Source organism: Streptomyces sp. Ag109_G2-15 (assembly GCF_900215565.1).
GTDB classification, from domain to species: domain Bacteria; phylum Actinomycetota; class Actinomycetes; order Streptomycetales; family Streptomycetaceae; genus Streptomyces; species Streptomyces diastatochromogenes.
Genome location: NZ_OCNI01000002.1, coordinates 1,015,968 through 1,477,340 on the forward strand (window position 1 = coordinate 1,015,968; position 461,373 = coordinate 1,477,340).

Sequence of the window (461,373 nt, forward strand, 5' to 3'; positions counted from 1 at the left end):
CGATCAGGGCGAAGGTGCCGTCGGCCTGCTGGGTGGTGTCGATGCCGACGTCACCGGTGTACTCGGAGTGGCCGGTGCCGGTCGCCTCGCGCTCGGCGTCGTAGTTCTCGATCGCCGCGCCGGTGGTGGCGTCGGTGACGAAGACCTCGCCGTGCGGCTGGCCCTTGTCGCCCAGGCCCTGCACGGTGGTGCGCCAGGCCAGGCGGGGGGTGCCGTCGGCGGCCCACACGATCAGCTCGGGGGTGGTCTTGGCGTTGCGCACCAACCCGTGCGAGCGCTTCAGGGCGCCGGCCGCGGTGCCCCTCGCGTCGACGGCGGGTGTGACGGACTTGAGCGCCACCTTGTGGGCCTTGGCGCGGGTGGATCCCTTGAGCGAGCCGTCGGCCTTCTGGTGGACGACGAAGTCGCCGCCGACGACGGGGAGGCCGTGGTAGGTCCGTTCGAAGCGGACGTGCTGGGTGCCGTCGGCGTCGATGACGACGTCCTTGACGTGGAGTCTCTGGCCCGCACCAAAACCGAAGGTGTCGGCGTGCCGGGTCACGTTCGCCTTGGCCTGGGATATCGCCGTGTCGCGGACGGAAATTCCGCCCCGCACTGCGCTGGTCTGCGAGTGCGCGGGTACGGCCATCGCGCCCGTGGTGATGACGCCGGCTGCGACCATCGCGGAAAGGGCAAGAAGGGGACGGGGCATGACGGGGTGATTCCTTCGCTCGTCGTGGGGTGACGACGCCCTGGGGGACGTTGACGCGAAGTGTTCACCAGGTGACATGTTCCTGACGTGACTTCATCTGGGATATAACTGCGGAGTTATAGGGCAGGGGGAGCCGTGGCCCGGGCGGTCACCTGCGCTCGCCGAGGGCGAACTCCTCTCCCCCGTCCTCCCACCAGGCCAGATACTGCGGCCGCTGCCGCACCAGCGACAGATAGGCGGCCAGCAGACGCTCGCCTGCAGCGTCGGCCAGCTCGAGCGGAACCGATTCCGTGTTCCAGGCCAGCAGCAGCCGCCGGTGGAACGGGACGTCCACGAGCGGCCGCTGCACGGTGCCGTGGGCGGGGACGTCGGCGGTCGGCCATACGCCGCAGACGGCACGCCGGCCGGCGACCAGGATCTGCGCCACGGACAGGTCCGGCGTCACATGGGCGATGCGCGGAGTGAATCCCGCCGACTGACAGGTGAGATGAAGGTACGCGTGCACACCGCTCTCGTCGGCCTCCGGCATGACCCACTCCTCGCCCGCCAGCTCATGGAGGCCGACCACCTCCTGGCGCGCCAGCGGGTGGTCTTCGGGGAGCAGGACGAAGACCGGCTCGCGGAGCAGTGTGCGCGTCTTCACCGACTCGCCGACCGGAAGCGGGAAGCCGGGGAACTCGCCGAACACCGCGATGTCGCATTTCGACAGGCTCAGCGATTTCACCAGGGTGTGCACCGAGCGGCGGGCGTCTATGGTGAGCCGGCGTTCCGGGACGAGTTCGAAGAGGGCGGAGACCAGCAGGGACATGAGGGGGCCGGCGGTTCCGCCCGCCCTCAGTGGCGCGACGGCCTTTCGGTCCGCCTCGGCTGCCGATCGCGCGTGCTCGCGCAGCCGGTCGAAGCCGACGACGAGGTCACGGGCGCAGCGCAGGACGTACTGTCCGTTCTCGTTCGGGGTCACCCCGTCCGCGCGGCGGATGAAGAGCGGGCCGCCCAGCTCGTGTTCGATCCGCTTCAGCTGAGCGCTGGTGGCCGGCTGAGAGAGCTGCAGGCGTGCGGCGGCCTTGCGGATGCTGCCGGCCTCGGCGACGGTGAGCAGGATACGGAGGTGCCGGAACTCCAGGTGCATGCACATTCCCCGCTCAGCGCGGGGGACCCCTGCACCCCCCTTGACCAGCAGAACCCGTTGCCCGACGGCATGGTGACCAAGAGTCCGACGGACCCGTGGGGGCGGCAACCAAGGGACAGTAAAACCTGCATGCGAACGCTACGGCGTTTCACCCTCGACGGCGAGCGATCGCCTGCCGGTTACTTCCGAGACGTGCGGGATGCCCACGGTGTCCCAAACGGACCGTACATATGCGGAATCCTTTCTTCGGCGAGTCCGGCGTCAGTAGGGTGACCTCCGTGAAGGCACTCCTGTTGTCCGGTGGCTCAGGTACCCGTTTGCGCCCCATCACGCATACGTCGGCGAAACAACTCGTACCGGTCGCGAACAAGCCGGTGCTGTTCTACGGTCTGGAGGCGATCGCCGGGGCGGGCATCACCCAGGTCGGGATCATCGTCGGGGACACCGCCGAGGAGATCCGGGAGGCGGTCGGCGACGGTTCCGCGTTCGGTCTCGACGTCACCTACATCCCGCAGGCGGCTCCGCTGGGGCTGGCCCATGCGGTGCTGATCGCCCGCGAGTTCCTGGGCGACGACGACTTCGTGATGTACCTCGGCGACAACTTCATCGTCGGTGGCATCACGGATCTGGTGGACGCCTTCCGCGCCGAGCGGCCGGAGGCGCAGATCCTGTTGACGAAGGTGCCGAACCCGACCGCGTTCGGGGTGGCCGAGCTGGACGCGGCGGGCCAGGTGATCGGGCTGGAGGAGAAGCCCAGCCATCCCAAGAGCGAGCTGGCGCTGGTGGGCGTGTATCTGTTCACCCCGGCGGTCCATGAGGCCGTACGCTCCATCGAGCCGTCCTGGCGCGGCGAGTTGGAGATCACGCATGCCATCCAGTGGCTGATCGACGCCGGGCGGGACGTACGATCCACGACGATCTCCGGGTACTGGAAGGACACCGGGAACGTCACCGACATGCTCGAGGTCAACCGCTCGGTGCTGGAGACCCTCGAGCGCCGGATCGACGGCACGGTCGACGACGACAGCGAGATCATCGGCCGGGTGCGGATCGAGCCCGGGGCGAAGGTGACCGGCAGCCGGATCGTGGGCCCGGTGGTCGTCGGCGCGAACACCGTGATCACCGACTCCTACGTCGGCCCCTTCACCTCGATATCCGGCGACTGCCGGATCGAGGACAGCGAGATCGAGTACTCGATCGTGCTGCGCGACTCCTCGGTGAGCGGCGTCCGGCGGGTGGAGGCCTCCCTCATCGGCCGCAACGTCGAGGTCACTCCCGCGCCCCGCAAGCCCGCCGCCCACCGTTTCGTCCTCGGCGACCACAGCAAGGTGCAGATCTCCTCATGACGCCCCCTTCCCCTCCCGCCCGCCCGACCCGGATTCTGGTGACCGGCGGCGCCGGTTTCATCGGCTCGCACTACGTCCGCACGCTCCTCGGCCCGGCCGGCCCGGGCGATGTGGCGGTCACGGTGCTGGACAAGCTCACCTACGCGGGCAATCCGGCCAACCTCGACGCGGTGCACGAGCACCCCGGATTCGCCTTCGTCAAGGGCGACATCTGCGACGCCGAGCTGGTCGACGAGTTGCTCGCCCAGCACGACGAGGTCGTCCACTTCGCCGCCGAGTCGCACGTGGACCGATCCATCGACGGCGGGGCGGAGTTCGTCCGCACGAACGTGGTCGGCACGCACACCCTGGTCGACGCCGCCCACCGGGCCGGGATCAGGACCTTCGTGCACATCTCCACCGACGAGGTGTACGGCTCCATCGACTCCGGCTCCTGGCCGGAGACCGACCCCCTGCGCCCCAACTCCCCGTACGCCGCCTCCAAGGCGTCCAGCGACCTGATCGCCCTCGCCTGCCACCGCACCCACGGTCTCGACGTACGGGTGACCCGCTGCTCCAACAACTACGGGCATCACCAGTTCCCCGAGAAGGTCATCCCGCTGTTCGTCACCAACCTGCTGGACGGCAGGAAGGTCCCGCTGTACGGCGACGGCGGCAACGTCCGCGACTGGCTGCACATCGACGACCACGTCCAGGGCATCGAGCTGGTGCGCACCAAGGGGCGCGCCGGTGAGGTCTACAACATCGGCGGCGGCACCGAGCTGTCCAACAAGGAGCTGACCGCCCTGCTGCTGGAGGCCTGCGGCGCGGACTGGGACACGAGCGTCGAGTACGTCGCCGACCGCAAGGGCCACGACCGCCGCTACTCGGTGGACTGCGCCAAGATCCGCACGGAACTCGGCTACGAGCCACGCAAGGACTTCGCCGCCGGCCTTGCGGAGACGGTCACTTGGTACCGCGAGAACCGCGCCTGGTGGGCGGCGCTGAAGGAGCGCGTGGCGCTGTGACCTCCACGTGGCTGATCACCGGCGCCACCGGGATGCTCGGCCAGGACGTCGTGGCGCGGCTCCGCCAGGACCGCGAGAAGGTCGTCGGGCTGGCCCGGGACGGTCTCGACATCACCGACGCCGGGGCGGTCCACGACGCGGTCGACGCGCACCGGCCCCGGATCGTGGTCAACTGCGCCGCGTGGACGGCCGTTGACGACGCCGAGGCGCGCGAGGCGGACGCCCTGCGGGTCAACGGCGACGGGCCCGGGCGTCTCGCCGAGGCGTGTGCGAAGACCGGCGCCAGGCTGGTTCAGGTCTCCACGGACTACGTCTTCGCGGGCGACGCCGCCGAGCCGTACTGCGAGAACGCCCCTACGGCACCGCGCAGCGCGTACGGTCGTACGAAGCTGGCGGGGGAACGGGCGGTGTCGGCCGCCCTCCCGGACGCTGGGTATGTCGTGCGTACGGCCTGGCTGTACGGGGCGGCGGGCCGGAATTTCGTCAGCACGATGATCGAACTCGAGTCCGCCAGGGACACCGTCGACGTGGTGGACGACCAGTACGGACAGCCCACCTGGACCGTGGACCTCGCGGACCGGCTGGTACGGCTCGGGCAGGCCGCCCTCGCCGGTACCGCGCCCGCCGGGATCTACCACGGCACCAGCGGTGGGGAGACGACCTGGTTCGGCCTGGCCCAGGAGATCTTCCGGCTGCTGGGCGCGGACCCCGGACGCGTCCGGCCGACCACCAGCACCGCTTTCGCGCGACCCGCTCCCCGCCCCTCGTACAGCGTCCTGGGGCACGACCGCTGGCGCCGGGCGGGGATCGAACCCATCCGTCCCTGGCGCGAGGCGCTGGAGGCGGCTTTTCCGGCTCTGCTCGACGAAAAGAAAGGTTCAGCCCGGTGAGCTTCACGATCCAGCCGACCGCGCAGGTCGACGAGACGGCCACGGTTGGTGACGGAACGACGGTCTGGGATCTGGCCCAGATACGGGAGGACGCCCGGCTCGGCAGCGGGTGCATCGTGGGCCGGGGAGCGTATGTGGGCCCGGGGGTGCGGATCGGCGACCACGTGAAGCTCCAGAACTACGCCTTGGTCTACGAACCCGCGGTGCTCGGTGACGGGGTGTTCGTCGGCCCGGCGGCGGTGCTCACCAACGACTACTTTCCCCGTTCGGTGGACCCGGAGGGCCGGCTGAAGCGCGGTGGTGACTGGCAGGCCGTGGCGGTGGTGGTGGCCGAGGGGGCGTCGCTGGGGGCCCGTTCGGTGTGTGTGGCGCCGGTACGCGTCGGTCGTTGGGCGCTGGTCGCGGCGGGTGCCGTGGTGACGCGGGATGTGCCGGACTTCGCGCTCGTGGCCGGCGTTCCGGCGCGCCGGATCGGCTGGGTCGGCCGAGCCGGCGTACGACTGGTCGAGCGCGAAGGGGAGTCGGGCGGATGGGAGTGCCCGGAGACGGGCGCGCTGTACGACGAGAAGGACGGCGAACTCGTCGAACGCGCATGACGCCTGATTCTCCCAAAACACCAATCCTCGAACATCCGCAGGCATAACATGTGTGCGAACTGTGCAGGCCGGGGCACAGTGAGCACACATGCCAGTAGTGCCCAGGGGGGGTACCGGGTGGGGACACCTGTGTCTGCAGCGAGGAGTGACGACCGCTCCGGCGCCTAACGTCTGACGTCTGCCTTCCGCCGCGTGACCTTCGGCGACGCGGCGATCACGAGTCTGTTCAAAACACAGGACCCACAGGGGGGTTGGTGTGTCCCAACGATGACCATCACACGTCTGCAGGCGCTCGGTCATGAGGAACCGCCGCTGCTCGCGCTCGCCCAACGACTCCTCGCAGTCGGCGAGTCGGGGCTCGGGTCGATGCTGCTCCCCGGCGGCGAGGTCTTCGCCTTCACCATGGCCGGGCGGCAAGCCCCCGACGGTTCCTGGACCTTGGAGCGGCGCGGGACCAGCACCCGGTACGCGGCCATCACCGCGCTGGGCACCCGGTTCCTGCCCGAGGACCGCCAGCGCGCGGTGCTGGCGGGACGTACCGCCCAGGAGTTCACGGGTCTGCTGATCGAGTCACTGCCCGCGGTGACCAACCTCGGTGACGCGGCGCTCATCGCCTGGGCCGCCGCCGAGACCGGGCACCCCAAACTGTCCGACGCCCTCGCGCGGGTCGAGGCCCTGGACGAGGAGGGCCGGCCGCAGTACACCGTCGAGGCGGCGTGGGTACTGTCCGCCCTCGCGGCGGCCCGCGACACGGTCGACGTGGAGAGACGTTTCACCGCAGCCCGCGACCGTCTGCTGCGGGCCCGGATCGGCGACAGCCCGCTGTTCCCGCACGCCACCGAGCCCGGTCTGGTGCCCTGGTACCGGGCGCATGTGAGCTGCTTCGCCGACCAGACCTACCCGCTCCAGGCCCTGGCCCGCGCACACGCCAGTGGCGACGGCGACCCGGAGGCGCTGGCCGCGGCCGAGGCGTGCGCGGCACGCATCTGCGAGCTGCAGGGCGACGGCGGGCAGTGGTGGTGGCACTACGACGCGCGGACCGGCGGTGTGGTGGAGGGCTACCCGGTCTACAGCGTCCATCAGCACGCGATGGCACCGACCGCCCTGTTCGATCTCGCCGACGCCGGCGGCACCGACTTCGGCGCGTCGATCCGCAAGGGCCTGCGCTGGATGACGGACGTGCCCGAACTGGCCGGCGCGGAACACCGGGAGCCGTTGATCCTCGACAAGCTGGGCGTCACCTGGCGCAAGGTCTACCGGGGCGATCCGAAGAAGGCCGTACGCGCCGCCCGAGGGCTCGGCACCCGAGTCGCTCCGAACCTCCGGCTGAAGTCCCTGGACCGGGTGTACCGCCCGGTCTCCGTGGACCGCGAATGCCGGCCGTACGAGTTCGGCTGGATGCTCTACGCCTGGCAGGGGGGCCGGATATGAGCGAGCGTCAGTCTCTGTTCGGGATCGAGCTGGACCCGCTGACCATGGACGAGACCGTACAGCGCTGCCTGGAGGCGGTCCGGGACGGCAGACAGCTCGAGGTCGGGGTGGTCAACGCCGCCAAGCTGGTGAACATGCGGCGCGACCCCCGGCTCGCCCGGGCCGTGGCCGGCTGCGATCTCGTCGTCGCCGACGGACAGGCCGTGGTCTGGGCCGGCCGGGTCCTGCGCGCCCCGTTACCGGAACGGGTGGCCGGGATCGACCTGTTCCTGCGGCTGCTCGCCGAGGCGGAATCGGCGGGCATGTCCGTGTACTTCCTCGGCGCCAAACAGGACGTGCTGGAGGAGATGCTGCGCCGGGTCGCCGACCGCTTCCCCGGCCTGAAGGTGGCCGGCAGCCGCAACGGCTACTTCGACGACTCCCAGCAGGAGACCGTGGCGGACGCGATCGCCCGCAGCGGCGCCCAGATGCTGTTCCTCGGCATGACCTCGCCGAAGAAGGAGATCTTCACCGCCGCCTACGGCGCACGCACCGGCGCCCGCGTCGTGCACGGAGTCGGAGGCTCCTTCGACATCCTGGCCGGAGTCACCAAGCGGGCCCCCGAGACCTGGCAGCGGTGGGGACTCGAATGGCTCTACCGCGCGCTCCAGGAGCCGCGCCGCCTGGGCCGGCGCTATCTCACCACCAATGCTGCCTTCCTCGTCATGACGGCGCGCGAGTTCATCCGGCTCACCCCGTCGCCCGCTTCCGCGAACAGGAGTCACTGATGCGCGTCGTCGTGGTCGGACAGGGATACGTCGGCCTGCCACTGGCCATCCGCGCCGCCGAGGTCGGACACGAGGTGATCGGCTACGACGTCGACGCCCGGCGGATCAAGAGCCTTTCCGCCGGTGAGTCCTTCGTCGAGGACGTCTCATCCGAGCGGATCCGCGCGGCACTGGACCGCGGTACCTACCGCCCGAGCGAGTCGGCCCGCGACTGCGGCGGTTTCGACATCGCCGTCGTGACCGTCCCGACCCCGCTGCACGAGGGCACCCCGGATCTGCGGTACATCAAGGAGTCGGCGGCCACCCTCGCCCGCTACCTTCGCCCGGGAGCCACCGTCGTCCTGGAGTCGACGACCTATCCCGGCACCACCCAGGAGCTGTTCGCCCCGATCCTGGAGGACGGCTCGGGCCTGACCGCGGGCAGGGACTTCCGCCTCGGCTACAGCCCGGAGCGGATCGATCCCGGAAACGCCGTCTGGGGCTTCAAGGAGACCCCGAAGGTCGTCTCCGGCGTCGACGCGGCCTCCCTCAAGGCAGTTCAGGACTTCTACGGCCAACTCGTCGACACCACCGTGCCGGTGGGCTCGCCGAAGGAGGCCGAACTCGCCAAGCTGCTGGAGAACACCTTCCGGCATGTGAACATCGCGCTGGTCAACGAGATCGCGATGTTCGCCCACCACCTGGACATCGACGTCTGGCAGGCCATCGACGCCGCCTCCACCAAGCCGTTCGGCTTTATGAAGTTCACGCCCGGACCGGGCGTCGGCGGCCACTGCCTGCCGATCGACCCCTCGTACCTGTCCTGGCGCGTCCAGCGCGAACTCGGCCAGAGCTTCCGCTTCGTGGAACTGGCCAACGACATCAACAACCACATGCCCGAGTACGTGGCACGCCGCATCAGCGACCTGTTCAACGAGAGACGTCGTTCCGTGAACGGCTCGCGCATCCTGCTGCTCGGCCTGGCGTACAAGAAGAACACCGGTGACGCCCGTGAGTCGCCCGCGCTGCGCATCTCCCAACTGCTGCTCGACATGGGGGCCAAGGTCAAGGCAGCGGATCCGCACGTCGTCGAGAGCCTGCCGGTGGACACCCGGCTGGTGCGGGTCGAACTGACGGCGGAGGAGCTGACGGACTCCGACGTCGTGGTCCTGCTCACCGACCACGACAGCTTCGACTACGAACTCGTCGCCGAACACGCCCCCTTCGTCCTGGACTGCCGTCGGCGGCTGTCGTCCGGACCCACGATCGAGGTGCTCTGACCCATGCCGCGAGTCGTCTGCGTCGCCGGGGCGCGGCCCAACTACATGAAGATCAAACCGGTGATGGACGCCCTGGAACGCCGGGGCGCCGAGGTGGTCCTCGTCCACACCGGCCAGCACTACGACCCGGCCATGAACGACGTGTTCTTCGCCGACCTCGGCATCCGGCCGCCCGACCGCTTCCTCGGGGTCGGCTCGGGCACCCATGCCGAGCAGACCGGACGCGTGATGACCGCGTTCGAGCCACTTGTCGGCGAGGTGTCCCCGGACATCGTCGTCGTGGTCGGCGACATCAACTCCACGCTGGCCTGTGCCCTGGTCACCGCCAAGGCCGGACCGCTGCTGGCGCACGTGGAGGCCGGCCTGCGCAGCCGCGACTGGAGCATGCCGGAGGAGGTCAACCGCGTCGCCACCGACCGGGTCAGCGACTACCTGCTGGCCCCCTCGCCCGACGCCGTCGTGAACCTGCGCGCGGAGGGCTACCGGGACGACCAGATCCATCTCGTCGGCAACGTCATGATCGACACGCTGCTGACCAACCTGGAACGGGCCCGGGCCTCGGACGTCCTCGGCCGATACGGCCTGTCCAGAGGCGAGTTCGGCCTGGTCACCCTGCATCGCCCCGCCAACGTGGACGACCCCGAGGTCCTCGCCGGGCTGCTGAAGGCCCTGGGCGAGATCGCCGACCGCTGCCCGCTCCTGCTGCCCGTGCACCCGCGCGCGGCCGGACGGCTGGCCGACATCGGCGTCCCCGGAGGCGTCCGGCTCGTACCGCCCGCCGGATACCTGGACTTCATCGCCCTGCAGGACGCCGCCCGCCTCGTGCTGACCGACTCGGGCGGCGTACAGGAGGAGACCACCGCGCTGGGCGTGCCGTGTGTGACCCTGCGGGACAACACCGAGCGGCCCATCACCGTCGAGCAGGGCACCAATGTGCTGGCCGGCCGGGATCCGGCGCGGATCGTGTCCACCGTGCACCGGGTGCTGGACGATCCTCCGGCGCCGCGCCGACCCGACCTGTGGGACGGCCGCGCGAGCGACCGTATCGCCGAGGTGCTGCTGGAGGGAGGCACCGCGCGCACCCGGCCGAGACCCACCGACCAGCCGACACCCGTCGACCGAACGTTCCCCATATGATCCGCTTGCAACATATGCTCGTCGAACGTCTGGTCGCGAGGGGGGACCGTCATGGATCTCGCTGAGATCTTCCGGGTCATGCGCAGGCGCTGGTACGTCCTGCTGCCCGGACTGCTGCTGACCGCCGGCCTGATCGTCGGCGTGACCGTGCTGGTTCCGGTCAACTACCAGTCGCAGAGCACGGTGGTCCTGCTGAACTCCCAGAAGGCCACGCTGGCTTACGACGGCAACCCGTTCCTCAGCACCCAGACCTCGCTCACCGGCATGGCCGACAGCCTGGCCCGCAACCTCAACTCCGACGACTCGCTCCGGGAACTCAAGTCCCGTGGCGCCAAGGGCACGTTCGCGGCCAAGCTCGCCGACAACGCGCAGGGGCCGCTGATGTGGCTCACCGTCACCGGCACCGACAGGGCCTCCGTCCTGGCCTCGGACAAGATCCTGACCGCGTATGCCAAGGAGCGGCTGGACCAGTTCCAGCAGCAGCAGTCGGTCGCCCCGAAGGCCATGATCCGTATGACGACGATCGTGCCCCCGCAGAACCCGGTGGCGCAGACCAAGACGCGGATCGAGTACCTGGTCATGGCCGGGGCGCTGGGCCTGGTGGTCACCCTGGTCGCCGCCTTCTACGTGGAGGCGCGCAAGCGGCCGCGCAAGCCCGTGCCGGAGCCGGAGCCGGCGCCGGCGCCGGCGCAGGAGACGACCGCCCCGGTCCCCTCGACCTCCTCGACCGGGGAATCGGTCGTGGAAGAGACGCTCGCCATCCGGCGGCCGCCGAGTTGGTCGCGGTCCGCCGAGGACGAGGACGGTCCGGGCGCCGCAGAGCCCCCAGCGCCACGGCCCGTCATGGCCGGGGCGTCCGCCGCAGAGCCGCTCGACGAGGAGTCGACTCATGGACACCGCCCGCGCACCGGGCAGCGAGACCGGTGAGACGAGCGACGCCCCCGCTCCTCCCCCTCCCGCACCCCCCGCTGCCGCCTCCCTCGGCCGGAAGGTCCGTTCGGCGGCCCGCTGGAGCCTGATCAACACGGTCGTTCTGCGCCTGGGCAACTTCGCGACCGGCATCGTGCTGGCGCGCTTCGCCCTGGGCCCCGCGGAATGGGGCGTGTACGGCATCGCCCAGACCGTGCTGCTGGTCCTGCTGTCCGCGAACGAGCTGGGCGTGGGCCTGGCCATCGTGCGCTGGGAGGGGGACGCACGGCGGTTCGCGCCGACCGTACTGACCCTCAGCACCCTCTCCAGCGGCCTGCTGTACGTGGCGCTGTTCGCGGCGGCCCCGGCGGTGGCCGGCCTGCTCGGCTCGCCGGACGCCGCGGGCGTCCTGCGGGTGATGTGCCTGTGCGTGGTGATCGACGGGGTGGCACAGGTGCCCGGCGGCTTCCTCACCCGTGAGTTCGCCCAGGGCAGGCGGATGATCATCGACGGGCTCAACTTCGTGCTCGCCACCGCGGTGACGCTGCTGCTGGCCTTCGAGGGCTGGGGCGCGATGAGCTTCGCCTGGGGCGCCGTGGCGGGCAACGTCGTGACGCTGATCGGCTGCGGGCTGGCGGCACCGGGCACCCTGAAATTCGGCTGGGACCCCGGGCAGGCCCGGGCGCTGCTGAGGTTCGGGCTTCCGCTGGCCGGGGCGAGCCTGCTGGCCCTGGCGGTGGTCAACGTCGACACCATGGTGGTGGGCGCGACGCTGGGCAACGTGTCCCTGGGCTTCTACGTGCTCGCCTTCAACATCTCCGGCTGGCCCGTGCGGATCATCTCCGAGGCCGCCCGCCGGGTCTCCTTCGCCGGATTCTCCCGCCTGGCCGACTCACCGCAGGCGCTCGCCCAGGGCTTCAGCCGCGCCCTGGGGGTGGTGATCACCGGCACCGTCCCGCTGTGTGTCCTGCTGGCCGGCCTCGCGGAGCCGGCCATCCAACTGATCTACGGAAGCCAGTGGACCCCCGCCGCCGCGGCACTGCCCTGGCTGATGGCCCTCGGCCTGATCCGCATCGGCTCCGAACTCGCCTACGACTGCCTGGTCGCGATCGGACAGCGTCGTTCGCTCTTCCTGGTGCAGGGCCTGTGGCTGGCAGCCCTGGTCCCGGTGCTCCTCGTCACCGCCCGCCTGAACGGCATCGTCGGCGTCTCGCAAGGCCATGTGCTGGTCGCCGGCGGCATGGTGGTGCCCGTGTTCCTGATCGCCCTCAGCCGTGGCGGCATCGGCATCGGCCGGATCGCCAGGGCCTGCGCCTGGCCCTTCCTCGGCGGGGCCGTGATGGCCGCGATCATCCTCGGCCTGCGGGGCCCGTTGGGCGACGGCCGGCTCGCGCTCCTCGCCATCGGCACGATCGCCCTGGCCGGTTACACGGTGTGCGTACTGCCCAGCCGCGACTTCCTGCGCGGCGTCGGCCGCGGCGACCGGCCCCACCGCGGCCGGCACCGGGCGTCCGCACCGGTTCGGTCTACCCAACAGGACATGAGGTGAGCCGGATGTCACGGCGTATCAGCCGGAACTCGCTCGCGTGGCTGATGCTCGCGGCCTTACTCGCGGTCGTGGGCTCGGCCTGCTCGGGATCGGACCGGGCCGCGGCGCCGGACTGCCCGGACGACGCGCTGACCTGCCCTGCGAGCGGGTCCTCGGCGGCACCGAGCGCCGGCCCGTCGACCTCGGCCGGCGAGACGACCGGGAGCCCCGCCGCCTCCCCGTCCCCGACGGGGAAGCCCACCGCGACGACCGGTACGAGCGGCGCGTCCGAGAAACCCGCGGCCAAGAACGCGTGCGCCTCTCCCAGCGCCTGCGGCTTCCCCGACGCCCGCACCACCGGCCCCCGCATCCCCCTCAAGCCCCACAAGACCGGCTACATGGCCGTCCGTAAGAACGGGCTCGTCATCCGGGGCTGGGACATCACCGGCTCGCTCGACATCTACGCGAACGACGTCACGGTCATCGACACCAGGATCACCTCGGACAGCTGGTGGGGCATCAACCTGCGCCCGGGGTACAGCGGCCTGCGGATCCTGCACACCACCATCACCGCCGTACCCGGCAAGGGGCCGGACAACGGCGGCGTGGACTACGCGGTGTCGAACATGGGGACCAGCTCCATCGAGGTCGGCTGGTGCGACGTCTCGGTGTTCGGCGACGCCCTGGCCATGGGCCAGGGCAACCTGCACGACAACTACGTGCACGACATCGCCCCGTTCATCAACAAGGGCGGCGAGTGGCAGCACACCAACGCGGTGATCAGCAGCGGCGGCAACACCGGCCACCTGATCATCCGCCACAACACCCTGCTCAACCCGACGAGCCTCAAGCAGGGGGCCTCGGGAAGCATCGGCCTGTTCGCGGACACCGGAGTGGTCCGCAACGTCACCGTCGACCACAACTGGATCGCCGGCGGCGCGTACGCCCTCTACGGCGGTGACACGGGCGCCACCGGGATCACGGTCACGAACAACGTCTTCTCGACGCAGTACCACCCCGCCTCCGGCGGCTACGGCACGGTCGCCCACTGGAACGCGGGCGGCGCCGGGAACGTGTGGCGGAACAACCGGATGTCCGACGGCCGCCCCGTCCAGCCGGAGCCGGCCTCGTGAGCGGGGCGATCACGCGCCGTGTCGCGCGGGCGCCCTGGACGCTGCTCAAGGGGGTGTTCGGCTGGCTGGTGCTCTTCGAGGCCAGGAACAAGGTCCTGCTGGCCCCCACCGCGGTGCGGCTGCGCCGGATCGAGGACGCCGAGACCCGACGGCTGGCCGCCGGTCTGCCGTCGCCGCCCTCGGCGCTGGTCGCCACGGTGATCGCCACCCACCGACGTCCCGAGGCGCTGCGTGCCGCGGTGCGCTCGGCCCTGGACCAGACCGTTCGCGACCAGGTCGTCATCGTGGTCGACGACGGCGCCGGACTACCCGAACTCCCTGACGACCCCCGGCTGTTCGCCGTATCGCTGGCACGCAACACCGGCATGGCGGGCGTCGTGCGCAACGTGGGCATCCGCCTCACCCGCTCGCGGTACGTGGCGTTCCTGGACGACGACAACCTGTGGGAACCCGACCATCTGGAACGGACGTTGGCGGTCCTGGAGTCCCCCGACGGACCCGACGGCGTCTACACGGCACTGCGTCGCGTCCTGCCCGACGGCAGCGAGAAGGACGTCCTGTCGGTGCCCTACGACCGGCGCCGGGCCGCCCGCGAGGCCTTCCTGGACACCAACGCCTTCGTCGCCCGCCGCACCCGCTCCCTGCACTTCAGCCGCCTGCGCAGGACGCCGGAGGTGCTGCCCCGGGAGGACTGGGAGCTGATCCGCCGGTACGGCCGCAGGCACCGGGTGCGCCATGTGCCGCACCCCACCGTCCGGTACCTGATGAACCCGGCCAGCTTCTACACGCAATGGCGACAGCCCAGTTGAGGCTTGCTCCCGCCCTTTCCGCTCCGACCTCAGGTGGTTGATCCGATGCCCCGCTCCCGCGCCCTCAGAAACAGATTCGTCGACGCGCCAGGCTCGCTGGGCGAACGACTCCGCATCGCCCGCTGGGAGCGGTTCCGACGCTGCTTCCCCGGCATCGAGAACATGAGCGTGGTGGACCTGGGCGGGACGGCCGAGATGTGGCTGCGCGCACCGGTGCGCGCCAAGCATGTCCACCTGATCAACCTGGAGGCACACCCCGCCGAACTGCCCGACTGGATCACCGCGGAGAACGCCGACGTCACCGATCCGGCGGTCGCCGCCGAACTGAGCAGCCACGGCGGCTACGACCTGGTGTTCTCCAACTCGACCATCGAGCACGTCGGCGGGCACAGCCAGCGGCAGAAGTTCGTCTCGGCCGTCGAGCAACTGGCGCCGCTGCACTGGATCCAGACGCCCTACCGCTACTTCCCCGTCGAGCCGCACTTCGTGGCGCCCGGCTTCCAGTTCCTGCCCCTGAACGCCAGGGCACGTCTGGTACGGCACTGGCCGCTCGTCCACAGCCGGCCCGACAGCCCGGAGTCGGCGATGAACGCCGTGATCAACATCGAGCTGCTGACGCGCGCCGAGATGCGCTACCTGTTCCCCCGGTCGGCGCTCCTCAGCGAGCGGGTGCTCGGTGCCCCGAAGTCGCTCATAGCCGTGAGAACGGAGCCCGCATGCTGAACAACCTGATCAACAGACATGACGCGGACCGGCTGCTGCGCAAGGTGCGGAAGCTGGACCTGGACCCGGTGCTGGCCAAGCTGCGGGTGCGCGGGGGCGCCCGGGTCGTCCAGCACTGGTCGCAGGTCGACCCGTCGCTCACCGAGTGGTGGGCGATACCGGCGGTCATCAAGCGCTGGAACCTGCTGATGACCGGCGACGCGGACACGTCGTTTCCCGAGTACGTGGCCGCCAAGCACTTCGCGCCGCACACCGATCTGCGCGGTCTGTCGCTGGGGTGCGGCACCGGCGGGAACGAGCTGCTGTGGGCGAAGACCGGCGCGTTCGGCCTCCTGGAGGGCGTGGACGTGGCGCCCGAGCGGATCGACTTCGCCACCCGGGCCGCCGCCGAGAACGGCCTCGCCGACGTCCTGCGCTTCCGGGTGACCGACGTCAACCAGATGACGAGCGACGGGGAACGCTTCGACGTCCTGCTGGGCCTGCAGTCGCTGCACCACTTCGACAACCTCGACGAGACTCTGCCGCGCCTCGCCCAACTGATCGAGCCGGGCGGGACGTTCGTGATCGACGAGTTCGTCGGACCCACCCGGTTCCAGTGGACCGACGGTCAACTGGACGCGGCGAACACACTGCTGGCCCGGCTCCCCGAAGAGCGGCGGCGCCTGGCCGACGGCCGGATCAAGCGCCGTGTCGTGCGACCCAGCAGGCTGTCGATGGTGCTGGACGATCCCTCGGAGGCGGTCGACGCGGCGGCGCTGCTGCCGGGCCTGCGGCGCCATTTCGAGGTGGTCGAGGAACGGCCGTACGGGGGCACGGTGCTGCACATCGCGTTCTCCGGCATCGCGCACAACTTCCGTGACCAGGAGCCGGAGACGCTGGCCCTGCTGGAGCGGTGCTTCGCCGCGGAGGACGCGGCCCTGCCGGAGGTGGGGCACGACTTCATCGCCATGGTCTGCCGACCACGGAGTGCGAGCTAGTACTACTCCGTTCGCTTATGGGGGTCTTGGGGGGTTCATGAATGCAGTTGAGGTCACCGACAGATCGGACAGACCCGCCAGAACGCAGTCCGACGGATCGAGGCTCCCCTCGCTGACGGGGCTCCGGTTCGTCGCCGCCTTCCTCGTCTTCTGCTTCCACATCTCGATATCGGGGCTGTTGGCCCCGTCGTCGACGCAGCACGCGTTCGCTCGCACGGCGGGTGCCGGCGCTGTAGGCGTCTCGTTCTTCTTCGTCCTCAGTGGCTTCGTCCTGACGTGGTCGGCACGGCAGGGCGACACCGCTCGCGCCTTCTGGCGGCGTCGAGCGGCGAAGATCTACCCGAACTACGTCGTAGCCTTCGTCATCTCCGTCGTCGGGCTGTACGCGACCGGCCACGCCGTCGGGTTCCTCGTCGGAGCGGCGAACCTGGGGCTCGTTCAGGCGTGGTGGCCCGACCCGGGCGTCTACTTCGGCGCGAACTCGGTCAGTTGGTCGCTCGCGTGCGAGGCGTTCTTCTACGCCCTCTTCCCGGCGCTGCTGCCCGTGTTGAACCGCATCCGTCCGGAGCGGCTGTGGGCGAGCGCCACGGCGTGTGTGGCGGCCGTGTTCGCGGTGCCCGTGGTGGCGACGCTGCTGCCTGCCGAGCGGCACTACTGGTTCGTCTACATCTTCCCGCCGGTCCGCTTGCTGGAGTTCGTGCTCGGGATGCTGATGGCGCTCATCGTGAAGAGCGGGCGTTGGCCGCGGGTTCCTGTGTGGTCCGTCGGAGCACTGCTCGTCGTCGCGTATGCCGTGACGCCGTACTTCCCGCCGGACGCGGAAACGTCGGCCGTCACCGTGATCCCGTTCGCGGTGCTCATCCCCGCCGTGGCTGTCGCCGACGTCGAGGGGAAGCGGAGTCTGTGGCGGAGCCGGTCCGCGGTGTGGCTGGGAGAGATCTCCTTCGCCTTCTATCTGATCCACCAGTCGGTGATCGTGGATCTGATGCGGGGGCTCGACGCCCAGGGTTCGGCTCCGGCCAAGGCATGGACGCTCACCGTCGGAGCACTCGCCCTGTCAGTGGCGCTCGCGGGGCTCATGCACCGGTTCGTCGAGGTGCCCGTGATGCGGCGACTCGGACGCCGGAAGACGCGCCCCTGAAGTCACGGCCCCGGCGTGGCGCGCAGGGCGCCCGGTCTGGCGAGGGCGGCGGCGGCCGCTCGGCTGGCCGGGCGGCCGAGCGCGGCGCGTGATGTCTCCCGGAGCAGGACGGCGGTGCGGAAGGCGGCCGTGGCGAGGGGGCCGTGCCGGCGCCGGTACAGACGGACACGGTTGAGGGTGAGCAGCGTCCACAGCCGGGGCGACACCTGGGAGTCGCCCCCCAGGTGAACGGCCTCGGCCGTCGGCTCCAACTGCGTGCCGTATCCCCGGTCCCGCGCCCGCAGGCAGTACTCGGTCTCCTCCGAGTAGAGGAAGAAGGACTCGTCCCAGGGACCGCAGGCGGCCAGGCAGTCCCCCGAGATGGCCATGAGCGCGCCGGTCGCCCAGTCCGCGCGCGTGGGCCGCCGATACGCGGCGGGGTCGGTGACCATCTCGCTCAGGACCGGGAAGCGCCCGGCCCGGGTGTTGCCGATCACGGCCTCGCCGAGGGCCCGGAGCACGCTCGACTCGCGGCGCAGCGAGTGATGGGGCGTGTCCCTGCCTTCTTCGTACAGAAGGGGTACGGCGATCCCGACTCCGTCCCCGAGGCCGTCGACGAGACGTTTGGCGCAGCCCTGCCGCATCCGGATGTCGGGGTTGCAGATGAGCGCGGCCCCGTACGCACCGGCCGCACCCAGTGCCGCGTTGACCCCGGCCGCGTACCCGGCGTTGCGGCCGGTCTGGACGACGGTGGCGTCGGGGGCCAGCGCCCGCAGGACCTCGACGGTGTCGTCGGCGGAGTCGTTGTCGGCGACGACGAGCCGCCAGTCGAGGCCGGCCATGCCGTCGGGAAGCGCGGCGAGGAACCCGGGGAGCACCGAGGCGCTGTTCCAGGTGACGACGATGACGGCGACGGGGTTCATCGGGACTCCGCGAGTTGGGGGAGCTGGGCTTCGGCTGTCTTACGGGGGGCGGGGACCTCTGCGGGTACCGCGGCGGCGGCCTCGCGGCGGATGAAGCCGAGGTAGCTGCCGCCGGCGCCCAGGGTCAGGAAGAACATCCCGGCGTACATGGGGAAGCTGAGCGCGTCGAAGGTGGCGCTGATGACCAGGGCGACCAGGGCCGAGGCGAGGAAGGCCTGCCCCAGCTCCCGGTCCGACTCGGTGCGGGCGAGCCGGCGGATGGCACCGCCTTGGTGTATCCCGGTGACGAACAGGACGAGCAGCGCGACCAGCCCCACGGCACCCGTCTCGGCCAGGGTCAGCATGTACTGGTTGTCCGTGAAGAAGTACAGGTCGGGGGTGAAGGTGCCGAATCCCCGTCCGGACCAGGGGCGTTCGCTGAGGTAGGGGACGATCGCGCTGTACTTCACCGTGCGCGCCTGGGTGCTGCTGTCGGAGTTGGACAGGAAGCTGGCGAACAGGTCGGTGATGGTTCCGATCAGCCCGGGAATGATCACCTTGAAGCCGGCCACCGAGCCCAGGATGATTCCGAGCGCGGCCCAGCGCCGCTGCGGCTTCCAGCGGGGCACCATCACCAGGATCACGATGAAGACACCGATGATGGACGTCCTGGACACCGTCAGCGGAAGAGCGCCCGCCATGATCGCCACCGGGGCCCAGCGGCGCAGCGCGCCGGCGTGCCGGCGCACCGGGTCGAACGCCTGGTGGACGGCGAAGGGAACCAGGATGGCCAGCATCCCCCCGAACTCCAGCGGATGGGCCGTGGTGGAGCGCGGCCGGGTGAACGAGCCGCGGTCCATGGCGCTCATCCCGGCGGTGCTCGAGTGCAGGCCGGGGATGTGGATGGAGTCGGCGATGTTGGTCGCGGCGAAGAAGTCGTAGTAGCCGATCAGGGCGACCACCGTGCCCAGGACGACGAGCCGGCGCATCAGGGTCTCCAGCCGGCTGCGCTCCTGGATGCCGGCCGAGGCCAGCACCACCAGCGCCACCCACACCCCGAGTCCGATCAGCCCCCGGTCGGCCCCGAGGACCTCCTCGTGCGAGCTCTCGCGGGTCGCGGCCGCGAGGTACGACAGCAGCACCGCCGCGGCGAGCACGCACATCGCCACGCGCGGCAGCCTGGTGCCCGGCGCCGGCAGGATGCGGCCGCCCAGCCAGGTCGCGAGGTACCAGAGAAGTCCCAGCAGGGCGAAGACGTTGGCCGGGGTGCCCACGCCGCCCAGCGCGGGCAGGGTGAGGTTCGACGGGACGAAGAAGGCCAGCACCAGATAGCCGGTGAGGATCGTCGTCGCGTCCAGTCTCCGCACCAGCAGGCCCTTGGGCCGCTCGGGGGGCCGGGCGCGATGGCGCCGGGGCACGTATCCGGCCAGGGCGCGTCCCCGGCGGCGGACCACCGCGACACCCTCGGCCAGGATGGACAGCAGGAACGCGCTGACCACCCCGACGATGACGACCGCCGCGATGCCCTGGTACCGGCCCTTCGACTGCGAGACCGGTGTCTGCGGCAGGACGACCGGCGCGGTCTGTACCGCGTACACCGCCGGCACCTTGGAGGCGGCCTGCAGGGCCTTCAGCTGCTCCCCGGTGAACTTGGTGAGGGTGGTGGTCTCCCGGAGCACCTTCGCCCGGTCGGTTCCGGTGACGCTCAGGGTGAGCAGCGGGCTGTCGGCCTGCGGCGCGAAACCGACCGTGTACTGGTCCGTGACGCCGCGGGAGTGCAGTTCCTTGGCCGAGTCGCTGGACTGGAGCGTCCTGATGAGCACGTCGGCCGTGACGACCAGCGAACCGCCCGCGTTCGACAGGGGGTTGCCGAAGGTCGGCGCCAGATCGGCGATCGCCGTGGAGTCGAGGAGCGTGACGGAACTCTGCGACTCGTAGGACACCGGGATGGTCCGGTACAGATACCCGCCCGCGAGAACACTGAGCAGCGTGAGGGGCACCATGAAGTACCAGCGCCTGCGCATGATGGCCAAGAGGTCGGCAAGGCTCACGAGAACTCCCATTTGGTGGCGGCTCGTCCCGGCGCCTGCGAGGATCGGTGGCGACGGAAGGAATCCCTGTGTCGCCTCGTGACGTCGCCGAAGCGCTGCTCCGCCGCTGGTACGTTCTGTTGCTCGCGCTCGTGCTGACGGCCGGCGGAGCCTACCGAGTGCTGCACCCCGCACCGCAGTACCTGAGTTCGGCGGTCGTCGTCCTCAAACCGCCCGTGACGGGCAACCAGCCGAACCAGCTGACGAATCTCCAACCGCCGCTCGCCACCCTCTCGTACGGGGTCATCCAGCAGCTCGAGTCGCCCGCCGGGCGCAAGGAGCTGGACTCCGTGGGCGTGCACGGGACGTACCAGCTGATCCCGCGCAACAGCGGAACCAGCGCGACGCCGCGCTATCTGATCCCCTCGGTGCAGGTGCAGGCGCAGCGGTCCGGCGCCGTGGAGGCCGACACGGCGGTCCGCCGGGTCATCGAGGTCTACACCCAGCACGTGACGGCCCTGCAGGACGCCCAGGGGATCGCGCCCGCGTCGCGGATCAGCGCATCCGTCCTGGTCGCCCCGAGCGCCGCCCCGGTGCAGGGCACCAGGTCCCGCGCACTGGCCGGTACGGCACTGCTGGGCGGCACCGCCGGGATCCTGGGCGCCCTGTGGCTCGACCGGTACGCGCTGCGGCGCAGGAAGCGCAAGGACGGCTCCCCGGACCCGGTCCGCCGCACCGCCGGGATTCCGGTGGCCGGCTGAGCTGAACTGATCACGCATCAGATACCGCGGCGCTTCCACGACTCCCACCACAGCCACTCCCGTCCGCGCTCGGCCACGGCCGACCACACCAGGGGCTGCAGATACGGCATGGCCTTCGGTCCGATGCGTCTGCGCAGCCGCAGCGCGCGGTACTCGGGCAGCGCCGCGTATCCGGGCAGGCACTCCTCGGCGAACGCCACGCACTCCTCGACCGGTACGACTTCGGTGCGGCCCCGGTCGTAGGCCCGGTAGGCCCGGCGCAGCGCGTAGCGGGCGAGGCGGGTGTGGACCTGGTCGGCCAGGCGGTCGGCGTGGGGCAGCCTGTCGCCGCACTTGACGAGCACGGAGTCGAAGGCGACGAGGCGTTGGCGCAGGTCGTCGAGCTGGCCGCCGAAGTCGACGGTGGACATGTTCTTACCGTGGACGCGATAGAAGGCCTGGTCGGCCCCGCGGATGTAGCCGACGTCGGCGTGGGCGGCGAGCCGCATCCACATCTCGATGTCGCCGGCGTGCGGAAGGGCGGGGTCGTAGCCGCCGACCTTGCGCTGGAGGCCGGTGCGCACGACGACTTCCGGCGAGGTGATGCAGCCGGTGCCCTCGCGGAAGCGGCGCTCCAGCCACCACTGGCCGGAGTAGACGAGCGAGCCGGTGCTCTGGGTACGGGCCTTGGGCAGCGGGCCGCCGTGCTGGAAGCGCAGGGGGCGCCCATAGGCGAACCCCGCCTCGGGATGGGCGTCCAGGAGCGCGGCGGCCCGCACCAGCGCGCCCGGGACCAGCCGGTCGTCGGCGGACAGGAGGGCCACGTAGTCGCCGTCGGCCCATTCCAGCAGGCCTTCGTTGTACGTGGCGATGTGGCCCTTGTTGGTTTCGTGGACGTGGACCTCGATGCGCGGGTCGGCGGCGGCCAGCTTGAGCGCGACCTCCGCCGAGTCGTCGGGCGAGGCGTCGTCGATGATGAGTACCCGGACGTCAACGCCCTCCTGCTCGTCCAGGACGCTGCTCACGCAGTCGGCGAGGAAATGGCCGTACTTGTAGCAGGGGATCACAACACTGACGGTGCTCATCTGATGGGGGCAGCCAATCCCCGGTGGTGGTCTCCCGCGAGTTCGTGGGAGACCACCACCGGTGGGTTCCGGTCGGTCAGTTCTTCTTCTTGTGGACGGTTGTCTTGCTGGTCAGCGTCCAGCTGGGGGACTTCACCGGGTGCCGGTGCCTGTCCTTGGCCGTGACCGTGATCTTGAACCGGGTGCCGTCCGGCAACGGGGCGGACAGATGGACGGACACCTTGTGGGTGGCCCGGTCGTACGAGACGACGGCCGTGACGTGGAGCTTCCTGGCGGCCTTGGAGCCCCGCAGGATGGTCACGGTCGCCTTGACGGACGACACCTTGGCGTCGGCGGGCAGGCTCGTGACGAGCGGGCTGCCCGCATCGGCGGTGTGCGTCAGCAGGGACGTCGTCACCTCCGAGGAGGTGGCCGTCGTCAGCTGTGCGCTGGGATCGTCGGCGGTGAAGACGGGGCCGACCCAGTAGTTCGCGGATCCGTAGGAACCGTTGGGGAAGGCCGGGTCGGTGCCGTACTTGTAGAGCCCGTTGTGGTGCGTGGTGGTGTCGGCCGTGGCCGTCAGCGGGTAGGACTTGTGGGCCGCCGCGAAGTAGCCGCCGTCCACCGCGTAGTTGCCGTGCGGCGCGTGGTAGGAGACGACGTACGGGGTGTCGGCGGTGATCGCCACCGGAGTGGCGAAGGTCAGCGTCTGCCAGCCGGAGGCCGTCTCGCCCGTGAAGGTGCCGCTGGCGAGCAGCGTGCCGCCGTCGGTCCACAGGCTGCCGGTGTGGGTGCCCGTGTTGCCGGTGCCTTTGTAGAAGGTGACACCGGTGACCCAGCCGGCCGCCGAGGACGTGAACCGGGTGCCCAGCTCCACGGAGTTGGGATCAGCGCTCATGTCGGTGTTGGCCGGCACGGCGGAGGAACTCCACAGCGCGCAGGGGCAGGTGACCGAGGGCGGGGTGGAACTGGTGGTGAAGGACCAGGTCACCGGGTTCGCCATGGCGTTGCCCCACACGTCGGAGGCCTGGACGGACGCGGTGTACGTGGTGTGCAGCTCCAGCTCCGTCGACGGCGTGAAGGTCGCCTTGTTCGACGCGGGGAAGGTGACGGCCCCCGGCACGGTGTTGCCGTCCGGGTCCTTCAGGGTGAACGTCACGCTGTCGGTGTCGACGGCCGAGCTGAAGGTGGCCGACACCGGTGCCGTGATCGCCGCGACGGTCGCCCCGGACGTCGGGGAGGTCGAGGAGACGGTGGGCGGCGTCGTGGAGGCCGTCGAGGTGTCCAGCACCACGTCGACCCAGTAGTTGCTGCCGGAGGACGCCGAGGACGGGAAGGCGCTGGTCGAGCCGTAGTGGTAGACGCCGTTGCCGCCGTCGGTGCCGGTCTTCAGGGCCGTCAGCGGAGCCAGTCCGGCGTCGCTGCCCGCGAAGGTGCTGTCGTAGGAGTATCCGCCGTTGGGGGCGAAGTACGAGGCGACATAGGTGGTGTTGGCCTTGACGGTCACCGGGGTGGAGAAGTTCAGCTGCTGCCAGCCGGAGGCCGTCTCGCCGGTGAAGGTACCGGTGGCCAGGCGGGCGCCGGAGGCGGACCACAGGCTGCCGATGTGGGTGCCGGTGTTGGCGGGCGACTTGTAGAAGCGGACGCCGGTGATCGAACCGGCGACCGTGGTACGGAACTTGACACCCAGCTCCACCGAGCCGCCGTCGCCGGCGTTGACGGTGCCGGGCACGGCAGAGGCCGGCCAGATGGTGCAGGGGCACGCCTGGGGACCGACGGTCAGCGGGACGGTGGTGACGGCGCCGATGTTGACGCTGTCGTCGACCGCGCGGACCTTGATGGACGCGGAACCCGGGGTCGTGGGCGTCCAGCTGTAGCTCCAGGACGCAAGTCCCTTGGCGGCCTGCCAGGTCGATCCGCCGTCGGTGGACACCTCCACGCGGGCCACCACTCCCCCACCGGAGTCGGTGGCGGTGCCGCTGATGGTGACCGGCTTCAGCGCCGGGACGGTGGCCCCGGAGGCCGGGCTGGTCACGGTGACGGACGGGCCGGTGGTGTCGGTGGAGGCGGTGGCGGCGACGAGGTTGCTCTGCAGGGTCTTCGGCTGGGCCCCCATGTCGGCCAGGACGTTCACCGTCGCCTGCTGCATACGGGAGTCCTCGGTGACCACCGTGTCATCGGGATTGTAGGTGGGCACGTTGGTCAGACCCCACGACCACTGCACGGTCCCGGTCCCGAACACCAGGGCCCCGGAGTCCTGGTCGCGGAACTCGACGAGATTGTGCGTCGCCGTGCCGTTGCCGTACAGGTTCCCCCAGTCCAGACGGTACGTGCCGTCGGTGATGTCCACCGTCGTGGACGACACGTCGATCTCCCCGGCGGGCCTGGTGCTGTTGTCGAGGTCGCTGTCCCACTCGTAACCGAGCGTGCCGGTCGGGAAGGTCGCGGTCTGGCCGGCGGTGAGGTTGGCGATGGAGGTGTTGCGCCAGATCCGGTTCTTGCCGTACGAGCCGGGGACGGTGATCGCGTCGCTGCGGTAGCCGTTCGCCTGGAACATGGAGCCGGTGAGGATGTTCGGCGGCTGGTAGGTCTGGCCGTAGTTGGTGCTGGCCGGATCCATCCAGGTGCCGGTCCAGGTGCCGCTGGGGTCGGCGATGCCGTTGTTGAACGCCATCTTGGTCATCTTGTAGCAGGCGAGGGTGCGGTCGGCCGTGTTCGTGCCGTCGATGCTGGGGGCGAGCCGGGTCTTCCAGAAGACCTCGTTGCCGCTGAAGAAGCCCTCCCGCACGCCGGCCTTCCGCGCCGCCAGGACGTTGGAGTACTGGCTCTGGGTCCAGTACTCGTCATGGCCGGACGACATGTACACCTTGTGCTTCTTCAGCAGGGTGGCGCCGTTCGACGACGACACGTCCACGCCGGACGTGTAGCTGACGTCGTAGCCGTTGCGCTCCAGCCAGGACAGCATCATGAACTCGGAGCCGTAGATGCCGTTGTCGCCGCCGATGTCCAGCGGCCGGTTGTAGCTGACCTCGTAGGCGCGGCCGTCCGGAGCGGGCCCGGTGCCGCCGTACAGGTCCTGGCCGCCGTAGTCGTTGTACGCCTGCCAGGTCTGGTCGCTGGTCTGTACGACGATGTCGGAGGTGCTGGAGTCGTTGCGGACGACGAAGGGGTACGGCATCAGGCCGTCGCCGTTGGTCTGCGTGATGTTCGCGATGTACAGGCCGGACACGGCGTCGCTGGGCACGGTCCAGGTCGCCGTCACCGGCCAGTTGCCGCAGTCGACCAGGCCGGTGCTGCTCTTGGTGGTGCAACTGGCGGGCTTGGATATGAAGTTGGCCGGGTAGGTCACGGCCGCCTGGGCAGCGGTCGACATCTGACGCGCGCCGTCGCCGCCGTACCAGCCCAGCCGGTAGATCTGGATGTTGTACGAGACAGGCGACTGGACCTTGAACTGGACGGTGTCACCGGCCTGGACGCTTTCCTTGGTGGTGAAGCCCTTGATGTCACCGTAGGCGTTGGGCGAGAACCATTCGGACTTGGGGCTGCCCGTCTTGGAGTTCTCGCAGACGACCGGGTTCGAGCCGGAACCGCACGGATCGGACGCCGCCTGGGCGGACCCGGCCAGCGGGAGCACCGCCAGTATCAATGCTGCTGCGACGGCGAGGCGCCCGCCCCGGATCCGTCTGCTCCATTTTTTCATGTGTACCTCTCAGCGGTGCTGTGCTGGACCGACCCGTGAAGTCGGGGTGGAGCGGTGATGCTGGGGACCGGTCAGCCGCGGAGCGCCTCGGCGAGCGTGTCCACGACCCGCTGCTGCTGGTCGGGGGTGATCTGCGGGTAGAGCGGAAGCGACAGGATCCGGTCCGCCGCCTTCTCGGCGTTCGGGAAGTCGCCCCGGACGTGGCCGAGATGGCGGTACGCCGGCGTGAGGTGGACCGGTGCGGGATAGTGCACCCCGGCGCCGATGCCCTCGGCGTTGAGTTTGCCGACGATGTCGTCGCGGTCGGCGTCGGCGACCTGGACGACGTACAGGTGCCAGACGTGGACGTTGCCGGCCGCCGCCGTCGGGAGCACGACCCGGCCGGCGGCCGCCAGGTCGGCGAGCAGCGCGTCGTAGCGGGCCGCGGCCGCACGCCGGGCCGCGTTGCCGTCCGCCAGCCGCGCCAGCTTGGCCCGCAGGACGACGGCCTGCAGCCCGTCCAGGCGGCTGTTGAACCCGGGTACGTCGTGGCGGTACTTGGCGACGCCGCCGTGGTTCGCGATGGCGCGCACCAGGCCGGCCAGCTCCACGTCGTCGGTCAGCACCGCACCCGCGTCGCCGTAGGCACCCAGGTTCTTGCCCGGGTAGAAGCTGGTGGCCGCGATACCGCCGCTGCCCGGTGTACGGCCGTCGCGGGTCGCGCCCTGGCACTGGGCGGCGTCCTCCACGATGCGTACGCCGTCGGGCAGTCGGGCGGCCAGTTCCGTCACCTCGGCCAACTGCCCGTAGAGGTGCACGGGTACGACCGCGCGGGTGGCCGGGCCGACCGCGTCCAGGGCGGCCTGGGGGTCGAGCAGGTAGGTGTCGGGCAGGCAGTCCGCCAGGACCGGGCGGGCGCCGATTCTGGCGACCGCGCCGGCGGTCGCGATGAAGGTGTTGGCGGGCACCACGACCTCGTCGCCGGGGCCGACCCCGCTCGCGCGCAGGGCGAGTTCGACGGCGTCGGTGCCGTTGGCGACGCCCACGCAGTGCGCGACGCCGCCGAAGTCGGCGTACTCCCGCTCGAACTGGCGGACCTCTTCGCCGCCGATGAACGCGGTGTGGGCCAGGACCCGTTCGAATCCGGCCCGTACGTCGTCGGCGACTTCCTCGTGGGCCGCCTTGAGGTCCACGAGCGGAATCTGGTTCATGTCAGCGGTCCCCCCACTGTTCGCGACGCGAGTTCTGTTCGCGAGGCAAGTTCGTCGAGCGCGGGCGCGTCCGCCGCGCGCAGCCGTCGGGCCGGGCTCCCCACCCAGACCTCGCCCGGCGGTACGTCGCCGAGCACGGCGCTCCCCATGCCGATCAGCGACCAGGCGCCGACCGTCGTGGCCTCCCTGACCAGGGCCCCGGAGCCCACGTAGGCACCCCGTTCCAGCCGCGCTCCCCCGCCCAGGCGCACGCCGGAGGCGATCGTCGCGTAGTCCTCGACCACGTCGTCATGGGTGAGGACGACCTGCGGCATCACCGCGACATGCGCGCCCACCCGCACGGCGGCGGTCAGGACGCAGTGCGCGAGCAGGACCGAGCCGGGGCCGACCTCGGAGGTCGCCGACACCGCCGCCGTCGGGTGGATCACGGTGGCGTAGCGGTCCGCGGGCAGGCCGAGTCTGCGGACCAGACGGGCGCGGGCCGCGTAGTCCCTCGGGTTGCCCACGCAGATCACCACCCGGGCCTCGGGCACGTCGTGGACCAGGTCGCAGCCGCCGAGGACGGGTACGCCGTCCACCTCGGTGCCGTGCAGGGCGGGGTTGTCGTCCAGGTGCCCGAGCAGCTTGAACTCGCCCGCGTCCGCTACGGCCTGGGCGGTCTCCCGGGCGAAGCCGCCCGCGCCGATGATCACAAGTTCGTTCATCTACGGGCCTGTTCGCGCAGGGCTGCCACGACGCGGTCCTGCTGGGCCTCGGTCATGGTGTGGAACAGCGGCAGGATCAGCGAGTCGCGGGTGAGGTGCTCGGTGACCGGCAGCGGAGCGCGGGGGTGGTCCGCGTAGGCGGGTTCGAAGTGCGCGGCCATGATCCCGCGCCGGGCGGAGACGCCGGCCTCGGCGAGCGCGGCGAGCAGGTCGTCCCGGCCGACGGGGAAGTCCTCGTCCAGGAGCACCCAGTAGGACTGGAAGTTGCTCTGCCCGTGCGCGGGGTCGCGTACGGGGGTGAGGCCTGGGACGTCGTGCAGCGACGCGTCGTAGCGGGCCGCCAGTTCACGGCGGCGGGCGATCATCGCGTCGAGTTTCCCGAGCTGGACCAGGCCGATGGCGGCCTGGACGTCGGTCATCCGGTAGTTGAAGCCGACCTCCAGGTAGCTCTCCAGGACCGGCTTGTTGCTCGCATGGCGCTCGGCCGCCGAGGCGTTCATCCCGTGCTCGCGCAGCCGGCGCAGGCGGGCCGCCCACGCGGCGTCGTCGGTGGTGACCATGCCGCCCTCGCCCGTGGTGACGAGCTTGCGGGGGTGGAAGGACCAGGCGGCGATCAGCGCGCCGTGCCCCACCGGCTTGCCGCCGACCGTCGAGCCGATGGCGCAGGCCGCGTCCTCGACCAGGGGCAGGTCCCACTCGGCGCAGGCGGCGCGCAGGCTGTGCACGTCGGCCGGCACGCCGCCCTGGTGGACGGCGAGGACGGCCTTGGTGCGGGGGGTGCGGACCGCGTCCACGGTGGCCGTGGTCAGGTTGCCGGTGGCCGCGTCGACGTCGGCGAACACGGGCTCGGCACCGACGTAGCGCACGGCGTTGGCGGTGGCGATGAACGAGAGCGAGGGCACCACGACCTCGTCGCCGGGCCCGAGCCCGAGGGCGACGAGCGACAGGTGCAGGGCGGTGGTGCACGAGCTGACCGCGATGCCGTGCTCGGCGCCCACCCGCTCCGCGAAGGCCCGCTCGAACTCGGCGACCCGGGGCCCCTGGGCGACCCACCCGGACAGCACCGCGTCGGAGGCGGCCCTGGCCTCCTCCTCGCCGAGCCAGGGGATCATCACCGGGATGCGGTCGGTGCTCACTTGGCCGCCTCCCGCTCCGCGCGCCACCACTCGACCAGGTCCCGCAGACCGGTGCGCAGGTCGATCCGCGCCTCGAACCCGAGCCGCTCGGCGGCCTGCGAGGTGTCCGCGAGCCGCCGTACCACCGAGTTCACGGTGCGGGCGGGCCCGTGCTCCGGCTCCAGGCCCTGTGCCCCCATCGCCTCCAGCAGGCCCTCGGCGAGCTCCTTCAGCGAGGTCTCCGTACCGTTGGCGATGTTGAACACCTCGTCGGTGAGATCCGACTCGGCCGCCAGCACATTGGCCCTGGCGATGTCCCTGACGTCGACGAAGTCCATGGTCTGCGTGCCGTCGCCGAGGATCAGCGGCGGCTCGCCCGCCTCGATGCGCTCCATCCAGCGGATGAGCACCTCGGTGTAGAGACCGTGGATGTCCATCCGGGGGCCGTAGACGTTGAAGTAGCGCAACGCCACATAGTCCAGTCCGTACATGGCGTGGAAGCTGCGCAGCATGCCCTCGTTGAAGGCCTTCGCCGCGCCGTAGAAGGTGTCGTTGTTGTACGGGTGGTGGCGCTCGGTCGTCGGGAAGGTCTCGGCCATGCCGTAGACGGACGCCGAGGACGAGGCGATCACCTTGGCCACCCCGGCCTCGGCCGCCGCCTCCAGCACGTTGAAGGTGCCGTCGACCAGGACCTCGTTGGCGAGCCGCGGCTCCTCCGCGCACTGGGTGATGCGTATCGCGGCGAGATGGAACACCAGGTCGGCGCCCTCGGTGACCTTCCGTACGGTGGCGGCGTCCCGGATGTCGCCCTCGACGACCTCCACGACGCCGCTGGGCAGGGCCTGGGCGAGGTTGGCCCGCCGCCCGCGCACGAAGTTGTCGAGTACGACGATCTCGCGGGCGCCGCCCTCGGCCAGGAGGTCGACGAGGTTGGAGCCGATGGTGCCCGCTCCCCCGGTGACCAGGATCTTCTTCCCTCGTACGCTGCTCAACTGCCTTGCCCTCTCAGTGAATTGACTTCGCTCAACGCCCGGCCCGCAGGCCGACGACCGCGCCCTTGAATTCCAGGCTCCGGGACGCCGCCTCGAGAATGTCCAGCACCCTGAGGCCCGCCCGGCCGTCGGTCAGCGGCGCCCGGCGCTCCCTGATCGCGCCGGCGAACTCCTCGACCATGCTGCGCAGCGCTTCCTTCTCGCCGATCGCGGGGGCGACCATGTCCCCGGAGCGGTACGAGACGAGCATCTCCCGGCGCTCGTCCGCGCCGATCTCCTGCGGCGCGGCCAGGTCCACGCCCCGGTCGTAGATCGCCACCCGCTGCACGGGGTTGAGGTCGTCCCAGATCAGGGTGCGTTTGGCGCCGCCCACCATGGTGGTCCGTACCTTGGTCGGTGACAGCCAGTTGACGTGCACGTGGGCGATGGCCCCCGTGTTGAGCTGGAGCGTCAGATAGGCCACGCAGGCCTGTCCCGCGCCGATCGGGTCGGCCCCGTGGGCGGCGACGGCGACCGGCTCGACGTTGTCGGGGAGGATGAAGTCCAGGATCGACAGATCGTGCGGGGCCAGGTCCCACATCACGTCGATGTCCTTCTGGACGAGCCCGAGGTTGATGCGGACCGAGTCGACGAAGTGGATCTCTCCGAGTTCACCGGAGCGGACCAGCTCGCGAATGCGGCCCACGGCGGGTGTGTAGCAGTAGGTGTGATCGCACATCAGGGTGAGCCCGCGCTCCTCCGCCTCGGTCACCAGGCGCATCCCGTCGGTGTAGGTCGCCGCGAGCGGCTTCTCCACGAGGACGTGCTTGCCGGCGCGCAGGGCGGCCAGGGCGATGTCGAGGTGGGTCCCGGCGGGCGTGGCCACGGCGACGGCGGCCACGGAGGGGTCGGCGAGGACGGCCGCGTAGTCCGAGGTGGCCTGGACCGTCGAGTAGCCGCCTAGGACCCGCTGGGCCCGGTCCACATCGAGGTCGCACAGCCAGCGCAGCCGGAACTGGTCACTGCCCTGGAAGTTGCGTACGAGGTTGGGGCCCCAGTAGCCCGCCCCGACGACCGCGACCCCCAACGGCTCTGTGGTCTGCGCCACTTGACTCCTCTTCCCTCGGTCCATCAGTAGGCCCCCGTTCGTCGCACCACCACGGACCCGGTGCGCAGCAGGATCGACAGGTCGAGGCCCATCGACCAGTTGTCCACGTATCCGAGATCGAGCCGGACCGCCTCGTCCCAGGGCAGGTCGGAGCGGCCGCTCACCTGCCAGAGCCCGGTGAGGCCGGGCTTCACGAGCAACCGGCGCTTGATGTCCGGCGTGTACTCGTCCACCTCCTCGGGCAGCGGCGGGCGGGGGCCGACGAGCGACATGGTGCCCCGGACCGCGTTGATCAGCTGGGGCAGTTCATCGAGCGAGCTTCGCCGCAGAAACGATCCGACCCGGGTGATCCGCGGGTCTTCCTTCACCTTGAACAGCAGTCCGTCGCTGTTCTGGTTGAGGTGCGCCAGTTCCGCCCGGAGCGTCTCCGAGTCCTGCCGCATCGTGCGGAACTTGAGCATGGTGAAGTGGTCGCCGTACCGGCCCACCCGCTGCTGCCTGAACAGTGCGGGGCCGGAGCTGTCCAGCCGGACGACCAGGGCGATCACCAGCATGGGCAGGGCGAGGAACACCAGGAGCACCGCCGCGAGCGACCGGTCCAGCAGTTCCTTGGGCACCCGGGAGATCCGGGAGAGGTTCGGCGCCTGTATCTCCACCAGCGGTATCCCGTTGGTGGGCCGTACCGCGAGCCGGGAGGCGGACACGTCGGCCAGCACGGGGGCCAGCAGGAAGTCGACGCCCTGCACGGCCGCGATCCAGGACATCCGGCGCAGGACGGAGGCGTCGAACTCGGGCGCGGGCAGCACCGCCACGGTGCTGATGCCCAGGGCCCGGAAGACGTCGGCCATGTCGTCGACGCCACCGAGGAGGGGGAGCCCCAACTTACGGATGTCCGTGGCGTTTTCCGGATCGCTCAGGCACACTCCGGCGACCTGCAGTTCCTGTACGCCACCGCGCCGCAGCACGGTGACCAGCTCCACGATGCCGTGCGACGGTCCGACCAGGAGGGTCGCGCTGCGGTCACGGCCGCGTGCCCAGCGTCTGTGCATCCGGCGGCGGAGCAGGTACCGGCCCGACAGCGCGATCGCGACAGCCGGCACCGTGGCCATGATCATGTCATGAAAGAGTCCTGAATCGTGCGTGAGCAAGTAGTACGCACCCGCGGCCAGCGCCGGCAGTGCCACGGCGCCGCGCAGCACCCGTCGGTACTCCTCGGCCCCCAGACCCAGAGTGCTGCGATCGTAGGAGCGATGGGCCAGCATGGCCACGATCCATGTCGGGGGCAGCACCAGGGCCACCGCCCAGCGGCCGTATGCCGCGTGGATCACGAAGGCCGCGACAGCGGCCGCCGAGCCGTCCGCGACCAGCAGAACTAACCGGTACCTCTGCTCCCAGCGTCTTCGGCGAACGCGCGGACTCCTGCGTTCCACAACCAAGTGCTCATGCGTGACCTCAATGGTCATGCTCCCCCCACCACATGCGCGGCTACCCCTGACCGAAGTGCCCTCCACACAGCGGCACCGGAAAGCGAGGGAGCTTCAGCGGTTCCCCAACCGCGCCTCATGCCCCCAGCATGCTGGTTACTGACTGCTCAAATCGGTTCTCGAAGCCGTACCGTGACATGCAGTCAAGGACTGGATTCCCCACCCAAACCGGTCCGGCGGACCTCAATCTAGACCACGGGACGCAGTCGCGGGAACAGTTGGACGAAACACACATCGCAATAGCGACACCGGCGCCATACTGCCCAGGTGACGAGCATCGTGATCCCGGCCCACAACGAGGCGCGAGTCATCGGCCGGCTCCTCGATTCGCTGCTGGCCGACTCCTCCGAGGACGAGACCGACATCGTGGTCGTGTGCAACGGCTGCACGGACGACACGGCACGGATCGCGGCCGCTCGCGGCCCGCGCGTGCGGGTGGTCGAGATCCCCGTCCCCTCCAAGCACGCCGCCCTGCGGGCGGGAGACGATCACGCGCACGGCTTCCCCCGCGTCTATGTGGACGCCGACGTCGTGATCACGGGCGCCGACGTACGGGCGCTGACCGACCCCCTGCACGACGACACCTCGGGCGTCCTCGCCACCGCCCCCGAACGGCAGATCCCGCTGGACGCCTGCGCTTGGCGGGTGCGTGCCTACTACCAGGTGTGGCAGCGACTGCCCGCCGTACGCGAGGGGCTGTTCGGCCGAGGGGTCATCGCGGTCTCCAAGGCCGGGCACGCCCGGATCGCCGCGCTGCCGCCGCTGATGGCGGACGACCTGGCCGCGTCCCTGGCCTTCGCCCCTCAGGAGCGACTCGTGGTCGGCGCGGCCCGTGTCGTGGTCCACCCGCCGCGCACCTGGCCGGACTTGATCAAACGGCGGATCCGGGCCGCGGTGTCCACCGCCCAGGTCGAACGGCATCAGAGTCCGGAAGAGGCCTCGGCGCGCACGAGCAAGGCGGACCTCACAGCACTCCTCCGCAGGGAGCCGAAGCTCTTCATGGGTGTCGTAGTCTTCGTCGCGGCGGCGGTCGTTGCCCGGCGGCGGGCCGGAAAAGCCATCCGGGCACAGGACTACGGCACCTGGCTACGGGACGAGAGCAGCCGGCAGACCTGATCGCACCGCGTCTGGAGTCCTCGATCATGTATCTCACCGACCGCTCCGCGTCTCCGGGGGCGGAGACCGGCCAGGGCCGAAGACGCGGCGCGGGGCCCAGGGTCGCCCCGGTCGTGCTCGTGCTGGGCGCGGTCAGCCTGATCACCGACATCTCCTCGGAGATGGTCACCGCCGTCCTGCCGCTCTACCTCGTCACCAACCTCGGCTTCAGTCCGCTGGGCTTCGGCACCCTCGACGGCGTCTACAACGGCGTCAGCGCGCTGGTCCAGCTCACCGGCGGCCACCTCGCCGACCGCATACGCAACCACAAGCTGCTGGCCGGGCTCGGCTACGGCCTGTCCGCGCTGTGCAAACCGCTGCTCCTGCTCGCGAGCAGCATCGGCGCCTTCGGCACGGTCCTCGCCATGGAACGGATCGGCAAGGGCCTGCGCACCGCCCCGCGCGACGCCATGATCTCCCTGTCCACGCCGCCCGAGAACCAGGGCCGGGCCTTCGGCGTGCACCGGGCGATGGACACCACCGGCGCGATGCTCGGCCCGCTGACGGCCTTCCTCATCCTGCGCGCGGCGGCCGACGGCTACGACGCCGTGTTCGGCGTGAGCGGGTGCGTAGCCGCACTCGGCGTACTCGTACTGGTGCTGTTCGTACCCCGCAGACAGCGAACCGCGCAGACGGACGAAGCGGGTGCGCCGGACGGTGGACAGCCCGTCCGCGTACGCGAGGCGCTGGCGCTGCTGCGCCTGCCGCGGCTGCGGGCGCTCGCCGGCTGTGCCGCGCTGCTCGGCCTGACCACCGTCAGCGACGCCTTCGTCTACCTGCTTCTGCAACGGCGAGCGGGCATCGGCGAGCAGTGGTTCACGCTGCTGCCGCTGGGCACCGCCGTCGTGTTCCTGCTGCTGGCCGTGCCCGTCGGGGCGCTGGCCGACCGGGCCGGGCGGCGCACCGTGTTCCTCGCCGGGCACGTGGGTCTGCTCACCGCCTACGCCCTCCTGCTGTGGGCCCCGGCCACGCCGGTCCTCCCCTTCCTCGTACTCGCCCTGCACGGCACGTTCTACGCGGCCACCGACGGTGTGCTCCCGGCCGCCCTCGCCGGCATCGTGCCCGAGCAGCTGCGCGCCAGCGGTCTCGCCATCGTCGGCACCAGTCAGGCACTGGCCCGGTTCTGCTGCTCGCTGGCCTTCGGAGCCGCCTGGACGGTGTGGGGAGACGGCCCGGCGCTGGCCGGATCGGCGGTCGGCCTGCTGTGCTGCGCGGCCGTCGCGGGCCTGGTGCTGCGACCGGCCGGCGGGACCCGATGACCACCACAGCCACGAGGATCCACATGACATCACTGCGCCGTCGCCTGCTCATACTCGTCGCGACGGTCCTGGTGCTCGCCGGCGTCGGAACCGCCGTCGTCCTGCACGCCGCCGACCGCGCGGACCGGGCGAACCAGCCGCAGTCGGGCGGTCCCGCCGTCGGCGCCGGCAAGTTGACGCTCGGCCAGAAGAACCGCCTGGCGTTCATCAACACGGCCGCCGGCCCGCACCGCACCGCGGTCGCCTCCGTCCCGTCGACCGATCCCAAGGCCGGACGGACCGCATCGAGCCTGAAGTGCGCGCGTTTCTATGCGGCAGCCGGCACGGGCATCTGCCTCCAGTCCAACCCCGGCGTCCTCAAGCAGAGCAACCGCGCCCTGCTCCTGGACGCCGGCCTCCGTACCAAGCGCACCTTCCCGCTCGCGGGCACCCCGAGCCGGGCCCGGGTCTCCCCCAGCGGCCGCTTCGCCGCCTGGACCGTCTTCGTCTCCGGCGAGTCCTACTCGTCGGCCTTCTTCACCACCAGGACGTCGATCCTGGACACCCGCACCATGCGGCTGACGCCCAGCCTGGAGACGTTCTCCATCGTCAAGGACGGCAAGCCCTACCACGCCAAGGACATCAACTTCTGGGGCGTCACCTTCGCCTCCGACGACGACACCTTCTACGCCACCCTCAACACCGCCAACACGACGTACCTGGTCCGCGGTTCGCTGTCCCGGCGTACGGTCACCACCCTGGTCCGGAACGTGGAGTGCCCCTCGCTCTCCCCCGACGGGAACCGCGTCGCCTTCAAGAAGCGGATCCTGTCCCGTACCAATCTGTGGCACGAGTACGTCCTCGACCTGCGCACCCTGAAGGAGACGGCGCTGGCCGAACGCCACAGCGTCGACGACCAGGCCACCTGGCTCGACAACGACACCGTCGCCTACGCGCTCCCGACCAATGGCAAGGTCGGCAGCAGCGACCTGTGGAGCGTGCCCGCGGACGGCACGGGCACGCCCCGCCTGCTGATCGCCGGTGCCTCTTCCCCGGCGCCGTTGTAGACCCCGATCGCCTCGTCCCGCACGGCCCGGGGTGTGTCACGGGTTGAGGCTGCGGAAGTCGCCGGGGGTGGTGCCGGTGTGGCGGCGGAAGAACTTGCCGAAGTTGGCCGGTTCGGAGAAGCCCAGGCGGTGGGCGGTGGTGGCGACGGGCTCGTCGGTGTGGGCGAGCAGGCGCTGGGCCTGGAGGGCGACGCGGGCGTCGATGACCTGCTTGACGGGCTTGCCGGTGGCGGCCTGGCAGGCGCGGGTGAGGGTCTTGACGGTGTAGCCGAGGCGGTGGGCGTAGTCCTCGGCGCGCCGGGTGGTGGCGTAGGAGCGTTCCAGTTCGGCGCGGAAGCGGGCGTAGACCTCGCCGCCGGCATGCGGGTCGGCGTGCGGTCCATGGCGGGGCAGGCGGTCGATGTGCAGCAGCAGCGCGCCCACCAGCAGGCGCAGGATCTCGGGGGAGGCGCCCTCGGGCCGGGTGTATTCGGCGCGGATCTGGCCGAGCTGGGTGGCGACCGCGGCGTAGTCACGGCCGGCGGCCAGGTGCCGGCACGCCGGGCCGTACCAGTCGTCGGCCAGGCTGCTCGCGATGGCGGGGAAGGCGGGGGTGAACAGCAGCTGCGTGCCGTCGATCCGGCCGGGCTCGGCGTAGCGCTGGACCTGGCCGGGGCGGACCCACAGCAGGGTGCCGGGACGGCACGGGTAGGTGACGAAGTCGACGGTGTGCACGGCGCTGCCCTCGGTGATCAGGGTGAGGGCGTGGAAGCCGGCGCGGTGGACCCGCTGCAGGCTGCCGTCGGCGACCCGCCGGTGCAGTGCGGCCAGGTCGGTGACCTCGACGCCGCCCACCGTGGCGGTGGGCGGGTTGAAGCCGAACCCGGGGATCGCGTCCCGGCCACCGTGCCCGGTGGAGGCGCCGTGCGGACCGGCCACATCGCCCCCCTCTCTCCCCATGTCCGTTTTTGACTACGGCACGTCTCCAGCGTGCCTCGTCTGCCTGCGTCTTTACGGGGACAGTGGATGATGAGGCTGCATTAGAGCCTCGTTCCACCAGCGGCTGATCGTCTCCCACGCACACCCGGACCATTTCCACGGCGCCGCCCGCTTCGGCGTGCCGGTCCACGCACTGGCCGCGGTGCGCGACCAGATCGCCGCCCAGGGCGACGGCCAGGACCCCACCGGCGCGGTCATACCGGTCGCCGACATCACCCCCACCGTCGAGATCACCCGGGCACCGAGGTCATCGACGGCATCCCGTTCGCCTTCGAGGCCCACCAGGGCGGCGAGGCCGCCGACCAGCTGGTGATCAAGCTGCCCGAGCAGGGCGTCCTTTTCGCGCAGGACCTCGTGCGCTGCGCCGGTACCTGACCGACGCGGGCGAGCTGCTCGGCGACGACGGTGCGGCGTACAAGCGGGCGACCCTGGCGCGCTATCCCTCCTGGGGCGGCCCGTTCCTGATCGACATCGGCAACCAGTACCTCTTCGGCGCCCAGAACGCCTGATCCCCCACGCCTCGCAGACCTGACTCCCACACCTCGCAGAACAGAGCGGAAAGAGCCCCGTCATGAGCCGGATCACCGTGTTCGGAGCCGCGGGAAAGGCTGCTTCCCGCGTTGTCACCGAGGCCGCCGCCCGCGGCCATCACGTCACCGCCGTCGCCCGCGACCGCGACCGGCTGCGCGATCTCCCCGAAGGCGTCCGCGCAGCGGTCGGCGACGTCACCGGCCCAGGGACCGTCGACGCCCTGGCCAAGGACGAGATCGAGACCCCGCGCCACCTCAACCGCCGCTTCACCGTGGGCTACTGACACCGAAGCAGGTGGCCGACCCGGCTCGTCCGGCGGGAGCGCCCTTCACTCACACCTTGTGCACGGTCGGGCCGGCATCCCGCGATGGCGAGCGCTGGCCGGGGCGAGGGCTCTCAATCCGGCGGTTCCTGAACCGCCTCGCCCTGTTCACCACCGTCTCCCCCCTGCTCTTCCGCTCCAGGAGAAGGCTCCTTCACTTCTTCCGGCATGTCCTCCGTGGGCGGCGGGTCCCGCGGGACGAGACCGGGCGAGTCCGGTTCCTTGCTGTGCGTCGCATGGTCATGCATGGCAGTAGTTCCATTGATCGGGGTTCTGTCAGGCCGACACGTTCCACCGGTCTGCCGAAGCGCCAAAGTGTGTCGTGCCCCGACTACCCGTCCGGGTCCGATCGATGCGGCCGTTCGTCACCGGGCGGCACGTGTCCCGGCGGTACGGCCGTACGGGCGTGGGTACCCGGCCGGCCGTCGCGGATCGCTCGGCCGCTGGAAGGGATGGAGGGAAAGGCGAGGAAGAACTCATGAGCGCCAAGGCGAGGAGGAAGGACGAGGGGAACGAGATACGGCGCCTCGACGACCTCACATGAAGGGACAGGAGCAGAGCCGGATGAGACTTTCCTTCCTCGAACCCCTGTACAAGCAGCCGGGACCCTTCGCCTCGGTCTATCTGGACACCTCCCGCGACAGCGTCGTCGAGGATCCGGACACCGCCATAGAACTGCGCTGGCGGCATCTGCGCGACGCCCTGACCTCCGAGGGAGCCGATCAGGACTCCCTCGCCGCGGCGGCGGAGGCCGTGGGCAGCGACACCGACGTCCCCGGCGCCCACGGGCAGGCGGTGTTCACCGCGCACGGCCGGCTGGCCCTGCTGGACGAACTGCCCGACCCGCCCGCACGGGACACCGCGCACTTCGGAACGCTGCCGTACACCCTGCCGCTGATCGTCCAGCACTCTCCCGGGATCCCCTACCTGGCGGCGTACGTCCACTACAGCGGCCGGCACTCCACGGACGCCCCGGGCAGTGTGCGGATCGAGGCCGAGATCGGCGTATGGCCCCTGACCAGGGTCACACCGGGGCACCGGCTCGACGAGGAGATCCCGGTCACCGACTGGCTGAACGCCGCCCAGGTCATGGGCCGGGAACTGGAGGGCCACGCACGCCGCATCGACGCCGAGGATGTGGTCGTGGCCGGAGATGTGTGGGCGCGCGGCATTCTCCTCCGCCGGCTTCCCCAGGCCCTGCGCGGACGGGTCGTCACCGTCGACGGCGCCGGTGAGTCCCGGCCGGGCCGGGCACTCCTGGAGCACCGGCTCGAAAGCCTCTTCGGCGGACGCATGGCCGCGCACGACCGGTCCCTGCTGGCGGCCTTCCTCGCCGAGTGCGCCCACGACGGAGCATCGGCCGAAGGCCTTGCCCCGGCCGTGTCGGCTCTGCAGCGCGGCCAGGTCAAAGCCCTCTTCCTCAACCACCACCCCGAGTCGCCGCTCCGTCTGTGGGCCGGCCCGGAACCCGGCCAACTCGCCCTCACCGAACAGGAACTGCGCTCCTACGGCGTCCAGGACGTCCGCGAGGAGCGCGCCGACGCGGTCCTCACCCGCGCCCTGGTCGGCACCCGGGCCGAGCTGGTCCTGGTGCCCGAGCAGCAGGTGAGGCTGCACGAGGGCGTGGGCGTACTGCTCCGCTACACCGAACCGGAACCCCGCGTGTGACCGCACGCCGCGTCCCGCTCGTGCCGTCGGCGGTTCGACGAACAGGCAGCGTGACAATCGTCATTGACAAGCCAAATCCCCGAAGGTTGTCATGAACACATGATGCGCCACCCGCAGAGCACAGGGTGGGCGGCTGCCATGGGCGTACGGGTGTTGACGGGGCGCCACGAGCTGCTCGACACCGCCCGGGCCGAGCTGACGGCCCGTCCCGGAGTGCTCTTCCACGGTCCGGCGGGGATCGGCAAGTCCATGCTCGTGGCTGCCCTCATGACGTCCTCGGCCAGGCAACCGGGCGGCACGGTGCTGCACTGCTCGCCCGCCGAGGAGGACGCCCGGCTCCCGTTCGTCGGCCTGATCGACCTGTTCGCGCGGGTGCCGGAGAGCTTCCTCGGGGCCCTGCCGCCCGAGCCCCGGGCGGCGCTGAGGGCGGCCCTGATGCGTGGTCGGAAACCGGACGGCGACCAGAGCCGGCTCGCATTGCGCGTCGCCGTCGTAGAAGTGCTGCGCACGCTCGCTGCCGCCGGCCCCGTTCTACTGGTCGTCGACGGCCTCCAGTGGCTCGACGAGCCGAGCGCCGAGGTGCTCACCTTCGCCGTGCGCCGTGTCGGGGGTCTCGGCATACGGGTGCTGGCCACCGAGCGTGTGGCCCATGGGGAGCAGCCGGAACGGCTGTGCTGCTGCCCGCCCGGCACCGTCGAACTTCCCGTGCCGCCGTTGACGGACGACGAGGTGGCAGATCTCGTACGCACCGGCATCGGTGCCGACCTGCCCTCTGCGGTGATGCGGGCGATCCAGGACACCGCTGCCGGAAACCCTTGGTACGCACTGGAGTTGGGGCAGGTCGCCCCGCGCGACGGAGCCTCCGTCGGCTTGGGCCGGACGCTGCCCGTACCCCGAAGGCTGCGCAGCCTGCTGCTGAACGACGTGCATATGCTGCCGGAAGCGGCGCGGCACACCCTCCTCGTCACGAGCGCCGCCGCCCGCCCGAGCCTCACTCTGCTGCGTGCCGCCGGGATCCCTGACCCCGCCGCGGACCTCGCGGCGGCCGAACGGCTCGGCGTCGCGACGGCCGACGCCGGCGGAACCGTACGTTTCGGGCATCCGCTGATCCGGGCCGCCGTCTATGCCGACGCCCCGGAGTACGGCCGCCGGGAGGCGCACGCCCTGCTGGCCCGCGCGGTCACCGAGCCCGTGGAGCAGGCCCGCCACCTCGCGCTCGCCCACCCGTACGCGGACGAGGACACCGCCCGCACGCTGATGTCCGCTGCCGAGTACGCACGTCGCGACGGCGCGGCCGCTGCCGCCTTCGAACTGGCCGGGCTCGCCGCCCGGCGCACCCCCGGCGACCGCCCGGCGGACCACGCCGAGCGGCTGCTGGCCGCGGCCGAGTACGCCTGCGACGCGGGACAACTGGAGGAAGCGGGGCAGGCGGCCGAGACCGTCCTCGCCGGGTCGGGCTCCGCACGGCAACGGGTGCGGGCCCGGCTGATCCTGCTGCGCAACGCCGGGCAGGCGCTGCAGGGTGCCCGTGACCTGATCGAGGAAGGGCTGCGGGACGCCGACGGCGATCCGGAGGCCGAGGCATGGCTGCACTACTGGGCGGCCGTACGCGGGCTGCTGTGCGGGGAGTTGGAGGAGGCGGCCCGGCATGCCCGACGCGCTGCCCGGCAGGCGGACCGGGCAGGCGACCCGGACACCAGGATCGGGGCCCTCGCCACCCTCGCCCGGGTGCGGTCCCTGGCCGGGGATCCGGCGGCCGCCGGCGCCGCGCTGGAGGAGGCGCTCGCCCTGGCCGGTGGCGCCGACGCCGGCCCGGAGAGCTGGGGACTGATCCGGATGCGGGCGATTCTCGCTCTGGACTCCGACCAGGTCACCGAGGCCGGGAAACAGGTCACCCAACTCCTTGCGGGCATCGGAGAGTTGGCCGGAGTCGAGGAGGTCATGGCGACCCTGGTGGCGCTGACCCGCATCCAGGTGCGGTCCGGGCACTGCCGGGAGGCGCTGCGCACCGCCGCCCGCTGCACGCGCGCCCTGGCCGAGACCGGCGTACAGGCGGCTCCGGCCCTGTACGCGGCGGCGCTCGCGGCGACCGCGGGCGGCACCGCCGACGAGGCCCGGCGCCTCGCCGAACAGGCGGTACGGGCCTCGGAGGCGGACGGAGACCGGCTGTTCCTGCTGCGTGCGCTGGCTGTGCTCGGGCAGGCCGAGCTGCTCGCCGGCGACCCGCGAGGGGCGGCGGCCGCGGTGGAGGCGCTGCAACGCGTCAAGCAGCTCGGCGAGGCGATGTGCGCCGCCGACCCGCCGTTGCTGCACTGGTACGGCGACCTCGCCGAGGCCCTGGTGGTCCTCGGCGAGACCGACGCGGCCGGGACCGTGCTCCGCGAGGCCCGCACGCGCGTGTCCGGCGATGCGCCCGGGAGCGTACTGGCGGCTCTGGAGCGGGCGGAGGGGCTGCGCGAGGCGGGGCTCGGCCGGGCGAAGGAGGGTGCGGTTCGGCTGCGTGGCGCGGTGGACCGGCTGCGTCGACTCCCCTTGCCCGTGGAGCTGGTGCGCACCCTGATCGCGCTCGGCACGGTCGAGCGCCGTTCGCGCCGCAGGAGCGCGGCGCGGACGGTCCTCGGCGAGGCGCTGGAGACCGCGACCCGGATCGGCGCCGCTCCCCTGGCGGCGCGGGCCAGGGACGAGCTGGCGCGGCTGGAGGCCGGAGACCGAGGTGGTGAGACAGGCGCGGGCGGCCCCGAACTCACCCCCACGGAAGCGCGGATCGCCGAACTGGTCGGCGGCGGGGCCACCAACCGGGAAGTCGCCGCGGAGCTGTTCATCAGCGTCAAGACGGTGGAGGGCACCCTCTCCCGCGTCTACCGCAAGCTAGGCGTCCGCTCGCGCACCGCGCTCGCCCATGCGATGGCGGTCGCCGTCATCGCCGCCGGAGCGGCTGTGCCTTCCGGTGAGGACGACCAAGTCAAGCCAGCTGCCCAGTCAGTGACGGTAGGTCAGTCGGGTCGTATCCGAACTCCCCGCTCGACACACGCCGTTGACGTGACACCTGTAGTTAACACATAAAGCAAGGGTTCCCCCGCTTATGAGGGTGGGGCTGCTGTTCCTACGGTGAAGCCGTTCCCCTTCCGGGACATCACCCCCACTCTCCGGAGGACCTCAGTGAAGTCACGTCTGAAACTGCTCGGTCTGGTCACCGTACCGGCCCTGCTCGCCGCGGCCGTCCCCGCCGCCTACGCCGCCAACGCGGCTGAGCCGCACGCAACTCGCGCGGCCATCACCGGAGATGTCCTCAAGGGTCTGAGCAAGGACGCGACCCGCACCGGCAACGTCGCCGCCGGCAAGCGGATATCGGTGGCGATCAGCCTGACCCCCAGAAACGACAAGGCGCTCGACACCTTCGTGGCCAAGGTCAGCGACCCGCGGTCCGGCTCCTACGGCCACTACCTGACGAAGCGCCAGTTCGCGGCCCGCTTCGGCCGGACCGACGCCGAGATCAAGCAGCTCAAGGACTACCTGCGGGCGCAGGGCCTCACCGTCACCGCCGTCCACTCGGGCAACCTGCTGGTCGACGCCAAGGGCACCGCCGCCCAACTGCAGAAGGCCTTCGGCACCAAGCTGTCGACCTGGAAGGACGCCAGGTCCGGGCGCTCGTTCTACGCCAACGACAGCGCACCGACCCTCCCGACCGCCATCGCCTCCCTCGTCAGCGACGTGGCGGGCCTCAACAACCGGACCCAGCTGCACCACCAGGCGCCCTCCACCGTCACCCCGCACAACGGTCCGGGCGGCGGCTACACCCCGGCCCAGCTCAAGGGCGGCTACAACGTCTCCGGCACGTACACCGGCAGCGGCCAGAACATCGCGCTGATCGAGTTCGACGGCTTCCAGCAGTCCAACATCACCGCCTACGACAACAACTACAGCCTGGGCTCGCCCACCCCGGCCGTGAAGAAGGTGGACGGCGGTTCCGGCGCGCTCGGCGACGGCCAGGTCGAGGTCGAGCTGGACATCGAGGTTCTGCACGCGATCGCCCCCAAGGCGAACGTCACCGTCTTCGAGGGCCCGAACTCCGACGCCGGCGAGGTCGACACCTACCAGGCCATCGTCGACGCCGGCATCCCGACCACCTCGATCAGCTGGGGCGCCGCCGAGAGCGCGCGCACCACCTCCAACATCAACGCCGTGGACGCCGTGTTCAAGGCCGGCGCCGCCCAGGGCCTCGGCTTCTACGCGGCCTCCGGCGACGACGGCTCCGACGACGCGGGCGACGGCGGCACCTCCGTCGACTACCCGGCCAGCGACCCGTACGTCACCGGCGTCGGCGGCACCAAGCTGACGGTCACCTCGTCCAACGCCTGGAGCAAGGAGGTGGCCTGGTCCGGCGGTGGTGGCGGCAAGTCCTCCGTCTTCAAGATCCCCAGCTGGCAGACGGCGGTGCAGAAGAGCGCCGGCGGCGGCTTCCGCCAGGTCCCGGACGTCTCGGCCCACGCCAACCCCAGCCCCGGTGTCTCGATCTACTCGCAGGGCTCCTGGTCCTCGGTCGGCGGCACCAGCGCCGCCGCGCCGGAGTGGGCGGCGTTCGCCGCGCTGTACAACCAGCAGGCCAAGGCGGCCGGCAAGGCCAACCTCGGCTTCGCCAACCCCGCCCTCTACTCGGCGAGCGGCACCGGCTTCCACGACATCACCAGCGGCAGCAACGGCGCCTACTCCGCCGCCAGCGGCTGGGACTTCACCACCGGTTGGGGCTCGTACAACGCCGCGACCCTGGCGAGCAAGCTGCTCGGCTGACGCCCAGCGGTTGAGGTCCGACGGCTGAAACCCCGCAGACCCAGCGCGGGCCGGGATCACTCCCGGCCCGCGCCGTCGACCGCTGTCTTCAACTCTTCGCCGGTTAGGGCTACATCCTGGAGTACCCGATCGCCCGGCTCTACGCGGACGCCCGTATCACCCGTATGTACGCCGGCACGAGCGGGGTCATGCAGGTCATCATCGCCAAGTCCCTGGGGTTGTGAGACATGCTGGTGGACGACTTCTCCGGCCGGCCCGGCCTCGCGTTCGTCGCGGGCGGCACCGGTGGCATCGGCGCCGCGATCGTCCGGACGCTGGCCGAACGCGGCAGCGACATCGCGTTCACCTACCGCAACAACGAGCAGGCGGCCGAGGGGCTCGTCGGGGAGGTGAAGGCGTACGGCCGCCAGGTCACCGCCCTGCGCGTGGACCTGACCGAGGAAACGGAGACGGCCGGGGCCGTGACCGGGGCCGCCGAGACCCACGGCGGCATCCACACGCTCGTGTACGCGGCCGGGCCGCACGTGCCCATGACCCACCTGAGCGAGGTCACGCCCAGCCGGTACCGCGCCCAACTCGAGGCCGACGCTGTGGCGTTCTTCAATCTCGTCCACCCCGCGCTGCCGCTGCTCCGCGCGAGCCGGGGCAGCATCGTCGCCGTCACCACCGTCGCCACGCGCCGCTTCCCGGTCCGCGACGGGCTGTCGTCCGGCGCCAAAGGCGCGGTCGAGGCGGTCGCCCGTGCTCTGGCCGCCGAGGAGGGCCGCTACGGCGTCCGCGTCAACTGCGTCGCCCCCGGCATGCTCACGGACGGCATCGCGGCCCGGCTGATCGACACGGGAGAACTCGACGAGGAGGCCCTGGCCGTCGCCCGCCGCAACATCCCGCTCCGCCGGTTCGGTCAGGCGCAGGACATCGCGGAGGCGGTCGCCTTCCTCGCCTCGGACCGGGCCGGATTCGTCAGCGGGCAGGCGCTGGGCGTGGACGGCGGGTACAGCGTCTGAGGCCTCCGCCGGGCCACGGTTTCGTGATCGCCTCGCCTCGGCCAGGCTCCGGCAGCCGTAGAGGTGGGGCCGGTCGTCGGGGTGGACGTCGGTGGCGTACGGCGCACGTGGGTGCGACGGAGTCGAGCGACGGTGACCGCCAACTGCCCTTCGCCCCGGGCGACATAGCCTGTCTCCGCGCCAAGGAGGGCCGGCTCAACACGGCGCTGCGGGCACAGGCGCGGGCCGCCGGCGCCACGTACACACCGTCCCGCGGCCGCGACGCCTGCTCACCCGAGGGCACCCGCTGGATCGAGCCGCTCATGCCCAGCAGCCCGGCAGCCTCCCTCCACCCGCGGCAGCAGAAGCCGCGGGCAGGCGCTTTTGTTGGGACGTCCTGACATACCTGTTGACATCCCCCACGGTGCGCCCCATAGTACGAGCCACTAGAGCGCGCTAATAAAGCGCTCTAGTGGCTGGAAACACTCGGTCCACCCATGACCGCTACCGCCACCCCTCCATGGACAACCCGGGGGCAGCCGCAGACCGCTCACCCGTTTCCCGGGCCCTATTTGCCGTGATTTCCATCTGAACCGCACAGCGAGGTGCAAGGGACATGCACAGAAACCATCGAGCCGCCGCCTGGGCCGCCGTCGTTCTCGCCGGCGCTCTTGTCGCCACCGGCTGCTCCAGCAGCTCCGGCGGCAAGAAATCCGAGGAGGGCAGTGCGGCCGCCTCCGCGGGCAAGGCCAACACGCCCCGGATGACGGTGGCCATGGTCACCCACGCCTCCCCCGGCGACACCTTCTGGGACCTCATCCGCAAGGGTGCCCAGGCCGCCGCCGCCAAGGACAACATCAAGCTCGTCTACTCCAGCGACCCCAATGCCGGCAATCAGGCCAACCTCGTGCAGAACGCCATCGACCAGAAGGTCGACGGCATCGCGCTCACCGCGGCCAAGCCCGACGCCATGAAGGACGTGGTCGCCAAGGCCAAGGCGGCCGGCATCCCGGTCGTCGGCTTCAACTCCGGCCTGGACAACTGGAAGCAGCTCGGCATGCTCGAGTACTTCGGCCAGGACGAGAACATCGCCGGCCAGGCCTTCGGCCAGCGCCTGAACCAGATCGGCGCCAAGCACGCCCTCTGCGTCATCCAGGAGCAGGGGCAGGTCGCACTGGAGGCACGCTGCGCCGGCCTCAAGAAGGGCTTCAAGGGCAAGACGGACATCCTCTACGTCAACGGCACCGACATGCCCTCGGTGAAGTCGACGATCACCGCGAAGCTCAAGTCCGACTCGTCCATCGACCAGGTGGTCACCCTCGGCGCCCCGATCGCGCTGACCGCGGTGCAGTCACTGTCCGACGCGGGCAGCAAGGCCAAGGTCGCGACCTTCGACCTCAACCAGCAGCTGGTGAAGGCCGTCCAGGACGGCACGGTCGAGTTCGCCGTCGACCAGCAGCCGTACCTGCAGGGGTACCTCGCCGTCGACTCCCTGTGGCTGTACAAGAACAACGGCAACTTCAGCGGTGGCGGCACCGCACCCGTGCTGACGGGCCCGGCCTTCATCACCAAGGACAACGTCGACGCGGTCGCCGGGTTCGCCGCGACGGGCACCCGGTGATGAGTGTGACCCAGCATGCCGAGCCGGCAGTGACCACACCGCCGGCCACCGGCCCGCAGCAGACTGACGGCCTGATCGCTCAACGCCCCCTGGCCATACGCCTGTTGGCGGTGGTGTCTGGCGCTACATGCTCGTGCTCGCCACGCTCCCGGCCGTCGCGCTGTGGTTCGGCATGCTGGTCATGCCGGAGAGCCCGCGCTGGCTGGCCTTCCGGACCCGCTTCGGCGAGGCCCTGGAGGTGCTGAAGCAGGTGCGCTCCCGGCAGCGGGCCGAGGCGGAACTCGCCGAGGTCACCGCGCTCGCCGTCAAGGAGGAGCAGGAGAGGCTGGGCGGCTGGCAGGACATGAAGGCCACGCCGTGGGTGCGCAAGCTGATGTTCGTCCTCTTCTCCCTGCTGCTGCCCTCCGGCGACGGCCGGGCGTACGCCGTCCTCGCGATGACCGTCACCTTCCTGGCCTTCCAGCAGGGTGCTATCTCGCCGGTGACCTGGCTGATGCTGTCGGAGATCTTCCCGATGCGGATGCGCGGGTTCGGCATGGGTGTGGCGGCCGTGGTGCTGTGGCTGACCAACTTCCTGATCGGCCTGGTCTTCCCGTCCCTGGTCGCCGGCATCGGGATCTCCAGCACCTTCTTCCTCTTCATGGTGGCGGGCGTCTTCTCCCTCGCCTTCGTGAAGCTCTACGTCCCCGAGACCAAGGGCCGCACCCTCGAAACCCTCGAAGCCGAACTCCGGGCGCGCTTCTCCTGACCCTCTTGTTCTCATGTTCTGAGGAAACGACCATGACCGTACGTGTAGGAGTGATCGGCGCCGGCTGGATCGGCAAGGAGCACATCCGGCGGCTCACCGACACCATCACCGAAGCCCGCGTCACCGCGGTCACCGACATCGACGCCGCCCGCGCCGCGGAGGCGGCGGTGCCGGTCGGCGCCCGGGTGCTGCCCGACGGCGCGTCCGTGGTCGCGGCGGACGATGTCGACGCCGTCCTCGTGACGTCCTGGGGCCCGACCCACGCCGAACACGTGCTGAACGCGATCGCCGCCGGAAAGCCGGTGTTCTGCGAGAAGCCCCTCGCCACCACCGCCGAGGACTGTCTGAAGATCATCGAGGCGGAGCAGGCCCACGGCCGCCGGCTGGTCCAGGTCGGCTTCATGCGCCGCTACGACGCCGGGTACCGGCAGATGAAGCAGGTCATCGACTCCGGTCGGATCGGCGAGCCGCTGATCGTGCACTGCGCCCACCGCAATCCGACCGTCCCGGAGTCGTACACCTCCGCCATGGCCGCCCTGGACACGGCCGTACACGAGGTGGACGTGCTGCGCTGGCTGCTCGACGACGAGATCGTCTCCACCCAGGTGGTCACCCCGCGCGCCACCAGCAAGCGGTTCGAGCACCTGAAGGATCCGCAGATCATGCTGTTCGAGACCGCCAAGGGCGTCCGTATCGATCTGGAGGTCTTCGTCAACTGCCAGTACGGCTACGACATCCAGTGCGAGGCGGTGGGCGAGGAGGGCCTGGTCCGCCTGCCCGACCCGGCCGCTGTCGGCGTGCGCAGCGCGGGACAGCACAGCACGGAGGTGCTCACGGCCTGGGTGGGCCGTTTCGCGGACGCCTTCGACACCGAGTTCCGCGAGTGGATCGCGGCGGTCGACGCCGGCAACGAGCCCACCGGGCCCTCGGCCTGGGACGGCTACGCCGCCACCGTCATCACCAGCGCGACCGTCGAGGCCCTGGAGTCGGGCAGCGTGATCGCCACGGACCTCAAGCCCCGCCCCACCTTCTACGGAGGCACCGCATGAAGATCGCCCTCGACCCGTACATGTTCCGCGCCCTGCCGATCGACGACATGGTGCGCACGGTGGCCGAACTCGGCTACGAGTACATCGAGTTGTCCCCGCGCGACGACTTCATGCCGTTCTTCCTGCACCCGAGGGCCGACGACGAGCGCATCACGGATCTGAAGAACTCCCTGCGCACGCACGGCGTCAAGCTGTCCTCCGTGCTTCCCCTCTACAAGTGGTCCTCGCCGGGCGAGACCGAGCGGCAGGCCGCCGTGCGGTACTGGAAGCGCATGATCGAGATCACCGCCGATCTCGAATGTCCGCTGATGAACTCGGAGTTCAACGGCCGCCCCGAGCGCGCCGCCGAGAGCGAGGCTGCCTTCTGGCGCTCGCTGGAGGATCTCCTGCCGCTGTTCGAGCGTGAGGGCATCGCCCTCAATCTCGAAGCCCACCCTGACGACTTCTGCGAGGAGAACACTCCGGCGGTCGACCTCGTCCGGGCGATCAACAAGCCCTGGGTGAACTACCTCTACTGCGCACCGCACTCCTTCCACCTCTCGGGCGCCGACCCGACGGCGGACATCGCGGCGATGATGCGCTACGCCGGCGACAAGCTCCAGCACGTGCACATCGCCGACTCCTTCAACCACAAGGGGTCCTCCGGCCTGCGGTACATCCTCAACCCGCCGGGCACCACCGCCCGTATCCACCAGCACCTGGACATCGGCCAGGGCGAGGTCGACTGGGACGCCTTCTTCGGCGCGCTGCGCGAGCTGGACTTCGACGGCGTCGCCACGGCCTGCGTCTTCGCCTGGGAGGAACGCGCCCGGGAGTCCTCCGCGTTCATGCTGGACCGCATCAGCAAGGAGCTGGCTTCCTGAGGCTGCCGCTCACCGCGCGAGCGGCAACCAGGGCACCGGGGAGGGCCGGTCAGCAGATCATGACCTGTTGGCCGGCCCTCCCCGGTTCTCACTTCACGCGCGGAAAGAGGCGCTCGACCGCTGCCACCAGCGCGGCACGGCGGGCCGCGGCGGACGGATCCGTGGCCCGTTCCTCGGCGACCGGCGGGCAGCCGACTGCCGGCCGCGCTGATGCCCAACTTCATCACCGGCTGACGGGCCCCGTACCGCGCGCTGCCCGACCTGCCCGGTCCCGCGTCCGACAGGGCGCCGGACCGGGCGGGTGGCTCCAGAGCCTGTGCCGTACGCGTAGGCCCCAGCGACGATCCTGGGCTCACCTTCAACCCGTCGCACCGGGGGCGGGCGCGGGTTGGGGAACGTCGCGCATGTGGCGGAGCGGGGAGAAGAACACGAACCAGCCGGCCGCCCAGGAACCGATGAACGCCAGCCAGAGTGCGGGCCGCACCCCGATCAGCGTGCCGAGCACCCCGCCGAGGACGCCGCCGATCGGCAGCGTGCCCCACACGACCCAGCGCACGGCCGCATTCATCCGGCCCATCAGCTCCGGCGGCGTCACCGACTGCCGGTAGCTGACCTGCGCGACGTTGTACACCAGCGCGGAGAAGCCCGTGATGCCCCAGCCCAGCGGGAACAGCAGCACCCCCCAGCCCCGCCAGGCAGCCGCCGCGATGACCTGCGGTGCGCTGAACACCAGCATCGACACCCAGATGACCCGCGCCGAGCCGATCTTCTTGGCGAGCCGGCCGGCGAACACTCCCCCGGCGATCGCGCCGATGGCCGAGCCCGCCATGATCAGCCCGGTCAGCGCGGGACGCACGTGCAGCACCCGGACGAGGAAGACCATCGCCAGCGCCGAAGTCATGCCGGAGAACAGGTTCGCGGTACCCGTGCACGCCACGACCCTCCGCAGAATCCTGTGCCGGGTGACGAATCTCAGTCCCTCGGCGATCTGACTCCGCAACGTCTCGTCCGCTCGCCGCGGGGGCGGCGGCTCCTCGCGCCTCCTGATGCCGAATATCGAGACGACCGAGACCGCGTAGGAGATCGCGTCGGCCGTCATCGCCCCCGCAGCGCCGAACGCCGCGACCAGTCCCCCGCCCAGGCTGGGCCCCCCGAGCTGCGCGAACGCCCCGGTGGCCCCGAGCTTGCCGTTGGCGTCCATCAGGTCCTCGGCGCGGACCAGCGACGGCACATAACTCTGGTACGAGACGTCGAAGAACACCGTGCACACGCCGGTGGCAACAGCGACGATGTAGAGCTGCGTCATCGTCAGGGTGCCGAGGGCGGCCGCCACCGGAATCGAGCCGATGATCACCAGGCGGAGAAGGTCGCAGACGATCATGACGGAACGCTTGGGGCGGCGGTCCACGAGCGCACCTGCGGGCAGCGCGATCACCGCGAACGCAGCTGAGGTGGCGGCGGTCAGCAGCCCGACCTGGAACGTGCTCGCCTTGAGCACGACGACCGCGAACAGCGGCAGTGCGATCTGGGTGACCGCCGAACCCATCTCGCTGACCGTCTGGCCGCTCCAGAGCAGCAGGAAATCCCGCTGCCGCCAGAGGCTCGAACCGGCGCGCTCCGGCTCGGCACCCGGTAAGTCCTTCACTGCTTCCGGCACAGCACCAACTCCGCTCTCAGATCCACGGCCCGGACCACGCCGCTGATCACCAACACGCCGACACGGTGTTCTTGGTTCAGGAAGCTCAGGCAACAGCCAGGGGCGGCGCCGTCGTGCCTCTCACTTCCAGGGAAGGAGTCGCCAGGTCGACGGTGGCGGGCCGGGCCGGGTCCGCGATGCGGTCGAGGAGGTGCTGCGCGGCGCGGCGGCCCACGTCGCGGCTGGCGTTGTCCACGGTGGTGAGCCACAGGTGCCGAAGCTGGGAGAGGTACGTGTTGTCGTACCCGACCAGGGACAGGTCCCGGGGCACGACCAGACCGGACGCCTCGGCGGCCGACATGGCGCCGACGCACGTCATGTCGTTGACCGCGAAGACGGCGGTCGGACGCTCCCGGCGGTTCAGGAGCCGGACGGCGGCCCGGTAACCGCCTTCCTCGGTGAGGTCGCCCTGTTCCACCACGGCCGTGTCGGCCAGGCCGTGCTCGCGCATGGTGGCTTCGAAACTGCCGCGGCGCAGGTCACCCACGGCGCCCTGGCCGGCGATGTGGGCGATGTGCCGATGCCCCAGGGCGATGAGGTGCTCGGTGGCCAGGCGGGCACCGTGTTCGTCGTCGTTGGCGACGATGTCCACGGCGGGCAGGATGGGCTCCCGGGTACCGGCCACGACGGTGGGCACGCGATCGGCCGCGGCGCGCAGCACCCCGGGGTCCTGCAGGGTGCCGACGGCGATCAGACCGTCCACGCGCAGCTCGGTGAACGTGCGGGTGAGGTCCTCCCCGAGGCGCCGGTTGAGGTGGCCGTCGGCCAGCAGCATGCGCAGACCGCTGTCGTACAACCGCGAGTTCAGCCCGTCGAGCAGCTCCACGAACCAGGGGTTGCGCATGTCGTTCAGCAGCACCCCCACGGTGCGGGTACGGCGCTCGCTGAGGCTGCGGGCGGCGGCGTTGGGCCGGTAGCCGAGTTCCTCGACCGCGGCGAGCACGGCCTGCCGCTTGTCCGGGCGGACGCCTTCCGCGCCGCGCAGCACCAGGGAGACCAGCGACTTCGACACGCCGGCCCGCGTGGCGACGTCGCGGATGGTCGGAGTCCTCATGACGTGGACCGTTCCATAGGGCGGACTCCTTTGTAAAGGTCTTGACACGTGCGGGGATGCCCTCCACTGTGTGGCCGAAGGTTTGTGGACCGGTCCAAAGAGGGGCAGTCATGGTGAGTACGCTCGGCGTCGCCGTCGTGGGGTTCGGCTGGATGGGACGGGTGCACACCCAGGCGTACAGCCGGATCCGGCACCACTATCCGCAGCCGGCCCGCCTGCCCGAGCTGGTGACGGTGGCCGAGGAGGTGCCGGGCCGGGCCGAGGAGGCCGCCGCGCAGTTCGGGTTCGTGTCGACGACCCGGGACTGGCGGGAGGTCGCCGCCGACCCCCGCGTGCAGGCGGTCAGCATCACCGCGCCGAACTTCCTGCACCGGGAGATCGGCGTGGCGATGGCCCGGGCCGGCAAGCACATCTGGATCGAGAAGCCGGTCGGTCTGACCGCGGAGGACGCCGGCGCGGTCGCCGACGCGGTCGCCGAGGCCGGCGTCCAGGGCACGGTCGGCTTCAACTACCGCAACGCGCCGGCCGTTTCGTACGCCCGTGAACTGATCGCCTCCGGTGAGATCGGCACGGTCACGCACGTCCGCATCCGTCTCTTCAGCGACTACGCCGCCCACCCGGAAGGCGCCCTGACCTGGCGCTACGAGCGAGGGCGCGGCGGCAGCGGCGTACTCGGCGACCTGGCCTCGCACGGGGTCGACCTGGCCCGCTTCCTGCTCGGCGACATCGCGTCCCTCGCCGCCGACACCGCCGTCTTCATCCCCGAGCGGGCCCGCCCCACCGGCGCGACTGCGGGCCACACCCGTGCCACGGGCGGCGAGTTGGGCCCGGTCGAGAACGAGGACTACGTCAACTGCCTGCTCCGCTTCGCCTCCGGCGCCCGCGGTGTCCTGGAGGCCTGCCGGGTCTCGGTCGGCGAGCAGAACAACTACGGCTTCGAGGTGCACGGCACCAAGGGCGCGGTCTTCTGGGACTTCCGGCGCATGGGCGAACTGGGCGTGAGCCGCGGCACGGCCTACCAGGACCAGCCCGTCAGCACGGTGTACGTGGGCCCCGGCCACGGCGAGTACGGCGCGTTCCAGCCCGGCTCGGCCACGAGCATGGGCTACGACGACCTGAAGGTCATCGAGGCCCACCACTTCCTCCGCTCCATCGCCGACGGCACCGCGCACGGGCCGACGCTGGAGGACGCGGTGCGCAGCGCCGCCGCCCTGGACGCCATGAGCCGGTCGGCCGAGCAGGGAACCTGGGTGAGCCTGGCATGAAGGCGGTACGGATCGGAGTGGTCGGCGCCGGCAACATGGGCTCCGCGGACTCTGCGGCATCTCCTTTCCCTCGTAGGGGCAGGGACGGCTCAGGGGCAAGGGTGGCATTAATCAGGCCAAAAGCCTGCAATGTAATAAATTCGTGCCATGGGGATCGACGTCGACACCTTCCTGGCCGAGATCGCGCTCCGGCTCCGGCGGCGCTCGGATGAGCTGGCCACCCGCATGCTCGCGCGTACGCGCGAGGAGATCCCCACCGTGTGGGCCCATGAAGACCTCGCGAACCTGGCCGCGCAGTCGTTCCAGCAGCACGTCGACACCGTGCTGTCCTTCATCGAACACAGGCTCGACACCTCGGGCGTCCAGGCTCCGCCCTCCGCGGTCGGCTTCGCCACCCGTCTTGCCGAGCGCGGCGTACCGATCAGCGAGCTGCTGCGCACCTATCGGCTCGGCCACGCCACCGTGCTCGACCTGTTGCGGGAGGAGGCGAGCCGCCTCACCACGGACCCGAAGGTCCGTGACGCGCTGGCCGAAGTCTTGATCAAAGGCACGTTCGACTATGTGGACCGCACCTCCGAACAGGCGGTCACGGCGTACCAGCGCGCGCGTGACAGCCGGCTGCAGCGGCGGCTCATCGTGGTCAACGAGGCGAGCCGACGGATCGGCACCAGCCTGGACATCGCCCGCACCGCTCAGGAACTGGCCGAACTGGGAACCGACCATCTGGCCGACTTCGTCACCGTCGATCTCCTCGACGCCGTACTCCGCGAAGAGGGTCCGGCTCCGGCGCAGGACGTCATGGTGCTGCGTCGTATCGCCCAGCACTCGGTGCTGGCGGGCTGCCCGGAGTCGGTGGTGCCGACCGGCCACACGCACAGCTTCCCGCGGGGTTCGGGCCCCGATCGCGCCCTGGCCACCGGGCATCCACTGCGCTACCGCATCAGGTCCACCGACCTCCCGGCATGGGTCGCGGAATCCGACGCCCGCAGGCGCGCCGTCAGTGTCTTCGGTATGCGGGCGATGCTGCTGATCCCGCTGTGGGCCCGGGGCAGTCCCCTGGGCGTCGCCCAGTTCTTCCGGCACCGTGACGCGACGCCGTTCGACGACGACGATCTGCTCCTGGCCCAGGAGATCACCTCCAGGGCGGCCGTCTACATCGACAACGCCCGCCGGTACACCCACGAACGCGCCACCGCCCTGGCCCTCCAGCGGAGTCTGCTCCCGAACCGCGTGCCCCGGCACGGCGCCGTCGAGACGGCCTCCCGCTATCTGCCCTCCGGCGCCCGGGCCGGTGTGGGAGGCGACTGGTACGACGTGATCCCGCTCTCCGGGGCCCGGGTCGCCCTCGTCATCGGTGACGTGGTCGGCCGTGGTCTGTACGCCTCGGCCACGATGGGGCGGCTGCGCACGGCCGTGCGGACGCTCGCGGACATCGACCTGATGCCGGACGAACTCCTCACCCATCTCGACGACGTGGTCATCCGGATGCAGCACGAGGAGGGCCATGACCCCGACGAGATCAGCGCCACCTGCCTCTACGCGGTCTACGACCCCGTCTCGCGGATCTGCTCCCTGGCCAGCGCCGGACACGTGTTGCCCGCTGTGGCGCTGCCGGCGGCCGACGGCGATCCCGCGGGCAGGCCGCGAGTGCACTTCGCGGACGCGCCGATCGGCCCGCCCCTGGGTCTGGGCGGGCTGCCCTTCGAGACCGCCCAGTTCGAGCTGCCGGAAGGCAGCCTCCTCGCCCTGTTCACGGACGGGCTCGTCGCGGGTCCCGGCCCCGGCCGCGACCCGGGCGGCGGACTGGCCAGGCTGTGCGACGTCCTGGCCCGGTCCGGTACCTCGTTGGAGGACACCTGCGACCGGCTGCTGGAGAACCTGCTCCCCTCCCGCCCGACGGATGACGTCGCCCTCCTCCTGACCCGCACACACACGCTGGACGCCGACCACGTCAGCACCCTGGAGCTGCCATCGGATCCGACGGTGGTCTCCCGGGCGCGCGCCCACGCGATGGGCCGACTTGCCGCCTGGAACCTGGACGATCTGGCCTTCAGCACGGAACTCATGGTCAGCGAACTCGTCACGAACGCGATCCGCTACGGACGAGAGCCCATCAGCCTGCGCATGATCCTCCAGTCCACGCTGACCTGCGAGGTCGCGGACGCCGCCGGCACGGCTCCCCATCTGCGCCGGGCCAGGACCTTCGACGAGGGCGGCCGCGGCCTGTTCCTCGTCGCCCAGCTCGCCGAGAACTGGGGCACCCGGTACACCCGTGAAGGGAAGGTGATCTGGGCGGAGCAGCCCCTGCCCGGCTCTTCTTGACGCCGATTCCGGCGGGCGGGGGCGTAGGGAGAGACCACGCGCCCACCCGCCGGGGTTCAGCGGCCGACGAACTCCGCCGTTGTGCGGTTGATGAAGGACTCCAGGCCGATACGGGCGTCCTCGCCGGCGAACAGCTTGACGACAGTGAGCACCAGCTCGGCCTCTGCAGCCGCTTCGCTCTCCCGGTCGGCGAGCCGGGCGTTCGCCAGGGTGGCCCGCACCCCCAGAGGCGCCTGACGGGCGATCAACTGGGCCAGCGCGATGGCCCGTTCCACATGGGTGCGCCGTCGGGGACGACCTCCTGGATGAGGCCGATGCGGTGGGCCTCGGTCGCGTCGAAGGGCTCGGCGGTGAGCATCCAGCGCATCGCGTTGCCCCACGCGGCCTTCCACCTGCCACGGCATGGTGACGTCGAAGGCGTTGCGCTTGTGCGGCCGGTTGAGGCCGATCACCAGCACCGACCCCTCGCGCCGGACATTGAGGGTCTCGTAGGGACCGTCGGTCGTCATGTGTGTTTTTCGAAATAGGGCGTGCAGCACCCCGAAGCCATCAGGAGTGTCGGTGAGCCCGCAGCAGCGGACAGATATCCGACGGGTGACGTCAGCGAGTGGCGCCGGTGTCGATGTGAGCGAAGAAGTCGAGCAGCGCCGCGTTCACCTCGGCAGGGCGTTCCTGCTGGGTCCAGTGCCCGCACCCGGGCAGCGTCACCTGGGCGTGCAGACGGGGCGCCACCTCGCCCACGTCGGCGCGGACTCCTCCGGGGCCGCGCAGCGCCGTGACCATGTCGCGGTCGCCGACCACGTACAGGGCGGGAACGTCGATCCCGCGCCCCTGGAACGCGGTCAGCAGCTCGTGGTTGCGCTCGATGTTCCGGTACCAGTTGAAGGCGCCGGTGAAGGCGTCCGCGCCGTGCAGAGCGAAGTCCTCCGCGTAGGCGCGGATGTCGTCCTCCGTCAGCCATGCGGGCAGTGCGGGCGGTTCGGGCATGGTGTCGAGGGGGGTCATGCCCTCGGGGATGACCCATGGCCGGGGCTGCTGTGCGCGCGGGTTGTCGCCGGAGGCGCCGTACAGGACCCGGCGGAAGGAAGAGGCGATGTCCTTGGCGAACTCGGCATCGACCACGCCGGGCTGCTGGAAGTAGATCTGGTAGAACCGCTCGCCGTACAGGGTGCGGGTGATCGACGGGGGTACGAGTCCCGTGGGAAGGACCGGCGGGACGCTCAGGCCGGCCACACCGCGGACCACGTCCGGGCGCAGCATCGCGGTGACCCAGGCGACGGGTGCCCCCATGTCGTGGCCCACGAGGATCGCCCGCTCCTCGCCCAGTTCCCGGATCAGGGCGATCACATCGCCGACCAGATGGAGCATGGTGTAGGCGGTGACGTCCGCCGGCTGCTCGCTGCGGGCGTAGCCCCGCTGGTCGGGGGCGACCACCCGATAGCCCGCGGCGGCGAGCGGCTCGAACTGGTGCCGCCAGGAGTACCAGCTTTCGGGCCAGCCGTGCAGCAGCAGCACGAGCGGGCCTTCCCCCTGCTCCGCGAACGGAAGGGCTTGCCTTCCAGGCCGCACGCGTCGATAGTGAGTTGGAAATTCCAACTTACAAGGAGGCGGGGATGGAGCCCCCGAAGCTCGCCGCCAAGCTCGCGGCGCACCCCTCGGTGCAGGCCGTACTGGCCCGACGTCAAGCCGGTGAAACCGTGACCCCGCCCTCGGTGATCGACGCCGCCTGGCTACGGGAGCTGTGCATCGCCGCCGGGGCCGACGACGCGGCCGCGGTGAGTCTGGACCACCCCGACCTGGCCGGGGAGCGGGAGCACGCGCTGGCCGCACTGCCCGGCACGCGCACCCTGATCTCCCTGGTGGTCCGGATGAACCGGGACAACTACCGCTCCCCCGCGCGCAGCGTCGCCAACCAGGAGTTCCACCAGACCGACGAACAGGTCAACCACGCGGCCCGCACCATCACGCAGGCGTTGCAGGACGCCGGCTACCGTGCGCTCAACCCGGCGGCCGGCTTCCCCCAGGAGATGGAGCAGTTCCCCGGCCGGATCTGGGTGATCGCCCACAAGACCGTCGCGGTGGCCGCCGGCCTGGGGGTGATGGGCCTGCATCGCAACGTCATCCACCCGAAGTTCGGCAACTTCGTCCTGCTGGCCACGGTCCTGGTGGACGCCGAGGTGAGCGCGTACGGGCAGGCGCTGGACTACAACCCGTGCATCGACTGCAAGTTGTGCGTCGCCGCGTGCCCGGTGGGGGCCATCAAGAAGGACGGCGACTTCGACTTCCTCGCCTGTGTCACCCACAACTACCGCGATTTCATGAGCGGGTTCACCGACTGGGTGCAGACCGTGGCCGACAGCGAGGACGCGGCCGACTTCCGCTCCCGGGTCTCGGACACGGAGAACGTGTCGATGTGGCAGAGCCTCTCCTTCAAGCCGAGCTACAAGTCGGGCTACTGCCTGTCGGTCTGCCCCGGTGGCGAGGACGTTCTCGGCCCCTACCTGGACGACCGCAGGCACTTCATGGACACCGTGCTCAAGCCCCTCCAGGAGAAGAAGGAGACGCTGTACGTGCTTCCCGGTTCCGACGCCCAGAAGTACGCGGAGCGCCGCTTCCCGCACAAGCCGACCAAGGAGGTCAGCGGAGGCTGGCAGCCACCACCCTCGAAGCGACGTGAGGCGTCCTCCTGAGCGCGGATCGCCACACACACAGGGGCCGCAACCGCTTCAGCGGCTGCGGCCCCTGTGTGTCAGGCCCATGCCGCTGTGCGCGTCGAGCGGATGCCCGTCCTTCACCGTCACCGCTGCCGGGTCCGCCAGCAGGACGCGCGCGGCCGCAGGGAGCTTGCCCTTGTGCGCCTCGGCCTGCGCCGTCAGCTGCTTGCCGATCTGCAGCGAGGACGATTCGGCGGCCTGTGTCGTCGCGGCCCGGGCCAGGCTCGACCCCAGGCTGACCGCGGACTGGTTCGTCAGCACCGTCAGTGTCGGCCGGACCGGGTCACATCGCCGTGACCCGGCCCCCCCATCACAACCGGTCGTTCCTGCGTCAGGTCAGCCGCTCAACGGCCTTGAGGGTCTGGCCCGTTCCGTCCTCGGTCGCCATGTGCTGGGCTGCTCTCGCGGCGGCTCGTGCGTAGGTCTGCTGCTTGACGACCTGGTCGAGTGCGTCGGCCAGGCTTTCGGCGGTGAGGGATCGGTAGGGGATCGGGGCGGGGGCGGCGCCGAGGGCGGCGAGGCGGCCCGCCCAGAACGGCTGGTCCGCGGTCACCGGTACCGTCACCGCGGGAACCCCGGCGCGCAGCGCGGCGGCCGAGGTGCCGGCTCCGGCGTGGTGGACCACGGCGGCCAGCCGCGGGAACAGCAGGGTGTGCGGCACGTCCCCGAGGGTGATGACGTCGTCGCCGTCGGCCGCGAGTCCGGCGCTGCCACTCTGGAGGATGCCGCGGAGCCCGGCCCGGCGCAGGGCTCGTACGGCGATCTCGCTCAGCCGTTCGCCCTCTCCGGCCGCCATGCTCCCGAAGCCGATGAGGACGGGCCGGGGTCCGGCGCGCAGGAAGTCCTCCAGGTTCGCGGGCAGTCGTGCGGCCGGGTCGTGGTGGGGCCACCAGTTCCCGACGACCTTCAGGCCGGAGCGCCAGTCGGCGGGGCGTGGCACGAGTGCCGTGCTGAAGCCGTGCAGGACGGGCCAGTTCGCCTGTTCCTGACGGCGGCGCATCGCGGCGGCGGAAGCCGGGGGCAGCTGGAGGCGGTGGCGCAGCTCGGCGACCGCCTGCTCGTAGACGCGGTCGGCCATGCGGAGAGCGAAGCGTCCGGTCGCGCGGTTGAGGGGGCGGCCCAGGGAGCGGGGGCTCATGACGGTGCTCGGGAAGTCACCGGTGGGTGCGGTGGGCTGGAGGTAGACGCCGAGGCTCGGTATGCCTGTCGCCTCGGCGAGTTGCCAGCCGAGAGGGGCCGTGGTGGTCGACAGCAGGAGCAGATCCGCGCCCTCGGACACCGCGTCGGCGAACCCCTGGCCCAGCTCGGTGACGAACGCGGCGGCGGTACGCATCAATTCGCGTCGCCCCGTCCCCTCGCCGCGCATCCGCGGGTCGGCGGGCAGAGCGCGGAACTCCAGCCCGGCGTCGCGCACGAGGGGCGCGAAGGCGTCCGTGGTGGCGAGGGCGACGTCGTACCCGGCCCGGCGCAGTTCGGCGCCCAGGCCCGTGTAGGGCGCGACATCGCCGCGCGATCCGGCCGCGGTGATCAGGATCCTCATCACTCCTCCTCGGAGCCGGTACGGCCGCCCGCGTGGCGGGCCGCGTTGGCGTGGACCGCCTTGCGCAGGTAGGCGGCCAGGCCCGGGCGTTGCTGGGACGGCGGTACGACCAGGGCGAAGGCGCGCGGATCGGCGGCGAAGTCGTCCGCGATGCGCCGGTGCATGTCGGGCGGGCAGGAGGTGAACCAGCGGGAGATGTGCAGGCGGTGTTCCTCGGCGAGGTCCGTGGCCCGCTGTCCGTCGGCCGGCTCACCCTCGTCGAAGGCCGCCAGCAGCTCCGCGCGCCAGGCGGCGGCCTCGCCCATGAGCTGCCGCCAGTCCTCCTTGGTGTGGGCGGCCGCGCGCGCCATCGACTCGCGCTGCCCCTCCGAGTCCGCCCACTTCAGCTCCGCCTCGGTGGCGTAGCTCAGGTCGAAGGTGATCTCGCCGAAGACCTCGAAGCGTTCCTGAGGGGTGAGGGACACCCCGGTCCGCTGGACCTCGATGGCCCGTTCCGCCACCTGGGCCAGCTGCTGCAGTCTGGCGATCTCCTCGCTCAACTGCCGCTGCCGGGCCGTCAGATACTCCAGGGCGTTCGTATCCGGATCCTTCACGATCTCGGTGATCTCGTCGAGGGTGAAGCCGAGTTCGCGGTAGAACAGGATCTGCTGGAGGCGGGCCAGGTCCGCGTCGCTGTAGAGACGGTAGCCGGTGCGGCTGCGGCCGCTGGGCGAGAGCAGCCCCGCCTTGTCGTAGTGATGCAGCGTACGCACCGTCACCCCGGCGAAGGCCGAGACCTGTCCCACCGAGTAGCTCATCCACCTGTCCTTTCGTCGGCACCCAGCCTTGAGCCTGACGTAAGGGGAGGGTCAACTCGACCCGGTGCGGCACGGCGGGCCGTACGGTGGCCGGCGGGAGCCCTTCCGGAGCCCGATCAGTCCCCCCTTGGCCGGCGGACCGCGCCCGTGCCCAGAGCGATCACGGCCCGGGGGCGCATCGGCTCGTCGCCGCGCCGGGAGAGCAGGACCACCTCCTCGACCACGGTCGACCGCGCGCCGAGCCGGGCGGCGCACTCCGCGGCCAGCCGCTGCGGGTCCTGCGTCCGGCCGAGGGACAGATGCGGGGTGAAGCGGCCGCCACGCCCGCCGCAGAGCGGGAAGCGCAGCTCCAGCGCCCGGTGCAGACGGGTCCACGGCGCCGCGTCCGCCGAGGCCGGATCGAGCCACACCGTCGCGTAGTGCCGGTGCCGGAAGTACCGCACCCCGGCCAGCCGCGCCGGGAACGGCGCGGTCTGCGCCGCCCCTGCGGAGAGCAGCGGCACCGCCCGCTCGAACTCCTCCTCCGGCACGAAGCCGAACAGCAGATTCACATGCGGCGGCCATCGCCGTACCTGCGGGTCGTGCTCCCAGCGGATGTCCTGGATCGCCGGCCACAGCTCCCGCGGCGGCAGCCAGGCCACCGCCGTCCGGGCCGTCGGCGCCGCCGCGAGTACGGCCGTCGGCTCGGCCCCGTGGAATTCCGGGCTTCCGTCCACACTGCCATCGTCCGAAGCGCGTCCCGATCGCGCGAGTCGGCGAACGCCGCCGCGGCAGATCTCGGCCGATCGAGGATCTCCGAGAAGACCACGCGGATGGTGATCAGCCCTTTCGGGTTCTCCTCCGCACGTCTTTTTCCGCGTACGCCGGGAGTCGTAGCAAGACCGCCCCGCAGATGGATTCGCTTGCCTCCGTGGACGCGAAATGGTCGTTCCGTCCTGGAAGTTGACCGAAAGGAACGGCCATCGTGCGGATAGGACGCATGGCGCCCTTGCTCGCTGTGGGGGTCACGGCAACGCTCGTCCCCACCCTCGCCACGACGCAGGCATCCGCGGCGGAACCGCTGCAGAGGTTCGCGAACCAGAAGCCCGCGTGGCACAGATGTGACGCGTCGCAGCCCGCCGCGTTCCAGTGCGCGACGATCAAGGTCCCGCTGGACTACAGCCGCCCAGGCGCCAAGACGATCAAGCTGGCCATCTCCCGCGTGAAGACCAGTGTCCCCGGCAAGCGGCACGGCGTGATCCTCTTCAACCCCGGTGGTCCGGGCGGCGAGGGCCTGGACATGCCGGTCATGATGAAGGACGTGATGCCCAAGAAGGTCCGCGAGCAGTACGACCTCGTCGGGTTCGACCCGCGGGGTGTGGGTCGCAGCAGCCCCGTCACATGCGGTCTCACAGCCACGGAGCAGAACATCGAACACCCCTACAAGCCGGAGACGTTCAAGCACGACGTCAAGTGGGCCCGGACCGTCGCCGACAAGTGCCGTGCCAAGAACGGCGACAGACTTCCGTACATCACCACCCGCAACACCGCCCGCGACATGGACGTCATCCGCGGCGTCCTGGGCGAGAAGAAGATCTCCTACCTGGGCTACTCCTACGGTACGTACCTCGGTGCCGTCTACGCGCAGATGTTCCCCGAGCGGACCGATCGCTTCGTGCTGGACAGCTCGGTCGACCCCGCACGGGTCTGGCGGGGCATGATCCAGGTCTGGGCGGAGGGCACGGCGCCGGCGTTCACCCGCTGGACGAAGTGGACCGCGCAGCGCCACCGCACGTACAAACTCGGCGACACCCCGGCCGAGGTGAGGAAGACGTTCTGGGACCTGATCGCCCGGGCCGACCGGACTCCCGTCGACGACGGCGGTGAGAAGCTCACCGGGGACGACATCCGCGCCGCCCTGCGCCCCGAGTTCTTCAGCCCCAAGTACGCGGCCGAGGCGGTCGTCGAACTCAAGAAGGCCGCCGACGGCCGTGCGGCCTCCCGCCGTTCCACCGCACCGGACGACCAGCAGGGACCGCGCCGGTCCGCGGCTTCCGCCGCACAGCCGCCGGCCGACAACGAATCCGTCGCGTTCTGGACCGTGGTCTGCGGCGACACCGCGGCCTGGCCGCGCGACCCGGAGCAGTACCGGCGTGACGCGATCCGGGACAAGGCCAGGTATCCGCTCTACGGCGACTTCGGCTCCAACATCACGCCCTGCGCGTTCTGGGACAAGCCGGCCGAGCCCGTCACCGCGGTGGACAACAAGGTCGGCCTGCTCACCGTGCAGAACCAGTGGGACTCCCAGACGCCCCTGGTCAGCGGCCTCGGCATGCACCACGCCCTGAAGGGCTCGCGCATGGTGTACGTCAAGGGCGGCCAGGGCCACGGCGTCTACTCCGTGGCCCCCCGCTCCTGTGCCGACCGCACCATCAACGCCTACCTGAGCAGCGGAAAGCTGCCGGCGCAGGACGTCACCTGCAAGCCCGGTCGCCAGAGCCCCGGCGTGAACCCGGGCGTCGTCCCGGTGCCGCGGCACACACCGCAGGCGCCCCGCTTCTGACGCGCCTTCCTGAACCGAGGACGACAGCACCGGGAGGAGGTTTGTCAGCTACGGCTTGACCAGGACCTTCAGGGCCTCGCGGTCGGCCATGGCGCGGTAGCCGGCGGGCACCTCGTCCAGGCCGACCGTGTGGTCGAAGACGCGGCCCGGCTCGATGCGGCCCTCCAGGACGTCCGGCAGCAGTTCCTCGATGTAGGCGCGCGCCGGGGCGACACCACCGGTGAGGGTGATGTTGTTCATGAACTCCGGGAAGCCCAAGGGGACTTCGCCGTACTGCGGGGCACCGACCCGGCTGATGGTGCCGCCCGGGCGGACCACGCCGATCGACATCAGTGTTGCTCGCATGTGGTCTTTCCCAGTTCGGTGGTTGTCGGTTCTTCGTCGGCGTGGATCACGTCGAGCCGGACGTCGCGGGTGTCCTGACGGCGTCGAGGTCGGCGCGGACGCGTTGCGGCTCCTGCGCCGCGGCATGTTGGCCTGGTCCCGGACGGCGTCCAGGGCGCCGGGCGCGTCCTGGTCCAGTGCGGCGAACAGCGGGCCCATGTCGCCGGGAGCGGGGCCCTGTTCCGCGACCAGTTCGAAGGTCCGGCCCCGCGCCTGCGGAGCCGTAACGGCCTGCACCAGCACCTGGGCGATCCGCTCGCGGGCGATGACGCCGTCGGAGGGGGTGCCGGAACGCCGGGTGTCCCCCTGCAGGAAGACGAGTCGGTGCTCGTCGGGGGCGTTCATGTCGAACCAGCCCGGCCGCACGACCGTGTACGGCAGGCCACTGGCCCGGACCAGCCGCTCCGAGCGGCGCTTCCAGTCGAGCAGATGGTCGTACGCGCTGCCGCGGGCGGTGACGCCGATGGCGGTCATCAGCACGATGCGGGGCGTCTGTCCGGACAGGGCGGCCAGGATGTCGCGGACTCCGGCGTAGTCGGCGTTCTCCGGTGAGGAGTGTGCGGTGCCGTCGGATCCGAGTGTCAGCACGACGGCGTCGACGTCGGCCACGGCCGGGGGCAGCGTCTTGGGCCGCGTGACGTCGGCGACGGCGAGCTGTGCCTCGGCGGGGAGCTGCCGGCGGGCCTTCGCGGCGTCACGTACCAGCGCACGGGTGGTGTGCCCCCGCGCGATCGACTCGGCCACGACGAGTCGTCCGATGCTGCCTGTCGCGCCGACCACCAGAACGGTCAGGGGTGCGGTCGCCATGAGTCCTCCTTGTGTCGGGGGCTTGAAAGACGTGGGGTGCCCGGTCAGGGGATCGTGAGTTCCCCGGCGCGCAGTGCGGCGGTCACGCCGCCGTCCATGGGGAGGTCGGCGCCGGTGATGAAGCCGGACTGGCGGCCGAGGAGAAAGGCGGCCGCGTCGGCGACCTCGTCGGGCGTGCCGAAGCGCCCGGCCGGCGACACCTTGCGCACCTGCTCGAACCACTCCTGGCGGGGGCCGGACAGCTCGTCCAGGGCCAGCGGCGTGATGATGACGCCGGGGCTGACGGCGTTGACGCGGGCGCCCCGCTTGCCCCACGCCACGGCGGCCGTCTGCACCCGCAGCGAGTTGGCCCGCTTGGAGAGCGCGTAGGCGTGGACGGTGGAGCCGACCTGGTCGGGGTGGAGGAACGGCAGCGCGAGCAGCTGCGACGTCTCGGTGGTGGCGAGCGCCTGCTCGGTCTCCGGCGCGTAGGGGCTCTCGCGGTGCCCGGCCATGCCGGCGATCACGAGACCGGCCCCGCCCGGGGCGACGACGCGGGCGAACGCGTCCAGGACCATGGCGGTGCCCAGAAGGTCGACGTGCAGGATCCGCTCGATGCTCGCCTGGGTGGGAGAGACACCGGCGGTGTGCACCACCTGGGTGACCGGTCCCAGAGCGGCGGCCGCGGCGGCCAGTGCCTCCACCGCGTCGTGGTCGGAGACGTCGGTGACCCGGATCGTCACGTCGTACCCCTCGCCCCGCAGCCGCTCGGCGGCACCCGCGGCCGCCTGCTGGCTGTAGTCGGCGAGCAGCACGGTGCGACCGGCACCGACGCGGCGGGCGATGGCAAGACCGATGCTGCCGGAGCCGATGACGACGACCACTTCCTTCGCGTCCCTGCTCATCTCTCCAACCCCTTCTCTCTGCGCTGTCGCACACCCGCACACCGCGGACCGACATCCAGGCTGTGGGAAGCGCGCGCGAGGTGGCAGGCCGCGCTGTGCCGGGGAGCGACAGGGCCCCCAGACACCTCCTCCGCAGGTCACGGCATGGGGACACGGAAGGGCCCACCACCTCAGGCACGAACCCGGTGCCGCTGCTCGGCGAACCACCACGTCTCCACGGCGCGGATCGCCGCCGCAGGGCCTGCGCCGCTCCGGGGTGGACCGGGACGAGCTGGACGCGCTCGAAACCGGGGTGCGTGGCGGCCCGGAATCCGAACGTCACGAGCCCCGAGCGGTTCAAGGTCGTCATTCCCGAGGACTGAGAGCCATTTATTGCTAATGGGATCCATTTTCATGTAGCGTCTTCCTCGCTCACCCGAGGAGGAGAACCATGGCCGTTCCCAAACGCAAGATGTCCCGCAGCAACACCCGTCACCGCCGGGCCCAGTGGAAGGCCGCCACACCGACGCTGGTCCCGGTCACCGTCGACGGGGTGCGTCACCTCGTCCCGCAGAACCTGGTCAGGGCGTACGAGCGCGGGCTGCTGCGCCCCGAGGGGTGAAGGGGACGGGTATGGCGTACGACCGGCTGCCGGTGACCGTACTGTCCGGCTTCCTCGGCGCGGGGAAGACCACGCTTCTCAACCATGTGCTCGGCAACCGTGAGGGGCTCCGCGTCGCGGTCATCGTCAACGACATGAGCGAGGTCAACATCGACGCGGCGCTGGTGCGCGGCGGCGAGGCGGCGCTGTCGCGGACCGAGGAGCGGCTGATCGAGATGACCAACGGGTGCATCTGCTGCACCCTGCGCGACGACCTGCTGGTGGAGGTGGACCGGCTGGCCCGCGAAGGCCGCTTCGACTACCTGCTCATCGAGTCCAGCGGCATCTCCGAGCCCATGCCGGTCGCGGCCACCTTCGCCTTCGCCCGCGACGACGGCGCCACCCTCGGCGACCTCGCACGCCTGGACACCATGGTCACGGTCGTCGACGCCGCCAACTTCCTCCCGGAACTGGCGAGCGGGGACGAGCTGGTCGAGCGCGGACTCGATCAGTACGAGGACGACGAACGGACCGTCAGCGACCTGCTGATGGACCAGATCGAGTTCGCCGACGTCATCGTGCTCAACAAGCTCGACCTGGTCGACGACGCCACCGCCGACCGGCTGCGTGCGACGCTCGCGCGCCTCAACCCGGTGGCCCGGATCGTGCCCGCCGTCCACGGACGCGTGCCCGTCGAGGACGTACTCGGCACCCGGCTCTTCGACCTCGAGCGGGCCCAGCAGGCCCCGGGCTGGGTCATGGAGCTGAACGGCGAACACGTCCCGGAGACCGAGGAGTACGGCATCTCCTCCACCGTCTTCCGATCCGAACTTCCCTTCCACCCCCAGCGGTTGTGGCGGTTCGTCACCGAGGAGATGGACAGCGGCGCCTACGGGCAGGTCCTGCGTTCCAAGGGCTTCTTCACCCTGGCCAGCCGCCCGCGGGTGACCGGCCTGTGGTCCCAGGCCGGTTCCGTGGCCCGCTTCGAGCCCTCCGCCGGCCGCGACACCGACAGTCCGACCGGCCAGGAACTGGTCTTCATCGGCACGCACCTGCGTGCCGAGGCGCTCCACGCCGCGCTCACCGACTGCCTGTCGGTGGACGGCGAGGAGCTGCCGGCGGACGATCCGTTCCCCGCCTGGCACGGCTACGGCATCGACGACACGTGCGACCACACATCTCCGATGCTCGTGGCGCGGACTTGAGGCCACAGCGACTCGGCGAGCTGACGTGGAGGCGGCGCAGGCCGGTCAGGTGAGCGACAGCAGGACCTTGCCCCGGCCCGTGCCCGTCTCCAGGAGTTCGTGGGCCTTCGCCGCCTCGGCCAGGGGCAGGGTCCGCGTCACCCCGGGCCGGATCCGGCCCGCCGCGAGCAGCCGCAGGGCTTCGGCGAGGTATGCGCCGATCCGCTCGGGAGCCCGGCGGGCCAGGTCGCCGATGTTGAACCCGGCGATGGTCCGGTTGCCCTTCCACAGGTCCCACACCGAGGCCGTCCACTGCTCGTGCCGCCCGAGGTCTCCGTAGGCAACCAAGCGGCCGAAGGGCGCCAGCACGGTCAGGCTCTGCTCCCGGACCGGCCCGCCGACGGGATCGAGGACCAGGTCCACGCCCCGGCCGCCGGTCACCTCGGCCAGCGGTTCCGCGAAGCTGTCGCGGAGGAACACCTCGTCGTAGCCCAGCTGTGCCGCGTACGGGATCTTCTCCGCCGAGCCGACGGTGCCGTACACCCGGGCGGCCCCCAGCTCCCGGGCCAGCTGCGCGGCCGCCGAACCCACACCCCCGGCCGCGGAATGGATCAGCACGCTCTCCCCCACTTGCAGCCGTCCGGCGTCCTTGAGCACGCCGAAGGCCGTCGGGAAGACGCAGGGCAGCCCCGCCGCCCCGGCCAGGTCGGCCTCTCCCGCCTCGGTGCGCAGCGACCTGACGAACCGGACGTCCGCCGCCACCACTTCGGCGTAGCCGCCGAACGCCGGCAGATAGGCCGCGACCGGCTCGCCGATCTCCAGCCCGCTGACCTGCGCACCGAGCGCGACGACCGTCCCGGAGACCTCAAGGCCGGGGACGTCGACTCCGCCAGGGCCGTCCGGGGCCCCGAACTCGCCCCGACGGTGCTGGATCTCCGCGAAGTTGACACCCGCGAAGGCGACGCGCACCGCGACCTGTCCCGCAGCCGGCACCGGCTCGGGCAGATCCAGCTCCTCCAGTACCTCGACGCCTCCGTTGGTCCGGATCCCGACCGCCCGCATCCGACACTCCCCTCATCGTCAGGCCCGTCCCATGCGGGCCGTCGAGGGAACGGCAACGCGGGTGACGATCTTGCTATTCCCGGAATGCCCTTGACACTCGCACGGGCGGGCGACGTACGTTGAACCTGCAAGTTCCTGACGGGTGGAGGCCCTCGATGCACGTACCTGGCCCGGCACCGCACGGTGCCCGCGCGGGTACGCGGCTGATCACCCGGCGGCATGTCGACTACTGCCGCACCTCCTCCGCGGTCTGTCCTTCCGTACACGTCTGACCCTGCCGGCCCGTCCCGCCGGCCGTCCCGTCGTGTACTCACGGCTGCCTTTTCCCGTGTACCCGGAAGGATCCCCCATGTCCGGCCCCGCCCTGCATCTCGCCGTCGAACTCGACGGCGAGGGCGCCCATCCCGCGGCCTGGCGCCGCGCCGCCCACTCCCCCGACCAGTTCTTCACCCCGCGCCGCGTGGCCCGCGTCGCCGCCAGCGCCGAGAACGCCGGGTTCACCCTGATCACCCTGGACGACGGCGTGCTGCCGCCCGGCGCCGCACCGGATCCGGTGGGCCGTATCGGCGCGGTGGAGCGGGCGGCCTTCGTCGCCGCGTCCACGAGCACCATCGGCATCGCACCCGTCGTACCGGTCACGTACGCCGAACCCTTCCATGTCTCCAGCCAGTTGGCGTCCCTGGACCACATCTCCGTCGGCCGGGCCGGGTGGGTGGTGACGGAGGAGGACCGTCCGGAGGCGGCCCGCGCCTGGGGGCGCCCCGAGGTCGCCGACGCCGCCGCGCGGGCCCGGGAGTCCCGTGACGGCGTCGAAGTGGTCCGCGCCCTGTGGGACTCGTGGGAGGACGACGCGGTCATCCGGTCCGTGGCCACCAGCCGCTACCTCGACCGCGACCGGCTCCACTACATCGACTTCACCGGGGAGACCTACGCGGTCAAGGGCCCGGCGATCGTGCCGCGCCCGCCCCAGGGACAGCTCGTCGTCCTCGGCCGGCCCGACCGCGTGCCCGCCGCGCAGCTCGATGTCGCTCTCGTCGAGGGCCGGGACCTCACGGCGGTCGCCACCGCCGCCGCTGCCGCCGGCACGCCCCGCGTCTTCGCCGAGGTCGAGGTCGCGCTGGACACACCGGGCGCCACGGCCGCGGAGCGCGTCGCCGACCTGGAGCGGTACGCGCCGTGGACCGACCGGGGAAGGCTGCGGCACATCGGCTCGGTCAGTCAACTGCTCGCGCTTCTCGATCAGTTGAAGGACTCGGTCGACGGCGTCCGGCTGCATCCCCTGGTGCTGGACGAGGACCTGCCCGTCCTCTCCGGCCTCGTCCTGCCCGCCCTCGTCGAGCGGCGCCTCGTCGCCCGCCCACTGCCCGGCAGGTCCCTGCGCTCGACCCTGGGGCTGCAGCGCCCCGCCAACCGCTTCGCTGCCGCCGCCGTCCAGGAGGAAGCCCGATGACCCGCACCGATCCCCTCGACGTCCCCCGGCCGCACGCCCAGCTCCACTTCGGGGTGTTCTTCCAGGGCGTCAACCACTGGACCATCTGGTCCGCCCCCGAGAGCGGCTCCCAGATCGACCCCGCCTCCTTCCGGCAGGTCGCCCAGACCGCCGAACGGGGCCTGTTCGACGCGTTCTTCCTCGGCGAGGGGCTCCGGCTGCGGGAGGTCGACGGCCGGATCCACGACCTCGACGTGGCCGGACGGCCGGACGCCATCACCCAACTCGCCGCCCTGGCCGCCGTCACCCGCCGGATCGGCCTGGTCAGCACCTCCAACTCCACCTTCAACGAACCCGCCGACCTCGCCCGCCGCCTGTCCGGACTCGACCTGCTCTCCGAGGGCCGCGCCGGCTGGAACGTGGTGACCACGGACAACGCCTGGACCGGCGCGAACTTCCGCCGCGGCGGCTACCTCGACCACGCCGACCGCTACCGGCGCGCCGAGGAGTTCCTCACCGTGGCCCGCGCCCTCTGGGACGGCTGGGAGGACGGAGCCGTCGCCGGTTCCGTGGGCGCGCCCGCCTGGTCGGCGCCCGGTGGGGTGCGCCAAGTGCGCCACCGTGGAGCGCAGTTCGACGTCGATCTCAAGCCCACCCTGCCGCGCAGCGCTCAGGGACACCCCGTCATCTTCCAGGCCGGGGACTCCGGCGAGGGGCGCGACTTCGCCGCCCGCAACGCCGACGTCATCTTCTCGGCGCACGGCAACGACTTCGACGACGCGCTGGCGTTCGCCGAGGACATCCGGCGCCGGCTGCGGGCGGTCGGGCGGCCCGAGGACGACCTGCGGATCCTGCCCGGCACGGAGATCATCCTCGGTGCCACCGAAGAGGAGGCGCTGGAGAAGAAGCACTGGATCCGACGGCAACAGGTCACCCCTGCCACCGCGTTGGGGATCGCGGGACTGCTGTGGGGCATCGACCTGTCCGACCGCGACGCAGACGGGCCGCTGCCGAAGGAGGATCCCGTCGTCATCGAGAACGACGGCTCCTTCGGTGCCCGGCGGATCGCCGACCCGCGTACGGTCGTGGCCGAATGGCGGGCCAAGGCGGAAGCCCACGGCTGGTCGCTGCGGGAGACCGTCATCGCGCTCGGCCCGCAGCGCGGGCACGTCGGCACCCCGTCCGGCCTCGCCGACAAGTTCGCCCGCTTCGTGCGGCACGGCGCGGTCGACGGCTTCAACGTCACGCCGTACCTGATCCCGGACGGCCTCGACGACATCGTCGACCTGCTCGTCCCGGAACTGCAGGAACGCGGCGTCTACCGCACCGAGTACACCGGTACGACGCTGCGCTCACACCTCGGCCTGCGTGAACCCCTCACCCACCGGTCGGCACCCGAGCGACGACAGGCGGGCTGACCGCCCCGGCGACGGTTCGCGCATCACCACTCCGGCATACGGGGGGCCTCACGTCCGCGGAGGGCAACAACCGTCGCCAGGGCCCGTTTCCATGCGGCAGAAGCAGGACGCGGTGATCGGTACGTCCGCCGTCGCGGCCGCGATCTTCAGCTGCTGGGCCACGATTTCCGCCTCGCCCGTCCTGCCGAGCCGCTGGAGGCATTCGTGGAACCCGTGCAGGGACCAGACGTTGCCGGGGTGCTGCTGCGGGCGGGGCAGTGTGTCGTCGAGTCCCAGGTCGGCGCGGTAGACCGCCTCGGCCTCGGCGACCTGGCCCCGCTCCAGCAGCAGGGCGCCGTAGGCGTGACGGGTGGGCTGCATCCATCCCCAGGGTTCGTCGTAGGGGAGACCGTCGTCCAGTTCGATCGACCGGCGCAGCTCGGCGAAGGCCTCGTCGTATGCGCCCTTGCGGTACGCCAGCTCGCCGTCGAGCATGGCCGAGGCGATCTCGAGGATGTCCGCGCAGGTGTTGTTGAACAGCATGCGGGTCTGCGGCACCCGGGCGACCGCCTCCCGGAAGAGTGCGCGTTCCGCCTCGGCTTCGGCAGTCCTGCCGGTGGCGGAGAGCGCGACACCGCGGGCGTAGTGCAGCATCGCGGTGCTCACGCAGTACAACTGCGGGTCGGTGGGCACGGGAAGCCGCAGGATGTCGTCCCACCGGCCGAAGCGGATCAGGACGTGCACCCGCATGGCGAGAAACCCCTCCAGCCAGTCGGCCATGGGCGGACTCTCCACGCGCAGCAGTTCCTCGGGCACGGCGGCCTCGAGTCGCTCCGCCGTGTGCAGCGCGTCCTGGAAGCGGCCCAGGAACAGCGCGCCGTAGATCCTGAAGTGGTAGTTGTGGCACCGGTAAAGGGTGTAGAAGTTCATCGCGCCGCCCCGTGCGAGGAACTTCTCGTCGGCGGCGATGGCCGCGGTGTTGTCGGAGACGACTCGGCGGTAGTCGCCGCAGAGCACCTCCAGGTGTGACGGCATGTGCTGCAGGTGACCGGCGTCGGGCACCAGGTCGCGCAGCCGGTCGGCGACGGGGAGGGCGGTCTCGGGTGTCGGGGACATCTCCATCAGGTGGATGTACATGTGCAGCAGGCCGGGATGCCAGGTGCCCGCCTCGGTCGCCATGGCGCGCTCGAGCACGGCCCTGGCCTCCGGCGTGCGTGCCCCCGCGGCCGGCCGGCCCGTGCGGATGTCCCACAGTTGCCAGGGGGTGAGGTTCATCAGGGCGTCGGCGTACAGGGTCGCCACGTCGAGGTCGTCGGGCGCCAGATCGTGGACGGAGCGCATCCTGTCGGCGTAGTCCGCGTTCCACACCGAGCAGGTCTCGACGCCCTTGGCCGCGCGCTGGGGGTAGCGGGCGCGCAGGGACTCGATGAGTGCCCGTTCCACCGGGGTGGCGGACGCCGCCTTGGCATGCGCGCGCTCCACGGCGTCATGGGCGCGCGCCACGGACTGTGCCAGGTCCTGCTCGTCGAAGGAGTCCCAGGGCTTGTTGTAGTTGGGGCCGAGGGCGTAGGCGATGCCCCAGTAGGCCATGGCGCAGTCGGGGTCCGCCGCGGCGGCCGTCTCGAAGCAGCGTACGGCCTCCTCGTGGTGGAAGGCGTACGTCCAGTTCAGTCCGCGGTCGAACCAGCACTGGGCCTCGGCGGACGACGTCGTCACGCGCCGGCCGTGGCTGCCGAGGTCGTAGTAGGTCACATGCGCTCCCGGAGAGTGTCTCGACCATGACGAAACCAGGTGAAGAACTTACCCGTTCATCCCGCATCAACCGGTTTGGCGTGTGAATTCCCCGGAAAGCCCCGCGTCAGCGTCCGCGCGCCGGCTCAGGCCGCCCGCCCCGTGGGCGATCCGGTGCGCAGGGTGTGGCCGATGGCCTCCAGGGCGAGGTCGCGGGACGGCACGTCGGGCAGGACGCGGGAGGTGCACTCCAGCAGCAGGGTCGCCACGGCCAGTTCCAGGTGCAGGCTGGGCAGCGCGGGCTCCGGCGTGCCGGGGCGCGGGCCGGTGACGGCCGCGGTGAGCCGGGTGCGTGCCCAGTCGACGAGGGGGGCCGTCATCTGTCGCCCGTCGGGGTGTCCCGCGGCGTGGAGCACGGCGGGCAGGGCGTCGGCCAGGCGGGCGAGGACCGCCTCGCGGTGGTCGCGGAGCAGGATCCGGTACGCGGCCCGGGCGGGCGGGCGCTCGCCTCCCGCACCGGGGCGCGGAGCCGTCCACGGCGGCTCCACCCGGCTGAGGCCTTCCTGGAGGGCCGCCGCGAAGGTGCGGCCCACCACTTCCATGGTGTCCCCGAAGTCGGGGACGAGTGAGACGGTCTTTGTCACCGTGACTCCTCGGTGTCATTCGAAGACGGGCCGACCACCGCTGAATGAGATTTCAACTGCGGTAATCAAGACGATTTCCGAATGAATCTATCCGCGTCACTCCCCCGGCGGACCACGCGCCGGTAATTCGCAACTCCCCTGCGCGGATGAAGAGTTCGAGGACGGCTCGTTACCTGCGCGCCGAATCACCCACCCCCTACAGGACTTGGCTGAAACTTTACCCTCATGAGGTGGTGCCGCCGTGATATGTACAACTCATTTCAGCCCGACAGTACCGCTGGTTGTCGGGTTAATGTGAGCGCATGCGATTCGGGGTGCTCGGACCACTTGAGGTGCGGACCGTGACGGGGAGGCCGGTTCGGGTTCCCGAGGTCAAGGTCCGTGCGCTGCTGGCGAATCTGCTCGCCCACCACGGCCAGGTCGTTCCCACGGTCCGGCTCATCGAGGCGCTGTGGGGCGGCACGCCCCCCGCCAATCCCACGGCGTCGCTCCAGGCGAAGGTCTCGCAGCTGCGCCGCGCCCTGGAGGACGCCGAGGAGGGCGCCCGGGATCTGGTGGTGCACCGGGCGCCGGGCTACACCCTCCAGGCCCCGCAGGACGCGGTGGACTCCCTGCGCTTCCGGGCCCTGGTGGCCCGGGCGCGCACACTGGACGACCTGCGGGCCCGCGCGGCCGCCCTCGAGGACGCGCTCGCGCTGTGGCGCGGGCCCGCCTTCGCGGACTTCGCGGACGAGCCGTTCGTCCACACCGCCCTCGCCCAGCTGGAGGAGGAGCGGCTCACGGCGGTCGAGGAGCACTTCGAGACCCGGCTCGAACTGGGCGAGCACAGCCTGCTGATCGGGGAACTGGCAGCGCTGGTGACCGCCCATCCGCTGCGCGAGCGGCTGCGGATGGCCCACATGCGCGCGCTGCACCAGGCCGCCCGCTCCTCGGAGGCGCTGGCGAGCTACGCCGATCTGCGCCGCCGTCTCGACACGGAACTGGGCCTGGTGCCCAGCGAGGCCGCGGACGCCCTGCAGCAGGCCATCCTGCGGCAGGACCCCGCGCTGCGCGGGCCGGCCGCGCCGGGCACCGCCGAGGCCGCGCCGCGGGCCCGCACCAGCCTTCCGGACTTCCCGAACGCGCTGGTGGGACGGGACAACGCGCTGGAGGAAGGGCGGCACCTGGTCGCCCGGAGCAGGCTCGTCACCTTCACGGGTCCCGGGGGCGTCGGCAAGACCAGGCTCGCGGTCGCCGTGGCCGCCCGGGCCGCCGACTCCTTTCCCGACGGAGTCCGGCTGGTGGAGTTCGCGGGGCTGCGGCCCGCGGACCAGGACGGCCGGGCCTGGTGCCTGGCACAGCACGTGCTGGCGGCGCTCGGCATCCGCGAGGGCGCCGACCAGACCGGCGCCCGCCCCGGCGAGGGCTGCGGTCCGGAACATCATCTGCTGGACTTCATGGCCTCCCGCCGGCTGCTGCTCGTACTGGACAACTGCGAGCACGTGCTGGACGACGTGGCCCTGCTGGTACGACAGCTGCTGGAACAGGCGCCGGGCGTGACCGTACTGGCCACCAGCCGGGAACCGGTACGCCTCCAGGGTGAGACGGTGTGGCCCGTGCCCCCGCTGGAGCTGCCCCGGTCGACGGAGCGGGAGGCGCTCGAACGCTCCAGCGCGGTCCGGCTGTTCGTCGAGCGGGCCCGTTCCGCCGACCCCTCCTTCGTCCTGGACGCGCAGACCGCGCCCGCCGTCGCCGCGGTGTGCCGCCGCCTGGACGGCATCCCGCTGGCACTGGAACTGGCCGCCACACGGGTACGGGCGCTCGGCGTGCACGAGCTGCTCGACCGGCTCGACGACCGCTTCCGCGTGCTCAACTCCGGCTACCGGGGCGCACCGCACCGCCAGCAGACACTGCAGGCGACGATCGAGTGGAGCTGGAGTCTGCTCGGACCCGCCGAGCAGGCCGTGCTACGACGGCTGTCCGTACACGTCAAGGGCTGCACGCTGGCCGCCGCCGAGGAGGTGTGCGCCGGCGGCGAGGTGGCCGCCGGCGACGTCGTCGACATCCTGTCGCGGCTGGTCGACAGGTCGCTGGTGATCCGCGGCGACAGCCCCGCCGGCGCCCGCTACCGGCTGCTGGAGTCGGTGGGGGCGTATGCCCGGGCCCGGTTGGAGGAGGCCGGCGAGGCCAGGCAGATCGCGCGGCGGCACACCGTGCACTACACCGAGCTGGCCGAGCGGGCCCGGCCGCATCTGCACGGACCCGAACAGCAGCGCTGGTTACGGCGGTTGTCGGCGGAGACCGCCAACTTCCGGCAGGCCGTGCGGGAGGCCGCCGACGGCGGATCGCCCGAGCTGGCGCTGCGCCTGGTCAACGCGCTGGCGTGGTTCTGGATCCTGATGGGCCGGCTCACCGAGGGCCGGCGCTGCCTGGCCTCCGCCCTGGAGGCGCCCGGCCCGTTGCCCGGCCCGCAAGGGGCTCTCGAGGCGGCCACCTGGTGCGAGGGGATCGGGCTGCTGCTCGGCGAGATCGAGCCGGACGAGCAGTGCCGGGCGCCCCGGGAGCGGGCCCCGGCGCAGCGGTCCGCGGGGCTCGCCCGCGCCAAGTGGTTCGTGGGGCAGGCGCTGTGGGACGTGGGCGCGCTGGCCGCGGCCGAGAGCTGGGTCAACGAGGCGCTGGTGGACTTCCGGGCGCTGCGCGACGCCTGGGGCGTGGCCGCCGCGCTGAGCAGCCGGGCCGCACTGGCGATGGCCCGGGGCAGCCTGGCCGCGCTGCACGACGACGCCCTGGAGGCGCGCGCCCAGTTCTCGGCCCTCGGCGACGCGTGGGGGCAGTTGAAGGCGGCGCAGGCCCTGGCCGTGCACGCCGAGATCACCGCCGCGTACGACGAGGCGGCGCAGCTGCACCGCGAGGGGCTGCGGATCGCCGAGTCGCTGGAGCTGTGGCCGGAGGTGTCGCGCCAGCTGTCGGGGCTGGGGCGGATCGCTCTGCTGTCGGAGCGGTACGACGAGGCGGAGGAGCTGCACGACCGGGCGCTGCGGCTGGCCGTCGAGCAGGGCAACCGGCCGGCGGAGCAGATGGCGGAGCTGGGCCTCGCGCTCGGCGCCCGCCGCCAGGGCGACCTGGCCGCGGCGGACCGGCATCTGCGGCCCTGGCTCGAGTGGAACCGCACCCGCGGTGCGATCAACGGCCTCGCCCTGGTCCTGGCCGAACTGGGGTTCTGCGCTGAGCTGCGCGGTGACGCCGCGGCCTGCCTGGACCTGCACCGGGACGGGCTGACCGCCGCGCTCGCCACCGAGGACCCGCGGGCCGTCGCGCTCGCACTGGAAGGCCTCGCGGGGGCCCACTCGCTGACGGCCCGGACGGCCCGAGCCGCCCGGCTGCTCGGCACCGCGGCGGCGACCCGGGAGCGCTCCGGGGCACCCCTGCCCGAGGCGGAACGCGCCGATGTGCAGCGCATCTCGGCCCGGGTGCGCGGCGCGCTCGGCGCGCAGACCTATGCCGCCGAGTACGCCGCCGGGCAGACCGTGGAGTACCGCGACGCGGCGGAGGCGGAGCTGGCGGGCCCCGAGGCGCCGGGGGAACACCGGCTGGTGGAGGGCCCGCAGGTGGTCCGGCCCGGCGATGCGGTGGCCCGGACGCTGCCGCGCCGTATCCCGCGTTCGGCCTGACCGGCCGCGTGACGAGCGTTTTTCGGCCATCCCGGCGCTGCCGTCAGCGCTGGGACTCGTCCGTCCACAGACGGCTGCTCAGGTCCGAGCCGCGCAGTACCTGGACGCGCCACGGGTCGATCCGGATGACGTGGTATTCGGGGTCCTCCGGTCCCAGGCGCCAGAAATTGCGCGGGTTGTAGCCGACGCCCCGCGGGCTGCCCTTGGCGTACAGATCCCAGGCGTACTTCTTTACCTCCGGATCATCCACCCAGTGGGAGAGGCTGTCGATGAAGACCGCGTTCTGCCGAGGATTCCAGTACGAGTAGGTGGTGTGCGGATTGCCCGCCAGATGGGCCGCCTTGACGGGGGTCTTGTACGCGGCGAGCCAGCCGACCGGCCGGCCGTCCACGGTCTCCCAGATGGGCAGCAGGACCCGCGCCCGGGGGCGGCCCTTGCTGTCGACCGTGATCATCGTGCAGTACACGATGTCCTGGATATACGTCACGAAGGCGCTCTCGATCTCCGAGAACGAATCCACCTTCACAGCACCCATCGCGGCACCTCAAAAGAGTCGGAAAAGCAGGACACGGCCATTCATCGCCGGTCGACCTCAGCGTGCCGCACCCTTCGGTCCCAGAGAAGAAGGCACTTTGAAGTCACCGACTCACCGCCGGGGAACCCGGCGGCGGACGGAAACCTTCCAGAACGCGGGAATCAGTCGGCCCAGACTCCGCTCGCGGCGGCTTCCCGGACGAATTCGATGAAGTCCCTCGGCGGGCGGCCCAGAACGCGTTCCACGGTGTCGGTGGGCGCGGAGTTCAGGTTCTCGCGGATCTGCCCGACGAGGTCGGCCACGAATAGCGCGTAGTCGGCGGGCACGTCGTAGGAGACGAGTTCCGACACATAGGCGTCGTGGGCCACTGGCTCATAGCGGACCGTCCGTCCGGTCGCGCGGGAGATCTCCTCGGCCGCCTCGGTGAGCGTCAGGGGCCGCGCGCCGCTCAGGTCGTACACCCGGCCGTCGTGCCCGTCCTCGAGCAGGGCCGCCGCGGCCACCTCGGCGACGTCGCCGGCGTCCACGAACGGCTCGCGGCCCTGCCCGGCGGGCAGGCGCAGTTCGCCGGAGCGTACGGCGTCCAGGAGCACGCCCTCGTCGAAGTTCTGGAAGAACCAGTTGGGCCGCAGCACCGTCCACGCGGCGCCGGACTCGCGCACGCCTCGCTCGCCGGCGCTGAGGTCCTTGCCGCCGACGAGGCCCGTGGTGCGCGCCTGGAGCAGCACGAGCCGGCGGACGCCGGAGTCCGCCGCCAGCTTGGCCAGGGCGGCGATCTCGGCCGCCGCGTCCCAGCTGCCGGGCTGGTCCTGACGGTCCACCAGGTAGGCCGCGCGGACTCCGGTGAGGGCCGGCTCCCAGGTGTTCTGGTCGTTCCAGTCGAAGCGGACCGGTGCGGTCCGGCCGACCGGCCGGACCGAGGCGCCCCGGGCGCGCAGGGTCTGGACGACCCGGCGTCCGGTCTTACCGGTACTGCCCAGGACCAGGATGTCTGACTGACTCATGGATTCGCCTCCCGTACTGGGGGTGGGATGTGCCGAAGGTGGGCGCAGGGGGCACCGGGCGGAGGATGGCCCGGTGCCCCCTGCGGGCGTACGGCTGCACGGAGCGGCGCTCGAAGAGGCGCCGCCCCGTGGAGCGGTGATCAGAGGAACGGGGTGTCCGGGGCCAGGCCGAGGAGGGCTCGGCCGTGCACTTCCTGGTTGGTGTTGAAGGCGAACAGGGCGTGCAGGGCGAGGCCCCGCAGATCGCGGTGGAAGCGCTGGAACGGCACGTCCCGCATGATCACCGAGGCGCCGCTGGCCTCGAACAGCTCGTCGACGGCCTCCTTGGCGAGCTGGATCGCGAACCCGGCCTTGCCGCGCACCTCGGCCCGCTCCTCCAGCGACGGCTGGGTGCCCGCGTCGGCGTGCTCCTGCAGCAGCCGCAGCCAGGTGTCCTGGAGCGCCTCGGCCGCGGCGATCTTGTTCGCGGCGGTGGCGACCTGGATCTGGGTCAGCGGGGACTGACTCTGGTCGGTCCACGACGTGTAGGTGATGCCGCGGCCGGGGAGCCGCTCCAGGAACAGGTCGAGGGCGCCCCGGGCGATGCCGAGGTAGGCGCTGGCGCCCTGGGCCATGAAGAACGGGATGAAGGCGTAGTTGCGGCCGGTGGCACCGGTGTTGGACCGGCCCCCGGTGGTGCCGGTGAGCACCTCGGGCAGGCTGACCACCCGGCGTGCCGGGACCTTGACGTTCGTGGCGGTGACCGTGGAGCTGCCGGTGCCGGCCGCCGCGGAGGCGTGCCAGTCGTCGGCGATGTCGAGCTGCGTGAAGGGCACGAGGGCGGCGTGCGGTACGGGCGTCCCGTCGGGGGCGGGCAGCAGGGCGGCGAGCAGGGCCCATCCGGCGCCACGGGAGCCGGAGATCCACTTCCAGCTGCCGTTCAGGGCGTAGCCGCCGTCCTCGGCGGTGAGGGTGCCGGTGGGGGTGAAGCCGGTGGACACCCGCAGGGAGCCCTCGGCGTACACCTCCTTCTGGGTCTCGTCCGGGAAGAGGCTGGGCACCCAGGAGCTGGACACCCAGATCATCGCGACCCACCCGGTGGCGGTGTCGGCGCGGGCTATCTCGCTGAGGATCCGCACCTGGTCGGCGACCGGCGCCTCCAGACCGCCGAAGCGGCTCGGTACGTTGAGGCGGAACACTCCGGCCTTTTCCAGCAGTTCGATGTTCTCGTCGGGAATCCACCGCCGTTCCTCGGCCTTCGGACCGGAATCCCGGAACCGACCGGCCTGGGATTTCACCTCGTCGAACACCGCGGCGATCGCACCGTCGTTCGTGGTCATTCTTCCTCCTCAGCGGTTTTCTTCCGGTCGTGCGGGATTCAGTCTGGCGAACGGCTCTCATGGCCCGGTAACCGCGAAATCTTCCCCGGGCCCGCCCGGTGTCCGGGCGGTGTGTGCGCGGTCAGCGGCCGGTAAGTCGCGGGTACCCACGCACAAAGGCCCGTGCGGCGCGTGCCGCACGGGCCCTTCGGAAAACCCCGGGAAAAGGGGTCGCCCCAGGCCCGGGGGAATGGCCTGGGGCGAGTTCGGGGCGGCCCGGCGTGCGCCGGGCCGCGGTCGGGTCAGCGTGAGGTCTCGGCGGACTCCAGGACGGGACCCGCGGCGGCCGGCTCGGCGGCTGCCGCACCGGACCGGCCGCGCAGCCCGAACACGCTGACGAGGACGGCGATCGCGGCGGCCACCAAGGGGACGACCAGAGCCGCGCGGTAGCCGTCGAGCATGGCCTGCGGGCCAGTCCCGTCCGTCGCGGCGTCGATGGCCGCGGTGGCCGAGGACAGGCCGAGGCCCGCACCGAACTGGAAGCAGGTGTACAGCAGACCGCCGGCGACGCCCTGCTCCTCCTCGTCGATGCCCTCGGTGGCGACGATGGTCAGCGGACCGTAGGCGAGCGAGAAGGACAGGCCGAGGACGATCAGGCTCGGGAACATCATCAGGTAGGTCCAGTCGAGCCCCAGCGGCAGCATCAGCGCGTAGCTCAGCACGGCCAGCAGCAGACCGCCGAAGATGACGCGGGCGTTGCCGAACTTGTCCACCAGCTTCGGGGTGAGGGTCGGCGACAGGATCGCGTCGATGCCGATGACGATCATCGCGAAGCTGGTCTGGATGGTCGACCAGTCACGCAGCTCCTGCAGGTAGAGCACGATGATGAACTGGAAGCCGAAGAAGCCGGCGGCGAACAGCAGGCCCGCCAGGTTGGCGCGGACCAGGCCGCCGCTGCGGAAGATGCCGAGCCGGACCAGCGGCGCGGACGTCTTGCGCTCGATCAGCGCGAAGGCGAGGAACAGCAGGAGGCTGGCGGCGGCGGTCAGCGCGGTCTGCGCGGCCGGTGCGTGCGTGGCCCGCTCGACGGAGAGGACCAGCAGCAGGATCGCCGCCGTCACGCTGACCGCGCCGGCCACGTCCATGCCCTGACCGCCCCGGTCGGGCCGCGGCGACTTGGGGATGAGGGCCGCGCCGGTGAGCAGGATGGCGAAGGAGAGGATGACCGGAGCGAAGAACACCCAGCGCCAGTCGGCCGAGGCGAGCAGGCCGCCGACGACCAGGCCGATGGAGAAGCCGCCGGCCGCGGTGCCGGAGTAGACGAGCAGCGCCTTGTTGCGCTGCGGGCCCTCCTCGAAGCTCGTGGTGATGATCGACAGGCCGGCCGGGGTCATGAACGCCGCCGCGACACCGGTGACGAACCGGGCGAGGATCAGCGTCCATCCCTCGGTGGCCAGGCCGCCGAGCCCGGAGAAGAGCAGGAAGACCGTCAGCCAGAACAGGAACATCTGGCGGCGGCCGAACAGGTCGGCGGCGCGGCCGCCGAGCAGCATGAAGCCGCCGTAGCCCAGGACGTAGGCGCTCATCACCCACTGGAGCGTGCCGGTGGACAGCCCCAGGTCGGCCCGGATGGACGGCAGGGCCACGTTGAGCATGGCCACGTCGACGCCCTCAAGGAAGATCGCACCACACAGCACGAACAGCACGCCCCAAGCGCGCCCACTCATGCGATCGGTGCCGCTGTCCGGAGAGGATTGCAGTGCGGACACGGAAATTGACTCCTCGGTAGAGAAAACAGGATGGCCGGAATCGGGACGACCGCTCGGAACACCAACTCTTCATGCCGACATGCGGGGGAGTTGGCGGCGGTTCCCTCTTGTAACCACAGGCATCATCGGGCAGGCTCAATGACTATGGAAGAAGGCACTTTGAAGTCACCGACTCACTGCACGGGTACCGAAGCCGATTACGAGGTGATGCAGTGGGACACCCGGCAGGGCTGTGAGGTACGCCAGATCCTGGACCGGGTGGCGGACAAGTGGTCGCTGCTGGTGATAGCGCTGCTGGACCGCCGCACGCTGCGCTTCAGCGAGCTGCGCCGGCTGATCGAGGGCGTCAGCCAGCGCATGCTCACCGTCACGCTGCGCCAGTTGGAGCGAGATGGCCTGGTCAAACGTACGGTGCACCCGGTGGTGCCGCCGCGGGTGGAGTACGAGCTGACACCGCTCGGGGCGACGCTGCACGACACGATCCGCAGCCTGGTGATCTGGACGGAGGAGCATCAGGTCGAGATCGCCTCGGCCCGCTCGGAGTACGACCGGCGCACGGCTGCGGAGGCTGCGGCGTCCTGAGCGGGGGGGCGGGGCTGGGCGGATGTGGGGCGGTCATTCGCCGGTAATTGCCTGGTAATTGCTCCGAGTTCATTGCCGGTTCCGTACGATTTACCGGCCGATGACCACGGAATTGTCTCCGAATGACCGTGGAATGAGTGCAGAACTACCGCGCGATTCCTGGCTGCTGACCCATGAGTTTTATCGGGGGTCGGGGCGGGGGGTCGCGCGGTGGCATTTCCAGGGGGTAGGACCGCGCGTATAGCTGCGCGTGAGGCCGCGCGTAGGGCCGAGGCAAGTGCCGGCCGCCGCCCGCGATGGTGCGGCGGCAGCTGGTCAGGGTGGGGCGGCAGACGGTCCGCACGGGGCGGTGGCCGCCAGCCCGCATGGCACGACAGCAGCCGGACGGGAGGGGGCAGCGGCCGCCGGCCCGTATGGGCTCAGTCGGTGGGTGGGAAGTGGCCCTTGTCGACGAAGAACCCTACGTACCTGCCGAAGAGTTCCTCGGTCAGCGGTGGGCAGCTGATGCCCGTGCCGGTCAGTGCGGACTCGGTCTCGGTGGTGTCGAGGGCCGGGTAGAAGGCGTCGGTGTCGGAGGTCATCATCTCGAAGGCGTGCAGCAGCGGGAGCAGCGCGTTGTCCCGGTCCGCGTGCAGGGCCGCCCGCCACTGCTCCCGGTCCGTCTCCGCGAGCCGGTAGCCGAGGCGGCGCAGATACGTCACGCAGTCGGCGAGGCTCAACGAGCTGCGGTTGAACAGGTGGTAGGTGCCGCCCGCTCCCGCGGGCCGGGTGGAGATGCCGAGGATCGCGGCGCTGACGTAGTCGACCGGCAGCAGATGGAAGCGGCCCGGGACGCCGGACGGGACGAGCCCCGCCTGGAGCAGGCCCTTGAGGCTGAGCCAGACGAAGTCACGGGTCTGGCAGGCGCCGTTGTCCCGGTCGCCGGAGATCACGTCGACCCGGTACACGGAGACGGGCAGGCCCCGCTCCCGGGCCAGGTCCACGATCTGCTCGCCGACCCACTTGCTGCGCAGATACCCGCTGGGCAGCGCCTCGGCCGGCCCGGTCGGGTCGGTGACCCTCAGCGGGACGCCCGGGGTGACCGGTCCGTCGAACACGCCGACGGTGGAGACGTGGTGGACCGGGACCGTGCGGTGCCGCGCGGCGAGCCGCAGCACCTCGACCGTGCCGTGCACGTTGGCGTCGCGGAGCGCCCGGTAGGGCTTGAGCCAGTGCACCGAGGCACCCGCGTGGTAGACCGCGTCGACGCGGCGGGCGAGGTCGTCGAACCGGTCCTCGCTCAGGCCGAGCCGCTCCTCGGCGAGGTCTCCGACGACGACGGCGAGCCGCTCCTCGTCCACGTCGTCCCACACCCGGTACCACTCCAGGCTGTCGCGCAGCCGCCGGTGTGCCGCGCGTTCGTCGGCGCCGCGCACCAGGCAGTGGATCCGGGCGGTGGTGGTGCGCATGAGGTCGCGCAGCAGGAAGGCGCCGAGGAAGCCGCTGGCGCCGGTGAGCAGGATCTCCCGCGGTTCGGCCACCGTGCGTACGACCTCGGGTGCCGGAAGGATGTCGGCGGGGAGACGGATGTCGGCGGCGTAGTCCTCGTCGGTGTCGGCGTCCGTGTCGGCCGCGCCGGTGTCCGGGGTGAGTGTGGTGAGCAGGTGTGCGGCCAGGTCGTGCGGGGTCGGGTGGTCGAAGACCACGGTGGCGGGCAGGGTCAGACCGGTCAGCTCCGCGACCCGGTTGCGCAGTTCGACCGAGGTGAGCGAGTCGAGGCCGAGCTGCGGGAAGGAGCGGTCGGCGGCGATGTCGTCGGTGCCGGAGCGGCCGAGGACCCGGGCGGTCTCCGTACGCAGGGCGGCGAGGATCTCGGCATGTCGTGCCTCCTGCGCGTCCAGGCCGGCCAGCCGGTCGCGCAGGGAGGGGCCGGTGTCGGCGGCGCCCTGCGCGGTGCCGCGGCGCGGGACGCGGACCAGTGCGCCGAGTACGGCGGGAACACGCGGCTGCTCGCGCAGCGCGGCCACGTCCAGCGGGGTGGCCACCGGGTCGGGCCGGCCGAGCCGCAGAGCGAGGTCGAACAGGGCGATGCCCTGCTCGGTCTCGACCGGACGGAAGCCGCTGCGGGCGATGCGCCTGAGGTCGGTCTCGGTCAGGTTTCCGGTCAGTTCGGAGGCCTGCGCCCACAGGCCCCAGGCGATGGAGGTGGCGGCCAGGCCGTGGGCGGCGCGGTGCCGGGCGAGCGCGTCGAGGAAGCCGTTGGCGGCGGCGTAGGTGGACTGGCCGGGTCCGCCGACGACCGCGGCGATCGAGGAGAACGTGACGAACGCGGTCAGACCGAGGTCACGGGTGAGGTCGTGCAGATGCCAGGCCGCGTCCGCCTTCGGCCGCAGTACCGCGGCGAGCCGGTCGGTGGTCTGGGCGGCGACGACACCGTCGTCCAGGACGCCCGCGGTGTGCACCACGCCGCGCAGCGGGTGCTCGCCGGGGACGGTGGCCAGGAGGCTGGCGAGGGCGTCCCGGTCGGAGACGTCGCAGGCGGCGACGGTCACGGCGGCGCCGAGCGACACCAGTTCGGCCCGCAGCGCCGCGGCCCCGGGCGCCTCGGGGCCGCGCCGGCTGACCAGCAGCAGGTGCCGTATCCCCCGCTCGGTGACCAGATGCCGGGCGAACAGCGCACCGAGGCTGCCCGTGCCACCGGTGATCAGCACGGTGCCGTCGGGGTCCCAGACGGGCGCGGTCGGTACGACGCCGTCGGAGTCTTGGGCGGACGCGGTCGGCGCGATGCCGCCGGAGTCCCCGACCGACGCGGTCGGCACGATATCGCCGGAGTCTTGAGCGGGCGCAGCCGACTCCGTCCGCACGATGCCGTCAAAATACCCGGCCGACACGGTCGGCACGAAGCCGCCGGAGCCTTGAGCGGGCGCGGCCCACGCCGGCTGCACGGTGCCGGCCACATCCCCGCCCGACGCGGTCGGCGCGGTGCCACCAAAGCCCCGGGCCTGCATGGCGGTTGTGCCGGGCCGCTCGGCGCGGATCAGGCGAGGCACCAGGACCTGCGGGTCGGCGGCGCGGCCGGGGCCGGCGGGTGCGGAGTTGCGCACGGCGACCTGCGGTTCGCCGGAGGCCACGACGGCGGACAGAACGGTGTCCAGACCGGCGGCGTCCGGGTCGGGTACGTCGGCCAGGACGAAGCGGCCGGGTGCCTCGGACTGGGCCGAGCGCAGCAGGCCCCAGGCGGCAGCGGCGCCCAGATCGCGGACGTCCTCGCCCTCGGCGGTGGCGACGGCACCGCTGGTGAGCACGACGAGCGGGAGGTCGTTCAGGGCGTCCTCGGCGAGCCACTGCCGGGCCAGTTCCAGGGCCCGCCCGGCGGTGGTGTGCACCGCCTCCGGGGGCGTACTGCCGGGCGGCGAGGCGAGCCGTACCCGTACGGCGTCGATCTGCGCGCCGGCGGACACGGCGGCGGCCAGCGCGGCCGGGTCGGGGTCCGTGCCGTCCGTGGCGAGGTCCGCCCAGTGCAGCTGGGCGGGCGTGAGCGGGCGGGGTGTCCAGTCGACGTGGAACACCGCGTCGTGGTCGCGGGTGCGGGCGGCGGCGAGCGTGCCGGGGTCCTGCTCGCCCGGGGTGATCGCCGCGACCTCGGCGACCGGCCGGCCGGCCGGGTCGGTCAGGTGCAGCGTCCAGTCACCGGTGTCCGGGTCCGGGGTGATCCGGGCCCGCACCTCACGCGCGCCGACCGCGTGCAGTCGTACCCCTTGCCAGCGCAGCGGCGCGCGGGACGGGCCGAGCAGCGGACGCAGGGCGGCGTCGAGCAGTGCGGGATGCAGGCCGAAGTCGTCGGCCTGGTCCGCGAGTTCGTCCGGGAGCCGTACCTCGGTGAAGTACTCCCCCGCGTGCTCCCACACCCCGGTCAGGCACTCCAGTAGCTCCGGCGGATACGAGGTTCCGCCGGCGGCGAGCCGCTCGTGCACGTCGTCCGGGGTCAGGGCGGTGGCGTCGGCGGGCGGCCACTGCCGTTCGCCGGGGGTCGCGGGTCCGGTCAGCGGGGCCGGGCCAAGGGTGCCGTGGGCGTGGCGGAGCCATGAGGCACCGGGGTCCTCGGTGCGCGTGTGCACAGCGAGGGTGCGGCGCCCGGCCGGGTCCGCGGGGCCGACGCGGATCTGCAGGCGCAGGGCGCCCTGGGCGGGCAGTGCGAGGGGTTCGTCGAAGGTGAGGTCGTGGACCTCGGCGCAGCCGGTCTCGTCGGCCGCGTGGATGGCCAGCTCGGCGAGCACCGCGCCCGGTACGACGGGCTGCCCGGCGACGCTGTGTCCCGCGAGCCAGGGATGGGTGCGGGCCGACAGGCTGCCGGTGAACAGGGTCTCGTCACTGTCGCCGAGCGTGAGGGCCGCGCCGAGCAGGGGGTGCCCGGCCGTGTCGAGGCCGAGCCCTCCCGTGTCAGCGGCGGACTCTGCGGCCTCGACCCAGTAACGCCGGTGCTGGAAGGGGTAGGTCGGCAGCGGTACGCGACGGGCGCCGGAGCCGTTGAAGAAGGCCTCCCAGTCCACCGCCGTACCGGAGAGGTGCAGTTCGGCCAGGGTCTCCACGAGGGTGTGCGGCTCGGTACGGCCGCGCCGCTGGAGGGCGAGGGCCAGGGTGCCGGGGCGGTCGGCGAGGACACTCCGGTTGAGCGCGGTCAGGACACCGTCGGGCCCGATCTCCAGGAAGGTGCGCGTGCCCTGCTCCTCCATCGCGGTGACGGCGTCGGCGTAGCGGACGGCCTCGCGCACCTGCCGTACCCAGTAGTCCGGGTGGCGCAGATCGTCGCCGATCGCGGGCCGGCCGGTCAGGGTGGAGACCACCGGGATTTTCGGAGCGTGGAAGGTGACGCTCTTGAGGACGGTGCGGTACTCCTCCAGCATCCCGTCCATCAGCGGGGAGTGGAACGCGTGCGAGACCGTCAGCCGCCGCACCCGCCGCCCCCACTCCGAAAGGTGACCGGCCACTTCCTCCACGGCACTCTCGACACCCGAAATCACCACCGCGGACGGCCCGTTCACCGCCGCGACACTCACTTCACTCTCCCGACCGACCAGCAACGAAGCCACCTCGGACTCCGCCGCCTCCACCGCCACCATCACGCCACCCTCAGGCAGCACCTCCATCAAACCGGCACGCGCCGCCACCACCCGGCAGGCATCCTCCAACGACCACACACCCGCCACATGCGCAGCCGCCAACTCCCCCACCGAATGACCCGCCACACACCCCGGCACCACACCCCACGACTCCACCAACCGCCACAACGCCACCTCGAAAGCAAACAACGCAGGCTGCGTCCACCCCGTACGACCCAACCGACCAGCACCCTCGTCATCCGAAGCGAACATCACCTCCCGCACCGAACCCCCCACCAACGGATCCAGCACCCCACACACCTCAGCCAAAGCCGACGCAAACACCGGAAAGGCCTCCGCCAACTCCCGCCCCATCCCCGGACGTTGCGCACCCTGACCCGAGAACACCAGACCGAGAGCGCCGTCGACTGCGGCGTGGGTGCGGGTGGGGTCGGACGCGAGGCCCCGCAGGGCTGCCTCGAGTTCGGTGCGGTCGGTGCCGGTCACGGCGGTGCTGTGCTCGTGCAGGGTGCGGGTGGTGGCCAGGGAGTAGCCAATGTCGGCGGCGGTCGCCCCGGGGTGTTCGGCGAGGTGCGCGAGGAGCCGTTCCGCCTGGGCGGCGAGGGCGTCGGTGCTGCGGGCGGAGAGGAACCAGGGCAGCGCGGGGAGCGGCCTGCCGGACTCATCGGCGGCGGCTTCCGGCTCGGGTTCCTCCAGGATGACGTGCGCGTTGGTGCCGCTGACGCCGAAGGCGGACACGGCGGCCCGGCGCGGCCGGTCCGTGCGCGGCCACGCCCGCTCCTCCGTGAGCAACTCCACCGCACCGCTCGACCAGTCGACCATCGGCGTCGGCTCGTCCACATGCAGCGTCCTCGGCATCACCCCGTGCCGCATCGCCTGCACCATCTTGATGACACCGCCCACCCCGGCGGCGGCGACGGTGTGTCCGAGGTTGGACTTCAACGAGCCGAGATACAGCGGCAGTTCGCGGCCCTGCCCATAGGTGGCCAGCAGCGCCTGCGCCTCGATCGGATCCCCCAACCGGGTCCCCGTACCGTGCGCCTCCACCACATCCACATCCGCCGGACCAAGCCGAGCGCTGCTCAACGCCTGCCGGATCACCCGCTCCTGCGACGGACCATTCGGCGCCGTAAGCCCATTGCTCGCCCCGTCCTGATTCACCGCACTGCCCCGCACCACCGCCAGCACCCGGTGACCGTTACGCAGCGCATCCGACAACCGCTCCACCACCAACAGCCCCACACCCTCCGACCACGAGGTGCCGTCGGCCGCCGCGGCGAAGGACTTGATGCGGCCGTCGGGGGCGAGGCCGCGCTGGCGGGAGAAGTCGACGAAGCCGCCGGGGGTCGCCGTGATGGTGGCGCCGCCGGCCAGGGCGAGGGAGGACTCGCCGCGCCGGACCGACTCCACGGCCAGGTGCAGGGCGACGAGGGAGGAGGAGCAGGCGGTGTCCACCGACAGAGCGGGGCCTTCGAGGCCCAGGACGTAGGCGATCCGGCCGGAAGCGACGCTGCTCAACTTGCCGGTCATCAGGTGGCCTTCGAGTTCCCGGGGACCGGCGAGGCCCAGGTAGCTCTGCTCGATCACGCCGGCGAACACACCGGTGCGGGTTCCGCGCAGCGAGGCGGGGTCGATGCCCGCGTCCTCCAGTGCTTCCCAGGCCGTCTCCAGCAGCACCCGCTGCTGCGGATCCATGGCGGTGGCCTCGCGGGGCGAGATGCCGAAGAAGTCGGCGTCGAACAGCGCGGCGCCGTCCAGGAATCCGGCTTCTCGGGTGTAGGAGGTGCCGGGGTCGTCGGCGTCCGGGCTGTACAGGCCGTCCAGGTCCCAGCCGCGGTCGGCGGGGAACGGGCCGATCGCGTCGCGGCCCTCGGTGACCAGGCGCCACAGGCCGTCCGGCGAGGCCACACCGCCGGGGAAGCGGCAGGCCATGCCGACGATGGCGACGGGTTCCCGCGCCGCGGACTCCAGTTCGGTGACGCGCTCGCGTGCCTTCTGCAGGTCCGCGGTCACCCACTTCAGATAGTCGACCAGCTTCTGTTCCCGGGTCTGGGCCGTGGTCGGAATGCCGGACTCGGTGGGCTGGGCAGCAGACATGCGAAATGAGCCTCTCGTTCGGGTGCGGGGCGGAACACAGGGCCAGGTGGGCGGGCCGCCGGTCGGGGCGGCCCGCCCACCGGTCAGTCCGCCGCTCGGCCGAGCTGGGTGTCGATGAAGTCGAAGATCTCGTCGGTGGAGGCGGACGCGATCAGGTCCGCCGCCGCGTCGGAGGCCGGGGCGGCGGTGGCCTCGGCGTCGCCGGTCAGACCCGCCAGCAGCTGCCGCAGCTCGATCACGGCCTCGGCCCGGGTCTCGGCGTCGTCCGGCAACGCGCCGAGGGAGGTCGCCAGCGCGTCCAGGTGCGTGCGCACGCCGGCGGCGGGGTCTGCGGGTGCGGGGGCCGCGGTGTCGAGGAGGTAGGCGGTCAGCGCGGCCGGGTTCGGGTGGTCGAAGACCACGGTGGCGGGCAGGGTGAGCCCGGTGGCCGCGGCGAGCCGGTTGCGCAGCTCGACCCCGGTCAGGGAGTCGAACCCGAGGTCCTGGAAGGGCTTGTCGGGAGCGATCGCGGCCGGGTCGGGGTGTTTGAGGACGGCCGCGACCAGCGCGGTCACGGTCTGCAGGACGTACGGCCGGCGCTGTGTCCCGGCGAGGTCCGCGAGCCGTTCGGCCAGCGTCACGGTCCTGGCGGGCGCGGTCACCGGTTCCGGCCCGGTGTCCGGTGCGGGGGCGGGAGTCCGGCCCGGTCCGCCGTCCGCCGGCGGGAGCTGGTCGAGCCAGTGCCGGCGGCGTTGGAAGGGGTAGGTCGGCAACGGTACCCGGCGGGCGCCGGAGCCGGCGAAGAAGGCCTCCCAGTCCACCGCCACGCCACGGCCGTGCAGGGTGCCGAGGGCGCGCACCACCGACTCCGGTTCCGGTTGCCCGGTGCGTACCGCGGCGACGGCGAGGGTGGTGTCGGGCTCCCTTACGGCCTGGGCCGCGAGCGCGGCGAGGACGGCGCCCGGGCCGATCTCCAGGAAGGTGCGCGTGCCCTGCTCCTCCATCGCGGTGACGGCGTCGGCGTAGCGGACGGCCTCGCGCACCTGCCGTACCCAGTAGTCCGGGTGGCGCAGATCGTCACCGACGGCCCGGCGGCCGGTCAGCGTCGAGATGACGGGGATCCGGGGAGCCTGGTACTCGACCCCCTTGAGGACGGTGCGGTACTCCTCCAGCATCCCGTCCATCAGCGGGGAGTGGAACGCGTGCGAGACCGTCAGCCGCCGCACCCGCCGCCCCCACTCCGAAAGGTGACCGGCCACTTCCTCCACGGCACTCTCGACACCCGAAATCACCACCGCGGACGGCCCGTTCACCGCCGCGACACTCACTTCACTCTCCCGACCGACCAGCAACGAAGCCACCTCGGACTCCGCCGCCTCCACCGCCACCATCACGCCACCCTCAGGCAGCACCTCCATCAAACCGGCACGCGCCGCCACCACCCGGCAGGCATCCTCCAACGACCACACACCCGCCACATGCGCAGCCGCCAACTCCCCCACCGAATGACCCGCCACACACCCCGGCACCACACCCCACGACTCCACCAACCGCCACAACGCCACCTCGAAAGCAAACAACGCAGGCTGCGTCCACCCCGTACGACCCAACCGACCAGCACCCTCGTCATCCGAAGCGAACATCACCTCCCGCACCGAACCCCCCACCAACGGATCCAGCACCCCACACACCTCAGCCAAAGCCGAGGCAAACACCGGAAAGGCCTCCGCCAACTCCCGCCCCATCCCCGGACGTTGCGCACCCTGACCCGAGAAGAGCAGGCCGAGGCCGCCGGCAGAGGCGGGCCGCGGGTCGAGGGCCGACAGTTCGGCGAGGAGCGCCGCGCGGTCCGTGCCGACGGCGACGGCTCGGTGGTCGAGCGACGCTCGGCCGGTGGCGAGGGTGTAGGCCACGTCGAGGGGGTCGAGGGCCGGGTGCCGGTCGAGGTGAGCGCGCAGCCGCTCGGCCTGTGCGGTCACGGCCTCGGGGTACGGCCCGACAGCAGCCAGGGCAAGACGGGTACGGCGACGGACTGCGACGGCTCGGCGGGAGTCTCGGCCGGTGCCTCTTCGACGATGACGTGGGCGTTGGTTCCGCCGAAGCCGAACGACGACACACCGGCCCGGCGCGGCCGGTCCGTACGCGGCCACGCCCGCTCCTCGGTCAGCAGCTCCACCGCACCGCTCGCCCAGTCCACGTGGGGCGAAGGCTCCTCGGTGTGCAGCGTCCTCGGCATCACCTCGTGCCGCATCGCCTGCACCATCTTGATGACACCACCTACACCGGCAGCAGCCTGCGCATGCCCGATGTTCGACTTCAACGAGCCGAGATACAAAGGCTGTTCACGATCCTGCCCGTAAGCCGCCAGCAGCGCCTGCGCCTCGATCGGATCCCCCAACCGGGTCCCCGTACCGTGCGCCTCCACCACATCCACATCCGCCGGACCAAGCCGAGCGCTGCTCAACGCCTGCCGGATCACCCGCTCCTGCGACGGACCATTCGGCGCCGTAAGCCCATTGCTCGCCCCGTCCTGATTCACCGCACTGCCCCGCACCACCGCCAGCACCCGGTGACCGTTACGCAGCGCATCCGACAACCGCTCCACCACCAACAGCCCCACACCCTCGGCCCAGCCGACGCCGTCCGCGCCGGACCCGAAGGACTTGCAGCGCCCGTCGGGGGCGAGGCCGCGCAGCCGGGAGAACTCCACGAACGCGACCGGCGTGGACATCACCGTGGCGCCGCCGGCGAGGGCGAGGTCGCACTCGCCGTTGCGCAGCGCGTTCGCCGCCAGGTGCAGCGCGACCAGGGACGAGGAGCACGCGGTGTCCACGGCGACGGCGGGGCCCTCGAAGCCGTACGTGTACGACAGCCGGCCGGCGGCGATGCTGCCCGCGCTGCCGCTGAACAGATAGCCCTCGACCTCCTCGGCCGGCAGGTCCGAGCGGGAGCCGTAGTCGCCGTACATGAGCCCGGTGAACACGCCGGTGCGCGAACCGCGCAGGTCGGCGGGGTCGATCGCGGCGTGTTCGAAGGCCTCCCAGGTGGTCTCCAGCAGCAGGCGCTGCTGCGGGTCGATCGCGACGGCCTCGCGGGACGACATGCCGAAGAACTCCGGCTCGAACCGGTCGGCGTCGTGCAGGAATCCGCCCTCGCGGCCGTAGCTGGTGCCGGGGTGGTCGGGGTCGGGGTCGTAGAGGGTGTCGAGGTCCCAGCCGCGGTTGTCCGGGAATCCGGAGACGGCGTCCGTGCCGTCGGCGACGAGTCGCCACAGGTCGTCGGGCGAGGCCACGCCGCCGGGGTAGCGGCAGGCCATGCCGACGATCGCGATCGGCTCGTGCCGCCTGTCCTCGATCTCGCGCAGTTGCCGGCGCGCCTCGCGGGCGTCGGCGACGGCCTTCTTGAGATAGTCGCGGAGCTTGTCCTCGCCCGCCATGTCTGTCAACTCCCGTAGGTCGTGGGTGGGTTCGCGGGAAGCACCGGGGTGCTCAGTCGAGTTCGTCGACGAGGGCGAAGAGTTCCTCGTCCGTGGCTGATGCCAGGTCGTCGTCGGGGGTGCCGGCGGAGGGGCCGGCGGCCGTGTCGGCGGCGGCGAGGAGTGCGCGCAGCCGCTCGGTGATCCGGTCGCGGGCGTCGGGGTCCGCGGCGGCGGACTCGATGGCGCCCTTGAGCCGGGACAGCTCGTCCAACACCGGCGCGTCCGGGGTGCGTTCCTCGACGACGAGCTGTCCGGCGAGGTAGGTGGCGACGGCCTGGGGTGTGGGGTGGTCGTAGACCAGCGTGGTGGGCAGCCGCAGGCCGGTCTCCTTGCCGAGCTGGTTGCGCAGTTCGACGGCGGTCAGCGAGTCGAAGCCGAGTTCCTGCACGGGGCGGTCCGCCTCGATCGCGCTGGTGTCGGCGTGGCCGAGCACGGCGGCCACGCGGGAGCGCACGAGGTCGGTGAGCAGCCGGTCGCGTTCGTCGGCGGTGAGGGGGGCGAGCCGTTCGGCCAGCGTCGGGCCGTTCTCCTGCGCGCCGGCGGTGTGGGCCTGGGGCCTGCGGGCGGGGCCGCGGACCAGACCGCGCAGCACGGCCGGGACCTGGTCGCCGCTCTGCTCGCGCAGGGCGCGTACGTCGAGCCGGGTGACGGCGAGGACGCTCTCGCCGGCGGCGGGCGCGGCGTCGAGCAGGGCCAGGGCGTCGTCGGTGGCCAGCGGCAGCAGCCCGGAGCGGGCGAGGCGGCGCAGGTCGGCGTCCGCGAGGTGCCCGGTGATGGCGCTGGACTGCTCCCACAGGCCCCAGGCGAGGGACAGCGCGGGCAGACCGTGGGCGCGCCGGTGGGCGGCGAGGGCGTCCAGGAAGGCGTTGCCCGCCGCGTAGTTGCCCTGTCCGGCCGTACCGAGCAGACCGGAGACCGAGGAGAACAGGACGAAGGCGCTCAGGTCCAGGTCGCGGGTGAGGTCGTGCAGCTGCCAGGCGGCGTCCGCCTTCGGCCGCAGCACCGACTCCAGCCGCTCCCCGGTCAACCCCGCCACCGTGGCGTCGTCCAGCACACCAGCCGTGTGCACCACCGCCGACAACCGGTCACCGACCCGGCCCACCAACGCGGCCACCTGCTCCCGGTCCGCCACGTCACAGGCCTCGACACGCACCGACGCCCCCAACTCCACGAGTTCGTCGCGAAGTTCGGCCGCACCCGGGGCGTCCGGACCACGCCGGCTCACCAGCACCAGCTCCCGCACCCCGTGCACCTCGACCAGATGCCGGGCCAGGACGGCGCCCAGCGTGCCGGTGGCACCCGTGACGAGCACGGCGCCGTCGCCCCACGCCGGTGCGGGTTCCTCCGTCGTGGGCCTGATCCGGGCCAGCCGTGGCACCAGCATCTCGGTGTCGCGCAGGGCGAGTTGCGGCTCTCCGCTCGTCACGAGGGCGGGCAGGTCGGCGCCGAGTCGCTGCAGGTCATCGGTGTCGACGAGCTGGATCCGGCCGGGGTGTTCGGACTGTGCCGAGCGCAGCAGGCCCCACACGGGGGCGTGGACCAGGTCGGTCACGTCCTCCTGCGGTAGGGCGGCCACTGCACGGTGGGTGACCGCCACCAGCCGGGTGCCGGCGAGCCGCTCGTCGGACAGCCAGGCCTGGACGTCCGCCAGCGCGGCCCGCAGCGCGGCACCGGCCTTCTGCGGTACGGCAGCCGCGTCGACGCCGGTGGGCGCGGTGTACGGCAGGAGCAGGACGTCCGGCGCGGGTGCGCCCTCGTCCAGGGCGCGGCGCAGGGCGGCGAGGTCGGCGTAGCCGGTCAGGGAGTGACCTGCCGCACCGAGCCGGTCGGGCGTGCCGAGCACCGCCCAGCCGTCGGCCGTACCGTCCGTCGCCGGGGCGGGCAGCGGGGTCCAGTCGACCCGGAGCAGCCCGTCGGCCTGGGGTACGGCCGCGGTGAGCGCCTCTGCCGTGAGCGGGCGCAGGGTCAGTTCCCCGACGGTGGCGAGCGGGGTTCCGGTGTCGTCGGCGATGGTCAGCGCGACGACCGGTGTGCCGCCGGTGCGGCGGGTGAGCCGTACCCTCAGGGCGGTGGCGCCGGTGGCACGGACCTGGACGTCGGCCCAGGCGAACGGCAGCAGCGACGGTCCGTCCTCGCCCGCCACACCGGGCAGCAGGGCGTGCAGGGCGGCGTCGAGCAGGGCCGGGTGTACGGCGAACCGGCCTGCGTGGGTGCGCTGTTCGGCGTCGAGCGCGACCTCCGCGTAGAGGTCGTCGCCCGCGCTCCACAGGCGGCGCAGGTTGCGGAAGGCGGGCCCGTAGGCGTAGCCCTGCGCGGCGAGCCGGTCGTAGGCGCCGGTGAGGTCGGTCTCCGTCGCGCCGGGCGGGGGCCAGGCCGCGAGGGCGGCGCCGGGGGCCTGGGCGTCCTCGGGGCGCAGGGTGCCCTGGGCGTGCAGGGTCCAGTCGTCGGCCAGGTCGTGCTCCGGCCGGGAGTGGATCTGCAGGGGCCGGGTGCCGGTGGCGTCGGCGGGGCCGACGGTCACCTGGAGCTGGACGCCGCCGCGTTCGGGCAGGGTGAGGGGCGCGGCGAGGGTGAGGTCGCCGACCGTGGCGGCGCCGGTGCGCTCGCCGGCGGCGAGGGCGATCTCCAGCAGTCCCGTGCCGGGCACGAGGACCCGGCCCGCGACGGCGTGGTCGGCCAGCCAGGGGTGGGTGTGCGGGGAGAGACGCCCGGTGAAGACGCGTTCGTCGCGGTCGGCGAGGGGCACCTCGGCGCCGAGCAGCGGGTGACCCGCCGCCGTCAGTCCGAATCCGGCGGCGTCACCGACCGTGGCCGGGGCGTCCAGCCAGTACCGCTGCCGCTGGAAGGGGTACGCGGGCAGCGCGGTGGGCCGGGCGCCCGGGAACAGGGTGTCCCAGCGCAGCCGGGCGCCGCGTGCGCCGAGCAGGCCGAGCGCCGAGGTGAACGTCCGCGGCTCGGGGCGGCCCCGGCGCAGGGCGGCGGTCACGGCGCCGGGCTCGCCGGTCAGCGACTGCTGGACCAGGGCGGTCAGGACACCGTCCGGGCCGAGTTCCAGCCACTCCGTGACACCGTGGTCCTCCAGCAGCCGTACGCCGTCCAGGAAGCGGACCGTGCCGCGGATGTGCCGTGCCCAGTAGTCGGGCGAGGCCAGCTCCTCGGGTGTGGCGAAGGCGCCGGTGACGTTGGAGACGACCGGGATGCGGGGCGCGTGGTAGGTGAGGTCGGCGGCGACGGCGCGGAACTCCTCCAGCACCTCTGCCATGTGCGGCGAGTGGAAGGCGTGGCTGACCGCCAGGCGCCGGGTCCGCGCTCCGCGTCGCCGGAACAGCTCGGCGACTTCGTCGACGGTGTCGGCGTCGCCGGAGACGACCGTGGAGCGGGGCGAGTTGACCGCGGCCACGGCGATCCGGTCGCCGTACGGCGCGATGGCCGTACGTACCTCGTCCTCGGTGGCCTCGACGGCGGCCATGGCACCTCCCTCGCGGGCCGCCTGCATCAGCCGGCCGCGCTCGGCGACGAGGACGGCGGCCGACGGCAGGTCCAGGACGCCCGCGAGATGGGCGGCGGTGACCTCGCCGATGGAGTGGCCGAGCAGGTAGTCCGGGGTGAGGCCGTGGTGCTCGGCGAGCCGGAACAGGGCGGTCTCCACGGCGAACAGCGCCGCCTGCGTGAACGCCGTCTGGTCGAGCAGCGCCGAGTCCGCGGAGCCCTCGGGTGCGAACAGCACCGACTTCAGCGGCCGGACCAGCTCCCGGTCCAGGTGGGCGGCGACCTCGTCGAGGGCTGCGGCGAACACCGGGGAGGCGGCGTGGAGTTCGCGGCCCATGCCGAGCCGCTGTGCGCCCTGCCCGGTGAGCAGCACGGCGGTCTTGCCGGGCTGTCCGGCCGGGGCACGCAGGGCGGTGGGGCCGGTCTCGCCACGGGCGAGGGTGCGCAACCCGTCCAGGAGTCCGGCGCGGTCGGCGGCGACGACGTACGCCCGCTTGTCGTGCAGGGCGCGGGCGGTGGCCAGGGAGTGGCCGACGTCCGCGAGGTCCGCCTCGGGGTGGTCGGTGAGGTGGGTGAGCAGCCGTTCGGCCTGGGCGGCGAGGGCCGGCTCGGTGCGGGCGGACAGCAGCCACGGGGCACCCGTGCCGGGCAGTTCGCGCGCGGGTGCGGGCTTGTCCTGCTCGGGTTCCTCGATGATGACGTGGGCGTTGGTGCCGCTGATACCGAAGGAGGACACACCGGCCCGGCGCGGCCGGTCCGTGCGCGACCACGCCCGCTCCTCGGTCAGCAGCTCCACCGCACCGCTCGCCCAGTCGACCATCGGCGTCGGCTCGTCCACGTGCAGCGTCCTCGGCAGCACTTCGTGCCGCATCGCCTGCACCATCTTGATGACCCCGCCCACACCGGCAGCAGCCTGCGCATGCCCGATGTTCGACTTCAACGAACCCAGATACAGCGGCTGTTCGCGATCCTGACCGTAGGTGGCCAGCAGCGCCTGCGCCTCGATCGGATCCCCGAGCCGGGTCCCCGTGCCATGTGCCTCCACCACATCCACGTCCGCCGGACCGAGCTTCGCGCTGCTCAACGCCTGCCGGATCACCCGCTCCTGAGAGGGGCCGTTCGGCGCCGTAAGCCCATTGCTCGCCCCGTCCTGGTTCACGGCGCTGCCCCGCACCACCGCGAGCACTCGGTGACCGTTGCGGCGCGCGTCCGAGAGCCGCTCCACCAGCAGCAGTCCGACGCCCTCGGACCAGCCGGTGCCGTCGGCCGCCGCGGCGAAGGACTTGGACCGGCCGTCCGGGGCCAGGCCCCGCTGCCGGGAGAACTCGATGAAGACGTGCGGTCCGGCCATCACGGTGACACCACCGGCGAGGGCGAGGTCGCACTCGCCGTTGCGCAGCGCGTTCGCCGCCAGGTGCAGCGCGACGAGGGACGAGGAGCAGGCGGTGTCCACGGTGACGGCGGGGCCCTCCAGGCCGTACATGTACGACAGCCGGCCGGAGATCACGCTGGAGAGGTTCCCGGCGAGCAGGAAGCCCTCGTACTCCTCGGGGCTCGCGGCGAGCCGGGACACGTAGTCGTCGTACATGGCGCCGACGAAGACGCCCGTGCCGGAGCCGCGCAGGCCGGTCGGGTCGATCCCGGCGCTCTCGAAGGTCTCCCACGCGGTCTCCAGCAGCAGCCGGTGCTGCGGGTCCATGGCGGTGGCCTCGCGGGGCGAGATGCCGAAGAACTCGCGGTCGAACAGGTCGGCGTCGTGCAGGAAGCCTCCGTGCCGTACGTAGGAGGTGCCGGTCCGCTCGGGGTCGGGGTCGTAGAGGGCGTCCAGGTCCCAGCCGCGGTTGCCGGGGAAGCCGGAGACGGCGTCTCCCCCCTCGGCGACCAGCCGCCACAGGTCCTCCGGGGAGCCGATCCCGCCCGGGTAGCGGCAGGCCATGCCGACGATCGCGATCGGCTCGTCCGCCGCGGCACGCACCGGCCGGTCAACGGCGCCGCCGGCGGCGGAACCGGGCAGCCGGGACAGCAGCAGGTTCGCGACGGCCTCGGGCGAGGGGTGGTCGAAGACGACGGTGGCGGGCAGCCGCAGGCCGGTCGCCGCGTTCAGCCGGTTGCGCAGCTCCACGCCGGCGAGCGAGTCGAAGCCGATGTCCTTGAAGGCGCGCCGGGGGTCGAGGCGCTGCGGGTCGGTGTGGCCGAGGACGCCGGCGACCGTGCCGCGCACCAGGTCGAGCACGCTCTCCCGGCGCTGTTCCTCGGGGAGCGCGGCCGTACGTGCGGCCCAGTCGCCGCTGTCGCCGCTGGCCGCCGCGACCGCGGCGCGCCGGGGTCGGGTGCGGACCAGGCCGCGCAGGACGGCGGCGGGCTCGGTGCCGGCCGCGTGCAGGGCGGGCAGGTCGAGGGCGGCGGGAACACTGAGGGCGGGCGCGCCGGTGAGCGCGGCGTCGAACAGGGCGAGGCCCTGCTCGGGGGTCAGCGGCCGGATACCGGCCCGGGTCCACCGGGCCAGGTCGGACTCGGCGAGGGAGGCGCCCATGCCGTGGGTGGCGTCCCACAGGCCCCAGGCGAGGGACAGCGCGGGCAGGCCCTGGGCGCGCCGGTGGGCGGCGAGGGCGTCCAGGAAGGCGTTGCCCGCCGCGTAGTTGCCCTGTCCGGCCGTACCGAGCAGACCGGAGACCGAGGAGAACAGGACGAAGGCGCTCAGGTCCAGGTCGCGGGTGAGGTCGTGCAGCTGCCAGGCGGCATCCGCCTTCGGCCGCAGCACCGACTCCAGCCGCTCCCCGGTCAACCCCGCCACCGTGGCGTCGTCCAGCACACCAGCCGTGTGCACCACCGCCGACAACCGGTCACCGACCCGGCCCACCAACGCGGCCACCTGCTCCCGGTCCGCCACGTCACAGGCCTCGACACGCACCGACGCCCCCAACTCCACGAGTTCGTCGCGAAGTTCGGCCGCACCCGGGGCGTCCGGACCACGCCGGCTCACCAGCACCAGCTCCCGCACCCCGTGCACCTCGACCAGATGCCGGGCGAACAGGGCGCCGAGACCGCCGGTACCGCCGGTGACCAGGACCGCGCCGGTACCGAGCCGGGCGGTGGCCGGGGTGGTGCCGGTGGTACCGCGCACCAGGCGAGGTGCGCTGAATACGCCTTGGCGCAGGGCGAGTTGGGGCTCTGCGGCGGCGAGGGCGGCGGCCAGCAGCGGGTCTTCGACGGGCAGGTCGGTGTCGGTGTCGAGCAGCACGATCCGGCCGGGGTGCTCGGACTGTGCGGACCGCGCGAGGCCCAGGACGGGTGCGGCGGCCAGGTCCGGTACGGCCTCGCCGGGCACGGTGGCGACCGCGCCGCGGGTGACGACGAGCAGCCGTGCGCCGTCGAGCCGGGGGTCGGCGAGGAAGCGCTGGAGCAGGTCCAGGAAGGCGGTGACCGTTCGGTGCGCGGCGGCAGGCAGCTCGTCCGCTCCGGCACCGGCGATGCGCTCGGCACGGACCAGGTCGAGTCGCTCGGGACGGACCAGTAGGACGTCCGCCTCCGGCAGGTCGTCGCCCGTCACCTCCGCGACGCGCAACACCCCTGCGGCGGGCGTCGGGACCGGCGTCCACCTGACCTCGTACGGTGTGTCGTCGCGGCCGGTGGCGGAGGCGGCCAGGCGGTCCGCCGGGATGGGGCGCAGGGACAGGGCGTCCAGGGAGACGACAGGGGCTCCGGCCGGGTCGACGGCCGTCAGCGTGTACGTGTCGGGGCCGGCCGGGGTGATGCGGACCCGCAGCGAGGTCGCGCCGGTGGCGTGGATTCGGGTGCCGGTCCACGCGAACGGCAGCCGGATCCCGTCGGCCGCCGTGCCGTCGGCGGCGTGCAGCACCAGCGGATGCAGCAGGGCGTCGAACAGCGCGGGGTGGAGTCCGAACCGCTCGGCCGCCGCATGCTGTTCGGCGGGCAGCGCGACCTCGGCGTACAGGTCGTCCCCGGCCCGCCACAGGCCGGTCAGGCACTGGAACGCGGGGCCGTACCCGTAGCCGAGCGCACCGAGGCGGTCGTACACCCCGTCCAGGTCCTGGGCGGTGGCCCCGGCGGGCGGCCACGGGCCGGGCAGGGCCGGGGCGTTGCCGCCGTCGGCCGCGTGGGCGGCCCCGAGGACGCCGGTGGCGTGCCGGGTCCACTCCTCCGGGGCGCCGGCGGCGGTCTCGGGCCGGGCGTGGACGGTGAAGCTCCGCTCGCCGGACGGTCCGGGGGCGCCGACGGCGACCTGGACGCGTACCGGGGTGTGCTCCGGCAGGACCAGCGGGGACTCCAGGGTCAGCTCTTCGACCCGGTCGGTGCCGGTGTGGCCGGCCGCTGCGAGGGCCAGTTCGAGGAAGGCGGTGGCGGGCACCAGGACCGTGCCGCCGATGGCGTGGTCGGCGAGCCAGGGGTGGGTGTCGGTGGAGAACCTGCCGGTGAGCAATACGTCGTCGCGCCCGGCCAGGTCGACGGCGGTGTGCAGCAGCGGGTGCCCGGCCGGATCGAGGCCGAGGGCGCGCGTGTCGGACGGGCTCTCGGGCGCGAGCCAGAAGCGGCTGCGCTGGAAGGCGTACGTCGGCAGGTCGACCCGCCGTCCGCCGGGGTGGAAGGTGGTGCCGTCCAGCGGGGCCCCGTGCGCCCAGGCGCGGGCCAGCCCGCCGGTGAGGGTGTCGGGCTCGGGGTGGCCCGCCCTCATCAGTGGTACGGCCGTGACGTCGTCGCCGAGGGCGGAGCGGGTGAGTGAGGTCAGCACCGGGTCGGGGCCGGCTTCGACGAAGACGGTGGCGCCCAGCCGCGAGAGGGTGCGGACGGCGTCGAGGAAGCGCACCGGCCGGCGGATCTGGTCCGCCCAGTAGCCGGGCGAGGTCAGCTCCGCGACGGTGGCGACCTCGCCGGTGACGGTCGAGACGAGGGGGATGCGCGGCACGTGGAAGGTGAGGCTCTCGGCGACCGCGCGGAACTCGTCCAGGACGTCGTCCATGTGCGGCGAGTGGAAGGCGTGGCTGACCTGGAGCCGGCGGGTACGGCGGCCGCGGGCGCGCCAGCGCTCGGCGAGGTCCGCGACGGCGTCCTCGTCGCCGGACACCACGACGGAGGCGGGCCCGTTGACCGCGGCGAGCGCGAGCCGTCCGGTCAGCTCATCCAGATCGGCGGCGAGTTCGGTCTCGTCGGCCTCGATGGCGACCATGGCGCCGCCGGCCCGGGCGGACTGCATCAGCCGGCCGCGCGCGGCGACCAGCCGGGCGGCGTCGGGCAGCGTGAGCACGCCCGCCACCTGGGCGGCGGTGACCTCGCCGATGGAGTGTCCGGCCAGCAGGTCGGGCATCAGGCCGTGGTGTTCGGCGAGCCGGAACAGCGCGGTCTCCACCGCGAACAGCGCGGGCTGGGTGTACGCGGTGGCGTGCAGCAGCGTGGCCCGGGGGCTGTCGGCGGCGGCGAACAGCACGTCGTGCAGCGGGTGTTCGAGGTGCGGGTCGAGGGCGGCGCAGGCCTCGTCCAGCGCGGCGGCGAACACCGGGGAGGCGGCGTGGAGTTCGCGGCCCATGCCGAGCCGCTGTGCGCCCTGCCCGGTGAACAGGACCGCGGTACGGCCCGCACCGGCGGCGCTGCCGTCGATCACGGCGGGCGACGGCTCGCCCGCGGCGAGCGCGTCCAGTGCGGCCGTCAGCTCCTCGGGCGTACTGCCGGTGAGCACGGCCCGCTCGGACAGGTCGGTGCGGGTGGCGGCGAGGGAGTGGCCGATGTCGGCGGGCAGGGCCGTGCCGCCGGCCACGTGGGCACGCAGCCGTTCGGCCTGGGCGGAGAGTGCTTCCCGGCTGTGCGCGGACAGCAGCCAGGGACCGGCCGAGTCAGGCGCGTCGGGCGCGGGCTTCTCCGGCTCGGCTTCCTCGATGATGACGTGGGCGTTGGTGCCGCTGATACCGAACGACGACACAGCGGCCCGGCGCGGCCGGTCCTTGCGCTGCCAGGCACGCTCCTCGGTCAGCAGCTCCACCGCACCGCTCGCCCAGTCGACCATCGGCGTCGGCTCGTCCACGTGCAGCGTCCTCGGCAGCACTTCGTGCCGCATCGCCTGCACCATCTTGATGACCCCGCCCACACCGGCAGCAGCCTGCGCATGCCCGATGTTCGACTTCAACGAACCCAGATACAGCGGCTGTTCGCGATCCTGACCGTAGGTGGCCAGCAGCGCCTGCGCCTCGATCGGATCCCCGAGCCGGGTCCCCGTACCGTGTGCCTCCACCACATCCACATCCGCCGGACCGAGATGCGCGTCGTGCAGGGCCTGGCGGACGACCCGCTCCTGGGACGGGCCGTTCGGCGCCGTCAGTCCGTTGCTGGCGCCGTCCTGGTTCACGGCACTGCCCCGCACCACCGCGAGCACCCGGTGGCCGTTGCGGCGCGCGTCCGACAGGCGCTCGACCACGAGCAGTCCGACGCCCTCCGACCAGGAGGTGCCGTCGGCCGCCGCGGCGAAGGACTTGGACCGGCCGTCCGGGGCCAGGCCCCGCTGCCGGGAGAACTCCACGAACATGCCGGGCGACGACATCACGGTGACGCCGCCGGCCAGGGCGAGTGTGGTCTCGCCGGAGCGCAGGGACCGGATCGCCAGGTGCAGGGCGACGAGCGACGAGGAGCAGGCGGTGTCGACGGTCACGGCTGGGCCGATCAGGCCCAGTTGGTAGGCGATACGGCCGGACAGGACGCTCGGGGTGGTGCCGGTCAGCACATGGCCCTCGACGGTGTCGGGGGCCTCGTGCATCCGGGGCCCGTACTCCAGGGCCGTGGCGCCGACGAAGACGCCGGTGCGGGTGCCCTTCAGGGCGGCGGCGTCCAGACCGGCCCGCTCCATGGCCTCCCAGGCGGTCTCCAGCAGCAGGCGCTGCTGCGGGTCCATGGCGAGGGCCTCGCGGGGCGAGATACCGAAGAACTCGTTGTCGAAGAGGGGGGCGTCGCGCAGGAAGCCGCCCTCGCGGACGGTGCTGTGGCCGCTCGCGGTGGCATCGCCGTCGTAGAGGCCGGGGTCCCAGCCGCGGTCGGTGGGGAAGCCGGAGACGGCGTCACCGCCCTCGGCGACCAGCCGCCACAGGTCCTCCGGAGAGCCGATCCCGCCCGGGTAGCGGCAGGCCATGCCGACGATGGCGATCGGCTCGTCGGACTCGGCGGCCGGCGGCAGGTCGTCGTCCTGTTCGGTTCCGGTCAGCAGGGTGTCGAGGTGGTCGACGAGGGCGGCCGGGGTGGGGTGGTCGAAGAGGAGGCCGCTGGGCAGCCGCAGGCCGGTGGCGGTGGACAGCGCGTTGCGCAGCTCGACCGACATCAGGGAGTCGAAACCGAGGTCCTTGAAGGTGCTGTGGGCCTCGACCCGGCGGCCGTCGGGGTACTCCAGGACCGCGGCGATCCGGGCCAGGACGAGGGCCGTGGTGTCGGCGCCGGGCAGCGCGACCGGTGCCGGCCGGGATGCGGGCTCGGCTGCCGCCGGCGGGGTCTCGGCGGGGAGGGCAGCGGTGCGGGCGGTGCCGGTGATCCAGTAGGGCTCGCGCTGGAAGGCGTAGGTGGGCAGGGCGGCGCGTCGGCCGCCGGTGCCGGCGTGGACGGCCGTCCAGTCGATGTCCGTGCCGCGTACGAACGCCGTGGCGAGCGAGGTGAGCAGGGTGCGCGGCTCGGGCCGGCCGGCGCGCAGCGTGGCCAGCGGCAGCGTCGAATCGGTGTCCGGCAGGCAGTCGGCCGCCATGGGTGCGCAGACGGCGTCGGGGCCCAGCTCCAGGAGGGTCACCGCGCCCTCGGCGGCCAGGGCGCGTACGGCGTCCAGGAACCGGACCGGGCGGCGCACCTGCTCGACCCAGTAGTCGGGGGACGTCCACTGGCCGGCCTCGACGGGACGGCCGGTCACCGTGGACACGGCCGGGATGCGCGGCTCGTGGAAGGTGAGTCCGGCGACTACGCGGCGGAAGTCCTCCAGCATCGGGGTCATCAGCGGGGAGTGGAAGGCGTGCGAGACGGTCAGCCGGCGGGTGCGGCGGCCGTCCGCGGCGAGTTGCTCCGCTATCCGGGTGACGTGCTCCTCGGTGCCGGACAGGACGACGGAGCGGGGCCCGTTGACGGCGGCGACGGCGACCTCGTCCGCGTGCGCCGCGAGCAGTGGCAGCACCTCCTCCTCGGCGGCCTCTACGGCGACCATGGCACCGCCGGCCGGCAGTCGCTGCATCAGCCGGCCGCGGGCGGCGACCAGCCGGGCGGCGTCCGGCAGGGACAGCACGCCCGCGACGTGCGCGGCGGCGATCTCGCCGATGGAGTGGCCGGCGACCAGGTCGGCGGTCACACCCCAGGAGGCCAGCAGCCGGTGCAGGGCGACCTCGACGGCGAACAGCGCGGGCTGGGTGTACCCGGTGTCGTCCAGGCCGTCGCCGGAGTCGATCACCTCGGCGAGCGGGCGGTCCAGCAGCGGATCGAGTACGGCGCACACCTCGTCGAAGGCGGCGGCGAACTCCGGGAAGGCGACGCGCAGTTCGCGGCCCATGCCGAGGCGCTGGGCGCCCTGCCCGGTGAACAGCAGCGCGGTCCGGCCGGGCCGGACGGTTCCGGTGACCACGTGGGCCGCGGCCGTACCTGCGCCGAGCGCGTCGAGCCCGGCCAGCATGGCGTCCCGGTCGGCGCCGAGGACGACGGCGCGGTGCGCGAAGACCGTCCGGGTCGCGGCCAGCGACCAGCCGACGTCCACGGGACGCGGGGCGGTCTCGCCCTCGACGGCGGCCCGCAGCCGCCGCGCCTGTGCCCGCAGGGCGTCGTCGCCGCGGGCCGAGACCAGCCAGGGCCGCAGTACGGCGCCGGACTCGGCGGGCTGTCCGGCCGGGCCGGCCGTCTCCCGTGCCGTGGCCGGTGCCTCCTGGAGCACCACGTGGACGTTGGTGCCGCCCATGCCGAAGGACGACACGCCCGCGATCAGCGGCCGGTCGGGCGTGGGCCAGGCCGAGAGGTCGCTCTGGACTTCCAGGCCGAGGTCGGCGAGCGGGATGGCCGGGTTCGGCGTCGCGAAGTTGAGGCTCGGCGGCAGGCTGCGGCGGCTGACCGCCAGCACGGTCTTGACCAGGCCCGCGATGCCCGCCGCGCCCTCCAGGTGGCCGATGTTGGTCTTCACCGAGCCGACCCGCAGCGGCGCCCCACCGGCCCGGTCGCCGCCGAGCACCGCGCCGAGTGCGGCGGCCTCGATCGGGTCGCCGACCGGGGTTCCGGTGCCGTGGAGTTCGACGTACTGCACCTGGGCGGGGTCGACGCCGGCCCGCTCGTACGCCTCGCGCAGCACCTGTTCCTGGGTGGCCTGGCCGGGGACGGTGAGGCCGGGGGTGGAGCCGTCGTTGTTGACGGCGCTGCCGCGGACGACGGCGAGGACCGGGTCGCCCTCGGCGAGGGCGCGGGCGAGCGGCTTGAGGACGACGGCGGCGCCGCCCTCGCCGCGGACGAAGCCGTTGGCGCGGGCGTCGAAGGTGTAGGTGGTGCCGTCCGGGGACAGGCCACCGAACCGCTCCTGCGCCACCGCGCCCTCGGCGAGCAGGTTGAGGTTGACGCCCGCGACGATCGCCGCGTCCGCCTCGCCGGCCCGCAGCGACTCGCAGGCGAGGTGGACGGCGACCAGCGACGAGGACTGGGCCGAGTCCACGGTGAGGCTGGGGCCCTGGAGCCCGAGGTGATAGGACACCCGGTTGGCGATGACCCCGCGGTTGACCCCGGCCATGGTGTGCTGGGTGACGGCGGCGGCGCCGTGCTGGTAGAGGAGGGCGGCGTAGTCGTCGCGCAGCGTGCCGACGAACACCGCGGTGCGGCTGCCGCGCAGCGCGGCGGGCACGATGCCGGCGTGTTCCAGCGCCTCCCAGGCGAGTTCCAGCACGAGCCGCTGCTGCGGGTCCATGGTGACGGCCTCGCGCGGGGCGATGCCGAAGAAGGCGGCGTCGAAGGTGTCGACGCGGTCGAGGAAGCCGCCGCGGCGCGGGCCGGGCGCAGTGTCCCCGGGTGCGCTCTCGTCGGTCGCGGACCGCAGCCGGCCCTCGGGTGGTGGCGTGATGGCGTCGGTGCCGGTGCGCAGCAGCTCCCAGAGAGCCTCGGGGCCGTCGGCACCGGGCAGGCGGCAGGACAGCCCGACGACCGCGATCGCCTCCGCCTCGCCGCGGGTGAAGGGGGATTCGGACTGGTGCTGATTCGTCATCGTGCTCGACTGCCTTTCCGACGGAATTGCCAAGACCTGCCGGGACTCTCCAGAGCGTGTGGCGCACCGGGCGGGCCGATCGTAGGCAGGGGATTCTCACCCGCCCCTCAGTAATCGCCCTCAATCCAGTAATTCTGTTTACGGCGAGGCCGGTTGATTACCGCACGATGGGCCGGCGCAGAGCAGCACCGCATAGTTTCCGTAGCGGAAATTCCCGGACGCCGACTACCGAGAAGGCAGGTCGACTCTTCCCATGTCTCAGCTGCTGGAGAACCTGGAAAAGCACACCGCGCAATACGTCGAGGCATTCAACGCCGGCGACTTCGAGACCCTGGACGCCTTCTACACGGAAGAGGCAGTGGCGGTCTGGGAGCCCGGAGAGCCGCTCACGGGCCAGGCCCGGCGGGACTACCAGCGGGAGTTCCTCGCCCGCAGGCCGAAGATCTCCACGACGACCCGGCAGTCGTTCGTGACCGGCGACACCGCGCTGCTGATCGTCGACTGGGTCATCGACACGGTCGACGACCAGGGTGCCCCGGAGCGCCTGACCGGCACGGGCGTGGACGTCCTGCGGCTCGGCGAGGACGGCATCTGGCGCTACGCGGTGGACGACCCGTACGGCCAGGACTGACCCGCCGCACCCCGCCCACGACGCGCCGCGGCGCGCTCGGCGCACCTCACGTCCCTTCCGTTGCACTCATCCCACAGAGAGGCGGGCCGGTCCCATGGCCTTCGACTTCAGTACCGACTTCGACCCCGAGAACCCCGACCTCACCGACGACACCGAGATACAGAACGAGATCTTCCTGCAGGCGTTCAACTCCGGTGACGGGGCGCTGTTCAACCGCCTGTACCGCGAGGACTCGATCTCCAACTTCTCCGGCGAGCCGCTCACCGGTGCGGCCCGGCTGGCGTTCTTCAAGGAGTTCCTGGCCCCGAAGCCCTCGCTCAAGGCGGAGGTCACGCACGCGCACGTCGCCGGGGACGTCGCCCTGATCGGTGTGAAGTACAGCATCGACACCACCGGTGAGGACGGCGAGCCGGTCCATCTGGAGGGCGTCTGCACCGACGTCCTGCGGCGGGGCGAGGACGGCCGCTGGCTGATGTCCATCGACCGTCCGGTGGCCGCCACCGGCCTGGTGGCGGAGTAGGCGGCATCCCGAGGCGCGGTGTGCCCCCGGGAAGGCGACTTCCCGGGGGCACACCGGCGGGCCCTGGTTTGAACACGCAGTTTTCCTGAACCGTTGTGACGAGGAGAAAGACCCATGGCCACCGAAGAAGAACTCGCCTCCGTCCTCGACGGGGTGCGCGCCGCCGTACCGGCCCTGCGCCACAACGGGCAGGAGAGCGAACGGCGCCGCTGGATCGTCGAGGAGAACATCCAGCTGCTGGAGAAGGCCGGCGTCTTCCGCGCCGCGGTGCCGAGGACCTACGGCGGGCTCGACCTGGACGCGGCCCAGCAGGCGCGGGTGGTGTCCGAGGTGGCGCGCGGCTGCCCGTCCACGGGCTGGCTGACCATGGTGTGGCTGACCAGCGCCTGGTGCGTCAGCCTCTATCCCGACCGGGCCCAGGAGGAGGTCTTCGCCGGCGGCTCCACCCGGGTGTCGATCGTGTTCGCGCCGACCGGCACGCTGCGGCCGGTGGAGGGCGGCTACCGGCTCACCGGTACCTGGCGGTTCAACTCCGGGGTGCGCGGGGCCGACTGGGATCTGCTGGCCGGGGTGGTGGAGCAGCCGGACGGCTCGCACCAGGAGCTGGTCGCGCTCGTACCGACCGGTGAGCTGACCCTGGACGACGACTGGCAGGTCTCCTCCGGCGCCGGCACCGGCAGCGTCACGGTCACGGCCGACGACCTGTTCGTACCGGCGTACCGCACGGTGCCGCTGGAGGAGGCGATGGTCAGCGCCACCGGCGACCGCGCCAACACCGGGGCGACGGGCCGCAACTACGGCCTGCTGGGCTACATCCTCACCAACGTGGCGGCGGCCCTGACCGGCATCGCCCAGGGCGCGTACGAGCTGTTCCTGGAGCGGGTGCCCGGCCGCGGCATCACCTACACGGACTGGACCGACCAGCGGGAACACCCGGTCACCCAGCAGCACCTGGCCGTCGCCGCCAACAAGATCGAGGCCGCCCGGGCGCTGAACGAGCGCTGCCTGGAGGTGCTCCAGCGGGGGGCCGACGCCGGCGAGCAGCCCACCGACGAGGAGAAGGCCGTCATCCGGGGCCGCACGGCGTACGCCGGTCAACTGGCCAAAGAGGCGGTCGAGTCGCTGTACGCGGCCAGCGGCGGTTCGGTGATCCGCACCGAGGTGGACCTGCAGCGCTTCCACCGTGACATCCAGGGCTTCTCCCTGCACGCCCTGGTCCAGCTCGGGGCGAATCTGGAGGTGCAGGGCAGGGTGCTGATGGGGCTTGAGCCCGGCACGTACTTCCTCTGACCTTCCTCCGGCCCTCCGCCGATCCGGCGAGGGCCGTCCCGACGACGGGGACCGGTGCGGCGGTCCCCGTGCGGGCGTGCGGTGTCCCCCGCGCCGGCACGCCGAAGGGCCCGGACCGCTTTCCGCGGTCCGGGCCCCTGCCCTTTCCGGGCTACGACTGCTTCGGCGAGCTGCGCTCCGGGCCGCGGAACAGCTCGATCATCGCGGCGTAGCTGTTGCCGCCGAGGCCCCGGGCGATGGCGCGTTCCATCAGGGTGTGCACGAAGCGCGGCAGTTCGGCGTCGACGCCCTGCGACCGGCTCTCGTGCAGCAGGTGCGCCAGCGCGCCGAAGTGCACCTCCAGCGTCGCGTCCCGGGCGGGGTAGGTCCCGTCCCCGGCGTCGATCTGCCCGGCATAGTCGGTGGCGAACAGCTTGACGGCGTCCACCCACTTGACCGCCCAGGGCAGGAACTCCGACGCCTTGACGTGCGCGGTGGCCAGCAGGGCGGCGCCGTGCAGGAAGCTGTTCAGCGTGCCCCACATGATGCCGAGCAGCGCCACGTCGTACAGCGGCGCGAGGCCGTGGTCCTCGCCGAGGTGTGTGGTACCGCCGCCGAGCAGCCGCAGCGTCTGAGCGTGCCGTGCGTAGGCCCGCTCGGGCCCGGCGTAGAAGAACACCGAGTCCTCGGCGCCCACGCCGGCCGGTACGGTCATGATCGCGCCGTCGAGGTAGTCGAAGCCCGCCCGGTGGGCCCAGTCCGCGTTCGCGCGGGCCTGGTCGGAGGAGCCGGAGGTCAGGTTGGCCACGACCCGGCCCGCCAGCCGGTCGGTCACCGGGTCCAGTACGGCGTGCAGGACGTCGTTGTCCGACACGCACACGACGATCAGCTCGGCGGCCGTGACCGCCTCGGCAGGTGTGGCGGCACGCAGCGCGCCCTGCGCCACCAACTCGTCCGCTTTGCCGGCCGAGCGGTTCCACACCGTGGTCGGATGACCTCCCTTCAGGAACGCGGCTGCCAGCGCGTGGCCCATCAGCCCCAGACCGATGACGGTCACCGGTGAACGATCCTTGTCCGCCATGAAGACTCCGTTTCCTCGACGTGGAAAATGCGCCGGGTCATCAAAACAAGGGCGGCGAACAGACGGTTCACCCTCGGGGAATTCCCCGGTCTGGGCCCGGTCATCGGTGGTTCACGGGAACGGCAGCCATAACGCGCGAGCGGATTCCCGGCCGGTGCCCCCGGGGAAAACGGGGTCATTCGGCGGCGGGTGCCACCCGGCCGAACCGGCCGTCGACGAAGAGCAGCCCTCCGCCTTCGGCGACCTGGCCCGCCCCGAGTACGGTGCCGATGAAGATGGTGTGGTCACCGAAGGCGTGCGCGTCCGTCAGCTCGCACTCCAGCCACGCCAGCGCACCGCCCAGCAGCGGGGCGCCGGTGTGCCGACCCGGGGTCCAGGCCACCCCGTCGAACTGGGCGGCGCCCAGCGTGCGCTTGCTGTTCGCGAAGTGCCGGGCCAGATCCTCCTGTTCGGCGTCGAGTATGTTGACGGCGAAGCGTCCCGCCGAGGACAGCGCGCCGTGCATCACCGCGCTGTGTCCCACGCTGCACAGCACCGAGGGCGGTTCGAGGGACACCGAGCTGAAGGCGTTCGCCGTCATCGCGTGCAGCTGTGACCCGCCCACGGTGATCACGGTGACTCCGGTGGCGAAGCGCGCCATCACGGTGCGCAGCACGGCGGGAGTCACCGCGTCCAGGGCGGGCGGGGAGGCGGACAGGGCGTCGAGGTCAGCGGGCGCGGAATTCATTCCGTATTCTCCGATCCTTTTCGCGGGGCGCTCTCAGGCCCTGCCGTTGGCCGACCAGGGCCCGCTTTCGTCAACGTACCGTCGGGAATCCGGCAGTCCGTCATCCGCCGGTAATCGCCTGCTCCCGCCCGTCGCTCACGCGTGCTCGGGTCCGGCCGAAGAGCCGCCGATGACCGGCCGCTGACCAGAACGGCGCAATCTGAACCCATGGACACCAAGAACTCCGCGGCCGAGGGCCCGGAACTGGCCGAGCCGTATCTGCGGGAAGTGCTGGGCACGGCCGGGCTGGCCGTCGAGTACGTGCGGGCCGAGGGCAACACGCTGTACCGGCGCGGCGAGGACGGCGGCGAGATCCCGGTCGCCGACTTCGCCGGCGGCTACGGTTCGGTGCTGCTCGGCCACAACCACCCTGCCCTGGTCGCCTGCGCCCGGGAGCTGCTCGACGTGGGGACGCCCGTGCACGCGCAGTTCTCCCGGCACCCCTACGCCAACCGTCTCGCCGCCGAGCTGAACCGGATCGTGCATCGCGAACTCGGCTCCACGGAGCCCTACTTCGCCATCTTCGCCAACACCGGAGCGGAGGCCGTGGAGGCCGCCGCCAAGCATGCCGAACTGGACCGGGTGCTGCGGATCGCCACACTGCGCGAGGAACTGGAGCGCTCGGCGGACCGGGCACGGGCGGCGGTCGCCGCCGGCGAGGCCGAGTTGCCGGCCCGGATCCGCACCCGCTTCGGGATCCCCACCGGACCCGGGACGGCCGCCGCCCTCGCCGAGTTGACGGCACGCCTCACCGCCGAGAACACGGCCCGGTTGAACCGGCCGCCGCTGTTCCTGGCGCTGGAGGGCGGCTTCCACGGCAAGCTGGGCCTGAGCGTGCAGCTCACCCACAACGCGGCCTACCGCACGCCGTTCCAGGCGCTCGCCGCGCAGGCGCGGTTCGTACCGCGGGACCGGCCCGAGGTGCTGAAGGAGATCCACGCACAGGAACGGGGCGTCGTGCACGCCCTGGAGGTGACGGACGGTCACGTGGACGTCGTGGAGCGGGAGTTCCCGGTGTTCTGCGCCTTCCTGGTGGAGCCGATCCAGGGCGAGGGCGGCATACGGGTGCTCGGCGCCGAGTTCGCGGAGGCGATCCAGCAGTTCTGCGCGGAGACCGACGTCCCGCTGATCGTGGACGAGATCCAGAGCGGCATGGGACGTACGGGCACGCTGCTGGCCTCGGCGCAGACCGGCCTGGTGGGCGACTACTACACGCTGGCCAAGACGCTCGGCGGCGGGCTGGCCAAGACGTCGGTGATGCTGGTGCGCGAGGCCCGCTACCGGCGGGAGTTCGAGATCGTGCACAGCTCGACCTTCGCCAAGGACAGCTTCTCCTGCACCATCGCCCTGAAGGTGCTGGAGCTGCTGGAGGCCGACGGCGGGGCCGGCTACCGCCGGGCCGTGGAGCGCGGTGCGGCCCTGCGGGCGGTGCTGGAGTCCGTCCGCGCCGACTTCCCCGACGTGGTGAAGGAGGTCCGGGGCAAGGGACTGATGCTCGGACTGGAGTTCCACGACCAGAGCGGCTCCGCCTCCGAGTCGGTGCGTTCGCTGGCCGTCAGCGGGCTGTTCGGCTACTTCCTGGCCGGCCACCTGCTGCAGGTGCACGGGGTGCGCACCTTCCCGACGGCGAGTGCGGTCGAGACGCTGCGCTTCGAGCCGTCCGTACAGGTATCGGACGAGGAGATCGCGCAGCTGGAGGCGGGCCTGCGGGACGTGTGCCGGCTGCTGCGCGACGGAGACGGCACCCGGCTGGCGGGAGCGGTGGCCGGCTGACCCCCGGACACCGGCAGCGACCCCGGCCCGTGCCCGCACCTCGGCGCCAGCTACCGCCCGGCCGATCTCATTGCATTGACGTTACCGTCCTTTGGGAACACAGGGATTGACATGATCGGTCCGGGTCGGGTGACGACCGGGCCGAGGGAGGAAACGGGGGAGACGTCATGGAGTTCCGTCTACTGGGACCACTCGAGGTGGAGGGGCCGTCGGGGCTGGTGGCTCTCGGCGGCACCCGGCAGCGCGCGGCACTGGCCTATCTGCTGCTGCACGCGGGCGAGGTGGTGCCCACCCGGCGCCTGCTGTCGGCGGTGTGGCCGGCGGAACGGGTGCCGGGCACGGCACGCAAGATCCTGCAGAACGCGATCTGGCGGCTGCGGCGGACGCTCGCCGTGCCTGGCGAGGCGCAGGCTGCCCAGCTGGTGACCCAGGCGCCCGGATATGTGGTGCGGGTGCCGCCGGAACGGATCGACCTGCTGCGGTTCGAGCGGCTGGCGGCACAGGGCCGAGCGGCCCTGCTGACCGGTGAGCCCGCCCGGGCCCGCGGGGCGCTGCGCGAGGCGCTCGCGCTGTGGCGCGGCCCCGCCCTGGCGGATCTCGCCGAGGCCGGCACGGTGTGGCCGGAGCTGGCCGGGCTGGAGCAGAAGCGGCTCGACGTCATGGAGGACTGCTTCGAGGTCGAACTCCTGTGCGGCCAGCACCAATCGGTTCTGCGCGACCTCGACGCCTTCGTACGGGCCGAGCCGTTGCGCGAGCGGGCCTCGGGCCAGTTGATGCTCGCCCTGTACCGCAGCGGGCGCCAGGCCGACGCGTTGCACGTCTACGCCCGCATTCGCACCGCCCTGGTCGAAGGCCTCGGTCTGGAGCCGGGCCGCGAGATGCAGCGCCTCCAGTCGGCCATCCTCGCCCAGGACCCCCAACTGAACCTGCCCGGCCCACCGTACGGCACCGGCCCGGACTCCCCGCCGGCCCCCGCCTTCGGCACCGGCCCGGCTTCCTTACCGTACGGCGCCGGCCCCGGCACAGCTCCTGCCCCTGCCCCCGTCTCGGGCGACGGTCTGGCTCCGGCACCGGGAACGGGATGGGCTTCCGGCGTGGATGCCGGACCGGGTTGGGCTCAGGGCACCGGAACAGATTGGGCCCGGGGCACGGGGCCGGCATCCGCCCAAGGCACCCGACCGGGTTGGACTCAAGACACCGGACCGGCATCCACCCAAGGCACCGAACCGGCATCCGTGCGAAGCCCCGTGCCCGTCACCGAACCGAACGCCGGCCCCGCCGTCGGACCAGGACCCGCCTTCCTTCCCGGCCGTGGAGCGGACCCCGCCCCGGACACCGAAGCAGCGCGCACCCCGGGCACCGGAGCCGCCGCCGACCTCGGCGCCGGAGCAACCCCTTGGCCGGACTACGGAACAACCCCTGCGCCGGACACCGGAGCAACCCCCGGGCCAGACACCGGACCGGCCCTCGGACCACGCACCGGACCAGCCCCCAGCCCGCCCACCGCCCCTCGCACCGCCTCCGGCCCCCTCCACGACGCCGCGCCGGCGAGCGGACCGGGCGCTGCTCCCCCGCCGGCCGCCGGCACCGCCGTATCCCCGGCGGGAGACCCTTCCCGCACCGGGACCGGCACCTCACCCGACACCCCCGCCCCCGCGTTCACCCCCTCCCCCTCCCCCGACGGCCGAGGCGGTGCCTACCGGTCCGGCTCTGTGCTGATGATCCGCTTCGGTCTGGGTACGGAGTTCGACGATCTGCCGGCCGGGGACATCGACCGTGTCCTGGACACCGTGTGCGAACTGGCGCGGGAGGAGATCGAGAAGTCGGGCGGGTGCGCGGCATGGTCGATAGGGTCCGTGCTGCTCAGCCTGTTCGAGGAGGAGCCCGGCCGGGACGGCTGCGCGGAGCGGGCCGTGCGGGCGGCGCTCGCGGTCCGGGACTGCCTGAGCATCCCCGCCTCGCCGCTCGCCCCGCCCACCTCGGTGATCAAGGGGCTTTCGGTGCACGCGGCGGTGACGACGGGGACGGCGTACGTGTGCCGGTGGCCGTCCTCCGGCGCGGCCGGTGACGATCCCTGGATCAGCGGTGAACTCGTCGACACCTGCGAGGCGATGCTGTGCCTGACCCCGCCGGCCGAGATCCATGTCTGCGACGAGACCCGGAGCCGTACCGAGGGCGCCGTCAGCTACCACCGGTTGTCCGCCGCGACGGCGACCTGGCAGGTGCGCGCGCTCCGGCCCGGCGCCGAGGGGGACGGCCCCTGCTACGAGCGGGACTCCGAACTCGACCTGATGACCGGCTTCCTGAGCCGGGCCCGGCAGCGCTCCACCCCGCACCTGATCTCCGTTCTCGGCCACTCGGACCTCGGCCGCACCCGGCTTCTGATGGAGTTCCACCGCAGGATCGCCGAGACCGCCCCCGACCCGGTACGGGTCCTGAACGGCACGGTCACCGCGGGCGGCGACGTGCTGGCCGTACCGGCCGAGATGCTGGCCGCCTGCTGCGGCATCACCCGCCAGGACGATCCCGCGACGGCCGACCGCAAACTCGCCTCCGCGCTACGCGGGCTCGCCGACGCCGGCACCGCCGCCGAACTGCTGCCCGCGCTGCGGTCGCTGCTCGCCGGGCGCCACCGCGGCGCGGACGAGCGGGACCGGCTGCTGGCCGCCTGGCGCCGGTTCATGGCGCCGACCGCGCGCCGCGGGCCGCTGGTGCTGATCTGGGACGGCCTGCACCAGGCGGACGACGCCCTGCTGGACGCCGTGGAGCAGCTCTGCGCCGACTGCCCGGACGCGCCGCTGCTGGTCGTGGTCGGAGCGCACGACGATCTGCTCGGCGCCCGCCCGGCCTGGTCCGGTGTCGCGCAGCAGGCGATGACCCTGCGCCTCGCGCCGCTCGCCGAGGACGCGCTGGACCGACTGCTGCGGTCGGTGTTCCTGTCCGAGGCGGACGGCGACGCGGCGTGAGCGCCTGCGCTGCTTCGGCCGGGGCCCGTCGATCGTCTGGAAGACACTCGACGGGCCCCGGCCCTGAGCAGGATTGGCGAAACCCGCCGCGGTGAGGCGCTATCTGCCGTCGACCGTCTGCGGCGCCGTCGTGGCTGGTCGCGCAGTTCCCCGCGCCCCTCCGGGGCGCTCCGCCCAGACCTCGGCGGCGGCACCGGGCAGCCGCTGCAGGGTGAGGGTCACGCTGTGCCGCAGGCCGGTGCCCCACAGGGGCCTGCGGGCCAGCAGGCCGCCGGGCCGGGCGCACACCAGGATGAGCAGCGGCACGTCCTGCGGCAGCGACGCGAGCTTCTCCACGAGGCCGAGTACGGCGTCGTCGGCGGCGTGCGCGTCGTCCACGCAGAGCACCAGCGGCTGTTCCCGGGCCAGCAGCACGAGCAGCTCGCACCAGGCCTCGTACGCCTCGGCCTCCTGGTCGGAGGCGTCGTGCGGCCGGCCGGGGCTGAGCCGCCGCAGCAGCCGTTCCGCGGTCTCGCTGCGGCCGGCGACCCGGTGCACGACGTCGGTGAGCCCGCGGTCGTCGGTGTCGGACAGGGGCAGCCCGCAGCAGGCCCGCAGCACGTCGCACAGCGTCCACGAGGCCCGGTCCCCGCCGCGCACCCGCACCACCCGGACCGCCTCGCCCTGGATGCTCCGGACGAAGTCGGCGAGGAAGCGGGTCCTGCCCACGCCCGGTTCACCGAGGATGGTGACCAGGTGCGGGGCGTCATGGCGCCGGGAGCGGGTCAACAGGCTTTTCATCATGACCAGTTCGGCCTCGAAGCCGCCGGACGGGTCGGGCAGGGCGACGGCCTCGCCGGCCGTGCGCAGCCCGGCGACGGCCCGTACCCGGGGCCGTTCGGTCGGCACTTGCCGGACCAGGCCCACGGTGTCCTGCACGGCCTCGCCGTCGAGGTGGATCGCGCCGGACGGCACCGTGGCGAGGAGGGTGCGTGCCTCGTCGACGAGACGGCCCACGACCCGTACGGGCGCGGCGCCGTCGTAGGGGTTCCAGCGCACGAGGGCCTCGCCCGCCGACACCACCGCGTGCCAGCGGGGCCCGGGGACCTGGCTGAGCCGGGCGCGCAGGGCCACCGCGGCGCGCACCGCGCCCTGCGCTGCCTCGGCCCGGTCGGTGTCCAGCCCGAACACCGCGACCCAGACCCGGCCGAGCGACCCGGCGACGGTGCCGCCGAACTCCTCGACACAGTCGGCGACCGCGGCCACGGCGTCGTACAGCGTGTGGGACTCCCCCGGACCGGCGGCGGGCGTCTCGGCGGTACGGGCGCCGACCAGCAGGACGGCGACCGACCTGCGCTCGGTGTGCGGGGCCGGTGCCCGGTGCGCGACCCGCTCCGGGACGGCCGCCCGAGCCGCCTCGCCCCGCACGGGGACCGCCCGAGGCGGCGCGGGCGGCGCGGGCGCGGGCCGCTCGGTCGGCGCAGGCTGCTCGGGCCGTGTGTGCACGGCGGGTGGCGCGGGCGCGACCGTGGCCGGCGGGGCCAGCGCGGGATCGTGGGTGAGGATGTTCTGCTGGAGCAGCTGTAGTTCACGGGAGGGTTCCAGGCCGTGCTCCTCGACCAGAGCCCGTCGTACCCGGCTGAAGACGTCGAGCGCCTCGGCCTGCCGGCCGCAGCGGTACAGGGCCAGCATCAGCTGGCCGCACAGCCGTTCCCGCAGCGGCTCCTCCTCGGCCAGGGAGACCAGCTCGCCCAGGACGGAGTAGTGGTGGCCGCTGCGCAGTTCGGCCTCGAAGCGGTCCTCCATCACGTCCAGCCGGAGCTGGCTCAGCGCGGTCAGTTCGGGCCAGTCGGTGCCCGCCTCGGCGAGGTCCGCGAGCGCCGGTCCGTGCCACTCCTCCAGCGCCGCGCCGAGCAGCCGGGCGGCATCCGCGGGGCGGCCGGCGGACAGCTGGGCGCGCCCTTCGGCGACCCGGCGGTTGAAGCGGTGCAGGTCCACCTGTTCGGGGTCGAGTCGCAGCACGTATCCCGGTGCCTGGGTGACCAGTTCGGGGCCGCGGTCCACGGCGCTCTCCTCGGCGAACAGGGCGCGCAGGCCCCACACCGCGTTCTGCACGATCTTCCGGGCGGTGGTGGGACGGTTCTCGTCAGGCCACAGCGCGCCCAGCAGTTCGCTGGTCGCCACCACCCGGTTCGCCCGCAGCAGGAGCAGCCCCAGCACCGCCCGCTGCTTGTGTCCCCCGAGGGCCAGCTTGCGCTCCCCCGTCGACGCCTCCAACGGGCCCAGAACCCGGAATTCCACTGCTTCCCCCTGTCGATGGACTCAAGCGGCTCCTCAGGACAGCGGTCACCTGGTCCAGCCGCTCGCTCAGATAGAAGTGGCCCCCTGCGAAGACCAGAACCTCGTCGTCCTGTCGCGTCTGCCGTGCCCAGCCGGCCACCGACGCGACCGGTACGACCGGGTCCGCATCGCCGACGAGCACGGTGACGGGGGTGTTCAGCGCGGGACCGGGCTGCCAGCGGTACGAGGCGAGGGCCCCGTAGTCGGCGCGCAGCGCGGGCAGCACCATGTCGAGCAGTTCCGGGTCGTCCAGCACGGAGGCGTCGGTGCCTCCCAGCTTCCGGACCGCGGCGAGGATGGCCGCGTCGTCCGGGAGCCGGTCGTGCGGGTCCGGTGTCGGGCCGGGCGCGCCGCGCCCGGACAAGAACAGACGCACGGGTGGCGGCACGGATCCGTCGTCGAGGATCCGCGCGGTCTCATAGGCGACGAGTGCCCCCATGCTGTGGCCGAAGAACGCGTACGGCTGCTGCGTGTTCGGCCTGAGCGCCTCGGCTATGCGGGCGGCGAGCCCGAGGATGCCGTCCGCGGGCGGCTCGGCGCGCCGGTCCTGGCGGGCCGGGTACTGGACGGCGAGGACGTCGAGTGTCCCGGAGAGCTTCCGCGACAGCGGGGCGTAGGCGGTGGCCGAGCCGCCCGCGTGCGGGAAGCAGATCAGCCGACAGGCCGCGGGCAGCGGCTCGCCGAACCGCCGGAACCACCTGGTGTCCATGGATGTGTCACTCCTCCGCGCGGGCGGGGTACGAGTACGTGTACGGCTCACGAGCACGGGCCCGGCGCAGGGCGCGCGCCCACCAGTCGAGCCGGTCGAGCATGGCGAGGGCGTCCCGGCGACAGTCCTCGGTGTCGAGGAACTGCCCCTCGGAGCCCCAGCGCTCCTGGTAGTTGTCGAAGCTGACGGTCTCCGGGACGGTGACCGCGTGGGACTCGGCGAAGACCTGCCGGAGCTGGGCGACCGCCCACAGCCCGCCGGACGGCCCGCCGTAACAGACGAAGCCCACGGGCTTGGCGTGCCATTCGCTGTCGTACCAGTCGATCGCGTTCTTCAGGGCCGCCGGGTAGCCGGAGCGGTGCTCCTGCGTCACCACGGCGAACGCGTCGGCGGCGGCGAGCCACGGGGACAGGTCCCGCACCGCGGACGGCCGCGGCACCGCGGGGTCGGCGGTCATCAGGTCCGGCAGCCAGGCCGTGGCCAGGTCGATGACGTCGACCTCGAAGTCGCTGCGCAGCCGGGCGCGGGTCGCGAGCCACTCGGCGGCCGCCAGTCCGAAGCGGCCCTCCCTGGCCGCGCCGACGAGGATCACCAGCCGCAGCCGGTCGTCGCCGTCGTCCATCCCCGCTCCTCCAGCCCCGATCGTCCGGTTCTCAAGCACCTCGACCACTGTGCGGCATATGCCTTCGGGAACGCTTCGGGTCTCCTTACGGTCGCGCTTCGGACGCTTACGGCTGTCCCTCGCGGAAGCCTCGTACCAACAACCTATTGACATGACATTTTCAGGACGGCATCGTACTCGCCTTAGAGCACCCTCTTAAAGCGCTTTAATCATTCGTCCGCCCCAGGCCCCACCGCCTCCGGGGACGGCTAGCCACGGCGCCCCGGCGCGCCGGAGAGGAACCACCATGAGCACAAGGCCGATCGGGGTGGCGGTCATCGGCGCCGGAATGGCGGGCCGAGCCCACCTCAACGGCTACCGGCAGGCCGCGACGCTGTACGGTGCCGGGCTGCCGGACGTGCGCCTGGTCGCCGTCGCCGACGCCTATGAGCCCTTCGCCCAGGACGCCGCCCGCCGCTACGGCTTCGAGCGGGCCGAGACGGACTGGCGCGCGATCGTGGAGGCCGACGACATCGACGCGGTCAGCGTCGTGGTCGCCAACCATCTGCACCGCGAGATCGTCGAGGCCCTGCTGGCCGCGGGCAAGCATGTGCTGTGCGAGAAGCCGCTGGCGCCGTCGGTGGCCGACGCGCGGGCCATGGTGGCGGCGGCCGAGGGCACCAAACTGGTGGCGGCCACCGGCTTCACCTTCCGCCGCTCCCCCGCCGTCAACGCCGTCCGGCAGCAGGTGCGGGAAGGCTCGCTCGGGCCGGTGCAGCACTTCAACGGCCACTACTGGTGCGACTACGGGCACAACCCCGACGCGCCCATGAGCTGGCGCTACCGGGGCGGTATCGGTTCCGGGGCGCTGTCCGACATCGGCAGCCACCTCATCGATCTCGGCGAGTACTTCTGCGGGCCCGTGCAGAGCGTCCAGGGCGCCATCCTGTCCACCCAGGTGCAGGAGCGGCCCGTGCCACTGGGGACGGCGGTGGGGCACGCGGCCGACGTCCAGGTCAGCGATGAGCGCGAGCGGGTCGAGAACGAGGACATCGCCACCTTCACCGCGACGTTCGCCTCCGGCGCCGTCGGTACCTTCTCCGTCTCACGCATCGCCCGCGGTCTGGCCAACTCCCTGGGCTTCGAGGTCTTCACGAAGGACGGCGCGGCGACCTTCGAACTGTCCCGCCCGGCCGAGTTCACCATCACCGACGCGGCGGCCTCCGACCCGGTGGACGGCTACCGGCGGGTGGTGATCGGCCCCGGCCACCCCTACATCGCCGGCGGCCTGCCCATGGACTTCCCCAGCGTCGGCCACGGCCAGCACGAGTTCTTCGTCTGGCAGGCCCGGGCCTTCCTGGAGCAGATCGCGGGCCTGGACCGGCTGCCGCAGTGCCCCACGCTCGCCGACGGGCTGCACAACCTGCAGGTCATCGACGCGATCGTCGCCTCCGCCGACGCCGGCGGCAAGGCCGTCACCGTCGGGTGACCCGCCCCTTCCCGCCCACCCCGCGCACGACCACCTTCACCGTCGAGAAGGACTGAGGAAAGACAAGATGAGGCTCGGACTCTACAACGCGATCCTGCACGACCGGCCGTTGCCGGAAGCGATCAAAGTCATCGCCGAGCTGGGCCTGACCGGCATCGAGATCAACACCGGCGGTTTCCTGCCCGCCGTACACGTCCCGACCTTCGACGACATCCTGGTCAGCGACACCGCCCGGGACGACTTCCTCGGCCTCTTCGAGGGCACCGGCGTCTCCATCGCCGGCCTGAACGCCAACGGCAACCCGCTGCACCCGAACCCCGCCATCGGCGAGAAGCACGCCGAGGACATCCGCCGCTCCATCCGCCTGGCCGAGCGGCTCGGGCAGCACCGCCTCGTGACCATGTCGGGCCTGCCCGGCGGCGAGCCGGGCGCCTCCCGCCCGAACTGGATCGTCAACGCGTGGAACTCGGCGGCCCTGGACGTGCTCGACCACCAGTGGAAGATCGTCGCGGACTTCTGGCGCGAGACCGACCGGCTCGCCCGTGACCACGACGTCAAGGTCGCCCTGGAGCTGCACCCGCAGAACGTCGTGTTCAACTGCGCCGGCGTGCACCAGCTCATCGACCTCACCGGGGCCACCCACGTGGGCGTCGAACTGGACGCCTCACACCTGTTCTGGCAGCAGATGGACCCCGTCGAGGTCGTACGCCACCTGGGCGAGCTGGTCTTCCACGCCGCTGCCAAGGACGTCCGGATCAACCGCGACCACGTCATCCTCAACGGTGTGCTCGACAACAGCTTCCGACGCCTCACGCCCGACGAGCCGCGCACCAACCTCGGCGGCGACGAGTGGGCCAACGAGTGGCCCAAGGAGTCCGCATGGGACTTCGTCGCCCTCGGCAAGGGCCACGACGTCGCCTACTGGACCGAGTTCCTGCGCGCCCTCCATGAGGTCGACCCGGACATGCTGGTCAACATCGAGCACGAGGACACCGAGCTGGGGCGCGTCGAGGGCGTCGCCGTGGCCGCCGGAGTGCTCAAGGCCGCCGACGCGGCACTGCAGGAGTCGCCGCGGTCGTGACCGCAACGGCCGGCCACCCCTGAAAGACCATCGGCTCCGGCGGTCCGCACACCGCCGGAGCCCGTGACACCAAGGAGCACCCACGATGAGGATCGCCCTCGACCCGTACATGATCCGCAACGTCCCACTGCTCGAACTGCCCTCTGTGGTTGCCGAGTTGGGCTACGAGTGGATCGAGTTGTCGCCCCGTGAGGACTTCATCCCGTTCTTCCGCCACCCGCGCGTGGACGACGGCACGGTCCGCACGTTCCGCAAGGCACTGGACGCGGCGGGCGTGGGGATCTCCTCCCTGCTCCCGCTGTTCCGCTGGTCCGGCCCGGACGAGGACGCCCGGCAGGCCGCCGTACGGTACTGGAAGCGCTCGATCCAGATCGCCGCGGACCTCGGCGTGGACAGCATGATCTCGGAGTTCAACGGCCGGCCCGAGGAAGCCGACCGCAGCGAGGCCCAGTTCTGGAAGTCGATGGACGAACTGCTGCCGCTGTTCGAGCGTGAGGGAATCCGCCTCACCCTGGAGCCGCACCCCGACGACTTCATCGAGAACGGCTACGACGCCGTCAACCTCATCCGGGGCATCAACCACCCGAGTGTGAGCTTCCTGTACTGCGCCCCGCACACCTTCCACATCGGCGACGACGCCCCCGGCATCATCCAGTACGCGGGCGACCTGCTCACCCACGTCCACCTCGCCGACGCCTTCGACCACACGGCGTCCTCCGGAAACCGCTACATCCTCAACCCGCCCGGCACACCGGCCCGCATCCACCAGCACCTGGACATCGGCCAGGGCGAGGTCGACTTCGACGAGCTGTTCCGCGGGCTGCGGGCGAACGGCTTCGACGGCACGCTGACCGCGTGTGTGTTCGCCTGGGAGGAGCGGGCCCGGGAGTCCTCCGTGTTCATGCGGGACAAGATCAAGGAGTACCTGGCCGCCTGGACGTGACCGGGCGCATCGCGGGCCCGCCATAGTAGCCATGTACGGTATCCGGCATGAGCAAGACATCCGAAGGGGCCACCCCGGGTTTCCTGGTGTGGCGGCTGTCGATGAAGTGGCGGGTCGCCGTCGACCGGGCGGTGGCCCCGCTGGGCCTCACCCACGCCCAGTACTCGCTGGTGGCGTCGCTGTACGGCATGCAGCGCACCGGTGAGCGGCCCAGCCAGCGGCGCCTCGCCGACCACACCGGCCTGGAACCGCTGTACGTCTCCAAGCTCGCCCGCAGCCTGGAGTCCGCCGGGCTCCTGGAGCGCGCCAAGGACCCGCGCGACCCGCGCGCGGTGCAGCTCGCGCTGACCGCGGAGGGCCTGGAGACCACCCGGCGGGCGATCGACGTCGTCCACGGTCTACTGACCCAGCTGCTGGAGCCGCTCGGCGGGCTGGACAGCGACCGGACCCGGGAGCTGAGCCGTGACCTGACACTGCTCCTGGACGCACCCCTGGACCCGGCCGCACCCGGCCCTCAGTAGTGGAATATTGAACAACCGCGTTCCGTTGTGGCCGTCGAAGGAGGTCACGAGTGGAGACGCAAGTGAAGACCACGTACTACGACCACGGCACCCCCGCCGAGCGCTGGGAGCGCGCGCAGCAGTTCTTCGCCGCCGAGGACTACGCGGGCGCGGCGCGGGTGCTGGCCGCTCTTGTCGAGGAGGTGCCGGAGCAGACCGGACCCCGGCTGCTGCTGGCCCGCGCCTACTACCACTCGGCCCAACTGCGCCGCGCGGAAGCCGAGTTGCGGCTCATCGTGGAGCGCGACCCGGTGGAGCACTACGCCCGGCTGATGCTGGGCCGCACGCTCCAGCGGCAGGCCCGGAACGACGAGGCGGAACAGCACCTGCGGATCGCCTCGGCGCTCGCGGGCGACTTCCCGGACGCTTCGGCGGAGTGAACGCCCTGTGCGGGGCCCGGTTCCCTTCGGGGGACCGGGCCCTTCGCACGTCTCAGCACCTGTTTGTCACAGGCTCGTGAGGAGGTCGTCGAGCGGGGCCGGTACCTGTTCGGGGTCGAGGGCCTCGACGAGGAGGCGGCCGTAGCGGATCTTGCGGCCCTTCTTCGTGCCGAGGAAGCGCCGCAACTGCTGCTGCCGGGGCCGACCGCGCTGTGCGGGCTGGTTCAGGAAGGTCTGCCAGGCACGTAGGTCGCCCTCGGTCCGGATGATCTCCTCGACCCTTTCCGTGCCCAGCGCGCGGATGAGTTCGTCCTCCAGGTCCCTCACGCACACGAAGAAGCCCCCGCGCGGCGCCCGTGCCCGCTGCAGGCCGCGGTCGTAGAAGCGCTGCTCACCCTCGTCGCACAGTCCTGTCAGGCGCAGGCCGAGGCCGGGCGGCCCGAGGAGGCCGGCGTAGCGGCCGACGTTCATCGCTCCGCCCATCGGTACGACGGACACCCCCTCGGCGGCCAGGTCACGGCCCTGCCGGGCGGCCAGCGCCTCGACGGCCGCGAGGTCACTCAGCCCTTCCAGCAGCACCGCCGTCCGCAGCTTCAGTCGCAGAGCCAGATCACTCGCCGGCCCCCCGGGACCACCTGCCGCCCAGCCATTGACCGCGTCCCGGAACGCCCCTATCTCCGCCATGCAGCGAGTCTGCACCTCCACCGACCGCACGGCACGGGATTATTCGACGGCCGCGCTCGCCATGACCGGCGCCCTCGTCACCTGTGGACAGGGGCCGTACCGTGCACGTCATCGTGGTGCTGTCCCGAGGTCACAGCCGGGTCGCCGCGTGCAGGGTCACGAACAGGGTGACGGCCGAGTTCGCCGAGGACATCGCCGACACCAGGGCGCCGACGGCGGCGCCCCAGACGGCGAGGCCGACCGAGGTGAACGCCGAGGGCCAGGAGCGGGCTGCGGGGGCGGGGGCCAGCAGGGCGGCCACCCGGCGCGGGACGGGGCCGGTCGTGGCGAGCGCGGCGAGGGTGGGCGCGGGGGTGCCGCGCGACAGCAGCGCCGCCTTGCCGATCGCGCGCGCGACCGTACGCCGGTCGCCGACCGCGCGGGCCGCCTCCTCGTCCGCCCAGCGCTCGGCCGTGTAGACGACGGCGGTGCGCAGCGGGCGCAGGAACGGGTTGGCCCGGGCGGCCAGTTGGGCGGCGAGCAGATGGCGGTGGTGGCGGGCGGCGAGGTGGCTGCGCTCGTGGGCGAACAGGGCGCGCCGTTCGGCGGGGGCGAGCCCGGCCAGCAGCGCGGTGGTGACGACGATCCGTCCCCGGCCGCCGGGCAGGGCATAGGCGTACGGCGCGCTGTCGGGCAGGACGGCCACCGTCGGGCCGGGCAGGCCGGCCAGTGCGCGGCGGGCCCGGCGGGTGACCCGGTGGTGGCGCCACAGGGTGCGGGCACAGGCGGTGGCGACCACGGCGAGGGCGGGGATGGCGGCGCGGCCCGCGACCTCGTCGTGCGGGACGGCGGCCCGCACCTCGGGGTCGGACCAGCCGTCGGGCAGAGGGTTGCCGGGCAGTTGGGCGGTGCCCACGACCATCAGCAGGGCCAGACAGAGCGTGCTGCACACGGCCATCACGACGGCGACCGCGGTCAGCAGCCGGGTGGCGGTGCGCGGGTGGAGATGCACCTCGGCGAGCCGGGCGACCGGCCAGGCGGACAGCGGCAGCACCAGCGGCAGGAAGACGAAGACCCCCATGGGCGGTCAGTCTTCCGTACCGCCGTCGCCGGTGTGCGCGGTGTTCCCGTTGTTCACCGAGCCCGGCTCGGCGGCGTCCAGCAGCGCCCGCAGCACCTGTTCGTCGCCGGGCGGCAGGGCGGTGACGAAGCTCGCCAGGACGGCCTCGCGGTCCCGTTCGCCGTCCAGCAGACGGCGCATGCGCAGCGCGGCGAGCCGGGCCACATCCGCGGTGGGCGTCCACAGGAAGGAGCGGCCCTGCCGTTCCCGGGCGACGACGTCCTTGGCGAGCAGCCGGGTGAGGATGGTGACGACGGTGGTGTAGGCGAGGTCGCCGCCGAGGCGCTCCTGCACCCAGGCGGCGCTGACCGGTCCGTCCGCCTCGCGCAGCGCGCCGAGGACCTGGCCCTCCAGTTCGCCCTGCCCGCGCCGCCGGGCCCGGCCCCCGTCCCGCACCATGTCCCGCTCTCCCTCTCCCCTGGCTCGGTTCGCCTCCGCACCGGCCTGCAGAACCACGCTACTTCACACCGGCCGTGCTCCCGTACGTGCGGCGACCGCGGCGGTGCGCGATCTCGCCGAGGACGATGTCGACGGCGATGAATCCGGCCAGCGGGATGCCGAGCAGCGGCACGAAGTAGCCGAGTACGGCGATCACCGCCAGGGCCGGTACGAGCACGTACGGCGGCACCTGCGCCCAGGCGCCGCGCGGGATCGGCCGGCCGAAGGCGGAGCCGCGGCCGCGCTGCCACCACATGCGGTAGCCCCACACGATCAGCAGGATCAGGGAGAGCGCGAGCAGGGCGAGCGCGATCTGGTTGACGATCCCGAAGAGGACGCCGGTGTGCAGGTCGATGCCCCAGCGGGTGAGCTTGGCGAGCACCGGGTAGTCGGCGAACCGGAGTTCGTCGGTGACCTTGCCGGTCGCCGGGTCGACGGCGACGGAGTCCTGCTTCTCCGGCCAGCTGCGCTGGACCTGCTTGACGCCATAGGCGCTGTTCGCGTCGGCGGGCGGCACGATCTCCACCGGGTTGCCGAGTCCCTTGGCCCGGGCCGCCGCGAGCACCTGGTCGAGGCCGACCCCGTGCTCGGCGTCCCCGCCGGTGCCGGCCGCCGCTCCGTGTCCGGCGTGCTCGCCGCCGGCCGCGGCCGCGGAGACGGACGGGGTGGCCTGGCCGAGCGAGGTGCGCAGCTCGTCGATGTGGGCGCCGGCGTACGTCGACCAGGTCAGGCCGGTCGCCGACAGGAACAGGAACCCGGCGGCGGCCCAGACGCCGACCGTGCCGTGCAGGCCGAGGGTGCGGCGCCGCCCGCTGGTCCCGCGCACCTTGCGCAGGGCGCGGCGGCGGGAGAACCAGAGCACCAGGCCGCCGCCCGCGATCACCCACAGCCAGCTGGCCGCCAGCTCGCTGTAGAGCCGGCCGGTGTCGCCGAGGTGCAGGTCGCGGTGGAGTTCGTCGATCCAGGTGCGCAGGGGCAGCGCGCCGGTCGCGCCGTACTGTTCGAGCGCCCCGCGCACCTTGCCGGTGTGGGGGTCCACGAACACGGCGAGGGTGTGGTCGGGGTCGACGCCCTTGACGCCGGAGAGCAGCACCCGGGTGGTCGTGCCGGGCTCGGGTGCGGGCCGTACCGCCGCGACGGTGCCCTCGGGGTGGGCCTTGCGGGCTGCGGCGACCTGGGCGGAGACGGGCAGTTCGCGGTCCCCGGCCGGAACGGTCAGTTCATGGCCGTACACGAGCTTCTCGGCCTGGAACGAGCCCGCGTACAGCAGGCCGGTGACGGCGGCGACCAGCAGGAAGGGGGCGACGAGCAGGCCGGCGTAGAAGTGGAGGCGCAGCACGAGGGGGCGCAGCGGGGCCCAGCGGCTCGGGGAGGGGGCCGGGGCGGGTGCCTCGTCCGTGGCGGGCGAGGGAGCGGTGGTCATCGGCGGGCTTCTCCGGGGACTCGGTCGGGGAGCGGTTGCGCTCCAGTGGTCGGAGCGCCAAGGCCCCGAGTTCCCGCGCGTGTTGGTGACCTGCGTCACAGGGAGGGGCAGATGGGCATGGCATCCTGACGCGATGGCACCTCCCAGCGATCGCGCCCCTCTCGCCGAGCGGGTCGAGGAACTCCTCGCCACCGGCGGCCCCTTGCCCATCGTCGCGGCCGGCCGGCCCGTCCTGCGGCACGGCACCCAGCCCTACGACGGCCAGCTCGCCCCCGCCCTGCTGGCCCGCTTCATCGAGGCCATGCGCGACACGATGCACGCGGCGCCCGGGGTGGGCCTGGCCGCGCCCCAGGTGAGCGTGCCGCTGCGGATCGCGGTCATCGAGGACCCGGCGCCGGTGCCGGAGGAGGTGGCGCTGGCCCGGGGCCGGGTGCCGCAGGCGTTCCGTGTCCTGGTCAACCCGTCGTACGAGCCGGTCGGTACCGCCCGCGTCGCGTTCTTCGAAGGCTGCCTGAGCGTGCCGGGCTGGCAGGCCGTGGTGGCCCGGCACGCCGAGGTGCGGCTGCGCGGCGAGGACGAGCACGGCCGCGCGCTGGACGAGGTGTTCACCGGCTGGCCCGCCCGTATCGTCCAGCACGAGACGGACCACCTCGACGGCACCCTCTACCTCGACCGCGCGGAACTGCGCTCCCTGTCCACGAACGAGGCGGTGGCGGCGCTGTGGGCCCAGCCGACACCGGAGGCGGCGGCCGAGGCGCTGGGCTTTGAACTGCCCTAATCCGGACCTCAGTTGTCCCGGTAGGCCTCCAGCAGCCGCAGCCACACCTCGCTGAGCGTCGGATACGAGGCGACCGCGTGCCACAGGCGGCCGACCGGGACGCGGCCGGCGACCGCGACGGTCGCGGAGTGGATCAGTTCGCCGACACCGGGCCCGACGAAGGTGACACCGCGCAGGATCTCCTCCTCCAGGTCGACCACCATGCGGGCGCGGCCCTTGTAGCCGTCGGCGTACAGGCCGGCCCCGGCGACGGAGGAGAACTCGACGTCGACGGCGCGGACGCGATGGCCGGCCTGTTCCGCCTCGGCGAGGGAGAGGCCGACGGCGGCGGCCTCCGGGTCGGTGAAGACGACCTGGGGTACGGCGTGGTGGTCGGCGGTCGCGGCGTGCGCGCCCCAGGGTTCGTCCAGCAGGGGGCTGTCCGCGGCCCGGGCGGCGATGGCGGCGCCGGCGATGCGGGCCTGGTACTTGCCCTGGTGGGTGAGGAGGGCGCGGTGGTTGACGTCACCGACCGCGTAGAGCCAGTCCGTGCCGTTGACGAGGAGACTGTCGTCCACGTCCAGCCAGGAGCCCGGCCGCAGGCCGACGGTGTCGAGGCCGATGTCGTCGGTGTGCGGGACGCGGCCGGTGGCGAAGAGGATCTCGTCGGCCTCCAGGCGGTCGCCGGTGTGGGTGACGGCCACGACGGTGCCGTTCTCGCGGGTGACGGACTCCACCGAGGTGCCGGTGCGGACGTCTACGCCCGCCTCGGTGAGGGCCTCGGCGACCAGTTCCCCGGCGAACGGCTCCATGCGGCCCAGCAGGCCCTTGCCGCGCACCAGCAGCGTGACCTGCGAGCCGAGGGCCTGCCAGGCGGTGGCCATCTCGGTGGCGACGACACCGCCGCCGACCACGATCAGCCGTGCGGGGGCCGCCTTGGCGCTGGTGGCCTCGCGGCTGGTCCAGGGCTTGACCTCGGCCAGCCCGGGCAGGTCGGGCAGCTGGGCGCGGGTGCCGGTGCTGACGGCCACCGCGTGCCGCGCGGTCAGGGTGGTCACGGTGCCGTCGGGGCCGGTCACGGTGACCGTGCGGGGGCCGGCGAGGCGGCCCTGGCCGCGGAACAGGTCGGCGCCGATGCCGTCCAGCCAGCGGACCTGGCCGTCGTCGTGCCAGTGCGAGGTGTACTCGTCCCGGCGGGCGAGGACGGCGGGCGTGCCGAGGGGACCCTGGACCGCCTCGCTCAGGCCGGGCAGGCGGCGGGCGTCCGCCTGGGCGATGACCGGCCTGAGCAGTGCCTTGCTGGGCATGCAGGCCCAGTACGAGCACTCGCCGCCGACCAGCTCGCTCTCCACGACCGCGGTGGTGAGGCCGGCCGCACGGGTGCGGTCGGCGACGTTCTCCCCCACGGGTCCGGCCCCGAGCACCACGACGTCGTACGCGATGGATTCCGTTTCCGTCATGGGGTCAGTCTGGTGCGTGGTCGGCGCGGGGGCCACACGGGTACGCGCGCGGAACACGACCGTGCACGCACGGAACAGGCACGGGACACGCATGGAACAGGCCTGGGACAGGCAGGAGACAGGCATGGAATAGGCGGCCGGATCGCCGTGTTTCCGCCGTCGGCACAAGCCCCCACACCAGGAAGAGGGAATCACGCCATGAGCAGCACTGTGGAGCTGACCAAGGAGAACTTCGACCAGACCGTCACCGGGAACGAGTTCGTCCTCATCGACTTCTGGGCCTCCTGGTGCGGGCCGTGCCGTCAGTTCGCGCCGGTGTACGAGAAGGCCGCCGAGGACAACCCCGACCTGGTGTTCGGCAAGGTGGACACCGAGGCCCAGCCGGAGCTGGCCCAGGCCTTCGGCATCCAGTCGATCCCGACGCTGATGATCGTCCGGGACCAGGTCGCGATCTTCGCCCAGCCGGGCGCCCTGCCCGAGGCCGCCCTCGCGGACGTCATCGGCCAGGCCCGGAAGCTGGACATGGACGAGGTCCGCAAGAGCATCGCCGCCCAGCAGGCGCAGGGCGAGTAGCCGACGGCGTCAGAACGGGTACGGCGCCACGTCGCCGCGTACGGTCGTCCAGCGCAGCTCGGTGAAGGCCTCCAGGTTGGCCTCGCCGCCGAAGCGGGCGCCGGTGCCGGACGCGGCGACGCCGCCGAACGGGGCCACCGCCTCGTCGTTCACGGTCTGGTCGTTGATGTGGACGATCCCGGTCGGGATGCGTTCGGCGAGGTCCAGGCCGCGTGCGGGGTCCCGGGTGACGATGCCGAGCGAGAGGCCGTAGGCGCTGTCCGCCGCGAGCGCGGCCGCCTCGTCGGCGGTGGCGAAGGAGCGGACCGGGGCGACCGGGCCGAAGACCTCCTCGGTGTAGGCGGGGGTGTGGTCGTCGACGCCGGCGAGCACGGTCGGCCGGTAGAAGAGCCGGTCGTGGGTGCCGCCCGCGGCGAGTTTCGCGCCGCGCGCCGCACTCGTCTCCACCAGGCCCTGGATCTTGGCGAGTTGGCCCGCGTCGATGACCGGGCCGAGGTGCACCTGGTCGCGGTACGGGTCGCCGACGGCGAGCGAGTCGGCCTTGGCGGCGAGCCGTTCGACGTACTCCTCGTACAGCGAGGCGTGGACGAGGTGGCGGCCGGTCGTCATGCAGATCTGGCCCTGGTGGAAGAAGGAGCCCCAGGCCGCCGTGGAGATCACCGCGTCCAGGTCGGCGTCCGCCAGCACGATCAGGGCCGAGTTTCCGCCGAGTTCGAGGTGGGCGCGCTTGAGGTGGCGGCCGGCCAGCTCGCCGACGGCACGGCCCGCCGCAGTGGACCCGGTGAAGGAGATGACGGGGACGAGCGGGTCCTCGACCAGCGCCTGCCCGACCTCGGCGCCCCCGGGCAGCACCTGCAGCAGGTCCTCCGGCAGGCCCGCCTCGGCGAGAACGGCGGCGAGCGCCAGTCCGCCGCAGACCGCGGTGCGCGGATCGGGCTTCAGGACCACCGCGTTGCCCAGCGCGAGGGCGGGGGCGACGGAGCGGATGGAGAGGATCAGCGGGGCGTTGACGGCGCGATCACGCCGACGACGCCGGCGGGCACCCGGCGGGTGTACGACAGCCGGGGCGCCTCGCTGGGCAGCACCTGTCCGGCGGGGCGGGAGGCGAGGGCGGCGGCCTCGTAGCACTCCTGGGCGGCGACATGCAGTTCGAAGTCCGCCTTGCCGGGGACGGACCCGGACTCGCGGACCAGCCAGGTGCGCAGTTCCTCGGCGTGCTCGGTGAACAAGTCCCCTGCCCTGCACAGCACTTGGGCCCGGACGAAGTGCGGTGTGCGGGCCCACTCGCGCTGGGCGGTGCGGGCGGCCCGGGCCGCCGGGGCGACGTCCTGGGGTGCGGCGAGGGTGAGGGTGCCGAGTGGGTCGCCGGTGGCGGGTTCGGTGACGGTGCACTCGGGGCCCGCCGGGGTGCGGGTCTGCCAGGACTTCGGGTCGAGCAGCGGCATGTCGGCTCTCCGATCGGTCGCCGGGCGGTACGGCTCGGGGCGCGGGCCGGGTCCGGGGGCGTTCCGGGGACGCGCCTATTTTGTTGAGCGCGAAACTACATCGCGGTCATGCCTCTCCGGAACCCTAACCGCCGCCGCAGACCGGGTCAGCTGGAGTCGCGCTGGACGAGCGACGCGCCCAGCACCTTGCGCACCTCGGGCTCGCCGCCGGGGTCGCGCACCGCGCGGTCGACCAGTTCCGCGAGGTCACGGCCGGACGGCAGCTCGATGTGGACGGTGCTGAGCCGTGGCCGCAGCAGCCGGCCGAGCATCAGGTCGTCGGCGCCGACGACGGCGACGTCCTCGGGGATGCGCACACCCTGGTCCTGCAGGGCGCGCATCAGCAGCATGGCGTACTCGTCGTTGTAGGCGAACACCGCGTCCAGGCCCGACTCGGGCCAGCGGGCGGCGAGTTCGGCGGCGGCCTGCTCGGTGTACGCGAGCGGCACGGCGGTCACGGTCGCGTCCGTGCCGTGCAGGGCCTGGTGCACTCCGGCGAGCCGGGGCCGGGAGAAGGACTCCAGGCCCGGTTCCTCGGGGACGATCACACCGATACGGCGACGGCCGCGGGCGTACAGATGCGCGCCGGCGCAGTACCCGACGGCGTCGTGGTCCATCAGCAGGGCGTGTGCGCCGTCGACGCGTTCGGGTCCCAGGGTCACCACGGCGCGGGCACCGGACCGCTTGAGCACCGCGACGCCCTGCGGGCCGAGCCCCGCGCCCGGCACCAGGACGGCGACGGGACGCAACTCGGCCCAGGCGCGGGCGGCCTCGTCGCCCTGGAGGCCGACGGTGCCGTACTGCACGACCGTGTAGTCGAGGCGGCCGAGGGCCGACTGGAGATCCCCGAGGAAGCCGCTGTAGAGGGGGCCCACCGGGAACGTCGGGGCGGGCATCAGGACCATACGGCTGTGTCCGGCGCGCAGGCTGCGGGCGGCCGCGTGGGGCACGTAGCCCAGCTCCCGGGCGGCCTCGTGGACGCGGCGGCGCGTCGGCTCGCTGATCCGTACGGCACTGGTGTTGTTGAGGACGTAGGAGACGGTCGCGCGCGAGACGCCGGCCAGCCGGGCCACATCGGCACTCGTGGGGACGGAGTGCGGAGCGGGCGCAGCGGACGGGGACGTGTTCGGTATCTGCACCATGACAGACCGCATCTTGGCAGAGCGGTGGCGGGCGGGGGCGAGCGGGGGAAGGTGGTTCATCGCTGAACTAATTAAGCGGTCCGTGGTCCATAAATCTACGAACACGTTCGTTCCGAACTTGCTCGTAACGAACATGTTCGTTACCGTGGACACATGACAGCTTCCCCCCGCTCCCGTCGCGAACGTCCCGCCAAGCCCGCTCTCACCCGGGAGGGCATCGTCGCCGCCGCGGTGGCGATCCTGCGCGCCGAAGGGCTGCGGAAGGTGACCATGCGGCGGCTGGCACAGGAACTCGACACGGGTCCGGCCTCGCTGTACGTCTACGTCCGCAACACCGACGAGCTGCACGCGGCCGTCCTGGACGAACTGCTCGGCACGGTGGGGCCCGCTCCGGTCGAGGGCAGCTGGCGCGATCGGCTGGAGCGCGTGCTCACCGACTGCACGCGGATGCTGCTGGAGCATCCGAGCCTCGCCCGCTCGGCGCTGACCGCCCGGCCGAGCGGCCCGCACTACCTGAACCTGATCGAAACGCTGCTCGCCCTGCTCGACGAGGGCGGGGTGCCGCGCGAGCGGGCGGCCTGGGGCGTCGACCTGCTGCTGCAGCACGCCACCGCGACCGCCGCCGAGCACGCCGGGGAGGAGTCCCCGGGTGACTGGCAGGCGCTGGAGAGCACCCTGCGCGGGGCGTCCGAGGACACCCACCCGCACATCGCCTCGACCGGCGACGCCCTGCTGTCCGGTGCCCCCGAGGCCCGGCTGTCCTGGGCCTTCCAGGCACTGATCAACGGCATCGAGCGCACCGCCGTACCCGACTGACCCCCTCACCTCCCAGGAGGCCACCATGACCACCCCTGCCCCCGCCCTCCCCCACCACCCCATCGCCATAGTCGGCGCCGGACTCGGCGGGCTCGCGCTCGCCCGGGTGCTGCACGTGCACGGCATCGAGGCGGCCGTGTTCGAGCTGGACGCCTCGCCGGCCGTGCGGACGCAGGGCGGCATGCTCGACATCCACGACGACTCCGGCCAGGTGGCGCTGCGCGCGGCCCGGCTGTACGACGCGTTCCTGGCCCGCGTCCACGCCGGCGGTCAGGCCACGCGGGTCCTCGACCAGCGCGGGACGGTCCGCCTGGAGCTGCCGGACGACGGCACCGGCGGGCGCCCCGAGATCGACCGCGGCGACCTGCGCGACCTGCTGCTGGACTCCCTGCCGGACGGCACCGTCCGCTGGGGCGTGAAGGTGACCGGCGCGCGCCCGCTCGGCGCCGGCCGGCACGAGGTCGCGCTCGCCGACGGCAGTGCCTTCACCACGGACCTGCTGGTCGGCGCGGACGGCGCCTGGTCCCGCATCCGCCCCCTGCTGTCCCCCGCCCGGCCCGCCTACACCGGGGTGTCGTTCGTCGAGGCGGACCTGCCGGCGGCCGATGTGCGCCACCCCGAGAGCGCCCGGGTGGTCGGCGGCGGAATGCTGTTCGCGCTCGGCGCCGGCCGGGGCTTCCTCGCCCACCGCGAGCCCGACGGCAGCCTGCACGTCTACGCCGCCGTCGAGGCGCCGGAGGACTGGCTGGACGGCATCGACTTCACCGACACCGAGGCGGCCAAGGCGGCCGTGCTCAAGGAGTTCGACGGCTGGGACGAGAGCCTGAAGGCGCTGGTCACGGACGCGGACGACGCCCTGGTGCCGCGGCGGATCCACGCCCTGCCGGTCGGCCACCGCTGGGACCGGGTCCCCGGCGTCACCCTGCTCGGCGACGCCGCGCACCTGATGTCGCCGTTCGCGGGCGAGGGCGCCAACCTCGCGCTGCTCGACGGCGCCGAACTGGGCCTCGCGCTCGCCGCGCACCCCGGGGACACCGAGGCCGCGCTGGCCGCCTACGAGGAGACGATGTTCCCGCGCGGCGAGTTCTCGGCGGCGGACTCCGCGCAGAGCGCCGCGATGCTGTTCCGCGCCGACGCACCGCAGGGGCTGGTCGACATGTTCACCGCCGACCACGGCTGAACAGGGCTCAGCCGGACCACTCCGTGCCCGTCACCCGTGCCACGAGGTCGTGCCAGCCGGACTCCAGCCGTTGCATGGGCATCCCGCACTGCCGGGTCAGATGGTGGATCAGCGCCGGGTCGAGCGAGGCCATCAGCGTCTGGGAGAGGAGTTCGCAGTCGGCGGTGGGCACGATCTGCCGCAGCAGCATCGCGACGTGCGTGCGCAGGGCCTGGACCGAGGGGTGGGAGAACCGGCGGGCCGGCTCCGGCTGGGCGGCCAGCTGCAGGTCCAGCTGCTCGGCCGATCGGTAGAGCACGGCCACGCCGAAGGCCCGCAGCCGCTCCAGGGGCGGCGCCCCGGGACCCAGCGGCGGCGGTCCGCCGAGGAAGTCGGCCTGCAGCTGCCGCGCCGAGTGGTCGAGCAGTGCCGTCAGCAGCCCGTTGCGGTCGCCGAAGCGGCGGAAGACCGTGCCCTTGCCCACCTGGGCCGCGGCGGCCACCGCCTCCATCGTCACTCCGGCCACTCCGTGCTCCGCGATCAGCCGGGCGGCGGCCTCCAACAGCCGGGCCCGGTTGCGAGCCGCGTCGGCGCGCAGGCAGGGCTCGTCCGGGGCCGACTCGACCTCCAGCAACCGAGGGGGTTCGAGGGGCTCCTGAGGCTTCGGGAAGGGCGGCAGGGCGCTGGACATGACGACAGCGTAAAGCATCGGGAATGAAACTGGACCGCGGTCCGGTTAGCCTGATACAAACTTAAGCGGACCCCGGTCCGGATCGTAACAGCGATGTTTCAGCCCCTTGGAGTACCGCCATGTCTGTTCGTATCCTCGCGCTCGTCGGCAGCCTTCGCGCCGGTTCGCACAACCGCCAGCTCGCCGAGGCGGCCGTCAAGCTCGCCCCCGAGGGCGCCGAAGTCGACCTCTTCGAGGGCCTGGCCGAGATCCCCTTCTACAACGAGGACATCGACGTCGAGGGCAGCGTCCCGGCCGCCGCCGCCAAGCTGCGTGAGGCCGCCCAGAGCGCCGACGCCTTCCTGCTCTTCTCCCCCGAGTACAACGGCACCATCCCGGCCGTCCTGAAGAACGCCATCGACTGGCTGTCCCGCCCCTACGGCGCCGGCGCCTTCGGCGGCAAGCCCGTCGCCGTGGTCGGCACCGCCTTCGGCCAGTACGGCGGCGTGTGGGCGCAGGACGAGGCCCGCAAGGCCGTGGGCATCGCCGGTGGCAAGGTGATCGAGGACATCAAGCTGTCCATCCCGGGCTCCGTGACCCGCTTCGCCGAGACCCACCCGGTCGACGACGCCGAAGTCGCCGCTCAGCTGACCGAGGTCGTCGCCCGTCTGCACGGCAACGTGGGCGTGGCTGCCTGAGTCGGTAGGCACCAGCGAGGGGTCGGAGGCCGCTCCGGCCCCCTTTCGCGTGCCACCGTCCGTACACGCGCAGGACGAGGTGAGTCGCTGTGCGCCTGCACATGCGATGCCGGAAGTGTGCGGAGCCAAGCGGGTCCATCGGAGGGCTGACAGCGCGCTGCGGCTGCTCCCGGCACCCGCCGTCCGGCGGACAGGTTCCGCCATCCGTCGGCCTCCGGGCTCCTCGGGGTACGCGGATCATGGCCGTAGGGGCCACCGCCGGTCGCACGGGTCGTGCGACGGGTGGTCCGAGCCGCTTGAGTCAGGTGAGGAGAAGCCATGCCCGAGGTCCCGCCCCCGCCCCCGTTCGACCCGGAGCTCGCCGCCGCGCTGGAGCTGATCAAGGACCAGATCTCGCCCGGGTTCGCCCTGGAGGAGATCCCCGCCGTCCGGAAGGGCGCGGGCATCGAGCTGCTCGCACAGCTCGACCTGACGATGGGCGGCGCGTTCGCGGCCGAGGACCGTGCGGTGCCCGGCCCGGAGGGAGCCCCGGAGATCTCCCTGCTCCTCTGCCGCCCGACCGCCGCCGACCCCACCGTCCCGCTGCCGGTGATCTACCACGTGCACGGCGGCGGCATGGTGCTCGGCGACAACCGGGCCGGCGTGGACGCCCCGCTGGCCTGGGCGCGCGAGCTGGGCGCGGTCGTCGTGTCGGTCGAGTACCGCCTCGCGCCGGAACACCCGTACCCGGCGCCGATCGAAGACGTGTACGCCGGCCTGCTGTGGACGGCCGCGCACGCCAAGGAGATCGGCGGTGACCCGGACCGGATCGTCATCGCGGGCGCGAGCGCCGGCGGCGGCCTGACCGCCGCGCTCGCCCTCCTGCTGCGCGACCGCCAGGGCCCGCCGGTCATCGGCCAGCTCCTGATGTGCCCGATGCTCGACGACCGCAACGACACCGTCTCCAGCCACCAGATGGCGGGCATCGGCATATGGGACCGCACCGCCAACGAGACCGGCTGGACGGCACTGCTGGGCGAGCGCCGGGGCGGCCCCGACGTCTCCCCCTACGCCGCCCCCGCCCGCGCGACCGACCTGTCCGGGCTGCCCCCGGCCTTCCTCGACGTCGGCTCCGCGGAGACCTTCCGGGACGAGGTCGTCGACTACGCCTCCCGCATCTGGCGGTCGGGCGGCACGGCCGAACTCCACGTCTGGCCGGGCGGCTTCCACGGCTTCGACGGCTTCGCTCCCCAGACGGGCCTGTCCCAGGCGGCCCGGGCGGCCCAACTGGACTGGCTGCGGCGACTGTTGGCCATATGAGAGTCAATCACCGCTAAGGGTCAATCACCGCTCTCCGCAGCCTTCTTGATCGCCTCCCGGATGCGGGCGTACGTGCCGCAGCGGCAGATGTTCTCGATGGCGTCGATGTCGGCGTCCGTGGGGTGGGAGGTGCGCTTCAGCAGGGCTGTGGCGGCCATGATCTGGCCCGGCTGGCAGAAGCCGCACTGGGCCACGTCGCAGTCCAGCCAGGCCTGTTGGACCGGGTGCAGGGTGTCGCCGTCGGCCAGGCCCTCGATGGTGGTGACCGTGCGGTTCGCACAGTCGGCGACCGGGACCACACAGGGCTGGATCTCGGCGCCGTCGAGGTGGCTGGTGCAGGCGCGGCAGACGCCCACCCCGCAGCCGTACTTGGGGCCGGTGACCCCGAGGAGGTCGCGCAGGACCCACAGGAGGGGCATGTCGGCGGGGGCCTGCACGGTCACCTGTCTGCCGTTGAGGGTGAAGGAGTAGGAACGCATGGGTGCCTCGGAAGGTGAGTCGGCGGTCAGAAGGTGAGCGGGAAGCTGCGCGGAGCGGTGCCGGTCGCCCGGGCGTAGGCGTTGGCGACCGCCCCGGATGCCGCGGGGACGCCGAGTTCGCCCGCGCCGCCCGGTTCCCCGGTCGAGGGCAGGATGTGGGCCTCGAAGACGAGCGGGGCGTGGCGCTGGCGGGCGTAGCGGAAGTCGGCGAAGCTGCTCTCGCGGACGGCGCCCCGGTCGATGTGCAGGCCCGCCTGCAGGATCACGGAGATGCCGTCGGTCGTGGCGCCCATCAACTGGGCCTCCAGGCCACGGGGGTTGACCGCGGTGCCCACGTCGGCCGCCATCACCACCTTGGTCACCCGGGGGTTCTTCGGGTCGCTCGCGTCGATCTCGGCGAGGCAGGCCACGCGGGAGCCGTACTCCTCGTGCACGGCGATGCCCTGGGCGCATCCGTCGGGCATGGGGCGGCCCCAGTGGCCGGCGGCCGCCGCCTTGTCGAGGACGGCCCTGACGGCCTTGCCGCGCAGGGTGGTCCGGCGGAAGGCCACCGGGTCCTCACCGAGCTTGCGGGCGATCTCGTCCACGACGATCTCCTCGGCGGTCCGCACGGTCCCGGAGTCCACCGACCGCCAGGCGCCGAGCGGCACGGCCAGTTCGATGCCACCCGAATCGCCGGACACCCGGCCGAAGTTGTACAGCCCCGTCTGGCTGGGCAGGGGGCCGGACGCGGCCCGCACACCGCCCTGCGCGGACAGGCCGGCGTCGTCGTACGACTCCGACACCGAGGCCATCACCTGCTCGAAGGCCACCACCCGGCCCCCGGCCACACTGGCCCGGATCCGGTGGTGGCTCGCGGGGCGCATCCGGCCGTGCCGGATGTCGTCGCCGCGGCTCCACATCAGCTTCACCGGGCGCCGGGCCGCCTTGGAGACCAGCGCCGCCTCGATCGCCGCGTCGTAGTTCAGCCGGCGGCCGAACGAGCCGCCGGCGCGCACCACATGGACCTTGACCTTCGACGGGCGCAGGCCGACCGCCTGGGCGATGGCGTCCCGCGCGTCCATCGGGGTCTGGGAGGAGAACCACAGCTCCGCACGGTCGGCGCGGACGTCCGCGACCGCCGTGAGCACCTCCATCGGGGCGTGGCCGACGAAGGCGAACGCGAACTCGGCCTCCACCGGGGTCGATCCGTGCGGCGGGGTGCCGAGCCGGGGGACGGCGGCCTTCAGCCGCGCGCGTATCTGCGCGTCCGAGAGACGGGCGAGCGGGCCGGGCGCCCAGGTGAGGCGAAGGGCGTCCCGGGCTCGGAAGGCGTGGTGGAAGGTGTCCGCGACGACGGCGACCCCGCCGGGCAGCCGCACGACCGCGTGGACGCCCGGCAGGGCGCGGGCGGCCCGGTCGTCGACCGAGACGAGCTTGCCCCGGATCGTCGGCGGCCGGGCCACCACCGTGGGCTTCGCCCCGGGCACCGCCACGTCCCCGGCGTACTTCGCCCGGCCGGTGACGATGTCCCGTGCGTCGATCCTGGTCGTCGGCCGGCCGATCACCCGGTGCCGGGACGCGGGCTTGGGCTTGCTCGGGACAGCGGGCCGGTGGATACGGGCCGCGCTCGCGGTCAGCGAGCCGAAGGTGGCCGTGCGCCCGTCCGGTGCCACGACCATGGTGTCGCGGGTGCGCAGGGTCCGGGCGGGCAGGTGCCAGCGGCGGGCGGCGGCGGTCACCAGCTTGGCCCGGGCGGTGGCGGCGAGCTGCCGGGCCGGGCCGTACAGCGAACTCACCGAACTGGAGCCGCCGGTGTACTGGTTGCCCTTGGTGCGGGCGTCGGCGAGCGGGATGCGCACGTCGGTGAGGCGGGCGTCCAACTCCTCGGCGATCATCATGGCGACCGCGGTGGTGATGCCCTGGCCCACCTCGGCCCGGGGCAGCCGTACGACGACGTGGTTGGCCTCCGTGACCTCCAGGACCAGCATCTCCTCGTCGGTGCCGGTCACCAGGACGTCGGAGTCCGCGCGGGCGGGCTCGGCGCCTTCCGCGCGCGAGGGGGTGCAGGCGAGCGGGGCGGCGACCGTCAGGGTGGCCGCGGCCACCGTGTACACCATGAATCTACGGCGGGACGGGCCCGCGGAGGGCAGGGGCTCGGTGCGGTCCAAACGAGGGCTCCTGTCGGCGCGTGGGGCGGGCAGGTCACGGCACGCGGGGCGGCACGTGTCCCGGTACGGGTCACTCGCCAGGTAGGAGGGACGGGGCCGTACGCCGGTTCCCTACGGAACGCGTCCCGCGCCTCCCAGCCATCGATACCGGGCCCGCGGTACAGGTCATCGCCCACTCCGACCGGCAGGCCGGGGCGCCCAGGGCAACGCGCCCCTGAGGCGGGACGGACACGGCCCGACCAGTTCCGCCGCCCCTCCGGCCACCGATGCCGGGCCCGCAGTGCGGGTCATCGCCCAGTTCGACCAACTGGCCGCACGCGCCCCAGGACCAGCCCACCCAGAGGCAGAACGGGCACGGCCCCGAACGGTTCCCCGCCGCACGCGCGCGCCGCGCCTCCCGGCCACCGAAACCGGGGCCACACGGCGGGCCATCGCCCACTACCACCGGCAGGCCCAGGCACCCACAGCAGCGCGCCCCAAGTTCAGCCCCCCACGGGCAGGACAGACGCGCCCCGGCACCGCTCTACGCCGAATGTGTCCCGCGTCTCCTCGCCGCCGGCGCCGGTGACCCATGATGGCCCCATGAAAGAGCTGGCCGGGCGGCTGGCCGCGTTGGATCCGGATGCCGGGGCCGCAGTGCAGGTCATCGCCTACTTCGACCGGCTGGCCGAGTCCCGGGCCGGTCTGGAGGCGTTGGTGCGCGGTGCCGCCGTGCTGGCAGGGTGTCCCGCGCGGCTCGCCGACGCGGAGCGGCGGGTGGTGCTGCGGGTGGAGCCGGACGGGCGGCGCCGCGACCCGGAGACGGAAGCCGACGCCGACTGGCCGTCCGCGCCCCTGGTGCCGGGCGGGCCCCCTGCGCTGTGGCTGGAGCGGGCGGAGGCCGGGCCGAGCGTGGTGGACGCGGTGATCCTGGAGCGGGCCGCCGGAGCCGTACGGGCCGTCCTCGACCGCACCCGGGGCCGCGCCCCGGCCGCACCGGCCGACGACCCGGCCCTGGTGGAGACGCTCCTCGACCCCACGGCACCCGAGCAGGCCCGGCTGCACGCGGCCCGCCGACTGGGCCTGGACCCGGAGCTGCGGGTACGCGCCGTCGCTCCGGCCGAGGGGCCGCCCCGGATCGTCGCGGCCGACGGGGCGGCGGACCTCACCGGGTCAGGGGACGGCCGGCCCTCTCACGGCGGAAGCACGGCGCCGCGCGGGAGGCCCGGAACGGGTCCGGGGGGCTCCGCGCGCCTGGACGGCGGCGGCAACCCCGGACCCGGAAGCAGTCACGCCTACCCCGGCCCCCGCAGGGACGGCGGACCCGGTCCAGTCACGCTCCGCTCCGAGCGCCTCGGCATCGGCCCCGCCGTCCCGGTCCTGGACCTCCCCCGGTCCTGGGCCGCCGCCCGGCTGGCGCTGCGGTTCACCGCCGAGGGCGACGACCTGGATCCGGGACAACGGGTCGTACGGGCCGACGAGTTGGGCGGGATCGCGCTGCTCGCCGAACTCGTCGTACCGGGCGCGGAGCCGCACCCGGACGTCCGGGCCGTGGAGACGGCGGCGGCGGACGCGCCCTGGATGCTGCGGACGCTGCACGCGGTCGCCGCCACGGCCAGCCTGCGGGCGGCCGCCGCCGAAGCCGGCGTGCACCACTCCACCCTCCAGGACCGCCTCGCCCACGCCGAGCACCTGCTGGGCTGGCCGGTGCGCACCCCGCAGGGCCGCTTCCGGCTCCAACTCGCCCTGATGCTCAGACATTTGACCCGAGGGCACTGACGAGTGCTAGGCCCAGGCCGTCACCGGCACGAAGGAGCTGTCCTGCCGGAACAGGTCGGTTCCGTCGGGAAGGTCCACGCGGAGCTGGTAGTTGTAGTGGCGCAGATAGCGGCCGGGGTAGTTGTACGACTCGAAGCGCACCGAACCGCTCGCCGTGCCGGTGCGGGCGATGAAGGTGGCGTCCTTGGCGAACGTCGTCGTGCCGTCGTTGGCGTCGAAGCGGCCCCGGAAGTCCCAGTGCCGCAGATAGTTGCCGGACGCGTCGCGGAAGGAGTAGCCGCCCGCGTCCGCCAGCCCCGCGACCACGGTGAACGTGGCGGCCTGCTTGTCGGCGGTGGCGCTGGACGCGGTCACCACGGGCAGGTTGAGCAGGGCGGACTGCTCCTCCCAGTACCGGGTGGTGTAGTTGGCGGACTGGAAGGAGCGGGTGGCGTTCCTGGTGAGGCCCGGGCCGCCGGACACCGTTTCCTTGACGACCGTGAAGTGGCGGGCCGTGCCGGAGATGCCGGGCAGCTTGGCCGGGGTGGTCCAGGTGGCGAAGGTGTCGTAGCTGTCGGAGTAGTAGTAACTGCCGTCGCCGTAGCCGTCGAAGAAGATCCGCCAGCCGCCGTTGTCCAGCTGCACCAGCGCCGGGCCCTCGCGGTAGCTGCCCCAGCCCGCCCAGTCGCCGGTCCTGGTGATCGTGTAGGGGCCGGTGAGGCTCGACGCCGTGCCGTACTCGATGTACTTGGCCGTCTCGTTCTTGGTGAAGGCGTGGTAGGTCGAGCCGATGCGGACGATGAAGGTGTCGATGTGGTTCGCGCCGATGCCGGACAGGGCGATCGGTGAACTCCATGAGGTGAGGGCCGAGTTGGTGGCCGTCAGCAGGTACGGGGTGAAGATCCACTCGTTGTCGGTGGTGGAGCAGGACACGACGACGTTCACGCTGCCGTCGGCGTCCACGAACCATTCGGGCGCCCAGGCCCGGGACAGGTTCGTGATCGGGACCGCGTAGTCGTACAGGAACGTCCAGTTGAGCCGGTCGGCGCTGCGGGCGAAGCCGATGGTGGTGCTGACGTCCTGCCAGGTGTGGGTGGTGTAGGTCAGGTAGTAGTAGCCGTCCGTGTGCTTGAAGACGCTGGCGTCCCGGATGCGGTTCGCGGGCGGGGTGTAGGCGGAGGTCTGCAGCAGGCGGAAGTCAGTGGCATCGTCGGACTGGTAGACGTTGACCGTGCCGTCGTTGCTGTTCAGGAACGGGACGATGGTGTAGCGGGAGGCGGACCCGGCGGCGGGCGCGGCGGCCAGTGCCGTGCCGAGCAGGCCGGGTGTCTCGCCCAGGAGGACCGCGGCGGCGGGCAGGACGGCCAGAGCCCGCAGCAGGGTGCGGCGGGACGGAGCGGGGGGAGGTGTGGTCACGTGCGGCTCTCCTGAACTGACGCGTACGGCATTTCGAACGCGGTTCGATAAATCGCCCAGAAACTAAGGTGCAGACAGGTTCACGTCAATGCTTTGAACTCGACTCGATGTCACCTGTGCGAAACCTGTACGGCACCGGCCGCTCTGTGGTTACCGTTCGGTAGACACCGTGTCAGGAGGCTCCCGGAGGTGCTCCCGCAATGACGCCCGACCGTGCCGCAGGCCTTGCGGAGTCCGCCCGCGCGCTCGCCGACGGGGAGGTGACCTCCCGCGCGTTGGTGGAGCGGGCCCTGGCCCGGATCGAGGCCACCCAGCCGACCCTGAACGCCTTCCGGATCGTACGCACCGAGCCCGCGCTCGCCGAAGCGGACGCCGCCGACCGGGAGTTGGCCGCCGGAGCGCGGCGCCCGCTGCTCGGGGTGCCGGTCGCGGTGAAGGACGACATGGATGTCGCGGGCGAGCCGACCGCGTTCGGCTGCCCCGGCGACTTTCCGCCGGTCGCGGCGGACGGGGAGGCGGTACGACGGCTGCGGGCGGCCGGGGCGGTGATCGTCGGCAAGACGAACACCTGCGAGCTGGGGCAGTGGCCGTTCACGGAGGGCCCGGCGTTCGGGGAGACCCGCAACCCGTGGCACACCGGCCACACCCCCGGCGGCTCCTCCGGCGGTTCGGCGGCCGCGGTCGCCGCCGGCCTGGTCCCGGCCGCGCTCGGCTCGGACGGCGCCGGTTCGGTGCGGATCCCGGCCTCCTGGACCCATCTGATCGGCATCAAGCCGCAGCGCGGGCGCATCTCGACCTGGCCGCGGGGCGAGGCCTTCCACGGCATCACCGTCAACGGCACGCTGGCCCGTACGGTCGCCGACGCGGCCCTGCTGCTGGACGCGGCGAGCGGCAACCACGACCGGGACCCGCACCGGCCGCCGGCGCTCACGGTGTCGGACGCCGTCGGCCGCGACCCCGGCCGGCTGCGCATCGCCCTGTCCCTGAAGCCGCCGTTCACGGCGGTACCCGCACGGCTGCGCCCGGAGGTACGCTCCCGGATCCTCGAACTCGCCGAGAAACTCGCCGTGTTGGGGCACACCGTCGAGGAGGCCGACCCGCCCTACGGCCAGATCGGGCTGACCTTCGTGCCGCGCGCCACCGCCGGCATCGCCGACCATGTCCGCGAGACCCCCGACCCCGCCCTGCTCGACCCGCGCACCCGGGACGCGGCCCGGCTCGGCCGGCTGCTCGGCGGGGCCCCGCTGCGGGCGGCCCGGCGCGCCGAGGCGGTCCTGCACCGGCGGATCGGCGCGTTCTTCGGGTCGTACGACGTGCTCCTCGCCCCGACGACGGCCGCTCCCCCGCCCGCGATCGGCGCCCTGTACCGGCTCGGCGGGCTCGCCACGGACCGCGCGATGATCTCGGCCTGCCCCTATGCCTGGCCCTGGAACGTCCTCGGCTGGCCCGGCGTGAACGTGCCCGCCGGGTTCGTCGGTGCCCTGCCGGTGGGCGCCCAACTGCTCGGCCCGGCCAACAGCGAACTCCTGCTGGTCTCTCTGGCCGCCCAGCTGGAGGCGGAGTTGCGCTGGCACGAGCGGTGGCCGCCGCAGCAGGCGGACGCGGACGGCACGGCGGCATGAACGCCCTCCGCCCGTACCCTGTGACCATGGAAGATGCGTCGATGGTCGGGCTCATGGGACGGGTGACGGGGACGATCGGGCCGGGGCTGGTCGGCGAGGTGATCGTCCGGGTGCGCGGCGGCGCGGAGCACTTCCTCGCCTACGCCGCCGACAGCACGGGCCGGATCGAGCGCGGCACGGTGGTGATGGTGGTGGAGTACCTGCCGCCGAGGACGGTCTACGTCACCGCCGCGTACGACAGTTGAGCGGGCTCCGCCCCAGGTGAGGGGCGTGTGCGTCAAGATTGCAACAAGGATTCGCCAGCGTCTTCTCGGCGTGTCCCCGCAGGCGCACACTCCCTTCGTTCGGTGCCGAAAGGGCACCATGCAAAGGGGGCGAATGCCGATGGTTGTCGGCGTCGTTGCGGGGGCGGTCGTCGTTGCCGTCCTCGTTCTGATCGGTCTGTTCAAGATGATGTGGCGGGTCGCCGAGCCGAACGAGGCGCTCATCATCTCCGGTTCCAATCACCGCACCGAGGGCCTGGAGGAGGGCATGGGCTTCCGCATCGTCACCGGGCGCGGCACGCTGGTGCTGCCCGGGGTGCAGGCGGTGCGCAAGCTCTCCCTGGACCTGAACGAGACCGAGCTGCAGGTGGACTGCGTGACGCACCAGGGCATTCCGCTGAAGGTGCGCGGCGTGGTCATCTTCAAGGTGGGCGACGACTTCGTGTCGATCGCCAACGCGGCCCGCCGCTTCCTGGACCAGCAGCGGATGATGTCGGAGCGGGTGCACAACGTCTTCGCCGGTCATCTGCGGTCCATCGTGGGCGGGTTGACGGTCGAGGACATGATCCGCGACCGGGAGAAGCTGACCGGGCAGACCCGGGCGGCCTGCGGTACGGAGATGGAGAAGCTCGGCCTGATCGTCGACTCGCTGCAGATCCACGAGATCGAGGACCCGACGGGGTACATCCAGAACCTGGCCATGCCGCACGCCGCCGCCGTCCAGCGGGACGCGCGCATCGCGCAGGCGGAGGCGAATCGTCTCGCCACCGAGGCCGAGCAGCAGTCGTTCGCCCGGATGGCGGAGGCCACCCGGGACAGCGAGATCCTGCAGGCCGGCTACCAGGCCGAGCGGGACAAGGCGGCGGCACGCGCCCGCCAGGCCGGTCCCCTCGCCGACGCGGGCGCCCGGCAGGAGGTCGTGGTCCAGGAGACGCGGGTCGCCGAGCTGGAGGCCCACCGGCGGGAGCAGCAGCTCCAGGCGGACGTCCGCAAGCCGGCCGACGCCCGGGCCTACGAGAAGCGCACGCTGGCCGAGGCCGAGCGTGACGCACGGATCTCGGGGGCGCAGGCGAAGGCGAAGGAGACGGAACTGGCGGCCGCGGCCGAGGCGACCCGGGTCAAGACGGCCGCGGGCGCCGAGGCGGAGGCCACCAAGAGCCGGGGTGCGGCCATGGCCGCGGCGACCCGGGCCACCGGTGAGGCGGAGGCCGCGGCCGCGCAGGCCAAGGGTCTGGCCGAGGCCGAGGCGACCAGGGCCAAGGGTCTCGCGGAGGCGGAGGCCATCAAGGCCCGGGCCGCCGCGCTCGCCGAGAACCAGGAGGCGGTCGTCGCCCAGCAACTCGCCGAGCACTGGCCGGAGATCGTCCAGGCCGGCGCGTCCGCCTTCGGCAACGTGGACAACATGGTGCTGCTCAACGGTGCCGACGGCATGGCCGAGTTGTTCGCCAAGGCGCTCACCATGGGCGGCACCGGTCTCGGCCTCGCCCGCCAGCTCCTTGCCTCGATGAACCCGAACGGGCAAGTGCAGAACGGCACTTCACCGTCGCTCAACGGGGTGGCGACCCCGCCCGCGCAGCGGGTGCCGGTGGAGCAGGTCGAGGACTGAGCACCGACCCGTCCGTGCCGGGGCCCTCGGTTTCGAGGGCCCCGGCACGCTGAGGAGCCGGGGGACCTAGGACAACCCCAACCGAACCCTTACCGCCCCCTTCCCGGTCGCGGCACGGCCACCACGTACGGTGTGCGTGGCGGGCCGCGGCAGGCGCGTACCAGGAACTTCGAGCAGGTGGGGGCGTGTATGACGGCCAGTCGCCGGGCTGTGCTGGCCGGCTTGGCGGGCGGTGTGCTCGCGGGCTGCGCGGGCCCGAGAAGCTCGACGAACATCAGCGCGTCCGGGACGCCCACGTCCACGCCCGCGGCACCGGCACCCTCGGCGACCGCCCCCGTCGCCCCCTCGCCCACGGCCCCCGCCACCGCGCCCACGGTCACCCGCGCCGAGATCGTCGCCCGCTACGGGCACTCCGTGCCGCACACCTGGGGGTTCGACGCGCCCGGAGTGATGCACACGCTGCCGACCACGCGACGCGCGATCGCGCTGACCTTCGACGCCTGCGGCGGCCCGGGCGGCAGCGGCTACGACCGGGCACTGATCGACTTCCTGCGCAGGCGGGAGATACCGGCGACCCTCTTCATCAACTCCCGCTGGATCGACGCCAACCCGGCCGTCTTCCGCCGGCTGGCCGCCGAGCCGCTGTTCGAGATCGCCAACCACGGCACCCGGCACCGCCCGCTGTCCGTCACCGGACGCTCCGCCTACGGCATCCCCGGCACCCGGAGCGCCGGCGAGGTGTACGACGAGATCGCCGGGAACCGCGCCAAGCTCACCCACCTGCTGGGCGCCCCACCGCGCTTCTTCCGGTCCGGCACCGCGTACTGCGACGACGTCGCGGCACGAATCGTCGGCGACCTCGGGGAGCGCTTCGTCAGCTTCTCCGTGAACGGCGACGGCGGTGCCACCTTCACTCCCGAACAGGTCCGCGCCACCGTCTCCTCGGCCCACGCCGGTTCGATCGTCATCTGCCACATGAACCACCCCGAGGGCGGCACCGCCCGAGGCATCACCGCGGCCGTCCCCCCTCTCCTGGCGACGGGCCATGACTTCGTCCACCTCTCGGACGCGCCGCACTGACGGCACGGTGCCCCTGATGGCATTCTTCTGCCGTGAAACACCGTCAGACGAAAGGGAGTTCAGGTGCCTGAGTCAGCTCCGACGCAGGCCCTCGTCGTCCTCGACCCGGCTCACGTGCCCGGCGCACGTGAGCTGGCGGCCGCCCACGGCGTCGAGCTGCACGAGGTCCCGCGGCGCGGCATCGAACCCGTCACCACCGTCACCCTGGTCCTGATGGGCGCGGCGACCGCCGTCGGCGCCCTGCAGCACGCCCTGGAACAGCGCAAGGGCGGCCAGGTGATCGACCTGAGGCCGGGCGCGCCGCGGGTGCTGTACCGCACGCCGGACGTGGTCTACGGAACGGTGGTCGTCCTCGCGGCCGACGGCACGGTGACCGTGGAGGTCAAGGAGCCGGACGGCATGTTCGGCAAGGTGATCTCCACCCTGCCGAACCTGCTCTCCGCCGGCGGGAACGGCACCGACCAGGTCACGGCGACCGTCAGGGCGACGTACGGCGCCGACGTGGAGGTCCGGCCCGCGGCCGGGCGACCGGCGCGGGACGGTGAGGCATGAGCGGGCACAGCGAGCGGGGGCGGCAGCAGGAGGCGCAGGACTTCCTCGATCTGCTCAGGGCACAGGCCCGGGCCGAACAGGGCACGACCGACCGGCCCCCGGGCGCCCGGGCCGCCGTGCGGGACCTGACCGAACGGATCCTGCGCGACAGCTTCAACGCCGAGCAGGGCAAGGACCCGCGGATCCGGGCGCAGGTGGAACACGAGGCCGCCCGCAACCTGCGGAGCCAGGACGACGTCTTCGCCGAGATGTTCGCGGGGATGCAGGACCACATCGAGCGGACGGCCAGGGACCGGATACAGGGCGACGGCCTGGACCTCGCGGCCCTGCGCCCGCTCATCAGCCATCTGCGCACCGGGCAGCTCAACGCGGTGAGCATGCGCGTGCCCGGCCGTTTCGGCGCCCATCTGGTGCTCGTCGAGGACCAGATGCCGCTCTTCGCCTCCAAACTCAGCAAGGCGGTCGCCTGGGCCGTGCCGCACGGACCGGGCGACGCCGAGGGTATGGTCGGCCTTCAGTGGAGCCTGCCCGCCGCGGTCGAGCGGATCGAGACCGTTCCGGAGGTCGCCGAGCGCTTCACGGACATCGTCGTGGCCTACGCCGTCACGGGCCGGGTCGGCAACGCCGGCCACCACCTGCTGCCGCCGGGCCTGTTCAATTTCGCCGGGATGCTGCGTGACTCCCTGGAGTACTTCGTGGTGGGCCACGAGTACGCCCACATCATCAGCGGGCACCTGGACTCCGCGGTTCGGCGCAGGGGTGTCCTGCCGGTCGAGGAGGCCGAGGTGCTGGCGTACTCGTGGCGGCAGGAGTTCGACGCCGACCTGCTCGGCATGGTCCTGTCCCTCAACGCGGGGGTCGAGCACGACAACCGCGATCTGTGGGTGGGGTTCCTGGGCATCAGTCTGTTCTTCGACGCCCTGGACGTGATGGACCGCGCCGTCGCCCTGCTGCAGACGGGCGACGAGCACGCCCGCCAACTGGGCTCCCACCCGCCGTCCGACCTGCGCAAGCAGTGCCTGCGCGCGTTCCTGCCGCGGATGGCCGATGCCGACCGGGTGCGGATGGCGCTCGAACTGGCCGACATCCAGGGGCAGATCATCCGCGAACTGTGGGCTCGCACCCGCCCGGCCCTGCTGGATCTGCACCGGCGCGGCGTGCCGACGGCCCAGACCTGGCGGACCATTCCGAAGGAGACCGGAGACCCGGGGGCCGTGCCGACCGCCTCGACCTGAGAGAGCCCGGCCGGTGGCCGCCATCGGTGGGCGGTTGTCCAACTCTTCGGCGTACGGCCTAGGGTGCCCCCGTGACTGCCTTTACCGACGAAGACATTCCCGGCCGCCAGGGCCCCTCCGCGACCACCGAGGCCGACCCGCGCGAGGTCGGCCGGGTGCGGACCGAGTACTCCCCCGCCCATGACGGCGACCCCGACCCGGGCGAGATCGTGTGGACCTGGGTGCCGTTCGAGGAGAACGACGGCCGGGGCAAGGACCGCCCGGTGCTGGTCGTCGCCCGGGAGGCGGCGGGCACCTTCCTCGCCGTGCAGCTGTCCAGCAAGCGGCACGACGGGGACCGGGAGTGGGTGGCGATCGGCAGCGGTCCGTGGGACCGGTCGGGCCGCGACTCGTGGGTGGACGTGGATCGTGTGCTGCGGCTGCACGAGGAGGGCATGCGCCGGGAGGCGTGCGCGCTCGACCGGATGCGGTTCAATCTGGTCCGCCAGCGGCTCCACGAGCGGTACGGCTGGACCTGACGGACCCTACAGCGTGACCGGGGGCGTGCGCTCCGGAAACGCCCGTACGAAGGCCTCCCGGACCGTCGCTCCCGGCGTGCGGTCCAGGACGCCGAACACCACGTGTTCGAACGTGTGGGCGAACCGGCCGTCGGGGCCCAGCAGCGCCCGGAAGGCGCTCGCGACCTGCGCCGGGTCGTTCTGGAAGACACCGCAGCCCCAGGCGCCCAGTACCAGCCTCCGGTAGCCGTGCGCGGCGGCGGTCTCCAGGACCCGCTCGGCCCGCCGGGCCAGGGCGGCCGGGAGTTCGCCTACTCGTTCAGGTGCCGTACGCCGTATGACGCCCGCGTTGGGGGCGGCGGCGGTCAGGAAACCGGCGAGGTACGGGTCCGGCAGCAGGCGGCCCCGGTCGTCGCGGAACACCGGCACGGCGGGGGTGTGGATCACCCGGTCCGTGTAGAACGGGTCGCGGTGGGCGCGGTGGTGGTCGTAGAAGTCCCGGGCCTGAAGCAGGCAGGTGTACAGCGCGGAGCCGCGGCACAGGGCCTCCTCCTGGGCCTGGGCGCCGTTCAGATAGCCGCCGCCGGGATTGCGGGCGGAGGCGAAGTTCAGGACGGCGACGGGCACGTCGGCGAGCCGGCGGGCGGCTTCCAGGCTGCTCTCGCCCGTGACCTCGAAGAACGGCTCCGCATCCGCCGTCGCGGACACCGGCACGGGCCCAGGGCCGTACAGCCGCGTGCCCGCGCGGGCGGCCTCGATCGCCGCCGCGACGGACACCTCCCGGCCGTCCGGCGACCGGTACACCCCCGCCGCCACGATCTGCTCGGTCTCCGTGGCGATGCCGCGCAGGCGCGCGCTCATGGCGCCACCCCCGTGGGCGCCACGACCGCGGCCCGCGCGGTTTCCCCCGTCGTGCTCATGCACGCATCCTGGGTGATGCTGGTGATGCGGTGCAACGGAGTTTCCCGCTCCCGGAACGGCCTGGAAACGCCCAAGAAAACGGAGATTACCGATCCGGAACGTCCCGATGGGCACCCTTGTGCGAATCGTTTCGAGGGTCTTGGGTGGGACGAGTGCCGGCCCGGCTCACCAAATGCCGAGCCGGTGGCATGGTGGAATCTCAGGAGGATCCAGACATGTCCGACTCAATAAGTGATGGTGGCGACTGTACGGAGCACCGCACAGCCGTCACCGAGGCAGAGGTCGAGGCCCTGGTCCGCGGCATCTGTTTCAAGACCGGCCCGCCCCGCACGCTCGGGGTCGAAGTGGAATGGCTCGTCCATGAGCTGCGGCGGCCGCAGCTCCCCGTGACACCCGAACGACTCGAAGCGGCCTACGCCGCTCTGCGGGCCGTGCCCCTGAAGTCGCCGCTGACGGTCGAACCCGGCGGCCAGCTGGAGCTCAGCTCACCGCCCGCCACCTCCCTGATGGAGTGCATAGAGACCGTCTCGGCCGATCTGGACACGGTCCGCGCGGTCCTCGCCGAGGACGATCTGGGACTCGTCGGCTTCGGCCACGACCCCTGGCACGCACCCCGTCGTTTCCTGCGCGAACCGCGCTACGACGCCATGGAGGCCTGCCTCGACCGCACCGGCCCGGCCGGCCGGCACATGATGTGCACCTCGGCCTCCGTCCAGGTGTGCGTGGACGCCGGCCAAGAGGAGCCCGGGCCGCTCGGGCACGAGCGGCGCTGGCAGCTGGCGCATCTGCTGGGCGCGGTGCTGGTGGCCGCGTTCGCGAACTCCCCGCTGATCGGCGAGCGGCCCACGGGCTGGCTGTCCACCCGGCAGCTGCTGTGGATGGAGATCGGCGCAGGGCGGGCGGGCGCTCCCCCACCGGACGGCGAGCCGCGGTCCGCCTGGGCCCGGCATGTGCTGGACGCCCCGGTGATGTGCGTCCGCCGCGACGGCGGCCCGTGGGAGGTGCCCGAGGGCCTGACCTTCCGCGAGTGGACCCGCTCGCAGACGCCGCCCACCCGGGCGGATCTCGACTACCACCTCACCACCCTGTTCCCGCCGGTCCGGCCGCGCGGCCACCTGGAGCTGCGCATGATCGACGCGCAGCCCGGTGAGGACGGCTGGATCGTGCCGCTCGCGGTGACGGCGGCGCTGTTCGACGACCCGGAGGCCGCCGAGTCCGCGCACCGGGCGGTGAAACCCCTGGCGGAGCGGGCCCTGAACCTGCCCGCCCCGCACAATCCGCTGTGGACCGACGCGGCCCGGCACGGGCTCGCCGACCCCGAGCTGCGCGAGGCCGCCGTCGCCTGCTTCACGGCGGCGCTGGAGGCCCTGCCCCGGCTCGGTGCCACCCCCGCGGTCATGGACGCCGTGGCTGCGTATCTGCACCGCTACGTCGCCCAGGGCCGCTGCCCGGCCGACGACCTGCTGGACCGCCTGCGCGACACGGACCGTCGTGCCCACGGGAGGAAGGACATCCGCACATGACCGCCCCGGAGACCGAGGTCACGGCCACCGAGCCGGACACCGAGGCGCTGCGCGAGCGTGCGCTGGCCTCGCTCACCGCCGCCCGCGCCCGCACCACGCTGCTGACCAGCTGCGTCGAGGACCCCGACCTCACCGCGCAGCACTCCCCGTTGATGTCGCCGCTGGTGTGGGACCTCGCGCACATCGGCAACCAGGAGGAGCTGTGGCTGCTGCGAGCGGTCGGCGGCAGAGACGCGATGCGGCCCGAGATCGACGGCCTGTACGACGCCTTCGAGCACCCGCGCGCCGAGCGGCCCTCGCTGCCGCTGCTGCCGCCCGCCGAGGCCCGCGGCTACGCGGCCGAGGTGCGCGGCCGGGCCCTGGACCTGCTGGGGGCCGCGGACTTCCACGGCAGCCGGCTGACCGAGGCCGGGTTCGCCTTCGGGATGATCGCCCAGCACGAACAGCAGCACGACGAGACGATGCTGATCACCCATCAGCTCCGCAAGGGTCCGCAGGCCCTGACCGCCCCCGACCCCGAACCGGCCCCGCTGTTCACGGGCCCGGCCGAAGTCCTGGTCCCCGGCGGCCCGTTCACCATGGGCACCTCCAACGAGCCGTGGGCCCTGGACAACGAACGCCCGGCGCATCCGGTGGACGTGGCGCCGTACTGGATCGACACGACCCCGGTGACGAACGCGGCGTACCAGGCGTTCATCGAGGACGGCGGCTACGACACCGAGCGCTGGTGGACGCCCGAGGGCTGGGCGCACGTCCGGCAGCACTCCCTCCACGCACCCCTGTTCTGGCGCCGCGACGGCAAGCAGTGGCTGCGCCGCCGCTTCGGCGTCACCGAGGTCGTCCCGCCCGACGAGCCGGTGCTGCACGTGTGCTGGTACGAGGCCGACGCCTACGCCCGCTGGGCCGGGCGACGGCTGCCCACCGAGGCCGAGTGGGAGAAGGCCGCCCGGTACGACCCGGCCACCGGCCGCTCGACCCGCTACCCGTGGGGCGACGCCGACCCGGCGCCCGAGCACGCCAACCTGGGCCAGCGGCACCTGAGGCCCGCCCCCGTCGGCAGCTACCCGGCCGGTGAATCGCCGCTCGGCGTACGGCAGTTGATCGGGGACGTGTGGGAGTGGACGGCGAGCGACTTCCAGCCGTACCCGGGCTTCCAGGCGTTCCCGTACAAGGAGTACTCGGAGGTGTTCTTCGGCTCCGACCACAAGGTGCTGCGCGGCGGCTCGTTCGCCGTGGACCCGGTGGCCTGCCGGGGCACCTTCCGCAACTGGGACTACCCGATCCGGCGGCAGATCTTCTCCGGGTTCCGCACCGCCCGCTCGGAGGCCGTCTGATGTGCCGCCATCTGGCCTATCTGGGACCCGAGGAGCCGCTCGGCCGGCTCCTCGTGGAGCCCCCGCACAGCCTGTACCGCCAGTCGTGGGCGCCCCGGCGGCAGCGGCACGGGACGGTCAACGCCGATGGTTTCGGGGTGGGTTGGTACGCCCCGGGCGATCCGGTCCCGGCCCGCTACCGGCGGGCCGGGCCGATCTGGGCGGACCTGTCCTTCGCCGACCTGGCCCGGGTCGTACGCGCCGGCGCCGTGCTGGCCGCCGTACGCGACGCGACCGTCGCGGGCGCGGACGCCGAGGCCGCGGCGGCGCCCTTCGCCGACGGGCGGTGGCTCTTCAGCCACAACGGCATGATCGCGGGCTGGCCGGACTCGGCGGCGCCCCTGGCGTCCGCCCTGCCCCCGGTCGAGCTGCTGTCCCTGCAGGCGAGCACCGACTCGGCGTTCGTCTGGGCGCTGGTCCTGCACCGGCTGCGCCTCGGCGACGACCCCGCCGACGCCCTCGGCGGGGCGGTGCGCGAGCTGGCCGAGGCGGCCCCCGCCTCCCGGCTGAACCTGCTGCTCACCGACGGCGCCACCATCGCCGCCACCGCCTGGGGCGACAGCCTCTGGTACCGCACGGAGCCCGGCACCGGCACGGTCGTCGCCTCCGAACCGTATGACGACGACCCGCTCTGGCAGGAGGTCCCCGACCGCACCGTGCTCACGGCGAGCCGCACCGGCGTGCTGCTCGCCCCGCTCGAGGACCTGGCGTCCGTACCACATAAGGAGCCCTGTACGTGAGTCCCCTGCACGTCACCCGCACCCTCCCCGAGGACGCGACGGACGCCGCGCTGCGCGCCGACGTCCTGAACGGCCTCACCGTCAACCCCAAGACGCTGCCGCCCAAGTGGTTCTACGACGCCCGGGGCAGCGAGCTGTTCGAGCAGATCACGGAGCTGCCCGAGTACTACCCGACGCGGGCCGAGCGCGAGATCCTCGCCGCCCGGTCCGGCGAGATCGCCGCCGCGAGCGGCGCGCGCACCCTGGTCGAGCTGGGCTCCGGTTCCTCGGAGAAGACCCGTTATCTGATCGACGCGCTCACCTCGCTGGCGGCGTACGTCCCCGTCGACGTCAGCGAGAGCGCCCTCACCCAGGCCGGGCAGGCGCTCATCGAGGAGCGGCCCGGGCTCGAAGTACACGCGCTCATCGCCGACTTCACCGCCCCGCTGACGCTGCCCGAGACGCCCGGACCCCGGCTGCTGGCGTTCCTCGGCGGCACGATCGGCAACCTGCTGCCCGCCGAACGGGCGAAGTTCCTGGCCTCGGTGCGTGCCCTGCTCGCCCCGGGCGACGGGCTGCTGCTCGGCACGGACCTGGTCAAGGACGAGCGGGTGCTGGTCCGGGCGTACGACGACGCGGCCGGGGTGACGGCCGCGTTCAACAAGAACGTCCTGTCCGTCATGAACCGGGAGCTGGGCTCCGACTTCGACCCCGGCGCCTTCGACCATGTGGCCCTGTGGGACACCGAGCAGGAGTGGATCGAGATGCGGCTGCGCTCGCGCACGACGCAGACCGTGAAGGTGCCCGCGCTGGACCTCGCCGTGGACTTCGCGGCGGGCGAGGAGCTGCGCACCGAGGTGTCGGCGAAGTTCCGCAGGGACGGCGTGACCGCCGAACTTGACGCGGCCGGGCTGGAGTTGACCCACTGGTGGACGGACACCGAGAACCGCTTCGCACTGTCGCTCAGCATGGCGCGGTAAGTCAGCCCAGGTTCTGGGCGAGGGCCTCGGTGATCTTCCGGTCGGCCCGGCGGGCCTCGGTCGCCGGGTCGGCTCCGCCGAGTACCCGGGTCATGTACCCCTTGATCGGGTTGTCGGCCTCGACCGCGGCCCACTGAGGGGTGTGGGGGGTCGCCCGGCCCTGTGCGGCGCCCGCCGCCATCGCGGCGACCCCCTCCTCGCCCGCGACCGCGCCCGCCAACGTGGTCTTGTTGGGCACGTAGTTCATGGTGCGGGCGAGTTCGGTGTCCCACTTGGCGCCGGTGAGCGCCCCGATGACGGCGGTCGCGGCGAACTGGTCGTCGGTGTTCTGCGGGACGACCAGGTCGGAGCCGCCGGTGAAGACCGTGCCGGGCCGGGCGGCGGTCCTGCCCGGCACCGGGAAGAAGCCGAGCTTGCCCTCGAGGCCGGGGTTCTGCTGCACGATCGACCGGGCGAGCCCCGGTACGGCGATGATCTGCGCGACCTTGCCGCCCGCGAACACCCCGGCCTGGGGCGGGTGTTCCTCGTCCGCGTCCACGGGCCCCGCGCCGAGCGCCTGGAGCCGCCGGTAGAAGTCCATGCCGCGCAGCGCGGCCGGGGTGTCCAGGGTGCCGCGCCACTCGTAGTCCTTCTGCTCGGCCAGGTCGCCGCCCTCGTCCCAGATGAAGCCGGAGAGGGTGTACCAGTCCTGTCCGGCCAGGTAGATGCCCTGGTTGCCGCCGGAGTCGAGCTTCTGGGTGTCGGCGAGCCACTCGTCGCGGGTCTTCGGCGGGGCGCTGATGCCGGCCTGTGCGAAGAGGTCCTTGCGGTAGATGACGACCCGGTTGGCCGCGTACCAGGGCACGCCGTACTGCTTGTTGCCGTCCTTGCCGGGTTCGGCGAGGCCGGGCAGCCAGTGCTCCTTGCCCCAGTCGCGCATCGACTCCAGCGTGAGATCGGCGAGCCGGCCGTCGTCGACGTACAGCGGGACCTGGGTGTTGCCCACCTCGATGACGTCGGGACCGTCCTCGGCGTCGCCCCTGAGCGCCTTCTGGACCTTCTCCACGATGCCGGTCCACTCCTGGATGCGGATGTCCAGGCGCAGGTCCTTGTGGGTGCGCTCGAAGTCCTCGGTGAAGCGCCGCAGGAACTCCTTCGAGGCGCTGTCCTTCATCAGCCACACGGTGACGGTGTGCCGGTCCTGGCCGCCCGGGAGGAGGCCGCAGCCGCTGACCAGGGAGCCGGTGACACAGAGGAGGGCGAGCAGACGACGTCTCACGAGGGGTCCTGTTCTGTCTGGCGGACAGGGGAGGGGGCCCGACGTGGGGGGACGAGCCGGGGCTCGCACGGGTGTATGGATTTTGGTATGGACCAATGTGCGGGTCAAGGGCTACCGGGGGTACGGCCGCGACGCCTCGCGCTCCGCCCCCGCATACGGCACCGTGGAGTGACGCGTGACACACCCGTCACGGCGGAGCAGCACAGAGGAGCACCCGCATGACCAACCACACCTACCGGGTCTCGGAGATCGTCGGCACCTCCCCCGACGGCGTCGACAAGGCCATCCGCAACGGGATCGCCCGGGCGGCCCAGACCGTGCGCAACCTGGACTGGTTCGAGGTGACACAGGTCAGGGGGCAGATCGAGGACGGGCAGATCGCCCACTGGCAGGTCGGCCTGAAGGTGGGCTTCCGCATCGAGGACGGGGAGTAACCCGCGGCGTCAGGTCCGGCCCTCACGCTCCTGGGCGTCCTCCAGCGCGGTGGACTTCGCGGCCCAGCGGGCCCGTACGACGGCGAATCCGGCACGCTCGGCGTCGTCGCACACGAGTTCGTCGTCATCGACGAGGAACCGTATCTCGCGGTCCCGGGCCAGCCGGCGCAGGACCTCCAGCTTGGTGAACCGGGCGGGCCTGCGATCGGCGTTGCCCCGCATGTGGAGGCGCCCCGCGGGCAGCCCTTGCGCAGCGAGCCAGTCGAGCGTGTCGCGCCGGCACCGCTCGGGCCGTCCCGTGAGGTACGCGATCTCGCACTCCCGTGCCTGCGTCATGACCAGCTCCACCCCCTCGGCGAGCGGCGGATCCTCGGGCGCGGCCGCGAAGAACCCGGCCCAGTTCCGCGGCCGGTCCTCCAGGAAGTGCTGCCGATGGGCGGTGTCGGCAAGGGTGTTGTCGAGGTCGAACACGGCAACCGGGCGCGCACTGCTGTCTGTCACGGGCCCACCCTAGCCACCCCTGCGTCAACTCCCGGAGGGTGAGGGCTTCATGCTTCTCCCATGCCTTCTGTTCCCACCCTCGTCGTCTGCCGGGGCTGCTGCTGCGGCAACCCGGCCAAGCACCCCGGTACCGATCACGACCGCCAGCTGGACCGGTTGCGGGCCGCCGCGGCCGAGGGCGGCTTCGCGGTACGTACGACCGACTGCCTGGGCCCGTGCGACCAGGCGAACGTCGTGGTCGTACGCCCCTCCGCCGAGGGGCGGCGGGCGGGCGGCAGGCCCGTGTGGATCGGGTTCGCCCTGGACGACGACTGCACGGCCGAGGTCGCCGAGTGGGCACGGACGGGTGGCCCCGGTCTTGCCGAGCCGCCGCTCGCGCTGGAGCTGCAGATGATCGAGGCCCCACGGGGCGCACGGACCCGGTCGGGCCGGTGACCGCCGGGCGCGGGCTACCGCACGCCGACGTCGCGCCGTGAGGAATCCTGCGGGCTCCCCGGTGTTGAACCTCGTATGAGTTCCGTGATCGCCGCGACCCGCTTCTCCGTCCTCGACCGTTCCCGCACCCGTGCGGGGCACCCGCCCGCCGAGGCGCTGCGGGACACGGTCGCGCTGGCCCGGGAGGCGGAGGGGCTCGGCTACCACCGTTTCTGGGTGTCCGAGCACCATGGCGTGCCCGGGGTCGCCGGGTCGGCGCCGACGGTGCTGGCGGCCACCGTGGCCGGCGCGACGCGCTCGATCCGGGTCGGCACCGGCGGGGTGATGCTGCCCAACCACCAACCCCTGGTGGTGGCCGAGCAGTTCGGTGTGCTGGAGTCGCTCTTCCCGGGCCGGATCGACATGGGGCTCGGGCGTTCCGTGGGCTTCACGGACGGGGTGCGCAAGGCCCTCGGGCGGGACAAGGACGACGCCGAGGACTTCGCGGCGCAGCTCGGTGACCTGCTCGGCTGGTTCGAGGGCACCTCGCCGACCGGGGTGCACGCCCGCCCGGCGGAGGGGCTGCGGGTGCCGCCGTTCGTGCTGGCCATGGGCGAGGGCGCGCGGATCGCGGCCCGCGCCGGCCTGCCGATGGTCATCGGTGACCTGCGGGGCCGCGAGAAGATGCTGCGCGGCATCGACCAGTACCGCTCCCTGTTCCGCCCCTCCCCCTGGGCGCCCGAGCCGTACGTGGTGATCTCCGGGACGGTCGCGGTCGCCGGGACGCCGGAGGCCGCGCGGCGGCTGCTGGTCCCGGAGGCCTGGGCCATGGCGTACTCACGGACCCGCGGCACCTTCCCGCCCCTGGCCCCGGCCGAGGAGATCCAGGCCCGCACGATGACCGCCAAGGAGCGCGACTTCTTCGAGTCCGGTCTCGCCGGTCACGTCGCCGGCACCGAGGGCGAGGTCGCCCACGAGCTGGAGACGGTGCTGAAGGAGACGGGCGCCGACGAGGTCCTGGTCACGACCAGCTCGTACGACCGTACGGCGCTGCTGGACTCCTACCGGCGGCTCGCCACGCTGTTCGCGCCCCGCGGCTGAGCGGCTCAGCCCTCCACGCCGGCCGGCTTGTCCGCGCGGATCGCCACGGAACCGTCCGCCGCGTCCACCACCGCCCGGTCGCCGGCGTTCAGCTCGCCGGAGAGCAGCATGTCGGCGAGGCGGTCGTCCACCTCGCGCTGGATGGTGCGGCGCAGCGGGCGGGCGCCGAAGTCGGGCTGGTAGCCGAGGTTCGCGAGCAGGTCGGCGGCCGCGTCGGTGACCTCCATGGTGACCTCCTGGGCGTGCAGCCGGCGCCGGGTGTGCTCCAGCAGCAGGTCGACGATCTGGCGCAGCTGGGTGCGCTCCAGGCCGCGGAAGACGATGATCTCGTCGATGCGGTTGAGGAACTCGGGCCGGAAGTGCTGCTGGAGGGCGGGCATGACGGCGTCGCGGACCTTGGTGTAGTCCTCGGTGCCGGCGGCCAGAATGCGGTCGGCGCCGATGTTCGACGTCATGATGACGACGGTGTTCTTGAAGTCGACCGTGCGGCCCTGGGAGTCGGTGAGCCGGCCGTCGTCCAGGAGCTGCAGCAGGGTGTTGAAGACGTCCGGGTGGGCCTTCTCCACCTCGTCCAGCAGCAGCACGGTGTACGGCTGCCTGCGCACCGCCTCGGTGAGCTGGCCGGCCTCCTCGTGGCCGACGTATCCGGGGGGTGCCCCGACCAGGCGGGAGACGGTGTGCCGCTCCTGGAACTCGCTCATGTCGAGGCGGATCATGCGGCTCTCGTCGCCGAAGAGGGCGGCGGCGAGGGCGCGGGCCAGCTCGGTCTTGCCGACGCCGGTCGGGCCGAGGAAGAGGAAGCTGCCGATGGGCCGGTTGGGGTCGCTCATGCCGGCCCGGGCGCGGCGTACCGCCCGGGCGACGGCGGTGATCGCCTCGTCCTGGCCGACGACCCGCTCGTGCAGATGCTCCTCCAGCTTCATCAGCCGTTCCCGCTCCTCCTCGGTGAGCTGGGCGACCGGGATGCCGGTGGTGCGGGAGACGACCTGGGCGATGTCCTCGGCGGTGACCTTCGGGACGTGCTCCTCGGCCTTGCCCGCCGCGGCCAGCTCGGCCTCGGCCTCCTTGATCCGGTCGCGCAGGTCTTTGGCGCGCTCGTACTCCTCGTCGGCGACCGCCTGGTCCTTCTCCCGGTTCAGGGCGGCGATCCGGTCCTCGATCTCGCGGGTGTCGGCCAGGGGGGTCTTGGCGCGCAGCCGGACCCGGGCGGCGGCCTGGTCCATCAGGTCGATGGCCTTGTCGGGCAGGAACCGGGAGGTGATGTACCGGTCGGACAGCTCGGCCGCGGCGACGACCGCCTCGTCGGTGATGCGGACCTGGTGGTGGGCCTCGTACCGGTCGCGCAGGCCGCGCAGGATCTCGATGGTGTCGTCCACGCTGGGCTCGCCGACCAGGATGGGCGCGAAGCGGCGCTCCAGGGCCGCGTCCTTCTCGATGTGCCTGCGGTACTCGTCCACGGTCGTCGCGCCGATCAGGTGCAACTCGCCGCGGGCCAGGGCGGGTTTGAGCATGTTGCCCGCGTCCAGGGCGCCCTCGCCGCCGCCTCCGGCGCCGACGACGGTGTGCAGCTCGTCCAGGAACAGGATCAGTTCGTCCCCGTGCTCGCCCACCTCGTCGAGGAGCTTCTTCAGCCGTTCCTCGAACTCGCCCCGGTACTTGGTGCCGGCCACCATGCCGGCCAGGTCCAGGGAGACCAGCCGCTTGTCGGCCAGGGTCTTGGGGACGTCACCGGCGACGATGCGCTGGGCGATGCCCTCCACCACGGCCGTCTTGCCGACGCCGGGATCACCGATCAGGACGGGGTTGTTCTTGCTGCGCCGGGAGAGCACCTCGATGGTCTGTTCGACCTCCTCCTCGCGTCCGATCACCGGGTCGAGGCGGCCCTGGCGGGCGTCCTCGGTGAGGTCGCGGCCGTACTCGTCCACGGTCGGCGTGGTGCTGGGCTTCTTCCGCTCGCCGGCACCCTCGGTGGGCAGCCTGGCCGGTTCCCAGCCGCCGTCGCCGAGCGCCTGCCCGGCCGCCGACTCCGGGTTCGCGGCGAGCGCGCGCAGGATGTGCCCGGGGCCGATGTAGGAGTCGCCCTCTGCGCGGGAGATCTGGTAGGCGTCGAACAGGGCGCGCTTGGCGGACGGGGTCAGGGTGTTCGGCTCGGTCTTCTCGCCGCCGTTCGCACCGGTGCCGAGCTGCTCGCGGATGCGGTCGGGGTCGGCGCCGGCCTCGGTGAGCAGGCGCCGGGTGGAGTCGTTGTGGGTGGCGGCGGCCAGCAGATGCCGGGCGTCGAGTTCCTCGCTGCCCTCGATCGCGGCGATGTCCCTGGCCTCGGCCACCAGGTCCCGCGCCCGTTCGGACAGCAGACTGCCGATGTCGACGCGCTGCGGCCGGCGGGCGGAGGCGGCCGGGCCGCCGGTGCCGAAGAAGCGGGACATCAGCTCGTCGAACTCCTCGAACGGGCTGCGTCCGAATCCGAAGCCAGGGGTGCTCATGGGGCGGGCCTTTCTGGAGCGACAGACGTCCGCCCCCAAAGTCGCACAAATAGTGCAAACCTGCATGAGAGCGACACCGAGATGCGGACCCGGCCCGAACCGGAGACGCTGGGAGCGGAAGCCTCAAGCGACGAGGAGGGCTCCCATGTCCCTCATGGACAAGATCAAGGGCATGCTCAAGGGCCACGAAGACATGGCCGACAAGGGCATCGACAAGGGCGGCGACTACGTCGACGAGAAGACCCAGGCCAAGTACCGGTCCCAGGTCGACACCACCCAGCAGAAGCTCAAGGACGAGCTGGGAAGCCAGGAGCGGGACACCCCTCCGCATCCGTAGCCGAAACCCGGCGGGCTAGAATCGCGGGGTTTGTCCCCGCCCGGCAGGCCCGTACGGAGTTTCCCCCCGATGCACAGCCCCCATGACCCGTACGACCCCTACGTCCGTGTTCGCGGTGCCCGCGAGCACAACCTCAAGGGTGTCGACGTGGACATCCCGCGGGACGTACTGGCCGTGTTCACCGGCGTGTCCGGCTCGGGGAAGTCGTCCCTGGCGTTCGGCACGGTCTATGCCGAGGCACAGCGACGCTACTTCGAGTCGGTCGCGCCGTACGTGCGCCGGCTGATCCACCAGGTCGGGGCACCCAAGGTCGGCGAGATCACCGGCCTCCCGCCGGCGGTCTCCCTCCAGCAGCGGCGCTCGTCCCCCACCTCCCGCTCCTCCGTGGGCACGGTCACCAACCTCTCCAACTCCCTGCGCATGCTGTTCTCGCGCGCCGGTGACTACCCGCCCGGCGCCGAGCGACTCGACTCGGACGCGTTCTCCCCCAACACCGCGGCCGGTGCCTGCCCGGAGTGTCACGGTCTCGGCCAAGTGCACCGCACCACCGAGGAGTTGCTGGTCCCCGATCCCTCGCTGTCGGTCCGCGAGGGCGCGATCGCCGCGTGGCCGGGGGCCTGGCAGGGCAAGAACCTGCGCGACATCCTCGACACGCTCGGGTACGACGTGGACCGGCCCTGGCGCGAACTCCCCGCCGAGGAGCGGGAATGGATCCTCTTCACCGAGGAGCAGCCGGTCGTCACCGTGCACCCGGTCCGGGACGCCGACCGGATCCAACGGCCGTACCAGGGCACGTACATGAGCGCCCGCCGGTACGTCATGAAGACGTTCTCCGACACCAAGTCCCCGACCCTGCGCACGAAGGCGGAGCGCTTCCTGACCAGTGCGCCCTGCCCGGTGTGCGGGGGCAGCAGGCTGCGGCCCGAGGCGCTGGCGGTGACCTTCGGCGGCCGGACCATCGCCCAGCTGGCCGCACTGCCCCTGACCGACCTGGCCGGCCTGCTCGACGGCGGCACCGAGACGGCCCGGGTCCTCACCGAGGACCTGAAGTCCCGGATCGCGCCCGTGGTCGAGCTGGGCCTCGGCTATCTCAGCCTGGACCGATCCACCCCCACCCTCTCGGCGGGCGAGCTGCAACGGCTGCGGCTCGCCACCCAGTTGCGTTCCGGGCTGTTCGGCGTGGTGTACGTGCTGGACGAGCCGTCGGCCGGACTGCACCCTGCGGACACCGAGGCCCTGCTCGCCGTGCTGGACCGGCTCAAGACGGCCGGGAACTCGGTGTTCGTGGTCGAGCACCACCTGGAGGTGGTGCGCGGCGCCGACTGGCTGGTGGACATCGGTCCCGGCGCGGGCGAGCACGGCGGGCGTGTGCTGTACAGCGGCCCGGTGGCCGAGCTGGCCTCGGTCGAGGACTCGGCCACGGCCCGCTACCTCTTCGACGAGGCCCCGGGCCCGGCGCGTGCGGTCCGTGAGCCGCGCGGCTGGCTGACGGTGGGTCCCGTGACCCGGCACAACCTGCGCGGGGTGACGGCCGAGTTCCCGCTGAGCGCGTTCACCGCCGTCACCGGTGTCTCCGGCTCCGGGAAGTCCACGCTCATCGGCGAGTTGACGGAGGACCTGGCCGGGGTCGGCCGCCTCGTCCGGGTGGACCAGCGGCCGATCGGGCGCACTCCACGCTCCAACCTGGCCACCTACACCGGCCTCTTCGACGTCGTACGGAAGGTGTTCGCCGCCACCGACGCGGCACGGGAGCGCGGCTACGGCGTCGGGCGGTTCTCCTTCAACGTGACGGGCGGGCGCTGCGAGACCTGCCAGGGCGAGGGGTTCGTCAGCGTCGAGCTGCTGTTCCTGCCGAGCACGTACGCGCCCTGCCCGGACTGCGCGGGCGCCCGCTACAACCCCGAGACCCTGCGGGTGGCGTACCGGGGACGGAACATCGCCGAGGTCCTGGACCTCACCGTCGAGGACGCGGCCTCCTTCTTCGCGGACACCCCGGGCGCGGCCCGCAGCCTGGGCTCGCTGCTCGACGTGGGCCTCGGCTATCTGCGCCTGGGCCAGCCCGCCACCGAGCTGTCCGGCGGGGAGGCCCAGCGGATCAAGCTGGCGAGCGAACTGCAGCGCGGCCGCCGCGCCCACACCCTCTACCTGCTGGACGAGCCGACGACCGGTCTGCACCCGGCCGATGTCGAGGTGCTGATGGACCGGCTGCACGGGCTGGTCGACGCCGGGCACACGGTGGTCGTGGTCGAGCACGACATGACCGTGGTCGCCGAGGCGGACTGGGTGATCGACCTGGGGCCGGGCGGCGGCGACCGGGGCGGCCGGATCGTGGCGGCCGGGCCGCCGCAGCGGGTGGCGCGGGCGGTGGGCAGCGCCACGGCTCCCTATCTGGCCCGGGCCATGCCCTGAGGGGAGAGCTGCGGCGCCAGCAGGACGGCATGGGTCCAGGCGGTCTCCGAGGGGACCGGCTGGGCGGCCCGGGCGAGGGAACGGCGGTCGGGCTGGTCGCCGGGCGGTATCACCGGCCGGATGTCCACCTCGGCCACCAGGCCCCGCGCGCGGGCGACCCGCCACAGGGAGGCGAGCAGGGTGTCCTCGCCGACGAACGCGGCCGCGGTGCTCGCCGCCCCTCCCCCGTCCTGCCGGTAGCGCAGCCGGACCGGCTGCACGGGCACGCCCGCGTCCAGCGCGGCCTGGAAGACGGCCCGGTGGAAGCGGCCGTGCGCCCGCCCGCACCAGGTGCTGCCCTCGGGAAAGGCGACCACGGCCGCGCCCTCCCGCAGGGCGTGCGCGATCCGGGCGACCGTGTCGGGCAGCGCGCGCAGCCGGTCGCGCTCGATGAACACCGCCCCGCCGCGCGCGGCCAGCGCCCCCGCCACGGGCCAGTCACGGATCTCGGTCTTGGCGAGCATCCGGGCGGGGCGTACGGCGGCCAGCAGCGGGATGTCCAGCCAGGAGACGTGGTTGGCGACCAGCAGCAGACCGCCGTCCGGCGCGGCGGTGCCGGTGAAGCGGACCCGGACCCCGATGGCCCGCACGATCGACCGGCACCACCGCCTGACCCACTCGGCGGGGATCCTCCCCCGCAAGCGGGGGCACCCCCAGCCGAGCGCGGTCAGCGCGATCCCGGCCAGCACCAGGACCGCGACCGCGGTGAGCCGCAGCACGGCACGGGGTACGGCCGCGGCGGGTGCGGCCGGCTCCACGCAGGAGCCCGGGGTGCAGGGCGCGGTGGGCAGCCAGACGCTCATCAGGCCGGCACGAGGGAGAGGAAGTGCCGCAGATAGCGCGGGTTGACCCAGCGCATCGACAGCAGCACGTACAGGTCGGCGACCCCGAAGTCCGGGTCGTGCGCGGGTTCCCCGCACACCCAGGCGCCGAGGCGGACGTAGCCGCGCAGCAGGGCGGGCAGCTCGGTGCGGCCGGCGGGCACCTCGGCGTTCGGGGTCCACGGCAGCAGGGGCCGTACCCGGAACTCCTCGGGCGCCAGGTGCTTGGTGCGCACCCGGTCCCAGGTGGCCGTGGCCAGCGCGCCGCCGTCGGCGAGCGGCACGGAGCAGCAGCCCGCCAGCCACTCGTGGCCCCGGTCGACCATGTACCGGGCTATCCCGGCCCAGATCAGGCCGATGACCGTGCCGTCCCGGTGGTCGGGGTGCACGCAGGAGCGGCCGACCTCGACCAGACCGGGCCGGATCCCGTCGAGCGGGGCCAGGTCGAACTCGCCCTCCGAGTAGAGCCGGCCGGCGACCGCGGCGCGCTCCGGCGGCAGCAGCCGGTAGGTGCCGACCACCTGCCCGGTCACGGTGTCGCGCACGAGCAGGTGGTCGCAGTACGCGTCGAACGGGTCGACGTCGAGGCCCGGCTGCGAGGTGGCCAGCAGGGCGCCCATCTCTCCGGCGAAGACGTCGTGCCGCAGCCGCTGCGCGGCACGGACGTCGGCCTCGTCACGGGCGAGGGTGACGGTGTAGCGGGTGGGTGCCGCGGGCTGCGGGGGGCGATCGAGCGTGGTGACGCCGGTCATGGCTCTCTCCATGGTCACGGGCCGGGGTCGGCGGGAGCGGCAGAACGTCGGTCCGCTCTGCCGCTCCTGTTCTTCCGACGCCGGTTGGCGTACGCGTGACCGGTGCCCGGAGAGTGGGTGTGGGCTTGTTGAACGGCGTGGGTGAGCGTGCCGCCGGAAAACCAGACGGGGCCGGAAGGAGCACCTCTCCCGGCCCCGCCCGTCCGCCCCTTGTACGGCGAACGTCTTCTCCTGCGGCTAGCGCTTGCCCACCTTCCGGTTGGCCCGCAGCCACTCCCTGTTCATGCCGGTGATGGACATGAGCGGAATCCCCTTGGGACAAGCAGTCGCACACTCACCCGTCAGCGTGCACCCGCCGAACCCCTCCGCGTCCATCTGCGCCACCATGTCCAGCACCCGCGTCTCCCGCTCGGGCGCCCCCTGAGGCAGCACGTTCAGATGGTTGACCTTGGCGGAGGTGAACAGCATCGCCGCACCGTTCGGGCACGCGGCCACACACGCCCCGCACCCGATGCACTCGGCGTGCTCGAACGCGAAGTCCGCATCCGGCTTCGGCACCGGCGCCGCATGCGCCTCCGGCGCGGAGCCCGTCGGCGCGGAGATGTAACCGCCGGCCTGGATGATCCGGTCGAAGGCGGACCGGTCGACGACCAGGTCCTTGATCACCGGGAACGCCGACGCCCTCCACGGTTCGATGTCGATCGTGTCGCCGTCCTTGAAGGACCGCATGTGCAGCTGACAGGTGGTGGTCCGCTCGGGCCCGTGCGCATCCCCGTTGATCACGAGGGAACAGGCGCCGCAGATGCCCTCGCGGCAGTCGTGGTCGAAGGCCACCGGGTCCTCGCCCCTGAGGATGAGTTCCTCGTTGAGCGTGTCGAGCATCTCCAGGAAGGACATGTCGGAGGAGATGCCGTCCACCTCGTACGTGGACATGGCGCCTTCGGCGTCGGCGTTCTTCTGCCGCCAGACGCGCAGGTTGAGCTTCATGCGTAGCTCCGCTGGGTGGGGTGGACGTACTCGAAGACCAGGTCTTCCTTGTGCAGGACGGGCGCATCGCCGGTGCCGGTGAACTCCCAGGCGGCCGCGTAGGAGAACTCCTCGTCCCTGCGGGCGGCCTCGCCGTCCGGTGTCTGCGACTCCTCGCGGAAGTGGCCGCCGCAGGACTCGCCGCGGTGCAGCGCGTCGAGGCACATCAGCTCGGCGAGTTCCAGGTAGTCGACGATGCGGTTGGCCTTCTCCAGCGACTGGTTGAACTCCTCGCCGGTGCCGGGCACCTTGATGCGCCGCCAGAACTCCTCACGGATCTGCGGGATCCGCTCCAGGGCCTTGCGCAGACCCGCGTCCGTGCGCGCCATGCCGCAGAACTCCCACATGAGTTCGCCGAGTTCGCGGTGGAAGGAGTCGGGGGTGCGGTCGCCGTCGACGGACAGGAGCAGGTTGAGCCGGTCCTCCGTCTCGGCCAACACCTCCTGGACGACCGGATGTTCGGCCGTCACCGCCTCCTGGTGCGGGTTGCGGGCGAGATAGTCGTTGATCGTCGACGGCAGGACGAAGTATCCGTCGGCGAGGCCCTGCATCAGGGCGGAGGCACCGAGGCGGTTCGCGCCGTGGTCGGAGAAGTTGGCCTCGCCGATCGCGAACAGGCCCGGGACGGTGGTCTGCAGGTCGTAGTCGACCCACAGGCCGCCCATCGTGTAGTGCACGGCGGGGTAGATCCGCATCGGCACCTCGTACGGATCCTCGTCGGTGATCCGCTGGTACATGTCGAAGAGGTTGCCGTACTTGGCCTCGACGGCCTTGCGCCCCATCCGCTTGATCGCGTCGGCGAAGTCCAGGTACACCCCCTGGCCACCGGGGCCGACCCCCCTGCCCTCGTCGCAGACGTTCTTCGCGGCGCGGGAGGCGATGTCGCGCGGGACCAGGTTGCCGAAGGACGGGTAGATGCGCTCCAGGTAGTAGTCGCGCTCGTCCTCGGGGATCTGGTTCGCGGGCCGGGTGTCGCCCTTGGCCTTCGGCACCCAGATCCGGCCGTCGTTGCGCAGGGACTCGCTCATCAGGGTGAGCTTGGACTGGTGGTCGCCGGTGCGCGGGATGCAGGTGGGGTGGATCTGGGTGAAGCAGGGGTTGGCGAAGTAGGCGCCACGCCGGTGCGCCCGCCAGACGGCGGTCGCGTTGGAGTTCATGGCGTTCGTGGACAGGTAGAAGACGTTGCCGTAGCCGCCGCTCGCGAGCACGACGGCGTCGGCGAAGTACGTGTCGATCTTCCCGGTGACGAGGTCCCGCGCCACGATGCCGCGCGCCCGCCCGTCCACGACGATCAGGTCCAGCATCTCGGTGCGCGGGTGCATCTCCACGTTCCCCGCGGCGATCTGCCGCGACAGCGCCTGATAGGCGCCCAGCAGCAGCTGCTGGCCCGTCTGGCCGCGGGCGTAGAACGTTCGGGACACCTGGACGCCGCCGAAGGAGCGGGTGTCGAGCAGGCCGCCGTACTCGCGGGCGAACGGCACGCCCTGTGCCACGCACTGGTCGATGATCTCGACCGAGATCTGCGCGAGGCGGTGGACGTTGGACTCGCGGGCCCGGAAGTCGCCGCCCTTGACGGTGTCGTAGAACAGCCGGTGGATCGAGTCGCCGTCGTTGCGGTAGTTCTTCGCCGCGTTGATGCCGCCCTGCGCGGCGATCGAGTGGGCGCGGCGCGGGGAGTCCTGGTAGCAGAACTGGACGACGTGGTAGCCCTGTTCGGCGAGCGTGGCGCCCGCGGAGCCGCCGGCCAGGCCGGTACCGACCACGATGACGGTGTGCTTGCGGCGGTTGGCGGGGTTGACCAGCTTGGCCTCGAAGCGGCGCTTGTCCCAGCGCTCGCTGATCGGGCCGGAGGGCGCCTGGCCGTCGACGACGGCGTCACCGGTCGTGTAGTCCACGTAGGTTGTCATGTCAGCTCACCACTCCGGTCATGACGCCCACGGGTACGGCGATGAAGCCGGCCGTGAGCAGCAGCGCGAGGACGTCGGCGACGGTCTTCAGGGCGCGGTCGCGGGCGCGGCTGCCGACGCCGAGGGTCTGGGCGGCGCTCCAGAAGCCGTGCCGGATGTGCAGGCCGAGCGCGAGCATCGCGACGATGTAGATGACGTTGCCGTACCAGGTGGAGAAGGTGTCCACCACGTTCTGGTACGGGTGGCCCTCCTGGAAGCCGCCGGAGTGCACGGTGCCGGTGGTCAGGTCCAGGATGTGCCAGACGATGAACAGGCCGAGGATGATCCCGCCCCAGCGCATGGTCCGCGTGGCGTAACTGGCCCGCGGCTTCTTGTGCACGTACTTGCTGGGCCGTGCCTTGATGTCGCGGCGGCTGAGCTGGTACGCGGACGTGGCGTGGGCGACCACGGCGACGACCAGCACGATCCGGATGAGCCAGAGCGTCCACTCGTAGTGCATGAACGGTTCGCCGACGGTGCGCAGCCAGTGGGCGTAGTGGTTGAACTCGCCCGCCCCGAAGTAGATCTTCAGGTTCCCGATCATGTGTGCGACCAGGTACAGCAGCATGATCAGACCACTGACGGCCATGATCGTCTTCTTGCCGACGGTGCTGTCCCACATCGTGCGCGCCATGGACGGCCGTCGGTCCGTCCGCGTTGCCAGAGCCATGGCACAGCACGCTAGGCGTGCCGGACCCGATCGGTCCAAGACATGGTCCAGCTTGTTTCCATAGGCAGGGACTATTCTGTAACCGTGCAGTTCCAGCAGCTTCAGTACTTCGTGGCCGTCGCCGAGACCCGGCACTTCACCCGGGCCGCCGAGCTGGTCCATGTCGCCCAGCCGTCGTTGTCGCAGCAGATCAAGGCGCTGGAGCGGGAGCTGGGCGCGGATCTGTTCCTGCGCGCGCGGGGCAACATCACGCTCACCGACGCGGGCGAGGCGCTGCTGCCGCTGGCCCGGCGGATCCTCGCGGACGCGGACACGGCCCGGTACGAGGTGCAGGAGCTGGTGCAGCTGCGGCGGGGGCGGGTGCGGCTGGGCGCGACGCCGAGCCTGTGCACCGGTCTGCTGCCGGACGTCCTGCGCGCCTTCCACGACCGCTATCCGGGCATCCGGCTGCTGATCGAGGAGGGCGGCTCGCACGACCTGGTGCGGGGGCTGGCCCGTGGCGCCCTCGACCTCGCCCTCGTCGTGCTCCCGCTGCCGACGCCCGCGCCCGCCCTGACCACGGTGGAGTTGCTGCGGGAGGACCTGGTGGTGGTGTCCTCACCGGAGGTGCCGGCGCCCGGCGGGGGCGGCCGGGTCGTGCGCATCGCGGATCTGGAGGGCGAGCGTCTGGTGATGTTCCGGCACGGCTACGACCTCAGGGAGCTGACGGTCGCCGCCTGCCGGGCGGAGGGTTTCGAGCCGGACTTCGCGGTGGAGGGCGGCGAGATGGACGCGGTCCTCGGCTTCGTCCGGTCCGGGCTGGGCGTCGCGGTCGTACCGCGCATGGTGGCGGCCCGCACCGGGCGCGGGCTGCGGGTCACTCCGCTGGCCCGGCCCGGCCTGCACCGTACGATCGCGCTGGCCCACCGCAGCGACGTGGCTCCGCCGCGCGCGGCCCGGGAGTTGCAGCGGATGCTGCTGGAGAGGTGATCACGCGGCCGGTCACCAGGTCGGGGTCACGCGGTCCGGGTCACCAGATCCGGGTCACCAGGTCGGGACGAAGCCGCCGTCGATCACCAGGTCGCTGCCGACGATGTTGCCCGACCGGTCGCCCGCCAGGAACAGGACCAGGTCGGCGACCTCCTCCGGCCGCGAGAAACGGCCGGTGACGGTGGCGCTCGACACCTGGGCCACCACGTCCTCGGGCGTGCTGCCCGCCGCGGCCGACAGCGTGTCGGCCACCCCGCCCCCGCCGAGCCACAGCTCCGTCTCCACCGGTCCGGGGCTCACGGTGTTGACCCGGATGCCCCGGGGTCCGACCTCCTTGGACAGCGCCTTGGAGAACGCGACGAGGGCGGCCTTGCTCGCGCTGTAGTCGATCACCATCGGGTCCGGCAGGGTGGCGTTGACCGAGGCGACGGTGATCACCGCGCCCTGTCCGGCCTCCAGCATCAGCGGCAGGGCCGCCCGGGTGACCCGTACGGCGGTGAGGAGGTTCAGGTCGAGGGTGCGCTGCCAGTCGGCGTCGGTCACGGACAGGAAGCCGTTGGTGCGGACCGGGGCCGAGCCGACGTTGTTGACCAGGACGTCGACGCGTCCCCGGGCGGCGCCGACCAGCTGCTCCGCCGCCTGCGGCTCGGCGAGATCCACCGGGACCCAGGTGACCGAGCCGTCCTTGACCAGGGCGTCCAGGCCCTCGGACGTGGTGCGGGATCCGGCGACGACGCTCGCGCCCGCCTGCGCGAGCGCCCGTACGATCGCCAGGCCGATGCCCTTGCTCGCCCCGGTGACGACTGCTGTCCTGCCGTGCAGCTCGATGCTCATGACGATCCGGCTCCTTCGAGGAACAGATCAAGTAGAGCACGGCCGTGCGGCACCGGCACGTGGCGGCGGAGCGGGCCGCCACGGTCGTACCCGCGCGCCGTCAGCCCGTCGCGTCCACCAGCGCCAGCTCGTGCAGCCGCTCCGGCGGTCCGGGGCGGGCGTAGTACCAGCCCTGGGCCGTGTCGCAGCCCAGTATGCGGAGTTGTTCGGCCTGGGCGCCGGTCTCCACGCCCTCGACGGTGACCGCGAGGTCGAGGCTGTGGGCCAGGGTGACGATGCCCTCGACGATCTTCAGGTCGACCGGGTCGGCCGGGAACTGCTGCATGCCCTGGGTGAAGGAGCGGTCCAGTTTGAGGATGCTCACCGGGAGGCGGCGCAGGTTGGCGAGGTTGGAGTAGCCGGTGCCGAAGTCGTCCAGGGCGATGTCGACGCCCATCTCGGCGAGTCGCCGCAGGGGTTTGAGGAGGTCGTCGTCGGCGCCGATCAGCGCCGACTCGGTGACCTCCAGGCAGAGGGCGTCGGGGGCGACGCCCGCGCGTTCGAGGATCTCCACCGTGTCCTGGACCAGGCCGGGATGGCTGAGCTGGCACGGGGAGAGGTTGACGTTGATGCGCAGGGGGCCGGCGGTCGTCTGTTCGCCGTACCGTTCTCGCCATTCGCGGGCCTGGCGGATGGACTCCTCCAGGACCCAGCGGCCGAGCGGGACGATCAGGCCCGTGTGCTCGGCGAGCGGGATGAAGCGGTCGGGGCCGAGGACGCCGTGCTGCGGGTGCAGCCAGCGCACCAGCGCCTCGGCACCGCGGACGCTGCCGTCGCCGAGGTGGACCAGGGGCTGGTACTCGATGAAGAACTCGCCGCGCTCCAGGGCCGTGGGGAGGGCGGTGGTCAGGCCGTGGCGGGTGATCGCTCGGGCGTCGGCCTCCGGGTCGGCCAGTTCGGAGCGGTTGCCGCCCGCCGACTTGGCCCGGTACATGGTGATGTCCGCGCTGCGCAGGACCTCCGCCGCGGTGCGCTCGCCCGCCGGGCCCTCCACGATGCCGAGGCTGCCGCGCACCAGCAGGTCACGGCCGTCGATGCTGATGGGGGTGATGAGCGCGTTCAGGATGCGTTCGGCGAGTTCGTCGACCTCGCGCTCGGTGCCGGGGCCGGTGGTCAGGGCCACGAACTCGTCGCCGCCGAGCCGGGCGACCATCTCGCCGGGCGCGGTGGCGCAGGACTGCAGCCGGTCGGCGACCTCCACCAGCAGCCGGTCGCCGGCCGCGTGGCCGAGGCTGTCGTTGATGGTCTTGAAGCCGTCCAGGTCGAGGTAGCACAGGCCGAAACGCTGGCCCTCGCCCGCGCCCAGGGCCTTCTCCAGACGCTCGAAGAACAGGGTGCGGTTGGGCAGTCCGGTGAGGGCGTCGTGGGTGGCCTCGTAGCGCAGCCGGAGGTTGAGCAGGCGGCGCTCGGTGGTGTCCTCCATGAGGGCCAGCTGGTACTGCGGGGCGCCGTCGGCGTCGCGCAGCAGGGAGACCGTGAGGTTGGTCCACAGGACCGTGCCGTCGGGGCGGTTGAAGGCCTTCTCGACGTGGTAGTGCTCGCGTTCGCCGCGGACGAGTTCGTCGTAGAGCTTCCAGGTCTGGGGCGCGTCCTCGGGGTGCGTCCACTCCATGACGTTGCGGCCGCGTACGGTCTGCTCGGAGCCGCCGAACATGCGCAGCAGCGCCTCGTTGACCTGGAGCACGTTGCCCTCCAGGTCGGCGATGCCGATGCCTATGGCCGCGCCCTCGAACACCGCCCGGAAGCGGGCCTCGCTGGCGTGCAGCGCCTGCGCGACCACGCCCTGGGCCTGCAACGCGGCCTGGGCGATGGCCTCCTGCTCGGTGAGGGTGCGCTCGCGCAGGGCCTGCGCGTACCCGGCGGCCATCGCGTGCTGCAACCGCGAGGAGCGCATGCGCAGTTCGTCCTGGGGGCCGTCCTCGCCGCAGTAGAGGACCAGGTAGGCGTCGACGCAGTCCAGGGTGCGGGTGAGCGCCTCGGGGTCGGTGCAGTGCGCCTCGACCAGCGCGGCGCCGACCGCCTTGGCCTCCTCGGAGTCGAAGCTGCGGGCCCGCAGGAGGTGGCTCAACCGGCGTGCGAGCGGAAGGAGTTGTTCCGTGAACTCCGCGCGGGTCAGCGACGTGGAGGTGACCGGGAAGACCGCCCGGCTCCAGATCGTCGTCAGCCGGCGCAGTCTGTCCTCCGGCCCGTCCGGCTCCGCGCTCACGCCGTGCGCCCCACGCCGGCGAATCCGGAGAAGGCGTACGGATCCTCGTCCTCCGGCGCCGACTCCGGGCGCCAGTGCGGCATCGGCACCAGTCCGGGTTCCACCATGTCGTACCCCTCGAAGAACCGTGCGATCGCCTCGCGCGAGCGCATGATCAGCGGGTTGCGAATGTCCTTGTATACGTCCACCGCGCCCTCGGCCCGCTCCGCAGGCAACGGGATTCCCTCGTACGAGGCATGGGTGAGGATCAGCAGGCTGCCGGGCGCGAGCGCCTCGCGCAGCTCCGCCACCGCACCGTACGGGTCGTCCGCGTCTTCCACGAAGTGCAGTATGGCAACGAGAAGGAGGGCCACTGGCCGATTCAGGTCGATAAGGCGCTCCAGTTGGGGACTGGAGAGGATCTCCTGGGGTTTGCGCAGGTCGGCCGCGATCACCTCGGCGTCCTCGTTGCCCTCCAGCACCGCCTGGCTGTGCGCGACCGCCACCGGATCGTGGTCGACGTAGACGACGCGTGCGCCCGGCGCCGCGGCCTGGGCCACCTCGTGGACGTTGCCGAAGGTCGGGATGCCGGAGCCGATGTCGAGGAACTGGGTGATGCCCTCCCCTGCCGCGAAGCGCACCGCCCGGCGCATGAACGCCCGGTTGGCCTGCATGATCTTCGGCATGCCCGGCACGAACTCCATCGCCTTGCGGGCCGCCTCCCGGTCGACCTCGAAATTGTGCGAACCGCCCAGGTAGAAATCGTAGATACGCGAAACGCTCGGCACCGAGATGTCGATGCTTCGTGGGGCCCAGGCGGGACGCTCCATGTATCTCTCCAAGGCGTAGGCGACAGGTCCAGGCGATCCGGTGTTCGAGCTGAGGCTACTGATCGCCCGCCAAAGGAGCGACCCGAACCGGAAATTGACCATCCGTTCCCGGTCACTGCCTGCGGCAAGTGCCCATGTGACCCCGCTGTGTGACGGCCTGGTGAAAACAGCGGTCCGCCCCCTCCGTGCGGTGCGGAGGGGGCGGACCTTCGGTCAGGCGCCGGTGGGCGGGGCGATCGACCCTGGGGAGGTGATCTCTACTTGCCCGGCGCGCCGACCGGCTTTCCGTCGGGCGAGACGGCGTACCAAGTGCCGCCCACGCCCTGACCGTTGGTGTCACCGGCGGCCTTGTCGCCGGAGAAGGTGTAGATGGGCCAGCAGTTGACGGTCATCTGCTTCTCCCCGTCGGGCCGGGCGAAGCCCATCAGCCCCTTCTTCTGGACGCCCTCGGTGTTCTCGGGCTTGACCGGGGCGACCGCGGGCCACTTCTCCAGGCAGGCCCCGACGCAGTTCGAGACGACCTTCGGCCACGCCTTGTCCTTCAGGAACCGGTAGACCGTCATGCCGTTCTTGTCCACGATGATGTCGCCCAGCTTGGGGTCCTTGCGGACGGACAGACCGGGCAGGGCGGACAGCGAGGCCTTCTTGCCGTTGGGGGCGAGCGCGAACCACTTGCCGCCCACGCCCTGGCCGTTGACGTCACCGGAGTTGACGTCCTTGACGTAGCGGTAGGCGGGCCAGCCGCCGATGGTCAGCTGCTTGGTGCCGTCAGGGCGGGTGACCTCGCCGAGCAGCGCCTTGTCGATGCCGGCGCCGGCGCCGGCGTCGTCGGCGGGCACCGGCGGCCAGGTGGTGGCGCAGTCACCCTCGCAGTTCGACTTGGGCGGATTGGCGGTGTCCTTGTCGAACCGGTAGAGGGTGAGGCCGGAACCGTCGGTCAGCACGTTGCCCAGGTCGGGGTTGCTGGCCACGGTCAGCTTGCCCGCGGGGGCGGCCGGACTCGGGGAACTGGAGCTCTGGTTGCCGTCGGCGCCGTATCCGTTGCCCGCGGCGGTGCCCGTGCCGGCTGCGGCGCCCGGGTTGCCGTAGTCACCCGCAGCGGCCGTGGCCCCGACGTTCTGGGCCGCCGATGCCGGGGTGGTGCTGTTGTCCTGACCGCACGCCGTCGTCAGCGCCAGCACCGAAGCGGCCGTGGCCACCAGTGAGGCGGTCCGCCAGGATGTCTTCATCGCCAACTCCCCAAATTCGCCTGGATATTGCAGCGCCTTGCTGCGCCGCCGCACGGCCATGGGTACGCAGCGGAGGGGGCGGAGTGTTCAACGGGGACGCGAAATTCTTTCCGGATCCTGTGACGCGTCCCGCGCGCGGGGAGTCGTACGAGCCCATAAATCGGCCAGTTGGTCCACATCATCCCTTCAAACTATTGGTCGCGATTTGTCACCCCTTCGGGCCAATCCCGGCGCACTCCGGAGTACGACGGCGCCCCGAGCCTCATGATCTCCGTCGTGCATGGACCCGAAGTGACCCGATGTGCGCCCGCCACACGGGTGTTGGCCCTGTTGGCGCTGACCTGGACTCTGGTGGGCTGCCCGGTCGGGACCGCGTCGGCCGACGCCTGCGCGTCCGCCTCGACGGGCCCGGACGGCACGGTGGCGGTGGCCGTGGCGGGAGGCGGCGACCACTGGCCGACGCCCCCGCCGTGCCCGACACCCACGCCGACGCCGTGCCCGCCCACACCGACGCCCACTCCCACACCGACGCCCACGCCGACGCCGACGCCGACGCCCACGACGAAGGCCCCGCCGAAACCGAAGCCGCAGCCGCCCACCCGGCCCGCCCCGGCGCCACCGGCACCCCGGCCCACCCCGACGCCGACTCCCCGGCCCGACCCGAAGCCGAGGCCCACCCCGGCACCCAGGGCCCGACCGCACCCCTCCGTGACCCCGGTGAGCTACCCGGCGTACCACCCCAGGGCCACCCGCCACGCGGCGCCCGACGCCACCACACCGGTCACCTACGTCCTGCTGATCACCGTTCCCGCGATCGTCGCCGTCGCGGCGCTGCGCCCGCGCTGACGGGCCGGCCGCTCACTTCTGGAGGCACCTGTTGTCGGATTGGCTTGTTCTCGTCCTCGCGATGCTGGGGGCCTGTGCCGTGGTGGTCGTCATCACCCTCGTACGGCACAAGAGGGCTCCGGACGACGAGGACCCCAGCGAGACCCCCGACGTCATCGAGTACATGACGATGTGGATCGGTGTCGTGTACGCCATCGTCCTGGGTCTGGCCATCGCGGGCGTGTGGGAGGCGCGCAGCGCCGCCCAGGACCATGTGCAGGCCGAGGCCCAGGCGCTGCACGAGATCTCCGAGCGGGTGCGGGTGTATCCGCCGGACGTCCGTGACCGCATCCGGGGCGACGCCGACACCTATGTCCAGTACGTGGTGACCACCGAGTGGAAGGCGATGACCGACCACGGGCACGTCACCGGGCGTGGCACCGAGCTGCTGGCGACGCTCCGCCACGACGTGACGGACTATCAGCCGAAGAACGACTTCGAGGCGCAGGCCTACCAGCCGCTGCTGGACCAGATGGCCGCCGCCGACCAGGCGCGCAACGCGCGCGCCGACTCGACCGGGGCGACGATGCCGGGCGTGGTGTGGTTCGGGCTGCTCGCCGGAGCGGTCGTCACCGTCTGCATGGTCTTCGCGCTGCAGATCCGGCGCACCCGGCGCGAGTTGATCCTGGCCGGGTTCTTCTCCGCGACCATCGCCTTCATGCTCTTCCTCATCTGGGACTTCGACGCCCCCTACAGCAGAGGGATCGCGGCGAGCGCCGAACCGTTCCTGAACCTGTTCCCGCACGTCAAGGGTTGATCACGGACAGGCCTTCGCCCCGGTTCCCAGAGGAATCGGGGCGAAGGCCTGTCCGCGTGCGATGGTGCGCCGCGCTCCGGCGGGCGGGATCCGGGGCCGGTCAGATCCGCTTCTCGTCGCGGCGGCGCAGCCAGAACGCACCGCCTCCGATGACGGCCGAGGCCACCAGCCCGCCGCCGATCGCCATGTCGGTCGGCGTGGCCCCGCTCGTGACGCTGCCGCCGAGTCCGCCCTGGACGGCGCCGAGCACGGTGAAGGCGTTGGGGCGGGTCAGGGTGCGGCCGTTGCAGTTGACGGTGATGTCGTAGCGGCCGGGACGAGCGTCGCTGTCGATGGTGGCGATGCCACGTGAGGTGTCGTCGCGGATCTGCGTCAGCTGGGTGGTGCGGAAGGCGCGCGAGGACGCCGTGCCGCCGCGGCAGCCGTCCACGGTGATGGCGAGCCGGCCGCCGGCGGCGATCACCGTGGGCGAGGCGAGGATGTTTCGGGGGTTGCCGTCGCCCCGGCCCCCGAAGTCGTCCCCATGGCCGAAGTCGTCACCGCGGCCGCCGAAGTTGTCGCCCCGACCGTTGTTGTCACCCCTTCCGTTGTTGTTGCCTCGTTCGTTGTTGTTGCCCCGACCGAAGTTGTCGCACCGCCCGTTGTTGTCGTTCCGCCCGTTGTTGTCGTTCCGCCCGTTGTTGTTCCCCTGGCAGAAGTTGCCGTTGCCGTTTCCGAACCCGTTCCCGAGGCCGTTGCCCAACCCGTTCCCGATGTTGCCGTTGCCCGGGATGGTGATGACGGTGTCCGAGCCGCCTCCGCTGCCCATACCGTCCGCTACGGCCACGGGGGCGGCCGGGCCCAGCACGGCGACCGCTGCGCACGCGGCCGCCAGGGCACGTTGGTTTCGCATGTGAACCTCCGCGGGAGGCACTCCGGGTCCCGTACCCGGACTATCGGCGAGAAGGCACCTCCCGACAGAACCCTCCGACGCCCGGAACACGCCCGCATGTCGAGAATGGTCCGTCCTGGTGAGCCGACACACCACGGGAAAACCACACAATCGGATATTGCCGCAGGTCACAGACCGTCAGGAAAATCCTTTCGGCTGCAACTCGTATGGCGCTCCAACAGGGTGACGGACCACCCGTTCGCCCGCCGCACCGTCGCCCGCCGCTCGCACGGGACTTAGCGTTTTCCCATGCGAATGTCTGCGTCCGAGCTGGCCGAGCTGGCCGAAGAGGAGGAGCGGCGGAGGAAGCGCGCCCCTTGGGGCGTGGTGGCGCTCGTTCTACTGACCGGCCTGGCGCTCATTCGGAACGGTTCGGGAGAGTTCGACGTCGGGCCGCCGCAGCCCGCTTCGGCAGCGGCGGCGACAGCGGACGGCGGTGCCACCCCGAGCCCGTTCGCGAGCGGCCCCGCCGCCCTGCCGTTCGGCGCGGCCGACCGGATCCGGATCCCCTCGATCCGGGTCGACGCGCCCGTCATGCCCGTCGGCCTGGACGCCCAGGGCTGGGTCGGCGCCCCGCCGCCGGAGAACCCCAACCTGGCGGGCTGGTTCACCGGTGCGGTCTCGCCCGGGGAGAAGGGCACCGCGATCATCGTCGGGCACGTCGACAACAAGCAGGGCCCCGCCGTGTTCTACGGACTCGGGGCCCTGGAGAAGGGAAGTCGCGTCGACATCCTGCGCAAGGACGGGAGGACCGCGGTGTTCCAGGTCTACGGAGTCGAGGTCTTCGCGAAGAACGACTTCCCGAGCGACCGGGTGTACGGCTCCAAGGGCACGGCGGAACTACGGGTGATCACCTGCGGCGGAGGCTTCTCGAAGCAGCACGGCTACGACGGGAACGTCGTCGTCTTCGCCCGCCTGGCCGCGGTCGAGTGAGCCGCCGTCACCGGGCGGGCGAGTGCCCGGTCAGGACGGACGGCGGCGCGGCACGGTGAGGTGATAGCCGGAGTCGAGCAGATAGGGCAGATACTCGCGGATCGCGTGGACGCTCTGCGACCGGTCGCCCCCGGCGTCGTGGGAGAGCACCACGACACCGGGGGCGGCGCCGCTCTCGACCCGGTCGACGATGGTGCCGGTGCCGGGTGTCTCCCAGTCGGTGGTGTCGACGGTCCAGGCCATCGGCTCCATGCCCATGTCGGCGCCGAGTTGGAAGGCCGCGCGGTTCCAGGCGCCGTAGGGTGCGCGGAACCACTGGGGGCGCTCCCCGTAGGCGTCCTCGATGACGTCGCTGGTCCGCTCCATCTCGGAGCGGATCTCCCGGCGGTTGAGGGTGGTCAGCAGCGGATGCGTATAGGTGTGGTTGCCGACGATGTGCCCCTCGTCGGCCATCCGGGCCAGCAGTTCCTTGTTGGCGACGGCCATCTCCCCGCACACGAAGAACATCGCCCGTACGTCGTACTCGGCGAGGGTGTCGAGGATGTGCGGGGTGTAGCGGGGGTCGGGTCCGTCGTCGAAGGTCAGCATCATGTGCCGGCCGCGTCCGGAGATCTGCAGGATGGGCTCGTGGCGCACCTTGAGCTTGCGTGGCTCGGCGCGCGGCGGGCCGTATCCGGTGAGCGGCTGGAGGCGGTAGGCGGAGGGCTTGAGCGCCTGCAGTGCGGGTGCGCCGGCGACGGGTGCGGCGATGCGGGCCGCGTCCTCGTCGCCGTCCGCCATGACGATTCCGGCGGTGCCCGCGGCTCCCAGAGCGAAGACCGAGGCGAGAAGCATCCGACGCCGTGTGAACAACTGATCCTTCTGCATGACTCATCACTCGCCCGACGAGCCTTCGGCGCACCACAGCGACACCGGTGCGGCGGCGGTAATGCACTCGGTCGGCGCAGCACGAAGGCCCTTGTGATCCGCCGTCCGGGTTTCTGATAATCGGTCAGTCCACAGGGAAGTGAATGGTGTTGCGGGTGGGGGTCGAGCGGGGTTGGTCGTGCGCGGGGGAACAAGTGGGGTACTGCGCGGGCGGTCGGCGGTGGTGCTGCTGGCCGTCGCCCAGGTACTGGTCGTCTTCGACACGACGGCCTTCGCGGTGGCGCTGCCGTGGATCCAGTCCCGGGCGCGGCTGTCCATCGAGGGGCTGACGTGGCTGCTCACCACGTACAGCGTGTGTTTCGCCGCGCTGCCGGTGCTCGCGGTGGCGCTCGGCGAGGCGTTCGGGCAGCGGCGGGTGCTGATGGGCGGTCTCGTGCTGTCGAGCCTCGCCGGTATGGCGTCCGCGGTGTCGCAGGACGCCGATGTGCTGCTGGCCTCACGGGCGGTACAGGGGGTCGCCGCGGCGGCGATCACGGCCGGTGCGGTGGCGCTGATCGAGTCCACGCATCCCGAGGGCCGTGGCCGTGACCGGGCGCTGAGCGTGCACTTCGCGGTCGTCGCGGCTGCCGGACCGGCGGTGCTGCTGCCGTCCACGGTGCTGCTGGACACCGTGGAGTCGGGTGCGGCCGTCTTCTGGGTCCAGGCCGTCGTCGGCGTACTGCTCCTGCTGCTGGTCCCGCTGACGCTCACCGAGTCCGCGCCCGGCCCCGAGGCCCGGTCCCGGGTGGGCCACGCGGCGGCCGCCGTCGTCCCGCTGGGCTTCCTCGCCTGGTTCGCCGGCTGGCTCGGGGACCACAGCGTGTCCCCGACCACGGTCATCGCCGTCGCGGTGGCCGGTGCGCTGACGCCGTCCTCGCTGAGCCGGCTCGGCCGGCGCGGGGCGGAGCCGTCCCTGTTCACCCGGCTGTACCAGGAGCGGGCCGCGTTCGGCGCGTACACCGTGGTGGCGCTGCTGGCGGCGTGTCTGGCCGGTGCCCCGGTGGTCCTCACGTTGGCCCTTCAGCTCCTGGGCGGTCTCTCCCCCGAGTCGGTGGGCTGGGCCCTGTTGCCCGCCGTCGCCGGGCTGGTGCTGGGCTGTTCGACCCTGCCCGCGCTCGCGGCGCGCGCGGGTCTCGCCGCCACGGTGGCCGTGGCCTGCGGTGTGGCGGCGGCCGGGTTCGTCCTGCTGAACCTGAGGGACGGCGCCTACCACTTCGCCGACGTACTGCTGCCGCTGCTGCTGATCGCCTACGGCTGCGGGGTGCTCGCCCTGCCGGTGAGCTTCGCGCGGTCCGGGAGCGGTGCGCTGCCCCGGGGACTGAACTCCTCCCGGCAGCTGGGCGCCGGCCTCGGCGCGTCCCTGTTCGTCGGGGTCATGACGGTCGCCGAGCATGGACCGTCCGCGTCGCTCAGCGGTCGCAAGGCCTACGAGGCCGTCTTCAGCCGCGCTTTCCGCGACTGCTTCGAACTCGGCGCGGCCCTGTGCCTGGCCGCCGCGGCGGTCGCGCTGCTGACCCTGCCCCGGCAGAGCCTGCGGGCCACCGCCCCGGATCCGGGCGCTAGCGACGGCGCACCAGCGGGAACGGCAGGGTCTCCCGGATCGTCAGGCCCGTGAGGAACATGACGAGCCGGTCGACGCCGATGCCAAGTCCGCCGGTCGGCGGCATCGCGTACTCGAGGGCTTCGAGGAAGTCCTCGTCCAGTTCCATGGCCTCGGGGTCGCCGCCGGCGGCCAGCAGGGACTGCGCGGTGAGCCGGCGCCGCTGTTCGACGGGGTCGGTCAGCTCGGAGTAGGCGGTGCCGAGTTCGGTGCCGAAGGCGACGAGGTCCCAGCGTTCGGCGAGCCGCGGGTCGGTGCGGTGCTGCCGGGTGAGCGGGGAGACCTCGGTCGGGAAGTCCTTGTAGAAGGTGGGCAGCTGGGTCCGTTCCTCGACCAGCCGCTCGTACATCTCCAGGACGACGTCACCGGGGCCGTCGTCGGCGGTGTACGGCACACCGGCCCGGTCGCACAGCCGGTGCAGCCGGAGCAGTTCGGTGCCGGGGCCGATCTCCTCGTCCAGCACCTCGGAGAGCGCCCCGTACACGGTCTTCACCGGCCACGGTCCCGAGATGTCGTACTCCCGGCCGTCCTTGCGGGCGACCGGGGAGCCGAAGGCGGCGGTGGCGGCGCCCTGGATCAGCTCGCGGGTCAGGTCGAGCATCACGTCGTAGTCGGCGTGCGCCTGGTAGGCCTCCAGCATCGTGAACTCGGGGTTGTGCTTGTAGGAGACGCCCTCGTTGCGGAAGGTGCGGCCCAGCTCGAAGACCTTCTCCAGGCCGCCGACGCACAGCCGCTTCAGATACAGCTCGGGGGCGATGCGCAGGTACAGGTCGAGGTCGTAGGCGTTGATGTGGGTGGTGAAGGGCCGGGCGTGGGCGCCGCCGTGGATCTGCTGCAGCATCGGGGTCTCGACCTCCACGAAACCGCGGTCCAGCAGGCCCTGGCGCACTGCCTGTACGGCGGTGGAGCGGGCGCGGATCACCCGGCGGGCGTCGGGGCTGGTGACCAGGTCGAGGTAGCGGCGGCGGACCTTGGTCTCCGGGTCGGCGAGCCCGCGGCGCTTGTCGGGCAGCGGGCGCAGGCACTTTCCGGTCAGCTGCCAGGAGGTGACGAAGACGGTGGGCTCGCCCTTGTCGCTGCGGCCCGCGCGGCCGGTGGCGGTGATGTGGTCGCCGATGTCGGTGTCGGCGCGGAAGCGGTCGAGGACGGCTCCGGAACGGTCGCGGGTGAGGGCGAGCTGGTGGTCCCCGGACCAGTCGCGCAGCGTCACGAAGACGATGCCGCCGAAGTCGCGCACCAGCATGACGCGGCCGGCCACGGTGACGTCCTGGCCCTGCGGGACGTCGGCGAGGGCGTGGGTGGGGGCGGGCACCCCGACCGGGTACGGGTCGGTGCCGGTGGCGCGCAGGCGGTCGAGGGTGCGGTGCCGGACACGGACCTGGTCGGGCAGGCCCGCGTCCGGGGCGGCGGGGCCGGCCTCGCCCCCTCCTTCGAGACCGAGCGCCGTCAGCGGCGGCAGGCCCTCGGTGGTGGCGGGCCGCTGCCCCGTCCTCGGGTGTCCCTTGCCCCAGAGTTTGCGCAGGGACGGTACGGAGACGAATCCCTCGGCGATGCCGGAGGCGAGGCCGATCCGGGCGAGGGAGGCGGTCTCGCCGTAGCAGATGAAGCGCGGGTACCACTCCGGGTGGTACTTGGCGTTGGAGCGGTAGAGGGCCTCCAGCTGCCACCAGCGGGAGAAGAACAGCAGCAGCCGGCGCCAGAGCCGGAGGACGGGTCCGGCGCCGATACGGGCGCCCTCCTCGAAGACGGACCGGAAGACGGCGAAGTTCAGCGAGATCCTGCGCACGCCCAGTTTCGGGGCGGCCGTGCACAGTTCGGCGACCATGAACTCCATGACCCCGTTGGGGGCGGTGCGGTCACGGCGCATCAGGTCCAGGGAGACGCCGTCGCGGCCCCAGGGCACGAGGGAGAGCAGCGCGAGGAGCCGGCCGTCGTCGCTGAGGGCCTCCACGAGGAGGCAGTCGCCGTCGGCGGGGTCGCCCAGCCGGTCCAGGGCCATGGAGAAGCCGCGTTCGGTCTCGGTGTCCCGCCAGGCGTCGGCCTTGTCGACGATCTCCTCCATCTCGTGGTCGGTGAGGCCGGCGTGGCGGCGGATGCGGCAGGTGGCGCCGGTGCGGCGGACGCGGTGCACGGCCTGGCGGGTGACGCGCATGTCCCGGCCGTCCAGGTCGAATCCGGGCATGTGCAGGATGGCCTCGTCGCCGAGCTGGAGGGCGCCGAGTCCGGCGCGGGCGTAGGCGCGGGCGCCGTCCTCGGAGGCGCCCATCACCGCGGGCGCCCAGGCGTGCCGGCGGGCCACCTTCAGCCAGCCCTCGATGGCGTGCGGCCAGGCCTCCGGGTCGCCGACGGGGTCGCCGCTGGCGAGGCACACGCCGGCCTCGACGCGGTAGGTGACGGCGGCCTTGCCGCTGGAGGAGAAGACGACGGCCTTGTCGCGGCGGGTGGCGAAGTAGCCGAGCGAGTCCCGGTCGCCGTAGGCCCTGAGCAGGGCGCGGATGCGGGCCTCCTCGTCGTCGTGCAGGGCCGCTTCCAGGCGCTGTGAGCGGAACAGCGCGGCGGCCGCGTTCAGCAGGGCGAGCGCGCCGAACAGGCCGAGCAGGAAGGTGACCTTGCGGGGCGGGCGGCCGGCGAAGACGCTGTTGGACGCCAGCCCGAAGCACACCCGGTCGGCCGCCCAGGCCAGGTGCTGGCCCTCCGGGAGGGTGCCCGGGAACAGCGAGACCAGCCCCCAGCCGGCCAGGATCGCCACGGCGAGCCCGGCCAGCAGCACGCCGAGGGCCCGCCACACGGCACCGCGGCGGGAGGCGGCGTAGAACTCCTTGCGGGCCGTCACCAGCAGGAGCAGCAGCAGGCCGCACAGCACAAGGGACGGCACCGACTCGGTGTACTGGCCGAGGGCCACGCCGAGGATGTCGCTCACCACGACCAGGCCCAGATAGACGACGACCAGCCACCAGGCGACCTTCTTGCGGGCGCCGGTGGCGGCGGCCAGCAGGAACAGGAAGACCGCGTAGGCGAGGTTGGCGCTGATGGGGACCAGGAGCAGGTCGAGGGTGTGCACGACCGGGCGCAGCAGGAGGCGCAGCGGAGCGAAGAACGCGAGCAGGGCGCACAGCAGGCCGAGCGCGGCGAAGAAGGTCGCGAAGGCCTCGGGCACCCAGCCGAGGCGTCCGGCGGCGGGCGGGCGTACCGGGCCCGTGGCATCCCTCCATGCGGCCGGCCCGGCGATGGCAGTCATGGTTCCGACTCTAGGAAGGGCCCGGCGGGCTCGCCCGTCGAGCGGGCCCGGACGTCGCAGGAAGCGCCGGTTCCGATAGCCTCAGGATGTGACGGAGCAGCACGAAGAGCACGCGCACCAGTTCGAGCGGGGCACGGACGGCCCCAAGGTCATCGTGGTCGGGCTGGACGGCTCCGACTCCTCGATGCGGGCCGCCGCCTACGCGGGTGGTCTGGCCCGGCGCCAGAACGCGCTGCTGGTCGCCGTGTACGTGCAGCCGGTGCTCGCGGCCGGGGCGGCGCTCGGGGCGCCGGTGGCGGAGACGACCGACGCGATCGCCGAGGACCTGATCGCGCAGATCCGGGACGCGACGGAGCGGGTCAAGGGGGTATTCGACCTGCGCTGGGAGTTCCGCACCTTCCGCGGCGACGCCTACAACGGCCTGGTGAAGGCGGCGGACGAGCTGAAGGCGGACGCGGTGGTCGTGGGCGCCTCCGAGCAGGCCGGGCACCGGATCATCGGCTCGGTGGCGGTACGGCTGGTGAAGGCGGGGCGCTGGCCGGTGACGGTCGTTCCGTAGCGCGGGGCGGCGAGGGTACGGGAACCCGGTCGGCCGGGGTCCGTTCGAGGCGCTCGGCAGCGAAGACCGGGCTGATCCACAAGACACCCCCGAGCCCGCCGCCCCCGTGCGTGGCGTCTTCCGTACGGGACCGGGCTGAGCCATCATGATCCGCCGTCAGCCGTTTGCCATCGGCGAAGAGGTGAGGCGTATGGCCAAGCTCCGTATGGGTGAAGGAATTCTCCGTCGCAAACCCATCGAGCACATCGAGGACACCGAAGTCGGCGAGGGCCCCCGGCTGGACAAGTCGCTCGGCCTGTGGCAGCTCACCGCCATCGGCATCGGCGGCATCATCGGCGCGGGCATCTTCACGCTGGCCGGCACGGTGGCCCACGAGACGGCCGGGCCCGCGGTGCTGGTGTCGTTCCTCATCGCCGGTGTGGCGAGCGCCTGCGCGGCGCTGTCGTACGCCGAGTTCGCGGGGCTGATCCCGAAGGCGGGGTCGGCGTACACGTACGGCTACGCGGTGCTCGGCGAGTTCGCGGGCTGGTTCATCGGCTGGGACCTGCTGCTGGAGTACACGGCGATCGTGGCCGTCGTCGCCATCGGCATCTCCGGATACTTCGGCTTCCTGGTCGAGGAGCTGGGCGCGAACCTGCCCGCCTGGATGCTGGGCGCGCCCGGCACCGGGCACGGGCACCGGGTCGACCTGTTCGCGGCCGCGCTGTGTCTGCTGATCGCCTGGCTGCTCACCATGGGCATCCGCACCGCGGCCCGCTTCGAGACGTTCGTGGTCGCACTGAAGGTGCTGGTGGTGCTGCTGGTGATCGGGGTGGGCGTGTTCCACATCAACAGCGCGAACTACCACCCGTTCTTCCCGTTCGGCGTCAGCGGGGCGTTCACCGGTGCGGCGACCGTGTTCTTCGCGGTGTTCGGCTACGACGCCATGTCGACCGCGGCCGAGGAGTCGAAGGACGCGCAGCGGCACATGCCGAAGGCGATCATCTACTCGCTGGCGATCTCGATGGTGCTGTACGTGGCGGCCTGCCTGGTGCTGACCGGCATGCAGCACTACACGGAGATCGACCCGGAGAGCGGCTTCTCGTCGGCGTTCAAGTCGGTGGGGCTGAACAAGCTCGCGGACGTGATCGCGGTGGGCGCGATCATCGGCATCCTCACGGTGATGTTCACGTTCATGCTGGGCGTGACCCGGGTGTGGTTCAGCATGAGCCGGGACGGGCTGCTGCCGATCTGGTTCGCCAAGACGCACCCGACGCGGCACGTGCCGACCCGGGTGACCTGGATCGTCGGGGCGGCCTCGGCCGTCATCGCCGGGTTCCTGCCGATCGGCGAGGCGGCCGAGCTGACCAACATCGGCATTCTGCTGGCGTTCGTGGTGGTGTGCACGGCGGTGATCGTGCTGCGCTACCGGCAGCCGGAGCTGCCGCGCACCTTCCGGACCCCGTGGATGCCGTTCGTGCCCGCGCTGGGTGTCGTCTTCTCGATCTGGCTGATCACGTTCCTGCAGTGGCAGACCTGGGTGCGGTTCGCGGTGTGGTTCGTGATCGGCTGCGTGGTCTACTTCGGCTACTCCTACCGCCGTTCCGCGCTGGCCCGGCCGCGGTCCGCCGAGTGATCACTCCCCCATGACCAACCCGTCGTCGGCGGCCCCGCGGCTGAGGACGACCTCCCGGATGCGGTCGCGCACCCCCTCCAGCTCGGCGCCGTCGGAGATCGCCCGGTTGAGGTCGAGGATTCGGCCGGCGTCGAGGTCGTACATCTGCGGGACGAACTCGGCCTTGGTGACCTGCCAGCGGTCGCCGGGACGGGCGGGCGGGGCGAAGGTGAAGCGGCCGAGGGTGGAGTCGTTGCCGCGCGAGTCCTGCACGCCCTTGTCGTTGTACATCTCGCCGGCGATCTGGTCGCCCATGCCGTAGATCACCCAGGTGCCGTTGACCTTCTCGTAGGCCTGCGGGACATGGGCGTGGGTGCCGAGGATGAGGTCGATGTCCGGGCGGCCGTTCGTCTTCGAGGCGGTCAGCTGCTGGGCGAGGGTGAGCTGCAGCCGGTCGGGGGCGTCCTGCCACTCGGTGCCCCAGTGCACGGAGACGACGACCACGTCGGCGCCCGCCTGCCGGGCGGCGCGGGCGTCGGCGATCATCCGGTCCCGGTCGATCAGGTTGACGGCCCAGGGCTGTCCGGTCGGCAGCGGGATGTCGTTGGTGCCGAAGGTGTACGACAGGTGCGCGACCCGGGCCCCGCCCGCCTGGAGCATCGTGACCGAGCGGGCCTCGTCCTGGGTGCGGGCGGTTCCGGCGTGCCTGAGGCCGGCCCGGTCCATGGCGTCCAGGGTGCGCCGGAGGCCGGCCGCGCCGTCGTCCAGGGCGTGGTCGGACGCGGTGGAGCAGCCGTCGTAGCCGGTCGCGGCCAGGCCCTGGGCGATCTGCGACGGGGACTTGAAGACGGGGTAGCCGCTGTAGTCGCCGTCGGCGCCGTACACGGTCTCCATGTGGCACAGGGCCAGATCGGCACGGCTGACGACGGGCTCGACGCCGGAGAGCATGGGGCGGAAGTCGTAGCCGTTGCCGCCGGCGTCGTAGCCCGCCCGCTCGATGACGGAGCTGTGCGGCAGCACGTCGCCGGAGGCGACGAGGGTGAAGGCGCGGGCGGCGGACGGCGCCGGGCGGCCCGTGCCCGCGGACTCGTGCCGCACCTGGTTCTGACAGGCGGCAGCGGCGGCGAGGAGGCCGGTCAGGGCCAGCGCCACCTGCTTCCTGCGTCCGATCATCAGCTCACCCCGGGATCGTCGTATCTACAGACGTCGTATTTACAGACAAGGTTTTTACGTGCATATGGGTATGAATCAGACCCCCCGCGCAAACAGTCCGGGCGCCCGAATTAGCCCATCCGGCGCCGACCCGCGCGCTCCCGGACCACCGCTCGCCCTACCGTTCGCCGACACGATCGACCGTCCGTCGCAGAGCCGGGTGCGCCCCCTGTCGTCCGCCGGCGCCCTGCGCTGCCATACGGCCATGACGGCCGGAACCTCACTCACCCACGGGACGACGACCGCCGAGCACGAGCTGGCCGCACTCCAGCGCGAGCACGGCGGCTCCCTGTTCGCACTGCTGCTCAGGCTGAGCGACGGGGACCGGCAGCGCGCCGAGGACCTCGTGCAGGAGACCCTGGTGCGCGCCTGGCAGCACCCCGAGGCCCTGCACGCCGACGACTTCGACTCCGTACGGCCCTGGCTGCTGACCGTCGCCCGGCGGCTCGCGATCGACGCGCGGCGGGCCCGGCAGGCGCGGCCGCCCGAGGTCGGCGACGAGGTGCCCGAGAACGCGCGGGTGACCGCCGACCATGCCGAGCGGGCCGCCGAGATGCTCGATGTCCGGGAAGCTGTGAAGACACTCACGCCGGAACACCGTGACGTGCTGATACTCGTGTACTTCCGCGGTGCCAGTGTGGCGGAAGCGGCGCAGACCCTGGGAATTCCACCGGGTACCGTGAAATCCCGCGCGTACTACGCGCTGCGCGCCCTGCGCCGGGTCCTTCCGGGTTACGCGGCCGACCTGCGGTGAAACCGAGGGCTGGGTCAAACCTCGGTAAAGCGCCTTGCTGTGACCCCCGTTCGGGCAATCAGCTGTCCTCATCCGTGTTCCGGACGGGGGCTGCCCGTAGTGGGTCCAGGGTTTCGGGCGACACGCACGCACCGGAGGAAGGCAGGAAGGGATGCTGCACAGAGGGCACGAGAGCACGGACGGCACCGGCGGCGGTGAACTGGCCGTTCCCATGGCCTGGTTGTACGCCGAGTACATCGCCGACGAGCTGCTGCGCACCGGCGACCTGATGCCGCCGACGTCCTTCGAGTTCCGGGCCGGCCGGGACGCGCTGGCGCTGACCGTCTTCCTCTCCGACACCGACGGCGAGCTGTCCGGGATCCGGGTGATCTCGCAGCTGGAGACCTGGCTGTCGCTGACGGCGTACGACCAGCCGTGGCAGGAGTGGGTGCGCGCGCGAATGGCCGAGCTGACGGGCGAGGAGGCCGGGGCCGGCACGCCGTCGCCGGACCTGGCGCTGGCGGCCGAGGCCTGGCGCTGGCTGGAGGAGACCGAACTGCTCGCGCCCGACCTGGACGCGGTGCCGGGCGGCGGCGCGGTGTTCGGCGAGGACGAGGGGCCGAAGGTGTGGACCCCGGCCTGGCGGCTCGGGCTGCCCCTCGGGCATCTGGCCATCCACCTTTTCTGAGCCTTCTCGAATTCGCACCAATCCGCGGGCCGGGCGGCTCCGAATCTCTTGGTCACGATTCGGTGTGCGGCTTGAGTGATTCGGTTGTCCGCTGCGTACGGGTGGGAGCAAGGAGTAACCCCACCCACACCCATAGGCACGAGGATTCGGCATGAGGTCCCTGGAAAGGCATCGCGACGTCGGCGCGTACGCGCTCGGCGTGCTGGACGAGGCGGAGGCCTTCCGCTTCGAGGACCACCTCATGGAGTGCCCTCAGTGCGCGGCACAGGTGACCGAATTTGGTCCCACGGCACGGCAGTTGATGCTGTACCGCCGCTCCACGCCGCGCTTCGTGCACCCCATGGCCCAGCCCGGCCCCCGACTGCTCGACCGGCTGATGGGCGAACTGGCACACCGGCACCGGGCACGGCGCCGCCGCTTCCTGTACGGCCTCGCCGCCTCGGTGGTGCTGGCCGTCGCCGGATCGGGGCTCATGGTCTACGCCGGGCACGATCAGCCCGACGCGCAGGTCACCGCGGCGACCGACCCGAGCACCGGGGTGTGGGCGCAGGTCACCACCGAGGACGGGTACTCCGGCAGCCGGATGCGGCTGGAGGTGAAGGACGCCTCCGGACCGCACTCCTGCCGGCTCGTCGTCATCGGCCGCGACGGCTCGGAGCAGGTCGTCAGCGGCTGGACCGTGGCCGACCACGACACCGGGACGACCACGACCATGGCCGGCTCCACCATGCATCCGGACGAGATCGCCCGCTACGAGGTGCGCACCGCGGACGGACAGCGGCTGGTGTCGGTCGACGCCGACTGAACACCTCGTTGAAGCGGCAATCACGTTGCGCGGCAACGGATTTGCTGTCGCGCGGCCCTGGGCAGAGACTGTAGACGAAGACGTGGAGCCACCGACGGAACGCTCCACGCCGCCCCCTCAGAGCACGACCGAAGGGGCTGATCCGGTGGAGAACCAACTGCTGATCCGTCTCTCCGAGGAGGGAACGGAACCCGAGCACGTGGCGGAGCTCACCGGCTATCTGCGTGAGGAACTGCTCCCACTCGACGTGGACGACGTCAGGTCCGTCCCCGCCGGAGAGATCCCGCCCGGGGCAAGGGCCGTGGACGCCGCTCTGGTCGGCACCCTGCTGGTGAGTCTCGGCAGATCCCTCGCCGGGCTGGGCCAGGTGGCGAGCGTTCTCCGTGACTGGCTGGGCCGCAGCCGTGGCCGGGACACCCGCCCGTCGCTGACCCTCACGCTGGACGGGGACACCCTGGAGATCTCCGCGGCGACGGACGAGCAGGTGGAACACCTGCTGAAGACGTTCGTCGCGAAGCATTCCGCGGCGGGGACCTAATCATGGGCGCGTCCCGGCACGCCCTGATCATCGCCAACGACGCGTACGAGGACGAGGGTCTCAGGGAGCTGAGAGCGCCCGAGCACGATGCCGACGCCCTCTGCGGAGTCCTGCGCAATCCACAGATCGGCGACTTCGAGGTGGACGTCCTGAGAAACGCGTCGGCCCAGGCCATGCGAGACCGCATCGAAAGCTTCTTCAACCACCGCCGGCGTGACGACACGCTGGTGCTGCATTTCTCCTGCCACGGGATCAAGGCCGAGTCCGGCAAGTTGTACTTCGCCGCCAGCGACACCCGGCCGCAGCTGCTCAGAGCCACCGGGGTCCCGGCCGAGTACGTCCACGAGTGCATGTCCGACACCCGGGCGGGCAAGACCGTGCTGCTCCTGGACTGCTGCTATGGAGGCGCCTTCTCCAAGGGCGCGTCCGCAAAGGCCTCCCGGGACATGAACGTCCTCGACGCCTTCGCGGGCGACAAGCCGGGCGGGGGGCGGGGCTGGGCCGTCATCACGGCGTCCACCTCCATGGAGTACGCCTTCGAGGGCGCCGAACTGACCGCCGACGGGACCGCCGCTCCGTCGGTGTTCACCCATGCTGTGGTGGAAGGCCTGACGACCGGCGACGCCGACCTCGACGAGGACGGTGAGATCTCCCTCGACGACCTGTACGACTACGTCTACGAGCACGTGCGGGACGCGAACCCGAACCAGACCCCGAGCAAGTACGTCGAGATGCAGGGGACCATAGAGCTGGCGCACGGCCGGCACCGCACGATCAGGATCGAGGCCGATCCCGTTCCGCGTCCCGTGCAGGAGGCCCTCCGCAGCAGGAACGACTTCACCCGCCGCGGCGCCGTCCGAGAGCTGCGCTCCCGCATGAAGAGCCAGAATCTCCGTATAGCCGAGGGGGCGCGCCAGGCCCTGGAGGCCGTGGCCCGCGACGACACCGTGCAGGTCGCCTACGAGGCGCAGCACGCCTTGAACGACGCCCGCCTCACGCCCTCCCCGGCTCGCCTGGACTTCGGCCGGGTGCCCCGGGGTGCCGCCGTGCCGCGACAGACCGTCACGCTGGAGGGCATCCCGTTGGCCCGCCATTGCGTCGCCCACGCCACGGGCAAGTGGCTGCAGGTCGAGGAGTCCGCGGACGGCCTTGCCGTCGGTGTCGACACGTCCGCCGTGGGACGTCTGGCCGGCGACATCGCGCTGAAGGGTGTCGCCGGCGACGCCGTGGTCCATGTCGAGGCCGAGGTACTGCCGCCGCCGCCCGACCAGCCCCCCGCCCCCCAGTCCGTCGGCGGCCGGCAGAAGGGGCCGAGCGTCACACACCGGCCCGCGTCCAGGCCCCTGCGTGCGCCCGCACTGGCGGCGGTCGCGCTGGCCCTCGCCGTCGCCTCGGTGCTCATGTTGGTCAAGGCAGTCGTGGCGGCGGTAAATGCCGGGCAAGAGCGGTTGCAAGCACATAGAAAGCAGGAAATCGAGCAATTCGAGCACTGGGCCCACGCCTACGGAATGCTCACCCCCCTCATCATCTCCCTGATCACCTCAGTGGCGGCGCTGGCCCTCGGTGCCCTCGCCCGGCAGGAACTGCACACGCGGCGCCGTCGCTACACGCAAGGAGCGAAGACCGTCACGCGCGCCCTGGTGTCGGCAGCGAGGCTCTGCGCGGTCCCGGTCGTCGTCCTGGCCGCGATGATGAGCATCGCCTACCCCATCGTGAGCGCCCACTGGTGAGTACCCGAACTACTTCAGCAGCCGCGACATCCTGCGATCAGCCAGCGGCTTCCCACCCGTCTGGCAGGTCGGGCAGTACTGGAGCGAGGAGTCGCTGAAGGAGACCTCGCGGATGGTGTCGCCGCAGACCGGGCAGGGTTCGCCGGTGCGGCCGTGGACGCGCAGGCCGGTCTTCTTCTCCGCCTTCAGGTGTCCCGCGGCAAGGCCCCGGGAGCGTTCGACCGCCTCGGTGAGGGTGGTGCGCAGGGCCGCGTAGAGCCGTTCCGTCTCCTCCGCGGTGAGGGACGCGGCGAGTTTGAACGGGGACATCTTCGCCGCGTGCAGGATCTCGTCGCTGTACGCGTTGCCGACCCCGGCGATCAGGCTCTGGTCGCGCAGGGCTCCCTTGATCTGGCGCCGCTCGTCCTTCAGCAGGGCGGCGAAGCGGTCCTCGTCGAAGTCGGCGGCGAGCGGGTCCGGGCCGAGGCGGGCCACGCCGGGCACGTCCCGCGGGTCGTGGACGATGTACACGGCGAGCTTCTTCTGGGTGCCGGCCTCGGTGAGGTCGAAGCCCGCGCCGGTCTCCAGGGCGGCCCGCAGGGCGAGGGGGCCCTTTCCGGGGCGCGGCAGGCCGTCCGGGAGCCGGTCCTTCCACTGCAGCCAGCCCGCGCGGGCCAGATGGGTGACGAAGTGCAGGCCGGTGCCGCCCTCGATGTCGAGGAACTTCCCGTGCCGGTGCACGGCGACGACCTCGCTGCCCTCGAACGCGCCGACCGGAGGGTCGTACGTCTTCAGGACGCTGATCGCGACGGGCAGCACCCGTACGACGTCATGGCCGACCAGGTTCTCGGTCAGGAAGTCCTTGAGGGCTTCCACCTCGGGGAGTTCCGGCATACGTCCAGAGTGCCATCCGGGGCCCCTGTGGTCAGGTGTGCTCGTACACCAGGAACTCGCACCACACGCACTTGCCGCCGCCGCGCGCCTCCACTCCCCACACGTCGGCGAGCCGGTCGACGAGGAGCAGTCCGCGCCCGGAGACTCCGTCCTCCCCGGCGTCGCGGCGGCGCGGCAGGGCGCTGGAGGAGTCCTCGACCTCGACGCGCAGCCGGCGGCCGCTGCCTTCGAGGACCCGCAGGGTGACGATCGCGGAGCCCTCGGTGTGGATCAGGGCGTTGGTGACGAGTTCGTCGGCGACCAGCTCGACCTCGTCGGCCCGGTCCTCGGCGCCCCAGGAGCGGACCGCGGCGCGGATCAGGTGCCGGGCGTGGGTCAGGGCCTCGGGGTCGCCGGGGGCCACGTGCTGCTGGAGCCGGCCGCCGGACCGCGGGGCCTCCGGGACGCGGCGGCGCAGCAGGAGCAGGGCCACGTCGTCGTCGCCGCCCCGCTCCTCGGCCACCTCGATCAGCCGGGCGGCGAGGTCGCGCACGTCGTCCGGGCCCTTGGCGACGAGGGTCGTCAGGGCCTCCAGTCCGTCGTCGAGGTCGGATCCCGGCTGTTCGACCAGCCCGTCGGTGCACAGCAGCAGGGTGTGGCCGGGGTCGAGTTCGAGGGTGGAGACGGGGTACTCCAGACGGCCGAACTCGGCGGAGAGGCCGAGCGGCAGCCCGCCCTCGACCGGGACCCGGTGGCAGCTGCCGTCGGCGTGCCGGACCAGCGGGTCGATATGGCCGGCCCGGACCACCTGGACGACCCCGGTGGACAGGTCGGCCTCCGCGTACAGACAGGTGGCGAAGCGGTCGGTGTCGAGTTCGTGCAGGAACACGGAGGCGCGGGCCATCACGGTGGCCGGGGTGTGCCCCTCGGCGGCGTAGGCGCGCAGCACGATCCGCAGCTGGCCCATCACGGCCGCCGCGTGGGTGTCGTGGCCCTGTACGTCGCCGATGACCGCGCCGACCCGGCCGCCGGGCAGCGGGATCAGGTCGTACCAGTCGCCGCCGATGTCCCGGCCGAGGGTGCCCCCGACGGTGGCGGCGCGGTAGCGGACGGCGACGTCGGCGCCGCGCACGCTCGGGATGGTGCGGGGCAGCATCGCCTGCTGGAGGCCCTGCGCGAGGTCCTTCTCCTGCTCGTAGAGCATGGCCCGCTGCAGGCTCTGGGCGATGCTGCTGCCGAGGGCGACGAGCACGTTGCGCTCCTCCGCCGAGAAGCCGCTGCGGTCGTCGTAGAGCAGGCCCATCGCGCCGATCGGGCGGGCCTGGGCGATCAGCGGCAGATAGGCGGCGGAGGTGATGTGCATGTCCGTGATGTGCGGCCACAGGATGGGAAAGCGCTCGGCGAACTCGTCCGGGGACTCGATGAAGCACGGGCTGAGGGTGCGCACCGCCTCGCCCATCGGATAGGGCTCGTCGATCCGGGTGATGCGGGTGCCGGGCACGTAGGTGCCCGCGGGGCCCTCCGCGACCAGCCGGATGCGGCCGGCCTCGACCAGGCCGAGGACCAGGCTGGTGGAGCCGAGGAGGGTCAGGCCCTGGGCGTCCGTGACGACGTCGATGACGTCCTGGACGGTACGGGCGTGGGCGAGGGCGGCCGTGGCGATCTGGACGACGTTGGTCTGGTCGCGCCGGGCGGCGGCCTGGGCGGCCGCGTCCTTGCGGACCGCGCGTTCGCTCAGTTCCTCGGTGGCGTCCCGGACGATCCCGATGATCCGGCGCGGGCGGCCGGTCTCGTCACGTCGTATGTAGCCCTGGGTGTGGGTCCAGCGCAGGGTGCCGTCGCGGCGCCTCACGCGGAAGTACGCGCCGTAGTTCTCCCGGCCGTCCTTGATGGCCTGGGCCACCAGGAGGTCGATGCGGTGGCTCTCCGCGGCGGGCACCCGTACGGACAGGCTCTCGGGGCGACCGTCGTACTCGTCGGGGCGCAGGTCGAAGATCGCGTGCGCCTGCGCGTCCATGCTGAAAAGACCGGTGTCCAGGTCCCAGTCGAAGCTGCCCATGCGGTTGAGCGCCAGGATCGGATCCGGGTGGGCGGGCCAGTCCTCCGGAAGTGACAGGGCACTCGCTGCCCGATCAGCCATGGGGCCACCTTGCCAGGGTTTGTCGGATTCTTCGACTGCTGGGTTTCGACTGCGCCGGTTACGCGAGGGAAGGGGCGCGGTACCTGGAGTGACGGGCACCGCTGGGGCACCATCGTCGCTGCGGCCACAATGGAGGCAGGAGCACAGCGCCGTGGACTGGTTCACCGCACCCGACTACTGGCTGAGCCGGCTGGTCTTCCAGCGGGCCCTGGCCGGTCTGTACCTCGTCGCGTTCCTGACGGCCGCCCTGCAGTTCCGGGCCCTGCTGGGCGAGCGCGGCATGCTGCCGATCCCCCGGTACACGGCCCGGATCCCCTTCGGACGGGCTCCGAGCCTGTTCCAGCTGCACTACTCGGACCGCTTCTTCGCGGCCTGCGCCTGGGCGGGCTGCGCGGTGTCGGCGGCACTGCTGGCCGGCGCGGACTCGCTGCTGCCGCTGTGGAGCGGCATCCTGCTGTGGCTGGTGCCGTGGGCGCTGTACCTGTCGATCGTCAACGTGGGTCAGACCTGGTACGCGTTCGGCTGGGAGTCGCTGCTGCTGGAGGTCGGCTTCCTGGCCGCCTTCCTCGGCAACGACGAGGTCGCGCCGCCGATCGTCGTGCTGTTCCTGCTGCGCTGGATCCTGTTCCGGGTCGAGTTCGGGGCGGGTCTGATCAAGATGCGCGGGGACGCCTGCTGGCGGAAGCTGACCTGCCTCTACTACCACCACGAGACCCAGCCGATGCCCGGACCGCTGAGCTGGTTCTTCCACCATCTCCCGCAGCCGCTGCACCGGGTCGAGGTCGCCGCGAACCACGTCACCCAACTGGTCGTGCCGGTCCTGCTGTTCACCCCCCAGCCGATCGCCTCGGCCGCCGCCGCCCTGATGATCGCCACCCAGCTGTGGCTGGTGCTGTCGGGCAACTTCTCCTGGCTGAACTGGATCACCATCGTGCTGGCGCTCTCCGCGCTGCGGTTCCCGACGACGGCGCCGTCCGTGCCGTCGGCGCCGCTCTGGTACGAGGTCGTGGTGCTCGCGGTCGCCGCGCTGCTGGTCTGCCTGAGCTACCACCCGGTGACGAACATGATCTCCCGGCGCCAGGTCATGAACCGCTCCTTCGACCCGCTGCACCTGGTGAACACCTACGGCGCGTTCGGCAGCGTCAGCCGGATCCGCCACGAGGTGGTGGTCGAGGGCACGCTGGACGACCTGCCGCGGGAGGACTCGGAGTGGCGGGAGTACGAGTTCAAGGGCAAGCCCGGCGATCCCCGGCACTGGCCACGCCAGTTCGCGCCCTACCATCTGCGCCTGGACTGGCTGATGTGGTTCGCCGCGCTGTCCCCCGCCTACGCCGGCGAATGGTTCGGCGGCCTGGTGGAACGCCTCCTGGAGAACGACCGCGCCACCCTGAAACTGCTCCGCCGCTCCCCCTTCCCACCGGACACCCCGCCCCGCTACATCCGCGCCCGCCTCTTCCGCTACCGCTACACCACCTGGCGCGAGCTGCGGGAGACGGGGGCGTGCTGGGAGCGGGTGTATGTGCGGGAGTGGCTGCCGCCGACGCGGCTGGCGTATGTGGCCGACCGGATGTGAGCGGCTACCGGGACGCCGTGCTCGCCGGCGGGTTGCCCTGAGGTGTCTGGGGCGGCTGCACGAGGTTCGTCACGAAGGGCTGCAAGCCTGCGAGGAGCAGTGCCGCCACGCCGGTGGCGAGGGCGGCGGCCACCGCGGAGAACCAGGCCGCCAGCGAGCCGAGGTTGTGCACGTCGGCGAGGCGTGCCCAGTGGTAACGGTGCCGGGCGAGGGTGTCGCTGTCCGCGAGCAGGCCGAGGCTGAGGCAGAACGCGAGGAGCTGGACGACGGAGAGAGTCCCTCCGGGCCACACGGATCCGTGGTGCGGCACCAGTACGGCGTCCAGCACGGTCGGCGCGGCGGCCGCCGCGGCCAGCCGCAGCGCCTTGGCCAGGCCGCTCTCCCCTGCCACCAGCGGGAAGAAGTACCCGAACAGCAGGCCCAGGCCCGCCCAGCGCAGGGTGGCGGGCAGCAGCGCTCCAGCGGCGGACAGCAGGGGATAGAACTCGTGCGGCGGCAGGTGCGCGGTGCCCGCGAGGTCGAGGGCCGTCCACGGCAGCCCGATGAGCAGGCCCCAGCGTGCGCCCCAGAGTCCTCGCTGCCAGGGGCGCCGGCTGGTGAAGCCGCCCAGGGCACGCTGACGGGTGGTGGTGGCGGATCCCGTCGGGGTGCCCTCGCGGTCGCGGGCGGCGGCGAGTTCAAGCCGGCGTACGGCCAGCTGCTGTGTGACGAGGCTGCCGCCGTCCTCCGCCGTCTTCTCACGCAGAGCCCGACCGGTGGCGGACAGCTGCCGGCGAGCGGCACCGGCCATTACCGTGCGCGCCAGGGATCCGCGCTGCTCGGCGGAGTTCTGGGACAGCACCGCCGCGGCTGGGGCGACCTGGTCGCGCGGGAGCAGGAACAGCGCGCCGAGCAGCGCGGCGAGCAGGGACCACACGCTGAGCCCGCGGTAGAAGGAGTAGCTGCCGGAGAGCACGATCAGCGTTGCGGCGACGCCCAGCGAACGCAGGCCCCGCAGCCCGTCCTCCGTGACCACCGGTGAGCGGCCGAGCCTGCGCAGGGTGAGGACGGCCGCCCCAGCCAGGAAGCAGGCGAGCAGCCCGTCGGCTTCCTGGGCCAGCGTGGTGACCTGATCCCAGCCCGGATAGCTGTCACCCAGCAGGTGCCACGGCACGGACAGGGCCACGGCCACCGGAGCCAGCCACGCGAGGGTGCGCCGTCCCATGGGCCGGCCTGTCACGGCTCGGTGGCCGAGGGCCGTCAGGGACAGCAGGCCCGTGGCCCCGGTGACGAGCAACGGCACCCAGCGCAGCGCCCAGGGCAGGTATCCGTAGTAGTCGTAGACGACCGCCAGGCCGGTCAGGACGAGCGCGGTGGCGAGGGCCGCGCCCAGGGACGGTGGCGCAGAGCCGTCGTCGTGGCGGAGTGTCCGCAGCAGCAGGTGGGCGGTCGAGGCGAGCGCCGTCAGCAGCAGGAAGGCACCGCCGTAGAGAGCCAGGGCGGCGAGGAGGATGTCATGCGTGGGCGGGGTGAGGGAGGGGCCTGCCGCGGCGAGCAGGACGGCTCCGGCGCACAGCGCCGCGACGGCCACCAGCCCCCAGCCATGGCCGAGGACCCGTCCGTTGCCGCCGCCCGCCGGCCGTGCCCGCCCGGCTCGGCGCACCGCCGTGGGCAGCAGCGTCAGCGTTGCGGCGGCGAGCAGGATGCACGTGCCGCCCAGGCCGATGCTCAGGGCCGGCTGCCAGGGCACCCGGCGCGAGACGACTCGGCCGAACGCGGCGTCGCCTGCGAAGGCGTTGTTCAGGGTGTAGTCGTTGCCTGCGAACGCCGCCGCCGCGCACACACTGACGTGGATGGCGAGGACCAGGCCCACGAGACGGACGTACCGCGTCCACGCGGGCCGGGCGCCCAGGCCGTCGCCGAACGCCCCGGTGCGGGCGGCGAGCCAGAGCAGCAGCCAGGGTGCCGAGCCGAGCAGCAGCACGGCCCAGTTGCCCGCGCTCTCCAGCACGGCACGCCCGATCGCCTCCACGCGCCGCAGCCAGGTGGGGGGCGCCGGGTTCTCCTCGACGGCATACTCCGAGGCCCGCTCGGCAGAGCCCAGGGTGACGGTCCAGGCGCCTGCGGCGACCGGCAGGCGGGCCGTCACCTTCGCCGTGTCGATCCGAGCCCCCGCGGGCAAGTGGGAAGCGACGACCACGCGATCCTCGGCGGTCAGCGTGAGCGACGTCGCGAAAGGGGCGGGCCGCAGCGACAGCTTCACCGAGGGCGCCGACCGCAGCCTGGAGCGGAGGTACGAGGGCACGCGTGCCGAGGTGGTGACGACGACGTGGTCGCGGTCCTTGCCGGGACTCAAGGTGGGTACGTCCCACATCGGATACACGTCGCCGAATCTCACCTCGCCCACGACGGCGTTGCCGAAGTCCTCGGGGCGGTGCACGGCGTGTCCCGCGCGGACTGCGTCGGCCACGGCACTGTGGGCGGGCAAGGTCAGGCGGACCTCGGCCCGGGGCAGCCGGTCACGCTCCTCCATGGTGAGGTCGAGGGACACCGCGTCTGGCGCGGCGAGGCTGCGGTCCCCCAGCGCCCCGGCCCACACGCAGAAGTCGTCGCGCGGATATTCCGCGATCCATCTGCCGACCGGCTCGCCGCACGGCCCTGACCGGAGCGTCGGCGAGGCCATCTGCACCACGTCGAGGGTCAGCGCCGCGATCACGGCCAGCAGCAGAAGTCCGACGAGCGCGCTCCCCCTACGCACCGCCGACCGTACAACGCACCCCACAGTCACCCATCCCCCCAAGTACTGGGGGCAGGTTAGCGTTCGAAGGGCAGCACAGGTCCTGCGGTGTCACAGACCGTAGACGCGCACCGCAGTGTCCTCGAAGAGCGCCTTGGTCTCCGCTTCGCTGAGATCCGCAGTCAACTCCCGCCCGAGGGCATGGATGTCCGCGTAGCCGGCCACGAGAGTGCACACCGGCCAGTCGGAGCCGAACATCAGGCGGTCGGGGCCGAAGGTCTCCAGGGCGGTGTCCGTGTACGGGCGGAGGTCGGCGGGTGTCCAGGAGACGGGGTCGGCCTCGGTGACCAGGCCGGAGAGTTTGGCGACGGTGTTGGGGAGGGCGGCCAGGGTGCGCAGGGCCATGGACCAGGGTTCGTGTTCTCCCGAGGCGATGGGCGGCTTGCCCAAGTGGTCCAGCACGAAGGTCAGTTGGGGCAGTGAAGCTGCCGCCTCGGCGCAGGCCGGGAGTTGGCCGGGCAGGACCACGAGGTCGTAGACCAGGCCCGCTGCGGCCGCGGCGGCCAGGCCGCGCTGTACGTCGGCCCGTAGCAGCCACTGCGGGTCGGGCTCGGCCTGGACCTGGTGGCGGATGCCCTTCAGGAAGGGGCCGCCGGGGAGTTCGCGCAGGCGGGCCAGTTCCTCGGCGATGCCGGGGCGGGTGAGGTCGGTCCAGCCGACCACGCCCGCGACGAGGTCGCGACCGGCTGCCAGGGCCAGGAACTCGGGGGTCTCCTCGGGGACGGTGATCGTCTGGACGAGGACGGTGCGGTCCACTCCGGCCGCCCGCGCCTCGGGTTCCAGGTCGGCGAGGGTGAAGTTCCGTCTCAGCGGCTGGAGTTCGGGGCCGTTGATCCAGTCCTGGTCGCGGACCGACAGGTCCCAGACGTGGTGGTGGGCGTCGACGGTCACGGCAGCTCCCAGACGACGGGCAGGGAGTCGTCCGCGCCGGCCCGCGAGTAGTCGTGGACGACGTCGAGCAGCTCGGCCATACGGGCCTGCCAGGCAACGTTGACGGGCAGCTGTTCCAGTGCGGCGAGGAGGCGACCGTAGTCCTCGCACTCGAGGAGGTGGAAGAGGTCGGTGCCGCTGCGCCAGATGGTCCAGGAGGTGGCTCCGGCGGCGCGGATGGCGTCGGTCAGTGCCTGCGGGACCTCGCGGTGGGCCGCCTCGTAGTCGTCGATGCGGTGGGCGCGGACCTTGGTGTGCAGGGCGACTCTCATGACGGCTCCTCGGGTGGCAGCAGACCGGTGTCGCGCAGTTCCCGCCAGAAGGCGGCCGGGACCGGGGTGGTGAACTGCTCGGCGCAGTCGTGCACTTCGGCGGCGGAGCGGGCCCCGGCCAGGACGCTCGCGACGGCCGGGTGGGCGGCGCAGTAGGCCAGGGCGGCGGCGCGCAGGGTGATGCCGTGCCGACCGGCGACCGCCTTCATGCGGAGGGCCCGGTCCAGCAACTCCTCGGGCGCACGGGTGTAGTTGTACGTCGAATCGGGCGTCGGATCCGCGAGCAGGCCCGAGTTGAAGGCACCGCCGATGACGACCGACACGCCCCGCGCGGCGGCCTCCGGCAGCAGCTCGGCCGCCGCGCTCTGGTCGAGCAGGGTGTACCGGCCCGCGCAGAGCACCACGTCCACGTCCGTGTCGCGGACGAAGCGGGTGAGCATCTCCGTCTGGTTCATGCCCGCGCCGATCGCGCCCACGACACCTTCCGAGCGGAGCTTCTCCAGGGCGGGGTAGCCCTCGCGGAAGGCCTGCTCGGCGTGGTCGTCGGGGTCGTGGAGGTAGACGACGTCCACCCGGTCGAGGCCGAGCCGGTCCAGGCTCGCCTCCAGCGTGCGGCGGACGCCGTCGGCGCTGAAGTCCCAGACGCGGCGGTGGTCGGCGGGGACGGCGAAGCCGTTCGCCAGGTCGTCCCCGGTGCCGTCGGCGGGTTCCAGGCGGCGGCCGACCTTCGTGGAGACCGTGTACGCGACACGGTCGTAGGCCCGCAGGGCCGCGCCCAGGCGCCGTTCCGACAGGCCGAGGCCATAGTGGGGCGCGGTGTCGAAGTACCGGATGCCCCGCTCCCAGGCGGCCCGCACCGCCTCGTACGCCTGCTCGTCGGACATCGGGGTATACAGGTTGCCGATCCCGGCGGCGCCGAAGCCCAGCGGGCCGACCTCGACGCCGCTGCGGCCCAGGCGGTTCACCGGCCCGCCGGGCGCAGCCTGAGGCCCTGCATGCCGCCGTCGACGGCGAGGGCGGTGCCGGTGGTGGCGCCGGAGAGGGGGCCGGCCAAGTAGGCGATGGCACCCGCTACCTCGGTCGGCGAGACGAGGCGGCCGGTGGGCTGGCGGGCCTCCAGGGCGGCGCGCTCGGCGGCGGGGTCGGGGGCCGCGTCCAGCAGGCGGCCGACCCACGGGGTGTCCACCGTGCCGGGGTTGACGCAGTTGACGCGGATGCCCTCGCGGACGTGGTCGGCGGCCATGGCCAGGGTCAGGGAGTACACGGCGCCCTTGGTGGCGCTGTAGAGGGCGCGCTGCGGAAGGCCGGCGGTGGCGGCGATGGAGCAGGTGTTGACGATCGCGGCGTGCCGGGAGCGGCGCAGGTGCGGGAGGGCGGCGCGGGCGGCGCGGACCATGCCGAGGACATTGACGTCGAAGACGCGCCGCCACTCCTCGTCGTCGTTGTCCTCGACGGTGCCCTGGACGCCGATGCCGGCGTTGTTGACCAGGACGTCGAGGCCGCCGAGGGCTTCGGCGGCCTGTGCCACGGCGGTACGCACCGAGGTGTCGTCGGTGACGTCCGCCCGGTAGGCCAGGAGGGGCTTGTCCACCGCGGACGGGTCCAGGTCGAGCACCGCGACCTGGGCGCCGCGTGCGGCGAGCAGGTCGGCGGTGGCCCGGCCGATCCCGGAGGCGCCGCCGGTGACCAGGGCCCTGAGGCCCTCGAAGTCGCTCATGCCGCCTGTCCCTTCTGGGTGTCGGGGTCGGCGGCCCAGAACGTGCCGCCGGGGTAGGTGTACCGCGCGATGGACTCCGGGCGCATGGCCGCCGAGAAGCCGGGCGTGGTGGGGGCGGTGTAGTGGCCGTCGCGGATCACCACGGGGGTGAGGAAGTGCTCGTGGAGGTGGTCGACGTACTCGATGACCCGGTCCTCGGTGGTGCCGGAGACCGCCAGGTAGTCGAACATCGACAGGTGCTGGACGAGTTCGCACAGGCCGACCCCGCCGGCGTGCGGGCAGACGGGGACGCCGAACTTGGCGGCGAGCAACAGGATGGCGAGGTTCTCGTTGACGCCGCCGACGCGGGCGGCGTCGATCTGCACGATGTCGAGGGCGCCGGCCTGGAGCATCTGCTTGAAGACGATCCGGTTCTGGACGTGCTCGCCGGTGGCGACCTTGACAGGTGTCACCGCGCGGCGGATCGCCGCATGGCCGAGAACGTCGTCGGGGCTGGTGGGCTCCTCGATCCAGTACGGGTCGAACTCGGCGAGGGCCGTGGTCCAGGCGATGGCCTCGTCCACGTTCCAGCGCTGGTTGGCGTCGACGGCGAGGCGGACGTCCGGTCCGACGACGGCGCGGGCGACCCGGCAGCGCCGTACGTCGTCCGCCAGGTCGGCGCCCACCTTGAGCTTGATCTGCCGGAAGCCGTCGGCGACGGCCTGGGCGGCGAGCCGGGTGAGCTTGGCGTCGTCGTAGCCGAGCCAGCCCGGGGAGGTCGTGTAGGCGGGGAAGCCGCGCTCCAACAGCCGGGCCCGGCGGTCCGCCTCGCCCTCCCTGCCGCGTCTGAGGAGGTCCAGGGCCTCCTCGGGGGTGAGTGCGTCGGTGATGTAGCGGAAGTCGATCTGGCGGACCAGCCACTCCGGCTCGGCGTCGGCGAGCAGCTGCCACAGCGGCTTGCCGGCCCGCCGGGCGGCGAGGTCCCAGACGGCGTTGACGACGGCCCCGATCGCCATGTGCATCACGCCCTTCTCGGGGCCGAGCCAGCGCAGCTGGCTGTCGGCGATCAGGTCCCGGAAGAGCGAGCCGGGGTCGGCGCAGACCTCCTCGACCGGGCGGCCGAGCACATGGCCCCGCAGCGCGTCGATCGCGGCGACCTGGACGTCGTTGCCCCGCCCGATGGTGAAGGTGAACCCGTGCCCCTCGTGCCCGTCGGCGGCGTCCGTGCGCAGGACGACGTAGGCCGCCGAGTAGTCGGGGTCCGGGTTCATCGCGTCGGAGCCGTCCAGCTCGCGCGAGGTGGGGAAACGGATGTCGTGGGTGTCGACCGCGATGATGCGGGCGGGGGCCTCGGGCACTGAAGTCCTTTCGGTCGGGGGGACGGTGGGGGCGGGGAGTCAGTCCTGGGCCCGGCCCGTCGTCACGCGGGCGATCATGAGGGCGACGAGGATGATCCCGCCGTAGATGGCCTGGATCCAGAACGACGGCACCTGCGCGAGGGTCAGCAGGTTCTGTACGACGCCCAGCAGGAGGACGCCGGTGAGGGCACCGGCCATGGTGCCCTTGCCGCCGTCCAGGCTGATGCCGCCGATCACGGCCGCCGCGAACACGGTGAAGATCATGTTGTTGCCCTGGTTGGCGCTGATCGCGCCGACGTAGCCGGTCTGCAGGAGGCCGCCGACGGAGGCGAGGACACCGGCGACGACGAACACCCCGAGCATCACGCGCTCGACGCGGATCCCGGCCGCACGGGCCGCGTCCGCGTTGCCGCCGATGGCGTACAGGGCGCGCCCGACGCGGTGGTAGCGCAGGACGAGCCCGGTGACCGCGAAGGCGAGCGCCGCCAGCCACACGGACATCGGGACGCGCAGGAACGTCGTGGTGGCGAGGGTGAAGAACGCGTCGGGCATCCCGAACAGCGTCTTGCCCTTGGTGGCGCCGACCAGCAGTCCGCGCAGGATGATCAGCATCGCCAGGGTGACGATGAAGGCGTTGAGCTTGAACTTCACCACGAGGATGCCGTTGAGGGCGCCGATCGCCGCGCCGACGACGAGGATCGCGACCAGGGCGAGCGCGGTGGGCCACTCGGTGCCCCAGCCGGACTGGGCGGCGGGCAGGACGAGCAGGGCGCCCACGGCGGGGGCGATGCCGACGACCGATTCGAGCGACAGGTCGAACTTTCCGGTGATCAGGACGAGCGACTCGGCGAGCACCACCATGGCGAGGGCCGCGGAGGCGCCGAGGATGGAGATGATGTTGCGCTCGGTGAGGAAGGAGTCGTTGACGAAAGCGCCCAGCACCATCAGCAGCAACAGGGCGGGAACCAGGGCGAGTTCGCGGGCCCGGCGGAGCAGGACGGCCTTGGCCGAACGGGCGCCCGGGACCGGGACGGGAGTGAGCGGCGGGGCCTTGGTGTCAGCCATGGTCGATCCGTCGGCCATAGTCGATCCGTCCGCCATGGTCGATCCGTCAGCCATGGTCCACTCCTTCGATGGAGGCGATCAGCTCGTGGTCGTGCCAGCCCGCCGGGTGCTCGGCGACGATCCGGCCGTGGAAGAGGACGAGGACACGGTCGCAGCGGCGCAGGTCGTCGAGTTCGTCGGAGACGACGAGCACGGCGGTGCCGTCCTCGCGGGCGCTGTCCATCCGGGCCAGCAGCGACTCCTTGGACTTCACGTCGACGCCCGCGGTGGGGTTGATCAGGACGAGCAGCCGGGGGTCGGAGGCCAGGGCGCGGGCCATGACGACCTTCTGTGCGTTGCCGCCGGAGAGGTCGGAGACGGGCTGGTCGGGGCCCTCGGCGTGGATGTCGAGGCGTGCGATGAGGTCGGTGGCGACGGCGCGTCGGCGCTGGGTGCCGACGAAGCCGTAGCGGCCCAGGCGGCCGAGGACGCTCAGGGTGGCGTTGTCGCCGATGCTCATCCCGGTCACGAGGCCCTGCTCGTGCCGGTCCCGGGGCACGCAGCCGACACCGGCCCCGAGTGCTGCCTGGACGTCTCCGAACGGGAGTTGGCGGCCGTCGAGCCGGGCCGTGCCGCTCGTCGGGGTGTGCAGTCCGGCGAGGGACTCGGCCAGCTCGATCTTCCCGCTGCCGCTGGAGCCGGCGAGTCCGACGACCTCGCCGTGGCGGACGGTGAGGTCGATGTCCCGGTACGACTCCGACGACAGCCCGCGCGCTTCCAGGGCGACCGGCGCGTCGTCGGCCACCGTGTCCCGCACGGTCGCCGCCTGCTCGGCGATGGTCTCCCCCGCCATGGCCTCCACCAGGGCCGCGCGGGGCAACTCGGCGACCGGGGCGGTGGTGATCCAGCGGGCGTCGCGCAGGACGGTCACCGTCTGGCAGACCTCGTACACCTCCTGGAGGTGGTGCGAGATGAACAGGAAGGTGACCCCGGAGTCCTGCAGGGCGCGCATCCGGCTGAACAGCCGCTCGATCTCCCGGTTGTCGAGCTGGGCGGTCGGCTCGTCCAGGACGATGAACCGCGCGCCGAAGCTCAACGCCCGCGCGATCTCCACCATCTGGCGGTCCTCGACCTTGAGGTCGCCGGTGCGGACCTCGGGGTCGACGTGCACGTCCCAGGTGGCGAGCAGGTCGGCGGCTTCACGCCTGAGCCGACGCCAGCTGATGAAACCCCGCTGGAGCGGCTGCCGGTTGATGAACAGGTTCTCGGCGACCGTCAACTCCGGTACGACCGTGGGCTTCTGGTACACGCAGGCGACCTTGCGGCGCCAGGCGTCCCGGTCGGCGAGCGCGGGTGCGGGTTCGCCGTCGAAGCGTACGGTGCCCTCGTCCGGGGCCTGGAGTCCGGTGAGGACGTTGACCAGCGTGGACTTGCCCGCGCCGTTGCGGCCGACGAGGGCGTGGGACTCGCCGGGGAGGACGGTGAGCCGGCCGTCGGCGAGGGCGACCGTGGGGCCGTACCGCTTGACGATGCCCTCGGCTTCAACGAGAGGTGCGCTCATTTGACCGTGTTGCCCCAGAGCTTGGGGTCGTCGACGTTGGTCTTGGTGACCAGGGGCGCGGGCAGCTGGTCCTCCAGGATGCCGCTGGGCAGCTTCACGATGGTCGAGTCGTGGTCGGTGGGACCGGGCTTGAACGTCTTCCCCTCCATCGCCGCCTTGATGTAGTACATGCCGTACCGGGCGTAGGCGTCGGCGGGCTGGGAGACGGTGGCGTCGATCTCGCCCTTGCGGATGGCGTCGAACTCCTGCGGGATGCCGTCGTTGGAGACGATGACGATGTGGCCCTTCTGGCCGGCCGTCTTCAGCATGCTCTTCGACTTCAGGGTCTGCAGCGTCGGCGCGAGGTACACACCGCCCGCCTGCATGTAGATGCCCTTGAGGTCGGGGTTGGCGTTCAGCAGCGTGTCGAGCTTGGCCGCCGCGGTGTCGGACTCCCATTTCGCCGGGATCTCCAGCACCTTGAGCTTCGGGTACTTCTTCTTCACGCAGGCCCGGAAGGCCTCGGAGCGGTCGCGGCCGTTGACCGAGGCGAGGTCGCCCATGATCTGCACGACCTTGCCGCTGCTGACGTGCTGCCCGAGGTAGTCGCAGGCCTTCTCGCCATAGGCAACGTTGTCCGCGCGCACCACCATGGCGACCTTGCCCTTGTCGGGCGCGACGTCCACGGCGACGACCGGCACGCCCTTGCGTTCGGCCTGGTCGAGTCCGGCCTGGATGGCGGCGCTGTCCAGGGGCGCGACCACCAGTCCCTTCACACCCTGGTTCAGCTCGTTGTTGATGTCGGTGATCTGCTGCGAGGGGTCGCTGTTGGAGTTGACCGTCTTCAGCGCGTCGACGCCCACGGACGTGGCCATCTTGGGCACGTAGTCGTTGTACGACTGCCAGAACGGCGAGGTCAGCAGGGGCAGGATCACCCCGACCTTGCCCGTACCGCCCCCGCCCGCGGCACCGGAGGCGCCGGTGTCCTTGGTGCTGCCGCACGCGGTGAGCAGCAGTGCGGCGCAGGCGGCCAGGGCCGCCACGCCGGTGATCCGTGACCTGTTCTGCTTCCTCGCTGTTCTGACAGGCATCTCGCGGCTCCTCGTCGAGGGTGTTCGAGCAGATGCCTGGATACTTATCAGACCACTCCGGCGCCAGAACACCCTCCGGCGCCAAATTTTCCGCTCTTCGATGCATAGTGGTCCGACCATTCCGCTGGTTAGACTGCGACGCACCCAGCGACGGGAGGAACGGCGTGGACGACGGAGCCCCGCAGAAGGGCACGGTGACCCAGCGCGCCATCGAGCGGATCAAGACGATGATCGCCGAGGGCCGCCTGGAGCCCGGCCAGCGCCTGCCCACCGAGCGCGACCTGGCGGCCCAACTGGGCATCTCCCGCAGCTCGATGCGCGAGGCGATCCGCGCGCTGACGGTCCTGGGCGTCCTGGAGGCCCGGCACGGTTCCGGTATCTACGTCACCGCACTGGAGGCCGGCGACCTGCTGGAGACCTTCGGCGTGGTCGCGGACCTGTCCCGGGGCCCACGGCTGGTGGAACTCCTGGAGGTGCGCCGGATCCTGGAGTCCACGGCGACCGCGCTCGCCGCGGCCCGCATCACCGACGACCAGCTCGCCGAGGTGGAAAAACACCTGGCGGCGATGAACGCCACCGACGACCCCGAGGAGATCCTCGCCCACGACCTGGCCTTCCACCGCGAGATCGCGGCCGCCGCGGGCAACGAGACGATGGCGGCCATCCTGGAGGGCCTGTCCTCCCGCACCTTCCGCGCCCGCGTCTGGCGCGGCTACCAGGAGGAGGGCGCCTTCACCCGCACCCGCCGCGAACACGCCGCCATCCACCGCGCCCTGGCCGCCCGCGACCCGGAGGCGGCACGGGCGGCGGCGGCCGCGCATGTGGGAGAGGTCGAGGAGTGGTTGCGGACGCAGCTCGGGGGCTAGCGCCTGGGCCGACGGTCCCGGCAGGTGACGGGCTCAGGCCCGCCGCAGCCGCAGTGTCATCAGTTCGAACGGCCGCAGTCGTACGGTGATCCGGTCGCCGTCCCGCACGGGCGGCTCGGCCTCGCCGGTCGGCCGTTCCAGCAGGTCCGTCACGGTGAGGTCGGTGAACGGGAAGCCGGCGGTCAGGGTTGCCCGGGCCCGGGCTCCATGGGCCTCGTGGAAGCGGACCACCACGTCGCCGCTGCCGTCGTCGGCCAGCTTCACGGCCGTGAGGACGACCGCCTCGTTGTCCACGGTGACCAGCGGGGCGACCTCGCCGGCACCGGTCGTGCGCCGCTCGGGCAGGTTGATCCGCCAGCCCTCCCGGACCGCGTCGGCGATCCGGGCGCCGGGGATCAGGGCGTGCCGGAAGCGGTGGACTCCCTGGTCGGTCTCGGGGTCGGGGAAGCGCGGGGCGCGCAGGAGAGATACCCGAAGAGTGGTGACCGTGGTGGTCGTACCCCGGTCGGCCGCGGTGCGGACCGTGCGGGTCACGTCGTGGCCGTACGTCGAGTCGTTGACGACGGCGACGCCCCAGTCCGGTTCCGTCAGATGGACGAAGCGGTGGTTGCAGGCCTCGAACTTGGCTGCCTCCCAGGAGGTGTTGGTGTGGGTGGGGCGGTGGAAGTGCCCGAACTGGGTTTCCGACGCGTACCGTTCGGCGTGCAGGTCGAGCGGGAAGGCCAGCTTCAGGAACTTCTCCGTCTCGTGCCAGTCGACCTCCGTGTCCAGCACCAGGCGCCGCTCCCCCGCCGGCAGCGTCAGCATCTGGGTGACGCGGGAGGCGCCGAAGGACCGTACGATCCGTACCGATGCGCCGTCCTCGCCCGCCGTCACCGAGTCGGCGTCCGTGAGGTCCGTGACCGTGTTCCGGTAGAACTCGTCCACGTCCCAGGCGTCCCACATGTTGGGGAAGTCGGGGTGGAGCTGGAGGAGGTTCGCGACGGTGCCGGGGGCGATCGTCTCCCGGTCGGCCTCGATGTCGTAGGCGGAGACGACCAGGCCCCGGGCGTCGATCTCGATGCGTAGCAGGCCGTTGTCCAGGACATGGCCGCCCTCCGGGCGTGGGGCATGCGCGGTCGCGCCCAGCGTCCGTGGTGTCGCCGCCCCGCCGGCCGGGACGCCGGCGCGCGCGTGCGGGGCGGCGTTGAACACCAGGGGCGTCTCCCCCTCGCCCGCGAGCGCGCGCTGCGCGGCCTCGATGACGCCGTTCAGCTCCGCGGCGATCCGCTCGTACGTCGCCCGGGCCTCCCGGTGCACCCAGGCGATCGACGAGCCGGGCAGGATGTCGTGGAACTGGTGGAGCAGGACCGTCTTCCAGATCCGGTCCAACTCCGCGTAGGGGTAGGGGAATCCGGTGCGTACGGCGGCGGTGGCCGCCCAGAGTTCGGCCTCGCGCAGGAGGTGTTCGCTGCGGCGGTTGCCCTGCTTGGTCTTCGCCTGGCTGGTGAGGGTGGCGCGATGCAGTTCGAGGTACAACTCGCCGACCCAGACGGCGGGTTCGGGGTATTCGGCCTCCGCCTTCTCGAAGAACGCCCTCGGTGTCTCCCAGACGACGGTCGCGGAGCCTTCGAGGTCGCGCAGCCGGGCCGCCTTGGCGACCATCTCGCGGGTCGTGCCGCCGCCTCCGTCACCCCAGCCACTGGGCGCGAGCGAGTGCCGGGCCTTGCCCTTGTCCTTGAAGTTCCTTGCGGCGTGGGCGATTTCGCCGCCCTTCATCGAGCAGTTGTAGGTGTCGACGGGCGGGAAGTGGGTGAAGATCCGGGTGCCGTCGATGCCCTCCCACTGGAAGGTGTGGTGCGGAAACTTGTTGGTCTGCGACCACGAGATCTTCTGCGTCAGCAGCCACTTGGAACCGGCCGCCTTGATGATCTGCGGCAGCCCGGCGGCGAAGCCGAAGGTGTCGGGCAGCCAGGCCTCCTCGTTCTCGATGCCGAACTCGTCGAGGAAGAACCGCTTTCCGTGCACGAACTGACGGGCCATCGCCTCCGAGCCGGGCATGTTGGTGTCCGACTCGACCCACATCCCACCGGCCGGTACGAACCGCCCCTCCGCCACGGCCTTCTTCACCCGCGCCCACACCTCGGGCCGGTGCTCCTTCACCCAGGCCCACTGCTGCGCCTGCGACATGGCGAAGACGAACTCCGGCTCGTCCTCGATGAGCGCGGTCATGTTGGACGTCGTACGAGCCACCTTGCGCACGGTCTCGCGCAGCGGCCACAGCCAGGCGGAGTCGATGTGCGCGTGCCCGACCGCGCTGATCCGGTGGGCGGACGGCACGGCGGGCGCGGACAGGACAGCGGTCAGCTGTGCCCGGGCCCGGTCCGCCGTGCCGCCCACGTCCTGCAGGTCGACGGCGTCCAGGGCCCGGTCGACGGCGCGCAGGATGTCCCAGCGGCGCGCGGAGTCCACCGGCAGCTCGGCCATCAGCTCGCCCAGCACCTCCAGGTCCAGCACCAGCTGCCACACGGTCTCGTCGAAGACGGCGAGGTCCATGCGGGTGAGCGTGTACTGCGGCTCGTGCCCGGCGGTGTCCTTGTCGCCGAGCCAGGTGGGCCGGAAGGGGTGGTAGTCCAGGATGACCGGGTTGGAGGCGGCCTCGATGTGCAGGCGCACCTCCTCCCCGCCCGCGACGGGCGCGCCGACGCGCACCCACTGGTTGCGCGGGTTGAGGCCCTTCACCGGGGTGCCGTCGGGCCGGTAGACCAGGCCCTCGCACTGGAAGCCGGGCATGTTCTCGTCGAAGCCCAGGTCGAGCAGGGCCTCGACGGTCCGGCCCGCCCAGGCCTCGGGCACGGTCCCGGTCACCCGGAACCAGCTGGTGCCCCACGGAGCACCCCACCGGGCGCCCACCTCGATCGGCACGGGCTCGGCCGCCAGTCCCTCCGCGACCGGCACCGGCTCGCCCGGCGCGTGCCAGACCGCGACCTCGAGCGGCACGGACTCGGGGTACACGGCGGGACGGATGCGTTCGTCGAGGACGCGCCGGAGGCGGGCTTCGACCAGATTGCGGTCGTCATGCATGCGGGGTGCTCCCTGCTGGGTTCCGGGTGATTACCAGGTGTGGGTGACGGTCACGGGAGTCGAGGCGTTGTACAGCTCCCCCACCGAGCGCACTTCGAATCGTGCGGACGTCTCTCCCGGTGCGGGTTGCAGGCCGGCGACGAAGTAGGCGCGCTGGCAGGTACCGCCGAGGAAGCGGCGGGTGCCGTCGGGCAGGACGCGGTGCAGCTCGTAGTGGCGTGTGGCTGACGCCATTACTTCGTTGACGGGGCCGGGCGCGGCGCTCCAGGCGAAGCGCAGGTCGCCTCCGGAAGCGGCGGTGATGCGCAGGTCGGAGGGGGCGGCGGGGGCCGGCGCGGTGTCGCGCACGGCCAGGCCGCCCAGCCGCCACCGCACGGCGCCGCCGTCGGGTGCGGTGAGGCGGACGCCGAGGGCGTGGATCGTGCCGGACAGTCCGCTGAGCCGTACGGTCGAGGTCTGCCAGGTGTTGACCGAGTTCACAGGCAGATAGGTGTACGGCGGTGTCGCACCGGCGCCGCTCGGCTCGGCGGTGGCGACGGCCAGCTCGACGTTCACGCTCCCGGCATCGGTCCGATGCGTCAGCTCGACAACCGTGTCAACACCGACAGGCAGCCGCGTCGCGTACAGGTCCACCACCACCGGTTGATCCGGTTCACCAGCGACGAGCACGCTGCTCCCGCCCCGCCACGCGTCCGCGAAGTCGAAGGAGACGGCCGGCCGCTGCCCCGCCGTCCGCACGACCCACCGCCGCGACGGCAGCCGGTCCTGCAGCCCGAGGTGGTTCCAGGCCGCGTCCGAGGTGACGGCCCCGTCCTCGTACCACCGCAGCCCGTGCCCGGTGTTGAACACGCTCGCGAACGGCACCGACGACACCGTCGACCGGTCCGCCACCGACACCGCCGGCGCCCGCCACGGGTCACTGGCGTCGGGCCGCGCCGGATCCAGCGACCGCCCGCTCCAGAACCGGTCGTCGGCCGCGTGGAAGTCCTCCGGGGTGCGCTGCCCGGCGGGCAGGTGGTTGCGGGTCCACTCGGGCCGGTAGAAGCCGATCGAGGTGATGTGCGCCTTCCCGGTCGGCACGATCGCGTCCCAGTTCACCGACGAGCCGGACCCGTTCGACTCGACGTCGACGCCCGCCCACAACTCGTAACGGCTGCGGCCCAGTTGCGCTGCCTTGGTCCCCGAGGAGGCGAGGGTCGCCGCGCTCCACCGGAAGTCGACGAACATGTCGTCGGCGGCCTGGAAGAAGGCCTGGTTCTGGCTGTTCAGCGCGCCCTGCCAGCTGACCGTCCCGTTCACGGTCATCGCGTCGTACCAGGTCACCCGCTGCCCCTTGGCCGCCGCGAGCGCCTTCAGCTCCTTCACGAACCCGAGCATGGCGGTACCGAGCGCGGTGTTCCCGCCGCCGGTCTCGGCGTTCACGAACCAGCCGTCGAAGCCGTACGCGGCCGCCACCGCGACGAGTTGCGCGGCGAGCGGGTAGTGCCCGGAGGAGTCCTTCTGGACGAGGTCGCGGGTCCACTGGAGCTGGCCGCCGTAGGCGGTGGGCGGAAGGAAGATGTTGCCGAGAACGGGGACACCGTGCCGGTGGGCCGCGTCGACGATCGGCGCGTTCGGCGCCAGGATCAGCCCCTCGCCCGAGGAGCCGCCCCAGAACACCAGCTCATCGAGGTAGGCCCAGTGGGTGAGGGCGTAGTAGTCGGCGGTGGCCGACCCCTGGGAGGGGTTGCTGGAGGTGGGCCCGAAAGAGACCAGGGACTGGATCCGGGCCTGCCCCGAGCGCGCGGTGGCGTTGGCCGGGGTCGGGGTGAAGCGGGCGGCGAGCGGCACGGACGCGGCGTTGAAGGCGAGGTCGGCGTCATCGGCCGCACGCCAGGCCTTCAGGCTGCGCCAGGTGATACCGGCACCCGGGCTGCCGGAGGGGAAGGAGTCCGGGTACCAGTACGAGGCGTACGGCGGGGTGGCGGCGGCCTTGGGACGCGGGACCGCGAGGGCAGGCGTGGGCAGCAGGGCCGCGGCGGCGCCGGCGATGAGGACGGTACGTCTGGTGGGGTTCACGAGCGGGTGCCTCCTTGTGGGGTGGGGAGTACCTGGTCGGGAGTGACGACTTCGGTGATGGCGCGGGCGTCGAGGTGTTCCTTGTCGTCCGTGCGGGTGTCCAGGACGGTGGTGGGGCGGGCGCCGTCGGCGACGAGCCGGAAGAAGGCGTCGAAGACGGGCCCGCCCGGGGCGCAGCGGGAGCGGTGGGCCGGGTCGGCGGGTACGACGAGGGCGGTCCCGCGGGCGGAGGGGGGCTCATGGTGCGTACGAGCCGCGTCGGCCAGGACGCGGGCGGTGTCCTTGGGTCGCCGGTCGTTGGTGAACAGCCCGAGGCCGTACTCGAGTGCGGGGAAGTCGGCGAGTTCGCGGGAGACGTCGTACGAGCACCACCAGGTGATGCCCCACAGGTCGGGGCAGTCCAGGACGTTCCGCACGGTCGCCTCGGTGAAGGCGGCGGCGTGCTCGGCGGGGACGAGGGGTGCCGGTGCGCCGACCTCCTGGAGCCAGACGGGCCGGTGCGGCTCCTCGGCCCAGGCCTTGCTCAGCTCGACCAGGTAGGCGGCGTGGTGCTCGGCGGGTACGGAGGTGCGGCCGTGGCGCTGGGCGGTGCCGTTGAACACCCAGGAGTGCACGGCGGTGACGGCGCCGAGGCGGGCCGAGTGGCCGGGGGTGAAGGGCTGGTCGTCCTGGTACCAGGCGGCGTCGTACGAGGCGTGCAGATGCGGCCGGTCCGGGGCGCCCTCGGCGCAGGCGGCGAGCAGCCGGGTGAGCCAGCGCTCGGCGTCCTCGGCCGTGATGCGGTCGGGGTCGGGGTGGGGTCCGGCGGCGAACTGGTTGACCTCGTTGCCGATGGTCATGCCGATGAAGTTGGGCCGGTCGGCGAGGGCGGCGGCGAGGGTGCGCAGGTATGCGGCCTGGCCGTCGACCACGTCCGGGTCGGTGAAGAGGTTGCGCCGGTGCCAGGTGCGGGTCCAGGCGGGCAGGAAGTCGAAGCTGCTCAGGTGACCTTGCAGACCGTCGACGTTGACGTCCAGACCGCGTTCGGCAGCCGCGTCGGCCAGTCGTACCAGGTCCTCCACGGCGCGCGGGCGGATCAGGGTGCGGTTCGGCTGGAAGTAGGGCCACAGCGGGAAGACGCGGATGTGGTCCAGGCCGAGGGCGGCGAGCGCGTCGAGGTCGGCGCGTACGGAGTCGAGGTCGAAGTCGAGCCAGTGGTGGAACCACCCTTCGCTGGGCGTGTAGTTGACGCCGAAGCGCACGGCAGGGGGCATGCGGTGTCCTTGCTCCTTGCGGACGGGGTACGGGTGTCAGCCCTTGACGGCGCCCTCGCCGACCCCGCGGAAGAAGTACCGCTGGAGGCAGGCGAAGAGGGCGATGAGCGGGGCCACGGCGATGACGGTGCCGGCGGCGACCAGGCGTTCGTCGTTGGCGAAGGTGCCGTGCAGATAGTTGAGGCCGATGGTCAGGGTGAACTTGTCGGGGTCGCTGAGCACGATGAGCGGCCACAGGAAGTCGTCCCAGGCGCCCATGAAGGCGAAGATCGCGACGACGGCGAGGGTGCCCTTCACCGACGGCAGCGCGATGCGCCAGAACCGCTGCCAGACGTCGGCGCCGTCGACGTAGGCGGCCTCCTCGATCTCGTACGGCAGGTTGCGGAAGGCGTTGCGCATCAGCAGCACGTTCATCGCGCCGATCGAGCCGGGCAGCACGACCCCGATCAGCGTGTTGTTCAGGCCGAGTTCCCGCATGGTCGTGAACTGGGCGATGATGATGCCCTCCACGGGCACGAGCATCGCCAGCACGAAGACCAGCGTGGCCACGCCCCGGCCGCGGTAACGCAGCCGGGCCAGGGCGTACCCGGCGAGTGCGGAGCCCACGCAGTTGGTGACGACGCTCGCGCTCGCGACCTTCAGCGAGTTCAGGGCGTAGTCCCAGACGGGGATGGTGTGCGCGACCCGCTCGTAGTTGTGCAGGGTGGGATGGCCGGGCAGGAACGTCGGCGGCGAGCTGAAGATGTCCTCGGTGGGGCCCTTGAGGGACGTGGACAGCTGCCAGAGGAAGGGGCCGACGGTGAGCGCCAGTACGGCGAGCAGCAGTACATAGCGCAGGACCAACTCCCACACCCGGATGCGGCGGCCGTGCTCGTCGGTGACGCGGAGTTCGCGGACCTCGGGCTCCTGCCGGGGCCGTACCTTCTCCAGGACGCTCATGTCTCCTCCCTCCGGTCGGCGCGCAGGACGAGCAGCATCAGCGCGACGGTGACGACGAACACGACGACGGAGAGGGCGGAGGCGTAGCCGACGCGGCCGGTCAGGCCGGTGCCGGTGCGCTGGACGAGCATGACGAGGGTGGTGTCCTCGCCGGCCGGGCCGCCGCTCGGGCCGGCCATCAGGTACACCTCGGAGAAGACCTTGAACGCGGCGACCGAGGAGAGCGCGGCGACCAGCACCATGGTGGAGCGCACGGCGGGCACGGTGACCGTGAGGAAGCGGCGGACCGGACCTGCGCCGTCCACGGCGGCGGCCTCGTGCAGCTCGCGCGGTACGTTCGCCAGCGCGGCCAGATAAATGATCATGTAGTAGCCGAGGCCCTTCCACACCGTCACGGCCATGGCGCTCAGCAGGAGCAGCCACTGGTCGCTGAGGAAGCCGACCCGCCCGATCCCCACTGCCTCCAGCAGGGAGTTGACCAGGCCGCGTTCGTCCAGCAGCCACACCCAGATCAGCCCGACGACCACGATGGAGGCGACGACCGGGGTGTAGAAGGCGGACCGGAAGAAGGTGATGCCGGGGATGTTCTTCTGCACCAGCAGCGCGAGCAGCAGCGGCAGGATCACCAGGGCCGGTACGACCCCGACGATGTACAGCGTGCTGTTGCGCAGGCCGGTCCAGAACATGTCGTCGTGGAGCAGCTCGCGGAAGTTGGCGAGTCCGACGAAGCGGCCCGGGATCAGGGTGCGGCGGTCGGTGAAGGAGTTCACCACGGTCGACACGAACGGGTACAGCACGAAGGCGCCGATGACGAGCAGCCCGGGGGCGGCGAACAACCAGGGGCTGACGGGAAGTTGGCGCCGCACGCGCGACACGCCGGCCATTCGCGTCAGCCCTGCTGCTTCAGGAGCTGGTCGCAGGCCTTGACAGCGTTGTCAAGAGCCGTCTTGGGGCTCTCCTTGCCTTGCAGGGCCTTGGCGACCTCGTTGCGCAGCGCGGTCTTCATCTGCTCGCTGAACAGCACCGGCGTGTAGTTGACCGCGTTCTTCAGGGACTGGGCGGCGGCGATACGGACGCGCGTCTCGTCGGTGCCGTCCTCCTTGGTGAAGTACGGGTCGTCGAGGGAGCCGGCGGTGCTGGGGAAGATGGCGACCTTCTTGGCGAAGGACATCTGGTTCCGCGCGTCGGTGACGAAGTGTGCGAAGGCGACCGCGGCCGGGGTGTGCTTGGTGCGGGAGTTGACCATCACGCCCATCACGTACATGTTGACGTGCCCGGTGCTGGTGATCTGATCGGTGATGCCGATGTTCTTGTACAGGTTCGGCGCCTGCTTCTTGAAGTTGCCGAGGTCGAGCGCGCTGCCGGGGTTCATGGCGACGGCCTCGGTGAGGAACTTCTTGCCGGAGGACTCCGGGGTGGCGGTCAGGGCCTGCGGGTCGAGGGCCTTGGCGTCGTACAACTCCTTGTACTTGGTGAGGAGTTCGAGCCCCTTGGCGTCGTTGAAGGCGAACCCGGTGCCCTCCTTGTTCATCAGCTGGACGCCGTAGCGGCCGAAGTCCTCGATGGTGGGGACGTTGGCGAGCGTGGCGACCTTGCCGTCGCTCTTCTTCGCCAGCTGCAGTGCGTCGGCGAAGAGTTCGTCGTACGTCTTCGGCGGTGTGCTGGGGTCGAGTCCGGCCTTCTTGAACAGGGACTTGTTGTAGAAGAGCGGGCCGGTGTTCAGGTACCACGGGAAGGCGTACGTGCCGCTCAGACCCGGCACCTGATGGCTGGCCCAAGCCCCGTCCAGATACTCGGACTTGTACTTGGCCGCGGCCTTGTCGAGGTCGAGGGCGAGGCCCGCCTCGGCGAGCGGGGCGACCAGGTCCGGGGAGACGTTGACGACATCGGGCAGGGTGCCGCCGGCCGCGTCGGCGCTGATCTTGTCGGCGTAGCCCTCGGCGGGCTGGTCGATCCACTTCACCTGGGTGCCGGGGTACTTCTTCTCGAAGTCCGCGATCAGGCCCTCGAAGTACGGCTTGAAGTTGGCGCGCAGGTTCCAGGTCTGGAAGGTGATGTCGCCCTCGACCTTGCCCGAGGCGTCGGTCGAGCCGCCGTCGTCACCGCCCGAGCCGCACGCGCTCAGCGGCAGGACGAGGGCGACGGCAGCGGCGGCGAAGGTTCTGCGGGAGATACGCACGGCGGCTGGGCTCCTTTGCAGGGGGATGCAGCGGGACGCGGTGGGATGTGGCCGAAGGTGCCGGGCCAGACTGTGCCCAGCGTTTGTGTGAGGAGTCAATGGATTCGACCCAGCTAAAGTCATTAGTGACTCAAAACCCCTGCTCACAGCGGTGTGTTGAACCTATTGCCGCCGATCGCTAATGCGCTTTAGGGTAAGTGCGCTCAAGCGCATTAGCAGTTGGCCGGTACCGAACCGTATGGAAGGGGGAGCCAGCATTGCCGGAGAAGCGATCACCCGCGCGCCGACCGACGATGAAGGACATCGCGCGCCGCGCCGGAGTCTCCGAGAGCGCGGTCTCCTTCGCCCTGAACGGCCGTCCCGGCGTCTCCGAGGCCACCCGCGCCCGGGTCCGCCGGGTCGCCGAGCAGCTCGGCTGGCGCCCCAGCACGGCGGCCCGTGCCCTCTCCGGCGAAGGAGTGGCCACGGTCGGCTTCGTCCTGGCCCGCCCCGCGGACACGCTGGGCGTCGACTCCTTCTTCCTCCAACTCGTCTCCGGCATCCAGGAGGTGCTCGCCGAGCGCCACCTGGGCCTGCTCTTCCAGGTGGCCGAGGACGTGGCCGACGAGTGCGCGGTCTACCGGCGCTGGTGGGCGGAGCACCGGGTCGACGGCGTCCTGGTGGTCGACCCGCGCGCCGAGGACCCGCGCCCCGACCTGCTGGACGAACTCGGCCTGCCCGCCGTGGTGATCGGCGGCGCACCCGACGTGCGCCACCCCGGTCTGTCCACGGTGTGGGCGGACGACGCCGGTGCGATGGCGTCCGTGGTGGACGAACTGGCCGCCCTCGGCCATCGCCGGATCGTGCACATCGCGGGCCTGCCCGGCCTGGCGCACACCCAGCGTCGTATCGCCACGCTGCGGGCGGAGGCGCGGCGCCGCGGCCTCACGGAGGTCCGCTCGGTGACCACCGACTACTCCGACACGGAGGGCGCCGCCGTGACCCGCCGGGTGCTCGGCGGCTCCCCTGCCCCGACCGCGCTGATCTACGACAACGACGTGATGGCCGTGGCCGGCCTCGCGACGGCGGCCGACCTCGGCTTCCGCGTCCCGCAGGACGTGTCGGTCGTGTCCTGGGAGGACTCGGCGCTGTGCCGCATGGTCACGCCCCGGCTGTCCGCCCTGTCCCGCGACAGCGCCGAGTTCGGCCGCACGGCGGCACGCGAGCTGATGGCGCTGCTGGACGGGGAGCCGGCACGGGCGGTGGGGGTGCCGGTGCCGCGACTCACGGGGCGGGGCAGTACGGGGAGTGCGCGGCCGGCGTGAGAGGGCGGTGCTTCACTGTTCAACCGCCCGGTTTCCTGCGGTATCTAACTATTCGACACTTGCGGAACTCCGCGTTCGGAAAGATGCTTGAGATATCCAGGCCGGGCACTTCCCCAGGAACCGTAGCACCGTCGTGGCGATCGGAATCTTGCCGCCGACCTCCTTCTTCGCCCGGCCACCGGCCGACGGCTGGGTGCGCGTACGCCCTCGCGGTGACAGACACGCACATGAAGGGGAGCCGTCATGAACGCGCCGTCCGCGAGCGGGACGATCACGCCCCGCTACTGCGCCCAACCACCCCAGACCCAACCCGTGTTGCGCCCGGATCTCAGCCCGGGCCGGTCGAGGGCGATCCTGCTGGTCCGCGCCAAGTGGGTCAACGGCACGGTCCTGCACTACGCCTTCCTCGACCAGGGCGGTGACATCGGAGGCCCGGAGCAGCTGGAGGAGGTCCGGCGCGCCTTCCAGGCCTGGAAGAACCTCGGGATCGGCCTGGAGTTCAAGGAAGTGACCGATCCCACCGAGTCCGAGATCCGCATCGCGTTCCGGGAGCGCGACGGCTCCGCGTCGTACGTCGGCCGGGACAATCTGCTCATCGGTACGAACGAAGCCACCATGACCTTCGGCTGGGACCTGACCACCCCGTACGGCAAGGCCACCGCGCTGCACGAGACCGGGCACGCGATCGGCTTCGCCCACGAGCACCAGAACCCGTTCGCGGGCATCCAGTGGAACGAGGCGAAGGTCTACGAGGACCTCGGCGGACCGCCCAACAACTGGCCCCACGAGGTCACGTTCGAGAACATCCTGCGCAAGCTGTCGAAGGACGAGGTCACGGGCTCCGACTGGGATGTCCACTCCATCATGGAGTACAGCTTCGGGCCCGGACTGATCGTGCGCCCCGAGGCCTACCGCAACGGCATCCCCGAGACACTGGGCCTGTCCGCGTCGGACAAGGAGCGCGTCCTGCAGTGGTACCCGCCGCTCGCCGCCCAGCCGGCTCGGCTCGAGGCGTTCCAGTCGACCCCGCTGCAGCTCGCCACCGGGGACCAGGCCGACTTCGAGATCGTTCCGCCGGAGACCCGGAGCTACGAGATCGGCACGTTCGGCAACAGCGACGTCGTCCTGGCCCTGTTCGAGCGCGTCGACGGCGAACTTCAGTTCGTCACCGCCGACGACGACAGCGGACAGGACCGCAACGGACGCCTCACGGTCAAACTCGTCAAGGACCACAGCTATGTGGCCCGGGCCCGCCTGTACTCCACCTGGGGCAGCGGCTCGATCGCGCTCATGTACTGGTGAGCGGCGGCGCCGGGTCGGTCACGGCTGCTTCGCGCCCGGCAGCCCCGGCGTGCCGGTGACCGACATGACGAGGGAGTAGAGCGCGGTGTCGGCGGCGATGAACATGCGGTTCCGCCTGGCGCCGCCGAAGCGGATGTTGGCGACGACGTCGGGGGCCAGCAGGCGGCCGAGAAGCGTGCCGTCCGGGTCGTAGCAGTGCACGCCGCCGTCCATGGCGGCGGCCCAGAGCCGGCCCGCGTCGTCGAAGCGGATGTTGTCGAAGTTGCCGGTCCGGCACGCGGCGAAGACCTCGCCCCCGGTGAGGGTGCCGTCGTCCTGGACGTCGAAGACGCGGATGTGGTTGGCCCTGCTGTCCGAGACGTACAGCCGGTGCTCGTCCGGCGAGAAGACGAGGCCGTTGGGACCGCGGAAGCCGTCGGCGACCAGCCGTACGTCGCCGGTGCCCGGGTCCACGCGGTACACGTTGCAGGCGCCGATCTCGCTCTCGGCGCGGTGCCCCTCGTAGTCGCTGGTGATCCCGAAGTCGGGGTCGGAGAACCAGACCGAGCCGTCGGACCGCACGGCGGCGTCGTTCGGGCTGTTGAGCCTCTTGCCCTGGAAGTGCTCGGCGATCACGGTGATCGAGCCGTCGTGCTCGGTGCGGGTGACCCGGCGGTTGCCCTGCTCGCAGGTGACGAGGCGGCCCTCGTTGTCCAGGGTGTTGCCGTTGGGGTGGCCGGCGGGTGAGCGGAAGACGCCGACCGTCCCGGTGGTCTCGTCCCAGCGCAGCAGGCGGTCGTTGGGGATGTCGCTCCACACCAGGTAGCGTCCGGCCGGGACGTAGACGGGACCCTCGGCCCAGCGGCAGCCCTCGAAGAGGGTCTCCAGCTTCGAGTCGCCCGCGGTGCACCCGCCCGTACGGAACCGGTCATCGAGGATCTCGTACAACTGCGGTCGCTCGCCGGGCATGCCGTCACCCTCACCGTCTATCCGAATGTTGATCTGCCGAATCCAAACTATGCAGAATGTGATTCGACAGATCAAGCTATTAACTGAAGGAGACACGGTGGACGACATCGATCGGCAGTTGCTCGTCCTCCTCCAGCAGGACGCGTCGCGGCCCTACGCGGCGCTCGGGGAGGCCGTCGGGCTGTCCGCAGGAGCGACCCATGAACGCGTGCGCAAGCTGCGTGAGCGGGGCGTCATCCGCCGGACGACCGTCGAGGTCGATCCCGCGGCGATCGGACAGGGCGTGCTGGCCTTCGTCATGGTGGAATCGACGCGGTGGGTGGGTGACTCCGGCGACCGGTTCTCCGCCATTCCGGAGATCCAGGAGGCGCACGTCATCGCGGGCAGCGCCTCGGTCCTGGTCAAGGTCAGGACCTCGACGACGCAGCGGCTCCAGGACGTGCTGCGCCGTATATACGCGATCGACGGAGTCAGCGGCACTCAGGCCACCGTGGTGCTGGAGACCTTCTTCGAGCGCCCTGTCACCCCGTGACCTGCCACTCCACCTTGAACACCCATACGTACCGGCCCGCCTTCCGCGCCGCCTCCGGTACGTCGACGACCAGGGAGCCGCCCGTGACGGTCCAGGTCAGGGGGCGGTCGTGACCGAGCATGGTCACCTTGTCCCCGGCCCGTACGGGCACCGGCGCCGGCACGGTCAGCTTCGCGCCGGGCCGCACCAGGGAGTGGATGTAGAACGCCTCGTCCGGTCGGACCGTGAAGCGCAGGTCGTCCCCGAGCTGGGCCATCCGTGACCAGTACGTGGTGTCGTACACCGCCTCCCCGTTCACCTTCAGCCAGTCGCCCGTCTCGCGCAGCCGGGTCTGCATGATCTCCGGGATCGTGCCGTCGGCGCGCGGGCCGATGTCGAGCAGGAAGTTGCCGTTCTTCGAGACGATGTCGACGAGGCTGTGCACGACCTCCTCGGCGGTCATGTAGGCGGAGTCGGGCGTCGCCCGGTTGTAGCCGTAGCTGAAGGGGTCGAGGCCCCGGCTGGACTCCCACTTGGCGACGACCGTGTTGTCGTACGTCGTGTACTCGGGGGTCGTGAAGTCGTGGAAGTCGATGCCCGAACGGTTGTTGACGGTGACGTCGACCGGGCGGGCGCGGTTCTTGGCGTGGTTGAAGTACTCGGCGAGGACGTGGAGGCTGTCGTTCGCGCCGCCGATGTCGCACCAGATGATCTCGGGGTCGTAGCCGTGGATCAGTTCGAGCATCTGCGGTGCCTGGTAGTCGTGGACGTAGTCCTTGCCGGCCGTGTAGCCGGTGTATGGAACCGGTTGGCCGGTGTAGGGACTGCGCGGGGCGTGGCCCATCCACGGGCTGTCCGGGTTGAACCACTCGGGCATGGAGAAGTACAGGCCTCGGTGGAGTTCGGGGGCGTAGCGCCGCGAGGCCTCGAAGAGGTCCTTGACCAGGTCCCGCTTCGGGCCCATCCGCACCGCGTTGCGGTCGCTGACCTTGGTGTCCCACAGGGCGAAGCCCTCGTGGTGCTTGGAGGTCAGGACGTGGTACTGGGCGCCCGCGTCCCGGAACAGCTCCACCCAGGCCCGAGGGTCGAACCGCTCGGCGGTGAAGCGGGGGATGAAGTCGTCGTAGGCGAAGTCCTCGCCGTAGGTGTCCCGGTGGTAGGCGTACACCGCGTTGGCCGGGTCCTGCATGTGGTTCCAGTACCACTCCGCGTACTGCTTGCCGACCGGCGACCAGGCGGGCACCGAGTAGACGCCCCAGTGGATGAAGATGCCGAACTTTGCTTCCTGGAACCAGTACGGCGCCTGGTGGGCGGAGAGCGAGGTGTCGGTGGGTTCGTAGTCGGCGGTGCCGAGGGTCAGCGCCGTCCTGCCCGCGGCCGCCCGGGCGCCTCGGCCGGTGACCGTCACCGTGCCGTCCCGGCGGGTGCCCGGCGGTGTGCCCGGGCGGTTGCGGATGCCGATGCGGACGCGGGCCTGCTCACCTGGGTCGAGGCGGCGGATGCGGGCGGGCTGGACCGTGCGGGCGCCCGGGACGTCGACCGTCACCGACACACCGTCCGCGGCCAGGACGGCGACGGTGCCCGCGTTGACGACGGTGGCCTCCACGCTCTGCGCGCCGGACGGTTCGAGCAGGGAAGGCGTGGAGTGCGGGCCGCGCAGAGTCAGCGCCCGTCCGGTGGCCACCGGTTGCAGGGTGAGGGCGAAGACGTGCAGGGAGGTCTTGTTCGCCTCGGCCGGGTTGGTGACGGGGAGAGTGACGGCGACCGCCTCCCGGCGCGGGTCGAGCCACACCTCCGCGACTCCGATGCCGACGCTGTGCTCGTCCCTGCCGCCGTCGGGCCGGTAACGGTACGGCGCGGACAGCGGGCCGCCCGCCGCGTACCAGTCGGAGCCGCCGAGGCCGGCGGTGGTGGTCGTGCCGTCGGCGTAGTGGACGGTGGCCCTGCCGGAGGCGTTGCCGTAGCTGGCGGCGGTGAGGAAGAAGGCCGACAGATAGTGGCCCTTGGGGAGGTCGAGGCGCTGGCCGAGGGCGACGACGTTGTTGCGGGCGCCGGCGGTCGGGGCCGGGAAGAGGAAGGGCACGCCGTCGACCTCGACACGGCCGGCGGGCAGCTCCTCCCCGGGGAAGGTGTAGCCGGAGCCGTCGAAGTCGCCTCCGCGCGCGGAGGCGGTGTCGATGCCGTCGTTGTCGTAGAGGGCGTCCAGCGGGACGGGCACGGGGTCGGGGACGGCGGCCCACGGCCCCTGGCGTGCGGCGGCCCGTGCGGGTGTGGTCATGGTGAGCGGAAGGGCGGCCGCGGCGGTCGCGCCGGCCGCCGCGCCCAGGATTCGACGTCTGGGATACGTGCTCATGAGCGGCTCCCATACACTTCGATTCATCGGATGTCTGATGATTGTGCTGGGGTTGCGGGCATGTCAACGGGCTTGCAGATGCTGCGACTTGACCCATTGATCGGATGACCATTCCGATGGCGGACATCGACCCCTCGACGTGCCGCGCCCGACCGTGCACAGTTCTCCGTACGCACCCTGATTGATACCGACGAGTAGCCGAGGAGTGCCCGTGAGCAGCTGGGCCGGCCGGACCGCCGCCGAGATCGCCGCCGCCGTACGCGCGAAGGAGGTCACGCCACGGGAGGTGGTGGCGGAGCACCTCGCGCGGATCGAGCGGCTCGACGGCCGGATCGGGGCGTTCCGTACCGTGCGGGCCGAGGCGGCGCTCGCGGAGGCGGACGCGGTGGCCGCCCGTGCCGATCTGGCCGAACTGCCGCTCGCCGGTGTGCCGGTGGCGGTGAAGGACAACCTCGCGGTGCTGGGCGAGTCCCACCGCGACGGCTCGGCCGCGACCCCGGACACCCCGGCCACCGAGGACCATGTGACGGTGGCCCGGCTGCGGGCGGCCGGTGCGGTGGTCGTGGGCCTGACGAACGTGCCCGAGCTGTGCGTGTTCGGCACCACGGAGGGCGTGTACGGCACCGCCCGCAATCCGTGGGACACCTCCCGCAACGCGGGCGGCTCGTCCGGCGGCAGCGCGGCCGCGGTGGCGGCGGGTCTGGTGCCGCTCGCGCTCGGCAACGACGGGATGGGCTCGCTGCGCATCCCGGCGGCCAACTGCGGCCTGGTCACGCTGAAGCCGGGGCACGGGGTGGTGCCGGCGGGGATCGGCAACGGCGACTGGTTCGGGATGTCGGAGAACGGCCCGCTGGCCACGACGGTCGAGGATCTGCGGCTGATGCTGTCGGTCCTGGCGGACGCCGAGTTCGTACGACGTGAGGAGCGGACGCAGCTCAGGATCGCCGTCGGCCTGCGCAGCCCGGTCGCCGGCGTGAGCGTAAGCAGGCCGTATACGACCGCGGTCCGGCAGGCGGCCGGAGTGCTGGCCGAGGCCGGGCACCGGGTCCGGCGGGCCGAGCCGCCCTACCCGCTCTCCCTGAGCGTCACCTCGCTCCAGCACTGGACGGCGGGTACGGCGGTGGACGCGGAGGGCCTCGACCCGGCGCGGCTGGCCCGTCGGACCCGGGTGCACGCGGCCGTGGGCCGGCGCTTCCTCCACTCGGTCCGCACCGGCGACCAGCGCGAACGCCTCCGCGGCCGGCTGACCCCCTTCCTCACCGAGCACGACGTCCTGCTCACCCTGGCCCTCGCCCGCCGCTCCCCCAAGGCCGCCCCCTGGCACGAGCGGGGCTGGCTGCGCAACATCGTGGCCAACTCCGCCTATTCACCCTTCACCCCGCCCTGGAACCTGACGGGCTGGCCCGCGATGTCGATCCCCTTCGGCACCCTCCCCTCCGGCGCCCCCTGCGCCGTCCAACTGGTCGGCCGCCCGGGCATGGAGGCGGACCTGCTGTCCCTGGCGAAGCAGCTGGAGACCCTGCACCCGTGGCGGCGGACGGCGCCCCTGGCGGATCAGCGGTAGCGGACCTCACGTCCGTCGCGCAGGTCCCGCAGGGTGACACCACCCGGACCGGGCGGCGCCCGGGCGTATGCCCGCGAGTTCCTGCCGGACGCCGTGGCCGTCCCGCCACACCTCGACGACGGTCCGTGTGCCGAGCGCGGCCGCGGCGGCACCGGTCCAGCGCTCGGGACCGAGCAGCGCTCCGTGGTATCCGGCGGCGCTGTACTCCCCGCCTGTCACGATCGTCCGCCCCCTGGCTGGTCGAGCGCCTTGTACATGATGTGCAGCCCCACCCTGCCGTGGCGGGGATGGTCGTACGCCTTCGGGATCGTGGCGAGGACGGTGAAGCCGAGGGACTGCCACAGGGTGACCGCGGGGTTCGTCTCCACCACGGCGTTGAAGACCATCGCGTGGTAGCCGTGGGTCTGCGCCTCGGTCAGGATGTGCTCGGCGAGGGCTCGGCCGATGCCCTGGCCGGTGTGGTCGGGGTCGACCATGAAGCCCGCGTTGGCGACGCCCGCGGCGGGGCCGGCGTAGTTCGGGGTGAGGTAGGCCGAGCCGACCACGGTACCGGTGGGGTCCTCGGCCACGTAGACGCGCTTGGCCGGGCTCATCCACAGGGCGCGGGCCGCTTCCTCGGAGGTGTCGGGGTCCCAGGCGTAGGTCTCCGCGGCGGCGACGATCCGGTGCCAGAAAGGCCAGATCCGCGGCCAGTCCTCGGCCGCGGCTTCTCTGATCAGCATGGGCGTGAGTCTGTCAGGTCACGCCCATGCGTGCGGCGATCGCGACGGTCCGGCCCTGCAGGGTCAGTCGACGCTGGGCAGGATGTGGGGTTCGGCGAGGTCGTCCTCGTAACCCGCGAGGCGGATCGGGGCGGAGCGGGCCCACACGTCGAGGCTGCCCAGTTCTCCGGGCCGCCGGCGGCCGCGCTCCGCGCGTTCCTTGGGGCGTTCGTCGCGATTCGTCTTCTCCGGTGTCACCGCGCACTCCTTATGTGTCGGGTCACCCTCAGGGCCTACCGGACAGCCTGCGCTCCGGCACTCGTCGCCCGCTCGGGTCTGGATACAAGGCCAGTCGGACGCGGTGGCGCCGGTCCGGACGTGGGGTGTGGGTGGGACCCCGTACTGCTGTCCGTGCCCTCCAGATTAACCAAATGAGCGGAGGTCCGCTCGATAGGGAGTGCAAACAAGATGTAACTATCGGACGTCATTCGACCTCTCAATGCCCCCCAATATGGATCTATTTGTCATAAAGTGCATCACCCGGCCGTCGGAGCGATTCACCCACTCGGCGGACATGCGGCGCAGTTCAGGTGCCGTTGGCCGGGCCGCAAGCTCGCCATGATCTGGTGGCGGAGGGCAACGGCCGTCTCCCGGAAGGACTGACGCATGGAGCTGCGCAGCGTCGAGGAGCTGATGGACCTGCTGTATGCCGGCCGGCACCAGCACGCGCTGCGAACCGCCGCGCTGCTGCGCCGCAGCCGCCCCGCCGACAAGGAGCTCCAGGTGGCGGGGCTGGTCCACGGCATCGGGCCGGTGCTGAGCCCGGGCGACGAGGCCGGGCGGGCCCGCAGCGCGGCCGCCGCGGTGCGCCCACTGCTCGGCGAGCGGGTGTTCCGGCTGGTGCGCGGGGCTTTTCACCCCACCGGTCCCGCCGACGACGATCTGCTGCGGCTGCGCCAGGCCGCCGAGGAGGGCCGCACCGCGGGCTTCGACGCCGGGGTGCTGGAGGACTGGCGCACCGTACTGGAGCTGATCGCGGCCCGGCACTCCCGACTCGGCGCGTAAGCGCTCCGCCGCGGGGGCCACGATGGGCCGTCGGCTGTCCGCTCCGTCGTCGTGACCGGTCGCGCCCACGCGGCGGAGCCGCACACCGACACAGCCCCGCGCCCCTTCGGGCGCACCCCTAGTTTCTGACGGGCCGTCATGAAACGGTACGGTGATGACCACATCGTCCGGGCTCAGGGGCAGGGCTGCCGTCGTCACCGGTGGGACACGTGGGATCGGGCGTGCCGTCGCCAGGGCGCTCGCCGCGGCCGGGGCACTGGTGTGTGTGACCGCGCGGGACGCGGTCGAGGTGCGGCGCACCGCCGCGGAGCTGGGCGGGATCGGGCTGGCCGGGAGCGTGGCCGACCCGGGGCATCCCGAGGAGCTGACGGATCTGGTGCTGCGCGAGTTCGGGCGGCTGGACGTCCTCGTCAACAACGCGGCGACCAACCGGCCGTACGGGCCGCTGATGGAGGCCGGCGCCCAGGCCTGGCGGGAGGCGTTCGCGGTCAACGTCGAGGCACCGCTGCGGCTGGTGCAGTGCGCCTGGCGGGGGTGGATGCGGGAACACGGCGGAGCCGTCGTCAACGTGTGCACGGAGGGTGCCGGGCATGTGGGGCCCCGCGTGGGCGCGTACGGCACCACGAAGGCGGCCCTCCTGCATCTCACCCAGCAGCTCGCGGGGGAACTCGCGCCCCGGGTGCGGGTCAACTCCGTCTCCCCGGGCTCGTCCGCACGGAGATGGCACGGTTCGTGTGGGAGCCGGGCGAGGCGGAGGTGGCCGCGGGGCTGCCGCTCGGGCGGATCGGGGAGCCGGAGGACGTGGCGCGGGCGGTGGTGTGGCTGGTGTCCGACGCCGCCGAGTGGATCACGGGGGCGGATCTGCTGGTGGACGGCGGGACGCGGGTGCGGGCCGCTTCCGGGGCCGGGGCGTACGCCGTGCACGAACGTCTGCGTGGGGTGCCCGAGGTCTAGGCGGCGGCGCGAGCCGGCCCCCGAAGGGCCGCAGTCCCGCTGGGGTCTGCAAGAGGATTTCAACCACGAAGAACGCGTCGCCTGCGCACCGGGCACCCCGGCACGACTCTTGGAGGGTAGATCACCGGCGGTCCGTCGGACCACCGGTTTTCCGACCCCGGTTCACCACTTGCCGGGCACGTAGTCCTTCAGGAAGACGCCGTACACGTCCTCGCCCTGCTCGCCGCGCACGACAGGGTCGTAGACACGGGCCGCGCCGTCCACCAGGTCGAGCGGCGCGTGGAAGCCGGCCTCGGCCAGGCGCAGCTTGTCGAAGTGGGGACGCTCGTCGGTGATCCAGCCGGTGTCGACGGAGGTCATCAGGATGCCGTCGGTCTGGAACATCTCCTCGGCGCTGGTCCGCGTGACCATGTTCATGGCGGCCTTCGCGGCGTTGGTGTTCGGGTGCCCGGCACCCTTGTAGCCGCGGCCGAAGACGCCTTCCATCGCCGAGACGTTGACGACGTACGAGCGCCCGCTGACCGCCTTCTTCGCCGCGTCGGCCATGGCCGGGCGCAGAGCGCTGATCAGGATGAACGGCGACGTGTAGTTGCACAGCTGGGTCTCGAGCAGCTCCACCGGGGAGATCTGGTCGATGGTCTGCACCCAGGTGTTGGTGTCGACGACGTCGGGGACGAGGCCGCCCGCGTCGATGGCGGTGCCGTCGAGGTGCCGGGCGACGCTGGCGTTGCCCGCGACGAGCGCGAGGTCGGCGACCTTCTGGGCGTCCAGGCCGCTGGTGCCGACGGGCAGCGCGGCGATGCCGTCGACGGCGCCGGAGTTGAAGGCGCCGATGACGTGGTGGGCGGGGAGTTCCCCGGCGGGCAGCGGGGCGCTCTCGCCCTCGACCAGGGCCGCGTACGCGCTGGGCAGGCGGCGCACGGTCTGCGTCGCGTTGTTGATCAGGATGTCGAGGGGGCCCGCCTCGGTGACCTGGTCGGCGAGGGCCACGGCCTGTGCCGGGTCGCGCAGGTCGATGCCGACGACCTCAAGGCGGTGCAGCCACTCGGCCGAGTCCTCCATCGCCTTGAAGCGGCGGATGGCGTCCTTGGGGAAGCGCGTGGTGATGGTCGTGTGCGCACCGTCGCGGAGCAGGCGCAGTGCGATGTACATGCCGATCTTGGCGCGGCCGCCGGTGAGCAGGGCGCGCTTGCCGGTGAGGTCGGCACGGGCGTCGCGCTTGGCCCGGTTCAGACCGGCGCAGTCGGGACAGAGCTGGTGGTAGAAGTAGTCGACTTCCACGTACCGCGTCTTGCAGGTGTAGCAGGAGCGCGGGCGCTGGAGTATCCCCGCGATCTTCCCCGCCTCGGTGACCGACGACGGCAGGATGCCCTCGGTCTCGTCGTCGATGCGCTGGGCGGAGCCGGTCGCGGTGGCCTCGGTGACCGCCTTGTCGTGGGCGGTCTTGGCGGCCCGGCGCTCCTGGCGGCGGCGCTGCTTGACCGTGCGGTAGATGCCGGCCGTGGCCCGGCGCACCGCGATGGCGTCGGGGTGGTCGACCTCCAGCTTGTCCAGCTCATCGAGCACGCTGAGGCAGACGGCCAGGCGCTCCGGGTCGATGCCGGGGCCGTACACGACCTCGTCCGTGGCCGTGGGGCCGTCCTCTGTCACCGTCATCGCGCTGCCGCTTCCCTGATCACCCGCGCAGCGCTCCGACTCGCGCCCGCTTTCGAACGGGGAATTTTACGGAGCAGGGTGCCTTACCACCAAACGCGGTTCCGGGCAGCCCCACGGGGGCCACCCGCACCCGGCGACGAAAGCCGCACGGGTGGTGCGGGTGGTGCGGGTGGTAACCCATACCCGGCCGGAGGCCGGGTGCTCAGTGCTCGCAGACGGAGAGCAACGTCTCCACCTCGTCCGACACCGCCCGCGCGAACACGTCGAGGTCCGGCACGGCCCGCGCGTCGGCGACGAGCCCGTAGTGCACGCGGCCGCGATACGTGGAGATCGCGACCGCCAGGGACTGGCCGGGGGCGAGCGGGGCGAAGGGGAACACCTCGGTGAGCTGGTGCCCGCCGAGCTTCAGCCCGAGCCCCGGCAGCGGCACGCTGGTGACGAGGATGTCGAACCAGAGCCGCGCGGCCTGCCCGACCAGCGGCCCGCCGAGCCGGTGGCCGAGCGCGGGCACATGGTCGGCGAGCAGGGCGACCGCGCCGGCGCCCCGGTTGGGGCCCGCGTCCTTGTTGCGGACCATCGCCGTGCGCACGGTGTCGAGCCGGCGGAGCGGATCGGGGTCGTCCACCGGAAGCCGTATCAGGTACCCGGAGAGCCGGTTGCCCTGTGGGTGGGCGGCGCGCGGGCGGCGCCGGGAGACGGGGATGAGGGCGCGGGGCGCGACGCCCGCGCTGCCGTCGCCGCGTTCGTCCAGCCAGCTGCGCAGGGCACCGGCGACGACGGCGATCAGCACGTCGTTCACCGTGCCGCCGACGCTCTTGCGGACCCGGTGGACGTCTTCGATGTCCAGGACGACCCCGGCCGTGCGGCGGGTGCCGCTGGGCGCGGAGGTCAGCGCGGACGAGGGGCGCATGCCGAGCGTGGAGCGGGCCAGGGAGGCGCCGATGTCGAGGGCCCGGCCCACGTCGGAGAGGGTGCCCTTGACCAGCTCGGGGACGCGTGCGGGCAGCCGGCGCACGTCGGAGAGCAGGGTGCGCGGCGGCTCGATGGCGCGGGGGCCGCGCTCGGGCAGGTCGACCGGGTCCAGGACGCCGGCGGCGAGCTTGAGCGCGCGCAGCCCGTCGGCGAGGGCGTGGTGGAACTTGAACAGCACGGCGAAGGACACGCCGTCCTCGCCGGGCAGCACATGCGCCTCCCACGGCGGCCGGCCGCGCTCCAGCGGGCGTTCCATCAGCCGGCCCGCGACCGCGTGGAAGTCGGCGGTCGGGGCGTGCAGCCGTACGTGGTTCAGCGGGTCGAAGTCCGGGTCGGTCTCGCGGGTGGCGCCGCCGAAGGCGAGCGGCTGCCAGACGTCCCGGATGCGCATGCGCAGACCGGGCACGGCGGCGGCCCGCGCGGCGAGCAGGTCGGCGGCGTGGGCGCCGGCGGTGGGCGAGTGCGCGGTGAAGACGCCGAGCGCGCCGAGGTGCATCGGGTGCCGTTCGGACTCCATGTTCCAGAACGCCAGGTCGAGGGGAGCGAGCAGGTCGGAAGTCAAGGGCTTGCCTCGCGTCGACAACAAGTGGAGGTGCAGGGAAACAGTCAAAGCGCGTCAGCCGATTACGGTCAAGTACGATCAGGCTACGCTCAGTTAACAGCAGATTAAGTCCCGCCCCCGCGAGAGGGGCGGGACTCAGGAGACTCCTGAGGTCACTTCAGCACCGGTGGTGCCGCCTGGGGTGACGTACCCCACTCGGACGGGCGCGGGCCGACCGTGAACGCCAGCGTGCGCGTGGAGCGCAGCGCGTCCGTCGTCAGATAGGTCCGCGCGTGGGGTGTCCCGTCCGTGTGGACGGTCTGGACGTAGCGGTCGGTCGCCGAGGTGCCGGGCGCGGTGACGGTCAGCCGGCCGCCGGGCCAGAAGCGGCGGTTCAGGGTGAGGTCGACGCGGTCGAAGACCGGGGTGGACAGGCCCCAGGTGTCGTAGCCGGGCTGGATCGGGAAGAGCCCGATCGACGACAGCACGTTCCAGGCGGACATGGTGCCGAGGTCGTCGTTGCCGGTCATGCCGGTGGGTCCGTCGGTGAAGAGGGTCAGCGCCGCGTGGACCACGTCCGTGGTCTTCCAGGGCTGCCCGGTGGCCAGGTAGGTGTAGGGCGCGATGAGGTCGGGCTCGTTCATCGGGTTGTACTTGTCGGCGTTGTAGTAGTCGTACGCGTCCCCGTGCACCCACACCTCGCGGGCGGTCTTCTCGGGGTCGGCCAGCAGCCGGTCGTAGGCGAAGAAGGAGTCCAGGCGGTCGTTGGCCGCGCGGTCGCCGCCGATGAGGCCGATCATGCCGGGCAGGTCCTGCGGGACGAGCCACTGGTACTGCCAGGCGGTGCCCTCGTGGAAGCCGATGCCGCGGGCCGGGTCGGCCGAGCCGGTGAAGGCGCCGGCGGCGTCCCGGGCGCGGAAGAAGCCGGTGGAGGGGTCGAAGACGGTCCGGTAGCTCTGCGCCCGGGCGGCGTAGCGGGCCGCGTCGTCGGTGTGGCCGAGGCCCCGGGCCATCTGGGCGAGCACGGCGTCGGCGAGGGCGTACTCCAGGGTGACGGAGGCACCGTGGTGGTAGTCGGAGTCGCCCATCTTGGCGAGCGGGTGGCTCTTGTCGTAGGGCGCGAAGCCGTGCGCGATGTACTCGGCGTTGGCCTCCCGGCCGACGCCCGGGTAGCCGGCGGGCGGCACCCCGTCGGCGTTCTTCCTCAGCGCCCGGTAGGCACGTTCCTCGAACCCCTTGAGCAGGCCCATCTGGTAGGCGGTGGTCAGGAACGGGGTGACCGGGTCGCCGCTCATGGTGTTCGTCTCGACCGGTCCGTAGCCCCACTTGGGCAGCCAGCCGCCGTCCTCGTCGACCTTCACCACCGACAGGGCCATGTCGCGCGCCTCGCGGGGGGCGAGCAGGGCCAGGAGCTGGGCCTGGGTGCGGTAGGTGTCCCACAGCGACCAGTTCTGGTAGTACGTGAACCGTTCCGCGCGGTGGATACGGCGGTCCCAGCCCGTGTAGCGGCCGTCGGCGTCGCTGCCGATGTTGGGCGCGAGGAACGAGCGGTACAGCGACGAGTAGAACGTGCGGCGCAGGGCCGGCTCGCCGCCCTCGACACGGACCGCGGCGAGCCGCCGCTCCCACTGCTCGCGGGCCCGGTCCCGTACGGCGTCGAAGGACCGGTCGCCCTCGGCGCGCAGGTTGACGGCGGCGCCGCGCGCGTCCACGTACGACAGGGCGGTGGTCGCCTCGACGGTACGGTCCTTGGTCGCGTCGAAGCGGACGTACGCGCCGCCGCCTCCGGTGTGCGCGCCCGGGGTGACCGTGGCGCCGTCCCAGGTGCCGTACGCGGTGAAGGGCCGGCTGAAGCGGGTGATCGTGTAGACGGTGTAGGGGCCGGTGTCACGGCAGAAGCCGTGGCCGGTGATCTCGGTGCGCACGGTGTGGTCGTCGAGGATCTCGACCGTGCTGCCGGCCGCCTTGTGCAGCGACTGGGCCGCGTTCAGCAGGACGTTGGCCTTGTCGGTGGCCGGGAAGGTGAAGCGCTGCACTCCGGTGCGCTTCGTCGCGGTCAGCTCGGCGCGGATGCCGGAGTCGAGGCCGACGCGGTAGTAGCCGGGGCTCGCCTCCTCGTCGGTGTGCGAGAAGCCCGCCGCGTACTTGGCGTAGTCCGTCTGCGTGACCTCACCCGTGGTGGGCAGCACGGGCAGGTCGCCGCCGATCCGGCAGCCGACGCCCGAGAGATGGACCAGCGAGAAGCCGCGGATGCGGTTCTGTGTGTAGTCGTAGCCGGTGTTGTGCCCGGTGTCCGGGGAGAGCTGCACCATGCCGAAGGGCACGGCCGCGCCGGGAAAGGTGTTGCCCTCGTTCTGGCTCCCGATGAACGGGTTGACCAGGTCGGTGAGGTGGCCGTCGGTACGCTCGGCGGCCCGTGCGGCCGGGGTGGCGATCAGCGTGGACGCTGCCAGCACCCCGGCCAGGCACAGCCGCGTGCGCCGGGTCCCTCTCATGTCGGATGACCTCCGCAGGTTCGACATCGTTGCCTGCATCGTGAAGGCCGAACGAGGCGAACCCCGGCATTCCGGGAGGAAGATGCGAAACGCGTCGCGCCCGGAAGCCGTCTGACGGTGCGTCCGTCAGGAGGTCAGGAGACCCGCTGCCCCTTCCCGAGGGCGATCACCCCGCCCTTGGAGACGGTGTACAGCTCGGCGTCCCGCTCCGGGTTGACGCCGATCGTCGCGCCGGGCGGAACCTCGACGTTCTTGTCCAGGACCGCTCCGCGGACCACCGCACCCCGGCCGATGTGCACGTTGTCGTGCAGCACCGAGCCCTGCACGACCGCGCCCGGGTCGACCCGTACGCCCGGCGACAGCACGGACCGGGTGACCTGACCGCGGATCAGGCAGCCCGCGCTGATGATGGACTCGCTCGCCATGCCGCCCGCGTTGAACCGGGCCGGGGAGAGCTGGTTGGAGTGCGTGTAGACGGGCCACTGGCGGTTGTAGAGGTTGAAGGCGGGACGCTCGGCGATCAGGTCCATGTGCGCCTCGTAGTAGGCGTCGAGGGTGCCGACGTCCCGCCAGTAGCCCTGGTCTCGGCTGGTCTCGCCGGGCACGTGGTTGGCGCTGAAGTCGTACAGCTGTGCCTCGCCGCGGCCGGTGAGCTGGGGCAGGATCGAGCCGCCCATGTCGTGCACGGACTGGCTGTCCTCGGCGTCGCGTTGCAGCGCCTCGATGAGGGCCTTGGTGGTGAAGATGTAGTTGCCCATCGAGGCGAACACGGACTCCGGGTCGTCCGCGAGGCCGGGCGGGTCGGCGGGCTTCTCCAGGAAACGCTCGACACCGCGGCCGTCCGAGCCCGGGGTGATCACCCCGAACGACGAGGACTCCGAGCGGGGTACGCGGATGCCGGCCACCGTCACGCCCGCGCCGCCCTCGATGTGCTGCTGGAGCATCTGCCGCGGGTCCATGCGGTAGACGTGGTCGGCGCCGAACACGGCCACGTACTCGGGCTGTTCGTCGTACACGAGGTTCAGCGACTGCAGGAGCGCGTCGGCGCTGCCCAGGTACCAGCGCGGGCCCAGGCGCTGCTGGGCCGGGACCGGGGTGACGTAGTTGCCGAGCAGGCTGGACATCCGCCAGGTGGTGGTGATGTGCCGGTCCAGGGAGTGGGACTTGTACTGGGTCAGCACGCAGATGCGCAGGACGTCCGCGTTGACGAGGTTGGACAGGACGAAGTCGACGAGCCGGTAGGTGCCGCCGAAGGTGACGGCTGGTTTGGCGCGGTCCGCGGTGAGCGGCATCAGGCGCTTGCCCTCTCCGCCCGCCAGAACGATTCCGAGCACCGAAGGTCCACCACGACGCATGGCCGCTCCCCTCACCCTGGTTGAACCATGGTTGCCCCGAGCAGACCGGACTAAGCCTGCTTGAGAATCTCCTCGTACAGTCCGGCGGTGCGCCGGGCCACCGCGTCCCAGCCGAACTCGCCCACCGCACGCTCCCGTCCGGCCTCGCCCATCCGCCGGGCCGTGTCCCGGTCGCCGAGGACGGCGTCCAGGGCCCGCGCGAGGCCCCCCTCGAAGTCGTCGTCCACGTCGACGAGGAGGCCCGTCCTGCCGTCCTCGACGACCTCGGGGATGCCGCCGACCCGGGAGGCCACCACGGGCGTGCCGCACGCCATGGCCTCCAGGTTGACGATGCCGAGGGGTTCGTACACCGACGGGCAGACGAACACGGCCGCGTGCGTGAGGAGTTGGATCACGTCCGTGCGCGGCAGCATCTGCGGGATCCAGAACACGCCCTCGCGGGCCCGGCTCAGCTCCTCGTACAGCTCCCGGAACTCGCGGTCGATCTCCGGTGTGTCGGGCGCTCCCGCGCACAGGACGACCTGGGCGCGCGGGTCGATGTCCCGTACGGCGCGCAGCAGATGGGGTACGCCCTTCTGGCGGCTGATCCGGCCGACGAACAGGACGTACGGGCGGGCGGGGTCGAGGCCGGTCCGGGTGAGGGCGTCGGTGCCGCGGTTCGGCCGGTACAGGGTCGTGTCGATGCCGTTGTGCACGACGTGGACCTTCGCCGGGTCGAGCGCCGGATAGCAGGCCAGGATGTCGTCCCGCATCGCCCCCGACACGGCGATCACCGCGTCGGCGGCCTCGATCGCGCTGCGCTCGGCCCAGCTCGACAGGGCGTATCCGCCGCCCAGTTGCTCGGCCTTCCAGGGGCGCAGGGGCTCCAGCGAGTGGGCCGTCACCACGTGCGGGATGCCGTACAGGAGCTTGGCGAAGTGGCCGGCGAGATTGGCGTACCAGGTGTGGGAGTGGACGAGTTCGCGGCCTTCGAGGGCGGCGGCGATGGACAGGTCCACGGAGAAGGTGCGCAGCGCGTCGTTGGAGCCGTCGAGGACGGGCCAGGGGCGGTGGCGTACGACTCCGACGCCTCGGCCCTCGCCCCAGCAGTGCACCTCCAGGTCCACCAGGGAGGTCAGCTCCCGGGCGAGGAACTCCACATGGACACCGGCGCCACCGTACACATCCGGGGGGTACTCCCGGGTCAGCAGTCCCACACGCACCCGACAACCCCCTTGCCCCGGCGGCACGTTCCCCTTCATGGTCACCCAGAAGCGGCGTCCGGGGAAGAGCGCGGCGGCCGGGTGAAGCAGCAGTCGCCGCAGACTCCGCCGCCGGGGACGCGGTAGTACAGGCAGCAGCTGCGGCGGCGGAAGGCGGTTCCGGTGCGGGTGCCCGTGGTGCGCAGGAGGGGGTGGGCGAAGAGTTCGTCCGTGAGGGTGCGGGCCCGGTCCGCGACCTCGGTACGACCTCTCGCGCGTGCCCAGCGGTCCAGTTCGCGGGCGGCGCCGGCGAGGGCCGAGCCGGCGTTGCCCCACAGCAGGCCGGCCGCGACACCGTAACGGGACTTCAGGGTCTCCCCTAGGGGTTCCAGGTGGCCGTGCAGCACGGTGTCCGCGAGCGTCGCCGCGTCCCCGGGCAGCGGGCGCACCTCGGTCAGCCACAGGTCGTCGGGGGCGGTGGCGGCGGCGTCCCAGCGCAGCAGGCGGGCATCGAGGTCGGGCAGGCGGCCGTACAGGGCGGCGCAGGCCAGGGCCGGGGACCACAGGCGGGCGGCGAGGCCCTGCTGGCTGATGGAGGCGGCGACCCGCGGCTCATTCGTGCGCAGGCGCTGCCCGACCGTGGTGACACGGAAAGTCAGCTGATTCCGGTAAACATCCGATGTCCCCGTTTCATAGGTCTCCGCGAGGGTCGGCAGGGGCGCACAAGCCGGCTCTGCCGCCGCTCCGGTGGTGCGTAGGACGAAGAAGCCGCCGAGCGGGCGGAGGGCGGCGAGATCGGGGTCGAGGTCCACGAGGAGCACTAGTACCAGGCCCGTTGGTGGTCCGGACCCCGGGGTGTCCACCCGTGGTCACCCGCCTTGGGGATGATCGGGCGGTCTGCGTACTCCATCGGTAGTAGGACCCAATGCGTGCTCAGGTACGACGACGGGAAGGGACCGAGCGGGCAGAGTGTTGACCATGGAAGCCGACCGTACGCCGCGCCGGACCCACGGGTCCCGCCTCCCGCGGAGGAACTGCAGATGAGCGCCCTCGCGTTGTCCGTGCTCCTGTCGTTCGTCTCCGCCGTCGCCTACGCCGGCGCGGCGATCGTGCAGGAGCAGGTCGCGGTGTCCTGCCCCGACGGGTCGTACCTGCCGCTGCGCCGGGCCGGCTGGTGGGCGGCGCTGGCACTGAACGGGCTCGGCGGCGTGCTCCACGTCGTGGCGCTGGCCTACGGCCCGCTCAGCCTGGTGCAGCCACTGGGCGCGCTGACCATCGTCTTCGCCCTGCCCATGGCGGCGCTCTTCGTCGGCCGCAGGGCCGGGGCGACCGCCTGGCGCGGCGCCATCATGGCCACGGTGGGCCTCGCGGGCCTGCTGTCCCTGGTCGGCTCGTCCGACGCGCACTCCCTCGACGCCGCCCAGCGGGTGGCCGTCGCACTGGTCACCGGCGGGGCGGTGGTGGCGCTGATGATCGCGGGCCGGGCCGTGCACCGGCATCCGGCCGTGCGCAGCGTGCTGCTGGCCACCGGCTCCGGCATAGCCTTCGGCATGTCGTCCGTGTTCACCAAGACCGTGGCGGTCGACTGGGACAGCGGGATCAGCCTCGGCGACCTGCCCTCCCTCGCGGTGATCGGTGTGTTCGCGACCGCCGGCGTCCTGCTCTCCCAGGCCTCCTACCGGGGCGGCGGCCTCGCCGCGCCGCTGGCCACGCTGACGGTGGTCAACCCGGTGCTGGCCGCCGCGGTCGGCATCATGATGTTCGGCGAGACGTTCCGCTACGACACCACCGGCACCGTGCTCGCCCTGGGCTGCGGCGTGGTGGCCGCGGGCGGTCTCATCCTGCTGACGACGGAGCGGCTCGAGGAGCGCGTCCCGTCCGCGGAGCCGGTCGCGGAGACCGGGGCGGGCACCGGAGAGGTGCTCGGGAGCGTGCCCCGGCAGCGGTCGGCGGCGGAGCGGGAGCAGCAGCCGACGGAGGTCGCGGAGGTCGTGGGCGATACCGCCGCGGAGGAGCTGCGCCTTCCCGACAGCCGCGTCCTGCCGGACGTGCCGGCCCTCGAGGATGTGCTCGTGGCGGCTCCGGACGGTGGCCACGAGGGCGGCGGCCACACCTCGGCCGCCTACGCCCTCCCGGCGTCGTACCTCCCGCTGTCCGCCAGCTTCCACCTGCCGTTCCCCGTCCCGGAGCGGCACCGCCCGCGGGTCAGATCCTGACGCCGCCGGCCCGGAGATAGGCGACCGGGTCGATGTCCGAACCGAAGCCGGGCCCCGTCCGCACCTCGAAGTGCAGATGCGGGCCCGTGACGTTTCCGGTGGACCCGGACCGGCCGATGCGCTGGCCCGCGGTCACGCTCTGCCCGGCCCGCACGGAGATGGCGGACAGGTGGGCGTACTGGGTGTAGCGCCCGTCGGCGTGCCGGATCACCACCTGGTAGCCGTAGGAGCCGCCCCAGCCCGCGGCGACCACGTGTCCGGCCGCCGCCGCGTGGACGGAGGTGCCGGTCGGCACGAGGAAGTCGACCCCGGTGTGGTAGCCCTTCGACCAGTGCGACCCGGCCACGCGGTAACCGGTGCCGATGGCGCCCTTCACCGGGGCGACGAGCGACTGGCCGCTGCCGTGGCTCGGGCGCTGGTGGGTCTTCTTCTCCGAAGGGGCTTTCTTCTTCGGCGACTTGGGCTTGCTGTCGGTGTGCGTGTCGGGCGCCGGGGAGGCGGTGCCGCGCAGGCTGAGCCGCTGGCCCGGCAGGATCAGGTCGGGATCGGACCCTATGGTGGTGCGGTTGCCCGCGTACAGCCGGCGCCAGCCGCCCTGGACGTGGTGTTCGCCGGCGATGCCCGAGAGCGTGTCGCCGTGCACCACCGTGTACATCTCGGCCTGGCCGGCGCGGGACTGCGGGGTCGTCTGCGGCTGTACGTCCGGCACGGAGCCGGTCCGGCCGGTCTTCGCCGGGCGGGTCGCGGCACCGTCGGTGTGGAGTTCGGGCGCGTCGCCGCCCCGGGTCAGCCCGGCCCGTACCGAGCACACCGGCCAGGCCCCGGGCCCCTGTCCGTCCAGGACCTTCTCGGCTACGGCGATCTGCTCGTCCCGGGTGGCGAGGTCGGCGCGCGGCGCGTACCGGGTGCCGCCGTACGCCTCCCAGGTGGACAGGGTGAACTGCAGCCCGCCGTAGTAGCCGTTGCCGGTGTTGATGCTCCAGTTGCCGCTGGACTCGCAGGCGGCGACCTTGTTCCAGGTGGACGCGTCGGCCGCGTCTGCGGTGCCGGCGGCGACCAGCGGGATGGCGAGACCGGCGCCGCCCGCCGTGACGGTGAGTGAGGCGCGGTTGATCCTGTTCGGCTGGTACCGGCGATGCCGGCCGCGTACGGCCATGTCCGAAATCCCCTCGGCATGCGTCAGGAGCGCAAAAGTAAGCGCCGCGAACAGGCCATGACAAGACGGCAAATCGGCCGCATGCGGTCACCAAGTGGCCGGGAACCGGCCCTCCTTGGCGGGATCGGCCGCGAGCGGCGGCCACGCTGAGGCGAGGGGCGCCTTCCGTCCGTACCCATGCGTGGCGGGTCGGATGTGCGCTCGCCGAAGCGGCACGTCAGGATGGGCGAGGGCCCGTACTTACGGAGCCGTAGTCACGAGGCAGCTAGGGAGCAGGCGGTATGAGCACTTCAGCGCAGATCGGTGTCACGGGCCTCGCGGTCATGGGCCGCAACCTCGCCCGGAACTTCGCGCGCAACGGCTACACGGTCGCCGTGCACAACCGTACGGAGTCGCGGACGAAGGCGCTGGTGGAGGAGTTCGGGCACGAGGGGGACTTCATCGGGGCCGAGACCGCCGAGGAGTTCGTGGCGGCCCTGGAGCGCCCGCGCCGTCTGGTCATCATGGTCAAGGCCGGCGGTCCGACGGACGCGGTGATCGAGGAGTTCGCCCCGCTCCTGGAGCCCGGCGACATGATCATCGACGGTGGCAACGCGCACTTCGCGGACACCCGCCGCCGTGAGAAGGCGCTGCGCGAGCAGGGCATCCACTTCGTCGGCATGGGCGTCTCCGGCGGCGAGGAGGGCGCGCTGCACGGGCCCAGCATCATGCCCGGTGGCCCGAGGGAGTCGTACGATTCCCTCGGCCCGATGCTGGAGAAGATCTCCGCGAAGGCGGCCGACGGGGCGCCGTGCGTCACGCACGTGGGCCCGGACGGTGCCGGTCACTTCGTGAAGATGGTCCACAACGGCATCGAGTACGCCGACATGCAGCTGATCGGCGAGGCGTACCAGCTGCTGCGGGACGTCGCCGGGTACTCCCCCGCGCAGATCGCGGACATCTTCCGCACCTGGAACACGGGCCGCCTGGACTCGTACCTGATCGAGATCACCGCCGAGGTGCTGTCCCACGTGGACGCGGCGACCGGCAAGCCGTTCGTGGACGTGGTCGTCGACCAGGCCGAGCAGAAGGGCACCGGCCGCTGGACGGTGCAGATCGCGCTGGACCTGGGCGTGCCGGTGTCCGGCATCGCCGAGGCCGTGTTCGCCCGGTCGCTGTCGGGACACGCGGCGCTGCGGGCCGCTTCGCAGGGCCTGGCCGGGCCGAAGCCCTCCCCGCTGAGCGAGTCGGAGGCGGCCGCGTTCGCCGACCAGGTGGAGCAGGCGCTGTACGCCTCGAAGATCGTGTCGTACACGCAGGGCTTCCACGAGATCGCCGCGGGCAGCGAGGAGTACGACTGGGACATCGACCTGGGCGCGGTCTCCTCGATCTGGCGCGGCGGCTGCATCATCCGGGCGGCCTTCCTGGACCGGATCCGTGCCGCGTACGACGCCCGGGCCGATCTGCCGAGCCTGCTGTCCGACGAGGCCTTCGCGCAGGAGATCGCCGCCGCCCAGGACGACTGGCGCGAGGTGCTGATCGCGGCGACTCGGCAGGGCGTGCCGACGCCGGGCTTCGCGGCGGCGCTGGCGTACTACGACGCGCTGCGGGCGGATCGCCTGCCGGCGGCTTTGACGCAGGGGCAGCGGGACTTCTTCGGGGCGCACACGTACCGGCGGACGGACCGGGACGGTTCCTTCCACACACTGTGGGGCGGGGACCGGGCGGAGGTTTCTGCCTAGGGGTGCGTTTCTGTGCGCCTAATGGGGTGGGGGGAGCTGTCGTGTCGCGAGTGCGGGTGTGGTCCGGCTGGTCGCGCAGTTCCCCGCCCCCCTGTGGGGCGCCTGCCCAGCCCGGTGTTCTCAGGTGAGAGGTGGGCCTGGTTCCGGGTTCGGTACGGGTTCCGGGCCCGGGGGGATCGGGGACGGTGAGGGCTCCGGTGGTGGGCCCGGGGCGGGGGGCGGCGGAGGGGGTGGGGGTTCCGGTGCCGGACTCGGTTCCGGTGTGGGGACCGGGCTCGGGTAGGGATCCGGTGGGGCCGGGCCCGGGGATGGTGGCGGTGTGACGGGGTCGGGGTACGGGTTGGTCATGGGGGTCCTCCGGGCAGTCGCTGCGTCGCCTCTGGGACTACTCCCCGCGTACCCGGGGGCCGCTCGGCCACTCACCCGGCGGCGGTGTGTTCAGCGGGTACGGGCGGCTGCTGCGGCGGCCAGTCCCGGGCGAGGGCTGGACAGCACCGGAACCGTGGCGGTCGTGAGGCCGCCGGCCGGGGCCATGGACGCCTGGGCCAGGACGATCACGTCGGCGTCGGTGACGGCGTCGGCGGCCGTTGCGACGCTGCGTACGTAGCGCTCCGTGTCGCCTGCCGTGAAGTGGTCCCAGGCGCCGTCGACCAGCAGGGTGCGGACGGAGACGGGGCGGGCGGCCCGGCGCGCCTCCTCCTCGATGAGGTCGGCGGTGGGGCCGAGGGTGCTCTCCAGGGCGGCGAGGACGGTGATGCGCGGGCCCGCGGCCACGGCGGCGGCCGCCATGGGACGGTCGACCCGCAGCACCGGTACGCCGGCCGAGGCGGCCTGGGCCTCCGCGACGGCGCCGATGGTCGAGCAGGTGCAGAGCACCGCCCACGCCCCGGCGTCCGCGGCACGGACGAGCGCATCCCGTACGTCGTCCGTGACCGCGAGGGGACCTTCCCGCCGGGCCCGCTCCAGCAGTTCCTCCGCGACGAGGTGCCGTAGCTCCAGGTCCGGGTGGTCCGCGTCGCGCAGGGCGTCGAAGACCGGGACGTGGACGGGCGAGGTGTGCAGGAGGGCGAGCATGGGGGGTCGGGATCCGTTCGTCCTGGGGTGGGCTCAGAACCGTCCGGGGTGGGCGCGCAGCCAGTCCTTCGCGGCCTCGAGCAGCTCCGGGTCGGCCGGCGGGGCCACCTCGGGGTGGCGTTCGGCCCACTTGACGACGTACGGGCACAGCGGGGCGACCGGGATGCCCTCGCGCTCGGCCACGGCGTACAGCTCGCGGGCGAGCGAGCCGGCGATGCCCTTGCCCTCGTGGGCCGGCTCCACGATGGTGTGGACCGGGACCAGGGCGCGCGCGGGCGACTCGAGGACGAAGTACTCGATGTGACCGGCGACTTCGCCGTCGCCGACGGCTTCGAGGCGGCCCGCCGCCCGGTCGTCACGGATCTCGATGTCACTCATGGGCACGCACGCTCCTGGTCCTCGTCGTCCTCGTCGTCCTCGTCCGCCGGTCAGGCCGAGACGGCCTGCGGGCTGCGTTCCTGGTCCGATCCGGGCACCGGCTCGGACGGGTCGGCACCGAGGGCCGCGATCCGGTTGCCGGCGTCGACGTGCACGACCCGCGGCCGGAGCGCCCGCGCCTCGGCGTCGGTGACCTGAGCGTAGCTGATGATGATCACCAGGTCACCGGGATGGACGAGGTGGGCGGCCGCCCCGTTGATCCCGACGACTCCCGAGCCGCGTTCGCCTTCGATGACGTACGTCTCCAGACGGGCGCCGTTGGTGATGTCGACGATGTGCACCAGCTCGCCGGGCAGCAGGTCGGCGGCGTCGAGCAGGTCGGCGTCGATGGTCACCGATCCCACGTAGTGCAGGTCGGCCTGGGTGACGGTGGCGCGGTGGATCTTGGACTTGAGCATGGTGCGCAGCACTTTGGACTCCTGGAAGACAGCTCCCTGCCTACTTTGTGCAGGTCAAGGGCGGTCTTCACTCTACACGGGGACGCGTCGAAGTCGATGATTGTGAGGAACATCGCTTGTCTTTGGAGAACAGGCTCCCAGCCTGGGCTTCCGCGCCAACCAGGCTGTTGTGACGCCATCAACCAGGTACCTGTTCGCTCACCGTTTCAGGATGTTCGGAACTGACGCTGACCAGATGCTGACTTACCTGATGTCACATCAGGTATATGCGGGGCAGCGCCATTCGCCACAGCAGCTCCAGATCGGGGCGCGTAGCCGCTCGATCGCGTCGTCCCGTGTATCGGAGCCGATCTCTTCACGCTACTTGCCGGGCAGGGGCGTTTCGAAGTTCCGGTGACCTGGTAGACGGGCTGGTCAGGGAAATGTCCAGCAGGTCGAGCGGGCGGTTGAAGGGGTCGTATGAGACGTGGCGGAGTCCGGCGGCGATGCTGCGGTGCCCGTGCTCCCGGAGCGTGTTGATCGCCAGGTTGCGCAGAGTCGCCATGTTCTCGGGGCCGTGGCCAGTGCGGATCTTCGAGGCGTCCTCGCCGAAGGTGGTGTCGCGGACGAAGTGAAGCCGGTTCTCGATGGCCGACTGCGACCTGGCAAGCTCGCCGAGTCGCCGGGGCGAGGCCTGATGCGAGTTCAGATCCGTGATCGCGTAGACGGTCTGGCGGGTGCACTTGCCGCTCTTGAGGTCAGTACGTGCCGTAGGATCCCCACAGCCTGGGCCGCATGGGGGAAGTCCAGGCCGAGGTCGGTGACGGTAAGGGCTCTGGTCGCCCGGGTCTCCCTGCGGCCGTGGCTGATCTCGCGGTCGTAGCGGCGGGCGCTAACGCTCTTCCACGGCAATGACCGTAGCTGGCGGTGCAGTTCGGGCTGGTTGGCCTTGACAACGAGCAGGTAGTGGGCCTTGCTTCTTTTCCACCAGGAAGCGCGCGTGTTCGCGCTGGGTGTGTAGGGCGTCCGCGGTGACGGTGACCCCGGTCAGGTCGTAGGGCTCCAGCAGCGCGGCAAAGCAAGTGATCTCGTTGGTCTTGTCGGGAACCCGCAGTTGGGTAACGGTCTGGCCGTCGCTGGTCATTGCGGCCAGCAAATGAGCAGCCGGCATCTCACCGATGCGCGAGCCCCGTGCGCTCTTGCCGTCCACAGCCACGGTGTCCGTCCCGGAAAGGTCGGCACCCGTCAGCTCGGCCGGCCCACCCGGACAGGCCAACGTCAGCACACGGCGGATCGTCGCCTTGCTCGGCGCCACGCGCACCCCAAGGGCTCCGACGGTCCGGGCGCCGAGCCGGGCCAGCGTGTGCTGCGGCGCAGACGCGGCCCACTGTCCGATCGCAGCGTACGAGCGGGCACCGGCCAGGACTGCCGACGCGGCGATCAGCACGACGCTCACGAACGGGTGGCGCCTTCCGCGCCGCCGCCGCGGATCGGCCAGGCTTCGCAACCGCTCCGCCAGTCCGATCGCTGTGCCGTGCTGACGAGCGGGCACCTTGACGAGGCAAATGGTGGGAGACTGACGGCACATCTGGGCTCCGGCGCAGGGCGACTTGGCAAGGTCACCCCCTTCAACCGGGGCCTCGTTGCGTCAGCAACGGGCCGGCCAACCACCCTGGCCGATACATACCGCCCTTCGCCCGCCGTGACGGGCACTCGATCAGTAGGCTGAGCTGCTGAAGCTCTGATCGCGCCATCACGACGAGGCTTGGGGGGCGTTGGTGTCAGATGCAGTGCTGAACATCGTGATCGGGCTTGTCACGAGCATTGTCAGCGGCGGATCCGTATGGGTTTGGAAACGGGCGAGCAGTGCCCGCCTCCTGCATCAGAAACAGGCGTTCCTCGGCCTGCGTCCTGGCGTGCCGTGCGTCATCATCTTGAACAGTCACTGGCAGATGCCCGCTGTCACCGACCACAGCGACGTGTACGCGATCATCGAGCTTGCGATGCTCGCCGAGGAGGCTGGGTGCCCGTTCTCCCTTGTCGCGGCTGACGCGCGTGAACTCAACGGGGATCGCACCGAGCTCAGCATCGGCGGACTGGGATCGAACCAGCGAAACGTCGAGTACGTGGCCTCGCACCTGCCGGGCGTGAAGGTCAACCCGGACGGTGACTTCACCGTGGGCGAGCAGCGGTTCCTGCACGACTACGGGCGGAGAGACCATGCTCTGGTCGCGAAGTTCACCCCTCGTCAGTCCACACAGCCAGTCCTGGTCATCATGGGGCAGTCGTCGATCGCGAACCAGGCGGCGGTGTACCTCATCAAGCGCGACTATCGTCGTCTGTCGAAGACAGTCGCATCGCTCGATCGGTTCTGTCTCATGCTGCGGGTCGACTCGGCAGACACCTATGGCCATCAGGCGGTCGAAGTGGCTGCTGACCTGTCTGCAGTCGCCTTCTAGAGACGCCAGCGCCGACAAGACACTCGCTGCCTCGTCAGGAACCCGCAGCCCTCGGCAGCAACGCGGCCAGCAGGTAGGCGGCGGGCATCTTCGCGCGCTCTCCACCCTCCGCCCGTCCGTTGCGCCGCCAACCTCCAAGATCATCCGGACTTTGAAACGCCCCTAACTTGCCGGGAGCGTCCCGCAACCGAATCGTGTACGGGCGGTTGCCGCACGTGCGCCTCGTCACCGAGGAAGCCGAGGCACTGCGCGAGGAGCGGCCGAAGTGAGCGATGCCAGCAGCGCCGCGCCTCATCTGCGTCGCGCCCGCACCTTCGATGAAGGAGGCCGTGGCCTTTTCATCGTCGCCCAGCTCGCCCGGCGGTGGGGCAGCCGCCATACCGGCACGGGCAAAACGATCTGGGCGGAGGTGGCATACGCGGAATGCGACTCCGACGGTTCTCGAGCAGCGACGTGAGCCGGAACGGGCCGGGTGCGGGCGTACGCCGGCCCGCCGTTCCACAAGGCGTGACGTCGGCTCGGCTCTCTACCGGGGAGCGACGTTCCAGGCGAGGTCGGGTAGGTAGCTCGGGCCGGCCATGAAACCGGTCAGCTTCTTGGAGTTGTAGGCGTAGAGACCGTCCATGCGAAGGACGGACACGAACCAAGCCTGGTCCACGACGAACCGCATGACGTCCTGATAGAGGGCGGGGCGCTTGTCGGCGGGCGCCGCGGCCGCAGCTGACAGCATGCGCGTGAGCTTGGGGTCTGAGGTGGCGAAGGGGTTGAACGCGGTTGCGTGCGGCAGCATCCAGTCGAGGGACAAGGCGTAGCTTGTGGCGCCGCCGTAGCCGAAGCCGAGCGCCGGGTACTTCTTGGAGGTGGCGGCGGCCAGCCATTGGCCCACGCTGGTGTCGGTGGTGACGTCGGCGGTGACGCCGATCTGCTTCCACTGCTGAACGACTGCCTGGGTGACCAGGTCGATGCCGAAGAAGCCCTGCGTCTCCATCTTCAGTCTGAAACCGTGGGGGTATCCCGCTTCGGCAAGCAGCTTCCTGGCCTTGGCCGGGTCGTAGGGGTAGCGGTTGTCGTAGTCGGCCGCGAATCCGTCGAGCCCGGGGAGGGATATCTGGCTGGTCGGATGGCCGTACTTCTGAACAACGGCCTTGGTGATGGCGGCTCGGTCCACGGCGTAGTTGAGGGCTTGCCGTACGTGGACGTCCTTGAGCGGCTTGGCGATGGTGCCCCGCCGGTCGGCGAGGTTGACACCCAGGAAGACGTTGGGTGCTCCGGTGACTTCCAGTCCGGCGGACTCAGCGGTGTCGACCTGGTTGGCGGTGATCGCCATGGCATCGGCCTGCCCCGTCTTGACCGCCTGGAGTGCGGAGTTGGGGTTGGCGACGACCTTGATGACCACCTTCTTCCAGTGGATCTTCTTCTTGTCCCAGTAGTGGGGGTTGGGGGTGTAGGTGTAGTGGTCGCCGGTCGCGGTGTGCGCCGCGTCGAGGACGTAGGGGCCGGCGCCGAAGGAGTGGGTGCCCATGGCGGCCGGGGACGCGAGACCCTTGGGGCTGATGACCGAGCCGACCATCAGGACCTGGGTCATCAGCTGCGGCAGGTTGGGGTGCGGGCTGGAGCAGTGGATCCGTACCCTGAGCGGGCCGCTGGCGGTGACCGACTTGATGGCGGAGGTCCAGGACACGTTGAGGCCGTTCTTGCGGCTGTAGTTGATCGAGGCCGCAACGGCCCTGGCGTCCAAGGGTGTTCCGTCGGCAAACTTCAGTCCGCTGCGCAATGTGAAGGCGAAGTCGGTGTTGCCGGTGCCGATGTAGCCCCACTTGGTGGCCAGGCCGGGTCCCGTTCTTCCGTTCGGCCCCTGCCTCAGGACGGTGTCGTAGGCAAGGTTGACGAACCAGTTGTCGGAGCCGACGTTGGCCTTGGCAGGGTCGAGACTGGCGGGCGCACCGGCGGAGACGACGGTCAGGGTGTCCCCCTTCCCGTTGCTTCCGCCCGTGCTGGATCCGCGGCAGGCGGTGGCGGCGACGGCGAGCACCGTCAGTGCCGCCAGCCCGGTGGTCAGAGACCTTTTGTTCATGAGTGCTTCCTTACGGTGTGCGGCTGGGACTGCCGGGCCTTGGCGTGGGGGTGGAGTTCCGCAGTGCGATGGCATGCTGCGGCGCGTCCGTCCGGGAGCGGCAGCAGGGGCGGACGTTCACGGCGGCACAGGTCGACGGCGTGGGGGCAGCGGTGGGCGAAGACGCAGCCGGCCGGTGGGGGCGCGGCCACTGTTGTCGCTGTCCCCCGCTTCGCCGTCCGGGCTCGCTGCGCTGTTGGATCCGGTTGGGGTACGGCGGCGAGCAGTGTCTGGGTGTAGGGGTGGACCGGGTCGTCGTACAGCGTGGCGGCGGGTCCGGTCTCCATGACCTGGCCGCGGTAGAGGACCACGATGCGGTGCGAGAGGTGGCGCACCACGGGCAGGTCGTGGGCGATGAAGAGGTAGCTGAGGTCGAGGTCGCGCTGCAGGTCGGCCAGGAGGTTCATCACCTGTGCCTGGATGGACAGGTCCAGCGCGCTGACCGGTTCGTCGCAGATGACGAGGCGCGGCTCGGGCATGAGCGCGCGGGCGATGGCGATGCGCTGGCGTTGTCCGCCGGAGAACTGACCGGGGTAGCGGTCGGCCGTGTCGGCGGGCATACCGACTCGCGGGAGCATTTCGGCGATGCGGTCTCGAATCTCCTGCTTTCGAGGCTTGCCGTGGGCGAGGAGGGGCTCGGCGAGGGTCTGGCCGATCGTGCGGGCCGGATTGAGAGAGGAGTACGGGTCCTGGAAGACGACCTGCAGGCGGGCGCTGAGGCCGCGACGGAGGCGGGACGAGGCATGGGTGACGTCGCGGCCTTCGAAGTGGACCTGACCGGAGTGGACGCGGTTCAAGCCCAGCACCGCGCGGCCGATGGTGGATTTGCCGGAGCCGGACTCACCCACGAGTCCGACCGTCTCACCGGGTGCGATGCTCAGGGACACGGTGTCCACGGCACGTAGCGGCGGAGTGCGGCGGCCCTGGCGGAACTCGACTGTGAGGTCCTTGATGTCGAGGAGCGGTGGCTGCGTCATCAGGAGGTGCCTTCCTCGAGAAGCTGCTGGGATCGGACGCACCGGCTGAGCCGGTCGGGGGCCGGCACGGTCAGCGTCACCGGCTCCGTGCACCTGTCATCGGCGAGTTCGCAGCGGGCGGCGAAGCGGCAGCCGGAGGGCCAGTCGCGGGGGGCGGGGACCGTCCCGGGGATGGTCGGCAGGGGTTCGCCCTCGCGCGCCCGGTGCGGGTTCGCGGCCAGCAGGCCCGCGGTGTACGGGTGCAGGGGCTGGGCGAACATCTCCGCCACGTCCGCGGCCTCGACCACTTGCCCGGCGTACATCACCACGGCCCGGTGGCACAGGTCCGCGACCACGCCCCAGTCGTGGGTGACGATGAGGACCGCCATCCCCGTATCGGCCTGCAGGCTGCGCAGGAGTGTGAGGATCTCGGCCTGGACGGTCACGTCCAGGGCGGTGGTCGGCTCGTCCGCGATCAGGAGCTCGGGGCGGCCGGCGAGCGCCAGAGCGATCGCCACGCGCTGGGCCATTCCTCCAGAAAGCTGGTGGGGATGGCGCCGCGCGACGGCTGCCGGGTCGGGAATGTTCACCATGTCGAGCAGTTCGGTGACTCGGCCGCGTGCCTCGCGGCGGTCGCAGCGCTCGTGTCGTCGTACGGCCTCGCCGAGCTGGCGACCCACGGTGAACATCGGATCGAGAGCGACCATCGGTTCCTGGGAGACGTACGCGATCCCGGATCCGCGGACCTGGGTGAGGGCGGCGGCCGAAGCGACCAGGTCGGTGCCGTCGAAGAGCACCTGGCCTTGTGCGACGCGGCCGCCGCCGGGCACGAGTCCGAGGATCCCGAGCGAGGTCACGGACTTGCCGCAGCCCGATTCACCGACCACGCCGACGGTCTCTCCCGGGGCGATGTCGAAGCTCACCTCCTGCACGACCGGGACACCGCCGATGTCGATGGAGAGGTTCCTGACCGACAGCAGGGCGCTCGTGCCGGACTGCGTCGAGTTCGTGGTGACGGCGCCTGCCGGACGATGGTCGTCGCGCACGGTTCGTTGTGCGGCCGTGGGCGCGGTCATCCTGGAGACCGACCACCCCTCGGTGGCCGCGTCCCGGACGGCGTCACCGAGCAATCCGAGCGCCAGCACGGTCAGGACGAGGGGGATGCCTGAGGGAACGAGCATCCACGGTGCACGGTCGAGCGCCTGGGAGGCGTCGGCCACCAGTCCGCCCCATGACGGGTTGGGCGGCTGTGCTCCAAGGCCCAGGAAGCCGAGACCCGCCTGGATCGTGACGACGATCGCGGCGAACAGAGCGGCCTGGACGATGACCGTGCTGATGAGGCGCGGCAGGATGTGGCGGCGCAGGATCTGCTGCCTCGTGAGACCGGCGACCTTGGCGGCCGCGACGTACAACTCCTCGCGGATGCCCAGGGTTTGACTGCGCAGGATACGGATGATTCCTGGGCTGCCCAGCACCCCGAACGTGATCATGGCGGCGTGCAGGTTGCCGGGGAACACGGACAGCACGACCAGCACGATGACGATCCCGGGCAGGGCGAACAGCAGGTCGGCGGTGCGTACGGTCAGCCAGTCCACCCAGCCGCCCAGGAATCCGGAGGCCAGGCCGAGGGTCACACCTATGGCCAGGAAGACGGCCAGGGATTCGCCGACGGCCAGAAGGGTGGACCGGCCGCCGAAGAGCAGCCGGCTGAGGAGGTCCCGGCCCAGGTTGTCGGTGCCGAGCAGGTGGTCCGCCGTTGGCCCGGACAGTACGTGCCCGAGATCTTGGTCCAGCGGACCGTGCGTCGTGAGGAGCGGCGCGGCGAGGGTGGCGACCGTCAGCAGAACGAGCCAGCCGAGGGACAGCGCACCGGCCGGGCGGACCAACACCCGCCGTATCAGGGGGCGTCTGTTCCGCGAGCGAGGGGCGCTCGACGTCGTGGGCTGCTTCATGCGGCACGCACCCTCGGGTCGAGCCGGCTGTAGGCCAGGTCGACCAACAGGTTGACGAGGACGACCAGGATCGTGATGTACAGAACAGCTCCCTGGATGACGGGGATGTCGTGCTGGACGGTGGCCTGTTGGGTGAGACTGCCGAGCCCGGGCATGGCGAACACCGTCTCCACGAACACGGCGGCGGCCAGCAGACTGACGAGCACGACACCCAGCACTGTCACCAGGGGCAGGGCGGCATTGCGCAGCACGTGCCGGTAGAGGATCGATCGCCGGGAGAATCCGTTGGCCTGCATGACCCGGATGAAGTCACGCCCGAACGTGTCCAGGACCGAGTCCCGCGTCTGCTTGGCGATGATGGCGACGGCGCTCAGCGACAGGGAGAGGACCGGCAGGACGAGGGAACGGCCCCATTCCACGGGGTCGTCGGCGAGGGGCACGTAGCCGGTGACCGGGAACCAGCGCAACCGGACGGCTCCGACGGCGATCAGGACGAGCGCGAACCAGAACGCCGGCACGGCAAGGCCGACGAGCGCCAGGACGTCCACGGCCTTCACCAGCAGACCGCCATGTCGAGCACTGAGCAGTCCCAGCAGCACGCCGAGGATGCCGGAGACCATGGTTCCGGCGGTGATCAGGCAGAGCGATACGGGCAGCCGGTTGTTCAGCACGGATGTCACCGGTTCGCCGCTGAAGAGCGAGGTTCCCAGGTCGCCGTGGAAGACCCGCGCGAGCCAGTGCCAGTACTGGACCGGCAACGGCTCGTCCAGACCCAGCTGACGACGGACCGTCTCGTACTGTTCGACCGTGGCATGCTGCCCCACGATCGTCCGGGCCGGGTCTCCAGGCACCAGGGACACCAGCACGAACGTCAGAGCGGAGACGAGGAACAGAAGTGGGGTCGACGACAACAGCCGCCTGACCACTGGTCGGAAAGTTGCCATGCGCACCTCGTAGGAGGTCGTGCAACTCGACGGTGAGTGCATCGAGTCGGGGTGGAGTGCCCAAGATCAGACCTCGATGCGAGGTGCTGGGCGACGACTTGTGGATAAACGTTGAGTAACTGCCGAGTCCGCCCCCCTTCTGCTCTTGTTCGACGCGGCATGTATAGCGGAAGCTGGTTACACGTGTCGATGCCTAGGACAGGAGGCGCCATGAGACTCCACGTCCACGAGAGCGGAGCCGGCCCGCGAGTCGCCCTGCTGGTCCACGGAGGAATGGCCGATCACCGCACCTGGCATGCGGTGGAGAAGCAACTCGTGGACTGCGGATACCGGGTGTTCGCGCCCGACCTGCGCGGCCACGGCCTGAGTCCGCGCGGAGAATACCGGCCGGACCTGCTGGCCGACGACCTCGTGGAGAGCGTGCCCAAGGGCGCGGACGTGGCAATCGGCCACTCACTCGGCGGCCTCGCACTGTCCTTGGCGGCCGCCCGGCTCAACCCCGAGCGCGCCGTCTACAGTGATCCGGGATTCCGGCCGGGAAGCCTCCCGCCCGGGGCGATCGGCGCCATGCGCGCGATGGTCGAGACCGCCGACAAGGAGAGCGTGCGGCGTTCACGTCCCCGCTGGTCCGAAGCGGACATCGAGGCGGAACTGGCCGGCTTCGCGCTCTTCGACCTCAATTTCCTTTGCGCCGTGGAAGACCGGTTCGGCGGGGACTACCTCCCCGCCGAACCGGTGGTGCCGTCCTTGGTCCAACTGGCGGACCCGAGCCTCACCGTCACCCCGGGCACAGCCGGACTACTGCAGCAGCGCGGTTTCGAGGTCACGGCCGTACCTGGCACGGGCCACTGCATCCACCGCGACGACCTGGAAGGGTTCATGGCGTCCCTGAAGGGCTGGGTGTGACTTGGTTACACGGTTTACCAACTGGGGGTGCTGCGTGATGTGAGGTTTCATTCCGTCACGGACTCCGCCTGGAGCCCTGTCACTGTCCGTACATGCCGCAGGCTCGGCTCGGCCAGTACGGCGTGCAGTTGCTGGAAGACCTGACGTGCCGCGACCGCGTTCCAGTCCCCGGGCAGGAGTTCTTTCGGCAGACCGGGGTCGAGGTACGGCAGACGTCGCCATTGCGTGAGCATGGGGACGTAGTGGCGGAACGCTTCGCCGGCGTCGATGTCGGACTGTGTCGTCAGCCGTGCCGCGACGGGGCCGTAGGTGTCGGTGAACGCGGCGTACTGTGCCTGGATCGCCGGGAAGTCCCACCAGGAGCTGACCGAGGTGCGCAGATCGCTGAACGCCACGTACTGCGACGCGAAGAGGTGCACGTACTCGCTGAGACCGAGCCGGTCGAGCGTGGCGCGGGCGTCGTCGAGGAGGCGTCCTGGCGCGAGCCATACGCCGGAGGTGATGTTGCCGAAGCCGAGCCACGTCAGCCGGGTACGGAGTTGGTACCGGTGAGACCGTTCGGACTCCGGCACGGAGAAGACGGCCATCACCCAGCCGTCGGCCAGGTCCGCCGGTTCCAGGCTGCCGAAGATGCGGCGGTCACCCTCGTCGAAAACGGGGTGGACGGCGGGGCTCAGACGGTAGCCGTTGGCGCCGCGCCGCTCGGGTTCCAGGATGCCGCGCTTCTTCAGGCGGGAGATCGCCGAACGCACTGCCGGTCCGTCCACGTCCAGTTCGGCCATGAGGACGATCAGGTCGGCGATGGAGATCCATCCCCCGAGGCGGCGCAGCGAGGCGCCGTAGACCGTGTTGATCAACGAGCTGGGCCTGATGCTGCTGTCCGACATGATCGCCTTCCGTCCTGTGCGGTGGCGATCCTACCGAGCGCCCCCTGCGGCCGCGCTGCCGGACGAAGGCTCCGGTCGACCGGTCATCCGGTGGTCGCCTCCCGCTGGGGCGTCGGCGCCTCGGCATACGCGCCGGACAGGAGGTGGCCTGCTCCGGGCGCGACGGCGGGCAGGCCGAGGGTGCGCAGCATCTGGTGCGCGGTGCATACCGCCGCGGAGACGACCGGCTTGCCGAGAAGCTGTTCCGCCTCCTCGACGGCACCGAGGGACGGCATCTGGACGCAGGCCGACAGGACGACGGCGTCCGCGTCGGCGTACTGCAGGGCGCGGGCGATGCCGGGCAGCTTCGCGGGATCGTGCGCGGCGACGTCCAGGTTGTCGGGGATCTCCAGCGCTGCGTAGTCGAGGACCTCGATGCCCTCGTGGGTCAGGTACTCCACCACCGTCCGGGTCAGCGGCCGCATGTACGGGGCGACGAGTGCGATCTTCTTGGCGCCGAGGGTGTGCAGGCCGTGTACGAGGGCACCGGCGCTGGTGACGACCGGGGCGGGGGCGCCGTTCTCGGCCGTGCGGGTGTGCAGGCGTTCCTCGGACGTGCGGTGGTAGCCGAGTCCCATGCTCATGATGGCGACCAGGCACGCGTAGCCGAGGACGTCGACGCGGGCGTCGGACAGTTCGACGGCGCAGCGGTCGGAGTCGGCGTCCATGGACTTGAGCTGCTCGGGCGTGACGTGGGTCATCCGCATGCGGCTGGAGTGGAAGGTGAAGCGTTCCGGTGCCACGCTTTCGCGGGCGCGCAGGATGGCGGGGATCTCGGTTTCCATCGTGACGTTGGAGCTGGGCACGATCTGGCCGATGCGGTAGGTGCGGTGGGCCATGGTCTCTCCGTGGAGCTGAGGGCGGTGGGGAAGGTCAGCGGGCGTCGACGACGGGGTTGGTGAGGGTGCCGATGCGCTCGACGGTGGCTTCCACGGTGTCGCCCGGGACGAGGAACTCCGGGGGCACCATGCCGGCGCCCACTCCGGAGGGGGAGCCGGTGGCGATGACGTCGCCCGGCTCGAGGGTCATGCCGCAGGAGATGTCGGCGATGAGGCGGGCGATGGGGAAGAGCATGTGGCGGGTGTTCGACTTCTGCTTGGTGACACCGTTGACGCGCAGTGCGAGGTCCAGGTTCATCGGATCGGCGATGTCGTCGGCGGTGACGACGGCGGGGCCGAAGGGCGCGTAGGAGTCCTGCCCCTTGGAGAAGAACCACTGGCCGGAGCGGCGCTGGTCGCGCGCGCTGATGTCGTTGAGGATGCTGTAGCCGAAGATGTGGTCGTAGGCGTCCTCCTCGCTGACACGGAAGGCCGTGCGGCCGATGACGACGGCCAGTTCGCACTCCCAGTCGAGCTGCTGGGTGAGGTCTGCGTTGTGCAGGATCGGCTGCCCGGGCCCGGTGACCGCGGTGGCGGGCTTGCCGAAGAGGACGGGGCGGGGAGGCAGCTCTTTGTCGGTGTCCAGGCTACGGCTGGACTCCTCGACGTGCTCCACGTAGTTCAGCCCGACGCCGATGATCTTGCCGGGACGCAGCGGGGCATGCAGGACGACCTGGTCGAGGCGGTGGACCGCTTCGGCCGGCCAGCCGGACGGGTCCCCGGCGTGGAGGCGGCGTGCGGTGTCGTGGACGTCGGCGTCGGCGCGGATGAACGTCAGCAGGTCCTGCGGGAGTGCCGTGCCGTGGTGGGCGGCGAGGGCGCTCAGATCGATGACGCGGTCGTCGATCTGAGCGCCGAGACGGGCGGGGTCTTCGTTGACCGTGTACGTCACGAGTCGCATGACAGCTCCTTGGTGGTGATGGAGAAAGGGACGCCGAGGGAAGCGGGGCGGCGGTGCGTCTCACATCGACGCACCGCCGCCCCGGCGCCGGGGCGATGCGGGGCAGGTCGTGATCGCCGCCGGTAGGTCGCCGCCGCGCCGGTGACCGGAGTCAGGGCCGGGCAGTCCCGGTGCGGCGGCTGTTCACTCGGTGGGCTGGTGCCCGCCGTTGTCGGTGTACGCCTCTTCGCGGTGGAAGCCGAGGGAGCGCATCACGGGGAAGTCGTTGAACGAGAAGAGGCAGGCGTCTTCGCCCTGGTCGAGGTTCGTGTGCTCGTGCCAGGCCCAGGACGGGACGCAGAAGATGTCGCCCTGCTGCCAGTCGTAGCGCTGTCCGGCGATGACCGAGTACCCCCGGCCCTTGGCCGCGGTGTAGATGACCGACCCGGTGTGACGGTGCGCCTTCGTCGACTGGCCAGGGCGCAGGAGCTGCATGTGGGCGCCCATGGTGGGCATGACGGAGCCGCCGGTGACCGGGTTGGTGTACTCGGCGATGATGCCGTCGTACGGGGAGCCCTCCGTGGCCTGGGCCAGGTTGCGCAACGACTGGTAGGTGGGCTCCCACGGGTAGGCGAGCAGGGGCGAGTAGGGGCGGGTCCACTTCTCCGCCCCGTAGGGCAGAAGGTTCGCGCCGTAGGTGAGCACCGAGGAGTTGATCACCTTCCCGGGCTGCTGGTACAGCTCGGGGTGGACCTCGTAGAAGCCTGCGTCCATGGCGTTGACGAGGGGGATGTCCAGCCCGTCCTGCCAGATGACGGGGTCGTCATCGGCGTCGTTGCCGTGCTCGTGCCAGGTGCCGTTGGGGGTGATGGCGAAGTCGCGGGGACCGACCTTCAGCTTCTGGCCGTCGACGATCGTCCAGGCGCCGGTGCCCTCGTGAACGAAGCGCAGGGCGGCGGCCTGGTGTCGGTGCGCGGTCATGGACTCCCCCGGTCCCATGATCTGCAGGCCGGTGTAGAGGAGGCCGACGGCGGCGCTGACGTCCTTGCGGCCGGGGTTGACGAGCATGACGACGCGGCGTCCGGCGTCGTCGGCCTTGACCAGGTCGAGCGCCTTGCACACCAGGGGGCGCAGGGCGTCGTAGCGCCACAGGACCGGTACGGACTTCGGCTGCGGGTACCAGGGCTCGATGTCGTTGGCGACCGTCCAGAGGGCGCCGGCCTCCAGTTCGGCGAGTTCGCCGTAGTAGGCGGTGAGTTCGGGAGTGTCGGACACGCGGGCCCGGCCCAGCCTGTCGTCGTCGTACTCGGCGGTCATGACTCCTCCTTCGTGGCGCCGGCAGTGCCGGTTTCGTCGGACGGAAGCGGTGGGGCTGGGTCGGTCGTGAAGGTGACCGGGGTGCGTGGGGTGTTGTCGACGTGCAGGCGGAAGACGTCGAAGCGGTTGTAGTGGCCGACGATGTCGTGCATCTGCTTCGGCTGGATGCACTTGGCCAGGTCGATGTCGGCGTAGACGATGCCCTCGTCGTCGACGAGCGGCTCGGTGACGGGGCGGCCGTCGGGTCCGAAGATCCCGGAGAGTGCGCTGCGCGGGCGGGCGAGCATGCGGCGCACGTCCTCGTCGTCGCCGGCGACGGTGTCCACGATCTCCGGGGAGATGGTGGAGCAGGCGACGACGGAGAAGAGCTTGCCCTCGAAGCTGTGGGCGGCCGTGCGGACGGCGATGGCGTCCGCCATGTCGTAGTCCTCCGGTGCGACCGGCAGCGCGATGTAGCTTGCGGCGTGGACCAGCTCCCCCTGGGCGAGCAGGGTGAAGCGGGCGAGGGTGTTGGTGTTCTCACCGCAGGCGAGGGCGCCGAGCGGGCCGACGGGCGTGGAATGGACCTTGACGGAGCTTCCATCCCCACCGGTCCAGGTCAGCTTCTCCGCCCATGTGGGCACGAGCTTGCGGTGCACACCGAGGAGTTCGCCGTCCGACCCGATGATGAGGAGGGTGTTGTAAAGAACGCCAAGGCTCCGGGGGCTTCGTTCGTTCACACCGATCACCACCACGACGCCGTGCTGGCGGGCTGCCGCGCGCAGCGCGTCCACGTGCGGGCCGGGGATGTCGACGGACGCCCGCCACAGACGCTCGAACCATGGCGAGCCCTGCACGGGATTCATGGTCCAGTTCCAGTAGGGGTATCCGGGGACGAACACCTCAGGGAAAACAACCAGTTCGGCGCCGTGGGAGGCGGCCTCCGTCAGGAGGGCGACGGCCTTGTCGACCGTGGCCGCCGGATCCAGGAAGACGGGCGAGGACTGCACGGCTGCCGCCTTGAAGCGGGGCAGTCTCTCCATCTGTTCCCTCATGCGTTCCTCCTGTCAGACGGCTGTCGCCGCGGGCTGCGGAAGCCACCGCTGGTGCACGGGGGCGGGATCGTCCCGGAGCAGCTGGAGGCGGGGCGGTACGCGGTCGGTGCGGGCGCCCGGCGGCCTGCCGCTGCCCGCCTTCCAGGACGCCGGCCAGGGCGCGGCCGGTCCGGTGTACTGCTGCGCTGCCGCGGCATGGAGCGTCCACAGCGGATCGTGGAGTTGGGCGCGGCCGACGCCACACAGGTCCGCCCGGCCCGCGAGAATCAGGGAGTTGACGTCGTCGTAGGTGGAGATGGCGCCTACGGCGATGACGGGTACGCCGACAGTGTTGCGGATCAGGTCGGCGTAGGGCGTCTGGTAGCTGCGGCCGTAGCGGGGTTGCTCGTGGGAGACGACTTCTCCGGTGGATACGTCCATGGCGTCCGCCCCGGCGTCCGCCAGGGCACGGCAGAGCTCGACCACTTCGGCTTCACCGATGCCGCCGTCGGCCCAGTCGGTGGCCGAGATCCGCACGATCAGGGCCTTGCCGAAGGGATATACGGCGCGGACCGCGCGCAGCACTTCCAGGGGGAAGCGCATCCGGTTCGCGAGGCTGCCTCCGTAGGCGTCGGTCCGCCGATTGGTCAGTGGTGACAGGAAGCTCGACATCAAGTGGCCGTGGGCGTAATGGAGTTCCAGTACGTCGAAGCCCGCTCGGTCGGCACGGCGGGCCGCGGTGACGAAGTCCTGTGTGATGGCGTCCATGTCCGCACGAGTTGCCTCGCGGGGTGTCGCGCTCCCCGTGTCCCAGGGGAGGGCTGACGCCGCGACGAGTGGCCAGCCGTTGTCGCCGAGGGGGACACACCGGCCGTCGGCCCGTGGCGTGCTGGTGGCGGCGCGCCGTCCGGCATGGGTGAGCTGGATGCCGAGGCAGGTGTCCGACTGCCGGCGGACGAAATCGGTGATCCGGCGCCAGGCCGCTTCCTGCTCGTCGGTGTACAGGCCCGGGCAGCCGGGTGTGGCGCGTCCGTCGGCGCTCACGGCCGTCATACCGGCGATGACCAGAGCCGAGCCGCCCAGCGCCTGCGTGCTCAGATGGACGAGGTCGAAGTCCCCCGGCACACCACCCTGTGCGGCGTACAGGGCGGTCGGAGGTACGACAACGCGGTTGCGCAGGCGCATGCCACCCAGTTGGAAGGGCCGGAACATCGGAGGCGTCGAGTCGGCCCGCACGTCGATCGCCGTGCGCTCCGCGTGACGGGTGTCCACCGCGTCGGTGAACGCACGATCGCGCACGCGCAGATTGTCGTAAGTGACGCGCCGGCTGCGGGTGAGCAGGTTGAACGCGAACTGAGGCGGTTCCTGCCCGGTGTAGCGACCGACGTTCTCGAACCATTCCAGACTCGCCTGCGCGGCCCGCTGCGTGGACTCGACGACCGGCCTGCGTTCGGCCTCGTACGCTGCCAGGGCGCTGGGCACGTCCGGGTGTTCGTGGAGGCAGGCCGCCAGGGCGAGGGCGTCCTCCATGGCGAGTTTGGTGCCGGAGCCGATGGAGAAGTGGGCCGTGTGGGCGGCGTCGCCGAGCAGGACGACGTTCTCGTGGCGCCACGTCTTGTTGCGTACGGTGGTGAAGCGGATCCACTTGGAGCCGTTGGGTATCAGCCGGTGGCCGTCGAGGTGGTCGGCGAGGATCTCCTCGCACCGCCGGATGCTGTCCTCGTCGTTGACCCCGGGCGTGAAGTCGCGGGCGGCGAACGTGTCGAATCCCGCGCGGCGCCAGGAGTCCTCGTCGATCTCGACGATGAAGGTGCTGCGGGTGTCGTCGAACGGGTACGCGTGGATCTGCATGGTCCCGAAGTCCCGTTCGGCGACGATGAAGGTGAAGGCTTCGAAGACCTTGTCGGTCGCGAGCCACATGTAACGGCAGTGCCGTTCGTCCAGGTCCGGTCCGAACCTGTCGGCGAACGCGCTCCGGGTCTGCGACCTGACGCCGTCGCTCGCCACCACGAGATCGTAGGAAGCGGCGAGTTCGGCCGCCGGCGGGGCCTGTGTGCGGTAGCGCACGTCCACCCCCAGCGCCGCACACCGCTCCTGAAGGATCTGCAGCAGACGCTTGCGGCCGAGAGCGGCGAATCCGTGGCCCCCCGACGTGAGGACCTGGCCCTTGTAGCGCACGTCGATGTCGCTCCAGCGGGCGAACTCGGCCGACATGGCCCGGTAGATCTCCGGGTCGGCCTGCGCGATGCCGTCGAGGGTCTCGTCGGAGAACACCACGCCGAATCCGAAGGTGTCGTCAGCAGCGTTGCGCTCCCAGACGGTGATCTCCCCATGCGGGGAGAGCTGCTTGGCCAGGGCCGAGAAATACAGCCCACCGGGCCCTCCGCCGATCACTGCTACGCGCACGGCGTCCTCCTTGTGTTCCGAGGAACAGCGTATGCCGCAATTCCTACGCTCGTCAAGAAAACTCGATAAAGGTTACTGGCTCGCATGGTCCGCCCAGCTCAGCTCAGGGTTTCGGGGGCCTGCGCCCCCGCTTTGACCAGGAGGTGACGCACCTCGTCCGGCCAGGGAGTGGCCCCGGAGGCTCGCGCGGCGGAGTGAGCGATCGTCATCCGGCCGGTGGCCGCCTGTTCTTCGCCCTTGCCGCGCACGGTGAAGGCGTAGTGCAGGGAGCTGGTCCCGACCTTGGTGACGCGCAGCTCGATGCGCACGAGGTCTCCGAACCACAGCCGGGCGCGATAGTCGGCCTCGAAGTGGACGCGCGGGGTGCTGCCGAAGAGGTGCGCCAGGTCCAGGCGGCGCAGCAGGGCGGCCTCCGCCGCCTCCACCCACCGCACGACGGTCGAGTGGTGGTAGTGGCCGGCGGCATCGGTGTCGGGCCACTCGACACGGCGCTCGATGACGATGCTGGGCAGGTTCACCTGCGAGGCATGGTCGGCATCATCGGCGCCGACGCCGATCGGTGGGGTTGACTGCTGGGTGCTGGGGGTTTCCATGAAGGTGCCTTTCGGCAGCCGATCCGGTCGGCTGCGGGAATGTCCGGCGGCAGGACGAGGTGAGCGGCGCTCGCGCCACAGGGGAAGGGGTGTCAGCCGGCCGTTCCCGCGGCGCGCCGGCGCAGCTCGCCGCGCTGGAGCTTGCCGTTGCCGGTGCGCGGCAGGACGGTGACGAACTCGATGGCCCGCGGGTACTTGTAGGGCGCGATGGTCTGCTTGACGTGGTTCTGCAGTTCTTTGACGGTTACGTCGTCAGGGGCGACACCCTCGTGCAGGATCACGTACGCCTTGACGACCATGCCGCGCCGGTCGTCCGGCGCACCGACGACGCCGCAGTCCGCCACATGGGGATGGACGAGGAGCGCCTTTTCCACTTCGGGTCCGGCGATGTTGTATCCGGAGGAGACGATCATGTCGTCGCTGCGGGCCACGTACCAGAAGTAGCCGTCCGCATCGCGTATGTACGTGTCACCGGTGACGTTCCAGCCGTTCCTGACGTACATCGTCTGGCGTGGATCGTCGAGGTAGCGGCACCCTGTCGGGCCGGCGACGGCGAGCAGGCCCGGCTCCCCGTCGGGGACGGGCGCCCCGCTGTCGTCGACGACCATCGCACGGTAGCCGGGAACGGGCCTGCCGGTGGATCCCGGTCGGATGTCGTCGTCGGCGGCGGAGATGAACACGTGCAGCATCTCGGTGGCGCCGATGCCGTCGATGATGCGCAGGCCGGTCGCGGCATGGAAGTCCTCCCACAGCTGGGCGGGCAGCGCTTCTCCGGCGGACACGCACCGTCGTAGGCCGGCCAGGCGGTCCACGGCTCCGGCAGCCATGATCGCCTTGTACGCGGTGGGGGCGGTGAGCAGGACCGTGGCGCCGTGCTCGGCGACGAGGTCGGCCAGCTGCTCCGGCGACGCCTGCTCGATGAGGAGCGTTGCCGCCCCTGCATGCAGAGGAAAGACGACCAGGCCGCCGAGCCCGAAGGTGAAGGCCAGCGGTGGCGTTCCGGTGAACACGTCGTCCGGGTAGGGCTTGACGATGTGCCGGGAGAACGTGTCGGCGTTGGCGAGCACATCCCGGTGGAAGTGCATCGTCGCTTTCGGCCGCCCGGTCGTACCCGAGGTGAAGGCGATGAGGGCCACGTCGTCGGCGGCGGTGACGACGCTGGAGAACACGCCGTCCTTGGCCGCGCAGCGGCGGATCAGGTCGTCGTCGCCCGGGCCGCCGTAGGAAAGGACGGTCGATCCAGGCGCGTCGGCGGCCTGGAGTTCGTCGAGGTACCGGTGGTCGCACAGGGCGACCACGGGACGGCTGATGTCGTGGAGTTGCGCGAGTTCGGCGGCCCGCAGCAGGGGCATCGTGGTGACCACGACACCGCCGGCCTTGAGCACCCCGAACCAGGAGGCGACCAGCCAGGGGTTGTTGGGGCCGCGCAGCAGGACGCGGTTGCCGGGAACCAGCCCGAGGTCCTCGGTGAGGACCTGGGCGATCTGGTTGGCGTGGCGCAGCAGGTCGCCGTACGTCCAGCGGTCCGTCGGGGTCAGCAGACAGGGCCGGTCGGCGCCCCAGCGTTCGACGGCGTCGTCGAGCAGTCGGACGGCGCAGTTGAGTCGGTCCGGGTACTGCAACTCCGGCAGGTCGAAGTGCACTTGGGGCCAGAGGTGCAGGGGAGGAAGTCGGTCGCGGCAGAACGTGTCCACGTGGGCGGACGGGGAGAGCTCCATGGGGCGCACACCTCGGTCTCGGGGGCAGCGAAGGGAGTGCGGCAAGTATTTCGTTATTTTTACGAGCGTCAAGATTTCACGACAAAGTTTTTCGCGATGCCCCGCCGGACGACAGGCAGGCGCGCCTTGATCGCGGCCTGCGAGGCCCCGAGCAGGTGGAGAGTCAGACGGCAGGGACACGAACGCGGACGACCTTGCCGGACCCGGCACGGAACGCCGTCAGCTCGCCGCCGACCTCACGAACCAGGAAGCTCACGATCACGAGGCCACGGCCACTCTCCGCCTCGCCGTCGACATCGAGGCCGAAGCACGGCATGCAGGGGTCGCCATCAGCAACGTCGAGCTGCAACCAACCATCCGCGAGGGTGACCGTGACGCGCGGCGAGCCCGCCGCGTCGCCCGCATGCCGGATCGCATTGGACAGGAGCTCCGTCCCCGCGAGCAGCAGCGCCTCACCCAGTTCCGGCGCGATACGCCAGCGCTCGAGAACGCGACGCAGAGACGTTCGCCCGCCAGGGACCGCCGACGCGGCGGCCTCGGTCACCCAGTGGACGAGACGTCGCTCCGAAGGCGGAGCGGGAGGGGTGGGCGCCGAGCACGAGGAAAGGGAAGGCAGACCAGGCGCGAACAAGGTGGGGTCGGGCATGCGGACTCCCGGCAAGAAGGTGCGACACACACGCGATTTCTCGTGTAACCTGCATCGCGGCGTATCCGTTACACGTGTAACAAACGCTAAGGCGAGCCCTGCATGAACACAAGGGCAATCCGGACATTCATCGGAAAATCCCGCACCGCTGAAACGGCGCAGACACGCGGAGCACCCACCCGTCGCTGTCGCCGGACACACGCCCACAGAGAGAGGCGGACATGACCTCATCACCTCCGACAGACCCGACCGCACAGCCGGCCCCGACCAGCGACATGGAATGGCCTCCGCCACCGTTCCTCGCTCCCGCTCCCCCGCTGGTCGGCCGGGACGGTGTGCGCCGCTTCGACGGGGTGACGTACGCGCGCACGCCGGGATACCGGCCGCGTCTGCTCGATGCGCACGTGCCGGCGTCCGAGCAGCCGGTGCCGGCCGTGGTATGGATCCACGGGGGCGGATGGCTCGACGGCGACCGGCGCTTCCCGCCGCCGACCGTGCCCGTCGAGCTGCTGTACGGCACGATCCTGGGAGCCGGTCTCGCGGTGGTGAGCATCGACTACCGGCACAGTCTGGAGGCGCCGTTCCCAGCACAGCTGCACGACGTGAAGGCCGCCATCCGCTACGTGCGTCGCTTCGCCGCCGACCTCGGCATCGACAAGGACCGGATCGGCGTCTGGGGAGAATCGGCGGGCGGCCATCTGGCCGCGCTCGCGGGCCTCGTCCGCGCCGACGGCACCGAAGCGGCCACGGCACTGGAGGGCGCCGAGGGCGCACGGGACGAGGACAGCGCCGTCCGGGCCGTCGTCGACTGGTACGGGGTATCGGACCTGGGCGCGCTGCTGTCGCACACCCTTCCGCCCTCGCCGTCCGGCCCTGAATATCCCAACCCGTTCACCGCGCTGCTGGGGGGTACCGCCGAAGAGCTGCCGGAGCTCGCCCGCGTCGCCAGCCCGGTCACCTACGCCGGTCCGGCCACCCCGCCCCCCTTCCTGCTGATCCACGGAACGGCCGACGGTCTCGTGCCCTACAGCCAGAGCGAGGTGCTCGCCGAGGCCCTGCGGCGCGCCGGCGGCCAGGTCACCGTGCACCCGGTGGAAGGCGCCGACCACATCTTCCTCGGCACCCTGGACGTGACGCCGATCGTCTCCGAAAGCGTCGCCTTCCTCGCCCGCCACCTGAACGCATGAGCCCGGGTCGTACACCCCATCGCCGCTGACCAGCACGTGTGGCGCCGGCCGGACGGTCCGGCGCCGCAAGAGGTACCTGATGACCAGAACTCCGGCGGCTGAACTCGCCGCTCCTGCACCGATCACCCCGGGGCACCACCGCCTCTCCGCACCTCCTGCACGGTCCGGCACGCTCAAGCTCGGGGTGTTCTTCCTGCTCGTCACCACCGCATTCGCCGCCGCAGTGCTCACCCGCCCGGCACGTCCGGTCTTCCAGAGCGTCGACGACGCCTGGTTGCGCTGGATGGGAGGCCCGCACAGCGGCCCCTGCGCGGCCGTGGCCTCCGTACTGAACTGGCTGGGTGGCCCGCTGGGAGCGGTGATACCCGTGGGCCTGCTGCTTCTCCTCGCGGTATGCGGACGCTGGCGGTCCCTGCTGTTTCTGCTCACTACCTACGGGGTGGGCAACATGGCCGTCGTCCACATCCTCAAGTTCTGGGTGGACCGGCCGCGACCGGCCCACCCTCTGGTCCGGGTGGACCACGGTTCATTCCCCTCCGGCCACACGGCCGGAACGGCGCTCCTCGTGGTCGTCGTAGGCGTCCTCTTCGTCCCCACGGCCCGCCGACGAGGCTGGTGGGCCTTCGGCATCGCCGTCACGGTCGCGATGATGTGGAGCCGCACATGGCTGCACGCCCACTGGCTCAGCGACACTGTGGCCGGCGCCACCACGGGCGCGGGCACCGCCCTTGTGCTGTGGTGGCTGTTCACACCACTCCTGAGCCGGGAAGCGGATGCGTCACCCGTCCGTGCCACCGTCGGCCGGCCGGCCGGTCACGAGGACTGACGGTGGACGAGGACCGGCTCCATGCCCGGAACCTCGGGCGGCACACCCCGCTCGACCAGCTCGTGCAGGGCGTCGGCGACCTGAGCGGGCGTGGGCAGGTCCAGCCGCACCGTCGTCAACGGTGGCTGTTGCAGAGCCGACAACACCAGGTCGTCCGCGCCGACCACAGCGACATCCCCCGGGACGGTCACCCCTTTGTTGCGCAGCGCATGCAGCAGCAGCGCCGCGTAGTCGTCGTTGTAGGCGAACACCCCGTCCAGACCCGACTCGTGCCAACGCCCGGCCAGTTCGGCAGCGGACTCGTGGGTGTAGGACATCTCGACCGCGGTGACGGCCGCCGCCGTGCTGCGGGCGGCGACCTGCTGCGCTCCGGCCAGGCGCGGCCGGGCGAAGGTGGCCAGGCCGCGCTCCCGCGGCATGATCACGCCGATGTTCCGCCGTCCGCGGGAAACGAGGTGCTCGGCGGCCAGTGCTCCGACGCGTGCGTGGTCGAAGCCGATGGTGTGGACGCCTTTCACGTCATGGGAGGCGAACGCCAGCACACCCCGCACCCCGGCCCTGCCCAGCACGTCGGCGGCCTGGTCGGTCAGGCTGTCACCGTCGAGGGCCAGCACCGCCGCCGGGCGCAGTTCGGCCCAGGCCCGGGCAGCGCTCACGGAGTCGGAGAAACGCCCGGCGTGGAGCACGGTGACGTACCCGTGCTGTTCCAGCTCGCTCTGCAGGTCGTCGATCCAGGCGCTGACCAGGCTTCCGACCGCCGAGACGGACGCCGGCATGAGCACGAGGTTGCTCCGCCCCGCCCGCAGCGACCGGGCGGCAGCGTGCGGCACATAGCCGAGCTGCTGAGCCGCCGCCAGCACCCGGGCACGCGTAGTGGCACTGACCCGGTGCGCCTGCGTGTTGTTGAGGACGAAGGACACGGTCGCCCTCGACACCCCCGCCAGACGTGCCACGTCGGCACTCGTGACGGCTGCCGCCGCTGTCGGCTCCTTGCCCATGACGCCCTTAACCCGTTCCTCCCGGTCCTCTGACCGGCCCCCTCCAGGTTACACGCGTTACCGACAGGCGCGACAGGCGCCTTCGGGCCGGCCCGCACCCACCGAAGGAGTCCGATGGAACCGACGAGCCGCTCCGGCCCCATGCCCTGGCGCCCGTACCGCGCGGGCCTCACCCCGCTGCACGGCCGGGCGATGGAGCAGGACCTCGCCGCCTGCTACGCCCACCTGCGCCGGCTAGGCGGACCGGTCGTTCCGGTCGAGATCGCCCCCGGCGTCGCGGCCTGGCTGGTGCTCACCCACCGGGAAGTGCTGGAGGTCATCTGGAGAGCGGATCACTACTCCAGCGACCCGCGGCGGTGGGATGCCGCCGCTCATGGACGGCTGCGGGAGGACACACCCGCGCTACCGCTGCTCGGTCCGCACGCCGCCGTCTTCCGGCTCGACGGGGAAGAGCACCTTCGGCACCGCCGTGCCCTGACGGAGGCCCTCAGCCATCTCGATCCGAGGCAACTGGGCCGACTGGTCCGCCACCGGGCGAACGCACTGGTGGACAGCTGGTCGGTACGGGGCACCGCCGACCTGATGGCTGGATACGCCCGGCCTCTCGTGTGGGAGGTGTTCGCCCATCTGCTGGGCCTGTCCGACGATTCGTTCACGACGCTCGGCGTCCTGAGCCAGACCGTCGTGAACGGCTTCCCCGATGCCGTGCGGGCAGATGCGAAGCTGCTCAACACCTTCCGTCGGGTGGTGGACGAGCGGAGCGTCACACCGGCACCCGACCTTGCGTCGTGGCTGGTTCAGGACACAGCGTTGTCCGACGACGAGGTTGCCCACAACCTGCTCGCTCTCGCCTTGATCGGTGGCGAGAGCACCATCGGCTGGATCGGCAACAGCGTGCGCCTTCTCCTGGCACATCAAGGTCCAGCCCTGGTGACCGGGACCGGAGATTCGGTGTCCCGCCTCATGGAGCAAGCGCTCCACGCAGGCGCGCCGATGCCCAACATCCCCGGCCGGTGGGCGACTGGCGACACGATCCTGGCAGGGCACCCTATCCGGCAAGGTGACCTGGTGATCCCCTGTCTTGCGGCCGCCAACACCGACCCGGAGCTTGAGGGCGCCACGGCCTCCCGTACGCGGGCACACCTGGCCTGGGGTACCGGAACCCACGGCTGCCCCGCCAAGGATGCGGCTCGCCTGATCTCGGAAACGGCGCTCGAGGTGCTCCTGGACCGACTCGCCGGCCTCCGCCCCGTCCTCCCGGACAGTGCTCTGCGACACCCGTCCCTGTGGTGCGGGGCCCCGGCCGAACTGCCGGTGACGTTCGCCGCGACCAACTCCGACACCCGTCGGGGCACAGTGGCGTCCCCCCAGACCGTCGTAAAGGCGCCCGCCGAGCGGCGCGCCGACCGTGCTCCGCACGAGGCGCCGCCACAGCGCTGGGGTTGGTGGAACTCCTTCGGCGGCTGGTAGGCGGTTTCGCCAAGGGGGTGTTGCCGGACACCGTTGTTCGGTCCGGCAACACCCCCTTCAGCGCTTCGGGTTCACTCCGTGGGCGGCTGCACGTCCAGCCCATGGCCGTACGAGAAGAGCGGGTCCTGGGAATCGTCGGGCACGTCCTCGTGACCGGCGTCGACGGCTTCCATGCTGCGGGGAAGCTCGAAGGGAAGTCGCCCCTGTGCCTTCGTGCGACCGAAGAGGACGTCCAGCAGAGCGGTGTCCGAGGCACCGTAGTCGGCCACGAGAGCCGCCGCCTTCTCCGCGATCTCGGGGAGCACCGCGGGACGGTCGAGGAAGACGTCGAAGACGGTCGGCACGGCCGCGGCTGTCGCCAGCAGCGGCCGCAGTTCCTCCCCTGTGAAATCGAGCCGGCCCGCGCGGAAGAACTTCTCGAAGCCCTCCGTCCGCTCGTCGTACGGAGCCCTGATCCGTACCAGTGCGACGTCGGCTTCTTCCAGGCTGTCCACCACGGTGGCGTAGCGCTCGGCAACCTCAGGATCGACGCCCTGGACGTGCATTCGGATGCCGGCCTTCAACGGCAGGATCGGATCCGCCGCCGCGCTCGGGCGGTCCTTGAGAATCGTGATCGAGCGGCTCTGGGCGGCCAGGCCCGCCGCGGTGAACTCGTCGCTGCCGCAGATCCGCTCGGCGGCGTCCGGGTCGACATACGGGTCGTCGAAGAGGCCCAGGAGGAACTTCTCGCGCAGGAGGCGTGCGACGGAGGCGTCGATGCGGTCCATGCCGACCCGGCCCGCGTGGACCAGTTCGACGACGAGTTCGGGTGCGGCTTCGCCACCGAGCTGGTCGGCACCCGCGTCGAGGATCTTTTCCACGCGGGCCGGCCTGTCCAGGTGTTCCACGCCCCAGGCGCGGGCGGGGAAGGGGGAGCCGAGGATCCGGCTGTCGGTGACCAGCCCCCAGTCGGTGCACACGATGCCGTCGAAGCCGTACTTCTCGCGCAGCAACCCGGTGATGACACCCTTGTTGAAACCGAAGCCCACTTCTTCGTACGGGGTTCCGACCGGCATGGCGTAGTAGGGCATGATCTGGGACGTCCCCGCGGCGAACGCGGCCTCGAAGGGGATCAGGTGGTGGTCGAAGTTGCCGCCGGGGTAGACCTGTTCGCGGCCGTACGGGAAGTGGGCGTCCTCTCCGTCCTTCTGCGGTCCGGCCCCGGGGAAGTGCTTGGTCATGGCTGCCACGCTGTACGGGCCGAGGGCGTCGCCCTGAAGTCCGCGGATGTACGCGGCGACCATGCGGGCGGCCACGTGGGCGTCGGAGCCGAACGTACCCGTGATACGAGCCCACCGGGGCTCGCTGGCGAGATCGGCCATGGGATGCAGGGCCAGGCGGATACCGACGGCGAGGTACTCACGGCGGACGATGTCGGCATGCCGCCGTACCAGCTCCTCGTCCCCGATCGCCGCCAGGCCCGGCGGCTCCGGCCACAGGGAGAACCCGTCGGTGTGCGCGCTGGCCGCAGGGTTGTCGACGAAGCCGTGGCGCGGGTCGGTCGAGATGGTCACCGGGATGCCCAGACGGGTCGTCGCGGCCAGGTCCTGGAGACGGTTGTTCCACTCGGCCATCCGGCGCGGAGCCGCGGCACCGAAGAGGTTGAAGTGGTTCATGAGCTTGCCGGTCACCATGGCGGAGGTGGAGGCACGCATCGGATCGTCGTCGTCAGCTCCCGGCTCCGGCTCCACCAGTGATCCGTCCGGATTGATCGCGATCATGGTCTGGAACATGAGGCCCGCCTTCTCCTGCAGGGTCATGCGGCCGAGGAGGTCGGTGACACGTTCGTCCACCGGCAGACGCGGATTCTCGTAGGGCTCCATCACCCCGTTGCCGTTCAGATCGCGGAAAGCGGTGCCGTCGGGAGCGGTGAGGATGCGCGGCCGGGCCGTCGCTTCGTGGGCCATGGGTGTCTTCTTCCGTTTCGCGAGTGCGAGTGCCTCTGTGAAGCCGGTCCCGAGCTGGGTCAGGCGCTCGGGACCGGCTCGGCCGCCGCTCCCCTTCACGCGACCTCCGATCACGTTACACGTGTAACTGACTGATGTAGAGGCCGGCGAGGGACTTTTCGATGAATCCGCCGGCTACGAGGCCGACACCCGTCGACCGTGCAGGCGACGGGCACGTCCGGCCAGGTCGTTCACCGGGAGGGTGACGGCGTCGAAACGCATAGTCGTGCGATCTCCCTCCAGGTACTGCCCCCACGTCGGCATCCCGGGGTGGTTCGGGTCGCCGGTGCGGGCGAATGCGATCCACGCTTGATGCATGCTCTTCGCCAAGCCGGCCCCCACGACCGAATCGATCCCCTCGACGAGTGGAGCATGCGACCAGCTGTCGAAGTTGTCGAAGACGAAGGGAAGTTCCAGGCAGTGAGCGGCGGCGAGCCTCCCGCCATGCGCCGGCGTCGGAAAGTCGAACTGGAACGCCCAGACGGGACGACCCAACGCCGCCCTGGCTTCCGCCAGTTCCACGCACGGAACCCGGAACAGCTCGTCCGAGATCAGATCCATGAGCACGTCGACGGGCCCGGCGCCGGGCCGGGTCCGCGCGTACTCGTCGTACACATCGGCTGCCGCACGGTCGCCGAAGCGCTCCGCGATGCGGCCCACCACCTGGGCGCGGGTGGACTTCGCGTACGCCGGATCCAGGGCGAAGTTGAAGTTGGCCTCTTCGCGGGTCCAGCCGATGAGAACGTCGATCTCGGCTGCCGCGCCGTGCAGGAGGGTCTCCGCCGGGTGGCGGAAGAGTGTGACGTCGTCCCGCACGGGGAGGAAGGGAGTGGCCCAGGACCCCCAGCGCACAGTGCGCGCGTAGAGCCCTCCGGCGGCCTCGAGAAGCCGCGGCCACGGCAGGTGCCGGAGTTCGTCGACGTCCTTCACCCCGGCGGACTCGAGGTAGGCGTCGATCCGTTCCCGGTACTCGTCGCGGGTGGGGATGCGCAGACCGAAGGGCGGGCTCTGGAGGATGGCCCGACGGAACATCTTCTGGGCTTCGGGGTGCCCGGCAAGGGCGGCCGTGGACATGGCGCCGCCCGACTGGCCGGCGACAGTGATGGTGTCGGGGTCCCCACCGAAGTGGGCGATGTTGTCGCGCACCCAGCGCAACGCGGTCAGCTGGTCGGTGAGCCAGAGATTGGCCGGCTGTGCCTCCGCTGCGGTCTCGTCGTCGAACGACAGGTAACCGAGGGGGCCGAGACGGTAGTTCAGGGTGACGACCACCAGGTCGCCGTCGCGCGCGAAGGTCTCGCCGGAGTAGATGGGCAACGATCCGGAGCCGGAGACGAATCCGCCGCCATGGATCCAGACCAGCACCGGTCGGCGAGCGTCATCGACGGCCGGTGTCCATATGTTCAGCGTCAGACAGTCGTCGTCGAAGGGCGGAGATCCATGGCCCCCCAGGACCGGGTCGCCACCCTCGATGTACATCTGCGGTGAGCTCGGCCCGTATGCGGTCGCCTCGCGGGTACCACTCCAGCCGGGGTGCGGCCGAGCGTCACGCCAGCGCAGGTCACCCACCGGTGGTGCGGCGTACGGCACGCCCTTGAAGACCGCGACACCACCGTCGATGCCTCCGCGCAGCCGGCCGGCCGGCAACTGGACGACGGGGGGAGCCTGACCTTGCCTGTCAGTCATGTATGTCCTCCTTGGTGAACCCGTTCCCCGGGCATATCGGAGCCGCTGCCGCTCGGGCCGCGTGGCGGGCGGAGGCACGGGAGTGACAGGACCCGCGCCGAGCCGGACCGTGACACTATTCCGCAATTCCGACGGTCGTCAATTAATCAGCACACAAGCAGGGGGCCGCGATCGAACCAGGCCCTGTCCGGCGGATCAGGCCGGCTCCAGGCAACGGTGCCTCATCAGCACAGGTGAGCGGGGCATGCCCCGCGATTCCGGCATGATCCGCCGGACAGGCCCTAGTCCCACAGGCGATCGGCCGCGGCACGCCTGGCCTCCTCCTCCAGAAGGCGGGCGAACGCCGACCACAGCAGCAGTACGACACCCACGCCCGCAGCGGCGCCGGCCACGGTGTCACTGAGCCATTGGGCGTGCAGCCACGTACGGCTCCACATGGTCACGGCGATCAAGGCTGCCGCGAAAAGCCACCACCAGCGCCGCGCGCGGGGCGGAAAGAGCACCACTCCGGCAGCCAGAAGCAGAGTCGTCACCGTGAAGACCTGACCGGACGGAAACGAGCCCTCGCCGACCAGGACCCAGGGGTGCGGCGGGCGCGGGCGGTCGACGAGTTGCTTCAGGGGGAGCACGACGACGATGTTGGAAACCACTCCGGCCGTGAAGACGAACAGGCCGGATCTCCATCTCCCGTAGATTCCGAGGCAACCGGTCAGCGCGAGGGGCAGGATCACTCCCAAGGGCCCGCCGAGCACGTCGAACGTGCGGGCCAGGCTCGTCGCCGCACCTCTCGGCGCCCCCTGCATCGCATTCATCCAGCGATCATCCAGGCTCTGGAAAGCCGGCCGCCCGTTCCCGAGGAGGGCGAGACCGGTCGCCAAAACCGCAGTCAACAGCACGGTGGCGGCAATCAACGCCCCCCGCGGCGGGCCGACCGGCACCGGACCGTGTGAGGTCGCGCCGGACGGCGGACGCAAGGGGGCACCAGTTCGTGGACGGCTCATGACTGACCTTTCCGGGACTCTGGGGCTGGTCACCGGCCCGCGAGAGCCAGGGCCCAGGGACGGGGCTTCTGCACCACGCGTGCGATGCACGCGGTGTCGGCCCGTCGGCGGCGGGGCGACGGTCGACGCCACCGGCCGACGACACGGCCAGTCGCGCGACAGCACCGCTGCGCACGACAAAGCGAGGGGCGTTTCCGAGCCAACCCTGAACCAGCCGTCACGGCAGCGGCAAGACCGACTGGCGAGTAGCTACACGAGTAACGCCCACACTCCCGATCCCGACGCTTACGGTCGCCGTCAATTTGAGCCAACCTCTACTCAATGGGCGCCACAGGTGCTACACAAGGCGTACACGCCGAGGCAACACGTGTAACCCACGCCGTACGCAGGTGCCATCCCCCAGCACGCGTCAGCCGGCGTCTGCCGCCTCACACCCCATCCAACTCTCAGCTCCGCGCTCCAGGAGTCGACATGCCCTGCCCCATTCCGCGCCGCGCGTATCCTGCGGCGTCCCTCCCGCTGGGTGGTCACCGTGTCCACCGATGAACTCATCCAGCCGAAGGCGACGAACGTCGCGCACGAGCCCCGCCAGCGCGGCCTCATGCTGCTGCTCCTGCTCGCCAACTCCTCCATGCTCGCCGTGTACATGGGCGTCGGCGCAGTGCTGCTGCCGACCCAGATCGCCCAGATCGACCCCGGCGACAAGGTCACGATCCTGGGCATCGTGGGCGGTGTGAGCTCGGTCTTCGCGACCGCGTTCAACCCGATCGCCGGCGCCCTGTCGGACCGCACGGGACGCCGCAACCCGTGGATCCTCGGTGGCGCCCTGGCCTCACTCGCCGGACTGGCGTTCCTGGGCAGTGTGCGGACCGTGCTGCTGGTGGGCATCGGATGGTGTCTGGTACAGGCAACGATGAACGTCTACCAGGCCGCCGTCACCGCGGTCGTACCCGACCGGATCCCTCCCGCTCGTCGCGGCCTTGCCTCCGCCCTCGTCGGCCTGGGGTTGCCGATCGGCGGCACGGTCGGCGTGCTGATCGCTTCGCAGACCGCGGGCCAACTTCAGCTGGGCTATCTGGTCTTCGGCGCGGTGGTGGCCGGCGCTGCGCTGCTGCTCACCGGAGTCTGCCGCGACGTGCCGCGACGTGAGCCTCTGCCGTCCGTCCCGAAACGCGATCGCCTGGCGGCATTCCTCTCCGCTCTGGCCAACCATGACTTCCGGTGGGCCTTCATCGGACGGGCACTGATGGTGCTCGGCTACTTCTCCGTCGTCGGATACCAGCTCTACATCCTCGAAGACCACATCAACCTACCGAAGGGCCTGGCCCCGACGGAGGCGATGGCGATCCTCACTCCGGTGTCGATGGGCGCGATGGCCGTGTCCACGGTGGTCGGAGGTCTGCTGTCCGACCGCTGGAACCGGCGCAAGGTCTTCGTCGGCCTGTCGGCCGCGCTCGCCGGCATCGTGACGACGGTCCCCGTCATCAGCCCGACCTGGCCAGGAATGCTCTGCTTCAGCGCCCTGAACGGGCTCGCCTTCGGATGCTTCATGGCAGTGGACACCGCGGTCGTCACGCTCGTCCTGCCCCGCGCGGAGGACGCCGCCCGTGACATGGGCGTCCTCAACATCGCCAACGCCGGGCCGCAGATCATCGCTCCGTTCGTCGCGTCCGCCGTCGTGACCGCACTGGGCGGCTACACACCGCTGTTCCTCATCGGCGGCGCCCTGTCTCTGCTGGGTGCGCTGGCCATCCTCCCGATCCGCGGAGTGCGCTGACCCCAGCGCCATGGAACCCCGGCGGGCGCATGCAGGGGGTCGTACGCCCGCCGGTCCCCGTCCTCCCCCATATCTCCTCACTCATCGAAGGAGCACTCCGTGAGACGCACGCGCGTTCTGCCCCTGGCCGCTCTGCTGCTGTGCACACCGGCTCTCGTCGGTACCGAACCGGCGAGCGCCGCGCCGAAGGCCGCGCAGGACGGCCCGCTGCACATCCTGCTGACGAACGACGACGGATACAACGCCCCGGGCATTCGCATGCTCTACCAGCGGCTCACCGACGCGGGCCACGACGTCACCATCGTCGCCCCGCTCACCAACCAGAGTGGCGCCGGGACGAAGATGATGAGCAGTACCACCATCACGGTGAAGCACCCCGAGCCTTGGGTGTGGGCCGTGGACGGCACGCCAGGTGACTCGGTGTCCTTCGGACTGTCCGAGGTGTTCGCCGACCACGCGCCGGACCTCGTGATCTCCGGCACGAACTTCGGTCCCAACGTCGCCGCCCTGGCCACCCACTCCGGGACCGTCGGCGGCGCGGTGGCCGCACTGGAACAGGGTGTGCCCGCGATCGCGGTGAGTACCGGAGGGCTGGCGGCCCCGGTGCCGGAGCCGATCTTCAATGCCATGCGCCCCACCGACGACTTCGTCGTCAAGCTGATCGAACGCCTGCGGAGCCGGTCCAAGAGCGGACGCCTGTTGCCCGAGGGCGTGGGCCTGAACCTCAACCACCCGGTGGTCGGTCCGGACGGCAAGGGGACCGCCTCGGGAGTCTCCGTCACGACTCAGGATCCGCAGCCCATCCTCAAAGCCGACTACAGCGACTCCGGTGACGGCACCTGGAAGGTGAACGTCAACGTGGTCTCGGCGCCTGCCGAGAACGGCGGTGACGTCGAAGCCATCAGCGCCGACAAGGTCTCCATCACGCCGATCTCGCCCGACTGGAACGCCGGCACCGTCGACTTCGCGAAGGCCGCGGCGCTTCTCGCCGGCCTGCGCCCGTAGCCAGAAACGGCTCCGCCTCCTCCCCGGGTGTTCCAGGCCACCCGGGAGTCGGCGTCCCCGTACCACCCGTCCCCGTCACGTTCGCGCACGCGTCATGGAGGAACAGTGGAAAGGTCCCGCTCGTCCCGAGTATTAACGGCCCTGGCCTTGGCGCTCGCCATGGCATCCTTCGTCGCCCGTCCGACCACCGCCATCGCGGCCCGAGCAACGGCCGCGGACTCCGGCCCGGCCGTGACCACGGGGCAGGGCAGGCTTGCCGGACAGGTCAACGGCCAGGCCGAGGAGTTCCTCGGCGTGCCGTACGCCACTCCCCCCGTCGGCAGTCTCCGGTTCCGCCCCCCGGTACCGCCCGCACGATGGAGCGGGACACGCGATGCGACCCGGCAGGCACCCGCGTGCCCGCAGTTCTCGCCCTTCGGACTCCGGGACCCGGACGACGTCAGCGAGGACTGCCTCTACCTGGACGTGTACCGGCCGCGCCACGCGCACCCCGGCGACCGCCTGCCTGTGCTGTTCTGGATCCACGGCGGCGGCTACAGCCAGGGCACCGGAACCCAGTTCGGCGGCCGCACCATGGCCGACCTCACCGGCAGCGTGGTCGTGAGCATCAACTACCGGCTGGGGCAACTGGGATACCTGGCCCTGTCGGAACTCACCCGCGACAACGCGCTCAACTCCGGATCGTACGGGCTGATGGACCAGATCGCGGCCCTGAAGTGGACACGCGACAACATCGCTGCGTTCGGCGGTGACCCGGACGACATCACCCTCTGGGGTCAGTCCGCCGGCAGCGGCTCCATCTGTGCCATGCTCACCTCCCCCGCAACCGCCGGGCTGTTCTCCCGAGCGATCCTGCAGAGCGGACCCTGCGACCTGCTGCGCGCTCCCGGCAAGGACCAGGCCACCGACGAGGCGAGGGCCTTCGCCGCCGCGGCAGGCTGCCCCGACCCCGATACCCGCCCTGAGTGCCTCCGTACCGCGCCGGCCGCCGACCTGATCACCGCCGCCCGTACGCACCCCACCTCTGGGCCGGCGTTCGGCGACGGGCTGCTGCCGGCCCAGCCGTCCGCGGCCATCGCCTCCGGTGCGTGGCACAAGGTTCCGGTCCTCATCGGCAGCAACCGGGCCGAGAGCCGGTTCTTCGTGGCCCTCACCCAACCGCACCCGACTGCGCAGGAGTACGTCGACCAGATCAACGCCACGTACGGAAATGCGGCACAGCAGGTCCTGGCCCACTACCCGGTGGCCGCCTACCCCAGCCCGTACGACGCGCTGTCGGCGGTGCTCACCGACTCCACCTTCGCCTGCCACACGCTCAGCACCGCCCGCACGTTCGCCGGCCAAGTACCCACCTACGTGTACGAGTTCGACGACCCGCACTCCCCCACCCTGTACGGAGCCCAGGTTCCGGGCGTCGACATGGCGAACGCGCACAGCGCCGAACTCGCCTACCTGCATGACTTCACCATGGGGGAACGACCGCTCACCGCGGCACAGACCACGCTCGGCAACGACATGAAGCGCAGCTGGGCGGCGTTCGCCCGCACCGGAGTCCCGGACGTCCCGGGTGAGACGCGGTGGCCACGCATCGGCGCCCGCTACACGACCTTGACGCTCACACCTGGGAACACCCATGTCTCGACCGGCTTCGCGACCGAGCACCAGTGTGACTTCTGGACCAGTGAAGCCTCGTCCCCTGGGGCACCATGAAGTTGCCTGTGTTCCTGCGGCATGTCAGCCGTCCGCCGTCGGTGCCCAGCCGGGTGGCCCGACCAGATACCCGGCCCGGTCGCGCCAGCGGCGCGCCGTGCGGACGTCGTGCCAGACGGCCGCGAACTCGTGGAAGGCCACCCGCACCGGGTTGTAGGTGCCGATGTTCTTCGTCAGGCCGTACACCACCCGCTCGCCCTCCGGTTCGAACGTGCCGAAGAGCCGGTCCCAGACGATGAGGATGCCGCCGTAGTTGCGGTCCAGGTAGACGCTGTTCGAGCCGTGGTGGACGCGGTGGTGGGAGGGCGTGTTGAAGAACCACTCCACGGGCCGCCACAGCCTGTCCACCCGCTCGGTGTGCAGAAAGAACTGGTAGACGAGGCTGAAGGCCTGCTGGAGCAGGATCATCCACGGCGGAAGGCCGAGCAGTGCCAGCGGCAGCCAGAAGGGCAGGCCCGTCATCGGCGTCCAGCTCTGGCGCAGGGCGGTCGAGAGGTTGAACCGGAGACTGGAGTGGTGGACCACATGGCTCGCCCACAGCACCCGCACCCGGTGGTGGGCGCGGTGGAAGGCGTAGTACGCCAGGTCGTCGCCGAAGAACAGCAGCACCCACGTCCACGCGGAGGACGGCGACAGATGCCAGGGGGCGACGGCGAAGAGAGCCGAGTACAGCACGATCGTCACCGCCTTCCAGGGCATCGCGACGACCTGGCTGCCGGCGCCCATGGACATGCTGGTGGCGGTGTCGCGCAGCTCGTAGCCGCGCTCGTCGTCGTCCGGGAGGAAGCGGTAGGACAGTGCCTCGACGACGACCAGCAGCACGAACGCGGGTATCGCGTAGACCACGGCCGGGATCATGTCAGCGCACCGCCTTCCGCGGCGTCGCGGGCACGCTGCGGGACAGCAGCTCGCGCGCCAGCCGTTCGGCCGCCTCGGCCTCGCGTGCCGCGATGTGCGCTGCCAGCCGCTGATGTGCTTCGACGTCGAGGAGTTCCGCGGCCCGCAGATCGTCCGGCACGTCGGCGACCGGGAGTGTGCCGCCCACCAGGCTGTTGAAGGCCAGCAGGTAGGCGACGTTCCCGGAACCCTCCACGATCAGCCGCCACCAGGCGACGTCCGCATCGGCCAGCTCGGTCAGATCGGGCCCGGTGCGCGCGTACCGGCCCGCGGCCTCGACGATCTCCCCGGCGGTGTCCTCGGAGCACCTGATCGTGCACAGCCGGGCCGCGTCGGCGCCGATGCACGCCCGCATCTCCAGGGCGTCGCGGGCGAGGTCCCCCACCGAGGGCCCGGCGTCGGCCGCCGCGATGCCCATGGCGAGGTCGAGGCCGGCGGTGTGCCGCCAGTCCAGGACGAGCGTGCGGCCGCCGTGGCTCACCTCGACCAGCCGTGCCTGCTGGAGCCGCTTGACGGCCTCCCGGACGGCATGCCGGTTCACCCCGAACTCGGCTGCCAGACCCCGTTCGGCGGTGAGCGCGGCACCGGCCGGCAGTTCCCCGCCGAGGATCCTGTCGCGCAGCAGGGCGAAGAGCTGGTCGGAGACCGCCTCGCGCCGGATGAGTCCGTCATTCATGGCGATCAGGGTGAACGCGACCGGCTCACTGGTCAACTGGTTGGACCAGTTTTTCTGCGGCGTACCCCGACCTTTTGCTGACGTTCCTGACGTCGGATCACCGGATGTGGATCCAGACGGTCTTCTCCCGGGTCCACTGGTCGAAGGCGTTGGTCGATTTCTCCACGCCGCCGAACCCGGACTGTTTCCAGCCGCCGAAGGGTGTGGTGATGTCGCCCTCGCTGTAGGCGTTGACGGAGACCACGCCGGCCTGGACGCCGCGTGCCAACCGGAGGGCGGTGTCGAGGTCGCGGGTCCACACCGAGGCCGCAAGCCCGTATTCGGTGGCGTTCGCCAGATGCAGCGCCTCGTCTTCGGAGGTGAAGGTCTGGACGGTGACGACGGGGCCGAACAGTTCCTTGGTGAGTACGTCGCTGTCTTCGGGCGCGTGGGTGATCACGGTGGGCGGGTAGTAGGCCCCACGCTGCGGCAGGCCGTGCGGCAGCCCTCCGGTGTGAATGCGGGCTCCACCGGCCCGCGCGGCTTCCACCGCCGCCGCGACCCGGTCGAAGGCCGCCCGGTCGATCAGTGGCCCCAGCTGCGTGTGAGGGTCCGCGGGATCGCCGATGACCAGGCGCTGCGCGGCGGCCGTGAACCGCTCCAGCACCTCGTCGGCGATGCTGTCGTGGACCAGGACGCGGGAACCGGCCGTGCAGTTCTGTCCCATCGTCAGGAATGCGGCCTCGATCATGTGGTCGATGAGCTCGTCCCCGTAGGCGAGCGCGTCGGCCATCAGCACCTGGGGGCTCTTGCCGCCCATCTCCAGCGAGACCCGTTTGAAGTTGGTGTCGGCCGCGTCCTTGAGGATGCGGCGCCCGGTCCCGGTGGAGCCGGTGAACGAGAGGGCACCCACGACGGGGCTGCGGGCCAGGGCGGCGCCGGTGACGGAGCCGTGGCCGGTCAGGACCGTGAGGACCCCCTCGGGAAGGCCTGCCTCGGTGGCGAGTTCGGCCAGGTGCAGGGCCGAGCGCGGGGTCGCCTCGGCGGGCTTGACCAGCAGGCAGTTGCCCGCGGCGAGGGCGGGACCGACCTTCCACGCGGTCATGGCCAGCGGGTAGTTCCAGGGCAGGATCGCCGCCACCGCCCCGACCGGTTCCCGGCTCATCAGGCCCAGTCCGTCCTGTCCGCCGGGTGCGATCCTGCCGAACACCTTGTCGGCCGCTTCGGCGAACCAGCGGATCGACTCGACAGCACCGGGTACGTCGCCGGTGAGGCACTCCGTGATCGGCTTTCCCGCGTCCTCGCTGTCCAGCCGGGCCAGGATCCCGGCGTCGCGTTCCATCAGGTCGGCGAGCCGCAGCAGCACCCCGCTGCGCTCCCGGACCGGCAGCCGCGACCACACGCCGGACGCGAAGACCTGCCGGGCCCGCTCAGCAGCCTTGGCGACCTCTTCGGCGCTCGTGGCGGGCACGGTGGTGATCAGTTCCCCGGTGGCCGGGTTGACGACGCCCAGCGTGGCGGGGCTCTCGACTGCGGTCATTTCTCCTCCACCAGTTCCCAACGTCCTTCGGTCTGCCGTGCCAGTCCGCGGCGGCGCAGCTCCTCGAGATAGCGGGCCATGCCGCGCTCACCCCTCTGCCGGAACAGCGGGAGCACCTTCGGCAACAGGTTCGGCGCCAGCATCGCGAACCGGACCAGGCGGGACTCACCGGGCCGCGGGTATGCCTCCAGGCGGGGCCTGTCGAGCAGGGTCACCACGGCCGCCACGACGTCGGCGGGCTGCTGCGGCGGATCCTGGAACTGCATGGAGTTCCCGCCGTCCACGGCTTCCTGGCGCAGCATCCGGGTGTCGGTCGCCGACGGCAGCACCGACCCGGCCAGGATGCCCTTGCTCCTCAGGTCGAGCCCGAGGGCGAGCATCGCCCCGCGCAGCCCGAACTTCGAGGCCGTGTAGATCGGGGTCTCGCCCAGCGGGAAGATCCCGCCGAGAGAGACGGTGGTGACCACGCGGGCGTCCGGGGAGGCTTGCAGCAGCGGGATCGCGAGCCTGGTGGCCACCAGCGGCGAGGTCAGGTTGAGGGTGATCTCCTTCTCGATGCTCTCGACGCTGCGCACGTCGAAGCGTTCGGCGCTGGTCATTCCCACGTTGTTGACGAGCACGTCGAGGCGGCCGTACGCGTGGGCGACCTGATCGAAAAGGTGCTCCACCTGGGCCCGGTCCACCAGGTCGCAGCCGATGGCGGTGTGGCCGGCGCCGGGAAGCGCGACGGCGACCTGCTCGGCGCGGGCCTCGTCGATGTCGACGACCACGCAGCGGGCGCCCCCGGCGGCGAAGCGACGGCACATCGCGCTGCCGATCCCGCCGGCGCCGCCGGTCACCAGCATGACCTTGTCATGGAAGTCGAAGCCGCTCATGACACCGCCTCCGCGTCCCGCAGGGACCGCACGCGCGGCGGCCGGCCTTCGGTGCGCCAGCCCATCTCGGCCGCGATCCTGGCGAGGTGCTTCACGAGGGCCGCGCTGTCGACGTAGCCGGTGTGCCGGGGCGACTCGACGAACTTGATGCCGCCGGACAGGTCCGGGCGGTCGGTACGGATCATGCCTGCGAATCGCTCCGCGTTCGGCAGTCGGTGCCGTGCGTCGTGGATGTGCCCGGCGATCAGCTGGGCCTGGGTGTCGAAGAGCCGGTACGCGCCGGAGTTGGTCTCGACGAAGCCGACTCCGCACAGGCCCTGGTGCTCGCGGGAGAACGACGACAGGTACAGGTCGGGGTGCTGCTCGTCGCCGAAGTACTTCTGCGCGACCGGCACCTTGTGGACGTAACCGGTGGCCAGCAGGATCAGGTCGAAGTCGTCGCGGGTGCCGTCCGTGAAGTGGGCCGTCCTGCCCTCGGTGCGGGCGATCCCCGGTCTGGCGGTGATGTCGCCGTGCTGGAGGTGGTGGATCAGCATCGAGTTGATCGCGGGGTGGGTCTCGAACAGCTTGTGGTCCGGCTTCGGGAGGCCCAGGCGCGTCGGGTCGCCGTTGAGGATCCGCAGGAGGGTGCCGAAGACCCGCTGCGCCAGCCACATCGGCAGGTGCGGCCCGCCGGCCGCGATGGTGTCCACCGGCCGGCCGAAGAGGTGCTTGGGGATGAACCAGTAGCCGCGGCGCATGCTGATCACCGCGTGGTCCGCGCTGCGGGCGGCGTCGCAGGCGATGTCGCAGCCGGAGTTTCCGGCTCCCACGACCAGGACCCGCTTGCCGCGCAGTTCCTCCGCGCTGCGGTAGCCGACCGTGTGACGGACCTCGCCGGTGAAGTTCCCGGGCAGTTCCGGGACGTTGGGGTGCCACTGGGCACCCGTGCAGACCACGACCTGGCTGTGCACGGTCCGCCGTCCGTCGGTCCGGGTGACCGCCCAGGTGCCGTCCGCGTTCTTCTCGACGCTTTCGACCTCGACGCCGAACTGGATGCGCTCCGTCAACTCGTAGGCGTCGGCGAAGGACCTCAGGTACGAGAGGATCTGCCGGTGCGGGGGATAGTCGGCGAATTCGTCGGGCATGGGAAAGCCTCCGAAGCCCGAGAGAGTCCTGCTGGAAATGAAATGGGCCGACTCGTACATCGGGCTGCCGGGGTTGTCGATGTCCCAGATGCCGCCGGGCCCTGTGTGCCGCTCGAGATGCGTGTACGGCAGATTCCGCTCCGTCAGGGCTCTGGCGACCGCCAGCCCGGCAGGTCCCGCTCCGATCACACACGTGTCGTACTGAATATTTCCCATGAATCGGATCCTTTTTCAGACGTTCGCAGTCCCATTCCCGAAGGACTGAGGAGAACTTATTCATCTGCCGTTCAGCGGGAAATGATCGGTGCGGTCAAAGAGGGGGCTTGGGCGGCCATGCGAAAGATCGTGCGGTCGCCAGGAGCGCGAGGACGAGTGCGGCGGGAATCCCGTAGGCGAGTCGGAAGTGGCCGGTGGACCCGAGGATTCCGCTGGCGGCCCCGCCCGCGAGCACACCGGTGTAGTTGAAGACGTTCATCCGGGCCAGGACCGCTTCGGTCGCCCCGGTCGCAGGCGTCCGGCGGAGGCGAGGCACAGGGGGACGAGTGCGGAGACGCCGAGCCCGGTGCACGCGGCGGCCAGGACCGCGTACGACCAGGCGGGGGCGGCTGCCAATCCGGCCAGGGCCGTGGCGGTGAGCAGGGTGGCGGCACGGATCACGGCCGCCGGGCCGAGGGTGCGTACGAGATGGTCGGCGCAGGCCCGCCCGGTGACGGTGCCGACCTGGTAGGCCGCATAGGCCAGAGGTGCGACGGACAAGGCGGAGTCCAGGCTCTGGTGGAGGTAGAGCGTCGACCACGACGAGACCGTGGAGTCGATGACGTAGGCGACCAGGAGGACAAGGCCGAACGGGGCGAGTTCGACCCACAGTCCGCGGCCGAGCCCGACGGACTCCCCCTGGGACTCCCCATGGTCGGACACGGCGACGGGTGAGCCGGTGGGAAGCGCGTGCGAGCGGACGGTCAGGGCGAGGGCCAGGACGAGGCCGGCCTGTGCCGTCAGGGTGTACTCGGCGGGCCGGCCGAGGTGAGCCGTGCCCGCGGTCAGCAGAGCGGCCGCGACGCCGGCTGCGCTCCAGGCGGCGTAGAAGGAGGCGAAGACGCTCCGGCCGTAGTGGCGTTCGACGGCCGCGGCCCGGGTGTTCGCCGACACGTCGATACAACCCAGCGCCATGCCGAACAACCCGTAGGACACCGCGACCACGGCCTGTTCGGGAGCCCAGCCGATCATCAGCAGAGCCGCGGCGGTCGCCACGACGGCGGCCCGCATGGCGGCGACCACCCCCAGACGCCGGATCGCGGCCAGTCCGACGAAGCTGCCGACGCCGGCGCTCAACGCGACGGCCACGACGAGCACGGTCATCGTCAGCGGCGAGAGCGAGAGACGCTCCTTGACGGCGGGCACCGTGGTGGACACCGCGGCCACCGCTGCTCCCTGGGCGGCGAACACCGTCGCGACGGCTCGTCGGGCCGCCGCAAGCGGGGTCCGGCGCCCGGATCGTCGCCGAGCCGGGGTCTGAAGAGGTGCGGTCATGGTGAGCCTTCGTCTCTTGCGCTCTCGCGCCGGTGTCCCTGCGTCACGGACGGCGGGGCGGGCGGGTTTCCGCACAAGGTAGGGAGGGCGAAAAGGCGGTGTGCAGCGCGCCGGAGGCCGAAATGGGGGCTCCGGCGGCCACGACCGCGACAGGTGGAGCCCAGCTGCTTACAGTGAAGCGAGAAACGCCCTGGTGAGAGGGATCGCGATGCCTGATGCTCCCGCCCCGGTCGCTTATCCGGGAACGAGCCGCAGCACCTCGGCCACCATCGCGCCGAACATCCTCCGCTACCTCGCCCGGGTCGCCGAGAAGTACGGCGTCGACCTGCAGCCGCTGCTGACCCGGGTCGGGCTGGACCCGACGGTGATGGGCTCCGCCGCGCTGCGGGTCTCCTACCGGCAGGGAAGTGACGTCATCCGCCAGGCGGTGGAGCTGACCGGGGACGAGCACCTGGGGCTGCGCGTGGGCGCGGCGCAGCACCTGACCGCGTGGGGGCTGCTCGGCTTCGCCATGATGGCCGCCGACACGCATGAGGAGGCCATCGAGACCGGCGTGCGCTATCAGAACCTCTCCGGGGCGATGACGGTGTGGTCGGCCGGCTGGGAGGACGTCGGCTACGTGTTGCGCGCCGATCTGCCGGACCCCGCACTGGATCCGACGGTCGCCGTCTTCCTGATCGAGGAGGCGTACTCCAGCGTCGTCACTCTCACCCGCCTCAGCGTCGGCGCCGCATTCGCCCCGCAGGCGGTCGAGTTCGCCTTCCCCGCGCCGCGCGACACCCGCCCGTTCGACGAACTGTTCCGCTGCCCGCTGCGCTTCGACGCCGCCGGCAACCGCATGGTGATCCCCGCTCGGTGGGCCCGTGCGGTCATGCCCGGGCGGGACCCCATCACCTACGCCGCGGTGCTCGACGTGCTGGAGACGGAGATGGCGTCGCGGCGCGACCAGCAGGACCTGCTCGAGGTGCTGGAGATCTCCATCGCGCAGAGCCTTCCGGCCGTCCCCTCGTTCCCCGAGCAGGCCCGCAGGCACGCGTCCAGCGAACGCACCCTGCGCCGTCGCCTGGCCGAGTGCGGCACCACGTACGAGGCGATCGTCGACGGGGTACGCCGCGAGCAGGTCGAACAACTGCTGCGAAGAACGGAACTGACGCTCCGTGACATCACACGCCAGGCGGGCTTCGCCGACATGAGCGCACTCCGGCGGGCGGTGCGCCGGTGGCACGGAGTGACCCCGCTCGAGTTGCGCAGCGAACTGCTGGAGCGGGAGGCGCCCACCGGCCGGCCACACCCGTGACGCTGTGGACTCACGCTGATCACCTGCGGCGGCGGGGGGCGGACAGAGCGGCGGTGAAGTCGTCCAGGGCCGCGAGGTTGTGGGCGCTGACGACGGCGTCGCAGTAGGGCAGTGCCGCGGCCATGCCGGCCGCGAGCGGACGGTAGCGCGGGCTCGCCGTGCGCGGGTTGACCCAGACGACGCGGTAGGCGACCCGGGACAGGCGCGCCATGTGGGTGGCGAGGTCGGCGGGCGGGCCGGTGTCCCAGCCGTCGGAGACGATGGCGACCACGGCGCCGTGCGCCATGCCGCGCCGTCCGAACCGCTCGTTGAACTCCGCCAGGCACTCCGCTATGCGGGTGCCCCCGGACCAGTCCGGGGCCGCCCGTCCGGCCTGTGCCAGGGCGTCGTCCGGCCCGGCCCGCCGGAGGACGGGCGTGAGGCGGGTGAGGCGGGTGGCGAAGGTGAAGACCTCGGCGCGGGTGGCGCGGGCGGCGCAGTAGAGCAGTTGCAGCATCGCGCGGGCATAGGGCTCCATCGAGCCGGAGATGTCGCAGAGCACGACGAGGTCGCGGGGGCGGGTGCGGGGCACGAAGCGGCGTAGCCGCAGCGGGTATCCGCCGGTGCGGCGGCTGTCGGAGAGGGTGCGGCGCACGTCGATGCGCGCACCGTGGTGTGCGGTGCGGTGCCGGCGGGACGGCCGGGTCGGGGTGCGGAGCACGAGGGTGCGCATGACTTCGGAGAGCCGTGCCAGTTCCTCGGCGGACAGGTCCGCGAAGTCGCGGCTCGCGAGACGGTCGAGCGGACTGGCGGCGAGGGGGACCGGAGCCTCCCGCTGCTGTGCGTCGGCCTCCCGGCCGCGTCCGTCCGCGGTGGCCTCGCGGGCGCCGGGGACGCGGCCGGGAAGGGTGCGCGGGAGCGAGCGCGCCGGGTCACCAGGCTGCCCGCGCTGTGTTTCGCGGTCGGCCGGGCCGCCGAAGACCTCCCGGAAGACCGCGTCGAACGGCTCGATCTGCTCGGGGTCGGACAACAGGGTGGCGAGCGCGCAGTGCCGCAGTTCGCGCGTCGTCGACGGTGCCAGCAGGGTGAGCGCCCGGGCGAAACCGCGGGTACGGTCGGGGCCCACCTCGATCCCCGCGCCGTGCAGGGCGGCGGTGAACGAGGCGGCCAGTTCCGGCAGGTCAGGCATCGGTGCCTGCCTCCGCGTCGATCAGCTCCGCCAGTCCCGCCCGGCGCACGGCATCGAGGTCCTCGGCGTACTTGAGCACCGCTCCCAGGGTGCGGTCGGCGGCGTCGGCGTCGAGGACGGACAGGCCCAGTGTGTGCAGCGCGCCGGCCCAGTCGATCGCCTCGGCGATGCCGGGCGGCTTGGTGAGCTCCTGCCGGGCGCGCAGACGCGCCACTCCGTGCGCCACGCGCGGGGCCAGCCACTCGGCCGAGTCCGGCACCCGTCTGCGGATGATCGCGGCGACTCGTGCGGTGTCCGGGTAGTCGATCCAGTGGTAGAGGCAGCGGCGTTTGAGCGCGTCGTGCAGATCCCGGGTGCGGTTGGAGGTCAGTACGGCCACCGGCGGCACCACAGCCGTCCGGGTGCCGAGTTCGGGGATGGTGACCGCGGCATCCGCGAGCAGTTCCAGCAGGAACGCCTCGAACTCGTCGTCGGCGCGGTCCACCTCGTCGATGAGCAGCACCGCCGGCCGCGGTCCCGGGTGGCAGATCGCGGCGAGCAGCGGCCGTGGCAGCAGGTAGTCCTCGGTGAACAGGTCGGCGTCCCGCAGGGGCTCCCCGCGGGACTCGGCGAGCCGGATGGCCAGGAGTTGCCGCGGGTAGTTCCACTCGTAGAGGGCCTCGGCCGAGGACAGCCCCTCGTAGCACTGCAGCCGGATCAGTGGGGTGTCGAGCACGGCGGCGAGCGCGCGGGCCGCCTCGGTCTTGCCGACGCCGGGCTCGCCCTCCAGCAGGATCGGCTGCCGCATGCGCACGGCCAGCAGCAGCGCCGTGGCCAGGGCGTCGTCGGCCAGGTAGCCGACCGCGTCCAGACGCGCGCGCAGGGCGGGGACATCGGGTACGAGGGGGTCGGGGTCAGGCATGCGCGTAACGGGAGGGGTCGTCGGCGAAGGCGTGCCGGCATCCCGGCCCACAGAAGTAGACCGTGCTGCCGGCCCGGTCCAGTGAGAGGGTGTCGGGGGTGATCGCCACGGTCATGCCGCACACGGGATCCACGTCCTCGGCCATGGCCCGCGGCGCGGCGGAGTCGGCTGTGGGGCGCACGGCTCGGGCCGCCTTCGGCCGCAGTGCGATGATCTCGGCGTACACCGACAGGGCGATCTCGCCCGGGGTCCGCGCGCCGATGTCCAGGCCGGCCGGGGTGTGGATGCGCGCGCGTTGTGCCTCGGTGACGTCCAGCCCGGCGAGCACCGCCGCGCCACGCTTCGGACTGGCCACCAGCCCGATGTACGGCACTCCGGCCCGTGCGGCCTCGACCAGCACGGGCTCCTCGTCGCGGCCGTGCGTGGCGATGACGACGACGTCCAGATCGGGCGGCAGCAGTTCCCCGGGCGAGGCAGGCCGGGCGTCCAGGCCGAGCGCACGACCGACGTCGAGCAGAGCGCGGGCGATGGGGGCGTGTCCGTAGACGTACGCCAGCGCCGGGGGGAGGTTGGCCTCCAGGAAGATGTCGAGCGTCCCGCCCGACAGACAGGGATTGGCCACCGTGACCAGGCCTTCGCCGGACTCCTGCGCGCCCTCGGTGCCGGTGTCCACGCCGGGCGTGATCCTCAGCAGCAGCGACTCGCCGGTCTGCAGCACCCGCAGGCCCTGCAGTTGCACCGTCGTCTCGGCGCAGGTGCCGCCCACGAAGCCCTCGACGGTCCCGTCGGGCAGCACCAGCGCGCTGTCCCCGGGCTTGGCGCTCGTGGGCCGTTCCGCGTGGACGACGGTGGCCAGCACGAACGGGGTCCGGCCGTGCCGGAGCGCGTCCGCCCGGGTCAGCAGTTCGGGGTTCGTCATCGCGGGCGCCTCAGGTGATCGCCAGGTCCGTGCGCAGCGGCCGGCCCTGCGCGGCCCGCCACACCGCGGCGGGCGTCAGCGGCATGTCGACATGGCGGACGCCGAGCGGCTTCAGCGCGTCGACCACGGCGTTGACCACCGCGGCGGGCGAGCCCACCGTGGCGGACTCGCCGACGCCCTTGGCTCCGATGGGGTGGTGCGGGGAGGGGGTGACGGTCTCGCCGAGCTCCCACGAGGGGCACTCGACCGAGGTGGGCAGGAGATAGTCCATGAACGACCCGCCGAGGCAGTTGCCGTCCTCGTCGAAGGCGATCACCTGCATGAGCGCCATGCCGAGGCCGTCGGCGAGTCCGCCGTGCACCTGACCCTCGACGATCATGGGGTTGATCCGGTTGCCGCAGTCGTCCACGGCGACGAACCGGCGGATCTTCACCTGGCCGGTGTCCGCGTCCACGTCGGCGACGCAGATGTACGCGCCGAAGGGGAAGGTGAGGTTCGGCGGGTTGTAGACGCAGGTCGCGTCCAGGTGGCCCTCGACACCCTCGGGCAGCTCCAGGTTGGAGTGTGCGGCGAGCGCGATCTCGGCCATGGTCCTTCCCTGGTCGGGGTCGCCCGTGACGTACCAGCGGCCCTTCTCCCATTCCAGGTCGTCCGGGCTCACTTCGAGCATCGCGGAGGCGACGATCTTCGCGCGTTCGCGCACCTTGCGGGCGACCATCGCGGCCGCCGCTCCGGACACCGGCGTCGAGCGGGATCCGTAGGTGCCGAGCCCGAACGGGGTCTGGTCGGTGTCGCCGTGCACCACCTCGACGTCCTCGGGCGGGATGCCCAGCTCCTCGGCGACGATCTGCGCGAACGTCGTCTCGTGGCCCTGCCCCTGGGTCTGTACGGAGATCCGCAACACCGCCTTGCCGGTCGGGTGGACGCGCAGTTCGGCGCCGTCGGCCATGCCCAGACCGAGGATGTCCATGTGCTTGCGCGGGCCCGCGCCGACGGCCTCGGTGAAGAAGCTGACCCCGATGCCCATCAGCTCGCCGCGCTCGCGCTTTTCGGCCTGCTCCCGGCGCAGGTCGTCGTAGTGCGCGAGGTCCATCGCCAGCCGCAGGGCCCGCGGGTAGTCACCGGAGTCGTACTCCCACCCCGTCTGCGTCTTGTACGGGAACTGCCCGGGCCGCAGCAGGTTGCGCATCCGCAGCTCGGCCGGGTCCGTGCCGAGCCTGTCCGCGAGCACGTCGACCATCCGCTCGACCAGGTACACGGCCTCGGTGACGCGGAACGAGCAGGCGTAGGCGACGCCGCCCGGGGCCTTGTCGGTGTAGACGCCGGTCACGGTGCAGTGCGCGGCGGCCAGGTCGTACGAGCCGGTGAAAACGCTGAAGAAGCCGGCCGGGAACTGCGTCGGCTGCGCGGTGGCGTTGAACGCGCCGTGATCGGCGATCACATGGACGCGCAGGCCCTGGATCCTCCCGTCCTTCGTCGCCGCGATCTCGCCGTGCATGTGGTAGTCGCGGGCGAAGGAGGTGCTCATCAGGTTCTCCGAGCGGTCCTCCACCCACTTCACCGGCTTGCCGGTGACGATCGAGCCGACGACCGCGCACACGTAACCGGGATAGATGCCGACCTTGTTGCCGAAGCCGCCCCCGATGTCCGGGGAGATGATCCGGATCTTGTGCTCCGGGATGCCGGACACCATCGCGTACAGCGTGCGGTGGGCGTGCGGGGCCTGGGTGGTGGACCACACCGTCAGCTTCCCGGTGATGGCGTCCATGTCCGCCACGGTGCCGCAGGTCTCCAGCGGCGCCGGGTGCACCCGCGGGTAGAGCATGTCCTGCTCCACCACGACGTCGGCGGCCGCGAAGACCTCGTCCGTGCGCTCCTTGTCACCCGCCGACCAGTCGAAGATGTGGTTGTCGGTCTGCCCTTCCTTGTCGTCGCGGATCACCGGCGCGTCCGGGTCGAGCGCCCGGCGGGCATCGACGACCGGCGGGAGCGGCTCGTACTCCACGTCGATCAGTTCGAGGGCGTCCCGGGCGGCGTAGTGGTCCTCGGCGACGACGAAGGCGACCTCCTGGCCCTGGAAGCGCACCTTGTCGGTGGCCAGCACCGCTTGGGTGTCGTACGAGATCGTGGGCATCCAGGCCAGCCCGAGCCCGGCCAGGGTCTCGCCGGTGATCACGGCCTTGACCTTGGGGTGCGCCTCGGCGGCGCTGGTGTCGATCGACACGATCCGGGCGTGCGCCAGCGGGCTGCGCAGAACGGCGCCGTGCAGCATGCCGGGCAGCCGTACGTCGTCGACGTAGGTCCCGTGACCGCGGACGAACCGCGCATCCTCCTTGCGGGGCATCCGTCCGAAACCGACCGGCCGTTCCTCGGTGGTCGTCATGCCCGCACCTCCTCGCGGCCGGGCGCCGGCTCGGTGCCCGCATCGGCAGTTTCCCGCCCGCCGCCGTGCTCGGCGGCCCAGCGGATGGCGCGCACGATGTTCTCGTAACCGGTGCAGCGGCACACCTGTCCGGAGATGGCCTCGCGGATGTCCTCCTCGGACGGATCCGCGTTGTGGTCGAGCAGCCAGCGGGCGGTCATCATCATCCCCGGCGTGCAGAAGCCGCACTGCAGCCCGTGGCAGGCGATGAATCCCTGTTGCACCGGGTCGAGTTCGGCGCCGTGCGCCAAGCCCTCGACGGTCCGCACCTCATGGCCGTCGGCCATCACCGCGAGCACGGTGCAGGACTTGACCGGCGTCCCGTCCAACCAGACGGTGCACACCCCGCAGTTGGAGGTGTCGCAGCCCCAGTGGGTGCCGGTGAGTCCGAGTTCGTCGCGCAGGAAGTGCACGAGCAGCAGTCTGGGCTCCACGTCCCTCGTGTGCTGCTCGCCGTTCACGGTCACGGTGATCCGCATGTCACGCCTCCTGCCCCTGGGCGCGTGCGGCGGCGGCGCGCAGGGCCCGCGTGGTGAGTTCCCCGGCCAGATGCCGCTTGTAGTCGACCGGGCCACGCTGGTCGGCCGTCGGCCTGCACTCCTGCGCGGCGATCCGGCCCGCCTCGGCGAAGCCCTCGTCGTCCGGCCGTCCACCGCGCAGGAAGTCCTCGGCCTGCTCGGCCACGAACCGTGGGGCACCCACCGCGGTCAACCCGATTCCGGCCTCGGTGATGACCCCGCCGGAGATCCCCAGCACCGCTCCCGCGGCGACGACCGCCCAGTCGCCGACCCGGCGCTCGACCTTGCGGTAGGCGCTGGCGTGCGAACGGATGGGCACGCGGATCTCCACCAGAAGCTCGGCTTCGTTCAGCGCGGTCTCGTACGGTCCGAGGAAGAACTCCCTGATCCCGATGGTGCGCCTGCCGCCGGGTCCCTGGGCGACCAGGGTCGCCCGCAGTGCCGAGAACGCCGCGGACAGGTCCTCCGACGGATCGGCCTGGCACAGCGAGCCGCCCACGGTGCCGCGGTTGCGTACGAGCGGATCGGCGATGACCCGTTCCGCGTCCCGCAGGATGGGGAAGTGTTCGCCGACGACCGGCGAGGCGAGCAGCTCCGCGTGGCGGACCATCGCTCCGACGGCCAGGTCGTGCCCGTCCACCCGGATCAACGCCAGCTCGCCGAGGCCGTTGATGTCGATCAGGGCTTCGGGCTGAGCCAGCCGCAGCTTCATCATCGGCAGCAGGCTGTGTCCGCCCGCCACCACCCGGGCCTCGGGGCCGTACCGTGTGAGCAGCTCGATCGCCTGCTCGAGGCTGGTGGCCCTCTCGTACTGGAATGCAGCCGGTACTTGCATCGGGCCCTCCTGGATCGCTGTGCCCGTTGCTGAAGTGATGCTGCGCCCTTCCCCACCGGCCATGCAATGGGCGTATAAGCATTCACTTATCGCCCCAAACGCGAGAAAATGGGACGGTGACCGTCACGCAGCTCAGCACCTTCGTGCTGGTTGCCCGGCTCGGTTCGGTGGGCGCCGCGGCGCGGACTCTGGACGTGAGCGAGTCCGCCGTGTCACAGGCGCTCGCCGCGCTGCGCACCCACTTCGGCGATCCGCTCATCCGGCGCACCGGCGGCGGTGGGATGCGGCTGACGCCCGCCGGGGCGCGGCTGCTGCCGGTCGCGTCGCGGATGGTCGCGCTGAGCGCGGATGCCGAAGCCGCGGTGCGGGCGGCACGGGGTGCCCCCGACGAACTGCGGGTCGTCGCCACGAGCACGCTGGCCGAGTTCGTGCTCCCGTCGCTCGTGGAGGCCTTCGCCTGTCGCTCGGGGCGCAGGACCGAGACCTCGTTCGGGGTGGCCGCCGGCAACGAGATACGCGTGCTGGTGGAGAACCGGCTGGCCGACGTCGCGCTCGGGCCGTATCTCGGCGCCGCCCGCAGGGGCGAACTGGTCAGCGAGCCGCTGTTCCGCACCCAGCTGGTGGTGGTGACCGGTGCCAGGTCGCCGCGGCCGCCCGGTCCGCCGCCGCAGTGGTCGTGGCTGGTCGATGCCTCCGGGACCGATCCGGACGCGGACTCCGGTCGGCTGCTACGTCGGCTCGGAGTCGCCGAAGGACATGTGTGGGTGTTCCCCAACCAGGCCGCGACCTGGGCGGCCGCCGCCGAGGGCGCGGGGGTGGCACCGGCGCCGGCCCATCTGGTGTCGCCCCGCATCCGGCGTGACGAGCTGCGCATCCTGGAGACCCCGGCCACGCCGTCGGACGCCACGTGGCACGCCACCGTCCTGCAGCCCGAGCATCGTTCCCCGCCCACCGACGCGTTCCTGCACTTCCTGCACACGCCCGCGGCGACCCGCATCATGCGCGCGCCCGGCGCGGGCGTCCCGCCCTCCCGGTTCCGGCCGCCGGTGTACGTCACGCTGTGGGGCGCGTGAGAGAGCTGTGCGGCGGGCGCAAGGTCAGCTCGCGGGGTTCACCTGGCTCGCCGCCCGTCTACTATGACCCTGCGTACTCGGCGGCGAAAGGATGTCCGGGCCATGCGACGGCTGGGGGACCTAGAGGCGGAGATCATGGACCGCCTCTGGACTTGGAACCGTCCCGCGACGGTTCGGGAGGTCGTCGACGACATCAACAGGAGTCGTGAGATCGCGTACACGACGGTGATGACCGTCGCCAACATCCTGTACACCAAGGGCTGGCTGCTGCGTGGCAAGCAGGGGCGCGCCTGGACGTACACGCCCGTCCGCAGCCGTGAGGCGTACGCCGCCGCGCTGATGGAGGACGGCCTGGAAGCCAGCAAGGACCGTCCCGCCGCACTGGTCCACTTCGTCGAGAACATGTCCGAGGACGAACTGGCGGCACTGCACGAGGCCCTGCGGAACGTGGGACGACAGGCGAAGTCGTGAACGCGGCTCCGGCACTGGTCGGCTACACGGCGGCCCTGGGCTTCCTGGCCCCGCGGGTGCTGGTGCGCAGTAGCTGGCCCCATCGGGCTCCCGCGCTGGCGGCAGCGGTGTGGCAGGCCCTGTCGCTCTCCTTCTCGATCGCGGCCGCGCTCGCCGTGTACCACCTGGCGATGCCGGGCGAGCACCTGCACGCGGGCCTCGCAGGGCTGCTGCACTCCTGCGGACTGCGTGCGGGTTCGGGCCGGCCCGAACCCGACACCGCGGACCGGCTCGCGGTCGCCCTGGCCGCCGCCGTCGGGATCGCTCTGGTCTCCAGCTTCGCCTGCCATGTCGTACGGGCCCGCCGGGCGCGGGCACGCCACAGGGAAGCCGTGGACCTGGTCGGCCGGCACTCGGCACGACTGTGTGCCACCGTCCTGCCGTACGAGACCCCCGCCGCCTACTGCCTGCCCGGCCGTCACCCCCGGATCGTGATCAGCGAGGCCGCCGTGCGCCGGCTGACGCCGGAACAGCTCGGCGCCGTACTGGCCCACGAGCAGGCCCATATCGGGGGCCGTCACCATCTGGCCCTGGCCGCCACGGAGGCGTTCCACTCCGTGTTCCGGCGGCTTCCGCTGGCGCGCCACTCCCGTGAGCAGACGGCACTCCTGCTGGAGATGATCGCCGACGACCGCGCACTGCGCAGCCACTCCCGCGAGGTGCTGGCCACCGCCCTCTACGAGATGGCCGCGGCGCGCACTCCCCAGGGCGCGTTCGCGGCAGGCGGCCTCGGCGTCCTCATCCGCCTGAAGCGAGTACTCGGCCCGCGCAGGAGCCCTCATCCCGCACTCCGGGGATGCGCGGCAGCCTTGGTGGCGACCGTTCCGCTGCTGCCGCTCCTGGTCGCCTGCCCGCCGCTGCTCGGCTGATCTGTCCTTTCTCAGTCTCCGAGCGTGTCCAGGAAGCGCCCGACCACGGCGTTGAAGGCATCCGGGCGCTCCAGCATCGGCAGGTGACCGGTGTGTTCGATGACGGCGGCCTCCAACGGGGCGGTCGTACGGGCGAAACCGTCCAGTCGGGAGAGCGGCGAGATGGGGTCACGGTCCCCGTTCACCACAAGGACCGGGCAGCGCACCCTCGTGATCCCCGCGAACGCGTCCGCGCCCGCCAGGGCACGCGCCGTGGGCAGGACCCCCCGCGCACCCGCACCGTCGACCAGCACGGACGCCAGGTCGGGCGGCACCCGGACGGGATCGTTCAGATAGGGCCAGAGTACGAGCCGACGCAGGCGCGGAGCGGCCGCGACGCGGTGGCGCAGCAGGGCGGGCACGGGAAGGCCTGCGGTCAGCACCTCGAAGACGGTGGAGGTCACCGTGCGGGGCGAGATCCGGGCGACCTTCGGCATCCGGAGGCCGCTCAACACGTCGCCGAACAGGTCGACGGCGCCCGCCACGGGGACGATCGCCCGCACCAGCTCCGGGTGCCGCACGGCGAAGCGAATGGCCACGGGCCCGCCCAGCGAGTGCCCCAGGAACACCGCGCGCCGCAGCCCCAGTTCATGGCACAGCGCCGCTGCGGCATCGGCGAACCCGTCGAGCGAGTAGCCGGACCTCGGCGCCTCGGAGCGGCCGAAGCCCGGCAGGTCGAGTGCGACCACGCGGCCCCGGCGGGCGAGGGCGGGGATGTTCTCCAGCCAGTGCTGCCAGCGCCCGCCCATGCCGTGCACGAGGACGAACGCTTCGCCGCCCGAGCCGTGGTCGACGTAGTGCACGCGGCGTCCGTGCAGGGAGAAGTCCCTTTCCCGGGCTACCCAGTCGATACCCCGCCAGCCCGGCGAGGCGGGCCTGGCGTAGTCGTCCGCGTACACCACGGTGCGCAGATTGGGGAGAGCTGACATGGTCGTCTCCTCCTGCCGATGGACTGCGTTCACGTGCTCAGCCGGTCCGGCGCGAGGCGGCACGCAGGCGACGGCGGGTCACGGCCGCGAGGGCGACCCAGGCGAAGGCCGTCGTCGCGAAGGAGGCTGCTACGGCGGAGCGGTAGACCGGGTGCTGCTCCGCCTCCGGTTCGAGGGCGGGGGGTACGAAGGACAGAGCGTTCGTCCAGCCGCCGATGACGAGGGGCGCGGCCACCCAGCGGGGCATGTCGGGGACGGCGGTGCCGGCCATGGCGACCAGCGATCCCATGATGATCAGGTCGAGATGGAACTGCCGGATGCGCTGAGGTGCCTTGATCCCGGCGTGGCGCAGCCGGTCGGCGTCCGTGACCGCGAGGGCGTACGGGAAGCCGGTGGCGGCTCCAAGGGCGATCTGTGTCAGTCCGGAGAGCACGATGCGGTTCATGAACGTGTCCTTTCGTTCCCGTCGTTCTCCAGGGCCTCCGCCGCGGACTTGAGCCGGGCCAGAGTGTGTTCGATGTTGCGGCGGTTGCGGGCGGCGCGGTCGAGGACTCCGGTGGTGAGCACGGAGATCACGCGCAGGACAGGGCCACGCTGGTCGCGGGTGCTCTCGGTGACCCGGCAGCCGTGCGCGGTCGGCACGATGTCGTAGCGCCAGCTGGAGACGGGGCGGCCGAACAGAGTGACCCGGAATGCGAAGCATCGTTCGGGCGCGGCGTGCGTCACGGTCGCTGTCGTACGCCACAGCATCGGGCCGTGGTGGTTGGTGCCGCGGAACCGCTCGCCCGCCCTCGCGGTGAACTCCCCCGGCGCCACTCTGCACTCGGCGACGAACCGCCTCCACTGGGACAGGTCGGTGACGAGGCGGTAGACGGTCCGGGGGCGGGCGGAGACGTGGACGCTCCCGACGGCGGTCGGCTCGTGCATCACGCGCTACCCCTTCCTGCTCGGCGCCGATTCCGGACGGCGCACGGCCCTCCCCTGACGCACAGCCGTCCGCAGGGCGTCAGGCCTCCTTCAGACCAAGGCGCTCGTGCAGGCGGCGCAGCGGCTTCGGAGCCCACCAGTTGGCGCGTCCGGCCAGCCTCATCACGGCCGGGACGAGGAGACCGCGGACGACCGTGGCGTCCATGATCACGGCCAGGGCCAGTCCCACGCCGAGGAGCTTGAGGAGGGTGAGCCCGGAGGTGGCGAAGGCGGCCATGACCGTGGCGAAGAGCAGCGCGGCGGCGCTCACCAGCCGGCCGGTGCGCTCCAGACCCAGGGCTACGGCCCTGGTGTTGTCCTCGGTTTCCACGTAGACCTCCCTGATCCGGGAGAGCAGGAAGACCTCGTAGTCCATGGACAGGCCGAAGGCGACGCAGAACATCAGGACCGGCATGCTGATGTCCAGGAGACCGGTGACCGTGAAGTCGCCCACCAGCCACTGCAGATGGCCGTCCTGGAAGACGTACACCATGGCACCGAAGGTGGCGCTCAGGCTGAGCAGGTTGAAGACGACCGCCTTGAGCGGGATGAGCAGACTGCCGGTGAACAGGAAGAGCAGGACCAGCGTCGTACCGGCGATGATCAGCCCGGTCCACGGCAGCCCCGCCGCCAGCGCGTCGCGGGTGTCCACCAGCAGGGCCGCCTGGCCGCCCACCAGGACGGTCCCCGGCGCGCCCGGTGCGCCGCGCAGTCGCTGCACCAGGCGCGTGCCCGCGTCGGAGTACGGCTCGACCGAGGGGACGACGGACATCCAGGTGGCCCCCGGGGCCCGGAAACGCACCGCGGCGGGACCCGGCTGCGCCACCTGCCGGCCGTTCACGTACGAGCCCGTCGCCGCGTCGACCCGGAAGACGCCCGGCAGGGCGGACATCCGGGCGGCGAAGGAGCCGACCCGGCCCGCGTCGGCGTCGGGCAGGACGACCGAGAGCGCGGAGGACTCACTGCTGTCGAAGTCGTCCCGCAGCGCCTGGGCGGCGACATGGGCGGGGGCTGAGGCGGGCAGCTCCCGGTCGTCGGTGATGCCGAACGAGGCGCGGGTGAACGGCAGTCCGAAGGTGACCAGCACCGCGACGACCGCCAGGGCGAAGAGCACGGGCCGGCGCATCACGGCGGTGGCCAGCCAGTGCCAGAAGCCGGACTCCTCCGTCGCGGGCCCGCGTTCGCGCCGGTGCGGGACCAGTCGGCGCAGCGCACGGTTGATGTTCCAGGCGTCGATACGGCGCCCGAGCAGCGCCAGCAGGGCGGGAAGGACGACCACGGCGCCGACCGCGGCCAAGGCTACGACCGCCATGCCGGCGTACGCGAACGAGCGCAGGAAGTAGAGCGGGAAGACGAGCAGACCGGCGAGGGACAGGGCCACGGTCACCGAGGAGAACAGCACGGTGCGGCCGGCGGTACGCACCGTCTGCGCGATGGCCTCGGTGACGTCCCGGCCCGAGGCCAGCTCCTCCCGGTAGCGGGTGACGACGAACAGGCTGTAGTCGATGGCCAGTCCGAGCCCGAGCGCCGTGGTGATGTTGGTGGAGAACACGGACACCGACGTCACCGCCGACAGCAGGCGCAGCACGAGGAACGTGCCGAGGACCGACAGCAGTCCCACGGCGAGCGGCAGGGCCGCCGCCACCGCGCTGCCGAAGACCACGAGCAGGATCAGCAGGGTCGCCGGGGCGGTGATGGCCTCGGCCTTGGCCAGGTCCTCCTCGCTGCGCTTCTCGATCTCCACGGAGACCTGGGCGGAGCCGGTGACGGACACGTCGAGGACACCCTGTTTCCCCTTGACCTTCGGGACCAGGCGCTTGGCGGTGGCGCGGAAGTCGTCCTCGCCGCCACCGAGCCGGACGAGCACCAGGGCGGACCGTCCGTCCCTGGAGCGCAGCGGGGCCGCGCCGGGCATCGTCCAGTACGAGCCCGCGGACAGCACGCCCGGGGCTTTCGCGACCCGTTCGGTCAGTTCGCGGCCCGCGGCGGACGCGGAGGGGGCGTCGACGGAGCCGGGTGCGCGGGCCACCAGCACCAGGTTCGGAACGCCGGACTTGAACCGGTCGGCGAGAAACCGTTCCGCCTTGCTGGACTCGGACTTCGGATCGGTGAATCCCCCGCTGGACAGCCGCTGGGCGACGTCACCGCCCAGGACCGCCGCGATGGCCACGACCACGAGGGTGAGCAGCAGGACGAGCAGCCGTCGGCGGGCCACGGCCCGCCCCATCGCCGCCAGGCGGGAACGTCCGCCCGGCGGCGATGGGGTGCGGGACGCCTCATGTTCGGGCGTGGTCCTGGTGGATGTGTCGCTCACAGCAGCTCCCAGGGGCGGAAGGCTCCGCGGCGACGGGGCACGGGCGGCGGGGCTGCCGCCCGATCGCCGCGGAGCGGGTGTCACCGACGGTAGGGAGGTGAGGGACAGCGGAGTCACAGGCGCAGTTCAGACGAACTGCAATTCCCTTCCGGCCGGCTACCACTAAACTACTTAGTAGAACAGCTCACGGGGGCCGGCCCAGAGGACCGGGCTGAGCCATGACCGACGCGGGGGAACCGATGAACATCCTGGTCGTGGAGGACGACGTGCGCGTGGCGGACGCCCTGAGTGCGGCGCTGAGCATGCGCGGGCACGAGATCGTCGTCGTACACAGCGGCGCTGACGCGCTGGAGCGCCTGGACGGCTGCGAGTTCGTGCTCCTGGATCTGGGGCTGCCGGACCTGGACGGGGTCGAGGTGTGCAAGCGCATCCGGGCCCTGTCCCCGGTACCGGTCATCGCCCTGACGGCACGCGCCGAGGAGATCGACCGGGTGATGGGCCTGCTCGCGGGTGCCGACGACTACGTCGTCAAGCCGTACAGCGTGCACGAGCTGAACGCGCGGATCGAGGCCGTGTCCCGGCGCTCCTGCCGCTGTGGCCTCGGCGAGCGGGGGCACGACGCCGCGTGCCACGGCGGCGCGCGGGAGCTGCTGACCGCCGAGAGCCTGGAGGTGGATCTGCGCAGCCGGTCGGCCACGCTGGAGGGCAGGCGGCTGCAGCTCACCCGCAAGGAGTTCGACCTCCTGGTGATGCTGGTGGAGGAACCCGAGACGGTCCACACCAGGGAGGCGATCATCTCCCGGGTGTGGGACGAGAACTGGTACGGATCGACCCGCACCCTCGACGTGCACGTCGGAAGTCTGCGCAACAAACTCGGGTCGTACGACTGGGTCGAGACGCTGCGCGGCGTCGGCTTCCGCCTCGGCTCGCCGGGAAAGCGGTGACCGCGCCGACCGGAGCCGCGGGGAGGTGCCGGCCGTGCGCCGCCGTCTGCTGACCACCTATCTGTCGCTGACCGCGATCCTGCTGCTGGCGCTGGGGATCCCGCTCGCCCTGAGTCTCTCCATGATCGAGTACCACCACCTGGCCATCGCCCAGGTCAACGAGACCGAGAAGCTGGCGGCCTCGGCGGCCCGCACGGCCGCTCCCGCGTCCGACACCGCCTGGGCCGGCCAGGCCACGGAGTACGGCAGACGCAAGGACAGCGTCGTGCTGCTCTTCGACAACAGGGGCGAAGTGGCCTTCACCACGCGCCCGGGGACGCGGGTCAGCCGCCGGGAGTGGCGGCTGATCGTGCGGCGCGCGCTGGACGGGCGGCCGAACCTTCCGCTGAACTACCCCTTCAACATCTCCGCCAAGCCGTCGTTAGTCGCCTCCCCGGTCTTCGAGCACGGGCGGACGATCGCGGCGGTCGCCACCCTCGCGCCCACCACGTCCCTGCGCTCCCGGGCGATGGGGCAGAGCGCCGTGCTGCTCGGCGTCGCCGGGCTGGGACTGCTGGCCGCCACCGTGGCCTCCGTACCGCTGTCCCGGTGGAGTCTGCGCCCCGTGCAGCAGCTGCACCGCGCGGTCGGCGCGATCGCGCAGGGCCGGTACGACACGCGGGCGCCGGGGGACAGCGGTCCGGCGGAGATCCGCGAACTCGCGGCGGCCGTCAACGCGATGACGGACCGGCTCGTCGCACTGATCGAAACCCAGCGGAGCTTCGTCGCGGACGCCTCGCACCAGCTACGCAATCCGCTCACCGCGCTCCGGCTGCGCATCGACGTGCTGGAGAGCGCGGTCACCGAGGCCGGCCGGCCCCATCTGACGGTGGCCGTCGACGAGGCCGAGCACCTCGGCCGGATCCTCGACGAACTGCTGGTGGTGGCCCGTGCCGCCGAGCCCGGGCACGGGGCGGTGCCGGTGGAGGTCCGCTCGGTCGCCGAGTCCCGCGCCCGCGCCTGGAGCGCCCAGGCGTCGGCCACCGACGTCACCGTCGTGGTCAAGGGCGAGCAGGCGGTGGCCTCCTGCCAACCTGGTGTCCTCGACCAGGTGCTGGACGTGCTCCTGGACAACGCACTGGGCTTCTCGCCGCCCGGCGGGCGGGTCACCGTACGGACCTGGGCCGACGACACGCGGGTGCGGGTGACGGTCGAGGACGAGGGACCGGGCATGCCGCCCGAGAACCTGGCGCGGGCGACGGACCGGTTCTGGCGCGGCGAGCAGCACGGCGACCGCAGGGGCTCCGGACTGGGTCTGGCCATCGCCACGACGCTGCTCGAAGCCGGCGACGGCGCGCTCCGGTTGTCCGCGGCCGAACCGCACGGCCTGATCGCCGAGGTGGACCTCAAGCGGGACATGCCAGGGGTGGCATCGGTCACCCGCACGCGGAACCCTTCTTGACCCAAGGACGGTTCAAACCCTTTCCGGCCAAGTGCAGACACGTCTGACGGGGAGTTGCCGCTCCTCTGCACAGACCCTGCACCGCACACCCCTAGCGTCGTGAACGTCCCAGACCGAACGCGTGCACCAAGGGGGAAGCATGCGATTTCTGCGCCACGAACGCGCCGTGCTCGACGAGTTGCTGCCAGGGCTCGACGACACGTTGACCGACTACCCGTGGGAGGTTCTGGAGCGGCCCGAGAGCCCGGCCTTCGAGGCGTTCAAGAAGGTGGGCGGGCCCGCTCTGCTGGTGCCCGCGGAACACTCCGGCACCGGCGCCGACGCGGTCCAGGCCGTACGCGTCCAGCGTGCCGTGGCCTCCCGGTCGCCATCGCTGGCCGTGGCCACGACCATGCACCACTTCTCCGTGGCCGGCCTCGTCGAGACCCATCGGGCCACCCAGGGCCTGGAGTGGATGCTCCTGGAGGGCGTCGCACGGGACGGCCTCCTCCTGGCCTCCGGGTTCGCCGAGGGGCAGCCCGGCCGGCACATCCTGTCTCCGACCATGCGGGCCGAGCAGGCTCAGGACGGACAGATCCTGGTCTCCGGCAGCAAGCGGCCGTGCAGCCTCGCCCGGTCGATGGACCTGCTCACCGCGTCCGTCACCGTGCCGCTCTCCGACGGCGAGGGCACGCAGATGGCCGTGGCCCTGATCCCGGCGGACTCGCACGGCCTGCGGGTGGAACCGTTCTGGCGCACGCCCCTGCTGGCCGGTGCGGAGAGCGAGGCGGTCGTGCTGGACCGCGTCCCGGTGCCCGAGGACCTGCTGGTGCGGATCGACCCCGGGGCCGCCGGGGGGCTCGACTCGCTGCAGACCGCCGGGTTCCTGTGGTTCGAGCTGCTCATGACGGCCACATACCTGGGTGTCGCGAGTGCCCTGGCCGAGCGCGTCCTGCGCGCAGACCGCGTCCCGGTCACCGAACAGGCCGCTCTGGTGGTGGAGTTGGAGGCAGTGATGGGCTCCGTCGAGGGCATCGCCTTCCGGCTGGGCGCCGGCTTCGGCGGTCAGGAGGCGCTGGCGGCGGCGCTGGTGTGCCGCTACGCCGCGCAGGACTCCATCGCCCGCGCCGTCCAGCGCTGTGTGGAGTCGCTCGGCGGGATGGCCTTCATCAGCGATCCGCAGGTCGCCTACCTGGCCGGCTGCACCCAGGCCCTCGCCTTCCATCCGCCGTCCCGGTCCCGCATGGCCGGAGCCCTCCGCGACTACTTCGCGGGCGCGGCGCTGACCATGGCGTGAGCCGGACGCACCTCCACCGCCCTGCACCCGGGTACACCGGACCGCCGCCACCCCGGTACACCTCACCGCCCCTCCCCCACACCTCACCTCTTCCTCGACTCCGCGGCACGCCCGCGTGAGCCCCGCCAGGAGATCTCCCTTGAACAAGCGCAAGACCGTCCTGCTCACCGGTGCGTCCGGCGTGCTCGGCAGCGCCCTGCTGCCCCTGCTGGGCCGCCATCGCGTCATCGCCCTCATCCACACCTCCCATGTCCCGGCCGAACAGGTCCGCGGCGACCTCACCGCACCCCGGCTGGGCGTGGACGACGCCACGTACCAGTGGCTCACGGACATCGTCGACACCGTCGTGCACTGCGGCGCCACCACCGACTTCGGAGCCGGTGCCCAGGCCACTGCCGACCTGAACACGCGCGGCACGGAGCGCGTCATCGAGTTCGCCGGCCGCGCCGGCGCCGAACTCCTCTACGTCAGCACGGCCTTCGTGGCCCGTACGGACCTGACCCGGCAGACCGCCGGGCGCGCCCAGGGCGAGGCGACCGCGGTTCCCGACCACTACCTGGACTCCAAGCGGGCAGCCGAGCAACGGGTGCGGACCTCCGGGCTGCCGTACACCATCGCCCGTCCCTCGGTCGTCATCGGCGACCGGGCCACCGGGTTCATCCCCCGGTTCCAGGGGCTGCACGGCATCGTGACGGCGCTGCTCAAGGGCACCCTGCCGCTGCTCCCGCTCGATCCCTCCGCCCGTGCCGACGTCATCCCGCGGGACACGGCCGCCCAGGCGCTCGCCGCGCTCGTGGACCTGCCGTTCGCCGGTGCCGAGCACTGGCTGACCGCGGGCGAGGCGGCGCCGACGGCGGGAGAGGTCGTCCAGGCCTGTCAGGACCGCGCCGAGGCCTTCGGCATCCCGATGCCCAGGCCGCGCCTGGTCGACCCGGACATGGTCGACCGGCTGGTCCGTCCCGTCTTCATCGACCCGCTGCCGCCGGCCGCCCGCCGCCGGTTCGACGACATGCTGGCGATGACGGCGCTGTTCGACACCGCCACCCCGCTCCCGTGCACGCTCGGCGACGTCCCGGGCGGGCCCGGACCGCTCACCGCCGACGAGGTCCACGACGCCGTGAACGCGTCGATCGACCACCTCGCGCACGCCAGGAACCTGGTCCGCACCCGTACGCCCGAGGGAGTGGCCGCGTGACCCCGGAGCAACGCCAGGTCGACCCCGCCGCCGTCGCCGAGGGCTACCGGCGCCACATCAGCCGCGGCCGGGCCCGGCTCGCGGAGGTGACCGGCGGCCTGGTGGAGGTCGCCTCCAAGGGTGTCCACGTCTGGGACGCGCACGGGCGCCGTTACATCGACTGCGGCGGCTACGGCGTGTTCCTCCTCGGCCACCAGCATCCCAAGGTCGTCCAGGCAGTCGGCACGCAGCTGCGCAGGCACGCCCTCGCCACGCGGATCCTGCTCGAACCCGTAGCGGCAAGGGCGGCCGAGGCGCTGGCCGCCGTCGCCCCGGCCGGTCTGGAGTACGTCCACTTCGTCAACTCCGGCGCGGAGGCTACGGAAGCGGCGATCAAACTGGCCCGCGCGCACGGCAAGCGCCACCTCATCTCGACCGCCGGCGGCTACCACGGCAAGACCATGGGCGCGCTCAGCCTCACCGCCCGGGAGCTGTACCAGGCACCGTTCCGACCGCTGGTCCCCGACGTCCAGCACGTGCCGTACGGCGACGCCGATGCCCTGGAGCAGGCGCTGGCGGCCACGCCCGACGCATGCGTCGTCCTGGAGCCCGTACAGGGCGAGAACGGCGTCGTCATCCCACCGTCCGGCTACCTGACGGCGGTCCAGCGGGCCTGCCGCACCCATGGCGCACTGCTGGTGCTCGACGAGGTGCAGACCGGCCTCGGGCGGCTGGGGACCTGGTGGGGCGCGGACCGCGAAGGCATCACCCCGGACATCCTGTTGGTCGGCAAGAACCTGTCCGGCGGCGTGATCCCCGTGGCGGCGATGGTCGCCACGGCAGAGGCCTACGCGCCGTTCAGCCGCGACCCCTTCATCCACACCTCCACCTTCGCGGGCTCCCCGGTCGCGTGCGCCGCCGCGGCGGCCGCCGTCGAGACCATCGCGGCCGAGGGGCTGGTCGAGCGGGCGGCGCGCATCGGCACCCGACTGCGCGACGACCTGTCCGCGATGCTGCACGAGGTCTGTCCCCATCTCGTCCGCGAGGTCCGGGGAGCCGGGCTGCTCATCGCCGTCGAACTCGTCGACGAAGGGGTCGCCGGAGATCTCGTGATGGAGCTGATGGACTGCGGGGTCCTGGTCAACCACTCGCTCAACGCCCACCGGGTTCTGCGCCTCACCCCGCCCGCGGTCATCGGCCGCAACGACATCGGCGCTCTGCTGGACGCCGTCCACCGTGCCGCGACGGCGGTCGCCGCCCGCCACCCCGAACCCCAGCCCCAGCCCCAGCTCGCCGAGAGGACCGCCTGAACCATGCGACACGTAGCGATCGAGGCCCTGCTGCCCGGCTCGGATCCGCTGACCGTCTTCGAACGCCTCAAGGACTTCGAGCGCTATCCCGCGCACACCGACGCCGTACGCGAGGTCACTGTCCGCACCGAACCCGACGGCACCCTCCTGTCGGAGTGGTCGGTGAACTTCCGCAACGGCGAACTCCGCTGGTCCGAACGGGACACGGTGGACACCGCGAACCTGGCCCTCCGCTTCGAGCAGGTCGACGGCGACTTCGAGCGCTTCGACGGCGCCTGGACCGTTCTGGGGACGGGAGACGACACGACGGTCCGCTTCGCCGCGGACTTCGACCTCGGCATGCCCTCCCTGGAACGCATCATCGACCCGATCGCCGAGCGGACCCTGCGGGAGAACATCAGCGCGATCCTCGTCGGACTGCTCGGCGACACGCTCGTCTTCGCCACGGCGATGGACGCCGACGACCTGCAGACCACCGGAGGCTGAGATGCCGTCCATCCCCCCGGCCCCGGCGGTGCCGCCCCCACCGGCCCCCTCCGGGGTCCCCCTGGCACCGGCGCTGCGCGCCGCCTTCTCCCAACTCCCCACAGGCGTCACCGTCATCACGACCACGACGGCGGCCGGGCCCGCCGGCGTCACCGCCAGCGCCGTCTGCTCGCTGTCCCTCGACCCGCCCCTCGTCCTGCTGGGCATCGGAGCCCGGTCGCAGACCCTGGAACGCATCCGCTCCCGCGGGAACTTCCTGGTCAACGTGCTGCCGGTCGGCGCCTCGGCGACGGCCTCGGCCTTCGCCGCGCCCGGCACGTCCCCCGAAGCCCGCTTCACGGCGGTGCCCTGGCACACGTACGAGGACATGCCCGCCCTGGACGACGCGCTGGCCTGGGTCGCGTGCTCGGTCGAACGGACCTACCCGGGCGGCGACCACGTCATCGTCATCGGACGCGCCCTCGACTGCCGCCACCGGGACGGGCAGCCACTCGTCCGGCACGCCGGCCGCTACCGCCAACTCGCCTGAGCCACCCAGGAGGTGACCATGCCTCGCATCGCCCTGTTCAGCACCGAATGCGCCCAGCTCGGGGACGCGCTGGAGACGATCATCGAGCGGCACCACGACGAGATCGCGGTCGTCGTCACCAGCGACGTGTACGCCACCAGCCGCGGCGGCCTCCTCCGGCAGACGTACCGCAACGTGCGCCGCTCCGGGCTCGCCTTCATGACGTACCTGACCTGCTCGTTCATGCTCTACCCCGCCGCAGTCCGCGCCGACCGGCTGCTCGCCCCCCTGCGCGGCGGCCGGCGCACCCGCCGCTCGGTCGCGGAACTGTGCGAGGCCCACGGCATCCTGCACATCCGGACGGGCAACGTGAACGCGCCCGAGGTCGCCGCGCAACTGGAGGGGGCCGACCTCGACTTCATCGTCATCTACTGGTTCGACCAGATCATCCGCGAACGGGTCATCTCCGCGCCCAAGCACGCGGTGATCAACGTGCACGCCGCCTTCCTGCCGCACTGCCGCGGCCTGTTCCCCACCCTCTTCAGCGCCCTGGAGCCGGGCACGCCCTTCGGCATCTCGGCTCACCTGATCGAGAACCGGGAGATCGACGCGGGCCCCGTCCTCGCCCGGCGCACCACCTCCCCGCCCCCGGGTCGCAGCGTCCTGTTCAACGACTCCTGGGTCAACCGCGCGGGGGTCGGCATGCTGGACGAGGTCCTGGCCGACTTCGACCGGTTCCTCGACGAGGCACGGCCACAACCGGAGGGGGGCTCCTACTACTCCTACCCCGAGCGCCACCACATCGCCCTGGCGCGCAGGGAGGGCCTGAGGCTCGTCACGCTGCGGGACTTCCTGGCCGTCGTCCGCGGCACCGGGGCCACCGACGCCGACGGGCACCTGCCCGGCACGGGCCGCACCGCACGGTGAAGCCCCTCTTGCAAGTCGCCGAGGACCCCGCCCACCCCGGATACCGCCACTGCTTCCTGCGCCCGCACCTCGACCCGACCGGGAGGATCACCCCTGTGTCCGGCTCGCACGTGTCGCCGTACGGGGAGATCGTCGGCCCCGCGCGCTCGGCGGCGGCTAGCAGCGCTAGAACGGGCGCGCGTCCTGGCATTTCGGTACGTTTTCATCATGGGGACCGAGGTCGATGTGTTCCTTCGTCGTCTGGCTCGACAGCTCAGGCCGCAGGTGGACCAGTCGGTCGACATGATGGTGCAACGCTTGCGCAGCGAGTTTCCCGAGCTGTTGCAGGACGAGGATCTCGCCGCTCTGTCGGTGCAGGAGACGACCGGACACGTCACCACCTTTCTGGATGTCCTCGAGCACGGCCTCGACGTGGCCACATGAGCCTGCTCCAGCTGATGCAGCCCGAGGCCGCCCGTCTCACCAGTGACTCGAAGCTGGTCAACGAGGCGACGGCCAAACTCGTCGAGACGGCTTTCGCCTACGTCGACCGCGGCTCCGAAGAGGTCGTCGCCGCGTACCAGGACGAGCGCGACCGTCGGCTGCAGCGGCGCCTCATCCTGACCAACGAGGCGAGCAGGCGGATCGGGACCACGCTCGACACCGCCCGCACCGCCCAGGAGCTGGCAGACCTCGGCACCGAGGACTTCGCCGACCTCGTCACGGTCGACCTCCTCGACTCCGTTCTGCACGAGGAGGGCACGTACCCGCCGACGGACACACCCCTACTACGCCGCATCGCCCAGCGGTCCATCCTGGGCGGCTGCCCGGATTCCGCAGTCGCCACAGGTCACACGCACACGTATCCCGCGGGGTCGGAGCCGGCTCGCGCACTGGCCACGGGACAGGCCCTGCTGCACCGCGTCACGGCCTCCGGCCTGCCCGCGCGGTGGGCACCGTCTCCGGACAGCGGACGCACCCTGCGAGGCCTTGGCTTCCACTCGATGCTTCTGGTGCCTCTGCGGGCCCGCGGAGAAACCCTGGGTCTCGCCCAGTTCTCCCGCCATCGGACCGCCGCCCTCTTCGACGACGACGATCTCCTCCTGGCCCAGGAGATCGTGGCCAGAGCAGCCGTGTACATCGACAACGCCCGCCGGTACACCCACGAGCGCTCCACCGCGCTCACCCTGCAGCGCAGCCTGCTGCCGCAACGCCCGGTGGAGCAGTCCGCCGTCGACACGGCCTCCCGCTACCTGCCCACCGGATCCCGCGCGGGCGTGGGCGGTGACTGGTACGACGTGATACCGCTGTCCGGAGCCCGCGTCGCCCTCGTCGTGGGTGACGTCGTCGGCCGCGGCCTGCACGCCTCCGCCACCATGAGCCGCCTGCGCACGGCCGTCCGCGCCTTCGCGGACATCGACCTGATGCCCGACGAACTGCTCACGCATCTGGACGACGTGGTCATCCGCCTGCAGCGCGAGGAGGCACGGGACGAGGGCGAGATCCGCGCCACCTGCCTGTACGCGGTCTACGACCCCGTCTCCCGCCTGTGCTCCCTGGCCAGCGCCGGTCATGTGCTGCCGGCCGTGGCGACTCCCTCGACCGCCGACGGCGATGCCGATCGGCCCGCCCCTGGGCCTGGGCGGACTCCCCTTCGAGACCACCCAGCTCGAACTGCCGGAGGGCAGTCTTCTGGCGCTGTACACCGACGGCCTCCTCGAGAGCCGTGTGCGTGACGTGGACACCGCACGCACGGTGCTGAGCGACACCCTCGCCCGGGCGCCGGAGTCGCTGGACGAGACCTGTGACGGTCTGCTGGCCGCGCTCCTGCCGAGCCGCCCTTCCGACGACGTCGCCCTGCTCCTGGCGCGGACCCGGGCACTCGACCCCGACCACGTCGCCACGCTGGACCTTCCGTCCGACCCGGCGGCCGTCTCCGGGGCCCGCGCCTACGCGTCCGACAGGCTGGCCGCCTGGGGGCTGGAAGAGCTGGGCTTCACCACGGAACTGGTGGTCAGCGAACTGGTGACGAACGCGATCCGCTACGGCAAGAGCCCCATCCAGCTGCGGATGATCCTCCAGTCCACGCTGACCTGTGAGGTCTTCGACGCCGGCAGCACCGCTCCGCACCTGCGCCGTGCGCGGACCTTCGACGAGGGCGGCCGCGGTCTGTTCAGCGGGGTCCCGCCGACGTGGCGGGACCCCTGCTGCGCACCCGGAAGTCCGTGATAGAACCACCGAGTTGGGTGGTGACAGAGTCACGCGGCCGGCGGAAGTGGCCATGGTGGCGTAGAGCGGAGGTCCTCCCGTCGATGACCAGCGCCGATCGTTCGACGCACCCGGAATCCGGTACGCACGTCGTCGGGCGCAGGCGGTTCCTCGGGTACGTGCTCGCGGCTTCCACCCTGGTGGCCGCCGCCGAGCTGGGTGCGGCGCCGGAGGCCGAGGCCGGCATTCCGTCACCGGAACCCACGGAACTGCTCGACCTCAACGACGTGATGACCGCGGCGGCTCTGCCGACCTCGAGCCTGATCACCGTCGAGGTCCACACGGACGGCACCGTCTCGTTCGCGCTGCCGCGCGCCGAGGTGGGGCAGGGGATCACCACGTCGACGGCGATGCTGATCGCCGAGGAGATGGACGTACCGCTGGAGCGGGTGCGGGTCACCCTGGCCGACGCGCGGCCGGAGCTGCTGTTCAACCAGCTCACCGGCGCGTCCAACACGACCATCTCGACCTACCGTCCGATCCGGGTCGCCGCCGCGGTCGCCCGGGGCCGGCTGCTGCGGGCCGCGGCGACCGAGCTGGGCGCGGTGGTCACCGACCTCACCCTGAAGGCCGGAGTCGTCACCGATCTCGCGGGCCGGAGCATCGGCATCGGCGCGCTCGCCGAGAAGGCCGCGAGCGTGCGGACCCAGCAGGTGGCCGTGGAGCTCAAGCCCCGCGAGGACTTCACCGTCATCGGCACACCGCGCAACCGGATCGACGCGCTCGCCGCGGTCACCGGGCGCAAGAAGTTCACGATGGATCTCGACGTCCCGGACGCCAGGCCGACGATGGTGTGCCGTCCGCCGACCATCAACGGCACGGTCGGATCGGTGTCCAACCTGGACGAGGTCCGCGCCATGCCGGGCGTCACCGACGCCGTCGTGATCTCCACCGGGGTGGCGGTGCGCGCGGAGACCTTCGGCCAGTGCATCGACGCCGTACGCGCCCTGCACGTGGTGTGGCGGCCCGGTAGCGCGGAAGGGCAGTCCGACGAGTCGGTGCTGGAGGACCTGCGAGCCGCCGAGCTGCCCCTCGGGCTCCCGCCGCTGACCCCGAGCGTGGAAGGGAAGTTCACCTTCGGCTTCCGCGGGAACAGCGCGCTGGAACCCAACTGCGCGATCGCCGACGTGCGGGACGACCGCGCCGACGTGTGGGCGTCGCTCAAGTCGCCGATCGTCGCCCAGGAGACCATCGCCGCCCGGCTCGGGCTTCCGGCCCGCGCGGTCACCGTGCACGTCGCTCAAGGCGGCGGGTCCTTCGGGCGGAAGCTGTTCTTCGACGCCGCGCTGGAAGCCGCGGAGACCTCCCAGAAGATGGGCAAGCCGGTCAAGCTCATGTGGCACCGGGCCGACGACTGCCGCCAGGGGCGCGCCCACCCCATGGCCACCTCACGCGTCCGCATCTCCTACCTCGGCAACACCGTGCTCGGCTACCAGCAGCGGCACACCAGCGTCGCCACGGACCTGAGCCATGGGCTCGGCGAGGTCTTCACCGCCCTGGCCGCGAGGCTGCCGGTGGGCGACGTCGGCTTCTCCGAGACGTTCTTCCAGCTCTCCCAGTCGATGCCCTACGACTTCGGTGTCAGCAGCCGGCTGCTCAGCGAGACGAACAAGGACTTCAACACCGGGAGCATGCGCAACGTCTACTCGCCCGACGTCACCTGCGCCCGGGAGCTGGTCGTCGACCGGCTCGCGGCGAAGACGGGCAAGGACCCCTTCCGGTTCCGGCGCGCGTTCCTGCACGACGAGCGCTCCCGGACCGTGCTGGACAAGGTCGCCGAAGTCGGTGACTGGGGGCGGACGATGCCGGCCGGCACCGCACAGGGCATCGCCTTCCACTCCGAGTACCACTCGGTCAGCGCGGCGCTGGTGGAGATCGACTGCCGGCCGGAGACCGTCAACCGTCCCATCCGCGACGGTGTGGCCGGACCACGCGTCACCAAGGCCGTCTTCGCCGTGGACGTCGGCCTCGCCGTCAACCCACGCGGTCTGGAAGCCCAGATGATGGGCGGCGTCATGGACGGCATCGCGCAGACCCTGACCTCCAGCCTGCACCTGCGCGACGGCTACTTCCTCGAGGCGAGCTGGGACAACTACTTCTACACCCGGCAGTGGAACACACCGCCCGAGCTGGAGATCATCGTCATGCCGACCACCACGGGCGAGCCCGGCGGTGCGGGGGAACTCGGCGTCGCCGCGTCGATGGCCGCGGTGGCCTGTGCCTACGGCCGCGCCACCGGCACCATGCCGACGCGCTTTCCGATCAACCACGGCACGCTCTCCTTCACGCCCAAACCGACCGTCCCGCCCATCCCTCCGTCCCCGACCGACGGCCTGGACCACGCCTACTGACGCTAGGAGCCTCCGTGCCCGAGCACACTTTCCGCCTCAACGGCGAGCAGGTCACCGTCGATGTCGACGACGACCTGCGGCTGTTGTGGGTGCTGCGCGACGTTCTGGGCGTCACCGGTCCCAAGTACGGCTGCGGCATCAACGTCTGCAAGGCGTGCACCAGCCACCTCAACGGCAAGGCGGTCAACCCCTGTGCGATTCCGGTCGGGAACCTGCAGCCGACCGACGAAGTCACCACCATCGAAGGACTTCCGGCCACGGTGGGGGCGGACCTGCACCCGATGCAGCAGGCGTGGCTCGACCATGACGTGGCCCAGTGCGGCTACTGCCAGCCGGGCCAGATCATGGCCGCCGTCGCGCTGGTCCGCCGAGTCGCCGAGGAGGGCCGCGAGATCACCGACGCCGACCTGGACGGCATCCGCAACATCTGTCGCTGCGGCACCTACTTCCGTATCCGCGAGGCCATCAAGGCCGGAGCCGCGAACATGTGACCGGTCCACTTCACAACCCGGTCCCGGTCGCGTCGTAGGCCGCGAGCCGGTCGGCGGCGAGGTGGTCGCCACGGGTGAAGACCGCAGCGCCGCGCAGGCCCGCCGAGGGGTCATCGGAGGCGGCGGGCGGACGGTACTCGGAGAGCAGATAGACCGGGCCCCGGTCGGGGAAGACGGGCAGATCGGCACCGATGACGCCGTACCCGAACCCGCCCTCGACCCGGACCACCTGCCGGGGGCCCGGGACCGCTTGGGTCACTGGGCGGCTCCGCCGCCGCCTCCCTGTCCCGGGGAGCCTGGTGCACGATGACGTTGCCGCCCTGGACCGCGAAGACCTGCCCGCCGTCCTTGGCGACGTTGTTCTGCACCCATGCGCGCTGCGTCTCGGACAGCCGCTGCTGGATCTCGCCGATCAGCTCTCGCAGTTCGCCGGCGGCGTCCGGGTGTTCGCCAAGCAGCGACTCCAACTCCATCTGCCACAGGGGAAGCAGAGTCCGACGGACCCGCTCGGCGTCGCCGGCCCGCACCACCAGGGCCGTGTTGTTGTCCAACTGGGCCTCGATGGCCGTCTGCTGGTCCTCTCCGCGGCCGCGGAAAAGCTGTGCGATCAAGTCCATTGTCCATCCGGGCGATCAAGTCCGGCACCGGCTCAGCGACCCTGGCCGCCGAGACCGGACCGCAGGTCTGACGGAGAGCCCGGCTCAGGAAGGTCGCGGCGGTCTCACCCACCCCAGAGACCGCTCCACGGCCCGCTGCCAGTTCTCGTACTCCCACTGGCGCCGTTCGGGGTCCATGTCGGGCAGCCATTGCCCGGCCCGGTGCCAGTTGCGGCGCAGTACCTCCAGGTCGGACCAGTAGCCGGCGGCGAGTCCGGCGGCGTAGGCGGCGCCGAGGGAGACCGTCTCGGCGACCATGGGCCGTACCACGGGCACGTCGAGCACGTCGGCCACGAACTGCATGAGCAGGTTGTCCGCCGTCATGCCGCCGTCCACCTTGAGCTGGGTGAGGGCGAGGGAGGCGTCGGCGTTCATGGCGTCGACGACCTCCCGGGTCTGCCAGCCGGTGGCCTCCAGGACCGCACGCGCCAGGTGTCCCTTGGTGATGTACGAGGTGAGGCCGACGATGACCCCGCGCGCGTCGCTGCGCCAGTGGGGTGCGAACAGGCCCGAGAAGGCGGGGACGATGTAGCAGCCGCCGTTGTCCTCGACCGTCCGCGCGAGGGTCTCGATCTCCGGGGCGCTGCTGATCAGTCCCAGGCGGTCGCGGAACCACTGGACCAGCGCGCCGGTGACGGCGATCGAGCCTTCCAGGGCGTAGACCGGCTGCTGGTCCCCGATCTTGTAGGCGACGGTGCTGAGGAGTCCGTTCCGGGACCGCACCAGGTCGTTGCCGGTGTTGAGCAGCAGGAAGCTGCCCGTTCCGTAGGTGCACTTCGCCTCGCCCGGGGAGAAGCAGGTCTGGCCGAAGAGGGCGGCCTGCTGGTCGCCGAGGGCGGCCGTGATGGAGACGCCCGGGAGCAGCGCGCGGGCGTCGTCGTACCGCTCGGCGGACGATCGGATCTCGGGCAGCATCGAGCGGGGCACACCGAAGAAGGAGAGCAGCTCCTCGTCCCAGGTGAGGGTGCGGATGTTCATCAGCATCGTGCGGCTGGCGTTGGTGGGGTCGGTGATGTGCAGGCCGCCGTCGGCGCCCCCGGTGAGGTTCCAGATCAGCCAGCTCTCGATCGTTCCGAACAGCACCTCACCGTCCTTCGCGCGCTGTTCCAGGCCCTTGACGTGGTCGAACAGCCACCGGATCCGCAGCGCCGAGAAGTAGGTGGAGGGCGGCAGGCCGCAGCGCTCCAGGAAGAACTCCTCTCCGGGCCGCTGCCCGAACTCCTCGACGAGCGGCCCCGTGCGGGTGTCCTGCCAGACGATCGCCCGGCCCAGCGGGGCGCCCGTGCGCCGGTCCCAGAGCACGGTGGTCTCCCGCTGGTTGGCCAGGCCGATGGCGGCGACCTGTCCCGTGTCGAGGCCGGCGCCGGACAGTGCCTCGGGCACGACGCGCTGCAGGTTGTGCCAGATCTCGACGGCGTCGTGCTCGACCCAGCCGGGCCGGGGAAAGTGCTGCTGGTGCTCCCTCTGTGCGACCGACACCAGCCGTCCACGGTGGTCGAACAGAATGCATCGGGTGGAGTTGGTGCCCTGATCGATGGACATTACGTACCGTTCAGCCATGATCGGGTCTGCCTTCCGACGGGTCGGGGAGCGGCCGGTCCGGGTCTACCAGCGAGTGGCCCCCAGGTCTCTGGAGATCGCCCGCGCGGCCTCGCGGATCAGGGTGATCTGGCTCGGGCGGGGGCGGCCCTGGCTGTCGCAGATCCGCTCGACGTGCCCGGACAGCCCGATCGCGCCGACGACGAGGCCGCCGTGGCCCCGGATCGGCGCGGCGAGCCCGGCCTCGCCCATGCTCATCTCCTGGATCTCGGCGGCCCAGCCGAGTTCCCGGACCTCGGCGAGCGCCCGGGTCAGCTGCTCGGGGGCGACCAGGGTGTGCCGGGTGTACGCCTCCAGCTGCGCCGCCTGCTCCGGTTCGAGGGATGCCGCTCCGAAGGCCAGCAGTACCTTGCCGAGCGAGGAGGCGTGCAGGGGCAGCAGGGAGCCCACGTCCAGGGTCTGGAACGTGTCGTCCGGGCGGAACACGTGGTGGACGACGAGCACCATGCCCTCCAGCGGGGTCCCCAGACGGACCGCTTCCCCGCTGCGGGCGGCAAGGGCGTCGGCCCAGTTGAGGGAGCGCGACCGCAGCTCGTTGACGTCCAGGTAGCTGGTGCCGAGGTGCAGCAGGGCGGCCCCGAGCTGGTACTTCCCGGTCGCCGCGTCCTGTTCCACGAAGTCCACGTGCTGGAGCGTGCGCAGGATGCCGTGGGCGGTGCCCTTCGCCAGGCCGAGCGAGGCCGCCACCTCGCCGAGCCCGAGTCGGCGGGGCCCGGCGGCGAGCAGCCGCAGGATCGCCGCCGCCCGTTCGATCGACTGGACTGGGCCGGCCATGAAGCGAGCGTATTACCGCCACGGGCGCTTCGCTTCACGGGCGGACTGGCCGTGCCGGCTTCGGGCCCGATCCGGGGCGTTCGGTAATGCCGACCGCCGTTCATTGACCCGCCCGGTTTGTCTCCATACCTTTCTTCGAGGCCCGGAAACGCGCCTGCACGAAAGGCGCCCGACCGGCAGGAAGACCCGAGGAGAGAACATGGCGGCTCAGCTGAATACGCTGCTTCGGGAGGCATGCGAACACGTGTGTCCGCTGCCTCCCGTCGCCGGCGCCGTCCCGGCCGTACGCCGCCGGGTACGGGCCGTCCTCGCCGACTGGCAGGTGTCCGCGGAGATCGTCGAGGACGCGCTGCTGATGGTGTCCGAGCTGGTCACCAACGCGATCGTGCACGCCCTGCCCCCGGCCAGGCTGCGCCTGTCGTGGGTGCGGGTCGACGAGCGCTGCACCCTGCGGGTCGAGGTCACCGACACCGGACCGGCGTTTGCGGCGGGACAGCCCCGGGTCGGGATCGACCCGGACGAGCACGGCCGGGGCGAGGCGATCGTCCACGCCCTCGCGAGCCGTCACGGCATACGCGTCCACTCGGGCGGCGTCACCCGGTGGGCCGACCTCGTCGCGGTCTGAAGCCCAACCTCTGCCCCAACCTCCCCAACCTCCGACCCGGCCTCTGACCGGGACTGCGCGGGGACCGGTTCGGCCATGGTCCGCTTGCGCAGCAGGAGCAGGGCGGCATCGTCGTGCAGCCGGCCGCCCACATGGGCGAGCAGCTCGTCATGGAGCGCGGTGAGCGTACGCGCCGGCTCGTCGCACGCGTGCCGGGCCACCCCTTCGGCCAGCGGGTAGAACTCCCGAGCGTGATCGCGGGCCTCGGTGACCCCGTCGGTGTAGAGCAGCAGCTGGTCTCCGTCGGCGAAGGGCAGCAGCTGCAGGTGCGGGGCCTGGCCCGACAGGGCGCGCAGCCCGAGCGGCGGAGCGGAATGGGTGGGCTCCACCGCCACGGCCCCTCCGGACGCCGAGATCAGCAGCGGAGGCGCGTGTCCGCAGTTGACCACCTCCAGCTGCTCCCCCGTCCCCGGGTATCCGGCGACCACGGCGGTGACGAAGTCGTCGGGGCCGAGGTTGCGCGCCAGGCTCCGCTCGATCCGGTCGACGACGGCGAGCAGGTCGGGCTCGTCGTAGGCGGCCTCGCGGAAGACGCCGAGCACGAGTGCGGCGGTACTCACCGCGGGCAGCCCCTTGCCGCGCACGTCGCCGACGATCAGCCGGACCCCGTGCGGGGTGGACACCAGGGCGTAGAGATCCCCGCCGATACGGGCCTCCGCCGCTGCGGCGCTGTAGCGGACGGCGACCTGGAACGGGCCCACGGTCTCCGGTACGGGCTGCAGGAGGGCGTGCTGGGCGGCCTCGGCGACCGTGCGGACGGCCGCGAGGACCCGTTCCCGACGGCCGCGCAGCGCGCTGGCCAGGGCACTGGCCGCGGTGACGGCCAGCAGGGCGGACAGGACGGCCGCCAGTTCGCGATCGGGAACCCCGCCCCTGGTGCCGAGCAGCGCGCCCAGCACCGCGGCCAGGAGGCCGACGCAGAGCACACCGCGCGGCCCGTTGGTGGTGGCGGCCAGCGCGGGTGCGGCCACCAGGAGCGGCAGGCAGATCATCCCCGCGCCACCGGTGAGGTCGACGAGCACGATGACGGTGACGATCAGCACCGGCAGCACGGGCAGTCCGGCGGCGAGCTGCCCGGCGGCACGCCGGTGGGCAGCCGCCCGGGGCCGGCCCGCCCGGTTGCTCGTCAGCCGCATCGGCCAGTGGTGTCGCGCCTGGCTCATCTCTCGTCCGCAGTCCTCGCCTGTACGGGGTTCGCACCCGGAATGTCCGTTTCAACCAAGGAAACGGGTTGAGCGCGGGCGGCCACAAGGCGTGGATTTTCAGATAGTGAGCGAGAGGCTCCTGGTCACACGGTTCGCGGTCGGGATCAGCCGGGCGCGGATCTCCTCGAGTCTGGCATGCCGCTCCACCGGCAGGGAGACGCCGAGCGAGCCGAGGATGTCCCCCGCGTAGACGGGAACGGCGACGCACACCGTGCCCAGCGTGTACTCCTCCAGGTCCGTGACGGCCGGTGCCATCGGGGACTGGTCGAGCCTGCGGATCAGTTCCGGAGCGCTGGTGACGGTCCGTGGCGTGAGATCGGCGAGGTGGTGCCTGGACAGGTAGTCCCGGCGGGAGTCGTCGTCCAGTTCCCGCAGCACGGACTTGCCGAGCGCGGTGGCGTGTCCGGCGTCCTCCATGCCCACCCAGAGGTCCACCCGTGGCGTCCGGGGACCGTCGACGATCTCGGCGACCCTGATCTCGCCGTCCTCGTAGAACGTGAGGTAGGTGGCGGTCACCAGCTCGTCCCGCAGTGCGGCGAGCGTCGGGCGGACGCGGCTGAGCAGCGTCTGCACGCTGCCCGCGGTGTGCAGCGACTTCAGCTTGTCGCCCAGGACGAAGCCGCCGTCGTCGAGTTTGCTCAGGTAGCCGTCGTGGACCAGGGTGCGCAGCAGGTGATAGGCGGTGGCCAGGGGCAGCCCGGTCTCGCGTGCCAGCTGCTTCGCCGGCGCGCCGTTGGCGTGCGCGCTCACCGCCTCCAGCAGCCGGAAGGCCCGCTGCACGGACGAGATGAGAGTGGGGCCGTCCTGAGCGCCCATACGAACAGACTGCGCCGGGCACCCGGCACAGGCAAGGCAGGATCACCGCCCGGTCGCGGCGAGGACCGTGGTTCCGGAGCCGCAGCTGCGCCGGGACTTCGCCGAGCTGTCGGCCGCGAACGAACTCGACCTCGCCCGCGTCGACCCCGCCTTCCGCGACCGGTGGGGCCCCGACCTCCTCGCCCTCTTCACCCGCTTCCAGGACCTGCAGGTGGCCTTCCGGTCGCAGGAGGCGTACAGGTAGACGATCGCCTCGGCCTCGGCGCCGATCACGGCCGCGAGGTCCGTACGGCGGTCCACGGGCAGCAGTCCGGTCGGAAAGCCGTCGGTGCCGTAGAACGCGTGGCAGAGCCCGGCGAGCTGGAGGGCGGGGCGGGCCCGCCACACGGCGAGCCGTGCCTGTACGCGCCGCAGGTGCGCGAGGAGGGTGCCGCCCGGGTGTGCCATGCCTTCCGCCCCCAGCGCGCGCAGCAGAGCCACGGCCTGGTCGGCGGCGGGGGCAGGGGAAGCGGGCTCGATGTTCGTGTCCATGCCACTTACGCTTCCATGTCATCGGGTTCACGTCGTCGGGTTCATGCCACCGGATTCATGTCGCCGGGTGTGCCGGACGGACGCCGGAGCGGAACTTCGGTACGCGTACGGTGATCTTCGTGCCGGCGCCGACGCCGGTCTCGATGACCAGGCCGTGTTCGTCGCCGTACACCTGGCGCAGTCGTGTGTCCACGTTGCTCAGGCCGATGCCGGCGGACGGGCCGCCCCGGCCGCGCAGGATGTCGCGCAGGCGCTGCGGGTCCATGCCGACGCCGTTGTCCTCGATGACGACCCGGGCCTCGGTGCCCTCGTCCTCCGCGATGATCGTGATGCGGCCGCGGTCCACGGACTCCTCCAGACCGTGTTTGAGCGCGTTCTCGACGAGGGGTTGCAGACAGAGGAAGGGCAGGGTGACCGGCAGCACCTCGGGGGCGATCCGCAGGGTCACCTCGAGGCGTCTGCCGAAGCGGGCGCGGGCGAGTTCGAGGTACTGCTCGATGGAGCGCAGCTCCTCCGCGAGGGTGGTGAAGTCGCCGCCCCGGCGGAAGGAGTAGCGGGTGAAGTCGGCGAACTCCAGGAGGAGTTCACGGGCCCGCTCGGGGTCGGTACGGACGAACGAGGCGATGCTCGCCAGGGAGTTGTAGATGAAGTGCGGGGAGATCTGGGCGCGCAGGGCCCGGATCTCCGCCTCGATGACGCCGGAGCGGGCCCGGTCCAGCTCGACGAGTTCGAGCTGCACGGAGACCCAGCGGGCCACTTCCTCGGCGGCCCGGACGATCACGGCGGACTCCTGGTCGCCGAACGCGGCGAGCGTGCCGGGCCGTTGGCCGTCGACGGTGAGCGGCGCCACGACCCCCCAGCGGACGGGGCAGGTGTCGTTGCCGCAGGACAGCGCGAAGGTCTGGGTACGGCCGGTGCGCAGGGCATGGGCGAGCTGCGCCTCGGCCTCGTCGCGGTGGTGGTCGCCGACGCCGTCCCAGGCCAGCACGGACTCCTCGTCGGTGAGGGCGAGGGCGACCGTGCCGAGCAGGGGGCGCAGCCGCCGGGCCGCCTTGCGGGCCGTGTCCGCGGTGAGGCCCGCGCGCAGGGGCGGTGCGGCGAGCGAGGCCGTGTGCAGGGTGTGGAAGGTGGCCCGTTCGACGGGGGTGCCGGGACCGGCCGGGTTCTCCTGCTGCCGGCGGGCGCCGGCATGGCCGAGGGCGGCGCCGAGCGCGAACAGCGCGAGCGCGGCGAGGGCCAGGGCGACGGTGCCGAGTGCGCTCATACGGCCCGGTCCGGATGGGTGTCCCGCACCAGGGCACCGCCGGCCAGCGCCTCGGGCAGATGGAGCCGGGCCATCGTGGCGGCGGCGCTCGCGGGGACGCGGTCGCGGGTGGCCAGGGAGATGAGCACCATCGCGGCGAACCCCACGGGTACCGACCAGACGGCGGGCCAGGCCAGCAGGGTGTGCAGCCGGCCGGAGCGGGCCCCGCCCGCGATGGTCACCGTCACCGCGGTGAGCGCCGAGCCGCCGCCGAGGAGCAGTCCGGCGACGGCACCGGGCGCGGTGAGGCCGCGCCACCAGATGCCGAGCAGGAGCAGCGGGCAGAACGAGGAGGCGGACACAGCGAAGGCGAGGCCGACGGCGTCGGCCACGGGCAGGTCGCTGACGACCGTGTTGGCCGCGGTGGGCACCGCGATCGCCGGCAGCGTCGCCAGCCGGAGGTGCCGGATGCCGAGGGTCGGCAGCACGTCCTGGGCGAGGACGCCGGCGACGGACATGGTGAGTCCGGAGACGGTGGACAGGAACGCCGCGCAGGCGCCGCCCGCGACGAGCGCGCCGAGCAGGTCGCCGCCGACTCCGCCGATCAGCCGCTGCGGCAGGACGAGGACGGCCGCGTCGGTGTCGCCGGTCAGCAGCAGGTCGGGCGCGTAGAGCCGGCCGAGCACGCCGTAGAGCGGGATCAGCAGGTAGAAGGCGCCGAGCAGCCCGAGTACGACGACGGTGGTGCGGCGGGCGGCGCGGCCGTCGGGGTTGGTGTAGAAGCGCACGACGACGTGCGGCAGGCCCATGGTGCCGAGGAAGGTGGCGAGGATCAGCCCGTAGGTGGCGTACAGACCGTGGTCCTCACGCCCGGCCGACAGCGGGTTCGCCCAGCTCGACGGGGCCGCGTGGCCGCCGCCTTCGTCGGGCAGGGGCACGCGGGCGCCGGGCGGGAAGCGCAGCGTGGTGTCGGCGCCGATCCGGTGGGTGCCCGCCTCCAGGGTGAGCGGGCCGCCGTCCAGGGCCTCGCCGTCGACGGTTCCGGTGGCGGTGATCCGTACCGGCTCGTGGACGGTGAGGGTCAGCGGACTGTCGAAGCGCACCGGGGTGGAGCGCTGGAAGACGGGCCGTTCGTCCCAGGACGGGGCCGGGGTGTGGTCCGCGCGCCAGGCCAGCAGCAGGAACACGGCGGGCACCAGCAGGGCGGTGAGTTTCAGCCAGTACTGGAACGCCTGGACGAAGGTGATGCTGCGCATGCCCCCGGAGGCCACCGCCACGGTCACCACGGCGGCGACGACCAGGCCGCCGAACCAGCTGGGCGCGCCGGTGAGCAGCCGCAGGGTCAGTCCGGCGCCGCGCAGCTGGGGCAGCAGATAGAGCCAGCCGACGCCGACGACGAGCACACTGGCGATCCGCCGCACGGCCCGGGACTCCAGCCGTGCCTCGGCGAAGTCCGGCAGGGTGTAGGCGCCGGAGCGGCGCAGCGGGGCGGCGACGAAGGCCAGCAGCACCAGGAACCCGGCGGTGTAGCCGATGGGGAACCAGAGCATGTCGACGCCCTGGGCGAGGACCAGTCCGGCGACGCCGAGGAAGGAGGCGGCGGACAGGTACTCGCCGCTGACGGCGAACGCGTTGAGCCGCGGCGGGACGCTGCGCGAGGCGACGTAGAAGTCCGAGGTGGTCCGGGAGATGCGCAGACCCAGCGCGCCGACGAGCACCGTGGCCAGGACCACGGCCGTCACGCCGGCTATTCCGTACGTCTGGTTCAACGCGCGGTCACGTCACCCTCGTTGCGCTCGGCACGGCGGACGTACCAGGCACCCGCGCACAGCAGGGCGGGATACGGCGCCACGCCCAGGACGAGCCAGACGCTCGGCCAGGCGTCCGCGAGCGGAAGCAGCCGCAGAGTCACGGGAAGCAGGCCCAGCGAGGCCGCGAGCAGGACCGTGGCGGTGAGCGCCGCCCGCATCTGACGATGCATCAATATCCTTACGGCGGTGTCCTCTTCGGCCGGAACCGCGGGGCGGGGCCGGGGCAGGCCGGCGCGGTCGGTGCCGGGCCGTCCGGTGACCACTTCCCTGCGAGGGACGGACTCCGCACCCATGACGCACTCCCCGACGCCGCGGTGATCACCTTGTTGCGGCGAGTGTACGCAGCGCGCCATGGGTGAGGTAGACGCCCGACGAGGTTCGGCACACGCTCGCCACAGCCGCCCGCGGTCACCGCGGCCCGCCCACCGCGCCCTGGGCCCGCCGCGCCAGCAGGTCCCGCAGTTCCCGGGCGTTGCGGCGGCTCACGGCGAGGATCCGGTCGCCGATCCGGACCGTCAGGTTGCCGCCGTCCAGGCGGAGTTCCTCGATGCGGCCGAGGGCGACCAGACGGCTGCGGTGGATGCGGACGAAGCCGCGGGAGCGCCACTGTTCCTCCAGGGTGGACAGCGGGATCCGCACCAGGTGGCTGCCGTGCGGGGTGTGCAGGCGCGCGTAGTCGCCCTGCGCCTCGACGTAGGTGATGTCGGCGATGGAGACGAAGCGGGTCACCCCGCCCAGTTCCACGGGCACCTGGTCGCCGAGCACGCCCGCCGGGCCCTGCCCGGCCCGGGTCAGCTCGGCGACGCGCCGTACGGCCTCCGCGAAGCGCTCCTTGCGCAGCGGCTTGAGCAGGTAGTCCACGGCCTTGAGGTCGAAGGCCCGGAGTGCGAAGTCCTCGTGGGCGGTGACGAAGACGATCAGCGGCGGGGCGGCGAAGCGCCCGAGCAGCTCGGCCATGTCGAGGCCGCTCAGTCCGGGCATGTTGATGTCGAGGAAGACCACGTCGACGGCCTCGTGGCCGTCCGGCCCGGCCGCCATGGCCCGTTCCAGCAGGCGCAGTGCCTCGGTGGCGTCCAGGGCGGGCAGGACGGTGCCGATCCGCGGGTCCTCGCCCAGGAGGTACAGCAGTTCCTCGAGCGCGGGTTCCTCGTCGTCCACCGCAAGTGCGCGCAACATCTCCCGCGACTCCTCGTCTCCGCTTGCCTGCGAACACCCAGGGTGTCAGTCCGGCAGCCGCATCCGCACCCTCTCCCCCGGCCCGACGCGCACCACGCGGTCCGGCAGCCGGATGTCGATGGGGGTGGGACCCGAGGCCTTCGGCATGGCGGCCTCCAGCTGGCCGGAGCGCAGCCGCAGCCGTACGCCCCAGTGGCCCTGGTAGCGCAACGAGAAGCCGTAGGAGGAGAGTTCCGGGAGCGGGACCGGGTCGAGCCAGAGTTCGCTGTCGCGGGTCTCCAGGCCGGTGAGGCAGCGCTGGACGAGGTCGAGGGTGCCGGCCATGGCACCGAGGTGGATGCCCTCGCCGGTGGTGCCGCCCTGGACGTCGGCGATGTCGCCGCGCAGCGCCTCCTGGACGAAGGACCAGGCGTCGGCGCGGCGGGCGCGGGCCAGGATCCAGCCGTGCACCAGGCCGCTGAGGGTCGAGCCGTGCGTGGTGCGGTGCAGGTAGTGGTCCACCGTCGCGGTCCAGGTGTCCTCGTCGAGGCGGTGGCCCAACCAGGCGAAGAGGGAGTGGAGTTCGGCCGGTGAGAACAGGTAGCCGAGCATCAGGACGTCGGCCTGTTTGGACGCCTTGTAGCGGTTGACGGTGTCCCCCTCCGCCTCCAGGATCCGGTCCAGGCGCCGGATGTCGCCGTACCGCTCGCGGTAGCCGTGCCAGTCCAGTTCGGCGAGGTCGCCGTAGCCCTCGAACTGGCTGATCACGCCGTCGTGGAAGGGCACGTGCAGGGTGCGGGAGACCTCCTCCCAGCGGGCGAGTTCGCCCTCCTCCAGGCCGGTCTGTTCGATGAGTTCGCGGCGGCGCGGTTCGGGCAGCGTGCGCAGCAGGTCCAGGGTGCGGGTGAGGACCCAGACGGCGGTGACGTTCGTGTACGCGTTGTCGTCCAGGCCGGGTCCGGGTGCGTCGGGGTAGGCGTCGTGGTACTCGTCGGGGCCGACCACGCCCCGGATGCGGTGCCGGCCGAGGTGTTCGTCGTAGGTGGCCGAGTCGGCCCAGAAGCGGGCGATCTCCAGGAGCATCTCGACGCCCTCGGTGTGCAGGAAGTCGGTGTCGCCGCTGGCCTCGCAGTACTGCCACACGTTGTAGGCCACGGCCGAGCCGACGTGCCGCTGCAGCCGGGAGTGGTCGGGCAGCCAGCGACCCGAGCGCGGGTTGAGGTGCAGTTCCTGGGTCTCCTCGCGGCCGTCGCTGCCGCTCTGCCACGGGTAGAGCGCCCCGCGCCGGCCGGTCTCGCGGGCCGCGTGCCGGGCCGCGTCCAGGCGGCGGTGGCGGTAGTGCAGCAGGGCGCGGGAGACCTCGGGCAGGTGGAGGTTGAGGTAGGGCAGGACGAACAGTTCGTCCCAGAAGACGTGTCCGCGGTATGCCTCGCCGTGCAGTCCGCGTGCGGGCACGCCGACGTCGAGGTCGGCCGTGTGCGGGGAGAGGGTCTGCAGCACATGGAAGAGGTGCAGGCGCAGGATGCGGCCGGGGTCTCCGGGGACGTCGAGTTCGGCCCGCCGCCACAGCTGCTCCCAGGCCGTGATGTGCGAGGTGAGCAGCTCGTCGAAGCCGGGCGCGTCGGCGACCCGGTCGAGGGCCGCGCGCAGCGGGTCGCTGATGGCGGGGTCGTGGGAGGTGTGCAGGGCGACGGTCTTGTCGACGGTGACCGTACGTCCGGGTTCCAGGGACAGCCGCAGTCGCTGTACGGCCCGCTGTGCCTCGTGGGCGTCCGACACCGGCACGTCGGCGGCCAGCCGCGAGGCGAGCCCGACGGCGGTGTCCGAGGTACGGGTGTGGCAGCGCAGCCACATCGTGCCGGGTGCGGCCGCGCTGCCCGTCTCGACGCGGGTGAGGTGGCGGCCGTCCAGGTCCCGGTAGCGGGCCACGCCGGAGTTGCTGACGCTCCCGTCGAGCGCGGCCTCGACGTCCAGCTCGGCGGCGCGGCCCTCGGCGGTGAGGTCGGTGCGCAGGGCGGCGAGGTGCGGGTCGGCCATGTGGAGGAGACGGAGCTGCCGCACGAGGAGCGTGCCGTCGGTGCCGAGCGCGTAGCGGGTACGGCGCTCCAGCACGCCCGGGTCCAGGTGGAGGATCTGCTGGTGCTCGGTGACCGGGGCGGTGTCCGGGGTGAGCCAGTCATGCCCTGCGAGGCGGAAGCGGAGGGGCAGCCAGTTGGGCAGGTTGACCATGTCCTCGTTCTCGACCCGGCGCCCGGCGATCTCGGAGGTCAGCCGGTTGTAGCAGCCGGCCGCGTAGGTGCCCGGGTAGTGCACGGCGTCCGCCGCGCACTCGGGCAGCGCCCCGCGGGTGGCGAAGTAGCCGTTGCCCACGGTGCACAGGGACTCCCGCAGGCGTTCCTCCGCGGGATCGTAGCCGTCGTACTCCCACAGCAGACCCGTCACCGTCGTCCTCCTCGATCCAGTCTGCCTCGATGTCGGGGACGGCGCAGGCGGGCGGGGGTCACCCGCCCGCCGTGCCGGTCAGGGATAGCTGACGAGGTTCGCCACGTTGGTGGACGAGTTCGAGGGTCCTCCCGTGTTGTTGATGACGTGACTGATGGTGCCGGTGCCGCCGAGGGAGACGGTCACCATGCTGGTGAAGCGGACGTTCGCGTTGTTCGGTGCCTCGATGGCGCGCGCGGCGGTCACACTCGGGTTCACGTTGAAGTAGCAGTAGCTGCCGAGGCCGTAGGCCTGGTGGCTGGTGACGGTGTCGGCGACCTTGTAGGCGGCGTAGCCCTGGGTGGAGCCGTTCATCCAGGCCGCCTGGTTCGGCGGGTCGTACGGCATCTCGTTCTGGAAGAAGTAGGTGCGGCCGCCGTTGCCGTTCCAGAGCACCTGGTACTTCTGGAAGTGCTCGACGAACAGCCCGTACATCGTCACGTTGTCGCCGTTGACCACGAGCCCGGTGTCGGCGGTGTTGCTGGTCCAGCCGACGCCGCTGCCGTGGTCGGCGCGCCAGATCCACATGTGGTCGCCGATGACGTTGTCGCTGTTGACGACGATGCTGGTGGCGGCCTTGCCGACGCCCGCGCCGCCGACGCGGACGTAGACGTCGTGGAGGGAGGTCGGGTCGGCCGCGTGGGAGGCGGAGGAGCCGGTCGGCCCGACCTCGAGCAGGGTCTTCGAGCTGGTGGTGCCGGCGTCGAAGAGCAGACCCGCGATCTTGACGCCGTCGACGTCGGCGACGGTCATCGCGGTGATCCCGTTGTCCGGGACGAAGGTGGCGAGACCCAGGCCGAGGACGACGGTGTCGGGGCGGGTCACCTGCAGGGTCTGGTCCAGGTGGTAGACGCCCGGGGTGACCAGGAGGTTCTTGCCCGCGGCGAGCGCGGAGTTGATCTGGGACGCGGTCGCGCCCGGCTTGACGACGTAGAAGGTGTCCAGGGACAGCGAGCTGCCCGCCGGGCTGCCGCCGGCCCAGCTGGTCGCGGTGGAGTTGGACCGCACCGACGGCACGAAGACCTGGTAGGCGCCGTTGCCGTCGACGTACAGGAACGGCTTCTCCCGGCCGACCGGGCTCTGCGCGACCGTCGTGTACGGGGGGTTGGGGAAGCTGGTGGACGGTACGCCCTGGCTGCCGACGAAGACCATGTTCCAGTTGGAGCCGGTCCAGCTGCCCAGCTGGGAGTTGCGGGTCAGCCACTGCTGCTGGGTGCCGGAATTGACCTGCCCGTCGACCTTGCTGTCGGCCAGATAGCCACCGCTGGACCAGCCGCCGTCGTCCAGGGCCAGGTTGCCCCGCAGATGCATCCGCCGGTACGGCGCCGCCTGCGAGACCGCCCAGCGGTCGCTGCCGCCCGTGGGGTTGACCGACAGGTTCTCGGCGCCGCGCCAGAAGTTCTGCGTGGCGTTGCCCTGGAACCAGTCCGCCTCCGCGTGCACCGCGCCGTTGATGGAGACGGCGTCGGGGGTGAGGCCGAGGCCCAGCACCTGGGTGTAGAAGCCGACGTTGACGTCCGCGCTGTAGGCGCCGGGCTTGAACAGAACGGCGTAGCGCTGGGAGCCGAACTGGTTGGTCTCCTGCTGCTGGAAGATCGAGTTCAGCTTGCTCTGGATGGTCGAGGACGACATCGACGGGTCGAACACGACGACGTTCGGGCCGAGGTCGGGGTTGCTGGTGGACTGGGTCACCGGGACCACCTGGAAACGCTGGGCGGCGGTGCCGTTGCACGTGTACTGCACGAACTGCACGCTGTCGGCGAGCGAGGCGCTCGGGTCGTCCAGGCACTTGCCGCTGTTGCGGTTGACGAAGTGGAAGGCGCCGCCGCCGTCGTCCACCGGCAGCCACTGCTGGTTGGCGCCGCCGCCGTAACTCCACAGGTGCACCTGGGCGTTGTCGGCGGTGGAGACGTCGGCGACGTCCACGACCTGGTTCGTGTTGTTGCCGTTGCCGATGCGGACGTAGCCGTCGCTGGTCGCGGTGAAGCTCCACTGCTGTGCCGTGGTGCTGTTGCAGGCGTACTGCTGCACGACGGTGCCGTTTGCGGTCGCGGCGGCCTTGGCGTCCAGGCACTTGCCGCTCGCGGCGTTGACGACGGTGGCGAGGCCGGTGGGCAGGGCGGCGGCGGAGGTCGCGGCGCGCGCGGGTGCTGCGGTGAGCAGGGACGCGGCGGCCACGGCGACCAGCGCGCCGGCCGTCGATCTGCGACGGCGGGTGAGGGCAGGCACGGGTTTCTCCTAGCGGACGGGGTCAGCCGGTGTAGGCGGCGAAGACGCGGGTGTAGTCCCAGGCGGACTGGGAGACGCCGGAGCAGCTGTCGGCGGGGCCGCCGGTGCACGGGCGGTCGCGGTTGGCGGACCAGAAGGTGAGCCGGGCCAGGTGGTGCTGCTGGGCGTAGGCCAGGATGGTCCGGAAGTCGCTCACCGTGACGGTCTCGTTGTTGTCGGTGATGCCGTTCATGGACGAGATGCCCATGTCCCGGTAGGCCTGGTCGTCGCTGTAGTGGTAGGCGTTCTTCAGCGCGTTCTTCAGGCCCTCGGCGGCCTGCGTGGTGAGGTTGCCCATGTTCTGTCCGGCGCCGCCGAAGTCGAACGGCATGATCGCCCAGGCGTCGACGGTCAGCCCGGAGGAGGCGGCCCGGTTGATGAGGCTGGTGTCGGGGCCGCTCTGTCCGGTGCCGATGGTGATGTACACCTTCAGGCCCGGGTTGTTCGCCTTCACGGTCTTGAGGGCGTCCACGGTGCGCTGCTGCACGGTGGGGTTGCTGTAGGCGTCGGCCTCGATGTCGATGTCGATCGCCTTCAGACCGTAGGCGTTGATCACCTTCTGGTAGGCGCCGGCGAGTTCGCCCGCGCTGGAGCAGGAGCTCTCCAGCTTGTTGCCGCTGTAGCCGCCGAAGGACGGGATCACGTCACCGCCGTTCGCCCGCACGGTGTTGACGGTCTGCTGGTCCACCCCGCCGGTCAGCGGGCGGCTGCCGTCCCACTGAGGGTTGCAGTAGCCGTTGCTGAGCACGAAGGCGAGCGTGAACCACTTGACGCCGGTGGCCTGGGTGATGGTGGTCGGGCTGGGCGGGCTGCCCCAGCCGTTGTAGAGGTACGGCGCGACGGCCATCGGCGCGGACGGGGTCGTGCCGCTGTCCGCCGCGGGCGCGTTCCACTTCTGGTTGGCGGCGCCGGTGCAGGTCCATATCTGGGCGCGGGCGCCGTTGGCCGAGGAGTTGTCGGTGACGTCCAGGCACTTGTTCGCCTGCGGGTTGACGATGTCGTGGGCGGCGGTGACCGTCCACTTCTGGTTCGCGCCGCCGCTACAGGACCAGAGCTGGGCCTTGGCGCCGTCGGCGGTCGCGTTCCCGGTGACGTCGAGGCACTTGCCCAGGGCGCGGATGGTGCCGTCGCTGCCGACGGTCCACTGCTGGGCGGCGGTGCCGTTGCAGTCGTAGAGCTGGACGGCCGTGCCGTCGGCGGAACTTGCCCCGGCCACGTCGAGGCACTTGCCGGCGAGGCCGGTGATGGCGCCGGTGGCGGCCTGGGCCGGGGCGGCGGTGAGCAGGCCGGTGGCGAGGGACAGGGCGGCGAGCGAGACGGCTGCGGGGAGTGGTCTGGCCATGGGCGGGGGCGGCCTTTCGCGTGGGGGGTGCCCGGGCGCAGGCCCAACACAGGTGTGGCGAATGGGTGTTGAGTGCATCCGGAGTCTTTGTTTAAGGCGTGAAGTTAAAGGTCCGGACCAACTGGAGTCAAGGGGGTGGGCGGCAACCCGGCGGCAACCCACCGGCAACCCACCCCCCTGCCGCTCACTCAGGCCGTCGCCACCTCGTCGTCCCGCTGGGCGAACTGCGTGCGGTGCAGCTCCGCGTACCGTCCGCCCGCCGCCAACAGCTCCTCGTGCGTGCCCCGTTCCACGATCCGGCCGGCCTCGACGACCAGGATCCGGTCGGCGGCCCGGACGGTGGACAGGCGGTGGGCGATCACCACGGCGGTACGGCCCTCCAGGGCCTCGGTGAGCGCCTCCTGGACGGCCGCCTCCGAGGTGTTGTCCAGGTGGGCGGTGGCCTCGTCGAGGATGACCACGCGCTGGCGGGCGAGCAGCAGCCGGGCGATCGTCACGCGCTGGCGTTCGCCGCCGGAGAGCCGGTAGCCGCGTTCGCCGACGACCGTGTCGAGACCGTCGGGCAGGGACCGTACGACCTCGGCGAGGCGGGCGCGGCCGAGGGCGTCCCACAGCTCCTCGTCCGTGGCGGCCGGGCGGGCCAGCAGCAGGTTGGCGCGGACGGTGTCGTGGAAGAGGTGGCCGTCCTGGGTGACCATGCCGAGGGTGGCCCGCAGCGAGGCGGCGGTCAGGTCCCGGACGTCGGTCCCGCCGATGCGGACGGCGCCGGCGTCGACGTCGTACAGGCGCGGCAGGAGCTGGGCGATGGTGGACTTTCCGGCGCCGGAGGAGCCGACCAGGGCGACGGTCTGGCCGGGTTCGGCGCGGAAGGAGATGCCGTGCAGGACTTCGACGCCGCCGCGGGTGTCGAGGGCGGCGACCTCCTCCAGGGAGGCGAGGGAGACCTGGTCGGCGGAGGGGTAGGCGAAGGTGACGTCCTCGAACTCGACCGCGACCGGGCCCTCGGGCACCTCGACGGCGTCCGGCTTCTCCTCGATGAGCGGCTTCAGGTCGAGCACCTCGAAGACCCGCTCGAAGCTGACCAGCGCGCTCATCACCTCCACCCGGGCTCCGGCGAGCGCGGTGAGCGGGGCGTAGAGCCGGGTCAGCAGCAGCGCGAGGGAGACGACCGCGCCCGCCTCCAGGGTGCCGCGCAGCGCGAACCAGCCGCCGAGGCCGTAGACCAGGGCCAGGGCGAGGGCGGAGACGAGGGTGAGGGCGGTGATGAAGACGGACTGGGCGGTCGCCGTGCGCACCCCGATGTCGCGCACCCGGCGGGCGCGGTCCGCGAACTCGGCGGACTCCTCCTCCGGGCGGCCGAACAGCTTGACCAGGGTGGCGCCGGGTGCGGAGAACCGCTCGGTCATCCGGGTGCCCATGGCCGCGTTCAGCGCCGCCGCCTCCCGCTGCATCCCGGCCATCCGGCTGCCCATGCGGCGGGCCGGCAGTACGAACACCGGCAGCAGCACCAGCGCGAGCAGGGTGATCTGCCAGGACAGGGTGAGCATGACGGCGAGGGTGAGCAGCAGGGTCACCAGGTTGGTCACCACGCCCGACAGGGTGTTGGCGAACGCCCGCTGGGCGCCGATCACGTCGTTGTTGAGACGGCTGACCAGCGCGCCCGTACGAGTACGTGTGAAGAACGCGACGGGCATGCGCTGCACATGATCGAACACGGCCGTGCGCAGGTCGAGGATGAGTCCCTCCCCGAGCGTCGCCGACAGGCGCCGGCCGAGGATGCCGAGCCCCGCCTCCGCGAGGGCGACGAGCGCGATGAGCAGGGACAGCCGTACGACCTTCCCGGAGTCGTGCCCCGCCACGATCGTGTCGACGACGTGGCCGGCGAGCACGGGTGTCGCGACGGCGAGGAGGGCGGTCACCACCCCGAGGAGCACGAAACGGAGGATGCCCGCGCGGTGCGGGCGGGCGAAGGCGGCGATACGGCGCAGTGTGGCGCGGGCGAAGGGGCGGCGCTCCTGCTGCGCGGTCATCACGCTGTGCAGCTGCGTCCAGGCGGTGGTCTCCATGCTCATGGGAGAGAACGTAGGACCTCAAGCTTCGTTGAGGTCAATGTCCGCGCCATTTCCACCCCACCGACGTTCTGGTACCCAAAGGCCCCCATGACCCTCCCCGCTCATCCGCTGCCCGTCCGTAAGCCGCCGTCCCCGCTTCCGCCACCCGCCGTTGGCACGGCCCGGAGAACCTCTCCCGATGTGACAGCGGTACGACTCCCCGACCTCCGCGAGGGACGCCTGGCCCGGCTCGCCCGGCGCGTCCCCGTACGGCAGACCCTGTGCCTGATTCCGCTCCTGCTCGTCGCGATCGTCGCGGTGCGGCACCGGTCGGTGCTCGCCGAGGGCTTCGGCCAGCTGCGGACCGCCTCCTGGCCCTGGCTGCTGGCGGCGGTCGGCGCCACCTGCATGACCTGGGTGGCCGCGGCCGTCACCCGGCAGGGCGCCGTGGTCCAGCGGCTGCCCCGGTGGCGGCTGCTGGCGACACAGTTCGCGGCGGGCTCGGCCAACCACCTGCTGCCGACGGGTCTGGGCGCGGGCGCGGTCAACCTGCGGTTCATGAGCGTGTGCGGCGTGCCGCTGGCCCGCTCCTCCGCCGCGCTCGCCCTGTACCTGCTCGCCGAGTCGGTCGGCCGGCTGAGCCTGCTGGCCGCGCTGCTGCTCGCCTTCCCCGACGCGCTGCGGCTCGGCACCCTGATCCCCGACGGGGCCGTCGGACCGGTGCTGACCATCGTGGGCGCGGCGCTGGCGGTGGCCGTGGCCGCGCTACTGCTCGTACGACGCCTGCGCACGCCGGTGCTCGGCTTCGTCCGCACCGCCCTGGGCGAGGCCCGCTCGGTGCACACGCGTCCGGCCCGGGCGCTGGCGCTGTGGGGCGGCTCGCTCGCCTTCCCCGCGCTGCAGGCGACCGGCCTGGTGGCGGTGGGGCAGGCGCTGGGGCTGCCGGTGCCGCCCGCGCACATGGCGCTCGCGTACCTCGCCGCGACGGTCGCGGTGGCGCTGGTGCCCACGCCGGGCGGGCTCGGCTCCGTCGAGGCGGCGCTGATCGTGGCGCTGGTGGCGGCGGGCGGCCCGGTGGCGGTGGCCACGGCGGTGGTGCTCGCCTACCGCATCATCACCGTGTGGGTGCCGCTGCTGCCGGGCGCGTTGACGCTGGGGGCGCTGGTGCGGCTGAAGGTCATCTGAGGCAGAGTGGCCGTCCGAGCCGCCCCCTCAGAAGGAGCACCGCCGTGCCGGTCCGCGTGGAGCACAAGGAGCACGTCACCACGATCGTCCTGTCCCGCCCCGAGGTCCGTAACGCGGTGGACGGCCCGACGGCCGCCGAACTCGCCTCGGCCTTCCGGGACTTCGAGGCCGACGAGAACGCGCGGGTGGCGGTGCTGTGGGGCGAGGGCGGCACGTTCTGCGCGGGCGCCGATCTGAAGGCGATGGGCGGCGAGCGCGGCAACCGGGTCGCCGAGGAGGGCGACGGGCCGATGGGTCCGACCCGGATGCGGCTGTCCAAGCCGGTCATCGCCGCGGTCGCGGGGCACGCCGTCGCGGGCGGTCTCGAACTGGCCCTGTGGTGCGATCTCCGGGTCGCCGAGGAGGACGCCGTGTTCGGGGTGTTCTGCCGCCGCTGGGGCGTACCGCTGATCGACGGCGGCACGGTACGGCTGCCCCGGCTGATCGGCACCAGCCGGGCCATGGACATGATCCTGACCGGCCGCGCTGTCCCGGCCCGCGAGGCCTACGACATCGGCCTCGCCAACCGACTCGTGCCCACCGGCCACGCCCGCGCGGAGGCCGAGGAACTGGCGGCGGCCGTCGCCCGCTTCCCCCAGGCCTGCCTGCGCGGCGACCGGGCCTCGGTGCTGGACCAGGAAGGGATGGACGAGGAAGCCGCAATGCGGGGTGAACTGCGGTACGGCATGGAAGTGCTGGCGGAGGGGCTGGAAGGGGCGGCCCGGTTCGCCGGAGGTGCGGGGCGGCACGGGTCCTTTTCGGACCTGTGAGGCACCTGCGGTTGGCGGCGGGCGTGGCGTGATCGGCCGGTTCGGCCGGGTGGGATTCGGCGGCATGCCGATCCGGCTGCTCGACTCCCGCCGGCGCGTCCGGGACCGCGCCCACGCCCTCGGCGGCGGCCGGTCCGAGACCGCCACCACACCCGGCCGCCGGCCCTACGCCCCTCCCGCCAGCCAGTCCAGGACCGCGCCGCCCGCCTCGGTCCCGGCCCGGTGCGCCGCCCAGGCACTCCGGCCCGGGTGCAGGAGGGCTCCGGCGGCGAACACACCCGGACGTGAGGTGTACGGGCTCGTGCCCAGAGCGATGCCGGCGCGGCGCGCGAGTTCGTTGTCGGGGACGAAGTCACCGGTGAAGACGACCGTGTCGCAGGGCAGGACGGCCGTACGGCCGTCGCGGTGGCGGACGCGGACGCCGGACAGGCGGCCGTGGCCGAGGAGTTCCGTGACCGTGGTGTCCGTGAGGAGCGGGATCCGGTGCCGGAGGCGGGCCGAGTGGGCGCGGAAGGGTGTCACCTGGGCGCGCGGGTGTTCCGTGAGCAGGGCGACGACCTCGGCCCCGGCGGCGCGGACGGTGTCGGCCGCCGCGTACGAGACGCCCTCCGCACCGACCACCACCGCACGGATGCCGATCGACTGCCCGAACAGGTGCACCGCCTGCTGGAGTTCGCCGGTGGTGTAGACACCGGCGGGCCGGGTGCCAGGCACCAGGCGGGCCGCGCGGGGGCGTTCACGGGAGCCGGTGGCCAGGACGACGGCCCGCGCCGCGATCGTCTCCGGCCCGTCGGGGCCAACGGTCGTGAGGACCGCGCCCGGCCAGTCGGAGGTGTTGCCGACGCGCCCACCGCCGACGCCCGGCGCCGCGGCACCCGAACCGCCCGGCGGCGTCGCGCCAGGCCGGCCCGGCACCATCCACCACGCTCCGTCCGGGGCCGCCTCGCTCCGCCCGACCGGCGCCTTTCGGTCCGATCCGTCCGGGGCCTTACGGCCCGATCCGTCCCACGCCACCGCTCCCCGTCCGCCCGGCGCCATGCAACCGGAACCGCCCTGCGCCACCGGGCCCAGTCCGCCCGACGCCATCCACCACGCTCCGTCCGGGGCCGCCTCGCTCCGCCCGACCGGCGCCTTTCGGTCCAATCCGTCCGGCGCCCTACGGCCCGATCCGTCCCACGCCACCGCTCCCCGTCCGCCCGGCGCCATGCAACCGGAACCGCCCTGCGCCACCGGGCCCGGTCCGCCCGACGCCATCCACCACGCTCCGTCCGGGGCCGCCTCGCTCCGCCCGTCCAGCGCCTTACGGCCCGATCCGTCCCACGCCACCACTCCCCGTCCGCCCGGCGCCACCGGGCCCGGTCCGCCCAGCGTCGCCCCATCGGCTCCGTCCGCAGTCGTCCGGCCGGATGCGCCGGGGGGCGTCGGTCCCGCCCCGGGATCCGCCCAGTCGAGGACGGTCACCCCGGTCCGCACCACGGCACCCGCGCGCACGGCGGCCTCGACGAGCAGCCGCGCGTACCCCGGTCCGGTCAGCGGATGCGTCCACGTGCCGAAGCCGCCGTGGGCGCAGTGCCGGGGCACTCCCCCGGCCTGTGCCTCCCGCTCCAGCACCTCGACCCGGCCGGCTCCGGCGGCGGCCAGCCGGGCCGCGGCGGCGAGTCCGGCGGGACCGGCGCCGACGACGAGGACGTCGACCCGGCGGTCGGCGGTCATGGGCGCGCCTCCTCGAACAGCTGCCGTACCGCCGCCCCGCAGTAGAAGCCCTGGCAGCGGCCCGCCCGGGCCCGGGTGCGGCGGCGCAGGCCGTCCAGGGTGCGCGGCGGGATCGTACCGGCCAGGGCATCGCGGATCTCGCCGCGGGAGACGCGCTCGCAGTGGCAGACGAGGGTGCCGTACTCCGGGTCGGCGGCGACGAGTTCGGGCCGCTGGTGGGGGCGCGGGAAGGCCTCGCCGAGGTTGGGCATGCGGACCGGGTCGAGGTCCCGCGCAGGTCCGGGATCGAGCCCGGTGCCGGTCAGCAGGCCGACGACGTGGGCGGCGATGGCCAGGGACGCGGTCAGGCCGGTGGAGCGGATGCCGCCGACGGTGACGTACGCCTGCTCGGGGTGAGCGGTGATCCTGTAGTCCTCGTGCTCGGTGGCCGCGCGCAGCCCGGCGTAGACGGCGGTGACCTCCTCCCGCAGCAGTGCGGGCAGGATGCGGCCGCCCTTCTCCCGCAGCAGGGCGAGACCTTCGGCGGTGGAGCCGGTGGCCCGCTTGTCGTGCAGGTCCTCGGCGGTGGGGCCGAGCAGGACGTTGCCGTAGACGGTGGGGGCGACCAGGACGCCCTTGCCGAGGGCGGTCGGGACGGGGAGGAGGATGTGCCGGACCAGGGGGCGGGCGAGCTTGTCGTGGACGATGAGCTGGCCGCGGCGCGGGGTGACGGTGAAGTCGTCGTGGCCGAGGGCCCGGTCGAGGGTGTCGGCGTGCAGCCCGGCCGCGTTGACCAGACGGCGGGCGCGCAGGGTGCCTCTGGAGGTGGTCAGGAGATGACCGCGCCCATCCCGACTGGACTGCTCCACACGGGTGTTCAGGTGCAGGTCGACACCCGCGCGAACCGCCTGGGTGGCGTACGCCAGGGTCGTCGTCCACGGGCAGATGATGCTCTCGCCGGGCACGTGCAGGGCACCGAGGGCGCCGGGACCGAGGTGTGGTTCGCGGGCGTACAGCTCGTCGGCGCCGAGGAGCCGGGTGTCCGGGCAGTCGTTGCGCTCGGCCTTCTCGGCGAGCCGGGGCAGGGCGGCGAGCTGCTCCTCGTCCCAGGCGACGAGCAGGGCGCCGACCCGTTCGACGGGGATGCCGGACTCGGCGGCGTACGCGGCCAGCCGCTGGTACCCCTCGCGGACCAGCCGGGCCTCCAGGGAGCCCGGGGTCGCGTCGAAACCGGTGTGCAGGATCGCGGTGTTGGCCTTCGAGGTGCCCTGGCCGACGTCGTCCTGGGCCTCGACCAGGGCGATGCGCAGCCGGGGGTGGCGGGCGAGTTCGCGCGCGATGGCGCAGCCGACGACTCCGGCGCCTACGACCGCCACGTCGTACGTCCGCTCGGGCAGCGGCCCCTCCGCGGTGACCGTCATGAGCCGAGCAGGGCGGCGACCGCGCTGCGGAAGCCGGCCAGACGTTCGGCTGCCTGGTCGGCCGGGATGCGGGGCTCGTACACGGCGGCGGGCTTCCAGTCGGGCAGGGCGTCTGCCACGCTCAGCGCGGGGTCCGCGCCGAGCCGGGCGAGGGTGGCGGCACCGAGTGCGGTGGCGTCGGGCAGCGCGGAGACCTCGACGGGGCGTTGCAGCAGGTCGGCCTGGGTCTGCATGAGGAGCGCCGAGCGGGTCAGGCCGCCGTCGACGCGCAGCGCGTCGAGCGGGGTGCCGAGGTCGGCCGCGGCCGCCTCCGCCAGCTCGACGACCTGGGCCGCCAGGCCCTCGCACAGGGCGCGCACCAGGTGTCCGGGTCCGGTGTCGAGGCCGAGTCCGGTCAGGGAGCCGCGCAGGTCGCCGCGCCACCAGGGGGCGGCGAGCCCGGCGAGGGCGGGGACGAAGGTGACGCCGCCGCTGTCGGGGACGGCGCCGCCGACCGGGTCGAGGTCGGCGGCCGAGGAGATGACGCCGAGGTCGGTGAGCCAGCGCACGGCGGAGGCGGCCGTGTAGACCTGCCCGTCGAGGCAGTAGCCGGTGTCTCCGGCGAGCCGCCAGGCGACACAGCTGACCAGGCCGGAGGTGCCGCGCCGGGGTGTGCCGCCGGTGTGCGCGAGCAGGAACGCGCCGGTGCCGTAGGTGCACTTGGCGGCGCCGGGCCCGGTGACGCGCTGGGCGAGCAGGGCGGCCTGCTGGTCGACGGCGAGTCCGGTGAGCGGGATCTCGGGGCCGAACGCCGCGGTGATGCCGATGGGTTGGGCGTTGTCGACCACCTGCGGGAGCCGTTCGTCCGACAGCCCGTAGGTCTCCAGCGCCCGCGGCGACCACTCGGCGCGGTCCAGGTCGAGGAGCTGGGTACGGCCGGCGGTGGCCGCGTCGGTGACGAAGGCGCCGGTGAGGCGGTGGACCAGCCAGGCGTCGGAGGTGGTGACGACGCCCTCGCGGGTGAGACTGCGGCGGATCCAGGCCATCTTGGGTGCCGCGAAGTAGGGATCCAGGGGCAGGCCGGTCAGCTGCCGCAACTCCTCGGCGTGCTCGGCGAGTTCGGTGCAGACGGTCTCGGCGCGCCGGTCCTGCCAGACGAGGGCGTCTGTCAGCGGGCGGCCGGTCGCCGGGTCCCAGGCGAGGACGGTCTCGCCCTGGTTGGCCAGGCCCATCGCCACAACGTCCTCGCCCGCCTCGGCGAGTGCGCGGCGACCGGCGTCGAGCACCGAGGCGTACAGCTCGGCCGGGTCCACCTCGACCAGACCTCCGGGCAGGTAGCGGGGGGTCACGGCGGCGAACCCGGCCCCGAGGACGCCGCGTTCGGGGCAGACCACCAGGGCCTTGGTGCCGGACGTGCCCTGGTCGACGGCGAGCACCGGCCCCGTCATCGCATCCTCCCGCACACCCCTTCGAAGATCGGCGCGAACAGCCTGCCGCCGGGCCGTGTCCGGCGTCAAGCTCGGCCGGTCGTCGATCAACTGGCCACCCAGTTAGTTGAGTTGACAACAATGGCAAGGCGGAAGGGACGCCCCTATAGTGACCGCCGACCCGCACGGAGGCGCTCGACCACCGCCCAGAGGAGGGCTGTTGCTACCGCACCCCGCCACCCCGCCCGTCCGCTCGCGGACCGGGGCGGGTGGCTGATGGCCAGAGAAGGAGCACGGCCTTCCTACGACCCCGCCGGCCACGACGGTTCCTTACGTACCGCCCTCCAGGATCTGCGCACCGGGCGCTGGATGGCGATGCGCGCGCTGCTCGCGGACACCACGAGCTGGTGGCAGTGGACCCAGCGCACCCAGATCCTCGCGGCCGCGGCGGCCGGTACCGATGTGGTGCGGGCCTGGCTCGCGGAGGAGCCGCAGAGCGTGCCGGCCGCGGTGATGCACGCCCGGGTCGGCGTGGAGCGGGCCCTGCGGGCGCAGCGCGAACGGCACCGCCGTACGCACGAGTTGTGGATCGAGGCGTGGGACGCCGCGCAGTCCGCCACCCAGACCGCTCCGCAGGACCCCGTGCCCTGGGTGTGTCTGCTGGCGCTGGCCCAGCTGGACCCGCAGCAGCGCTGGGACGAGCACCGGGCGCCGCCGCCGGAGCCGGTGCTGCCGCCGGGCCCGTGGGGGCTGCTGGCCGAGGTCGGCCGGCGCGACCCGCACAACCGCGAGGCCCACCACCGGATGCTGCAGTTCCTGTACACGATCGGCTCCTCGGACCGGCTCGCAGAGGCCACGGGCTACGCCCAGTGGGCGGCCGGATCGGCGCCGCCCGGGTCCGCGCTCCACCTGCTGCCGCTGTACGTCCGGGTTGAGCGCTACCGGCGCGGCAGCGGGCACGACGCGGCGCTCGACCTGCACTGGGTGGCGGAGGACGCGACCCGCGAGGCGCGCCGGGCGCTGCACTCCTGGTTCGAGCAGTCGCCCCGGCCCGAACGCTCGCTGCTGGACCTCAACCACCTGGCCCACGCCCTGTGGGGCGCCCTGCAGTTCCCGGACGCGGCCCGGGTGTTCGACGCGATCGGCCCGTACGTCACGCCGCCGCCCTGGATGTACCGCACCCCCGACCGCGGCCGTGCCGTGGAGGTCTTCCTGCAGGCCAGGGACCGCTGCCGGGCGGCCGCCGAGGGCGCCTGACGCCCTTTCTCCTTCCCCGCCTCTCCTTCCTCACCCCCGGAGGTCTCCGCATGTCCCCCGATCCCTCGCCCACCCCCGCCCGGCCGCAGCACGACGAGGAACAGCGGCTGCGCGAGCTGGGCTACCGCCCGGTGCTGGCCCGCCGCATGGGCGGCTTCGGCAACTTCGCGATCAGCTTCTCGGTGATCTCGATCCTGTCCGGCTGCATGACCCTGTACGGCTTCGGCCTGGGCACCGGCGGGCCCGCCGTGATGCTGTGGGGCTGGGCGGGCGTCGGCCTGTTCGTGCTGTGCGTCGGCCTCGCCCTCGCCGAGGTCACCAGCGCCTATCCGACCTCCGGCGCGCTGTACTACATGGCCGACCGGCTCGGCGGCCGGCGCTGGGGCTGGTACACGGGCTGGCTGAATCTGCTCGGTCTGCTCGGCGCGATCGCCGGCATCGACTACGGCGCCGCCCTGTTCACCGGGGCCTTCGCCAACCTCCAATGGGGCTTCGAGCCGACGCCCGGCAGGACCATGCTGATCTTCTGCGCGATCCTGCTGCTGCACGCCGTGCTGAACCTGTTCGGCGTCCGCCTGGTCAGCGTGCTCAACTCGGTCAGCGTCTGGTGGCACCTGGCCGGTGTCGCCCTCATCGTCGGAGCGCTGGCGATCGTCCCCGACCACCACCAGTCGCCGTCCTTCGTGTTCACCAAGTTCGTGAACGACACCGGCTGGTCGAGCCCGCTCTACGTGGCCGCGATCGGCCTGCTGCTCGCCCAGTACACGTTCTCCGGCTACGACGCCTCCGCCCACCTCTCCGAGGAGACCTCCAACGCCTCGGTGTCGGCGGCGAAGGGCATCGTACGGTCCATCTGGGTGTCGTGGATCGCGGGCTTCGTCCTGCTCGCCGGCCTGACCTTCGCCATCCAGGACTACGACGCCACGCGCACCACCGACACCGGCGTGCCGCCCGCGCAGATCCTGCTCGACGGCCTCGGCACCGACGGCGCGAGCGCGCTGCTGCTGGTCGTGATCGTCGCCCAGCTGTTCTGCGGGAACGCCGAGGTGGCCGCGGCCAGCCGCATGGTGTTCGCGTTCAGCCGGGACGGTGCCCTGCCGGGCTCGCACCTGTGGCGCAAGGTCAGCAACCGCACCCAGACCCCGGTCGCCGCCGTGTGGCTGTCGGTGATCGTCGCGGGTGTCCTGGCCCTGCCGTCCCTGTACTCGGCGACGGCGTACGGCGCGGTCACCGCCATCAACGTCATCGGCATCACCCCCGCCTACGCCATCCCGGTCCTGCTGCGGCTGCGCGCGGGCGACCGTTTCCAGCCGGGTCCGTGGAGCCTGGGCCGGTGGAGCAGGCCGGTCGGCTGGATCGCGGTGGTGTGGGTGGCCTGTGTGACGGTCCTGTTCTGCCTGCCGCAGTCCTCGCCGGTCACGGTGGACACGATGAACTACGCGGCCGTGGCCCTCGTCGTCGTCCTGGTCCTGGCCAGCATCTGGTGGTACGTCGCCCGTCGTTCGTACGGAACGCCCACCACGGCCGCGTACGGCAGCGACCGCGACCAGGCCGAACTCGCCGAGGGCATCGTCTGAGACGGCTGCTCACGGCACCGGTCCTGGTACGAACTGGTGTGCCGGATACGGCAGGATGAACGATCGCGCCGACCGCCGGTGATCCGGTGGCGGCGCGATCGCACATTCCGGACATCGAGCAGGTGACAACGTGATGAGACTTCACATCAGGCTCTCCGCAGCAGCTTTGCGCCCCGGAGGTGACCGGTGAACCGCGCGCTGACCCTGGACGACCTCGTCCTCGCCGGCATCGCCGTGGCCGCGGGCCTGGTGCTGGCGTTCCTGTCCCGCACGGTGCTGCGCTGGCTGGCCAAACACGCCAAGCGGACCAAGTGGAGCGGTGACGACGTCATCGTGGACACGCTGCGCTCCGTCGTCCCCTGGGCGGCGATCGTGGGCGGCCTCGCGGCGGCCGCGGCGGTGCTGCCGCTGACCCACACCGTGCAGCACCACACCAACCAGATCCTCCAGGTGTGGCTGATCTTCGTGGTGACCCTGTCCGCGGCCCGGGTCGTGGCGGGCCTGGTCCGCTCGGTCACCCAGTCCCGCTCGGGCGTGGCGGGCTCGGCGACCATCTTCGTCAACATCACCCGGGTCCTGGTCCTGGCGATCGGCTTCCTGGTGGTGCTGCAGACGCTGGGCATCTCCATAGCGCCGCTGCTCACCGCCCTCGGCGTCGGCGGTCTGGCCGTCGCCCTCGCCCTCCAGGACACCCTCGCCAACCTCTTCGCGGGCATCCACATCCTCGCCTCCAAGACCGTCCAGCCGGGCGACTACATCCGGCTGAGCAGCGGCGAGGAGGGCTATGTCGTGGACATCAACTGGCGCCAGACGACGGTCCGCCAGCTGTCCAACAACCTGGTGGTCATCCCCAACGGCCAGCTCGCCAAGACCAACATGACCAACTTCACCCGTCCCGAGCAGCAGTTGACGATCCTGGTCCAGGTGGGCGTGAGCTACGACAGCGACCTGGACCACGTCGAGCGCGTCACGACCGAGGTCATCGCCGAGACCATGACCGAGATCACCGGCGCCCTCCCGGACCACGAGCCCGCGATCCGCTTCCACACCTTCGGCGACTCCCGCATCGGCTTCACGGTGATCCTCGGCGTCGGCGAGTTCAGCGACCAGTACCGCATCAAGCACGAGTTCATCAAGCGCCTGCACCGCCGCTACCGCGAGGAGGGCATCCGCATCCCGGCCCCGACCAGGACGGTGGCGCTGCAGCAGGGCGCGGTGGTGATCCCGCAGCAGCGCAGCGGGGAGGACGTGGTGCCGGGTCCGGCCCTGACCGACTAGTACGTGTCCCCGTCGCCGGCGTGGCAGCACGAGCCGCGCCGGAGGCCGCGGGCGACCTCCAGCCAGGTGGTGTCCGGGGGCGCGGGGTGGTCGCGGTGCCGGTGAGGTCTGCGCGGTGCGCCGTCGACGGGCAGCAGCCACAGGGCGTTCAGTGCCACGAACGCCGCCTGCCTCCCGTCCGGCGACAGGGCCGACAGGTGGATGCCGCGCACCGGGTCCGGCGCCGGGGAGCCGAGGGCACGGGTCCGGGGCCGCCACCGGGGCCGCCGCCGGTGAGACGGCGGCGGCCACTCCGGCGGCGGAGGCACCCAGGAAACCCCGACGGCCGACAAAGCCCATGTGCTTGCCCTTCCCTCGCCATGAGCGCCCGGTCCGACCGGTGAAACGAGCGGCCGGGCGGTTCGTGGCGGGGGTCAGGGGTGGTCAGAGCGTCGCGGAGTTCTCGTGCCAGTGGCCGCCGCGCCGGCTGTGCGGGGCCGCGAAGGACGAGCTGACCGGGTTGACCGTCCAGTCGGGGTGACCGGGCATGCGCGGGGTCTTCGTGCCGTAGAGCCAGTCGCGCAGGAAGCCGGACTGGTCCTGGCCGGAGACCTCCGAGGCGACGGCGATGTAGTCGTCCGTCGACGCCGAGGAGTTGCGGAAGCGGTCCAGGAAGGTGCGCTCGACGGCGTGGAAGACGTCCTCGCCGACCAGCTGCCGGAAGGCGTACAGGACGAGCACGCCGCCCAGGTAGCGCTGGCTGTCGAAGAGGTTGACCTCGTTGGGCGCGGCCACCGGGCCCGAGTCGTGGCGCCACTGGTCGCCGCGCGCGTAGGTGTCCTTCATCCGGGCCTCCATGGTGGTGAGGCCGAGGGAGTCGGTCCAGCCGCGCTCGTAGCGGTAGAGCAGTCCGTAGAAGTCGGCGTGGCCCTCGTTCAGCCACAGGTCGGCCCAGGTGGCCGGGCTGACCAGGTTGCCGAACCAGGAGTGGACCAGCTCGTGCATCATGTGCGAGCCGATCTTCTTCTCCTCCTGGAGCAGGAAGTTCGGCTTGTACAGGGTGAGGGTCTGGGTCTCCAGCCCGGTGAAGTCGAAGGCCTTCGGGTCGTCGGAGTTGCACGGCAGCAGGCCGTACGTCTCGAACGGAAAGGCGCCCAGCCGCTCCTCCAGCCAGGTCACCAGGCCCGGGGTGAGGGCGAGGGCCGGCTCCAGGGCCGTGGCGCGGGCGGTGGGGACGACGTCGCGCAGCGGCAGGCCGTGCGGGCCCTCGCGGTCCTTGATCACATAGTCGCCGACCGTGATCTGGACGAGTTCGGTGGCGATCGGGGAGGCCGAGCGGTACGAGTACGCCGTACGGTCGCCGTCCACCTCCTCGACGCCGGTGAGCAGGCCGTTCGCGACGCCGCGCACCCCGTTCGGGACGGTGACGCGGAAGCTGAAGTCCGCCTTGTCCGAGGGGTGGTCGTTGCACGGGAAGACGGTGTGCGCGGAGTTCGGCTGGGGGCAGATCGCGAAGCCGTCCGCGGTGGGCACCCAGGCGGTGTGCGCGAGGGTGCGGCGCGGGTCGGCGGAGTACTCGACGCGGACGGTCGCGACGGCCTTCGCCGGGAGCGGCCGGTCGGGCGTGACGCGCAGTTTCTCGTCGGCCTGCTCCCAGACGGCCGTGCGGCCGCCGACGCACACGGAGCGTATGTCGAGGCCGAGGGCGTCGAGGGAGAAGCGGCTCAGTGCCCGGGTGGTGCGGATCCGCAGGGTGGCGGTGGCGTCGACCAGCCTGGTCGTGGGGTCGTAGGCCAGGTCCAGGTGGTACGCCGACACGCGGTAGCCGTCGTTGCCGAGGGCCGGGAAGACGGGGTCGCCCAGGGTCTCCGGGCCCGGGTCCCCCGTACGCCTGCCCGGGGTGGCGTGGGCCGGGGAGCCCAGGGTCAGCGCAGCCGTCGTACCGATCAGGACGGCCGCCGGGGCCGTCACTCGGGTGCGATATCTCATCGTCAGCCTTCGCTCGGGCGGCCGGAGGGTCAGGGCCGGCCGCCGGTCAGTGGGCGATCGCGCGTGGTCAGCGAGCGATCATTTGTCATGACCACAGAGACGGGGGAGTGGTTGCACCCGTACGGCATGTTTTCCGGCCAGGACCCCTGTCGAGCCCAGCCCGATCACGAGATATCTTGATGTCGAGCAATGTTGCAGACGTGGAGCGGAGCACCCGGTGACTGACTCGACCATCTTCTACACCTACACAGACGAGGCCCCGGCCCTGGCGACGCATTCGTTCCTGCCGGTGATCCAGGCGTACGCCTCGCAGGCGGGTGTCGCCGTCGACACCCGGGACATCTCGCTGGCCGGACGCATCATCGCCCACTTCCCGGAGTACCTGAACGAGGACCAGCGCATCCCCGACGCGCTGGCCGAGCTGGGCGAGCTGGCCAAGACGCCCGAGGCCAACATCGTCAAGCTGCCGAACATCTCGGCGTCCATCCCGCAGCTGCGCGCCGCCGTCGCCGAGCTGCAGGGCAAGGGCTACGCGCTGCCGGACTACCCGGACGACCCGAAGACCGACGAGGAGCGCGAGATCCGCGCCCGCTACGACAAGGTCAAGGGCTCCGCCGTCAACCCGGTCCTGCGTGAGGGCAACTCCGACCGCCGCGCCCCCGCCTCGGTGAAGAACTACGCCAAGACCCACCCGCACCGCATGGGCGCCTGGACCCCCGAGTCCAGGACCAACGTGGCGACCATGGGCGAGAACGACTTCCGCTCCACCGAGAAGTCCGTGGTGATCTCCGAGGCCGGCGCCCTGAAGATCGAGCTGGTCGGCGAGGACGGCACCACCACCGTGCTGCGCGAGTCCGTACCGGTCCTGAAGGACGAGGTCGTCGACGCCTCCGTCCTGCACGTCGCCGAGCTGAACACGTTCCTCGCCGCGCAGGTCGCCCGCGCCAAGGAGGAGGGCGTCCTCTTCTCCGTGCACCTGAAGGCCACGATGATGAAGGTCTCCGACCCGATCATCTTCGGTCACGTCGTGCGCGCCTTCTTCCCGAAGACGTTCGCGAAGTACGGCGAGACGCTCGCCGCGGCCGGCCTGACCCCGAACGACGGTCTGGGCGGCATCCTCAAGGGCCTGGAGAGCCTGCCCGAGGGCGCCGAGATCAAGGCCTCCTTCGACGCCGAGCTGGCCGAGGGCCCGGCCCTCGCCATGGTCGACTCCGACAAGGGCATCACCAACCTGCACGTGCCCTCCGACGTCATCGTCGACGCCTCCATGCCGGCGATGATCCGCACCTCCGGACACATGTGGGGCGCGGACGGCCAGGAGCACGACACCCTCGCGGTGATCCCGGACTCCTCCTACGCCGGTGTCTACCAGGCCGTCGTCGACGACTGCCGCGCGCACGGCGCCTACGACCCGTCGACCATGGGCTCGGTCCCGAACGTCGGTCTGATGGCGCAGAAGGCCGAGGAGTACGGCTCCCACGACAAGACCTTCGAGATCCCGGCCGCGGGCACGGTCCGCGTCCTCGACCAGGCCGGCAACGTCCTGATCGAGCAGCCGGTCGGCAAGGGCGACATCTTCCGCGCCTGCCAGACCAAGGACGCCCCGATCCGCGACTGGGTCAAGCTGGCCGTCACCCGCGCCCGCGCCACCGGCGACCCGGCCGTGTTCTGGCTGGACGAGGGCCGCGCCCACGACGCCAACCTGATCGCCAAGGTGCGGCAGTACCTGCCGGAGCACGACACCGAGGGCCTGGACATCAAGATCCTCTCCCCGGTCGAGGCCACCAAGCTGTCGGTGGAGCGCATCCGCCGCGGCGAGAACACCATCTCGGTGACCGGCAACGTGCTGCGTGACTACCTGACCGACCTGTTCCCGATCCTGGAGCTGGGCACCAGCGCCAAGATGCTGTCGGTCGTCCCGCTGATGGCGGGCGGCGGCCTGTTCGAGACGGGCGCCGGCGGCTCCGCGCCGAAGCACGTCCAGCAGCTGGTCAAGGAGAACTACCTGCGCTGGGACTCGCTCGGTGAGTTCTTCGCCCTGGTGCCGGCCTTCGAGCAGTACGCGACGGCCACCGGCAACGCCCGCGCCAAGGTCCTCGCCGACACCCTCGACCGCGCCACGGCGACCTTCCTCAACGAGGACAAGTCCCCGACCCGTCGCGTCGGCGGCATCGACAACCGCGGCAGCCACTTCTTCCTGTCCCTGTACTGGGCGCAGGAGCTGGCCCAGCAGACCGACGACGCCGACCTGGCGAAGGCCTTCGCCCCGTTCGCCGAGACCCTCGCGGCGAACGAGCAGACGATCGTCGACGAGCTGCTCGCGGTCCAGGGCTCCCCGGCCGACATCGGCGGCTACTACCAGGTCGACAAGGCCAAGGCGGACGCGATCATGCGCCCGTCGGCCACCTGGAACGAGGCGCTCGCTTCCCTGAGCTGACGCCTGCGGCCACCTGCGGCGCCTGAGCCGCAGCCGTGAGTGACACTCCGCCCCGGTCGGTACCCCCGGCCGGGGCGCAGTCATGTCCGGGACCCGCTCGCCCAACTGCGCCGATGCCGCACTGGATTGCGGCAACATGTCGTATGTGACGGCCTCATGTCACGTTTCGTACAAGCCTGTTCGGTCGTGTCCCTCCGTGCTTACCTCGTCGCAAGTCCGCGCCCTCCCCCGCACGAGGAGCACCATGAGCACACAAGCCGACACCTCGGCCTGGTCCTTCGAGACCAAGCAGATCCACGCCGGTGCCGCACCCGACCCGACGACCGGCGCCCGGGCCACGCCGATCTACCAGACCACGTCGTTCGCCTTCCGGGACACCCGGCACGCGGCCGACCTGTTCTCGCTCGCCGAGCCCGGCAACATCTACACCCGCCTCCACAACCCCACCCAGGACGTCTTCGAGCAGCGCGTCGCAGCGCTGGAGGGCGGGGTCGCCGCGGTGGCGCTGTCCTCCGGGCAGGCGGCCGAGACGCTGGCCATCCTGACCCTGGCGAGCGCCGGCGACCACATCGTCTCCAGCACCTCGCTGTACGGCGGCACGTACAACCTGTTCCGGCACACTCTGCCGAAGCTGGGCATCGAGGTGTCCTTCGTGGACGACCCGGACGACGTGGAGGCCTGGCGGGCGGCGATCCGGCCCACCACCAAGGCGCTGTTCGCGGAGACGCTGGGCAATCCGCGGGGCAACGTGCTCGACGTGCGGGCGGTGGCGGACGTGGCGCACGCGGCGGGTGTCCCGCTGATCGTGGACAACACGGTCCCGACTCCCTACCTACTGCGGCCCATCGAGCACGGCGCGGACATCGTCGTGCACTCGGCGACCAAGTTCCTCGGCGGGCACGGGACCACGATCGCGGGTGTCGTGGTGGACGGCGGCACCTTCGACTTCGGCGCGCACGCCGACCGCTTCCCGGACTTCACCGAGCCCGACCCGAGCTACCACGGCCTGCGGTACTGGCCGGCGCTCGGCCCGGGCGCGTTCGCGATCAAGCTGCGGGTGCAGTTGCTGCGCGACCTCGGCCCGGCGCTCTCCCCGCACTCCGCGTTCCTGCTCCTGCAGGGCGTGGAGACGCTGAGCCTGCGCATCGAGCGGCACTCCGCGAACGCGCAGGCCCTCGCCGAGTGGCTGGAGCAGCGGGACGAGGTCGCCGCCGTGCACTATCCGGGCCTGGAGTCCAGCCGGTGGTACGAGGCCGGCCGGAAGTACCTGCCGCACGGTGCCGGTGCCGTCGTCTCCTTCGAGCTGCGGGACGGGGTCGAGGCGGGCAAGCGGTTCGTGGACGCGGTGGAACTGTTCAGTCACCTCGCCAACATCGGCGACGTGCGCAGCCTGATCATCCACCCCGCCTCCACCACCCACAGCCAGCTGGACGAGGAGCAGCTGGCGGCGACCGGCACGGCGCCGGGGCTGGTGCGGCTGTCGGTGGGCATCGAGAACCTGGCCGATCTCAAGGCGGACCTGGAGGCCGGGTTCCGCGCGGCCAAGGGCGCGTCCTGAGCGCCGTACCGGCCGCTCCCGAGAACCCGGTCCCCCTTCCGCCGGCCACCGGGGCCTGGCGGGAGGGGGACCCGCCCGGGCGACGCCGGTGGTACGTCGCGGAGAAACCGCTGCCGCTCGAGGCGGGCGGTGAACTGCCGGGAGCGCGGCTGGCGTTCGAGACCTGGGGGCGGCTCGCACCCGACCGTTCCAACGCCGTGCTGGTGCTGCACGCGCTCACCGGGGACAGTCATGTCTCCGGCCCGGCCGGGCCCGGCCATCCGACCCCCGGCTGGTGGGACGCGCTGGTCGGCCCCGGCCGGGCCCTGGACACCGACCGCTGGTTCGTCGTCGCGCCGAACGTCCTCGGCGGCTGCCAGGGCAGCACGGGACCGTCCGCCCGGCGCCCGGGCGCCGGGCGGGCCTGGGGCGGCGCCTTCCCGTTCCTGACCCAGCGCGACCAGGTGGCGGCGGAGGCCGGGCTGGCGGACGCCCTGGGGATCGACCGGTGGGCGCTGGTCGTCGGGGGCTCCATGGGCGGGATGCGGGCCGTGGAGTGGGCGGTGTCGCACCCCGGGCGGACGGGCGCGCTGCTCCTGCTCGCCACCACGGCCGCGGCGAGCGCGGAGCAGATCGCCTGGGCCGGCATCCAGCTGCACGCCGTCCGCAGCGATCCCCACTGGCAGGGCGGCAACTACCACGACACCGGCCGCGGGCCGCTCGCCGGCCTCGGCCTGGCCCGCCGTCTGGCCCACGTCACCTACCGCAGCGAGCCGGAACTCCAGGTCCGCTTCGGCCGTCTCCCGCAGGACTCGGAGGACCCGTGGCGCGGCGGCCGGTACCGGGTGGAGTCGTACCTCGACCACCACGCCACGAAGCTGGTCCGCCGCTTCGACGCGGCCAGTTACGTCGTCCTGACCGAGGCGATGAACGCCCACGACGTCGGCCGGGAGCGGGGCGGGATCCGGTCCGCCCTCGCCCGGGTGACCGCCCCCACCCTGGTCGCCGGCGTCGACTCCGACCGGCTCTATCCGCTCGCCCAGCAGGCGGAACTGGCCGCGCGGATCCCGTCGGCGGACCGGCTGCGGGTGGTGGAGTCGCCGTACGGGCACGACGGGTTCCTGATCGAGACCGGCCAGGTCGGCGCGCTCGTACGAGAGCTGCTCGGCTGACCGCTCACCACTCCCGAGTGGCGATCAGATCCTCCGTGTCCGCGTCCTCGAAGCCGTAGGCCCGCGCGACGAACCGGAAGTACCCGTCCTTGTACAGGCCCTCCAGGAAGGGGTGTTCGGCCACCCGGGTGTTGCTGATCGGCATGCTCCCGCCCGCCCTCGCTCGGTGCTGGTGTGACACCTTGATCCTGCACCACGCCACTGACAACGCCCCTGGAGCAGCCCGTGCCCGAGTCCGCCCCCTCGTTCGAACTCCTCCCGGGTGTCGCCGAGTCGCCCGTGCTGCTGCATGTGCCGCACTCCGCGCGGGCGATTCCACAGGACGTGCGGGAGGGGATCCTGCTGGACGACGCGGCGCTCGGGCTGGAGCTGGACCACATCACCGACGCGCACACCGCCCTGATCGCCGAGCGGGCGGCGGGGCTGGCCGGGATCACCCCCTGGCGGTTCGTCAACCGGCTGTCGCGGCTGGTCGTGGACCCGGAGCGGTTCCCGGACGAGCGGGAGGAGATGCTCGCCGTGGGGATGGGGGCCGTGTACACGCGGACCACGCACCGGGGCGAGCTGCGGGCCGCGGACACCGACCCCGAGCCCCTGGTCGAGCGGTACTTCCGGCCCTATGCGCGGGCGATGACCGAGGCGGTGGCCGGGCGGCTCGCCGCGACCGGGCGGGCGGTCGTGATCGACGTCCACTCCTACCCGAGCGAGGCGCTGCCGTACGAGCTGCACGGGGCGGGTCCGCGGCCGCCCGTGTGCCTGGGCACGGACGCCTTCCACACGCCGCCGGAGCTGAGGGAGGCCGCGCGGGAGGCGTTCGCGGGGTGCGGGGAGACGGGGCTGGACAGTCCGTTCAGCGGGACCTATGTGCCGCTGGAGTACTACGGGCGGGACCGGCGGGTGAGCGCGCTGATGGTGGAGATCCGGCGGGACACGTACATGACCGAGCCGGGCGGGCCGGCCGGGCCGGGCCTGGAGCGGCTCGCCGGTGCCCTGGCCGCGCTCGTGAACGCCCTGTAGCCCTCCGGCCGGAGCACTCCCGCAGGACCGCGGACGGGGCGCGTACGAGGCTGGGGCATGACGACCGAGGAGATCGCGCTCGGCGGACAGGCCGGGCCGCCCGTACCCGCACCTGGCCTTCGGCAACGGCCCGCCCTACTGCACCGGTGCCGTCCCCGCCCGGCCGCAGACCGAGCTGCTGGTCGACACGCTGCTGGACCGGCTGCCCGGGCTGCGCCTCGCGGTGCCGCCCGAGCAGGTGCGCCGGCGGCACCGCACGATGATCCGCGGGCCGCGGACGCTGCCCGTCACCTGGTGAGCCGGTTCCGGGCCTGGTGACCCGGTTCGGGACCTGGTGAGCCGGTTCAGGCCCGCAGCCACTCCGTGACGATCACCTCGCCGCCGGTCCGCAGCCGCAGGGCGAACGGGCCGGTGGGCGGCTGGTCGCTGGTGAAGCGGCCCAGGGTGTCGACCGTGACCGGGCGGGTCGTCTGCGGGCCGCCCAGCACCTCGATGCGCGCCGACTGCGGCGGCAGCACCTGCCCGATCAGCCCCTCCCCGGTGACCTCGACGTCGACGGTCAGCTCGCCCGCGCGGAAGGTCAGCATCCGCGGGGCCTCCGGCACTCCCCTGACCGGCAGCGCGTCCACCAGCGAGTCGAAGGTCAGCTCGGCGATCCGGGCATCCAGGTCGTGCAACGCGTAGGCTTCGAGCGCCAGTTGGCGTAGCCCGGCGGGGACGGGGTCCAGGACGGCGGCCGCCTGGCGCAGTTCCTCCTCCAGCAGATCGCCGTCGAACCCGGCGTCGTCGAAGTCCTCTTCGGGAAATCCGTTCCCGTGCACGTCGCTCATGCCGCCCCCCGTGCGTCCAACCGGGCCCGCAGCCGGCGCAGACAGCGCTGGCGCAGGGGCCCGATGCTGCCGACCGCGATACCGAGCGCGGCCGACACCTCCAGATAGCTCGGCGGCGGCGAGGCGATCAGCACCCGCAGCAGCTGCCTGCACCGCTCGCCGAGTGCCTCGAACTCCTGCCACAGCCGGCGGATCCGCTCCGCCTGGTCCGCCTCTTCTTCGGCGTCGATCAGGGTCTGCTCCGGGGTCCGCTCCTCGCTCGCCCGGTCCAGCACCTGCGGATCGTCGGTCAGCGTCAGCCGCGTCAGCCCTTTGAGCACCTTCAGGCACTCGTGCCGGGCCGTGCTGGCGAGCCAGGAGCCCGCCTTGTCGGGCTCCCGGAGACGGCCGAGGTGCTGGGCGAAGCGGAACCACGTGGTCTGGTAGACCTCGTGCCCGTCGGCGTCCGAGAGCCGGTGCGCGCGCACCACCGACCACACCAGCGGACTCATCCCTTCCACCAGCGCCTTCCAGGCCGCGGCGTCGCCGTCGACGGCAGACCGGACCAGCGCCCCGACCTCTGTACGGTCCACGGCTCCACCCCTCGTGTACGGCAGGTCATCGTACGCCGTGGAGCGGAGGGTTCCGGACCTCATGCGGGCCGGGCCGGGATCGCGACGGGAACCGGGCGCCAGGTGGGCGGCCGCAGCGCCGGAACGTGCGCCCCGCGCACCTCGGCGGATTCCGTGAGGGAACCGAGCAGTTGTGCGCGGGCCGCGCGCGGGTCGCGCTCCTTGTGCGCCGTCATGTGGGCGGCGACGAGCGCGGCGACGGCCGGGGTGGCGAAGGAGGTGCCGCTCCACTGCGCGAGGCCGTCGAACATCACCTGGTCGGGCTTGGCCGCGGTGCTCTCGCCCGCCTCGCTCAGCACGCCTGTGTGGCGCGGGTACTGGCAGGTGCAGGCGTAGGTGCAGCCGAAGCGGCAGGCGTCGTAGGTGGAGTGCTGGTAGACGTACGGCACGGGGATGTCGAAGCCGGTGAGGGCACTGGTCAGGCGCTCACCCGGGGCGTAGACGTGCACCCAGGGGCCGTGGTTGCTGAAGCAGGCGCCCGACTCTCCGTCCCCGCGCAGCGCGCCGACCGACAGCACGCTGTCCGCGTACTCCGGCAGGGCCGCGTAGGCGGCCGGCCAGAACGGGGTGTCGCTGCCGTTGTTGCCCGCGGCGGCCACCAGCAGCGTGCGCTGCTCGCGGAGTTCGCGCATGAACGCCTCAAGGCCGATCAGGCCCTCACCGGAGCCGGTGGAGGTGCCCGCGGAGAGGCTGATGATGTCGGGCCAGCCGCCCTGGTCGACGGCCTCGAACAGCTTCGCGCCGAACTCCGACTCCAGGATGGCGCCCACGTCGTCGAGCGTGCCCCGCACCGTGACGTCGGTGTTGGGCGCGACGGCCGCGACGATCCCGGCGATGAACGTGCCGTGGCCGACGTACTGGTGGAGCACTCCGTCGGCGCCGGTCTCGGTCACCTGCGGGTCGCCGGTGGTGTGCGCGAGGAGCGGATAGGACCGGTAGTCGTGCACCAGACCGGTGTCGATGACGAGGACGCCGACGGCGGTGTCCGGGTCGTGAAGGCCCTCCTGCGCGGCCGGGTTGGGCGGCTCGCTGCGCGGCGCGGGCACGGGCTCGTCGCCGGGGCAGGCGTTGACCGGGGCGATGTGGATCACGTGGTTGCGGCGGACCAGCCGGCGCCCCTGGCGTCCCTCGGCCTCCCGGAGGGCGCGCAGGGCGTGCGGGACGACGTCGTCGCCCTGGGCGGGGTCGCCGACCTGGATGCGGGTGACGCCGGTGCGGTTGGTCTCCGGGCCGGCCCGGCGCACGTGGTCGGCGACCAGGCCCCGGGTGTCGGTGAAGTGGGTGCGCACGGTGTCCTCGACCAGGCGGGCCTCCTCGCCGTCGCGGGCGAGGACGACGCCCTTCTCGTAGAGGAAGTGCGCGTCGTCGTCCGGGCCCATGGCCAGGGGAACGTCGGGCATCGAGCGCTGGATGTGGTGGAACTGCTCGTGGAATCGCTGTGGTGCCATGGTGTGTCCTCCCCCTGAGGCGGTGCTCCGACAGTCAGAGTCGCCCGACGACCGATTGATACAGCCCGCAAGTACGTGCGGTACAGCCCGAGGAGACCACGGAGAACCCGTGTGACGGGTTTGCCCAGGCCACTACCATGCGAGGGGTGACAGCGGGAAGCGAGTCGGTCCTCGAGCTGCTGCCCATGGTGTTCGCCGATCCGGGCGAGGCCAGGGCACGCGCGGATCAGGTACTGCACACCGATCCGTCGCCGCTGCACGCCAGCGTCGCCCATCAGGTACTCGGCATCTGGCAGCGGGACTTCGGCGATCTGAAGATCGCCCTGCGGCATCTGCGCAGGGCCCGGGACCTCGCCGCGCGCGCCGAGTCGGCCGAGCGGGAGGCGGACGTGCTCGCGACGCTCGGGGTCGCACTGGTGCACGCGGGGCGCACGCGGCAGGGGCTGGCGTCGTTCGAGCAGGGTGTCGCGCGGGGCAGCGGACACACCAGGGCACGGGTGCTGTACCGGCGGGCCTATGTGTGGTGGGTGCTGGGGCATCACCGGGAGTCCCTGGAGGACGTACGGCGGGCGCTTCCGGTGCTGCGGCACGCCGGCGACGGCATCTGGACCGCGCGGGCGCTGACCCTGCGGGCCACGGTGCATCTGGCGCAGGGCGCGGTGGACCGGGCGGTCGCGGACTTCACGGCCGCCGAGCGGCTGTGGGAGACCACCGGCCAGGAGCACGACAAGGCGGACGCGGTGGAGAGCCGGGGCCTGGCCGCGTTCCGCTCCGGGGACATCCCGGCGGCGCTGCGGCTGCTGGACGAGGCCGAGGAGCGGTACGGCAAGCTCGGCACGCCCACGTTCATGCTGTCCATCCGGCGCTGTGAGGTGCTGATGGCGGCGGGCCTCGCCCCGGAGGCGCTCGCGGAGGCGGACACGGCCATCGCGCTGCTGGACCGGATGGGCGGGCAGTCCACCCGCAAGGCCGAGCTGCTGCTGGCGGCCGCGCGGGCCGCCCGTTCGGCCGGGGACCCGGACACCGCCATCGCCCGCGCCGCCCATGCCGTACGGCTGTTCGCCGGGCAGCGGCGGACCTGGTGGGAGACGCATGCCCGGCTGGTGCTCATCGAGGCGCGGGTGGCGGCCGGGCGCCGGTCGGGGCGGCTCGTCGCTGACGCGGCGGCGGTCGCCGAGCGGCTGGCCTCCTTCGGCTCGCCCGCGGCGCCCGAGGCCTCCCTGCTGGCCGGCCGGATCGCGCTCGCGCTCGGGCGGACGGCGGACGCGGAGCGGCACCTGGCGGTGGCCGCGCGCAGCCGGCACGGCGGTCCGCCGCCGGCCCGGGTCACGGGCTGGGCCGCGCAGGCGCTGCGGGCCCGGGCGGCGGGTTCCGGGCGCGGTGTGCTGGAGGCCTGCCGGCGCGGCCTGGACGTCCTCGACGACCACCGGATGACGCTCGGCGCCTCCGAGCTGCGGGCCCGCGCCACCGCGCAGGGCGCCGAACTGGCCGCGCTCGCCCAGGAGGCGAGCTTCGAGAACGGCGGTCCGCGGCGGCTGCTGGAGTGGAGCGAGCGCTGGCGGGCGACCGTGCTGTCCGCGCCGCCCACTCGGCCGCCCGCCGACCCCGCGCTGCTCGGCAGCCTCACCGCCTACCGGGAGATAGCGGCCCGGGCGGAGGAAGCCCGCAGGGAGGGCCGCCCGATCCCGGCACTGGAGCGCGAACAGCGGCGGCTGGAACGGGAGATCCGCTCCCGTACCCACCACACCCGCGGCGACGGACCGGGCGAGGGCGACCGCTTCGACGCGGGCCGCCTGCTGGACCGGCTGGGCGAGGCGCGGCTGGTCGAACTCGCCGTCGTGGACGGTCAGGTGCACATCCTGCTCTGCGGGCAGGGCCGGGTACGGCGGTTCCCGGGCGGCGCGCTCGCGGAGGCGGTGGCCGAGGCCGAGCACGTGCAGGCCGGGCTACGACGGCTCGCGCACCCCGGAGGCGAGGCCCGGCTGCCGCTGGTCGAGGCGGCGGGACGGCGCCTGCAGGAGCTGCTGCTGGGCGGTGCCGTACCGCACCTCGGGTCCGGTCCGGTGGTGATCGTGCCGCCCGGCGCGCTGCACCGGGTGCCGTGGGCGCTGCTGCCCGCGCTGCGGGAGCGGGTGCTCAGCGTGTCGCCGTCCGCGGGCAGTTGGCTGCGGGCCCGGGAGACCGAGCCGCCGTCCGGCGGCCGGCACGTCCTGGTGCGCGGCCCCGGCCTCGCCACGGGCGGCGCGGAAGTGCCCGAACTGGCCGACCGGTACGGCACGGCGACGGTCCTGGAGGGCGAGGCGGCGCAGGTCCCCCAGGTGCTGGAGGACCTGGACGGCGCGGCCCTCGCCCACCTGGCCGCGCACGGCACGTTCCGCGCCGACAGCCCGCTGTTCTCGGCCCTCCGGATGGCCGACGGCCCGCTGATCGTGCACGACTTCGAGCGCCTGGCCCGCAGCCCGTACCGGATCATCCTCTCCAGCTGCGACACCGCCCGCCTCGCCTCGGTCGGCGCCGACGAACTCCTCGGCCTGGTCACCGCGTTGCTCCCGCTGGGCACGGCGGGGGTCGTGGCGAGCAGTGCGCCGGTCAACGACGCCGCGGTGGTCCCCCTGATGGTCGCCCTCCACAAGGGCCTCGACGCGGGCCTGAGCCTGGCCGAGGCCCTGCGCGACGCCCGCGCCGCCCAGCCCGGAGACCCGGTGCACCAGGCGACGGGATGGGCGTTCGCGGCGTTCGGGGCGGCGTGAGTGCGTCCGGTGCGGTGAAGGGTGGGCTCGCCCTCAGGCCGGTTCCGCCTCCGGCAGATCCGTGAGCCACGGCAGGGCCCCGCGGTCGCTGGCACCGAGCCGTGTGTAGGCGCTGTACAGGTGGTTGCCGACGGTACGGACCGACAGCGTCAGCCTCTCGGCGATCTGCCGGTTGCTCAGGCCCGCCGCCGCGAGCGTGACGATCTGCCGTTGGCGCGCGGTGAGTTCGCCGAGGACGAGTCCGGACAGCGCCGGGGTGCGGGCACCCTGGCAGCGGCGGGCCAGCGCGACCGCACGGGTCCGGGAGAGCCGGGCGGCGCGCGGATCGCGGTGGGCGCGGACGGCCTGCGCGTGCGCCTCGGCCGCGAACAGCAGGAAGCCGCGCCCCTCCAGTGCCTCGGCGACCCGGTCCAGCGCGGGCCCGTCACCCCGGGCGAGCGCGTCGGCGTGCTGCCCGAACACCCCGTCGCCCGGCAGCCGCCCCGCGGCCCGCTCGGGCGCGCCGAGGCGTACGGCGTCGTAGTGCGCGAACACATCGTCCCCGGCGATCCCGGCCAGGGCGGAATCGAGGTCACCGCGGGCCGCCGCGGCCCACACACCGCCTGCCGTCATCTCGCCCAGCTGCCCGGCGATTAAGTCGAGTTCCGTACCGCAGTCCGCGTCGTCCGGGGCCGCCCGCAGCCCCTCCCGCGCCCACGCCGCCGCTTCTCGCAGCTCCCCCCGCAGCCGGGCGTACCGAGCCCGTACGACCGCGTACCGGGCGGGGACGGGCAGTCCCTCTGACAGCAGCCAGTCCCCCACCGGCGTCGGTACGGTCCGCACGTCCTGCAGCGCCAACCCGCGCTCCAGTGAAGCCTGTTCGGCCTCCAGCGCCGGGCCGCACCGGTCGGGTGTGCGGGCCAGCCGGCGGGCCCGCAGCCGGCCGGCGGTGGCGCGCAGGGCCGGGCCGTGCAGGGGGTGGGCCAGGGTGACGGAGCCCTCGTCGTCGACCTCGATCAGGCCATTCGCCTCCAGGCGTTCGAGGACGTCCAGGTCCAGCTCGTCCAGGGCGAGCGGCAGGGGCTCGGCGAAGGCGAGCCGGTCGAGCGTCTCGCGCTCGTCGCCGTCGGGCCGCTCCAGGGCGGGGGCGAGGCGGTCGCGGACGCTCTCGGTGAGCGGGACCGGGCCGCGCCACGCCCACTCGTCGCCGCCCGGGACGCGGGCCAGCCCGCCGGACTGGCGCAGCGCGCCCAGCAGGTCGCGCAGCAGCCGTAGATCGCCCCGGCACATCCGGTGCAGCCGTCCCATGGTGAGCGGCTCCAGGCCGGCCGTGGCGAGCAGTTGGGCGGTGTCCTGGCGGGGCAGCGGCTCCAGCGTCAGGCGGGGCAGCAGCTCCCCCGTCCACAGCCGGGCCACCGCGCCCGGCGCCGGTACCCCGTCCGTGGCCGCCACGGCCAGGCGGGTGCGTCCGTGCACGGCGAGCTGGTGGACGAGCGCGGCCGAGGCCTCGTCCAGCAGATGGGCGTCGTCGACGACGAGGAGCCGTACGCCGGACAGGAGGTGCACCGCCCGGTGCAGCGAGACGGTGTCGGGCAGCAGGTGCGCGAAGGCGGCGAAGCGCAGTCCACGGGTCTCGGGCGTCCCGGTCACCCGGGCGCAGTCCGTGCCCCGGACCGCCTCCGTGATCAGCCGGGTCTTGCCGCAGCCCACCGGTCCGGTCACCACGACGCCGGGCCGTCCGGCCGCCAACGACCTGCGCACCAGCTCCAGTTCGTCCTCCCGGCCGGTGAACGGCCAGGGCAGTTCGAGCGTCTTCGCGTCCTGCTCGTAAGTCGTCACACCAAATGGAGCGCGACTACTCAGGTTTGATACAGGGCGACTTGAGTAGCCCCCGACTCAGGCGTCCGGCCCCCGGGGAGGGCACCCTGGCAGTCCGAGCCACCGTCCGGCACCGGGGGAAGCGGTCCGGCGGACGTAGCCTTCGGGGGAGGGATACGTCCGCCGGGCACGCCGATACGCCGTTCACCTGCGGCGCCACTCCTCGGCGAGGAGTTCGTAGGAGCGGACCCGGTCCGCGTGGTCGTGGGTGATGGTCGTGATGAGCAGTTCGTCGGCGCCCGTGGCTTCGCGGAGTTGCTCCAGCTGGTCGGCGACCCGGCCCGGCGAGCCGACGAACTGGGTGTCGACCCGGTCCTGAACCAGGGCCCGGTCCTCGTCGGACCAGGGGTGCGCGCGGGCCTCGTCGGGGGTCGGGAACGCGATGGCGCCCTCCGCGGTGCGGATGCTGCGCACCCAGGGGCCGTAGCCCGTGGCGAGTTCCCGGGCCGTCGCGTCGTCCTCGGCGACCACGACGTCCGCGGAGACGCTGACGTAGGGCTTGTCGAGGACGTCGGACGGCTGGAAGAAGGACCGGTAGCCGTCCACCGCCTCCAGGACCGTGCCCGGACTGACGTGGTAGTTCGCCGCGAAGCGCAGGCCACGCGCGCCCGCGACCTCGGCGCTCTGCCCGCCGCTGCTGCCGAGGATCCACACCTCGACGTCGGCCCCCTCGCCCGGCACGACATGTGCCTCGACGCCCTCCGGGGAGCGGTAGGTGCCGGCCAGCAGGGCGAGGATGTCGTCCGTCTGCTCGGCGTAGTCCTGGGACTCGGCGCCCGGCAGCAGGAGCAGCCTGCGCTGCAGGGCGATGCGGGGCGAGCCGAGGAGCTGCTCGAAGGAGAAGCGGGGCGGGATGAGCAGGCCGTTCGGGGCGCGGCCGTCGACCACCGGGGTGAGCGTCGGCGGCACGGCCGCCTTCCCGGCCGGCGGGCGGCCGCCGGAGCGGCCGAGGCCGAGGTCGAAGCGGCCGGGGTGCAGCGCGTCGAGGAGGCCGAACTCCTCGACCGTGCTGAGCGCGGTGCGGTGTCCGAGCTGGACGGCGCCCGAGCCGAGCCGGATGGTGGAGGTGGCCTCGGCCGTCAGCGCGAGCAGCACCGCGGGGGACGTACCCGCCACGCCGGGGTTGAGGTGGTGCTCGGCGAACCAGTAGCGGCCGTAGCCGAGGCGCTCGGCCTGTCGGGCCAGATCGACGGAGTTGCGCAGGGCCTGGCCGGCGGTGGACCCGGACGGGATCGGGACCAGGTCGAGGACGCCGAGGGGGATGTCGGCGGACACGGGCGGCTCCTCAGAGGTGGGCGGGTACGGGCTCGGGCAGCACCGGGGCCCAGGCGAACGGCGGGTCCGGGATGTCCTGGCGCAGCACCGGCGCGACCTCGCCCTGGAAACGCTCGAGGGAGTCCCGGTGCTGGGTGTCGGTCAGTCCGCCGGCGTCCGCGTGCAGGTGCAGCACCGTGTGCCCGAACTGCTCGTGGTAGCGGTGGACCTTCTCGATGACCTGCTGGGGGCTGCCGATCAGCGCCGAGCTGCGCTCCACGAAGTCCTCCAGCGTCTCGAAGACCACGGGCAGTCCGGTCTTCTTCTGGAACGCCAGGTTGCTCTCGAAGAGCGGGCGGTAGACGTCCAGCGCCTCCTGTGAGGTGCGGGCCACGTACAGGCCCGCCGAGCCCGCGCCGACCGCGATGTCCGCGGGGTCGTGGCCGTAGTGCTCCCAGCGCTCCCGGTAGTAGCGGATCAGTTCGGCGTACGGCTCGATCGGGTTGGTCACGTTGGCCGAGAACAGCGGATCGCCGTAGCGGGCGGCGAGGTCCACGCTCTCCTTGCTGGTCGCGCTCCCGTGCCAGACCCGGACGGGCTGCTGGTACGGGCGCGGCCAGACCTCGGCGTCCGTCAGCGGCGGACGGAAGCGGGTGTCGGCGGTGACCCTGTCCTGCCGCCAGATCCGCCGGAACACCTCGTAGCTCTCGGCGTTGCGGTCCCACTGGTCCTCGGGGGTGACCTGGAACAGCTCGCGCTGGGCGGCGCCGTTGCCCTTGCCGATGATCAGGTCGAGGCGGCCGCCCGAGAGATGGTCCAGCGTCGCGTAGTCCTCGTAGGCGCGGACAGGGTCGAGCAGGCTCAGCGTGGTGACGGCGGTGAAGAGCCGGATGCGCCGGGTGAGCGCGGCGATGTGGCTGAGCACCACCGTCGGCGAGGAGGAGATGAACGGCCGCTCGTGCCGCTCCCCCACGCCGAAGCCGTCGAAGCCCAGTTCCTCGGCGAGCACCGCGTTGTCGAGGACCTCGCGGAACCGGTCGTGCGTCGGCTTCTGTCTGCCGGTGACCGGGTCCGGGCGGTGCACGATCAGGGTGATGGCCAGGAACTTCATGACGCGGCCCGCTCGGCCGCGGAGTCGGCGTCCGGGTGGGCGAGGCCGAGGTGGTCGCGCAGGGTGGTGCCCTCGTACTCGGTGCGGAAGACGCCCTGCTCCTGGAGCAGCGGTACGACCTTGTCGGCGAAGGGGTCGAGGCCGCCGGGGGTGATGTGCGGGACGAGGATGAAGCCGTCGGAGGCGTCGGCCTGCACGAAGTCGTTGATGGTCCGGGCGACGGTGGCCGGGGAGCCGACGAAGGTCTGCCGGTTGCCGGTGTTGATGACCAGGTCGCGGATGGACCAGCCGTTGGCGGCGGCCAGCTCCCGCCACTCGCGGGCGATGGCGATCGGGTCGCGGTACATCCGCACCTGGGCGCGCCCGCGGGAGATGTGCTCCTCGCCGACCAGGGGGTCGACGTCGGGCAGCGGGCCCTCCGGGTCGTAGCCGGAGAGGTCCCGGTTCCAGACGAACTCCAGGTGCTTGAGGGCGGTGGCGCCGCTGACCTGCTGTCGGCGCACCTCGCGGGCGAGTTCGGCGGCCTCCTCGTCGGTGTCGCCGAGGACGAAGGTCGCGGCGGGCAGGATGAGCAGCTGGTCGGGCCGGCGGCCGTACTTGGCGAGGCGTCCCTTGACGTCCGTGTAGAAGGCCTGGCCCTCCTTGAGGGTGGAGTACCGGCTGAAGATCGCGTCCGCGCTCGATGCGGCGAACTCGCGGCCCTCGTCGGAGTCGCCGGCCTGGAAGATCACCGGGCGGCCCTGCGGGGAGCGCGGGACGTTGAAGCGGCCGTGGATGTCGAAGTGCTGCCCCTGGTGCACGAAGGCGCCCGCCTTGGCGTCGCCGAGGAAGGTGCCGGTGGCCTGGTCGGCGAGGATCTCGTCGCCGCGCCAGGAGTCGAACAGTTCGTTCGCGGTGGCCAGGAACTCCTTGGCGCGGGAGTAGCGCTCCTCCTGCGGCAGGAAGCCGCCGCGGCGGAAGTTCTCCCCGGTGAAGGCGTCCCAGGAGGTGACCACGTTCCAGGCGGAGCGGCCGCCGGAGAGGTGGTCGAGGCTGGCGAACTGGCGGGCCACCTCGTAGGGCTCGTTGAAGGTGGAGTTGATGGTGCCGGTCAGGCCGAGCCGGTCGGTGACGGCGGCCAGCGCGGCCAGCACGGTGAAGGTGTCGGGGCGGCCGACGACGTCCAGGTCGTATATCTGCCCGCCCTGTTCGCGCAGCCTGAGTCCCTCGGCGAGGAACAGGAAGTCGAACTTGGCGCGTTCGGCGGTGCGGGCGAAGTGCGCGAAGGAGCTGAACTCGATGTGGCTGCCGGCGGCCGGGTCGCTCCACACGGTGGTGTTGTTGACGCCGGGGAAGTGGGCTGCCAGGTGGATCTGCTTCAGCGGCTTGCTCATGGTCGTGCGTTCCTCCGGCTCAGGCGATGGCTGCGGCGTAGCGGTGGGCGGGGCGGGCGAGCCCGAGCAGGCCGCGCAGGGTGTCGGCCTCGTAGGCGTGCCGGAACAGGCCCCGGCGCTGCAGTTCGGGCACGAGTCCCTGGGTGATCCGGGGCAGGTCGTGGCCGAGTACGGCGGGCCGCAGCCGGAACCCGGTCAACCCGCCCTCCCCCAATTCCTCCAGCAGGTCGGCCAGTTGGGCGGGCGTACCGGCGAAGATCCGGGCGTCGCTGGTGTACCGCTCCCCCGCGAGGGCGTCGAGGCGCTCACGCCGGGCCGTGGCTGCGGCCTCGTCGTCGTCGAGGAAGACGACGAGGTCACCGAAGACGTGCAGGGTCTGGTCGGCGCGGCCCGCCACGGCCTGCTCGGCGCGTATCTCGGCGACGATCGCACGCGCCTGGTCGGTGTCGTGCGGGGTGACATAGCCGACGTCGGCCTGGCGGGCGACGAGCCGGTAGGGCACGGTGTCGTGGGCGAGGGCGGTGACGACCGGCTGTCCCTGGGGCGGGCGGGGCGTGATGGAGGGGCCCTTGACGCTGAAGTGGCGTCCCTCGAAGTCGATGTAGTGCAGCTTGTTCCGGTCGACGAAGCGGCCCGTGGCCGCGTCCCGGATCTCTGCATCGTCCTCCCAGCTGTCCCAGAGCCGGCGCACCACCTCCACATGGTCGGCGGCCTCGTCGAACAGCTCCGTGACCAGCTCCTGGGCGGACGGGCTGTCGTAGGCGTCGATCAGGGGGATCGTACGGCGGCCGAAGTGGGCGGCCTCGTTCGGCCGGGCGGTGATCTGCACGCGCAGTCCGGCACGGCCGGTGCTCACGTAGTCGAGGGTGGCGATCGCCTTGGAGATGTGGAACGGCTCCGTGTGGGTGGCCACCACCGTCGGAACCACGCCTATGTGCCGGGTCAGCGGGGCGATGCGGGAGGCGATCAGCACGGCGTCCAGACGGCCGCGGACCTGGTCGGTGCGGTCGTCCGGTTCGAGGAAGCCGGAGGACTGCGGGCCGAGGCCGTCCTCGATGGTCACGAAGTCGAGCAGCCCGCGCTCGGCCTCGGCGACCAGGTCGGCCCAGTAACCGGCGGTGAACAGGTCCCGGGGCCGGGCCACCGGCTCGCGCCAGGAGGCCGGGTGCCAGCCGGTGCCGTCCAGGGCGACGGCAAGATGCAGGGAGGGGGAGGGAGTTGACGACACGCGGGTGCCTTCCTGGATGTCCGTACGAGAACACCGGCTCGCGGCAGCGGGGCGTCGGCGGCGGGCGAGCGCGGCAGGGGGAAGCCCGGGCCTGGCTCCGAGAGGAAGCCTTGAGGCCGGGGAGAAGTCAGCGGCGACAGAGTGCGCCGGCCACGCGCTGGAGGTCTATGTGCGGCCGGGAGTGCAGGCGGACGGAGCGGTACGGCTGCGGGACGCGCAGCGGGAGTACACGGGTCACGGCCCACACCTCCGTCCGTCGGGCGCGGCGGGCCGGGTCGGCGTCCGCCTGGCGGATCTCGTCATGAGTCAGAACGCCCGGGTGGCGCCGGATGTTCCCGGGCCGCGGAACTGTGTTCCCGGGCTGCCGAGCTGTGTTCCCGGGCTGCCGAGCTGTGTTCCCGGGCTGCGGAGCTGCAGGATGCGTGAGCGCCGGCGCAGGGTGAAGCCGATCGACTCGTACAGCCGGATCGCCGGTGTGTTGTCCGCCGCGGCGTGCAGGAACGGGGTGTCCCCGCGCTCCCTGATGCCCGCGCCGACCGCGCGGACCAGCCGGGTCGCGAGCCCCCTGCCGCGGTGTTCCGGGTCGGTGCACACGGCGCTGATCTCCGTCCAGCCGGGCAGCCGCAGCCGCTCCCCGGCCAGGGCGATCAGCCGTCCCTCGTGCCGGATGCCGAGGTAGGCGCCCATCTCGACGGTCCGCTTCAGGAACGGGCCGGGCCTGGTACGGGCGACCAGGTCGAGGATCTCGGGCACGTCGGCGGGTCCGAGCCGTACCGCCTCCGGGGCGGGCTCGGCCCGCAGCGCGGTGTCGACGAGCTGGACGCCCTCCCCGCCGCCGATGACCTCCCAACCGGCGGGAACCTGGTCAACGGGCTTGATCCGTACGGTCGTTCCCGGTCCGACGAGGGTGTGCAGGTCGGCCCAGGCGGTGGGGTCGGCCGGGTCGGCGAGGGCTGCGTAGGCGTAGATCTCGGGCTGGTAGCGGGCGGCGCGGCCGACCCGTTCGGCGAGGTGGGCGTGGGGGCCGTCGAGGGCGGCCCAGACGGCGTTGTCGAGGACGGGGGCTGTGGGCAGGGGCAGGGCTCCGCCTCCGCGGAGGTCGGTCTGGTGGGTCACGGAGGCGGAGTCCTCTCTTCACTCAACTTGCATGAGTTTTTTCAGGTGTGACGACTGATCAGGAGTTGCTCAGCGGCAGTCCGGGCGGGTTGACCTCGGACTTGGCGACGGCCTCGTTGGAGAGGTTCCAGGCGGCCAGCCACTTCGCGTACTGACCGTTCTTGATCAGGTAGTTGATGGCGTCGGCGAGCGGCTTGGCGAGGCCGCTGTCCTTCTTCGCGGTGCCTGCGATCAGGCCCTGGAGGCTCGATCCGGCGCCGGAGTACGTGCCGGCGTTGCGGGTGGCGTTGGGCGTCTTCGCCGTCTGGGTGATGTGGTAGGCGATGGTCGGGTTGGGGCCGAAGTGGGCGTCGATCTTGCCGCTGTTGAGCGCCAGGTAGGTGCCGTTGCTGTCCGGGAAGTGCTTGATGGTGAGCTTCTTGCCCTCGCTCTGCAGCTTCTTCTGCCACTCCAGGAGGATGCGCTCCTGATTGGTGCCCGAACCGACCTCGACGGTCTTGCCGGCGAGGTTCTCGTAGTTGCCGTCGAAGTTCCACTTGCTGGACTTCGCCACCTCGAAGGCGAGGTTGTCCTGCCGGTAGGAGGCGAACTCGTACTTCTTCTTGCGTTCCTCGGTGTCGGTGACGTTCGAGAAGGCCACGTTCACCTTGCCGCTGTCGAGCCCGACGAAGAGGTTCTCCCAGGTGAAGTTCTTGATCTCCGGCTTCAGGCCGAGGACGGCGGCGACGAGGCGGCCGAAGTCGGGCTCGGAGCCGGTGATGGTCTTCTGGTCGCTGCCCACGTAGGCCAGGGGCGCGGAGCCGGACGGCAGGGCGCCGATGCCGATGACCAGCTTGCCGCTCTTCTTGACGGAGTCGGGCAGTTCGGCGCTGATCGACTTCACCTCGGACACCTTGAGGGCGGTCTCCTTGGCCGCGCCGTTGGACAGCTGCCCCACGGTCACGCTCCCGGAGGCGGCATCGTCGGTCTTGGTGGCGGCGTCGCTGTCACCACCGCAGGCGGCGAGCCCGGTGGCGAGGGTGGCGACGGCGGTCGCCGCGGTGATGCCGCGTATCAGGCTGCGTCGGGTGAAGTGGGTAGACATGGCCGTTCCTTGTCGCTGGGAGGGTGAGGAGAGCGGTGGCGTGGGGGGAGGTCATGGGGAGCGGTGGGTCACAGGACCTTGCTGAGGAAGTCCCTGGTCCGCTCGTGCCGGGGCTTGTCGAGGACCTCGGAGGGCGGGCCCTGTTCGACGATCCTTCCGCCGTCGATGAAGACGACCCGGTCGGCGATCTCGCGGGCGAAGCCGATCTCGTGGGTGACGATGACGAGGGTGGTGCCGGTGGACGCCAGGTCCTTGATGACCGCGAGGACTTCGCCGACGAGTTCGGGGTCGAGGGCGGAGGTGGGTTCGTCGAAGAGGATGACGCCGGGGCGCAGGGCGAGGGCGCGGGCGATGGCGACGCGCTGCTGCTGGCCGCCGGACAGCTGCCGCGGGTAGGCGTCCGTCTTGTCGGCGAGGCCGACCCGGTCGAGGAGTTCGCGGGCGAGTTCCCGCGCCTCGGGCTTGCCGAGCCTGCCGGTGGCGACCGGGGCGGCGGCCACGTTGTCCAGGACCGTCAGGTGCGGGAACAGGTTGAAGTTCTGGAAGACGAACCCGATCCGGCCGCGCTGGGCCAGGATGACGCGCTCGCTCAGCTCCTTGAGCCGGTCGCCCTGCCGCTTCACGCCGATCAGTTCGCCGTTGACGCTGACGTGGCCGATCTCCGGCTTCTCCAGGTGGTTGATGACCCGCAGCAGCGTGGACTTCCCGGAGCCGGACGGGCCCAGGATGACGGTCACCTCGCCCGGACGCACGGTCAGGTCGATGCCGTTCAGGACCCGGTGGGTGCCGTACCACTTGTGCACGTCGTGCACCTCGACGGTGGCGGCCTCGATGTCCGCCGGCGGCTCGAGTGTCTTCGCGGTCATACGGCGGCCTCCCTGCGGATGCGGGCTCGCAGGTCGGTCAGACCCGTGCGGAGCTGCTGCAACGGCGTCGGCGGCAGGGTGCGGCTGGCGCCCCGGGCGTAGTACCGCTCGACGTAGAACTGGATGACGGAGACGACGCTCGTCAGGATCAGGTACCAGACGGTGACGACCAGCAGCAGCGGCACGATGTCGCCGGGGTAGGTGGCGCCCATGGTCTGGGCGGTGCCGAACAGGTCGAGGAGCGAGACGTAGAAGACCAGCGACGTGCTCTTGACCAGGCCGATGAGCTGGTTGACGTAGTTCGGGGTGATCGAGCGCAGCGCCTGCGGGAAGACGATCTTCGTGAACTGGTAGCTCTTGGGCAGGCCGAGGGCGGCCGCCGCCTCGTGCTGGCCCTGGTCGACGGAGAGGATGCCGCCCCGGACGACCTCGGCCGCGTAGGCCGCCTCGTTGAGGCTGAGGCCGATGACGGCGATGACCATGTCGGTGGCGAGCTTCGACTCGTCGAAGGAGAAGAAGGCCGGCCCGAAGGGGACACCGACGCTCAACGTCTTGTACAGGGCACTGAAGTTGTAGAGGAAGAGCAGCACCACGATCAGCGGGATGGAGCGCAGCGCCCACACGTAGGTCCAGCTGACCGCGCGCAGGACCGGGGACTTCGAGAGTCGGGCCAGCGCGAGGAGGATGCCGCCGAGCAGGCCCAACACGGCACTGTACGCGGTCACTTCGAGGGTGATGAGCAGTCCGTCGAGGATCGTCGGCCGCAGGAACCAGTACCCGAAGCGGTCCCACTGGTAGAAGGGGTTGGTCGTCAGGCCGTGGACGAACTGGGCCACGAGGACCAGGACGACGGCGGTGGCGATCCAGCGTCCGGGCCGCCTGAGCGGGAGAACCCGCTGTGCTGCGAGGGGTTTTGACGGGGTGTCGGCGGGCGGTGCCTCGGCGAGGGACACTGCGGTGCCTGGGGGTTCACTCATGGTGGGCTCCGGCGGAGTCGGACACCCCCGGGGGCCACGGCAGCCGTGCGCTACGGCGGCATGCTCAGCGCACGGGCGTGCGGGGGCACCGGGGGCGGGGAGGGCAACGGCACACCGCGCGGGCGGTGTTCGTCAGGGCGTGCGGGGCTGCGGGGAGGTGTCAGCCCCGACAGCGGGCGCGGCCCGGTGCGGTACACAGTGCGCTGTTCACCCGGAGCAGATCGACGGCGCGGTTGGCGACCAGCAGGTTCGCGGACGACCGTACGCAGCCCTGAGGGCGGCGGGTGGCCGTCCTGGAAGCTGCGTACATGGCGTCACCTGTCACTGTTCCGGCCCTGCGGGGCCCTCGCGCTTACCGAAATCGTCGTCCGGTCCGGTCGTCACCTGGGGCACCCCACCGCGATGCGAGGGTTGCCGGTCAGCGAGCCAGGGCTTGGCGCTGACGCTCATGACCGTTCTGTGCAGCAAGTAAAGGCAGTTGGCCGTTCACATGTCAACGACTGTCCGAGGGATGGACCTGCCCGGTCTGCTCTCACCTGCTGGAAGTGCCCAGGTCGTCGGCCGCGTGGCCCGTCCAGTCCAGGATTTGGACGGCGGCTCCGGCGGCCTCCAGCCCCTGGCAGCGCTCGTGGTGGCGGCGGGCGATGCCGTCGAGGTCGAGGTGGGCACCGAAGGCGGGGTGGGCGGCCAGCCGGCGGGCGTGGCCCCACAGCGCCGGGTGGCCGGCGATGCGGTGCACGGCGGAGGCGTCGAGGTGGCAGCGGTGCACGGTGTCCAGCTGCACCAGGGTCACCCACAACTCGACGTCGGCGGCGGTGAGCCGGCCGTCGACGAGGTACTCCTCACCCTCCAGGTACCGCTCGATCCTGCCCAGCGTGTCCAGCAGCTGTTCGAGCGCGGCGGCCCGCTCGGCGGGGTCGGCGTCGGCCCGTCCGGCGCGCTGCGCGGCCTCCTCGATGCCCTCGGCACAGAGCCGTTCGACGGCTTCGATCTGGCTCTCCGCGCCGCACGGGTACAGGGAGGGGCGCGCGTCCCCGGGGAAGCGGTCCAGGTCGCGCAGGATGTCCGGGGCATGGGTGCTGACGATGCGTCCGGACCAGTCGTCGCTGAGCACCGGCGCGAGGGCCGGTCCGGTGTAGTGGTGGGCGCTCGCCTCGTACAGCGGGCGCAGGGCGGCGTGGCCGCCGCCGGGCCGGTCCGGGACGGCGGGCAGGAAGGTGACCGGACAGCTGTCGTCGAGGCCTAGGAGGCTGTGGCCGATGGCGAGGCGCAGTCCGTCGGGACAGGCGGTGGACAGATGGAGCCGGTAGCGGTGCGGCACGGCGTAGTGGCCGCTGCGCGCGTCCCGGCCGATCCGGCCCCGGAAGGCGGGGGCGGTGCGGTGGGCGGTCGGGACGGCGGCGAGCGGAGTGATGGACATGCGTCTCCCCTGTGGCGGGCGCGCGGACGTACGCGCGGCGGAAGCGTCGTCGGTCGGTGGGTGCCGGGGCGTCCTGCCGGCTCCGGATGCCCGGGACACCGGGCCCGGCTCGGCGCGGGGGCGGACCGGCTGGGCCCTGAAGGCCCGCCTCAGCCCCGGAGGCTCAGCCCCGCGGGCTGATCGCGCTGCAGACGCGCAGCAGGTCGATGTGCAGGCGGGAGGTGAGAAGGGGTGCGTACAACGGCGTACGGCTCGCTCGGCCGACGACCGTCTGGAGGCGCACCATGTTTCCCTACCTGTTCACTAGGATTCCCTCCCCTGGAGTGTCGATCCGCCGCCGTACGACGTCAAGGGGGCGTCCACGCCTGGGACGCCGGGCGGGTGATGAGAGCGGCCTCTGAAAATGAGAGTTGACAAGGCCTCTGACCTGCGCACTAGCAGTTTGACGGTCATCGTAGTAGTGCGAGTTCGGGTCATTGGAAATGAGAGTGGCTCTGACCTGCACTTATAGAGACGCCTGACGGTGATCTTTGAGGCGGAGCCTGCCGTCGGCGCCCTGGCCGGAACACGGATGGACGGGCGCACAACGGCCGCGACCTCGCCGGAGAACGGTAGGTGACACTTCGATCGAACGCCCAGCGAGTGCAGGGCCAAGGCTTCGGCGTAGTTGTGTGACGCCTGTTTTGTGATCACGTGAGGCCGAGGAGTGCGAGGGGCGGCGAGGGTTGAGGCGCGTCCCGGAGGGCTTGATCGTTAAATGACTATCGCCCATGCGCACCAGCCCACGGTTCGGCCCCCAACCTCAACCACAGGAACCTACTGGTGCTTCGACCATGACCAGACACATAGGGGGCCCCGCAGGATTGTCACCTCGGGGAAGAGGCCGACCACAGCCCCTTGCCGACCCAGGGTGAACCCCTCCACGCGGTCCGTACGTCGGCCGCGTTCACCAACCGGGCGAGCAGCTACGCCCGTTGTCGGTGCGCCATGCGACCCTCAACTTCGTCTGAGCGCTGCAGCCAGCACACCTGTTGAGATGGGGGACGACATGAGTGACGACACACGGACCGCCGCGCCTTTGCCGGAGGACGCGCTGCGCTCTGCCCGGCTGCTTGCCCGTGCCGAGGCGGCCGTCATGGCACTCTTCGCCACGCGGGCCTATGAACTCGGTTGGACGGTACGGAGCAAGCTGAGCGGCATCCTGGACCACGTGACGCTGTCCTGCGACGCGGGACATTCGACTCAGGTGACCCCCGTGACCGCGCTGCACCCCAAGCTCGGTAGCACGATCGTCCGGGCACCCGAGGGGAGTGTCTTCCTCCTGGAGGCCGGAATGGAGCACATGGCAATGCCGGGAACGAGGAAGCTGGCAGCTTTCCCGATGGCTCTGGAGGAGTGCGAGCATTGCGCGCGGAAGCGGTGGGAGGAAACCGCCAGTGCGTCGTTTGCTGCCTACGCCATCGAGACCGACCTTCGAATCCTGGCCGACGCCGCATCGGTTAACGGGTATCCGGCGAAACAGGTTCGCTGCCTGCACGGGCATGAGTTCACCATCACCGCGATGAATCCACGTACCCCCGGGCGCTTGCCGGGGGGTGCCTACGGATTCACAACGGGTTCCGACGGCGCCGGGGATCCCTGCGTTACGTGTCGCGGCATCTCCCAGACGCCCAAGCTCGTTGAGTTCAGGCGCCGTGCCCACGAGCAGGACTTGATGATCCTGGACGTCATGTCAGACCACATTCTCCAGACTGTGCGCCTGTGCTGCGTTGCCGGGCATCTGACCTCGGTGGGCATCAACACCGGGTTAAAGCGCGAGTTGCTTTGCGCCCGATGCAGTGGAGTGGGTGTTCGCCCCGAACCAACCGTGTACTACGTGGTGACCGACGGGGCTATGGTGAAGCCCGGAATCTCCTCGGGTGACGGACGAGGGCGGCTTGATACCCACCGCAGCCAACATGGTCTGGGTCAAGTCCGCAGGCTCATAACCGACCTGCCCGTCGGCGCAGCTCGCGATGTCGAGCGGCATGTCCTGGACTGTTTGGCCAGCCAGGGCATCCGGCCGGTGATGGGCTCCGAGTATTTCCGTGCCGCGCATACTGACCGGGTGCTGGAGCTGGCTGACGGGTGGTTCGCAGCGAACCTGCCGAACTTCCCGTGGGCGGCGACCACCTAGCGTTCCCTCTCGGCTCTCGCCCTCGGCGACCCAGAGCTCGGGTTCCTCGATCCGCGGCGAACAGCCTTCCCGGCGGGGAAGTAATCAGCTCAAGCGGTGACGGTCCGCCACCTGCCCTGCGCTTCTCGACCTGGACCTGATAAGTCATGGAGGTCCCAGCATTCGCCGCGCACCAGGTTGCCGTCCCCGCACGGCTGTTGGTACGGGGCAGGTGCCAGCGGGGCTGCTTGTCAGAACCGGTCGATGCGGACGGCGAGGCAGTCTCCGCACAGGCCGGTGTCGTCGTCATCCGCGGGAACGTGGGTGTTGAGGCAGTCGTCGCACTGGGTGATCACAGCGAAAGTCCGTCTGTCCCTGGCGTGGCGGGCGGCCTCGGCGATCAGGCCCTCGAGCAGTGCGGTGAAGACGCCGGCGTCCCTCCACACCCGGAAGCGGCCGTAGACAGTCGGCCACGGGCCGAACTCGCCGGGCATCTCCCGCCACTGGCTGCTGGTGCGGAACCGCCAGACCACCCCCTCGAACTGATCCCGCAGCCGCTCGGGGTACGGCCCGTACTCGCCTATCGGCAGGAACGGCTCGATCAACTTCCACTGTTCATCGGTGAGTTGCCTGCACGTCACGATCGTTTTCCTACCGGATCCCCCTTCCCGAGGGACCCGGATCGGCAAGGTTGATCACGACATCACACAGGCCCTAGTTGTATTGACCTGAAGCGTTGTTCACGCGGCTGATCGGTGGGTGGCCGCTGAGTGCGGTGTGGCAGCGGTGGTGGTTGTAGGTGTGCAAGAAGTCTGCCAGGGCGTTGGTGCGTTCGGTGTTGCTGGTGTAGGGCCGCAGGTAGGCCCATTCGTCGAGCAGGGTGCGGTTGAAGCGTTCGACCTTGCCGTTGGTCTGCGGTCGGTAGATGCGGGTGAGTTTGCCGGTCGCGCCGAGGTCGGCCAGGGCTTGTTGCCAGGCGAAGCTCTTGCGGTAGGGCCAGGCGTTGTCCGTCAGGACCCGTTCGATGCGGTCGATGCCGCAGGTGGCGAAGAAGGCTGCGGCCCGGCGCAGGAAGGCGGCGCAGGAAGGCGGCGCAGGTGGCGGCCTTCTCGTCACTGTGGATCTCGCTGTAGGCGAGTCGGGTGTGGTCGTCGACGGCTGAGTGGACGTAGTCGAAGCCCACGCTGCTTCGCCGGGCCCGGCCGGCCTGTCGGCCCAGGACCTCGTGGCCGCCGCCGTCGGGGATCCGGCCGAGTTTCTTGACGTCGACGTGGACCAGTTCGCCGGGCCGGTCACGTTCGTAGCGGCGGATGACCTGGCCGGTGGGCCGGTCCAGGAAGGCCAGACGGTTCAGGCCGTGTCGGGTGAGGATGCGGTGAACGGTGGAGGCCGGCAGGCCCAGGATCGGTCCGATACGTGCCGGGCCCAGCTTGCGGTCCTGCCGCAGCCTGCACACACGTGCCTCGATGGCAGGTTGCGTGCGGTGCGGTGTCCTGCGGGGCCGGCTGGAACGGTCGATGAGTCCGCTCTCGCCCTCCAGCCGCCAGCGCCGGATCCACTTGTGGGCTGTGGGACGGGAGATGCCCATCTCTGCGGCGACGTGGGCGACGGGGCGGCCGGAACGGACCCGTTCGACGAGCAGTCGCCTGCCGTGAACGGTCAGTCGGGCATTACGGTGGGACACGAAGGCCTCCGTGCGGTGAAGATTCGACACCTCCACCACACACGGGGGCCTTCGCCACGATCAAGACCGGCCCCCGTTAACAACGCTCATGACCAATACACCTAGTGCTGCAACGGTGCTTGCCGTGGCTGCTGACCAGTCTGGACCTCTGAGGGCTCGCATGGATCGAAAACCAAGCCGCCCTTGCCTGTGACACCCGACGGACCCATCCACTGCCGGTCTGAACCGGACGTCTGGGTGGCGACTGCATTCCTACAGCCACGTCCCGGTCGGTGCTGCCCTCGGCCCAGGTAAACCGGCTTGTCGACCGGGTCGGCGCGGGTCCGGTGGCCTGCGCCATCACACTTGCCCAGGGCCTGACTGATCACGTGACCACGCAGATCCCGCAGCTTGGCGTGGACGGCCTCGTGCAGGAGCTGCGGAAGGGATGTGAGGCCGTCGCGTTGAGCATCGTGGCTGCGCTGGCCGAGAATGCCGAGGTCGTGCCGGAGCCTCCGGCAGAAGCGCTCACGGGCGCTGTGGAGACTGCGGGCCGGGCAGTCGGTATCGAGCACCTGTTGCAGAGCGTCCAGCTCGTTCATGCCTACGCCGTCAGGGAGCTCCTGGACGAGGCCGAACGACACCTGCCTGCCTCCGACCGGTTCGCGGCGGTGGCGCATGTCTGGGAGGTGCTGTTCGCGATCGTCAACCAGTTGTACGCCGAGATGACTCGCGAGTTCTCCCGGGCGCACGCCGCCTGGGTGACCAGTTCGGCCGCGGTGCGCATGGAGCTGGTGCAGGACGTCCTCGACGGAAAGCCAGTCGCTGCCGATCATGCGCACCGCGTCCTGGGCTACGACCTCACTCGCCGGCACACCGCCTTGGTGGTGTGGGCTGACGATCTCGAACAGGCCGATCCCGGCCGGTTGGCAGGGTGTGCCGAGCAGTTGCTGAGGGCGGGGGGAGCGACGGGCACCTTGATCCTGCCTGTCGGCCGGCAACGGGTATGGGCGTAGGGGTCCAGTGTCCACGGTGCCTCGGTGGCGCCGCCGACGTCGACGGCCACGCCCCGATCCGGGATTCGGGTAGCGGCCGGGCTGCCCGAGTCCGGCGTCGAGGGGTTCGCGTTCAGTCACCATCAAGCCCTCGATGCCGTCCGGGTCGGGATGCTGTCCCGCACCGACCGGTGGCTGTTCGACTACGCCGAGCTCGACGTGATCGCCATGCTCAGCACGCGTCTCGATGAGGCGCGCCGGTTCGTGCGCCGTGAGCTGGGTGGACTCGCCGGATCCGGGGAGCCTGCCACCACCCTGCGCACCACCCTCAAGTGCTATCTCGACACGGAACCGAGCCTGAACGCGACGGCTGAGCTGCTGCACGTCGCGCGTAACACGGTTGCGTACCGTATCCAGCGGGCCGAGCAGTTGCGGGGCGGGAGATCGAGGTCCGGCGGATGCACCTCCAGGTTGCGCTGGCGCTCGCGGAGGAGTTCGGCGACCTCGTGTTGAGCGAACAGGCCACCCCGCGCTGACGGAGCTGACGGCCCCTTTGGACTTCGGTCCATCGGCGGCGGGCCGGTTTGCACCACGGACCAAGCGCCGCGAAGGCTGTGTCCGCTGCACGCGCTCTACACCGACGCCCTGGTCATCCTCGCTGCCACGCCCACCTTCCCGGTGAAGTACCCGCCCTCGGGGACGCTGATGAGCGCCATGCATCACGGCGTCCCCAACCGGCATTGGACCGCCCCGGAGCCGGTCGCCAATAGTGCTGGGCATGGGCGCAGACGCCGTGACGGAGGTTCGCCGATGACCAGCTCCCCACCACCCGGAACCGCCGAGCCGGCCCGTGCCGCCTCGCCGTTGACGATCAGCGAGCAGGGCGCGTTCTGGGTCGGTGTCGGGCGCAAGCCGACGGAGGCCGGGACCGCCGCCGAGGCCGCGATGTACGTCCAGTACCAGATCCCGGCCGATCTCCGGCATCCGCTGCCCGTGGTGATGGTCCACGGGGGCGGCGGCCAGGGCACGGACTACCTGTCGACGCCGGACGGGCGCCCCGGCTGGGCCACCCGGTTCCTCCAGGCCGGTTACGCCGTCTACGTGGTCGACCGTCCGGGTCACGGGCGCTCCCCCTACCACCCCGATGTCCTCGGGCCGATCGAGGGCTCGGCGCCGACGTACGAGTTCATCCGCTGGCTGTTCTGCGATGGGGCAGGACGACCTGGCAGCCAGTGGCCCGGCAGCGGCGAGATCGGCGACGACTCCGCGCTGGACCAGTTGATGGCGAGCCAGGGCCCGACGCTGCCCACCTTCGCCGAGAACGAGGAGCAGATGCGGCGCTGCGGGGCCGAGTTGCTGGACCGGATCGGACCGGCCGTGCTGATCACCCACTCCATGGGGGCGCCGTTCGGCTGGCTAGTCGCCGATGCCCGGCCCGGGCTGGTAAAGGCCATTGTCTCCATCGAGCCGATGGGGCCGCCTTTCATCGAACTGCCCGGCCTCGGAAAGCTGGAGTGGGGGCTCACCGCGGCCCCGATCACCTACGAGCCGCCGGCGCGGACCCCGGAGGAACTGCACCTCCGGCTACGCGAGGCCGGGGGCGACGGGCTGCAGGACTGCCTCGTCCAGGACGAACAGGCCGGCCCCGTGCGGTCCCTGCCAGGGCTCCAGGGCTTCCCGATCGCCGTGGTCGCGGCCGACACCTCGCCGTTCGCGCCGTTCCAGCACGGTGTCGCCGACTACCTCGCCCAGGCCGGTGCGGACGCCGAGTTGCTGCGCCTGGCGGACCTGGGGCTCACGGGTAACGGTCACCTGCCCATGGGCGAGAAGAACTCCGACGACGTGGCCGAGGCACTGATGACCTGGCTGAACAAGCGACTGGCGGATGTGGAGGAAACGTCCCGATGACAACCGCGCCGACCGTGCCGACCGTCGAGACCGATGTGCTCATCGTGGGAAGCGGGCCCGCGGGAGCGAGCGCCGCGCTGGCGCTGAGCACCTATGGCGTGCCGAACGTCATGGTCACCCGCTACTCACGCCTCGCGGACACGCCCCGGGCGCACATCACCAACCAGCGCACCATGGAAGTGCTGCGTGACCTGGGTGTCGAAGAGGATGTGATCGCCCAGGCCACCCCGCAGCACCTGATGGGCAACACCGTCTTCTGCACCGCCATCGCGGGCGAGGAGCTCGGCCGGCTGAGGTCCTGGGGCAACGAGCCGCTCGTGCAGGCCGCGCACGAGCTGGCCAGCCCCACCCGCATGTGCGACATGCCACAGCACCTCATGGAACCGGTGCTCGTGAACGCGGCCATAGCCCGCGGAAGCCAACTACGCTTCGACACCGAGTATGTGTCGCACGAGCAGGACGCCGACGGCGTGACCGCCACGGTCCGCGACCGGCTGCGCGGCGACACGTACACCATCCGCGCCAAGTACCTGATCGGCGCGGACGGCGGCCGCAGCAAGGTGGCCGAGGACGCCGGACTGCCGATGGGCGGCCAGATGGGCGTGGCCGGCAGCATCAACATCGTCTTCGACGCGGACCTCAGCAAATACGTGGCGCACCGACCGGCCACCCTCTACTGGGTGCTGGCGCCCGGCGCGACCGTGGGCGGCATCGGCGCCGGCCTGGTGCGCTGCGTACGGACATGGAACGAGTGGCTGATCGTGTGGGGCTACGACGTCGACGCCGGGCCGCCGGACCTCACCGAGGAGTACGCCCTGTCCGTCGTCCGCAAGCTGATCGGCGACGACGAGATCCCGGTGACCATCAAGTCGTCCTCCGCATGGACGGTCAACGAGATGTACGCCGAGACGTACTCCAGCGGCCGGGTGTTCTGCGCGGGCGACGCCTGCCACCGGCACCCACCGTCCAACGGGCTGGGCTCCAACACCTCCATCCAGGACTCCTACAACCTGGCGTGGAAGCTGAAGCTCGTCCTGGACGGCACCGCGTCCCCGTCCCTGCTGGACACCTACAGTGACGAGCGGGCACCGGTCGGCAAGCAGGTCGTCACCCGGGCCAACCAGTCCATCGGTGAGACGGCACCCGTCTTCGAGGCGCTCGGCGGCCTGTCGCCGCAGACCCCCGAGCAGCTGTGGCGGAACATCGCCGCCCGCAAGGACGCCACTGCGGAGGCCGAGGAGCAGCGGGCGCGCCTGCGGGAGGCGATCGCCTTCAAGGCGTACGAGTTCAACGCCCACGGCGTGGACCTCAACCAGCGCTACACCTCCGCCGCGATCGTCCCGGACGGCACCGAGGACCCCGGCTTCGCACGCGACCCCGAGCTGCACTTCCAGCCGAGCACCCGCCCCGGCGCCAAGCTCCCGCACGCCTGGCTCGACGCGGGCACCCGCAATCTGTCCACCCTGGACCTGGGCGGGAACGGCCGGTTCACCCTGATCACCGGCATCGGCGGCGAGCCCTGGACGGAGGCCGCCCGCATCCTCGGCAAGGAGTTCGGCCTGGAGATCGCCACTGCGGTCATCGGCCCCGGCCAGGAGTACGAGGACCCGTACGGGGACTGGGCCCGGTTGCGGGAGATCGGCGACTCGGGCGCGCTGCTGGTGCGGCCGGACAACCACGTGGCCTTCCGCCGCCGTGACGCCACCGATGACGTCACGGCCGCACTGGGGGACGCACTGCGGCAGATCCTCGGGCGGGGCTGAGCGGCCATGGACCTCACGGCGAAGACCGCGAAGCCCGCGGAGACCGAGACGACGACGGCGGTGCTGGAAAGCTTCGCCCACACCTCCGATCCCCGACTGCGCGAGGTGCTGGTCTCCCTGACGCGTCACCTGCACGATTTCGTACGGGACATCGAGCCGACCCAGGCCGAGTGGGAGCGGGCGATCGACTTCCTCACCGCAACCGGGCACATGTGCGACGACACCCGGCAGGAGTTCATCCTGCTGTCGGACGTCCTGGGTGTGTCGATGCTTGTCGAGACGATCAACGACCATAAGGCGGCCGCCGCGACCGACTCGACGGTGCTCGGCCCCTTCCACATGACCGAGTCCCCGGTCTGTGAACTCGGGGCGACCATCGATCTGGTCGGCGGCGGCGAGCCGTGTGTGATCAGCGGACGGGTCGTCTCCGTCGACGGCACCCCGCTGCCCGGTGCGACGCTGGACGTGTGGCAGGCCGACGACCAGGGCTTCTACGACGTCCAGCAGCCGGAGAAGCAGCCGCCGGGCAATGGGCGCGGGCTGTTCACAGCGGACGCGGAGGGGCGGTTCTGGTTCCGCTCGTGCGTTCCGAGCCCGTATCCGATTCCGACGGACGGGCCGGTCGGCTCGCTGCTGGAGGCGACCGGCCGTCACCCCTACCGTCCCGCCCATGTCCACTTCATCGTGGGCGCCGAGGGGTACAGCCCGGTGACGACGCACATCTTCGTGGCGGGCAGCGACTATCTGGAGTCGGACGCCGTCTTCGCCGTGAAGGAGAGCCTGGTCGAGGAGTTCGTCGAGGTGGACTCCCCCGCGGAGGCCGCGGAGCTGGGCCTGGCCAACCCCTTCCGCCGGGCGCGCTTCGACATCGTGCTGCAACCGGTGATCCTGTGAAGGGCGAGGCCCTGGACTTCACCCACCAGGCACAGCCGATGCGCGTCCTCTTCCGGTCGGGTGCCGTCCCGGACGCGGTGCCCGACGAGGTCGCGCTTCTCGGCCTGCGCCGCATCCTCGTGCTGTGCGACGACCATGGCCTGGACACGGCCCGTGCCGTCGCCGCGTCTCTCGGCGACGCCTGCGCCGGGCTGCACGCGGGGGCGGTGACGCACGTCCCGGTGGAGGTCGCCGGCCTGGCCGTCGAGGCGGCTCGCGAAGCCCGGGCCGACGGCTGCGTGGCGGTCGGCGGCGGTTCCGTGACCGGCCTGGCCAAGGCCGTCGCGCTCAGGACCGGCCTGCCGATCGTCGCCGTCCCGACGACGTACGCCGGATCGGAGATGACACCCGTCTGGGGCCTGACCGAGGGCGCGGTCAAACGCACCGGGCGCGACCCGAAGGTGTTGCCGCGCAGCGTCGTGTACGACCCGCTGCTCACGCTCACCATGCCGCCCGTGGGGTCTGCGACGAGCGGCATGAACGCGATCGCGCACGCCGTCGAGGCCCTGTACGCCCCGGACTCCACTCCGATCGTCTCCCTCATCGCGGAGGAGGGTGTGCGGGCGCTGGCCGCGGCCCTTCCCAAGATCGTCGCCGACCCCTCGGGGCATGACGCGCGCAGCCGCGCGCTGTACGGGGCGTGGCTGTGCGGTGCCTGTCTCGGCGCGACCACCATGGGGCTGCACCACAAGCTCTGCCATGTACTCGGCGGCACCTTCGACCTGCCGCACGCCGAGACACACGCCGTCGTCCTGCCCCATGTGCTGGCGTTCAACGCGCCGGCGGTTCCCGAGGCACTGGCGGCGCTGCGCCGGGCGCTCGATGTCCCGGATCCGGTACGGGAGTTGCACGAGCTGGGCGAGCGGCTGGGCATCCCGCGATCGCTCGCCGACCTCGGCCTGACCGCCGCCGACGTGGACCGTGCGGTCGACGTCGCTCTCGGGGCGCCGTACGCGAATCCCCGCCCGGCCTCCGCCGACGATCTGCGCGCCGTCCTGCACGCGGCCTGGGCGGGCGAGCCGCCGTACGGCGGCTGACCGCTTCTACCGGGAGATCTCGGCGTACGGAACGCCGGTCGCGCGTCGGGCCACCCGGCGTGCGACCTCGGCGAACGCCGGGGCGGCGGGCGAGTGGCCCGTCTCCGGATAGGCGACCGCGGCCACCGCCTCGAGGGGCTCTTTCGGAGCGACGGCCTCCACTCCCGGGTGTGGCGGGAACATCCGGGCGCCCGACAAGGGGATCAGTCCCACCATGCGCTGGTAGGCGATCTTCGAGGCCATGTCCAGGGCCGAGCGGGCGTGGGAGCCGACCGTCGGGGCGTCGTGGTCCCCGTGGCGTCCCCCCACCCACAAGTCGTCGCCCGGGTGGGGGGTGACCCAGGGCTGGTCGTAGACCTCGGTCATGTCCACCGCGGCGGCCGAGGCCAGTGGATGCCCCTTCCACAGCGCGAGGGAAACGGGCTCGGTGAAGATCGGTACGCGTGTCAGGCCCGGAATGTCGACGTTCAGACACAACAGCGCCACGTCGCACTCGCCGGCCAGCAGCGGGGCTTGCCCCTGGTGGAAGTCCGCTTCGTGCACCCGGATCGTGGCTCTGGGATACCGCTCGCGGAACGCCTCGATGACCGGATGCGTCAGCTCCGCGAGAGCCACCCCGTAGAGCGCGACCCGCACCTCGTCCCGCCGCCTGGCCCTGATGGCGCCCGCGGCGGCGGCGAGCCGGTCGGCGTCGGCCAGCACCTCGCCCGCCCGTTCGAGCAGTTCCGCGCCGTCGGCGGTGAGCGCCACATGCCGTTTGTCGCGGTCGAACAGCTGGACGCCCAGCTCACGCTCGAGGGCGGCGATCGATCGCGTCAGGGCGGGCTGGGTGAGGTGCAGACGCTCGGCGGCGACCCGGTAATTCAAGGTCTCGGCGAGCGCCGAGAAATGGCGCAGGCTCCGGAGTTCCACTCAGCCTCCAGAAAGGCGAGGTCCACGGCGTTGTGGTCCGCGCCAGGTTACAGCGCGCTTCCCCGCACGTCACCAGGCAGAAATGTGCGGCATTCCCGTCACCCCTCCAACCTGCTGTGATGCACGACACTCATCAAGCCCACGGATACCGGCATTGGACGGTCCTTCGCCGCGCTGCCGACACTCCCTTCAGGCCGACCAGAACAGCAGCGGATGGGGTGCGAATTGTCCGAGACAACCGAGGCAGCAGAGAAAATCATCGAGATTCCGCAGCCGGAGCCGGACCTGACACCGGAGGAAATGGTGCACCGGGCCGCCGGCATGAGGTCCTGGCTACGTGATCATCAGGACGAGACCGAACAGCGGACCGGCATCTCCGAGGACACACACAAGGCGTTCCTGGAGGCGGGCTTCTACCGGTCTCTCCAGCCATGCCGCTTCGGCGGGTACGAGTTCGACCTGCGGACCTACTCCCGGATGGTCACCGAGGTCGCCCGCGGCTGCCCGTCCAGCGGCTGGAACCTGTGTCTGGCCGCCTCTCACAGCCTGGTGGTGGCCGGCCGCTTCCCCGAGAGCACCCAGCGCGAGGTGTTCGGGCCGGACGGTGACTTCCGGGCTCCGCTGCCGATGGCCCCGAGCGCCACCGCGACGAGGACCCCCGACGGGTACCGGGTCAACGGCCGCTGGGACTACTCCTCCGGAGTCAACGTCTCCACGCACTTCCTGGGGGGCGTGCTCATCATCGACGAGGAGGGCGGCACGCCCACGCCGGGCCTGGTGCTCGTGCCCTCCGGCTGGCGGATGCTCGACAACTGGGGCGAGATCCTGGGCTTCCGCGGCAGCGGCTCCAACAGCGTCGTGGCCGAGGACGTCCTCGTACCGTACGAGTACGTGTCCAGGACCTACGTCGCGGCGAACGACGCCACCGACGGGCCGGGGGTGGAACTGCACGGCAACCCGATGTACGCGGGCCGGCTGATGACGTTCTTCAACATCCAGCTGTGTTCGATCGTGGCGGGCACCGCCTGGGCCGCGATCGACGAGTACCAGCGGATCATCACCACCAAGAACAGCCCGCTGCCGCCCTTCAAGCCGCGCAGCCACGATCCGGAACACCAGCGCAACCTCGGCCTGGCCACGGCCCTGGCCGACAGCGCGCAGCGGATCATCCTGTCGGTCGCCGACGACTACACCGCCTACGCGGCCCGGGGCCTGGCAGGGGGCGAGCCCTTCTCCTACCTGGACGACCAGGCCCTGTCCCTCACGGCCCGGCAGTCCGGCCAACTCGCCTGCCAGGCCGTCGAGATGCTGGCCTCGGCCAGCGGCTCCAGCGCGCTGGCGAACGGCCAGCGCATGCAGCGGTACCTGCGCGACGTCGCCACGTACAAGACGCACATGAACGCCCAGCACAGTTGGTGGGCCACGGGATACGCCCGCTTGCTGCTCGGCGTGGAGAACCCGGCGTGAACCGGTCGACGTCCGCCGCGACGGCGCCCGGCGGCGGTCCGGCGGACGACCCCGGCCGGTTCCGGCACGTGCTCGGCCACTACCCGACGGGTGTCACGGTGGTCACCGCGAAGGAACCCGACGGCACCCCGGTCGGCATGGTCATCGGCTCGTTCACCTCGGTGTCCCTCGACCCCCCGCTCGTCGCGTTCTTCCCCGGCCGCTCCTCCACCACCTGGCCAAGGATCATGGCCGGCGGCTCCTTCTGCGTGAACGTGCTGGCCGCCGGGCAGGAGGGCCTCTGCCGGGATGTCAGCGCCAAGGCCCCCGACGTCTTCGACCGCCACCCATGGCGCGGCGCGCCCTCGGGCAGCCCCGTCCTGGCGGACGTCGCCGCCTGGATCGACTGCGACATCGCCGACGTGTGGACCCTCGGCGACCACTACTTCGTCCTCGGCCGCGTACGAGAACTCGGGGTGGAGAAGACCGGCGTCTCGCCGCTGGTCTTCTCCCGGGGGCGGCTCGCCGCGTTGCCGCCCCGCCGGGACCACGACGACTCGGCCGACTACACATGGCCCGACTGGCTCTGAGAGATCTGAGAGAAGAGAGACGCACCATGCCCAATCAAGGGCTCGGCTCGTGGCCCGCGCGGCGCGCCCGCATGGCACCGGAGGCCACCGCCGTCGTGCACGACGGTGGATCCCTGTCCTACGCAGAGCTGGCCGCGCGCGTGACGCGGCTCGCTCACGCCGTGCGTGCCCTGGGGGTCGGCCACGGCGACCGGGTGGCCTACCTGGGCGCGAACCATCCGGCCCTGGCGGAGACCCTGTTCGCCACGAACGCGCTGGGCGCCGTCTTCGTACCGCTCAACACCCGCCTCGCGGCACCTGAGTTGGCCTTCATCCTGGGGGACGCGGGGGCGACGTTACTGCTGTACGGCGCCGAACTCACCGATGTTGTGGACGCGTTGAGGGACGACGTGGAGGTGAAGCACTACGTCGAGGTGGGGAGCGCGTACGAGGAGCTGCTGGCGGATGCACCCGACGACCCCCTGGACGAGACGGTCGGCCTCGACGAGGTGTGCATGATCCAGTACACCTCCGGCACCAGCGGCCGTCCCAAGGGCGTCATGCTGTCCCACGCCACATCGCCTGGAACTGCTTCAACATGCTGCTGGACGGGGACATCGCCTCCGACGACGTCGCTCTGGTGGTGGCACCGATGTTCCACACCGCCGCCCTCAACACCGTCTTCCTGCCGGGCTTCCTCAAGGGAGGGACGTCGGTGCTGATGCACGGTTTCGACCCGGAACGGGTGCTCGACGTCATCGCCGAGCACCGGGTGACGAGGATGTTCGGCGTGCCCGCGATGTACCAGGCCATGGCCCGGTCGTCGCGGTGGGCGACGGCCGACCTGTCGTCGGTCCGGATCCTGATGTGCGCGGCGGCACACGTCCCCAAGGCCCTCATCCACACATACCAGGACCGTGGCCTGACCTTCCTCCAGGCGTACGGCCTGACCGAGACCGCTCCCGCCGCCCTGGGTCTGCGCGCACCGGACAGCATCCGCAAGGCCGGCTCGGCCGGCACACCCTGCTTCTTCACCGACGTACGCGTGGTGCGGCCCGACCTCACCCATGTCGCACCGGGCGAGGTCGGCGAGGTGATCATCGAGGGCCCCAACGTGATGAAGGGCTACTGGCAGTGGCCCGAAGCGACCAAGGACGCCTTCGTGGAAGGGAGTTGGTTCCGTTCCGGAGACGCGGCCACCGTCGACGAGGAGGGGTACGTCACGATCGTCGACCGGATCAAGGACATGTACATCTCCGGCGGGGAGAACGTCTATCCGGCCGAGGTCGAGCAACTCCTCCATCAGCATCCCGCGGTCGCCGAATGCGCGGTGATCGGCGTACCCGACGAACGATGGGGCGAGGTCGGCAGAGCGCTGGTCGTGCCCCGCGCGGGCGCCGAGGTGTCGCCCGACGACATCATGGACTCCCTGTCCGGCCGACTCGCCAAGTACAAGCTCCCCAAATCGGTCGTCCTCGTCGACACCCTGCCCCGCAACGCCACCGGCAAGATGCTCAAGGCCCGCCTGCGCAGCCAGTACGGCTCAATGCCGGCCCGAGGCGCCGAGGAGGCATGAGGCGCCGACCATACCCCGCATCACAGCATGGACATGCCCAGCAAGTGGTCGACCTGGCGATCAGTACCACGAGGGAGCGATCACGAACCGAGGAAGATCGGACTTGACGTCCACTCAGCACCACAGCTCCCACGCCACCGACCGCGCCAATCTTCAAACTACAAGCCTCGGAGTCATGCCTCGACTTCGGTCTCAACGAGATCAGCGGCGACGGCAGCTGGGAGCAGTGAGTACGTCCGATGGATGAGGAAGACTGCCATGGGGAGTTCCGCGAATACCGCCAGGGCCGACGACAGCCAGATATCCGATGTGTTGATGGCGAGCGACACATCGAACCAGGCGTCGCAGATCAGCAGGACTCCGGTGGCCATTGCGGAGACGGCGAGGCCGCTGCCGCCAGCCGAAGTAAGCCGTGGATGCCATGGCCGCGATCAGCAGGATGTCGAATCCGACCCAAGCCGCCCGCCATTCGTGCACGTGGTAGTCGGTCGGCAGGGTCACGGCCAGCAGGAAGGTCCAGGGGACAAGCCCGATGGCGCTGACGGCGAGCAGTTCGAGCGCGTGTCGTCGCTGCTTTTCGGGCATGTCGCGCAGGCTCATGGTGTCTCCATATGGCGTTGGGGGTGGGAGAACCGGATGCGGCTGGCCTTTGTATGCCTGAATCGGCACGAACGGAGCGGCCATCCGCTCTCCGGGCCACCATCTGACTGCTGTGCGAGCAGCTCGTGTCCGCGGCTCTTCGTGCCGTCACAGCCGATGATGCAGGTCACGGGCGGCGGCGCTCTCGTACGCCACAGACCGGACACCGGAACACCCCCCCTAATTACACATCCACGAGCAAACAACGAACAGGCAGCCCCTGACTCCCATGCTGCGCCTCACGCGTCTACTGGGCCGCCATCGCGAACATGACCCGCCGCCTCACCGTCCCGAGTCCGGCCTGGCGCGACACCCTCGAGCCGGCTGCGTGAAAGTCCTCAAGCTCCTGGCAGACCTCCAGGCGCAGCACGAGAAGGCCACGACCCGGGCCGGTGAACTACGCGACACAGCGTTTACCGGGCCGTCGCGGACGCCTTCAACCAGCACCCCGACCAGGAGTTCCGATCTGAGCTGCACGAACTCCTCGGCGTGCCCATCGACGAGGCGTCGGTCAATGTCACCCGCGCTCACCTCGGACGCCTCCTCCGTCAAGGCTTCCTCACCGAGCCCGGACGAGGCCACTACCAGAAACGGACTTAACTTTTATTCGGAACATTTGTCATTCCTGCGTCAAGAAATCGCCATGGCCCGGCGACGCCGGCGCGCGGACCGCTGCCGAAGCTCCGGAAACCACAGCTCAGGCATGCCCTCCACGTCCACCCGTTGCAACTCCCGAACCAAGTCGTCGAACCGAGCGACAATTCCCCAAACCGCAGGCCAGGGGCTTTGGCGGTCGACTCATGGATCGCCACGCACTCCAGGTGGCGCGTCATCGGGAAGGTATGCAGTCTGACCCCACCCGGGAAACATGCAGCTCAGAGGCGCTTTCAAGGACGAATCCAGGCCCCTCGGAAGGCTTCGTGCGTCATCACCACAGCCGTGCGTCAGCAACCGCTGGGGCGCGCGGGCCGACTTCATCGACGAAGCAGGCGGTCACCGCATCTACCACACACCGTGTGATTCAACCCGTTGCGGCGTCGCCGTCAATGCGTGTCGGCGGCTGCTGAGCGCCCGGCGCGCCTGCCGAGCACCGAACCGGCGGTGAGGCCGGAGCCTCCAGGGTAGTTGAACCAGAAGAGCCCGCCGACGAGTTCGCCGGCCGCGTACAGCCCAGGGACGGGGCGGCCGCTCAGGTCCAGCACCCGCGCGTCGGCGTCGATCCGCAGCCCGCCGAAGGTGAAGGTGATGCCGCAGGTCACCGGGAAGGCGACGTACGGAGGAGTGGTCAGCGGCTGGGCCCAGTTGGACTTGGGAGGGGTGATGCCCTCGGTCCGGCAGCCGTCCTTGACCGTCGGGTCGAAGCGACCGGGGACAACGGCGGCGTTGAACCGCTCAACCGTCTCCGCCAGCCGGCCCTCGTCCATGCCGAGTTCCTTGGCCAGGCCCTCCACGGTGTCGGACTCCACCCTGGTGATGCCCGCAGAGGCGTACTCCTCGGGGCGCAGCAGCGGCGCGGACGTCGCGTCGAAGAGCTGGTAGGCGACGCCTGCCGGTTGCTTGAGGATCTCGGCACCGTACTTGGCGTAGGTGTAGTTGCGGAAGTCCGCTCCCTCGTCGACGAACCGGCGCCCCTCGGCGTTGACCACGATGCCGAACGGGTAGCCGCCGCGAGTGAGTTGGTTGGTCAGCTCCCGGTCGCCGGTCGCTCGGGCTTGGCTGTCCCAGGCCACCGCGTGGCAGCCGCTCCAGTGGCCGTAGGGTTGCGCGCCGGCCGCCAGGGCCATGCGGATGCCCTCGCCGGTGTTGTACGGGGTTCCGCGCACCAGGGCCAGGTCCCAGCCCGCGCCCAGGTAGCCGGCCCGCATCTGCGGGTTGGCCTCGAAGCCGCCGCTGGTGAGGACCACGCCGTCGGCCTCGATGCGCTGCCCGTCGGCGAGCGTCACGCCGCCAACGGAGCCGTCGGCTGCGGTGGCCAGGCCGGTGACGGGGCTGTCGAAGCGGATTTCGATGCCGCTGCGAGCGGCGGCGGCAAGGTGCTGGTCGATCATTCCTTTGCCCCCGCCGACCACGCCGACGGCCAGTCCGCCCCAGAATCGGTAGCGTCCGTCCACCTCGTAAGCCTGCCGGTGGAACATGAGCTCGAATCGCAGGCCGAGGCTGCGCAGCCAGGTCATCGTCTCGCGGGATTCACCGACCAGGATCCGGGCGAGTTCGGGGTCGGTCCTTCCCTGGGTCACCCGGGTCAGGTCGGCGAGGAAGTCGTCGTCGGTGTAGGGGGCGAGGTCGACGCGTCCTGCGCGGTCCGCGGGAAGTGGCTCGACCAGTGAGGTGAGGTCGGTGAGCCCGCCGTGGCTGGTGCGCATCGCCCCGGCAGTGAAGTAGGAGTTGCCTCCGGCCCATTGGCGGGGGGCCTTCTCCAGCAGCAGCACCCGTGCTCCCTGCTGTCGGGCGGACTGAGCCGCGCTGAAGCCGGCGTTCCCGCCGCCGACCACGACGACGTCCCACTGCTCGGTCATGTGTACTCCCATGGGTTCGGACAGCAGTTGCCCGGATCGGAGATCCTTTCGGGGCTGGGGCGTACGGATCAGGGACTGTGTGCGTACGCGACCGCAGCTTGAATCTCTTTCACCAGGGCCCGGCGGGCGGGTTGACGGCTGCGCGGCCCGCCCGCCGGGCAGTACGACGATGCGCCAGCAGCGCCATCAGTACAATCGAAAGAAATTGAAGCTGCTTTCATGAATGCTTAAGGCGGTCGGGATGAGCCTCGATGTACGCCGCATGCTGGTGCTGGCCGAGGTGGCTCGCCGGGGCTCCATCACGGCGGCCTCGATCGCCCTGAGCTATACGCCCTCGGCGGTGTCCCAGCAGATCAGCAGGCTGGAAGCGGAGGCCGGGCAGCCGCTGATCGCGCGGCACCCCCGGGGCGTCACGCTCACCGAGGCCGGCCGCACTCTGGTCGAGCATGCCGCACGGATCGATCGCCAGTTGCGAGCCGCACGCCGATCCCTCGATGACATCGCGGGCCTGCACAGCGGGACCTTGCACATCGGTACCTTCCCCACCATCGCCGCATCCCTGCTGCCCCGCGTCGTGCGCGCCTTTCGCACCCGGTACCCGCAGGTTGAGCTGGCCGTGCACAGCGACCGCAACGCCGGCCTGATGGACCTCCTGGAGAGCCGGGAGATCGAGCTGTCCTTGATGTGGGACTATCCGTGGCGGCGCCTGGACGAGACCAACCTCGATGTCACCCATCTGCTGGACGACCACACCTGCCTGGTCGTCGCCACCAGCCACCCGCTCACCGCCCGGCACTCCGCCGGTTTTGAGGAGCTGGCCGAGGAGAACTGGATCGTCCGGGGCGATCACCCGGTCGCCGAGCTGCTCACCCGTAGCTGCCGTGCCGCCGGCTTCGAGCCGAAGATCGCCTACCGGGCACACGACTACCAGGAAGCCCAGGCCATGGCGGCGGTCGGCCTGGGCATCACGCTCGCCCCCAGGTTCGCCCTGGCCAGCCTGCGGGACGACGTCACCACCATCGACCTGGGCCCCTCGGCCCCCGTTCGCCGCATCCTGCTCACCCGGCTGCGCGACACTCCACCGACACCGTCGGCCAAGGCCATCGCGGAACTGTTCATCGAGACCGCCGGGACACTGTGTTCATAGACAGGCGTTCCGCGGTGTGACTGCCGGCGATCGCCGCCGTCCCGCGGGGCGTGCCCAGGACCCGTGACCGCCGAGCCGCGCGAACGGACGCGGGCGTCGCCGTCGAGGCCTGCATGCCCTCCAGCGCCAGGCCGACCAGCGGGAGCTATCGCGGGATGGGCGGGGGTCGCCGTCGACGACGACGAGGTCGGCGAGGAGGCCTGGGCGCAGCGGCCCGTCAGGTCGCTCATACCGAGCAGGTCGGCGGCCGAGGACGTGGTGGTGGCCAGGACCTCGGCGGGACTCATACCGCCCTTCTCCATGAGGGCCAGTTCACCGAGGTATCTACCTCGACGACGAGGGAATCGAGCTGATGCTCGCCCACGGCACCTGGTTGGTGCCCACGCTGTCGGCGCCGCTCGCCGTGATCCGGCTCGCCGAGGCCGGAGGCAACATGCGCCGTCGCGTGCACCCCGGCGGCGCGGACCTCGGCCATCATCATGGCGAGTTCGTCGTCGCGGAAATGCGCGTGCCGGGGGTCGTCGCCGGGCGAGGCCACTCCCCCGGTGGTGCACACCTTGATCGCGTCGGCACCGGCCCGAAGGATCTCCCGCACGCGCAGTCCCTCGGCAACCTCGCCGCGTCCACCATCGCTGGCATCCTCTGGAGTGTGTTCTCCCCAGCAGCCGCATTCGGCTATCTGGCTGCCTGGATGCTCCTGGCCCTCGCCGGTCTCCTCCTCTCTCTTCGGCGCTGATCGCGGAGCATTCCGCACGTTCTGATAGCCCGGGTTACCGACAGGGTCGCAGTTCCGGTGTGTGGTCGAGGTGCGCGGTGGTCAGGACGACCTTGGAGCTGGTGCCGTACGCGGGCTGTCCGATGAGGTTGGGGCAGCGGCCGGTGTGGGTGCCGGATCGGTGAACGAACCCCCTGCTCGTGGTGCAGCGCCGGCCGATTCGAGCGGTAGCCGCGCTTCAGCGGCGTCCGGTGCGACGTTCTCAACTGCCTCGCTGGCTGTGTGCGGCGTCGAGCGTCGGGGTTGATGGCTGAGGGGCCGGTATGGGCAGCAGCCGGTGCAGCAATGACTGCTCCAGTTCGATCAGGATGTCTTCGCTGCTGGTGTGGTGACCTGGCAGGGTGTGCCAGAGGACCAGTTGGCCGTGCAGGGCGGTCCACAGGTGGATGCCGATGGTCTCCGCTTCCGGTCGACGGGCGGGCGCGATCGCCGCGAGATAGGTGTCCACGGCGTGGGTCCATGCCTGGAGCACGGTGCCGAGGGGGGTCTCGGCGGAGGGCTGACGCTCGGGTTCGTATTCCAGGCTGAACATCAGCCGGTACCGGCGGGGCTTGTCGATGGCGAATCTGCGGTAGGCGGCGGTGGTGGCCCCTATCCGCTCCCACGGGGCGGCGCCGGCCGCGGCGGCCGCTTCGCCGGCCGCGCCCATCGCTGCGGCCAGCGCCCGGTAGGCGGCGTCGAGCACGGTGGCGACCAGTTCGGTCTTGTCCTTGAAGTGCAGATAGACGCTGGGCGCGGAGATGCCGACCTCGCGGGCCACTCCTCGCAGGGAGAGCGCGTCCTCGCGTCCCGTCTCCTCCAGGATGCGGGTCGCCGCGTCGAGGATCTCCTGCCGTAGCCGTTCCCCCTCGCCCCGCACATTGGGCACCCGTCTGACCTGCTCCTTCATGGCCACCTCCTCGCTGTGTGCACCCTATCTGCCCGCCCGGCCCGCTACCCGTACGGCCGACGCCGCAAAGGGGGGAGCGGCTCCACACCCTTCGACTAACGGTGTTAGTCTACAGAGCAGAACACCTAACGCTGTTAGTTGATGGTGGAGAGGAACAGCTATGCCCTCGTCTGTGTCCGTCCCCGCGTTCGAACTCGCCCGGCCGAAGGACGCGCCTCTTGATCCTCCGCCCCTGTATGCCGAACTGCGGACGGAGCGCCCGGTCACCCGGGTCTCCCTGTGGGAGGGGCAACTCAGCCCGTGGCTCGTGACCCGCTGGGAGGACGCGCGGGCGGTGCTCGGCAGCCCGGCGTTCAGCTCCGACCCGTCCCGGCCCGGTGCGCCCAACTTCAAGCCAGGCACCCCGCAGCCCCGGCGCGGCTTCTTCCAGGGCCATGACGACCCCGTGCACGCCCTGATGCGGCGCACCCTGACCCGGGAGTTCATGGTCAAACGTATCGACGCGCTGCGTCCGGCCATCGCCCGTCTGACCGACGAGCTCCTCGGTGACCTCACGGGGCGGCCGGGCCCGGCCGATTTCGTGGAGCGCTTCGCGCTGCCGTTGCCCTCCCTGGTGATCTGCGAACTGCTGGGCGTGCCGTACGAGGACCACCCCTTTTTCCAGCGGCACTCGAAGGTCTTCGTCGACCTGACCGCCACGGCGGAGGAGACCACCCGTGCGCAGCAGGCACTGGCCACGTATCTGCTGGAACTCGTGCGGACCAAGCGCACGACGCCTGGCGACGACCTGGTCACCCGGCTCGCCGAGCAGGTCGACGCCGGTGTCATCACCGAGCAGGACGCGGCCGACCTGAGCTCCTTCCTGCTGTTCGCCGGGCACGAGACGACGGCGAACATGATCGCGCTGAGCACCATCACCCTGCTGCACCATCCCGAGCAGATCCCGTACGTGCTCGGCGAACAGGACCAGGTGGCAGACGCGGTCGAGGAGTTGCTGCGCCACATCTCGATCGTGCACGGCGGACTGCGCCGTACGGCCGTGGAGGACGTCACCATCGGCGGCGTCACCATCCGCGCCGGCGAGGGTGTGATCATCCCGGTCGGAGTCGCCAACCGCGACCCGGAGATCTTCGCCGCCCCCGACGACCTCGACCTGGAACGCGCCGACGCCCGCCGGCACCTGGCCTTCGGCTACGGCATCCACCAGTGCCTCGGCCAGCCGCTGGCCCGCGCCGAACTCCAGATAGTCCTGCCGGAACTCTTCCGCCGGCTCCCCGGCCTGAAGGTCGCCGTGCCGATGGAGGACATCGCTTTCAAGCGGGATTCCATCGTCTACGGCGTCCACGAACTGCCCGTCACCTGGTGACCCGCACCCGCTTACCCACCCCACCGCCCCCCCACAGGGAAGAACCGTCATGCGTGTAGAAGTCGACGTTCCCAAGTGCGTCGCCTCGGGCCAGTGCGTCATGCTCGCCCCCGACGTCTTCGACCAGCGGGACGAGGACGGCATGGTCGTCCTCCTCGACGCCGCCCCGCCCGCCGAACTCCACGACGCCGTCCGTGAATCGGCCACCGTGTGCCCCGCGGCCGCCATCCGCCTGGGAGAGTCATGACCACGGGCACGGCCGGTGAGCCGGCCGGCGCACCGGGCCGCGTCGTCATCGCCGGCGCCTCCGCGGCCGGTCTCGCCGCCGCCGAAACCCTGCGCCGGTCGGGTCACACCGGCACCATCACGCTCATCGGCGACGAGGCCACCGCTCCCTACGACCGGCCGCCGCTGTCGAAGGAAATCCTCCGCGGCGCCTGGACACCGGACCGGCTGCCCTTGCGTACCGAGGCCGAACTCAACGCCCTCGGCCTGGACGCCCGTTACGGCCGCGAGGCCATCGGAGTGGACCTCGCCGCCCGGACGGTGCTGCTGTCCGACGGCAGCGAGGTGGCGTACGACGGACTGGTCGTGGCCACCGGAGTCCGCCCCCGGCGGATGCCCGGTACCCCGGCCCACACCCTGCGCACCCTGGACGACGCCCTCGCCCTCAAGGACCGCCTCGGCCCGGGCCGCAGCCTGGCCGTGGTCGGCGCCGGGTTCCTGGGCGCCGAGGCCGCGGCGGTGGCGGCCGCTTCGGGCACCCGTGTGACCCTCATCGAACCCGCGCCCGTCCCACTGGCTCACGCGGTCGGCGAGGACATCGGCCGCATCCTCGCCCAAGCCCACCTCGAGCACGGCGTGGACCTGCGCACCGGGACAGGGGTCACCGAGGTCGTCTCCGGCGGCGTACGGCTGGCCGACGGCAGCACGGTCGAGGCCGAGACGGTGCTGGTGGCCGTCGGCTCCCGGCCCAACACCGAGTGGCTGACCGGCAGCGGCCTCGCCCTCGACGACGGACTGGTCTGCGACGAGTTCTGTGCCGCCGCACCCGGCGTGTACGGCGCGGGCGACGTGGCCCGCTGGCACAACCCGCTCTTCGACACCTCGATGCGCGTCGAGCACCGCACCAACGCCACCGAACAGGGCATGGCCGCCGCCCGCAACCTCCTGGGCGCCCGGCGGCCCTTCGCGCCCGTCCCTTATTTCTGGTCCGACCAGTACGACATGAAGATCCGTGCCTACGGCTACCTGCGCGGTCACGACGAGGTACGGATAGTCGAAGGCAGCCTGGCGGAAAGCAAGTTCACCGCGGTCTACCGCTTTGGCGACCGGCTCACCGGTGTCCTGGCCGTCGGCATGCCACCCAGGCGCATCCGTGGCTGGCAGCAGGCCATAGCTGCCCGCACCCCGTGGCGCGACGCCCTCTCGAACCCCCCGTCCGTCCCGGAAGGAGCGGCGGCATGAGCGGCACCACCGGCCCGGAAGGGTTCGACGCCGCCGGCGCCGACGGGATCCCGAAACAAGAACAGGAGACACACATGACCGAGAAGGTCTGGTTCATGACCGGTTGCTCACGCGGCTTCGGCCGGCTGTGGGCGGAGGCCGCGCTGCAGCGGGGCGACAAGGTCGCCGCGACCGCGCGCGACGAGAGCAGGCTCAAGTCGCTGGCCGCGGCGTACCCCGACTCCTTGCTGGTCCTGCCGCTGGACGTCACCCGGCGCGGCGCCGTGTTCGACGCCGTGGCCGCCGCCCACGACCACTTCGGGCGGCTCGACGTGATCGTCAACAACGCCGGTCACGGCCTGCGCGGTGCCGTCGAGGAGGTCCAGGAGGCCGATGTCCGGGAGCTGCTCGACACCAACCTGCTCGGGGCGCTCTGGGTGACGCAGGCGGCGCTTCCCTTCCTGCGCGCGCAGGGAGGCGGCCACATCCTGGCGGTGTCCAGCCAGGGCGGACTGATGGGCGAGGCGACCCTCGGTCTGTACAACGCCTCCAAGTGGGCGCTGGAAGGGATGATGGAGGCCCTGTCGAAGGAAGTCGCCCACCTCGGCATCAAGGTCACCATCATCGAACCCGGGCCCTACGCCACCGAGTTCGCGTCCCCCGCCTCCCTCAAGGCGTCACCCGAGAACCCCGCCTACGACGAAGCCCGCCAGGCCCTGTACGCGGACTTCGACCCCGCGGCCGTCGGCGACCCCGCCGCCACGCCGCCGGCCGTGCTGGCGGCGGTCGACGCCGCCGAGCCCCCGCTCCGGCTGATTCTGGGCAAGTCGGCCCTGCCCAAGGTCCGCAGCCACTACGACGCGCGCCTGTCCACCTGGGACGCATGGGCCGCCGTCTCCGAGGCCGCCCACGGCCACCCGTAATTGACCGACACGGCATTCGCCGCAGGGCGTTGCCCCCCCAAGAAAGGCGCTGAAGAGTGAAGGCAGCTGTCTATCGCCGCAACGGCGGCCCCGAAGTGCTCAGTTACGAGGATGTGCCGGACCCCGTCCCCGGCACCGACGAGGTTCTGATCAGGACGGAGGCCATCAGCATCGAGGGCGGCGACCTGATGTGCCGTCTCCTTATACCCCCTCCGGCGGACGGGTTCGTCCTCGGTTACAGCAGTGCCGGTGAGGTCGTGGCGGTGGGCTCCGCGGTCACGGGCTTGGAGGTCGGCCAGAAGGTCTGCGCTTTCGGGCAGGCCCATGGACTGCCGGCCGGTTCCCATGCCGAACTGCGCGTCGTACGCCCGGAGCACTGCTGGGTGCTGCCGGACGGTTTCGATCCGAAGGCGGCGGCCTTGGTGCCGGTCACCTTCTCGACCGCCTACGAGGCGCTGTTCGAGCGCGGCCGTCTCACGAGCGGCGACACCGTGCTGGTGCAAGGGGCGGCCAGCGGGGTCGGGCTGGCGGCGATGCAGCTCGCCAAGAAGGCGGGTGCCCGCGTGATCGGGAGCGCGTCGAACCCGGCGCGGTTCGAGGAGCTGCGTCGTTACGGCCTCGACGAGGGAATCGACTACCGAGGCGAGAACGTCCGTGACCGTGTCCTGGCTCTGACCGGCGGGCGTGGTGTCGACCTGGCCGTCGACTGCGTGGGCGGTTCGCTGCTCCAGCAGCTGATCGAGGCCACCCGTCACGGCGGGCACATCGTCCCGCTGGGCACGGCTTCCCGCGAAGAGAGCACGGTCGACGTCGTGAGCCTGATCCGCAGCAACACGACGCTCCACGGCGTAGGGCTCGCCTCACTGCTCCATGAGGCCCGGGTCCACGCATACATGGCGGACCTCATCCGCCGCATCGCGGACGGCGAACTGGAAGCCGTGATCGACCGCGTCTTCCCCCTGGCCGACGCCGCGGCCGCGCACCACCACGCCGAGCAGCGCGGCCGCATCGGCCGGGTCGTGATGGTGCCCTGACGTTCCCGGCGAGCACCAGCCGCACCAACCCGGGCCGGCGATGGCCCGCACTGCAGCAGACGATCAGAAGAGAGAAGGAGAAACACCATGACCTTGCTCATGGAAGTTCGCTACGAAGAAGCCGGCGTGAGCTCGGTGACGGTCGATGTCGTCGTCGATGCCAGCGCGGAGTTCGCGTGGGATGCCGTGCGCGATGTCTATGCGGTGGACACCCGGCTCATCCCGGGATTCGCGCTCCACGTGGAAAAGGGACCGGACAGCAGGACGGTGACGTTCGCCGATGACATGAAGATCACCGAGCGCATCGTCGGAGTCGACGATGGCGCCCGAAAGCTCACCTACCAAGCGACCGAGGGCGGTCCGCTGACACACCACCTGGGGTCACAGACCGTGCGGGAGGACGAGGAGGGAGTCCATCTCGTCTGGACGACCGAGTTCGCGCCCGCGTCGGTCGTCGACTACGCCACCAGCACCATGCGGACCACCGTGGCACTCATGAAAAAGACGATCGAAACGGCGTTCGCCGATCGGTGAGACCCCTCCTGACCACCTCCGGGCAGGCCGCCCGGCCGATGATGCGCGCCGTGGAGTACGGCGGGTACGGCGGTCCCCAGGGGCTGGAGATTCGCGTAGTCGCGCGGCCGCAGCCGGGCGCCGGCGAGTTGCTCGTCCGCGTCCACGGCACGAGCGTCAACCCGGTCGATGTGTCGATCCGGTCCGGTGGCATGAGGATCATGTAGGGCCGCAGCTTCCCCAAACGGACCTGCCGGGATCTTCACCGGGGAGGTGGTCGCCCTCGGCGGCGGCGTGACCGACCTGACGCACGGACAACGGGTGTGGAGGTTCTTCCTCACCGACGTGCCTAGCCGTGTCGGGGCCGCCGCCGAGTTCATCACCGTGAAGGCATCGACCGTCAGCCTGGCCCCGGGCAAAGCGGACCTGGCCGAGGCGGCGGCGCTGACGAGTGTCGGTGTCGCCGCGCCGCACGCCTTGCGTGACGTGTTGCGGCTCGCCCCGGGCGACAATCTGCTGATTGCCGGGCGCGTGGTGGTGCGGGCGGCCCCGCCATTCAGTTGGGTGTCGCCATGGGTGCCGGTCACCGCCGTGGCCGGCACCGCCAATCACACCTTCTGTCGTGATCTCGGGGCTTCCCGTACGGTGTGGCCGCTCGTGGTTGTAGTAGTTCACAAACTCGGCGAGCGTGACGCGGCGTTCGTGTCCGGACGTGTAGTCGCGCACGTACGCCCACTCGCGGGCGAGTGTCCCGTTATAGCGCTCTACTTTCCCGTTCGTGCGCGGGGTGTAGGGCCGGGTCCGCTTGTGCGTCGTACCGGTCGCGGCGAGCGCGTTGGCCCAGGTCGTGGACCGGTGGCACGACCCGTTGTCGGTGAGGTAACGGCGGATCGAGGTGATGCCGTGGGCGGCGACGAAGGCAGCGGCGCGGTGCCAGAAGGCGACCGCGGTGACGGCCTCTCGTCGTCCAGGGCCTCGGTGCAGGCGAGCCGGTCCCCCTGGCCGTGCATCCGCCACCCACCGCCGACGGGGGTGCGACCGAGCTTCTTGATGTCTACGTGGATCAAGTCGCCAATGCGTTCGTGTTCGTAGCGGATGACTTTGCGCAGTTGCTCGCCAGTGGGCGGGGATCGATGTCGCGCAGCCGGCTGAGTCCCCGCAGAACGAGGACACGGTGCACGGTGGCCGCTACGACAAAAAGCCTGAAAGCTACCAGGCCGGACTCGAATTATGCGCCGGCCTCCTCTGTGATCCGACACAGCGGATCACAGCCTTGATCACAACTCCATACAGGCCCTGGTCGAGGAACTTCTGGGTACGCCGGTGAAGTCGGTGCGGATCAGGGTGCGCCGGCCGCGCCGGAACTTCCTCGGCAGCTGCTCCAGGGTCCTCGCCGACAAGGTCGCCGCCGGCCAGACCGCCGTGGTCGCTGCTGCGTGTCGCTGCCGTCCCAGGCCTCCTGCCGGACAGGGTCGCCGTTGGTGGTGGAGCCCCAGCCGTCGGCGACCATGCCATTGATGGGTCCAGTTGCAGATGAGGTACCCGCCGGTGGTCGGCTGGAAGGGCCACAGCTGGTTGTTGCCGCCGGCGAAGGAGTGCCGCTGAATCGAAGTCCCCCTCCGGTGACTGAAGCCGTTGATGTCGAGGACCTTGCCGCTGTTCCTGTTCACGATCTTGTAGAGCTGCCCGCCGGCCGGGACGATGCCGGTCCCGGTCAGCGCGACGTCTGCGTCACATCCTAGGCGTGGCCCAGGACCGCCAGGCGACGCTGAGCCTGGCGGTCCTGTGGCAGTCCCGGGTGCCCCTTCCGCTTCGTCAGCTGATGGAGAACTGGCTGAAGCTCGCGGTGCCGGGTGTCGGGGCGTGGGCCGTGAAGAACGTGCCCGCGTCCAGGCTGCTGTTCGCTCCGGTCAGTGTGGCCGTGCCGACGGTGGTCCAGGCGGTGCCGTCGGTGGAGTAGGAACCGGTGATCGACGTACCGCTCCTGACCAGCCGGAGCCAGACGGGGGCGGAGCGGCCGGTCTTGGTGGTGATCTTGTCGACGTAGCCGTCGCTGTCGGAGTCCCACTCCAGGCTGACGCCGTTGCCGGGAGTGACGGCGAGGGAGGCGTACCCGGTGGACGAGCCGGCTGCGGCGATGCTGTTGCGCAGCATCAGCCCGGCCTTGCCCCAGGCGTTGGTGTTGTCCTGGCTGTCGACGTGGACGGTGACCGTGGAGGAGGTCCCCGCGGCGGCCGGCTGGTAGGCCGCGGAGTACTCGTCGTCGTGCAGCGCGGTCGTTTCCCAGGTGTCGATACCCGCGCTGGTCAGGGAGGTCACTCCCTGGCTCTGGCCCACCGCGGCCGGGATGGAGCTGTAGGCACGCCAGGGCGAGGTGACGATCTGGAGTTTGCTGAAGGTCGCGCTGCCGGGTGTGGTGCTGTGGGCGGTGTGGATGACTCCGGCGTCCTGGGTGGCGGCCATGGACGGCAGGGTCACCGCCGAGCCGATCTGGGTGAAGGTGGATCCGTCGGTGGAGTAGGAGCCGGACACCTGGGTGGCGGTGCGGGTGAGCCGCACCCAGACCGGTGCCTTGACCGAGGTGGCCGTGGAGGTCAGCTGGTCGAGGTAGCCGTCGCCGTTGGAGTCCCACTGGAAGCTGACGCCGTTGGCCGGGGTCACCACCACGGTCGCGTAGCCGGGTGAGGAGCCGCTGCCGGTGAGGTTGTTGCGCAGCACGACTCCGGCCTTGGCCCAGCCGTTGGTGTTGTCGACGTTGTCGACCCGGGCGGTCACCGAGGTGCCGTTGACGGCGGCGCCTGCCTGGTAGACGGTGCCGTAGGTGTCGTCGTGCTGGCCGCCCGCGCCCCAGATGTCCGTGCCCGCGTCGGTGACGGTGAAGAAGCCGCCGGTCTGTCCGGTGGCGGCGGGGGTGGAGGAGTAGGCGCTGTAGGGGCCGGTGACGGCGCCGGTGGTCAGCGGCCGGTACTGCGGCTCGATGCCGGCGTTGTTCATGACGGTCTGCGCGCCGGACGGCCAGTTGCCGTCGGTGACGACGACGGTGCCGCTGACCGTGTCACCGTGGCCGTCGGTGCTGCTGATGTTGGCGTTGTCGTTGTTTGTCCAGTTGTCGGTGGCGGTCAGGGCGCCGGTGTTGTGGGTTGAGCTGACGTGGGCGAAGAGCCACTGGTTGGTGTAGCGCACGACGTTGTTGGTGTCGGTGAAGTTCCGGGAGCCTTCGTCGTGGTAAAGGCCGTAGTAGTTGTTGGTGTTGTGGCAGTAGTTCCCCGTGATCGTGCTGCCGGGCGAGGCCGACAGGGTGTACACGCAGCCGCCGTCGGCCATCTGCTGCATGATGTCGTGGATGTGGTTGCCCGTGACGGTGTTGTTCTGGGCCGTGGTGGGCGTCGAGTAGACGGGCTGGTAGTCGTACAGGCCCCGGTTCGCGTAGTCCGGGCTGCCGCCCGGGTCGTTGACGCCCCAGCCGTAGCCGATGGCGAGGCCCGAGTAGGGCAGGTTGTACACCTCGTTGTGCGAGACGCTCGCGCCGTTGACGTACGTGACCAGGAGGCCCGTCATGTCGCGGTAGTCGATCGCCACGTCGTGGATGACGTTGTCGTTCAGGGTGATGTTCTTGTTGGTCATCCGGCTGTCACTGGGGTGGTGCGCGTCCGCCTGGAGCCCGCCGACGACGATGCCGCCGCCCGCGTCCTGGGTGAAGACGTTCCCGGTGGCGGTGATGGTGTCGGCACCGAGTCCGACGCCGGTGGCGTGGGCGTTGGCGTCCTGGCCGATGCCGAGGGCGAGCTGCCCGAGGTTGGCGAACCGGTTGCCGGTGAAGGTGATGTGGTCGGCGGCCGAGACCTGGACGGCGGCCGGCATCTGGTTCCAGTGCGGGCGGGTCGCCTCGAACAACTTGCAGCCGTTACCGTTGCAGGAGGTCAGCCAGTCCGACGGGACGGACCAGGTGCCGGCCAGGTAGGTCCCGGTCTGCTGGGCGGAGTACCCGTTGCTGCCGCTCGGCCCCGTCCAGCTGGTGCCCGAGAACTGCAGCCCGGAGAACGTGATGTGGGTGGCAGGAGAGGCATAGCTTCCCCCGACGTCGACGAGCGAGTCGAGCTTCGGCACCTCGACGTCCGCGGTGCTCATGCTCTGCCCCGGCAGCGGCTTGTAGTACAGGGTGCCGGTGTTGGTGTCGAGGTACCACTCACCGGCGGTGTCGAGGAACTCGTAGGCGTTCTCGATGTAGAGCGGGCCGACCCGGAGCGGGTGGGACAGGGTGTCCCAGCCGAACGTGTTGTTGGTCCATGAGGGCTCGGTCATGGTGATGGTGCCGTTGCTGATGCCGGACACCGGGGCGTAGCGGTCGGTCCAGGACCCTATGCCGTGGATCTCGGTCCGGCCGGGGTTCGCAAGGCTGTTGAGGTAGCTCAGCGAGCTGTTGGTGAACGTGTAGCCGCTCGTGGTCACGGTCAGGTCCGAGCGGTTGACCGTGGAGCGGGCCCGCTGCGCCAGGACGCCGTCGACGTATAGCTGCCGGGTGTCGAACCCGGTTCCGACGTCCGCCTTCCAGATGTTCTTCGCCGAGTCCTGCAAGGTCCAGCCCGTCGCCCGCTGCGCGCCGGTGATGACGGGATGCGCGCCCAGCGCGGCCTTCCAGATCACCGTGTGGCCGCCGGTGCCGGAGTCGGCGGCACTGAAGGCGAGCGGAGCGGAGAGTCGGTAGGTGCCGTCCGCCAACTGCACGACGATGTCGCCGGTCATGCCGGCGTTGACCGCACGCACCGAGGTCTGCGCCTGGGTGATCGAACACGGCTGGCTCACGGAGCAAGCGGTGCCCGTGCCGTTCGGCGCCGCGTAGAGCGTCGTCATGGTCGCGGCCTGCGCCGTTCCGGCGGACGCGACTGCGGAGAGCAGGGCGCCGACGAGCGCCGTCGCCGCGGCCGCGGCACGTATCCGCAGCCCGGGGCGGTGTGAGGGAATCGTTCTTCGGAGTGACAGCACGAGGGCTCCTTCGGTGATGCGACACCGTGCCTGGTCCCATCCCGGTCGCGACCCGGCGGACTTCGGCCATGTTTCACCGGCGTGTCGCCGGGCGGACGAACTTCATCATACGAATGACATAATCCACAAGGTGTATGCTGTGGCATTTACTGATCACGAGGAGCCGCACGTGGCCCGTACCCCGGCGAATCGTCAACGACTGGCGTCTGCACCCTCGGAGGGGTCGCTGGGAGCCGTTCCCCGACGGCAGACCGGCCGGCTCAGCGACACCGTGGTCACCTATCTCGTCGACCGGATCGTGGGCGGGGCCTATCCGCCGGACTCCGCGCTGCCCATCGAGGCGGTGCTGTGCGAGGAGTTCGGCGTCAGTCGGACCGTCGTGCGCGAATCGGTGAAGGTACTCGAAGAAAAAGGGCTCGTCAGGGCCGCGCCCGGACGCGGCACACGAGTACGCGAGCAACAGGACTGGAATCTCCTGGACCCCATCGTCCTGGAGGCCCGGCTCCGCCACGACCGCACACTGACGACCCTCGACCAGCTGGTCAGTGTCCGGATCGCCCTGGAAGCCGAGATGGCCGCCGACGCGGCCGGCCGCATCACCGACCTCGAACTCGCCCAACTCGAGGAGCAGGTCACCGCGCTGCGGGAGGCACTGGACGACCCGGTGCGCTACGCCGAGGAAGACGCCGCCTTCCACGAGATGATCATGAGGGCTTCCGGGAATCTCCTGGGTCAGGCGATCATCCGCAGCGTTCACGGCAAGGCCCGCCTATCACGCCTCTACACCGGTCACTCGACCCGCGACGGCTTGACCATGTCACTGGGCGAGCACGTGGCCATACTCGAACTGCTCCGCCATCGTGACGCCGACGGAGCCGCCCGCGCGATGCGCGAGCACATCGCCCGGGCATGGGCGAGCCGCCGACCGACCCCGCAGCCCTGACGGCACCGACGGGCCCCACGCCCGCCCGCACCAGCACGTTGGATACATCCGGTCACGCCGCCGACCGACCCCTACACGGCGGCGTCAGCCCGCGCGAGTACCGCAAAGACCACTGCACTCCTCCACAGGCCCGCCTCACAAACCTCACGGTGGCAGGTGCAGACGGCAAGACGGCGTGCCGCGTTCTCGTCGTCCTCAAGGTTTCGTCCCCGTAGGGCCCAAATCGTCGCAGGCGGGCCACCGAAGCCCCCTCTCCCAGAGGGTGCGTCGCGGCCCGCAGGCCCCCCACTCTCACTTTGTACGACGGCAGCAGCGGGCACTGACTCAAGATCGGCCTCGGCTCGACCCGCTCGCTGACCACTGCTGGATGCCTGCGACGCCTCGACCACCGAAGCGCCATGCTCATCGAGTGGCCGGTCGCCGGTGGCGCCGGTCAGGACCGGCGACTCCTCACCCTGTGACAGCCCCTCCGGCACGTGCCGGCACAACGGTCAGCCGAACAGGCGGCGCTGGATCTCCCGTCGGTAGTCTTCCAGCGTCCGGTCGAGGTGTACGGCCGTGGCCGCGGCGGCCTCGTCGGGTCGGCCGTCGCGAATGGCGCGGTAGATCGTCTCGTGCTCCTCGACCGCGGCCGCGGTGCCCTCGCCGATGGTGTCGTGGACGATCGCGCTGGACTGGCGCTGCAGCTGGCGGGCCTCACGCACCGCGCTGCCGAGGAACGGGTTGTGCGAAGCCGCGGCCACGGCGGCGTGGAAGTCGTCGTCCGCCTGGTTGAAGACGTCGACCTCACCGTGGACGTACCCGTGCCGGCACTGCTGCATGGCGACCTCGATGGTGCGCAGTTCGGCGGGCGTGGCCCGGGTGGCCGCGAGCTTGGCGGCAACCGTTTCCTGAACCCCGCGGAACTCGAACAGCATGAGCACGTGATCGAGGTCCACGGGCCGGAAGAAGCCGGCCCAGCGGCTGGTGATCAGCATGCCGTCCTCGTCCGCGACGAACAGTCCGCGCCCCTTGTGCACCCGGACCCGGCCGAGGGCCGAGAGGATCTTCACGGCATCTCGGACAACCCCCCGGCTGGTGCCCAGCTGCAGGGCCAGGTCCTTCTCCGTGGGGATCCGGTCGCCGGGAAGCAGGCGCGACTCGGCGATGAACTCGAGGATCCGCTCCGCCACGACCTCGTAACCGGGCCGGTAGTCGCGCCGCTCGTCCGCGCCGTTCACCTCTGCCGCCACGACGGGCGTGTCCTTCATGTGTCCTGCCTCCGGGTGGCTGCGACGACGGTGACTGATCAACCTTAAACCGCGTTCATCCTACCCCAGACACTCTAATAAGTCGGACTCATTTGGCGCTCCTGATCATCAGTCTGCATGCAAATTATGGCCTTTAGTGCCGTTTTAGCTGCGTATATGACTCGCAGTAGTCACCTTGACATGCACGCCGAATCTCAAGAAAAGACCTACTCACCCCTTGACTCGCCCGTCGATATCGCGGCTAATTTCTTTCCTCGGCGGTACGACAGAGCCGTCAGTAGCCGCAAGCAAACCCAGTGGAGTCGCTCATGTCCGTCTACAAGCCTTCGGCCGCCCAGGAGACAGGGACCAGCAGGAGACGTATCTCGCTGCTGGCCGGCTGTGCCGCCACCGTGCTGCTCACCGTGGCCGCCTGCGGCAGTGGTGGCGGCGCCGGTACGACCACCAAGGACGGCTTCGCCCAGGCGCCGCAGAAGGACGGGGCGTTGACCGTCTGGGTGGACGCGACCCGGATGGACGCCGCGAAGCAGTACCAGGCGTCGCACCCGGACGTGAAGATGAACATCGTCAGCTACGACGGCGACGCCAACGGCTCGAACTACCTCCAGACCAAGGTCCAGCTCTTCAACCGCACCGGCAAGGGGTGGCCCGACGTCGTCTTCAGCTCCCAGAACAACGAGGTGACCTGGGCGGTCGACGCCGGCTTCGCCGCCCCGCTGAACAAGGGCCTGATCCCGGACGCGACCCTCGGCGGGTTCGCGAAGGGTGCCAACGACGTCTGCACGGTCGACGGCACCATGTACTGCCTGCGCAACGACCTCTCCCAGGCCGTGCTCTGGTACAACGCCCCGCTGATGAAGAAGTTCGGCTACACGGTGCCGACGACCTGGGAGGAATACCAGCGGATCGGCGAGAAGGTCGCCAAGAAGCACCCCGGCTACCTCGTGGGCGACGCGGGCGACTCCTTCACCCCCGAGATCTACCTGTGGGCGAGCAAGTGCGGCGCCAACCACATCACCGGCCCCAAGTCCGCGTCGGTCAACACCGCCAGCGAGGCCTGCACCAAGATGGCCAAGCTCATGGACGTGCTGATCAAGAACAAGTCCATGTCCATCAGCGGCGTCTTCAGCACCGACTTCGCCAAGAACAAGGCCGACAAGGTACTGCTCATGCCCGGCCCGGCCTGGTACGGCGGCGCTCTGTTCCAGGGCACCTTCAAGACCCCGGCCAAGCAGATCGCGGTGGCGCCCATGCCGCAGTGGCAGGGTGAGACCTCGCCGTCCACCGGCAACGTCGGCGGCGGCACCTGGCTGCTGTCCCAGCACTCCGAGCACATCAAGGCGGCCACCGACTTCCTGAAGTGGGTCACCACCGACAACGCCTACCAGGGCGAGAAGGCCCCCGGCTTCCCGGCGTACGCGCCCGCCGCCGAGAACTGGCTGAAGGCACAGGCCGCCTCCGGCTACTTCGTCGGCGACCTCACACCTCTCAAGGACGCCTCCTCGCAGGTGTGGTCGGACTGGGGGTCGGGCCAGTTCAGCCAGGAGGCGATCTGGGCCGCCACCGTCAAGCCCGGCCTGACACAGGGCAAGAGCATCGAATCGCTGCTGCCCGCCTGGCAGGACTCGATCGTCAAGTACGCCAAGGCCGACGGATACAAGGTCTCCCGGTGACGCTCACGCCCTCCTCGGCCGGCTCCGTCCGGGGGCGCCCTCGCGGCACCTCCCGGCAAAGCCGGGCCGGCGTGGCATTCGTCGCCGGTTACGTACTGCTGCTGGTCGCCTTCGGCGTCCTTCCCACCTGCTACGCGATCTACTTCGCGTTCACGGACGCCGGAGGCGCCTTCACCGGCATCTCCAACTTCGTCACCACGGCACAGGACTTCCGATTCGTCGACTCCCTGAGCCACGTGGCCCTTTACCTGGTCTTCTGGCTGGTCTCACTCGTGGTGTTCGTGGTGGTCCTGGCGCTGCTCCTGCACAAGCTGTCCTTGGGGCCGCTCAGTCAGGCACTGCGCTTCCTCTACTACATCCCCGGCGCCCTCGCCGGCGCCGCGAGCGTCCTGGTGTGGCTGTTCATGCTCGACCCGACGGTCAGCCCGGTCAGCTCCCTGCTGGAGACGCTGGGCTTTCACACCTTCGGCGAGGTCATCGCCCCCGGCAACCTGGCCCTGCTGTTCACGATCATCGCGTTCTGGACCGGGGCGGGCGGCTGGATCGTCGTCATGTACGGCGCGCTCAACAACATCCCCAAGGACGTCATGGAGGCCGCGCGGATCGACGGCGCGAACGGCTGGCAGACCGCCTGGCGGGTGCAGATCCCCATGCTCCGCAAGTGGATCGTGTACATGGTGATCCTGGCCTTCGCGGGCGGCGCTCAGCTCTTCGTGGAGCCGCAGCTGCTGTCCCTGGCCAGTACGGGCGTGGCCGGACGCGACTACTCGCTCAATCAGCTCACCTACGACTTCGCCTTCCAGATGAACAACATCAACGGCGCGGCCGCCGTCTCGGTGGAGCTCCTGGTCGTCAGCGTGTCGGTCGCCGGTGTCTTCGTCGCACGATCGGGGTTCTTCGATGCCGACTGACACACGACCCACTCCCCTTGCCACCGCCCCACGCACGGAACGGGACACGAACGCCATGAGCCGAACCCGGCACGGGGAACCGCGGCGGCGCCGCCGGTCCCCGCAGCACGTGGCCTCCCGGCTGCTGGCGGGCTCCGTGCTCACCGTCTTCGTGGTGTTCTTCGTCCTGCCGGTGCTGTGGCTGCTGCTCGCGGCGACCAAGACCGACCAGCAACTCGTCCACGACAACCCCCTGACCTTCGGCTCCTGGCACGCCTTCAAGGCCAACTGGCACGCGCTCACCGCCTTCCAGGACAACGCCATCCTGCTGTGGCTGCGCAACTCCGCCGTCTACGCCGCGATCTCACTGGTCATCACGCTCTGCCTGGCCATTCCCGCGGGGTACGCGCTGGCGATGACCGAGTTCCGCGGCCGACGCACGCTGCTGATCGCGACCCTGGTCGTGATGCTGATGCCGAACGCCACCCTGGTGGTGCCGCTGTTCCTGGAGCTCAACGCGGTGCACCTGATCGGCACGATGTGGTCGATCATCCTGCCCTACTCGTTCTACCCGTTCGGCGTGTACCTCACCTACATCTACTTCACGACCGCCGTCCCCAAGGACCTCCTGGCCGCGGCACGCATGGACGGCTGCTCCGAGTTCGGCGTCTTCCGGCACATCGCGCTGCCGCTGGCCACGCCCGTCATCGCGCTGGTCGGCTTCTTCAGCTTCGTCGCCAACTGGACCAACTACTTCCTGCCCTACGTCATGCTCCCCGACAGCGACCAGATGCCCATCCAGGTGGGCGTCGGCAGTCTTCTCAGCAACGTGCCGTCGTTCAACCCGACCGTCGGCACCCTCGCCATCCAACGCCCGCAACTGGCACTGGCCACGCTGGTCGCCATCACACCGGTACTCGTCGTGTTCCTGTTCGCCCAGCGCTTCCTGGTCAGCGGAATGCTCGCCGGCGCCACCAAGGAGTAACAGCTCTCATGCCATACAGCCCTGACTCCCACCTCTCCGGCGACCCCGGCGACCCCGGCGACGACATCCCGGCCGCCGACCGGTCCACCCCCGCTTCCGACGTCCAGGCCGCAGTGCCGCTGCTCGAACCCCCCGGCTGGGCCGTGGCCCAGCGCGCGCTGTTCGACCTTCTCGACCACGCCTGGCGCCGCTTCGCCCGCGACTTCACCGGCCCCGACGGGCGCCTCAACTACACCGGCCCGCTCACCACCCGCGACGGCGTGGACGACTTCTACGAAGTGTTCTTCAACTGGCCCCAGCTGTACCTCCTCGGCGGCGCCGACGACCTGCTCCCCGCCAGCGAGAAGCACTGGGAGGGCGTCACCAGGCAGCTGACCGAACTGGACATGCTGCGCGACGAGTTCGAACGCGGCTACGACTGGTTCCACCAGGGCGAGAGCCTGCTGCTGCTGTACTTCCTGTGCATGGCCGCACCCGACCGCTGGCGTGAGCGCGCCCTGCGTTTCGCCGAGTTGTACGTCGACCCGGCCAAGGGCAACTACGACCCCGAACACCGCATCATCGCCCGCCCGCACAACGGCAGCGACCCCGACCGCACCGGCCTCTTCGACGGCGACGTCTACCCCTGGCTGCCGAAGGAGGCGGAGACCTACGGCTTCCCCCTCGAGTGGATCCCCGAGGCGGCGAACGGCCCCTTCCCCCTGTCGGCGGACCCGCGCCTCGGCGACCAGATGCGGGACCGGATGGGCGTCGGCGACACCGCGGTCAACCTCGCCGCGGCCGGGCTGGTCCTCAACGCCTGGATCCTGTCCGGCGAGGAGCGCTACCGCGACTGGATCGTCGAGTACGTGGGCGCCTGGCGCGAGCGCACCCGCGAACAGGGCGGCCTGATCCCGGACAACGTGGGCCCGGACGGCGAGGTCGGCACCATGCTGGAAGGGCGCTGGTACGGCGGCCACTACGGCTGGTCGTGGCCCCACGGCTGGCACAGCCTCGGTCACGCGGCCTGCGTGGCGGCGCTCGCGGCGGCCACGGTCACCGGCGACGACGACTACCTCTCCATGGTTGCCACCTCGCTCGACACCCTCATAGGCCACGCCAAGGTCATGCCCCACACGGAGGCCGACTCCAGCCTGCCCTCCAAGTGGGCGGTGGAACTCGGTCCGGACCGTCACACGCCCACACCGCACCTGCCGTTCCGCCACAACGACTCCGGCTGGTTCGATTACAACCCGGCCACGCCCCCCGTGCCGGTGGCCCTGTGGCACCACACCTCCTCCGAGGCCGACCGGGCCCGGCTGGCGGGACTGCGCGAAGCGGACGGCATCGACTGGCGCACGGTGCGGCCGTTCCGGTCCAAGGAGGACTCCGGGCACGAGAAGGCGTGGTTCGCCTTCCTCTCCGGCGACGACCCCGACTACCCCGAGCGCATCCTCGCCATGGCACAGGCCCAGGTCCGCCACCGGCTGCGGCGCATCGACCGCTATCGCGACCTGGACGTGCCCGAGGCCGACATCCATGTGTGGCAGCTGTGCAACCCGGTGGTCACCGAGGCCCTGGTGCAACTCACCTGGGGCGGCCCGCAGGTGCTGTACCAGGGCGGTCTCCAGCAGGCCCGACTGCGCTACCACGACGCCGACGCCCGCCGGGCCGGCCTGCCCGCCGACGTCGCCGCCCTGGTCACCTCCATCGACCCCGAGGCGACCACCGTCGAGCTGGTCAACCTGGCCCCCGAAACCGACCGCACGGTGATCGTCCAGGCGGGCGCGTTCGCCGAACACACCATCACCAGCGTCCGGTACACCACCTGCCAGGACGACGGCTGGATCGGCGACATGTACGACTACGGGCACACCGAGCCAGTTGTCTCCGAGGCCGAGGTCCCGTGCGACGGCCCGTACCTGACGGTCCGTCTGCCCGCCTCCACCCGCATCCGGCTCACCCTGCGGCTCGGGCTGCGCACCCGTACTCCCAGTTACCGGACCCCGTTCGACACCGAGGCCGAGCAGGCCGACTCCACCGAGACGACAGGGGAACCGGCGTGAAGCGCATCGCCCAGACCATCAGGCTCCGTCCCGAACACCGCGAGGAGTACCTCCGGCTCCACTCCGCCGTGTGGCCCGGCGTAGAAGCCGCCCTGCTCCGGGCGAACATCCGCAACTACAGCATCTTCCTCCACGGTGACGTGCTCTTCGCCTACATGGAGTACATCGGCGACGACTTCGAGGTGGACATGGCCTCCATCGAGGCCGACCCCGAGACCCAGCGGTGGTGGAAGCTCACCGATCCGTGCCAGGAGCCCTTCCCCGACCGGGGGGAGGGACGCCAGTGGACCGAGCTCCCCGAGATCTGGCATCTGAGCCCGCCCGACGGCGACGCCACCGTCTGATCCGGCCCGCACCGGCCAGAGCCGGCCCGCACCCGCCCGACCCGACTTGGACCACCCCATGAACGCACCCGTGCTCGTCGACGCCCACCACCACCTGTGGGACCTCGCCCACCGTCCGCAGCCCTGGCTCGACGACCCCGACGTGGCATCGATCCGCCGCACCTTCACCCCCGACGACCTGCGCACCACCGCCACCCACCCCATCGCGGGCCGACGGCTGCACAGCACAGTGGTCGTCCAGTGCATCGCGGAGATCGCCGAGACCGAGGACCTGCTCGCGCTCGCCGAGCGGGAGCCCCTGATCCAGGCCGTGGTCGGCTGGGCCGACCTGACGTCACCGGCCATCGGTGACGTACTCGACCAGCTGCAAGCCGGACCGGGCGGCGGATACCTGCGCTCCCTGCGGCACCTCGTCCAGAGCGAGACCGACCCCGACTGGCTCCAACACCCCGATGTGGAAAGCGGGTTGAGGGCGGCCCGGGAGCGCGGACTCCGCTACGACGTGCTCGTGCGCGACCACCAGCTCGGTCAGGCTATCCGGCTCGCGGAACGCTTCCCGGACCTGCCCCAGGTGCTCAACCACGCGGGCAAGCCGGACATCGCCCGTGGGGACATCGCCGAGTGGGAACGCCGGATGCGGCAGCTCGCCGGGCACCCGCAGGTGGTGTGCAAGGTCTCGGGGCTGATCACCGAGGCCGACCACACCCGCTGGACCACCGCCGACATCCGCCCGGTCTGGGAGGTGCTGCTCTCGGCCTTCGGCCCCGAGCGGCTGATGTTCGGCTCGGACTGGCCGGTCGCCAACCTGGCGGGTGGCTGGAACCGGTGGGCCGCCACCGTGGACGAACTGCTCACCGGCTGGAGCGAGAGCGATGTCGACGCGCTCCTCGCCGGCACCGCGACCGCGTTCTACGGCCTGGCCTCCGTTTTCACGAAGGGCGACGCGACCGCCCGGAGGGCCTGACCCGCTCCGGCTCCGCGACGAGACCCACTGCCGCGGAGCCACATCCCATGACACGGACTCACACGAACTCGCGCGAAACCAGCGCCGGACACATAGCCACGGACGCCGAGCCACTCGGCATCCGTAGGCACCGGTCCGCGCCGAAGGGACCCTGCCCCCATGACACTAGCCGCCCGATACCTCTGCGCCCGCACCCTGGACACGGCCCCCGCCCACAGCGCGCCGCCGGGACCCGGCGAGGTGGAACTGGCCCCCGCCTACGTCGGCATCTGCGGGACCGACCTGCACATCTTCCACGGCGACATGGACGCCCGGGTCAGCGCACCGGCCGTCCTGGGGCACGAGATGGCCGGGCGCGTGGTCCGCTGCGGGCCGGACGTGACGGACTGGCGGCCAGGCGACGCGGTCACCGTGATGCCGCTGCGCTGGGACGACACCTGCCCGGCCTGCCGCAACGGCCACCAGCACATCTGCCAGCACCTGGACTTCATCGGCATCGACTCTCCCGGCGCGATGCAGCAGCGCTGGACGGTACCCGCCGCCACCCTGATACGGCTGCCCGACTCCCTCCCGCTGGACCGGGCCGCGCTCGTCGAGCCCACTGCGGTCGCGGTGCACGACGTCGGCCGGGCCGGGGTGCGCGAGGGCGAGCGGGTCGTCGTGGTGGGCGGCGGCCCGGTCGGCGTCCTGATCGCGCTGGTGGCCCAGGCCGCGGGGGCGGACGTCCGGGTGGTGGAGCTCAGCGCCCACCGCCGGCTGCTCGCCGAGGAGTTGGGGCTGACCGTGTGGGATCCTGCCGCCGAGGACCTGGCCGAGCTGGTCCGGCGGTGGACCGGGGACGCGGGGGCGGACGTCGCCTTCGAGGTGTCCGGCGCGGCGGGCGGGGTGGACACCGCGGTCGACGTGCTCGGCGTGCGCGGCCGGCTGTGTCTGGTCGCGATCCACTCCCGCCCGCGCGAGGTGAACCTGCACCGCTTCTTCTGGCGCGAACTCACCCTCGTCGGAGCCCGGTTGTACGACCGCTCCGACTTCGAGAAGGCGGTGACACTGGTGGCCGACGGCACCATTCCCGCCGACCGGCTGATCAGCAAGGTCGTGCCGCTCACCCAGGCACCCGCCGCCTTCGAGGCGCTGGAGGGTGGCGGCGACGTGATGAAGATCCTCGTGGACTGCACCGACGACGCCCAGGGAGCCGCCGTATGACCGCCTTCGACCTCACCGGACGGCTCGCCGTCGTCACCGGAGCCCGGCGAGGCATCGGACGGGCCATGGCCCGCGCGCTCGCCGGGGCCGGCGCGGACGTCATCGGCGTCAGCGCCTCCCTGGAGGAGTCCGGCAGCGCGGTGGAAAAGGACGTCGTCGCCGCAGGCCGCACATTCGAGGCCATCCGCACCGACTTCGCGGACCCCGAGGCGGTACGGGCCCTGGGCGCGGACCTCGCCGGGCGCGAACGCCCGGTGGACGTCCTGGTCAACAACGCGGGCACGATCCGCCGCGCCCCGGCCGCCGAACACACCGACGCCGACTGGGAGTTGGTGCTCCAGGTCAACCTCAACGCGCAGTTCGCGCTGACCCGCGCGGTCGGCGCGGCGATGGTCGCCCGCGGCCAGGGGAAGGTCATCTTCACCGCATCGCTGCTCAGCTTCCAGGGCGGCATCACCGTGCCCGGCTACACCGCCGCCAAGCACGGCATCGCGGGCCTGACCAAAGCGCTGGCCAACGAGTGGGCCCCGCACGGTGTGAACGTCAACGCCATCGCCCCCGGCTACATCGCCACCGACAACACCCAGGCCCTCCAGGACGACCCGGTGCGCAGCAAGGCGATCCTGGACCGCATCCCGGCCGCGCGCTGGGGCAGCGCCGACGACCTCGCGGGCGCCACCGTGTTCCTGGCCTCCGACGCGGCCGCCTACGTCCACGGCGTAGTCCTGCCCGTCGACGGCGGATGGCTCGGCCGATGAGTGACGTAGACCTGGCCTGCGTGCTGGACGGCGCCCGTGTCATGCCGGTGCTGACTGTGCGCGACGCCGCCACGGCCGGCCCGTTGGCCGACGCGCTCGCCGCGGGCGGTGCCCGGTGCGCAGAGGTCACCTTCCGCACCCCCGACGCCGAACAGGTCCTCAGGACCATGGCCTCCCACGGGGGACTGGCCGTCGGCGCCGGCACGGTCCTCACGCCCGAGCAGGCCGAGCGGGCCGTGGCGGCCGGGGCCCGCTTCGTGGTTTCGCCCGGCTTCGACGAGGAGGTTGTCGCGAAGTGCGGTGAGCTGGGGGTCCCGGTCGTGCCGGGCATCGCCACCGCCACCGAGCTGATGTGCGCCCTGAAGGCCGGCCTCGACACCGTCAAGCTCTTCCCGGCCGAGCCGCTCGGCGGCGTCCCGATGCTGCGCGCGCTCGCAGCGCCCTTCCCCCAGGTACGGTTCGTGCCGACGGGCGGCATCGACGCCCGTCGTCTGCCCGCCTATCTCACCGACCCGGCGGTCCTCGCCGTCGGCGGCAGCTGGATGGGCACCGTTGCCCATCTGGAGCGGGGCGAGTACGGGGAGATCCGCCGGCTGACCGCCGAGGCCGTGCACGGGAGCGCGACGTGACCGACGTGGTGGCACTCGGTGAGGTGATGCTCCGCTTCGATCCGGGCGAGGGCAGGATCCGCACCGCCCGCACTCTCCAGGTCTGGGAGGGCGGCGGGGAGTACAACGTCGTGCGCGGACTGCGCCGCTGCTTCGGCCTGCGCACCGCCGTCGTCACCGCCCTCGCCGACAACGAGGTCGGCCGGCTGGTCGAGGACCTGATCCTGCAGGGCGGCGTCGACACGTCACTGATCCGCTGGGTGCCCGCGGACGGCATCGGCCGCGGGGTGCGCATCGGACTGAACTTCGTCGAGCGGGGCTTCGGCATCCGGGGCGCACTGGGCGTCAGCGACCGCGCGCACACGGCCGTCTCTCAGCTGCGCAAGGGGGACATCGACTGGGACGCCATCTTCTCGGCCGGAGTGCGGTGGTTCCACACCGGCGGCATCTTCGCCGGCCTGTCCGACACCACCGTGGACGTCGCCGACGAAGCCATGGCGTCCGCCCGCCGCCACGGCGTCACCGTCTCCTACGACCCCAACTACCGCCCCAGCCTCTGGGCCGGCCGCGGCGGCGCCGACCGGGCCCGCGAGGTCGACGTACAGCTCACCCGCCACGCCGATGTCGTCGTGGGCGCCTTGGGCCTGGCCGGGCCGTACCCGGGTGCGGTACGCATCGGGGCGGACGAGGTGCAAGACGCCCTCGTCGAAGTGGCCGGGCTCCTGCCTCAGGCCGAGGTCCTCGCTACAACGCTGCGTCACGTGCCCTCCGCCGGGGTCAACGACTGGTCCTCCGCCGCCTGGTCGGCCCGTACCGGATTCGTCCGTGGCCCGCAGATGTCCGGCTTGCACGTCCTCGACCGCATCGGCTCGGGTGACGGCTTCGCAGCCGGCCTGATCTACGGACTGCTGACCGCCTGCGGGGAAGAGGACGGACCGGCGGCCGCTGCCACACCCTTGGCGCACCTCGACGTCGCCGCGCTGAGCCGCGCCCTCGCCTACGGGACCGCGCACGGGGCCCTCACCATGACCACCCCCGGCGACGTGTCCATGGCCTCGCTCGCCGAGGTGGAGGCGCTGATGGCAGGCGGCTCGGCCGCCGTCAGAAGGTGACAGGCCCGTGGGCACTCACACCGTCCGCGTCATCCAAGGAGAACAGTTGACACACAGGAGCATGGGGCGCCGGAAGATCGGGAGCACCCCTGTCGAGCTCACCGAGCTCGGCTTCGGGGCCTCCGTCATCGGCAACCTCTACAAGGCCACCCCGGCGCAGGACGCGCAGGCCGCGATCGAGGCGGCGTGGGACGCGGGCATCCGCTACTTCGACACCGCACCGCACTACGGCCTCGGCCTCTCCGAGCGGCGCCTGGGCGCCGCACTGCGGGACCGGTCGCGTGACACCTACGTCATCTCCTCCAAGGTCGGCCGTCTGCTCGTCCCCAACGAGCACCCGCGTGGCACCGACGACGAGGGCTTCGTCGTACGCGATGACCTGCGCCGACAGTGGGACTTCAGCCGGGACGGGGTCCTGCGGTCCATCGAGGACACGCTGGAACGAACGGGACTGGAACGCCTGGACGTCGTCTACCTGCACGATCCCGACGCCCACTGGAGGCAGGCCGCCGAGAAGGCCATGCCGGCTCTGGCGGAACTGCGCGACCAGGGGGTGATCGGCGCGATCGGCGCCGGCATGAACCAGTCGGCCATGCTCGCCCGCTTCCTGCGCGAGACCGCTGCCGACGTGGTCATGCTGGCCGGTCGCTACACCCTCCTCGACCAGTCGGCACTGGACGACGTCCTTCCCGCCGCACGGGAACTCGGCAAGAGCGTGGTGGCCGTCGGCGTGTTCAACTCGGGACTGCTTTCCCGCGACCGGCCCGCCGAGGGCATGAAGTACGACTACCAAGAGGCTCCTTCGGCCCTGGTGACCCGCGCCAGGGCGATCGCCGAGGTCTGCGCGAAGCACGGTACGACATTGCCCGCGGCAGCGGTCGCGTTCCCGTACAGCCATCCCAGCGTCATCAACGTCACCCTCGGCATGCGCACCGCGCAGCAGGTCGCACGGAACGTGGAACTCCACCGTCAGCACATCCCCGAAGGTCTCTGGGACGATCTCCGCGACCGGGGGCTGATCAGGTCGGACGTGCCCCGGGCGAACGAGTCCGGGCGGTGATCGACGGCTCGCACGTCAGGGCGCTTAAAGGCGGCCCAAAACAGGACCGAGCCCGGTCGACCGTGCCCGAACAGGCTCCAAGCACGATCTGATCACCGACGGGCACGGCATCCCGCTGGCGGTATCGCTGGCCGGCGGAAACCGCAACGACGTCACCCAGCTCATCCCCCTGCTCCAGGCCGTCCCGCCCGTACGCGGCCTGCGCGAACGGCCCCGACAGCGACCGGTCGCGCTCTACGCCGACCGCGGCTACGACCACGACAAGTACCGCAAGCAGGCGCGGGCCCTGGGGGGCACCCCGGTCATCGCGCGGCGCGGAGTCGAGCACGGTTCCGGACTGGGCGTGCACCGCTGGGTGGTCGAGCAGAGTTTTGCACTGCTGCACTGGTTCCGCAGACTGCGCATCCGCTGGGAGATCCGCGACGACATCCACGAAGCCTTCCTCAGCCTGCCCTGCAGCATCATCTGCTGGCGCCGACTGGTCAACCTGTCACTTTGTTAGGAGTTCTCAGGCCCCAGCCGTCCTCGGCATGCTTGTTGAGAACCTTCTCCAGTTTGTCGCTGTCCAGTGCGTCACCGATCAGCGACTCCCTGAAACTGACGACCTCGTAGGTGTGGCCGTTGCTCATGCCTGCGTGCCCTCCGGTGTGTTGTTGCACTGCCCAGGGCCAGCCAATCATGCTCCGAGGCAGGTCACACCTGCGGGACGACCTTGCTCCCGGGACTTCCGACGCGCGTCGGCGGGGGCCGGAGCGGCTGCCCCGGCGCCCGCCCCTCTGCCTGCTCAGGCCTTGGTGAGGGTCCACTGCACGTTGGTGCTGCTGTTCCCGGACCACTGCTTGGTCACGGAGCCCGAGGGCACGTCGCCGCCGCCGTCGAGGACGAGGCCGGTGGCGCGGTTGACGATCCAGTACCTGTTGCCGCCCTGGTACTTGAGCTGCCACTGCTGGCTGTTGCCACCGGTCCAGGTCGCCTCCAGGGCGGGGGAGCCGTTCGTGGTGGCGCCCCCGCCGTCGGCGACCATGCTGTTGGCGCGGTTGACCAGCTTGTAGTAGCCGTTGCCGAGCTCGACGGCCTGCCACTGGAGGTTGGTGCTGCCGTTCCAGGTCCACTGCTTGAGGTTGGAGCCGCTGGGGACGTTCCCGCCGCTGTCCAGCACCAGCCCGTCGGTGACGTTGGTGATCCTGAACCATGCCGAGGGGTTGAGCTGCACCTTCATCGATACGACGGCGTCGTTGTTGCCGGTGACGCGCAGGTCGGCGTTGTCGGCGGTGAAGGTCCAGGCGGTGCCGGTGAAGTTGTCACCGGAGTAGCCGATGATCTGGTAGCCGGGAGCCGGCTTCAGCGAGGACAGGCTGCGGCTGGGCAGGCCGGCGAGCGACAACTGGTCGGCAGTGTAGGAGCCGAGCTGGAGCAGGGAGGAGCCGCCCGAGTAGTTGACGTCCTGGTAGACCACGGCCCCGGACAGCGGCTGCACGACGGGGATCTGGCCGGAGAAGGTCAGCTTCACGACGTAGGCCAGGGCGGAGAACGGCGCCGACGACGGCAGGGTCACGTGCAGCCCGGTCGAGTCCTGCGTCGGCGTGGGCAGGTCCGTGTAGGTGCCGGCGGTGGAGTTCAGCAGCTTCGCCGAGGTCAGGGAACTGACGTTGATCCGGGCCGAGTTGAGCGTCGATATGGTCAGTGTGCTTCCCGGCCAGCCGAGGACCGTGGCGTACAGGACGGTGTTGTTCTTGTTCCGGGTGAAGCGGATGTCCTGTGCCGTTCCGACCTGCGGGGCGGTGAAGGCGCCGCCGCCCATATGTGTGGGGCCTTCGCCGTACGTGGTCCAGGCCCGGGTCGAGTAGACCGACTCGCCGAAGCGGCGCAGGTAGTCGCCGATGCCGAGGAGGATGTCCTTCTGGGCCTGGGGGATGGTGCCGTCCGCCATCGGGGCGATGTTGAGCAGCATGTTGCCGTTCTTGCTGACCCGGTCGATCAGTGAGTGCAGCATCTGCTGGGTGCTGTAGTAGCCGATGCCGTTCGTGTAGCACCAGCTGGAGCTGGAGATGCTGTCGTCGGTGAGCCAGTAGGGGGCGGTGATGTCTCCGGGGCCGCCGCGCTCGTAGTCGAAGACCTCGCCGTGTCCGTTCAGGCCGTCCTTGTAGGTGGCGACGACTTCGCGGCCCCACGCCTGGGCCTGGTTGTAGTAGTACGACAGGAAGTTCAGGAGTTGCGTCTGGTCGACCTTGTTGAGGTCGAAGTCCTGCCAGATGATGTCGGGCTTGGCGAGGTTGATGACCTCTTTGAGCTTGTCGTACCACAGCTGGTTCTCGGCCGTGGTGCCCAACTGCCCGTACAGCTTCTGCAGGCTCGGGTCGGACTGCGCGGGCACGTGGTCGTAGTAGCCGTTGAAGTTGAACGCGTGGTGCATGGCCACCAGGAGCTTCAGCCCCTTGGCGCGGATGGAGTCGGTGAACAACTGGAGCAGGTTGAGCTGGGGGCCCTTGGCGGCCGAGTTCCACTCGTTGACCGAGCTGTTCCACATGGAGAATCCGTCGTGGTGTTCGGCGACGGGGCCGGCGAACCGGGCACCGGCGTCGACGAAGAGCTGCGCCCACTCGTCCGGGTCGAAGTTCCCGCCCGCGGACTTCAGTTTCGGGGCGAACTTGTTGAAGTTGCCGTTCAGGTCCTTCGCGCCGTTGATGAAGGTGTGGTATGGCCACGCCGACGGGTCACCGAACGTGGCGATGTGGTGCTGGTTGCACGCATCGCCGCTGATGTACATGCGGCGCGGATACCACTCGTTCCCGTAGGCCGGAACGCTGAACACACCCCAGTGGTAGTAGATGCCGAACTTGGCGTCCTTGAACCACTCGGGAGCCGCGGTGTGCTGGTCGACCGAGGCCCACGTGGGGGTGTACGTGGTCGCGGCCCGGGCGGTGCCGGCGGCGAGGACGTTGCCTGCGACCGCAGTCGCCGCGACACCCGTGGCACTCGCCAGGAACTGGCGTCTGTTGATCATGGTGGTACCTCCGTCAGAGCTGTGGTGGGAGACCAGGGCCGGTGGTCAGTGGCGGGCACTTCCGGTGGCGGGAGCACGACGTGCGCGACGCAACCCGGACCGGACACGGTCGGCAGGTGACTGACTCGGCGCCACGGCCTACGGGCGACGAAGTCCGCGGCGCAAGCGGGTGGATGGAGCGCGTCACCGGCTGCGAACGGCAACGGTCTGTGCGGACTCCAGGGATCTCGTGGCAGAGCAGGTTCCTGACGACATGTCCTCACTCCGTTCCCGTACGGCAGCACCGCCGCGTGACCGTTTCGGCTCCGGGACTTCTTGCAGACCCCTGAGCCGCGTGGTGCCGGATGTCACGCATGAAATTGCGGCACTCACCCTGCCCATGTCAACGGTCGTGCAGGGATGAAAGCAGCTCGCCAACTGAGCTTTTGTTCCTTTTTGTGCGAGATTCTGCTGATCTATCCCTCGATAGACATGGTATGTTTAACCGTCAGGCGTCAGTGGTCCCGGATCGGTTGCAGTGCCGGGAGGGCGCCGGTCCTCCGGTCAGCCCCGGCATGGCCCAACGCGACCCGGCAGTACGAGCGATGGACGGCGACGTGGGGGAGCGACGTACGCGCGGCTCACTGTGCTCGACCTCGTCGCGGCCGTGGGATCGTCTTGCGCCGGGCAGGACATCTGCTCTTTGGTGCGCCCTGACATTCAGACCGGCCCTTCGGGTCTGCCGAGTTGGCCGGCGTCGACGCGCGCCGGCGGGCCTGTTCGAGTCCGTCGGTTGCAGTCGAGGAAACTTCAGCAGTAGGCGCTGCTCGAGAGGGTCTACTGAGCAGCGCGGGAAGAGAACAGCGCTCGCCCGAGCAACTCCGCCACGCCGCACCATCAGCCCACGTAGCCCGAGGTGACTGGTCTATTGCGCCCAGCGTCCCATGGTCGGCGAGGTGCCGATCAGGCACTCGATGCCGGTCGGGAAGCCGACGAGGGCGTAGGCGGTCAGACGCAGATGGCCCTCAAGGCAGACCAGGTTGTCCTGCCTCTCGCCGACGAGGATGAGGGGCGGAAACCGCTCGCCGCTGATGAGCGCCCGGGCTGCGTCGACGAATGGTTCGTTGGGCACGTCGAACGCTCGCAGCCCTGCCTGAGAACTCCTAACAAAGTGACAGGTTGACCAGTCGGCGCCAGCAGATGATGCTGCAGGGCAGGCTGAGGAAGGCTTCGTGGATGTCGTCGCGGATCTCCCAGCGGATGCGCAGTCTGCGGAACCAGTGCAGCAGTGCAAAACTCTGCTCGACCACCCAGCGGTGCACGCCCAGTCCGGAACCGTGCTCGACTCCGCGCCGCGCGATGACCGGGGTGCCCCCCAGGGCCCGCGCCTGCTTGCGGTACTTGTCGTGGTCGTAGCCGCGGTCGGCGTAGAGCGCGACCGGTCGCTGTCGGGGCCGTTCGCGCAGGCCGCGTACGGGCGGGACGGCCTGGAGCAGGGGGATGAGCTGGGTGACGTCGTTGCGGTTTCCGCCGGCCAGCGATACCGCCAGCGGGATGCCGTGCCCGTCGGTGATCAGATCGTGCTTGGAGCCTGTTCGGGCACGGTCGACCGGGCTCGGTCCTGTTTTGGGCCGCCTTTAAGCGCCCTGACGTGCGAGCCGTCGATCACCGCCCTCGACCAGTTCAGCGCGCCGGCGGCGTTCAGCTCGGCCAGGAGTGACTCGTGCAGATGCTGCCAGACTCCCGCGTCGTTCCAGTCACGCAGACGCCGCCAGCAGGTCATGCCGGAGCCGAAGCCCAGCTCCTGAGGCAGGAACTCCCACGGAATGCCGGTGTACAGCACGAACAGGATGCCTGACAGCACCTTCCGGTCGTCCAGACGCTTACGGCCAGGGTGATCCGTTCGGCGCGGCACAACCGGCAGCAACGGCTCGATGCGCGCCCACAGCCCATCCGGCACGATCCACGGCGGCTGCTCACCCTTTCTCATACGCAGGCTAACAACCCATCAGACACCAACATTCCAAGGCGAGTTGTCGCATTCTGTTAGGAGTTCTTAAGGGCGTGGGGACCCCCAGCCGGTTGCCGTCGGAGATGCCCAGGTCTGCCTGGGCATAGGGCAGGGCGATGTTCACGATGGTTGCGTCGAGCACCACCATGAGCTGGGCGAGCGCGATGAAGACGAGCGCCCTCCAGCGGTTGGCTTCACCGCTCGGGGCGGCGGAGGCTTTGCGAGCTGTTTCGGACATGGGGGTACTCACCTCGGGACTTCGTGACGGAGAGCGAAGGAAGAAGGAGGGGCCCGGGCCTGGCGGCGGACCGGGGGGAGGATCCTGCCGCCGGGCCCGGGCGGCGCGCCGGTCCCGTCCCCACGGATCCGGCGCGGCGGGACCGCTCCTGCTCATGAGCGGCCCCGGTCTGAGGTGGTGTGCGTAGCAGGAAGGGGGCGGGCTGCTAGGGGTAGGAGGCGCCTGCGGGGCCCGGACGGCTGCCTCGACCAGTTCTGTGTCTGCGGGACGGGAGGTGTTTGGCGTCGCAGGCAGGGCCAGGGGCAGGGGGCCAGCGATTCAGCACGCGGCCGGGGACAGGCGGGCCGCGGTGCAGATGAGGGCCGATGGTGCTGCGGCAGGACGACGGGCGCCGCCGGGGAAACCGGTGAAGGCACGGTACGGCCTGCGGTGAAGACATGAGGTCCGGTTCGTCCCGCGCCATGGAGAGCGCGGCGCAGGGCTGTTGACGAAGCTGGGCCCGTTGAGGGTCAGGAGGGCAGGCCGGAGGCGCGGGAGATGACGGTGTCGAAGGCGCGGTCGGACACGAGGCGCCGCAGGGCGATGAGCGGGCGGGCGCCGAAGCCGGTGGCATAGCGGGTCTTGGGACGGCGGGCGGTGACGGCCTTGCCGATCGCGTCGGCGATCACCTGGGGCGGGGAGTTGCGCTTGGCGTGGGCTTCGGAGCGCATCAAGGAGGCCACGGCGTCGGCCTGCTTGGCGTAGGCACCGGCGGCGGAGGAATTCTCCAGCTGGTCGGCGGCGATGCCGCTCCACTCGGTGGCGATGGCGCCGGGCTCGATGACGACGACGTCGATGCCGAAGGGCTTGGCCTCCAGGCGCAGGCAGTCGCTGAGGGCTTCGAGAGCGAACTTGGTGCCGTGGTACCAGCCGCCGAGCGGGACGTAGATCTTGCCGCCCACGGACGTGATATTGACGATCGTGCCGGAGTGCTGGGCGCGCATGTGCGGCAGGGCCAGCTGGGCCAGGCGCATGGCGCCGAAGACGTTAACCTCGAACTGGCGGCGGGCCTCGTCCATGGTGACGTCCTCGATGGCGCCGTAGGAGCCGTAGCCGGCGTTGTTGACCAGCACGTCGATGCGGCCGGCCTCGGCGACGATGTGGTCGATGCCGGCGGCCATGGAGCCGTCGTCACGGAGGCGATCGCCATCAACCACGCCGTCAAGGCCGCCGCCCGCGCCCTCGGCGCCGACCCCGTCGACCGGGATGCCGAAGCCCGCGCAGGCGCTGCACTGGCCGCGCTGATCCAGGCGGGCCAGGCCGACGGAGACATCCACCAGGACGTCACCGTCGACGACATCTACCTGCTCTTCAGCACGGCCCCCACCAACCAGCCCTCCGCCGCCCGCACCCGCTGGCTCACCCTGGTCCTCACCGGCCTGACGACCCACACATGAACCGGAGACACCGGAACTGCCTCATAACCATTGCCTTCCAGCAGGGGCGGCCAGGCAACCGTGTTGTACGGCCGTACGGACAGCCCGGCGCGGCGGTCAGGCCGGACAGCCCTACGTCGGCCCAGGTGCATCAGCCACGCTGGTTCAGGGCGCGAGTGAGGTCGCGGTTCGCGGCCCGGGCGGCATCGAGTTCTGCCTGCCGCTCCTCCAGAGCCTGAGCCGGTTCGATGTTGCGCTGTTCCAGCTGGAGCGGTGAGCTGACGAGAAGAGTGGGTCATCACGGGACTCCTTGGTGCACGTTCGGTCCGGCTGGTTGCCCGGCACGCGAACTCGATGCAAACTGTACTCAATACGTTTTGTATCGCAGGAGAGTGGAGCAGTGCGCGAGTCCGAGGTAGCAGCCCGGTCGGCTCCGTGCGCGACTACCTGCACAGCGGCTCGCCTCTCAGTCAGGAGGCAGCCTCGCAGCTGCCGACGGAGAGGATGGCCCGATGAACCACCCGACCACCCCCGCGCCCGCACGTCCACCCCGCCAGCGCAAGGCGACCCGCGCGCAGCTGATCGCCGCGGCCGCCGACCTGTTCGCCGAACATGGCACCACCAACGTCAGCATCGGGGCGATCTGTGAGCGCGCCGGGTTCACCCGCGGCGCGTTCTACTCCAACTTCAAGACCGTCGACGACGTCTTCTTTGCCCTGTACGAACAGCGCAACGCCGAGGCTCAGCAGCGGCTGGAGGCGCTGACCGCCGACGCGCCGTTTTCTGAGCAGGCTCGCTGTTCCCTGGAGTCCGTCGTGGCCACGATATTGCGGGCGCTGCCGATGGATCCGCAGTGGGTGGCGATCCGCACCAGTTTCGCGGGGCAGGCCCAGCACCGGCCAAAGGTCGCGGCCGCACTGCGCGAGCATGCCGAGCAGCTCCGTCGGCATCTCCAGCCGCTGCTGTTGCATGTCCTGGAGCTCACCGGCCGTCGACCGCTGGACTCCGTAGAGGATTTCACCCGGGCCGTCATCACCGCGCACGTCGGCGCGATCACTCAGTCACCACTCCACGACGACCCCGAAGCCGTCCGCGAAGCCGTCGTCCGCGGCATCATTCTCGGCCTGACCACCGAGCAGTGAGCAATAGCACCTCCGCTCAGCTCAGCAGTCCTGGCTGTGGACGTGATGGCGGGCCACGCCGCGCGGGTCGCGGACGACGCACGCGACAGCCTCTCGATCCGATCGTTCACACGGGCCGGGTGCGCTTCAAAACCCGTTCCGCTCCAGCGGCTCAGCCGCCAAGGCGACCGCGCCCGCACGGCGCGGGGCCCGTTCAGCCCTTTTAGTCCGCATTAGTCGTTTCGTTCTTCTGGGCTCAGCGCTGCTGAGACATTCAAAACACGAAGGGAAAAGCTGAGGATGACAGAGATCTCGGGTCAGTGCGACGACCGGTTCGCCGCAGTAAGGAAAGCCTTCGAACAGGCCCTGGACCAGAGCCAGGGCGGGGCATCGGCGGCGGTGTTCCTGGACGGCGAGCCGGTGGTCGATTTGTGGGGCGGCTACGCCGACCGTGCGCAGACCCGGCCCTGGACCCGCGACACCCTGGTCAACGTCTGGTCGGTCACCAAGACCATGACCAATCTCTGCGCGCTTGTGCTTGCCGACCGCGGGGAGCTGGACCTGTACGCACCCGTGGCGCGGTACTGGCCGGAGTTCGCCGCCGAGGGAAAGGACGCGGTCGAGGTCAGGCATCTGCTGTCCCACACCGCCGGGCTGGCGGGCTGGGACGTGCCGCTGGCGGCTCCCGACGAGCTGTATGACTGGGACAGGTGCACCGACCTGCTCGCCGCGCAGAAGCCCTGGTGGCAATCGGGCACCGCCTCCGGCTACCACGCCGTGACCCAGGGCTATCTCGTCGGTGAGGTGGTTCGCCGGATCACCGGGCAGAGCGTGGGTCAGTTCTTCGCCGAGCAGGTGGCCACCCCGCTGGCCGCCGACTTCCACATCGGCCTGCCCGCCGAGGCCGACGATCGTGTCTCGAATGTCTTCAACATCGACGGCCTCCCCCTCCCGCCCGAGCTGGAGGAAACGGGTGCCAAGGTGTTCGGGCGCCCCAACGTGCTGGCCGACCCGGAGCCGTTCGCGGCCACGCGCGCCTGGCGGGCTGCGGAGATTCCTGCCGCCAACGGCCAGGGCAATGCGCGCTCGGTGGCCGCCGTGCACTCGGTGATCGCCTGCGGCGGCGAGGCACGCGGTGTGCGAGTGCTGTCCGAGAAGGGCGTCCAGACCCTCTTCGATCAGCAGTCGGACGGCGCCGACCTGATCCTGGGAAAGCACGTGAAGTTCGGTATGGGCTGGGGGCTGGGCAACGACGATCTGCCCATGGCCGGGCCTCGTACCTGCTACTGGGGCGGCGCTGGGGGCCACATGGTCATCGCGGACTGCGACAACCGCCTGACCGTGGCGTTCACCATGAACCACATGAAGCTGGGCGGCAATAACGGCAGCATCAACACCGGCGGCGACGAGCGGTTCCACCGCATTGCAGAAGCCGTCTATCAGGGCCTCGGCCGCCCGTAACGCCCGCACCGACCACAGCAAGCGTGCTCGACGGATCCGTCGAGCACGCTCCAGACCTAGGACCAACGCACAGCGTGATCTTGAGCTGTGCGCCTCGAACGGGAGCCTCGATCGGGAGATCGCCGCAGGCCGTGAGCATGAAGCAAAGCCGCTCCTCGATGTCCAGCATCGCGGATGGCGCTCTTCCTGTCTTGCGGCCGACACTGCGCAGTACTTGCGGCCAGGCCGAAGCCCCACCTCTGGCCTGGCCCGCTGAACTGCGAGCGGACGGCGAAGGGATGGACGGGCCAACGGCACGAGCGCGCCGTTCCGCCCGGGATTCCCTTCGGTACGCCGGGCGAGGTCGTCGGCCAACGTGCCGGCTTCCGCGTCGACGAAGCCCGGGGTCTGCTGGGGCGTTGGCGCTTGTGCCCTTTGACCATCTCCTGCAGCGGGCGGCGCGGGCGTACCGCTGGACAGTGTGGCATCCCCAGCCCCGATGATGGGCTGCACCTACTCGTCCTGGAGGTTCAGCCAGTGCATCGCGTCCAGGGCGATGCCGACATTGGTGCCGTGCCGGTCCAGAGTGACGGGCAGGCGGTCTTCGGCGCGGCGAATGCGTTGCAGGATGGTGTTTCGGTGGGTGAACAGCAGCTCTGCTGTCCGGGATGCGTTGTACCGCTGGTGGATAAACATTCGCAGCGTGTCACGTAGGTCCTGTGGGCCTGAGGCCAACGGGCCGAGAGTCGCGTAGATGAATTCGCGTAGCCGGGCTTCATCTCGGGCCAGCAATATGACGGCGGCGACGTCGTCATAGAAGGCGAGCCGGTGCGCGTTGTTGCTCTGCACCAGCCGTTGGGTCTCCACCGCGCGGTCGTGGGTGCGTCGGAACCCGTCCACTCCCTCGTCCAATGAACCGATCGCAAGCCTGACGTCGCGGTGCGGGGCTAGAGCGGTCTCGAGTGCCTCGGCCGAAACTGGGATTCCGGGCGTCAGCCACAGCCACAGCGACGAAGCGCTGGCATGAACGAGCAGCCGGCTTCTGGACTCCGCGATCCGGCCGAGCCCGCTCGCCACCTGCACGAGTGCCGCGCGATCGGCGATCCGTGGTGGCGCCCAGAGGATTACCCCCAAATGTCTGGCTGAGAGCGAGTATCCGAGACTCTGATCAACACCGGTCACAGCCACATCAGGTGATACAGCACCCCGCGTGCCAGGTCCGGATACTCCATGAACCGGACGAGCTCCCCAATCTCTACTGGATCACGGGCCAGTTCGAGCAGGCGGGGAACCAGATCCGCACCCAGGTGCAGCGGGCGCCGAGCGCTGGACAGCAGATCGACGTTCACCCAGCGCTGCCCACTCGGCTCCGAAACCATGGCGTAGTCCCAGCCCAGCCGCTCGCACGTATATCGGGTGCGCTCCTCCTGCAACAGCACCTTCGGATCGTCACGCAGTTCGGAGTTCTTCACGTCCAGCAGCAGTGCGCTGCCGTCGCGGTGGCGTACGAAGACGTCCGGCGTGTGCTGCCAGGCCCCACGGGCGTCGATCGCATCGAACTCCAAGGGCTGAGTCACGAATGCGGTCACTTCCGAGTCGAAGTCCAGCAGCATGAGCCACTTCGACTCCAGCACGCTTTCGTAGTCAGCGAAGTCCCCCCACTTCGCCACCCAGTACTGGCCCGGCATGTGCCCTTGGCCCCGGTGGCTGGGAATCTCCCGCACCATCCTGCCGTTCTCGAACGGCAGGTCAGCAGCCTCCTCCAACGGCACCAGATGCTGAACTCCTTCAGAATCGACGTACCGTACCCGCACCACGTCGACGTCTCGAACAGATGACTCCGGTACCTGCGCATCACGGCTCACCGCGAGTACCTCCTCTCCGCGGACTTCTGGTCGAAGAGCCCCAGCGGCACCTGCGCTGCCACTGCCCTCGCGAAAACCCCCGGCATCGGGAGCCGCATCAACGGACGAGGCGTCAAGCAGCCTTCTTCAACCGCCGTACGCACCAGCGGCGCTAACCCTCGAGTCAACTCCTGCCTGTCGGCCGCTGCCAATAGAGGGGTAACCACCGTGAGGAACGCTGCCGCAGCTGCGGCCGAAGCAGGGCCCCAGCCGAATCGGCCCCGATACACGTCTCGCTCCACGCGTTCGTCCAGAAGAGCCCTGGTACACCAGCCCGGCACGTCCGGTAGGCGTCCCAAGATCGTGGGCAGCCCGAGCCGCAAGAAGATCACACAGGCACGGAAGGCCTCGAACCACTGTCGTGCCGATACCTTCGTGCCACCCAGCGTGGGATATGCCCGGCGGTACGCGATGTCCAGCCAACGCCGCTGTGCGTCGACCGTCCGTTCGTCTGCCTGACTCACGCGAACCGCGGATAGCCACTGTGCACACGGCCTCCCGTGACCGGAATTCGCGCAGCACGTTGGAAGCCTGTTCCACCGCGCCGGCACGGCCCGAGGCCTGGCTCCGCCCCACCGCAGTACCCAACCGCACGCCGGACACCGATCGAGCAGCGTCACCTCATGCTCAGGGCACACCGCCGCACACGACAGCTTCCACCACAGCCGCCACACCCCGCCCGAGGCCAGTAGACAGCACGGACAGGCCCGGCTGCCGTACACCTCGACCCACTCCCGTGCCGCCGACGGCCAATGCGCCTTGGTGGCGGAGAGCACCTCCGCCACGCTCAGCGGCCCACCCTCGAAAACCGACAGATGCATCCGGTCCACTGCGCTGCCCGGGACACCCGTCGCTGCGTACACGGCCTGCCGGACCGCCTCATCACACCGCACTCCGAACACAGGGGGCCGGGTACTCGCATACTTCCCCCGAAGCCGCAGCCCCATCAGGGTGGCGACCTCAGCCGGAGGACATCGATTCACGCGAGCCATCCGATCGACCCACGAGGCGAACGTCTCATCCGTTCGCGGGTCTGTGACCAGCGCTAATCTCCGTGACAGCATGCGCTCACCTCTTGAGAGTGACCTGCATCACTATCATTTTGCAGTATTCACTCTCATTTGCACTCTCATGTTGAGGTATTCACTCTCATTTTGAGGTGCCGCACTCAGGTGACGAGGCCGGCGCGGGGTCTCCTCAGGAAGTGCGACATGTGACATAGTACTGCCGTGGCGAAGCGACTGACCTGCGATGTCGTGGTCGTCGGAGCCGGGATGGTGGGCGCGGCCTGTGCGCTGTACGCCGCGCGGACCGGCCTCGACGTGAGGGTGGTGGACCGGGGCCCGGTGGCCGGCGGCACCACCGGAGCCGGCGAGGGCAACCTGCTGGTCTCCGACAAGGAGCCGGGCCCCGAACTGGAACTCGCCCTGCTGTCGGCCCGTTTGTGGGCGGAGCTGGCCGGAGAACTGGGGGCGTCGGTCGAGTACGAACCCAAGGGCGGTGTGGTGGTCGCCTCGACGCCCGGCACACTCGACGCGCTGACGGACTTCGCCGCGGGCCAGCGCGCCGCCGGTGTCACGGCCGAACCCGTTGACGCGGCCGAACTCCGCGAGCTGGAACCGCACTTGGCCCCCGGCATGGCGGGTGGTGTCCGCTATCCGCAGGACGCCCAGGTGATGCCCGCGCTGGCCGCAGCCCACCTGATCCGCGCCTCCGGCGCCCGCCTGCACACCGGCCGGACCGTGACCGGAGTGCTGCGCGCGGCGGACGGGGCGGTGCTCGGCGTCCGTACCGACGAGGGGGACATCCACGCGCCGGCGGTGGTGAACGCGGCCGGGACCTGGGGCGGCGACCTCGCCGCACTGGCGGGCGCACACCTCCCGGTCCTCCCCCGCCGAGGCTTCGTCCTGGTCACCGAGCCGCTGCCGCGCATGGTCCGGCACAAGGTGTACGCCGCGGACTACGTGGCGGACGTGGCGAGCGACTCGGCCGGACTCAGGACCTCGCCGGTCGTCGAGGGCACGGCCGCCGGGCCGGTCCTGATCGGCGCGACCCGTGAACGGGTCGGTTTCGACCGCTCGTTGTCCCTTCGGGCGGTACGGGCGCTGGCGGCCGGGGCGATCGGGCTGTTCCCCTTCCTGGAGCGGGTGTGCGCGCTGCGGACGTACGCGGGGTTCCGGCCCTACCTGCCCGACCATCTCCCGGCGATCGGCCCCGACCCCCGGGTGCCCGGGCTGTACCACGCCTGCGGGCACGAGGGCGCGGGCATCGGACTGGCCACCGGCACCGGGCGGTTGATCGCCCAGGCGCTGACCGGGAAGACCCCGGACCTGGACCTCGGGCCCTTCCGTCCGGAGCGGTTCGAGGCGACCGCGCCCCCTGGGACGAACGGAGACAACAGCCGATGAATCCAAGGGAGTTGGCCCGGGCGCGGCCGGGCGCCGCGTTCACCGTCACCTTCGACGGCCGGCCCGTCGAGGCACTGCCCGGCCAGACGGTCGCGGCCGCGCTGTGGGCGGCCGGAGTGACCTCCTGGCGCAGCACGCGCGGGGCGGGCCGGCCGCGCGGGGTGTTCTGCGGGATCGGGGTGTGCTTCGACTGCCTGGTGACCGTCAACGACCGGGCGAACCAACGGGCTTGTCTGGTCCCGGTACGGCCGGGTGAGGTGATCCGCACACAGGAGGGGACGGGTCGGGACGATGACTGAGCGACCGCATCTCGCCGTCGTCGGGGCGGGTCCGGCGGGACTGGCCGGGGCCCTGGCGGCGGCCGCGCGCGGCGTGCGCGTGACCCTCGTCGACGCGGCCGAGCAGGCGGGCGGGCAGTTCTACCGGCAGCCCGCCGCCGCGCTCGGCGCCCGCCGCCCCCAGGCCCTGCACCACCAGTGGCGCGCCTGGGAACGGCTGCGGGACGGACTCGAACGGCACGTCGACGCCGGTCGGGTCACGCACCTGACGGATCACCAGGTCTGGTGTGTGGAAGGGGAATCGGGTGCCTTCGCGGTGCACGCGCTGCGCGGTCCCGCACAGGAGGAGGGTGTCACCGTCCGCGCCGACGCCGTACTGCTCGCCACCGGCGGCTACGAGCGGGTGCTGCCCTTCCCGGGCTGGACACTCCCCGGTGTCGTCACCGCGGGCGGCGCGCAGGCCATGCTCAAGGGCGGCCTCGTACTGCCGGGCCGTACGGCCGTGGTCGCGGGCACCGGGCCGCTGCTGCTGCCCGTGGCCACGGGACTCGCGGCGGCGGGTGCCCGGGTGGCCGCGCTGGTCGAGTCCGCCGATCCGAAGGCCCTGGTGCGGCGGGCGCCGGTCCTCGCCGCGCAGCCCGGCAAGCTCGCCGAAGGCGCTTGGTACACCGGCCAGTTGGTACGGCACGGTGTCCGCGTCCTGCCCCGGCACACCGTCGTGGAGGCGCACGGCGCCGACCGGCTGGAGGCGGTCAGCGTCGCCGGGCTCGACCGGGACGGACGGCTCAGGCCCGGCACCGCCCGCCGCATCCCCTGCGACACCCTCGCGGTGGGGCACGGCATGCTGCCGCACACCGACCTCGCCGAGACCCTCGGCTGCGCCCTGTCCGGGACGGACGTCCGGGTCGACGGCGAGCAGCGCACCGATGTGCCGGGCGTCTGGGCGGCCGGGGAGACCACCGGCATCGGCGGTGCGGCCCTCGCCCTCGCCGAGGGACACATCGCCGGCCGCTCCGTCGCCGCCCGGCTGCACGGCACCACGCCCGACCCGCGCCGGTGGGCCACGGCCTCCCGGTCCCGTGCCCGGCTGCGGGAGTTCTTCGCGGCGCTCGACGCGGTGTACGCCCCGCCCGCCGACTGGGCCGACCGGATCACCGACGACACGGTGGTGTGCCGCTGCGAGGAGGTCACCGCCGCACAGGTCCGTACGGCGCTCAACACGCTCGGGGCCGGCGACCTGCGCACCGTGAAGCTGCTCACCCGGGCCGGGATGGGCTGGTGCCAGGGCCGGATGTGCGGGCCCGCGGTGGCCGGGCTGACCGGCTGCCCGCTCACGCCCGGGCGCCGGCCGTTCGCCCGACCGGTACCCCTCGGGGTGCTGGCGGCACTGCCCGAGCCAGAGACCGACTGACCGGTGCCGGAGGCGTGCACACGCTTTTCTTCCTCAGTAATATGTCACACCATATTGGATTGGGGACCGCTCATGACCCTCCCGGAGAACCGCCCCTGGCGCGGTGTCCTCGTCGCCACCGCGCTCCCGCTGCGCGCCGACCTCTCCGTCGACCACGACCGGTACGCCGAGCACTGCGCCTGGCTGGTGGACAACGGCTGCGACGGTGTCGTACCGAACGGCTCCCTCGGCGAATACCAGGTGCTCACGCCCGAGGAGCGCGCCAAGGTGGTGGAGACGGCCGTGGCCGCGATCGGCGGTGCGCGGGTGATGCCGGGCGTCGCCGCGTACGGCTCCGCCGAGGCACGGCGCTGGGCCGAGCAGGCGGCCGAGGCCGGCTGCGCGTCCGTGATGCTGCTGCCGCCCAACGCCTACCGCGCCGACGAACGGTCCGTGCTCGCCCACTACGCGGAGGTCGCCAGGGCGGGCGTGCCGGTGGTGGCGTACAACAACCCGATCGACACCAAGGTCGACCTCGTGCCCGAACTCCTCGCCCGGCTGCACGGCGAGGGCCACATCCACGGCGTCAAGGAGTTCTCCGGCGACGTCCGCCGAGCCTACCGGATCGCCGAACTCGCCCCGGAACTCGACCTGTTGATCGGCGCCGACGACGTCCTGCTGGAGCTGGCCGTGGCAGGCGCCAAGGGCTGGGTGGCCGGCTACCCCAACGCGCTCCCCCGGGCCTCGGCCGAGCTGTACCGCGCCGCCGTGGCCGGGGACCTGGCCACCGCGCTCCCCCTGTACCGGCAGCTGCACCCGCTGCTGCGCTGGGACTCGCGGGTGGAGTTCGTACAGGCCATCAAGCTGTCGATGGACGCGGTCGGCCGCTACGGCGGCCCGGTGCGCCCCCCGCGCGTCCCGCTGCTGCCCGAGCAGGAGGCAGCGGTGCGTGCGGCCACGGAAAAGGCCGTGGCCTCGGGGCTTGCGTGACGGACGGGAGGACGGAAACGTGACCTACCACGGGAAGGACACCGGAGATGCGCAGCAAGCTCGTCCTGCACGCCGTCGACTCGCACACCGAGGGCATGCCGACCCGGGTGATCACCGGCGGGATCGGCACCGTACCCGGTGCGACGATGAACGAGCGGCGCCTGTACTTCCGTGAACACCGCGACCACATCAAGCAGTTGCTGATGAACGAGCCGCGCGGGCACTCCGCGATGAGCGGCGCGATCCTGCAGCCGCCGAGCCGCCCCGACTGCGACTGGGGTGTGATCTACATCGAGGTCTCGGGCTATCTGCCGATGTGCGGGCACGGCACGATCGGCGTGGCGACCGTGCTGGTCGAGACCGGCATGGTGGAGGTCGTGGAACCGGTGACCACCATCCGTCTGGACACCCCGGCCGGGGTGGTGGTCGCCGAGGTCGCCGTCGAGGACGGTGCCGCCACGAACGTCACGTTGCGCAATGTGCCGTCGTTCAGCGTCGGGCTGGACCGCAAGGCGGTGCTCGCCGACGGGCGGACGGTGACGTACGACCTCGCCTACGGGGGCAACTTCTACGCGATCCTGCCGCTGGAGGAGTTCGGCCTGCCCTTCGACCGGGCCCGCAAGGACGACATCCTCGCCGCCGGGCTGGCGCTGATGGAGGCCATCAACTCCGAGGAGGAGCCGGTCCACCCGGAGGACCCGTCCATCCGCGGCTGCCACCACGTCCACCTCTACGCGCCCGGCGCCACCGCCCGCCACTCCCGGCATGCGATGGCCATCCACCCCGGCTGGTTCGACCGCTCGCCCTGCGGCACGGGGACGAGCGCGCGCATGGCGCAACTGCACGCGCGGGGCGAACTGCCGTTGCACACCGAGTTCGTGAACGAGTCGTTCATCGGCACCCGGTTCACCGGCCGGCTGCTGGGCACGACCGAGGTAGCCGGCATCCCCGCCGTCCTGCCGAGCTTCACCGGCCGGGCCTGGATCACCGGCACGGCCCAGTACCTGCTCGACCCGACCGACCCGTTCCCGGAGGGGTTCGTCCTCTAGGCTCCGACCGGCCCCGACTAGACTTCGATGATGCGTGACATGGCACAGACCGGCAGGCACAACCCGCAGGACGCGGACGCACCCGTACTCCCCCGGCTGGGCGGCCGGCGGAGCAGCTTCCGCGAGCGGGTGGCCGACGCGCTGCGGGCCGCGCTGATCGCGGGCGAACTGCGGCCGGGCGAGGTCTACTCGGCGCCGTCGCTCGCGGCCCGCTTCGGCGTCTCGGCGACGCCGGTGCGGGAGGCGATGCTGGACCTGGCCAAGGAGGGCCTGGTCGACACCGTGCCCAACAAGGGCTTCCGGGTCACCGCCGTCTCCGACAAGCAGTTGGACGAGTACACCCAGATCCGCGCGCTCATCGAGGTCCCCACGGTGGTGGAGCTGGCCCGCACGGCCGACCGGGTCTCCCTGGAGGCGTTGCGCCCGGCGGCCCGGGAGATCGTCGCCGCAGCGGCGGCGGGCGACCTGATCGCCTACGTCGAGGCCGACACCCGCTTCCACCTCGGCCTGCTCGCCCTGGCCGGCAACGCCCACCTGGTCGAGGTGGTCGCCGACCTGCGGGGGCGCTCCCGCCTCTACGGCCTCACCGCCCTGCTGGAGGCGGGCCGCCTGCTCGCCTCGGCCGAGGAGCATCTGGAGCTCCTGGACGCGTTGCTGGAGCGCGACGAGAAGGCCGTACACGAGGTCATGACCCGGCATCTCGGGCATGTGCGCAGCCTGTGGGCGGCCCGGGACTGACCCCGGTGCAGGTGTGTGCCGTCGCGGGAGTCGTGACCGCCGGTAAGGGCACCCTGGACACGGGGCCGCCCGGTCGGGTGACCGGGAGGGGGCCGCGCACGTGACGTACGGGGTGGAACTTCCGCTCGGGGGAACCGACGGGCGGCTGGGGGACACGGTCAGGGGGGCCGTCGCCGAGCACCCCGCAGCCGCTCTGGTCCAGATCGCCCGGCCGGAGCAGGCGTGACCGCCCGCGGGCCGCACCCTGCCCAGCGGTTCCCGGCGCCACAGTCGGCTGCCCGCCGTGTTCGCGCTCGGCTTCCCCACCAAGAACACGTTCCTGCTGGCCAGCCATGGCCTGATCCATCTCTACCGGCTCGGGGACCCACCCAGGGAGGAGGACGTCTACGACCTCGGCCCGACGCCCCCGTCTACCGCGAACTGACCGCTGAGCAACGCTCGGGGCTGCCGGTCGAGGTACCGGAAGGGCCGCTCTGCCCGGAGCCGGGGCCGCGCGCCGCCGAGCCGAATCCCGGCCGGCCGGAACTGATGGGGTGACGGCTCATACGACCTGCACGCCGTTGGCGACGATGGACTGGCCCGTGACCCAGTTGGAGTCGCCGCTGGCCAGGAACGTCACGATGCTCGCGATGTCCTGCGGGGTGCCCGGACGACCCAGATCGACGTCGGCCGCGAACCCCGAGTCGTCACCGGCACCGCCGACGAAGCCCGCCGCGCGGGAGCCCTCGGTCTCGATCAGCCCCGGGTTGATCCCGTTGACGCGGATGTCGCGCGGGGCGAGTTCCTTGGCCAGGACGTAGGTGATGCCGTCCACCGCGTGCTTGGCGGCGCTGTACACCAGGCTGCCCGGCATGTTCAGCGTCGACGCCAGCGAGCTGATGTTGATGACGCAGCCACCGTCGTTCATCCGGGCCACTGCCTCTTTCGTCACCAGGATCAGCCCCAGCACGTCGATGTCGAACACGCGGCGGAAACTCGCCTCGGTGATGCCGGCCAGGTCGGCGAACTCGTAGACACCCGAGTTGTTCACGAGCACGTCGAGCCCGCCGAACTCGCGCACGGCGGCCTCCGCGATCCCCTGGGCCTCGTCGGCCTTGCTGACATCGCCCTGTACGGCGACCGCCTTACCGCCGTCCTCGACGATCCCGGCGACCACCTTCTGCGCCGCGTCCCGCGAGCTGGCGTAGTTCACCACCACACTCGCGCCCTCCGCGGCCAGCGCCTGCGCGATGCCGGCGCCGATCCCCTTCGAAGCGCCGGTGACGACGGCGACCTTGTTCGAAAGCCTCATGGGATTTCCGTCCTTGCTGTGCCGTGCTGTCTTGCTGCTGGGCTGGCGAGGTCAGAGTGCCACGGAGACGATGTCGAACTGCGTGTTCGCCGGCGGTGTGGTGCGGTAACGCCCGTTCGGCGCAGACGAGAGGGCGGGCACGCCGAGGACCACGTGACGACAGCCCTTGTTCACGGCAGCGGGGTTCAGTCGCAGCCGAGGATGAGGCAGGTCGTGGTGGCGTGGGCGATCAGCTTCCCCTGGTCGTCCACGACCTTGCCCTCCGCCGTGGCGGTGCGGCGGCCGACGTGGATGACGTTCCCCTCCGCGATGAGCGTCTGACCGCCGGTGTGCGCGGCCCGGATGTAGTTGACCTTGAGTTCGAGCGTCGTGTAGGCGACACCCGCGGGCAGGGTCGTGTGCACGGCGCACCCCATGACCGAGTCCAGGAGGGTGGCCCCGATGCCGCCGTGGACGGACCCGAGCGGATTGGCGAAGTCCGGCCGGGTGTCGAGCGAGATGACGATACGGCCGTGCTCCACTTCGTCGAACCGCATGCCCAACAGCCTGCCGATCGAGGGGACGTCGGCTTCGGTCGGCCGCACGGACTGTATCCAGCGCATCAGTTCGAGGCCGGACAAGGCGGTGAGGTCGGTCGTGGACACGGGGTGCTCCTTGCTGTGGTGCTGGTCGAGTTGGTGTGCGGCGTCCCTGGCCATCGCCAGAGCACAGGGGAGGGAACGTCAGCCCAGGGGGTTGGCCGTGTCGCGCAGGGCTGCGAGGACCGGTGCGTACATGCGGGCCTTGATGGTGGCGAGGGTGTCGCCCGCCTTGGCGGCCTGGGCCTGCGCGATCCCGACGGCCGTCGTGCGTACGGCGTCCTCGTCGGCGGTGTGGTCGACGATGCCGGCGGCCAGGGCGTCGTGGCCGCCGTAGCGGCGGGCGGTGACCATGGCCTCGTGGGCGGCCTGCGGGGTCAGGCGGGACTGGATGAGGGCGGACATGCCGGGCGTGAAGGGGATGTTGATGTCGGCCTCGGGCAGGCACCAGAAGCCGCGGTCGGCGCGCATCACCCGGAAGTCCTGGGCCAGCGAGAACATCGCGCCGGCGGCGAAGGTGTGCCCCTGCAGTGCCGCCACGGTGACCACCGGCAGGGACAGCAGCCGGGCGAACAGCGCGTGCACGGAGACGACGTAGTCCTGGTGCTGGTCTGCGTGGGCGAACAGCCAGTCCAGGTCGAGGCCGTTGGAGTAGAACTTGCCCGTCGCGGCGGTCACCAGGGCGCGCGGCCCGTCCGCCTTCTCCACCTCGTCGAGCGCGGCGTCGACGGCGGCGAGCCAGTCGGGGTGGAAACGGTTCTCGCCGTCTCCGAGGTCGAGAACGAAGACGTCGTTCTGACGGTCGAGTCCGGGCATGACGGCTCCCTCGGGCTGGGCGGTCACGAGCGGGTGCCGTGACCTGGATCGGGGTCGGGGTCGGGCCGGTCGCGCAGGGCGTGGACCAGCAGGTCGTGGATCTCGGCGGCGGCGTCGTCCAGGGGGGCGGTGCTGCGTTCGGCCCGGCACATGATCACGGCACCCTCGACCGCGGCGATGACGAAGGCGGCCAGCCTCCTGCTCCGCCCCTCGGGCAGGCCGTTGCGGAGGAACACGCCGGCCAGCGCCTCCCGCCAGCGAGCGAAGACCTCGGCGGCGGAGCGGGCCAGTTGCGGAGCCTCGTCGTTGGTCTCCACGGCCACCGCCACGATCGGGCAGCCGGAGCGGAAGTCGCTCTGCACGAGCCGTTCCCGCCACAGGGCGAAGAACGCGTCGATCGCTTCCGTCACGTCGTCGGCCCGTGTCGCGGCGTCGATGAGGTCCGCGACGTAGTCGCCGGCCCGCGCCACCGCCTCGTCGATCAACTGGGAGCGCCCGCCCGGGAAGTGGTGGTAGACCGACCCGCGCGGAGCACCGCTGTGCGCGAGGACCCGGTCGATGCTGGTCGCACCGACGCCGTACTCGCCCAGCAGGGCGGCGGCACCGAGGACCATCCGCTCCCGGCTGTCACTCTTGCGCGGACTCACACCTTCACCGGCCTTTCTCGGCCACCCATCGACACTACCGACAGGTAACTTATGCTGTATGCCATAGTACATGCAAGAGGCACCGGGACGAGCGCGCGGGGGAAGTCGCCCTTCTCCGTCTTGTCGTAGGTACCGAAGCCGTTGGGCCACGGCAGGCCGCCCTGGGGCTCTTGGCCCTCCGCCACCGCAGTGGTGATCAGGTCAGGGGTGGTGAGGCGCCCATACCGGACCACACGCCAAATCGCCCGTTCGGCCGAGACCACCCAGCCGGCCTCGGGAGCGGGGATGAAGATGGCAGCATGCCGACGAGGATCCTGCTGGAGGGCCGCCCCGGCGCGGGCAAGACGACCGCCCTCCGTCGGCTGGCCGCGCTGCTGCCCGCCCACGCGGCCACCGGTTTCACCACGGAGGAGATCCGGCAATCCGGCACCCGGGTCGGTTTCGCCCTTCAGACCCTGACAGGCCGGCGGGAGGTGCTCGCTCATGTCGACCTCCCTGGTCCGCCGCGGGTAGGGAAATACGGCGTCGACCTGGGCGTCATGGAACGACTGGCACTGCCGTCGCTACGGCCGGCAGCGACCGAGGAGGCGACAGGGCGACTGGTGCTCATCGACGAGCTGGGGCGGATGGAACTGGCCTGCACGGCGTTCCGGGACGCGGTCATCACGCTGTTCGCCGCAGACATCGACGTCGTCGCCACGGTCCACGCGCACCACGATCCGTTCACCGACGCCCTCAAGCGGCGCGCCGACATCGAAGTCGTCCACCTCACCCCGGCCAACCGAGACGGCCTGCCCGGGCAGCTCGCGGCCCGGCTGCGGGGGCCCCGGGCGCACGGAAGGCCGCCCTCTCAATCATGAGAGAACGGCCTTCGACCTGCGCAAAGCAGAGTCGGGACGACAGGATTTGAACCTGCGACCCCTTGACCCCCAGTCAAGTGCGCTACCAAGCTGCGCCACGTCCCGTTGCGGGCTCACGCGGGGTGTTCCACGTGATCACGCAGGTCAACCCTACCGCACGCGCACGGGTTCGCGTTGCGCCCCCGCCGGAACGGGGTCCGTCGTGCGGCCGGCGCGGCGGACCGGGACGAGCAGGGCGGCGCCGGTCGCGGCCAGGCAGAGGAGGGCGAGCAGGGCCCAGCCGTGGGTGTAGCCGGAGGCGTAGGGCAGGCCGGAGGGCTGGAGGCGGGCGGTGACCAGGACGCTGGTGAGCGCGGCGCCGATGGAGCCGCCGATGGTGCGGATGTTGGCGTTCATGCCGGTGGCCGCGCCGGTCTGCTCGGGCGGGACACTGCCCACGATCAGGTTGGCCATCGAGGCGAAGGCGAGTCCGATGCCGAGGCCGAACAGGCCCGCGACGACGGCGATCTGCCACTGGGCGTCATGCCAGAGGGTCAGGAAGCCGCAGGCCAGTGCGCCGAGTGCGGCGCCCGCAGTGAGCAACGCCTTGGCGCCGACGCGGGGTTCGAGCCGCCCGGACAGGACGCCCGACAGGAACATCGCGACGAGCATCGGCAGCATGAGCAGGCCCGACTCGGTGACGCTCGCGCCGAAGCCGTAGCCGGCCGCGGTCGGTGTCTGGACGAAGCCCGGCAGGAAGGACCAGATGGCGTACATGCCCGCGCCGAACAGCAGGGCGGCCGCGTTGGTCGTCCACACCGCGGGCAGGCGCATCACGCGCAGGTCGATGAGGGGGCTGTGGGAGCGGGCCTCGGTGGTCAGCCAGAGCGCGAACAGCAGGACGGCGGCGGCGAACAGGCCGAGCACCCTCGCCGATCCCCAACCCCACTGCCCGGCCTGGCTCAGCGGCAGCAGGAGGGCCACCAGCCAGGCGGAGAGCAGCGCCGCGCCCAGCCAACTGACCTTCCCCTGGGCCCTGTTGGGTGACTCGGGGACGTAGCGCAGGGCGATCAGGACGGTCGCGGCGACGATGGCCACCGGGATCCAGAACAGCCAGCGGTAGTCGAGCGCGGAGACGATGGGCCCGGCGGCCACCATGCCGACACCGCCGCCCGCGGCGATCACGGCGGACAGGTTGCTGATGCTGCCGCTCACCTCGGACGCGGCGAACTCGTCGCGGATGATGCCGAAGGAGAGCGGGAAGAGGGCGCCGCCCACGCCCTGGACGACCCGGGCGACGATCAGTACGCCGATGTTCGGGGCGAGTGCGGCGACGAGACAGCCGGCCAGCACGGTCACCAGGACCGCGACGAGGGTGCGCTTCTTGCCGACGAGGTCGCCGACGCGGCCGAGGATCGGGGTGAAGACCGAGGCGGACAGCAGGTACGCCGTCATCACCCAGGTCGCGGTGGACTGCGAGGTGTGCAGGGCGTGCTGGACGGTCGGCAGGGCGGGCGCGATCAGCGACTGCAGCATGGCGAACACGCCGGCACCGGTCGCGAGGACCGCGAAGGTGAGGCGGGTGGACTTGCGGGGCATGAAGAAGCCTCTCCGGAATCGGAACGCGGAGGGTGGAGGAGGAGGTGGAGTGTGGGTGCCTCCCGGGGGGCGGGCGGTGCGCCATGCGCAGGGCCCGTGCTCACCGGGGTGCGGGAGGCCGGCGCCGGGGCGCGTCCGTCCACGGCGAGGCCACCCCCGCACTGCTAAAGTGGAGGTACCCCTCCACTGTAGCGGAGGCACACCTCCGGTTCAACCGAATCCCATCCGGGAGGCAGCAGTGACGGCCACGCCGTTCCCCGTCAGCGAGATCGTGGCGACCCACCGGCCGCACCGTAAGGACGCCGCCCGCAACTACGACGCCCTGCTCGCGGCCGCCCGCGAGGCGTTCGCCGAGCACGGCGCGGAGGCCTCCCTGGAGGACATCGCCCGCCGCGCGGCCGTCGGCATCGGCACCCTGTACCGGAACTTCCCCACCCGCCGCGACCTCTTCGAGTCCGTCTACGCGGACGAGGTGAACGCCCTGTGCCGGGCGGCCGTAGAGCTGGCGGACCGGGAACCGTGGGAGGCCCTGACGACCTGGCTGGACAGGTTCGCGGGCTACATGGTCACCAAGCGCGCGGTCCGTGAGGCCCTGAACGACGAGTCGGACATCTTCATCGCCTGCCGCGAGTCGATGTACGCGGCCGGCGGCCCGCTGCTGGAGCGTGCCCAGAAGGCGGGCGTGGCCCGGGCGGACATGGACTTCGGCGACCTGCTGCGGATGGTGGCCGGCATCACGGCGACGGCGTTCGAGGACGACGCCCAGCGCGACCGGGTGCTCGCGATCGCGCTGGACGGGGTGCGCACCGGCCGCTGAGTCAGCCGGTCAGCGGGTGGTCCGGGGCGAGGGCCGCCGCGATGCGCTCGGTGATGGTCTGGGCCGTGTTGCCCTCGGGGGCCTTCTTGCCGACCGTCGTGGACACGGCGACGGCCAGCCGGCTCGCCGGCAGATAGGCCTGCACGGCCGCGAAACCGGCGAACGACGGATTCTGCAGGACCCAGCCGTTCTTGACGACGACGCCCACCCCGTAGTGGAAGTCCTCGGTCTGCTTGAAGCACACGGTGGCGGGGCAGCTCGAGGTCGGCGCGCCGAGGCCGACCGTGCCGGGGTTCAGCTGCACCTGGCGGGAGCTGCGGGTGAGCAGTTGGCCCGAGCCGATGCCCTGGGCGGAGCGGGCCAGGTCGCAGATGTCGGTGGTCTGCACGGCGCCGGGCGCGGTGGTCCAGGACGGGTCCCAGTAGGTGGCGTCCTCGTAGGGGCCGCGTTCGTCGTCGTAGGCGTGCAGGACGGGCGCCGGGATCTCGGGCGTGAAGCCGTTGTGGGTCTCACCGAGCCCCAGGGGATCCATGACGAGCTGCCGCAGCAGCTTGTCCAGCGGGGTTCCGGTGATCTGCTCCAGGGCGCGGCCCAGCAGTACGAAGTTGGCGTGCGAGTAACTCCAGCCGGTGCCGGGGTCGTACCAGAGGGGATGGGCGAGGGAGAAACCGACCAGCTCCTGCGGCGTCCAGTGCTGGAACGGGTCCGCGTAGAGCTGCTTCACGAAGGCCGGGTCGGTGACGTAGTCGTGCAGGCCCGAGGTCGAGTCGCCGAGCATCCGCAGGGTGATCCTGTCGCCGTGCGGCAGGTCGGGCAGCCAGCGGGAGACGGGGTCGTCCAGGCTCACCCGGTGCTCGTCGACGAGCCGGAGCAGCGCCGTGCCCATGAAGGCGATGGCGACCGAGCCCGACCGGAAGTGCATCGCCGGGGTGGCCGGCACGCCGCTCATCGACTCGCCGTCCGCGAAGGTGGCCACGTCCCGCCCGTCCTGCGTGACCCTGACCAGCGCGGCCTTCAGGTCGAGGTCGCTGCGCGCCTTGCGCACGATGTCGAGGACCTGGCGGGCCTGGCCGGTGGGCTTGCCCCCGGTGCTCACACAGCCGTTGTCCCGGGGCGGGACGGCCGCGGCCGTCGTCGTCTGCAGCGTCGCGGCGAGCAGCGCGGCGGCACATAGAGCGGCCGTACGGGCCCGGTAGGAGCGCAACGGCATGTCTCCAGGGTGCCCCCGTCGCGTCCCGCCCGCAGCACGAAGGGGCTCACGCGCGTTCCCGTACGAGGTCGGGCTGGATGCCCACCAGCACCCGACTCGGCTACTTGATGACCGCGTTGGCCACCACCACGATCACCCCGAGCACCGAGTCCACCAGGCCGATGAGGACGGCGGCCGGCCAACTGCGCGCCGACCAGCGGGCGGTGACCAGGCCCAGGGCGAAGAGGATCGCGATGTTCAGGGCGAACACCGGGTACTCGACGCCGTTCGGCGGCCACCAGCCCCAGCCCGCGCCCGCGAGCAGGAACACCGTCGGCAGGACGGCCGTGACCAGCGGCCACTCGTCGACGAGGGTGCGCAGGACGTCCCAGCGGTGATGCGGGGCGCGTTCGGCGATGTAGTGGGCGTAGCCGTGGGCCAGGGCGGAGGCGCACGCGGTGACCAGCAGCCAGAGGGCGTCGTAGCGACGGCTGGCGGCGGAGCTGTGGCCGTACTGGGTGAGCGCGGCGACCATCGAGCTGGCCAGGACGGCGCCGTAGACCCCGCCGAACAGGACGGCCTCGCGCGTGTCGTGCTGCCGGTGCGGTGCGGCGGCGGCCGCCGTGGAGTCAGCCATGCTCCCCACGATCACGCGCGCCCCGCGCCGCCGCCAGTTCGCACGGCCGGGACCCCGGGCCCGACGAAGTGTCCTCCCACCAGGCCCGATGCCGCACACACTGTCGACGGCCGGACGGCGCGCGGGCTGGTTAGGGTCGCCCCATGACGCACAGCTTCGCGCTCCACATCCCCGACGCCGACCTCGAACCCGAGCCCCTCGACCCGGAGCAGATCGTCTCCGGGAACCCGGAGGTGACCGGGAAGGTGGTCTGGGAGTCGGCGGACGGCCGGCAGATCCGCGGGATCTGGCAGATCACCCCGGGCGTGGTCACCGACACCGAGGCGGACGAGCTGTTCGTGGTGGTCAGCGGGTCGGCGACGATCGAGGTCGAGGGCGGGCCGACGCTGGAGGTGGGGCCCGGCGACATGGCCGTGCTGCGCGCGGGCGACCGTACGACGTGGACCGTGCACGAGACGCTGCGCAAGGCGTACGCGATCAACCTGTGAGCCCGGGCGGCTGAGCAGCCGTACGGTCAACCTGTCGACGTCGTAGGCATGTTGTAGGGCGTGACCACCTGGATCGCGGACGGCAGGGTGGGGCCCGCCGCGGGCAGGGCGCCGTGGGCGCGCATGACGAGGTGGCAGGCCTCGCGCATGTCCTGGCGCAGGTCGTGGTGGAGCACGGCGGACAGGCGGTGCTCGCGCAGCAGCCGGGTGTTGTCGTGGTCGAGGTCGTGCGCGACGAACACGGCGCACTCGCGGCCCAGGTCGTCGAAGGCGCGCAGTGTCGCGATGTTGCCCCCGCCGATCGAGTAGACGGCCCGGATGTCCGGGTCGCGCTCCAGGGCGGCCCGGACCAGGTCGTACTGCGTGGCGTCCAGGCCCTGCCCCTCGGTCAGCTCGACGAGCGTGCGGTCGGGGTGCCGGGCGCGCATGGTGCCGCGGAAGCCCATCTCGCGCTCCTCCTCGTTGCGGAAGAAGCCGCTGCTCAGGCTGGTGAGGACGTGGCCGGGGCGGTCGCCGAGCCACTGGCCCATGAGGTAGGCGGCGGTGGCGCCGGCCGCCCGGTTGTCGATGCCCACGTAGGCGAGCCGGCCGCTCGCGGGCAGGTCGGTCACCAGGGTGACGACCGGTATGCCGGCCGCGGTGAGCCGGCCGACGGCCGCCGTGACCTCGGGGACGTCCGGGGCCTTGAGGATCACCCCCTGGGAGCCGCGCCGGGCGATCCGGTCCAGGATCCTGACCAGCTCTCCCACCGGTGCGGTCTCCCGGAAGTGGAAGCGGGAGCGCAGCACGGCCGGGTGCAGGGAGGGCAGTTCGGCCTCCAGGGCGGCCCGCACGGCCGTGGTGAACCGCTCCGGCGCCTGGATCACGATGTCGACCATGAAGGTGCGGCCGACGAGCCGGACCTGGGTGCGCTGCCGGTCCAGGTCGGCGATGGCCCGGTGCACCTCCTGCACGGTGCTGGCCCGCACTCCTCCCCGGTCGTTGAGCACACGGTCCACGGTGGCCTCGCTCAGGCCGGCCTGACGGGCGATCTCGCGGATCGGGAAGGGGTGGCCCACGCCTCGGCTCCTTGAGGGGTTTTTGATGGCTCGGTGCTGGTTGTTCGAGGGGTTTGTACTGACAAGAATGACAGCACCACGTCGCCCCGTGAACGAAAGAAGGACGACGATGTCCCTGACCGCCGCACAACGCCGTGCCTGGCTGTCCGAGCAGGACTGCGACCTCGACGCCTTCCGCACCCTTGTCGCGCGGACCACCGATCTCGCCGACTACCCGTACGCCTCGTCGGTGCAGAGCGACGTCCTCGTCTACGACAGCGAGCGGCTGCGCGCCGGTGACCGCCGGGACGTGCAGGCCGAGCTGGTCCGGGCGCTCACCGACGGACCCGGCGTCGTGGTCTTCAAGGGCGCCTTCCCCGACCCGGCGGTCGTCGACCGGGCGACGGACGTGTTCGACGCCCTGATCGCCGAGCAGCGCGCCTCGGGCGCCACCGCCGGGGACCACTTCGCCAAGCCGGGCGCCAACGACCGGGTGTGGAACGCCCTCGAGAAGGTGGCCCTGTACGACGCGGAGGCGTTCGCCGGCTACTACGCCAACGACATCCTGGCCCTGGTCTCGGAGGCCTGGCTCGGCCCCGGCTACCAGGTCACCTCGCAGATCAACGTGGTCAACCCGGGCGGCGCCGCCCAGACCGCGCACCGGGACTACCACCTCGGATTCCTTTCCGACGAGGTCGCCGCCGCCTATCCCGCGCACGTCCACCGCCTCTCCCCCGTGCTCACCCTGCAGGGCGCGGTCGCCCACTGCGACATGCCGGTCGAGTCCGGGCCCACGCTGTACCTGCCGTACTCGCAGCAGTACGAGCCCGGGTACCTGGCCTGGCGACTCCCCGAGTTCCAGGCCTACTTCGAGGCACACCACGTCCAGCTCTCGCTCGCCAAGGGCGACGCGGCCTTCTTCAACCCGGCGCTCTTCCACGCCGCCGGGCACAACCGCTCGGCCGGCATCCGGCGCATGGCCAACCTCCTCCAGGTGTCCTCGGCCTTCGGGCGCGCGATGGAGACGGTGGACCGGGAGGCCGTGGTGAACGCGGTCTTCCCGGTGCTGCTGAGGCGCAAGGCCGAAGGCGCGGGCCAGGAGTGGCTCGACCAGGTGATCGCCGCGAGCGCCGAGGGCTATCCGTTCCCCACCAACCTCGACGACGACCCGCCGGTCGACGGTCTGGCCCCGCCCTCGCAGGCGGACGTCGTACGGCGGGCGGTGCGCGAGGAGTGGACCCCACGGGCGCTGCGGGACGAGCTGCGGGCCGGCGCCGAGCGGCGCGAGAGCTGAGAGAGCCTCGCAAGAACTGAAAGAGCAAGGAACTCATGGGACTTCTCGACGACAAGATCGTCCTCGTCAACGGCGGCAGCCAGGGCGTCGGCGCCGCCATCGCGCGGGCCGCCGTACGCGAGGGCGCCACGGTGGCCGTGACCGGCCGCCGCCCCGAACCGGGCGAGGCCCTGGTGGCCGAGCTGTCCGCGGGCGGCGGCAGGGCGATGTACGTCCAGGCCGACCTGTCGGACGCCGAGCAGGCCAAGGCTTCGGTGGCCGAGGTGGTCGACGCCTACGGCCGGATCGACTGCCTGGTCAACGCGGCGGGCCTGACCTCACGCGGCACCCTGCTCGACACGACACCCGAGCTGTTCGACGCGCACATCGCGGTCAACCTCAAGGGGCCGTTCTTCGCGATGCAGGCGGCGGTGGCCGACATGGTGGCGCGGAAGGCGCCCGGCACGATCGTCAACATCATCACCACGTCGGCGCACGGCGGGCAGCCGTTCCTCGCGCCGTACGTCGCCGCCAAGGCCGGCCTCATGGGCCTGACCCGCAACGCCGCGCACGCCCATCGCTGGGACCGCATCCGGATCAACGGCCTGAACATCGGCTGGACCGCGACGGAGGGCGAGGACGCCGTCCAGCGCGCCTTCCACGGCGCGGGCGACGACTGGCGGGAGCAGGCCGCCGCCAGGCTGCCCATGGGCAAGCTCGGCCAGCCGGACGAAATCGCCGACTTCGTGGTCCTCCTGCTCTCCGACCGGTCCGGAGTGGTCACCGGTTCGGTGATCGACTGGGACCAGACCGTGCTCGGCGGCCTCGACTAGCCCTCTCCTTCAGCACCATCGCACCTTAGGAGCTGCACCCCCATGCGTATCGGAATCCTCGGCCTCGGCCGCATCGGCGCCTTCCACGCCGAGACCCTCTCCGGGCTCGACGTCGTCGAGTCCCTCGTCGTCACCGACCCGTTCGCGGACGCGGCCAAGGCCGCTGCCGAGCGGTTCGGGGCCGAGGTCGCCGACTCGCCCGAGGCGCTGCTGGCCGCCGGCGTGGACGGCATCGTCGTGGCGGCCGCGACCGACGCCCACCCGGCGCTGATCCGGGCGGGCGTCGAGGCGGGCGTCCCCGTCTTCTGCGAGAAGCCGGTCGCCCGCACCATGGCGGAGGGCGTCGAGGTGCTCAAGGCCGTACAGGGCAGCGACGTGCCGATCCAGATCGGCTACAACCGCCGCTTCGACGCGGGCTTCGTCGCCGCACGGGCCGCGGTGCAGGCGGGCGAGCTGGGCAAGCTGCACACGGTCCGCTCGACGACCCTGGACCCGGCGCCGCCGCCGGCCGCCTACATCGCCGCCTCCGGCGGCATCTTCCGCGACTGCTCGGTCCACGACTTCGACATCATCCGCTGGGTGACCGGCCACGAGGTCACCGAGGTGTACGCGGTGGGCGGCAACCGGGGCGCCGACTACATCAAGGAGGCGGGCGACGCCGACACCACCGGCGCGATCCTCACCCTGGACGACGGCACGATCGCGGTGGTCTCCAACTCCCGCCACAACGCCCGCGGTTACGACGTCCGCATGGAACTGCACGGCTTCAAGGACTCCATCGCCGTCGGCCTGGACGACAAGCTGCCGCTGCGCTCGGTCGAGCCCGGTGTGACCTTCCCGTCCGGCACCCCGCACGACTTCTTCATGGACCGCTTCACCGCGGCCTACCGCGCCGAACTCACCGCGTTCACCGAGGTCGTGGCCGGCACCCGCCCCTCCCCCTGCACCGTCGAGGACGCCCTGGAGGCGGGCTGGATCGCCGATGCCTGCACCCTGTCGCTGCACGAGCACCGTCCGGTGACGATCGCGGAGGTACGGGGGGCCTGACCGTCGACGGTCAACGCCGGAACGCGCCGCCCTCGTCGAGGGCGGCGCGTTCACGGTTGCGGTTCCCGTCGGGGCGGCTCAGAGGCAGTAACGGACCAGCCACTCGTCCGCGCTGTACCGGTCACGCGCCGGGTCCGGCAGGGTCGCCGGCTTCGTTTCCACCATGTCCTGCGGGCGTATCCGCTCGGGCAGGCGGCTGAAGCGGGCGGGGGTGTCGGCCGGCTCGGCGGCCTGCTGGGATGTCTCGCGGAGTTCTGTGCGGTGTGCCATGTCGTCCCGTCCTCCCGTGCTCGCGGGCGTTCCCCCGTTGTCGGTCAGAACGCCCGCACGCCCCCGTTCGTTCCCGGCCCGCACCGCGCCGAACCCCTCAGGCCCCGCAGGACCTCAGGAACTTGCGCGTCCGCACCGCGATCGGCAGCGGCTTGTCCGGCTCGCACGGGTACATGTCCTGTTCGACGATCGCGAACAGTTCCACACCGAGCCGCTGCGCCGCCTCCAGCACCGGGCCCAACGCGGGGACCCCGGACGGTGGTTCGCACATCACGCCCCGCTGCACCGCGGGCCCGAACGGCACCTCGTTCGCCACGACCTCGGCGAGGATCTCCGGGTCCACCTGCTTGAGGTGCAGGTACCCGATGCGCTCGCCGTACGTCTCGATCAGCTTGACGCTGTCGCCGCCGCAGTAGGCGTAGTGACCCGTGTCCAGGCAGAGGTTGACCAGCTCGGTGTCGGTCGAGTCGAGGAACCGCTCGACATGCGCCTCGGTGTCGATGTGCGTGTCGGCGTGCGGGTGCACGACCAGTTCGAGACCGTACGTCTCCTTGACCTCGTGGCCGAGCCGTTCCATGCCCTTGGTCAGGTGCGCCCACTGCTCGGCCGTCAGCTCCGGCGGCTCCAGGATCGCGGCGGTCTTGTCGTCCCGCCAGAAGGAGGGGATGACGACCAGGTGCCGCGCGCCCATCGCCTGGGTGAGGGCGGCCACCTGGCTGACGTGGGCCCAGGTCTCCTCCCAGACGGACGGGCCGCGGTGCATGCCGGTGAAGACCGTACCGGCCGACATCTTCAGGTTCCGCCGCCCCAACTCGTCCGTGAGCCGGGCCGGGTCGGTGGGCAGGTAGCCGTACGGGCCCAGTTCGATCCAGTCGTAGCCGGCCTCGGTCACCTCGTCGAGGAAGCGTTCCCAGGGGACCTGCTGCGGGTCGTCCGGGAACCACACGCCCCAGGAGTCGGGGGCCGAGCCGACCCGGATACGGTCGAGCGGAGTCGGGTTCGCCATGTCAGGTGGTTCCTTCCGAGGGGGTCGCCACGGGTGCGGTGAGGTCTTCCTCCTCGGGGAGTTCCTCGGTGTCGACGCCGCGGACCTGGGCCAGTTCGTGCTTGAGGGCCGCTAGTTCGGCGCCGCCGGCCATGTGGTTGGTCAGCTCTTCGAGGCTGACCTCGCTGCGGTCGGCGGAGAGTTCGAGGGTGCCCAGGCGCAGGACGCTGAAGTGGTCGCCGACCATGTAGGCGTGGTGCGGGTTGTGGGTGATGAAGATGACGCCGAGTCCGCGGTCGCGGGCGGCGGCGATGTACTTCAGCACCACGCCGGACTGCTTGACGCCCAGGGCGGCGGTGGGCTCGTCCAGGATCAGCACGCGGGCGCCGAAGTAGACGGCGCGGGCGATGGCCACGCACTGGCGCTGGCCGCCGGAGAGGGTGCCGATGGGCTGTTCCAGGTCGTCCAGGACGATGCCCATGTTGCGCAGTTCCTGGTCGGCGGTCTTCTTCATCGTGTCGATGTCGAGGCGGCGCACGGGCCAGGGGCCCTTCGTCTTCTCGGAGCCGAGGAAGAAGTTGCGCCACACCGGCATGAGGGGGACGGTGGCGAGGTCCTGGTAGACGGTGGCGATGCCCTTGTCGAGGGCCTCGCGCGGGGTGCCGAAGCGCACCGGGGTGCCGTCGACGAGGAAGTCGCCCTCGGTGTGCTGGTGCAGCCCCGAGATGATCTTGATGAGGGTCGACTTGCCGGCGCCGTTGTCGCCGAGCACGCAGGTCACCTGGCTCGCGTGGACCTTGAGGTCGACGCCGTGCAGGGCGCGGATGTTGCCGTAGGACTTGCCCGCGCCGCGCAGTTCGACGATGGGGCCGTCCTGGGCGGGGGCGGTGTCCTGGAGGACGGCGCCGTGGGTTCCGGTTCCGTTGCTTGTCATCGCGTGTTACCTCCGGGTCGCCGTGCGCTGGACCCACAGATTGATCAGGACGGCGCCGAGCAGCATCACGCCGAGGAAGGCCTTGAACCAGTCGGGGTTCCAGCCCGCGAAGACGATGCCCTGGTTGACCATGCCGAACATGAACGCGCCGAAGACCGGGCCGATCGCGGAGCCGGAGCCGCCGGTGAGCAGACAGCCGCCGATGACCGCCGCCGCGATGTAGATCAGCTCCTGGCCGACGCCCTCGCCGGACTGCACGGTGTTGAACGAGAAGAGGTTGTGCATGCCGATGAACCAAGCGCCGAAGCCGACCAGCATGAACAGGGTGATCTTGGTGAAGTTCACCGGGACACCGACGGCGCGGGCGCTCTCCTTGTTGCCGCCGACGGCGAAGATCCAGTTGCCGTACTTGGTGCGCAGCAGCACCCAGGTGGCCAGGGCCGCGAAGCCCAGCCAGTAGAAGACCGTGATCTTCACCTCGACGCCGCCGATGTCGACGGAGGACGCGAAGATCTTCTTGGCCTGGTCGAAGCCGTCCATGTTGCTGATGTCGTCGGTGGCGACGTTGCCGGTGACCAGCTTGGTCACGGCCAGGTTGGCGCCCTGGAGGATCAGGAAGGTGCCCAGGGTGACCAGGAAGCTGGGCAACCCGGTCTTGACGACCATCCAGCCGTTGAAGGCGCCGACGGCGAGCGAGGCGAACAGCGCGACGATCACGCCGACCCAGACGTTCATGGTCAGCTGGTAGCTGATCATGCTCGCCACGAGCGCGGAGCTGATCACGGCGACGCCGGAGGACAGGTCGAACTCGCCACCGATCATCAGCAGGGCCACCGGGAGGGCCATGATGCCGATGGTCGAGGACTGGTAGAGGACCGTGGCGATCGAGCTGCCCTGGCGGAGCGAGGGCGCGGCGATCAGGAAGAAGATCAGGACGGCCACGGCGCCCAGGAACACGCCCACTTCGGGGCGGGCCAGCAGCCGGATCGCCAGCGGGCGCCGGGTGGTACGGCCGTCGGTCTGCTTGGGGCCGGACGCCGGCGATGTCCCCACCGCCGGCTCAGCCTGCTGCGTCATGCTCATCACCGAGTGCCCTTCGCGGCGAACTGGGCGATCCGGTCGACGTTGGACTTGTCGACGAAGGCCGGCCCGGTCAGCACCGGCTGCTCGCCACCACCGCTGTAGTTGCCGTTGTTCTTGTACAGCCACAGGGAGTCGACCGCGAGGTAACCCTGCAGGTACGGCTGCTGGTCCACCGCGAACTGGATGTCGCCCTTCTTGATGGCGCTGGTCAGCTGGTTGTTCAGGTCGAACGTGGCGACCTTGGCCTTGCTGCCGGCGTCGCCCACCGACTGCACCGCGGTCAGCGCGTAGGGGGCACCCAGCGTGACCACGTAGTCGATGGCGCTGTCCTGCTTCAGCTTGGCCGTGATCGTGGACTTCACGGACGGCATGTCGGTGCCGTTCACGTACAGCGTCTCAGTCGTGCCGGAGAACGTCTTCTTCACGCCGTCGCAGCGCTGGGTGAGGCCGACGTTGCCCTGCTCCTGGATCACACAGACGGCCTTCTTGGCGCCGACCTCGTTCAGCTTCTTGCCGAACGCCTCGCCCGCCACGCCCTCGTCCTGCCCGAAGAACTCCATGAGGCCGAGCTTCTTCCAGTCGCTGAGCCCGGAGTTCAGGCCGACCACGGGTATCTTCGCCGCGCCGGCCTTGCCGACCACGGCCTTCATGGCGTCCGGCTTCGCCAGGGTGATCGCTATGCCGTCGACCTTCTGGTCGATCGCGTTCTGCACGAAGTTGGCCTGGTTGCCGGCGTTCGGGTCGGCGGAGTAGATCAGCTTGATGTTGTCCTTGGCGGCGGCGGCCTCTGCGCCCTTGCGGACGATGTCCCAGAAGGTGTCACCCGGCGACTGGTGGGTGACCAGCGCGACCGTCATCCGAGGGGTGTTGGCCTTGCCCGCTGAGGCACCCGACCCTCCCTCTTCGGCCTTCTTCCCCCCGGAGCTGCTGGAGCAGCCGGCGAGGGTCAGGGCTGCCGCAGCGGCCACGGCGACGACGGGGGCCAGTCTGCGGGGGCGGGAGTGCGAAGAGCGGTCCATCTGTCCTGCACCTCACTGTGCGACGGGGGTAGGGACGCTGTTGCGTTGGGACGGGATACAAGCCCTTGCGAAGCCCGCTGTCAATACTTTGTTAAGACATCATTTCACGAGCTAGTCCGAATGTAAGTACAAACCATTGACAGTGCCGCCTGTTCCCACCTACACCTGTGAGGCATGAGCCACTCGACGAGCCCAGCGACGAGCCGTCTGACCGTCGCCCAGGCACTGGTGCGGTTCCTGTCCGCCCAGTACACCGCACGTGACGGCGAACGGCACCGGTTGATCGCCGGTACCTGGGGCATCTTCGGACACGGCAACGTGGCGGGGATCGGCCAGGCGCTGATCGAATACGGCGACGTCATGCCGTACCACCAGGGCCGCAACGAGCAGGCGATGGTGCACGCGGCGGTCGGACACGCCCGGCAGCTCGACCGCCTCTCGGCGCAGGCCGTGACGACGTCCATCGGCCCGGGCGCGACGAACCTGGTCACCGGTGCCGCCCTGGCCACGATCAACCGGCTGCCCGTACTGCTCCTGCCCGGCGACTACTTCGCCACCCGCCCGGCCGATCCGCTGCTGCAACAGCTGGAGCACCCCGGCCAGTTCGACGTCTCCGTCAACGACACCCTGCGCCCGGTCTCCCGCTACTTCGACCGGATCACCCGCCCCGAGCAGCTGATCCCGTCGGCGCTCCAGGCGATGCGCGTGCTCGCCGACCCGGCCGAGACCGGCGCCGTCACCCTCGCCCTGCCGCAGGACGTGCAGGCCGAGGCGTACGACTGGCCCGAGGAGTTCTTCGCCGAGCGCGTCTGGACCGTACGCCGGCCCGCACCGGACCCGGCGGAGCTGGCGGAGGCCGTCCGGGCGGTCCGGGCCGCCCGCAGGCCGCTTCTCGTCGTGGGCGGCGGAGTCCACCACAGTCGCGCCGAGGACGCGCTGCGGGCCCTGGTGGACGCCACCGGCATCCCGGTCGCCGCCACCCAGGCGGGCAAGGGCTCCCTGCGCCACGACCACCCGGCCGACCTCGGCGGCATCGGGCACACCGGCACCGCGGTCGCCGACGACCTCGCCCGCGGCGCCGACCTGGTCATCGGTGTCGGCACCCGCTACACCGACTTCACCACCGCCTCCGGCACCCTGTTCCAGCATCCCGAGGTCCGCTTCCTCAACCTCAACAGCACCGCCTTCGACGCCCACAAGCTCGCCGCCCGGACCGTGGTCGCCGACGCCCGGGCCGCCCTGGAGGCGCTCGCCGAAGAGCTGGCCGGCTTCCGCGTCGACCCGGCGTACGAGGCCGAGTACCGGGCGGGCAAGGAGCGCTGGGAGCGGGTCGTGGAGAGCGCCTTCGGCGCCGCCGACGAGGACGCCGTACCCACCCAGACGCAGGTGCTCGGCGCGCTGGACGCGGTCGTCGGGGACGAGGACGTGGTCATCAACGCGGCGGGCTCACTCCCCGGCGACCTGCACAAGCTGTGGCGGTCCCGCTCACGGCGCCAGTACCACCTGGAGTACGGCTACTCATGCATGGGGTACGAGATCCCGGCCGCGATCGGCGTGCAGCAGGCGGCCCCGGACACGGTGGTCTGGGCGCTGGTCGGCGACGGCACCTACCTGATGATGCCGACCGAGATCGTCACCGCCGTGCAGGAGGGGCTGCCCGTCAAGATGGTCCTGATCCAGAACCACGGGTACGCCTCCATCGGCGGCCTCTCGGAGTCGGTCGGCGGCGAGCGGTTCGGCACCGCCTACCGGTACCGCGCGGCCGACGGCACCTTCAGCGGTCCCCCGCTGCCCGTCGACCTCGCCGCCAACGCGGCCAGCCTCGGCATGGACGTCCTGCGCGCCAAGACCGTACGGGAGTTGCGCGAGGCCCTGGCCACCGCGCGTGCCGCCGACGCCCCCATGTGTGTGTACGTGGAGACGGACACCTCGGGCTCAGGGCCTGCCGCCCCCGGGGCCGAGGCCTGGTGGGACGTACCGGTCGCCGAGACCGCGACCCGCGAGGCGGCCGTACGCGCCCGCGAGGACTACGACCGCCAGGTGGCCGGCCGCCGCCACCACCTGTGAACCGCCCTGTCCGCGCTCTGGAAGGAGGTACCCCGTGGCGAGGACCGGTGACTCCGCTCGTCCCGTGACCGTCTCCGCGCTCGACTCCCTGGACTTCGACCTGGACCGCGCGAGTCCGGTGCCGCTCTACTACCAGCTCGCCCAGCAGCTGGAGGCGGCCATCGAACACGGGATCCTCGCCCCCGGGAACCTCCTGGGCAACGAGGTCGACCTGTCCGTGCGCCTCGGCCTGTCCCGGCCCACCGTCCGCCAGGCCATCCAGTCCCTGGTGGACAAGGGGCTGCTGGTGCGCCGCCGCGGTGTCGGCACCCAGGTGGTGCACAGCCAGGTCAAACGGCCCCTGGAGCTGAGCAGCCTCTACGACGACCTGGAGTCGGCCGGGCAGGGCCCGACCACCCAGGTACTGCGCAACGAACGCGTCCCGGCGAGCGCCGACGTGGCCGCGGCCCTCGGCATCGCGGAGGGCGCCGAGGTCGTCGTGCTGGAGCGGCTGCGCTGCACCCACGGCCAGCCGGTGGCGTTCCTGTGCAACTACCTGCCCTCGGCCCTGCTCGAACTCGACACCGACCGGCTGGAGTCGACGGGCCTGTACCGGATGCTGCGCTCGGCGGGCATCGCCCTGCACAGCGCCCGCCAGACCGTCGGGGCCCGCAGCGCCACCGCCGAGGAGGCCGCCCTGCTGGACGAGAAGGAGGGCGCGGCCCTGCTCACCATGCAGCGCACCGCGTACGACGACACCGGGCGGCCGGTGGAGTACGGCACCCATGTCTACCGGGCGTCGCGGTACGCCTTCGACTTCCAGCTCCTGGTCAGAACCTGACCGCCGCTGGTCAGACCAGGAAACGGAACCACTCGTGTTCACACAGCCCCCGCGGCCGCAGCTGCCGCGGGGGCCGCTTTGCCTGCCGTTCAACAAAGTTGCAGGTAACGATGTCGATTACGTTTCGGGCAAGAGACACCCCAGTGGGACCGGAGCTATTGACGCATGAGCGGACATGGGGCTGTTATTACGCCCACGATGTTCGGTCGAGTTGGTTTCTGATCGGTTTCGAAGACCTTTCGGTGATCGACTCATCCCCTTGACTGAACCCTGTATGCCTCAGGAGCCGCCATGCGCCTCTCCCCCTCCGGTCTTTCGGTCCCGGGTCCCAGCCGTCGTTCGCTGCTGCGTGGAGCGGGCGGTGCCGCCCTCCTCGCCGGCGCCGGCATACCCCTGCTGTCCGCCTGCGGCGGCAGTGGCTCGTCCTCCGACCCGAAGACCGTCACCCTCGGCTCCAACGCCTCCGACGCGGTGCCGAAGAAGGCCTTCGCGGAGATCTACGCGGCCTTCAAGAAGCAGTCGGGCATCACGGTCGATGTCAACACGAAGGACCACAACACCTTCCAGGAGCAGATCAACTCCTATCTGCAGGGCACGCCGGACGACGTGTTCAACTGGTTCGCCGGTTACCGCATGCAGTTCTTCGCGGCGAAGAAGCTGGCCACGCCGATCGACGACGTGTGGGCCAAGATCGGGGACAACTTCCCCGACGCGATGAAGAAGCTCGCCAAGGGCGAGGACGGCAAGTACTACTTCGTCCCGCTGTACACGTACCCGTGGGCGCTCTTCTACCGCAAGAGCGTCTTCCAGCAGCACGGCTACAAGGTCCCCACCACCTGGGACGAGCTGGTCGCCCTCTGCAAGCAGATGAAGAAGGATGGCCTGGTCCCGATCGCCTTCGGCGACAAGGACGCCTGGCCCGCGATGGGCACCTTCGACCAGATCAACTTCCGCCTCAACGGCTACGACTTCCACGTCGAGCTGATGGGCGGCAAGGCCTCCTGGACCGACTCCAAGGTGAAGGCCGTCTTCGACCACTGGTCCGAGATCCTGCCCTACCACCAGGACGGCTTCATGGGCCGCACCTGGCAGGACGCCGCACAGACCCTGGTGTCCAAGAAGGCCGGCATGTACCTGCTGGGCTCGTTCGTGGCGCAGCAGTTCACCAACAAGGCCGACCTGGACGACCTCGACTTCTTCGCCTTCCCGGAGATCAACTCCGCGTACGGCCAGGACACCGTCGAGGCGCCGACCGACGGGTTCATGGTGAGCAAGGCCCCGAAGAACAAGGCGGGTGTCACCAAGCTCCTCGAGTACCTGGGCACGCCCGAGGCCGAGGCGATCTACCTGAAGGCCGACTCCAGCGTGGTGGCCGCCTCCAGCAAGGCCGACACCTCCTCGTACACCCCGCTGCAGAAGAAGGCGTACGAGATGATCAGCGGCGCCAAGAGCCTCACCCAGTTCATGGACCGCGACTCGCGCCCGGACTTCACCTCCACGGTGATGCAGCCCGCGCTGCAGAAGTTCCTCCAGAACCCCAAGGGCGTGGACAGCTTGCTGTCGTCGATCGAGCGCCAGAAGAAGCAGATCTTCGCGTCCTCGTGAGCAGCGGCATGACGACCGACACGACGACGAAGACCCCGGAGGCGGCCGCCGTGCCGCCTCCGGGCGCTGCTTCCGCATCCAAGCGGGCCGCGCAGGGCCACCGGCGCCTGCTGACCCGCCGTGACCGGATCACGCTCGGCCTGATGGCGGGCGTGCCCACGGTCCTGCACGTGGCCCTGGTCTGGGTCACCGCCCTCGCCTCCATCGCGCTCGCCTTCACCACCTGGGACGGCATCGGGTTCGACTCGATCAAGTGGGTGGGCCTGGACAACTTCAAACAACTCTTCAACGACAACCCGCAGTTCTGGCCGGCCCTCCAGCACAACGTCGTCTGGTTCGTGGTGCTGATCCTGATCCCGACGCCGCTCGGCCTGTTCCTGGCCGTACAGCTGGACAAGAAGATCCGGTTCAGCCGTGTCTACCAGACCGCGTTCTTCCTGCCGGTCGTCATCTCCATGGCGTGCATCGGGTTCGTCTGGCAGCTCGTCTACAACCCGGACACGGGCCTGATCAACAGCCTCATCGGCGCCAACAAGCCGGGCCACTACATCGACTGGATCGGCGACCCCAAGCTCAACCTGTGGGCGGTCCTGATCGCCGCGTCCTGGCGGCACACCGGCTACATGATGATCCTGTACCTGGCCGGCCTGAAGGGCGTCGACCCGTCGCTCAGGGAGGCCTCGGCCCTCGACGGCGCCAACGAGTGGCAGACGTTCAAGAACGTCATCTTCCCGACGCTGCGCCCGACCAACACGGTCGTCCTGGTCGTCACCATCATCGAGTCGCTGCGCGCCTTCGACCTGGTCTTCGTCTTCAACAAGGGCGCCCAGGGCACCGAGTTGCTGTCGATCCTGGTGACCAACAACATCATCGGTGAGTCGAGCCGCATCGGTTACGGATCGGCGATCGCGGTGGTCCTGCTGGTCATCTCGCTGATCGTGATCATCCCGTATCTGATCGCGACCTTCCGGAAGGAGCGGCGCGCATGAGCACCGTGAGCGCGCTGGCCAAGCAGCGCACCCCGATCCGCCCGGCCCGCGTCCTGCTGCACGTCTTCCTGGCCGGTACGGCCCTGGCGTGGCTCGCCCCGCTGCTGTGGGCGATCTTCTCGGCGCTGCGTCCGTACAGCGAGACCAGCGAGCGCGGCTATGTGTCCTGGCCGCACACGCTGAACTTCGACAACTTCAAGAACGCGTTCACGCAGTCGGACATGACCCACTACTTCATGAACACGTTGATCATCGCGGTCCCGGCCGTGCTGCTCACGCTGTTCCTGTCGTCGATGGTCGCGTTCTACGTCAGCCGCTTCGACTTCCGGCTCAACCTGGCGCTGCTGCTGGTCTTCACGGCGGGCAACCTGCTCCCGCAGCAGGTCATCATCACCCCGCTGTACCGGCTGTACCTGCTGACGAACCTGCCGGGCATCACCGCGAGCGGCAAGCTGTACGACTCGGCGCTCGGCCTGGTGCTGATCCACGTGGCGTTCCAGTCCGGGTTCTGCGCGTTCGTGCTGGCCAACTACATGCGCTCGCTCCCGCACGAGCTGACCGAGGCCGCGCTGGTGGACGGCGCCTCGGTGTGGCGGCTGTACTGGCAGATCACGCTGCCGCTGTGCAAGCCGGCGATGGCGGCGCTGGCGACCCTGCTGTCGATCTGGATCTACAACGACTTCTTCTGGGCCCTGGTGCTGATCTCGACCGGTGAGAACATGCCGATCACCTCGGCGCTGAACAACCTCTCCGGCCAGTACTTCACCGACCCCAACCTGGTGGCCGCGGGCGCCCTGCTCACCGCGATCCCGACGCTGATCGTGTACTTCGCGCTCCAGCGTCAGTTCGTCAGCGGTCTGACCCTGGGCTCGAACAAGGGCTGAGGCGCGCGCACGTGAAAGAGAACGAAGAAAACCCAGTGAATCGCACCCTGTCCGTCCCCGGCCTCGCCTACGGCGGCGACTACAACCCCGAACAGTGGCCCGAGGAGGTGTGGTCCGAGGACGTACGCCTGATGCGCGAAGCGGGCGTGAACATGGTCAGCGTCGGCATCTTCTCCTGGGCATTGCTGGAGCCGTCCGAGGGCGCGTACGACTTCTCGCGCATGGACCGGATCCTGGACCTGCTGCACGAGAACGGCATCGCCGCCGACCTGGCCACCCCCACGGCGGCGCCTCCGGCGTGGTTCTTCCGCGCCCACCCGGAGGCGCTGCCGGTCGACCGGGACGGCCGTACCCTCTCCTACGGCAGCCGGCAGACGTTCTGCCCATCCAGCCCCGCCTACCGCGAGGCGGCGCTGCGCATCGCGGGTGCGCTGGCCGAGCGGTACGCCGGTCATCCGGCCGTCGCCATGTGGCACGTGCACAACGAGTACGGCTGCCACAACGCGGCCTGCTACTGCGACACCAGCGCGGCGGCCTTCCGCCGCTGGCTGCGGGCGCGCTACGGCGACGACCTGGCCGCCCTCAACGACGCCTGGGGCACGACCTTCTGGTCCCAGTGGTACTACGACTGGGAGGAGATCCTGCCGCCGCGCGCCACCGGCGCCGTACCCAACCCGACGCACCAGCTGGACTGGCGCCGCTTCTGCTCGGACGAGCTGCTGTCGCTGTACACGGCCGAGCGGGACGTGCTGCGGGCTGCGGCCCCCGACACGCCCGCCACCACCAACTTCATGGTGATGGCCACCTTCGACGCCCTCGACTACTGGCGCTGGGCACCGGAGCTGGACATCGTCGCCAACGACCACTATCTGATGTCCACCGACCCCGAGTCGGAGATCGACGTGGCGCTGAGCGGCGATCTGATGCGCTCGCTCGCGGGCGGCCCGTGGCTGCTGATGGAGCACTCCACCGGCGCCGTGAACTGGCAGCCCGTCAACCGGGCGAAGAATCCGGGCGAGTTGCGCCGCAACGCGCTGGCCCATGTGGCGCGCGGGGCGGACGGCATCGCGTACTTCCAGTGGCGGGCGGCGAAGGCGGGCGCCGAGCAGTGGCACTCGGCGATGCTGCCGCACGCGGGCACCGACAGTCAGATCTGGCGGGACGTGGTCCGCCTGGGCGCCGACCTGACGGCGCTGGCCGAGGTCCGCGGCAGCACCGGTACCGCCGAGGTCGCCGTCGTCTGGGACTGGAACGCCCGCTGGGCGCTGGAGCTGCCCTCCCAGCCGAGCGGCGAACTGCGGTACCTGGACCTGGTCCGGGCCTGGTACGAGCCGCTGTGGCGGGCCGGCGTGGCCGTGGACTTCGTACGTCCCGACGCGGACCTGTCCGCCTACCGCCTGGTGCTGGCCCCGAACCTGTACCTGGTCGACGACACGGGCGCGGCGAACCTCACGGCGTACGCCGAGCGCGGCGGCACCCTCGCCGTCGGCTTCCACAGCGGCGCCGTGGACGAGAACTGCCATGTGCGGCTCGGCGGTTACCCGGGGGCGTTCCGGGACGTGCTGGGGGTGCGCTCCGACGAGCCGTTCCCGCTGCTGCCCGGACAGTCGGTCGGGCTGAGCGGCGCGGTGCCTCAGGGCGCTGCGGGCACGCTGTGGTCGGAGCGGCTGCGAACGGAGGGCGCCGAGGCGGTCGCCACGTACGCCGACGGCCCGCTGGCCGGCGTCCCGGCGGTCACCCGGCACGCCTACGGCACCGGGGCCGCCTGGTACCTGGCCACGCTCCCCGACCCGGCCACGCTGACCGCCCTCCTGGACCGCATCCGCACCGAGGCGGGGGTGGAGCCGGTGCGCACCGCCCCGGCCGGTGTGGAGGTGGTCCGCAGGCGCGGCCCGGACGCGGACTACGTCTTCGTGATCGACCACTCCGGCCGGGGCGCGGAACTGCCCGTCGCACCGGGCGCCACGGAACTCCTCACCGGCAAGGAGACGGCCGGTTCGGTCACGGTCGCGCCCGGGGACGTGGCGGTGGTGCGGGAGCCGCTCGCTCGGTGAGCGGCGGCTGGCCGGGCCCGAGGCCGGGACGACCTGGCAGCGGGCCCGGCTTGTCGGTGCGGGTGCACGCGGTCAAGCGGGAACGTCCGCCTGACCGACCAGCGCCTCGTGGAGCCGTCGAGCGAGCCGGACGGCCTCCTCGGGGTCGCAGGCGATACGGGTCGTCGCACGCGTTCCGGTGATCTCGGTGACCGGGACGCCCAGGACCTCCGCCTCGGGCAGGTCGTCGGCCCGGTGCAGCCGGTCGAGGTCCCGGTGGCCGCCGATCACGGCGAGCTGCGGCCCGCCGGTGAGCCGTACGGTGTCGACTCCCTCGGTGCCGAGCACGCCGTGCGCGTGGTCGGCCTGCGCGTCCGTGCGGTAACCGAGCACTCTGGACTCCGTGTCGAGCACGACGGCGGCCGCCCGGACTCCGGTGGCTCCGATCCGGGTGCCCACCGGGTACGGGGCGCGGCGTCCGACGCTGCGGAGGTCATGTTCGCCGCGTGCACCAGCCATCCGTCAGCGGCGAGTTCCTCCGACAGCACCACGCGGGACATGTCTCCGAGCGTGACCCGTCAGCGACATCGGCGGGCGTTGAGCCGGGCGGCCTGGCGCGTCAGGTGGTCGCGTTCGGCGAGGTTGGGTGCCTTGTGGGCCGCCTCGGCGTACAGCCGTGCCGCCGTCGCCGGGTCGCCGTCTCGCTCGTGGAGGTACGCCGCCACCGCGGCGTGGCGGGGCAGTGAGGCGTCGAGCGCCGCGAGCGCCGCCAGGCCGGCGCGCGGTCCGTCGGCCTCCCCGACGGCGACCGCGCGGTTGAGCCGGACGATGGGACTGTCGGTCAGGCGCGTGAGCTCGTCGTACCACTCGACGATCTGCACCCAGTCGGTCTCCTCGGTGGTGGGCGCGTCGGCGTGGAGTGCCGCGATGGCGGCCTGGGCCTGGAACTCGCCCAGCCGGTCGCGGGCGAGGGCCGCCTGGAGGATCCCGACGCCCTCGGCGATCAACGCGGTGTCCCACCGGCCGCGGTCCTGCTCGGCGAGCGGCACCAGGCTGCCGTCGGACGCGGTCCGGGCGGCACGCCGGGCGTGGTGGAGCAGCATGAGGGCGAGCAGCCCGGCCGCCTCGGGGTGGTCGATGCGGGCCGCGAGCTGCCGGGTGAGCCGGATGGCCTCGGCGGCGAGGTCGACGTCGCCGGAGTAGCCCTCGTTGAAGACGAGGTAGAGGACGCGCAGCACGGTGGCGACGTCGCCGGGCCGGTCGAAGCGCACGCCGGAGACGGTGCGCTTGGCCCGGCTGATGCGCTGCGCCATGGTCGCCTCGGGCACCAGGTAGGCCCCGGCGATCTGGCGGGTGGTCAGCCCGCCGACGGCGCGCAGCGTGAGCGCGACCGCCGATGCCGGGGTCAGCGACGGGTGGGCGCACAGGAAGTAGAGCTGGATCGTGTCGTCCACCGCGGGCGCCGGGCCGGGCGCCGGCTCCTCCGCGACGCGGTCCTCACGCCGGCGGCGGGTGGTGTCGGCGCGCGTCGCGTCGAGGAACTTGCGCCAGGCCACGGTGACCAGCCAGCCCTTGGCATCCCGCGGCGGGTCGGCCGCCCAGACCCGGAGCGCCTCGACCAGAGCGTCCTGCACGGCGTCCTCGGCCGCCGCGAAGTCGGCTCCGCGGCGGACGAGGACGGTGAGCACGCCCGGTGTGAGGCTCCTGAGGAGGACGTCGTCCATCGGTGACGTCACTCCGTGATGGTGGGCTGCACGCCGTAGAACGGGCGCACCTCCAGCCACTCGTGGATCGGCTTGCCACCCGCCCCGGGGGCGGCCGACAGCTCCCCGGCCAGCTCGACGGCGCGCCCGTAGCTGTCGACGTCGATGATCATCCAGCCGGCGATGAGGTCCTTGGTCTCCGCGAACGGTCCGTCGGTGACCGGCGGGCGCCCCTCACCGTCGTAGCGGACCCACGCTCCCTCGGGGGCGAGCGCCTGACCGTCGACGAACTCGCCTGTCTTCTCCAGCCGGGCCGCGAAGTCGTTCATGTACTGGACATGCGCCGAGATCTCCTCCGGCGTCCACTGGTCCATCGGCACGTCGTTGACCGAAGCCGGGGCGCCACGGTAGTGCTTCAGCAGCAGGTACTTGGCCATCGTGGTTCTCCTTGGTGCTCGTGCGACCCATTGTGGTCGCGTTCACCCCGGGGACGGAGCCGGACGCGGGTTCTCGACATCGCCGTCCGAACTTTTTTCGGGCTCTCGTGGATGAGCCGACTCACGCCCCAGGACCTACGTGCCCAGACCCGCGTTGCGGGCCCGGACGATGGCCTGGGCCCGGTCGTTGACCTGGAGCTTGGCGCCTCGGCCCCGCGCCCCTGGGCGAGCTGGGCCTCAGCCTCGCCCTGGGGCAACTCGTCTCGGCCTTCGACGGCGCCCGCACCCGGATCGAGTTGCACCTCACCCCCTCCCCCCTGCCGCCCCTTCCGGCGGCCGTCGAGGTGGCCGCCTACCGGATCGCGGCCGAGGCGCTCACCAACGTCATGCGGCACGCCGAGGCCGACCACACACAAGTGAGGGTGTGCGTCGACGCACACCCTCACTCTCACCGTGATCGACGACGGGATCGGCTACGACCCCGACCCGAAGGCCGACGGCATCGGACTGCGTTCCATGGCCGAGCGGGCCGGAGAGATCGGCGGCAGCTTCACCATCGACCGCCGCGGACGCGGCACCCGGGTACGCACCGCGCTGCCCTTCGGTCAGGGCGTGTTGAGACAGGTACCGCACGTGCCGCCGTCGCCCGGCGCGGCCGGCCGCGCCGACACGGAAGCCTGAACGGCCCCGTCCTTCCCCCGCGGCTCGGTCAACTTGCGCCCCATCCCCGTCACCCTCTCGTCCCAGCGAAGGACATGCCGGTGCCCGGCGTCCATTTCAGGCGAGTTGCCCGCTTTGTTTCTGTGCGAGCCGTCGCGACTCCGAGGTATAAGGATCGAGTCCTGTCCGCGGCACGCCGGGAGTCGGCGATACCGCCCCGGCCCGCCGACCCGGTAACACGGTGATGGCGAACTGGTCGCCGACGAGTTGCACCGCAAGGAGTAACCCATGGCAGTGGTAGGCAAGTTGCTGAAGAACAAGCGGGCGGGTGACGAGGGCCTCGCCTGGAACGCGCCGAACCTGGCCGGCGAGAACACACTGGAGCTGAGCAGTCCCGACTTCGCGCACGAGACGACGATGCCGACCCTCCACGCCGGGAGGCGTCTCGGCGGCCAGGAGCTGTCACCGGCCCTGACCTGGGACGCGGTCCCCGCCGGGACGGCGCAGTTGCTGCTGGTCATCGAGGACCCGGATGCGCCGACGGCCCTGCCGTACAACCACGGCATCGCCCTGCTCGACCCGTCCTTGACCACTCTCCCTCAGGGTGGCCTCGACACCGAGACCCCCGCGGACGGTGTGCGCCTGCTGAGTTCGGGCTCGCGCCGCGGCTATCTCGGACCCGCACCGATCAAGGGCCACGGCCCGCACCGTTATGTCTTCCAGTTGTTCGCCCTGGGCAGTCCGCTGACCGTCGGAAGGAGCAACACCGTGCCGGACTCCGCCAAACCGCGGGTCGTGCTGGCCGCCGCGGGTGACGTGCTCGCGCGCGGTCGCCTCGACGGCTTCTACGAGCGCGCCTGACCCGCTCAAGCTGCCGCGCCGTATGCCAGGTTCGCCTGAACGGCGCCTACACGGGATAGTCGTCGGCGCCGTCGATAACGGCTGCGGCGGCCACGCGGAACGGCGGGGATCTCCGCCGAGGTGCTTTGGCGGCCAGAGCCCGCGCAAGGAAGGCGCTCTCGCGTAGACGATCAGGCGTGGCGGACGGGAAGTCCGTCATGTCGATCAGGCCCGCGAACTCCCGGCTCAGCGCAGCACGGAGCTGCCGGCCCGCTACGGGCGCATCCCCCTCGTCGTGCATCGAGACCTCCTCTTCGGTCGGCGACCCGGTCAGGGGGTCTCGCTGACGTACTCCACCGTGAGCGGGCTCGCCACGAGGCAGCGAGGCGCTCCGTCCCGCTCGGGGAGGAGTGCCGTGACGCGGGCGTATCCGGTCATCGGGGCCGCCGTGTCGATGCCGCCGTGGCCGGCGTCGAGGGCACGCAGCAGGTCACGGATTCCCGCGGCGCTCAGGGCGGGGGCCAGGGGAGACGCCGAGGCGGCGTCGGCGGGCGCGTCGGCGCCGGGATCGGGGGAGAGCACCTCGACGACCTGTCCGGCCCTGGTGAGGAAGACAGCGCCGACGCTGTCGCCGCCCCCGCCGATCTCGTTCAGCGCGGGGCCGTCGGTGAGCTGGGGTGTCAAGCCCAACAGGTGCCGGGCGGAGCCGTGCAGCAACAGGCGGCAGCCGGCGGCGTCACCGCCGCCGGAGCCCGGCCCGGAGCTGCCGTCGGAGCCCGGCCCCGAGTCGACGAAGAGCAGCAGGTCCCGGTACGCCCCGCGGAGCGTGACGCAGCGCATGGGTGTCTCGAACTGCACCCACAGGCCGGGGCGGAGGCCGGGTTCCTCGTACCAGACCGCCGTCTCCTCCAGATACTTCTGCACCTGCCGCAGATGCCGCATCCGTCCCTGCTCGCCGTCGGAGGCCTGCGCATCCACGTCGACCCCGAGGCCGAACGGTGTGGAGAGGCGCACGGCCCCGGCGCGGGGCGCGCGGCGCGGCTCCGGCAGGAACTGCTGCAGCTTGCCCACGGACAGATAGATGACGTCGCGCAATCGGGCCCGCCCCCACGTCCGGTCACTCGGCCCTGCTGGTACGCGCGAGCCTCGCTTCCACCATACGGCCCCGAGGCACAGTTCCGGCCTGAATTCACCAGTAAGACCGGTGGGGTCGGGTGTCCCGGCGGACGGCCTGGCTCGGACGTCGGTCCCGAACTATGTGCGCAGAGTCTGCCAGTTC

At 71.4% G+C, this 461,373-nt stretch carries 381 protein-coding genes, 1 tRNA gene, 16 pseudogenes and 1 riboswitch (1 of these 399 cut by a window edge); of the genes and pseudogenes, 188 read left to right on the forward strand and 210 right to left on the reverse strand.

Annotated features, from left to right (window positions below):
* A protein-coding gene (locus tag CRP49_RS41095; protein WP_257033804.1) for a M4 family metallopeptidase crosses the window boundary here: on the reverse strand, positions 1–661 show its 5' end (the start). It extends 911 nt beyond the left edge of the window; the window shows 661 of its 1,572 coding nt (coding positions 1–661); the start codon lies at positions 659–661; its stop codon lies off the left edge, out of view.
* Positions 662–839: 178 nt separating this feature from the next.
* Positions 840–1,820: a LysR family transcriptional regulator gene (locus tag CRP49_RS41100; RefSeq protein WP_179852011.1), complete on the reverse strand. Its 981-nt coding sequence runs from the start codon at positions 1,818–1,820 to the stop codon at positions 840–842.
* Positions 1,821–2,098: 278 nt separating this feature from the next.
* On the opposite strand from CRP49_RS41100, the gene CRP49_RS41105 reads away from it, so the two are divergent.
* The 15 genes from CRP49_RS41105 (at position 2,099) to CRP49_RS41175 (ending at position 17,473) form a co-directional block, all read left to right on the forward strand.
* Positions 2,099–3,166, forward strand: a complete 1,068-nt coding sequence (locus tag CRP49_RS41105) for a glucose-1-phosphate thymidylyltransferase (RefSeq protein ID WP_097259303.1) — start codon at positions 2,099–2,101, stop codon at positions 3,164–3,166.
* Entirely contained in the window at positions 3,163–4,173 is a 1,011-nt protein-coding gene (gene rfbB / locus CRP49_RS41110) for a dTDP-glucose 4,6-dehydratase (RefSeq protein WP_097258465.1), read from the forward strand. Before CRP49_RS41105 ends, rfbB begins: the two co-directional genes overlap by 4 nt.
* Entirely contained in the window at positions 4,170–5,063 is an 894-nt protein-coding gene (gene rfbD / locus CRP49_RS41115; RefSeq protein ID WP_097258466.1) for a dTDP-4-dehydrorhamnose reductase, read from the forward strand. The genes rfbB and rfbD overlap by 4 nt, the downstream gene beginning before the upstream one ends.
* Complete coding sequence (locus CRP49_RS41120; RefSeq protein WP_094219061.1) at positions 5,060–5,659, forward strand: acyltransferase; 600 nt, start codon at positions 5,060–5,062, stop codon at positions 5,657–5,659. The genes rfbD and CRP49_RS41120 overlap by 4 nt, the downstream gene beginning before the upstream one ends.
* A gap of 267 nt (positions 5,660–5,926) precedes the next feature.
* Positions 5,927–7,090 (forward strand): hypothetical protein, encoded by a 1,164-nt coding sequence (locus CRP49_RS41125; RefSeq protein ID WP_097258467.1) that lies wholly within the window; start codon positions 5,927–5,929, stop codon positions 7,088–7,090.
* The gene (locus CRP49_RS41130; protein WP_097258468.1) at positions 7,087–7,857 is read left to right on the forward strand and encodes a WecB/TagA/CpsF family glycosyltransferase; all 771 of its coding nucleotides are present in this window, start codon (positions 7,087–7,089) and stop codon (positions 7,855–7,857) included. Before CRP49_RS41125 ends, CRP49_RS41130 begins: the two co-directional genes overlap by 4 nt.
* Positions 7,857–9,116, forward strand: coding sequence for a nucleotide sugar dehydrogenase (locus CRP49_RS41135; protein WP_097258469.1), 1,260 nt, complete (start codon positions 7,857–7,859; stop codon positions 9,114–9,116). The genes CRP49_RS41130 and CRP49_RS41135 overlap by 1 nt, the downstream gene beginning before the upstream one ends.
* A gap of 3 nt (positions 9,117–9,119) precedes the next feature.
* Entirely contained in the window at positions 9,120–10,253 is a 1,134-nt protein-coding gene (gene wecB / locus CRP49_RS41140; protein WP_097258470.1) for a non-hydrolyzing UDP-N-acetylglucosamine 2-epimerase, read from the forward strand.
* 51 nt (positions 10,254–10,304) lie between these two features.
* The gene (locus CRP49_RS41145; protein WP_097258471.1) at positions 10,305–11,180 is read left to right on the forward strand and encodes a chain length determinant protein; all 876 of its coding nucleotides are present in this window, start codon (positions 10,305–10,307) and stop codon (positions 11,178–11,180) included.
* On the forward strand, positions 11,143–12,711 hold the full coding sequence (locus CRP49_RS41150; protein WP_097258472.1) for an oligosaccharide flippase family protein: 1,569 nt from the start codon (positions 11,143–11,145) through the stop codon (positions 12,709–12,711). Before CRP49_RS41145 ends, CRP49_RS41150 begins: the two co-directional genes overlap by 38 nt.
* 5 nt (positions 12,712–12,716) lie before the next feature.
* Positions 12,717–13,823 carry a hypothetical protein gene (locus CRP49_RS41155; RefSeq protein ID WP_257033805.1) on the forward strand — a complete coding sequence of 369 codons (1,107 nt, stop codon included), beginning with the start codon at positions 12,717–12,719 and terminating at the stop codon, positions 13,821–13,823.
* Entirely contained in the window at positions 13,820–14,632 is an 813-nt protein-coding gene (locus CRP49_RS41160; RefSeq protein WP_097258474.1) for a glycosyltransferase family 2 protein, read from the forward strand. Before CRP49_RS41155 ends, CRP49_RS41160 begins: the two co-directional genes overlap by 4 nt.
* Positions 14,633–14,677: 45 nt before the next feature.
* Positions 14,678–15,355 carry a hypothetical protein gene (locus CRP49_RS41165; protein WP_097258475.1) on the forward strand — a complete coding sequence of 226 codons (678 nt, stop codon included), beginning with the start codon at positions 14,678–14,680 and terminating at the stop codon, positions 15,353–15,355.
* Complete coding sequence (locus CRP49_RS41170) at positions 15,349–16,332, forward strand: class I SAM-dependent methyltransferase (protein ID WP_097258476.1); 984 nt, start codon at positions 15,349–15,351, stop codon at positions 16,330–16,332. Before CRP49_RS41165 ends, CRP49_RS41170 begins: the two co-directional genes overlap by 7 nt.
* Positions 16,333–16,369: 37 nt before the next feature.
* Entirely contained in the window at positions 16,370–17,473 is a 1,104-nt protein-coding gene (locus CRP49_RS41175; protein WP_097258477.1) for an acyltransferase, read from the forward strand.
* 2 nt (positions 17,474–17,475) lie between these two features.
* Here CRP49_RS41175 and CRP49_RS41180 read toward each other — a convergent pair whose 3' ends face one another.
* Together CRP49_RS41180 and CRP49_RS41185 are read right to left on the reverse strand one after the other, a co-directional pair.
* Positions 17,476–18,375, reverse strand: coding sequence for a glycosyltransferase family 2 protein (locus tag CRP49_RS41180; RefSeq protein WP_097258478.1), 900 nt, complete (start codon positions 18,373–18,375; stop codon positions 17,476–17,478).
* Positions 18,372–20,405 carry an O-antigen ligase family protein gene (locus CRP49_RS41185; RefSeq protein ID WP_097259304.1) on the reverse strand — a complete coding sequence of 678 codons (2,034 nt, stop codon included), beginning with the start codon at positions 20,403–20,405 and terminating at the stop codon, positions 18,372–18,374. Before CRP49_RS41185 ends, CRP49_RS41180 begins: the two co-directional genes overlap by 4 nt.
* A gap of 68 nt (positions 20,406–20,473) precedes the next feature.
* On the opposite strand from CRP49_RS41185, the gene CRP49_RS41190 reads away from it, so the two are divergent.
* Positions 20,474–21,145, forward strand: coding sequence for a hypothetical protein (locus CRP49_RS41190; RefSeq protein WP_097258479.1), 672 nt, complete (start codon positions 20,474–20,476; stop codon positions 21,143–21,145).
* 17 nt (positions 21,146–21,162) lie between these two features.
* Here CRP49_RS41190 and CRP49_RS41195 read toward each other — a convergent pair whose 3' ends face one another.
* The 8 genes from CRP49_RS41195 to CRP49_RS41230 form a co-directional block, all read right to left on the reverse strand.
* The gene (locus tag CRP49_RS41195) at positions 21,163–22,209 is read right to left on the reverse strand and encodes a glycosyltransferase (protein ID WP_097258480.1); all 1,047 of its coding nucleotides are present in this window, start codon (positions 22,207–22,209) and stop codon (positions 21,163–21,165) included.
* A gap of 76 nt (positions 22,210–22,285) precedes the next feature.
* Positions 22,286–25,888: a DUF4082 domain-containing protein gene (locus tag CRP49_RS41200; protein ID WP_097258481.1), complete on the reverse strand. Its 3,603-nt coding sequence runs from the start codon at positions 25,886–25,888 to the stop codon at positions 22,286–22,288.
* A 71-nt stretch (positions 25,889–25,959) separates the two neighbouring features.
* Positions 25,960–27,078 (reverse strand): DegT/DnrJ/EryC1/StrS aminotransferase family protein, encoded by a 1,119-nt coding sequence (locus CRP49_RS41205; RefSeq protein ID WP_097258482.1) that lies wholly within the window; start codon positions 27,076–27,078, stop codon positions 25,960–25,962.
* Positions 27,075–27,782 carry an acetyltransferase gene (locus tag CRP49_RS41210; RefSeq protein WP_097258483.1) on the reverse strand — a complete coding sequence of 236 codons (708 nt, stop codon included), beginning with the start codon at positions 27,780–27,782 and terminating at the stop codon, positions 27,075–27,077. The genes CRP49_RS41205 and CRP49_RS41210 overlap by 4 nt, the downstream gene beginning before the upstream one ends.
* Positions 27,779–28,918 carry a DegT/DnrJ/EryC1/StrS aminotransferase family protein gene (locus CRP49_RS41215; protein ID WP_097258484.1) on the reverse strand — a complete coding sequence of 380 codons (1,140 nt, stop codon included), beginning with the start codon at positions 28,916–28,918 and terminating at the stop codon, positions 27,779–27,781. The genes CRP49_RS41210 and CRP49_RS41215 overlap by 4 nt, the downstream gene beginning before the upstream one ends.
* The gene (locus tag CRP49_RS41220) at positions 28,915–29,889 is read right to left on the reverse strand and encodes an SDR family NAD(P)-dependent oxidoreductase (RefSeq protein ID WP_097258485.1); all 975 of its coding nucleotides are present in this window, start codon (positions 29,887–29,889) and stop codon (positions 28,915–28,917) included. The genes CRP49_RS41215 and CRP49_RS41220 overlap by 4 nt, the downstream gene beginning before the upstream one ends.
* A 31-nt stretch (positions 29,890–29,920) precedes the next feature.
* A complete protein-coding gene (locus CRP49_RS41225; protein WP_218893019.1) occupies positions 29,921–30,976 on the reverse strand; it encodes a Gfo/Idh/MocA family protein in 1,056 nt (351 codons plus the stop codon).
* Between the two features lie 23 nt (positions 30,977–30,999).
* Positions 31,000–32,304, reverse strand: a complete 1,305-nt coding sequence (locus CRP49_RS41230) for a sugar transferase (RefSeq protein WP_257033806.1) — start codon at positions 32,302–32,304, stop codon at positions 31,000–31,002.
* 423 nt (positions 32,305–32,727) lie between these two features.
* Between CRP49_RS41230 and CRP49_RS41235 the strand changes: the two genes are divergently transcribed.
* From CRP49_RS41235 to CRP49_RS41245, 3 genes are read left to right on the forward strand one after another with little or no spacing between them, the layout of a single operon-like run.
* A complete protein-coding gene (locus CRP49_RS41235) occupies positions 32,728–33,576 on the forward strand; it encodes a glycosyltransferase family 2 protein (RefSeq protein WP_097258488.1) in 849 nt (282 codons plus the stop codon).
* 26 nt (positions 33,577–33,602) lie between these two features.
* Positions 33,603–34,874, forward strand: coding sequence for an MFS transporter (locus CRP49_RS41240; protein ID WP_179852012.1), 1,272 nt, complete (start codon positions 33,603–33,605; stop codon positions 34,872–34,874).
* Between the two features lie 23 nt (positions 34,875–34,897).
* Positions 34,898–35,920 carry a TolB-like translocation protein gene (locus CRP49_RS41245; protein ID WP_097258489.1) on the forward strand — a complete coding sequence of 341 codons (1,023 nt, stop codon included), beginning with the start codon at positions 34,898–34,900 and terminating at the stop codon, positions 35,918–35,920.
* Between the two features lie 36 nt (positions 35,921–35,956).
* Here the strand turns inward: CRP49_RS41245 and CRP49_RS41250 are convergent, their stop codons facing one another.
* Positions 35,957–36,838, reverse strand: coding sequence for an AraC family transcriptional regulator (locus CRP49_RS41250; RefSeq protein ID WP_257033807.1), 882 nt, complete (start codon positions 36,836–36,838; stop codon positions 35,957–35,959).
* Positions 36,839–36,959: 121 nt separating this feature from the next.
* Here CRP49_RS41250 and CRP49_RS41255 point away from each other — a divergent pair.
* The 12 genes and pseudogenes from CRP49_RS41255 to CRP49_RS41310 form a co-directional block, all read left to right on the forward strand.
* Positions 36,960–37,407 (forward strand): annotated as a pseudogene (locus tag CRP49_RS41255) (MBL fold metallo-hydrolase); the annotation flags it as partial.
* A 62-nt stretch (positions 37,408–37,469) separates the two neighbouring features.
* Positions 37,470–37,712 (forward strand): NAD(P)H-binding protein, encoded by a 243-nt coding sequence (locus CRP49_RS48995; RefSeq protein WP_097258491.1) that lies wholly within the window; start codon positions 37,470–37,472, stop codon positions 37,710–37,712.
* A gap of 603 nt (positions 37,713–38,315) precedes the next feature.
* A complete protein-coding gene (locus CRP49_RS41265; protein ID WP_097258492.1) occupies positions 38,316–39,419 on the forward strand; it encodes a hypothetical protein in 1,104 nt (367 codons plus the stop codon).
* Positions 39,420–39,557: 138 nt separating this feature from the next.
* Complete coding sequence (locus CRP49_RS41270; RefSeq protein ID WP_179852013.1) at positions 39,558–42,482, forward strand: LuxR family transcriptional regulator; 2,925 nt, start codon at positions 39,558–39,560, stop codon at positions 42,480–42,482.
* A gap of 96 nt (positions 42,483–42,578) precedes the next feature.
* Complete coding sequence (locus CRP49_RS41275) at positions 42,579–44,207, forward strand: protease pro-enzyme activation domain-containing protein (protein WP_097258493.1); 1,629 nt, start codon at positions 42,579–42,581, stop codon at positions 44,205–44,207.
* 65 nt (positions 44,208–44,272) lie between these two features.
* A pseudogene (locus tag CRP49_RS41280) lies at positions 44,273–44,431 on the forward strand (acyl-CoA dehydrogenase family protein); the annotation flags it as partial.
* A gap of 3 nt (positions 44,432–44,434) precedes the next feature.
* Positions 44,435–45,211, forward strand: coding sequence for an SDR family NAD(P)-dependent oxidoreductase (locus CRP49_RS41285; protein ID WP_097258494.1), 777 nt, complete (start codon positions 44,435–44,437; stop codon positions 45,209–45,211).
* 107 nt (positions 45,212–45,318) lie between these two features.
* Complete coding sequence (locus CRP49_RS46650; protein WP_143670099.1) at positions 45,319–45,591, forward strand: hypothetical protein; 273 nt, start codon at positions 45,319–45,321, stop codon at positions 45,589–45,591.
* A gap of 215 nt (positions 45,592–45,806) precedes the next feature.
* Entirely contained in the window at positions 45,807–46,811 is a 1,005-nt protein-coding gene (locus CRP49_RS41290) for a sugar ABC transporter substrate-binding protein (RefSeq protein ID WP_097258495.1), read from the forward strand.
* 109 nt (positions 46,812–46,920) lie between these two features.
* Positions 46,921–47,559: pseudogene (locus CRP49_RS41300) on the forward strand (MFS transporter); the annotation flags it as partial.
* Positions 47,560–47,591: 32 nt separating this feature from the next.
* On the forward strand, positions 47,592–48,608 hold the full coding sequence (locus CRP49_RS41305; RefSeq protein WP_097258496.1) for a Gfo/Idh/MocA family protein: 1,017 nt from the start codon (positions 47,592–47,594) through the stop codon (positions 48,606–48,608).
* Entirely contained in the window at positions 48,605–49,471 is an 867-nt protein-coding gene (locus CRP49_RS41310) for a sugar phosphate isomerase/epimerase family protein (protein ID WP_097258497.1), read from the forward strand. The genes CRP49_RS41305 and CRP49_RS41310 overlap by 4 nt, the downstream gene beginning before the upstream one ends.
* Positions 49,472–49,829: 358 nt before the next feature.
* Here CRP49_RS41310 and CRP49_RS41315 read toward each other — a convergent pair whose 3' ends face one another.
* On the reverse strand, positions 49,830–51,128 hold the full coding sequence (locus CRP49_RS41315; RefSeq protein ID WP_257033808.1) for an MFS transporter: 1,299 nt from the start codon (positions 51,126–51,128) through the stop codon (positions 49,830–49,832).
* An 85-nt stretch (positions 51,129–51,213) separates the two neighbouring features.
* The gene (locus tag CRP49_RS41320) at positions 51,214–52,221 is read right to left on the reverse strand and encodes a LacI family DNA-binding transcriptional regulator (RefSeq protein WP_097258499.1); all 1,008 of its coding nucleotides are present in this window, start codon (positions 52,219–52,221) and stop codon (positions 51,214–51,216) included.
* Between the two features lie 110 nt (positions 52,222–52,331).
* Here CRP49_RS41320 and CRP49_RS41325 point away from each other — a divergent pair, with 110 nt between their 5' ends.
* Together CRP49_RS41325 and CRP49_RS41330 are read left to right on the forward strand one after the other, a co-directional pair.
* Positions 52,332–53,486: a Gfo/Idh/MocA family protein gene (locus tag CRP49_RS41325; protein WP_097258500.1), complete on the forward strand. Its 1,155-nt coding sequence runs from the start codon at positions 52,332–52,334 to the stop codon at positions 53,484–53,486.
* A 147-nt stretch (positions 53,487–53,633) separates the two neighbouring features.
* Entirely contained in the window at positions 53,634–55,808 is a 2,175-nt protein-coding gene (locus tag CRP49_RS41330) for a SpoIIE family protein phosphatase (protein WP_097258501.1), read from the forward strand.
* Positions 55,809–55,864: 56 nt separating this feature from the next.
* On the opposite strand, the gene CRP49_RS41335 is transcribed toward CRP49_RS41330, so the two are convergent.
* Both CRP49_RS41335 and CRP49_RS41340 read right to left on the reverse strand, forming a co-directional pair.
* Entirely contained in the window at positions 55,865–56,317 is a 453-nt protein-coding gene (locus tag CRP49_RS41335) for a hypothetical protein (RefSeq protein WP_218893020.1), read from the reverse strand.
* 91 nt (positions 56,318–56,408) lie between these two features.
* Entirely contained in the window at positions 56,409–57,404 is a 996-nt protein-coding gene (locus tag CRP49_RS41340; protein WP_373560431.1) for an alpha/beta fold hydrolase, read from the reverse strand.
* A gap of 17 nt (positions 57,405–57,421) precedes the next feature.
* Here CRP49_RS41340 and CRP49_RS41345 point away from each other — a divergent pair, with 17 nt between their 5' ends.
* Positions 57,422–58,498 (forward strand): 4Fe-4S binding protein, encoded by a 1,077-nt coding sequence (locus CRP49_RS41345; RefSeq protein WP_097258503.1) that lies wholly within the window; start codon positions 57,422–57,424, stop codon positions 58,496–58,498.
* A 36-nt stretch (positions 58,499–58,534) separates the two neighbouring features.
* On the opposite strand, the gene CRP49_RS41350 is transcribed toward CRP49_RS41345, so the two are convergent.
* The 4 genes from CRP49_RS41350 to CRP49_RS41365 form a co-directional block, all read right to left on the reverse strand.
* The gene (locus CRP49_RS41350) at positions 58,535–58,783 is read right to left on the reverse strand and encodes an SNG1 family protein (protein WP_257033809.1); all 249 of its coding nucleotides are present in this window, start codon (positions 58,781–58,783) and stop codon (positions 58,535–58,537) included.
* 70 nt (positions 58,784–58,853) lie between these two features.
* Positions 58,854–60,062: a glycosyltransferase gene (locus CRP49_RS41355; RefSeq protein ID WP_097258504.1), complete on the reverse strand. Its 1,209-nt coding sequence runs from the start codon at positions 60,060–60,062 to the stop codon at positions 58,854–58,856.
* Entirely contained in the window at positions 60,062–60,859 is a 798-nt protein-coding gene (locus CRP49_RS41360) for a MerR family transcriptional regulator (RefSeq protein ID WP_097258505.1), read from the reverse strand. Before CRP49_RS41360 ends, CRP49_RS41355 begins: the two co-directional genes overlap by 1 nt.
* Before the next feature lie 116 nt (positions 60,860–60,975).
* The gene (locus CRP49_RS41365) at positions 60,976–61,575 is read right to left on the reverse strand and encodes a 2'-5' RNA ligase family protein (protein ID WP_097258506.1); all 600 of its coding nucleotides are present in this window, start codon (positions 61,573–61,575) and stop codon (positions 60,976–60,978) included.
* A gap of 248 nt (positions 61,576–61,823) precedes the next feature.
* Here CRP49_RS41365 and CRP49_RS41370 point away from each other — a divergent pair, with 248 nt between their 5' ends.
* Positions 61,824–63,401, forward strand: a complete 1,578-nt coding sequence (locus tag CRP49_RS41370) for an alpha/beta hydrolase (protein WP_257033810.1) — start codon at positions 61,824–61,826, stop codon at positions 63,399–63,401.
* Positions 63,402–63,449: 48 nt separating this feature from the next.
* Here CRP49_RS41370 and CRP49_RS41380 read toward each other — a convergent pair whose 3' ends face one another.
* Together CRP49_RS41380 and CRP49_RS41385 are read right to left on the reverse strand one after the other, a co-directional pair.
* Positions 63,450–64,592: an NAD(P)H-binding protein gene (locus CRP49_RS41380; RefSeq protein ID WP_257033811.1), complete on the reverse strand. Its 1,143-nt coding sequence runs from the start codon at positions 64,590–64,592 to the stop codon at positions 63,450–63,452.
* A 44-nt stretch (positions 64,593–64,636) separates the two neighbouring features.
* On the reverse strand, positions 64,637–65,476 hold the full coding sequence (locus CRP49_RS41385; protein ID WP_097258508.1) for an SDR family oxidoreductase: 840 nt from the start codon (positions 65,474–65,476) through the stop codon (positions 64,637–64,639).
* Between the two features lie 430 nt (positions 65,477–65,906).
* Here CRP49_RS41385 and rpmF point away from each other — a divergent pair, with 430 nt between their 5' ends.
* Both rpmF and CRP49_RS41395 read left to right on the forward strand, forming a co-directional pair.
* Positions 65,907–66,077, forward strand: a complete 171-nt coding sequence (rpmF, locus tag CRP49_RS41390) for a 50S ribosomal protein L32 (RefSeq protein ID WP_097258509.1) — start codon at positions 65,907–65,909, stop codon at positions 66,075–66,077.
* Between the two features lie 11 nt (positions 66,078–66,088).
* Positions 66,089–67,261, forward strand: coding sequence for a GTP-binding protein (locus tag CRP49_RS41395; protein ID WP_097258510.1), 1,173 nt, complete (start codon positions 66,089–66,091; stop codon positions 67,259–67,261).
* A 45-nt stretch (positions 67,262–67,306) separates the two neighbouring features.
* Here the strand turns inward: CRP49_RS41395 and CRP49_RS41400 are convergent, their stop codons facing one another.
* Positions 67,307–68,302, reverse strand: a complete 996-nt coding sequence (locus CRP49_RS41400) for a zinc-binding dehydrogenase (RefSeq protein ID WP_097258511.1) — start codon at positions 68,300–68,302, stop codon at positions 67,307–67,309.
* 349 nt (positions 68,303–68,651) lie between these two features.
* Here CRP49_RS41400 and CRP49_RS41405 point away from each other — a divergent pair, with 349 nt between their 5' ends.
* Both CRP49_RS41405 and CRP49_RS41410 read left to right on the forward strand, forming a co-directional pair.
* Positions 68,652–69,752 carry an LLM class flavin-dependent oxidoreductase gene (locus tag CRP49_RS41405; protein WP_097258512.1) on the forward strand — a complete coding sequence of 367 codons (1,101 nt, stop codon included), beginning with the start codon at positions 68,652–68,654 and terminating at the stop codon, positions 69,750–69,752.
* Complete coding sequence (locus CRP49_RS41410) at positions 69,749–71,149, forward strand: NtaA/DmoA family FMN-dependent monooxygenase (RefSeq protein WP_097258513.1); 1,401 nt, start codon at positions 69,749–69,751, stop codon at positions 71,147–71,149. The genes CRP49_RS41405 and CRP49_RS41410 overlap by 4 nt, the downstream gene beginning before the upstream one ends.
* A 48-nt stretch (positions 71,150–71,197) precedes the next feature.
* On the opposite strand, the gene CRP49_RS41415 is transcribed toward CRP49_RS41410, so the two are convergent.
* Positions 71,198–72,880: a hypothetical protein gene (locus CRP49_RS41415; protein WP_097258514.1), complete on the reverse strand. Its 1,683-nt coding sequence runs from the start codon at positions 72,878–72,880 to the stop codon at positions 71,198–71,200.
* A 125-nt stretch (positions 72,881–73,005) separates the two neighbouring features.
* The gene (locus tag CRP49_RS41420; protein ID WP_097258515.1) at positions 73,006–73,503 is read right to left on the reverse strand and encodes a hypothetical protein; all 498 of its coding nucleotides are present in this window, start codon (positions 73,501–73,503) and stop codon (positions 73,006–73,008) included.
* A gap of 341 nt (positions 73,504–73,844) precedes the next feature.
* Here CRP49_RS41420 and CRP49_RS41425 point away from each other — a divergent pair, with 341 nt between their 5' ends.
* Positions 73,845–77,153, forward strand: a complete 3,309-nt coding sequence (locus CRP49_RS41425) for a BTAD domain-containing putative transcriptional regulator (RefSeq protein ID WP_257033812.1) — start codon at positions 73,845–73,847, stop codon at positions 77,151–77,153.
* A 43-nt stretch (positions 77,154–77,196) separates the two neighbouring features.
* Here CRP49_RS41425 and CRP49_RS41430 read toward each other — a convergent pair whose 3' ends face one another.
* The 4 genes from CRP49_RS41430 to CRP49_RS41445 form a co-directional block, all read right to left on the reverse strand.
* On the reverse strand, positions 77,197–77,688 hold the full coding sequence (locus tag CRP49_RS41430) for a pyridoxamine 5'-phosphate oxidase family protein (RefSeq protein WP_179852014.1): 492 nt from the start codon (positions 77,686–77,688) through the stop codon (positions 77,197–77,199).
* A gap of 161 nt (positions 77,689–77,849) precedes the next feature.
* Positions 77,850–78,692 carry an NAD(P)H-binding protein gene (locus CRP49_RS41435; RefSeq protein WP_097258517.1) on the reverse strand — a complete coding sequence of 281 codons (843 nt, stop codon included), beginning with the start codon at positions 78,690–78,692 and terminating at the stop codon, positions 77,850–77,852.
* Positions 78,693–78,832: 140 nt separating this feature from the next.
* Positions 78,833–80,011, reverse strand: coding sequence for an acyl-CoA dehydrogenase family protein (locus tag CRP49_RS41440; protein WP_097258518.1), 1,179 nt, complete (start codon positions 80,009–80,011; stop codon positions 78,833–78,835).
* 281 nt (positions 80,012–80,292) lie between these two features.
* Entirely contained in the window at positions 80,293–81,717 is a 1,425-nt protein-coding gene (locus tag CRP49_RS41445) for an MFS transporter (RefSeq protein WP_097259308.1), read from the reverse strand.
* Between the two features lie 186 nt (positions 81,718–81,903).
* On the opposite strand from CRP49_RS41445, the gene CRP49_RS41450 reads away from it, so the two are divergent.
* On the forward strand, positions 81,904–82,341 hold the full coding sequence (locus CRP49_RS41450; protein WP_097258519.1) for a helix-turn-helix domain-containing protein: 438 nt from the start codon (positions 81,904–81,906) through the stop codon (positions 82,339–82,341).
* Between the two features lie 419 nt (positions 82,342–82,760).
* On the opposite strand, the gene CRP49_RS41455 is transcribed toward CRP49_RS41450, so the two are convergent.
* The 3 genes and pseudogenes from CRP49_RS41455 to CRP49_RS41465 form a co-directional block, all read right to left on the reverse strand.
* Positions 82,761–89,537: a type I polyketide synthase gene (locus CRP49_RS41455; protein WP_097258520.1), complete on the reverse strand. Its 6,777-nt coding sequence runs from the start codon at positions 89,535–89,537 to the stop codon at positions 82,761–82,763.
* An 83-nt stretch (positions 89,538–89,620) separates the two neighbouring features.
* Positions 89,621–92,961: pseudogene (locus CRP49_RS41460) on the reverse strand (type I polyketide synthase).
* Positions 92,962–93,004: 43 nt separating this feature from the next.
* Entirely contained in the window at positions 93,005–106,678 is a 13,674-nt protein-coding gene (locus CRP49_RS41465) for a type I polyketide synthase (protein WP_097258521.1), read from the reverse strand.
* A 253-nt stretch (positions 106,679–106,931) separates the two neighbouring features.
* Here CRP49_RS41465 and CRP49_RS41470 point away from each other — a divergent pair, with 253 nt between their 5' ends.
* The 3 genes from CRP49_RS41470 (at position 106,932) to CRP49_RS41480 (ending at position 109,119) form a co-directional block, all read left to right on the forward strand.
* The gene (locus CRP49_RS41470; RefSeq protein ID WP_094222468.1) at positions 106,932–107,309 is read left to right on the forward strand and encodes a nuclear transport factor 2 family protein; all 378 of its coding nucleotides are present in this window, start codon (positions 106,932–106,934) and stop codon (positions 107,307–107,309) included.
* Between the two features lie 94 nt (positions 107,310–107,403).
* Positions 107,404–107,829 (forward strand): DUF4440 domain-containing protein, encoded by a 426-nt coding sequence (locus tag CRP49_RS41475; protein ID WP_097258522.1) that lies wholly within the window; start codon positions 107,404–107,406, stop codon positions 107,827–107,829.
* 114 nt (positions 107,830–107,943) lie between these two features.
* Positions 107,944–109,119, forward strand: a complete 1,176-nt coding sequence (locus tag CRP49_RS41480) for an acyl-CoA dehydrogenase family protein (protein WP_097258523.1) — start codon at positions 107,944–107,946, stop codon at positions 109,117–109,119.
* Positions 109,120–109,270: 151 nt separating this feature from the next.
* Here the strand turns inward: CRP49_RS41480 and CRP49_RS41485 are convergent, their stop codons facing one another.
* Together CRP49_RS41485 and CRP49_RS41490 are read right to left on the reverse strand one after the other, a co-directional pair.
* Positions 109,271–110,179, reverse strand: a complete 909-nt coding sequence (locus CRP49_RS41485; protein ID WP_097258524.1) for an NAD(P)-dependent oxidoreductase — start codon at positions 110,177–110,179, stop codon at positions 109,271–109,273.
* A gap of 175 nt (positions 110,180–110,354) precedes the next feature.
* Positions 110,355–110,906, reverse strand: coding sequence for a flavin reductase family protein (locus tag CRP49_RS41490; RefSeq protein WP_097258525.1), 552 nt, complete (start codon positions 110,904–110,906; stop codon positions 110,355–110,357).
* 207 nt (positions 110,907–111,113) lie between these two features.
* Between CRP49_RS41490 and CRP49_RS41495 the strand changes: the two genes are divergently transcribed.
* Positions 111,114–112,718, forward strand: a complete 1,605-nt coding sequence (locus CRP49_RS41495) for an aspartate aminotransferase family protein (RefSeq protein ID WP_097258526.1) — start codon at positions 111,114–111,116, stop codon at positions 112,716–112,718.
* 167 nt (positions 112,719–112,885) lie between these two features.
* The gene (locus tag CRP49_RS41500) at positions 112,886–115,684 is read left to right on the forward strand and encodes a BTAD domain-containing putative transcriptional regulator (RefSeq protein WP_097258527.1); all 2,799 of its coding nucleotides are present in this window, start codon (positions 112,886–112,888) and stop codon (positions 115,682–115,684) included.
* A gap of 99 nt (positions 115,685–115,783) precedes the next feature.
* Here CRP49_RS41500 and CRP49_RS41505 read toward each other — a convergent pair whose 3' ends face one another.
* From CRP49_RS41505 to CRP49_RS41515, 3 genes are read right to left on the reverse strand one after another with little or no spacing between them, the layout of a single operon-like run.
* Positions 115,784–117,883, reverse strand: coding sequence for a BTAD domain-containing putative transcriptional regulator (locus CRP49_RS41505; protein WP_180360581.1), 2,100 nt, complete (start codon positions 117,881–117,883; stop codon positions 115,784–115,786).
* Positions 117,810–118,712, reverse strand: coding sequence for a thioesterase II family protein (locus CRP49_RS48670; RefSeq protein ID WP_097258529.1), 903 nt, complete (start codon positions 118,710–118,712; stop codon positions 117,810–117,812). The genes CRP49_RS41505 and CRP49_RS48670 overlap by 74 nt, the downstream gene beginning before the upstream one ends.
* A 7-nt stretch (positions 118,713–118,719) precedes the next feature.
* Positions 118,720–119,334 (reverse strand): NADPH-dependent FMN reductase, encoded by a 615-nt coding sequence (locus CRP49_RS41515; RefSeq protein ID WP_097258530.1) that lies wholly within the window; start codon positions 119,332–119,334, stop codon positions 118,720–118,722.
* A gap of 286 nt (positions 119,335–119,620) precedes the next feature.
* Here CRP49_RS41515 and CRP49_RS41520 point away from each other — a divergent pair, with 286 nt between their 5' ends.
* The 5 genes from CRP49_RS41520 (at position 119,621) to CRP49_RS41540 (ending at position 123,766) form a co-directional block, all read left to right on the forward strand.
* Entirely contained in the window at positions 119,621–120,802 is a 1,182-nt protein-coding gene (locus tag CRP49_RS41520) for a Gfo/Idh/MocA family protein (protein WP_097258531.1), read from the forward strand.
* 67 nt (positions 120,803–120,869) lie between these two features.
* Positions 120,870–121,883: a sugar phosphate isomerase/epimerase gene (locus tag CRP49_RS41525; RefSeq protein WP_097258532.1), complete on the forward strand. Its 1,014-nt coding sequence runs from the start codon at positions 120,870–120,872 to the stop codon at positions 121,881–121,883.
* 85 nt (positions 121,884–121,968) lie between these two features.
* Positions 121,969–122,826: a sugar phosphate isomerase/epimerase gene (locus CRP49_RS41530; protein ID WP_097258533.1), complete on the forward strand. Its 858-nt coding sequence runs from the start codon at positions 121,969–121,971 to the stop codon at positions 122,824–122,826.
* A gap of 47 nt (positions 122,827–122,873) precedes the next feature.
* Positions 122,874–123,347 (forward strand): MarR family winged helix-turn-helix transcriptional regulator, encoded by a 474-nt coding sequence (locus tag CRP49_RS41535; RefSeq protein WP_097258534.1) that lies wholly within the window; start codon positions 122,874–122,876, stop codon positions 123,345–123,347.
* A gap of 62 nt (positions 123,348–123,409) precedes the next feature.
* Positions 123,410–123,766 (forward strand): tetratricopeptide repeat protein, encoded by a 357-nt coding sequence (locus CRP49_RS41540; protein ID WP_097259309.1) that lies wholly within the window; start codon positions 123,410–123,412, stop codon positions 123,764–123,766.
* 66 nt (positions 123,767–123,832) lie between these two features.
* On the opposite strand, the gene CRP49_RS41545 is transcribed toward CRP49_RS41540, so the two are convergent.
* The 4 genes from CRP49_RS41545 to CRP49_RS41560 all read right to left on the reverse strand — a co-directional run bounded on the left by CRP49_RS41545 (position 123,833) and on the right by CRP49_RS41560 (position 127,410).
* Positions 123,833–124,450 carry a TOPRIM nucleotidyl transferase/hydrolase domain-containing protein gene (locus tag CRP49_RS41545; protein WP_097258535.1) on the reverse strand — a complete coding sequence of 206 codons (618 nt, stop codon included), beginning with the start codon at positions 124,448–124,450 and terminating at the stop codon, positions 123,833–123,835.
* Positions 124,451–124,580: 130 nt separating this feature from the next.
* Positions 124,581–125,510 (reverse strand): M56 family metallopeptidase, encoded by a 930-nt coding sequence (locus CRP49_RS41550; RefSeq protein WP_097258536.1) that lies wholly within the window; start codon positions 125,508–125,510, stop codon positions 124,581–124,583.
* Positions 125,511–125,516: 6 nt separating this feature from the next.
* The gene (locus CRP49_RS41555) at positions 125,517–125,948 is read right to left on the reverse strand and encodes a BlaI/MecI/CopY family transcriptional regulator (protein WP_094222445.1); all 432 of its coding nucleotides are present in this window, start codon (positions 125,946–125,948) and stop codon (positions 125,517–125,519) included.
* A 58-nt stretch (positions 125,949–126,006) separates the two neighbouring features.
* Complete coding sequence (locus CRP49_RS41560) at positions 126,007–127,410, reverse strand: PepSY domain-containing protein (RefSeq protein WP_097258537.1); 1,404 nt, start codon at positions 127,408–127,410, stop codon at positions 126,007–126,009.
* A 133-nt stretch (positions 127,411–127,543) separates the two neighbouring features.
* Between CRP49_RS41560 and CRP49_RS41565 the strand changes: the two genes are divergently transcribed.
* Positions 127,544–128,188, forward strand: a complete 645-nt coding sequence (locus CRP49_RS41565) for a peptide deformylase (protein WP_097258538.1) — start codon at positions 127,544–127,546, stop codon at positions 128,186–128,188.
* An 8-nt stretch (positions 128,189–128,196) separates the two neighbouring features.
* Here the strand turns inward: CRP49_RS41565 and CRP49_RS41570 are convergent, their stop codons facing one another.
* On the reverse strand, positions 128,197–129,627 hold the full coding sequence (locus CRP49_RS41570; protein ID WP_097259310.1) for an NAD(P)/FAD-dependent oxidoreductase: 1,431 nt from the start codon (positions 129,625–129,627) through the stop codon (positions 128,197–128,199).
* A gap of 198 nt (positions 129,628–129,825) precedes the next feature.
* On the opposite strand from CRP49_RS41570, the gene trxA reads away from it, so the two are divergent.
* The gene (gene trxA, locus CRP49_RS41575; protein WP_097258539.1) at positions 129,826–130,200 is read left to right on the forward strand and encodes a thioredoxin; all 375 of its coding nucleotides are present in this window, start codon (positions 129,826–129,828) and stop codon (positions 130,198–130,200) included.
* A 9-nt stretch (positions 130,201–130,209) separates the two neighbouring features.
* On the opposite strand, the pseudogene CRP49_RS41580 reads toward trxA, so the two are convergent.
* Both CRP49_RS41580 and CRP49_RS41585 read right to left on the reverse strand, forming a co-directional pair.
* A pseudogene (locus tag CRP49_RS41580) lies at positions 130,210–131,645 on the reverse strand (aldehyde dehydrogenase family protein).
* 146 nt (positions 131,646–131,791) lie between these two features.
* Positions 131,792–132,838, reverse strand: coding sequence for a LacI family DNA-binding transcriptional regulator (locus CRP49_RS41585; protein WP_094222472.1), 1,047 nt, complete (start codon positions 132,836–132,838; stop codon positions 131,792–131,794).
* A 141-nt stretch (positions 132,839–132,979) separates the two neighbouring features.
* Here CRP49_RS41585 and CRP49_RS41590 point away from each other — a divergent pair, with 141 nt between their 5' ends.
* Both CRP49_RS41590 and CRP49_RS41595 read left to right on the forward strand, forming a co-directional pair.
* Complete coding sequence (locus CRP49_RS41590) at positions 132,980–133,642, forward strand: TetR/AcrR family transcriptional regulator (protein ID WP_097258540.1); 663 nt, start codon at positions 132,980–132,982, stop codon at positions 133,640–133,642.
* Positions 133,643–133,667: 25 nt separating this feature from the next.
* Positions 133,668–134,822: an NAD(P)/FAD-dependent oxidoreductase gene (locus CRP49_RS41595; RefSeq protein ID WP_097258541.1), complete on the forward strand. Its 1,155-nt coding sequence runs from the start codon at positions 133,668–133,670 to the stop codon at positions 134,820–134,822.
* A 7-nt stretch (positions 134,823–134,829) separates the two neighbouring features.
* On the opposite strand, the gene CRP49_RS41600 is transcribed toward CRP49_RS41595, so the two are convergent.
* Positions 134,830–135,510: a TetR/AcrR family transcriptional regulator gene (locus tag CRP49_RS41600; RefSeq protein WP_179852015.1), complete on the reverse strand. Its 681-nt coding sequence runs from the start codon at positions 135,508–135,510 to the stop codon at positions 134,830–134,832.
* Between the two features lie 101 nt (positions 135,511–135,611).
* Between CRP49_RS41600 and CRP49_RS41605 the strand changes: the two genes are divergently transcribed.
* The gene (locus CRP49_RS41605) at positions 135,612–136,169 is read left to right on the forward strand and encodes an NAD(P)H-dependent oxidoreductase (RefSeq protein WP_094222436.1); all 558 of its coding nucleotides are present in this window, start codon (positions 135,612–135,614) and stop codon (positions 136,167–136,169) included.
* Positions 136,170–136,487: 318 nt separating this feature from the next.
* The gene (locus CRP49_RS41610) at positions 136,488–137,468 is read left to right on the forward strand and encodes an alpha/beta hydrolase (RefSeq protein ID WP_097258543.1); all 981 of its coding nucleotides are present in this window, start codon (positions 136,488–136,490) and stop codon (positions 137,466–137,468) included.
* Positions 137,469–137,488: 20 nt separating this feature from the next.
* Here the strand turns inward: CRP49_RS41610 and CRP49_RS41615 are convergent, their stop codons facing one another.
* Together CRP49_RS41615 and CRP49_RS41620 are read right to left on the reverse strand one after the other, a co-directional pair.
* Positions 137,489–137,947 (reverse strand): (2Fe-2S)-binding protein, encoded by a 459-nt coding sequence (locus CRP49_RS41615; RefSeq protein ID WP_097258544.1) that lies wholly within the window; start codon positions 137,945–137,947, stop codon positions 137,489–137,491.
* Positions 137,948–137,973: 26 nt separating this feature from the next.
* Positions 137,974–140,046, reverse strand: a complete 2,073-nt coding sequence (locus tag CRP49_RS41620; protein WP_097259311.1) for a xanthine dehydrogenase family protein molybdopterin-binding subunit — start codon at positions 140,044–140,046, stop codon at positions 137,974–137,976.
* Between the two features lie 633 nt (positions 140,047–140,679).
* On the opposite strand from CRP49_RS41620, the gene CRP49_RS41625 reads away from it, so the two are divergent.
* The gene (locus tag CRP49_RS41625; protein WP_097258545.1) at positions 140,680–141,855 is read left to right on the forward strand and encodes a helix-turn-helix domain-containing protein; all 1,176 of its coding nucleotides are present in this window, start codon (positions 140,680–140,682) and stop codon (positions 141,853–141,855) included.
* Between the two features lie 6 nt (positions 141,856–141,861).
* Here the strand turns inward: CRP49_RS41625 and CRP49_RS41630 are convergent, their stop codons facing one another.
* Complete coding sequence (locus CRP49_RS41630) at positions 141,862–143,250, reverse strand: glycoside hydrolase family 43 protein (protein WP_097258546.1); 1,389 nt, start codon at positions 143,248–143,250, stop codon at positions 141,862–141,864.
* A 200-nt stretch (positions 143,251–143,450) separates the two neighbouring features.
* Here CRP49_RS41630 and CRP49_RS41635 point away from each other — a divergent pair, with 200 nt between their 5' ends.
* From CRP49_RS41635 to CRP49_RS41665, 7 genes are all read left to right on the forward strand, one after another.
* Positions 143,451–144,872 carry an amidase gene (locus tag CRP49_RS41635; protein WP_097258547.1) on the forward strand — a complete coding sequence of 474 codons (1,422 nt, stop codon included), beginning with the start codon at positions 143,451–143,453 and terminating at the stop codon, positions 144,870–144,872.
* 26 nt (positions 144,873–144,898) lie between these two features.
* Complete coding sequence (locus CRP49_RS41640) at positions 144,899–145,117, forward strand: hypothetical protein (protein ID WP_244202236.1); 219 nt, start codon at positions 144,899–144,901, stop codon at positions 145,115–145,117.
* 133 nt (positions 145,118–145,250) lie between these two features.
* Positions 145,251–146,741, forward strand: a complete 1,491-nt coding sequence (locus CRP49_RS41645; RefSeq protein ID WP_097258548.1) for a flotillin family protein — start codon at positions 145,251–145,253, stop codon at positions 146,739–146,741.
* Between the two features lie 189 nt (positions 146,742–146,930).
* Positions 146,931–147,821 (forward strand): polysaccharide deacetylase family protein, encoded by an 891-nt coding sequence (locus tag CRP49_RS41650; protein ID WP_097258549.1) that lies wholly within the window; start codon positions 146,931–146,933, stop codon positions 147,819–147,821.
* 63 nt (positions 147,822–147,884) lie between these two features.
* Entirely contained in the window at positions 147,885–148,373 is a 489-nt protein-coding gene (locus CRP49_RS41655; RefSeq protein WP_097258550.1) for a hypothetical protein, read from the forward strand.
* Positions 148,370–149,608 (forward strand): hypothetical protein, encoded by a 1,239-nt coding sequence (locus CRP49_RS41660; RefSeq protein WP_097258551.1) that lies wholly within the window; start codon positions 148,370–148,372, stop codon positions 149,606–149,608. Before CRP49_RS41655 ends, CRP49_RS41660 begins: the two co-directional genes overlap by 4 nt.
* Before the next feature lie 71 nt (positions 149,609–149,679).
* The gene (locus CRP49_RS41665) at positions 149,680–150,126 is read left to right on the forward strand and encodes a type II toxin-antitoxin system PemK/MazF family toxin (protein ID WP_094222420.1); all 447 of its coding nucleotides are present in this window, start codon (positions 149,680–149,682) and stop codon (positions 150,124–150,126) included.
* Positions 150,127–150,132: 6 nt separating this feature from the next.
* Here the strand turns inward: CRP49_RS41665 and CRP49_RS41670 are convergent, their stop codons facing one another.
* Positions 150,133–150,966 (reverse strand): TIGR02452 family protein, encoded by an 834-nt coding sequence (locus CRP49_RS41670; protein WP_179852016.1) that lies wholly within the window; start codon positions 150,964–150,966, stop codon positions 150,133–150,135.
* Between the two features lie 275 nt (positions 150,967–151,241).
* On the opposite strand from CRP49_RS41670, the gene egtA reads away from it, so the two are divergent.
* Genes egtA through egtD form a run of 4 tightly spaced genes read left to right on the forward strand, consistent with a single transcriptional unit; the run spans position 151,242 to position 155,621 of the window.
* Positions 151,242–152,549, forward strand: coding sequence for an ergothioneine biosynthesis glutamate--cysteine ligase EgtA (gene egtA, locus CRP49_RS41675; RefSeq protein ID WP_097258552.1), 1,308 nt, complete (start codon positions 151,242–151,244; stop codon positions 152,547–152,549).
* Entirely contained in the window at positions 152,546–153,883 is a 1,338-nt protein-coding gene (gene egtB / locus CRP49_RS41680; protein WP_097258553.1) for an ergothioneine biosynthesis protein EgtB, read from the forward strand. Before egtA ends, egtB begins: the two co-directional genes overlap by 4 nt.
* Entirely contained in the window at positions 153,883–154,662 is a 780-nt protein-coding gene (egtC, locus tag CRP49_RS41685; protein ID WP_097258554.1) for an ergothioneine biosynthesis protein EgtC, read from the forward strand. The genes egtB and egtC overlap by 1 nt, the downstream gene beginning before the upstream one ends.
* A complete protein-coding gene (gene egtD, locus CRP49_RS41690; RefSeq protein ID WP_097258555.1) occupies positions 154,659–155,621 on the forward strand; it encodes an L-histidine N(alpha)-methyltransferase in 963 nt (320 codons plus the stop codon). Before egtC ends, egtD begins: the two co-directional genes overlap by 4 nt.
* Before the next feature lies 1 nt (position 155,622).
* Here the strand turns inward: egtD and CRP49_RS41695 are convergent, their stop codons facing one another.
* Positions 155,623–156,879 carry an extracellular solute-binding protein gene (locus CRP49_RS41695; RefSeq protein ID WP_097258556.1) on the reverse strand — a complete coding sequence of 419 codons (1,257 nt, stop codon included), beginning with the start codon at positions 156,877–156,879 and terminating at the stop codon, positions 155,623–155,625.
* A gap of 218 nt (positions 156,880–157,097) precedes the next feature.
* On the opposite strand from CRP49_RS41695, the gene CRP49_RS41700 reads away from it, so the two are divergent.
* Complete coding sequence (locus tag CRP49_RS41700; protein ID WP_097258557.1) at positions 157,098–157,313, forward strand: dodecin; 216 nt, start codon at positions 157,098–157,100, stop codon at positions 157,311–157,313.
* A gap of 9 nt (positions 157,314–157,322) precedes the next feature.
* Here CRP49_RS41700 and CRP49_RS41705 read toward each other — a convergent pair whose 3' ends face one another.
* Entirely contained in the window at positions 157,323–157,814 is a 492-nt protein-coding gene (locus tag CRP49_RS41705; RefSeq protein WP_097258558.1) for a hypothetical protein, read from the reverse strand.
* Between the two features lie 60 nt (positions 157,815–157,874).
* Between CRP49_RS41705 and CRP49_RS41710 the strand changes: the two genes are divergently transcribed.
* The gene (locus tag CRP49_RS41710; protein WP_097258559.1) at positions 157,875–158,249 is read left to right on the forward strand and encodes a (2Fe-2S) ferredoxin domain-containing protein; all 375 of its coding nucleotides are present in this window, start codon (positions 157,875–157,877) and stop codon (positions 158,247–158,249) included.
* A 75-nt stretch (positions 158,250–158,324) separates the two neighbouring features.
* Positions 158,325–159,329, forward strand: coding sequence for an LLM class flavin-dependent oxidoreductase (locus CRP49_RS41715; protein WP_097258560.1), 1,005 nt, complete (start codon positions 158,325–158,327; stop codon positions 159,327–159,329).
* Between the two features lie 5 nt (positions 159,330–159,334).
* Here the strand turns inward: CRP49_RS41715 and CRP49_RS41720 are convergent, their stop codons facing one another.
* Entirely contained in the window at positions 159,335–161,812 is a 2,478-nt protein-coding gene (locus CRP49_RS41720; protein WP_097258561.1) for an ATP-dependent Clp protease ATP-binding subunit, read from the reverse strand.
* A gap of 145 nt (positions 161,813–161,957) precedes the next feature.
* On the opposite strand from CRP49_RS41720, the gene CRP49_RS41725 reads away from it, so the two are divergent.
* Together CRP49_RS41725 and CRP49_RS41730 are read left to right on the forward strand one after the other, a co-directional pair.
* Positions 161,958–162,149 carry an antitoxin gene (locus tag CRP49_RS41725; protein WP_097258562.1) on the forward strand — a complete coding sequence of 64 codons (192 nt, stop codon included), beginning with the start codon at positions 161,958–161,960 and terminating at the stop codon, positions 162,147–162,149.
* Positions 162,150–162,218: 69 nt separating this feature from the next.
* Positions 162,219–164,558, forward strand: coding sequence for an excinuclease ABC subunit UvrA (locus tag CRP49_RS41730; protein WP_097258563.1), 2,340 nt, complete (start codon positions 162,219–162,221; stop codon positions 164,556–164,558).
* Here the strand turns inward: CRP49_RS41730 and CRP49_RS41735 are convergent.
* The 5 genes from CRP49_RS41735 to CRP49_RS41755 all read right to left on the reverse strand — a co-directional run bounded on the left by CRP49_RS41735 (position 164,534) and on the right by CRP49_RS41755 (position 169,776).
* Positions 164,534–165,400, reverse strand: a complete 867-nt coding sequence (locus CRP49_RS41735) for a 1-acyl-sn-glycerol-3-phosphate acyltransferase (RefSeq protein WP_097258564.1) — start codon at positions 165,398–165,400, stop codon at positions 164,534–164,536. The genes CRP49_RS41730 and CRP49_RS41735 overlap by 25 nt on opposite strands.
* Positions 165,400–166,170 (reverse strand): GNAT family N-acetyltransferase, encoded by a 771-nt coding sequence (locus CRP49_RS41740; RefSeq protein ID WP_097258565.1) that lies wholly within the window; start codon positions 166,168–166,170, stop codon positions 165,400–165,402. Before CRP49_RS41740 ends, CRP49_RS41735 begins: the two co-directional genes overlap by 1 nt.
* Positions 166,171–166,407: 237 nt before the next feature.
* A complete protein-coding gene (locus tag CRP49_RS41745) occupies positions 166,408–167,157 on the reverse strand; it encodes a succinate dehydrogenase/fumarate reductase iron-sulfur subunit (protein WP_097258566.1) in 750 nt (249 codons plus the stop codon).
* On the reverse strand, positions 167,154–169,103 hold the full coding sequence (locus CRP49_RS41750; protein ID WP_097258567.1) for a fumarate reductase/succinate dehydrogenase flavoprotein subunit: 1,950 nt from the start codon (positions 169,101–169,103) through the stop codon (positions 167,154–167,156). The genes CRP49_RS41745 and CRP49_RS41750 overlap by 4 nt, the downstream gene beginning before the upstream one ends.
* Position 169,104: 1 nt before the next feature.
* Complete coding sequence (locus CRP49_RS41755) at positions 169,105–169,776, reverse strand: succinate dehydrogenase (RefSeq protein ID WP_097258568.1); 672 nt, start codon at positions 169,774–169,776, stop codon at positions 169,105–169,107.
* Between the two features lie 120 nt (positions 169,777–169,896).
* On the opposite strand from CRP49_RS41755, the gene CRP49_RS41760 reads away from it, so the two are divergent.
* The gene (locus CRP49_RS41760) at positions 169,897–170,781 is read left to right on the forward strand and encodes a LysR family transcriptional regulator (RefSeq protein WP_097258569.1); all 885 of its coding nucleotides are present in this window, start codon (positions 169,897–169,899) and stop codon (positions 170,779–170,781) included.
* Positions 170,782–170,835: 54 nt separating this feature from the next.
* Here CRP49_RS41760 and CRP49_RS41765 read toward each other — a convergent pair whose 3' ends face one another.
* The 5 genes from CRP49_RS41765 to CRP49_RS47360 form a co-directional block, all read right to left on the reverse strand.
* The gene (locus tag CRP49_RS41765; RefSeq protein ID WP_097258570.1) at positions 170,836–171,615 is read right to left on the reverse strand and encodes an SDR family NAD(P)-dependent oxidoreductase; all 780 of its coding nucleotides are present in this window, start codon (positions 171,613–171,615) and stop codon (positions 170,836–170,838) included.
* 100 nt (positions 171,616–171,715) lie between these two features.
* A complete protein-coding gene (locus CRP49_RS41770; RefSeq protein ID WP_097258571.1) occupies positions 171,716–173,860 on the reverse strand; it encodes a bifunctional diguanylate cyclase/phosphodiesterase in 2,145 nt (714 codons plus the stop codon).
* Positions 173,857–174,669, reverse strand: coding sequence for an SAM-dependent methyltransferase (locus CRP49_RS41775; protein ID WP_097258572.1), 813 nt, complete (start codon positions 174,667–174,669; stop codon positions 173,857–173,859). Before CRP49_RS41775 ends, CRP49_RS41770 begins: the two co-directional genes overlap by 4 nt.
* A gap of 257 nt (positions 174,670–174,926) precedes the next feature.
* Positions 174,927–175,898 (reverse strand): SCO0930 family lipoprotein, encoded by a 972-nt coding sequence (locus CRP49_RS41780; RefSeq protein ID WP_097258573.1) that lies wholly within the window; start codon positions 175,896–175,898, stop codon positions 174,927–174,929.
* 191 nt (positions 175,899–176,089) lie between these two features.
* Entirely contained in the window at positions 176,090–176,575 is a 486-nt protein-coding gene (locus tag CRP49_RS47360) for a hypothetical protein (RefSeq protein ID WP_179852017.1), read from the reverse strand.
* Between the two features lie 40 nt (positions 176,576–176,615).
* On the opposite strand from CRP49_RS47360, the gene CRP49_RS48675 reads away from it, so the two are divergent.
* A complete protein-coding gene (locus tag CRP49_RS48675; protein ID WP_257033813.1) occupies positions 176,616–176,744 on the forward strand; it encodes a hypothetical protein in 129 nt (42 codons plus the stop codon).
* Between the two features lie 31 nt (positions 176,745–176,775).
* Positions 176,776–177,540, forward strand: coding sequence for a DUF4239 domain-containing protein (locus tag CRP49_RS41790; protein WP_097258575.1), 765 nt, complete (start codon positions 176,776–176,778; stop codon positions 177,538–177,540).
* 100 nt (positions 177,541–177,640) lie between these two features.
* Here CRP49_RS41790 and CRP49_RS48680 read toward each other — a convergent pair.
* A pseudogene (locus CRP49_RS48680) lies at positions 177,641–178,042 on the reverse strand (hypothetical protein); the annotation flags it as partial.
* Positions 178,043–178,726: 684 nt separating this feature from the next.
* Here CRP49_RS48680 and CRP49_RS41800 point away from each other — a divergent pair.
* On the forward strand, positions 178,727–179,404 hold the full coding sequence (locus CRP49_RS41800; RefSeq protein ID WP_097258576.1) for a class F sortase: 678 nt from the start codon (positions 178,727–178,729) through the stop codon (positions 179,402–179,404).
* 30 nt (positions 179,405–179,434) lie between these two features.
* On the opposite strand, the gene CRP49_RS41805 is transcribed toward CRP49_RS41800, so the two are convergent.
* Positions 179,435–180,271: a polysaccharide deacetylase family protein gene (locus CRP49_RS41805; RefSeq protein WP_097258577.1), complete on the reverse strand. Its 837-nt coding sequence runs from the start codon at positions 180,269–180,271 to the stop codon at positions 179,435–179,437.
* 178 nt (positions 180,272–180,449) lie between these two features.
* Here CRP49_RS41805 and CRP49_RS41810 point away from each other — a divergent pair, with 178 nt between their 5' ends.
* Positions 180,450–181,925: an MFS transporter gene (locus tag CRP49_RS41810; RefSeq protein WP_179852018.1), complete on the forward strand. Its 1,476-nt coding sequence runs from the start codon at positions 180,450–180,452 to the stop codon at positions 181,923–181,925.
* Here CRP49_RS41810 and lysX read toward each other — a convergent pair.
* Positions 181,870–185,148: a bifunctional lysylphosphatidylglycerol synthetase/lysine--tRNA ligase LysX gene (gene lysX, locus CRP49_RS41815; protein WP_097258579.1), complete on the reverse strand. Its 3,279-nt coding sequence runs from the start codon at positions 185,146–185,148 to the stop codon at positions 181,870–181,872. The genes CRP49_RS41810 and lysX overlap by 56 nt on opposite strands.
* An 88-nt stretch (positions 185,149–185,236) precedes the next feature.
* Here lysX and CRP49_RS41820 point away from each other — a divergent pair, with 88 nt between their 5' ends.
* The gene (locus tag CRP49_RS41820; RefSeq protein WP_097258580.1) at positions 185,237–185,707 is read left to right on the forward strand and encodes a universal stress protein; all 471 of its coding nucleotides are present in this window, start codon (positions 185,237–185,239) and stop codon (positions 185,705–185,707) included.
* A 190-nt stretch (positions 185,708–185,897) separates the two neighbouring features.
* Positions 185,898–187,322, forward strand: a complete 1,425-nt coding sequence (locus tag CRP49_RS41825; protein ID WP_097258581.1) for an amino acid permease — start codon at positions 185,898–185,900, stop codon at positions 187,320–187,322.
* Here the strand turns inward: CRP49_RS41825 and CRP49_RS41830 are convergent, their stop codons facing one another.
* On the reverse strand, positions 187,323–188,474 hold the full coding sequence (locus CRP49_RS41830; RefSeq protein WP_097258582.1) for a CapA family protein: 1,152 nt from the start codon (positions 188,472–188,474) through the stop codon (positions 187,323–187,325).
* Positions 188,475–188,718: 244 nt separating this feature from the next.
* Between CRP49_RS41830 and CRP49_RS41835 the strand changes: the two genes are divergently transcribed.
* The 5 genes from CRP49_RS41835 (at position 188,719) to CRP49_RS41855 (ending at position 193,007) form a co-directional block, all read left to right on the forward strand.
* Entirely contained in the window at positions 188,719–189,267 is a 549-nt protein-coding gene (locus CRP49_RS41835) for a sigma-70 family RNA polymerase sigma factor (protein ID WP_097259314.1), read from the forward strand.
* Between the two features lie 151 nt (positions 189,268–189,418).
* Complete coding sequence (locus tag CRP49_RS41840) at positions 189,419–189,934, forward strand: hypothetical protein (RefSeq protein WP_097258583.1); 516 nt, start codon at positions 189,419–189,421, stop codon at positions 189,932–189,934.
* A gap of 151 nt (positions 189,935–190,085) precedes the next feature.
* Positions 190,086–190,739, forward strand: coding sequence for a zf-HC2 domain-containing protein (locus CRP49_RS41845; protein ID WP_097258584.1), 654 nt, complete (start codon positions 190,086–190,088; stop codon positions 190,737–190,739).
* 145 nt (positions 190,740–190,884) lie between these two features.
* Positions 190,885–191,277 (forward strand): hypothetical protein, encoded by a 393-nt coding sequence (locus CRP49_RS41850; RefSeq protein WP_097258585.1) that lies wholly within the window; start codon positions 190,885–190,887, stop codon positions 191,275–191,277.
* A gap of 2 nt (positions 191,278–191,279) precedes the next feature.
* Positions 191,280–193,007, forward strand: a complete 1,728-nt coding sequence (locus CRP49_RS41855) for a caspase family protein (protein WP_097258586.1) — start codon at positions 191,280–191,282, stop codon at positions 193,005–193,007.
* Positions 193,008–193,016: 9 nt separating this feature from the next.
* Here CRP49_RS41855 and CRP49_RS41860 read toward each other — a convergent pair whose 3' ends face one another.
* Together CRP49_RS41860 and CRP49_RS41865 are read right to left on the reverse strand one after the other, a co-directional pair.
* The gene (locus CRP49_RS41860; protein ID WP_097258587.1) at positions 193,017–193,880 is read right to left on the reverse strand and encodes an Fpg/Nei family DNA glycosylase; all 864 of its coding nucleotides are present in this window, start codon (positions 193,878–193,880) and stop codon (positions 193,017–193,019) included.
* 31 nt (positions 193,881–193,911) lie between these two features.
* A complete protein-coding gene (locus tag CRP49_RS41865) occupies positions 193,912–195,999 on the reverse strand; it encodes a SpoIIE family protein phosphatase (protein ID WP_097258588.1) in 2,088 nt (695 codons plus the stop codon).
* A gap of 151 nt (positions 196,000–196,150) precedes the next feature.
* Here CRP49_RS41865 and CRP49_RS41870 point away from each other — a divergent pair, with 151 nt between their 5' ends.
* A complete protein-coding gene (locus tag CRP49_RS41870) occupies positions 196,151–197,572 on the forward strand; it encodes a lipase maturation factor family protein (protein WP_097258589.1) in 1,422 nt (473 codons plus the stop codon).
* Between the two features lie 4 nt (positions 197,573–197,576).
* Here the strand turns inward: CRP49_RS41870 and CRP49_RS41875 are convergent, their stop codons facing one another.
* From CRP49_RS41875 to CRP49_RS41915, 9 genes are all read right to left on the reverse strand, one after another.
* Entirely contained in the window at positions 197,577–200,309 is a 2,733-nt protein-coding gene (locus CRP49_RS41875; RefSeq protein WP_143670100.1) for a hypothetical protein, read from the reverse strand.
* A gap of 90 nt (positions 200,310–200,399) precedes the next feature.
* Positions 200,400–201,239: an amidohydrolase gene (locus CRP49_RS41880; RefSeq protein WP_097258591.1), complete on the reverse strand. Its 840-nt coding sequence runs from the start codon at positions 201,237–201,239 to the stop codon at positions 200,400–200,402.
* Complete coding sequence (locus CRP49_RS41885) at positions 201,236–201,550, reverse strand: L-rhamnose mutarotase (RefSeq protein WP_097258592.1); 315 nt, start codon at positions 201,548–201,550, stop codon at positions 201,236–201,238. Before CRP49_RS41885 ends, CRP49_RS41880 begins: the two co-directional genes overlap by 4 nt.
* Complete coding sequence (locus tag CRP49_RS41890; RefSeq protein ID WP_097258593.1) at positions 201,547–202,515, reverse strand: aldo/keto reductase; 969 nt, start codon at positions 202,513–202,515, stop codon at positions 201,547–201,549. The genes CRP49_RS41885 and CRP49_RS41890 overlap by 4 nt, the downstream gene beginning before the upstream one ends.
* Positions 202,512–203,267 (reverse strand): SDR family NAD(P)-dependent oxidoreductase, encoded by a 756-nt coding sequence (locus CRP49_RS41895; RefSeq protein ID WP_097258594.1) that lies wholly within the window; start codon positions 203,265–203,267, stop codon positions 202,512–202,514. The genes CRP49_RS41890 and CRP49_RS41895 overlap by 4 nt, the downstream gene beginning before the upstream one ends.
* Complete coding sequence (locus CRP49_RS41900) at positions 203,264–204,604, reverse strand: L-fuconate dehydratase (protein ID WP_097258595.1); 1,341 nt, start codon at positions 204,602–204,604, stop codon at positions 203,264–203,266. Before CRP49_RS41900 ends, CRP49_RS41895 begins: the two co-directional genes overlap by 4 nt.
* Before the next feature lie 39 nt (positions 204,605–204,643).
* Positions 204,644–205,669, reverse strand: coding sequence for an ABC transporter permease (locus CRP49_RS41905; RefSeq protein ID WP_097259315.1), 1,026 nt, complete (start codon positions 205,667–205,669; stop codon positions 204,644–204,646).
* A 46-nt stretch (positions 205,670–205,715) separates the two neighbouring features.
* Positions 205,716–207,209: a sugar ABC transporter ATP-binding protein gene (locus tag CRP49_RS41910; RefSeq protein ID WP_097258596.1), complete on the reverse strand. Its 1,494-nt coding sequence runs from the start codon at positions 207,207–207,209 to the stop codon at positions 205,716–205,718.
* Complete coding sequence (locus tag CRP49_RS41915) at positions 207,206–208,279, reverse strand: sugar ABC transporter substrate-binding protein (protein WP_097258597.1); 1,074 nt, start codon at positions 208,277–208,279, stop codon at positions 207,206–207,208. Before CRP49_RS41915 ends, CRP49_RS41910 begins: the two co-directional genes overlap by 4 nt.
* Before the next feature lie 164 nt (positions 208,280–208,443).
* On the opposite strand from CRP49_RS41915, the gene CRP49_RS41920 reads away from it, so the two are divergent.
* The gene (locus CRP49_RS41920) at positions 208,444–209,145 is read left to right on the forward strand and encodes a FadR/GntR family transcriptional regulator (RefSeq protein WP_097258598.1); all 702 of its coding nucleotides are present in this window, start codon (positions 208,444–208,446) and stop codon (positions 209,143–209,145) included.
* A gap of 33 nt (positions 209,146–209,178) precedes the next feature.
* Here CRP49_RS41920 and CRP49_RS41925 read toward each other — a convergent pair whose 3' ends face one another.
* Genes CRP49_RS41925 through CRP49_RS41950 form a run of 6 tightly spaced genes read right to left on the reverse strand, consistent with a single transcriptional unit; the run spans position 209,179 to position 218,637 of the window.
* Positions 209,179–212,208, reverse strand: a complete 3,030-nt coding sequence (locus CRP49_RS41925; RefSeq protein WP_097258599.1) for a glycoside hydrolase family 38 C-terminal domain-containing protein — start codon at positions 212,206–212,208, stop codon at positions 209,179–209,181.
* Positions 212,209–212,238: 30 nt separating this feature from the next.
* Positions 212,239–214,266, reverse strand: a complete 2,028-nt coding sequence (locus tag CRP49_RS41930; protein WP_097258600.1) for an endo-beta-N-acetylglucosaminidase — start codon at positions 214,264–214,266, stop codon at positions 212,239–212,241.
* Entirely contained in the window at positions 214,263–215,519 is a 1,257-nt protein-coding gene (locus tag CRP49_RS41935; protein ID WP_097258601.1) for a glycosyl hydrolase, read from the reverse strand. The genes CRP49_RS41930 and CRP49_RS41935 overlap by 4 nt, the downstream gene beginning before the upstream one ends.
* 36 nt (positions 215,520–215,555) lie before the next feature.
* The gene (locus tag CRP49_RS41940; protein ID WP_097258602.1) at positions 215,556–216,458 is read right to left on the reverse strand and encodes a carbohydrate ABC transporter permease; all 903 of its coding nucleotides are present in this window, start codon (positions 216,456–216,458) and stop codon (positions 215,556–215,558) included.
* Positions 216,455–217,342, reverse strand: coding sequence for a carbohydrate ABC transporter permease (locus tag CRP49_RS41945; RefSeq protein WP_097258603.1), 888 nt, complete (start codon positions 217,340–217,342; stop codon positions 216,455–216,457). Before CRP49_RS41945 ends, CRP49_RS41940 begins: the two co-directional genes overlap by 4 nt.
* Before the next feature lie 5 nt (positions 217,343–217,347).
* A complete protein-coding gene (locus tag CRP49_RS41950) occupies positions 217,348–218,637 on the reverse strand; it encodes a sugar ABC transporter substrate-binding protein (RefSeq protein ID WP_097258604.1) in 1,290 nt (429 codons plus the stop codon).
* A 257-nt stretch (positions 218,638–218,894) separates the two neighbouring features.
* Here CRP49_RS41950 and CRP49_RS41955 point away from each other — a divergent pair, with 257 nt between their 5' ends.
* Positions 218,895–219,941, forward strand: a complete 1,047-nt coding sequence (locus CRP49_RS41955; protein ID WP_094221621.1) for a LacI family DNA-binding transcriptional regulator — start codon at positions 218,895–218,897, stop codon at positions 219,939–219,941.
* 243 nt (positions 219,942–220,184) lie between these two features.
* On the forward strand, positions 220,185–221,243 hold the full coding sequence (locus tag CRP49_RS41960; protein ID WP_257033814.1) for a M12 family metallopeptidase: 1,059 nt from the start codon (positions 220,185–220,187) through the stop codon (positions 221,241–221,243).
* Positions 221,244–221,261: 18 nt separating this feature from the next.
* Here the strand turns inward: CRP49_RS41960 and CRP49_RS41965 are convergent, their stop codons facing one another.
* Positions 221,262–222,191, reverse strand: a complete 930-nt coding sequence (locus tag CRP49_RS41965) for an SMP-30/gluconolactonase/LRE family protein (RefSeq protein ID WP_097258605.1) — start codon at positions 222,189–222,191, stop codon at positions 221,262–221,264.
* Between the two features lie 97 nt (positions 222,192–222,288).
* Between CRP49_RS41965 and CRP49_RS41970 the strand changes: the two genes are divergently transcribed.
* Positions 222,289–222,723, forward strand: coding sequence for an Lrp/AsnC family transcriptional regulator (locus CRP49_RS41970; RefSeq protein WP_097258606.1), 435 nt, complete (start codon positions 222,289–222,291; stop codon positions 222,721–222,723).
* On the opposite strand, the gene CRP49_RS41975 is transcribed toward CRP49_RS41970, so the two are convergent.
* Positions 222,713–225,055, reverse strand: coding sequence for an alpha-L-fucosidase (locus tag CRP49_RS41975; protein ID WP_097258607.1), 2,343 nt, complete (start codon positions 225,053–225,055; stop codon positions 222,713–222,715). The two genes, CRP49_RS41970 and CRP49_RS41975, sit on opposite strands and share 11 nt — an antisense overlap.
* 211 nt (positions 225,056–225,266) lie before the next feature.
* Between CRP49_RS41975 and CRP49_RS41980 the strand changes: the two genes are divergently transcribed.
* Positions 225,267–226,619 carry an amidase gene (locus CRP49_RS41980; RefSeq protein ID WP_097258608.1) on the forward strand — a complete coding sequence of 451 codons (1,353 nt, stop codon included), beginning with the start codon at positions 225,267–225,269 and terminating at the stop codon, positions 226,617–226,619.
* 6 nt (positions 226,620–226,625) lie between these two features.
* Here CRP49_RS41980 and CRP49_RS46655 read toward each other — a convergent pair whose 3' ends face one another.
* The 3 genes from CRP49_RS46655 to CRP49_RS46170 form a co-directional block, all read right to left on the reverse strand.
* Positions 226,626–226,838 carry a hypothetical protein gene (locus tag CRP49_RS46655; protein ID WP_143670101.1) on the reverse strand — a complete coding sequence of 71 codons (213 nt, stop codon included), beginning with the start codon at positions 226,836–226,838 and terminating at the stop codon, positions 226,626–226,628.
* Positions 226,835–227,341, reverse strand: a complete 507-nt coding sequence (locus CRP49_RS41985; protein WP_097258609.1) for a GNAT family N-acetyltransferase — start codon at positions 227,339–227,341, stop codon at positions 226,835–226,837. The genes CRP49_RS46655 and CRP49_RS41985 overlap by 4 nt, the downstream gene beginning before the upstream one ends.
* 63 nt (positions 227,342–227,404) lie before the next feature.
* Positions 227,405–227,578 carry a hypothetical protein gene (locus tag CRP49_RS46170; protein ID WP_101375216.1) on the reverse strand — a complete coding sequence of 58 codons (174 nt, stop codon included), beginning with the start codon at positions 227,576–227,578 and terminating at the stop codon, positions 227,405–227,407.
* A 408-nt stretch (positions 227,579–227,986) separates the two neighbouring features.
* Between CRP49_RS46170 and CRP49_RS41990 the strand changes: the two genes are divergently transcribed.
* Both CRP49_RS41990 and CRP49_RS41995 read left to right on the forward strand, forming a co-directional pair.
* Positions 227,987–228,385, forward strand: coding sequence for a hypothetical protein (locus CRP49_RS41990; RefSeq protein WP_097258610.1), 399 nt, complete (start codon positions 227,987–227,989; stop codon positions 228,383–228,385).
* Between the two features lie 154 nt (positions 228,386–228,539).
* Positions 228,540–229,339, forward strand: a pseudogene (locus CRP49_RS41995) (SDR family oxidoreductase).
* 162 nt (positions 229,340–229,501) lie between these two features.
* Here the strand turns inward: CRP49_RS41995 and CRP49_RS42000 are convergent.
* The 6 genes from CRP49_RS42000 to CRP49_RS42025 form a co-directional block, all read right to left on the reverse strand.
* A complete protein-coding gene (locus CRP49_RS42000; protein ID WP_097258611.1) occupies positions 229,502–230,995 on the reverse strand; it encodes an SDR family oxidoreductase in 1,494 nt (497 codons plus the stop codon).
* A gap of 202 nt (positions 230,996–231,197) precedes the next feature.
* Positions 231,198–232,529 carry a wax ester/triacylglycerol synthase family O-acyltransferase gene (locus CRP49_RS42005; protein ID WP_097258612.1) on the reverse strand — a complete coding sequence of 444 codons (1,332 nt, stop codon included), beginning with the start codon at positions 232,527–232,529 and terminating at the stop codon, positions 231,198–231,200.
* Positions 232,530–232,681: 152 nt separating this feature from the next.
* The gene (locus CRP49_RS42010; protein WP_097258613.1) at positions 232,682–235,003 is read right to left on the reverse strand and encodes a GH92 family glycosyl hydrolase; all 2,322 of its coding nucleotides are present in this window, start codon (positions 235,001–235,003) and stop codon (positions 232,682–232,684) included.
* Between the two features lie 134 nt (positions 235,004–235,137).
* Entirely contained in the window at positions 235,138–236,358 is a 1,221-nt protein-coding gene (gene glgC, locus CRP49_RS42015; RefSeq protein ID WP_097258614.1) for a glucose-1-phosphate adenylyltransferase, read from the reverse strand.
* Between the two features lie 50 nt (positions 236,359–236,408).
* Complete coding sequence (gene glgA / locus CRP49_RS42020; protein ID WP_097258615.1) at positions 236,409–237,560, reverse strand: glycogen synthase; 1,152 nt, start codon at positions 237,558–237,560, stop codon at positions 236,409–236,411.
* A gap of 41 nt (positions 237,561–237,601) precedes the next feature.
* Entirely contained in the window at positions 237,602–238,351 is a 750-nt protein-coding gene (locus tag CRP49_RS42025; protein ID WP_097259317.1) for a (2Fe-2S)-binding protein, read from the reverse strand.
* A 228-nt stretch (positions 238,352–238,579) separates the two neighbouring features.
* Here CRP49_RS42025 and CRP49_RS42030 point away from each other — a divergent pair, with 228 nt between their 5' ends.
* A complete protein-coding gene (locus tag CRP49_RS42030; RefSeq protein WP_097258616.1) occupies positions 238,580–239,755 on the forward strand; it encodes a DMT family transporter in 1,176 nt (391 codons plus the stop codon).
* Here CRP49_RS42030 and CRP49_RS42035 read toward each other — a convergent pair.
* Entirely contained in the window at positions 239,745–240,911 is a 1,167-nt protein-coding gene (locus CRP49_RS42035; protein ID WP_097258617.1) for a transglycosylase family protein, read from the reverse strand. The genes CRP49_RS42030 and CRP49_RS42035 overlap by 11 nt on opposite strands.
* 281 nt (positions 240,912–241,192) lie before the next feature.
* Here CRP49_RS42035 and gndA point away from each other — a divergent pair, with 281 nt between their 5' ends.
* Positions 241,193–242,632, forward strand: coding sequence for an NADP-dependent phosphogluconate dehydrogenase (gene gndA, locus CRP49_RS42040; RefSeq protein WP_097258618.1), 1,440 nt, complete (start codon positions 241,193–241,195; stop codon positions 242,630–242,632).
* A gap of 438 nt (positions 242,633–243,070) precedes the next feature.
* Here gndA and CRP49_RS42050 read toward each other — a convergent pair whose 3' ends face one another.
* The 5 genes and pseudogenes from CRP49_RS42050 to CRP49_RS47580 all read right to left on the reverse strand — a co-directional run bounded on the left by CRP49_RS42050 (position 243,071) and on the right by CRP49_RS47580 (position 246,109).
* Positions 243,071–243,706, reverse strand: a complete 636-nt coding sequence (locus CRP49_RS42050; protein ID WP_097258620.1) for an aspartate/glutamate racemase family protein — start codon at positions 243,704–243,706, stop codon at positions 243,071–243,073.
* A gap of 33 nt (positions 243,707–243,739) precedes the next feature.
* Positions 243,740–244,084, reverse strand: coding sequence for a GNAT family N-acetyltransferase (locus CRP49_RS42055; protein WP_097258621.1), 345 nt, complete (start codon positions 244,082–244,084; stop codon positions 243,740–243,742).
* A 50-nt stretch (positions 244,085–244,134) separates the two neighbouring features.
* On the reverse strand, positions 244,135–244,554 hold the full coding sequence (gene panD, locus CRP49_RS42060; protein WP_097258622.1) for an aspartate 1-decarboxylase: 420 nt from the start codon (positions 244,552–244,554) through the stop codon (positions 244,135–244,137).
* 343 nt (positions 244,555–244,897) lie between these two features.
* Positions 244,898–245,281 (reverse strand): annotated as a pseudogene (locus CRP49_RS47575) (hypothetical protein); the annotation flags it as partial.
* Positions 245,282–245,413: 132 nt separating this feature from the next.
* Positions 245,414–246,109 (reverse strand): transposase family protein, encoded by a 696-nt coding sequence (locus CRP49_RS47580; protein WP_107487141.1) that lies wholly within the window; start codon positions 246,107–246,109, stop codon positions 245,414–245,416.
* 202 nt (positions 246,110–246,311) lie between these two features.
* Here CRP49_RS47580 and CRP49_RS42070 point away from each other — a divergent pair, with 202 nt between their 5' ends.
* Together CRP49_RS42070 and CRP49_RS42075 are read left to right on the forward strand one after the other, a co-directional pair.
* Positions 246,312–246,980, forward strand: coding sequence for a hypothetical protein (locus tag CRP49_RS42070; RefSeq protein WP_218893022.1), 669 nt, complete (start codon positions 246,312–246,314; stop codon positions 246,978–246,980).
* 262 nt (positions 246,981–247,242) lie between these two features.
* Positions 247,243–247,437, forward strand: a pseudogene (locus tag CRP49_RS42075) (ATP-binding protein); the annotation flags it as partial.
* Between the two features lie 69 nt (positions 247,438–247,506).
* Here CRP49_RS42075 and CRP49_RS42080 read toward each other — a convergent pair.
* From CRP49_RS42080 to CRP49_RS42095, 4 genes are read right to left on the reverse strand one after another with little or no spacing between them, the layout of a single operon-like run.
* Entirely contained in the window at positions 247,507–249,054 is a 1,548-nt protein-coding gene (locus CRP49_RS42080; protein WP_179852019.1) for an ABC transporter substrate-binding protein, read from the reverse strand.
* Complete coding sequence (locus tag CRP49_RS42085; protein WP_097258624.1) at positions 249,051–250,070, reverse strand: ABC transporter ATP-binding protein; 1,020 nt, start codon at positions 250,068–250,070, stop codon at positions 249,051–249,053. Before CRP49_RS42085 ends, CRP49_RS42080 begins: the two co-directional genes overlap by 4 nt.
* A complete protein-coding gene (locus CRP49_RS42090; protein WP_097258625.1) occupies positions 250,070–252,001 on the reverse strand; it encodes a dipeptide/oligopeptide/nickel ABC transporter permease/ATP-binding protein in 1,932 nt (643 codons plus the stop codon). The genes CRP49_RS42085 and CRP49_RS42090 overlap by 1 nt, the downstream gene beginning before the upstream one ends.
* Positions 251,998–252,945, reverse strand: a complete 948-nt coding sequence (locus CRP49_RS42095) for an ABC transporter permease (protein ID WP_097258626.1) — start codon at positions 252,943–252,945, stop codon at positions 251,998–252,000. The genes CRP49_RS42090 and CRP49_RS42095 overlap by 4 nt, the downstream gene beginning before the upstream one ends.
* A gap of 210 nt (positions 252,946–253,155) precedes the next feature.
* Between CRP49_RS42095 and CRP49_RS42100 the strand changes: the two genes are divergently transcribed.
* On the forward strand, positions 253,156–253,851 hold the full coding sequence (locus CRP49_RS42100) for an alpha/beta fold hydrolase (protein WP_097258627.1): 696 nt from the start codon (positions 253,156–253,158) through the stop codon (positions 253,849–253,851).
* Between the two features lie 47 nt (positions 253,852–253,898).
* Here the strand turns inward: CRP49_RS42100 and CRP49_RS42105 are convergent, their stop codons facing one another.
* The 9 genes from CRP49_RS42105 to CRP49_RS47370 form a co-directional block, all read right to left on the reverse strand.
* Entirely contained in the window at positions 253,899–254,738 is an 840-nt protein-coding gene (locus CRP49_RS42105) for a PaaX family transcriptional regulator C-terminal domain-containing protein (RefSeq protein ID WP_097258628.1), read from the reverse strand.
* A gap of 83 nt (positions 254,739–254,821) precedes the next feature.
* Positions 254,822–255,616, reverse strand: coding sequence for an Asp/Glu racemase (locus CRP49_RS42110; RefSeq protein ID WP_097258629.1), 795 nt, complete (start codon positions 255,614–255,616; stop codon positions 254,822–254,824).
* 34 nt (positions 255,617–255,650) lie between these two features.
* Positions 255,651–256,556, reverse strand: a complete 906-nt coding sequence (locus CRP49_RS42115; protein WP_097258630.1) for a fumarylacetoacetate hydrolase family protein — start codon at positions 256,554–256,556, stop codon at positions 255,651–255,653.
* Between the two features lie 183 nt (positions 256,557–256,739).
* On the reverse strand, positions 256,740–257,852 hold the full coding sequence (locus CRP49_RS42120; protein WP_097258631.1) for a cupin domain-containing protein: 1,113 nt from the start codon (positions 257,850–257,852) through the stop codon (positions 256,740–256,742).
* Positions 257,849–258,886 carry a carbon-nitrogen hydrolase family protein gene (locus tag CRP49_RS42125; RefSeq protein WP_218893023.1) on the reverse strand — a complete coding sequence of 346 codons (1,038 nt, stop codon included), beginning with the start codon at positions 258,884–258,886 and terminating at the stop codon, positions 257,849–257,851. Before CRP49_RS42125 ends, CRP49_RS42120 begins: the two co-directional genes overlap by 4 nt.
* A gap of 12 nt (positions 258,887–258,898) precedes the next feature.
* On the reverse strand, positions 258,899–261,271 hold the full coding sequence (locus CRP49_RS42130; protein ID WP_097258632.1) for a bifunctional salicylyl-CoA 5-hydroxylase/oxidoreductase: 2,373 nt from the start codon (positions 261,269–261,271) through the stop codon (positions 258,899–258,901).
* Between the two features lie 98 nt (positions 261,272–261,369).
* Positions 261,370–261,864 (reverse strand): thioesterase family protein, encoded by a 495-nt coding sequence (locus CRP49_RS42135; protein WP_097258633.1) that lies wholly within the window; start codon positions 261,862–261,864, stop codon positions 261,370–261,372.
* Positions 261,865–261,956: 92 nt separating this feature from the next.
* Entirely contained in the window at positions 261,957–263,582 is a 1,626-nt protein-coding gene (locus CRP49_RS42140) for an AMP-binding protein (protein WP_097258634.1), read from the reverse strand.
* 163 nt (positions 263,583–263,745) lie between these two features.
* Complete coding sequence (locus CRP49_RS47370) at positions 263,746–264,126, reverse strand: ATP-binding protein (RefSeq protein WP_179852020.1); 381 nt, start codon at positions 264,124–264,126, stop codon at positions 263,746–263,748.
* Between the two features lie 323 nt (positions 264,127–264,449).
* On the opposite strand from CRP49_RS47370, the gene CRP49_RS42150 reads away from it, so the two are divergent.
* Both CRP49_RS42150 and CRP49_RS42155 read left to right on the forward strand, forming a co-directional pair.
* A complete protein-coding gene (locus CRP49_RS42150; protein WP_097258636.1) occupies positions 264,450–265,415 on the forward strand; it encodes an alpha/beta hydrolase in 966 nt (321 codons plus the stop codon).
* A 79-nt stretch (positions 265,416–265,494) separates the two neighbouring features.
* The gene (locus CRP49_RS42155) at positions 265,495–266,241 is read left to right on the forward strand and encodes a phosphatase PAP2 family protein (RefSeq protein ID WP_097258637.1); all 747 of its coding nucleotides are present in this window, start codon (positions 265,495–265,497) and stop codon (positions 266,239–266,241) included.
* Here CRP49_RS42155 and CRP49_RS42160 read toward each other — a convergent pair.
* A complete protein-coding gene (locus CRP49_RS42160; RefSeq protein WP_097258638.1) occupies positions 266,229–267,239 on the reverse strand; it encodes a LacI family DNA-binding transcriptional regulator in 1,011 nt (336 codons plus the stop codon). The two genes, CRP49_RS42155 and CRP49_RS42160, sit on opposite strands and share 13 nt — an antisense overlap.
* Positions 267,240–267,353: 114 nt before the next feature.
* On the opposite strand from CRP49_RS42160, the gene CRP49_RS42165 reads away from it, so the two are divergent.
* Positions 267,354–268,709 (forward strand): cytochrome P450, encoded by a 1,356-nt coding sequence (locus CRP49_RS42165; RefSeq protein WP_097258639.1) that lies wholly within the window; start codon positions 267,354–267,356, stop codon positions 268,707–268,709.
* 71 nt (positions 268,710–268,780) lie between these two features.
* On the opposite strand, the gene CRP49_RS42170 is transcribed toward CRP49_RS42165, so the two are convergent.
* The 3 genes from CRP49_RS42170 to CRP49_RS42180 form a co-directional block, all read right to left on the reverse strand.
* Positions 268,781–270,655: a glycoside hydrolase family 3 protein gene (locus CRP49_RS42170; protein ID WP_306459804.1), complete on the reverse strand. Its 1,875-nt coding sequence runs from the start codon at positions 270,653–270,655 to the stop codon at positions 268,781–268,783.
* Positions 270,656–270,829: 174 nt separating this feature from the next.
* Positions 270,830–272,377, reverse strand: coding sequence for a carboxylesterase/lipase family protein (locus tag CRP49_RS42175; RefSeq protein ID WP_097258640.1), 1,548 nt, complete (start codon positions 272,375–272,377; stop codon positions 270,830–270,832).
* A gap of 281 nt (positions 272,378–272,658) precedes the next feature.
* Complete coding sequence (locus CRP49_RS42180; RefSeq protein WP_179852021.1) at positions 272,659–273,288, reverse strand: phosphatase PAP2 family protein; 630 nt, start codon at positions 273,286–273,288, stop codon at positions 272,659–272,661.
* Positions 273,289–273,910: 622 nt separating this feature from the next.
* On the opposite strand from CRP49_RS42180, the gene CRP49_RS42185 reads away from it, so the two are divergent.
* The 3 genes from CRP49_RS42185 (at position 273,911) to CRP49_RS42195 (ending at position 277,870) form a co-directional block, all read left to right on the forward strand.
* The gene (locus tag CRP49_RS42185) at positions 273,911–275,155 is read left to right on the forward strand and encodes an MFS transporter (protein ID WP_097259321.1); all 1,245 of its coding nucleotides are present in this window, start codon (positions 273,911–273,913) and stop codon (positions 275,153–275,155) included.
* Positions 275,156–275,254: 99 nt separating this feature from the next.
* Positions 275,255–276,160 carry a 5'/3'-nucleotidase SurE gene (surE, locus tag CRP49_RS42190; protein WP_179852022.1) on the forward strand — a complete coding sequence of 302 codons (906 nt, stop codon included), beginning with the start codon at positions 275,255–275,257 and terminating at the stop codon, positions 276,158–276,160.
* 159 nt (positions 276,161–276,319) lie between these two features.
* Complete coding sequence (locus tag CRP49_RS42195; RefSeq protein ID WP_097258643.1) at positions 276,320–277,870, forward strand: carboxylesterase/lipase family protein; 1,551 nt, start codon at positions 276,320–276,322, stop codon at positions 277,868–277,870.
* Positions 277,871–277,894: 24 nt separating this feature from the next.
* Here the strand turns inward: CRP49_RS42195 and CRP49_RS42200 are convergent, their stop codons facing one another.
* The 7 genes from CRP49_RS42200 to CRP49_RS42225 form a co-directional block, all read right to left on the reverse strand.
* Positions 277,895–278,728, reverse strand: coding sequence for a sterol desaturase family protein (locus tag CRP49_RS42200; RefSeq protein WP_097258644.1), 834 nt, complete (start codon positions 278,726–278,728; stop codon positions 277,895–277,897).
* A gap of 1 nt (position 278,729) precedes the next feature.
* Positions 278,730–279,443, reverse strand: a complete 714-nt coding sequence (locus CRP49_RS42205) for a FadR/GntR family transcriptional regulator (RefSeq protein WP_097259322.1) — start codon at positions 279,441–279,443, stop codon at positions 278,730–278,732.
* Positions 279,444–279,540: 97 nt separating this feature from the next.
* Positions 279,541–280,962, reverse strand: coding sequence for an aldehyde dehydrogenase family protein (locus CRP49_RS42210; protein WP_097258645.1), 1,422 nt, complete (start codon positions 280,960–280,962; stop codon positions 279,541–279,543).
* Entirely contained in the window at positions 280,959–281,837 is an 879-nt protein-coding gene (locus CRP49_RS42215) for an SDR family oxidoreductase (protein WP_097258646.1), read from the reverse strand. The genes CRP49_RS42210 and CRP49_RS42215 overlap by 4 nt, the downstream gene beginning before the upstream one ends.
* Positions 281,834–283,180 carry an NAD(P)/FAD-dependent oxidoreductase gene (locus CRP49_RS42220; RefSeq protein ID WP_179852023.1) on the reverse strand — a complete coding sequence of 449 codons (1,347 nt, stop codon included), beginning with the start codon at positions 283,178–283,180 and terminating at the stop codon, positions 281,834–281,836. The genes CRP49_RS42215 and CRP49_RS42220 overlap by 4 nt, the downstream gene beginning before the upstream one ends.
* Before the next feature lie 94 nt (positions 283,181–283,274).
* Positions 283,275–283,439, reverse strand: coding sequence for a hypothetical protein (locus CRP49_RS48685; protein WP_257033817.1), 165 nt, complete (start codon positions 283,437–283,439; stop codon positions 283,275–283,277).
* Positions 283,436–284,494 carry an MFS transporter gene (locus CRP49_RS42225; RefSeq protein ID WP_257033818.1) on the reverse strand — a complete coding sequence of 353 codons (1,059 nt, stop codon included), beginning with the start codon at positions 284,492–284,494 and terminating at the stop codon, positions 283,436–283,438. Before CRP49_RS42225 ends, CRP49_RS48685 begins: the two co-directional genes overlap by 4 nt.
* A gap of 208 nt (positions 284,495–284,702) precedes the next feature.
* Here CRP49_RS42225 and CRP49_RS42230 point away from each other — a divergent pair, with 208 nt between their 5' ends.
* Complete coding sequence (locus tag CRP49_RS42230; protein ID WP_097258648.1) at positions 284,703–285,791, forward strand: AraC family transcriptional regulator; 1,089 nt, start codon at positions 284,703–284,705, stop codon at positions 285,789–285,791.
* A 19-nt stretch (positions 285,792–285,810) separates the two neighbouring features.
* Here the strand turns inward: CRP49_RS42230 and CRP49_RS42235 are convergent, their stop codons facing one another.
* The 6 genes from CRP49_RS42235 to CRP49_RS42260 are packed head-to-tail and all read right to left on the reverse strand — an operon-like array spanning position 285,811 to position 292,554.
* Positions 285,811–286,959: a VWA domain-containing protein gene (locus CRP49_RS42235; protein WP_097258649.1), complete on the reverse strand. Its 1,149-nt coding sequence runs from the start codon at positions 286,957–286,959 to the stop codon at positions 285,811–285,813.
* The gene (locus tag CRP49_RS42240) at positions 286,952–287,860 is read right to left on the reverse strand and encodes a MoxR family ATPase (RefSeq protein WP_097258650.1); all 909 of its coding nucleotides are present in this window, start codon (positions 287,858–287,860) and stop codon (positions 286,952–286,954) included. The genes CRP49_RS42235 and CRP49_RS42240 overlap by 8 nt, the downstream gene beginning before the upstream one ends.
* Entirely contained in the window at positions 287,853–288,779 is a 927-nt protein-coding gene (locus tag CRP49_RS42245; protein WP_097258651.1) for an XdhC family protein, read from the reverse strand. Before CRP49_RS42245 ends, CRP49_RS42240 begins: the two co-directional genes overlap by 8 nt.
* Positions 288,780–288,789: 10 nt before the next feature.
* A complete protein-coding gene (locus tag CRP49_RS42250) occupies positions 288,790–291,162 on the reverse strand; it encodes an aerobic carbon-monoxide dehydrogenase large subunit (protein ID WP_097258652.1) in 2,373 nt (790 codons plus the stop codon).
* A complete protein-coding gene (locus tag CRP49_RS42255; protein WP_097258653.1) occupies positions 291,159–291,680 on the reverse strand; it encodes a (2Fe-2S)-binding protein in 522 nt (173 codons plus the stop codon). The genes CRP49_RS42250 and CRP49_RS42255 overlap by 4 nt, the downstream gene beginning before the upstream one ends.
* A 1-nt stretch (position 291,681) precedes the next feature.
* On the reverse strand, positions 291,682–292,554 hold the full coding sequence (locus CRP49_RS42260; protein WP_097258654.1) for a xanthine dehydrogenase family protein subunit M: 873 nt from the start codon (positions 292,552–292,554) through the stop codon (positions 291,682–291,684).
* Positions 292,555–292,670: 116 nt separating this feature from the next.
* On the opposite strand from CRP49_RS42260, the gene CRP49_RS42265 reads away from it, so the two are divergent.
* From CRP49_RS42265 to CRP49_RS42275, 3 genes are all read left to right on the forward strand, one after another.
* Entirely contained in the window at positions 292,671–293,627 is a 957-nt protein-coding gene (locus CRP49_RS42265; protein ID WP_097258655.1) for a LysR family transcriptional regulator, read from the forward strand.
* Between the two features lie 102 nt (positions 293,628–293,729).
* Entirely contained in the window at positions 293,730–294,098 is a 369-nt protein-coding gene (locus CRP49_RS42270) for a BlaI/MecI/CopY family transcriptional regulator (RefSeq protein WP_094217650.1), read from the forward strand.
* Positions 294,095–295,006: a M56 family metallopeptidase gene (locus tag CRP49_RS42275; RefSeq protein WP_097258656.1), complete on the forward strand. Its 912-nt coding sequence runs from the start codon at positions 294,095–294,097 to the stop codon at positions 295,004–295,006. The genes CRP49_RS42270 and CRP49_RS42275 overlap by 4 nt, the downstream gene beginning before the upstream one ends.
* An 11-nt stretch (positions 295,007–295,017) precedes the next feature.
* Here CRP49_RS42275 and CRP49_RS42280 read toward each other — a convergent pair whose 3' ends face one another.
* The 4 genes from CRP49_RS42280 to CRP49_RS42295 all read right to left on the reverse strand — a co-directional run bounded on the left by CRP49_RS42280 (position 295,018) and on the right by CRP49_RS42295 (position 299,254).
* Positions 295,018–295,974 (reverse strand): alpha/beta fold hydrolase, encoded by a 957-nt coding sequence (locus CRP49_RS42280; protein WP_097258657.1) that lies wholly within the window; start codon positions 295,972–295,974, stop codon positions 295,018–295,020.
* Positions 295,975–296,011: 37 nt separating this feature from the next.
* Positions 296,012–296,419 carry a hypothetical protein gene (locus CRP49_RS42285; protein ID WP_218893024.1) on the reverse strand — a complete coding sequence of 136 codons (408 nt, stop codon included), beginning with the start codon at positions 296,417–296,419 and terminating at the stop codon, positions 296,012–296,014.
* Positions 296,416–296,901 carry an SRPBCC family protein gene (locus CRP49_RS42290; protein WP_097258658.1) on the reverse strand — a complete coding sequence of 162 codons (486 nt, stop codon included), beginning with the start codon at positions 296,899–296,901 and terminating at the stop codon, positions 296,416–296,418. Before CRP49_RS42290 ends, CRP49_RS42285 begins: the two co-directional genes overlap by 4 nt.
* A 79-nt stretch (positions 296,902–296,980) precedes the next feature.
* On the reverse strand, positions 296,981–299,254 hold the full coding sequence (locus CRP49_RS42295) for an MMPL family transporter (protein WP_257033819.1): 2,274 nt from the start codon (positions 299,252–299,254) through the stop codon (positions 296,981–296,983).
* Positions 299,255–299,472: 218 nt separating this feature from the next.
* Between CRP49_RS42295 and CRP49_RS42300 the strand changes: the two genes are divergently transcribed.
* The 11 genes and pseudogenes from CRP49_RS42300 (at position 299,473) to CRP49_RS42350 (ending at position 312,409) form a co-directional block, all read left to right on the forward strand.
* Positions 299,473–300,198, forward strand: coding sequence for a response regulator transcription factor (locus tag CRP49_RS42300; protein ID WP_257033820.1), 726 nt, complete (start codon positions 299,473–299,475; stop codon positions 300,196–300,198).
* Between the two features lie 34 nt (positions 300,199–300,232).
* A complete protein-coding gene (locus CRP49_RS42305; RefSeq protein ID WP_143670102.1) occupies positions 300,233–301,639 on the forward strand; it encodes a HAMP domain-containing sensor histidine kinase in 1,407 nt (468 codons plus the stop codon).
* 139 nt (positions 301,640–301,778) lie between these two features.
* Positions 301,779–302,915, forward strand: a complete 1,137-nt coding sequence (locus CRP49_RS42310) for an acyl-CoA dehydrogenase family protein (protein ID WP_097258661.1) — start codon at positions 301,779–301,781, stop codon at positions 302,913–302,915.
* A 139-nt stretch (positions 302,916–303,054) separates the two neighbouring features.
* Positions 303,055–304,110, forward strand: a complete 1,056-nt coding sequence (locus CRP49_RS42315) for an SDR family oxidoreductase (protein WP_097258662.1) — start codon at positions 303,055–303,057, stop codon at positions 304,108–304,110.
* Positions 304,107–305,399 (forward strand): aspartate aminotransferase family protein, encoded by a 1,293-nt coding sequence (locus tag CRP49_RS42320; protein WP_097258663.1) that lies wholly within the window; start codon positions 304,107–304,109, stop codon positions 305,397–305,399. The genes CRP49_RS42315 and CRP49_RS42320 overlap by 4 nt, the downstream gene beginning before the upstream one ends.
* Before the next feature lie 3 nt (positions 305,400–305,402).
* On the forward strand, positions 305,403–305,885 hold the full coding sequence (locus CRP49_RS42325; protein WP_097258664.1) for a type II toxin-antitoxin system RatA family toxin: 483 nt from the start codon (positions 305,403–305,405) through the stop codon (positions 305,883–305,885).
* Between the two features lies 1 nt (position 305,886).
* Positions 305,887–306,414 carry a flavin reductase family protein gene (locus CRP49_RS42330; protein ID WP_097258665.1) on the forward strand — a complete coding sequence of 176 codons (528 nt, stop codon included), beginning with the start codon at positions 305,887–305,889 and terminating at the stop codon, positions 306,412–306,414.
* 18 nt (positions 306,415–306,432) lie between these two features.
* On the forward strand, positions 306,433–307,320 hold the full coding sequence (locus CRP49_RS42335) for a formyltransferase family protein (protein WP_097258666.1): 888 nt from the start codon (positions 306,433–306,435) through the stop codon (positions 307,318–307,320).
* Positions 307,321–307,527: 207 nt separating this feature from the next.
* Positions 307,528–309,471 (forward strand): annotated as a pseudogene (locus tag CRP49_RS42340) (SpoIIE family protein phosphatase); the annotation flags it as partial.
* Positions 309,472–309,611: 140 nt separating this feature from the next.
* Positions 309,612–311,918: a molybdopterin cofactor-binding domain-containing protein gene (locus tag CRP49_RS42345; protein WP_097258667.1), complete on the forward strand. Its 2,307-nt coding sequence runs from the start codon at positions 309,612–309,614 to the stop codon at positions 311,916–311,918.
* 14 nt (positions 311,919–311,932) lie between these two features.
* Complete coding sequence (locus CRP49_RS42350) at positions 311,933–312,409, forward strand: (2Fe-2S)-binding protein (RefSeq protein ID WP_097258668.1); 477 nt, start codon at positions 311,933–311,935, stop codon at positions 312,407–312,409.
* A gap of 10 nt (positions 312,410–312,419) precedes the next feature.
* On the opposite strand, the gene CRP49_RS42355 is transcribed toward CRP49_RS42350, so the two are convergent.
* The 3 genes from CRP49_RS42355 to CRP49_RS42365 form a co-directional block, all read right to left on the reverse strand.
* Positions 312,420–312,668, reverse strand: coding sequence for a hypothetical protein (locus CRP49_RS42355; protein WP_097258669.1), 249 nt, complete (start codon positions 312,666–312,668; stop codon positions 312,420–312,422).
* A gap of 442 nt (positions 312,669–313,110) precedes the next feature.
* On the reverse strand, positions 313,111–314,625 hold the full coding sequence (gene glpK, locus CRP49_RS42360; protein WP_097258670.1) for a glycerol kinase GlpK: 1,515 nt from the start codon (positions 314,623–314,625) through the stop codon (positions 313,111–313,113).
* 45 nt (positions 314,626–314,670) lie between these two features.
* On the reverse strand, positions 314,671–315,438 hold the full coding sequence (locus tag CRP49_RS42365) for an IclR family transcriptional regulator (RefSeq protein WP_097258671.1): 768 nt from the start codon (positions 315,436–315,438) through the stop codon (positions 314,671–314,673).
* Positions 315,439–315,637: 199 nt separating this feature from the next.
* Between CRP49_RS42365 and CRP49_RS42370 the strand changes: the two genes are divergently transcribed.
* Positions 315,638–316,063: an ATP-binding protein gene (locus CRP49_RS42370; RefSeq protein ID WP_097258672.1), complete on the forward strand. Its 426-nt coding sequence runs from the start codon at positions 315,638–315,640 to the stop codon at positions 316,061–316,063.
* Here CRP49_RS42370 and CRP49_RS42375 read toward each other — a convergent pair.
* The 11 genes from CRP49_RS42375 to CRP49_RS42425 form a co-directional block, all read right to left on the reverse strand.
* Positions 316,003–317,265 carry a PP2C family protein-serine/threonine phosphatase gene (locus tag CRP49_RS42375; RefSeq protein ID WP_257033821.1) on the reverse strand — a complete coding sequence of 421 codons (1,263 nt, stop codon included), beginning with the start codon at positions 317,263–317,265 and terminating at the stop codon, positions 316,003–316,005. The genes CRP49_RS42370 and CRP49_RS42375 overlap by 61 nt on opposite strands.
* Positions 317,266–317,364: 99 nt before the next feature.
* Entirely contained in the window at positions 317,365–318,123 is a 759-nt protein-coding gene (locus tag CRP49_RS42380) for an IclR family transcriptional regulator (RefSeq protein WP_097258673.1), read from the reverse strand.
* A 42-nt stretch (positions 318,124–318,165) separates the two neighbouring features.
* Positions 318,166–318,654, reverse strand: coding sequence for a DUF6817 domain-containing protein (locus CRP49_RS42385; protein WP_257033822.1), 489 nt, complete (start codon positions 318,652–318,654; stop codon positions 318,166–318,168).
* Between the two features lie 55 nt (positions 318,655–318,709).
* Positions 318,710–319,918: a sensor histidine kinase gene (locus CRP49_RS42390; RefSeq protein ID WP_097258674.1), complete on the reverse strand. Its 1,209-nt coding sequence runs from the start codon at positions 319,916–319,918 to the stop codon at positions 318,710–318,712.
* Positions 319,915–321,666 (reverse strand): cation acetate symporter, encoded by a 1,752-nt coding sequence (locus CRP49_RS42395; RefSeq protein ID WP_097258675.1) that lies wholly within the window; start codon positions 321,664–321,666, stop codon positions 319,915–319,917. The genes CRP49_RS42390 and CRP49_RS42395 overlap by 4 nt, the downstream gene beginning before the upstream one ends.
* Complete coding sequence (locus tag CRP49_RS42400; protein WP_097258676.1) at positions 321,663–322,001, reverse strand: hypothetical protein; 339 nt, start codon at positions 321,999–322,001, stop codon at positions 321,663–321,665. Before CRP49_RS42400 ends, CRP49_RS42395 begins: the two co-directional genes overlap by 4 nt.
* Positions 322,002–322,116: 115 nt before the next feature.
* On the reverse strand, positions 322,117–322,884 hold the full coding sequence (locus CRP49_RS42405; protein WP_097258677.1) for a LytTR family DNA-binding domain-containing protein: 768 nt from the start codon (positions 322,882–322,884) through the stop codon (positions 322,117–322,119).
* 45 nt (positions 322,885–322,929) lie between these two features.
* Positions 322,930–325,305, reverse strand: coding sequence for a glycoside hydrolase family 65 protein (locus CRP49_RS42410; RefSeq protein ID WP_097258678.1), 2,376 nt, complete (start codon positions 325,303–325,305; stop codon positions 322,930–322,932).
* 78 nt (positions 325,306–325,383) lie between these two features.
* A complete protein-coding gene (locus tag CRP49_RS42415; RefSeq protein WP_097258679.1) occupies positions 325,384–327,573 on the reverse strand; it encodes an RICIN domain-containing protein in 2,190 nt (729 codons plus the stop codon).
* 22 nt (positions 327,574–327,595) lie between these two features.
* The gene (locus CRP49_RS42420) at positions 327,596–328,954 is read right to left on the reverse strand and encodes a lectin (protein WP_097258680.1); all 1,359 of its coding nucleotides are present in this window, start codon (positions 328,952–328,954) and stop codon (positions 327,596–327,598) included.
* Positions 328,955–329,142: 188 nt separating this feature from the next.
* Complete coding sequence (locus tag CRP49_RS42425) at positions 329,143–331,020, reverse strand: ABC transporter ATP-binding protein (RefSeq protein WP_097259326.1); 1,878 nt, start codon at positions 331,018–331,020, stop codon at positions 329,143–329,145.
* Positions 331,021–331,206: 186 nt separating this feature from the next.
* Between CRP49_RS42425 and CRP49_RS42430 the strand changes: the two genes are divergently transcribed.
* Positions 331,207–332,190: a lysylphosphatidylglycerol synthase transmembrane domain-containing protein gene (locus CRP49_RS42430; protein WP_257033823.1), complete on the forward strand. Its 984-nt coding sequence runs from the start codon at positions 331,207–331,209 to the stop codon at positions 332,188–332,190.
* A gap of 44 nt (positions 332,191–332,234) precedes the next feature.
* Positions 332,235–332,999 carry a crotonase/enoyl-CoA hydratase family protein gene (locus tag CRP49_RS42435; protein WP_097258682.1) on the forward strand — a complete coding sequence of 255 codons (765 nt, stop codon included), beginning with the start codon at positions 332,235–332,237 and terminating at the stop codon, positions 332,997–332,999.
* Between the two features lie 165 nt (positions 333,000–333,164).
* On the opposite strand, the gene CRP49_RS48690 is transcribed toward CRP49_RS42435, so the two are convergent.
* Genes CRP49_RS48690 through CRP49_RS42455 form a run of 3 tightly spaced genes read right to left on the reverse strand, consistent with a single transcriptional unit; the run spans position 333,165 to position 337,539 of the window.
* A complete protein-coding gene (locus tag CRP49_RS48690) occupies positions 333,165–334,712 on the reverse strand; it encodes an NAD(P)/FAD-dependent oxidoreductase (protein WP_257033824.1) in 1,548 nt (515 codons plus the stop codon).
* Positions 334,709–336,112, reverse strand: coding sequence for an FAD-dependent oxidoreductase (locus CRP49_RS42450; RefSeq protein WP_097258683.1), 1,404 nt, complete (start codon positions 336,110–336,112; stop codon positions 334,709–334,711). Before CRP49_RS42450 ends, CRP49_RS48690 begins: the two co-directional genes overlap by 4 nt.
* A complete protein-coding gene (locus tag CRP49_RS42455; RefSeq protein WP_097258684.1) occupies positions 336,109–337,539 on the reverse strand; it encodes an FGGY family carbohydrate kinase in 1,431 nt (476 codons plus the stop codon). The genes CRP49_RS42450 and CRP49_RS42455 overlap by 4 nt, the downstream gene beginning before the upstream one ends.
* 255 nt (positions 337,540–337,794) lie before the next feature.
* Between CRP49_RS42455 and CRP49_RS42460 the strand changes: the two genes are divergently transcribed.
* The 3 genes from CRP49_RS42460 (at position 337,795) to CRP49_RS42470 (ending at position 341,630) form a co-directional block, all read left to right on the forward strand.
* Positions 337,795–338,775: a hypothetical protein gene (locus tag CRP49_RS42460; protein ID WP_097258685.1), complete on the forward strand. Its 981-nt coding sequence runs from the start codon at positions 337,795–337,797 to the stop codon at positions 338,773–338,775.
* A 50-nt stretch (positions 338,776–338,825) separates the two neighbouring features.
* The gene (locus CRP49_RS42465) at positions 338,826–340,352 is read left to right on the forward strand and encodes an amino acid permease (RefSeq protein ID WP_094217616.1); all 1,527 of its coding nucleotides are present in this window, start codon (positions 338,826–338,828) and stop codon (positions 340,350–340,352) included.
* Between the two features lie 186 nt (positions 340,353–340,538).
* Positions 340,539–341,630, forward strand: a complete 1,092-nt coding sequence (locus tag CRP49_RS42470; protein WP_097258686.1) for a mechanosensitive ion channel family protein — start codon at positions 340,539–340,541, stop codon at positions 341,628–341,630.
* Here CRP49_RS42470 and CRP49_RS47380 read toward each other — a convergent pair.
* On the reverse strand, positions 341,627–341,788 hold the full coding sequence (locus tag CRP49_RS47380) for a hypothetical protein (protein ID WP_179851944.1): 162 nt from the start codon (positions 341,786–341,788) through the stop codon (positions 341,627–341,629). The two genes, CRP49_RS42470 and CRP49_RS47380, sit on opposite strands and share 4 nt — an antisense overlap.
* Positions 341,789–342,053: 265 nt before the next feature.
* Positions 342,054–343,598, reverse strand: coding sequence for a M1 family metallopeptidase (locus tag CRP49_RS42480; RefSeq protein WP_097258688.1), 1,545 nt, complete (start codon positions 343,596–343,598; stop codon positions 342,054–342,056).
* A 217-nt stretch (positions 343,599–343,815) separates the two neighbouring features.
* On the opposite strand from CRP49_RS42480, the gene CRP49_RS42485 reads away from it, so the two are divergent.
* The 3 genes from CRP49_RS42485 (at position 343,816) to CRP49_RS42495 (ending at position 348,744) form a co-directional block, all read left to right on the forward strand.
* Complete coding sequence (locus CRP49_RS42485) at positions 343,816–346,035, forward strand: NADP-dependent isocitrate dehydrogenase (RefSeq protein ID WP_097258689.1); 2,220 nt, start codon at positions 343,816–343,818, stop codon at positions 346,033–346,035.
* A 244-nt stretch (positions 346,036–346,279) separates the two neighbouring features.
* Positions 346,280–347,593 carry a bifunctional o-acetylhomoserine/o-acetylserine sulfhydrylase gene (locus tag CRP49_RS42490; protein ID WP_097258690.1) on the forward strand — a complete coding sequence of 438 codons (1,314 nt, stop codon included), beginning with the start codon at positions 346,280–346,282 and terminating at the stop codon, positions 347,591–347,593.
* A complete protein-coding gene (locus tag CRP49_RS42495; RefSeq protein ID WP_097259327.1) occupies positions 347,590–348,744 on the forward strand; it encodes a homoserine O-acetyltransferase in 1,155 nt (384 codons plus the stop codon). The genes CRP49_RS42490 and CRP49_RS42495 overlap by 4 nt, the downstream gene beginning before the upstream one ends.
* A gap of 4 nt (positions 348,745–348,748) precedes the next feature.
* Here CRP49_RS42495 and CRP49_RS47385 read toward each other — a convergent pair whose 3' ends face one another.
* Positions 348,749–348,889 carry a DUF5713 family protein gene (locus tag CRP49_RS47385; protein WP_179852025.1) on the reverse strand — a complete coding sequence of 47 codons (141 nt, stop codon included), beginning with the start codon at positions 348,887–348,889 and terminating at the stop codon, positions 348,749–348,751.
* An 80-nt stretch (positions 348,890–348,969) separates the two neighbouring features.
* On the opposite strand from CRP49_RS47385, the gene CRP49_RS42500 reads away from it, so the two are divergent.
* Positions 348,970–349,761 carry an N-formylglutamate amidohydrolase gene (locus tag CRP49_RS42500; protein ID WP_097258691.1) on the forward strand — a complete coding sequence of 264 codons (792 nt, stop codon included), beginning with the start codon at positions 348,970–348,972 and terminating at the stop codon, positions 349,759–349,761.
* Positions 349,762–349,861: 100 nt separating this feature from the next.
* A pseudogene (locus CRP49_RS48695) lies at positions 349,862–350,059 on the forward strand (cytochrome P450); the annotation flags it as partial.
* Between the two features lie 46 nt (positions 350,060–350,105).
* On the opposite strand, the gene CRP49_RS42510 reads toward CRP49_RS48695, so the two are convergent.
* Genes CRP49_RS42510 through CRP49_RS42520 form a run of 3 tightly spaced genes read right to left on the reverse strand, consistent with a single transcriptional unit; the run spans position 350,106 to position 352,650 of the window.
* Positions 350,106–350,591 (reverse strand): hypothetical protein, encoded by a 486-nt coding sequence (locus CRP49_RS42510; RefSeq protein WP_179852026.1) that lies wholly within the window; start codon positions 350,589–350,591, stop codon positions 350,106–350,108.
* Positions 350,588–351,226, reverse strand: a complete 639-nt coding sequence (locus CRP49_RS42515; RefSeq protein ID WP_179852027.1) for an RNA polymerase sigma factor — start codon at positions 351,224–351,226, stop codon at positions 350,588–350,590. The genes CRP49_RS42510 and CRP49_RS42515 overlap by 4 nt, the downstream gene beginning before the upstream one ends.
* Entirely contained in the window at positions 351,223–352,650 is a 1,428-nt protein-coding gene (locus CRP49_RS42520) for a S8/S53 family peptidase (RefSeq protein WP_097258692.1), read from the reverse strand. The genes CRP49_RS42515 and CRP49_RS42520 overlap by 4 nt, the downstream gene beginning before the upstream one ends.
* Positions 352,651–352,787: 137 nt before the next feature.
* Here CRP49_RS42520 and CRP49_RS42525 point away from each other — a divergent pair, with 137 nt between their 5' ends.
* The gene (locus CRP49_RS42525; protein WP_097258693.1) at positions 352,788–355,400 is read left to right on the forward strand and encodes a CHAT domain-containing protein; all 2,613 of its coding nucleotides are present in this window, start codon (positions 352,788–352,790) and stop codon (positions 355,398–355,400) included.
* A gap of 33 nt (positions 355,401–355,433) precedes the next feature.
* Here CRP49_RS42525 and CRP49_RS42530 read toward each other — a convergent pair whose 3' ends face one another.
* The 13 genes from CRP49_RS42530 to CRP49_RS48700 all read right to left on the reverse strand — a co-directional run bounded on the left by CRP49_RS42530 (position 355,434) and on the right by CRP49_RS48700 (position 367,972).
* Positions 355,434–357,218 carry a LuxR C-terminal-related transcriptional regulator gene (locus tag CRP49_RS42530; protein ID WP_097258694.1) on the reverse strand — a complete coding sequence of 595 codons (1,785 nt, stop codon included), beginning with the start codon at positions 357,216–357,218 and terminating at the stop codon, positions 355,434–355,436.
* A 183-nt stretch (positions 357,219–357,401) separates the two neighbouring features.
* The gene (locus CRP49_RS42535) at positions 357,402–358,532 is read right to left on the reverse strand and encodes an LLM class flavin-dependent oxidoreductase (protein ID WP_097258695.1); all 1,131 of its coding nucleotides are present in this window, start codon (positions 358,530–358,532) and stop codon (positions 357,402–357,404) included.
* Positions 358,533–358,542: 10 nt separating this feature from the next.
* Positions 358,543–359,622, reverse strand: coding sequence for an LLM class flavin-dependent oxidoreductase (locus tag CRP49_RS42540; RefSeq protein WP_097258696.1), 1,080 nt, complete (start codon positions 359,620–359,622; stop codon positions 358,543–358,545).
* On the reverse strand, positions 359,619–360,995 hold the full coding sequence (locus CRP49_RS42545) for an NtaA/DmoA family FMN-dependent monooxygenase (RefSeq protein ID WP_097258697.1): 1,377 nt from the start codon (positions 360,993–360,995) through the stop codon (positions 359,619–359,621). The genes CRP49_RS42540 and CRP49_RS42545 overlap by 4 nt, the downstream gene beginning before the upstream one ends.
* A 19-nt stretch (positions 360,996–361,014) precedes the next feature.
* Positions 361,015–362,223 (reverse strand): LLM class flavin-dependent oxidoreductase, encoded by a 1,209-nt coding sequence (locus tag CRP49_RS42550; protein ID WP_097258698.1) that lies wholly within the window; start codon positions 362,221–362,223, stop codon positions 361,015–361,017.
* Positions 362,224–362,350: 127 nt separating this feature from the next.
* Positions 362,351–362,461 carry a putative leader peptide gene (locus CRP49_RS49470; protein ID WP_359067344.1) on the reverse strand — a complete coding sequence of 37 codons (111 nt, stop codon included), beginning with the start codon at positions 362,459–362,461 and terminating at the stop codon, positions 362,351–362,353.
* A gap of 68 nt (positions 362,462–362,529) precedes the next feature.
* Positions 362,530–363,339, reverse strand: a complete 810-nt coding sequence (locus CRP49_RS42555; RefSeq protein ID WP_179852028.1) for a GNAT family N-acetyltransferase — start codon at positions 363,337–363,339, stop codon at positions 362,530–362,532.
* A 58-nt stretch (positions 363,340–363,397) separates the two neighbouring features.
* A complete protein-coding gene (locus tag CRP49_RS42560; protein WP_097258699.1) occupies positions 363,398–364,423 on the reverse strand; it encodes a transporter substrate-binding domain-containing protein in 1,026 nt (341 codons plus the stop codon).
* A 68-nt stretch (positions 364,424–364,491) separates the two neighbouring features.
* Positions 364,492–365,289 carry an amino acid ABC transporter ATP-binding protein gene (locus CRP49_RS42565; RefSeq protein ID WP_097258700.1) on the reverse strand — a complete coding sequence of 266 codons (798 nt, stop codon included), beginning with the start codon at positions 365,287–365,289 and terminating at the stop codon, positions 364,492–364,494.
* On the reverse strand, positions 365,286–366,266 hold the full coding sequence (locus CRP49_RS42570; RefSeq protein ID WP_097258701.1) for an amino acid ABC transporter permease: 981 nt from the start codon (positions 366,264–366,266) through the stop codon (positions 365,286–365,288). The genes CRP49_RS42565 and CRP49_RS42570 overlap by 4 nt, the downstream gene beginning before the upstream one ends.
* Before the next feature lie 160 nt (positions 366,267–366,426).
* Positions 366,427–366,576 (reverse strand): hypothetical protein, encoded by a 150-nt coding sequence (locus CRP49_RS47395; protein WP_179852029.1) that lies wholly within the window; start codon positions 366,574–366,576, stop codon positions 366,427–366,429.
* A 33-nt stretch (positions 366,577–366,609) separates the two neighbouring features.
* Positions 366,610–366,720, reverse strand: a riboswitch (SAM riboswitch).
* A gap of 78 nt (positions 366,721–366,798) precedes the next feature.
* Positions 366,799–367,686, reverse strand: a complete 888-nt coding sequence (locus CRP49_RS42575) for a glutathione S-transferase C-terminal domain-containing protein (RefSeq protein ID WP_097258702.1) — start codon at positions 367,684–367,686, stop codon at positions 366,799–366,801.
* A 163-nt stretch (positions 367,687–367,849) separates the two neighbouring features.
* Entirely contained in the window at positions 367,850–367,972 is a 123-nt protein-coding gene (locus CRP49_RS48700) for a putative leader peptide (protein WP_257033825.1), read from the reverse strand.
* Positions 367,973–368,734: 762 nt separating this feature from the next.
* On the opposite strand from CRP49_RS48700, the gene CRP49_RS42580 reads away from it, so the two are divergent.
* Positions 368,735–369,862, forward strand: coding sequence for a hypothetical protein (locus CRP49_RS42580; RefSeq protein ID WP_143670104.1), 1,128 nt, complete (start codon positions 368,735–368,737; stop codon positions 369,860–369,862).
* A gap of 353 nt (positions 369,863–370,215) precedes the next feature.
* Here the strand turns inward: CRP49_RS42580 and CRP49_RS42585 are convergent.
* Positions 370,216–370,482, reverse strand: a pseudogene (locus tag CRP49_RS42585) (transposase); the annotation flags it as partial.
* Between the two features lie 73 nt (positions 370,483–370,555).
* Positions 370,556–371,525 (reverse strand): annotated as a pseudogene (locus CRP49_RS42590) (IS481 family transposase).
* Between the two features lie 368 nt (positions 371,526–371,893).
* Between CRP49_RS42590 and CRP49_RS42595 the strand changes: the two are divergent.
* The 6 genes from CRP49_RS42595 (at position 371,894) to CRP49_RS42620 (ending at position 378,140) form a co-directional block, all read left to right on the forward strand.
* Positions 371,894–372,520, forward strand: coding sequence for a hypothetical protein (locus CRP49_RS42595; RefSeq protein ID WP_179852030.1), 627 nt, complete (start codon positions 371,894–371,896; stop codon positions 372,518–372,520).
* Positions 372,521–372,544: 24 nt separating this feature from the next.
* Positions 372,545–373,012 (forward strand): CdaR family transcriptional regulator, encoded by a 468-nt coding sequence (locus tag CRP49_RS42600; protein ID WP_097258705.1) that lies wholly within the window; start codon positions 372,545–372,547, stop codon positions 373,010–373,012.
* Positions 373,013–373,309: 297 nt separating this feature from the next.
* The gene (locus CRP49_RS42605; RefSeq protein ID WP_179852031.1) at positions 373,310–374,407 is read left to right on the forward strand and encodes an alpha/beta hydrolase; all 1,098 of its coding nucleotides are present in this window, start codon (positions 373,310–373,312) and stop codon (positions 374,405–374,407) included.
* Entirely contained in the window at positions 374,404–376,170 is a 1,767-nt protein-coding gene (locus CRP49_RS42610) for an FAD-dependent monooxygenase (protein ID WP_097258707.1), read from the forward strand. The genes CRP49_RS42605 and CRP49_RS42610 overlap by 4 nt, the downstream gene beginning before the upstream one ends.
* 6 nt (positions 376,171–376,176) lie before the next feature.
* The gene (locus CRP49_RS42615; protein WP_097258708.1) at positions 376,177–377,064 is read left to right on the forward strand and encodes an intradiol ring-cleavage dioxygenase; all 888 of its coding nucleotides are present in this window, start codon (positions 376,177–376,179) and stop codon (positions 377,062–377,064) included.
* Positions 377,061–378,140: a maleylacetate reductase gene (locus CRP49_RS42620; protein WP_257033826.1), complete on the forward strand. Its 1,080-nt coding sequence runs from the start codon at positions 377,061–377,063 to the stop codon at positions 378,138–378,140. The genes CRP49_RS42615 and CRP49_RS42620 overlap by 4 nt, the downstream gene beginning before the upstream one ends.
* A 6-nt stretch (positions 378,141–378,146) precedes the next feature.
* Here the strand turns inward: CRP49_RS42620 and CRP49_RS42625 are convergent, their stop codons facing one another.
* Entirely contained in the window at positions 378,147–379,052 is a 906-nt protein-coding gene (locus CRP49_RS42625) for a LysR family transcriptional regulator (RefSeq protein WP_097258709.1), read from the reverse strand.
* 225 nt (positions 379,053–379,277) lie between these two features.
* On the opposite strand from CRP49_RS42625, the gene CRP49_RS42630 reads away from it, so the two are divergent.
* The 3 genes and pseudogenes from CRP49_RS42630 to CRP49_RS42640 all read left to right on the forward strand — a co-directional run bounded on the left by CRP49_RS42630 (position 379,278) and on the right by CRP49_RS42640 (position 382,643).
* Positions 379,278–380,519 (forward strand): acyl-CoA dehydrogenase, encoded by a 1,242-nt coding sequence (locus tag CRP49_RS42630; RefSeq protein WP_143670106.1) that lies wholly within the window; start codon positions 379,278–379,280, stop codon positions 380,517–380,519.
* On the forward strand, positions 380,516–381,088 hold the full coding sequence (locus CRP49_RS42635) for a flavin reductase family protein (RefSeq protein WP_097258711.1): 573 nt from the start codon (positions 380,516–380,518) through the stop codon (positions 381,086–381,088). Before CRP49_RS42630 ends, CRP49_RS42635 begins: the two co-directional genes overlap by 4 nt.
* A 26-nt stretch (positions 381,089–381,114) precedes the next feature.
* Positions 381,115–382,643: pseudogene (locus tag CRP49_RS42640) on the forward strand (long-chain fatty acid--CoA ligase).
* 201 nt (positions 382,644–382,844) lie between these two features.
* Here CRP49_RS42640 and CRP49_RS42645 read toward each other — a convergent pair.
* Both CRP49_RS42645 and tcuA read right to left on the reverse strand, forming a co-directional pair.
* Entirely contained in the window at positions 382,845–383,243 is a 399-nt protein-coding gene (locus CRP49_RS42645) for a hypothetical protein (protein WP_257033827.1), read from the reverse strand.
* Between the two features lie 1,082 nt (positions 383,244–384,325).
* Positions 384,326–385,798 (reverse strand): FAD-dependent tricarballylate dehydrogenase TcuA, encoded by a 1,473-nt coding sequence (tcuA, locus tag CRP49_RS42650; protein WP_097258712.1) that lies wholly within the window; start codon positions 385,796–385,798, stop codon positions 384,326–384,328.
* Positions 385,799–386,039: 241 nt separating this feature from the next.
* On the opposite strand from tcuA, the gene CRP49_RS42655 reads away from it, so the two are divergent.
* Positions 386,040–386,945, forward strand: a complete 906-nt coding sequence (locus tag CRP49_RS42655) for a LysR family transcriptional regulator (protein ID WP_097258713.1) — start codon at positions 386,040–386,042, stop codon at positions 386,943–386,945.
* Between the two features lie 283 nt (positions 386,946–387,228).
* Here the strand turns inward: CRP49_RS42655 and CRP49_RS49475 are convergent, their stop codons facing one another.
* Both CRP49_RS49475 and CRP49_RS42665 read right to left on the reverse strand, forming a co-directional pair.
* The gene (locus CRP49_RS49475) at positions 387,229–387,699 is read right to left on the reverse strand and encodes an amidohydrolase family protein (RefSeq protein WP_107424537.1); all 471 of its coding nucleotides are present in this window, start codon (positions 387,697–387,699) and stop codon (positions 387,229–387,231) included.
* 223 nt (positions 387,700–387,922) lie between these two features.
* Positions 387,923–388,609, reverse strand: coding sequence for a TetR/AcrR family transcriptional regulator (locus tag CRP49_RS42665; RefSeq protein ID WP_097258714.1), 687 nt, complete (start codon positions 388,607–388,609; stop codon positions 387,923–387,925).
* 160 nt (positions 388,610–388,769) lie between these two features.
* Here CRP49_RS42665 and CRP49_RS42670 point away from each other — a divergent pair, with 160 nt between their 5' ends.
* The 7 genes from CRP49_RS42670 (at position 388,770) to CRP49_RS42700 (ending at position 394,118) form a co-directional block, all read left to right on the forward strand.
* Positions 388,770–389,975, forward strand: coding sequence for a cytochrome P450 (locus CRP49_RS42670; protein WP_097258715.1), 1,206 nt, complete (start codon positions 388,770–388,772; stop codon positions 389,973–389,975).
* 49 nt (positions 389,976–390,024) lie between these two features.
* Positions 390,025–390,222, forward strand: coding sequence for a ferredoxin (locus tag CRP49_RS42675; RefSeq protein ID WP_030944786.1), 198 nt, complete (start codon positions 390,025–390,027; stop codon positions 390,220–390,222).
* On the forward strand, positions 390,219–391,442 hold the full coding sequence (locus tag CRP49_RS42680; protein WP_097258716.1) for an NAD(P)/FAD-dependent oxidoreductase: 1,224 nt from the start codon (positions 390,219–390,221) through the stop codon (positions 391,440–391,442). The genes CRP49_RS42675 and CRP49_RS42680 overlap by 4 nt, the downstream gene beginning before the upstream one ends.
* Positions 391,439–392,344 carry an SDR family NAD(P)-dependent oxidoreductase gene (locus CRP49_RS42685; protein ID WP_306459805.1) on the forward strand — a complete coding sequence of 302 codons (906 nt, stop codon included), beginning with the start codon at positions 391,439–391,441 and terminating at the stop codon, positions 392,342–392,344. Before CRP49_RS42680 ends, CRP49_RS42685 begins: the two co-directional genes overlap by 4 nt.
* A gap of 56 nt (positions 392,345–392,400) precedes the next feature.
* Positions 392,401–393,378, forward strand: a complete 978-nt coding sequence (locus CRP49_RS42690) for a zinc-binding alcohol dehydrogenase family protein (RefSeq protein WP_079658445.1) — start codon at positions 392,401–392,403, stop codon at positions 393,376–393,378.
* An 87-nt stretch (positions 393,379–393,465) separates the two neighbouring features.
* On the forward strand, positions 393,466–393,912 hold the full coding sequence (locus tag CRP49_RS42695) for an SRPBCC family protein (protein ID WP_097258717.1): 447 nt from the start codon (positions 393,466–393,468) through the stop codon (positions 393,910–393,912).
* The gene (locus tag CRP49_RS42700) at positions 393,909–394,118 is read left to right on the forward strand and encodes a hypothetical protein (RefSeq protein ID WP_097258718.1); all 210 of its coding nucleotides are present in this window, start codon (positions 393,909–393,911) and stop codon (positions 394,116–394,118) included. Before CRP49_RS42695 ends, CRP49_RS42700 begins: the two co-directional genes overlap by 4 nt.
* Here CRP49_RS42700 and CRP49_RS49480 read toward each other — a convergent pair.
* From CRP49_RS49480 to CRP49_RS42715, 3 genes are all read right to left on the reverse strand, one after another.
* Positions 394,111–395,064: an integrase core domain-containing protein gene (locus CRP49_RS49480; RefSeq protein WP_097258719.1), complete on the reverse strand. Its 954-nt coding sequence runs from the start codon at positions 395,062–395,064 to the stop codon at positions 394,111–394,113. The genes CRP49_RS42700 and CRP49_RS49480 overlap by 8 nt on opposite strands.
* 104 nt (positions 395,065–395,168) lie before the next feature.
* Entirely contained in the window at positions 395,169–395,609 is a 441-nt protein-coding gene (locus CRP49_RS48705) for an RICIN domain-containing protein (protein ID WP_097258720.1), read from the reverse strand.
* Between the two features lie 97 nt (positions 395,610–395,706).
* Positions 395,707–398,874, reverse strand: a complete 3,168-nt coding sequence (locus CRP49_RS42715) for a DUF1349 domain-containing protein (protein ID WP_101418915.1) — start codon at positions 398,872–398,874, stop codon at positions 395,707–395,709.
* 169 nt (positions 398,875–399,043) lie between these two features.
* Between CRP49_RS42715 and CRP49_RS42720 the strand changes: the two genes are divergently transcribed.
* Positions 399,044–399,817 carry a FadR/GntR family transcriptional regulator gene (locus tag CRP49_RS42720; protein ID WP_179852033.1) on the forward strand — a complete coding sequence of 258 codons (774 nt, stop codon included), beginning with the start codon at positions 399,044–399,046 and terminating at the stop codon, positions 399,815–399,817.
* Between the two features lie 491 nt (positions 399,818–400,308).
* Here CRP49_RS42720 and CRP49_RS42725 read toward each other — a convergent pair whose 3' ends face one another.
* Positions 400,309–401,067, reverse strand: coding sequence for a FadR/GntR family transcriptional regulator (locus CRP49_RS42725; RefSeq protein WP_030944761.1), 759 nt, complete (start codon positions 401,065–401,067; stop codon positions 400,309–400,311).
* Between the two features lie 308 nt (positions 401,068–401,375).
* On the opposite strand from CRP49_RS42725, the gene CRP49_RS42730 reads away from it, so the two are divergent.
* From CRP49_RS42730 to CRP49_RS42785, 12 genes and pseudogenes are all read left to right on the forward strand, one after another.
* A complete protein-coding gene (locus tag CRP49_RS42730) occupies positions 401,376–402,740 on the forward strand; it encodes an ABC transporter substrate-binding protein (protein ID WP_097258723.1) in 1,365 nt (454 codons plus the stop codon).
* Entirely contained in the window at positions 402,737–403,651 is a 915-nt protein-coding gene (locus tag CRP49_RS42735) for a carbohydrate ABC transporter permease (RefSeq protein ID WP_097258724.1), read from the forward strand. The genes CRP49_RS42730 and CRP49_RS42735 overlap by 4 nt, the downstream gene beginning before the upstream one ends.
* 55 nt (positions 403,652–403,706) lie before the next feature.
* A complete protein-coding gene (locus tag CRP49_RS42740; RefSeq protein WP_231976292.1) occupies positions 403,707–404,615 on the forward strand; it encodes a carbohydrate ABC transporter permease in 909 nt (302 codons plus the stop codon).
* 8 nt (positions 404,616–404,623) lie between these two features.
* On the forward strand, positions 404,624–406,660 hold the full coding sequence (locus CRP49_RS42745) for a hypothetical protein (RefSeq protein ID WP_097258725.1): 2,037 nt from the start codon (positions 404,624–404,626) through the stop codon (positions 406,658–406,660).
* Positions 406,657–407,004, forward strand: coding sequence for an L-rhamnose mutarotase (locus CRP49_RS42750; RefSeq protein ID WP_030944749.1), 348 nt, complete (start codon positions 406,657–406,659; stop codon positions 407,002–407,004). The genes CRP49_RS42745 and CRP49_RS42750 overlap by 4 nt, the downstream gene beginning before the upstream one ends.
* A 58-nt stretch (positions 407,005–407,062) precedes the next feature.
* The gene (locus CRP49_RS42755; protein ID WP_097258726.1) at positions 407,063–407,968 is read left to right on the forward strand and encodes an amidohydrolase; all 906 of its coding nucleotides are present in this window, start codon (positions 407,063–407,065) and stop codon (positions 407,966–407,968) included.
* 159 nt (positions 407,969–408,127) lie between these two features.
* Positions 408,128–409,171 (forward strand): zinc-binding dehydrogenase, encoded by a 1,044-nt coding sequence (locus CRP49_RS42760; RefSeq protein WP_097258727.1) that lies wholly within the window; start codon positions 408,128–408,130, stop codon positions 409,169–409,171.
* On the forward strand, positions 409,168–409,929 hold the full coding sequence (locus CRP49_RS42765; RefSeq protein ID WP_097258728.1) for an SDR family NAD(P)-dependent oxidoreductase: 762 nt from the start codon (positions 409,168–409,170) through the stop codon (positions 409,927–409,929). Before CRP49_RS42760 ends, CRP49_RS42765 begins: the two co-directional genes overlap by 4 nt.
* The gene (eda, locus tag CRP49_RS42770; RefSeq protein ID WP_097258729.1) at positions 409,926–410,558 is read left to right on the forward strand and encodes a bifunctional 4-hydroxy-2-oxoglutarate aldolase/2-dehydro-3-deoxy-phosphogluconate aldolase; all 633 of its coding nucleotides are present in this window, start codon (positions 409,926–409,928) and stop codon (positions 410,556–410,558) included. Before CRP49_RS42765 ends, eda begins: the two co-directional genes overlap by 4 nt.
* Entirely contained in the window at positions 410,555–411,649 is a 1,095-nt protein-coding gene (locus CRP49_RS42775) for a sugar kinase (RefSeq protein WP_079658459.1), read from the forward strand. Before eda ends, CRP49_RS42775 begins: the two co-directional genes overlap by 4 nt.
* 61 nt (positions 411,650–411,710) lie before the next feature.
* Positions 411,711–412,709, forward strand: coding sequence for an aldo/keto reductase (locus CRP49_RS42780; protein WP_097258730.1), 999 nt, complete (start codon positions 411,711–411,713; stop codon positions 412,707–412,709).
* Positions 412,679–413,211: pseudogene (locus CRP49_RS42785) on the forward strand (IS5 family transposase); the annotation flags it as partial. The gene CRP49_RS42780 and the pseudogene CRP49_RS42785, both read left to right, overlap by 31 nt.
* Here CRP49_RS42785 and CRP49_RS42790 read toward each other — a convergent pair.
* The 6 genes and pseudogenes from CRP49_RS42790 to CRP49_RS42815 form a co-directional block, all read right to left on the reverse strand.
* The gene (locus CRP49_RS42790; RefSeq protein ID WP_107487142.1) at positions 413,192–413,338 is read right to left on the reverse strand and encodes a DUF4177 domain-containing protein; all 147 of its coding nucleotides are present in this window, start codon (positions 413,336–413,338) and stop codon (positions 413,192–413,194) included. The pseudogene CRP49_RS42785 and the gene CRP49_RS42790 overlap by 20 nt on opposite strands.
* Positions 413,339–413,493: 155 nt before the next feature.
* On the reverse strand, positions 413,494–415,713 hold the full coding sequence (locus CRP49_RS42795; RefSeq protein ID WP_097258731.1) for an alpha-L-fucosidase: 2,220 nt from the start codon (positions 415,711–415,713) through the stop codon (positions 413,494–413,496).
* A gap of 904 nt (positions 415,714–416,617) precedes the next feature.
* Entirely contained in the window at positions 416,618–416,824 is a 207-nt protein-coding gene (locus tag CRP49_RS42800) for a hypothetical protein (RefSeq protein WP_257033828.1), read from the reverse strand.
* Positions 416,825–416,855: 31 nt separating this feature from the next.
* A protein-coding gene (locus CRP49_RS42805) for an IS5 family transposase (protein WP_101375162.1) occupies positions 416,856–417,682 on the reverse strand; the annotation gives its coding sequence in 2 pieces (ribosomal slippage) (positions 416,856–417,322 and positions 417,322–417,682; 828 coding nt in all).
* A gap of 73 nt (positions 417,683–417,755) precedes the next feature.
* A pseudogene (locus CRP49_RS42810) lies at positions 417,756–417,941 on the reverse strand (MFS transporter); the annotation flags it as partial.
* Positions 417,942–418,450: 509 nt separating this feature from the next.
* Positions 418,451–419,101, reverse strand: a complete 651-nt coding sequence (locus tag CRP49_RS42815; RefSeq protein ID WP_179852034.1) for an oxidoreductase — start codon at positions 419,099–419,101, stop codon at positions 418,451–418,453.
* On the opposite strand from CRP49_RS42815, the gene CRP49_RS47400 reads away from it, so the two are divergent.
* The 3 genes from CRP49_RS47400 to CRP49_RS42830 all read left to right on the forward strand — a co-directional run bounded on the left by CRP49_RS47400 (position 419,081) and on the right by CRP49_RS42830 (position 421,938).
* The gene (locus tag CRP49_RS47400; RefSeq protein ID WP_179852035.1) at positions 419,081–419,377 is read left to right on the forward strand and encodes a hypothetical protein; all 297 of its coding nucleotides are present in this window, start codon (positions 419,081–419,083) and stop codon (positions 419,375–419,377) included. The two genes, CRP49_RS42815 and CRP49_RS47400, sit on opposite strands and share 21 nt — an antisense overlap.
* A gap of 491 nt (positions 419,378–419,868) precedes the next feature.
* The gene (locus CRP49_RS42825) at positions 419,869–420,498 is read left to right on the forward strand and encodes a TetR/AcrR family transcriptional regulator (protein ID WP_097258732.1); all 630 of its coding nucleotides are present in this window, start codon (positions 419,869–419,871) and stop codon (positions 420,496–420,498) included.
* A gap of 279 nt (positions 420,499–420,777) precedes the next feature.
* Complete coding sequence (locus CRP49_RS42830) at positions 420,778–421,938, forward strand: serine hydrolase domain-containing protein (RefSeq protein ID WP_097258733.1); 1,161 nt, start codon at positions 420,778–420,780, stop codon at positions 421,936–421,938.
* A 492-nt stretch (positions 421,939–422,430) separates the two neighbouring features.
* Here CRP49_RS42830 and CRP49_RS42835 read toward each other — a convergent pair whose 3' ends face one another.
* The 3 genes from CRP49_RS42835 to CRP49_RS49485 are packed head-to-tail and all read right to left on the reverse strand — an operon-like array spanning position 422,431 to position 424,885.
* A complete protein-coding gene (locus tag CRP49_RS42835; protein ID WP_143670107.1) occupies positions 422,431–423,099 on the reverse strand; it encodes a CdaR family transcriptional regulator in 669 nt (222 codons plus the stop codon).
* Entirely contained in the window at positions 423,096–423,782 is a 687-nt protein-coding gene (locus tag CRP49_RS42840) for a TnsA-like heteromeric transposase endonuclease subunit (protein ID WP_257033829.1), read from the reverse strand. Before CRP49_RS42840 ends, CRP49_RS42835 begins: the two co-directional genes overlap by 4 nt.
* Positions 423,779–424,885 (reverse strand): TniQ family protein, encoded by a 1,107-nt coding sequence (locus CRP49_RS49485; RefSeq protein WP_097258735.1) that lies wholly within the window; start codon positions 424,883–424,885, stop codon positions 423,779–423,781. Before CRP49_RS49485 ends, CRP49_RS42840 begins: the two co-directional genes overlap by 4 nt.
* A 165-nt stretch (positions 424,886–425,050) precedes the next feature.
* Between CRP49_RS49485 and CRP49_RS42850 the strand changes: the two genes are divergently transcribed.
* The 8 genes from CRP49_RS42850 to CRP49_RS47405 all read left to right on the forward strand — a co-directional run bounded on the left by CRP49_RS42850 (position 425,051) and on the right by CRP49_RS47405 (position 431,098).
* Positions 425,051–426,229, forward strand: coding sequence for an FAD-binding oxidoreductase (locus CRP49_RS42850; protein WP_097258736.1), 1,179 nt, complete (start codon positions 425,051–425,053; stop codon positions 426,227–426,229).
* Positions 426,226–426,528 carry a (2Fe-2S)-binding protein gene (locus CRP49_RS42855; RefSeq protein WP_097258737.1) on the forward strand — a complete coding sequence of 101 codons (303 nt, stop codon included), beginning with the start codon at positions 426,226–426,228 and terminating at the stop codon, positions 426,526–426,528. Before CRP49_RS42850 ends, CRP49_RS42855 begins: the two co-directional genes overlap by 4 nt.
* Positions 426,521–427,918, forward strand: a complete 1,398-nt coding sequence (locus CRP49_RS42860) for an NAD(P)/FAD-dependent oxidoreductase (protein WP_097258738.1) — start codon at positions 426,521–426,523, stop codon at positions 427,916–427,918. Before CRP49_RS42855 ends, CRP49_RS42860 begins: the two co-directional genes overlap by 8 nt.
* 72 nt (positions 427,919–427,990) lie before the next feature.
* Positions 427,991–428,887 carry a dihydrodipicolinate synthase family protein gene (locus CRP49_RS42865; RefSeq protein WP_097258739.1) on the forward strand — a complete coding sequence of 299 codons (897 nt, stop codon included), beginning with the start codon at positions 427,991–427,993 and terminating at the stop codon, positions 428,885–428,887.
* A gap of 47 nt (positions 428,888–428,934) precedes the next feature.
* Positions 428,935–429,936, forward strand: a complete 1,002-nt coding sequence (locus CRP49_RS42870; RefSeq protein WP_097258740.1) for a proline racemase family protein — start codon at positions 428,935–428,937, stop codon at positions 429,934–429,936.
* A gap of 27 nt (positions 429,937–429,963) precedes the next feature.
* Positions 429,964–430,674: a GntR family transcriptional regulator gene (locus CRP49_RS42875; protein ID WP_097258741.1), complete on the forward strand. Its 711-nt coding sequence runs from the start codon at positions 429,964–429,966 to the stop codon at positions 430,672–430,674.
* Between the two features lie 100 nt (positions 430,675–430,774).
* Complete coding sequence (locus tag CRP49_RS48710) at positions 430,775–430,900, forward strand: hypothetical protein (RefSeq protein WP_257033830.1); 126 nt, start codon at positions 430,775–430,777, stop codon at positions 430,898–430,900.
* A 57-nt stretch (positions 430,901–430,957) separates the two neighbouring features.
* Positions 430,958–431,098, forward strand: coding sequence for a hypothetical protein (locus CRP49_RS47405; RefSeq protein ID WP_179852036.1), 141 nt, complete (start codon positions 430,958–430,960; stop codon positions 431,096–431,098).
* Positions 431,099–431,215: 117 nt separating this feature from the next.
* Here CRP49_RS47405 and CRP49_RS42880 read toward each other — a convergent pair whose 3' ends face one another.
* From CRP49_RS42880 to CRP49_RS42895, 4 genes are all read right to left on the reverse strand, one after another.
* Complete coding sequence (locus CRP49_RS42880; RefSeq protein ID WP_097258742.1) at positions 431,216–431,965, reverse strand: SDR family NAD(P)-dependent oxidoreductase; 750 nt, start codon at positions 431,963–431,965, stop codon at positions 431,216–431,218.
* Positions 431,966–432,150: 185 nt separating this feature from the next.
* Entirely contained in the window at positions 432,151–432,609 is a 459-nt protein-coding gene (locus tag CRP49_RS42885; protein WP_097259332.1) for a PaaI family thioesterase, read from the reverse strand.
* Positions 432,610–432,687: 78 nt separating this feature from the next.
* Positions 432,688–433,359, reverse strand: coding sequence for an enoyl-CoA hydratase-related protein (locus CRP49_RS42890; RefSeq protein WP_097258743.1), 672 nt, complete (start codon positions 433,357–433,359; stop codon positions 432,688–432,690).
* 23 nt (positions 433,360–433,382) lie between these two features.
* A complete protein-coding gene (locus CRP49_RS42895) occupies positions 433,383–434,006 on the reverse strand; it encodes a TetR/AcrR family transcriptional regulator (protein ID WP_257033832.1) in 624 nt (207 codons plus the stop codon).
* Positions 434,007–434,305: 299 nt separating this feature from the next.
* Here CRP49_RS42895 and CRP49_RS42905 point away from each other — a divergent pair, with 299 nt between their 5' ends.
* On the forward strand, positions 434,306–434,866 hold the full coding sequence (locus tag CRP49_RS42905; RefSeq protein ID WP_097258746.1) for a nucleoside-triphosphatase: 561 nt from the start codon (positions 434,306–434,308) through the stop codon (positions 434,864–434,866).
* A gap of 31 nt (positions 434,867–434,897) precedes the next feature.
* Here CRP49_RS42905 and CRP49_RS42910 read toward each other — a convergent pair.
* A tRNA-Pro gene (locus CRP49_RS42910) sits at positions 434,898–434,971 on the reverse strand.
* Positions 434,972–435,016: 45 nt separating this feature from the next.
* Positions 435,017–436,444 carry an MFS transporter gene (locus CRP49_RS42915; protein WP_097258747.1) on the reverse strand — a complete coding sequence of 476 codons (1,428 nt, stop codon included), beginning with the start codon at positions 436,442–436,444 and terminating at the stop codon, positions 435,017–435,019.
* A 238-nt stretch (positions 436,445–436,682) separates the two neighbouring features.
* Between CRP49_RS42915 and CRP49_RS42920 the strand changes: the two genes are divergently transcribed.
* Positions 436,683–437,261 (forward strand): TetR/AcrR family transcriptional regulator, encoded by a 579-nt coding sequence (locus CRP49_RS42920; protein ID WP_097258748.1) that lies wholly within the window; start codon positions 436,683–436,685, stop codon positions 437,259–437,261.
* A 1-nt stretch (position 437,262) separates the two neighbouring features.
* Here the strand turns inward: CRP49_RS42920 and CRP49_RS42925 are convergent, their stop codons facing one another.
* Together CRP49_RS42925 and CRP49_RS42930 are read right to left on the reverse strand one after the other, a co-directional pair.
* Positions 437,263–438,471 carry a serine hydrolase gene (locus CRP49_RS42925; protein WP_097258749.1) on the reverse strand — a complete coding sequence of 403 codons (1,209 nt, stop codon included), beginning with the start codon at positions 438,469–438,471 and terminating at the stop codon, positions 437,263–437,265.
* Between the two features lie 100 nt (positions 438,472–438,571).
* Positions 438,572–439,087, reverse strand: coding sequence for a hypothetical protein (locus CRP49_RS42930; RefSeq protein WP_097258750.1), 516 nt, complete (start codon positions 439,085–439,087; stop codon positions 438,572–438,574).
* A gap of 143 nt (positions 439,088–439,230) precedes the next feature.
* Between CRP49_RS42930 and CRP49_RS42935 the strand changes: the two genes are divergently transcribed.
* Positions 439,231–439,575, forward strand: a complete 345-nt coding sequence (locus tag CRP49_RS42935) for a cupin domain-containing protein (protein ID WP_097258751.1) — start codon at positions 439,231–439,233, stop codon at positions 439,573–439,575.
* Positions 439,576–439,601: 26 nt separating this feature from the next.
* On the opposite strand, the gene CRP49_RS42940 is transcribed toward CRP49_RS42935, so the two are convergent.
* Positions 439,602–440,633, reverse strand: a complete 1,032-nt coding sequence (locus CRP49_RS42940) for a LacI family DNA-binding transcriptional regulator (RefSeq protein ID WP_097258752.1) — start codon at positions 440,631–440,633, stop codon at positions 439,602–439,604.
* 109 nt (positions 440,634–440,742) lie between these two features.
* Between CRP49_RS42940 and CRP49_RS42945 the strand changes: the two genes are divergently transcribed.
* From CRP49_RS42945 to CRP49_RS42955, 3 genes are read left to right on the forward strand one after another with little or no spacing between them, the layout of a single operon-like run.
* Positions 440,743–441,906, forward strand: a complete 1,164-nt coding sequence (locus CRP49_RS42945) for a phytanoyl-CoA dioxygenase family protein (protein ID WP_097258753.1) — start codon at positions 440,743–440,745, stop codon at positions 441,904–441,906.
* A 35-nt stretch (positions 441,907–441,941) separates the two neighbouring features.
* Positions 441,942–442,718 (forward strand): SDR family oxidoreductase, encoded by a 777-nt coding sequence (locus CRP49_RS42950; RefSeq protein WP_097258754.1) that lies wholly within the window; start codon positions 441,942–441,944, stop codon positions 442,716–442,718.
* A 42-nt stretch (positions 442,719–442,760) separates the two neighbouring features.
* Positions 442,761–443,765 (forward strand): Gfo/Idh/MocA family oxidoreductase, encoded by a 1,005-nt coding sequence (locus CRP49_RS42955; RefSeq protein ID WP_097258755.1) that lies wholly within the window; start codon positions 442,761–442,763, stop codon positions 443,763–443,765.
* Between the two features lie 78 nt (positions 443,766–443,843).
* Here CRP49_RS42955 and CRP49_RS42960 read toward each other — a convergent pair whose 3' ends face one another.
* The 5 genes from CRP49_RS42960 to CRP49_RS42980 form a co-directional block, all read right to left on the reverse strand.
* Positions 443,844–444,035 (reverse strand): hypothetical protein, encoded by a 192-nt coding sequence (locus CRP49_RS42960; RefSeq protein ID WP_097258756.1) that lies wholly within the window; start codon positions 444,033–444,035, stop codon positions 443,844–443,846.
* 97 nt (positions 444,036–444,132) lie between these two features.
* Positions 444,133–445,041, reverse strand: a complete 909-nt coding sequence (locus CRP49_RS42965; protein WP_097258757.1) for a sugar phosphate isomerase/epimerase — start codon at positions 445,039–445,041, stop codon at positions 444,133–444,135.
* A gap of 1 nt (position 445,042) precedes the next feature.
* Positions 445,043–445,954 (reverse strand): ATP-binding cassette domain-containing protein, encoded by a 912-nt coding sequence (locus CRP49_RS42970; protein ID WP_097258758.1) that lies wholly within the window; start codon positions 445,952–445,954, stop codon positions 445,043–445,045.
* A 6-nt stretch (positions 445,955–445,960) separates the two neighbouring features.
* Positions 445,961–447,037, reverse strand: coding sequence for an ABC transporter permease (locus tag CRP49_RS42975; RefSeq protein ID WP_097258759.1), 1,077 nt, complete (start codon positions 447,035–447,037; stop codon positions 445,961–445,963).
* On the reverse strand, positions 447,037–448,056 hold the full coding sequence (locus CRP49_RS42980; protein WP_097258760.1) for a sugar ABC transporter substrate-binding protein: 1,020 nt from the start codon (positions 448,054–448,056) through the stop codon (positions 447,037–447,039). The genes CRP49_RS42975 and CRP49_RS42980 overlap by 1 nt, the downstream gene beginning before the upstream one ends.
* Before the next feature lie 174 nt (positions 448,057–448,230).
* Between CRP49_RS42980 and iolD the strand changes: the two genes are divergently transcribed.
* The 6 genes from iolD to CRP49_RS43010 all read left to right on the forward strand — a co-directional run bounded on the left by iolD (position 448,231) and on the right by CRP49_RS43010 (position 456,475).
* Positions 448,231–450,123 (forward strand): 3D-(3,5/4)-trihydroxycyclohexane-1,2-dione acylhydrolase (decyclizing), encoded by a 1,893-nt coding sequence (gene iolD, locus CRP49_RS42985; protein ID WP_097258761.1) that lies wholly within the window; start codon positions 448,231–448,233, stop codon positions 450,121–450,123.
* A gap of 34 nt (positions 450,124–450,157) precedes the next feature.
* The gene (locus CRP49_RS42990) at positions 450,158–450,943 is read left to right on the forward strand and encodes a GntR family transcriptional regulator (RefSeq protein WP_097258762.1); all 786 of its coding nucleotides are present in this window, start codon (positions 450,158–450,160) and stop codon (positions 450,941–450,943) included.
* A 291-nt stretch (positions 450,944–451,234) separates the two neighbouring features.
* The gene (locus CRP49_RS42995; protein WP_097258763.1) at positions 451,235–452,548 is read left to right on the forward strand and encodes an ABC transporter substrate-binding protein; all 1,314 of its coding nucleotides are present in this window, start codon (positions 451,235–451,237) and stop codon (positions 452,546–452,548) included.
* An 8-nt stretch (positions 452,549–452,556) separates the two neighbouring features.
* Positions 452,557–453,537 (forward strand): carbohydrate ABC transporter permease, encoded by a 981-nt coding sequence (locus CRP49_RS43000; protein WP_097258764.1) that lies wholly within the window; start codon positions 452,557–452,559, stop codon positions 453,535–453,537.
* Complete coding sequence (locus CRP49_RS43005; protein WP_097258765.1) at positions 453,534–454,421, forward strand: carbohydrate ABC transporter permease; 888 nt, start codon at positions 453,534–453,536, stop codon at positions 454,419–454,421. The genes CRP49_RS43000 and CRP49_RS43005 overlap by 4 nt, the downstream gene beginning before the upstream one ends.
* Positions 454,422–454,456: 35 nt before the next feature.
* Positions 454,457–456,475, forward strand: coding sequence for a beta-galactosidase (locus tag CRP49_RS43010; protein ID WP_097258766.1), 2,019 nt, complete (start codon positions 454,457–454,459; stop codon positions 456,473–456,475).
* A 72-nt stretch (positions 456,476–456,547) separates the two neighbouring features.
* Here CRP49_RS43010 and CRP49_RS47410 read toward each other — a convergent pair whose 3' ends face one another.
* The 3 genes from CRP49_RS47410 to CRP49_RS43025 are packed head-to-tail and all read right to left on the reverse strand — an operon-like array spanning position 456,548 to position 458,594.
* Positions 456,548–456,973, reverse strand: a complete 426-nt coding sequence (locus CRP49_RS47410) for a hypothetical protein (protein ID WP_097258767.1) — start codon at positions 456,971–456,973, stop codon at positions 456,548–456,550.
* 59 nt (positions 456,974–457,032) lie between these two features.
* Positions 457,033–458,178 carry an RNA polymerase sigma factor gene (locus CRP49_RS43020; RefSeq protein ID WP_097258768.1) on the reverse strand — a complete coding sequence of 382 codons (1,146 nt, stop codon included), beginning with the start codon at positions 458,176–458,178 and terminating at the stop codon, positions 457,033–457,035.
* Between the two features lie 8 nt (positions 458,179–458,186).
* Positions 458,187–458,594 carry a YciI family protein gene (locus CRP49_RS43025; RefSeq protein WP_097258769.1) on the reverse strand — a complete coding sequence of 136 codons (408 nt, stop codon included), beginning with the start codon at positions 458,592–458,594 and terminating at the stop codon, positions 458,187–458,189.
* Between the two features lie 453 nt (positions 458,595–459,047).
* Between CRP49_RS43025 and CRP49_RS43030 the strand changes: the two genes are divergently transcribed.
* The gene (locus tag CRP49_RS43030; RefSeq protein WP_097258770.1) at positions 459,048–459,275 is read left to right on the forward strand and encodes a hypothetical protein; all 228 of its coding nucleotides are present in this window, start codon (positions 459,048–459,050) and stop codon (positions 459,273–459,275) included.
* A gap of 267 nt (positions 459,276–459,542) precedes the next feature.
* Positions 459,543–460,115, forward strand: a complete 573-nt coding sequence (locus CRP49_RS43035; RefSeq protein WP_097258771.1) for a YbhB/YbcL family Raf kinase inhibitor-like protein — start codon at positions 459,543–459,545, stop codon at positions 460,113–460,115.
* A 46-nt stretch (positions 460,116–460,161) separates the two neighbouring features.
* On the opposite strand, the gene CRP49_RS43040 is transcribed toward CRP49_RS43035, so the two are convergent.
* Entirely contained in the window at positions 460,162–460,395 is a 234-nt protein-coding gene (locus tag CRP49_RS43040) for a hypothetical protein (protein WP_097258772.1), read from the reverse strand.
* Between the two features lie 29 nt (positions 460,396–460,424).
* Complete coding sequence (locus CRP49_RS43045; protein WP_097258773.1) at positions 460,425–461,189, reverse strand: SAVMC3_10250 family protein; 765 nt, start codon at positions 461,187–461,189, stop codon at positions 460,425–460,427.
* Positions 461,190–461,373: the final 184 nt, after the last annotated feature.

Bases quoted from the DNA above. Each gene is read 5' to 3' on its own strand.
- CRP49_RS42240 (WP_097258650.1), bottom strand. From the start codon at position 287,860: ATGCCTGACCCCGACCCCCTCGTACCCGATGTCCCCGCCCTGCGCGCG.
- egtB (WP_097258553.1), top strand. From the start codon at position 152,546: ATGACCGCCCCGGAGACCGAGGTCACGGCCACCGAGCCGGACACCGAG.
- CRP49_RS42855 (WP_097258737.1), top strand. From the start codon at position 426,226: ATGAATCCAAGGGAGTTGGCCCGGGCGCGGCCGGGCGCCGCGTTCACC.
- rpmF (WP_097258509.1), top strand. From the start codon at position 65,907: ATGGCCGTTCCCAAACGCAAGATGTCCCGCAGCAACACCCGTCACCGC.
- CRP49_RS41165 (WP_097258475.1), top strand. From the start codon at position 14,678: ATGCCCCGCTCCCGCGCCCTCAGAAACAGATTCGTCGACGCGCCAGGC.
- CRP49_RS41725 (WP_097258562.1), top strand. From the start codon at position 161,958: ATGTCCCTCATGGACAAGATCAAGGGCATGCTCAAGGGCCACGAAGAC.
- CRP49_RS41935 (WP_097258601.1), bottom strand. From the start codon at position 215,519: ATGCCCCCTGCCGTGCGCTTCGGCGTCAACTACACGCCCAGCGAAGGG.
- CRP49_RS42780 (WP_097258730.1), top strand. From the start codon at position 411,711: ATGGGGCGCCGGAAGATCGGGAGCACCCCTGTCGAGCTCACCGAGCTC.
- gndA (WP_097258618.1), top strand. From the start codon at position 241,193: ATGAGCACTTCAGCGCAGATCGGTGTCACGGGCCTCGCGGTCATGGGC.
- CRP49_RS42150 (WP_097258636.1), top strand. From the start codon at position 264,450: ATGACCTCATCACCTCCGACAGACCCGACCGCACAGCCGGCCCCGACC.
- CRP49_RS42515 (WP_179852027.1), bottom strand. From the start codon at position 351,226: ATGAGGTCCGGAACCCTCCGCTCCACGGCGTACGATGACCTGCCGTAC.
- CRP49_RS41195 (WP_097258480.1), bottom strand. From the start codon at position 22,209: ATGAGCACCGTCAGTGTTGTGATCCCCTGCTACAAGTACGGCCATTTC.
- CRP49_RS41525 (WP_097258532.1), top strand. From the start codon at position 120,870: ATGAGGCTCGGACTCTACAACGCGATCCTGCACGACCGGCCGTTGCCG.
- CRP49_RS41775 (WP_097258572.1), bottom strand. From the start codon at position 174,669: ATGGAGCGTCCCGCCTGGGCCCCACGAAGCATCGACATCTCGGTGCCG.
- CRP49_RS41475 (WP_097258522.1), top strand. From the start codon at position 107,404: ATGGCCTTCGACTTCAGTACCGACTTCGACCCCGAGAACCCCGACCTC.
- CRP49_RS42610 (WP_097258707.1), top strand. From the start codon at position 374,404: ATGACAACCGCGCCGACCGTGCCGACCGTCGAGACCGATGTGCTCATC.
- CRP49_RS41400 (WP_097258511.1), bottom strand. From the start codon at position 68,302: ATGCGGGCGGTCGGGATCCGGACCAACGGAGGCGTCGAGGTACTGGAG.
- CRP49_RS42490 (WP_097258690.1), top strand. From the start codon at position 346,280: ATGAGCACACAAGCCGACACCTCGGCCTGGTCCTTCGAGACCAAGCAG.
- CRP49_RS42035 (WP_097258617.1), bottom strand. From the start codon at position 240,911: ATGGCCGTACGCGGCCGGCATCGCCGGTACCAGCCGAACAGGATCAAC.
- CRP49_RS41845 (WP_097258584.1), top strand. From the start codon at position 190,086: ATGAGGTCCCTGGAAAGGCATCGCGACGTCGGCGCGTACGCGCTCGGC.
- CRP49_RS42050 (WP_097258620.1), bottom strand. From the start codon at position 243,706: ATGCTCGCCCTCCTGCACACCTCGCCCGTCCACGTCCCGGTCTTCGAC.
- CRP49_RS42000 (WP_097258611.1), bottom strand. From the start codon at position 230,995: ATGACGGTGACAGAGGACGGCCCCACGGCCACGGACGAGGTCGTGTAC.
- CRP49_RS43000 (WP_097258764.1), top strand. From the start codon at position 452,557: ATGACGACCGACACGACGACGAAGACCCCGGAGGCGGCCGCCGTGCCG.
- CRP49_RS41200 (WP_097258481.1), bottom strand. From the start codon at position 25,888: ATGAAAAAATGGAGCAGACGGATCCGGGGCGGGCGCCTCGCCGTCGCA.
- CRP49_RS41765 (WP_097258570.1), bottom strand. From the start codon at position 171,615: ATGAGCATCGAGCTGCACGGCAGGACAGCAGTCGTCACCGGGGCGAGC.
- eda (WP_097258729.1), top strand. From the start codon at position 409,926: ATGAGTGACGTAGACCTGGCCTGCGTGCTGGACGGCGCCCGTGTCATG.
- CRP49_RS41600 (WP_179852015.1), bottom strand. From the start codon at position 135,510: ATGCTTTACGCTGTCGTCATGTCCAGCGCCCTGCCGCCCTTCCCGAAG.
- CRP49_RS42875 (WP_097258741.1), top strand. From the start codon at position 429,964: ATGATGCGTGACATGGCACAGACCGGCAGGCACAACCCGCAGGACGCG.
- CRP49_RS42375 (WP_257033821.1), bottom strand. From the start codon at position 317,265: ATGAGCCAGGCGCGACACCACTGGCCGATGCGGCTGACGAGCAACCGG.
- CRP49_RS42330 (WP_097258665.1), top strand. From the start codon at position 305,887: ATGCCGTCCATCCCCCCGGCCCCGGCGGTGCCGCCCCCACCGGCCCCC.
- CRP49_RS42725 (WP_030944761.1), bottom strand. From the start codon at position 401,067: ATGAAGGACACGCCCGTCGTGGCGGCAGAGGTGAACGGCGCGGACGAG.
- CRP49_RS41905 (WP_097259315.1), bottom strand. From the start codon at position 205,669: ATGGCTGACACCAAGGCCCCGCCGCTCACTCCCGTCCCGGTCCCGGGC.
- CRP49_RS41135 (WP_097258469.1), top strand. From the start codon at position 7,857: ATGCGCGTCGTCGTGGTCGGACAGGGATACGTCGGCCTGCCACTGGCC.
- CRP49_RS42105 (WP_097258628.1), bottom strand. From the start codon at position 254,738: ATGTCGGACAGCAGCATCAGGCCCAGCTCGTTGATCAACACGGTCTAC.
- CRP49_RS41285 (WP_097258494.1), top strand. From the start codon at position 44,435: ATGCTGGTGGACGACTTCTCCGGCCGGCCCGGCCTCGCGTTCGTCGCG.
- iolD (WP_097258761.1), top strand. From the start codon at position 448,231: ATGAGCCACTCGACGAGCCCAGCGACGAGCCGTCTGACCGTCGCCCAG.
- CRP49_RS42745 (WP_097258725.1), top strand. From the start codon at position 404,624: ATGCCATACAGCCCTGACTCCCACCTCTCCGGCGACCCCGGCGACCCC.
- CRP49_RS42565 (WP_097258700.1), bottom strand. From the start codon at position 365,289: ATGACCGCGAAGACACTCGAGCCGCCGGCGGACATCGAGGCCGCCACC.
- CRP49_RS48685 (WP_257033817.1), bottom strand. From the start codon at position 283,439: ATGAACGTCTTCAACTACACCGGTGTGCTCGCGGGCGGGGCCGCCAGC.
- CRP49_RS42215 (WP_097258646.1), bottom strand. From the start codon at position 281,837: ATGAGCGGCTTCGACTTCCATGACAAGGTCATGCTGGTGACCGGCGGC.
- CRP49_RS41895 (WP_097258594.1), bottom strand. From the start codon at position 203,267: ATGAGCGACTTCGAGGGCCTCAGGGCCCTGGTCACCGGCGGCGCCTCC.
- CRP49_RS41430 (WP_179852014.1), bottom strand. From the start codon at position 77,688: ATGGGTGCTGTGAAGGTGGATTCGTTCTCGGAGATCGAGAGCGCCTTC.
- CRP49_RS41495 (WP_097258526.1), top strand. From the start codon at position 111,114: ATGGACACCAAGAACTCCGCGGCCGAGGGCCCGGAACTGGCCGAGCCG.
- CRP49_RS41520 (WP_097258531.1), top strand. From the start codon at position 119,621: ATGAGCACAAGGCCGATCGGGGTGGCGGTCATCGGCGCCGGAATGGCG.
- CRP49_RS41320 (WP_097258499.1), bottom strand. From the start codon at position 52,221: ATGAGGACTCCGACCATCCGCGACGTCGCCACGCGGGCCGGCGTGTCG.
- CRP49_RS41490 (WP_097258525.1), bottom strand. From the start codon at position 110,906: ATGAATTCCGCGCCCGCTGACCTCGACGCCCTGTCCGCCTCCCCGCCC.
- CRP49_RS42980 (WP_097258760.1), bottom strand. From the start codon at position 448,056: ATGGACCGCTCTTCGCACTCCCGCCCCCGCAGACTGGCCCCCGTCGTC.
- CRP49_RS41610 (WP_097258543.1), top strand. From the start codon at position 136,488: ATGCCCGAGGTCCCGCCCCCGCCCCCGTTCGACCCGGAGCTCGCCGCC.
- CRP49_RS42830 (WP_097258733.1), top strand. From the start codon at position 420,778: ATGACAGAGATCTCGGGTCAGTGCGACGACCGGTTCGCCGCAGTAAGG.
- CRP49_RS42510 (WP_179852026.1), bottom strand. From the start codon at position 350,591: ATGAGCGACGTGCACGGGAACGGATTTCCCGAAGAGGACTTCGACGAC.
- CRP49_RS42055 (WP_097258621.1), bottom strand. From the start codon at position 244,084: ATGAGTGACATCGAGATCCGTGACGACCGGGCGGCGGGCCGCCTCGAA.
- CRP49_RS42245 (WP_097258651.1), bottom strand. From the start codon at position 288,779: ATGACGAACCCCGAACTGCTGACCCGGGCGGACGCGCTCCGGCACGGC.
- CRP49_RS42120 (WP_097258631.1), bottom strand. From the start codon at position 257,852: ATGACCGCCGAGTACGACGACGACAGGCTGGGCCGGGCCCGCGTGTCC.
- CRP49_RS41175 (WP_097258477.1), top strand. From the start codon at position 16,370: ATGAATGCAGTTGAGGTCACCGACAGATCGGACAGACCCGCCAGAACG.
- wecB (WP_097258470.1), top strand. From the start codon at position 9,120: ATGCCGCGAGTCGTCTGCGTCGCCGGGGCGCGGCCCAACTACATGAAG.
- CRP49_RS42100 (WP_097258627.1), top strand. From the start codon at position 253,156: ATGAGACTCCACGTCCACGAGAGCGGAGCCGGCCCGCGAGTCGCCCTG.
- CRP49_RS42760 (WP_097258727.1), top strand. From the start codon at position 408,128: ATGACACTAGCCGCCCGATACCTCTGCGCCCGCACCCTGGACACGGCC.
- CRP49_RS41735 (WP_097258564.1), bottom strand. From the start codon at position 165,400: ATGAGCGTCTGGCTGCCCACCGCGCCCTGCACCCCGGGCTCCTGCGTG.
- CRP49_RS42090 (WP_097258625.1), bottom strand. From the start codon at position 252,001: ATGAAGCAGCCCACGACGTCGAGCGCCCCTCGCTCGCGGAACAGACGC.
- CRP49_RS41745 (WP_097258566.1), bottom strand. From the start codon at position 167,157: ATGAAGCTCAACCTGCGCGTCTGGCGGCAGAAGAACGCCGACGCCGAA.
- CRP49_RS41720 (WP_097258561.1), bottom strand. From the start codon at position 161,812: ATGAGCACCCCTGGCTTCGGATTCGGACGCAGCCCGTTCGAGGAGTTC.
- CRP49_RS42285 (WP_218893024.1), bottom strand. From the start codon at position 296,419: ATGAACCGCATCGTGCTCTCCGGACTGACACAGATCGCCCTTGGAGCC.
- CRP49_RS41445 (WP_097259308.1), bottom strand. From the start codon at position 81,717: ATGAGTGGGCGCGCTTGGGGCGTGCTGTTCGTGCTGTGTGGTGCGATC.
- CRP49_RS42010 (WP_097258613.1), bottom strand. From the start codon at position 235,003: ATGAGAGGGACCCGGCGCACGCGGCTGTGCCTGGCCGGGGTGCTGGCA.
- CRP49_RS41670 (WP_179852016.1), bottom strand. From the start codon at position 150,966: ATGAGCGCGCGCCTGCGCGGCATCGCCACGGAGACCGAGCAGATCGTG.
- egtC (WP_097258554.1), top strand. From the start codon at position 153,883: ATGTGCCGCCATCTGGCCTATCTGGGACCCGAGGAGCCGCTCGGCCGG.
- CRP49_RS41740 (WP_097258565.1), bottom strand. From the start codon at position 166,170: ATGACCGGCGTCACCACGCTCGATCGCCCCCCGCAGCCCGCGGCACCC.
- CRP49_RS42405 (WP_097258677.1), bottom strand. From the start codon at position 322,884: ATGTTGCGCGCACTTGCGGTGGACGACGAGGAACCCGCGCTCGAGGAA.
- CRP49_RS42865 (WP_097258739.1), top strand. From the start codon at position 427,991: ATGACCCTCCCGGAGAACCGCCCCTGGCGCGGTGTCCTCGTCGCCACC.
- CRP49_RS42960 (WP_097258756.1), bottom strand. From the start codon at position 444,035: ATGGCACACCGCACAGAACTCCGCGAGACATCCCAGCAGGCCGCCGAG.
- CRP49_RS42575 (WP_097258702.1), bottom strand. From the start codon at position 367,686: ATGTCCATCACTCCGCTCGCCGCCGTCCCGACCGCCCACCGCACCGCC.
- CRP49_RS41130 (WP_097258468.1), top strand. From the start codon at position 7,087: ATGAGCGAGCGTCAGTCTCTGTTCGGGATCGAGCTGGACCCGCTGACC.
- CRP49_RS42880 (WP_097258742.1), bottom strand. From the start codon at position 431,965: ATGAGGCTTTCGAACAAGGTCGCCGTCGTCACCGGCGCTTCGAAGGGG.
- glpK (WP_097258670.1), bottom strand. From the start codon at position 314,625: ATGGCTGAACGGTACGTAATGTCCATCGATCAGGGCACCAACTCCACC.
- CRP49_RS41910 (WP_097258596.1), bottom strand. From the start codon at position 207,209: ATGAGCGCACCTCTCGTTGAAGCCGAGGGCATCGTCAAGCGGTACGGC.
- CRP49_RS41560 (WP_097258537.1), bottom strand. From the start codon at position 127,410: ATGACCACCGCTCCCTCGCCCGCCACGGACGAGGCACCCGCCCCGGCC.
- CRP49_RS41245 (WP_097258489.1), top strand. From the start codon at position 34,898: ATGACATCACTGCGCCGTCGCCTGCTCATACTCGTCGCGACGGTCCTG.
- CRP49_RS42460 (WP_097258685.1), top strand. From the start codon at position 337,795: ATGGCCAGAGAAGGAGCACGGCCTTCCTACGACCCCGCCGGCCACGAC.
- CRP49_RS42400 (WP_097258676.1), bottom strand. From the start codon at position 322,001: ATGGGTGCGGAGTCCGTCCCTCGCAGGGAAGTGGTCACCGGACGGCCC.
- CRP49_RS42540 (WP_097258696.1), bottom strand. From the start codon at position 359,622: ATGAAGTTCCTGGCCATCACCCTGATCGTGCACCGCCCGGACCCGGTC.
- CRP49_RS41830 (WP_097258582.1), bottom strand. From the start codon at position 188,474: ATGATCGGACGCAGGAAGCAGGTGGCGCTGGCCCTGACCGGCCTCCTC.
- CRP49_RS41660 (WP_097258551.1), top strand. From the start codon at position 148,370: ATGAGCGGGCACAGCGAGCGGGGGCGGCAGCAGGAGGCGCAGGACTTC.
- CRP49_RS42450 (WP_097258683.1), bottom strand. From the start codon at position 336,112: ATGACGGTCACCGCGGAGGGGCCGCTGCCCGAGCGGACGTACGACGTG.
- CRP49_RS42670 (WP_097258715.1), top strand. From the start codon at position 388,770: ATGCCCTCGTCTGTGTCCGTCCCCGCGTTCGAACTCGCCCGGCCGAAG.
- CRP49_RS42645 (WP_257033827.1), bottom strand. From the start codon at position 383,243: ATGAGCCTGCGCGACATGCCCGAAAAGCAGCGACGACACGCGCTCGAA.
- CRP49_RS42655 (WP_097258713.1), top strand. From the start codon at position 386,040: ATGAGCCTCGATGTACGCCGCATGCTGGTGCTGGCCGAGGTGGCTCGC.
- CRP49_RS42310 (WP_097258661.1), top strand. From the start codon at position 301,779: ATGCGATTTCTGCGCCACGAACGCGCCGTGCTCGACGAGTTGCTGCCA.
- CRP49_RS41450 (WP_097258519.1), top strand. From the start codon at position 81,904: ATGGAAGAAGGCACTTTGAAGTCACCGACTCACTGCACGGGTACCGAA.
- CRP49_RS41465 (WP_097258521.1), bottom strand. From the start codon at position 106,678: ATGACGAATCAGCACCAGTCCGAATCCCCCTTCACCCGCGGCGAGGCG.
- rfbB (WP_097258465.1), top strand. From the start codon at position 3,163: ATGACGCCCCCTTCCCCTCCCGCCCGCCCGACCCGGATTCTGGTGACC.
- CRP49_RS41565 (WP_097258538.1), top strand. From the start codon at position 127,544: ATGGCACCTCCCAGCGATCGCGCCCCTCTCGCCGAGCGGGTCGAGGAA.
- CRP49_RS42580 (WP_143670104.1), top strand. From the start codon at position 368,735: ATGAGTGACGACACACGGACCGCCGCGCCTTTGCCGGAGGACGCGCTG.
- CRP49_RS42165 (WP_097258639.1), top strand. From the start codon at position 267,354: ATGGAACCGACGAGCCGCTCCGGCCCCATGCCCTGGCGCCCGTACCGC.
- CRP49_RS42220 (WP_179852023.1), bottom strand. From the start codon at position 283,180: ATGGGAAATATTCAGTACGACACGTGTGTGATCGGAGCGGGACCTGCC.
- CRP49_RS41240 (WP_179852012.1), top strand. From the start codon at position 33,603: ATGTATCTCACCGACCGCTCCGCGTCTCCGGGGGCGGAGACCGGCCAG.
- CRP49_RS41945 (WP_097258603.1), bottom strand. From the start codon at position 217,342: ATGGCCGGCGTGTCGCGCGTGCGGCGCCAACTTCCCGTCAGCCCCTGG.
- CRP49_RS42250 (WP_097258652.1), bottom strand. From the start codon at position 291,162: ATGACGACCACCGAGGAACGGCCGGTCGGTTTCGGACGGATGCCCCGC.
- CRP49_RS49485 (WP_097258735.1), bottom strand. From the start codon at position 424,885: ATGCTGTCACGGAGATTAGCGCTGGTCACAGACCCGCGAACGGATGAG.
- CRP49_RS41405 (WP_097258512.1), top strand. From the start codon at position 68,652: ATGTCCGGCCCCGCCCTGCATCTCGCCGTCGAACTCGACGGCGAGGGC.
- CRP49_RS41455 (WP_097258520.1), bottom strand. From the start codon at position 89,537: ATGTCTGCTGCCCAGCCCACCGAGTCCGGCATTCCGACCACGGCCCAG.
- CRP49_RS41530 (WP_097258533.1), top strand. From the start codon at position 121,969: ATGAGGATCGCCCTCGACCCGTACATGATCCGCAACGTCCCACTGCTC.
- CRP49_RS41840 (WP_097258583.1), top strand. From the start codon at position 189,419: ATGCTGCACAGAGGGCACGAGAGCACGGACGGCACCGGCGGCGGTGAA.
- CRP49_RS42615 (WP_097258708.1), top strand. From the start codon at position 376,177: ATGGACCTCACGGCGAAGACCGCGAAGCCCGCGGAGACCGAGACGACG.
- CRP49_RS41825 (WP_097258581.1), top strand. From the start codon at position 185,898: ATGGCCAAGCTCCGTATGGGTGAAGGAATTCTCCGTCGCAAACCCATC.
- CRP49_RS42390 (WP_097258674.1), bottom strand. From the start codon at position 319,918: ATGAGCGCACTCGGCACCGTCGCCCTGGCCCTCGCCGCGCTCGCGCTG.
- CRP49_RS42200 (WP_097258644.1), bottom strand. From the start codon at position 278,728: ATGATCCCGGCCGTGGTCTACGCGATACCCGCGTTCGTGCTGCTGGTC.
- CRP49_RS41355 (WP_097258504.1), bottom strand. From the start codon at position 60,062: ATGAGGATCCTGATCACCGCGGCCGGATCGCGCGGCGATGTCGCGCCC.
- CRP49_RS41180 (WP_097258478.1), bottom strand. From the start codon at position 18,375: ATGAACCCCGTCGCCGTCATCGTCGTCACCTGGAACAGCGCCTCGGTG.
- CRP49_RS42955 (WP_097258755.1), top strand. From the start codon at position 442,761: ATGCGTATCGGAATCCTCGGCCTCGGCCGCATCGGCGCCTTCCACGCC.
- CRP49_RS42110 (WP_097258629.1), bottom strand. From the start codon at position 255,616: ATGGCCCACCGCACCTACCGCATCGGCCAGATCGTGCCCAGCTCCAAC.
- CRP49_RS41100 (WP_179852011.1), bottom strand. From the start codon at position 1,820: ATGCACCTGGAGTTCCGGCACCTCCGTATCCTGCTCACCGTCGCCGAG.
- CRP49_RS42325 (WP_097258664.1), top strand. From the start codon at position 305,403: ATGCGACACGTAGCGATCGAGGCCCTGCTGCCCGGCTCGGATCCGCTG.
- CRP49_RS42420 (WP_097258680.1), bottom strand. From the start codon at position 328,954: ATGGCCAGACCACTCCCCGCAGCCGTCTCGCTCGCCGCCCTGTCCCTC.
- CRP49_RS41380 (WP_257033811.1), bottom strand. From the start codon at position 64,592: ATGGCGACCGCACCCCTGACCGTTCTGGTGGTCGGCGCGACAGGCAGC.
- CRP49_RS41885 (WP_097258592.1), bottom strand. From the start codon at position 201,550: ATGAGAGTCGCCCTGCACACCAAGGTCCGCGCCCACCGCATCGACGAC.
- glgC (WP_097258614.1), bottom strand. From the start codon at position 236,358: ATGCGTCGTGGTGGACCTTCGGTGCTCGGAATCGTTCTGGCGGGCGGA.
- CRP49_RS42795 (WP_097258731.1), bottom strand. From the start codon at position 415,713: ATGATCAACAGACGCCAGTTCCTGGCGAGTGCCACGGGTGTCGCGGCG.
- CRP49_RS42365 (WP_097258671.1), bottom strand. From the start codon at position 315,438: ATGGCCGGCCCAGTCCAGTCGATCGAACGGGCGGCGGCGATCCTGCGG.
- CRP49_RS42095 (WP_097258626.1), bottom strand. From the start codon at position 252,945: ATGGCAACTTTCCGACCAGTGGTCAGGCGGCTGTTGTCGTCGACCCCA.
- CRP49_RS42825 (WP_097258732.1), top strand. From the start codon at position 419,869: ATGAACCACCCGACCACCCCCGCGCCCGCACGTCCACCCCGCCAGCGC.
- CRP49_RS41545 (WP_097258535.1), bottom strand. From the start codon at position 124,450: ATGGCGGAGATAGGGGCGTTCCGGGACGCGGTCAATGGCTGGGCGGCA.
- CRP49_RS41440 (WP_097258518.1), bottom strand. From the start codon at position 80,011: ATGACCACGAACGACGGTGCGATCGCCGCGGTGTTCGACGAGGTGAAA.
- CRP49_RS41305 (WP_097258496.1), top strand. From the start codon at position 47,592: ATGACCGTACGTGTAGGAGTGATCGGCGCCGGCTGGATCGGCAAGGAG.
- CRP49_RS41860 (WP_097258587.1), bottom strand. From the start codon at position 193,880: ATGCCGGAACTCCCCGAGGTGGAAGCCCTCAAGGACTTCCTGACCGAG.
- CRP49_RS42815 (WP_179852034.1), bottom strand. From the start codon at position 419,101: ATGGCCGCCGGCATCGACCACATCGTCGCCGAGGCCGGCCGCATCGAC.
- egtA (WP_097258552.1), top strand. From the start codon at position 151,242: ATGTCCGACTCAATAAGTGATGGTGGCGACTGTACGGAGCACCGCACA.
- CRP49_RS43005 (WP_097258765.1), top strand. From the start codon at position 453,534: ATGAGCACCGTGAGCGCGCTGGCCAAGCAGCGCACCCCGATCCGCCCG.
- CRP49_RS41435 (WP_097258517.1), bottom strand. From the start codon at position 78,692: ATGAGTCAGTCAGACATCCTGGTCCTGGGCAGTACCGGTAAGACCGGA.
- CRP49_RS41715 (WP_097258560.1), top strand. From the start codon at position 158,325: ATGAGTTCCGTGATCGCCGCGACCCGCTTCTCCGTCCTCGACCGTTCC.
- CRP49_RS42950 (WP_097258754.1), top strand. From the start codon at position 441,942: ATGGGACTTCTCGACGACAAGATCGTCCTCGTCAACGGCGGCAGCCAG.
- CRP49_RS41385 (WP_097258508.1), bottom strand. From the start codon at position 65,476: ATGAGCAGGGACGCGAAGGAAGTGGTCGTCGTCATCGGCTCCGGCAGC.
- CRP49_RS42290 (WP_097258658.1), bottom strand. From the start codon at position 296,901: ATGCACGAGCCGACCGCCGTCGGGAGCGTCCACGTCTCCGCCCGCCCC.
- CRP49_RS47580 (WP_107487141.1), bottom strand. From the start codon at position 246,109: ATGTGCCGTCAGTCTCCCACCATTTGCCTCGTCAAGGTGCCCGCTCGT.
- CRP49_RS42080 (WP_179852019.1), bottom strand. From the start codon at position 249,054: ATGAACAAAAGGTCTCTGACCACCGGGCTGGCGGCACTGACGGTGCTC.
- CRP49_RS42280 (WP_097258657.1), bottom strand. From the start codon at position 295,974: ATGTCAGCTCTCCCCAATCTGCGCACCGTGGTGTACGCGGACGACTAC.
- CRP49_RS42915 (WP_097258747.1), bottom strand. From the start codon at position 436,444: ATGCCCCGCAAGTCCACCCGCCTCACCTTCGCGGTCCTCGCGACCGGT.
- CRP49_RS41325 (WP_097258500.1), top strand. From the start codon at position 52,332: ATGGTGAGTACGCTCGGCGTCGCCGTCGTGGGGTTCGGCTGGATGGGA.
- CRP49_RS41550 (WP_097258536.1), bottom strand. From the start codon at position 125,510: ATGGGGGTCTTCGTCTTCCTGCCGCTGGTGCTGCCGCTGTCCGCCTGG.
- CRP49_RS42155 (WP_097258637.1), top strand. From the start codon at position 265,495: ATGACCAGAACTCCGGCGGCTGAACTCGCCGCTCCTGCACCGATCACC.
- CRP49_RS41555 (WP_094222445.1), bottom strand. From the start codon at position 125,948: ATGGTGCGGGACGGGGGCCGGGCCCGGCGGCGCGGGCAGGGCGAACTG.
- CRP49_RS42755 (WP_097258726.1), top strand. From the start codon at position 407,063: ATGAACGCACCCGTGCTCGTCGACGCCCACCACCACCTGTGGGACCTC.
- CRP49_RS42945 (WP_097258753.1), top strand. From the start codon at position 440,743: ATGTCCCTGACCGCCGCACAACGCCGTGCCTGGCTGTCCGAGCAGGAC.
- CRP49_RS43020 (WP_097258768.1), bottom strand. From the start codon at position 458,178: ATGGACGACGTCCTCCTCAGGAGCCTCACACCGGGCGTGCTCACCGTC.
- trxA (WP_097258539.1), top strand. From the start codon at position 129,826: ATGAGCAGCACTGTGGAGCTGACCAAGGAGAACTTCGACCAGACCGTC.
- CRP49_RS42455 (WP_097258684.1), bottom strand. From the start codon at position 337,539: ATGACGGGGCCGGTGCTCGCCGTCGACCAGGGCACGTCCGGCACCAAG.
- CRP49_RS42870 (WP_097258740.1), top strand. From the start codon at position 428,935: ATGCGCAGCAAGCTCGTCCTGCACGCCGTCGACTCGCACACCGAGGGC.
- CRP49_RS42260 (WP_097258654.1), bottom strand. From the start codon at position 292,554: ATGCAAGTACCGGCTGCATTCCAGTACGAGAGGGCCACCAGCCTCGAG.
- CRP49_RS41335 (WP_218893020.1), bottom strand. From the start codon at position 56,317: ATGACGACCGACGGTCCCTACGAGACCCTCAATGTCCGGCGCGAGGGG.
- CRP49_RS42225 (WP_257033818.1), bottom strand. From the start codon at position 284,494: ATGACCGCACCTCTTCAGACCCCGGCTCGGCGACGATCCGGGCGCCGG.
- CRP49_RS42235 (WP_097258649.1), bottom strand. From the start codon at position 286,959: ATGCCTGACCTGCCGGAACTGGCCGCCTCGTTCACCGCCGCCCTGCAC.
- CRP49_RS41755 (WP_097258568.1), bottom strand. From the start codon at position 169,776: ATGGCGCGCACGATGTGGGACAGCACCGTCGGCAAGAAGACGATCATG.
- CRP49_RS41780 (WP_097258573.1), bottom strand. From the start codon at position 175,898: ATGAAGACATCCTGGCGGACCGCCTCACTGGTGGCCACGGCCGCTTCG.
- CRP49_RS42480 (WP_097258688.1), bottom strand. From the start codon at position 343,598: ATGAGATATCGCACCCGAGTGACGGCCCCGGCGGCCGTCCTGATCGGT.
- CRP49_RS48995 (WP_097258491.1), top strand. From the start codon at position 37,470: ATGAGCCGGATCACCGTGTTCGGAGCCGCGGGAAAGGCTGCTTCCCGC.
- CRP49_RS41595 (WP_097258541.1), top strand. From the start codon at position 133,668: ATGACCACCCCTGCCCCCGCCCTCCCCCACCACCCCATCGCCATAGTC.
- CRP49_RS47410 (WP_097258767.1), bottom strand. From the start codon at position 456,973: ATGGCTGGTGCACGCGGCGAACATGACCTCCGCAGCGTCGGACGCCGC.
- CRP49_RS42695 (WP_097258717.1), top strand. From the start codon at position 393,466: ATGACCTTGCTCATGGAAGTTCGCTACGAAGAAGCCGGCGTGAGCTCG.
- CRP49_RS41650 (WP_097258549.1), top strand. From the start codon at position 146,931: ATGACGGCCAGTCGCCGGGCTGTGCTGGCCGGCTTGGCGGGCGGTGTG.
- CRP49_RS42335 (WP_097258666.1), top strand. From the start codon at position 306,433: ATGCCTCGCATCGCCCTGTTCAGCACCGAATGCGCCCAGCTCGGGGAC.
- CRP49_RS42905 (WP_097258746.1), top strand. From the start codon at position 434,306: ATGCCGACGAGGATCCTGCTGGAGGGCCGCCCCGGCGCGGGCAAGACG.
- CRP49_RS42675 (WP_030944786.1), top strand. From the start codon at position 390,025: ATGCGTGTAGAAGTCGACGTTCCCAAGTGCGTCGCCTCGGGCCAGTGC.
- CRP49_RS43025 (WP_097258769.1), bottom strand. From the start codon at position 458,594: ATGGCCAAGTACCTGCTGCTGAAGCACTACCGTGGCGCCCCGGCTTCG.
- CRP49_RS43035 (WP_097258771.1), top strand. From the start codon at position 459,543: ATGGCAGTGGTAGGCAAGTTGCTGAAGAACAAGCGGGCGGGTGACGAG.
- CRP49_RS41620 (WP_097259311.1), bottom strand. From the start codon at position 140,046: ATGGTGTACACGGTGGCCGCGGCCACCCTGACGGTCGCCGCCCCGCTC.
- CRP49_RS41605 (WP_094222436.1), top strand. From the start codon at position 135,612: ATGTCTGTTCGTATCCTCGCGCTCGTCGGCAGCCTTCGCGCCGGTTCG.
- CRP49_RS41635 (WP_097258547.1), top strand. From the start codon at position 143,451: ATGACGCCCGACCGTGCCGCAGGCCTTGCGGAGTCCGCCCGCGCGCTC.
- CRP49_RS41360 (WP_097258505.1), bottom strand. From the start codon at position 60,859: ATGAGCTACTCGGTGGGACAGGTCTCGGCCTTCGCCGGGGTGACGGTG.
- CRP49_RS42570 (WP_097258701.1), bottom strand. From the start codon at position 366,266: ATGAGTGAACCCCCAGGCACCGCAGTGTCCCTCGCCGAGGCACCGCCC.
- CRP49_RS41925 (WP_097258599.1), bottom strand. From the start codon at position 212,208: ATGCATGACGACCGCAATCTGGTCGAAGCCCGCCTCCGGCGCGTCCTC.
- CRP49_RS41625 (WP_097258545.1), top strand. From the start codon at position 140,680: ATGAAAGAGCTGGCCGGGCGGCTGGCCGCGTTGGATCCGGATGCCGGG.
- CRP49_RS42560 (WP_097258699.1), bottom strand. From the start codon at position 364,423: ATGTCTACCCACTTCACCCGACGCAGCCTGATACGCGGCATCACCGCG.
- CRP49_RS48670 (WP_097258529.1), bottom strand. From the start codon at position 118,712: ATGGACACCAGGTGGTTCCGGCGGTTCGGCGAGCCGCTGCCCGCGGCC.
- lysX (WP_097258579.1), bottom strand. From the start codon at position 185,148: ATGACTGCCATCGCCGGGCCGGCCGCATGGAGGGATGCCACGGGCCCG.
- CRP49_RS48700 (WP_257033825.1), bottom strand. From the start codon at position 367,972: ATGGTGCGCCTCCAGACGGTCGTCGGCCGAGCGAGCCGTACGCCGTTG.
- CRP49_RS41915 (WP_097258597.1), bottom strand. From the start codon at position 208,279: ATGCCTGTCAGAACAGCGAGGAAGCAGAACAGGTCACGGATCACCGGC.
- CRP49_RS41965 (WP_097258605.1), bottom strand. From the start codon at position 222,191: ATGCCCGGCGAGCGACCGCAGTTGTACGAGATCCTCGATGACCGGTTC.
- CRP49_RS41345 (WP_097258503.1), top strand. From the start codon at position 57,422: ATGGAGCCCCCGAAGCTCGCCGCCAAGCTCGCGGCGCACCCCTCGGTG.
- CRP49_RS42195 (WP_097258643.1), top strand. From the start codon at position 276,320: ATGGCATCCTTCGTCGCCCGTCCGACCACCGCCATCGCGGCCCGAGCA.
- CRP49_RS42030 (WP_097258616.1), top strand. From the start codon at position 238,580: ATGAGCGCCCTCGCGTTGTCCGTGCTCCTGTCGTTCGTCTCCGCCGTC.
- CRP49_RS41310 (WP_097258497.1), top strand. From the start codon at position 48,605: ATGAAGATCGCCCTCGACCCGTACATGTTCCGCGCCCTGCCGATCGAC.
- CRP49_RS42230 (WP_097258648.1), top strand. From the start codon at position 284,703: ATGCCTGATGCTCCCGCCCCGGTCGCTTATCCGGGAACGAGCCGCAGC.
- CRP49_RS41290 (WP_097258495.1), top strand. From the start codon at position 45,807: ATGCACAGAAACCATCGAGCCGCCGCCTGGGCCGCCGTCGTTCTCGCC.
- CRP49_RS41480 (WP_097258523.1), top strand. From the start codon at position 107,944: ATGGCCACCGAAGAAGAACTCGCCTCCGTCCTCGACGGGGTGCGCGCC.
- CRP49_RS41485 (WP_097258524.1), bottom strand. From the start codon at position 110,179: ATGGCGGACAAGGATCGTTCACCGGTGACCGTCATCGGTCTGGGGCTG.
- CRP49_RS41800 (WP_097258576.1), top strand. From the start codon at position 178,727: ATGTCTGCGTCCGAGCTGGCCGAGCTGGCCGAAGAGGAGGAGCGGCGG.
- CRP49_RS42890 (WP_097258743.1), bottom strand. From the start codon at position 433,359: ATGCCCGGACTCGACCGTCAGAACGACGTCTTCGTTCTCGACCTCGGA.
- CRP49_RS42170 (WP_306459804.1), bottom strand. From the start codon at position 270,655: ATGGCCCACGAAGCGACGGCCCGGCCGCGCATCCTCACCGCTCCCGAC.
- CRP49_RS42160 (WP_097258638.1), bottom strand. From the start codon at position 267,239: ATGGGCAAGGAGCCGACAGCGGCGGCAGCCGTCACGAGTGCCGACGTG.
- CRP49_RS41145 (WP_097258471.1), top strand. From the start codon at position 10,305: ATGGATCTCGCTGAGATCTTCCGGGTCATGCGCAGGCGCTGGTACGTC.
- CRP49_RS41990 (WP_097258610.1), top strand. From the start codon at position 227,987: ATGGAGCTGCGCAGCGTCGAGGAGCTGATGGACCTGCTGTATGCCGGC.
- CRP49_RS41155 (WP_257033805.1), top strand. From the start codon at position 12,717: ATGTCACGGCGTATCAGCCGGAACTCGCTCGCGTGGCTGATGCTCGCG.
- CRP49_RS41865 (WP_097258588.1), bottom strand. From the start codon at position 195,999: ATGGCTGATCGGGCAGCGAGTGCCCTGTCACTTCCGGAGGACTGGCCC.
- CRP49_RS42730 (WP_097258723.1), top strand. From the start codon at position 401,376: ATGTCCGTCTACAAGCCTTCGGCCGCCCAGGAGACAGGGACCAGCAGG.
- CRP49_RS42345 (WP_097258667.1), top strand. From the start codon at position 309,612: ATGACCAGCGCCGATCGTTCGACGCACCCGGAATCCGGTACGCACGTC.
- CRP49_RS42425 (WP_097259326.1), bottom strand. From the start codon at position 331,020: ATGGAGACCACCGCCTGGACGCAGCTGCACAGCGTGATGACCGCGCAG.
- CRP49_RS42935 (WP_097258751.1), top strand. From the start codon at position 439,231: ATGACGCACAGCTTCGCGCTCCACATCCCCGACGCCGACCTCGAACCC.
- CRP49_RS41410 (WP_097258513.1), top strand. From the start codon at position 69,749: ATGACCCGCACCGATCCCCTCGACGTCCCCCGGCCGCACGCCCAGCTC.
- CRP49_RS42525 (WP_097258693.1), top strand. From the start codon at position 352,788: ATGCGAGGGGTGACAGCGGGAAGCGAGTCGGTCCTCGAGCTGCTGCCC.
- CRP49_RS47395 (WP_179852029.1), bottom strand. From the start codon at position 366,576: ATGTACGCAGCTTCCAGGACGGCCACCCGCCGCCCTCAGGGCTGCGTA.
- CRP49_RS41590 (WP_097258540.1), top strand. From the start codon at position 132,980: ATGACAGCTTCCCCCCGCTCCCGTCGCGAACGTCCCGCCAAGCCCGCT.
- CRP49_RS42125 (WP_218893023.1), bottom strand. From the start codon at position 258,886: ATGAGGGAACAGATGGAGAGACTGCCCCGCTTCAAGGCGGCAGCCGTG.
- CRP49_RS41585 (WP_094222472.1), bottom strand. From the start codon at position 132,838: ATGCGGTCTGTCATGGTGCAGATACCGAACACGTCCCCGTCCGCTGCG.
- CRP49_RS41940 (WP_097258602.1), bottom strand. From the start codon at position 216,458: ATGAGCGTCCTGGAGAAGGTACGGCCCCGGCAGGAGCCCGAGGTCCGC.
- CRP49_RS41330 (WP_097258501.1), top strand. From the start codon at position 53,634: ATGGGGATCGACGTCGACACCTTCCTGGCCGAGATCGCGCTCCGGCTC.
- CRP49_RS42685 (WP_306459805.1), top strand. From the start codon at position 391,439: ATGAGCGGCACCACCGGCCCGGAAGGGTTCGACGCCGCCGGCGCCGAC.
- CRP49_RS42465 (WP_094217616.1), top strand. From the start codon at position 338,826: ATGTCCCCCGATCCCTCGCCCACCCCCGCCCGGCCGCAGCACGACGAG.
- CRP49_RS42605 (WP_179852031.1), top strand. From the start codon at position 373,310: ATGACCAGCTCCCCACCACCCGGAACCGCCGAGCCGGCCCGTGCCGCC.
- CRP49_RS41730 (WP_097258563.1), top strand. From the start codon at position 162,219: ATGCACAGCCCCCATGACCCGTACGACCCCTACGTCCGTGTTCGCGGT.
- CRP49_RS42520 (WP_097258692.1), bottom strand. From the start codon at position 352,650: ATGGCACCACAGCGATTCCACGAGCAGTTCCACCACATCCAGCGCTCG.
- CRP49_RS41975 (WP_097258607.1), bottom strand. From the start codon at position 225,055: ATGAGCACGTATCCCAGACGTCGAATCCTGGGCGCGGCGGCCGGCGCG.
- CRP49_RS42930 (WP_097258750.1), bottom strand. From the start codon at position 439,087: ATGGCTGACTCCACGGCGGCCGCCGCCGCACCGCACCGGCAGCACGAC.
- CRP49_RS41835 (WP_097259314.1), top strand. From the start codon at position 188,719: ATGACGGCCGGAACCTCACTCACCCACGGGACGACGACCGCCGAGCAC.
- CRP49_RS41395 (WP_097258510.1), top strand. From the start codon at position 66,089: ATGGCGTACGACCGGCTGCCGGTGACCGTACTGTCCGGCTTCCTCGGC.
- CRP49_RS42210 (WP_097258645.1), bottom strand. From the start codon at position 280,962: ATGACCGCAGTCGAGAGCCCCGCCACGCTGGGCGTCGTCAACCCGGCC.
- CRP49_RS41985 (WP_097258609.1), bottom strand. From the start codon at position 227,341: ATGCTGATCAGAGAAGCCGCGGCCGAGGACTGGCCGCGGATCTGGCCT.
- CRP49_RS41210 (WP_097258483.1), bottom strand. From the start codon at position 27,782: ATGAACGAACTTGTGATCATCGGCGCGGGCGGCTTCGCCCGGGAGACC.
- CRP49_RS41125 (WP_097258467.1), top strand. From the start codon at position 5,927: ATGACCATCACACGTCTGCAGGCGCTCGGTCATGAGGAACCGCCGCTG.
- CRP49_RS42380 (WP_097258673.1), bottom strand. From the start codon at position 318,123: ATGGGCGCTCAGGACGGCCCCACTCTCATCTCGTCCGTGCAGCGGGCC.
- CRP49_RS41535 (WP_097258534.1), top strand. From the start codon at position 122,874: ATGAGCAAGACATCCGAAGGGGCCACCCCGGGTTTCCTGGTGTGGCGG.
- CRP49_RS41750 (WP_097258567.1), bottom strand. From the start codon at position 169,103: ATGACAACCTACGTGGACTACACGACCGGTGACGCCGTCGTCGACGGC.
- CRP49_RS42545 (WP_097258697.1), bottom strand. From the start codon at position 360,995: ATGAGCAAGCCGCTGAAGCAGATCCACCTGGCAGCCCACTTCCCCGGC.
- CRP49_RS41710 (WP_097258559.1), top strand. From the start codon at position 157,875: ATGCCTTCTGTTCCCACCCTCGTCGTCTGCCGGGGCTGCTGCTGCGGC.
- CRP49_RS42205 (WP_097259322.1), bottom strand. From the start codon at position 279,443: ATGAATGACGGACTCATCCGGCGCGAGGCGGTCTCCGACCAGCTCTTC.
- CRP49_RS42665 (WP_097258714.1), bottom strand. From the start codon at position 388,609: ATGAAGGAGCAGGTCAGACGGGTGCCCAATGTGCGGGGCGAGGGGGAA.
- CRP49_RS42965 (WP_097258757.1), bottom strand. From the start codon at position 445,041: ATGGCGAACCCGACTCCGCTCGACCGTATCCGGGTCGGCTCGGCCCCC.
- CRP49_RS41645 (WP_097258548.1), top strand. From the start codon at position 145,251: ATGCCGATGGTTGTCGGCGTCGTTGCGGGGGCGGTCGTCGTTGCCGTC.
- CRP49_RS41500 (WP_097258527.1), top strand. From the start codon at position 112,886: ATGGAGTTCCGTCTACTGGGACCACTCGAGGTGGAGGGGCCGTCGGGG.
- CRP49_RS42680 (WP_097258716.1), top strand. From the start codon at position 390,219: ATGACCACGGGCACGGCCGGTGAGCCGGCCGGCGCACCGGGCCGCGTC.
- CRP49_RS42085 (WP_097258624.1), bottom strand. From the start codon at position 250,070: ATGACGCAGCCACCGCTCCTCGACATCAAGGACCTCACAGTCGAGTTC.
- CRP49_RS41805 (WP_097258577.1), bottom strand. From the start codon at position 180,271: ATGCAGAAGGATCAGTTGTTCACACGGCGTCGGATGCTTCTCGCCTCG.
- CRP49_RS41265 (WP_097258492.1), top strand. From the start codon at position 38,316: ATGAGACTTTCCTTCCTCGAACCCCTGTACAAGCAGCCGGGACCCTTC.
- CRP49_RS41270 (WP_179852013.1), top strand. From the start codon at position 39,558: ATGGGCGTACGGGTGTTGACGGGGCGCCACGAGCTGCTCGACACCGCC.
- CRP49_RS42860 (WP_097258738.1), top strand. From the start codon at position 426,521: ATGACTGAGCGACCGCATCTCGCCGTCGTCGGGGCGGGTCCGGCGGGA.
- CRP49_RS42140 (WP_097258634.1), bottom strand. From the start codon at position 263,582: ATGGAGCTCTCCCCGTCCGCCCACGTGGACACGTTCTGCCGCGACCGA.
- CRP49_RS41515 (WP_097258530.1), bottom strand. From the start codon at position 119,334: ATGGACGACGGCGACGACCGGCTGCGGCTGGTGATCCTCGTCGGCGCG.
- CRP49_RS42135 (WP_097258633.1), bottom strand. From the start codon at position 261,864: ATGGAAACCCCCAGCACCCAGCAGTCAACCCCACCGATCGGCGTCGGC.
- CRP49_RS41150 (WP_097258472.1), top strand. From the start codon at position 11,143: ATGGACACCGCCCGCGCACCGGGCAGCGAGACCGGTGAGACGAGCGAC.
- CRP49_RS41855 (WP_097258586.1), top strand. From the start codon at position 191,280: ATGGGCGCGTCCCGGCACGCCCTGATCATCGCCAACGACGCGTACGAG.
- CRP49_RS41960 (WP_257033814.1), top strand. From the start codon at position 220,185: ATGAACGCGCCGTCCGCGAGCGGGACGATCACGCCCCGCTACTGCGCC.
- CRP49_RS42300 (WP_257033820.1), top strand. From the start codon at position 299,473: ATGACCGACGCGGGGGAACCGATGAACATCCTGGTCGTGGAGGACGAC.
- CRP49_RS41615 (WP_097258544.1), bottom strand. From the start codon at position 137,947: ATGCGTTCCTACTCCTTCACCCTCAACGGCAGACAGGTGACCGTGCAG.
- CRP49_RS42175 (WP_097258640.1), bottom strand. From the start codon at position 272,377: ATGACTGACAGGCAAGGTCAGGCTCCCCCCGTCGTCCAGTTGCCGGCC.
- CRP49_RS42975 (WP_097258759.1), bottom strand. From the start codon at position 447,037: ATGAGCATGACGCAGCAGGCTGAGCCGGCGGTGGGGACATCGCCGGCG.
- CRP49_RS41205 (WP_097258482.1), bottom strand. From the start codon at position 27,078: ATGAACCAGATTCCGCTCGTGGACCTCAAGGCGGCCCACGAGGAAGTC.
- CRP49_RS42970 (WP_097258758.1), bottom strand. From the start codon at position 445,954: ATGACAAGCAACGGAACCGGAACCCACGGCGCCGTCCTCCAGGACACC.
- CRP49_RS41570 (WP_097259310.1), bottom strand. From the start codon at position 129,627: ATGACGGAAACGGAATCCATCGCGTACGACGTCGTGGTGCTCGGGGCC.
- CRP49_RS42925 (WP_097258749.1), bottom strand. From the start codon at position 438,471: ATGCCGTTGCGCTCCTACCGGGCCCGTACGGCCGCTCTATGTGCCGCC.
- tcuA (WP_097258712.1), bottom strand. From the start codon at position 385,798: ATGACCGAGCAGTGGGACGTCGTCGTGGTCGGCGGCGGGAACGCCGGC.
- CRP49_RS42740 (WP_231976292.1), top strand. From the start codon at position 403,707: ATGAGCCGAACCCGGCACGGGGAACCGCGGCGGCGCCGCCGGTCCCCG.
- CRP49_RS42790 (WP_107487142.1), bottom strand. From the start codon at position 413,338: ATGAGCAACGGCCACACCTACGAGGTCGTCAGTTTCAGGGAGTCGCTG.
- CRP49_RS41640 (WP_244202236.1), top strand. From the start codon at position 144,899: ATGGAAGATGCGTCGATGGTCGGGCTCATGGGACGGGTGACGGGGACG.
- CRP49_RS48690 (WP_257033824.1), bottom strand. From the start codon at position 334,712: ATGACCGCCGACCGCCGGGTCGACGTCCTCGTCGTCGGCGCCGGTCCC.
- CRP49_RS42370 (WP_097258672.1), top strand. From the start codon at position 315,638: ATGGCGGCTCAGCTGAATACGCTGCTTCGGGAGGCATGCGAACACGTG.
- CRP49_RS43040 (WP_097258772.1), bottom strand. From the start codon at position 460,395: ATGCACGACGAGGGGGATGCGCCCGTAGCGGGCCGGCAGCTCCGTGCT.
- CRP49_RS41170 (WP_097258476.1), top strand. From the start codon at position 15,349: ATGCTGAACAACCTGATCAACAGACATGACGCGGACCGGCTGCTGCGC.
- CRP49_RS42270 (WP_094217650.1), top strand. From the start codon at position 293,730: ATGCGACGGCTGGGGGACCTAGAGGCGGAGATCATGGACCGCCTCTGG.
- CRP49_RS41700 (WP_097258557.1), top strand. From the start codon at position 157,098: ATGACCAACCACACCTACCGGGTCTCGGAGATCGTCGGCACCTCCCCC.
- CRP49_RS42765 (WP_097258728.1), top strand. From the start codon at position 409,168: ATGACCGCCTTCGACCTCACCGGACGGCTCGCCGTCGTCACCGGAGCC.
- CRP49_RS42385 (WP_257033822.1), bottom strand. From the start codon at position 318,654: ATGGACACGAACATCGAGCCCGCTTCCCCTGCCCCCGCCGCCGACCAG.
- CRP49_RS42255 (WP_097258653.1), bottom strand. From the start codon at position 291,680: ATGCGGATCACCGTGACCGTGAACGGCGAGCAGCACACGAGGGACGTG.
- CRP49_RS42995 (WP_097258763.1), top strand. From the start codon at position 451,235: ATGCGCCTCTCCCCCTCCGGTCTTTCGGTCCCGGGTCCCAGCCGTCGT.
- CRP49_RS42115 (WP_097258630.1), bottom strand. From the start codon at position 256,556: ATGCGACTCGTGACGTACACGGTCAACGAAGACCCCGCCCGTCTCGGC.
- CRP49_RS47385 (WP_179852025.1), bottom strand. From the start codon at position 348,889: ATGCCGATCAGCAACACCCGGGTGGCCGAACACCCCTTCCTGGAGGGC.
- CRP49_RS41470 (WP_094222468.1), top strand. From the start codon at position 106,932: ATGTCTCAGCTGCTGGAGAACCTGGAAAAGCACACCGCGCAATACGTC.